339 protein-coding genes, 1 other RNA gene and 3 pseudogenes (2 of these 343 cut by a window edge) are annotated in these 461,373 nt (G+C 72.3%); 189 read left to right on the top strand and 154 right to left on the bottom strand.

Going from position 1 to position 461,373, the window contains the following annotated elements; translation table 11 throughout:
- Together NQZ70_RS45230 and NQZ70_RS45225 are read left to right on the top strand one after the other, a co-directional pair.
- Positions 1-272, top strand: partial view of a hypothetical protein gene (locus NQZ70_RS45230; RefSeq protein ID WP_237244642.1) — the final stretch only. Its footprint begins 649 nt before the window's first position; the window shows 272 of its 921 coding nt (coding positions 650-921); the start codon falls outside the window, past its left edge; the stop codon is at positions 270-272.
- 359 nt (positions 273-631) lie between these two features.
- Positions 632-1,552: a transposase gene (locus tag NQZ70_RS45225; protein ID WP_129581964.1), complete on the top strand. Its 921-nt coding sequence runs from the start codon at positions 632-634 to the stop codon at positions 1,550-1,552.
- A gap of 298 nt (positions 1,553-1,850) precedes the next feature.
- Here NQZ70_RS45225 and NQZ70_RS45220 read toward each other — a convergent pair whose 3' ends face one another.
- On the bottom strand, positions 1,851-4,277 hold the full coding sequence (locus NQZ70_RS45220; RefSeq protein WP_129579763.1) for a DUF5682 family protein: 2,427 nt from the start codon (positions 4,275-4,277) through the stop codon (positions 1,851-1,853).
- Positions 4,278-4,287: 10 nt separating this feature from the next.
- Positions 4,288-5,373, bottom strand: coding sequence for an AAA family ATPase (locus NQZ70_RS45215; RefSeq protein ID WP_129579762.1), 1,086 nt, complete (start codon positions 5,371-5,373; stop codon positions 4,288-4,290).
- Positions 5,374-5,765: 392 nt separating this feature from the next.
- Here NQZ70_RS45215 and NQZ70_RS45210 point away from each other — a divergent pair, with 392 nt between their 5' ends.
- Entirely contained in the window at positions 5,766-6,938 is a 1,173-nt protein-coding gene (locus NQZ70_RS45210; RefSeq protein ID WP_237244641.1) for an SUMF1/EgtB/PvdO family nonheme iron enzyme, read from the top strand.
- 19 nt (positions 6,939-6,957) lie between these two features.
- Here the strand turns inward: NQZ70_RS45210 and NQZ70_RS45205 are convergent, their stop codons facing one another.
- Positions 6,958-7,152 (bottom strand): hypothetical protein, encoded by a 195-nt coding sequence (locus NQZ70_RS45205; protein WP_207217643.1) that lies wholly within the window; start codon positions 7,150-7,152, stop codon positions 6,958-6,960.
- Positions 7,153-7,761: 609 nt separating this feature from the next.
- On the opposite strand from NQZ70_RS45205, the gene NQZ70_RS45200 reads away from it, so the two are divergent.
- On the top strand, positions 7,762-9,972 hold the full coding sequence (locus NQZ70_RS45200; RefSeq protein ID WP_129579761.1) for a M12 family metallopeptidase: 2,211 nt from the start codon (positions 7,762-7,764) through the stop codon (positions 9,970-9,972).
- Between the two features lie 501 nt (positions 9,973-10,473).
- Here the strand turns inward: NQZ70_RS45200 and NQZ70_RS45195 are convergent.
- Together NQZ70_RS45195 and NQZ70_RS45190 are read right to left on the bottom strand one after the other, a co-directional pair.
- A complete protein-coding gene (locus tag NQZ70_RS45195) occupies positions 10,474-12,777 on the bottom strand; it encodes a sulfatase-like hydrolase/transferase (RefSeq protein ID WP_129579760.1) in 2,304 nt (767 codons plus the stop codon).
- Positions 12,774-13,979: a tyrosine recombinase XerC gene (locus tag NQZ70_RS45190; protein WP_129581962.1), complete on the bottom strand. Its 1,206-nt coding sequence runs from the start codon at positions 13,977-13,979 to the stop codon at positions 12,774-12,776. Before NQZ70_RS45190 ends, NQZ70_RS45195 begins: the two co-directional genes overlap by 4 nt.
- A 644-nt stretch (positions 13,980-14,623) precedes the next feature.
- Here NQZ70_RS45190 and NQZ70_RS45185 point away from each other — a divergent pair.
- On the top strand, positions 14,624-16,147 hold the full coding sequence (locus NQZ70_RS45185) for an MFS transporter (protein WP_237244640.1): 1,524 nt from the start codon (positions 14,624-14,626) through the stop codon (positions 16,145-16,147).
- Between the two features lie 74 nt (positions 16,148-16,221).
- Here NQZ70_RS45185 and NQZ70_RS45180 read toward each other — a convergent pair whose 3' ends face one another.
- From NQZ70_RS45180 to NQZ70_RS45165, 4 genes are all read right to left on the bottom strand, one after another.
- Positions 16,222-16,842: a hypothetical protein gene (locus tag NQZ70_RS45180; protein WP_129579759.1), complete on the bottom strand. Its 621-nt coding sequence runs from the start codon at positions 16,840-16,842 to the stop codon at positions 16,222-16,224.
- Positions 16,839-19,979 carry a hypothetical protein gene (locus NQZ70_RS45175; RefSeq protein WP_129579758.1) on the bottom strand — a complete coding sequence of 1,047 codons (3,141 nt, stop codon included), beginning with the start codon at positions 19,977-19,979 and terminating at the stop codon, positions 16,839-16,841. Before NQZ70_RS45175 ends, NQZ70_RS45180 begins: the two co-directional genes overlap by 4 nt.
- Positions 19,976-23,602: a serine/threonine-protein kinase gene (locus tag NQZ70_RS45170; protein WP_129579757.1), complete on the bottom strand. Its 3,627-nt coding sequence runs from the start codon at positions 23,600-23,602 to the stop codon at positions 19,976-19,978. The genes NQZ70_RS45175 and NQZ70_RS45170 overlap by 4 nt, the downstream gene beginning before the upstream one ends.
- Positions 23,603-23,841: 239 nt before the next feature.
- A complete protein-coding gene (locus NQZ70_RS45165; RefSeq protein ID WP_129579756.1) occupies positions 23,842-27,375 on the bottom strand; it encodes an AAA-like domain-containing protein in 3,534 nt (1,177 codons plus the stop codon).
- 568 nt (positions 27,376-27,943) lie between these two features.
- Between NQZ70_RS45165 and NQZ70_RS45160 the strand changes: the two genes are divergently transcribed.
- The 6 genes from NQZ70_RS45160 to NQZ70_RS45135 all read left to right on the top strand — a co-directional run bounded on the left by NQZ70_RS45160 (position 27,944) and on the right by NQZ70_RS45135 (position 38,236).
- Positions 27,944-29,959, top strand: coding sequence for an alpha-amylase family glycosyl hydrolase (locus NQZ70_RS45160; protein WP_129579755.1), 2,016 nt, complete (start codon positions 27,944-27,946; stop codon positions 29,957-29,959).
- Positions 29,960-29,996: 37 nt separating this feature from the next.
- Positions 29,997-31,076: an ABC transporter ATP-binding protein gene (locus tag NQZ70_RS45155; RefSeq protein WP_129579754.1), complete on the top strand. Its 1,080-nt coding sequence runs from the start codon at positions 29,997-29,999 to the stop codon at positions 31,074-31,076.
- 8 nt (positions 31,077-31,084) lie between these two features.
- Positions 31,085-33,361 (top strand): extracellular solute-binding protein, encoded by a 2,277-nt coding sequence (locus tag NQZ70_RS45150; RefSeq protein ID WP_129579753.1) that lies wholly within the window; start codon positions 31,085-31,087, stop codon positions 33,359-33,361.
- Positions 33,358-34,218: a sugar ABC transporter permease gene (locus NQZ70_RS45145; protein ID WP_165374485.1), complete on the top strand. Its 861-nt coding sequence runs from the start codon at positions 33,358-33,360 to the stop codon at positions 34,216-34,218. The genes NQZ70_RS45150 and NQZ70_RS45145 overlap by 4 nt, the downstream gene beginning before the upstream one ends.
- Positions 34,219-34,328: 110 nt before the next feature.
- A complete protein-coding gene (locus NQZ70_RS45140; RefSeq protein ID WP_129579751.1) occupies positions 34,329-37,286 on the top strand; it encodes a response regulator in 2,958 nt (985 codons plus the stop codon).
- A gap of 2 nt (positions 37,287-37,288) precedes the next feature.
- Positions 37,289-38,236 (top strand): response regulator, encoded by a 948-nt coding sequence (locus NQZ70_RS45135; protein WP_237244639.1) that lies wholly within the window; start codon positions 37,289-37,291, stop codon positions 38,234-38,236.
- 305 nt (positions 38,237-38,541) lie between these two features.
- Here the strand turns inward: NQZ70_RS45135 and NQZ70_RS45130 are convergent, their stop codons facing one another.
- On the bottom strand, positions 38,542-38,961 hold the full coding sequence (locus NQZ70_RS45130) for a hypothetical protein (protein ID WP_129579749.1): 420 nt from the start codon (positions 38,959-38,961) through the stop codon (positions 38,542-38,544).
- Positions 38,962-39,193: 232 nt separating this feature from the next.
- Between NQZ70_RS45130 and NQZ70_RS45125 the strand changes: the two genes are divergently transcribed.
- The 3 genes from NQZ70_RS45125 to NQZ70_RS45115 all read left to right on the top strand — a co-directional run bounded on the left by NQZ70_RS45125 (position 39,194) and on the right by NQZ70_RS45115 (position 44,010).
- On the top strand, positions 39,194-41,833 hold the full coding sequence (locus tag NQZ70_RS45125; protein ID WP_207217642.1) for a hypothetical protein: 2,640 nt from the start codon (positions 39,194-39,196) through the stop codon (positions 41,831-41,833).
- A gap of 253 nt (positions 41,834-42,086) precedes the next feature.
- Positions 42,087-42,320 carry a hypothetical protein gene (locus tag NQZ70_RS45120; RefSeq protein WP_129579748.1) on the top strand — a complete coding sequence of 78 codons (234 nt, stop codon included), beginning with the start codon at positions 42,087-42,089 and terminating at the stop codon, positions 42,318-42,320.
- Between the two features lie 100 nt (positions 42,321-42,420).
- Complete coding sequence (locus tag NQZ70_RS45115) at positions 42,421-44,010, top strand: IS1182 family transposase (RefSeq protein ID WP_129572542.1); 1,590 nt, start codon at positions 42,421-42,423, stop codon at positions 44,008-44,010.
- 103 nt (positions 44,011-44,113) lie between these two features.
- Here NQZ70_RS45115 and NQZ70_RS45110 read toward each other — a convergent pair whose 3' ends face one another.
- Entirely contained in the window at positions 44,114-44,542 is a 429-nt protein-coding gene (locus NQZ70_RS45110) for a DUF6184 family natural product biosynthesis lipoprotein (protein ID WP_129579747.1), read from the bottom strand.
- A gap of 632 nt (positions 44,543-45,174) precedes the next feature.
- Between NQZ70_RS45110 and NQZ70_RS45105 the strand changes: the two genes are divergently transcribed.
- Complete coding sequence (locus NQZ70_RS45105) at positions 45,175-45,735, top strand: NADPH-dependent FMN reductase (protein WP_129579746.1); 561 nt, start codon at positions 45,175-45,177, stop codon at positions 45,733-45,735.
- A gap of 85 nt (positions 45,736-45,820) precedes the next feature.
- Here the strand turns inward: NQZ70_RS45105 and NQZ70_RS45100 are convergent, their stop codons facing one another.
- The 3 genes from NQZ70_RS45100 to NQZ70_RS45090 form a co-directional block, all read right to left on the bottom strand.
- Entirely contained in the window at positions 45,821-46,567 is a 747-nt protein-coding gene (locus NQZ70_RS45100; RefSeq protein WP_129579745.1) for a class I SAM-dependent methyltransferase, read from the bottom strand.
- Positions 46,568-46,655: 88 nt separating this feature from the next.
- Positions 46,656-46,979: an SDR family oxidoreductase gene (locus tag NQZ70_RS45095; RefSeq protein ID WP_129579744.1), complete on the bottom strand. Its 324-nt coding sequence runs from the start codon at positions 46,977-46,979 to the stop codon at positions 46,656-46,658.
- Positions 46,980-47,087: 108 nt separating this feature from the next.
- Entirely contained in the window at positions 47,088-48,254 is a 1,167-nt protein-coding gene (locus tag NQZ70_RS45090) for a serine hydrolase (protein ID WP_129579743.1), read from the bottom strand.
- A 194-nt stretch (positions 48,255-48,448) separates the two neighbouring features.
- On the opposite strand from NQZ70_RS45090, the gene NQZ70_RS45085 reads away from it, so the two are divergent.
- Positions 48,449-48,922, top strand: a complete 474-nt coding sequence (locus NQZ70_RS45085; RefSeq protein WP_237244638.1) for a MarR family winged helix-turn-helix transcriptional regulator — start codon at positions 48,449-48,451, stop codon at positions 48,920-48,922.
- Between the two features lie 69 nt (positions 48,923-48,991).
- Here the strand turns inward: NQZ70_RS45085 and NQZ70_RS45080 are convergent, their stop codons facing one another.
- Positions 48,992-49,921 (bottom strand): LysR family transcriptional regulator, encoded by a 930-nt coding sequence (locus NQZ70_RS45080; RefSeq protein ID WP_129579742.1) that lies wholly within the window; start codon positions 49,919-49,921, stop codon positions 48,992-48,994.
- A gap of 68 nt (positions 49,922-49,989) precedes the next feature.
- Here NQZ70_RS45080 and NQZ70_RS45075 point away from each other — a divergent pair, with 68 nt between their 5' ends.
- The gene (locus NQZ70_RS45075) at positions 49,990-50,583 is read left to right on the top strand and encodes an NAD(P)H-dependent oxidoreductase (protein WP_129579741.1); all 594 of its coding nucleotides are present in this window, start codon (positions 49,990-49,992) and stop codon (positions 50,581-50,583) included.
- 27 nt (positions 50,584-50,610) lie between these two features.
- Here NQZ70_RS45075 and NQZ70_RS45070 read toward each other — a convergent pair whose 3' ends face one another.
- The 3 genes from NQZ70_RS45070 to NQZ70_RS45060 form a co-directional block, all read right to left on the bottom strand.
- Positions 50,611-51,231, bottom strand: coding sequence for a DUF1349 domain-containing protein (locus NQZ70_RS45070; RefSeq protein WP_129579740.1), 621 nt, complete (start codon positions 51,229-51,231; stop codon positions 50,611-50,613).
- A 79-nt stretch (positions 51,232-51,310) separates the two neighbouring features.
- Entirely contained in the window at positions 51,311-52,627 is a 1,317-nt protein-coding gene (locus NQZ70_RS45065; protein ID WP_237244637.1) for a cytochrome c, read from the bottom strand.
- Between the two features lie 5 nt (positions 52,628-52,632).
- On the bottom strand, positions 52,633-53,316 hold the full coding sequence (locus NQZ70_RS45060) for a hypothetical protein (RefSeq protein WP_237244636.1): 684 nt from the start codon (positions 53,314-53,316) through the stop codon (positions 52,633-52,635).
- Between the two features lie 231 nt (positions 53,317-53,547).
- On the opposite strand from NQZ70_RS45060, the gene NQZ70_RS45055 reads away from it, so the two are divergent.
- From NQZ70_RS45055 to NQZ70_RS45015, 9 genes are all read left to right on the top strand, one after another.
- Entirely contained in the window at positions 53,548-54,582 is a 1,035-nt protein-coding gene (locus NQZ70_RS45055; protein ID WP_129579738.1) for a BMP family protein, read from the top strand.
- Positions 54,583-54,610: 28 nt separating this feature from the next.
- Positions 54,611-55,708: an ABC transporter permease gene (locus NQZ70_RS45050; protein ID WP_129579737.1), complete on the top strand. Its 1,098-nt coding sequence runs from the start codon at positions 54,611-54,613 to the stop codon at positions 55,706-55,708.
- Between the two features lie 9 nt (positions 55,709-55,717).
- Positions 55,718-56,800: an ABC transporter permease gene (locus tag NQZ70_RS45045; RefSeq protein WP_129579736.1), complete on the top strand. Its 1,083-nt coding sequence runs from the start codon at positions 55,718-55,720 to the stop codon at positions 56,798-56,800.
- Complete coding sequence (locus NQZ70_RS45040; protein ID WP_129579735.1) at positions 56,797-58,386, top strand: ABC transporter ATP-binding protein; 1,590 nt, start codon at positions 56,797-56,799, stop codon at positions 58,384-58,386. The genes NQZ70_RS45045 and NQZ70_RS45040 overlap by 4 nt, the downstream gene beginning before the upstream one ends.
- Positions 58,383-60,311 carry a DUF1585 domain-containing protein gene (locus NQZ70_RS45035; protein ID WP_129579734.1) on the top strand — a complete coding sequence of 643 codons (1,929 nt, stop codon included), beginning with the start codon at positions 58,383-58,385 and terminating at the stop codon, positions 60,309-60,311. Before NQZ70_RS45040 ends, NQZ70_RS45035 begins: the two co-directional genes overlap by 4 nt.
- Before the next feature lie 56 nt (positions 60,312-60,367).
- Positions 60,368-61,039, top strand: a complete 672-nt coding sequence (locus NQZ70_RS45030) for a hypothetical protein (RefSeq protein ID WP_129581958.1) — start codon at positions 60,368-60,370, stop codon at positions 61,037-61,039.
- 267 nt (positions 61,040-61,306) lie between these two features.
- Positions 61,307-66,184 (top strand): hypothetical protein, encoded by a 4,878-nt coding sequence (locus NQZ70_RS45025; protein ID WP_129579733.1) that lies wholly within the window; start codon positions 61,307-61,309, stop codon positions 66,182-66,184.
- A 233-nt stretch (positions 66,185-66,417) separates the two neighbouring features.
- A complete protein-coding gene (locus NQZ70_RS45020; RefSeq protein WP_257792749.1) occupies positions 66,418-66,822 on the top strand; it encodes a nucleotidyl transferase AbiEii/AbiGii toxin family protein in 405 nt (134 codons plus the stop codon).
- A gap of 566 nt (positions 66,823-67,388) precedes the next feature.
- A complete protein-coding gene (locus NQZ70_RS45015; RefSeq protein WP_129579731.1) occupies positions 67,389-68,234 on the top strand; it encodes a hypothetical protein in 846 nt (281 codons plus the stop codon).
- Positions 68,235-68,252: 18 nt separating this feature from the next.
- On the opposite strand, the gene NQZ70_RS45010 is transcribed toward NQZ70_RS45015, so the two are convergent.
- Positions 68,253-69,959 carry an AAA family ATPase gene (locus tag NQZ70_RS45010; protein WP_129579730.1) on the bottom strand — a complete coding sequence of 569 codons (1,707 nt, stop codon included), beginning with the start codon at positions 69,957-69,959 and terminating at the stop codon, positions 68,253-68,255.
- Between the two features lie 182 nt (positions 69,960-70,141).
- Here NQZ70_RS45010 and NQZ70_RS45005 point away from each other — a divergent pair, with 182 nt between their 5' ends.
- From NQZ70_RS45005 to NQZ70_RS44970, 8 genes are all read left to right on the top strand, one after another.
- Positions 70,142-71,509: a DUF1501 domain-containing protein gene (locus NQZ70_RS45005; protein WP_129579729.1), complete on the top strand. Its 1,368-nt coding sequence runs from the start codon at positions 70,142-70,144 to the stop codon at positions 71,507-71,509.
- Positions 71,506-72,768: a cytochrome c gene (locus NQZ70_RS45000; protein ID WP_129579728.1), complete on the top strand. Its 1,263-nt coding sequence runs from the start codon at positions 71,506-71,508 to the stop codon at positions 72,766-72,768. Before NQZ70_RS45005 ends, NQZ70_RS45000 begins: the two co-directional genes overlap by 4 nt.
- Before the next feature lie 119 nt (positions 72,769-72,887).
- On the top strand, positions 72,888-74,579 hold the full coding sequence (locus tag NQZ70_RS44995) for a metallophosphoesterase family protein (protein WP_129579727.1): 1,692 nt from the start codon (positions 72,888-72,890) through the stop codon (positions 74,577-74,579).
- A gap of 173 nt (positions 74,580-74,752) precedes the next feature.
- On the top strand, positions 74,753-75,505 hold the full coding sequence (locus NQZ70_RS44990; protein WP_237244634.1) for a BPTI/Kunitz domain-containing protein: 753 nt from the start codon (positions 74,753-74,755) through the stop codon (positions 75,503-75,505).
- A 214-nt stretch (positions 75,506-75,719) separates the two neighbouring features.
- Positions 75,720-76,559, top strand: a complete 840-nt coding sequence (locus tag NQZ70_RS44985; protein WP_237244633.1) for a BPTI/Kunitz domain-containing protein — start codon at positions 75,720-75,722, stop codon at positions 76,557-76,559.
- Between the two features lie 270 nt (positions 76,560-76,829).
- Positions 76,830-78,539: a DUF1592 domain-containing protein gene (locus NQZ70_RS44980; RefSeq protein ID WP_237244632.1), complete on the top strand. Its 1,710-nt coding sequence runs from the start codon at positions 76,830-76,832 to the stop codon at positions 78,537-78,539.
- On the top strand, positions 78,536-79,945 hold the full coding sequence (locus NQZ70_RS44975) for a DUF1552 domain-containing protein (protein WP_237244631.1): 1,410 nt from the start codon (positions 78,536-78,538) through the stop codon (positions 79,943-79,945). Before NQZ70_RS44980 ends, NQZ70_RS44975 begins: the two co-directional genes overlap by 4 nt.
- Positions 79,946-80,130: 185 nt before the next feature.
- On the top strand, positions 80,131-81,147 hold the full coding sequence (locus NQZ70_RS44970; RefSeq protein ID WP_237244630.1) for an aldo/keto reductase: 1,017 nt from the start codon (positions 80,131-80,133) through the stop codon (positions 81,145-81,147).
- A gap of 149 nt (positions 81,148-81,296) precedes the next feature.
- On the opposite strand, the gene NQZ70_RS44965 is transcribed toward NQZ70_RS44970, so the two are convergent.
- Together NQZ70_RS44965 and NQZ70_RS44960 are read right to left on the bottom strand one after the other, a co-directional pair.
- On the bottom strand, positions 81,297-81,542 hold the full coding sequence (locus tag NQZ70_RS44965; protein WP_129579723.1) for a hypothetical protein: 246 nt from the start codon (positions 81,540-81,542) through the stop codon (positions 81,297-81,299).
- A gap of 349 nt (positions 81,543-81,891) precedes the next feature.
- Entirely contained in the window at positions 81,892-83,661 is a 1,770-nt protein-coding gene (locus NQZ70_RS44960; protein WP_272826912.1) for a serine/threonine-protein kinase, read from the bottom strand.
- 335 nt (positions 83,662-83,996) lie between these two features.
- On the opposite strand from NQZ70_RS44960, the gene NQZ70_RS44955 reads away from it, so the two are divergent.
- Positions 83,997-86,315, top strand: a complete 2,319-nt coding sequence (locus NQZ70_RS44955) for a helicase-related protein (protein ID WP_129579722.1) — start codon at positions 83,997-83,999, stop codon at positions 86,313-86,315.
- An 86-nt stretch (positions 86,316-86,401) separates the two neighbouring features.
- Here NQZ70_RS44955 and NQZ70_RS44950 read toward each other — a convergent pair whose 3' ends face one another.
- Positions 86,402-88,048, bottom strand: a complete 1,647-nt coding sequence (locus NQZ70_RS44950; RefSeq protein ID WP_237244628.1) for a glycoside hydrolase family 43 protein — start codon at positions 88,046-88,048, stop codon at positions 86,402-86,404.
- A 1,061-nt stretch (positions 88,049-89,109) separates the two neighbouring features.
- Between NQZ70_RS44950 and NQZ70_RS44945 the strand changes: the two genes are divergently transcribed.
- From NQZ70_RS44945 to NQZ70_RS44935, 3 genes are all read left to right on the top strand, one after another.
- Positions 89,110-90,201, top strand: a complete 1,092-nt coding sequence (locus tag NQZ70_RS44945) for a PHB depolymerase family esterase (RefSeq protein ID WP_129579721.1) — start codon at positions 89,110-89,112, stop codon at positions 90,199-90,201.
- 286 nt (positions 90,202-90,487) lie between these two features.
- Positions 90,488-91,504, top strand: a complete 1,017-nt coding sequence (locus NQZ70_RS44940) for an SGNH/GDSL hydrolase family protein (RefSeq protein WP_129579720.1) — start codon at positions 90,488-90,490, stop codon at positions 91,502-91,504.
- A 548-nt stretch (positions 91,505-92,052) separates the two neighbouring features.
- Positions 92,053-93,195: a BPSS1187 family protein gene (locus NQZ70_RS44935; RefSeq protein WP_207217641.1), complete on the top strand. Its 1,143-nt coding sequence runs from the start codon at positions 92,053-92,055 to the stop codon at positions 93,193-93,195.
- Positions 93,196-93,302: 107 nt separating this feature from the next.
- On the opposite strand, the pseudogene NQZ70_RS53610 reads toward NQZ70_RS44935, so the two are convergent.
- The 4 genes and pseudogenes from NQZ70_RS53610 to NQZ70_RS44920 form a co-directional block, all read right to left on the bottom strand.
- Positions 93,303-93,491 (bottom strand): annotated as a pseudogene (locus NQZ70_RS53610) (hypothetical protein); the annotation flags it as partial.
- Positions 93,492-93,555: 64 nt separating this feature from the next.
- A complete protein-coding gene (locus tag NQZ70_RS44930; protein ID WP_129579719.1) occupies positions 93,556-94,542 on the bottom strand; it encodes a DNA-binding domain-containing protein in 987 nt (328 codons plus the stop codon).
- The gene (locus NQZ70_RS44925) at positions 94,539-95,399 is read right to left on the bottom strand and encodes a DUF692 domain-containing protein (protein ID WP_129579718.1); all 861 of its coding nucleotides are present in this window, start codon (positions 95,397-95,399) and stop codon (positions 94,539-94,541) included. Before NQZ70_RS44925 ends, NQZ70_RS44930 begins: the two co-directional genes overlap by 4 nt.
- 7 nt (positions 95,400-95,406) lie before the next feature.
- On the bottom strand, positions 95,407-96,399 hold the full coding sequence (locus tag NQZ70_RS44920; RefSeq protein ID WP_165374483.1) for a c-type cytochrome: 993 nt from the start codon (positions 96,397-96,399) through the stop codon (positions 95,407-95,409).
- A gap of 351 nt (positions 96,400-96,750) precedes the next feature.
- Between NQZ70_RS44920 and NQZ70_RS44915 the strand changes: the two genes are divergently transcribed.
- Complete coding sequence (locus NQZ70_RS44915) at positions 96,751-97,521, top strand: hypothetical protein (RefSeq protein ID WP_129579717.1); 771 nt, start codon at positions 96,751-96,753, stop codon at positions 97,519-97,521.
- 152 nt (positions 97,522-97,673) lie between these two features.
- Positions 97,674-98,660 (top strand): thioredoxin domain-containing protein, encoded by a 987-nt coding sequence (locus NQZ70_RS44910; RefSeq protein ID WP_129579716.1) that lies wholly within the window; start codon positions 97,674-97,676, stop codon positions 98,658-98,660.
- Between the two features lie 46 nt (positions 98,661-98,706).
- Here NQZ70_RS44910 and NQZ70_RS44905 read toward each other — a convergent pair whose 3' ends face one another.
- Both NQZ70_RS44905 and NQZ70_RS44900 read right to left on the bottom strand, forming a co-directional pair.
- Positions 98,707-99,942 (bottom strand): SBBP repeat-containing protein, encoded by a 1,236-nt coding sequence (locus tag NQZ70_RS44905; RefSeq protein WP_165374482.1) that lies wholly within the window; start codon positions 99,940-99,942, stop codon positions 98,707-98,709.
- 244 nt (positions 99,943-100,186) lie between these two features.
- Positions 100,187-100,441: a hypothetical protein gene (locus NQZ70_RS44900; RefSeq protein ID WP_129579714.1), complete on the bottom strand. Its 255-nt coding sequence runs from the start codon at positions 100,439-100,441 to the stop codon at positions 100,187-100,189.
- A gap of 553 nt (positions 100,442-100,994) precedes the next feature.
- Here NQZ70_RS44900 and NQZ70_RS44895 point away from each other — a divergent pair.
- A complete protein-coding gene (locus NQZ70_RS44895; RefSeq protein WP_165374481.1) occupies positions 100,995-102,071 on the top strand; it encodes a helix-turn-helix transcriptional regulator in 1,077 nt (358 codons plus the stop codon).
- Here NQZ70_RS44895 and NQZ70_RS44890 read toward each other — a convergent pair.
- Positions 102,043-102,828 carry an iron-containing redox enzyme family protein gene (locus NQZ70_RS44890; RefSeq protein WP_129579712.1) on the bottom strand — a complete coding sequence of 262 codons (786 nt, stop codon included), beginning with the start codon at positions 102,826-102,828 and terminating at the stop codon, positions 102,043-102,045. The genes NQZ70_RS44895 and NQZ70_RS44890 overlap by 29 nt on opposite strands.
- 30 nt (positions 102,829-102,858) lie before the next feature.
- Complete coding sequence (locus NQZ70_RS44885; RefSeq protein ID WP_129579711.1) at positions 102,859-103,656, bottom strand: GNAT family N-acetyltransferase; 798 nt, start codon at positions 103,654-103,656, stop codon at positions 102,859-102,861.
- Between the two features lie 595 nt (positions 103,657-104,251).
- Here NQZ70_RS44885 and NQZ70_RS44880 point away from each other — a divergent pair.
- From NQZ70_RS44880 to NQZ70_RS44865, 4 genes are all read left to right on the top strand, one after another.
- Positions 104,252-105,922: a serine/threonine-protein kinase gene (locus NQZ70_RS44880; RefSeq protein ID WP_129579710.1), complete on the top strand. Its 1,671-nt coding sequence runs from the start codon at positions 104,252-104,254 to the stop codon at positions 105,920-105,922.
- A 35-nt stretch (positions 105,923-105,957) separates the two neighbouring features.
- Positions 105,958-107,037: a PEGA domain-containing protein gene (locus NQZ70_RS44875; protein WP_207217640.1), complete on the top strand. Its 1,080-nt coding sequence runs from the start codon at positions 105,958-105,960 to the stop codon at positions 107,035-107,037.
- A 24-nt stretch (positions 107,038-107,061) separates the two neighbouring features.
- Positions 107,062-108,045 carry a hypothetical protein gene (locus NQZ70_RS44870; RefSeq protein ID WP_129579708.1) on the top strand — a complete coding sequence of 328 codons (984 nt, stop codon included), beginning with the start codon at positions 107,062-107,064 and terminating at the stop codon, positions 108,043-108,045.
- Between the two features lie 348 nt (positions 108,046-108,393).
- Positions 108,394-108,630, top strand: coding sequence for a hypothetical protein (locus NQZ70_RS44865; RefSeq protein ID WP_129579707.1), 237 nt, complete (start codon positions 108,394-108,396; stop codon positions 108,628-108,630).
- Between the two features lie 108 nt (positions 108,631-108,738).
- Here NQZ70_RS44865 and NQZ70_RS44860 read toward each other — a convergent pair whose 3' ends face one another.
- The 6 genes from NQZ70_RS44860 to NQZ70_RS44835 all read right to left on the bottom strand — a co-directional run bounded on the left by NQZ70_RS44860 (position 108,739) and on the right by NQZ70_RS44835 (position 119,217).
- The gene (locus NQZ70_RS44860; RefSeq protein ID WP_129579706.1) at positions 108,739-109,857 is read right to left on the bottom strand and encodes a thrombospondin type 3 repeat-containing protein; all 1,119 of its coding nucleotides are present in this window, start codon (positions 109,855-109,857) and stop codon (positions 108,739-108,741) included.
- Between the two features lie 353 nt (positions 109,858-110,210).
- On the bottom strand, positions 110,211-110,972 hold the full coding sequence (locus tag NQZ70_RS44855) for an Hsp20/alpha crystallin family protein (RefSeq protein WP_129579705.1): 762 nt from the start codon (positions 110,970-110,972) through the stop codon (positions 110,211-110,213).
- A 262-nt stretch (positions 110,973-111,234) separates the two neighbouring features.
- Positions 111,235-111,612, bottom strand: a complete 378-nt coding sequence (locus NQZ70_RS44850) for a response regulator (protein ID WP_237244627.1) — start codon at positions 111,610-111,612, stop codon at positions 111,235-111,237.
- Positions 111,609-117,041 carry an AAA family ATPase gene (locus tag NQZ70_RS44845; RefSeq protein ID WP_237244626.1) on the bottom strand — a complete coding sequence of 1,811 codons (5,433 nt, stop codon included), beginning with the start codon at positions 117,039-117,041 and terminating at the stop codon, positions 111,609-111,611. The genes NQZ70_RS44850 and NQZ70_RS44845 overlap by 4 nt, the downstream gene beginning before the upstream one ends.
- A gap of 443 nt (positions 117,042-117,484) precedes the next feature.
- A complete protein-coding gene (locus tag NQZ70_RS44840; protein ID WP_129579703.1) occupies positions 117,485-118,579 on the bottom strand; it encodes a type VI secretion system protein in 1,095 nt (364 codons plus the stop codon).
- Entirely contained in the window at positions 118,576-119,217 is a 642-nt protein-coding gene (locus NQZ70_RS44835; RefSeq protein ID WP_237244625.1) for a DotU family type IV/VI secretion system protein, read from the bottom strand. Before NQZ70_RS44835 ends, NQZ70_RS44840 begins: the two co-directional genes overlap by 4 nt.
- Before the next feature lie 288 nt (positions 119,218-119,505).
- On the opposite strand from NQZ70_RS44835, the gene eno reads away from it, so the two are divergent.
- A complete protein-coding gene (gene eno, locus NQZ70_RS44830; RefSeq protein ID WP_129579702.1) occupies positions 119,506-120,801 on the top strand; it encodes a phosphopyruvate hydratase in 1,296 nt (431 codons plus the stop codon).
- Positions 120,802-120,982: 181 nt separating this feature from the next.
- Here eno and NQZ70_RS53605 read toward each other — a convergent pair.
- Positions 120,983-121,353: pseudogene (locus tag NQZ70_RS53605) on the bottom strand (RNA recognition motif domain-containing protein).
- A gap of 597 nt (positions 121,354-121,950) precedes the next feature.
- Here NQZ70_RS53605 and NQZ70_RS44820 point away from each other — a divergent pair.
- Positions 121,951-123,927, top strand: a complete 1,977-nt coding sequence (locus tag NQZ70_RS44820) for a PD40 domain-containing protein (RefSeq protein WP_129579701.1) — start codon at positions 121,951-121,953, stop codon at positions 123,925-123,927.
- A 39-nt stretch (positions 123,928-123,966) separates the two neighbouring features.
- Here NQZ70_RS44820 and NQZ70_RS44815 read toward each other — a convergent pair whose 3' ends face one another.
- Positions 123,967-125,082: a S8 family serine peptidase gene (locus NQZ70_RS44815; protein WP_237244624.1), complete on the bottom strand. Its 1,116-nt coding sequence runs from the start codon at positions 125,080-125,082 to the stop codon at positions 123,967-123,969.
- A 570-nt stretch (positions 125,083-125,652) separates the two neighbouring features.
- Between NQZ70_RS44815 and NQZ70_RS44810 the strand changes: the two genes are divergently transcribed.
- The 3 genes from NQZ70_RS44810 to NQZ70_RS44800 all read left to right on the top strand — a co-directional run bounded on the left by NQZ70_RS44810 (position 125,653) and on the right by NQZ70_RS44800 (position 126,546).
- Positions 125,653-125,982, top strand: coding sequence for a hypothetical protein (locus NQZ70_RS44810; RefSeq protein ID WP_129579699.1), 330 nt, complete (start codon positions 125,653-125,655; stop codon positions 125,980-125,982).
- 70 nt (positions 125,983-126,052) lie between these two features.
- Positions 126,053-126,286 carry a hypothetical protein gene (locus tag NQZ70_RS44805; protein WP_129579698.1) on the top strand — a complete coding sequence of 78 codons (234 nt, stop codon included), beginning with the start codon at positions 126,053-126,055 and terminating at the stop codon, positions 126,284-126,286.
- Positions 126,287-126,297: 11 nt separating this feature from the next.
- Entirely contained in the window at positions 126,298-126,546 is a 249-nt protein-coding gene (locus tag NQZ70_RS44800; protein WP_129579697.1) for a hypothetical protein, read from the top strand.
- A gap of 58 nt (positions 126,547-126,604) precedes the next feature.
- Here the strand turns inward: NQZ70_RS44800 and NQZ70_RS44795 are convergent, their stop codons facing one another.
- Positions 126,605-127,450 carry a fibro-slime domain-containing protein gene (locus NQZ70_RS44795; RefSeq protein ID WP_129579696.1) on the bottom strand — a complete coding sequence of 282 codons (846 nt, stop codon included), beginning with the start codon at positions 127,448-127,450 and terminating at the stop codon, positions 126,605-126,607.
- A gap of 522 nt (positions 127,451-127,972) precedes the next feature.
- Here NQZ70_RS44795 and NQZ70_RS44790 point away from each other — a divergent pair.
- The 9 genes from NQZ70_RS44790 (at position 127,973) to NQZ70_RS44750 (ending at position 138,717) form a co-directional block, all read left to right on the top strand.
- Complete coding sequence (locus tag NQZ70_RS44790; RefSeq protein ID WP_129579695.1) at positions 127,973-128,257, top strand: hypothetical protein; 285 nt, start codon at positions 127,973-127,975, stop codon at positions 128,255-128,257.
- Between the two features lie 223 nt (positions 128,258-128,480).
- Positions 128,481-130,037 (top strand): YncE family protein, encoded by a 1,557-nt coding sequence (locus NQZ70_RS44785; RefSeq protein WP_129579694.1) that lies wholly within the window; start codon positions 128,481-128,483, stop codon positions 130,035-130,037.
- Positions 130,034-131,446, top strand: coding sequence for a YncE family protein (locus NQZ70_RS44780; RefSeq protein WP_129579693.1), 1,413 nt, complete (start codon positions 130,034-130,036; stop codon positions 131,444-131,446). The genes NQZ70_RS44785 and NQZ70_RS44780 overlap by 4 nt, the downstream gene beginning before the upstream one ends.
- A 217-nt stretch (positions 131,447-131,663) precedes the next feature.
- Positions 131,664-132,308 carry a DUF2267 domain-containing protein gene (locus NQZ70_RS44775; protein WP_129579692.1) on the top strand — a complete coding sequence of 215 codons (645 nt, stop codon included), beginning with the start codon at positions 131,664-131,666 and terminating at the stop codon, positions 132,306-132,308.
- A 376-nt stretch (positions 132,309-132,684) separates the two neighbouring features.
- Positions 132,685-133,611, top strand: a complete 927-nt coding sequence (locus NQZ70_RS44770; RefSeq protein ID WP_129579691.1) for a hypothetical protein — start codon at positions 132,685-132,687, stop codon at positions 133,609-133,611.
- A gap of 246 nt (positions 133,612-133,857) precedes the next feature.
- Positions 133,858-135,117, top strand: coding sequence for a hypothetical protein (locus NQZ70_RS44765; RefSeq protein ID WP_129579690.1), 1,260 nt, complete (start codon positions 133,858-133,860; stop codon positions 135,115-135,117).
- 122 nt (positions 135,118-135,239) lie between these two features.
- The gene (locus tag NQZ70_RS44760; protein WP_272826903.1) at positions 135,240-136,250 is read left to right on the top strand and encodes an expansin EXLX1 family cellulose-binding protein; all 1,011 of its coding nucleotides are present in this window, start codon (positions 135,240-135,242) and stop codon (positions 136,248-136,250) included.
- A gap of 190 nt (positions 136,251-136,440) precedes the next feature.
- Positions 136,441-137,544, top strand: coding sequence for an alpha-hydroxy acid oxidase (locus NQZ70_RS44755; protein ID WP_129579689.1), 1,104 nt, complete (start codon positions 136,441-136,443; stop codon positions 137,542-137,544).
- 258 nt (positions 137,545-137,802) lie between these two features.
- Positions 137,803-138,717: a metallophosphoesterase gene (locus NQZ70_RS44750; RefSeq protein WP_129579688.1), complete on the top strand. Its 915-nt coding sequence runs from the start codon at positions 137,803-137,805 to the stop codon at positions 138,715-138,717.
- 32 nt (positions 138,718-138,749) lie between these two features.
- On the opposite strand, the gene NQZ70_RS44745 is transcribed toward NQZ70_RS44750, so the two are convergent.
- Positions 138,750-139,163: a hypothetical protein gene (locus NQZ70_RS44745; protein WP_129579687.1), complete on the bottom strand. Its 414-nt coding sequence runs from the start codon at positions 139,161-139,163 to the stop codon at positions 138,750-138,752.
- Positions 139,164-139,460: 297 nt separating this feature from the next.
- Complete coding sequence (locus NQZ70_RS44740) at positions 139,461-140,396, bottom strand: Kazal-type serine protease inhibitor domain-containing protein (protein ID WP_237244622.1); 936 nt, start codon at positions 140,394-140,396, stop codon at positions 139,461-139,463.
- Between the two features lie 986 nt (positions 140,397-141,382).
- On the opposite strand from NQZ70_RS44740, the gene NQZ70_RS44735 reads away from it, so the two are divergent.
- Positions 141,383-142,609 (top strand): ROK family transcriptional regulator, encoded by a 1,227-nt coding sequence (locus NQZ70_RS44735; protein ID WP_129579686.1) that lies wholly within the window; start codon positions 141,383-141,385, stop codon positions 142,607-142,609.
- Positions 142,610-142,791: 182 nt separating this feature from the next.
- Here the strand turns inward: NQZ70_RS44735 and NQZ70_RS44730 are convergent, their stop codons facing one another.
- Together NQZ70_RS44730 and NQZ70_RS44725 are read right to left on the bottom strand one after the other, a co-directional pair.
- Positions 142,792-143,220: a membrane spanning transport protein gene (locus NQZ70_RS44730; RefSeq protein ID WP_129579685.1), complete on the bottom strand. Its 429-nt coding sequence runs from the start codon at positions 143,218-143,220 to the stop codon at positions 142,792-142,794.
- Positions 143,221-143,237: 17 nt separating this feature from the next.
- On the bottom strand, positions 143,238-144,017 hold the full coding sequence (locus tag NQZ70_RS44725) for a helix-turn-helix domain-containing protein (RefSeq protein WP_129579684.1): 780 nt from the start codon (positions 144,015-144,017) through the stop codon (positions 143,238-143,240).
- 355 nt (positions 144,018-144,372) lie between these two features.
- On the opposite strand from NQZ70_RS44725, the gene NQZ70_RS44720 reads away from it, so the two are divergent.
- From NQZ70_RS44720 to NQZ70_RS44710, 3 genes are all read left to right on the top strand, one after another.
- Complete coding sequence (locus tag NQZ70_RS44720; RefSeq protein WP_129581950.1) at positions 144,373-145,383, top strand: hypothetical protein; 1,011 nt, start codon at positions 144,373-144,375, stop codon at positions 145,381-145,383.
- Positions 145,384-145,547: 164 nt separating this feature from the next.
- Positions 145,548-145,727, top strand: coding sequence for a heavy metal-associated domain-containing protein (locus NQZ70_RS44715; RefSeq protein ID WP_129581949.1), 180 nt, complete (start codon positions 145,548-145,550; stop codon positions 145,725-145,727).
- A 45-nt stretch (positions 145,728-145,772) separates the two neighbouring features.
- Positions 145,773-147,167, top strand: coding sequence for a GH1 family beta-glucosidase (locus tag NQZ70_RS44710; RefSeq protein ID WP_129579683.1), 1,395 nt, complete (start codon positions 145,773-145,775; stop codon positions 147,165-147,167).
- Positions 147,168-147,356: 189 nt separating this feature from the next.
- Here NQZ70_RS44710 and NQZ70_RS44705 read toward each other — a convergent pair whose 3' ends face one another.
- Together NQZ70_RS44705 and NQZ70_RS44700 are read right to left on the bottom strand one after the other, a co-directional pair.
- A complete protein-coding gene (locus NQZ70_RS44705; protein ID WP_129579682.1) occupies positions 147,357-147,662 on the bottom strand; it encodes a hypothetical protein in 306 nt (101 codons plus the stop codon).
- Positions 147,663-147,855: 193 nt separating this feature from the next.
- A complete protein-coding gene (locus NQZ70_RS44700) occupies positions 147,856-150,018 on the bottom strand; it encodes a serine/threonine-protein kinase (protein WP_129579681.1) in 2,163 nt (720 codons plus the stop codon).
- Positions 150,019-150,283: 265 nt separating this feature from the next.
- On the opposite strand from NQZ70_RS44700, the gene argS reads away from it, so the two are divergent.
- Positions 150,284-152,017 carry an arginine--tRNA ligase gene (gene argS, locus NQZ70_RS44695; protein ID WP_129579680.1) on the top strand — a complete coding sequence of 578 codons (1,734 nt, stop codon included), beginning with the start codon at positions 150,284-150,286 and terminating at the stop codon, positions 152,015-152,017.
- A gap of 286 nt (positions 152,018-152,303) precedes the next feature.
- On the top strand, positions 152,304-153,536 hold the full coding sequence (locus tag NQZ70_RS44690) for a choice-of-anchor L domain-containing protein (protein ID WP_129579679.1): 1,233 nt from the start codon (positions 152,304-152,306) through the stop codon (positions 153,534-153,536).
- 81 nt (positions 153,537-153,617) lie between these two features.
- Here the strand turns inward: NQZ70_RS44690 and NQZ70_RS44685 are convergent, their stop codons facing one another.
- Positions 153,618-154,055 (bottom strand): hypothetical protein, encoded by a 438-nt coding sequence (locus NQZ70_RS44685; RefSeq protein ID WP_129579678.1) that lies wholly within the window; start codon positions 154,053-154,055, stop codon positions 153,618-153,620.
- 508 nt (positions 154,056-154,563) lie between these two features.
- Complete coding sequence (locus NQZ70_RS44680; protein ID WP_237244621.1) at positions 154,564-154,941, bottom strand: hypothetical protein; 378 nt, start codon at positions 154,939-154,941, stop codon at positions 154,564-154,566.
- An 857-nt stretch (positions 154,942-155,798) separates the two neighbouring features.
- Between NQZ70_RS44680 and NQZ70_RS44675 the strand changes: the two genes are divergently transcribed.
- From NQZ70_RS44675 to NQZ70_RS44665, 3 genes are all read left to right on the top strand, one after another.
- Entirely contained in the window at positions 155,799-157,649 is a 1,851-nt protein-coding gene (locus NQZ70_RS44675) for an ABC transporter ATP-binding protein (protein ID WP_129579677.1), read from the top strand.
- Between the two features lie 54 nt (positions 157,650-157,703).
- Positions 157,704-158,156, top strand: a complete 453-nt coding sequence (locus tag NQZ70_RS44670; protein WP_129579676.1) for a helix-turn-helix domain-containing protein — start codon at positions 157,704-157,706, stop codon at positions 158,154-158,156.
- A gap of 268 nt (positions 158,157-158,424) precedes the next feature.
- Complete coding sequence (locus NQZ70_RS44665; protein WP_129579675.1) at positions 158,425-159,714, top strand: protein kinase domain-containing protein; 1,290 nt, start codon at positions 158,425-158,427, stop codon at positions 159,712-159,714.
- Between the two features lie 398 nt (positions 159,715-160,112).
- On the opposite strand, the gene orn is transcribed toward NQZ70_RS44665, so the two are convergent.
- Complete coding sequence (orn, locus tag NQZ70_RS44660) at positions 160,113-160,676, bottom strand: oligoribonuclease (RefSeq protein WP_129579674.1); 564 nt, start codon at positions 160,674-160,676, stop codon at positions 160,113-160,115.
- Positions 160,677-160,796: 120 nt separating this feature from the next.
- Here orn and NQZ70_RS44655 point away from each other — a divergent pair, with 120 nt between their 5' ends.
- Together NQZ70_RS44655 and NQZ70_RS44650 are read left to right on the top strand one after the other, a co-directional pair.
- Entirely contained in the window at positions 160,797-162,029 is a 1,233-nt protein-coding gene (locus NQZ70_RS44655) for an acetyl-CoA C-acetyltransferase (RefSeq protein ID WP_129579673.1), read from the top strand.
- Positions 162,026-163,171, top strand: a complete 1,146-nt coding sequence (locus NQZ70_RS44650) for a cation diffusion facilitator family transporter (protein WP_237244620.1) — start codon at positions 162,026-162,028, stop codon at positions 163,169-163,171. Before NQZ70_RS44655 ends, NQZ70_RS44650 begins: the two co-directional genes overlap by 4 nt.
- Positions 163,172-163,187: 16 nt before the next feature.
- Here NQZ70_RS44650 and NQZ70_RS44645 read toward each other — a convergent pair whose 3' ends face one another.
- The 5 genes from NQZ70_RS44645 to NQZ70_RS44625 form a co-directional block, all read right to left on the bottom strand.
- The gene (locus NQZ70_RS44645; protein WP_129579672.1) at positions 163,188-164,702 is read right to left on the bottom strand and encodes a glycine betaine ABC transporter substrate-binding protein; all 1,515 of its coding nucleotides are present in this window, start codon (positions 164,700-164,702) and stop codon (positions 163,188-163,190) included.
- On the bottom strand, positions 164,699-165,472 hold the full coding sequence (locus tag NQZ70_RS44640; RefSeq protein WP_129579671.1) for an ABC transporter ATP-binding protein: 774 nt from the start codon (positions 165,470-165,472) through the stop codon (positions 164,699-164,701). The genes NQZ70_RS44645 and NQZ70_RS44640 overlap by 4 nt, the downstream gene beginning before the upstream one ends.
- 70 nt (positions 165,473-165,542) lie before the next feature.
- Complete coding sequence (locus NQZ70_RS44635; RefSeq protein ID WP_129579670.1) at positions 165,543-167,090, bottom strand: hypothetical protein; 1,548 nt, start codon at positions 167,088-167,090, stop codon at positions 165,543-165,545.
- Positions 167,087-167,470 (bottom strand): hypothetical protein, encoded by a 384-nt coding sequence (locus NQZ70_RS44630; RefSeq protein ID WP_129579669.1) that lies wholly within the window; start codon positions 167,468-167,470, stop codon positions 167,087-167,089. The genes NQZ70_RS44635 and NQZ70_RS44630 overlap by 4 nt, the downstream gene beginning before the upstream one ends.
- Positions 167,470-169,938: an Hsp70 family protein gene (locus tag NQZ70_RS44625; RefSeq protein WP_129579668.1), complete on the bottom strand. Its 2,469-nt coding sequence runs from the start codon at positions 169,936-169,938 to the stop codon at positions 167,470-167,472. The genes NQZ70_RS44630 and NQZ70_RS44625 overlap by 1 nt, the downstream gene beginning before the upstream one ends.
- A gap of 176 nt (positions 169,939-170,114) precedes the next feature.
- Here NQZ70_RS44625 and NQZ70_RS44620 point away from each other — a divergent pair, with 176 nt between their 5' ends.
- On the top strand, positions 170,115-170,981 hold the full coding sequence (locus NQZ70_RS44620) for a Uma2 family endonuclease (RefSeq protein WP_129579667.1): 867 nt from the start codon (positions 170,115-170,117) through the stop codon (positions 170,979-170,981).
- Positions 170,982-171,014: 33 nt separating this feature from the next.
- Here the strand turns inward: NQZ70_RS44620 and NQZ70_RS44615 are convergent, their stop codons facing one another.
- On the bottom strand, positions 171,015-172,172 hold the full coding sequence (locus tag NQZ70_RS44615; RefSeq protein ID WP_129579666.1) for a CAP domain-containing protein: 1,158 nt from the start codon (positions 172,170-172,172) through the stop codon (positions 171,015-171,017).
- Positions 172,173-172,335: 163 nt separating this feature from the next.
- On the opposite strand from NQZ70_RS44615, the gene NQZ70_RS44610 reads away from it, so the two are divergent.
- The 8 genes from NQZ70_RS44610 to NQZ70_RS44575 all read left to right on the top strand — a co-directional run bounded on the left by NQZ70_RS44610 (position 172,336) and on the right by NQZ70_RS44575 (position 183,380).
- A complete protein-coding gene (locus NQZ70_RS44610) occupies positions 172,336-173,811 on the top strand; it encodes an MlaD family protein (RefSeq protein ID WP_129579665.1) in 1,476 nt (491 codons plus the stop codon).
- Between the two features lie 140 nt (positions 173,812-173,951).
- Positions 173,952-175,577, top strand: coding sequence for a multiheme c-type cytochrome (locus NQZ70_RS44605; RefSeq protein ID WP_237244619.1), 1,626 nt, complete (start codon positions 173,952-173,954; stop codon positions 175,575-175,577).
- Positions 175,578-175,743: 166 nt separating this feature from the next.
- Positions 175,744-176,661, top strand: a complete 918-nt coding sequence (locus tag NQZ70_RS44600) for an alpha/beta fold hydrolase (RefSeq protein ID WP_129579663.1) — start codon at positions 175,744-175,746, stop codon at positions 176,659-176,661.
- Between the two features lie 355 nt (positions 176,662-177,016).
- On the top strand, positions 177,017-177,544 hold the full coding sequence (locus NQZ70_RS44595) for an RNA polymerase sigma factor (protein ID WP_165374476.1): 528 nt from the start codon (positions 177,017-177,019) through the stop codon (positions 177,542-177,544).
- Positions 177,541-178,077, top strand: a complete 537-nt coding sequence (locus NQZ70_RS44590) for a hypothetical protein (RefSeq protein WP_207217639.1) — start codon at positions 177,541-177,543, stop codon at positions 178,075-178,077. Before NQZ70_RS44595 ends, NQZ70_RS44590 begins: the two co-directional genes overlap by 4 nt.
- Entirely contained in the window at positions 178,077-179,393 is a 1,317-nt protein-coding gene (locus NQZ70_RS44585; RefSeq protein WP_129579660.1) for a polymer-forming cytoskeletal protein, read from the top strand. Before NQZ70_RS44590 ends, NQZ70_RS44585 begins: the two co-directional genes overlap by 1 nt.
- Before the next feature lie 73 nt (positions 179,394-179,466).
- Positions 179,467-180,642, top strand: coding sequence for an ATP-binding protein (locus tag NQZ70_RS44580; RefSeq protein ID WP_129579659.1), 1,176 nt, complete (start codon positions 179,467-179,469; stop codon positions 180,640-180,642).
- Positions 180,639-183,380 carry an NACHT domain-containing NTPase gene (locus tag NQZ70_RS44575; RefSeq protein WP_129579658.1) on the top strand — a complete coding sequence of 914 codons (2,742 nt, stop codon included), beginning with the start codon at positions 180,639-180,641 and terminating at the stop codon, positions 183,378-183,380. The genes NQZ70_RS44580 and NQZ70_RS44575 overlap by 4 nt, the downstream gene beginning before the upstream one ends.
- A gap of 13 nt (positions 183,381-183,393) precedes the next feature.
- Here the strand turns inward: NQZ70_RS44575 and NQZ70_RS44570 are convergent, their stop codons facing one another.
- The 3 genes from NQZ70_RS44570 to NQZ70_RS44560 form a co-directional block, all read right to left on the bottom strand.
- A complete protein-coding gene (locus NQZ70_RS44570) occupies positions 183,394-185,496 on the bottom strand; it encodes a hypothetical protein (RefSeq protein ID WP_165374475.1) in 2,103 nt (700 codons plus the stop codon).
- Positions 185,497-185,632: 136 nt separating this feature from the next.
- On the bottom strand, positions 185,633-186,250 hold the full coding sequence (locus tag NQZ70_RS44565; protein ID WP_129579655.1) for a hypothetical protein: 618 nt from the start codon (positions 186,248-186,250) through the stop codon (positions 185,633-185,635).
- 70 nt (positions 186,251-186,320) lie between these two features.
- Positions 186,321-187,919 carry an AMP-binding protein gene (locus NQZ70_RS44560; protein ID WP_237244618.1) on the bottom strand — a complete coding sequence of 533 codons (1,599 nt, stop codon included), beginning with the start codon at positions 187,917-187,919 and terminating at the stop codon, positions 186,321-186,323.
- 77 nt (positions 187,920-187,996) lie between these two features.
- On the opposite strand from NQZ70_RS44560, the gene NQZ70_RS44555 reads away from it, so the two are divergent.
- Together NQZ70_RS44555 and NQZ70_RS44550 are read left to right on the top strand one after the other, a co-directional pair.
- Complete coding sequence (locus tag NQZ70_RS44555) at positions 187,997-188,776, top strand: biopolymer transporter ExbD (protein ID WP_129579653.1); 780 nt, start codon at positions 187,997-187,999, stop codon at positions 188,774-188,776.
- An 872-nt stretch (positions 188,777-189,648) separates the two neighbouring features.
- A complete protein-coding gene (locus NQZ70_RS44550) occupies positions 189,649-190,578 on the top strand; it encodes a hypothetical protein (protein ID WP_129579652.1) in 930 nt (309 codons plus the stop codon).
- Positions 190,579-190,641: 63 nt separating this feature from the next.
- Here the strand turns inward: NQZ70_RS44550 and NQZ70_RS44545 are convergent, their stop codons facing one another.
- From NQZ70_RS44545 to NQZ70_RS44500, 10 genes are all read right to left on the bottom strand, one after another.
- A complete protein-coding gene (locus NQZ70_RS44545) occupies positions 190,642-191,211 on the bottom strand; it encodes a DUF2085 domain-containing protein (protein WP_129579651.1) in 570 nt (189 codons plus the stop codon).
- A gap of 1 nt (position 191,212) precedes the next feature.
- The gene (locus NQZ70_RS44540; RefSeq protein WP_237244617.1) at positions 191,213-192,265 is read right to left on the bottom strand and encodes a uracil-DNA glycosylase; all 1,053 of its coding nucleotides are present in this window, start codon (positions 192,263-192,265) and stop codon (positions 191,213-191,215) included.
- Positions 192,266-192,275: 10 nt separating this feature from the next.
- A complete protein-coding gene (gene trxB, locus NQZ70_RS44535; protein WP_129579650.1) occupies positions 192,276-193,235 on the bottom strand; it encodes a thioredoxin-disulfide reductase in 960 nt (319 codons plus the stop codon).
- 123 nt (positions 193,236-193,358) lie between these two features.
- Entirely contained in the window at positions 193,359-194,921 is a 1,563-nt protein-coding gene (locus NQZ70_RS44530; RefSeq protein ID WP_237244616.1) for an OmpP1/FadL family transporter, read from the bottom strand.
- A gap of 34 nt (positions 194,922-194,955) precedes the next feature.
- Positions 194,956-196,716, bottom strand: coding sequence for an MXAN_5187 family protein (locus NQZ70_RS44525; RefSeq protein WP_129579649.1), 1,761 nt, complete (start codon positions 196,714-196,716; stop codon positions 194,956-194,958).
- 3 nt (positions 196,717-196,719) lie between these two features.
- Positions 196,720-197,562 carry a hypothetical protein gene (locus NQZ70_RS44520; protein ID WP_129579648.1) on the bottom strand — a complete coding sequence of 281 codons (843 nt, stop codon included), beginning with the start codon at positions 197,560-197,562 and terminating at the stop codon, positions 196,720-196,722.
- Positions 197,563-197,996: 434 nt separating this feature from the next.
- Positions 197,997-198,189, bottom strand: a non-coding RNA gene (ssrS, locus tag NQZ70_RS44515) — 6S RNA.
- A gap of 255 nt (positions 198,190-198,444) precedes the next feature.
- Positions 198,445-199,296 (bottom strand): inositol monophosphatase family protein, encoded by an 852-nt coding sequence (locus NQZ70_RS44510; protein WP_129579647.1) that lies wholly within the window; start codon positions 199,294-199,296, stop codon positions 198,445-198,447.
- Positions 199,293-200,780: a UDP-N-acetylmuramate--L-alanine ligase gene (gene murC, locus NQZ70_RS44505; protein ID WP_129579646.1), complete on the bottom strand. Its 1,488-nt coding sequence runs from the start codon at positions 200,778-200,780 to the stop codon at positions 199,293-199,295. The genes NQZ70_RS44510 and murC overlap by 4 nt, the downstream gene beginning before the upstream one ends.
- Before the next feature lie 406 nt (positions 200,781-201,186).
- The gene (locus NQZ70_RS44500; RefSeq protein WP_129579645.1) at positions 201,187-201,831 is read right to left on the bottom strand and encodes a helix-hairpin-helix domain-containing protein; all 645 of its coding nucleotides are present in this window, start codon (positions 201,829-201,831) and stop codon (positions 201,187-201,189) included.
- Positions 201,832-202,216: 385 nt separating this feature from the next.
- Here NQZ70_RS44500 and NQZ70_RS44495 point away from each other — a divergent pair, with 385 nt between their 5' ends.
- Both NQZ70_RS44495 and NQZ70_RS44490 read left to right on the top strand, forming a co-directional pair.
- Entirely contained in the window at positions 202,217-203,317 is a 1,101-nt protein-coding gene (locus NQZ70_RS44495) for a DUF362 domain-containing protein (RefSeq protein WP_129579644.1), read from the top strand.
- A 190-nt stretch (positions 203,318-203,507) separates the two neighbouring features.
- Complete coding sequence (locus tag NQZ70_RS44490; RefSeq protein ID WP_129579643.1) at positions 203,508-204,137, top strand: hypothetical protein; 630 nt, start codon at positions 203,508-203,510, stop codon at positions 204,135-204,137.
- Between the two features lie 51 nt (positions 204,138-204,188).
- On the opposite strand, the gene NQZ70_RS44485 is transcribed toward NQZ70_RS44490, so the two are convergent.
- From NQZ70_RS44485 to NQZ70_RS44475, 3 genes are all read right to left on the bottom strand, one after another.
- Positions 204,189-205,418: a serine/threonine-protein kinase gene (locus NQZ70_RS44485; RefSeq protein ID WP_129579642.1), complete on the bottom strand. Its 1,230-nt coding sequence runs from the start codon at positions 205,416-205,418 to the stop codon at positions 204,189-204,191.
- Between the two features lie 328 nt (positions 205,419-205,746).
- Positions 205,747-207,474 (bottom strand): acyl-CoA dehydrogenase family protein, encoded by a 1,728-nt coding sequence (locus NQZ70_RS44480; RefSeq protein ID WP_129579641.1) that lies wholly within the window; start codon positions 207,472-207,474, stop codon positions 205,747-205,749.
- A 56-nt stretch (positions 207,475-207,530) separates the two neighbouring features.
- Positions 207,531-209,387: an HDIG domain-containing metalloprotein gene (locus NQZ70_RS44475; RefSeq protein ID WP_129579640.1), complete on the bottom strand. Its 1,857-nt coding sequence runs from the start codon at positions 209,385-209,387 to the stop codon at positions 207,531-207,533.
- A gap of 193 nt (positions 209,388-209,580) precedes the next feature.
- Between NQZ70_RS44475 and folP the strand changes: the two genes are divergently transcribed.
- From folP to NQZ70_RS44460, 3 genes are read left to right on the top strand one after another with little or no spacing between them, the layout of a single operon-like run.
- Positions 209,581-210,708: a dihydropteroate synthase gene (gene folP, locus NQZ70_RS44470; protein ID WP_237244615.1), complete on the top strand. Its 1,128-nt coding sequence runs from the start codon at positions 209,581-209,583 to the stop codon at positions 210,706-210,708.
- The gene (gene cdaA / locus NQZ70_RS44465; protein ID WP_129579639.1) at positions 210,701-212,029 is read left to right on the top strand and encodes a diadenylate cyclase CdaA; all 1,329 of its coding nucleotides are present in this window, start codon (positions 210,701-210,703) and stop codon (positions 212,027-212,029) included. The genes folP and cdaA overlap by 8 nt, the downstream gene beginning before the upstream one ends.
- Positions 212,026-212,964, top strand: a complete 939-nt coding sequence (locus tag NQZ70_RS44460; protein ID WP_129579638.1) for a YbbR-like domain-containing protein — start codon at positions 212,026-212,028, stop codon at positions 212,962-212,964. Before cdaA ends, NQZ70_RS44460 begins: the two co-directional genes overlap by 4 nt.
- On the opposite strand, the gene NQZ70_RS44455 is transcribed toward NQZ70_RS44460, so the two are convergent.
- Both NQZ70_RS44455 and NQZ70_RS44450 read right to left on the bottom strand, forming a co-directional pair.
- Complete coding sequence (locus tag NQZ70_RS44455; protein ID WP_129579637.1) at positions 212,948-214,033, bottom strand: BMP family protein; 1,086 nt, start codon at positions 214,031-214,033, stop codon at positions 212,948-212,950. The genes NQZ70_RS44460 and NQZ70_RS44455 overlap by 17 nt on opposite strands.
- A 35-nt stretch (positions 214,034-214,068) precedes the next feature.
- Positions 214,069-214,557, bottom strand: coding sequence for a nitrate reductase associated protein (locus NQZ70_RS44450; protein ID WP_129579636.1), 489 nt, complete (start codon positions 214,555-214,557; stop codon positions 214,069-214,071).
- A gap of 88 nt (positions 214,558-214,645) precedes the next feature.
- Between NQZ70_RS44450 and NQZ70_RS44445 the strand changes: the two genes are divergently transcribed.
- The 3 genes from NQZ70_RS44445 to NQZ70_RS44435 all read left to right on the top strand — a co-directional run bounded on the left by NQZ70_RS44445 (position 214,646) and on the right by NQZ70_RS44435 (position 219,886).
- On the top strand, positions 214,646-215,356 hold the full coding sequence (locus NQZ70_RS44445; RefSeq protein WP_129579635.1) for a hypothetical protein: 711 nt from the start codon (positions 214,646-214,648) through the stop codon (positions 215,354-215,356).
- Positions 215,357-216,166: 810 nt separating this feature from the next.
- Positions 216,167-217,456 carry a serine hydrolase gene (locus NQZ70_RS44440; protein WP_165374474.1) on the top strand — a complete coding sequence of 430 codons (1,290 nt, stop codon included), beginning with the start codon at positions 216,167-216,169 and terminating at the stop codon, positions 217,454-217,456.
- A 1,095-nt stretch (positions 217,457-218,551) separates the two neighbouring features.
- Positions 218,552-219,886: a carbohydrate porin gene (locus NQZ70_RS44435; protein WP_129579634.1), complete on the top strand. Its 1,335-nt coding sequence runs from the start codon at positions 218,552-218,554 to the stop codon at positions 219,884-219,886.
- 90 nt (positions 219,887-219,976) lie between these two features.
- Here the strand turns inward: NQZ70_RS44435 and NQZ70_RS44430 are convergent, their stop codons facing one another.
- Entirely contained in the window at positions 219,977-220,774 is a 798-nt protein-coding gene (locus NQZ70_RS44430; protein ID WP_129579633.1) for a UPF0158 family protein, read from the bottom strand.
- 277 nt (positions 220,775-221,051) lie between these two features.
- Complete coding sequence (glpK, locus tag NQZ70_RS44425) at positions 221,052-222,563, bottom strand: glycerol kinase GlpK (RefSeq protein ID WP_129579632.1); 1,512 nt, start codon at positions 222,561-222,563, stop codon at positions 221,052-221,054.
- A 240-nt stretch (positions 222,564-222,803) separates the two neighbouring features.
- Between glpK and NQZ70_RS44420 the strand changes: the two genes are divergently transcribed.
- The 12 genes from NQZ70_RS44420 to NQZ70_RS44365 all read left to right on the top strand — a co-directional run bounded on the left by NQZ70_RS44420 (position 222,804) and on the right by NQZ70_RS44365 (position 241,967).
- On the top strand, positions 222,804-224,732 hold the full coding sequence (locus NQZ70_RS44420; protein ID WP_129579631.1) for an adenylate/guanylate cyclase domain-containing protein: 1,929 nt from the start codon (positions 222,804-222,806) through the stop codon (positions 224,730-224,732).
- A gap of 134 nt (positions 224,733-224,866) precedes the next feature.
- The gene (locus NQZ70_RS44415) at positions 224,867-225,820 is read left to right on the top strand and encodes an acetyl-CoA carboxylase carboxyltransferase subunit alpha (protein WP_129579630.1); all 954 of its coding nucleotides are present in this window, start codon (positions 224,867-224,869) and stop codon (positions 225,818-225,820) included.
- Positions 225,821-225,919: 99 nt separating this feature from the next.
- Positions 225,920-226,321: a hypothetical protein gene (locus NQZ70_RS44410; RefSeq protein ID WP_129579629.1), complete on the top strand. Its 402-nt coding sequence runs from the start codon at positions 225,920-225,922 to the stop codon at positions 226,319-226,321.
- Entirely contained in the window at positions 226,318-227,331 is a 1,014-nt protein-coding gene (locus tag NQZ70_RS44405) for a Gfo/Idh/MocA family protein (RefSeq protein ID WP_129579628.1), read from the top strand. Before NQZ70_RS44410 ends, NQZ70_RS44405 begins: the two co-directional genes overlap by 4 nt.
- A gap of 209 nt (positions 227,332-227,540) precedes the next feature.
- Complete coding sequence (locus NQZ70_RS44400; protein ID WP_129579627.1) at positions 227,541-227,879, top strand: gamma-butyrobetaine hydroxylase-like domain-containing protein; 339 nt, start codon at positions 227,541-227,543, stop codon at positions 227,877-227,879.
- Positions 227,876-228,640, top strand: coding sequence for a ribosome biogenesis GTP-binding protein YihA/YsxC (yihA, locus tag NQZ70_RS44395; RefSeq protein WP_129579626.1), 765 nt, complete (start codon positions 227,876-227,878; stop codon positions 228,638-228,640). The genes NQZ70_RS44400 and yihA overlap by 4 nt, the downstream gene beginning before the upstream one ends.
- A gap of 210 nt (positions 228,641-228,850) precedes the next feature.
- Complete coding sequence (locus NQZ70_RS44390; RefSeq protein ID WP_129579625.1) at positions 228,851-231,439, top strand: NADH-quinone oxidoreductase subunit L; 2,589 nt, start codon at positions 228,851-228,853, stop codon at positions 231,437-231,439.
- Positions 231,440-231,446: 7 nt separating this feature from the next.
- Positions 231,447-233,711, top strand: coding sequence for a NuoM family protein (locus NQZ70_RS44385; protein WP_129579624.1), 2,265 nt, complete (start codon positions 231,447-231,449; stop codon positions 233,709-233,711).
- A gap of 3 nt (positions 233,712-233,714) precedes the next feature.
- A complete protein-coding gene (locus tag NQZ70_RS44380; protein WP_129579623.1) occupies positions 233,715-235,235 on the top strand; it encodes an NADH-quinone oxidoreductase subunit N in 1,521 nt (506 codons plus the stop codon).
- Positions 235,236-235,345: 110 nt separating this feature from the next.
- A complete protein-coding gene (locus tag NQZ70_RS44375) occupies positions 235,346-237,496 on the top strand; it encodes a beta-galactosidase (RefSeq protein ID WP_237244614.1) in 2,151 nt (716 codons plus the stop codon).
- Between the two features lie 330 nt (positions 237,497-237,826).
- Complete coding sequence (locus NQZ70_RS44370) at positions 237,827-240,709, top strand: RHS repeat-associated core domain-containing protein (RefSeq protein WP_129579622.1); 2,883 nt, start codon at positions 237,827-237,829, stop codon at positions 240,707-240,709.
- Positions 240,710-240,962: 253 nt separating this feature from the next.
- The gene (locus NQZ70_RS44365) at positions 240,963-241,967 is read left to right on the top strand and encodes a hypothetical protein (protein ID WP_129579621.1); all 1,005 of its coding nucleotides are present in this window, start codon (positions 240,963-240,965) and stop codon (positions 241,965-241,967) included.
- Between the two features lie 88 nt (positions 241,968-242,055).
- Here NQZ70_RS44365 and NQZ70_RS44360 read toward each other — a convergent pair whose 3' ends face one another.
- A complete protein-coding gene (locus tag NQZ70_RS44360; RefSeq protein ID WP_207217638.1) occupies positions 242,056-242,823 on the bottom strand; it encodes a TM2 domain-containing protein in 768 nt (255 codons plus the stop codon).
- A gap of 192 nt (positions 242,824-243,015) precedes the next feature.
- Between NQZ70_RS44360 and NQZ70_RS44355 the strand changes: the two genes are divergently transcribed.
- Positions 243,016-244,140, top strand: coding sequence for an AI-2E family transporter (locus NQZ70_RS44355; RefSeq protein ID WP_129579620.1), 1,125 nt, complete (start codon positions 243,016-243,018; stop codon positions 244,138-244,140).
- Positions 244,141-244,188: 48 nt separating this feature from the next.
- On the opposite strand, the gene NQZ70_RS44350 is transcribed toward NQZ70_RS44355, so the two are convergent.
- Positions 244,189-244,938 (bottom strand): HAD family phosphatase, encoded by a 750-nt coding sequence (locus NQZ70_RS44350; protein ID WP_129579619.1) that lies wholly within the window; start codon positions 244,936-244,938, stop codon positions 244,189-244,191.
- Positions 244,935-245,738 (bottom strand): myxosortase MrtC, encoded by an 804-nt coding sequence (mrtC, locus tag NQZ70_RS44345; RefSeq protein WP_129579618.1) that lies wholly within the window; start codon positions 245,736-245,738, stop codon positions 244,935-244,937. Before mrtC ends, NQZ70_RS44350 begins: the two co-directional genes overlap by 4 nt.
- Before the next feature lie 4 nt (positions 245,739-245,742).
- Between mrtC and NQZ70_RS44340 the strand changes: the two genes are divergently transcribed.
- From NQZ70_RS44340 to NQZ70_RS44315, 6 genes are all read left to right on the top strand, one after another.
- On the top strand, positions 245,743-245,967 hold the full coding sequence (locus NQZ70_RS44340; RefSeq protein ID WP_129579617.1) for a hypothetical protein: 225 nt from the start codon (positions 245,743-245,745) through the stop codon (positions 245,965-245,967).
- On the top strand, positions 245,937-247,238 hold the full coding sequence (locus NQZ70_RS44335) for an extensin family protein (RefSeq protein WP_129579616.1): 1,302 nt from the start codon (positions 245,937-245,939) through the stop codon (positions 247,236-247,238). Before NQZ70_RS44340 ends, NQZ70_RS44335 begins: the two co-directional genes overlap by 31 nt.
- 185 nt (positions 247,239-247,423) lie before the next feature.
- On the top strand, positions 247,424-248,416 hold the full coding sequence (locus NQZ70_RS44330) for a serine/threonine-protein kinase (RefSeq protein WP_129579615.1): 993 nt from the start codon (positions 247,424-247,426) through the stop codon (positions 248,414-248,416).
- A complete protein-coding gene (locus tag NQZ70_RS44325; RefSeq protein WP_129579614.1) occupies positions 248,413-249,897 on the top strand; it encodes a serine/threonine-protein kinase in 1,485 nt (494 codons plus the stop codon). Before NQZ70_RS44330 ends, NQZ70_RS44325 begins: the two co-directional genes overlap by 4 nt.
- Positions 249,898-249,948: 51 nt before the next feature.
- The gene (locus NQZ70_RS44320) at positions 249,949-250,923 is read left to right on the top strand and encodes a hypothetical protein (RefSeq protein ID WP_237244613.1); all 975 of its coding nucleotides are present in this window, start codon (positions 249,949-249,951) and stop codon (positions 250,921-250,923) included.
- A gap of 88 nt (positions 250,924-251,011) precedes the next feature.
- Positions 251,012-253,126: an ATP-dependent helicase gene (locus NQZ70_RS44315; protein WP_257792748.1), complete on the top strand. Its 2,115-nt coding sequence runs from the start codon at positions 251,012-251,014 to the stop codon at positions 253,124-253,126.
- A 114-nt stretch (positions 253,127-253,240) separates the two neighbouring features.
- Here the strand turns inward: NQZ70_RS44315 and NQZ70_RS44310 are convergent, their stop codons facing one another.
- Positions 253,241-254,908, bottom strand: coding sequence for a nitrite/sulfite reductase (locus tag NQZ70_RS44310; RefSeq protein ID WP_129579613.1), 1,668 nt, complete (start codon positions 254,906-254,908; stop codon positions 253,241-253,243).
- Between the two features lie 120 nt (positions 254,909-255,028).
- On the opposite strand from NQZ70_RS44310, the gene NQZ70_RS44305 reads away from it, so the two are divergent.
- Positions 255,029-256,225 (top strand): PLP-dependent aspartate aminotransferase family protein, encoded by a 1,197-nt coding sequence (locus NQZ70_RS44305; RefSeq protein WP_129579612.1) that lies wholly within the window; start codon positions 255,029-255,031, stop codon positions 256,223-256,225.
- On the opposite strand, the gene NQZ70_RS44300 is transcribed toward NQZ70_RS44305, so the two are convergent.
- From NQZ70_RS44300 to NQZ70_RS44220, 17 genes are all read right to left on the bottom strand, one after another.
- Positions 256,222-256,776 (bottom strand): response regulator transcription factor, encoded by a 555-nt coding sequence (locus NQZ70_RS44300; RefSeq protein ID WP_129579611.1) that lies wholly within the window; start codon positions 256,774-256,776, stop codon positions 256,222-256,224. The two genes, NQZ70_RS44305 and NQZ70_RS44300, sit on opposite strands and share 4 nt — an antisense overlap.
- A 7-nt stretch (positions 256,777-256,783) precedes the next feature.
- A complete protein-coding gene (locus tag NQZ70_RS44295; protein ID WP_129579610.1) occupies positions 256,784-258,196 on the bottom strand; it encodes a sensor histidine kinase in 1,413 nt (470 codons plus the stop codon).
- Between the two features lie 246 nt (positions 258,197-258,442).
- Positions 258,443-258,925, bottom strand: a complete 483-nt coding sequence (locus tag NQZ70_RS44290) for a cytochrome C oxidase subunit IV family protein (RefSeq protein ID WP_129579609.1) — start codon at positions 258,923-258,925, stop codon at positions 258,443-258,445.
- Positions 258,926-258,940: 15 nt separating this feature from the next.
- Complete coding sequence (locus tag NQZ70_RS44285; RefSeq protein ID WP_129579608.1) at positions 258,941-259,627, bottom strand: cytochrome c oxidase subunit 3 family protein; 687 nt, start codon at positions 259,625-259,627, stop codon at positions 258,941-258,943.
- Positions 259,624-261,261 carry a cytochrome c oxidase subunit I gene (gene ctaD / locus NQZ70_RS44280; RefSeq protein WP_129579607.1) on the bottom strand — a complete coding sequence of 546 codons (1,638 nt, stop codon included), beginning with the start codon at positions 261,259-261,261 and terminating at the stop codon, positions 259,624-259,626. The genes NQZ70_RS44285 and ctaD overlap by 4 nt, the downstream gene beginning before the upstream one ends.
- A gap of 19 nt (positions 261,262-261,280) precedes the next feature.
- Complete coding sequence (gene coxB, locus NQZ70_RS44275; protein ID WP_129579606.1) at positions 261,281-262,231, bottom strand: cytochrome c oxidase subunit II; 951 nt, start codon at positions 262,229-262,231, stop codon at positions 261,281-261,283.
- Positions 262,232-262,257: 26 nt separating this feature from the next.
- The gene (locus NQZ70_RS44270) at positions 262,258-263,100 is read right to left on the bottom strand and encodes an SCO family protein (protein WP_129579605.1); all 843 of its coding nucleotides are present in this window, start codon (positions 263,098-263,100) and stop codon (positions 262,258-262,260) included.
- Positions 263,100-263,864 carry a hypothetical protein gene (locus NQZ70_RS44265; RefSeq protein ID WP_272826870.1) on the bottom strand — a complete coding sequence of 255 codons (765 nt, stop codon included), beginning with the start codon at positions 263,862-263,864 and terminating at the stop codon, positions 263,100-263,102. The genes NQZ70_RS44270 and NQZ70_RS44265 overlap by 1 nt, the downstream gene beginning before the upstream one ends.
- Positions 263,865-263,874: 10 nt before the next feature.
- The gene (locus tag NQZ70_RS44260) at positions 263,875-265,080 is read right to left on the bottom strand and encodes a hypothetical protein (protein ID WP_129579602.1); all 1,206 of its coding nucleotides are present in this window, start codon (positions 265,078-265,080) and stop codon (positions 263,875-263,877) included.
- Positions 265,077-265,682, bottom strand: coding sequence for a cytochrome c (locus NQZ70_RS44255; protein ID WP_129579601.1), 606 nt, complete (start codon positions 265,680-265,682; stop codon positions 265,077-265,079). Before NQZ70_RS44255 ends, NQZ70_RS44260 begins: the two co-directional genes overlap by 4 nt.
- Positions 265,679-266,446 (bottom strand): DUF3341 domain-containing protein, encoded by a 768-nt coding sequence (locus tag NQZ70_RS44250; protein ID WP_129579600.1) that lies wholly within the window; start codon positions 266,444-266,446, stop codon positions 265,679-265,681. Before NQZ70_RS44250 ends, NQZ70_RS44255 begins: the two co-directional genes overlap by 4 nt.
- A complete protein-coding gene (gene nrfD / locus NQZ70_RS44245) occupies positions 266,436-267,869 on the bottom strand; it encodes an NrfD/PsrC family molybdoenzyme membrane anchor subunit (RefSeq protein ID WP_129579599.1) in 1,434 nt (477 codons plus the stop codon). The genes NQZ70_RS44250 and nrfD overlap by 11 nt, the downstream gene beginning before the upstream one ends.
- Positions 267,866-270,862 carry a TAT-variant-translocated molybdopterin oxidoreductase gene (locus tag NQZ70_RS44240; RefSeq protein WP_129579598.1) on the bottom strand — a complete coding sequence of 999 codons (2,997 nt, stop codon included), beginning with the start codon at positions 270,860-270,862 and terminating at the stop codon, positions 267,866-267,868. The genes nrfD and NQZ70_RS44240 overlap by 4 nt, the downstream gene beginning before the upstream one ends.
- Positions 270,859-271,554: a cytochrome c3 family protein gene (locus NQZ70_RS44235; protein WP_129579597.1), complete on the bottom strand. Its 696-nt coding sequence runs from the start codon at positions 271,552-271,554 to the stop codon at positions 270,859-270,861. The genes NQZ70_RS44240 and NQZ70_RS44235 overlap by 4 nt, the downstream gene beginning before the upstream one ends.
- Positions 271,555-271,866: 312 nt before the next feature.
- Complete coding sequence (locus NQZ70_RS44230; protein ID WP_207217637.1) at positions 271,867-272,694, bottom strand: phytanoyl-CoA dioxygenase family protein; 828 nt, start codon at positions 272,692-272,694, stop codon at positions 271,867-271,869.
- Complete coding sequence (locus NQZ70_RS44225; protein WP_237244612.1) at positions 272,691-273,671, bottom strand: aldo/keto reductase; 981 nt, start codon at positions 273,669-273,671, stop codon at positions 272,691-272,693. The genes NQZ70_RS44230 and NQZ70_RS44225 overlap by 4 nt, the downstream gene beginning before the upstream one ends.
- 11 nt (positions 273,672-273,682) lie before the next feature.
- Positions 273,683-273,925, bottom strand: a complete 243-nt coding sequence (locus NQZ70_RS44220) for a hypothetical protein (RefSeq protein WP_129579596.1) — start codon at positions 273,923-273,925, stop codon at positions 273,683-273,685.
- 141 nt (positions 273,926-274,066) lie between these two features.
- Here NQZ70_RS44220 and NQZ70_RS44215 point away from each other — a divergent pair, with 141 nt between their 5' ends.
- The 4 genes from NQZ70_RS44215 (at position 274,067) to NQZ70_RS44200 (ending at position 280,788) form a co-directional block, all read left to right on the top strand.
- Complete coding sequence (locus NQZ70_RS44215; RefSeq protein ID WP_129579595.1) at positions 274,067-276,097, top strand: SpoIVB peptidase S55 domain-containing protein; 2,031 nt, start codon at positions 274,067-274,069, stop codon at positions 276,095-276,097.
- 86 nt (positions 276,098-276,183) lie between these two features.
- Entirely contained in the window at positions 276,184-278,289 is a 2,106-nt protein-coding gene (locus NQZ70_RS44210) for a hypothetical protein (protein WP_129579594.1), read from the top strand.
- A 352-nt stretch (positions 278,290-278,641) separates the two neighbouring features.
- On the top strand, positions 278,642-279,475 hold the full coding sequence (locus NQZ70_RS44205; protein WP_237244611.1) for a hypothetical protein: 834 nt from the start codon (positions 278,642-278,644) through the stop codon (positions 279,473-279,475).
- 116 nt (positions 279,476-279,591) lie between these two features.
- A complete protein-coding gene (locus NQZ70_RS44200; RefSeq protein ID WP_129579592.1) occupies positions 279,592-280,788 on the top strand; it encodes a metallophosphoesterase in 1,197 nt (398 codons plus the stop codon).
- A gap of 17 nt (positions 280,789-280,805) precedes the next feature.
- Here the strand turns inward: NQZ70_RS44200 and NQZ70_RS44195 are convergent, their stop codons facing one another.
- Complete coding sequence (locus tag NQZ70_RS44195; protein WP_129579591.1) at positions 280,806-281,483, bottom strand: hypothetical protein; 678 nt, start codon at positions 281,481-281,483, stop codon at positions 280,806-280,808.
- Positions 281,484-281,615: 132 nt separating this feature from the next.
- Here NQZ70_RS44195 and NQZ70_RS44190 point away from each other — a divergent pair, with 132 nt between their 5' ends.
- Positions 281,616-282,986, top strand: coding sequence for an OmpP1/FadL family transporter (locus NQZ70_RS44190; RefSeq protein ID WP_129579590.1), 1,371 nt, complete (start codon positions 281,616-281,618; stop codon positions 282,984-282,986).
- Positions 282,987-283,025: 39 nt separating this feature from the next.
- On the opposite strand, the gene NQZ70_RS44185 is transcribed toward NQZ70_RS44190, so the two are convergent.
- Positions 283,026-283,814 carry a response regulator transcription factor gene (locus NQZ70_RS44185; RefSeq protein WP_129579589.1) on the bottom strand — a complete coding sequence of 263 codons (789 nt, stop codon included), beginning with the start codon at positions 283,812-283,814 and terminating at the stop codon, positions 283,026-283,028.
- A gap of 59 nt (positions 283,815-283,873) precedes the next feature.
- On the opposite strand from NQZ70_RS44185, the gene NQZ70_RS44180 reads away from it, so the two are divergent.
- The 3 genes from NQZ70_RS44180 to NQZ70_RS44170 are packed head-to-tail and all read left to right on the top strand — an operon-like array spanning position 283,874 to position 286,327.
- The gene (locus NQZ70_RS44180; RefSeq protein ID WP_272826862.1) at positions 283,874-284,959 is read left to right on the top strand and encodes a thioredoxin domain-containing protein; all 1,086 of its coding nucleotides are present in this window, start codon (positions 283,874-283,876) and stop codon (positions 284,957-284,959) included.
- Positions 284,956-285,732 carry a 3'-5' exonuclease gene (locus tag NQZ70_RS44175; protein WP_129579588.1) on the top strand — a complete coding sequence of 259 codons (777 nt, stop codon included), beginning with the start codon at positions 284,956-284,958 and terminating at the stop codon, positions 285,730-285,732. Before NQZ70_RS44180 ends, NQZ70_RS44175 begins: the two co-directional genes overlap by 4 nt.
- Before the next feature lie 4 nt (positions 285,733-285,736).
- Positions 285,737-286,327, top strand: a complete 591-nt coding sequence (locus NQZ70_RS44170) for a hypothetical protein (protein WP_129579587.1) — start codon at positions 285,737-285,739, stop codon at positions 286,325-286,327.
- A 34-nt stretch (positions 286,328-286,361) separates the two neighbouring features.
- Here NQZ70_RS44170 and folK read toward each other — a convergent pair whose 3' ends face one another.
- The 6 genes from folK to NQZ70_RS44140 all read right to left on the bottom strand — a co-directional run bounded on the left by folK (position 286,362) and on the right by NQZ70_RS44140 (position 290,839).
- Positions 286,362-286,859 carry a 2-amino-4-hydroxy-6-hydroxymethyldihydropteridine diphosphokinase gene (folK, locus tag NQZ70_RS44165; RefSeq protein ID WP_129579586.1) on the bottom strand — a complete coding sequence of 166 codons (498 nt, stop codon included), beginning with the start codon at positions 286,857-286,859 and terminating at the stop codon, positions 286,362-286,364.
- A gap of 91 nt (positions 286,860-286,950) precedes the next feature.
- Positions 286,951-287,316 (bottom strand): hypothetical protein, encoded by a 366-nt coding sequence (locus NQZ70_RS44160; protein ID WP_237244609.1) that lies wholly within the window; start codon positions 287,314-287,316, stop codon positions 286,951-286,953.
- A gap of 145 nt (positions 287,317-287,461) precedes the next feature.
- Positions 287,462-288,424, bottom strand: a complete 963-nt coding sequence (gene gshB, locus NQZ70_RS44155) for a glutathione synthase (RefSeq protein WP_129579584.1) — start codon at positions 288,422-288,424, stop codon at positions 287,462-287,464.
- A gap of 63 nt (positions 288,425-288,487) precedes the next feature.
- The gene (locus NQZ70_RS44150; protein ID WP_129579583.1) at positions 288,488-289,378 is read right to left on the bottom strand and encodes an anti-sigma factor; all 891 of its coding nucleotides are present in this window, start codon (positions 289,376-289,378) and stop codon (positions 288,488-288,490) included.
- Positions 289,375-290,010 carry a sigma-70 family RNA polymerase sigma factor gene (locus NQZ70_RS44145; RefSeq protein WP_165374699.1) on the bottom strand — a complete coding sequence of 212 codons (636 nt, stop codon included), beginning with the start codon at positions 290,008-290,010 and terminating at the stop codon, positions 289,375-289,377. The genes NQZ70_RS44150 and NQZ70_RS44145 overlap by 4 nt, the downstream gene beginning before the upstream one ends.
- An 85-nt stretch (positions 290,011-290,095) precedes the next feature.
- Positions 290,096-290,839 (bottom strand): polyhydroxyalkanoate synthesis regulator DNA-binding domain-containing protein, encoded by a 744-nt coding sequence (locus NQZ70_RS44140; RefSeq protein WP_129579581.1) that lies wholly within the window; start codon positions 290,837-290,839, stop codon positions 290,096-290,098.
- Between the two features lie 86 nt (positions 290,840-290,925).
- Between NQZ70_RS44140 and NQZ70_RS44135 the strand changes: the two genes are divergently transcribed.
- From NQZ70_RS44135 to NQZ70_RS44120, 4 genes are all read left to right on the top strand, one after another.
- Positions 290,926-291,735: an ABC transporter ATP-binding protein gene (locus NQZ70_RS44135; RefSeq protein WP_237244608.1), complete on the top strand. Its 810-nt coding sequence runs from the start codon at positions 290,926-290,928 to the stop codon at positions 291,733-291,735.
- A gap of 91 nt (positions 291,736-291,826) precedes the next feature.
- A complete protein-coding gene (nuoH, locus tag NQZ70_RS44130; RefSeq protein ID WP_129579579.1) occupies positions 291,827-293,803 on the top strand; it encodes an NADH-quinone oxidoreductase subunit NuoH in 1,977 nt (658 codons plus the stop codon).
- Positions 293,804-293,852: 49 nt separating this feature from the next.
- Positions 293,853-295,694, top strand: coding sequence for a zinc ribbon domain-containing protein (locus NQZ70_RS44125; protein WP_129579578.1), 1,842 nt, complete (start codon positions 293,853-293,855; stop codon positions 295,692-295,694).
- The gene (locus NQZ70_RS44120; RefSeq protein ID WP_129579577.1) at positions 295,691-296,857 is read left to right on the top strand and encodes a trypsin-like peptidase domain-containing protein; all 1,167 of its coding nucleotides are present in this window, start codon (positions 295,691-295,693) and stop codon (positions 296,855-296,857) included. Before NQZ70_RS44125 ends, NQZ70_RS44120 begins: the two co-directional genes overlap by 4 nt.
- Positions 296,858-297,218: 361 nt before the next feature.
- Here NQZ70_RS44120 and NQZ70_RS44115 read toward each other — a convergent pair whose 3' ends face one another.
- Positions 297,219-298,004 (bottom strand): hypothetical protein, encoded by a 786-nt coding sequence (locus tag NQZ70_RS44115; protein WP_129579576.1) that lies wholly within the window; start codon positions 298,002-298,004, stop codon positions 297,219-297,221.
- 291 nt (positions 298,005-298,295) lie between these two features.
- On the opposite strand from NQZ70_RS44115, the gene NQZ70_RS44110 reads away from it, so the two are divergent.
- Genes NQZ70_RS44110 through NQZ70_RS44095 form a run of 4 tightly spaced genes read left to right on the top strand, consistent with a single transcriptional unit; the run spans position 298,296 to position 303,097 of the window.
- The gene (locus tag NQZ70_RS44110) at positions 298,296-299,759 is read left to right on the top strand and encodes a hypothetical protein (protein ID WP_237244607.1); all 1,464 of its coding nucleotides are present in this window, start codon (positions 298,296-298,298) and stop codon (positions 299,757-299,759) included.
- A 44-nt stretch (positions 299,760-299,803) separates the two neighbouring features.
- Positions 299,804-300,802 carry a hypothetical protein gene (locus tag NQZ70_RS44105; protein ID WP_237244606.1) on the top strand — a complete coding sequence of 333 codons (999 nt, stop codon included), beginning with the start codon at positions 299,804-299,806 and terminating at the stop codon, positions 300,800-300,802.
- Positions 300,799-301,992, top strand: coding sequence for a hypothetical protein (locus tag NQZ70_RS44100; RefSeq protein ID WP_165374473.1), 1,194 nt, complete (start codon positions 300,799-300,801; stop codon positions 301,990-301,992). Before NQZ70_RS44105 ends, NQZ70_RS44100 begins: the two co-directional genes overlap by 4 nt.
- A 28-nt stretch (positions 301,993-302,020) precedes the next feature.
- On the top strand, positions 302,021-303,097 hold the full coding sequence (locus NQZ70_RS44095) for a hypothetical protein (protein WP_129579575.1): 1,077 nt from the start codon (positions 302,021-302,023) through the stop codon (positions 303,095-303,097).
- A 158-nt stretch (positions 303,098-303,255) separates the two neighbouring features.
- Here NQZ70_RS44095 and NQZ70_RS44090 read toward each other — a convergent pair whose 3' ends face one another.
- The 4 genes from NQZ70_RS44090 to NQZ70_RS44075 all read right to left on the bottom strand — a co-directional run bounded on the left by NQZ70_RS44090 (position 303,256) and on the right by NQZ70_RS44075 (position 307,762).
- Positions 303,256-303,951, bottom strand: coding sequence for a hypothetical protein (locus NQZ70_RS44090; protein WP_237244605.1), 696 nt, complete (start codon positions 303,949-303,951; stop codon positions 303,256-303,258).
- 606 nt (positions 303,952-304,557) lie between these two features.
- The gene (locus NQZ70_RS44085) at positions 304,558-305,493 is read right to left on the bottom strand and encodes a hypothetical protein (protein ID WP_129579573.1); all 936 of its coding nucleotides are present in this window, start codon (positions 305,491-305,493) and stop codon (positions 304,558-304,560) included.
- Positions 305,494-305,939: 446 nt separating this feature from the next.
- Positions 305,940-307,073, bottom strand: coding sequence for a hypothetical protein (locus NQZ70_RS44080; protein ID WP_129579572.1), 1,134 nt, complete (start codon positions 307,071-307,073; stop codon positions 305,940-305,942).
- Positions 307,070-307,762, bottom strand: a complete 693-nt coding sequence (locus tag NQZ70_RS44075; protein WP_129579571.1) for a hypothetical protein — start codon at positions 307,760-307,762, stop codon at positions 307,070-307,072. The genes NQZ70_RS44080 and NQZ70_RS44075 overlap by 4 nt, the downstream gene beginning before the upstream one ends.
- 362 nt (positions 307,763-308,124) lie before the next feature.
- Between NQZ70_RS44075 and NQZ70_RS44070 the strand changes: the two genes are divergently transcribed.
- The 4 genes from NQZ70_RS44070 (at position 308,125) to NQZ70_RS44055 (ending at position 312,723) form a co-directional block, all read left to right on the top strand.
- Positions 308,125-308,406, top strand: a complete 282-nt coding sequence (locus NQZ70_RS44070; RefSeq protein WP_129579570.1) for a hypothetical protein — start codon at positions 308,125-308,127, stop codon at positions 308,404-308,406.
- A 418-nt stretch (positions 308,407-308,824) separates the two neighbouring features.
- Positions 308,825-311,197 carry a 3-hydroxyacyl-CoA dehydrogenase/enoyl-CoA hydratase family protein gene (locus NQZ70_RS44065; protein WP_129579569.1) on the top strand — a complete coding sequence of 791 codons (2,373 nt, stop codon included), beginning with the start codon at positions 308,825-308,827 and terminating at the stop codon, positions 311,195-311,197.
- Positions 311,198-311,206: 9 nt separating this feature from the next.
- A complete protein-coding gene (locus NQZ70_RS44060; RefSeq protein ID WP_129579568.1) occupies positions 311,207-312,388 on the top strand; it encodes a thiolase family protein in 1,182 nt (393 codons plus the stop codon).
- 77 nt (positions 312,389-312,465) lie between these two features.
- On the top strand, positions 312,466-312,723 hold the full coding sequence (locus NQZ70_RS44055; protein WP_020740589.1) for a BolA/IbaG family iron-sulfur metabolism protein: 258 nt from the start codon (positions 312,466-312,468) through the stop codon (positions 312,721-312,723).
- A gap of 135 nt (positions 312,724-312,858) precedes the next feature.
- Here the strand turns inward: NQZ70_RS44055 and NQZ70_RS44050 are convergent, their stop codons facing one another.
- Positions 312,859-313,659, bottom strand: coding sequence for a DUF4215 domain-containing protein (locus NQZ70_RS44050; protein ID WP_129579567.1), 801 nt, complete (start codon positions 313,657-313,659; stop codon positions 312,859-312,861).
- Between the two features lie 404 nt (positions 313,660-314,063).
- Here NQZ70_RS44050 and NQZ70_RS44045 point away from each other — a divergent pair, with 404 nt between their 5' ends.
- The 5 genes from NQZ70_RS44045 to NQZ70_RS44025 all read left to right on the top strand — a co-directional run bounded on the left by NQZ70_RS44045 (position 314,064) and on the right by NQZ70_RS44025 (position 321,434).
- Positions 314,064-316,136, top strand: coding sequence for an OmpA family protein (locus NQZ70_RS44045; protein WP_272826853.1), 2,073 nt, complete (start codon positions 314,064-314,066; stop codon positions 316,134-316,136).
- A gap of 71 nt (positions 316,137-316,207) precedes the next feature.
- The gene (locus NQZ70_RS44040) at positions 316,208-316,714 is read left to right on the top strand and encodes a hypothetical protein (RefSeq protein WP_129579565.1); all 507 of its coding nucleotides are present in this window, start codon (positions 316,208-316,210) and stop codon (positions 316,712-316,714) included.
- An 87-nt stretch (positions 316,715-316,801) separates the two neighbouring features.
- Positions 316,802-318,607, top strand: a complete 1,806-nt coding sequence (locus NQZ70_RS44035; RefSeq protein WP_129579564.1) for a methylmalonyl-CoA mutase — start codon at positions 316,802-316,804, stop codon at positions 318,605-318,607.
- 286 nt (positions 318,608-318,893) lie between these two features.
- Positions 318,894-320,633: an ABC transporter substrate-binding protein gene (locus NQZ70_RS44030; RefSeq protein ID WP_207217636.1), complete on the top strand. Its 1,740-nt coding sequence runs from the start codon at positions 318,894-318,896 to the stop codon at positions 320,631-320,633.
- 153 nt (positions 320,634-320,786) lie between these two features.
- On the top strand, positions 320,787-321,434 hold the full coding sequence (locus NQZ70_RS44025) for a hypothetical protein (protein WP_129579562.1): 648 nt from the start codon (positions 320,787-320,789) through the stop codon (positions 321,432-321,434).
- 15 nt (positions 321,435-321,449) lie between these two features.
- Here NQZ70_RS44025 and NQZ70_RS44020 read toward each other — a convergent pair whose 3' ends face one another.
- The 3 genes from NQZ70_RS44020 to NQZ70_RS44010 form a co-directional block, all read right to left on the bottom strand.
- On the bottom strand, positions 321,450-322,112 hold the full coding sequence (locus NQZ70_RS44020) for a PE-PGRS family protein (RefSeq protein ID WP_129579561.1): 663 nt from the start codon (positions 322,110-322,112) through the stop codon (positions 321,450-321,452).
- Between the two features lie 173 nt (positions 322,113-322,285).
- Entirely contained in the window at positions 322,286-323,515 is a 1,230-nt protein-coding gene (locus tag NQZ70_RS44015) for an AAA family ATPase (RefSeq protein WP_129579560.1), read from the bottom strand.
- A 66-nt stretch (positions 323,516-323,581) separates the two neighbouring features.
- Positions 323,582-324,520 (bottom strand): FKBP-type peptidyl-prolyl cis-trans isomerase, encoded by a 939-nt coding sequence (locus NQZ70_RS44010; protein WP_237244604.1) that lies wholly within the window; start codon positions 324,518-324,520, stop codon positions 323,582-323,584.
- Between the two features lie 159 nt (positions 324,521-324,679).
- Here NQZ70_RS44010 and ppdK point away from each other — a divergent pair, with 159 nt between their 5' ends.
- From ppdK to NQZ70_RS43990, 4 genes are all read left to right on the top strand, one after another.
- Positions 324,680-327,457: a pyruvate, phosphate dikinase gene (ppdK, locus tag NQZ70_RS44005; RefSeq protein WP_129579558.1), complete on the top strand. Its 2,778-nt coding sequence runs from the start codon at positions 324,680-324,682 to the stop codon at positions 327,455-327,457.
- Positions 327,458-327,654: 197 nt separating this feature from the next.
- On the top strand, positions 327,655-329,193 hold the full coding sequence (locus NQZ70_RS44000) for a hypothetical protein (RefSeq protein WP_129579557.1): 1,539 nt from the start codon (positions 327,655-327,657) through the stop codon (positions 329,191-329,193).
- A gap of 148 nt (positions 329,194-329,341) precedes the next feature.
- Positions 329,342-330,073 carry a PspA/IM30 family protein gene (locus tag NQZ70_RS43995; RefSeq protein WP_129579556.1) on the top strand — a complete coding sequence of 244 codons (732 nt, stop codon included), beginning with the start codon at positions 329,342-329,344 and terminating at the stop codon, positions 330,071-330,073.
- Positions 330,074-330,392: 319 nt separating this feature from the next.
- A complete protein-coding gene (locus NQZ70_RS43990) occupies positions 330,393-331,169 on the top strand; it encodes a hypothetical protein (RefSeq protein WP_129579555.1) in 777 nt (258 codons plus the stop codon).
- 262 nt (positions 331,170-331,431) lie between these two features.
- Here the strand turns inward: NQZ70_RS43990 and NQZ70_RS43985 are convergent, their stop codons facing one another.
- From NQZ70_RS43985 to NQZ70_RS43970, 4 genes are all read right to left on the bottom strand, one after another.
- The gene (locus NQZ70_RS43985) at positions 331,432-332,079 is read right to left on the bottom strand and encodes a hypothetical protein (protein ID WP_129579554.1); all 648 of its coding nucleotides are present in this window, start codon (positions 332,077-332,079) and stop codon (positions 331,432-331,434) included.
- Between the two features lie 453 nt (positions 332,080-332,532).
- On the bottom strand, positions 332,533-332,784 hold the full coding sequence (locus tag NQZ70_RS43980; RefSeq protein WP_165374470.1) for a hypothetical protein: 252 nt from the start codon (positions 332,782-332,784) through the stop codon (positions 332,533-332,535).
- Between the two features lie 407 nt (positions 332,785-333,191).
- Positions 333,192-333,908, bottom strand: coding sequence for a hypothetical protein (locus NQZ70_RS43975; RefSeq protein ID WP_207217635.1), 717 nt, complete (start codon positions 333,906-333,908; stop codon positions 333,192-333,194).
- Between the two features lie 994 nt (positions 333,909-334,902).
- Positions 334,903-335,868 carry a hypothetical protein gene (locus NQZ70_RS43970; protein WP_207217634.1) on the bottom strand — a complete coding sequence of 322 codons (966 nt, stop codon included), beginning with the start codon at positions 335,866-335,868 and terminating at the stop codon, positions 334,903-334,905.
- 1,062 nt (positions 335,869-336,930) lie between these two features.
- Here NQZ70_RS43970 and NQZ70_RS43965 point away from each other — a divergent pair.
- Positions 336,931-337,461, top strand: coding sequence for a hypothetical protein (locus NQZ70_RS43965; protein WP_207217633.1), 531 nt, complete (start codon positions 336,931-336,933; stop codon positions 337,459-337,461).
- Positions 337,462-337,482: 21 nt separating this feature from the next.
- On the opposite strand, the gene NQZ70_RS43960 is transcribed toward NQZ70_RS43965, so the two are convergent.
- Complete coding sequence (locus NQZ70_RS43960; protein WP_129579552.1) at positions 337,483-340,128, bottom strand: bifunctional serine/threonine-protein kinase/formylglycine-generating enzyme family protein; 2,646 nt, start codon at positions 340,126-340,128, stop codon at positions 337,483-337,485.
- A gap of 53 nt (positions 340,129-340,181) precedes the next feature.
- Here NQZ70_RS43960 and NQZ70_RS43955 point away from each other — a divergent pair, with 53 nt between their 5' ends.
- Positions 340,182-341,114: an FHA domain-containing protein gene (locus NQZ70_RS43955; protein WP_129579551.1), complete on the top strand. Its 933-nt coding sequence runs from the start codon at positions 340,182-340,184 to the stop codon at positions 341,112-341,114.
- 191 nt (positions 341,115-341,305) lie between these two features.
- Here NQZ70_RS43955 and NQZ70_RS43950 read toward each other — a convergent pair whose 3' ends face one another.
- The 3 genes from NQZ70_RS43950 to NQZ70_RS43940 form a co-directional block, all read right to left on the bottom strand.
- Positions 341,306-343,327, bottom strand: coding sequence for an ATP-binding protein (locus NQZ70_RS43950; protein ID WP_129579550.1), 2,022 nt, complete (start codon positions 343,325-343,327; stop codon positions 341,306-341,308).
- On the bottom strand, positions 343,324-349,596 hold the full coding sequence (locus tag NQZ70_RS43945; RefSeq protein WP_129579549.1) for an AAA family ATPase: 6,273 nt from the start codon (positions 349,594-349,596) through the stop codon (positions 343,324-343,326). The genes NQZ70_RS43950 and NQZ70_RS43945 overlap by 4 nt, the downstream gene beginning before the upstream one ends.
- Before the next feature lie 439 nt (positions 349,597-350,035).
- Complete coding sequence (locus NQZ70_RS43940) at positions 350,036-352,456, bottom strand: hypothetical protein (protein WP_129579548.1); 2,421 nt, start codon at positions 352,454-352,456, stop codon at positions 350,036-350,038.
- A 501-nt stretch (positions 352,457-352,957) separates the two neighbouring features.
- Here NQZ70_RS43940 and NQZ70_RS43935 point away from each other — a divergent pair.
- The 7 genes from NQZ70_RS43935 to NQZ70_RS43905 all read left to right on the top strand — a co-directional run bounded on the left by NQZ70_RS43935 (position 352,958) and on the right by NQZ70_RS43905 (position 364,399).
- Entirely contained in the window at positions 352,958-354,715 is a 1,758-nt protein-coding gene (locus tag NQZ70_RS43935) for a protease pro-enzyme activation domain-containing protein (protein ID WP_129579547.1), read from the top strand.
- Positions 354,716-354,791: 76 nt separating this feature from the next.
- Positions 354,792-358,445 carry a poly-gamma-glutamate biosynthesis protein PgsC/CapC gene (locus NQZ70_RS43930; protein ID WP_129579546.1) on the top strand — a complete coding sequence of 1,218 codons (3,654 nt, stop codon included), beginning with the start codon at positions 354,792-354,794 and terminating at the stop codon, positions 358,443-358,445.
- Complete coding sequence (locus NQZ70_RS43925; protein WP_129579545.1) at positions 358,442-361,168, top strand: hypothetical protein; 2,727 nt, start codon at positions 358,442-358,444, stop codon at positions 361,166-361,168. Before NQZ70_RS43930 ends, NQZ70_RS43925 begins: the two co-directional genes overlap by 4 nt.
- A 106-nt stretch (positions 361,169-361,274) precedes the next feature.
- Positions 361,275-361,568 (top strand): hypothetical protein, encoded by a 294-nt coding sequence (locus tag NQZ70_RS43920; protein ID WP_129579544.1) that lies wholly within the window; start codon positions 361,275-361,277, stop codon positions 361,566-361,568.
- Entirely contained in the window at positions 361,552-361,962 is a 411-nt protein-coding gene (locus NQZ70_RS43915; protein ID WP_129579543.1) for a PIN domain-containing protein, read from the top strand. The genes NQZ70_RS43920 and NQZ70_RS43915 overlap by 17 nt, the downstream gene beginning before the upstream one ends.
- A 380-nt stretch (positions 361,963-362,342) precedes the next feature.
- Positions 362,343-363,446, top strand: a complete 1,104-nt coding sequence (locus NQZ70_RS43910; RefSeq protein WP_129579542.1) for a PEGA domain-containing protein — start codon at positions 362,343-362,345, stop codon at positions 363,444-363,446.
- 23 nt (positions 363,447-363,469) lie between these two features.
- Complete coding sequence (locus tag NQZ70_RS43905; protein ID WP_237244603.1) at positions 363,470-364,399, top strand: SUMF1/EgtB/PvdO family nonheme iron enzyme; 930 nt, start codon at positions 363,470-363,472, stop codon at positions 364,397-364,399.
- 124 nt (positions 364,400-364,523) lie between these two features.
- On the opposite strand, the gene NQZ70_RS43900 is transcribed toward NQZ70_RS43905, so the two are convergent.
- A complete protein-coding gene (locus NQZ70_RS43900; protein WP_129579540.1) occupies positions 364,524-365,180 on the bottom strand; it encodes an HNH endonuclease in 657 nt (218 codons plus the stop codon).
- A complete protein-coding gene (locus NQZ70_RS43895; RefSeq protein WP_129579539.1) occupies positions 365,177-366,418 on the bottom strand; it encodes an AAA family ATPase in 1,242 nt (413 codons plus the stop codon). The genes NQZ70_RS43900 and NQZ70_RS43895 overlap by 4 nt, the downstream gene beginning before the upstream one ends.
- A 521-nt stretch (positions 366,419-366,939) precedes the next feature.
- Between NQZ70_RS43895 and NQZ70_RS43890 the strand changes: the two genes are divergently transcribed.
- Together NQZ70_RS43890 and NQZ70_RS43885 are read left to right on the top strand one after the other, a co-directional pair.
- On the top strand, positions 366,940-367,857 hold the full coding sequence (locus tag NQZ70_RS43890) for a hypothetical protein (RefSeq protein WP_129579538.1): 918 nt from the start codon (positions 366,940-366,942) through the stop codon (positions 367,855-367,857).
- Positions 367,858-368,031: 174 nt separating this feature from the next.
- Positions 368,032-373,749, top strand: coding sequence for a hypothetical protein (locus NQZ70_RS43885; RefSeq protein ID WP_272826843.1), 5,718 nt, complete (start codon positions 368,032-368,034; stop codon positions 373,747-373,749).
- 87 nt (positions 373,750-373,836) lie between these two features.
- Here NQZ70_RS43885 and NQZ70_RS43880 read toward each other — a convergent pair whose 3' ends face one another.
- Positions 373,837-374,928, bottom strand: a complete 1,092-nt coding sequence (locus NQZ70_RS43880) for a PHB depolymerase family esterase (protein WP_207217632.1) — start codon at positions 374,926-374,928, stop codon at positions 373,837-373,839.
- A 512-nt stretch (positions 374,929-375,440) separates the two neighbouring features.
- Between NQZ70_RS43880 and NQZ70_RS43875 the strand changes: the two genes are divergently transcribed.
- The 3 genes from NQZ70_RS43875 (at position 375,441) to NQZ70_RS43865 (ending at position 379,151) form a co-directional block, all read left to right on the top strand.
- Complete coding sequence (locus tag NQZ70_RS43875) at positions 375,441-376,439, top strand: hypothetical protein (RefSeq protein ID WP_129579533.1); 999 nt, start codon at positions 375,441-375,443, stop codon at positions 376,437-376,439.
- The gene (locus NQZ70_RS43870) at positions 376,429-377,613 is read left to right on the top strand and encodes a PHB depolymerase family esterase (RefSeq protein ID WP_129579532.1); all 1,185 of its coding nucleotides are present in this window, start codon (positions 376,429-376,431) and stop codon (positions 377,611-377,613) included. Before NQZ70_RS43875 ends, NQZ70_RS43870 begins: the two co-directional genes overlap by 11 nt.
- A gap of 326 nt (positions 377,614-377,939) precedes the next feature.
- Positions 377,940-379,151: a GDSL-type esterase/lipase family protein gene (locus tag NQZ70_RS43865; protein ID WP_237244600.1), complete on the top strand. Its 1,212-nt coding sequence runs from the start codon at positions 377,940-377,942 to the stop codon at positions 379,149-379,151.
- 146 nt (positions 379,152-379,297) lie between these two features.
- On the opposite strand, the gene NQZ70_RS43860 is transcribed toward NQZ70_RS43865, so the two are convergent.
- Positions 379,298-379,750 carry an SGNH/GDSL hydrolase family protein gene (locus NQZ70_RS43860; protein WP_165374465.1) on the bottom strand — a complete coding sequence of 151 codons (453 nt, stop codon included), beginning with the start codon at positions 379,748-379,750 and terminating at the stop codon, positions 379,298-379,300.
- A 60-nt stretch (positions 379,751-379,810) separates the two neighbouring features.
- On the opposite strand from NQZ70_RS43860, the gene NQZ70_RS43855 reads away from it, so the two are divergent.
- A complete protein-coding gene (locus NQZ70_RS43855) occupies positions 379,811-380,095 on the top strand; it encodes a hypothetical protein (RefSeq protein ID WP_237245732.1) in 285 nt (94 codons plus the stop codon).
- Here the strand turns inward: NQZ70_RS43855 and NQZ70_RS43850 are convergent.
- Positions 380,074-380,292, bottom strand: a pseudogene (locus NQZ70_RS43850) (cellulose binding domain-containing protein); the annotation flags it as partial. The gene NQZ70_RS43855 and the pseudogene NQZ70_RS43850 overlap by 22 nt on opposite strands.
- Positions 380,293-381,032: 740 nt before the next feature.
- On the opposite strand from NQZ70_RS43850, the gene NQZ70_RS43845 reads away from it, so the two are divergent.
- The 3 genes from NQZ70_RS43845 to NQZ70_RS43835 all read left to right on the top strand — a co-directional run bounded on the left by NQZ70_RS43845 (position 381,033) and on the right by NQZ70_RS43835 (position 383,634).
- Positions 381,033-381,941 carry a hypothetical protein gene (locus NQZ70_RS43845; RefSeq protein WP_129579530.1) on the top strand — a complete coding sequence of 303 codons (909 nt, stop codon included), beginning with the start codon at positions 381,033-381,035 and terminating at the stop codon, positions 381,939-381,941.
- A gap of 243 nt (positions 381,942-382,184) precedes the next feature.
- Positions 382,185-382,610 (top strand): hypothetical protein, encoded by a 426-nt coding sequence (locus tag NQZ70_RS43840; protein ID WP_129579529.1) that lies wholly within the window; start codon positions 382,185-382,187, stop codon positions 382,608-382,610.
- A gap of 34 nt (positions 382,611-382,644) precedes the next feature.
- A complete protein-coding gene (locus NQZ70_RS43835; protein WP_129579528.1) occupies positions 382,645-383,634 on the top strand; it encodes an SUMF1/EgtB/PvdO family nonheme iron enzyme in 990 nt (329 codons plus the stop codon).
- A gap of 39 nt (positions 383,635-383,673) precedes the next feature.
- Here the strand turns inward: NQZ70_RS43835 and NQZ70_RS43830 are convergent, their stop codons facing one another.
- The gene (locus NQZ70_RS43830) at positions 383,674-385,002 is read right to left on the bottom strand and encodes a hypothetical protein (protein WP_129579527.1); all 1,329 of its coding nucleotides are present in this window, start codon (positions 385,000-385,002) and stop codon (positions 383,674-383,676) included.
- Positions 385,003-385,553: 551 nt separating this feature from the next.
- Between NQZ70_RS43830 and NQZ70_RS43825 the strand changes: the two genes are divergently transcribed.
- From NQZ70_RS43825 to pobA, 10 genes are read left to right on the top strand one after another with little or no spacing between them, the layout of a single operon-like run.
- Positions 385,554-386,816, top strand: coding sequence for an aromatic acid/H+ symport family MFS transporter (locus NQZ70_RS43825; protein WP_129579526.1), 1,263 nt, complete (start codon positions 385,554-385,556; stop codon positions 386,814-386,816).
- 31 nt (positions 386,817-386,847) lie between these two features.
- Complete coding sequence (locus tag NQZ70_RS43820; protein WP_237244599.1) at positions 386,848-387,531, top strand: 3-oxoacid CoA-transferase subunit A; 684 nt, start codon at positions 386,848-386,850, stop codon at positions 387,529-387,531.
- A 6-nt stretch (positions 387,532-387,537) separates the two neighbouring features.
- Entirely contained in the window at positions 387,538-388,191 is a 654-nt protein-coding gene (locus NQZ70_RS43815) for a 3-oxoacid CoA-transferase subunit B (RefSeq protein ID WP_207217631.1), read from the top strand.
- Entirely contained in the window at positions 388,191-389,393 is a 1,203-nt protein-coding gene (gene pcaF, locus NQZ70_RS43810; RefSeq protein ID WP_129581931.1) for a 3-oxoadipyl-CoA thiolase, read from the top strand. The genes NQZ70_RS43815 and pcaF overlap by 1 nt, the downstream gene beginning before the upstream one ends.
- Before the next feature lie 3 nt (positions 389,394-389,396).
- The gene (gene pcaH, locus NQZ70_RS43805) at positions 389,397-390,116 is read left to right on the top strand and encodes a protocatechuate 3,4-dioxygenase subunit beta (protein ID WP_129579524.1); all 720 of its coding nucleotides are present in this window, start codon (positions 389,397-389,399) and stop codon (positions 390,114-390,116) included.
- A complete protein-coding gene (gene pcaG, locus NQZ70_RS43800) occupies positions 390,106-390,693 on the top strand; it encodes a protocatechuate 3,4-dioxygenase subunit alpha (protein ID WP_237244598.1) in 588 nt (195 codons plus the stop codon). Before pcaH ends, pcaG begins: the two co-directional genes overlap by 11 nt.
- 6 nt (positions 390,694-390,699) lie before the next feature.
- A complete protein-coding gene (locus NQZ70_RS43795; protein ID WP_129579523.1) occupies positions 390,700-392,073 on the top strand; it encodes a 3-carboxy-cis,cis-muconate cycloisomerase in 1,374 nt (457 codons plus the stop codon).
- Positions 392,074-392,080: 7 nt separating this feature from the next.
- A complete protein-coding gene (pcaD, locus tag NQZ70_RS43790; RefSeq protein WP_207217630.1) occupies positions 392,081-392,854 on the top strand; it encodes a 3-oxoadipate enol-lactonase in 774 nt (257 codons plus the stop codon).
- Between the two features lie 12 nt (positions 392,855-392,866).
- Entirely contained in the window at positions 392,867-393,265 is a 399-nt protein-coding gene (gene pcaC / locus NQZ70_RS43785) for a 4-carboxymuconolactone decarboxylase (RefSeq protein ID WP_207217629.1), read from the top strand.
- Between the two features lie 8 nt (positions 393,266-393,273).
- Positions 393,274-394,467, top strand: a complete 1,194-nt coding sequence (gene pobA / locus NQZ70_RS43780; protein WP_129579522.1) for a 4-hydroxybenzoate 3-monooxygenase — start codon at positions 393,274-393,276, stop codon at positions 394,465-394,467.
- Positions 394,468-394,583: 116 nt separating this feature from the next.
- Here pobA and NQZ70_RS43775 read toward each other — a convergent pair whose 3' ends face one another.
- Together NQZ70_RS43775 and NQZ70_RS43770 are read right to left on the bottom strand one after the other, a co-directional pair.
- Complete coding sequence (locus NQZ70_RS43775; RefSeq protein ID WP_237244597.1) at positions 394,584-397,628, bottom strand: exo 1,3/1,4-beta-D-glucan glucohydrolase; 3,045 nt, start codon at positions 397,626-397,628, stop codon at positions 394,584-394,586.
- Positions 397,629-397,755: 127 nt separating this feature from the next.
- On the bottom strand, positions 397,756-398,121 hold the full coding sequence (locus tag NQZ70_RS43770) for a hypothetical protein (protein WP_129579521.1): 366 nt from the start codon (positions 398,119-398,121) through the stop codon (positions 397,756-397,758).
- Positions 398,122-398,581: 460 nt separating this feature from the next.
- Between NQZ70_RS43770 and kduI the strand changes: the two genes are divergently transcribed.
- Entirely contained in the window at positions 398,582-399,427 is an 846-nt protein-coding gene (gene kduI, locus NQZ70_RS43765; protein WP_129579520.1) for a 5-dehydro-4-deoxy-D-glucuronate isomerase, read from the top strand.
- A 213-nt stretch (positions 399,428-399,640) separates the two neighbouring features.
- Entirely contained in the window at positions 399,641-400,342 is a 702-nt protein-coding gene (locus NQZ70_RS43760) for a tRNA-uridine aminocarboxypropyltransferase (protein ID WP_129579519.1), read from the top strand.
- 15 nt (positions 400,343-400,357) lie between these two features.
- On the opposite strand, the gene NQZ70_RS43755 is transcribed toward NQZ70_RS43760, so the two are convergent.
- The 4 genes from NQZ70_RS43755 to NQZ70_RS43740 all read right to left on the bottom strand — a co-directional run bounded on the left by NQZ70_RS43755 (position 400,358) and on the right by NQZ70_RS43740 (position 402,766).
- A complete protein-coding gene (locus tag NQZ70_RS43755; protein ID WP_129579518.1) occupies positions 400,358-401,233 on the bottom strand; it encodes a CAP domain-containing protein in 876 nt (291 codons plus the stop codon).
- Between the two features lie 286 nt (positions 401,234-401,519).
- Complete coding sequence (locus NQZ70_RS43750) at positions 401,520-401,804, bottom strand: hypothetical protein (protein WP_129579517.1); 285 nt, start codon at positions 401,802-401,804, stop codon at positions 401,520-401,522.
- 186 nt (positions 401,805-401,990) lie between these two features.
- Positions 401,991-402,506, bottom strand: coding sequence for a hemerythrin domain-containing protein (locus NQZ70_RS43745; protein ID WP_129579516.1), 516 nt, complete (start codon positions 402,504-402,506; stop codon positions 401,991-401,993).
- A 50-nt stretch (positions 402,507-402,556) separates the two neighbouring features.
- A complete protein-coding gene (locus NQZ70_RS43740) occupies positions 402,557-402,766 on the bottom strand; it encodes a hypothetical protein (protein WP_237244596.1) in 210 nt (69 codons plus the stop codon).
- Between the two features lie 333 nt (positions 402,767-403,099).
- On the opposite strand from NQZ70_RS43740, the gene NQZ70_RS43735 reads away from it, so the two are divergent.
- Positions 403,100-404,395, top strand: a complete 1,296-nt coding sequence (locus NQZ70_RS43735; RefSeq protein ID WP_129579514.1) for a hypothetical protein — start codon at positions 403,100-403,102, stop codon at positions 404,393-404,395.
- Positions 404,396-404,414: 19 nt separating this feature from the next.
- Here NQZ70_RS43735 and NQZ70_RS43730 read toward each other — a convergent pair whose 3' ends face one another.
- Complete coding sequence (locus NQZ70_RS43730; protein ID WP_129579513.1) at positions 404,415-405,278, bottom strand: class I SAM-dependent methyltransferase; 864 nt, start codon at positions 405,276-405,278, stop codon at positions 404,415-404,417.
- A 144-nt stretch (positions 405,279-405,422) separates the two neighbouring features.
- Between NQZ70_RS43730 and NQZ70_RS43725 the strand changes: the two genes are divergently transcribed.
- The 4 genes from NQZ70_RS43725 (at position 405,423) to NQZ70_RS43710 (ending at position 411,155) form a co-directional block, all read left to right on the top strand.
- Positions 405,423-407,261 (top strand): SLC13 family permease, encoded by a 1,839-nt coding sequence (locus NQZ70_RS43725; RefSeq protein ID WP_129579512.1) that lies wholly within the window; start codon positions 405,423-405,425, stop codon positions 407,259-407,261.
- A 311-nt stretch (positions 407,262-407,572) separates the two neighbouring features.
- On the top strand, positions 407,573-409,099 hold the full coding sequence (locus NQZ70_RS43720) for a sodium:proton antiporter (protein WP_129579511.1): 1,527 nt from the start codon (positions 407,573-407,575) through the stop codon (positions 409,097-409,099).
- Between the two features lies 1 nt (position 409,100).
- Positions 409,101-409,805: a TrkA family potassium uptake protein gene (locus NQZ70_RS43715; protein ID WP_129579510.1), complete on the top strand. Its 705-nt coding sequence runs from the start codon at positions 409,101-409,103 to the stop codon at positions 409,803-409,805.
- A gap of 18 nt (positions 409,806-409,823) precedes the next feature.
- Positions 409,824-411,155: a monooxygenase gene (locus tag NQZ70_RS43710; protein ID WP_129579509.1), complete on the top strand. Its 1,332-nt coding sequence runs from the start codon at positions 409,824-409,826 to the stop codon at positions 411,153-411,155.
- Positions 411,156-411,189: 34 nt separating this feature from the next.
- On the opposite strand, the gene NQZ70_RS53600 is transcribed toward NQZ70_RS43710, so the two are convergent.
- The gene (locus tag NQZ70_RS53600; RefSeq protein ID WP_165374463.1) at positions 411,190-411,588 is read right to left on the bottom strand and encodes a pentapeptide repeat-containing protein; all 399 of its coding nucleotides are present in this window, start codon (positions 411,586-411,588) and stop codon (positions 411,190-411,192) included.
- Between NQZ70_RS53600 and NQZ70_RS43705 the strand changes: the two genes are divergently transcribed.
- Together NQZ70_RS43705 and NQZ70_RS43700 are read left to right on the top strand one after the other, a co-directional pair.
- Entirely contained in the window at positions 411,482-415,342 is a 3,861-nt protein-coding gene (locus NQZ70_RS43705) for a protein kinase domain-containing protein (protein ID WP_165374462.1), read from the top strand. The genes NQZ70_RS53600 and NQZ70_RS43705 overlap by 107 nt on opposite strands.
- A gap of 137 nt (positions 415,343-415,479) precedes the next feature.
- Positions 415,480-416,490, top strand: coding sequence for an ADYC domain-containing protein (locus NQZ70_RS43700; RefSeq protein WP_129579507.1), 1,011 nt, complete (start codon positions 415,480-415,482; stop codon positions 416,488-416,490).
- A 16-nt stretch (positions 416,491-416,506) separates the two neighbouring features.
- On the opposite strand, the gene NQZ70_RS43695 is transcribed toward NQZ70_RS43700, so the two are convergent.
- Positions 416,507-417,088, bottom strand: a complete 582-nt coding sequence (locus tag NQZ70_RS43695) for a peroxiredoxin (RefSeq protein ID WP_129579506.1) — start codon at positions 417,086-417,088, stop codon at positions 416,507-416,509.
- A 320-nt stretch (positions 417,089-417,408) separates the two neighbouring features.
- Between NQZ70_RS43695 and NQZ70_RS43690 the strand changes: the two genes are divergently transcribed.
- From NQZ70_RS43690 to NQZ70_RS43680, 3 genes are all read left to right on the top strand, one after another.
- Positions 417,409-418,245, top strand: a complete 837-nt coding sequence (locus NQZ70_RS43690; RefSeq protein ID WP_129579505.1) for a neutral zinc metallopeptidase — start codon at positions 417,409-417,411, stop codon at positions 418,243-418,245.
- Positions 418,246-418,434: 189 nt separating this feature from the next.
- A complete protein-coding gene (locus NQZ70_RS43685; protein ID WP_129579504.1) occupies positions 418,435-423,069 on the top strand; it encodes a capsule biosynthesis protein CapB in 4,635 nt (1,544 codons plus the stop codon).
- Between the two features lie 164 nt (positions 423,070-423,233).
- A complete protein-coding gene (locus tag NQZ70_RS43680) occupies positions 423,234-423,821 on the top strand; it encodes a Uma2 family endonuclease (RefSeq protein ID WP_129579503.1) in 588 nt (195 codons plus the stop codon).
- Positions 423,822-423,872: 51 nt separating this feature from the next.
- On the opposite strand, the gene NQZ70_RS43675 is transcribed toward NQZ70_RS43680, so the two are convergent.
- The 6 genes from NQZ70_RS43675 to NQZ70_RS43650 all read right to left on the bottom strand — a co-directional run bounded on the left by NQZ70_RS43675 (position 423,873) and on the right by NQZ70_RS43650 (position 429,137).
- Positions 423,873-424,679: a hypothetical protein gene (locus NQZ70_RS43675; RefSeq protein ID WP_237244595.1), complete on the bottom strand. Its 807-nt coding sequence runs from the start codon at positions 424,677-424,679 to the stop codon at positions 423,873-423,875.
- A gap of 148 nt (positions 424,680-424,827) precedes the next feature.
- Positions 424,828-425,517 carry a 2OG-Fe(II) oxygenase gene (locus tag NQZ70_RS43670; RefSeq protein ID WP_129581928.1) on the bottom strand — a complete coding sequence of 230 codons (690 nt, stop codon included), beginning with the start codon at positions 425,515-425,517 and terminating at the stop codon, positions 424,828-424,830.
- Positions 425,518-425,588: 71 nt separating this feature from the next.
- Positions 425,589-426,662 (bottom strand): bifunctional DNA-binding transcriptional regulator/O6-methylguanine-DNA methyltransferase Ada, encoded by a 1,074-nt coding sequence (ada, locus tag NQZ70_RS43665; RefSeq protein ID WP_129581927.1) that lies wholly within the window; start codon positions 426,660-426,662, stop codon positions 425,589-425,591.
- 172 nt (positions 426,663-426,834) lie between these two features.
- Positions 426,835-427,593, bottom strand: coding sequence for an NAD-dependent deacylase (locus NQZ70_RS43660; protein ID WP_129579502.1), 759 nt, complete (start codon positions 427,591-427,593; stop codon positions 426,835-426,837).
- A gap of 176 nt (positions 427,594-427,769) precedes the next feature.
- Positions 427,770-428,132 carry a GFA family protein gene (locus tag NQZ70_RS43655; RefSeq protein ID WP_129579501.1) on the bottom strand — a complete coding sequence of 121 codons (363 nt, stop codon included), beginning with the start codon at positions 428,130-428,132 and terminating at the stop codon, positions 427,770-427,772.
- A 237-nt stretch (positions 428,133-428,369) separates the two neighbouring features.
- Positions 428,370-429,137 carry an SDR family NAD(P)-dependent oxidoreductase gene (locus NQZ70_RS43650; RefSeq protein ID WP_129579500.1) on the bottom strand — a complete coding sequence of 256 codons (768 nt, stop codon included), beginning with the start codon at positions 429,135-429,137 and terminating at the stop codon, positions 428,370-428,372.
- 440 nt (positions 429,138-429,577) lie between these two features.
- Here NQZ70_RS43650 and NQZ70_RS43645 point away from each other — a divergent pair, with 440 nt between their 5' ends.
- Together NQZ70_RS43645 and NQZ70_RS43640 are read left to right on the top strand one after the other, a co-directional pair.
- The gene (locus tag NQZ70_RS43645) at positions 429,578-431,176 is read left to right on the top strand and encodes an FAD-dependent oxidoreductase (RefSeq protein WP_129579499.1); all 1,599 of its coding nucleotides are present in this window, start codon (positions 429,578-429,580) and stop codon (positions 431,174-431,176) included.
- Positions 431,177-431,367: 191 nt separating this feature from the next.
- Positions 431,368-433,557 carry an ATP-binding protein gene (locus tag NQZ70_RS43640; protein WP_129579498.1) on the top strand — a complete coding sequence of 730 codons (2,190 nt, stop codon included), beginning with the start codon at positions 431,368-431,370 and terminating at the stop codon, positions 433,555-433,557.
- Between the two features lie 43 nt (positions 433,558-433,600).
- Here NQZ70_RS43640 and NQZ70_RS43635 read toward each other — a convergent pair whose 3' ends face one another.
- Entirely contained in the window at positions 433,601-434,785 is a 1,185-nt protein-coding gene (locus tag NQZ70_RS43635; RefSeq protein WP_129579497.1) for an aldo/keto reductase, read from the bottom strand.
- A 490-nt stretch (positions 434,786-435,275) separates the two neighbouring features.
- Between NQZ70_RS43635 and NQZ70_RS43630 the strand changes: the two genes are divergently transcribed.
- Positions 435,276-435,911, top strand: a complete 636-nt coding sequence (locus NQZ70_RS43630) for a hypothetical protein (RefSeq protein ID WP_129579496.1) — start codon at positions 435,276-435,278, stop codon at positions 435,909-435,911.
- 51 nt (positions 435,912-435,962) lie between these two features.
- On the opposite strand, the gene NQZ70_RS43625 is transcribed toward NQZ70_RS43630, so the two are convergent.
- Both NQZ70_RS43625 and NQZ70_RS43620 read right to left on the bottom strand, forming a co-directional pair.
- Positions 435,963-437,219, bottom strand: coding sequence for a putative metal-binding motif-containing protein (locus NQZ70_RS43625; protein ID WP_237244593.1), 1,257 nt, complete (start codon positions 437,217-437,219; stop codon positions 435,963-435,965).
- Positions 437,220-437,478: 259 nt separating this feature from the next.
- Positions 437,479-437,934: a PIN domain-containing protein gene (locus tag NQZ70_RS43620; RefSeq protein ID WP_129579494.1), complete on the bottom strand. Its 456-nt coding sequence runs from the start codon at positions 437,932-437,934 to the stop codon at positions 437,479-437,481.
- A gap of 115 nt (positions 437,935-438,049) precedes the next feature.
- Between NQZ70_RS43620 and NQZ70_RS43615 the strand changes: the two genes are divergently transcribed.
- Entirely contained in the window at positions 438,050-439,408 is a 1,359-nt protein-coding gene (locus NQZ70_RS43615) for a hypothetical protein (protein WP_237244592.1), read from the top strand.
- A gap of 53 nt (positions 439,409-439,461) precedes the next feature.
- Here NQZ70_RS43615 and NQZ70_RS43610 read toward each other — a convergent pair whose 3' ends face one another.
- The gene (locus NQZ70_RS43610) at positions 439,462-440,802 is read right to left on the bottom strand and encodes a glycosyltransferase family 87 protein (RefSeq protein ID WP_165374461.1); all 1,341 of its coding nucleotides are present in this window, start codon (positions 440,800-440,802) and stop codon (positions 439,462-439,464) included.
- Between the two features lie 76 nt (positions 440,803-440,878).
- Positions 440,879-441,607, bottom strand: a complete 729-nt coding sequence (locus NQZ70_RS43605; protein WP_129579492.1) for a caleosin family protein — start codon at positions 441,605-441,607, stop codon at positions 440,879-440,881.
- Positions 441,608-442,281: 674 nt separating this feature from the next.
- On the opposite strand from NQZ70_RS43605, the gene NQZ70_RS43600 reads away from it, so the two are divergent.
- Together NQZ70_RS43600 and NQZ70_RS43595 are read left to right on the top strand one after the other, a co-directional pair.
- A complete protein-coding gene (locus NQZ70_RS43600; RefSeq protein ID WP_129579491.1) occupies positions 442,282-442,836 on the top strand; it encodes a hypothetical protein in 555 nt (184 codons plus the stop codon).
- 108 nt (positions 442,837-442,944) lie between these two features.
- Positions 442,945-443,256 (top strand): hypothetical protein, encoded by a 312-nt coding sequence (locus NQZ70_RS43595; protein WP_129579490.1) that lies wholly within the window; start codon positions 442,945-442,947, stop codon positions 443,254-443,256.
- A 62-nt stretch (positions 443,257-443,318) separates the two neighbouring features.
- Here the strand turns inward: NQZ70_RS43595 and NQZ70_RS43590 are convergent, their stop codons facing one another.
- Positions 443,319-444,716, bottom strand: a complete 1,398-nt coding sequence (locus NQZ70_RS43590; protein WP_129579489.1) for a cytochrome-c peroxidase — start codon at positions 444,714-444,716, stop codon at positions 443,319-443,321.
- Between the two features lie 376 nt (positions 444,717-445,092).
- Between NQZ70_RS43590 and NQZ70_RS43585 the strand changes: the two genes are divergently transcribed.
- Both NQZ70_RS43585 and NQZ70_RS43580 read left to right on the top strand, forming a co-directional pair.
- Positions 445,093-447,873, top strand: coding sequence for a protein kinase domain-containing protein (locus NQZ70_RS43585; protein ID WP_207217627.1), 2,781 nt, complete (start codon positions 445,093-445,095; stop codon positions 447,871-447,873).
- The gene (locus tag NQZ70_RS43580; protein WP_207217626.1) at positions 447,870-449,738 is read left to right on the top strand and encodes a PEGA domain-containing protein; all 1,869 of its coding nucleotides are present in this window, start codon (positions 447,870-447,872) and stop codon (positions 449,736-449,738) included. The genes NQZ70_RS43585 and NQZ70_RS43580 overlap by 4 nt, the downstream gene beginning before the upstream one ends.
- 19 nt (positions 449,739-449,757) lie before the next feature.
- Here the strand turns inward: NQZ70_RS43580 and NQZ70_RS43575 are convergent, their stop codons facing one another.
- Positions 449,758-450,249: an FHA domain-containing protein gene (locus NQZ70_RS43575; protein WP_129579486.1), complete on the bottom strand. Its 492-nt coding sequence runs from the start codon at positions 450,247-450,249 to the stop codon at positions 449,758-449,760.
- Between the two features lie 343 nt (positions 450,250-450,592).
- On the opposite strand from NQZ70_RS43575, the gene NQZ70_RS43570 reads away from it, so the two are divergent.
- Positions 450,593-452,530: a ribonuclease R family protein gene (locus NQZ70_RS43570; protein ID WP_129579485.1), complete on the top strand. Its 1,938-nt coding sequence runs from the start codon at positions 450,593-450,595 to the stop codon at positions 452,528-452,530.
- 63 nt (positions 452,531-452,593) lie between these two features.
- On the opposite strand, the gene NQZ70_RS43565 is transcribed toward NQZ70_RS43570, so the two are convergent.
- The 4 genes from NQZ70_RS43565 to NQZ70_RS43550 all read right to left on the bottom strand — a co-directional run bounded on the left by NQZ70_RS43565 (position 452,594) and on the right by NQZ70_RS43550 (position 458,455).
- Positions 452,594-454,456 carry a hypothetical protein gene (locus NQZ70_RS43565; protein WP_237244591.1) on the bottom strand — a complete coding sequence of 621 codons (1,863 nt, stop codon included), beginning with the start codon at positions 454,454-454,456 and terminating at the stop codon, positions 452,594-452,596.
- A gap of 35 nt (positions 454,457-454,491) precedes the next feature.
- Complete coding sequence (locus NQZ70_RS43560; protein WP_129579484.1) at positions 454,492-456,564, bottom strand: serine/threonine-protein kinase; 2,073 nt, start codon at positions 456,562-456,564, stop codon at positions 454,492-454,494.
- A 118-nt stretch (positions 456,565-456,682) separates the two neighbouring features.
- Positions 456,683-458,074 carry an AarF/ABC1/UbiB kinase family protein gene (locus NQZ70_RS43555; RefSeq protein WP_129579483.1) on the bottom strand — a complete coding sequence of 464 codons (1,392 nt, stop codon included), beginning with the start codon at positions 458,072-458,074 and terminating at the stop codon, positions 456,683-456,685.
- 42 nt (positions 458,075-458,116) lie between these two features.
- Complete coding sequence (locus NQZ70_RS43550) at positions 458,117-458,455, bottom strand: DUF3634 family protein (protein WP_129579482.1); 339 nt, start codon at positions 458,453-458,455, stop codon at positions 458,117-458,119.
- Between the two features lie 171 nt (positions 458,456-458,626).
- Here NQZ70_RS43550 and nadA point away from each other — a divergent pair, with 171 nt between their 5' ends.
- Positions 458,627-459,586, top strand: a complete 960-nt coding sequence (gene nadA, locus NQZ70_RS43545) for a quinolinate synthase NadA (RefSeq protein WP_129579481.1) — start codon at positions 458,627-458,629, stop codon at positions 459,584-459,586.
- A 19-nt stretch (positions 459,587-459,605) separates the two neighbouring features.
- Here the strand turns inward: nadA and NQZ70_RS43540 are convergent, their stop codons facing one another.
- Positions 459,606-460,193 (bottom strand): hypothetical protein, encoded by a 588-nt coding sequence (locus NQZ70_RS43540; protein WP_129579480.1) that lies wholly within the window; start codon positions 460,191-460,193, stop codon positions 459,606-459,608.
- An 8-nt stretch (positions 460,194-460,201) separates the two neighbouring features.
- Positions 460,202-461,032 carry a hypothetical protein gene (locus NQZ70_RS43535; protein ID WP_237244590.1) on the bottom strand — a complete coding sequence of 277 codons (831 nt, stop codon included), beginning with the start codon at positions 461,030-461,032 and terminating at the stop codon, positions 460,202-460,204.
- Between the two features lie 190 nt (positions 461,033-461,222).
- On the opposite strand from NQZ70_RS43535, the gene NQZ70_RS43530 reads away from it, so the two are divergent.
- Positions 461,223-461,373, top strand: the 5' end (the start) of a protein-coding gene (locus tag NQZ70_RS43530) for a DUF4920 domain-containing protein (RefSeq protein ID WP_129579479.1). It continues 395 nt past the right edge of the window; the window shows 151 of its 546 coding nt (coding positions 1-151); the start codon lies at positions 461,223-461,225; its stop codon lies beyond the right edge, outside the window.

Below are 461,373 nucleotides of genomic sequence, written 5' to 3'. Positions count from 1 at the left end.
AGGAGCGGGATGCACCGGAGCTCGTGCAGATCGCGCCAGCCTACGACGAGCGGGGGGCGCTCGGGCTGACGGCGCAGCTCGCGCGATCCGCCTGCTACGCGTGCAGCGATGGGGCGTGGAGCTCGTACTCGCGCTCGGCGGTGGTGCCGGTCGAGAGGACGCCGGCGCGCCTCGCGGCGTGGGCGTCGCCGCCGCCCGACGTGCGGGCGTTTCTGGAGCAAACGCCGGGGGTCAGGCTCGGTGGATGGTCGCGGGCCGGCCGAGAGGAGTGAGCTGGGACTACCCGACCGGACTGACTACCCACCCAGGTTGGCGCTGGCGAACCACCCGACCCAGGTTGAGGACTACCCACCCAGGTTGGCGCTGACGAACCACCAACCAAACCACCCGACCCAACCACCCGACCCAGGTTGAGGACTACCCACCCAGGTTGGCGACTACGCAGGTTGGCGACTACGACTACTACTGCCCGACCCAGGTTGGCGCAGCCCCCATGGGTTGGGCTATGTCGCGCGCCGACTCAGAGTGGCGGAAACTGGCGGAAAACCGCTGCCGCCACCCATGCAGCGGTGCAAGTCCTCGAAATGATTCATGCCCACTCATGGCGCGGCGTTTGTATCTGCGCTCGGCCATGAGCCAGCCTCGCCAAATCGCTCCAGGGGCGACCTACCTACTCACCCGCCGGGTCATGCGTCGGCACTTCCTGTTGCGCCCCGATGCGGCCATCAACCAGCTGTTAGTCTACGCCCTCGCGGTATCGGCTCGCCGCTACGGCATCGAGGTTCATGCCCTTTGCGCGATGTCAACACATCTGCACTTGGTCGTGACCGATGTGCAGGGCGTGCTGCCGCGCTTCTTGCAATTTTACCATCGGCTGGTCGCACTGGGCACCAAGGTGCTGCGGCAATGGGAAGGGCCGGTATGGGACCATGAGGCCACGAGCGTAGTACAGCTCGTGACGCAGGCCGCCGTGGTAGAGAAGATCGCCTACGTGCTCGCGAACCCTGTGGCTGCTGGCCTGGTTCGGCACGCGAGCGAATGGCCGGGCGTCAAGGTGGATGTGGGTGACCTCGGTCGTGGTGTGCTGCACGCGCTGCGCCCGTCCGCATATCTCGATCCAAAGAATCCGCAGTGGGTCGAGCAAGCGACACTCCCGCTCGCGCTGCCGCCTACCATCGAGCAGGAGAACGCGGAGGCCTTTCGCCAGCAGGTCGCGGCCGAGCTTGAGCGCCAGGAAGCTCAGGCCCATGCAGAGGCGGAGCAACAAGGCCGCCGCTTTGGAGGCGCCGAGCAAGCCAGCGAGATCTCCCCGTACGAGCGAGCCACGAGCTTCGAGGAGCGCGGTGCACGCAATCCAACGTTCGCCGTGGGCCGCAACCAGGGCGACGCTTGGCGAACCGCTACGGCCGCCATACGTGCGTTCCGCGTATCCTACCGCACGGCGCTTAGACAGTGGTGTGCTGGCGTGCGCAATGTCCTATTCCCGGTGGGGACGTGGTGGATGCGCACGTTCCACGGTGCCCGGGTGAACGACGTGGCGCTTGCGGCGTAGAACGGCGACCGGGAGCAACAGCGAGACGGGCAGGGACGGCGTTGCGTTGACGCGTTGTGGTGCGGCCATGCCCCTGTCGGTGAGGCGGGGGTGGCCGGCGGATGCTCTGCGCGCATCACGCGCCTGGCGTGCACATGTTATACCGGGCAGCAACCCGCAGCCTGGGTCGGAGGTCGCCGCAGATCGCCGCAACCCGCGCAGATCGCACACACAGCTCGCAACCCGGGTCAGGTCGCCCAATCCGGGTCAGGTTGCTCAACAGGTCGTAACCCGGGTCAGGTTGCCCTGCCGCCCTCCGTTAGAGCAGGTCGTCCAGTTCGTCCATCGCCTGGGAGAGGTCCTCGCTCATCTCCTTCAGCCTCTCGCGGTCCTTCTCCAGGAGCACGGTCTGTGCGGCGCGCGCCTTGTCTCCGAGCTTGCGCGCCGCGAGCACGTTCTCGAGCAGATACCGCCGCTCAGTCGCGCCGAGCGTCGCGAACGCGCGCCGCAGGATCGGCAACGTGTCTTTGAAGCGCTCCGGCGCGATCCCCCCGAGGAACGCGTCGAGCGCCTCAACCACGGTCCGGCTCTTGACGAGCACCAGCGCGTTCACCTCGAGGAAGCCGGCCAGGAACGACGCCGCCGGCTCGGGCGGAGCCGCGCCCCCGAGCCGCAGACCGACCACCCGCGCCACCTCCGTGTCGTCGATCGCCTGCGCCAGGTAAAGCAGCCCGCAGGCGAAGCCGGACGCCGTCGGGTTCACCGCGTCGCTGTCCACGAGCCCCCGCGCCGCGGCGAGCCACGCCGCGCGGTCGACGATCGGCTGCGACAGCGCCACGTCGTGCAGCGTGCGCAGCGCCTCCTTGGCCGTGGCGACCGCCTCGTCGCTGCCCGTGCAACCCCCGTGCACGCGCATCACCGCGCGCGCGAACGTCTTCTCGAGCATCGGCGCGATCACCCCGTCGCCGAGCGACGACAGCGACCGGGACGACCCGAACGACGCGAGCCCCGCGAAGGCGCGGCACGCCCGGGCGAGCGACGGCAGATCGCTGTCGCCCGCGGCGAACTGGTCGCACGCCCTGAGCGCTGCGGCCACCGCGCGGGCGCTCGACGCCAGCACCCCGTTCAGCAGCACGTCGGCGGCCTCGCCGGTCGTGTGGCACGCCGCGAGGTCCTCCTCGAGCAGCCGCGTCGCCACCTGCTCCAGCGTGTCGCCGAGGACGATCTTCTCGACCAGCGCAACGTCGGTGGCCGGCGTCCACTGCGCCTCCCACGTCTCGCTGAGCTGCCCGAGCAGCTCGTCGGGCGGCGTCTCCTGGGTTGCCTGGCCGCCGCGCCGCCTCGCCCCGCCGCCGGTGCGCCGCGCCCCGGCGTAGGCCGCGTAGGGGATCTTGGCGATGCGGAGCCGGTGCAGGAGCACGCTCGTGCCGACCTCAACCTGGTTGGTGAGCGACAGCCGGAACGACTCGGGTGCGTCCGTGGCGGGGAGCCTGCGCTCGCGCACCTCGCGCCAGAACTCCTCCTGGAGCGAGTTCTTCCCGATGCCGCTGCCGACGCGACCCACGTTGCGCCCGATGACCGCCGGCCAGAGAAATCCGTCCACGTGCGTCGCGTCGCCGCGGCACATCGTCGCGATCGTCGCCTCGCGCACCTCGTCGAGGCCCGGCTCCGCCTTGCCGCGGAGCTCGGCGAGCGTGACCGCGAGGCGGAACGCCTCGATCGTGTCGGCGAGCGAGGCCATGAATCCGCGGAGGCGGAGGTGCTCGGTGAAATCGATCAGCACCTCGAGCGTCGCGCGCCGGAAGTCGCCGCCCGCGTCGTGCGCGCGCTGGTAGTACTGCGGCGCCCTGTTGCCCGCGCCGTAGCCGAGCTGCTCGGAGAGCCGCGGGAAGCTGAAGGGGATGAGCGTCACGGCGCACGGCACCGGCGCCGGCAGCCGCGCCTCCAGCGCGGGATCCACGTCGCGCGCCGCGAACGCCGCCGCGTGCGCCGCGCCGAGCACGGCCGCGACCTCGTGCGGGGCGAGGTCCGGCCCCATGCGCTCGAGCAGGCACCGCGCCATGTACGCGTCGCGCGCCCGGTGGACCAGCCGGTCCCCGTCGCCGCGCGCGAGGTCCGCGTACGCGAGGAGCGCCTCGCGGAACGACCTCGGGTCGTAGCGGGGCGCCTCGAACGAGGCCTCCCAGAACTCCTCGAACGTGCGGAAGCCCCGGGCCCGCGCGCACGCGTCCGCGCACGCGTCGTAGATGCTCTCCTGCTCCCCTTCCGCGGACGCCGGCGCATCGCCGCCGTCCTCGCCGTCCTCGCCGCCGCCGCCGTCGTCCGCGCGCCCGCCGCCCTCCGCGTCGCTCTCCCGCTCGTGGCCGCCGGGATCCTCGACGTCGTCGTGGCCGACCATGGCGCCCTCGAACGGCGCGAGCGTCATGCCGACGGGGACGTCGATCAGCTCGACGCGGACGCCGTGCTCGAAGGCCCATTTCACCGCGACGTACTCGGGCGAGTAGGCGGCGAACGGCCACAGCGACGACGCGGGCGTCCCGTCGGTGCGGTAGCCGAGGATCGCGACGGGCGGGACGGTCTTCGGGTCGACGAGCGCCTCGAGCAGCGGCGTCGCGTCGCTCGGGCCCTCGACGAAGATCGCCTTCGGGCGCACCTCGTCGAGGTAGGCGCGCAGCGTCGCGCTGGAGCGCGGCGAGTGGTGGCGCACCGGGAAGAGGTGGACGGCGGCGAGCCGGGCCAGGTCCATCGGGGCTCCTTCAGGGCGCGAGGCGCTTCTTGGCGGAGGCGTAGAACTCCTTCCAGAGCCCGGCGCGCCCCTTGGCGACGGTCTCGCAGTACTCGCGCACCGCCTTGAGGTCGTCGCCGCCCTCCTTGCTCACGGCGCCGAGCAGCGATCGCGACAGGTCGTCGGCGGTCACCTTCCCGGTGCCGAAGTGCTGCGCGAGGATGCCGCTGTTGAAGAGCACGCTGATGGCCTCGGCGGTCGACAGGACGGACCCTGGCGTCTTCACCTTGGTCTTGCCGTCCTTGGTGACGCCGGCGCGGAGCTCCTGGAACAGCGTCACGAGCAGCTTCGCGAGCTCGGCCGGCGGCTCGACGCCGACCTGGTAATCGCCGCGGAGCTCGGCCTCGCGCTTCTGCACGATGCGGATCTCCTGCTCGAGGTCGTCGACGACCGGGACGGTGATGAAGTTGAAGCGGCGCTTGAGCGCGGCGCTCATCTCGTTGACGCCGCGGTCGCGGGTGTTCGCGGTGGCGATGAGGTTGAAGCCGCGCTGGGCGGGGACCACCTGGTCGAGCTCCGGGACGGCGATCTGCTTCTCGGACAGGATGGAGATCAGCGCGTCCTGGATCTCGGACGAGGTGCGGGTGATCTCCTCGAAGCGCGCGAACCGCCCGTCGCGCATGGCGCGGAGGATGGGCGACGGCACGAGCGCCTTCTGCGACGGCCCTTCGGCGAGGAGCAGCGCGTAGTTCCAGCCGTATTTGACGTGCTCCTCGCTGGTGCCTGCGGTCCCCTGGACGACGAGCGCGCTCGTCCCGCTGATGGCCGCCGAGAAGTGCTCGGAGAGCCAGCTCTTCGCGGTGCCCGGCTCGCCGACCAGCATGAGGGCGCGGTCGGAGGCGAGCGTCGCGAGGGCGACCTGCACGAGGGCGCGATCGCCGATGTACTTGGGGGTGATCGCGACGCCGCCGACGGGCTTGTCGCTCCCGAGGATGTAGGTCTCCACGGCCCTCGGCGAGAGGCGCCACCCGGGCGGCCTCGGCGCCGTGTCCTCGGCGGCGAGGGCGGCGAGCTCGTGGGCGTACTTGGTCTCGGCGGGCTGGCGGAGGTCGCTCATGGGCGGGGGAGAGGCTACCGCAGAACGGGGCGGAGAGAGAGAACGACACGAGCGGATTCGCTCTCCTGGCGGGCCGGCGGGGCCCGGCGGGCTTCCAGGGCGGGCGGTGCTCTCGATGACTCCGGTTCAGCCGACCGCGCCTCGCTGAGGGCTGCCGTGCGCGCCTCTGGCCAGTCAATGCGACGACACGGAGCCGCGGGACGCACGGAGAAGGTGCTGTGGAGCGGATCGCGAGCTGCACGGCGAGGCGCTCCGCGTGCCGGAGACGATAACGTGCTTGCCATGAGCGCGACTTGACGCCGCGTCTGCTCGTACGGGATCTCGCCTTTACCCGGCGAAGGTTGCACCGACGGTGGCGCAACGATGGGAGGGCCGGCGGGAGGCAGCGGAACATGAGGCGCAAGCGCCGTGGACGAGGCACGTGGGTCGAGGTGAGCGTCGCGGTCGTTCTCGCCGGCGGTTGCGCAGCTGCCTGCGGCGCCGATCCGGGACACGACCCTCCCGGCAAGGGCGGAGGCGGCGCCGGCGGGGCAGATACGGGCGGCGAAGGCGGCGCCGGCGGGGCAGATACGGGCGGCGGAGGCGGCGCCGTCGCGGATGCGACGGGAGGCGGTGGGGCCGGCGTGGACGCGACGGGCGGCGGTGGGGCCGGCACGGGTGGTGCGGGCGCCGGGACGCTGGCTGCACCTCGGAGCTGCGGCTCAGGAGAGCTGGCGATGGAGGCGCCGTGTGGAGACGAGCGCATCAGCTGCTGCGACAGCAGGTTTGTTCCGGGCGGCACGGTCCGGCAGAGAACGGTGAGCAGCTTTCTCCTGGACACGTACGAGGTGACGGTGGGGCGGTTTCGCGCGTTCGTCGAGGCGGGACAGGGGACGCGGGCGAGCGCACCCGAGGTCGACGCGGGGCAGCACCCGAAGATCCCGGGGAGCGGCTGGTCTGCCGACTGGAACGGCTGGTTCAAAGAGGACACCGCGGCGCTCAAGGCCGCGCTCCGCTGCGGTTCGGAGTCTGGCGTGGAGTCTGCGCAGGCGACGTGGACCGATGCGGCCGGGCCCAACGAGGACCTGCCGATGAACTGCATCACGTGGCCAGAGGCATTCGCGTTCTGCGTGTGGGACGGGGGGCGTCTCCCCACAACCGCGGAGCTGATCTATGCGGCCGTCGGCGGCGACGAGGAGCGGGAATACCCGTGGGGCCAGGGGCTGGATCCGAGCTACGCGAGCTACGACTGCCTCGGGGATGGGAGCCCCGCGCGCGAGTGCGCGTTGAGCGACATCCTCCCTGTCGGATCGAAGCCGGCGGGAGCTGGGCGATGGGGACACCAGGATCTCAGCGGAGGCCTGGCGGAATTCACGCGGGACTGGTCGGGCGAGCTCCCGGTTCCGTGCGTCGACTGTGCCATTCTGGAGAGGCCGTCGACGGGCGCTTACCTGATAACCCACGGCGGGAACTATCAGCAGAGCGAGGTATTCCAGCGGGCGGCGTGGACCGGTATCTACCGAAGCCCGGGTCGCGAATCCGGGTTCGGGGTCCGGTGCGCGAGGACCCCGCCACCCGCGGAGTGAGAGAGCAGATGTGGAGCGCTCAGGTGCGCCGCTCGAAGGCGAGCTTGACGCCCATGCCGATCATCATCGCGCCGCTCGTCCGGTACACGCCGGTGAGCGCCCGCGGGCGCGCGGACACGGCGCCGGCGAAGTAGCCGACCAGACCGCAGCCGATGATGTAGAGCGTCGCGAGCGCAAGGGCGCCGCAGGTCGCGCATAAGCCACATCGGTACATGAGCCGAGTCAACACCCGGGCGGCAGACGCTGGCCCCTCTGGCCCGCCTCTCGTGCGCGGTGGTGCGGTGTCGCACCGATGGCCAGCTCTGCGCGTGCTCGACGCCGCCCTCCAGAGCGCCCGCCGCCCCTGCGGCCCCGTGACGACCCACCGTGACATGTCACGGATCAGCGTGACATGCGGCCGTGGCATGTCACGGATCAGCGTGACGACTCCCCTCTCGTAACGGAGGAAGCTCGGCGCCCTAAGCGTGACGGAGCACACCAAGATCGCCTGCGCGCTGCTGCGGCGCGCAGCGACGCTGGCGTGTGCGCGCTGCCCACGAATCCGCGCTCAAAGCGCAGTTGCATCGCGGCCAACGGTCCCTCGGGCGGACCATGAACATCTCGCTTGGCGACCGTCGGCGCGAAGCGCCGGATCTCCGCGCACCTCCGACGGAGGCGTTGGCACGGCGTTTGATTGTACGTCCTCGCATCACCCGCGAGACGGTCGACAGGACGCTCACGCGCCTGCGTAGACACCTCGCGCCGTGCATCAAGCGCCCGAGATCACGCGAGCGGCAGGTCGAACCTGCCATTGCCATTTCACTTCATCGAAAAGGACTTATCCATGCTCAAAGCCAATCGCGCGTTCACCGCCTTGCCGCTCATCGCCGCCGCATGCATGGCGTCTGCGTGTGCCGCGGATGTCGCGTACGACGAGAGCGAAGCCGACGAGTCGTCGACCCTCGATCCGATCGGAAGCTCGAGCGAGGCGCTCGTGCGCATCGGCGGCGATCGATTCTGGTATGAAGGCAAGGTCTTCTATCGCTTCGACTCCAGCATGGACAGCCCCGCGAAAACTGCGGTGCTGGCCGCCCTCGACAAGATGAGCAAGCGATTGCCCATCGTCTTCCTTCCGTGGACGGATCCAGGGGGCGTGTACAACTACATCAACTTCCGCCGAGATACCGGCAGCACTGGGGGTAGCTCCGAAGAGGTCGGCATGGATGGCGGCTCGCAGGACGTCACGTTCTTCAGCACGCCGAGCGAGACTACCGTGACCCACGAGGTCCTGCACGCGATCGGCCTGCACCACGAGCAGCAGCGCGTGGATCGCAACACGTACGTCACCGTCCGCGGCGCGTGCATCGACGGAGACCACTGGTACCCAGACTACGCCATCATCGGCAACGACGACTCCATCACGTCGGGCGTCTACGATTTCGAGAGCATCATGCATTACACCACGGGGACGTGGTGCGCCAGCAATGCGCCGAGCTCGTGCACGATACCGAACCCCTTCGGCGGCACCCTTTGCGCCACGGTGACGAGGAAGAACGGTGCTCCGATCTTCGGCGGCGGCATAATGTCTCGCGAGGACGTCAATTCAATTTACTACATGTACTCCAAGCCGTTTGACGCGGCGCTCGTCACGGACACCGTGGGTGCGTCGGTCGCCGTCGGCGATTTCGACGGCGACGGCTACTCCGACGTCGCGGTCGGCGTGCCGAGCAGGACACCGGGAAGCGTCTCATACACAGGCGAAGTCCGTGTCTACAAGGGCACGAGCCGGGGACTTTATGCCTGGCAGACCATCACCCAGGCCGACGTCGGCTGGAGCTCCACGTCATTCGATCACTTCGGGTGGTCGCTGGCTGCGGCGAACATCGACGGCGACAGCATGAACACGGCGGAGCTCGTCATCGGTGCGCCTTACCATGACACCGATGGCGTTGTGGACTCGGGGGCGGTCGCCGTGGTGCGCTCCGATGGGTTCGGCAAGCTGAAAGCCTGGCGCACGTACACCCAGAAGACCCAAGGCGCCGACGTCGTGCGCGCCAACGCCCGGTTCGGCGAGTCCGTCGCTCTGGGCCGCATCGCCAGGCCGCTCGACTCGGCGGGCAACCCCGAGCCGGACTGGGGCCTGACCGTGGCCATCGGCGCGCCGGGCACGGACTCGAACCGCGGGGCCGTGTTCTTGTACGGCCAGCAGGGCGACACGTCTCGGCGCTGGACGCACAAAATCGCAGGATCGGCCGTCGGAGACAAGTTCGGCAGCGCGCTCGCCATGGGAAGCCTCGAGACGAGCACCAGGGTCGATCTCGTCGTCGGCTCGCCCGCCGCCAACACCGATCGCGGCAAGGTCGATATCTTCTTCGCCAACCCCCCGGGCGTGTTCAGCTCCGCATCGGCGCCGATGGTCAGCCTCTCGCAAAGCCTGGCCGCCCCCACCACCGACACGCGCGCCTTCGGCGCGTCGCTCGCCATCGGCAATCTCCGCGGAGACCCGACCACCGGCGACGATGGCATCAACATCGTCATCGGCGCACCGAAGACGCGGAGCAGCGCCGGCGAGGTGTACATCTACCAGCAACAGGCGTTCGCGAGCGATCCGCATGCCTTCTACCGCTCGCAGACGATCCAGCAGAACGAGACGCCCGAGGCGGGGGACGAATTCGGCTTCGCGCTGGCGGTGGCCAACGTGGACCCGTCGACGCCGCACGACGAGCTCATGATCGGCGCCCCCGGGGAGAACAGCGATGAGGGGAGCATCTCGGTCTTCCGCCGCTCGGGCGTCGGCCTCCAGTCGTTCCAGTTCTTGCGGCAGAGCAACATCCCGGACGAGACCAACAAAGTTAACAGCAACTTCGGCTACGCGCTCGCCGCAGGCAGCATCAACGGCCTCGGCGACAGCCTCGTGACCAGCGATGATTTCAAGAACAACCCGGCCGGGCACATCCCCGACGTGGTGGTCGGCAGCCCAGGGTCGCAAGGCCGGGGCATCAGCCTCTTCTTCGGCAAGAACACCGTTGGGCTCGAGGGCAAAGACAAGTACTGATGACATGCGCTGGCTGTAAGGTCTGACACACGCGGCCTCGCGACGCGGTTGATGGATCGTCCCCGTCATCCGCGAGCCGCGAGGCCGCTTCTCGCCAGAGGACCGCGACCGAAGCGGAAGGGTGCTCCTCGACGAGGCTGCACCGCGCACGAAGACGAGCGCGACGGCGCCACCGACCTGCGCCAACGACATCACAGCGCCACCTCCCGCGGCGACCTGGGACCCTCCGGCGAGCGCGCGCACGAGCCTCGGCGACGGCATCGTCCTGCCCGTCTACGCACGCATCGACTGGGCTTCCCTCATCCGCCGCGTCTCTTTGGACGATGTGCTCGCGTGGCCGTGCGGTAGGCGCCGGCGGGTCGCCGCCGACATCTCCGAGCGCGAAGCCATCGTGGCGATCGTGATCCGGCCGGCTCGTCTTGGCCTCTCTGCCGCTCTCACCTCGCCGTCCGCCATCGCGGTCACGAGCGCGAGCTGCACCAGCCGCTTGCGCCGGTGCGGTCACTTCCGCGCGCCGGTGACCTGGATCTCGCGGAGGCGCGCCCGCGCCGCCGCGTAGTGCGGCTCGATCTCCTTCGCCGCCGGCGTCCCCCAGAGGTTCTTCCGCTCCTCCGGGTCGTCCGCCAGGTCGTACAGCTCGAACCGGGCGCCGCCCGAGATCGTCAGCTTCAGGTCGCCGCGGATGAACGACCGCCGCGCGTCGTTGTAAGGCCCGGCCGGCATGTCGATCAGCACGTCGCGCGCCGCGGCCTGACCGCCGGGCGCGAGGAACACGTCGGGCAGGAGCGACACGCCCGACAGGAAGTCGGTCGCGGGCGCGCCCTCGCCCGGCCCGGGGACCCGCATCAGGTCGAGCAGCGTCGGCGCGAGGTCGACCAGGCTCCGCCGCGCCGAGACGCGCGACGGCGCCGCGCCCGGCACATGGACGAGCAACGGCACGCGCACGAGCTCCTCCCAGAGCTCGAAGCCGTGGCGGAACATCTTGTGCTCGCCGAACGCCTCGCCGTGATCGCTCGTCACCACGATCGCCGTGCGCCCGCCGTACGGCGCCGCAGCGATCGCGTCGAGCAGCCGGCCGATGTGCTTGTCCGTGAAGGCCACCTCGCCGTCGTACAGGTCCCGCTGCGACGACGCGCCGAAGCCCGGCACGTCGTCGTGCCGGAGGTAGTCGGCGTGCGGATCGAGGTAATGGACCCACAGGAAGAAGCGCCCGCCCGTGTTCTCGGGCGTCCCGAGCAGCCGCAGCGCGGCGTCGGTCAGCGCGGGGCTCGTCGCCTTGTTGTCGACGTCCCACGGCGCGCCCTCGGGCGGCGCCGCGGACATGTCCACCACGTCGAACCCGCGGTCGAGCCCGCCGAAGCTGCCGAAATAGCGGTGCCCGTGCGCGCTCATCGTGCGCACCCCCGCCGCCTTCAGGCGCTCCGCGACGAACGTGTCCTCCTCGCCGAACTTGTTGAAATGACCCCAGTTTCTGTGGGTTTCGCTCCCGTACTTGCCGATGAGCATCGGGCCGATGCTCTTGCCCGTGTAGGACGCGAGCGCGTACGCGCGCTCGAACACCGTGGAGCGGGCCGCGAGCGCGTCGAGGTTCGGCGACACGGGCCGCGCGTTGCCCGCGTAGCCGAGGTCCCAGCGGAGCGTGTCGATCGTGATGAGGACGACGTTCAGGTCCGGAGGCAGGCGCGCCGCGGGCGCTTCGGCGGGCGCGGCCGCCGTCGGGGCCGGGGCGAGCGCGGCCAGCGCCGCGGCGGTCAGGTCGCCGCCGGAGCAGTCGTCGTCGACGCCGTTGTCGAGGATCTCCTCGGCCAGCGGGTGGACGCGCGGGTCGCGATCGTCGCAGTCGCCGCCGCCGAACAGCCCGGACGCGCGGTCGCCGTCGCGGTCGGTGAGGCGGCGCAGGACCGCGAGGCTCTTGCCGCCCACGGGCGCGCCGCGCTCGAGCGCCTGGCCCACCGCCGGCGCCGCGTTGAGCGCCGTGGCCGCGCGCGCGGTGAGCGCGAGCGGCAGGAGAGCGACGAGGAGCGCGACCGGGGAGCGCACCGTCCGGACGGCGGCCGGCGCGAGGAAGGCGGCGAGCGCGACCACGAGCAGGAGCGCCGGCGCGCGCAGGTCGAGCTCGGGGCGCTTGAAGATGCCGTAGATGCCGAGGAAGCCGCCCTCGCCGGAGACGCCGCCCGTGGCGACGCCGATCGCGAACAGGGTCGCGGCGATCCCGAGCGCGACGCCGCCCGTGACCGCCGGGTCGACGCAGGCCGGGCGCCCGTCGCTCGCGGTGGCGAGCGCGCGCCGGAGCGGCGGCGTCAGGGCGAGGACGGCGAGCCCCGCGATGAGGCCGAGGCCGAGCGAGCCCGCGGCGACGGCGGTGCCGACGAGCAGGGGCGCGGCCTCGAGCCCGAGCAGCGCGCGGGCGAGGTGCGCGCACAGGGTCATCCAGAGGAAGGCCGCGAGCACCGCGAGCGGCACGAACGCCGCGATGTCGGCGGGCCGGCCGATCGCCCGCACGCGGAGCGAGGCGACGAGCGTGGCCGGCGACGGCGGGCGCGACGGGTCGACCACGATCGCGCCGAGGCCGGCGAGCAGGCCGACGGCGAGCGCGACCGGCGCGAACACGCCGATGTCGGCGAGGTAGGTCGCGAGCTGGAAGGCGGGGTCGTCGCCGGCGAAGGCCGCGGCCCAGCCGGCGTCGAGCGACGCGGCCACGACGCCGAGGACGCTGGCGCCGAGGGCGCTCCTGGCGAGCCGCCCTGCCCACGCGCGGGCCAGCGTCGGGACCGCGGGCCCCGGTGAGCTGGGGGTGCGCTTCACGCCGGGCTCCGCTTCCGCGCCATGGGGTGGGCGCTCCGCGCCATGGGGTGGGCGGCGTCGTAGACCTTGAGCAGGTGGTCGATCGACACGTGCGTGTACCGCTGCGTGGTGGCGAGCGACGCGTGCCCGAGCAGCTTCTGGATGGCGCGGAGGTCGGCGCCGCCGTCGAGCAGGTGGGTCGCGCAGGTGTGCCGGAGCGCGTGCGGGTGCAGGTCGGACCGGCCGGCGCCGAGCGCGCCGTAGCGCTGGACGAGGGCCTGGACGCGCCGCACGCCGATGCGCGCGCCGCGGCGGGACAGGAAGAGCGCGCGCGGGTCGCGGGCGCCGGTGGTCGGGTCGGCGAGCTCGTCGCGCCGCTCGAGGTAGCGCTCGATGGCGGCGACGGCGTGGGAGCCCAGCGGGACGATCCGCTCCTTGTCGCCCTTGCCGATGACGCGCACCGAGGCCCTGTCGGCGGGCCGCCGCTCGACGTGGGCGAGGTCGAGTCCGCAGAGCTCGGAGACGCGCAGGCCGGCGCCGTAGAGGGTCTCCAGGATGGCGCGGTCGCGGAGCCCCTCGGCCGTGTCGGCGCCGGGGATCTCCATGACCTCGGCGGCGGCGTCGACGTCGAGGAAGGTCGGCAGGGGGCGCCGGACCTTGGGCAGGGCGAGCTGGGCGGCCGCGTTCTTGTCGACCTCGCCGCGCCGCTCGAGGTAGCGGAGCAGGGCGCGGGCGGCGCCCACCTTGCGCGCGATCGAGGCGGGGGCGTGGGTGCGCGCGAGCGAGCCCAGCCAGCTGCGCAGGAGGAGCACGTCGAGGCCGGTCACGGCCGTGTCCTCCACCGCGCCCGTGTCCTCGCCCGCGGCCGGGGCCTGGCCAGCGGTCGGGACCTTGCCGGCGGCCAGGGCCTTGCCGGCGGCCGGGACCTTGCCGGCGGCCAGGGCCTTGCCGGCGGCCGGGGTCTTGCCGGCGGCCGGGGTCTTGCCGGCGGCCGGGGCCTTGCCGGCGGCCAGGGCCTTGCCGCGCGTCGCCGTGGAACGGTGGTCGGCGTTCGCGGCCGCCTTCTCGCGGGCGAAGCGCGCGAGCTGCTCGAGATCGCGCCGGTACGCGGCCACGGTGTGGCGCGACGCCCGCCGCTCGGCCGTGAGATAGGTGAGGAAGCGCGCGATCGCATGCTCCAGCGTGGTCTCGCCGGATCGATCGCCGCCTCGCCGCACGTGCATCACCGGTTTGCCCTACCACCAGGACGCGCCGGCAGGCAAAGACTCGCCGGCGGCCCGCTGGGTCGCCGGGCTCCCGCCGCCCGGGCGCGCCGGGAGGCGACCCGCCGGCCGGGTGGAGGCGGCGGCTCCCCGACTCGGGCCCCGTCGAGGTCGCGGCGCGCGCTGCTGCGCAGGGCCGGAGCGCCGCTCGCCGCGACCTGCGCGGCGTACGGCCCACGGGGTGCGCGGACGCGTCCGGCGAGCGTCCCTGCTGTTCAGGCTGCCCGGTGATGGTCGCCGTCGATTCGTGACTTGAGTTACCGAACCGCGCGTCGAACACGGCCTGTTTCGCTGCGGCGCGGTGGACATGGGCTATTTCGCTGCGGGAAGATCGACGGCTGCGCGTTTGCGTGTGGGCGCCGCTCAATCGGCGTTGCCCGTGGCGGGCTGCCGGCTGGATTCCGGAGTTGACGGGAAAGATGAAGAGGAAAGGCCGAGGTTCTTCCCGTCTTCCGCCCTCGTGCGCCCCTCTCCTGGGCAGCTCGGCTGCCCCGGCGACGGATGTCCGCGGATCGCGCTCGTGATCCCGATATGTGCGCTGCTTTCGGTGTGGTACGAGGGCGGGCGCGCTGGCGACGACGCGCGGGTGGCGTGAGGAGTATGAAATGACGAATGCAGTCGTGAGCGAGCCGGCCACCGAGGTCCCGCCGAAGCTCTCCTTTGCTCAGACCATGAGGAGCCTGCCGCGCTCCTTCTGGATGGGCTGCATCATGGAAATGTGGGAGCGGCTCGCTTACTACGGCGTGCGCGTCGTCATGCCCATCTACATCGCCCAGGCCGACGAGCCTGGGGGGCTCCACTTCAGCCAGCAGGACAAGGGCACCATTTACATGGTCTGGGCCCTCATCCAGTCGCTGCTCCCGATGATCACCGGCGGTTACGCGGACCGGTACGGCTACAAGCGCACCATCTTCGTCACGGTCTGGCTGAAGATCATCGGCTATCTGCTGATGGCGACGCAGCGGAGCTTCACCGGCTTTCTGCTCGGCGTGGTTGTCCTCGCGACGGGCACGGCCCTCTTCAAGCCCGGGATCCAGGGCACGCTCGCCCAGTCGATGGATAAATCGAACTCGTCGGTCGGCTGGGGGCTCTTCTACTGGCTCGTGAACGTGGGCGCGGCCGTCGGCCCGCCGCTCGCCGGCTATCTCCACGGCAAGGGCTGGCCGTGGGTGTTCTACGGCTGCGCCGGCATCATCTCCCTGAATTTCCTGATGCTCTTCACCTACCGGGAGGTCGACTCCGGCGCCGACAAGACCGCCGATGCGTGGAAGGTCTTCAAGGACACGATCAAGAACATCTGGGACGCGCGGCTCATCACCGTGATCCTGCTGCTCTCGGGGTTCTGGCTGATGATGTACCAGCTCTGGGACCTGATGCCGAACTTCTACACGGACTGGATCAGCAGCACCTCGTTCGTGCAGAACAACCCCTGGCTCCCGGCCTCGTGGCTCGACGTCAAGGACCCGCGCGGGGTCCAGCTGAAGCAGGAGAACGTGCTCAACCTGAACGCGGTGTGCATCGTCCTCTTCCTCGTGCCGTTCTCGTACCTGGTGGCGAGGATGAAGGTGCTCTCGGCGATGACGCTCGGCATCCTCGTCGCCACCTTTGGCATCATCGTCTCCGGGACCACGACGTCGCTCTACGTCCTCTTCGCGGGCATCCTGCTCTTCTCCCTCGGCGAGATGCTGACCGGCCCGAAGAAGAGCGAGTATTTCGCGCTCATCGCGCCGAAGGGGAAGAAGGCGCTCTACCTCGGCTACATCAACATCCCGGCGGCGATCGGCCCGGCGATCGGCGCGCAGATGGCGGGGATCCTGTATGGCACGCGCGGCGAGAAGGCCACGCTGGCCCTGCGCTACCTGGCCGAGAAGACCGACGTCGCCAAGGGGAAGGCCTGGAACGGCGACGTGGCGTCGCTCCCGGAGCTCCTCGGGGTGTCGCGCCAGGCGGCCTTCCGGAGGCTCCAGGACGTGCTGCAGATCGACGCGACCCAGGCCACGCGCCTGCTCTGGGACACCTATCGACCGTACGAGATCTGGTACTCGTTCGCGGCGGTCGGGGTCGCATCGCTCGTGGGGATGCTGCTCTTCTCCCAGCGATCGAAGCGGTGGAAGGATCTCGACGTGTAGGCTCTGTCTGCCGAGCTGCTGCGCGGCCCTCTTTCAGACCGCTCACCCCACCGCTGGATTCGCAGCGCGACGGCCTACTCGCACGCCTCGCCGAGGATGTACCCGTGCTTGCAGATGCAGCGGCACTCGACCTCGAACTCGGGCTCGTTGCACGCCGGCCGGACCTGCCTCGTGTGGCTCGCCGTCCGGCCCTCCCTGTCCTTCACCTGCACCACGATCTCGTAGTCCTGATCGAAGATGTCGAGGCTCGACCAGTTGTTCGGACAGACGCCCACGTTCGCGAACGTCGAGATGTCGACGTCGACGCTCGCGCCCCAGCCGTCGCCGATCGGCTTCAGGTTGACCGTCCTCGACTCGGACATCACCCGCCCGGACCCGGGGTCGCGCAGCGCGCCGGAGAGCTGGACGCCGCACGCGCCCAGGTTCGTCGCGCGGACGCCCAGGAAGACCACCCGCCCGCCCTGCGGCGGCATGATGATGTCGACCGCGTCACCGTCGCTCACCGGGCGCGATACGCCGCTCGAGTCGAGCGCGATGACCTCGATCCGGATGGGCGCGCCCTCCTCGCCCAGGTATCCGAGCTTGCACATGTCCTCGACGACCGGCGGAGGAGGCTGCTCGTCGTCGCTGCACGCCGGCGCGACGAGCAGCAGCGCCGCGAGCGCCCGCCTCGTCGCAGCGGGAGAGGCCGTCATCGATCCCGCCGCTCCGGCGCCGGCGGAAGGCCCTCGTCGTCCTCCGGCTCCTCCCGGGGGATGGGCGCGCGCGGCGGGCGCCTCGTGGCGCCGAAGGAGCTCGAGCTGACCGGCGGCGCCGCGCGCGAGTCGGGCGCCGCAGGCTGGGTCGTCGCGCCGCCGCGCCACGGGCCGCTCGCCTCCGGCTCGGCCGGCCCCGGCGGTCCGCCGGACGCCGCGCTCCCCTCGAGCAGCCCCGCCTGCGGGAACGGCGTGCGCTCGGCCAGGTAGGCCGCGAGCAGCCGATCGCGCTCCAGCTCCTCCGTGCTCGGCGGCGGCGGAGGATCGAGCGTCGGCAGCTCGTCGGTCCAGGTCAGGTCCGCCTCCTCTAAGCTCGGGACGGAGCTGGCGCTGCTGGAGAACCTCCGCGGCGCGTTCCGCTCGGTCGGGACAGGCTCCGGCGCGTAGCTGGGAGCGGCACGATCCAGCGCATGGCTGGACGGACGGTCGGGCGCGTACCCGGGCGCGCGGTCGAGCGTGTGGCTCGACGCGCGATCCGAGGTGTACCCGGGCGCGCGGTCGAGCGTGTGGCTCGACGCGCGGTCCGAGGTGTACCCGGGCGCGCGCTCCAGTGCATGGCTGGACGTGCGCTCCAGCGCATGGCTGGACGTGCGCTCCAGCGCGTGGCTGGACGCGCGGCCCGGCGCGTTGCTGGGCGCGCGGCCCGGCGCGTTGCTCGGCGCCTGACCCGGCGCGTTGCTGGGCGCGCGGCTCGGCGCGTTGCTGGGCGCGCGGCCCGGCGCGTTGCTCGGCACGCGGCCCGGCGCGTTGCTCGGCACGCGGCTCGGCGCGTTGCTGGGCGCGCGGCTCGGCGCGTTGCTGGGCGCGCGGCCCGGCGCGTTGCTCGGCGCGACGCTGGGCGCGCGCTCGGGCGCGACGCTGGGCATGGGCTCGGGCGGGAAGGAGGGGCTCCGCGACGTCGGCGGCGGCGGCGGGGGCGGCGGATCGATGGTCGGCAGCTCGTCGTCCCAGTCCCAATCCTCCGGATCCACTCGGGAATCCGACCGGCGCGACGGCGGGCCGAGCCGCAGATCGGCCGACCTCCGCGATATCGGAAACCCCGCCGGCGGGCCGATCGTCGGCAGCTGGCCCACGCCCGGATCCCGCGAGGGCGCGTCCTCCCGGCGCTCGAGCCGCCGCGACGGGCGCGTCGGCTCGGGCACCGGTACGGAGTACCTCGTCGACGCGACCTGCCCGAACGGCCGCGAGTCCCGCGGCAGCCGCGGCGGCGGCGGGACCGCCATGGCCGCGCGCGCCGCCGCCGTCGAGGGAGGCGGCTGCGTCGAGATGAGGTTCTCGTCGCGACCCCGCTCGGCCGACGCCGGGCGATCCGCCGACGCAGGCTGCCGGGGCTGCACGCTGGTCGGCGACGACGCGGCCTGCGCCGAGCCGGCGAGCGGCCGGCCGAGCCACGCGGCGTCCTTGCGCCCCTGCGACGAGCGCGCGCCCTCCTCCGCCGGCCGCACCGCGCGCGGCGCGAGCGTGTCGCCCGGCTCGGTCGCCGGGACCTCGTCGCCGAAGAGGAGCGGCGCGGCCCCGGCCCCGCGCGACTCCACGCCCGCAGCGCCCCGCCCGGAGCGGAAGCCGAACGCGGCGCGGATCGCCCGCTCGTGGTGCGGCTCCACCTCGACGGGCCGGACGATGAAGCACGGCTCCGCGCCCGGCGCCCGCAGCGACAGATCGACGTCGAACGGCGCGCTGACGAGGTGACCCTGCTCGTCGAACAGGATGCGCACCGGCGGCTGCGCGAAATGCGCGGGCGACGACGGCGTCGCGAGGACGACCCCGAGCTCGCCGGTGCTCAGCTGCACGAACGTCCCCGTCGGGATGATGCCGAGCGCGCCGACGAGGAGCTTGCCGATCGCCCGGTCGGTCGCGCTCTCGGCGCCCGAGATCATGCGCTGGAGCACGGCGTCGAGCGACGCGCCGCCGCCCGACGCCCCCTCGAGCGACGGGAACGGCGCGGCCCGGAGCTCGGTGAACTGGCGGGCGGCCGCGAGGATCCGCGCGAGCACCGTGGGGCTGCGCCGGCCGCCGTAGAGCGGGCCCTGCCGGCCACCGGGCCGCAGCGCGAGCGCCTCGTAGGCGATCACCGTGCGCGTGATCGACGGCGCGTGCAGCTTGCCGAGCGCGGTCAGCATGACCGCCGCGCTCGAGGGCAGCCGCTCCTTCTCGTCGTCGCTCAGGCTGCGCTCGAGCAGCGAGCGGCCGGCCAGCTCCTCGTCGCCGGCCGAGCCCGCGAGCGCCCCCGTGAGCCGCAGCCTGCCGACGTCGTAGAGGAGCGCCGCCGTGACGAGGCTCCCGAGCATCCGCCGGTCCGTCGTGAGCTGGCGCGCGATCCCCAGCGCGACGATCGCCGTGGACACGCAGAGGCCCGCCTCGTCCGGGTCGGCGACCTTGCCCGCGGCGACCGAGAGCAAGAGGCGCGCGTCCTCCTCGGCCGCGGCGACGAGCTTCTGCGCGACCCGCTTCACCCGCTGCGGCAGCGTCGGCTCGGACGAGCGCAGGGCCGCGTAGAACCCGCGCATCACGAGGATCGCCGCGGCGTAGGTGCGGCTGATGCGGCCGATGCGGGTGCCGTCGCCCTCGATGGCCCCGGCGGGGAACGGGTTCGTGAGCTTGCGGACCCGGACGCCGCGCAGGCTCGACTGGAGCAGCCGCGCGGCGATGCCGCGGTCGCGCTGCGCGTCGGCGAGGAGCCGGGCGAAGGCGGCGAGCTCGGCGCGGCGGACCGTCTTGTCGAGCACCAGCTCCGAGACGTCGCAGGCCTCGAAGAAGCTGCCGAGCTCCAGGGCGACCTCGTACGTCTCGCGCGAGGCGCGGAGCATCTGGCCGTTGATGAAGAGCGTGTTGCCCGCGAACACAAGCGTCGCGGCCTCGCTCCCCGACAGCTCGCAGAACTGGACGATGCTGTCGATCGCCGACGGGACGAGCGACAGCACCGCCTGGTTCGAGTCGCTGTGCAGGAGGCACGCCTTCGCGAGCCGGTAGATCATCTGCACCAGGCCGAGCGCCGCGCGGCGCCGCCCGTCGGCCTTCACGCCCGAGATCGCCATGTCGCCGGTGCTCTCGTGGAGGTTGGCCTTCTCCTCGCTCACGGCTTCCTCCCGCCCCGGGGCGACGGCGACGGCGCCGGCTTCGTCGACGGCACCGCGCTCATCGGCGCGGGCTCGATCGCCGGCGCCGGCCGGGCCGACGGGCCGAGCGGGAACGACGCGGGGCCCTGCCGCACGCTGTACGGCGGGGCGCCGGCGCCTGACGGCGGGGCGGGGGACCGCGGCGGCACCGCCGGGCGCGGCATCGACGGCGGCATCGGGGGCGGCGCGGCGGTCGGGGTGGACGCCGCGGCGGCGGAGGACGGCGGCGGGCCGCGCCGGCTGAACGGCACCGAGTTGGGGGGCGCCGAGGCGGCGCTGGTCGAGGAGGGCACCGGCGAGACCATCGGCGGCCGGTAGGCGGGCCGGCCGGCGTCGCCGCTGCTGTGCGGGCCGACGGAGCTCGGGCGCGGGGTGCTCCACGGCTCGAGCTGGTCCGGAAGGCTGAGTGGGACGCCCGGGCTCACGCGCCGGACCGAGACCGGCGAGTACGAGCGCGCGGCGCGGGAGGGCGGCGCGCTCGCCTCAGGGACGGGCGGCGACGGCAGCGACGCCTGCACCGGCGGGCGCTCGCTCGGGCGGGTCGGCGCGACGAGGCGCGCGGCGATCGCGACCGCGGCGCGGGCGGCGGCGTCGCGCACCGGCGGGGTGTTCCACCAGCGCGGCTTGGTGGCCTCCTTGACCGCGCGGAGCGCATCGTAGCTCCGCGCCTGGCAGAGGAAATGCGCGGCCAGCTCGCGGGTCTGCTCGATCGCCTCGGACGGGATGAGCTGGCGCTTCTCGAGCAGCTCGATCGCGAGCTTCTCGGCCCGCGCGGGGTTCAGCTGCGCGACGGTCTCGAGCCACTGCCGCCGCTCCGAGCCCGGCAGGTCGTGGAACGACGGCGCGATGATCCGCCGCACGAGCGTCGGGCCCGCGGCGAGGACGCCGAGCTTGCCGATGAGGCGCAGCGCCTCGCGGCGCACCGGCGGCGCCGGATCGTCGAGCAGCTTCTGGAGCTCCTCCCGGACGCGCTCGGCGGCGGAGCCCGGGCCGTTCGCGCCGTCGCTGCCCGCGGCGTCGGGGAGCTCGGCGAGCGCGCTGATGCGCACCTCGACGTGCGGGCTCGCGAAGCCGGCCTCCAGCGCGGCGAGCGCCTCGGGCGTCTTGAGCTGCGCGAGCAGCTGGACGGTCGTGAGGGCGAGGGGGGCCGGCGCGCGCGAGAGCAGGTCGCCGAGCTCGGCCTCCCGGCCCGGCGCCCACCGCCGCATGTACGCGAACAGGACCTCGCGCAGGCGCTCGGACTGCGCGGCGCCGTGGCACTGGCACGCCGCGCTGAAGAGCGCGCCGTCCTCGAGCGCGTCGAGCGCGTGGGCCAGCCCCTCGACGATCGCCGGGTCGAGCGGCACGAGGCTCCGGCCCGCGCCGGGCTGCGCCGCGCCCCGGCCCGCGCCGGGCTGCGCCGCGCCCCGCCCCACGCCGGGCTGCGCCGCGCCCCGCCCCGCGCCGGGCTGCGCGGCGACGCTGGCGCCGGCGGCCGCGGACGCGCCGTGGGCCGCGCCGGCGGCCGCCGCGACGCCGACGCTGGCGCCGGCGCGGGGGGCCGCCGGCGCCAGCGTGACGGCGCCGGTCGTCGCCGGCTCCTCCGGGTGGGTCGTCGCGAGGTCGTCGAGGATCGCCTTCAGCGCCTCGACCGGGAACATCGACTGCGCGAGCGCCCGGTCGATCGCGCGCGGCGAGAGCTGCGGCGTCGCGGCGAGCTGCCGGCTGCTCGCCGCGCCGGCCGCGCCGCGCTGGACGCCCTCGAGCCGCGTGGAGAACGCGCGCCGGAGCATCGTCTGCACCTCGAAGGCGAGCTCGTAGCTGTGCAGGACGATCTGGTCGGCGGTCCACGCGGTGAGCGCCCCGGTCATGCGATCGGCGTCGCCGTGCCTCACGGCGTCGACGTAGCCGTCGACGAACGCCTCCATGTACCGCTCGGTCCACTGCTCCGACGGCAGCGCGATCTGGGCGCCGAGGGTGCTGCGGGTGAGCGGGTCGACGGCGAGCGCCGAGGCCGCCGCGCCCGTCTCGGCGAGCGCGGCCTCGACGTTCCGCTGGAGCGCCCTGCCCGCGAGCGAGCTCTCGTCCCAGAGGCTCTCGATCTGCGCGAGCGCGCGCGCCCCGATCGCGATCTCGCGGCAATGCTCCTCGAAATCCTCGGGGTCGGCGTCGCCCTCGGCGAACTGATCGATCGCCATGTAGGCGATGTGCTCGAAGCGGCGGTCCCACAGCGCCGTCACCGCGTCGTCGTCCTCGCCGATGCCGAAGCTCTGGTCGCGGAGCAGGATGGCGGCGAAGTCGCGGAGCTCGGCCTCGGTGATGCCGGCCTTGATCTGGATCTTCCGGACGCCGTCGGCGAAGAGCTGGTAAGGGATGCGATCGAACGGCGGCCTGTCGGGCAGCCAGATCGGCTGGCCGCCCGAGGTGAACGCGTTCGGGGTGACCTCCCAGCGGACGCCGAGCGGGTTCTGCGCCAGCGTGCGCGTGATCTCGTCGAACGCGAAGTGGATCCCCTTGTTCACATGCGGGTGGTTCCACCCGTACTGGCGGATGTTGCTGAGCACCAGCGCGAGCTGCTTCCAGACGCCGACGAGCCGCTGGCAGGTCTGCTCGACGAGGGACGAAGGCTGCGGCTCCTGGTCCTCGTCGATGGCGTCGTTGCCGCGGACGAGCACGCGCGGCGCCTTCTTCTCGCGCGAGGGGGTCAGCTGGCCGGCGGCGTTCGCGGCGGTCAGCCGGCGGAGCTCGGCGCGCATCGCGCCGGCGCTCTGGAAGCGGCTCCCGCGCTCGAACGCGAGCGCCTTGTCGACGAACGCGACGATCTCGACCGGCAGGTCGGGGACCTCGGTCGCGATCGACGGCGCGGTCTGCGTCGCCGCGAGGAAATAGGACTCGGACTCGCTCCGGCCGCGGTTGAGCCGCTTGCCCGACAGCAGGGTGAACAGGCACGCGCCGACCGACCAGAGATCCGACCGGCCGTCGATGCCGGACACCCCCATCGCCTGCTCGGGCGACATGAACGCCGGCGTGCCGAACGTGAGCCCCGCGCGCGTCGCCTGCCGCTCGGGGTCGCGCATCCGGGCGATGCCGAAATCGAGGACCTTCACGTGGCCGGCGCTCGTGACGAAGATGTTCGCCGGCTTGATGTCGCGGTGGACGATGCCGATCGAGTGGCACTTGTCGAGCAGGTCGAGCACGACGTCGAACACGGGCAGCACCTGCGCGAGGGGCAGGGTGCCGCCGTGGTTGCTCGCGAGCCGCTGGAGGGTCGTGCCCGCGAGCAGCTCCATGACGAGGAACGGCTCCCCGCGATCGCTGAGGTCGTCCTCGATCACGGCCACGCGCGCGGGGTGATCGACCCGGTTCGCGATCTTGCCCTCGCGCAGGAAGCGGTCGCGCAGCTCGGCGTTGCGGGCGAACTCGATGTGAAGGACCTTCACCGCGGCGCGCGAGCCCCGGCGGTGGGTCGCCGCGAACACCGCGCCCATGCCGCCGACGCCGAGCAGATCGTCGAGCCGCCACTTGGTGTTCAGGGCCGTCCCGATCCGCGCAGCGGCGGTATCTACGAGGTTCGGCTCCTCGGCGTGCGGGTCGAGCGGGGCCATAGACCGGGCGGCGGACAGGGGCCGCGCCGTGCGCGGCAGAGGGCGAGTAAACCAGGCCGAGCATACATCGTTCCCGGTGAAGCGCGAACCAGGACAAGGTCATCCGCCCCCACCGAACAAAGGTGGGAGAGGCGTTCGCAAAGTGGCAGCGAGGCTGCGTGTGACGCACGCGCGCGACCCACGACGGACGCTATGGGCCGACGCCGGACAGCGCCGGACAGCGACCGACGATCGCCGCTTCAGCGCACGCTCGGGCGTGGCGCTGCGCCGGCGTCCGGCTCGGGCGCGCCCGGCCACTCGGGGCAGGTGGCGCGGTAGGCGATGTCGGGCATGAGCAGCGCCCACTCCTCGCGCGTGAAATTGCGCCCGGCGTAGGCGCACGCGCGGGTCATCAGCGGCTCGGCCGCGATCGTGAACACGCGCGCCGCGCCGTCGTTGGCGGCGGTCACGACGCGGGTGGCGTCGGGGCTGAACACCGCGTCCGTCAGCGTGACCCCCTCGGCCCGGAGCGTGATCGGCTCGCCCTGCCCGTCGACGGGGAGCACCCGCGCGATGCCGTCGCTCGACACGGCCACCACGCGCGCGCTGTCGCTGCTGAACGACACGGTCCGGACGGAGGTGCCAAGGCCGCTCAGGACGAGCGGCTGGCCCTCGCCGTCGGCGCGGAGCAGCCGCACCGCGTCGTCGAGGGCCGCGATCGCGATGTGGCTCCCGTCCGGGCTCACCGCCAGCGCCGCGATCGCGCGGTCCTCGTACCCCGACGCGAGGACGCGCGGCGCCCCGCGGCCGTCCGCGGGCCACACCTTCACGTTGGGCCCCGACGTCGCCACGATGCTCTTGCCGTCCGGGCTGAACGCCGCCTTGAGCAGCCCCGCGCGCTCGTCGCGCAGCACGACCGGCTCGCCCGGGACCCCGTCCTCGAACACGCGCAGGATGCCGTTCCACGAGGTCGTGACGATCCTGGTGCCGTCCGGGCTGAACGCGACGCCCACCACCCGATCGTCGTGGGCGCCGAGCACGGCCGGCGCGCCCTTGCCGTCGGTGCGCCACACCCGCGCCGTCCGATCGGCCGAGCCGGTGACCAGGCGGCTGCCGTCGGGGCTGAAGTCGACGCTGAGCAGGTGGTCCTCGTGCCCGCGCAGCACGACGGGCTCGCCCGATCCGTCGGCGCGGAAGATGCGAACCGTTTTGTCCGTCCCTGCGGTAGCGATCTTGCTGCCGTCGTGGCTCACGGCGATGCTGGTCAGCGGCCCTGTGTGGCCGTGGAGGAGCAGCGGCTCGCCGGGCGCCTCGAGGCGCCACACCCGCGCGGTGCCGTCCTCCGAGGCGGTGACGACGCTCGTGCCGTCGCGGCTGAAGGCGGCGCTGTTCACCGCCCCCTCGTGGCCCACGAGGACCGTCGGCGCGCCCTTGCCGTCGCAGCGGAAGATGCGGGCCGTCCCGTCCGCGGACGCCGTGACGACCGCCGTGCCGTCGGCGCTGAAGGCGGCGCTGCGCACGGAGCCCTGGTGCCCGCGGAGGACGATGGGCTCGCGGCGGCCGGGCCCGAGGATGCGCGCCGTCCCGTCGCCCGCGGCGAGGGCGATGCGGTCGTCCACGGGGCTGTAGCTCGCGCCCTCGACGCCCTGCCCGAGCCCCTTCAGCGCTTCGGGGGCGCCGTGCCCGTCGGCGCGGACGACGTAGACCGTCCCGCTGATGGCCGTGACGAGGATCCAGGTGCCGTCGTGGTCGAAGACCGCGCGCCGGATGAGCCGCTCGCCCAGCGGGACGACGAGCGGCGGCTCGTCCCCCATGCCGGGGCGCCACACGTAGATCGCGCCGTTCGTGGTCCCCGCGACGACGTGGCTGCCGTCCGGGCTGAACGCCACGCTGGACGGCGCGGCGTCCCGCGTGTGGAGCGCCCCGTCCTCGCGGCCGTCCGGGCGCCACAGGCGCACCGTGCCGTCGGTCGATGCGGTCGCCACGCGGCTGCCGTCGTGGTTGAAGGCGACGGCGACGACCCCGCCGGGGTCGTGGGCGCGCAGCAGGACCGGCGCGTCGCGCGCGCCGAGGCGGAAGAGCCGCGCGGCCCCGTCGGCCGAGGCGGTGGCCACGAAGCGGCCGTCGGGGCTGAAGGCCGCGTCGTGGACCGCGCCGCCGTGGCCGGCGAGCACCTCCTGGCCGACGGCGGCGCCCCGGACGGCGTCGCCGAGCGCCTGCACCACGGTGGCGGCCGCGGGGCGGCCGCTCGCCGTGGCGGCGAGGCCCGCCTCCACGGCGAGGAGGCGCGCGCGCTGCAGCAGGCCGTCGGACAGATCCTTCGCCGACTGGGCCGCGAGCCGCCGGGCGTCCTTCTCGCGCGCCTCCTGCTGCGCCCGGACGAGCGCCTGCTCCTCCTTGCCCATCTGCCAGAGGAGCACGAGGACCATGCCGCCGAGCAGCGTGACGGCGACGGCGAGCACGGTGAGGAGCCGCCGCATCGACCGCCTCTCGCCCTCGGCCCGCGCGCAGGCGGTCAAGAACGCCCGCTCCTCGGCCGAGAGGTCGCCCCGCCCGTCGCACCACGACGTGAGCTCGGCGAGCGCCGCGCCGCCCACGAGGAAGTCGTCCTTCCGCCCGTTCGAGAGCCAGCGCAGGAGCGGCTCCGTGACGGCGCGCTCCACCTCGCGCGACCCGGCCCACGCCCGGTCGAAGGCGCGGCGGAAGATGCGGTTTCGCACGTCGAGGCACGGCGCGCCCGCGGCCGTCGCCCGCTCGGCGCAGAGCCCCGAGAGCCGCAGCAAGAGCTGGATCGGATCGCCGCTGTCCGCCGGCACCGGGTGGCCGTCGAGCAGCCGCGTGTACAGCCGGAGGAGCTTCGGCGCGTGGGCGAGGTGGGGCCCGTGCGGCTCGAGGCACCGCTCCGCGTAGCGCAGGTTCGGGTCCTCGGCCCGCCCCTGGCCCAGGAAGCGCCGCTCCACGGCCTCGTCGACGCTGAGGCCGCGCCGCTCTCCGACGAGATCCGCGCAGAGCCGCTGGGTCATGTAGGGGTGCCCCGAGGTCCACGCGAAGATCGCCTCGAGCGCTGCGTCGGGGTCGGCCACGAGCCCCTCCAGGCCGGCGCGGAACCCCCGCACCTCGGCGCGGGTGAAGTCGTCGAGCCGGATCGCGCGGCCGATGTTGAACGGCGTCCGCGTCGGATCCGAGACGAGCTCCGACGGCGCCGCCACCCCGAGCAGGCAGAAGGTCAGCCGGGCGTTGGCCGGGCGCTCGGCGCGCCGGTTCACGAAGGCGCGGATGGCCGCGAAGAAGTCGTCCCGCGAGAACGGCAGAGACAGGGTGGCGTCGACCTCGTCGATGAACAGGACGATCCCGGAGGAGATCTCCACGAGCACGACGTCCTCGAGCCAGCGCAGCCAGCAGTGCACCGGTCCGAGGTGCCAGTGCGCGTCCCAGAACTCGTCCGGCGGCTCCAGGCCGAGCTGCTCGGCGATCTCGGACGCGATCCCGAGGTACCAGCCCACCGGCGTGGCGGTGTCGGTGCCGAGCGCCCCGAGGTCGACGCTCGCGCACTCGATCTGCTCGGCGCGGAGCCGCATCGAGACCCGGAGTCGCAGGCTGGACTTGCCGATCTGCCGGGTCGACAGCACATAGCAGAGCTCACCGCCGAGCAGCGCCTCGAAGAGCTCCGTGTCCGCGGAGCGCTCGATATAGATGGCGCCGTCGCCCACGGTCCCGCCCGCCTGGAACCGGCGCCTGTGATCACCGGCGCTGGCCTTCGCCTGATCGAGGTCGGGAGGCGCCGAGAAGGTCACGAATCAGACGGTGCCATGCAGCGCCGTGACCGTCAACGGAACGACATCCCGCGTCGCTAGCGTCCGCGGTGGAACAACGGGTCTCGCAACGGCGCGTGAACTTCACGAGAGCGTCACGCGGGGAGGGCCGGGGGAGGGGCTGGAGCAGGGCTGGAGCAGGGCTGGAGCAGGGCTGGAGCAGGGCTGGAGCAGGGCTGGAGCAGGGCTGGAGCAGGGCTGGAGCGCGCGCGCTCGCGCGCGGCCGCCGGCTTCTGTAGGCGCCGCGTCGCGCGGCGCGGCCGCGGCCGCGCGCCTCCGCTCCTCCCTTCCTTCGCCGTGCGGCGATCGCGTATGCGACCGTTGCGCTGCGCCTCGAAACCCACTTGCCACGTCCAGAAATCGTGGACCGGCCCACTCGGGCTGGTGTAGCGTTCGCGCCGTGCGAGGGGCGTTGAAGGCGAGGGAGCATGGCGTCGTGGCCGCGCTGGCGGCCCTGTCGCCGCTCGGCTTCGCATGGCGCTCTGCGGCTCAGCAGATTCCTGCGGAGACTACGGCTTTGCCCGATACTCCTGAAGCTCCTTCCGGAGACATGCAGAGTCTGCCGTCGACTGCAGAGGCGGCCCTTGCGCCGGCGGCCGCCCGGCCCGAGCTGCCCGGCGAGGCCGCGGCCGCCTCGTCGCGCGGGGCGGCCCTCTGCCGGGCGGCCGGGGCGGTCCTCCTCGCGCTCCCCGCGGCGGGGTGCATGCAGCGCGACGACGGGCTCGCGCAGCAGGCCGCGCTCGCGCAGGAGGCCGCGCTCGCGGCGCACGTGAGCGACTGGCGGGAGGAGATCATCTATCAGGTGCTGATAGACCGCTTCGCCGACGGCGACGCGAGCAACAACTACCGGGTCTCCTCCGGGCTCGGCAGCTGGCACGGCGGCGACTGGAAGGGGCTCGAGGACCGGCTGCCCTACCTCGAGGAGCTCGGCGTCACCGCGCTCTGGATCTCGCCGATCGTCAAGAACGTCGAGACCGACGCCGGCTTCGACGGATACCACGGCTACTGGACGCAGGACTTCACCGCGCTGAACCCCCATTTCGGCGATCTCGCGTCGCTGCGCCGGCTCGTCGCGTCGGCCCACGGCCGCGGGATGAAGGTGATCCTCGACATCGTGACGAACCACGTCGGCCAGCTGTTCTTTTACGACATCAACCAGAACGGGCAGCCCGACGACGCCGTTTACGGCGGCCGCAAGGGCGCCCATCCCCAGAGCGAATACGATCCCGATTTCGACCCCCGCGGCGTCCAGGCGCGGACGTGGCTCGGCGCGTCGGGCCCGGCGCCGATCGTCTTCCGTCACGATCCCGCGACAAACCACCTCCCGCCCAAGCCCGAGCTCTTCCAGAGTCCCGAGGTTTACAATCGCAAGGGCCGCGCCTTCGATTTCGACGATGTCGATCAGCTCGTGCACGGCGATTTCCCGGGCGGGCTCAAGGACATCGACACCGCCCGCTGCGACGTGAAGCGGACGATGGTCGATGTGTTCGTGCGCTGGGTCGAGCTCACCGACGTCGACGGGTTCCGCATCGACACGGTGAAGCACGTCGAGCACGAGTTCTGGCGCTATTTCGCGCAGAACGTCCGGCTGCGGCTGAAGGAGAAGGGCAAGACCAACTTCTTCATGTTCGGCGAGGTCCTCGACGGCAGGGACGATCTCATCGGCAGCTTCACGAGGCACGACGTCCCGGCCCACCCGCACGACGCGGCGCTCGGCGGCGATCTGGAGCGCGAGAACGCGAGCGAGGCGGAGGGGGGCTGTCCGGGCGCCGCGCCGATCACGGGGGACTCGCTCGACGGCGTCTTCTATTTCTCCCAGTACTACCAGGCTTTCCGCGACGTCTTCCGCGATGCGCAGGGCACGCGGCGGATCGAGGAGCTCTGGGCGGCGCGGGAGGCCAACTACGGCACGGAGCCGAACGCGAACGGCACCGGCCTGCCGCCGGTGAAGACGCTGGTCAACTTCATCGACAACCACGATGTCCCGCGCTTCCTCTACGACGGCCCGGGCGTCTCGCCGTTCAAGGCCGATCCCGAGGCGGCGCTCCGGAACGCGCTCCTGTTCCTCTTCACCGAGGACGGCATCCCCTGCCTCTACTACGGCACCGAGCAGGGCTTCAGCGGCGGCGGCGACCCGGCGAACCGCGAGGACCTCTGGGCGAGCGGCTACGACACCCAGCATCCGCTCTTCCAGTGGGTCAAGCGGCTCACGGCGCTGCGCCGGGGCTACCGGGCGCTCACGGTCGGCGAGCAGAGGGTGCGCTGGTCGACGGAGCGGACCAGCGACGAGGACGAGGACGCGGGGATCTTCGCCTTCGAGCGGGGCGAGCCGGACGGCGACTACGCGCTCGTCGTGCTCAACACGCACCCCGCGAAGCGCAGCGCCACGCGCTTCGCGGGGCCGGTCATGACGACGGAGCTCCGGCCGGGGACCGTGCTCGTCGACGTGCTCTCTCCCGGGAAAACGACGTATACCGTGGGCGCGAACGGCGCCGTCACCGTCGAGCTGCCCCCCGTGAGCGGGGCGCTGCTCATCCCGGAAGACCAGATCATCCAGGGTCTTTGATCCCCACGAGCCCTCTTCCCCTCCGAGAACCTTGATTATGGCCTCTGTCAAAGTGCGCGGACTCAACAAGCGATTCGGCCAGACGCACGTGCTGCGCGGCGTCTCCGTCGACGTGCCCGACGGCTCGTTCGCCGTCCTCGTCGGCCCGAGCGGCTGCGGCAAGTCGACCCTGCTCCGGCTGCTCGCCGGCCTCGAGGAGGCCGACGAGGGCACGATCGCGCTCGGCGGGCGCGACGTCACCCGGCTGGAGCCGCGCGATCGCGACATCGCCATGGTGTTCCAGTCGTACGCCCTCTACCCGCACCTCACGGTGCGCGACAACCTCGCGTTCGGCCTGAAGCTCCGGAAGACGCCGCCGGCCGAGATCGAGGCGCGCGTGAAGGAGGCGTCGGAGATGCTCGGGCTCGGCCCGCTCCTCGACCGGCACCCCCGGGCGCTGTCCGGCGGCCAGCGGCAGCGCGTCGCCATGGGCAGGGCCATCGTGCGCCGGGCGCAGCTCTTCCTGTTCGACGAGCCGCTGTCGAACCTCGACGCCGCCCTGCGCGCGCAGGTGCGGGTCGACATCCGCAAGCTGCACGACCGGCTCGGCGCCACCAGCGTCTACGTCACCCACGACCAGGTCGAGGCCATGACGCTCGCCGACGAGATCTTCGTGCTCAACAAGGGCGTCGTCGAGCAGTCGGGGCCGCCGCTCGAGGTGTTCGCCCGGCCGCGCACCCAGTTCGTGGCGAGCTTCCTCGGCAGCCCGGCCATGAACTTCGTCGAGGCGCGCATGGAGAACCGCGGCGACCGGTGGGTCGCGGCCCAGGGCGAGCTCTCGGTCGAGGTCGACGCGGCCGAGTTCCCGGGCGCGCTCGCGTCCGGCCGGCGGGTGATGGTCGGCGTGCGCCCGCACGAGGTGGATCTCGCCTCGGGCGAGGGCGGCGCCCCGTTCCAGGTGGCGATCGTCGAGGCGCTCGGGGCCGAGTCGTACGCCCACGGCACGGTCGCGGGGGCGCCGTTCGTGGCGCGCCTCGACCCCTCGGCGCGCGTGGCGAAGGGGGACACCGTGACGCTCGCGCTCCGCAACGTGCACCTGTTCGACGCCGACTCGGGGCTGACCCTGCGGGAGGCGTGAGGCGCGCCATGCCGAGCCGCCGCCCCGCGCCCGCGCTCGCCGCGCTCGCCCTCGTCCTGCTCCTGCCCGGGCTCGCGGTCGCGGCGCCGATCCGGCTCTGGCACGCGTACCGCGACGACGAGGCCAGGGCGCTCGGCGCCATCGTGGCGGCCTTCCAGGGGGCGGAGGTCGAGCTCCTCGCCGTCCCGTTCGACGCCTACGCCTCGAAGCTCCAGGCGGCGGTCCCGATGGGCGAGGGGCCCGACCTGTTCATCGACGCCCACGAGCGGCTCGGCGACTACCGCGCGCGCAAGCTCGTCGCGCCCGTGGGCGACGCGCTCGAGCCGGGCGGGGAGGCGGTGTTCCAGGGGCCCGCGCTCGCGGCCGTCCGGCTGGGCGGCGAGATCTTCGGGCTGCCGATCAGCCAGAAGTGCATGGCGCTCTACATGAACACCGCGCTCGTCCAGGAGGCGCCGGCCTTCCTCGAGGACATCGCGGCGCTCGCCGGCGCGCTGCCGCAGGGCGTCTATCCGCTCGCGTACGAGGCGTCGAACGCCTACGCGCACATGCCGATCCTCGCCGCGTTCGGCGGCGCGATGCTGGACGAGAACGACCAGTTCGGCTTCATCGGCCCGGGGCCCGAGCGCTCGCTCGAGCTCGTCCGCTCGCTGATCGCGCGGCGGGTCGTCCCGGAGGACGCGAACGGCGCGCTGGTGACCGACCTGTTCAACGCGGGCCGCGCGGCGTTCGCGATCAGCGGGCCGTGGTTCGTGGGCGGCCTCAAGGACGAGGCGAAGCGGCGCGCGCGCGTCGTCCCGCTCCCGAAGGTGCGCGAGACCGGCCAGCCGATGCGGCCGTTCATGACCGTGGAGGCGGTCATGCTCTCGCCCCAGGGCGCGCAGCGGGCCGAGGCGCGGGCGCTCGCGCGCCACCTCGCCGGGGCCGCGGCCGCGGCCACGCGGATCGAGGTCGCGCGCACGCCGCCGGTGCGGAGCGACGTGGCCGTCCCGGCCGGCGACGCCTTCATCGCGGCCTTCGCCGAGCAGGCCAAGGTGGCCATCCCGATGCCGACGTCGCCGGCGATGCGCTCGACCTGGGAGCCGGCCGCGCGCGCGATCCGCAAGGTGCTGCGGGGCGACGCGCCCCCGGACGTCGCGCTCGCCGAGGCGAAGCACCGCTTCGACGACGTGCGCCGGCCGCTGCCCCCGCGCGCCTCGCCGGCGCCGCTCCTCGTCGGGCTCGGCGCGCTCGCGCTCCTCCTCGCCCTCCGGTGGGCCTCCGCCGCGAAGGGCGCGGTCCGCGGCCCCGCGCTCCGGCGCTCGCTCGAACGCTCGATTCAACGCTCGATTCCGGCCTACAAGTACGTCGCGCACGCCGTCGTCGCGATCGGCGTGCTCGTGATCGTGCCGCTCGTCATCGGCGCGGCGACGTCGCTCTTCGCCGGCAGCGGCGAGAGCCTCCGGTACGTCGGCCTCGCCAATTTCATCAGCATCCTCACGGCGCGCGGCGAGCCGCTCTTCTCGAGCGGCTCGTTCTACCTGGTGCTGGCGGTGACCGTGCTCTGGACGGCGGTGAACGTCGTCTGCCACCTCGTCCTCGGCGTCTCGCTGGCGCTGCTCCTGCACCGCCCGACGCTGCGCCTCCGCGCGCTCTACCGGGTGCTCCTCATCGTGCCCTGGGCGGTGCCGAGCTACGTGACCGCGCTGTCCTGGAAGGGCATGTTCCACCGGCAGTACGGGGCCGTGACCGGCCTCATCGAGGCGGTGAACGCCGCCTTCGGGACGAGCATCGAGCCGATCGCCTGGTTCTCGAGCTTCACCACCGCGTTCACGGCCAACGTGGCGACCAACGTCTGGCTCGGCTTCCCGTTCATGATGGTGGTCACCCTCGGCGCGCTCACCGCCGTGCCCGGCGAGGTGCTCGAGGCGGCCGAGGTCGACGGCGCCTCGCGCTGGCAGCGTCTCTGGAAAATCACGCTGCCGCTGATTCGGCCGGTGCTCGCGCCGGCGGTGACCCTGGGCGCGATCTGGACGTTCAACATGTTCAACGTGGTGTTCCTGGTGTCCGGCGGCGATCCGGACGGCACCACGGACATCCTCGTGTCCGAGGCGTACCGGTGGGCGTTCACCCGCGAGGCGCAGTACGGCTACGCCGCGGCGTACTCGGTGCTGATCTTCCTGCTGCTCACCCTTGCCACGCGGGATTGGCGGTGGCGGCGGCGGACGCCCGGGTCGTTCATCCCGCAGGGCGGCGGGGCGGCGGACGGGTCGGCGCCCGCGCCGGTGGCGGCGACGGAGGCCGTATGACGCGGCAGCCTTCTCCGGTCGAGTCGATCGCGGTGCACGTCGCGCTGCTCGCGGCGGTCGCGTTCGCGCTGTACCCGGTGCTCTGGGTCGTCTCGATCGCCTTCTCGGGGGCGCGCCCGCCGGTGCCGGAGGTGCTGCCGATCCCGAACCAGCCGACGCTCGCGCACCTCGAGGCGGTGGTCACCACGTCGCAGAAGGTCGGGGGCGAGACGATCTGGCTGTTTCCCCGCCAGCTCGCCAACTCGGTCGCCGTGGCGCTCGCGACCGCGGCCGTCGGCGTCACCATCGCGGTCCCGGCGGCGTACGCGCTCGCGCGCTTCGAGTTCGTCGGCAAGCGCCGCGGCCTGCGGGCGCTGCTCGCGACGCAGATGTTCCCGACGGTGGCGAGCGCGATCCCGCTATACCTCCTGCTCGACGCGCTGGGCCTGCTCAACTCGCGGACGGGGCTCGTGCTCTGTTATGCGTCCACCGCGGTGCCGTTCTCGATCTTCCAGCTCCGCGCGGCGTTCGAGGCGATCCCGGTCGACCTGGAGGAGGCGGCGATGGTCGACGGGGCGACGCGCTTCGAGGCTTTCGTCCGGGTGGTGCTCCCGGCGGCGCGGCCGGCGATCGCGGTGACGGCGCTGTTCGCGATCATGACGGCGTACAACGAGTTCATCCTCGCGGCGACGCTGCTCTCCAAGGAGGAGATGTTCACGTTGCCGGTGGTGCTGCAGCGGTACATCGGCGAGCACGACGCGCAGTGGGAGCGGTTCGCGGCGGGGGCGCTCCTCGTGTCGCTGCCGGTCATGGCGGCGTTCTATCTGGTGCAGCGTCACCTCGTGGCGGGGTTGACGACGGGCGGAGTGAAGGGGTGAGGGCGCGGCGCCCCTGGCCTGCCCCCCGGCCGCCCCGGCGGCACCCGTCCGCCTGACCCCACCTCGCGGCCATGGACGCCCGATCGCTACCCCGCTATCTCCATAAAGCCATGCCGAAGGCCGAGGGTCCCCTGCCAGCCGCTGCGCCGGGGACCGCCCACGCGGAGCCCCGTCCGCCGCTGAGCGGCGAGGGCCGGCCCTCGTTGAACGGCGACGGCCGCCCGTCGCTGGGCGGCGAGGCCCGCCCGTCGCTGAACGGCGACGGCCGCCCGTCGCTGGGCGGCGAGCCGCGCCTGTCCCTCGGCGGCGAGCCGCGCCTCTCGCTCGGCGGCGACCTCGACGGCCGCGCCACCTTCCTGCCGGCCGGGGCCGTGCCGCCGCGGCGCCACAGCCGGACCTCGTGGGAGAAGCTCTGGCTCCTCCCGCTGCTCGGGCCCCTGCTCGCGCTGCTCGTCATCGGCGCGGTCGCCTCGCTCGAGGCCGCGTTCGACTGGAACATCCCGAACCCGCCGGCGATCCTCTCGATGATCATCGTCTTCGCGGCGTTCAGCGGCGGCCTGTGGAGCGGCATCGTCACCGCGCTCATCTCGTGCGTCTACTTCGCGCTCTACTTCTCCGAGACCGGCGTGCCGTTCTCGTACAAGGAAGACAACCTGCTGCGCGTCATCGTCTTCGCCGTCACCACCCCCGCCATGGCGGTGATGGCGAGCATCGCGAAGCGGCGCGCGGACGCCATGGGCGCGGCCTCGCTCGAGAACGAGCGCGAGCACTCGGCGAGCCTGCGCGCCCTGCTCATGCAGCGCCAGGCCGTCGAGGCCGAGCTCCAGCAGGCCAAGGAGGCCGCCGAGGCGGCGAGCCGCGCCAAGAGCGAGTTCCTCGCCAGCGTGAGCCACGAGATCCGCACCCCGATGAACGGCATCATCGGCATGACGTCGCTCGCGCTCCAGACCGAGCTCACCCAGGAGCAGCGCGAGTACCTCGAGATGGTCAAGATCTCGGCCGACGCGCTCCTCGCCATCATCAACGACGTCCTCGACTTCTCGAAGATCGAGGCCGGCAAGCTCGGGATCGAGCCCGTCGTCTTCGATCCGAGCGAGATCATCGGCGACGCCGTGAAGACGCTGGCGCTCCGCGCGCACGAGAAGCGGCTCGAGCTCGCCTACGACGTGGGCCCCGACGTGCCCGAGGCGCTCGTCGGCGACCCGCTGCGCCTGCGCCAGGTCCTCGTGAACCTCGTCAGCAACGCGGTGAAGTTCACCGACGCCGGCGAGATCGTCGTCCGCGCCGAGGTCGACTCGCGCGCGCCCCTCACGCCCGAGGAGGAGGCCAGCGCCGACCGCCAGAGCGCGCCCAGCCTCTACGCGGGCGAGGCGCTCGGCGACAACGTGGTGCTCCACGTGCGCGTGATCGACACGGGCATCGGGATCGCCCCCGACAAGCAGCGGCTCGTCTTCGACGCGTTCGCGCAGGCGGACGGCTCGACCACCCGCAAGTACGGCGGCACGGGGCTCGGCCTCACCATCTGCGCCCGCCTCGTCGAGATGATGGGCGGCAAGATCTGGATCGAGAGCGAGCTCGGCAAGGGCAGCACGTTCCACTTCACCCTCCAGCTCCGGGCGCTCGAGGGCGCCGCCCGGTCGCGCCGCCTGCAGATGCCGCGGGACCTGCTCGGCACGCGGGTCCTCATCGCCGACGACAACGCGACCGCGCGGCGGATCCTCGCCGAGACCGTCGAGGGCTGGGGGATGAAGGCGGTCCCGGTCGACTCGGGGGCGGCGGCGATCGCGGCGCTCTCGGAGGACTCGGGCACGTGGGCGCTGCCCTGGGGCAAGCCGGGGGGCAACGCGGTCGGGCCGACCTCCTCGTTCGGCCTCGCCATCGTCGACGCCCGCATGCCCAAGGTCGACGGCTTCGCCGTGGTCGAGCACTGCCGGCGGCGCGAGATCCTGAAGGGGCGCACCATCATGATGCTCAGCTCCACCTCGGCGCAGGCGGACGCCGCGCGCTGCCGCGATCTCGGCGTCTTCGGGATGGTCACGAAGCCCGTGAAGACGTCGCACCTCCAGGAGGCCGTGTTCCACGCCTTCGGCATCCCGACGCGCAGCGCGCTCCGGTCGGCCGACCTGCGCCGCGCCGTGCCGGGGCCGCGCGCCCGCGGCCTGCGGGTCCTCGTGGCCGAGGACAACGCGATCAACCAGAAGCTGATGCGCCGCTGGCTGGAGCGGCAGGGCCACCACGTGCACATCGTCGAGAACGGCCGGCTCGCCGTCGAGAAGATCGCGACCGGCCAGTACGACGTGGCCCTGCTCGACGTGGAGATGCCCGAGATGGACGGCCTCCAGGCCGCGCGGGCGATCCGCGCGCGCGAGCGGCGCGAGGGCGGGCACATGCCGCTCATCGTCGTGACCGCGTACGCGATGAAGGGCGACCGCGAGCGCTGCCTCCGGGCGGGCTTCGACGGCTACGTGTCGAAGCCGGTGCAGGTCGAGGAGCTCTACGACATGATCGACCGGCTCGCCGCCGGGCCCTCCTCCCTGGAGATCGAGGACCCGGCGCGCCTGTCGCTCGGCGCGCCGAACTCGTACCCGTCGGTGCCCTCGTCGCCGCTCGACAACGGGCCGCCGAGCACCCGATCGTCGGACGAGCGGCCGCAGGGCTCGCCGTCGTCGATCGCGAGCCGTCCGATGTTCGACCGCACGAGGGCGCTGGAGCGGACGGGCGGCGACGCCGACCTCCTGCGCGAGCTCGTCGAGGTCTTCCTGGAGGAGTGCCCGCGGTGGATGGCCGACATCGACGAGGCGGTGACCGTCGGCGACGCCCGCAAGCTCCAGCGGGCCGCGCACAGCCTGAAGGGCGGGGTCGACAGCCTCGGCGCGCGGGGCGCGTTCGAGGCGGCCTTCGCGCTGGAGAAGATGGCGCGCTCGAACGAGCTCGGGAGCCTGGCCGAGGCGCAGTTCGCGCTGCGGGCGCAGATCGATCGCCTGCTCCCCGAGCTCGCCGCGTTCGTGCGCGAGGGCTCGCCGGCGGACGCCCCGCCGCCGGGCGAGCGGCGCTCTGAGGATCTCTGAGGATGACGAGGAGGAGGGGTGACGCGATGGTGAGGGTGCTCGTGGTGGACGACTCCCCGATGGATCGGCGCCTCTCCGGGAGCCTGCTCAAGAAGCGCGCCGGCATGGAGCCGATGTACGCCGAGAACGGCGTCGAGGCGCTCCAGACGATTGCGAAGACGATGCCCGAGATCGTGCTGACCGATCTCCAGATGCCGGAGATGGACGGCCTGGAGCTGGTCGAGGCGATCCGCCGCGAGCACCCGTACCTGCCGGTGATCCTGATGACGGCGCACGGCAGCGAGGAGATCGCGGTGCAGGCGCTCCGGCGCGGCGCCGCGAGCTACGTCGCGAAGCGGAGCCTCGCGGCGGAGCTCGTGAGCACGGTCGAGAACGTCCTCGCGGTGGCGCGGCTCGATCGGCGGGAGCAGCAGCTGCTCGCGTGCCTGACGGCGACCGAGTCCCATTTCGAGCTCGACAACGACGTGGCGAAGGTGCCCGCGCTGGTGGGGCACATCGAGCAGAGCCTGGGCCGGATGCGGCTGTGCGACGAGACGGGCCGGATCCAGGTCGCGGTGGCGCTGCGCGAGGCGCTGGTGAACGCGATCGTGCACGGCAACCTCGAGGTGAGCTCGTCGCTGCTCGACGAGGATCCGAGCGCCTTCTCGGCGCTCGTCGAGCGGCGCCGGACCGAGAGCCCCTACCGGGACCGGCGTGTGGTCGTCGTGGCGCGGGAGACGCGGACCGAGGCGACCTACGTGGTGCGCGACGAGGGCCCCGGCTTCGACCCGCGCGACCTGCCCGATCCGACCGATCTCGCCAACCTGGACAAGCCGAGCGGCCGCGGCCTGATGCTGATCCGCACCTTCATGGACGAGGTGTGGCACAACGAGAAGGGCAACGAGATCCACATGATCATGCGGTGTCGCTCGCCGGAGTCCGATCACGAGCCGAGCGACCCTGGCGGCTGAGGCGGCCTCGATCGGGTCGGCTTCGAGCGCCGACGCGATGCACCCAGCCATCGGCCCATCGCCTCGGCGCTGCTCGGGGGCGCGTCGCGGGACGTGAATATCCCGGCCACGCCAGGCAACGAAGCCGCCATGACCAGAGACGACGAGTCGATTGCTCGAGCGCGCACTCGGGCAAGCCGGGGTGGAACGGCCGCCTTGGCCATCGCAGTTGTCCTCGTGTCCACGGCGTGCGATCTCGACGTGCGCGGGGGCACGGATGGTGACGGTGGCGGCGCCGGAACGGACAGCGGTGCCACGACCAGCGCTCACGGCGGCGGCAGCGGCGGCGACGGGGGCAGCGGGCTGGCCAGCAGCAGCGGCGGCGAGGGCGGCAGCGGCGCCGGGGGCAGCGGCGGCGCCGGGGGCAGCGGCGGCGCCGGGGGCAGCGGCGCTGGGGGCAGCGGCGCTGGAGGCAGCGGCAGCGGCGGCGACGAGGGCGGCAGCGGCGCGGCCAGCAACGGCGCCGGGGGCAGCGGCGAGGGCGGCAGTAGCGGCGGCGGCGAGGGCGGCAGCGGCGCGGCCAGCAGCAGCGCCGGGGGCAGCAGCGGCGGCGGCGAGGGCGGCAGCGGCGCGGCCAGCAGCGGCGCCGGGGGCAGCAGCAGCGGCGGCGGCGAGGGCGGCAGCGGCGCGGCCAGCAGCGGCGCCGGGGGCAGCGGCGGCACGCCGGGCACGTGCGTGCCGGGCACGCTGCTCACCTGCTACACGGGCGCCACCGGGACCGTCGGCATCGGGCCGTGCACCACCGGGACGCAGACGTGTCGCTCCGATGGGCTCGGCTATGGCCCGTGTGACGGCGCGGTGGCGCCGGCCGCAGAGATCTGCGCCACGCCGGTGGACGAGAATTGCGACGGCGAGCCTCGGTGCCCCCGCCTCGCGCCGTGGGCGCGAGGATACGGCGGCCCCGGCGACGACAGCGGCGTGTCCATCGTGAGCGACGCGTCGGGCAACTACTACGTCTCCGGCGCCTTCGAGGGGACGGTGGACTTCGGCGCTGGCCCTCTCACCAGCGCAGGGGGCTCCGACGTCTTCCTCCTCAAGCTCGACCCCTCCGGCTCGGTGATCTGGAGCAGGCGCTTCGGTGCCGAGTACGACGATGAGAGCGCCACCATGGCCGTCGACGAGGGCGGAAACATCGTCCTTGTCGGAGCCTATAATGATGGTCCAGCCCACGCTTCCGTGCCGGGCCCAGATTTTGGAGGGGGTCCGCTGCTGCCCTCCGAAGGGGCCGCACTCTTCGTGGCCAAGCTCGACCCTGAGGGTAATCACATCCGGAGCAGGGGGTCTTATTTGTTCGGCATGAAGATCAAGGGAGCTGCCGTCGATGGCGACGGAAATGGGTACTTGCTTTCTGGAGGGGTCGATGAGGTGTATCTCTCGAGGTTGCTCGTCGGAACCCCCACCTGGATGACTATGCCTGGAGGGTTGCGTCTCGATATCGCGGGAGCAGATCTCGCGATCGATAGCGCGGGAAACGCGATCCTGGTGAGCGCGATAGACTCGGCCAGTTTCCCTCCTCCGTATCATCTCATTATCTCCAAGATTGATACTGATGGCATTGATTTGTGGCAGCGATCGCTCGTGCAAAACTCGACCGACGAGTCCGCCGAGAACTCGGTGTCCTCGCTGGCGGTCAACGCGGCGGACGAGATCTTCGTGACGGGCTTCACGGACGGAACCCTCGATTTCGGCGGCGGCGTGCTTCCTCATGGGCCCATGCTCGTGAAGCTGGATGCTGAAGGCCAGCATCTCTTCAGCCGCCCGGTTCGCTTCGGCGGCAAGATCGCCCTGCACCCAGACGGCGGCATGGTCATCGCCGGAGATGGCCTGGCCGGGCTTGACGCGAGCGGGACGGAGACGTGGTCGATCGACGTCGATGCGATCTTCGAGAACATCGCCGTTGCTCCGAATGGCTCGATTGCAACCACCGGGCGCGTGCTCGCGCCGGTGGACTTCGGGACGGGTCCGATCGCCTACGCGGCGGGCAGCGACATCTTCGTCGCCACGTTCAACCCCTTCCACGACGGCGGCGAGGGCGGCGGGGGGAGCGGCGGCAGTGGCGGCGAGGGCGGCAGCGGCGCGGCCAGCAGCGGCGGTGGGGGCAGCGGCGGCGAGGGCGGCAGCGGCGGCGAGGGCGGCGGCACGCCAGGCACGTGCGTGCCGGGCACGGTGCTCACCTGCTACACGGGCCCCACCGGGACGGTGGGCATCGGGCCGTGCACCACCGGGACGCAGACGTGTCGCTCCGATGGGCTCGGCTATGGCCCGTGTACAGGTGCGGTGGCGCCGGCCGTAGAGCTCTGCGCCAGCCCGGTGGACGAGGACTGCGACGGCGATCCCCAGTGTCGCCGCCTCCCGCCGTGGGCGCGGGCATACGGCGGCCCCGGCGAGCAGGGCGCCACGTCCATCGTGAGCGACGCGTGGGGCAACTACTACGTCTCCGGCGTCTTCAAAGGGACGGTGGACTTCGGCGCCGGCCCTCTCACCAGCGCTGGAGAATACGACGTCTTCCTCCTCAAACTCGACCCCTCCGGCTCGCTGATCTGGAGCAGGCGCTTCGGGTCCGAGCACGACGAGTGGTCCCCCAGCCTGGCCGTCGACGGAAGCGGAAACATCTACTTTGCCGGAAGCTATGAGGGGCGTGGGCCGTACTTTTATGAAAGCCCAGATTTTGGTGGGGGTCCCATCCCGCCCGCCGATCATTCTGCTAACGCGCTCTTCTTGGTCAAGCTCGACCCCGAGGGCAATCACATCTGGAGCAATGGCTTCCCGCGGACTGCGATCGATTTCGGGCGTGTGGTGGAGATGGCCGTCGATGGCGTCGGCAATGTGTTCATCCTCCGCGTGGCTGGTGGCTGGGATTCTGTGTCCTATCACGTGGTAAAGGTGAGCGCCGGAGGTGAGGACGTCCTCTGGGAGGAGTATCTGCCAGGATCCGAGAGCCCAGGATCCACGAGCGGGTCGGGAGGTCTCGCGGTCGACAGCGACGGTAACGTGCTCGTGGCGAACGCGGACCAGGATTATATCTACTCCCCCGGTGCGGATTTCAACGTCATCAAGCTGTCGATGACGGGTGCTCTGCTCTGGCAACGGCAGTTCCCATCCAAGGCGCACGTGGACCCCATGGCGTCAGCCACCGCGGTGGCCGTCAACGCCGCGGGCGAGATCCTGGTGACGGGCTACACGGATGGCACCGTCGACTTCGGCGGTGGCGCGCCAGGAGCTGGCGACGAGCTGTTCGCCGTGCTGGTCAAGCTGGACGCCGCAGGGGAGGTCATCACCTCCAGCACGATTCCCTACCCCGGGGGTATAATCCTGGATCCTGCTGGTGGAATGTTCCTCACCGGGGGCTTGGCGGTTACCAAGCTCGACGACAGCGGGACCACGCTCTGGTCCGCCTACTTCGACGTCCCCACGGGTTATCGAGGCGGCGGGGCGGACATGACCATCTCTCCGAATGGCACGCTTGCAGTCGCCGGTTCCGTCTACCCGTCGATGGACACCGACCCTCGCCCCCCCACAGCGCGTTACGAGACCTTCGTCGCCACGTTGAATCCTTGAGGAGGCTCGCCACGGCTCCGGGCTCCCCGTGACCGCGCCGCGCGTGGCGCTGCCGGACCTCGCCGACCTCTCCCTGCGTCGAGCGGCCAAGGCGTTTTTTTGCGCCTCGAGGTGTGAGCGGAGGTCGTCGAAAGCGACCCGGAGCGGAGGCCCCCCGGACATGGCGCTGCCGGTGAGGTAACGCGTCGGCGGGGCGCTCCCAGCAGCCAGTTCCGGCTTTGGCCGCCGCGGGAATGCGGCTAGGCTCGCCGCCATGAGGGATGTCGTTCGGCTGGTGATCGGCGCCGCGGTCGGGGCCGCGGCGGGGGCGCCCCTGGGGCTGCTCCTGGGGGCGCTGTTCGGGGGCAACCTCGCGAGCGGGTTCGAACACGGCGGTCTTCGGGGCTACGAGGCGACAGGCCGGCTGGGCTTGCTGCTCGGTGCGGCGATCGGTGCGGCGATCGGCGCAGCTGTGGCCCGGACACGACGCGCGAACGCGCAACCCTAGAGCACCGATCAGGTTGATTTTGTGACAATCCCCGGCGCTTCGATGGAAGGCTCGACCGTCTCGCCGGGCCATGATCTCGTCCGCGGCCGGAGGTTCACGGATGGAACGATGGTCGCCGCCGGTGGAGCTGTCGCGGCAGGAGCAGTCGCTGATGAAGCGGCTGACACGCGTGAGAGCCCTGTTCGGCTTTCTCAGGCTGCACCGGCACGAGCTGTTTGATGAGACGTTCCAGGAGCAGCTGGAGGGCATGTACCGGATGACGGGGGCAGGCGAGCCGCCGCATCCGCCGGCGCTGATGTGCATGGTCACGCTGCTCCAGGGCTACGTCGGCGCATCCGATGCCGAGGCGGTGGAGCTGTCCGTCGTCGACCTGCGCTGGCAGATGGTGCTCGGCTGTCTGGGTGCGGCCACGCCTCCGTTCTCGCAGGGCGCGCTGCAGGCGTTCCGGGAGCGGATGGTAGCGCACGAGATGGACCGAGTGCTGCTGGAGCGGACCGTGGCGCTCGTTCGGTCCGGCGCGATGACGGAGGGCGAGAGGCGTGCGGTGTCCAAAGCGCTGCGCGTGGCCATCGACAGCCGCCCTTTAGCGGGGGCCGGGCGGGTTGAGGACACGATCAACCTGCTCGGCCATGCTGCGCGCAGCATCGTCGGCGTCGTGTCGAAGATCACCGGGCGTCCTGCCGAGGAGATCTGCCGCAAGGCGGGCATCCCGCTGCTTCTGGCGCCCAGCATCAAGGCCGGGCTCGACCTCGACTGGAGCGACCCGAAGCAGAAAGCGGCGGCGGTCCAGATCCTGGAGCGGCAGGTCTCGTCGCTGCAGCAGTGGGTGGACCGGCATCTGGACGACGTCGTCGAGCAGCCACTTCGCACCTATCTTGATGCGCTCACACAGGTTCGAAACCAGGACCTGGAAACAGCCGAGGATGGCACGATTCGCATCCGGCAAGGCGTTGCGCCCGACCGCCGTGTCTCCATTGAGGATGTCGAGATGCGCCACGGCCGCAAAAGCCGCTCGAAGCGGTTCGACGGCTACAAGGAACACATCGCACGCGACCTTGACCTTCCCGTCATCGTCGCCTGCGCCGTCACACCAGCGAATCGGCCTGAAGAAGAGGGCGCCGCGCCGCTCGCCGAGGACGTCCAGCATCAGGGGCTACGTCTGGTCGAGCTTCACATCGATCGCGCCTACGTGAACAGCCCGGTCGTTGACGACGTGCTCCGCGCGGGCGGCCAGGTGTTCTCGAAACCTTGGGGCCAGCGGGCTCGCAGCCCCGGTTTGTTCAGCAAGCGCGACTTCAAGATCGACCTGCGCGCCAAGACGATCACGTGTCCGGCAGGACAGGTCGAGGTATTCGAACCGGGCGACACGGTCGAGTTTGATCCTGAGGAGTGCGGCGCGTGCCCTCTGCGAGCTAAGTGCACCCAGGCCGCTTCCGGACGAGGTCGGACGGTATCGATCGCCAAGGACGAAGCCCTGCAGCGCAAGTTCCGGAAGCTGCAGCAGACCGGGCCGGGGCGCGAGGTGCTCCGGCAGCGGACAGCTGTGGAGCATGCGCTCGCCCACATCGCAGCGCGGAAAGGACACAGCGCGCGCTACATCGGCGCCAGGAGAAACCTGTTCGACCTCCGCCGCGCAGCGGCGATCCAAAACCTCGAAGCGGCCCAGCGGCTGATGCAGGAGGCGGCGTAAACCATTGGAATTAGATGGTTTTCAACATGTTCGGCGCTCTAGGCGCCCGACGGCATGACATGACCTCGGCGGGCTGCCGGTCCAGCAGCCCGCCGAGAGGGCGTCACTTGTCCGCGGGATCCGTGCACACGCTCTCGGCGCTGCACTCGTCCAGCGCGGCGATCGCGTCGAAGACGCCCTGTGAGCAGGCGACCGCCTTCGCGCGCTCTTCGCACACGTCGTAGCGGCTATCGTTGATCTGTCCCGAACCGCACTCGCTCGCGGGCCAGAGCTCGGCCGCGCGGTCCTCGAAATCGCGCTGGCAGTCCTCTTCCGTTTCATACGTCTGGTCGTCCCCGGTGCCGTAACCAGGGCAGCCCGCCTCGGTGTCGGCGTACCGGTCGCACGCCGCCTCGGCGATCTGTGTGATGCGCGCCTCGCGCGACTCCTCGCCGGGCAGCACGTCGTTCACCGTGTCCGCGGCGTCGTCACAGCCCGCGGCTCCGACCAGGACGATCGTCGTAGCCAAAGAAACCCAGAGACACTTTTGCATCGTTGTTTCCTCTCTCGCAGCTCGCCAGAATGTCTGATGGCGGCCTCACGCGTAGCCCGCTTCGCAGCCATGCGCCGCGGACTCGCTATCACGCACAACCACTCAAGCACCGTCCATGCCAGGTCGCCCTCCGCCGCTTCCGCGGACGCTCGGAGGCGCTCTGCGCCGAGGATCGCACGTGTCCCCTCCGGCGCGCGGCGATGCGCCAGGCGCACGCTTGTGGCAGATTGCGACGCCGCGTGCGCGCTCGCGGCAGGCGGCCGGCCGGCGTCCGAGCTTTCTGCACTTGCCGCGCTTGTCCGCCTGGCCGCGCGCTGCGGTCAGCGATCAGCCTGATCATCGAGCACGTGACGCTCGCCCGCAGCGCCGAGGCTGCCGTTTCATCGCCGAGCACGCCGCGACGCGCTCGAGCTCGCCAGCGCCGCTGCAGCAGCGGCCACGCTCCGGCCGGCCTTCCCGATACGTGGGAGGTACCGGACGTGAAAACCCGCGAACGCGCGAAACCTGGCTGGTCGCAACGTCGATCCGGCGGTAACCTCGAAGGTCCCTTCTCTCCTCCGGGGTGTCGTGGGAATGAGCATCACGCCGCCCGCTGGGGCGACCGGAGAGGGGCCATTGCCAGGAGCGGAGACATGCTGAAGGTGGCGATCATCCTGGGGAGCACGCGGCCGGGCCGGAATGGCGAGGCCGTCGCGAAGTGGGTGCACGGCGTGGCGACGAAGAAGGGCGGCGCCGACTACGAGCTCGTCGATATCAAGGATTTCGATCTGCCGCTCCTCGACGAGCCTGCGCCGCCGTCGATGGGACAGTACACAAAGCCTCACACAAAGGCGTGGGCGGCAAAGATCGACGCGTTCGACGCCTTCGTGTTCGTCACGCCGGAGTACAACCACGGCACCTCGGGGGCGCTCAAGAACGCGATCGATTACCTGTACAAGGAGTGGAACAACAAGGCGGCCGGCTTCGTGAGCTACGGCAGCGCGGGGGGCGTCCGCGCCGTCGAGCACCTCCGGCTGGTGATGGCCGAGCTTCAGGTCGCGGACGTGCGCGCGCAGGTCACGCTCTCTCTGTACGACGACTTCGAGAACTTCAGCGTGTTCAAGCCCCGCTCCCGCCACGAGGCGTCCGTCGGCACCCTGCTCGACCAGCTGCTCGCGTGGGCCGGCGCGCTGAAGACCCTTCGCAACAAGTGAGCGACACGCCCGCGCTGCAAGGTCGACGGGGTGGCGGGCGTTGTCTAGAGTCGAGGTGAGCGGTGCGCGCTGCCCGGGTGGTACGTCACGCCAGCTCGGCGACCAGCACGCGATGACCCAGGTCGAGCGACGCCAGCCGCCGCAGCTCTCCGTATCTGCGATCCCACTCCCCCGACGCGAGGTCCGCCTCCAGACGCGCGAGCCCTTCCGCCAGGTTGCCCTCCTCCGCGAGCGCGAAGTTCGAGATGTTCCGCCGGACCTCGCCGTCCAGGTACATCTCGGGCCGCCCCCAGTACGCAACGAACAAGCCGTCGGCGCAATCGCGAGGCAACGCGAAAGGCAGCGCCTTGACGGACGGGAGCTCTTCTCGAATCGCGTCGGCGATGGCGGAGTACTTGCGTGACGGGTCGAGCGAGGGGAGATACTCCTCGGTCAGCCAGAAAGGTCGACCGCTCCTCGGGTCGCGCATGAAGATGACGATCCGCTTGCGCGCGACCCTGCGGAGCTCGCGCAGGCCTGCCCGCAGGTCGGTCCAGTGATGGAGCGTGTTGACGGCCAACGCGGCGTCGAAGCTCTGGTCGGGCAGGGGCAGGCTCTCGGCCCTGGCCTGGAGGGCTGGTGCCGCGCCGCGCCGCCTCTGCGCGATCATGGTCGCCGAGGGCTCGACCGCGAGCACCTCGCGGTCGGTCGGCTCGTACGCGCCGGTGCCCGCGCCGACGTTGACCACCGAGCGGGCATCGCCGAGGGCGTCCTCGATCAACGCCTCGATCCGGGGATCCGCCCTTCGCGTGGCGGAGTAGCACGCGCCGATGCGGTCGTAGAGCGCGCTCATGGCCTCCGGTCCTCCCGCTGGCGTTGTATCACGATTGCCGCGCGGGGGGAGCCCGGCGCCCTGACGAGCAGAAGGGGAGCCGGAGAACCTACCCGAGCGACACGCCCCCTTCGACGTCCAGCGCGGTCCCGGTGACGAACGACGCGTCCGCGCTCGCCAGGAACACGGCCGCGCTGGCGATCTCGTCGGGGGACGCGACGCGCTTCATGGCATGGAGCTGGGCCGCGAAGGCGCGCTTCTCGTCGGTGTCGTTCCAGAGCCGGAACATGGGCGTGTCGGCGCCGCCCGAGATGAGCACGTTGGCGCGGATACCCTGCGTCGCGTACTCGGCGGCGACGGTGCGCGTGAGGCCGATGAGCCCGGTCTTCGCCGCGGCGTACCCCGCCGTGCCATCTTGCCCTCGAATCGACATGGCGTCTCCCGTCTCTCGTTTCTCGTCTCCCCTCCGGCGTGCGCGTGCGCGATTCCCCGGAGTCCGCGCGCACGCGCACGAAAGACGAAAACGGGGGCGCAGGGAGGCTCAGAGGCAGGAGTACACCGCGTCGATCAGCGCCGGCCACCGCGGGTCGCCGCCCTCGCCGCTCGCGATGGTCTGGTTCGGGGTGTACCCGAAGCCGAGCCCCGCGTCCGGATCGGCGAAGCCGAGCGCGCCGCCCGCGCCGGGATGGCCGAACGTCCGCGGGCCGCGGCCGAAGGGGCGCAGCGCGCTCGGGAGCATGAAGCCGAGCGAGAACCGGCTCTCCGCGAGGAGCACGGCGTCCGGGCCGCGCGACCGCTCCGCGAGCGCGGCCTCGACGGCCTCCGGCGAGAGCACGCGCGCGGCGTCCGCGAGGGCGCCGCCGTTCGCGAGCGCGCCGTACATCCGCGCGAGGGCGCGCGCGTTCGCGTGGCCGTTCAGCGCCGGGATCTCCGCGCGCCGGGCGCGGGCGGTGTTGACCAGGCCCGGCGACACGAGATCGCGCGGCCGGGTGAAGGCCATCGAGGTGAGCGACGCCGGGTCGCGGAAGCTCGCGGCGAACGCGCCGCTCAGCCCCGAAGGGCTCGCGAGCGTGGGCGGCACCTCGGCGATCCGCCCGTCGTGCTCGGCGCCGGTGCCGATGTGGAAGTCGAGGTCGAGCGGCCCCGCGACCGCCTCCCGGAGGAACGCGCCCACCCGCCGGCCGCTGGCGCGCCGGATCACCTCGCCCACGAGGAAGCCGAAGGTGACGGCGTGGTAGCCGTGCCGGGCGCCCGGCTCCCAGAACGGCGCCTCCGCGGCGAGGGCCGCGGTCATGGCCTGCCAGTCGTAGAGCGCGCCCTCCGCCGGCTCGGCGCGGAGCGCGGGCAGGCCGGCGCTGTGGTCGAGCAGCTGGCCCACGAGGACGCGCTCCTTGCCGGCCGCGGCGAACTCCGGCCAGGAGGCGGCGACCGGCGCGTCCACGTCGAGCGCGCGCCGCTCCGCGAGCGCGTGGGCGCACAGCGCGACCGCGCCCTTCGTCGCCGAGAAGACGTTCACGATCGTGTCGCCGCCCCACGGCGCGGTCCTCGCCGCGTCCCGGAAGCCGGCCCAGAGGTCGACCACCACGCGGCCGCGCACGGCGACGCTCACGGCGGCCCCGAGCTCGGGGAACCGCTCGAAATTCGAGGCGAACGCCGCGCGCACGGGCGCGAACGCGGGGTCGCAGGAGCCTTGGATCGCGAGGCGCATCGCTCGTCCCTTCGTCCCTTCCTCGGGGCCGCACGGACGGGGCGCGCCGGCGGATCCGCCCGGCGCTCGACCCCGAACACCGACCCCGGAGATGCGCAACATCGATTGCGCAACCGTGGTTGATGAATAGGGCCGCCGCCCGAGACCGTCAACTCCATTTGCGCAACCTTGGTTGCGGGGTACAGGCTCCCGCCGTGAAGCCTGCGCCGCCGGACGAGGACCTCGTGCTGCTCTTCGCCGCCCTCGCGGCCGCGACCAGCGACGAGGTGATGCGCCGCGTGGAGAGGGCCGGCCACGGCGATCTCCGCCCGAGCCACGGGTACGTGTTCCAGCACCTCATCCCGGGCCCGGTGAAGGTGCGTGAGCTCGCGGAGCGGCTCGGCATCACGGCGCAGGGGGCGTCCAAGGCGGTGGCGGAGCTCGAGGAGCTCGGCTACGTGCGCCGGCGCGTCGCCGAGGACGATCAGCGCAACCGGCTCGTCGAGCTCACCGACCGCGGGTGGGCCGCGGTCGAGGCGGGGCGCGCCGCGCGGGCCGCGGTGAACCGGCGGCTCCGGGCGCTGCTCGGCGAGGAGCAGGCCGCCGCGCTGCTCGCGTCGCTCCAGCGCATCGCGGCGCGCACCGGCGGCCTCGCGCTCCTGTCCTCACGGCGGCTCCGCCAGCCGTAGGCTCCGCGAGGGGTCCTTCCCGGATGCCGTGCCACCACATCGACAGGTCGGGGTGCGGCTCACTCCGGCTCACCGCGGACGTGCCCGCGCGCGTCGCGCGCTGTTCAGGAACTGGAGCTGCTCTTCGAGAGCGTCCCACACGGCGGCGATGCGCGGCACGTGGCGCAGGCTGCGCGGCGTGACGAGCCAGAGCTCGAGCACCGGACCTGCGGGGAGACCGAGATCGAGCTCCACCAGGCCGTCGTCCAGGTCGAGCACGCTGCGCGGCAAGACGGCGGCGCCGAGGCCCGCTCGCACGGCCTCGAGCTGAGCGATATAGCTGCTCACGACGAGCCTTGGCGCCTTCCGCACGTGCCGCTTCTGGTAGTCCTCCTCGACCGTGGGGACGCGGCCCAGATCGACGCCGATCCAGTCGAGCTCGTCGCGGCTCTTCTTCGAGTGCTTGCGGTGGGCGACAGGCACCGTGGGCAACGTGACGATGCGCGCGGCCACCAGATCGCCGCTCCTCGGTCGGAAGAAGCGCACGGCGATCTCGGCTTCACGATGGCCCAGATCCGCCGCCTCGTAGCTGGTCAGCAGGTGGAGCGACACGCGCGGGTGCCGCTCGGCGAGCACCGGGAGCACGCGCGGAATGACGCCGTGCACGGCGATCGACTCGGTGAGCGCCAGGCGAACCAGGCCCTCGACCTCTCTCTCGTGGCCATTGGCCTCGCGCACGAGCTGGTCGGCGCCGGCCTCCATCGACTCGACGTGGCGCCGGAGCTGCTCGCCGAGCGGGGTGAGCATGGAGCCTCCCGGGAGCCGATCGAACACGGCCACCCGGAGCGTTCGTTCGAAGCTCGCCATGCGCCGGCTCACCGTCGATTGCTCGATCCCGAGCTTGCGGGCGGCGGCCGAGAAGCTGCCGGCGCGCGCCACCTCCAGGAAGAGGCGCAGATCGGCCCAATCCACGTCGGAGGGCGGCCTGCCAGCGGGCGCGGAAGAGGGGGAGCGTGCCATGCATCCACGCATGGCACGCCTGCCCAGGTCCGTCTACCCAGAGGCTGCTGCATGTCCAAGATCGACGCATGCACCTCGTCATCCACGGTCACCCAGCTCCCGATAGCCTGAGCGACTCGCTCGCTCAGGCCTACGCCAGCGGCCTCCAGAGGGGCGGAGCCAGCGTCGAGCACCTGGCCCTACGCTCGCTCGCCTTCGATCCGCACTTGCGCGCTGGCTTCAGCGGTCGACAAGAGCTCGAGCCCGATCTCCTCGAGGCCCGGACCGCCATCGCGCGCTCCAGCCACGTGGCCTGGTTCTTTCCCACGTGGTGGGCGGGGCCGCCTGCGCTCGTCAAGGGCTTCATCGATCGCACCTTCTTGCCCGGCTGGTCGTTCGCCTATCGAAAGCGCAGCCCGCTGCCCGAGGGGCTGCTCGCCGGCCGCAGCGCGCGCGTCGTGACCACGATGGATAGCCCGAGCTGGTGGTACCGCTTCTGGCACCGGCGCTCCGTCCATGCCTCGTTCGTCAACGCGACGTTGCGCTTCGTGGGCTTCGGGCCCGTCCGCGAGACCACCTTGTTCAATCAGAACACCCGGACCCCCGAGCAACGCGCGACCTGGCTCCAGGACATGGAGCGCATCGGCGAGCGGGACGCGCGGCGGTTCAGCGCCGGGCGATGACGCCGGCGCCGCCCGCGTCGCGGGGGCTCACGTCACGCGCCCCGGCGCGATCCGGAGCAGGTCGAACTCCGCGACGAAGCCCTCGCCCACCGGGCTGCAGGCGTAGAGGCCGCACTCGACCTCGCGCGCGCCGTCGTCCTCGTGCAGGTGCGCCATGCGGATCTGCGTCCAGGCCCCGCCGTCGTCCGAGCTCTCGACGAGGTAATCCGGCCCTTCCCGCCGCACGCGCAGCCAGATCTCGCGGCGATCCGAGGGGAACGGCTGGGTCGACCAGTCGCTGTAGCCCGCGTTCGTCACCACGGCGCCGAGGCGGCTCGGGCCGTGCGGCTCGAACTCCACCGACGTCTTCAGCCAGCACGACTCGGCGATCCGCACCATGAGCCCCGCCTGATCGTACTGGTGCGCGGGCCGGAACCGCACATGGCAGGTCACCACGAAGTCGCCGCCGGCGCGGGTGAAGAGGAAAGGCCCGTTGTCGGTGCGGAAGCCGTAGTGCGTCCGCTGCCAGTAATCCGTCTTCGCGCCGGGCTCGACCACGAGCACGCCCCGCTCCGGCTCCACCGCCCAGCGCGAAGGCGGGTTGCGCCACGTGAGCCGCGGGTCGATCTCGAGCCTGGTAAAGCCCTCTTCCAGAAGCTGCCCTGTCATGATGCCGGCCTCCACACGTTGCGCCTCGCGCGATCCGCCCGCGCGGGCGCGGGCCGGGAGGCTACCACGGAGCGCCCCGCTACTGCGGCCGCCCCTGCGCGATCCAGCTCTCGACGAGCTGGATCTCCTCCGGGCCGAGCGCGGGCAGCCCGAGCGGCATCCCGCGCACCGCCGGATCCGCGCGGCCCGCCTCCTCCGCTTGCCGCGCCACGAGCGCCGCGGCGAGGCGCGGCGCGCCGTCCGGCCCGCGGGCGAAGACGCTCCGCCGCTCGCCCTGATCGTCGACGTAGCCCGCGGCGATCCCCTCGTACGTCGCGAGGTTCAGCCCGCGCGGCTTGAACCCGAACCCGCCCGTGTTCCCGGGCCCGCCGTCGCCGAGCGCGTAATCGGGCTCGGAATGGCAATGCCTGCACGTGACGCGAAACACCCTGCGATCCACCTCGGCGTAGGTCACCCGACGCGAGAGGAGCGGCAGCCGCTCGGGCGCGCTCGCCGGCGCCGGCGGCGAGAGCGCCGTGGTCGCGACGAACGCCGCGATGTCCCGCGCCTCGGCGGGCGACATCGGCACCTGGGGCATCGGCGTGCCCGGCTTGATCGCCCCGGGATCGAGCACCCACGCGGCGAGGTCCGCGGGCTCCATCCGGTCGCGCGCGTGCCGCAGATCCGGCGCCAGGGCGACCGCGGCGCGCGTCTCCTTCTCCATCGCCTTCACCGGCGCGACCGCCGTCAGCCCGGCCACCCCGGTGAAGGCGTGGCAGGTGCCGCACCCCTTGGCCTCGTAGAGCTCGCGCCCCCGGGCCGCGCTCGCGCCCGCGAGCGCCTCGCGCGGCCGCTCGCGGCGATCCCGGGTGAGGTAGGCCGCGATGTCGCTCGCCTGCTCGGGCCCGATCGCGAGCCGCGGCATTGTCGCGTGCAGGCGCGGGCGGAGGTCGTGCGGCGCGAGCAAGAACCCGCGGATCCAGTCGCGCCTGAGCCGGTCGCCGGCGGCGGCGAGCGACGGGACGTCGCGCAGCTGGACCAGGTTCTCGTTCCACCGCTTCATCGCCGCGGCCGGCGCCTGGAACCGCCCGGCCGCGATGTCCTGGTGGCACTGCACGCAGTGCGCGTCGCGCGGCGCGGGCGCCTGCCCGGTCCCGTCGTGGCAGCGGTTGCACTGGAGCTCGGCGACGAGCCGCTGCCCGCGTGCCGGATCGCCGGCCGTCGCCGCGGCGGCGGCCGGTGCGGCGGCGGCCGCTGGGGCGGACGCGGCGGCCTGTGCGGACGCGGCGGCCTCCGCGGCGCTGCCGCCCGCGGAGAGCGGCGCGGCGGCCTCGGGCCCCCGCGCGTCCTCGGAGGTGCACGCGGCGGCGCCCGAGGCGAGCGCGACGAGCGCGGCGAGCAGCGGACGGGCGCGCATCGGCGTCAGCTCTGCGGGCGCGGGTCGACCGCGCGGCTCGTCCGACACAGCGCCGCGTCCTTCGCCATCGCCTCGCAGCGGCTCGCCGCGGCGTCGTGCCCCGCGGCGTCCCCCGACAGCGCGCGCAGCCGCGCCAGCGCCGCGTACGCCTCGGGGCTCGCCAGGAGGTCCTTCTCCGCCAGGCCGCCGAGCAGCTGCAGCGCCTCGCCGCGGTGCTCCGGCGACCGGGCGAGCGCCTCGCCGAGGTCGGTCTGCAGCGCGGGATCGCCCTTTCGGTGCTCGTTCAGCCGGCGCAGCGCGCGGATCGACCAGTCGACGTTCGCCTTGCGCTCCTCGGCCGACGCCCCGCCCCACGTCTCGAGCAGCTCGCGCGGCACCTCCGGCCGGACGTCGAGCGCGCCGCCCGCGCGCGCGGTGGCCACCGCGAGGACGCGGAAGGCCCGGTTGAGCAGCGGATCCTTGTCGTGGGAGATCCGCCGGATCTCGGGGAACATGCGGATCACGCTCCCCGCGGCCGCGGTGATCCGGCCGTCGCGCAGGGCCTGCTCGGCCTGGGCGACCCCCATCACGCGGTGATCGATCGCGGGCAGGATCTCCACACCACCGCAGGCCGATGCGTCCCCAGAAGGAACCAGGGCGGACGCGACGAGAGCACAAACAAGCGTGAGTCGAACGGCGGGACCATTCATGGGAAGGACCTCCTCGGGCAGGCTGCGCCGGCGCGCCCCATCGCTCATCGGGCGCTGCCGATCGACTGTGACAACGCCTCAGAAAAAAAAGTTGCTCCGCGATCGCGACACCTTCGCCGCGCGACCGCCCGGTCCGGCCGCCCGATGTAGGCAAAAGTGCGTGGATGCGAACGCTGGGTTGCCTTGGTGCGCTGCCCGGTGTCCAATGCGGGCCTTCCAAGGAGATCCGGCATGTTGAAGAAGCGGCGCCTCGCGATCGCGGTCCTGCTGGCCCTCGCCAGCGCGCTCCCGGCGTGCACCCGCAACAAGAAGGCGGACTGCGCGAGCCCCGAGGTGTTCTGCGTGGGCCTCGTGACCGACATGGGCAAGATCGACGACAAGTCGTTCAACCAGTCGGCCTGGGAGGCGATCCAGCGGGCGCAGAAGGAGCTCGGCGCCACGACGCAGTACATCGAGACGACGGATCCCAAGGATTACCCCAAGAACATCGCGACCTTCGCCGAGGAGCAGTACGACGTGGTGGTCACGTCGGGCTTCGGGCTCACCGAGGCGACGCACGCCGCGGCCGATCGGTTCAAGGGCGTCAAGTTCATCGGCATCGACCAGTTCCAGGCCGACACGAAGCCGAACGTGGTGGGCCTGGTCTTCCCCGAGGACCACGGCGGCTTCCTGGTCGGCGCGCTGGCCGCGATGATGACAAAGACCGGCAAGATCGGCGCGGTGCTCGCCACCGACGCCGTCCCGCCCGTCTACCGCTTCGGCGAGGGCTTCCGCGCCGGGGCGCGCCACGTCAAGCCGGACATCGAGCTCAGCGTCGTTTACCACAACGACGTTGGCTTCGATAAGACGTTCACCGATCCCGAGTGGGGGAAGACGACCGCCGTCTCGATGATCGACAAGGGCGTCGACATCGTCTTCGGCGGCGGCGGCAAGACGGGCAACGGCGCGCTGCTCGGCGCGGCCACGAAGGGCGTCTACGCCATCGGCGTCGACACCGACCAGTACTACACGGTGCCCGAGGCCCAGAAGGTCCTGCTCTCCAGCGCCGTCAAGCTCATCACCGAGGGCGCCTTCGACCTCATCCAGATGGCCAAGGAAGGCAAGCTGCCGTCCGGGAACTTCCAGGGCAAGTCGGGCTATGCGCCGTATCACGATCTCGAGGGCAAGGTCCCGGCCGAGGTGAAGGCGAAGATGGAGGAGCTCCGGAGAGGGCTCCTCGACGGGACGCTCAAGACGACGGTGCCGCCCGCCAAGGACGCCAAGTAGCCGCCGTGATCTCCCCGGGCTCCCGCGGATGCGACAGAAGCTGATCCGGCTCTTCGAGCCGCTGCTCCTGCCGGCCCTCTCGGTGTTCACCGCGATGGTCCTGGGCGGCGTGCTCATCGCCCTGGCCGGGGGCAACCCGCTCGAGGCGTACGCGGGCATGCTCGAGGGCGCGTTCGGGTCGCCGCGGGCGGTGAGCGAGACGCTCGTGTGGGCGACGCCGTACATCCTGGCCGGCCTGTCGGTCTCGCTGGCCTTCAAGGGGGGGCTGTTCAACATCGGGGCCGAGGGGCAGCTCGCGCTCGGCGCGCTGTCCGCGGCCTGGGCCGGCCACTGGCTGCCGCGGCTCGTGGGCGGCGGCCTGCCCGCGGCGCTGCACGTGCCCCTGACGCTGCTCCTCGGCGCGCTGGCCGGCGGGCTGTGGGCCGCGGTGCCCGGGTGGATCAAGGCGCGCGCCGGCGGACACGAGGTGATCAGCACGATCATGCTCAACTACGTGGCCCTCAACGCGGTGAGCTTCCTCTTGAACGGCCCGATGAAGGATCCCGCGGCGTCCAACGTGCTGTCCCGCACGCCCCTCATCGACGAGAGCGCGCGCGTCCCCGAGCTCGTGGAGGGCTACCGGCTGCACTGGGGCTTCCCGCTCGCCCTGCTCGCGGCGGCGCTCGTGGGCTGGGTGCTGCAGCGGACGGCGTTCGGCTTCGAGATCCGCACCGCGGGGCAGAGCCCCGACGCCGCGCGCTACGCCGGCGTGCGGGTGGGCCGCACCGTGATCGTGACCATGGCGCTCTCGGGCGCCCTCGCCGGCGTGGCCGGCGCCATCGAGGTGAGCGCGCTCCACCACCGGCACGAGCTCGGGTTCTCGCAGGGCTACGGCTTCGACGCGATCGCCATCGCCCTCCTCGGCAAGGCGCACCCCGGCGGCACGGTGCTCGCGGCCCTGCTGTTCAGCGCGATGCGCAGCGGCGCGACCCGGATGCAGTACCTCACGCAGATCCCCATCGACGTGATCTCCGTCATCCAGGCGCTGATCCTGCTGTTCGTCGCGGCGGACACCCTGGTCCGCCGCATCTACCGGGTCCGCGGCGAGCGCGAGCGGCTCGTGCTCACGCGCGGGTGGGGCGGCTAGGGGGCGGCGATGGGCCATCGACGCTACGCCTTCATCGCGGTGGTCGTGACGGTGCTGGTCGGCGTCGTGGCGCTCGTCGGCGCCTCGCAGGTGCCGCCGCTGACGATCGTGGCCAGCATGGCGGCCACGACCCTCGCGGTGGCCACGCCGCTCACCCTCGGGGCGCTCTCCGGCGTCTTCTGCGAGCGCTCCGGGGTCGTGAACCTCGGCATCGAGGGGATGATGCTCGCGGCCGCGTTCTCGGGCTGGTTCGGGTCGATCTACGCGAGCGCGGTCCTCGGCGTCCCGCCGCTGCCGAGCCTGCTGCTCGGCGTGGCGATCGCGGTCGCGACCGGCGCGCTCCTGGGCCTCTTGCTCGCCGTGCTTGCGGTGACCTTCTCCGTGGACCAGATCCTCGCGGGGACGGTGATCAACTTGCTGGCCGTGGGGCTCACCGGCTTCTTCAACCGACAGCTCTTCTTCGGGCCCGGGAGCGCGTTCGGCGGCCAGGTGCCCCACGCGCCCGGCGTCCTGCCGCGCCTGCACGTCCCGCTCCTCGCGGACGCCCCGATCGTGGGCCCCGTGTTCGAGCAGCAGCCGATCGCCGTCGCCGCCGTCGCGCTGGTCGGGCTGACGCACCTCGTGCTGTTCCGCACGCGGTGGGGCCTGCGCGCGCGCGCCGTGGGCGAGCACCCGCGCGCCGCCGCCACGGTCGGGATCGACGTGGCCCGCGTGCGCACCGTGAACGTCGTGATCGGCGGCGCGATCGCGGGGCTCGGCGGGGCGTACTTCACCCTGGAGTCGGTGCCGTCCTTCGAGCCGATGATGACGAACGGGCGCGGCTTCATCGCCCTCGCGGCGATGATCTTCGGCGACTGGACGCCCTTCGGCGCGTGGGCCGCGGCGCTCGTCTTCGGCGCGGCGCAGGCGTTCCAGATCAACCTCCAGCTCTTCCGCGACCAGATCCCGCCGTCGTGGTCGTTCCTGCAGCAGTCGTCGGTCGTCGGCCTCGTGCCGTACCTCCTGACGCTGCTCATCCTCACCGGCGTCATCGGCAAGACCACGCCGCCGGCCGCCGACGGCCAGCCCTACGAGCCGGAGGGCCGGCGGTGACGGCCGTCCTGGAGGCCCGGGGGATCACCAAGCGGTTCTCCGGCGTCCTGGCGAACGACGGGGTCGATCTCGACCTCCGCGAGGGCGAGATCCACGCCCTGCTCGGGGAGAACGGGGCCGGCAAATCGACCCTGATGAACATCCTTTACGGGCTGCTGCGCCCGGACGGGGGCGAGCTCCGCCGCGGCGGGCGCCCCGTCTCCCTGCGGTCGCCGAGCGACGCGATCGCGCTCGGGATCGGCATGGTGCACCAGCACTTCATGCTCATCCCGGTGTTCACGGTCGCCGAGAACGTCGTGCTCGGCGCCGAGCTCGTGCGCGGCGGCCTGCTCGACCGCCGGCGCGCGAGCGCCGAGGTCCGCGCGCTCTCGGCGCGCCACGGGCTCGACGTCGACCCCGACGCCCGCGTGGAGGACCTCCCGGTCGGCGTGCAGCAGCGCGTGGAGATCCTCAAGGCGCTCTACCGCAAGGCGGAGATCCTGATCCTCGACGAGCCCACGGCCGTGCTCACGCCGCAGGAGGCGGACGAGCTGTTCCGCGTGCTGCGGGGGCTGACGGCGCGGGGGGTCTCGGTCCTGTTCATCACGCACAAGCTCCGGGAGGTGCTCGCGGTCGCGGACCGGGTGACGGTGATGCGCGCGGGCAAGGTGGTGGGCGCCGCGATCCCGGCCGAGACCGACGAGCGCGGCCTGGCGGCGACGATGGTCGGCCGCGAGGTGGCGCTCCAGGTGAGCAAGGCCCCGGCGAGCCCCGGGGCGGTCGTGCTCGAGGTCGAGCGCCTCAGCGTCGCGGGCCGGCGCGGGGCGGGCGCCGACGTGGTCCGCGAGGTCAGCTTCTCGGTGCGCGCCGGCGAGATCCTCGGGATCGCCGGCGTGCAGGGCAACGGCCAGACCGAGCTCGTCGAGGCCGTCACCGGCCTCACGCCGCCGCGCGCCGGGCGCGTGCTCCTCCGGGGCCGCGACGTCACCGGCGCGCCGCCCCGCGACCTCATCGAGCGCGGCGTCTCGCACGTGCCCGAGGACCGCCAGCGCCACGGGCTCGTGCTCTCGTACGCGATCGCGGACAACCTCGTGCTCTGCACCTATCACAAGGCCCCGTTCGCCGTGCGCGGCGTGCTCCGCGACGACGCCCGCGAGGAGAACGCGCGGCGGTTGATAAAGACCTTCGACATACGCGCGCCCGGCCCGGCGACGCCGGTCTCGGCGCTCTCGGGCGGCAACCAGCAGAAGGTGATCCTCGCCCGCGAGATGAGCCGCCCCGTGGAGCTGCTCGTGGCGAGCCAGCCGACGCGCGGCGTGGACGTGGGCTCGATCGAGCACATCCACCGCGAGATCGTGGCGGCGCGCGACGCCGGGGCGGCGGTGCTGCTCGTGTCGGCGGAGCTCGACGAGATCCTCGCGCTGTCGGACCGGATCGCGGTGATGTACCGGGGCGGGATCGTGGCGATGCGCGACGCGGGCGCGGTCTCGCGGACGGAGCTCGGGATGCTGATGGCCGGGGTGCTCCCCGGCGAGGCGGCGCCGGCGCGCGACGGCGAGGCGGCGCCGGCGCGCGAGGCTGGCGAGGCGGGCGAGGCGGGCGCATGAGGGGGCTCGGCGCGGTGGCCGCGGCGGCGCTCCTCGCGGCGGCGGCCGCGGCCCTGTTCGCGCCGCCGTCCGCGGCCGCCCCGACGCTGGAGCAGTACCGGTATTTCCGCGCGCTCTCCCTCGACCTGAAGGGCCGGCTCCCGATGCGCGAGGAGCTCGCCGAGATGGAGTCGCCCGGCTTCGACCTCGACGCCTGGATCGAGCGCAACCTCGACGGCCCGGGGTACGTCGAGCGGCTGACGCGCATTTACATGGATGTCCTGCGGCTGGAGCTCGGCCCGGTGGGGCTGTTCGCGCCGCCGGAGACGACGCTCCGGAGGGCCGAGGTGCTCGGCCCGGACGGCCAGCCGCTCTACGTCTATTTCCGCTACAACCAGCGCCGCCTGAACCCGGTGATCGACGGCGAGTTTTGCTTCTCCGAGGCCGAGAGCGGGCTCCGCGGGAGCTTCCACGCCCTGACGGGGACGCCCAAGCCCATCTCCCAGAAGCTGCTCGACGAGCGGACCACGGTGGTGCGCCCGTTCTGGCTTTACCGCGATTACCTCTCGGTCTCGCCGACGCAGCGTTATGGCGCCGGGTGGAAGGACCCCGACAGCGCCTATGTCCCGCTGCCGCAACTCCTGGTCGAGCCCGACCGCAAGACGCCGACGGTCGAGGTCCGGGTCTGCAAGGAGGAGGCGCAGACCGCCGAGGTCGGCCATATCTACGCGAGCGGCATCCCCCCGTTGCCCGCGGGGGCGCCGCTGCCCGCGGGGCGCGTTCGCCCGCCGATGCCCGAGGATCGCTATGCCATGGAGCACCGGGGCGAGCCGATCTCGTGCCGGAGCGCGCTCGCCTTCGCGATGAGCGTCGATTGCGGCTGCGGCATCGGCCTCGAGCATTGCTTGCCGGGCGACAACTCCGGCAGGGATCCTCCCGCGTTCGTGCTGCCCGCCCACGTCCCGCTCGGCATCGAGAGCCCGATCGGCGCCGCGCCGCGCACGATCTCCGGCTGGAACAAGTTCTGGTGGTCGCAGGAGGCGATTCACCTCATGCAGCACGTCTTCCGGGCCGACCGCGATTTCCGGGAGATCCTCACCGGGCGTTACACGTTCATCAACGGTCCGCTCGCGCAGTTCTATCGATCGAGCGCGCCGGCGGCGTGCTGCTCGCTGCACAAGTCGTTCGGGATGCGCGAGGACGAGGCGCCGCTGTTCTTGCCGGGCGCGGTGCCGCCGGTCGTCGCGCCGCACGACGTCTCGGCGTGGACGTTCATCCCCGATCGCGGGCCGCGCGCGGCGGGGATCGTCACGACGCCGGTGTTCCTGACGAAGTATTCCTCGCGCCGCGCGCGCGGGGCCGCGCTCTACAGCGCGTTCTTGTGCAAGAGCTTCGCGGCCGAGCACGCGGAGCTGCCGCCGTCGGACGAGCCCGATCTCATGGTCCGGCCGGGCTGCTCCAGCTGTCATGCGACGCTGGAGCCGCTCGCCGCGTATTTCACGCGGGTCGAGGAGACGACGTGGACCTATCTGCCTGCCTCGCGGTTTCCGATCGAGAACCCGGTGTGCAAGCTGGACGCGGGGGGCAAGACGGGCGGGTCGTGCCGGCGCTTCTACGACCCTGATTTCTCGAGCAAGGAGCGCGGCGTGCTCCGGGGCGCCTATGCCTCGCCGGATCACGCCGACCGCGGCCCGGCCGGCGCCGCGGCCGATCTCACGCGCAGGCCGGAGTTCGCGTCGTGCGCGGTCGCGCGCGTCACCGAGTCGTTCCTCGGGCGGCCGCTGCGCGACGAGGACGAGGCCTTGCTCCGCGCGCTGCGCGAGCGGTTCGTGTCGCGCGGCTACCGGATGCGGCCCCTGGTCGAGGCGATCGTGCGGTCGCCGGCCTACGCGCGCGCGAGCAACGTGCGGCCGGCGCTGGAGCGCGGCGGCGGGGGAGCGCGGTGATGCGCGGCGGGGGAGCGCGGTGATGCGCGGGGGGGAGGGCGTTCGCCCTTGCCGGGATGGCGGCGGTGGCGGGCGCGTGCGCCCCGCCGGAGGCGGTCGCGCCGCGGCCTGCGGCGCCGCTCCGGGAGACGGGGCAGGTCGCGCAGAGCCGGACGCCGAAGCAGGATCTGCGGCTCATCCCGGCCGAGGCGTACCTGAGGACGTATCTCCGGCTCTTCGGCGGCCTCTCGCCGGCGGAGGTCGAGCGCCGCGCGCGGGGGGACGACAAGGCGGCGCTCTTCGACGCCTGGGAGGACTACCTCACAGCGCTCGGGCTGCCCGATCACGGCCTGGATCTCCCGCGCGGCACGCAGACCAACGCGCTCATGATGGCGGCGTTCGAGCGGCTCGGGATCGCGCTGTGCGACCGCGCCCTGGAGCACGACCTCAAGGCGAGCGCGCCGGTCCCGATCGAGCGCCGGCTGATCTTCGCCTTCGACCTCCCCGCGGAGGACCTCGACGCGGCGGCGTTCGCCCCGCGGTTCGACGTGCTGCACCGGACGTTCCTGAGCTACCCGGCGCGCCTCGCGCCGCCCGACCGGGAGGCGAAGTTCTTCGCGCTCTACCAGGGGACGGTCGCGCGGCACCGCGCGAAGGGCGCGCCGAAGTCGCGGTTTTCGCCGGGCGAGGCGGGGTGGGCGGCGGTGTGTTACGGGCTGGTGAGGCACCCGGAGTTTCATCTGTATTGAGGCCCGGCTGGCACGAGGGTGCGCGGGGGCTCGTGCCGTCCTCGACGTCCAGCGGCGCGCCCGCTCGCTCCGGCATGGCCGGGACGGAAACCCGGTCGGATCGGTAGAGCGCGCTGGGCGCCTGCTCGCCCAGGGGCGTGAGCACGGCGCGCCGGGTGCTCTCGCGAGCGACGATCTCGTACACCGAGCCGCTCGCGTCTGGCGTCGAGCCAGCGCGCGGTGTCCAAGCGGCTCGGGCCAGCTTGCGCACCGGGGGCATCGAGGGGCATGTTGCTCGCGAGAGGCATGGACTGGAGCCGGTTCGACGCGCACGGGAAGGACAAGGCCGAGGCCTTCGAGGCCTTCGCCCGCCAGCTCTTCGAGCGCTGGTGCCGGCGGGAGTATGGGGGTGAGCTCCGGGACATCCCGATCCCCGACGGGTCGGGGGGCGATGGCGGCCTGGACGCGTACGCCGTGCTGGCATCCGGGAAGATCGTAGGCCTGCAGGTGAAGTGGTTTCCCGATCGCCTCGGGCAACCCCAAATCGATCAGATCCACGACTCCTTTCAGACGGCGATCCGGGTACGCCGGAACCTCGTGCGCTGCTGTGTCGCTCTGCCCTGCGCCCTGACCGACGACCGCGGACGCAAGGAGAAGACGGAGCGGGCGCGGTGGAGAGACTGGATTGCCAGGGCGAGAGAGATTGCGCCGAACGTTGAGGTCAATCTCTGGGACGAGGCGAAGCTCGAGGCTCTGCTCGGCGAGAGCGAGAACGAGGGGCTGCACGCCTACTGGTTCCCCGGCAGCGTATTCACATTGAACGACCTGAAACAGCGCTTCGCTGCTGCCCGCCGTGGCTGGCTCAACCTGCGCTACGAGCCACACCTGCACGCAACCGGCCGGCTGGAGGAAGATCTCGCGCTCCGCTTGGGTGAGCCCGAAGCGCGCACGAAGATCCTCCGCCACGTGAAGGAGGCAACGGGCAAGCTGGAGGCGCTTCGCGAGGATGTGGCTCGCCTGGAGCGGTTATCGATTTTTTTGCGCGAAGTCCCTGACGCGGAGCAACTCCGCGTGGCAGCCCTGGACGCCCTGGACCGCATGCTGGATGCAGGCAAGGCGCTGGCATATGCGCTCTGTCACGCCACGCCCCTGCCGGAGCACCTGGAGCCGAGCGAGCACGACGAGGAACACCTTCGGCGGCTCGCCGGGGTGCTCCTCGATCTCGAGCGCGACCGCCTTCACGTCCCCACGCGTAGCATCCGCGAGCACCTGGAGCGCTGTGTCGACGAGCTGGGGCGTCCAATCCCATTGCTTCGTCATGCGTGGGCGCGCTGGCGCGGAGCGCGACTCCTCGGCGCCTACGTCGGTGCGCCGGGCGTCGGGAAGACCTATGGGCTCGCGCATGCCGTCGAGCAGCAGCTGAGCCGCGGGATGCCAGCGGTGATCCTCCGTGCCAGGGATTGCCCTCTCGGAGGGTGGGACGAGATCCTCCAGAAGGCTCTGGACCAACCTCGCTCCCGGCTCCCCGAGATCCTGAACGCCATGGAAGCGACGGCGACTCGCGCTGATGTGCGACGGGCGCGAAGCCCGGTGCAGAATCCAGATGGCGCCGCTGATGTCCAGGACCCTGCCGCGCAGTCCGGAGCCAACCCGGGCCACGGTGACGGGGTGGAGCCCGAGCCGGTCTGCTTTCTGCTCGCGATCGATGGCCTGGAGGAGTCGGGGCAGCACCGCCGCTGGGCCGAGCTGCTCGGCGAGCTCTCCGTGCACCTCGAGCGCCACCCCCGCGTACGGGCCGCGGTGACCCTGCGAACGGCCAGCCGCGAGGCGATCCTGGGTCGTGTACGCGTCGACCTCTTCGATGAGATCGCGCTCCCCACGGGCGGCGAGGTCGACACGCTGCTGCGGGCCACCTGTGGAGCGATGCACATTGAGCTCCCGGACAGGCGCGTCCGCTGGGCGATCCGAGAGCCCCTGAGTGTGCGGCTCTACTGCGAGCTCCGCCGCCGGATGCCAGCGCACTCAGCAGGCTGGGGCTCTCGGCCCCAGGACGTGTCCCTCACGGCGCTGCTCGGCGAGAAGCTCCGGCGCATCGAAGAAGAGCTGCAGGACAAGCGCGGGTGGAGCCGGCGCGTCCCCCTGCGAGAGGCGCTCACGGCGCTCGCCGAGGCCAGCATGGGGCGCGGTGCCATACGCCGTGACGACGCTGTCGCAGCGGTTTGTGCAGCGATCCCGCCGGCGCAGGGGCTCTCGATCGTCGACGTCCACTGGCTGCTCGAACAGGCCAAGGAGCACGCCCTCGTCACCGAGTGGGCGGTCGAGTCGGATGACCTCCTTCCGCCGATCCTGCATGTCGAGCTGGCATTCGAGCCCCTCGTGGACTACCTGATCGCCCGCCGAGCATGCGACGCGGCGCGGGACGCGCTGGCCCGAGGCGAGGCGTCTCCGCTCCCCGAGGTGCTGCGGGATCGGCGCGACGCCTTGACGCAGGCGGCGCTCCTGCTCGCGCAGAAGGGGTTCAGCCTGGTTCGTTCGGGCCTCTGGCGCGATCAGCTGCCGCGCGAGGAGATAGAGCGCCTGGAGCTGAGGGCCATCGCCGCGCTGGACGACGGCGCAGCCCGCACCTACCACGGATGGGTGCTCGAGCGGCTGCGGGCCAGCATGCCCTCGTGCCGGCGGGTGCTGGCCGAGCTCTGCGTTCCGGTGGCTCGGGACGTGACGCACCCTTTCGGCCCTCGCTTCGTCCATGAGGCGCTCCTGTCCCTCTTGCCGGCGAAGCGTGACCAGTTCTGGTCAGGTCCTCGGCATCTGCCCGGAGACGGCGGACAGCCATGGGAAGGGAGCGGCGATCGGGCCTTGGAGGAGCTCACGCTCGAAGACGACCCGGCGGACGGTCCGCCGCTGCTCCTGGCCTGGGCGCTCACGTCGGTGGACACGGCCTGGCGCAGGCGCCTCCGCGCCGAGCTGGCGCGTTGGGCCTCCAGAGATATCGGCGAGCTGCTCCGATGGTTGGATCTGGTGATTTGCACCAACGATCCCCAAATGGTCGAGGACGTCTCGATGGTGGCCTACGGGGCCGCCTGCCTGACCGGCGCGGATCCGAGCCTGGTGCAGCTCGTCCGGTGGGTCGACGAGCACGTGCTCGCTCCGGACGCCCCGCATCGCCGGGAGGACGTCGCGGTGCTCCATGCAGCGCGCGGCATCGTCGAGCGCGCGCGCGCCGTGGGCGTCGTCGTGGATCCTGCCATTCTCGAACGGGCGCATCGGTTCTATGCGCCGACCGGGGAAACGCTCCCCATGGACGCCGAGGCCGCCCGAGCGGCGAGCGACCATCACGGAGTCGAGCCCGTCTCGACGAGGTTCGCCTGGTACGTCGTGCCTCCGGCCATCGACCCGTTCTTCCGGTACGCGGCCTCGATGGATCTGCACCTGTGGTCGCCGGAGCGAGCAGCGCGGCTTGACCCGCGCGCCGACCGAATCCTACGCGCGCATGCGGAGCAGGCGGAGCTCCCCGCGCTCTCTCCGCTTCGGTTCGCGTTCGGCGCGCTCGTGGCACACCTGCGCGCGGTGGGCTGGAACGAGGCTGAGTTCTACGGCGACTCGCGTGACGATGGCCCGGCCGCGACCGTAGGGATGGATGTGGCGATCGCGCGGTACCACGGCGATGCCAGGGTACGTGGGGAGGTCAGCCCGGTGTGTACGGTGGCCGAGAAGTACATCAGGGCCGGCTGCCGTCAGCTGCAAGCTTATCTCGCGGCGCGCGCGCCTGCGGACGTGCGCGGCGTAGCCAACGGGCCGATCGAGCCGCCTGTGGATCCTGTGCGCATCGCCCAGATCGAGCCCAACCCCGCGAGCGACGCCGCCCTGGAGTCCTCCAGGGAAGGAGACCCCTGGGTGTTCTGGGCGGATGACGGCCTCGTCTCCTCGATCCACCTGGACTCCCAGGACCAGGTGGATCGAGCCGTCGAGTGGGTGAGGACAGCCCCGCCACCCGAGATCGAGCCCTGGCTTCGTCTTCCGAGAGGCGCAGCCCCGCGCTTCGAACGGGAAGAAGACGAGTGGATCACCCTCTGGGGAGAAGTTCGCGCACGTGAGCGGGAGAGTCAGGCCGACTCCACGCTATGCATCGGAGCCGGCGCGGTGGCAGAGCGCGACGCCGGGTTGCTTGCGTTTCACGCGCGCTCTGTTGACCCACAAACCCTCGGTCTCCTCTGCGAGGACGGCGAGTTGGGGTGTGATGGTGTCGATCCTGGGGAGGCCATGTGGGCTCCCTGGTCGGAAGAGCGCATCGGAGCGTACGAGATTCCGACGGGCGATCGAGCGATCGAGCTGACGGGCACCTCCGTTGAGGCCGGCTATCGTGGGCTTCGTGGCATCGCCAGGTCCTGCAGGCTCCCGGCCAGATGGCTACGGGTCCTCCTCGGTCTCGTCGACGCGAAGCCCGTGGGAGGAGGCGCGAACTGGTGCTTCATGGATCGCGAAGGGCGCGTAGAGGCCGTTTATTCTCATCATTCGACGGGACAAATCACATGGCAGAAGGCGCTCGTGGTCAGGCGCCGTGCGCTTGAGCGAGCGCTGGACGCCCAGAATCAACGCCTCGTCTGGAGCGTTAGGCTGCTTCGCGAACCCGCCCCCGGGATCATCGACCATCACTCGAAAGACGCGCCATCTGCGCTTCGCGGCTGGCTCTGGCTCGCGGTGATGGGCGACGCGAGCGTCGGCGGCCTGAGGATCGACGTCGTACGCTTGCCCGGTTCAGGCGGCGTCCGCGGGGCTGACGAACCCGACGCTGCAAGCCGAGCAGCCCCGGCTCGATGCGGCGCTTCCGAGGCTCCGATCGGCCCTGGCAACCCGGAGCTGGCCACACCGCTCTCCAGCGATCTCGATGACGATCAGGCCATCCCCTATTTTCTCTGGGACGATCCCATTCCTGTCAGCGAGGTTCGGCGCCGGCTGAAGAGCGCCTCGCCGCCCGAGCGCGACCGTCTGCTGGGCAAGATCCTGCGCGAAGCCCAGGACCCCGACGTCTGGCGGTTCACCACACCCGAAGAGGTCGCAGCGCGGTTCAATCAGCTGGCGCGGCATCTCGGGCGACGCAGGCGCTTCTGGGAGTTTCTGCTGAAGCTATGGCACAAGGAGGGTCTACTTGAGCAAGAGCCTGCTTAGCCCGTTGCAGGAGGAGGTGCTCGCGGCATTCTTTCGTCGCGAACGGCGGTTCTTCGTGACGGGGGGGGCGGCGCTCGCTGGCTTTCACCTCCACCACCGGCGAACTGCGGATCTGGATCTCTTCACGACCTCGGTGGATCTCGACCACGCGGATGAGGCCTTGAGCGGTCGCGCAGGAGATCGGCGGTACGATCGAGAACAAAGAGACCGCGCCCACGTTTCGCCGCCGCCTGGTGAAGCGGGGGAAGGATCGGGTGATGGTCGATCTGGTCGTCGATCACACCTTCCAGGTCGACCCGGAGAAGCAGCTCTTCGGCGACATCCGGGTGGACCCGCCGGAGGAGATCTTGGCCAACAAGCTCTGCGCGCTGCTGTCCCGCTCGGAGATCCGCGATCTGGTCGACGTCTTCGCGCTGGAACGGGCAGGCTACAGCGTGGAGGACGCGCTGCCGCGTGCCAAGCGAAAGGATGGTGCTGTGACGCCCGGCTCCCTGGCATGGATCCTCTCGGAGATCGAGATCGGCGATGATGCCTCCGTCCCGGGGGACATCCCGGTGCCGGAGCTGCGTGCCTTTCTCCAGGATCTCATCTCTCGTCTAGGGCGCTTGGCCTACCCCACGCGGAGCGACGACGCCTGAGGAGCCTCTCGAGCGGCGCGAGGCTGGGGAGGCACGGATGTACCGGCCCCCGATCCGTTCGGTCTCTCATTGTCGCGGATCACCAGCGTACCTGCGGGTTCGCCAGCCGCCCCGGGAGCGCCGGTGAACACGCCTAGCAGCCCCGGGAACGCGTCCAGCACCGGCGGGGAGCGTAGCCAGCAGCTCCGGGAACGTGTCCAGCAGCGCCGACGAGCGCGCCCAGCAGTCCCGAGGAGCGTGTCCAGCAACTCCGGGAAGCATACCCAGCAACTCCGGGAAGCATACCCAGCAACTCCGGGAAGCATACCCAGCAACTCCGGGAAGCGTACCCAGCAGCTCCGAGGAGCGCACCCAGCAACTCCGGGAAGGTGCCCAGCAACTCCGGGGAGCGCACCCAGCGACCGCTGGCGCGCGCGCCCGGTCCGCTGGCCGGCGTCCGGGATGGGCTGGCACGCTCCCGAACGCTGCTGTCCTGGTTGCGGCGCCGCGGCGGAACGCGCCACCCTCCGCCCCGAGCCGCCGGTCTCGCGTGACTCCCCAGGCCCCCATGGCGGGATGGCGGCGCGATGGCGCGCTTCTTCAACACCGCCGGCCCGTGCAGACCCGACCTGCACTACATGGTCGACCCCCTCCGGCGCATCGAGCGGCTGCACCGGCTGATCGACCGACAGAGCTACTTCGTCGTGCACGGTCCGCGGCAGACGGGCAAGACCATGTCGCTCCTGTCCCTGGCCGCCGCGCTCGTGCAGGAAGGTCGCTACGCCGCGGCGCTCCTGTCGCTCGAGGTCGGCCGCGCCTTCCCGGAGGACGTCGGCGCCGCGGAGTCCGCGATTCTCCAATCCTTCCGTGACGATGCGGCCTTCCAGCTCCCGCCCGACCAGCGCCCGCCGCCCTGGCCTGACGGGCCGCCGGGCCACCGCCTCGCCGACGCGCTCGCTGCCTTCCAGCTCACCTGCGGGCAGCCCTCGCTGGTCAACGCGCTGGCCCGCGCGATGGTGGACGAGCTCGTGCCCGACCGCAGCGTGACGCTCCTGCCCGCGCACGTGCGCGCCGCCCGCGATGCCATCGTCCTCCGGCAGGACACGCACCTCGACAGCCTCGCAAAGCGCCTGCGGGACGACCGGGTGCGCACGGTGATTGAGTCCATCATCACCGGTTCGTCGCTGGGCGCGGTCCCGGACGATGACCAGCGGTACGCGATGGACCTGGGGCTCGTACGCCAAGCGGAGGGCGGTGTGCTGGGGATCGCCAACCCCATCTATCGAGAGATCTTCCAGGGCCGTCTGTCCGCAGCCGCGGTTGCCCGTCGCGCCATCGACAGATGGCGCGAGGAGAACGCCAGTCGCCTGTTGTCGAGGGACGAGCTCGATGCCGTGCTGAGCGCGGAGCGCGACAGCTGGGGCGAGCCGTGAGCCGAGGCAGGATCACCGTCACGATCGTCGTCCGATCCCCTCCGCCTCGCGCACGGCCACCTGCTTGCCGTTGAACGCCACGGCGAGCGCGTGCACCGGAGACGCGCCGGCGGCCCGGAGCTCGGCCGTGTAATCCCTGCGGGCGATCTGCGCTATCCCCTCGTCGAGCGCCTGCTCCAGCGTCTGGCCGCCCCGCGCCACCTTCATCTCGAGCACGACCCCGGGCTTGCCCGGCTGCCGGGGCCGCACGAGCACATCGGGCCTCCCTTCGCCGGACTCGCGGTTCGACCGCACCTCGTAATCCGGCTCGAGCGTGGCGAGCAGGCCCGCGACGAACCCGTGATAGACCTCCTCCGGACCGAGGCGGCGCGCCTCGTGGTACGAGAGCACGTTCGTCACGAACGCCCGGAGCTGCTCCTCGAACGTGGCCGCATCGCCGCTCAGCAGCGCCCGCACCAGCCGTCGCGAGCTCGCGCCTTGCCCGGACAGCCGCTCGGCCATCCAGTCGCGGAAGGTGCTGGTATACACCTCGCGCACCTCGTCGTTCGGGATCGACAACCGATAGGCCGGCACATGGGTCGTTCCGGTCTCCGTCGCCTCGGCGCGCAGGTACCCCGAGAAGACGAGCAGGGCGAAGAGCGCCCGCGGGCTGCCCGGCAGCTGGTCCAGGGCCACGTTCTCATCGAGCCGCTGCTCGATCGCGCCCCCCTCGAGCAAGACCGCGATGTCGTCCTCGACGTCCAGCGCGTGAAACACCAGGAGATCCCGGATGAGCTCGTTCGCGCTGGTAGACACCCAGTAGCTGCGCGTGCGCCTGTCGTCGCTGGCGAGGAAGCTCAGCACGGACCACGGATTGTAAACCACGGTCTCGCCGAACACGTACCCGTTGTAGGCGCGGCGCACGCTCTCGAGCCGGTCGAGCGCATCCCCGTCCGTGAGGAGCGCGAGCACCTCGGGCTCGGTGAAGCCGAAGCAGGTGGAGAACTCCGGGCGGAGGAGCGAGTAGACCCCGATGTTGTTGAGGCCAGAGAAGATGCTCTCCCTCGCCACGCGCAGGATGCCCGTGAGGACCGCCCTGGCGAGGTGGGGATTGTCCTTGATCCCGCCGGTCAGGAAGGCACGGAAGAAGTCGAGGACCTCGCGGGCGTAGCCCCCGACGAACCCGGCGTGGATGGGCTCGTCGTACTCATCGATGAGGATGACGACCTTCTCGCCGTAGGCCCGGTGCAGGTACGCGGATAGATCGCAGAGCGCTCGCTGGTAGAGCACCTCGTCCGCCGTGCCGTCGAGGATCGCACGGTAGTCGCGCGCCTCCCGCTCGCTGAGCGCGCCCGCGTCGAGCAGCGCCCGGTGCTCGTCGAACAGCGCCTCGATCTTCTTCCGGATGGCCATCTGGCACGCCTCGAAGGCCGGCGCCTTGACGTCCCGGAAGGTCATGAACACGACCGGATAGCGCTGGAAGTGCGCCCGGTACGCCTCGCCCGCGCGCCAGATGGCGAGGCCCTCGAAGAGGTGCGACAGATCCTCGTCACGCCGCTCGAAGAAGTACCGGAGCATCGACAGGTTCAGCGTCTTGCCGAACCGGCGCGGCCGCGGGAGCAGGAGCCCGAGGAGCCCCGGGCGATCGAGCAGCTCCTGGATGAGGTGCGACTTGTCGACATAGACGAGCCCGCGCTCGCGCAGATCGCGAAAATCGGAGACGCCGATGGGGATGTGCTGGATCATGGGAACGCTCGACGCGCCGGCATCCGGAGCATGGAGAAGCGCGCGCAGGGGAGCAAGCGACCAGCTCGGACCGGAGGCCGCCGCGCGGCGCGCGCGGCGATCGCGCGCTGGCCTCCGGCGCTCCCCGAGCGGCCCCGCGCTCTCTTGCGTGCCGCCATCCCCGAGCGCAAACTGCGCTCGAGATGGCCCATGGTCTCCCGCGCCGCGCGCTGCTCCAGGCCGCCGCGGGCGCGGCGCTCTCCGGCGTGCTCGGCCTGCCGGCGCGCGCGCTCGCCGCGCACGGCGAGGCGGCGGAGGACGAGTTCTTCCTCTTCATCCACGCGTCCGGCGGCTGGGACGTGACGCTCTGGGCCGACCCGCGGAACGAGAGCAAGGGGCTCGTGACCCCGGCGACGACCGACAACACCGACACGGCGCCGCTCCGCCTCTGGGTCGACGCGCCCGCGGCCGGCGGCGCGAAGAGCTTCGCACCCGTCACGCCGAAGGGATCGAGCCTCACGTTCGGCCCGGGCATCGGCGCCCTCGCGGACCTGCACGACCGGCTATGCATCGTCAACGGCCTGGCCATGAACACCGTGAGCCACCCCGACGGCACCGCCTTCGCGACCACCGGGCGGCACCTGAGCGGCGGCCGCGTCCTGGCCTCCAGCCTCGACGCCATCTGCGCCAGCGAGCTCGGCGCGAGCCAGACCTTCCCCGCCGTCTCCGTGCAGTTCCCCTCGGCGTTCGTGGGCGACCGCCTCGACCGGCGCGCCGTCCCGCTCACGGTCGGCGACATCGGCACGATCAGCCGCTCCCTCGCCCGCGCGCGGCACTACGACACCGACGAGGACCGCGCCGCCGTGACCGCGCTCCTCTCCGAGGAGGCCAGGTCCCTCGCCGCGCGATCGCGCTACACCGACGCCCTGAACGGCTTCGCGATCCAGTCGGAAGCGCTGGGCAAGATGCTGAACGCCGGGCTCCAGGACGTGTTCTCCAGGGGCAAGCTCATCCAGGCGCACCCGGAGCTCGACCACAAGGCCCGCTTCGCCCGCCAGGCGGCCGTCAACGCGGCGTTCGCGATCGAGGCCATGCGGCGGAACGTGGTCCGCTGCGTGAGCTTCGCGAGCGACGGGTTCGACACGCACACGAGCAACTACCGTCAGCACGCGGCCACGCAGCAGGAGCTCTTCGACCTGATCGCCGCCCTCCTCGGCTCGCTCGACAAGGCCCCGCACCCGACCCGGGCCGGCAAGAAGCTCTCGGATCACACGCACATCCTCGTGACGAGCGACTTCTGCCGCACGCCGCAGCTCAACACGGCGATGGGCCGCGACCACTACCCCAACAACTCGGCGATGGTGATCTCCCCCCGCTTCCGCGGGGGCATCTCGTTCGGCAAGACCGACCCGGAGCAGCTCCTGCCGGCCCCGGCGAAGACGTTCCAGGGCGGGCCGCGGCCGATCGCCCCGCCGGACCTGCTCGCCACCTTCCTGTTCGCCTTCGGCATCCCCCCGCTCGAGCACCTGCGCGACGGCGAGGTGGTGCCGGAGCTGCTCCAGCGGCCGTGACGCCCGTGCGCCGAGCGGCGCCCCTGGCGGCGTTCGCGCCCGCCTGCCTCGCCGCGCTCGCCCGCCTCGCCGCGCTCGCCTGCCTCGCCGCGCTCGCGCTCGCGCTCGCCGGCTGCGCCTCGTCGGCCGCGTCCCCGCGCCCGCCGCTCGCCGTGCGCCCGGTCGCCTGGCCCGCCCCGGGGGAGCTCGGCCCGGTCCGCGCGGTCGCCGACGACGGCGACCGCGTCGTCCTGTTCCACGACGGCGCCGCGGCGGTCTTCGTGAACGGCGCGCTCGCCCGGGTGGAGCGCGCGCCCCACCGCTGGGCGAGCGCCGCGGTGGTGCCCGCGCCCGACGGCTACGGCACGTGGATCGTCGGGGTCGACGCCGAGGGCCGGCTGTTCAGGCTGCCGAGCCGGGGGGCGTTCGAGCCTGTCGCCGATCTCTACGGCCTCGAGCGCGCCGCGGTCCGGGCAGCGGCCGGCCTCGGCCTCGGCGGCGGCGCCGCCTTCGCGCTGGACGGCGAGATCGCGGTGGCGGACGGCGAGCGCGTCACGCGCTACGCGGCCGGGCCGCTCGCGGCGTTCGCGGCGGGCGGAGGGCGCGTGGCGTTCGCGCTCGGCGGCGAGGAGGTCCTCGCCCTCGACGTGGCCCCGAGGGCGCTGCGATCGTACCCGCTCGAGGCCGACGGCCCCGCGCCGCTCCTCGCCGTGACGGGCGCGGGCGCGCTGCTCGCGGCGACGCCGGCGGCGCTCTACGCGGAGGACGGCGCCGGCGTGCTGCGCCTCCGGCTGCGGGCGAGCGCGGCGCTCCACGGGCTCGCCGTCTCCGGCGAGCGCGTGTGGTTCGCCGACGGCGGCGAGCTCGGCGTGCTCGACGCCGCGGGCACGCGCGCGACCCGCGGCGCGCGCCTCCCGGAGGCCGGCCGGCTCATCGGATCGCCGAGCGGCGACGTCTGGCTGCTCGCGGCGGGCGCCCTCCGGCGCTTCGCCGCGGACGACGCCGGCGCCGGGCCCGCCTGGGACGACATCGCGCCGGTGTTCGACCGGGCGTGCGCGCGCTGCCACCGCCCGCGCGGCGAGGGCGGCGTCGACCTCTCGACCCGCGCGGCGTGGGCGTCGCTCCGGGAGGCCATCGCGCGCCGGGTCGTCGAGGAGCGGACCATGCCGCCCCCGGGGCACGCGCTGTCCGAGGCCGATCGGGCGCGGATCCGCGATTTCGTCGAGCGCCTCGCGCCGCCCGCGCGTCCGGGCGGCGCGCGCCCGTCGGCGCGGCCGTGACGCGCTGACCGGCGCGGTCGTGACGCGCCCGCCCGCGTCGCCGTGACGCGCGCGGCTGCAGGCGCGGCGCGCCCGTCTTGCGCTACCCTGGGGCCTCACCGCCAGAGGAGAGCTGCCTGATGATGACGTTCAGCCCTGATCCACGCGTCGCTGAGCAGCAGATGCACGCCATCATCTACTATCTCACCGGGTTCGGGTACATCGACGGCGAGCTCGATCCGACCGAGAAATCGTTCATCCGCGGCCACATCCAGGAGCTCGTCCAGCAGCGCGCGCGCGACGCCCTCGGCGACGACGCCCAGGCGAACCAGGACGTCATCGCGCGGTGGACCAAGCACTTCCACGAGGTGTTCGCCGAGATCGACCACCAGATCCAGGGCCTCTTCACCGAGAGCGTCCCCGACGGCGAGGACCCCAAGGACTTCGTCCTCGCGAAGATCAAGCTCCGCTGCTTCGAGCTCCTCGACGGCTTCGACGACGACAACCGCGAGGCGCTGCTCGCCACCGTCGACGGGCTCATGCTCGCCGACGGCGTCATCCACCCGAGCGAGCAGAATTTCCGCGACGAGCTCTCCGCGCTGCTCGCGATCGCGGCCGAGATCGACGACCTGGAGATCGAGACCATCGAGCAGGGCGCGGTGGTGATCGATCCGGCCACGCGCAAGCAGGCGCGCGAGCTCGATCACCCGTTCTTCAAGGCGTTCGAGTGGGACTACGCGACCGATCCGGCCACGTTCGCGGAGCAGGCCAAGGTCGATCTCGACCTGATGCGCCGGTTCGAGGAGAAGCTCGCCGAGCAGCGCGCGCGCGGCGCGGGCCGGCTCGACGGCGCGGCGGACCTCGCGAGCTTCGCCGGGCAGGCGCCGTTCCTCGACGGCCACGTCTACGTCGCCTCGCCCGATCCCGCCCAGGAGGTCGAGCTCCTCGTCGTCGGGGATCTGCACGGCTGCTACTCGTGCCTCAAGGCGGCGCTGATGCAGGCGGATTTCTTCGCCAAGCTGCAGGCGTACCGCGACGACCCCGCGCACAACCCGCGGATCATGCTGGTGTTCCTGGGCGACTACATCGATCGCGGCCGGTTCAGCTACAACGGCATCCTGCGCACGGTGATGCAGCTCTTCCTCGTCGCGCCCGACAACGTCTTCGTCCTGCGCGGCAACCACGAGTACTACGTCGAGCTGAACGGCCGCGTGCTCGCGCCGGTGCGGCCCTCCGAGGCGATGAGCTCGCTCGCGGCCATCGCCCCGAACGAGGTGTTCGCCGCGTACATGCGCCTCTTCGAGGCGCTGCCCAACATGCTGGTCTTCGACCGCATCCTCTTCGTCCACGCGGGCATCCCCCGCGACGACACCCTCGCCGCCCGGTGGCAGTCGGTGTCCTCGCTCAACGACCCCGAGATCCGGTTCCAGATGCTCTGGAGCGACCCGAGCGAGGTCGACGCCATCCCCGCGGAGCTCCAGAAGTCCACCGCCCGCTTCCCCTTCGGCAAGCGGCAGTTCAAGAGCTTCATGCAGAAGCTCGGCTGCACCACGCTGATCCGCGGCCACGAGCGCATCCCGGAGGGCTTCCGCGTGGTCTACGACGACCCCGACGGCGTGCTCCTCACGCTGTTCTCCGCGGGCGGGAGGACCAACGACGACCTGCCGCTGACCAGCAACTACCGCGAGGTCACCCCGATGGCCCTCACCATCCGTTACAAGGGGGGAGTCAGTCAGCTCACGCCCTTCGTGATCGAATACGAGCGGTACAACGACCCGAAGTACAACGCGTTCTTCCGGGAGCAGCTCCCGTCGCTCGAGCTCAGCGTCTGACGAGCGATGCGGCCGCCGCATGACGGGCGCGTCGCGCCTGGCACACCTTGCCCAGGCGCCCCCCTTCGCCCCGGGGCGCGTCAACCGCGGTCCGAGCGGCCGGTAGCCCACGGCACATCGGTTGCAGCTCCGCTGGCATGCTCCGGTGCTCCTCCATCGCGGTTGCTCTTGGTTTGCTCTCCTCCCTGCTGCTCGCGGCAGGTTGCTTCGTCACGGTGAACCCGGGCGGCGGAGACCCAGGCGGAGGCGACGGCGGATTGCCCGCCCTGTGCTCGCTGCCCCAGGAGGTCGGCCCGTGTGAGGCGGCGATCCCGAGCTACTGGCACGACCCGGACACGGGCGTGTGCAAGCGGTTCTCCTACGGCGGCTGCGATGGCAATGCGAACCGCTTCGATTCCTTCGAGGCGTGCCAGGAGGCCTGTCACGGCGGGAGCCCGGACATGGACGCGTGCGAGGCGCCGGGCGACTGCGTCCTCGCGGCCGCGGGCAATTGCCCTCCCTGCGACAGCGCCGGGGCCGGCTCGCTCGTTGCGGTCAACCGCGCGATGAAGGACGAGTACGACAGGGTGAACCCCGTATCGAGCGTCGTGTGCGAAGCTTGCCCCGACGTCAGCGAGCCCGAGCGCAGGTTGCAGTACTTCGCCGCCACGTGCGAGAGCGGGCGCTGCGTCGTGCGCGACGTGCGCGAGTCGCCGCTGACCGAGTGCACGGAAGACGCGGAGTGCGCGCTGCGCGACGGCGTCGGCTGCTGCGAGGGGTGCGACGGGACTGGCATCGTCGCGCTGAACCAGAGCGCGGACCTCCGGAGCCTGGTTTGCCCCGCCGACGCGGGCGCGTGCCCTCCGTGCGCGCCCGTCTATCCGGAGGGGATGACGGCGGTGTGCTCGGCGGGCCGGTGCCAGCCCAAGCTCCCCGCGGCGCCGTGAACGGCGATCGCGCGCCGGCGAGGGGCGCGCCGCGCCTCGACGATGCCGTCGACGATGTCGTCGCGGCGTGCCGCGTCGCCTGGCACTCCGCGGCCTGGCATGCCATCGCATGCGTATGAATACCCTACGATCGATTGCCTTCTCCTCGGGCGGTCGAGGGCGCGCCGGTGGCAATGTCTCTGGATTGCGACGGCGCTCCTCCCTCGGCCTCGGTTTGCTTGCCTCTCTCCTGCTCGGCGCGGGCTGCACCGGCGCGGACGACGGCGGCGCGGGCGGCGACGGCGGCGCGGGCGGCGGCAGCCCGGTCGCCGGCAGCGGCGGCGGCGGCCCGGTCGCCGGCAGCGGCGGCGGCGGCCCGGTCACGAGCAGCGGCGCCGGCGGCGAATTGCCGAACCGCTGTTCGCTGCCGCAGGACCCCGGGCCCTGCGATGCGGCGATGCCGCGCTACTGGCACGACCCCAGCTCGGGCGTGTGCGTTCCGTTCACCTATGGCGGGTGCGACGGCAACGAGAACCGCTTCGAGTCGCTCGAGGCGTGCCAGGAGGCCTGTCAGGGCAACGTTCCGGACATGGCTGCCTGCGCCGCGCCGGGCGATTGCGTCCTCGCCTCGCCGCGCTGCTGCGCCGCCTGCAACCCGAACGACGCCCACGATTTCGTCGCCGTCCACCGCGACTCGGCGACGGATTTCTGGAACACCCTCGGGTGCGGCGGGGGCGTGGCGTGCGCGCCGTGCCCGGAGGTCAGCGAGGCCGAGAGCACCGCCCAGTACTTCGCCGCCGCGTGCGAGGCCGGGCGCTGCGTCGTCCTCGACGTGCGCGAATCCCCGCTGACGGAGTGCGCGCAAGACGCGGACTGCGCGCTGCGCGACGGCGTCGGGTGCTGCGAGGAGTGCAGCGGGAAAGGCATCGTCGCCCTCAACCAGAGCGCGGACATCGAGTCCATCGTCTGTCCCGAGGGCTTCGGCGCGTGCCCCCCCTGCGCGCCCGTGTACCCGGAGGGCATGACCGCGGTGTGCCTGGAGGGCAGGTGTCAGCCGAAGCTGTCCTCGCCGTGAAGGCCGGCGCCTCCGCCCTGCGCCATCAGGCGCAGTTTCATGCATCGTAGCGTCGGCTCTCCCCGGCACCCACCACGGCGCCTCCCGCGCGCAGCGCGTCATGAGCGCGCCGGGCTTTCGCGCGGAACGAAATCCAGAAAGATGCACGGGAAATGCCGTTCGCGCCGTGGCCGCGCGTTGACGCTGGACGGCCGCGCCCGATAGCCTGGCGCTTGAAGCTCTTGTAGATTCTTACATCTTCGACCTCTTCACGCACGAAGGGAGCTGCCCGTGAATCGAAGCACCCCGAGGATGCTGCTCGTGGCCCTCGCGCTCTCCAGCGCGGCCGCGTGCTCGGGACCGACTGGAGATGACGGAATCGGCGCGGGAGCGGGAGGTGGCGGAACCGGCGCGGGCGATGGCGGAGCCGGCGCCGGCGTCCAGTGCGCGCCGGGCGTCACCGCGCCCGGGCCGACCCCGCGCCTGACGCGGCTGACGCACGCGCAGTACGACAACTCGATCCGGGATCTCTTCGGCAAGGACATGAGGGCCTCGGCGTCGTTCCTCGCGGATCCGGCGTTCGAGGGGTTCGACAACAACGCCAAGGGGCTCGTCGTATCCGACCGGCTCGCGCGCGATTACCGGCGCGCCGCCGAGGCCATCGCGGCGGACGTCGTGGCCGACCAGGCCGTGCTCGGCAAGATCCTGCCGTGCGCCCCGGAGGGCGACGGCGCCGCGTGCGCCCGGCAGCTCATCCGGGCGCTCGGCAAGCGCGTCTACCGGAGGCCGCTCTCGGCGGAGCAGGAGGCGGCGTACGCCGCGGCCTACGCGCGCGGCGATGGCCTGTTCGAGTCGGGCACGCCGTTCGAGCAGGGCGTCCGCCATGTCGTCGAGGCGATGCTCCAGTCGCCGCATTTCCTCTACCGCGTCGAGCTCAGCGAGGAGCTCGACGGCGAGCGGATCATCCCGCTCGACGGCTACGAGGTCGCGACCCGGCTCTCGTACCTGCTCTGGAACAGCCTGCCCGACGACGCGCTCCTCGCGGCGGCGGAGCGCGGCGCGCTGGGCGCGCCCGAGGGGATCGAGGCCCAGGCGCGGCGCATGGTCGACGACCCCAAGGCGGTGAGCGCGCTCGACGACTTCCACCGCCAGTGGTTGCACATGAGCCGTTACGCGGATCTCTCGAAGGATCCGGCGCTCTACGAGGGCTTCGACGCCAGCGTGTCCTCGGCGATGCTGGCCGAGACGCAAGCGTTCATCCGGCACGTCATCCTGGAGATGGAGGGCGACTACCGGACGCTGATGACCGCGCCCGTCGGGTTCGTGAACGACAAGCTCGCCCCGATCTACGGCGTGGAGGGGTCGTTCACGAGCGAGCTCGTGGAGACGCCTCTCGACCCGGCGGCGCGCGCGGGGCTCCTCACGCAGGCCGGCTTCCTGGCCTCGCACGCGTTCGCGAGCAAGACCTCGCCGATCCACCGCGGCGTGTTCATCCAGCGCCAGATCCTCTGCGCGGACCTGCCGGACCCGCCGGCGAACATCAACACGGAGCTGCCGCCCATCCGGGGCGAGATCCGGACGACGCGGGATCAGGTGGAGGCGCACACGTCGCCGGAGGCGTGCAGCTCGTGCCACGGGTTGATCAACCCGCCGGGCTTCGCGTTCGAGCACTACGACGCGGTCGGGCGGTACCGCGAGGACGAGGGCGGCGAGCCGATCGACGCGAGCGGCACGATGAGGGTCGGGGGGCCCGAGATCCGCTTCGACGGCGCCGTCGACCTCGCGGAGCAGCTCGCGGAGAGCCCTGTCGCGCAGCGGTGTTATCTGACGAACTGGTACCGTTACGGCAACGCCCGCCAGCTCTCGCGCGAGGACGCGTGCACGATCGACGACCTCGACGCGAAGCTCAGCGCGTCCGGGTACAACATCAAGGAGCTGCTGGTCGCGCTCACCCAGACGAAGACGTTCAGGTATCGGGCCGTGGAAGAGGTGGACCAATGAATCGCAGAACGTTCTTGCGGGGCGCGTGCGGGGTGATGCTCGGCCTGCCGTTCCTCGAGTCGCTGCGCGCCCGCGACGCCAAGGCCGGTCCGGAAACCGCGCCGCGCCGGTTCATCGCGTTCTTCATGTGCAACGGCGTGAACATGGCCCGGTTCTTCCCGACCACGCGGTACGGCGCGCTGACGGACGCCTCGTTCGGCGCGGATCGCGCGATAGCGCCGCTCGCCTCGTACCGGGACAAGCTCCTGATCCCGCGGGGCATTCACATGGCGCCGCGCGGCTTCGGGTGGGATCCGAGCGCCGGCGACGATCACGCGAAGGGGATCGGCTGCAAGCTCACGGCGCAGCCGCTCGTCCAGGGCAGCCAGTACGCCGCGGGGATCTCGCTCGATCAGTTCATCGCGAACAAGCTCAACCCGCCGGGCACGCCCGCGCTCACGCTGATGGTCGGGGCGCGGGTCCCCAACGTGCGCGGGCACATCTCGTACAGCGGCAGCGAGCAGCCCGTCTCCGGCGAGAACAACCCGTGGCTCGCGTACCAGGACCTGATCGGCGTGACGAACGTCGAGGACGAGGCGCTCGAGCGGCTGACAAAGCGGCGCCAGAGCGTGCTCGACCTGGTCGGGGCCGAGTACGAGGGCCTGCTCAAGAAGAAGCTCAGCAAGGCGGACCGCGACAAGCTCGAGATGCACTTCCAGACGGTGCGCGACCTCGAGGTGGGCATGGGCAACGCCGGGCTCATCCCGCGCGAGCTCCCGGCGGAGCGGGCGGCGGAGATCGAGGGGATCGACCCGGGCACGGTGTCGTTCGACGCCGAGTTCAAGAAGATCGGCCGGATGCAGATGGACATCCTCGCGCTGGCGATCGCGACCCGCGCGACGCGCTCGGCGACGCTGCAGTGGGGCTCGGGCGCGTACGGGCCCATCTTCAAGTGGGATGGGATGAACCACGAGTACAACCACCACAAGCTCTCTCACGGCAACACGAAGGACGACGACAGCGGGAGCGCCGTGGACGGCTACGAGGAGATGCTCTTCGACATCGATCGCTGGTTCATCGGCGAGTATGCCTATCTGCTCGATCGGCTCGCGGGGTACGACGAGGGCGGGGCCTCCGTGCTCGACAACAGCGCCGTCGTGTTCATGAACGAGCTCTCCAACGGCAAGATCCACGATTTCCGCGACCTGCCGTACATCATCACGGGGAGCTGCGGCGGCTACTTCAAGGCGGGGCAGTACATCAAGGTGACGCGGCAGCAGAACACGCTGCAGGACAAGGACGCGCCTCACAACAAGCTGCTCACGACGCTCGCGAACGCGGTCGGCTGCACCGAGGAGGGCGGCGGGCCGATCGAGAACTTCGGCGCCTTCGGCGAGCCGGGCGAGTTCGACGAGCTGAAGGCCTGATCCGCGAGGCCAGGGCGCGGCGCGCTCACGTTCACGCGCGCCGCGCCGCGTGGCACACGCCCTGCACACGGGCTTCGTCTTCAGAAGGAGCGCTGCCTTTTATGACGAAGCGACCGTCTCGACGGGCATTTGTGCAGATTGTGGGCACGGGCCTCGCGCTCAGCGCCTGTGGAGGAAGCGCGCAGGTGGGGCAAAACGCCGCATCCACGGGCGGGAGCTCTCAGGAGCCCCCGCAGGGGCCGGCGCCCGGCGCGCCCGGGGAGGAGGACGTCGAGCTGCCGGCCGGCGGGGTGATGCCGACGAGGCCCCTCGGGCGGACCGGCGTGAGCGTCAGCCTCCTCGGCCTCGGCGGATACCACATGGCGATCCCGGACGATGAGCAGGAGAGCCTCCGGATCGTCCGCTTCGCGATCGATCACGGGGTCACCTTCCTCGACAACTGCTGGGATTACCACGACGGCAAGAGCGAGGAGCGGATGGGCAAGGCGCTCCAGGATGGATATCGACAGAAGGTCTTCTTGATGACCAAGCTCGACGGCCGGGACCGCGCCTCCGCCGAGGCGCAGCTCGAGCAGTCGCTCCGCCGGCTGCGCACCGACGTCATCGATCTCGTGCAGATGCACGAGATCATCCGGATGAGCGATCCCGAGAAGATCTTCGGGCCTGGCGGCGCGATGGAGGCGCTCGTGGCCGCGAAGAAGGCCGGCAAGATCCGGTTCATCGGCTTCACGGGCCACAAGGACCCGGACATCCACCTCGCCATGCTGAAGATGGCGGGGCGGCAGGGCGTCCCGCTCGACACCGTGCAGATGCCGCTCAACGTGATGGATCCGCATTACCGGAGCTTCGAGAGGAATGTCCTCCCGGCGCTGACGCAGCAGGGCATCGGGGTGCTGGGGATGAAGCCGTTCGCCAGCGGGGAGATCGCGAAGACCGGGGTGGTCTCTCCGATGGACTGCCTGCACTATCCCATGAGCCTGCCGACGTCGGTGGTGATCACCGGCTGCGACTCGATGGGCATCCTCAAGCAGGCGATCAAGGCGGCGTACACGTTCCAGCCGCTCAGCGGCCAGCGCGTCTCGGAGATCCTCGCGCGGACCGCGCCGCTCGGGGCGAAGGGGGAGCACGAGCAGTTCAAGACGACGGAGCGATTCGATGGGACGACCAAGAACCCCCACTGGATGACGTCGGCGAAGATCTGAGCGGCGCGGGGGGCTGGCACCCGCGTCGCCGAGGTCGGGGTTTCCTTCCCTGGTTGCGCGAGAGGACTCGCCGCGTCGTCCGGCCGCCGAACGCGCTGCTGACACAATACGTCGGATTGAGCTATCGGTCGGATCCCTGCGAGGTGTCGTCAGCGCTGCCCGTTCACGACGAGGGCACCGGTCTGGACGTAGCGCTCGTAGACGGCACGCAGCTCCACGTCGTTGAGCCGCCTCTCGAAGCCGTCGATGGTGTAAAGCCCGCGGTCCTGGTCGCGGTGGGCGTTCGCCTTGAACTCCTCCCAGCTCATGTCGGTGTTTTCGCTCGGCGTGGATTCGTCATCCTCGGACGAAGAGGATGGCTCCGCGCCGCCGCAACCGGCGAGCGCGAGCGCCATCAGCGGCGCACAGAGGAGGACAGACAGGGAGCGCCCGATGCGGCTCCTGGATAGACGCCCCGAAGACGAGCCTCGATTCATGGGAACACCTTTCTCGCTCAGGTCACACGTTGTTCGCGATCAGGAGAATCTTGCCAGCGGCGATTCGACATCCAGCGCGGCCAGCATTGGGCATGATGACACAGGAATCGAGGAACATGGAAGTCCCATGCGGGAGCGGCGGTGCGCTTTGCACGCACCCCGCTCGCGTTGGTGATCACGGGCTCGGAGCGCGCCACGACCTCCGGAGAGATGGAGCTCGAGCAGAGGGGGCGAGCGCGGTGCCGTGACGCGCTCCGTCTCGCGTCGTTCAGAAGCCGAAGGTCGGATCCTTCTCCGGAGCACGCTTGCTGGAGGGCGCAGCTGGAGAGGGCCGCTTGGCGGGCGGGCGCGCCGGCCTGACGGGGGTCTTCGCGGCGCCGGGCGGGGGGGCGGCCGGGGAGGGGGGAGCGGAGGCGGAGTCTGCGGCGGCCGGGGAGGAGTCCGCAGCGACCGGAGACGATGACGCCGCAGCGGCGGGAAGAGCGCTAGCGGTCGAGGGCGGCGTGACGGGCTCTTCGGGCACGAGGTCGGGAGGCGCGGCGGCTTCCGTGGCGCCGAGCAGGGGCGCGGCCGCCGGCGTGGCGGGCTCGTTTGGAGCAGGCGAGCGGAGCAGGACGACGGCGGCGATCCCCAGGCCGACCGTGAGCACGCTGGCGGCCACGGCGAGCAACGCCCGCGATGACGAGGGGCGGCGCTCTGGTTGCGGGGGCAGAGCGCCTCCCACGGCCTCCAGCGTGCCGCTCGCCGTCAGCGTGCCGCCCGGGCCTGGGATGCCGCCGGGAACCCGCATGCGGTCCGCGACCACCGTCCCGCCTGCCACCAGCGTGCCGCCGGGGACCATGGCGTCATCGAGGGCCACCGTGCCGCCCGAGCCGGGGGCGCCGCCCGAACCCGGCGCGCTGCCGTAAGCCGGCGGACCGCCCTGAGCCGCCGCGCCGCCGTACGCCGGCGCGCCGCCCTGGGCCAGCGGGCCGCCGTGAGCCGGCGCGCCGCCCTGGGCCGGCGCGCCGCCCTGGGCCAGCAGGCCGCTCTGAGCCGGCGCGCCGCCCGGGGCCAGCGGGCCACCCTGAGCCGACGCGCCACCCTGGGCCAGCAGGCCGCCGTGGGCCGGCGCGCCGCCGTGAGCCGGCGCGCCGCCCTGAGCCAGCGCCTCGGTGGAGTCCAGCGAGTCGCGCGAATCCGGGACCACCGCGCGCTGCACGGCCGAGGCGAACGCGCGCGCGAGCTCGCTCGCGCTCTGGAAGCGCTCGGCGGGCTCGCGCTTGAGCGCGCGCTCCAGGAAGCGATCCAGCTCGGGCCAGAGGTCCGGCGCGAGCTGCGAGGCGACCGGGATGTCGCCCGTGCAGATCTCCACGAGCACGTCGCCGAGCTCCTCGCCGGGGAAGGGCAGCTGGCCCGTGAGGCATTGAAAGATGATCACCCCGAGCGACCAGAGATCGCTGCGGTAGTCGACCGTCTTGCTCCGGCGCACCTGCTCCGGGCTCATGTAGTGCGGCGAGCCGATGAGCGTGCCGGTCTTCGTCGCGTCGGCGGCCAGCCCGGTGCCGATCGCCTTGGCGACCCCGAAGTCGAGGATCTTGACGATCTCCTCGCCCTGGCGCGCGAGGAAGATGTTCGCCGGCTTGAGATCGCGATGGATGAGGCCCACCTCGTGCGCGCGGCGGAGGGCCTTGCAGACCTGGCTCACGATGCCGAGCAGCTCGGCCGGCGCGAGGCGCCCGCGGCGTACGAGGTACGCGGCGAGGTCCTCGCCCTCGAGGAGCTCCATCGCGAGGTAGGGCGTGTCGCCCTCGAGCCCATAGTCGTAGACGTGGACCACGTTGGGCGTCCGGAGCTGGGCGGACGCCTTCGCCTCGCGCTCGAACCGCGCGCGCGCGACGGGGGAGTCGGCGTGCTGCGGCATCATGAACTTGATCGCGACCTCGACCTCCAGCTGGAGGTGCCGGGCCACCCAGAGCAGGCCCATGGCGCCGCCCGCCAGCGGCCGCTCCAGCCGATACTTCCCGCCGACGACGCTCCCCGCTTCAAGCGACAGCATGCGTTCGAGCCTTCTGCGTCCCCGTGTCCTTGCGCTCGGGCCTTCGGGCTCTAGCAGAGGCGGGGCCCACTGTCGCGGTTCTTACAGCTGCCGGCATCTCGAGCCATCATGCCACGGGCGCGGCGACGGGACGAAGACCGAGCGCGAGCGGTCCGCTGTCGCATCTTCTCCTCCGTTCCTCCGCGCCGCGGCAGGCTCTCTCCGCCGCAGGTCCCCGCCGCGCGCGCTCCGCGCCGCACCCCGCGGACGAGCCCGTCCAGTCGAGACCACCGGCGCGCCCCCTCGCTCCCCCGCGGGGGCGTCTTTCCGGCATCCGGTACTAAGCTGCGCGCGGCATGGTCGACGCTTCCCCGATCACCGCCGTGCTGGGCCCGACCAACACCGGCAAGACCCACCGCGCCATCGAGCGCATGCTCGCGCACGACTCGGGCATGATCGGCCTGCCGCTGCGGCTGCTCGCGCGCGAGGTCTACGACCGGGTGACCACCCGCGTCGGCGAGGCCCGCGTCGCGCTCGTCACCGGCGAGGAGAAGCGCGTCCCGAGGCGCCCGGACTACTGGGTGTGCACCGTCGAGGCGATGCCGATCGACCTCGAGGTCGACTTCCTCGCCATCGACGAGATCCAGCTCGCCGCGCACGACCAGCGCGGCCACGTGTTCACCGAGCGGCTGCTCCTCTCGCGCGGCCGGCGCGAGACCTGGTTCCTCGGCGCCGACACGATGCGGCCCCTCATGGCCGAGCTCGTGCCCACCGCCAAGCTCGTCCAGCACCCGCGGCTCTCGCGGCTCGCCAGCGCCGGCGCCGGCAAGCTCTCGCGGCTGCCCCCGCGCAGCGCCGTGGTCGCGTTCTCGACCCCCCAGGTCTACGAGATCGCCGAGCGGCTGCGCGCGCAGCGCGGCGGCGCCGCGGTCGTGCTCGGCGCGCTCTCGCCCCGCACCCGCAACGCGCAGGTCGCCCTCTTCCAGTCCGGCGAGGTCGACTATCTCGTCGCCACCGACGCGATCGGCATGGGCCTCAACCTCGACGTGCGCCACGTGGCGTTCGCGGCGCTGCGCAAGTTCGACGGCCGCGCCGTGCGCGACCTCGACCCCGCCGAGCTCGCGCAGATCGCCGGCCGCGCGGGCAGACACCTCGCCGACGGCACCTTCGGCACGGTCGCGCCGCTGTCGCTCCCCGACGGCGTCGCGGCCGCCATCGAGGCGCACCGCTTCCCCCCGGTGCGGCGGCTGCTCTGGCGCAACAGCGAGCTCGACTGGAGCTCGATCGACGCGCTCCTCGCGTCGCTCCGGGAGCGCCCGCGCTCCCGCAGCCTGAAGCTCGTCGACGACGCCGAGGACACCGCCGCCCTGGTGCGGCTCGCCGAGGACCCGGAGGTGCGAGCGCGCGCGCGGGGTCGCGAAGCGGTGGCGCTGCTCTGGGAGGTCTGCCGCATCCCGGACTTCCGCAAGCTCCTGTTCGAGTCGCACGTCGCGCTCCTCGCCGAGATCTACGGCCAGCTCTCGGGCTCGAGCGCGGCGCTCGACACCGACTGGATGGCCGCCCGGGTGGCCGAGATCGACGAGGTGGGCGGCGACATCGACACGCTGATCACGCGGATCGCGTCGATCAGGACGTGGACCTACATCTCGAACCACGGCCGCTGGGTCCGCGACGCGGCGGCGTGGCAGGACCGGACACGGGCGATCGAGGACCGGCTCAGCGACGCGCTCCACGAGCGGCTCGTGCAGCGCTTCGTCGAGCGGGGCGGCGGCGCGGGGCGCGGCGCGCGGGCGTCGCCGGGCGCGCGCGCGGTCGCCCGTGGGGGCCCGCGCCGGGCCGAGGCCGAGGCCGAGCCGGAGGCGGTGGCCGCGGGGCACCCGTTCGCGCGGATCGCGGCGCTCCGGGCCCTGCTCGCGCCCGGGCCCGCGGCGCCGGCGCCCGAGGACGACCGGGCGCGCTGGGTCGAGGCGATCGTGGGGGAGCCGCACGAGCGCTTCTCCGTGGACGCGGCCGGGCGGATCGCCCACGGCGAGCGGCCGCTCGGGCAGCTCGCGCGCGGCCCGACGCTGCTCCTGCCCGACGTGCGGCTCGCGGAGCTCGAGGACCTCGGCGCCGGCGCGCGGTCGCGCGTCCTCCGGCGGCTCGTGGCGTTCGCGCGCGATCTCGTCGAGGAGCTCCTCGCGCCGCTGCGCTCGCCCGAGGTGCGCGCGCTGCAGGGCGCGGCGCGCGGGATCGTCTACCAGCTGGAGCAGGGGCTCGGGACCGCGGCGGCGCGCGACGCGGAGGAGCAGATCGCGGAGCTCGCGCCGGACGATCGCGCGCTGCTGACGGCGCACGGCATCGAGGTGGGCGAGCGCGTGATCTACGTGCAGCAGCTGCTCCGGCGCGGCGCGCTGGAGCGCCGCCTTTCGCTGTGCGCGGCCTGGTTCGGCCGGGCCCGCGTGCCCGCGTGCCCGGCGCCCGGCGCCGTGTCGGTGCCGGTCGCCCGGGGCGTGGATCCCAGGGCCTACGCGGCGATCGGCTACCCGGTGTTCGGGACGCGGGCGCTCCGCGCGGACGTGGCGGAGCGGGTGCACCGCGCCCTCGCGAGCGGCGAGCCGGCGGCGCGGCTCTCGAGCTGGATGGGGTGCCCGGCGCGGGAGGCGCCGCAGGTCGCGGCGTCGCTGCTCGGGTAGCCGTCGCGGCGTCGCTGCTCCGGTATTTCACCCACCAGGAGTCCAGCCAGGGATCCGGAGAGAGAGCTCAACGCAAAGGTGAGCGCCTACCGGCGCCGACGCCGAAGGACGAGCGCAGAAGCGACCAGCGAGAGAGCGGCGGCGAGTCCGCCGTCCCTGGTGCTCGCGCCCGTCCGGCAAGAGCACGAGCCGCCTGAATCGGCCCCGTCCGCGCCGTTCCCACCCGAGCCGCTGGCAGCTTGCGCGCTGTCCGCGCCACCACCAGTGCCGGCGTTGCCACCGCTGCCCGTCCCACCGGAGGGATCGGCGTTGCCGCCGCTGCCCGAGCCAGCGGTGCCGGTCGTTCCTCCGGTGGCCGAGCCGCCGGTGCCCGAGCCCCCGGCGCCGCCGCTGCCGCCAGCACCGCCTCCGCCGTCCCCGCCATCCGGCATGGTGGGTCCGGTGAACCGCCACCAGTTGAACTTGAAGAGGTCGCCGTTGCCGCCGACGAACTTCAGGAACAAATCGTGTTTCCCGCTGCCCCCGCTGACCGCACAGGTCTTGGTGGTCCAGGACGACGCGCCCGAGACGTCGCACGTCCCGAGCAGGGTGCCGTCCTGACTGTCGAGGTGGAGCTCGATCTTCGCGTTGCCGGCCGAGGACGATACCCGAGCCTCGAAGGAGGTCACGCCGTCCAGGAAATCGACGTTCTTTACCTTGATGTAGTCGCCATTGCTGATGGACGTGACGTTCATGCCGGCGCCGGTGTCGGTGCACACCTCGGTCTTGAGCCCGGACGAGAAGGCGATGGTCTCGGCCTCGACCTGACTGAACGGATTCAGCGTGTCGACGGCGGACGGTCCGTTCGTGGACATCGTGATCTTCGGAATGCTGCCGTCGGCCCCGTACGTGAACTCCTCCACGCAGACCGAGCGCTTGTAGTTATTGCCGCCCGGCAATGCGCTGTTGTGATAGAAAAAGTACGAGTGCCCCTTGTAGTCGACGATGCCGGCGTGATTGGTGAAGGTGCGCCCGGCGTCCATGATGTCGCCGCGGATGTTCCAGGGCCCGGTCGGGCTGTTGCTGGTCGCGTAGCTGATCTTCTCGCTCCCGGCGATGGCGGCGTAGACGAGGTAGTACAGCGACCCTCGCTTGTAGAACCACGGACCCTCGGTGAAGCCGTTCAACGGCACCTCGGTGATGCTTCCCGAGGTGCTGATCATGTCCGAGTTCAGCTTCACGTGCCGGAGCTTGGCATTCCCCCAGTACATGTGGGCCTGTCCATCGTCGTCGACGAACACCGTCGGGTCGATGTTGCCGCCTCCGGGCGCCACGGCCAGCTCCCTTCCCAGCGGGTCCATGAACGGGCCTGCCACATTGTCCGATACGCCAACGCCGATCTTCGCGCCGGTGTTGTTGTTCAGCGGTACGTACAGATAGTACTTGCCGTTCCTGGCGATACCCTGCGGCGCCCACGCATTGTCGGTCCCCCAGCGGAAGCTCTTGTAGCCCGCGGGCGAGCCGTGGTCCGTCCAGTTGACCATGTCGACGGTGGAGTACAACCTCCAGTCGTTCATGGTGTAGAAGTCCTTCACCGTCACGTCCTCGTCGTGGGACGTGTAGAGGTACAACCTGCCTTCGTGCACCATGGGAGCGGGGTCGGCCGTGTAGAAGGTCTGCACGATCGGGTTGTCCGCCCGAGCGAGGGACGGAATCGCGGCGACGATGGCCAGCGCCATCCCCGACAGGGTCATGCTTCTTGCTCGGTTCCACGTTGTGTTCAGGCGCACGTTGAATCCTCTCGCGAGCGGAATTGCCGGCGCCCCGCACCCCTTGGTGCTGACTCGACGGAGGCGCCATAAGATGAGAGGACAGCCCGCGCAAAGGCACGCAGGACGGCCCACCCAGGGCAAAGCACAAGTATACCCCTTTCGAAATGTGAACGATCACATTCCTGGTGTCAAACCCAATCGACCGGCCTGAGCGGGATCCTCGATCCCGAAGGGAGGACGACGCTGGCGGGCTCGTCCGGAGCGCCGCGTCACCGGGGGGGCGGGCGCCGGACCGCGGTGATCGCCGGCACGATGCGCTCGATGCCGACCTGCGCACGGACGGCCCTCGCTCGATGCCGCAGGCGGCCGGCGCCCCGGGGATCGCCTCTCGTGCGCGGCGACTCGAGCGCGCGCTCCGGCCAAGAGCTCGCCCCATCATCGGCCGATTTGGGCTGGCGTCGCGCATGTGAACGGTCACATTTCCGAGCTGCAGTGGGGGGTTGAGCTCGCCCTTCACCGGATCAGGAGACGCCGGATGCCGAGAAGCGTGTAGCTGATGGGGGCCATGATCATGAGCGTCAGCGTTGGCTTTGCCGGCGGCTTTGCGGGCGCAGCATGGGCCGCGGGCGAGACGGCGGACGTCCCCGCATCGGTCGCCGCCTCCGTCTCTTCGTCGCAGAAATCCTGGCGGGACTGTGCCGCGGGTGGTGGCCTAATTTGCCCCGGAGTGATTCACATGAAGGCGGGAAGGCGGGAAGATCATTGAGCTTTCTTCCCGCCTTCCCGCCTTCATGTTCAAATTAGGCCACCACCTTCGGTTTACTGCGTTGCGCTTCTTCGCGCTGCGCTCCGGCTTCTTCTACCTACGCGCCCGGCTTCTTTTACCTACGCGCCGAACGATACGGTCGCGGCCGGTATGGTGGCGCGCCAATTTTGAGCTGTTGCTTTACAACTGAACCGGCGCGCCTCAATCCATTGCTGGTCGGGAGGCCATGAGCTAGGGTCGAGTCCCAGTCGCGCCCTTCGCGCGCGCGGAGTTACCGATGACAAGCGCCCGTTGCTCCTCCCTGGTCCTCGCCCTGTTCTCATTCTCGGGTGTTGCTTGTTCGTCGAGCAGCACCCCTCCGTCGGAAGAACCGGGGGTCGCAGGCGCGGGCGGCCAAGCGCAGGCGGGCGCCGGTGGTAACGCCGCGAGCGCGGGCAGCACCCCGGGCGGTGGCCAGCCCGGCTCCGCGGGCGCGGGCGGAGCGGCCGCAGGCGGCGCCGGCACCGCGTCGGGTGGCTCCGATCCCGGCGGTGCCAGCGGCGGCAGCGGCGGCAGCGGCGGCAGCGCAGGCGGCGCGACCGGGACGGACGCGGTCAAGAGCGCTGGCTGCGGCAAAGCGAAGACTCTGCAGAACGGCACGATCGACATCTCGTTCGGCGGCGCCTCTCGCAAGTACATCCTTCGCGTGCCGAGCGATTACGACAAGGACAAGCCGTATCGGCTCGTGTTCGCCTTCGCGGAGTCCGGCTCCTCCGCCATGTCGGTGGCGAACCGGAACTACTTCACGATGGCGACGCTCGACGCTGGAGCTACCACCATCTTCGTCGCACCGGACGCCGCGAACGGCGCCGGTTCCTGGAGCAAGTCGGACGTGGAGCTGACGGACGCGATCCTGGAGGAGCTCGAGGGAGATCTCTGCATCGACAAAACTCGGATCTTCGCCACCGGCTTCAGCTTCGGGGGAGCGATGTCGCTGGCTCTCGCCTGCACCCGCGCGGACGTGTTCCGAGGCGTCGCCTTCTTTTCGGGGGCAGATCTCACGGGCTCCTGCACGGCGACGTTGACCAAGCCGATCGCCTACTACGCGTCGCAAGCCAGCGGTGACAGCAGCGGCCCCCCCATGCCGACCAGCGGTCGCGTCAAACAAGCCGAATTCGCGAAGGTCAACGGCTGCATGGAGGAGCCGTCGGCGACCACCTTCCCGGCAGCTGGCCAGCCCCACACGTGTACCGAGTACAAGGGCTGCTCCGCAGGTCACCCCACCAAGTACTGCGTGTTCGACGGCCCGCACGGCTGGGAGCCGAAGGACCCCGGGCAATCGACGAGCTGGAACGCCCCCGAGGCGTGGAAATTCATCACGCAATTCTGATTTCGAGTCGAGGACTGCGTCGGGCGCAACGACGATGGGGAGGCGGTCGCCGGGCGACGCCGTCAAAGCTCGCAGTTGGCGGCGGAGCCGGCGGCCTCTACGAGGCACACGTCGCCGTTGCCCTAATGCGTCCGTTGGGAGAGCGAAGCTGCAGTTCTCGATGCCGGGCACCGGATGGGCGACCGTCGTCGCGCCGTGAAATTGCCATAGGCTGCCCGATCGTCGATTCCGACTGCCGTCGTTTCAGTTGACAACGCCGTAGCCTTCGGCATTACCATCCTCCGGCATGAAGCCGATCACATCTTGGCCGGTCGTGGCCGGGCTCGTCGTCATCGCTCTCGGCTGCAGCGGCGGCAGCGCGGGCGCCGGCGGAGCGGGCGCAGCGGGCGCCGACGGAGCGGGCGCAGCGGGCGCCGGCGGCGGCGCAGGCGGAACGAGCGACGGCGGCGGCATGGACGGCGCTGTCGCGGGCACCGGCGGAACGACCTCTGCGGCCGGCACCGGTGGATCGCTCGCGGGAACGGGCGGTGGCGGGGATGGCGGCGGCGCGGCGGCCGGCGGTAGCGGCGGAGACTCGGGCGCGCAGGGTGGCGCCGGCGGCAGCGCGGGCTCGACCTATCGGCCCTGCCCGACCGACGGTACGGCATGCAAGATCATGCCATTCGGCGACTCTATCACCGACGGATACAACGGGGACACGCCGGGCGGCTATCGCGTCGAGCTGTTCCGGCTCGCGCACGCGGCGGGCAAGAACATCACGTTCGTCGGTTCGGGATCGAACGGACCGAACACCGTTGGCGGCGTGGCGTTCCCGCACAACCACGAGGGCCACAGCGGCTGGACGATCGCCCCCGCCGGCGGAAGGAGCGGCATCTCGACGCTGGTGTCGACCGTCATGCCGCAATACAAGCCCGACATCGTGCTCTTGATGATTGGAACCAACGACGCAATCGACAATTACGACATGCCCAACGCCCCCAAACGTCTGGGCGCGTTGATTGACAGCATCTACGCGCAGCTCCCCGATGTTCTCATCGTGGTGGCCGCGCCCGTCCCGTCGCGCGGCGACGCGAGCAAGGGCGACGACACCGCGCTCAGCGCGCGCATCAAGACCTACGACGACGCAATTCCGGCGGTGGTGAAGGCCCGCGCGGACGCAGGCCGACACATCATCTCCGTCGACATGTACACGCCCTTCAATCCGAACAAGACCACGTTGCTCGAAGATCAGTGGCACCCCAACCTCCAGGGCTACGTGCTGCTGGGCGAGCAGTGGTACGCGGCGTTGCAGCCTCTGCTCTGACGGCGCGGTCGCTCAAGGGAGGCGCGCGGAGCCTGACGCCTGCAGGCTCGATGTCTTCGAGTGCCCAACTTGCAAGGGGCGGATGAAGCTCGTCGCCCTGGTGACCGAGCCAAGGAACATCGCCCGCTTTCTCTCCGCGCTCGGCGAGCCGACCGATGTTCCAGCACGCTCTCCCAACCGAGGGCGGCCGTAGGTGGTGGCCTAATTTGAACATGAAGGCGGGAAGGCGGGAAGAAAGCTCAATGATCTTCCCGTCTTCCCGCCTTCATGTGAATCACTCCGGAGCAAATTAGGCCACCACCGGCAGCTGCGTGCCGGAAGGGGGCACGGTCGCGCCCGGAGGGACAGGCGGCTGCCGGTTCGACGATGGTCCCGCGGAGTGCTGGCTCGCAATTTCGAGCGTGCCCGCGCCGCCGGACCGGCAGCCTTCTACCCGCGCGGGAAAATGACGGCCACGCGCGCCCGCACCGCGCTGCGCGACCGAGAGAATCGGGAGATCCGGCTCGTCCACCGCGTGGCGCCGGCGGTGATCTGGTAACGTTTCGAGCATGCGGCTCACGGCGTGGATCGGTTGCGCCTGGTGGGCGCTCGGGTGCGTGGCGTGCGGCGGCTCGTCGAGCGACGGCGGCCCCCCGGGCGCTGGCGGCGGAGCAGCCACGGGCACCGCGACTACCGGGACCGGCGGCGCCGCCGCGACCTCCGGAGTCGGTGACTCTGCGGGCGGCGCGGGCGGCGCGAACGGCGCGGGCGGCGCGAACGGCGCGAACGGCGCGAACGGCGCGGGCGGCGCGAACGGCGCGGGCGGCGCGAACGGCGCGGGCGGCGCGAACGGCGCGGGCGGCGCGCCGCGCGAGTTGCACGTGGACACGAGCTCGCCCGAGCTCAGCGAGATCCGGTTCAAGCCCAGCGAGCTCGATCCAGAGGTCTCCGACCGCGACCTGGAGCAGGTGGCCCTCCTCGACACTCGGGTCGCGCGGTTCGCGGGCAAGCTCGTCGTCACGCTGTCGGGGAGCAGCCAGCCTCCCGGCCCGCTCGACCTCACCCGCTTCGTCGCCGCGCGCGGCTTTCACGCGTTCGCGGTCGCCTACAAGAACGACTACAACATCGTTCAAAATGATCCGGACACGTTCGGCGACGCGCGGCTTGAGGCGTTCGACGGTCAGGACCACACCGCGCTCATCGAGGTGGCAAGGGCCGACAGCATCGAAGCGCGGCTGGCGAGGGCGCTCGCGCACCTGAAAGAGGTCCACCCGCGAGGCGACTGGGGCTACTTCCTCGAAGACGACGGGAGCCCGCGCTGGTCGGTCATCATCTTCAGCGGCCACTCGCACGGCGCGAGCTCGGCCGCCCGCATCGGCAAGGTCGTCCGGCTCGACCGGGTGGTGTCGCTGGCCGGGCCGCGCGACACGAACCCGGTGAGCGCCACCTGGCTCTCGGAGCCGTCGGCGACGCCCGTGGATCGCATGTTCGGATTGACCGGCGAGCGCGATGAGCAGCACCCGGATCACCTCAAGGCGTTCGACCTCATCGGCCTGCCCGGCGAGCTCGTCGAGGTGGACGTCCCGGGCGCGGCGCCGCCGTACGGCGGGTCGCACCGGCTCGCGCTCAAGGACGGCGACCACGGAGCCACCGGCAATTGCGGCGCGCACGTCGCCGTCTGCGAGACGATGTTCGGCTTGCCGCTGCCGTGATGTCGCGCTCTTCGTCGAGTGAGGCTGCCGCGAGGACCCGTTAGCGCTCGTCGGCCCATGCACTCCGCTGCTCAGTCAAGAGCCGCGCGGCGCCGACGATCCCGACGCTACGCGCGCGTCAGCGCGACGACAAACTCCAAGAAGGCGCGGACCTTGGCCGACATGAGCTGTGCGGCATGATGGTACGCGTAGAGGGGATACGTCTCCTCGGCCCACTCCGGCAGCACTTCGCCTGGCTCGCGCGCTTCTTTGCGCTCGACAACCCGGCCTCGACTACGTGACGGACGCGTGTGAAGCCGTGCCGCGTCGTCTCAGGAATCCTGACGGGATTTCTGACCCGCGGTACCCGCCGGGGAAGGCTCACGCCCAGCCCGGAGCATCGCTCGAGCCCTCCGGCTGCGCGCCGGGCTCGGCGCCGGCGAGGCCGGTCCACCAGCCGCTCGCGAGGGCGAGCGCGATCCAGCCCTGCAGGTTGGCGCGCAGCTGCGCCGCCTCCGCGGCCGTGCAGCCCTGCTCGACGGCGGCGAGGGCCTGCCCGAACGGCAGCTCCCGGCAGCGCTCGAGCAGCCGGGCGAACAGCGGATCCACGGAGGTCATGGTGGTGCCGGCGGCGCTCCGGGCGAAGACCCAGGTCCGGGTCGACGGGTGGCGACGGATCGGCTCCGGCGCGCCCTCGTCCCGATCGGCCCCCGCGAGCCGCGAGAAGCGGGCGAGGTCCCAGTCCTCCTCGGCCAACGAGCAGGACACCGCGAAGCGCAGCCGCGATTCGGCCAGCCGGGCGAGCTCGTCAGGCGCCGGCCGCCACAGCCCCTCGAAGGGCGACTCGTAGGCGCGACGCTCGGCTTCGTCCATGCGGAGCGCCTGGCGGACCAGGGCGAGCGGAGCCCTGGAGAGCTCGATCCGCCGGCACCACGCGTCGCCGTGCGGCGGGCGCTCCGGCGGGCGGCGGCCCGCCTCGCCGAGGCGCTGGAGGGCGCGGTGGAGCCGCTCCGCGAAGCCGCGGGTCGCCTCGTCGAGGTCGGCGTGGCGGGGCGGGCGCTCGGCGAGGTGCAGCGCGGCGAGGTGGTTGAAGTGCCAATGGCTCACCGCCCGCGCCACGCGGGGAAAGCTCGTCTGGAGCGCGGTGAACAGCCGCATCCAGTACTGGCGGTGATAGACCGCGAGCCGCTCCGCCGGCGCGGGGCCCCCCGGGCCGCCCTTCAGCTGCGCCACGAGCCGCGCGGGATACCGCTCCTGCCGCTCGCGGAAGCGCCCGGCGCCCGGGTCGAGCGGCGCGCGGAGGACCGCGGTGAAGTCGCGCTGGAGCTCTCGCAGCCAGCGCGGAGGATCTCCACCCCTCGGGCTCATGCCGATCGCACCCGCCGCGCCTTGTCGAGCTCCGAGAGCGCCACGGACAGGGGCGGGATCTCCGCGTCCCACTCGAGGATCGTCGGAAAAGGGCCGCCCCGGCGCCACGCCTCCTCGTAGAGCGACCAGACCTCGTCGCATACCGGACGATCGTGCGTGTCGTGCCGCAGGCCCGAGGGCAACACCTGGTGTCCGGCCAGGTGGACCTGCAAGACCCGGCTCCACGGCACGCCGTCGAGGTACTCGCGCGGATCGAATCCGTGGTTGTCGCTGGAGACGAAGATGTTGTTGAGATCCAGCATGGCCCAGCAGCCGGACTCCTCCACCACGCGGCGGTAGAACACCCACTCCGGCATCGTGTCGCGCTCCCAGGCGACGTACGACGACAGGTTCTCGATCCCGAAGGGGACGCCGAGGGCCTCCTGGACCTCGGACGCCCGAGCGGCGGCGTAGGGGATCAGCTCCGGATCGTACGGCGCCGGCAGCAGATCGTGGTGCGTCATGCCCTCGAACGCCGTCCAGCAGAGGTGATCCGTGAAATAGGGAATGCGAAACTCCTGGATCAGATCCCGGAGCCGGGACAGGTGATCCCGGTCGAGGGGGGCTTCGCCCAGCAGGTTCAGGGAGACGCCGTGGGCGACGATCGGGTAGCGCTCGGCGATGCGCCGGAGCCGCTCCCGGGGCAAGGGCGACGCGCCGAGGTAGTTCTCCGCGATGATCTCGAAGAAGCCCAGCCGCGGCCGGAGCCGCTCGATCGCCTCGTAGTGCGGCGGGCGCAGCCCGAGGCCGAGCGCGTCGCGCGGGAGAGCGCGCGCGTCGGGCGCTCGGTCGTCGTCGTCGGCTCGCGGCGCGCTCATCGGCGGGCTAGGGGTCCGGGTCGATCGGATCTGCGGCCGGCAGCTGCTCGAAGGCGTGCCCCTCCGGCGTCAGCGTGCGCAGGTACGCGATCAGCCGGTCGATCTCGGACCGCGAGAGCAGGTGATAGGCGCCGGGCATGTTCGAGTAGGCGATGCCCCCGGCGGCGACGCCGTCGATCCCGAACGCGATGATGGATTGCAGGTACGTGTCCGAGCGGCGCTCCCAGAAGTCGGCGACGAAGGCGTCCACGTCCTCGCCGGGCGGCACCTTCACGCCGAACGTGCCCGCCGGGCCGGAGTGGCAGTGGGTACACCCCCCGGCCCCGAACGCCGCGGGGCCGTCGCGCTCCTGGTCCTCGGCGGTCTCCACGCAGCTCCAGCCCTTGCAGCTGTTCATGGCGCGGCAGGCGTGCTCGTAGAGCTCGTTCCAGGTCTGATAGACCATGCCGCGGCAGCTGTTCGTGCCGGCGCAGGACGCGTGGACCTGCACCAGGCCGGGGCGCGCGGTGCCCGACAGCATGGCGGACTCGGCGCACGCCGCGGAGAACTCCTCGAGGGAGATCTGGCCATCGCCGTCCTCGTCCATGACGTCGATCGCGTCCACCAGATCGGGCTCCGGGCCGGCGTTCCACACGAGCGTGCTGACCGGCGCGTCGGACTCGTCGCAGTTCGAGTCGATGTTATCGAGATTCCGCTCCTCGGCGTCGGGGTGGACGGTGTTGTTGAAGTCGTCGCAGTCGCCCTCGCGCGGGGTGAAGCCGTCCCTGTCGTTGTCGCTGTCCTCGTCATCCACGGGCTCGCCGCCGCCGCCCGTGTCGGATCCGCCGGTCCCGGCGGGGGACTCGCCGCCGGAGCCGCCCGGCCCAGCATCGGATCCGCCGGTCCCCGCGGTGGCATCGGCGCAGGGGGTGGAGTCGTCATCGCCGCCGCAGGCCGGCGCGAATGCGGCAAAGCTGGCGAGCGCCAGCGCAAGCAAGGTGGATCCCGGTGATTGGGTCATGGTGGTCGTCCTGCCTCCGAAGGAGCGCGCTGCGCGCGCTTGCCGGCTGCCCGGCGCAGGGCATGTAGGCACGGCTGGCGCGCGCGGAATATGTGGCAAGTTGTCGCAGGCCTACCGTCCCGGTCGTTGGTACATCGCGTTCGAGGAGCGGCGGCTGCGCGGCCCGGTTCGCGCCGCGTGCGAGACCTACGCTCGGTCCCGACGCGGCGCTGGTGTTGACGGCGCGCGCCGCGCGCCGCCGGAGCAGCCGTCCTCGCCGCTCGCGCGGGCGCGGGGCCGGATTTGCGTGCAGCGGCCGAGCGAAAGGAAGTACAAGGGCTGCGAGCGTCGAAGAGAGAAGAGGAACGCCGGATGACAGGCATGCTTCGCGGGGGGCTGCGGCTCGGTTGTGCAGCGGCCGTGGTGTTCGCGGCGGGACCGGCCGCCGCCATGCAGCCGGCGTCCGGTTCCGCTCCCCGGGTCTCGCCAGCGCCTGCCGCGTCGCAGCCAGCGCCTGCCGCGCCGCAGCCAGCGCCTGCCGTGCCGCCAGGCGGCCCAGCCGGCGCGGCGCCGGTGGGCGCGCCACCGACCGGGGTTGCGCCGCCGGGAGCTCCCCAGGCGCTCCCGGCGTGGGCGACGAGCCCGAGCCCCTGGCCGCCCGAGGGCGAGCAGCCCAGCCCGAAGCGCGTCTGGTACGGCTGGCAGCACCTCCTCGTGCTCGGCGGGACCGCCATCCTCGCGCCCATCGCCGTCGGCACGGAAAACGAGGTGCTCGCCTGGTGGTCCTTCAGCACCTTCGCGCTCGGGGGTCCGGTCACCCACTGGGCCAACGGCAACCTCGGCAAGGGCTTCGCCAGCCTCGGCCTCAACGCCGGCTGCACGCTCGGCGGCGGCATGGTCGGCCTGCTCGTCGGCAGAGCTTCGGACTCCCGCCGGTGGGAGGAGCTGGCTGGCATCATGATCGGCAGCAGCGCCGGCCTGCTCACGGCCAACATCATCGACATCGCGGTCCTCGAGCGCGAGGAGCGCTCGACCGCCGACAGCTACGAGTACATCCGTCTCCGCCCGCCTCGCCTCCGGCTCGCGCCGCACGTCGCCATGGCGCCGGACCGCGCCACGCTCGGCCTCGGCGGCGCCTTCTGAGGAGGCTGCGGGGGCCGGGGGCGCGCCGGCGAGGGGGCGCGCCGGCGAGGGGGCGCGCCGGCGAGGGGGCGCGCCGGCGAGGGGGCGCGCCGTCGCGACGGCGCGCGGCCCTTCGGCCTGGCTCGGCCGCCGCGGGGGTGTAGCATCCGCGCGTGTTCATTCCGAAATCAGGTGCACGACGGCTCGCGCTCGCCGCGCTCGCCGCGCTCGCCGCCTGCGGCGGCGCGGAGCGGCAGGATCCCCAGTTCGCAGACGCGCCCGCGGTCCCGCTCCCCGGGCCGCCCGGCGCCGCGCCGCTCGACGCGCCCGGCGGCGAGCCGGAGGAGCTGCCCGGCGTCGGCACGGCCGAGCTCGTCCGCCGTGAGCGCCACACGTGGTGGCAGCTCGTCTCGCAGCTCTACGCGCCGTGCGCCGATCAGGCGGTGTCGCTCGCGCAGTGCGTCCGCGAGTCGCGCCCCTGCGCGGCCTGCGTGCCCGCCGCGCAGCTCGTCGCCGACAAGATCCGCGGCGGCGCGAGCGCCGCGGAGGCGCAGGCCGCGTACGGCGTGCGGTTCGGTCCGAACGTGAAGAAGATCGACCTCGCCGACTCGCCGTCGCGCGGGCCGGAGCGCGCGACGGTGCAGATCGTCGTGTGGTCGGACTTCGAGTGCCCCTCCTGCGGCCGCGCGGTCCCGCTCCTCGACGAGATCTTCGAGCGCCACGCGCCGAACGTGCGACTGATCCACAAGGTGTACCCGCTGCGATCGCACCCGCACGCCGAGGCCGCGGCGCGCGCCGCCGTCGCGGCGCACGCGCAGGGCCGCTACTGGCAGATGGAGCGGCTCCTGTTTGAGAACCAGCAGCGGCTCGAGGAGAAGGACCTGCTCGGCTACGCGCAGCGGGTCGGCCTCGACATGGCCCGGTTCCGCGCGGACATGGCCGGCGAGGCCGCCGCCCGGGTGATCGCGCGGGACAAGGCTGAGGCCGACCGCGCGGGGCTCTCGGGGACGCCGTTCATCGTCGTCAACGGCCGGGAGTTCGACCTGGCGCTGTTCAGCCTGCAGGGGGAGCTGGACCGGTGGATCGCGACCGAGCTCGCGATCCTCGGCGGGGGCGGGGGCGCGGCGGCCGGGAGCGCCGGAGCGCCGGGCGCGCGGTGAGGTCCGCGGGTCGGCGGCGCCAGCCGCCCTCCCCATCGCGACCGCCTCAAGGGCGGAACCTGGCCAAGAAGATATCCGACGACATATCGCCAGCAGCCGGCAACGGGTGGAACTTCAAGCCGATTGTCCCCAAAAGCTCGCCGGTGACAACGATGTTACCGCCGGGGGCGCCGATGATCCCCGTCGCTGCCTGCGGATCCGCATCTCCCATGGACCAGCTCCACAGGGGGTCGCCGTAAGGGTCGAGCTTGGCCGCAAACGCGTCGGTCTTGCCTGCGCTGACGAGCGGGCTGCACCCGAAGGCCAGGCTCCCCTCGAACGAGCCAGTCAGCAGCACGGCGCCGGCGCGGTCGATAGAGACGGCGATGCTCGACTGGTCCTGAGCGTCGCCGAACTGGCGGTGCCACAGAAGCTCGCCGGCAGCATCGAACTTGGCGACATAGAGATCGTAGGCACCGGCGCTATGGAATGCCCCATCCGGAAAATCGATGGATCCGCGCGCCGCGCCCGCCATCACGACGCTCCCCTCGTCGTCGACGCCCACGCTGTGGCCGAACTGCGTGTCTTCGTCGCCGAACCGGTGACTCCACAGCGTCGAGCCGTTCTTGTCCAGCTTGACGAGGATCGCGTCCGGCATGCCGGCGCCCACGGTCGGGCCATCCCCGAAGTCAACCACGCCCAAGGCGTAGCCGGTCACCACGACGTTGCCTTGTCCGTCGACCGTCAGATCCGACGCTTCCTGCGTCTCCTGATCGCCGTAGGTTCGGGCCCACACGTATTCGCCGCTCCTGTCGAGCTTGGCCACGAAGAGGTCATCCCCTCCGGCGCTCGTCATCACCCCGCCGCCGAAGTCGACAGAGCCCCAAAGGGTGCCGGCGATAAGCACGTTGCCGTCTCGATCCGCTGCGATGCCGCGTCCGAGCTGATCATGGGCGCCGCCTAAGCGCTTGCTCCACACGTGCCTCCCCGAAGGGTCCAACTTTGCGACGAAGATGTCCCGCGCTCCCGCGCTTGCGAGCGGACCGCCCCCTAGATCGATCGTCCCCCGGAAATCGCCGATCAAGAGGACGTTCCCGTCCGCGTCCGTGCTGATCCGCTGAACGTGCTGTAGATCGTCGTCGCCGAAGCTCCTGCTCCATACTGGAGCGCCGCTCGGACCGAGCTTGATGACGAAGACGTCATCCGTCTCGTGACCCACCAGCTGCGCTTCCCCGATGTCGAGAGAGCCACCGAAGTTGCCGGCGATGATCGTGCTCCCGTCGCCGTCCACAGCGATGTCCACGGGGACCTGCATGCCGGCGGCTCCGATGCGGTGGACGTGGACGGAGGGCTCGCCGCACTCCGTGGAGGTGCCGCAGCCCTCGTCGTCCGCCGATGTGCAGCCGTCGATAGCCGGCGCGTCACAGGAGGAGGCGGCGCTCGCGCCGAGCTCAGCGCCGCAGCCCCCGCTCGCCTCGCAACCGTCGTAAAGTTGGCCGCACCCGAGGCCTCCCGACGCCGCTGAAGCATTGGCAGACGAATAATCGTCATACCAGGTCGACGCCGAAGTGCATCCTGCTGCGCAGTGGAGGAGCAACGATGCCATCGGCCTGAGCCATCGTATGTTTCTGCGTGCTGGTTCCGCTGGGCGATGCCCAGCGGCAGGGGGCGGAACGCTGATTTCCGATTTTGTAACTAGCGTCATCATAGATCCTACGATGCGAGGTGTTGGTTGCTTGCTGGGCACTTACGGTGACGCTGGTACTTGCCTTCGTGATCGTGATCGGATCGTGGTAGCTCATCCGCTCTCATGGCGAGCGTGTCGCCGTCGTACGACGCCGTGCGCCGTGAGCATCGATCGACATCCTCAGGATAGATCGCCGGATGCGTCGCGTGAATGCCACTTTGGGAGTAGCGCGCCGAAGCGCTGGGGCAGGTAGCATCGATGGCGTGATCCTGGACGCCCTTCCCTTCACGGCCGGCTCGTTGGCAGCCTATTTGTTGAACCAATGTCGTGGTGCGCAGGCGCCATGCGTGTGCCGTGCGACTGATGTCATGGACACCCCCTCCATCAGCACCCGGAGCGCGGGGTTTGAAACAATCCTCGGGCCGAACGAGCGCGCAGAGCTACAGCGGCATCGGCGCGGCCGGGAGCGCGGCGCGGTCGCGCGTTGCGCGTCGGGCGGCGGAGACGGAATCCTGGATGCAACCCTGGGAACACGTCAGGGCTGTGGGCCGGACGGCTCGGCCAGGTGGACCTCGTGGTTGGGCTTCCGAGCCCCCGGGACGGTCCTGTACCCCTTTGGTGGTACGCGCGCGCACAACGCTTCGCGCATCGGATATTCTCCACCCCCGATGCGATCCTCGATCCACCTGACGGCGCGGGAGCAGCGGATCACGTGGGAGCTCCTCGAAACCCTGCACAGCTCGCTGGATCTTCACGAAGTCCTGCGCGGGGCATACGGCGTGCTCTGCCAGCTCGTGCCGGCGGACCACGGCGCGCTCTGCATCTCGCTCCCCGGGGACCCGACGGCGTACGACTGGGCCGTCGCCGATCTCCCGTCGGAGCTGTTCGCGGGATACGGCGCTCTCGCGCCGCATGACTTCGTCCGGAGCGCCGTGATCGCGCAGCCGAACGTGGTCCTGCGCGACAGCGAGATGCTCTCCCGCACGGCCATCGAGCGGAGCGTGATGTACCGGCGCAGCCGGGAGCTCGGGATGCGGCTGGAGCAGGCCATGGCGATCCTGTTCGCGGTCGAGCCGGGCTGGCACGGCGGGATCACCCTCTACCGCGACCGGCGGCGCCCGTTCTCGGACCGCGACCGGGCCCTCCTGCAGCACCTCGCCCCTTCGATCGCGGCCGCGACGCGGAGCTGCAGACGCTTCGGAGACTCGATACGACGCGGCGACGCGCTGGAGGCGGCGCTCCGCCGCGAGGGAATGGAGGTCCTGGTGGTCGCCCCGCCGGCGTCCGTGCTCTCGCGCAGCGCGGGCGCCGAGGCGCTGCTCGGACGCTGGTTCACGCCCGTGGAGCGGAGCGCCAGCGCCCTCCCCGCGCCGCTCGCCAGCGCGCTCGGCGCCGCCGCAACCGCGCCCGCCTCCGGCCCGCAGGCTGCACCCTGGGTGCGACGAGCATCCAACGGCGAGCTGCGCGCCGACTTTGTGCCGTTCGTCGAGCGAGGGCGGAAGCTGTGGGTGGTGGAGCTGCGCGAGGGGGCGGTCGCGGCGGCCCCGGCGGCGTGGAGAGGGCGACTCACGGAACGGCAGGTCGAGGTGGCGGAGCGCGTGCTGCGCGGCTGGGACAACGCGTTGATCGCAGAGGATCTCGGGTGCACGCCTGCGACCGTCAAGAAGCACCTGCAGCGGGTCTACGACGCCCTGGGGGTACCGAGTCGGACCGGTCTCATGGCTCACGCTGCGCAGCGAGGCTGACGTGACTCGGCGCCTCCCGCTTCGTCGCCGCCGCGCTCTGCCGAGCCGCGCTGGCCAGCGCGCCGGCGATCATGTCCGGATAGAGCGTCCGCGTGACCCGCGCCGACAGGAGGATGGCCTCGCGCGCGTCCGGGCACGGGATCGTCGCGAGCAGCTCGGCGAGCTCGCGCACGTGCCCCTCGTCGGCGTCGGCGTGCCCCCGCAGGAAGCGCACCGCACCCGCGATACCAGGGATGCGGGCGCGTGCCACGAGGCGCGTTGCGGCGTCTCCGGCGCGGCGCGCCGAGAGCGCCTCCAGCACGTAGGCCGTACCCAGGAAGGCCTCGGGCGCGCCCGCCTCCACGGTGTAGCGGTTCCACGCGATATAGGCCTGTGTCGCCGGCGCGGGCTCCGCGCGCCTCACGGCCTCCGGGTCGCGCCCGAGGGCGGCGAGATCGTCGAGGGCCCATTGCTCGTGCCCGGACTCCTCCTCGGCCTTGCGGAGCAGAAGCGGCGCCAGGATGACGCGTCCATCCGCCGCGGAGGGCTCGCTCGCGCGCCCGATGCACCTGGCCGCGATCCGCGCGCCGGCTTGGGCGCACAGAGGTCGCGTCCAGCGCACGTAATGATAAATCTGCTCGAGGAAAGCCGCGTACTCGCTGGCCGTCGTGGCGCCGTCGTACAGCCGGCGGGCCGCGGGATCCGCGTCGAGACGAATGAGCAGGGCTGCGACCTCCTGATCCAGGGTGGTGATCCAGTCCAACATGTCCGTTGCCATGGTGTTCCTCCGTTCGAGATGGGTGATCGTTCAGGCGGCCTTGCGCGTCGTGGGTGTGGTCGTCACGGGTCGCGGCGCCCGCGCCTGCTCCTCCACCGAGGCGAACAGGGGCATGGCGAACCGGCGGAAGCGGCTGTCGTACCGGGCCGAGCCGATGAAGCGCGCGGCCATCCGGCGGGTGAACACCCTGAGCGGCCGGGGCAGCCGCAACCTGCCGACGGCGCCGGAGCGGGCCCGCGCGCGCTCCTCCTCGCTGTAGAAGGGGAATGCGGGCGAGGCCGGCGGTGGCTCGCCGCCGAGAGGGGAGACCTGGACCCGCGGGCTCACGAGCCCGAGCGCGGCGGCCACCTGGAGGATGATCGTGGCGTCCCCCGCGTGGTCGGTCTCCGCGTTCACGGCGGCGATCCAGTGGGTGACGCCGCGGCGGCGGCTCTCCTCGACCATGGCCGCGTGGAGCGCGTCCAGGGCGCTGCTGCTCCGATACCGCGCAAGGACGCAGAAGCGGGTGACCTCCGCCAGCGAGAGCCCTGGGACATGGAGGGTTCCGAGATCGAACCTGGACTCGAGGTCGACGCCGAGGCAGCCGCGGCGGGCGAGCGCAACCTCGGGGTTGGGCAAGAGCAGCCGAGTGGTCGCGATGGGCTGCCCGTCCGTGTAGGCGACGAAATGGATCGTTGTATCGAGGGTGTCGTACGGATCGACCTCACGCGGCGCGACAGGTGTGGCTGCGATGAGATTTAGCTCCTGACCAAAGACCTCCCAGCGGACGCGGAGCGCGTCGTCGAGCTCCTTGCGCGTGTGGGCGATACGGCAGTGAATCGAGATCATGATCAACTCCTCCGACGCGGTGCGCAGGCATTCTGAGAATGGTTCCGGGCTGCCGGCGCGGTCGCCGGCTCGTCGCCGCGGGACTCGCAGCGCGAGCTGCGCGTCCAGCGCGTGCGGCGCATGCTGCGCGTTGCTTGCGGCGCGACTTGCAGCGGGCATGCCACTCGATCTTGCGCTGCATGGGGCGCACCTCCAGGCCGGGAGGCACCTTCTGCTCCCCGATCTCGACGGAGACGCGACACCTGCGAGCCGTTACGCCTGTTACGGTCGTTACGCCGGTGTGACAGCTGCAAACGCGCAGCTTGAAGCGCATTTTCCAGCGGACTTCCTGGGACGACAGTCTGGGCAGCCAGCGGTTACGCTGAGGCGCTCACCAGCGCTCGCTCCCGCTTTGTTCGTACGGTGGTCGGGCGCACATCGCGGCGCCATGAGCACCTCGGTCGGTCAGCGGACGACGGAGCGCCGCGTGTGGGTGCATTGCGGCGCGGTCGTTGCTTGTCGCTGGCGTTGACAGCGGCGCTCGCGCGCATCGTTGACGCGAGATCGTTATGGAGGATCGCATGAACACTTCGGTTCAACGCGCGATGACGCAAGCATGAGCGCTCCTCCGGGGTGCCCGGTGTCTGTCGGGGAGGTCATCGCCGACAAGTACCGGGTGGAGGACGTCCTGGGCAAGGGGGGCATGGGCCTGGTCGTCAAGGCCACGCACCTCCACCTCAGAAAATCTGTCGCGATCAAGTTCCTTTTGCCGCAGGCCTCGTCCGAGGTGGTCGAGCGGTTCCGGAGGGAGGCCCGGCTTGCGGCCGGTCTCTCGAGCGAGCACGTGGTGCGCGTCATCGACGTCGCAGACCTGCCGAGCCGCCAGCCTTACATGGTGATGGAGTTCCTCGAGGGCAAGGACCTGTCGCGCGTGCTCCGGCAAGACGGTCCGCTGTCCATCCTCGAGGCCGCCTCGCATGTGCTGGGCACGTGCGAGGCGATCGCGGAGGCGCACGCCATGAACATCGTGCACCGCGATCTCAAGCCAGCGAACCTGTTTCTCGCGAACGGAGCAGGCGGGCTCCGGACCGTGAAGGTCCTCGATTTCGGGATCTCGAAGGCCATCGGCGACGCCGCAGACGGCGAGCAGGAGCTGATGCTCACCAAGAGCTCGGCCCTGCTCGGTTCACCTCTCTACATGAGCCCGGAGCAGCTGCGATCGGCCCGCGATGTCGATCAGCGTAGCGACATCTGGTCCGTCGGAGCGCTCTTCTACGAGATCCTGACGGGGCGGGCCGCGTTCCCTGCGCAGTCGCTCACCGAGCTGATCGTGTGGGTTCACGAGGAGCCGCCGACGCCGCCGGGCCAGCTGCGCCCCGACCTGCCGCGAGGGCTCGAGCAGGCGATCCTGCGCTGCCTCCAGAGGAACCCGGTGGATCGATTCCAGAACATCGCCGAGCTCGCATGGGCGATCGCGCCCTTCGGTCCACCGGAGGCCGGGCGGTGCGCGGTCCGTGCCTCGCGGTTCCTGGGACTCCCGCTCCCGCAACCTGCGGCGCAGGCGCACGACAGCAGGCGGCCGCCTCCGAGCTCCGCCATCCTTGTGGACTCCTCCGCACGAACGTCCGTGATCCCGCAGGAGCCCGCCCCGGACGCGGACGCGCCGATCGGCATGGAGTCGACCATCCGAGCAGACAATGCGAGCGCCGACGGGTCGGGTACGCCGGCGGAACGTCGTTCTCCGGCGTTTCATGCGGAGGGCGAGGGCACGCCGCCGAGGGCAGGACCCATGCGCACGCCCGAGCCGGGGAGGACGTCGATGGAGCAGAGCAAAGGCCGGCGCCCTGCTACATCCAGAGAGAAGCAGGCCGCGATCCTCGCCACCGTGGCGACGCTCGCCGCCGGCGCCGGCATCGCCGGCAACTTCAGCTTCGTGCCGAGGCGAGCAGGAGACGTGGCCGAGGTGGGGCTGGTCGCGCCGACGATTCGTCATGCCGCTTCCGAGGTGCATCACTCGCAGCCCATGCCGATCGCCGCGGACGCCTCTTCCAACGCAGATTCGGTAGCGCTCCAGGTTGTCCCCGATGCGGGGGCACAATCCATCAAGCTGGAGAACGCCTCTCCGGTTAGACCGAGAGCTCCGGAAGGTAAGCAGCCGAAGCCGCCTGTGCCGCCACCCCACAGTGCCGAGCCTGCACCGAGCAACTCTACGTCGCCACCTGAACCGACCGAGCGCGCACTTCGCAAGCTCGGCGATAGAACTGGCACGCAAGTCGAGGGCCCTTAAGACGAAGGTCACTAGAAATGAGATCATTGACACCGATGTATCTGCGTTCTGGACTTCAGCTGAGCCTCGTCGCGGTCTCGATCGGGCTCTCTATCTCCCTCAGCGCTGCACGGGCCGGCGCGCAGGCCCCCCCACCGGAGCCTCCGCGTGAGCTCGAGGGCAGCCCGCCTGCACCTTCTGCGGCCGCGGTGCCGCCTGCTCCGGCAGCAGCGGGGCCCCCTGCGGCGGCCGCACCGTCAGCCGCGGCGCAGCCTTCGCTCGAAATTCGTCTCGTCGACCCCGCGCGGGCCGATTTCATGGCCGGGAAGACGCTGCTCAAGAGTAAAGACTACGCCAACGCGCTCATCAAGTTCCGCGGGGCCTACGAGCAATCGAAAGATCCCGAGGTGCTCTGGTTCATGGCTCGCTGTGAGCAGCTCCTCGGGCACTACACGCGAGTGGCAGACCTGGCGACGCAGATCGAAAAGCATCCCAGCCCGCTGGTCACCGCGGCAGATCGGCAGGACGCAAGAGAGCTGGCGCAGGCGGTGGCGTCGTACATCAGCCTGATGACCATCGCCGTCAACGAGGCAGGTGCCCAGGTCTTCATCGATGGCGAACCCCGTGGATCGACTCCGCTCAAAGCGCCGCTCCGCGTCGATGTCGGCAAGCGGCGAGTTCGCATCGTGAAGCCCGGATTCAGGAGGTACGAGCGCGTCGTGGAGATCTCCGGTGAGAAGCCGCTCGACCTTCATGTGAGGCTCGTCAGGAAGGTGCAGAGCGCTCGTTTGCTCGTCACAGCCGGTCCCGACGAGCTGATCGCCCTCGACGGCAAGGTCGTCGGCCGGGAGCGCTGGGAAGGCACGGTGCCGGTGGGCGGGCACACCCTCCTCGTGACCGCGCCCGGCATGCTCCCGAAGGAGCGTGAAATTTCGCTGCTAGACGGCGAGGCCCGACGCGTTGGGATGGCCCTCGACACAGCTCGCCCTCCGCGTGGAGGACCGGTCTGGGTGTGGACCGCGGCCGCCGCGGTCCTGACCGCCGTGGCGGTGGGCGGCATCGCCAGCATCGTACATTCGGAGCTGGAGCCGTCGAGAAGCAGCCCTGACGTGAATGTCATCTACCCATTGCGATGAGCAAACGACGTGAGGACGCGAAGCATGATGACACCCAAGCGAATGGCGTCACTGGGTTGCCTGCTCGGCGCGCTCGGAGCCGCGGCGTGCGCCCCGTCAGGGAAGCTGGAGGTCTACATTGATACAGATATGGGCATCCCCAACAACGTGGATACCGTGTCTTTGATGGTGTCGGTCTCCGGCTCGGTGAAGTATTACAATTCCTTTTCGGTCTCGAGCGCGAACGATCTCTATCCCAGGCTCGTCATCCCGGGGTCGATCGTCTTCGACGCACCGGAGCCGGATCCGCTCGCGCCGGTGACGGTGGAGGTTACAGCCTGGAGCGGCGGTGAGGACGGGGATATTATAGGTTACAACAAAAGGGTCGTCACGGTGCCCGAGCATGAGTCGTCGACCACCTTCGTCCCACTCGAGTTCCTCTGTGCAACGAAGGTGTTCGAGCGAAAGGATAAGCATTTCAAGTTCGGGAGGTCAGCTTGCTCGGACGAGGAGACCGATAGGACGTGCGCGTTCTCGACCTGCGTGCCGGTCGATATCGTGTCAGAGATCGCTGACTACGACGCGGCCAAGAGCGCGCTCGATTGCTTCGACGTCCACAAATGCTTTGACAGCTCGCATACGCCCACGGACAGGATCGACATCCCAGCGGAGGGTGAGCCGTGTGTATTTGAGCTGAGGGGCGACAGCTTGCTGCGGGAGAGTTTGTTGGGCAAGAGGTTCAGTGATATCAATGTGGCGATACAAATGAAAGATAATGAGTCTGGGGGTCGCTGGGGAATGTGCGATGAACAGGGTAGAAATTGCCGGGTTGTCCCGATCATCCCCGACTTCATTCATAAGGAGATCAAAGGGCGCGAGATCACCGACAGCGTGACTTTGCCGGACGACTTTTGTGTTGAGCTGCGCAAGTACAAGGACGACGTCCTGGGCGTGCTGTTTGCTCACGCAACGCCTGAATGCCCACATCGGACGCAGCAGCGGCCCTTGTGTCGATCGCAGCTGGACTAGTCTGGTACCACGGTTTTGCTTGCGGACCGTCAGGGAGGCGTGCGCAAAGAGCGCCCTGGGGGCATTCGCGTGCCCGCCGCTCAAGAAGGTCGACGCGCTTGTCTCCTGTACACCGCCAAGGCGACGAGGAGAAGCGTCGAGAGGTAGGCGCCCTCTCGTGGCTGTGCGGCTGACGCGCAACCGGCGCCCCGGAGGATCAGCTCAGGCGTGCACTCACCGGCCTGACACGTGCCTCCCGTGCAGGGAGTGCCGTCGGGCACCGCCCTTGGCAGGCACATTCCGTCAACGCAGAACGTCTGCTCTGCACATTCCGCAGGGCAGTCTTCGGCGGCGTCGCAGCTCGTCAGCGTGGACGGCGCATCCGCGCCCGCCTCGCCGCTCGCCGCCGCCGGAGCGGAGGCCGCCGTGAGTAGCGCCGCCCCGCCAGCCGTGGCCCAACGGAGCGCGCGCCGGACGCGGATCGCCCATCGGGCTGCTCGCGAGCGCAAGCCGGTGATTTTCTCCGCCGAACAGCGCCGGATCGAAGGCTCTCTCGTCGCCGTCGCGTATGAGCATCGTTTCAAGTCGATGACCCTTTGCATGTGACCCCTCATTGGCGATGAAAACACCGATCCGCCGGGCGCCGATGTCGAGCGCCTGCGTGCTCCTGCGTATCGAAGTGGTCGCGCGCGAACGGCGTCGACGTTGACGGACCTAGCCCGGTCCCGGGCTCACACCCGTCGGTGCGCCGTCGCCTGCCGCGTCAGGGCAGCCGTTCGCCCTGCGATCCTTGCTGGGCTTGCCCCTTCGATCAGGACAGGCGTCCGCCGCGTCGGGGATGCCGTCGTCGTCCGGATCGTCCACGGAAGGGCACCCGTTGCTGTGCCAGCTCTTCGTCTGGACGCCCCGTTCATCGGGACACGCGTCGTCCGGCTCCTTGACGCCATCGCCGTCGGGATCCACCTCCGGGCAGCCGCTCTGCGCCGAAGCGGAGCGCTGCTGCCCGGACGCATAGGGGCAAGCATCGGACGCGTCGGCAACGCCGTCACCGTCGGCGTCCGGGACCCGCTCCTCGTCATCCTGAGGCAACTCCCAGCTCAGCGCCGCGACGATGCGGGAGGCGGGGGTCCCGATGCCGCTCGTGAGCCCCGGACCGGCTGCCAGCCCTGCCGAGACCCCCTCGAGCAGACGGACGCGCGCGCCAAAAAGAAGCTCGACGTTGTGCCCGATGTCCTGCCTGATGGAGCGGTTCGCGGCCTTGACGTAGACGAACTCTCCCGATAGCTGGGGCTTGTATTCACGGCCCTTGAACGCCGCCGTCACCATCTCGTGGAATGTGGTCGTCGCGCTCAGCTCCGTCGACAGGAACAATCTCCCGCCCCAGAGGGACAAGCCGGCGCCGCCGCCATACGTCAGCGCGGAAGCGCTCTCGGAATCGTGGAACAATCCGCCCAGATCGATGCTCCACGTGAAGATCTCGCCCCTGCCTCCGAGGAGCAGGTGCGGCGCGAGGCAGAGGCCGCCATCGCTCACGAACATTCCCGCCGCGCCGGTAGGGAGGTACAGATCGGTCGCCAGGGCGAATTGGGAGAAGTCTCCGTCCTCCGTTCCGCTCAGGCGAACGCGGGCCCCTACGCGGATGTCGCTCATCGCGGCTGAAGGCGGCGAATGCAGCTGCACGTCGTAGGCTGTCGGCCGCTCACCGCCCTGGTCGATGACGGCCGGGATCACCGCAGAGACGAGCAGGCGGTCCCAGAGCGAGAACGAACCACTGAAGTGCAGGAACGTCTGGTGGGTGACGACGGCGCCGCGCTCGGCGCCGCGCTCCAGCACGAGCGGCTCATCGGCATGGTCGATGAGCACCGCGGCTCGCGGGACGATGTGCCCGCCGATGGCCGGGGATTGTACCTCGTGAAAGGGGTCTCCGACGGGAGCAGGTGAGAACCGGTTCAGCCCGATATCGCCGAGCTCTTGGGCGCGGGCCTGCGCGGCGTCCAGGAGCAGGATCGAACCCACGAGTGCCATCGCTCGACCGAGGCGTCCAATCATGCCCCAACATGCTAGCGCACCGCATCGTTGGCTTACAAATGGGATTCGACGCTTGGCCTGTCTACAAAAGTGGTACGAGCTCCAGCGCTGGAATGCGGCGAGGGGCGGCTCGCCGCCCCCCCTCGAATCAAGCCGGCTCAGCTCGGCCGATTCGCCTTCTCCTTCTCGGACGCCGCGGGGCCGCCGCCCGCGGTCGCCCCCTGCCCGCCGGCCATGTGCGCCGCGGACGCGCCGCCGCTCTTGATCTGCACGGTGCGGCCGCGCTGCTGCTGCTGCGGCAGCTTCAGGCAGACCTCGAGGACGCCGTTCTCGAACCTCGCGTCCACGTCGTCGGGCTGCACGCCCTGGGGCAGCGGGATGGAGCGCATGAACGAGCCATAGCTGCGCTCGCTGTAGCTCACGCCCTCGCGCTGCTCCTGCTGCTCCTGCCGGCGCTCGCCCTCGATGATCAGGGCGTCGTCGTGGAGCTCCACCCGGATGTCGTCCTTCGTCACGCCCGGGAGATCGGCCTTCACGACGAGCTGACCGTCGCGCTCGCCCACCTCGATGTGCGGAGACCAGAGGCCGCCGCCGGGCGACGAGAGGCCCCGACCGCCGCCCTGCTCGGCAAGCGAACGAGACTGCCTGAACGGCGACAACACCCCGCCGATGCCGAAGTCCTCGAACATGCGATCCATGTCCTCCATCATCCGGCGCATCACCGTGAACGGGCTGAAGACCCCGCCCGCCCCGCCGTACCGCTCGATCTGACCGGCGCCTTGCTGGCGCTGCAGCCCGGCGGACTGGCCGCCGGCCCCCAGAGAGGAAGTCTGACCCGTCGCCTGGCTGCTGGGCTTGCCCTGCTGCGACCTGGCCACAGGGACGTCCTGACCCGCTTGCTGACGCTGCTGTTCCGCCATGGGAACCTCCTTTCAATGAGGAGTCATTACAAATATAATGCCTCATCGCCCTCGCGAAAGGGCGCACCGACGCAAAGGCCCCCTGTCGTGCGAGGTCACATGGCCGAGGACGCGCCGTCGCAAAGAGCCACCAAGAGCCCGCCTGCGGGGAGCGTATCCCGCGCACCGGCGCTGGATCGGCGCGCCGCGGGCGGCCGCACACGGCGCTAGGGACGCGCGGCGCGCCCGCTCGCGCCAGGCGCCGCCGCGCAGGGGGGCCCGGCTATCGCCACCGCCTGGCGATCTCCACGAAACGGTGGAGGCTGTACGGCTTCTGCAGCACCGGACGGCTGAGATCGGACTCGCGCAGCCCTGCCTTCCCGTACCCCGTCACGAAGACGAACGGGATGCCCCGTTCCATCAGGATGTCGGCCACGGCATAGACCTTCTCTCCGGCGATGTTGATGTCCAGGCTCGCCCCATCCAGCTCCGCCTCGCGGGCCAGGCGGATCGCGTCCTTCATGTTCAACGCCGGGCCGATCACCACGCAGCCGAGGTCGGTCAAGACATCTTCCAGGGACGAGGCGATCATCGGCTCGTCCTCGACGATGAGGACGCGCAGCCCCTCCAGCTCGCGCGGGCCCTCGGGATCCGGGATCATGATGCGGCCACGCGCTCCAGCGGAAGATGCATCGCGCAGCGCACGCCCTCGGGCAGGAAGTCGAGGCGCACTTCCCTGGCGAGCTGGCGCGCGAGATCGCGCTCGATCAGGCGCGACCCGAAGCCCCTGCGGCGCGGCCGCCGTACCTGCGGCCCGCCCGTCTCCCGCCATTCGAGCCGGAGCAGCGGCTCGCGCCCGTCCGCGCTCACGTCCCAGGCGACCTCGACGCGGCCGGACGGCTGCGACAGCGCCCCGTACTTGGCCGCGTTGGTCGCCAGCTCGTGGATGGCCATGCCGAGCGTCACCGCCGCCTCGGGGCGGAGGCGCACGTGCTCGCCGATCACATGAACCCGATCGGCGTCGCAGTCGGCGTGCGGCGCCAGCTCGGCGCACACGATGTCGCGGAGGCTCGCGCCCTGCCAGGAGGTCTGGTTGAGCAGGTTATGGGTCTGAGACAGCGCCAGGAGCCGCGCGAGGAACGCCTCCGTGAACGCCCTGGGCGAGTCCGCCATGCGGAGCGTCTGCGCGGCGATCGCCTGCACGATCGCCAGCGTGTTCTTCACCCGATGGTTCAGCTCATTCAAAAGGAGCCTCTGGCGCTCCTCCGCCTGCTTGCGCTCGCTCACGTCAAGGACGAACGCCACCCCCTGGTCGTCCGATCCCTCGAACCGCGCGCCGCCGACCAGCACGGGCACGCGGCTGCCGTCCCTCCGGTAGAACTCCTTCTCGAAAGGCCGGAATTGGCCGGTCAGGGCGATCTCGTCGAGCGCCCGTTCGGTCACTTCATGGGACTCCCGCGGCGTGCTCTTCGTCCAGTAGATCTTCTCCGATGCGAGCTCCTCCCGGCTGTAGCCCATCATGGAGAGAAAGGCGTCGTTCGCGTCGAGGATCCTGCCGTCGAGGTCCCAGATGGCGATCCCGATGATGTTGGCGTCCACGAGGCGCCGGATCCGCGCCTCCCGCTCGCGCAGCGCCAGCTCCACCCGCTTGCGCTCGCTGTTCTCGCGCTGGAGCTCGGTGTAGAGGCGCGCGTTCTCCAGCGAGATGGCGGACTGGGAGGCCAGGAGCTCCAGCATCGCGATGCGATCGGCGGTGAAGGCGCGCGGGGTCAGGTTGTTCTCCAGATAGAGCACGCCCACGAGCGTGCCCTGCTTCACCAGAGAGAGGCAGAGCACCGAGCGGGGTCGCCGCTCGCGCACGTAGGCGTCCTCCGAGAACTGGTTGGGCGCGGCGGCGTCGTCCAGGATCACGCTCTCCCGGGAGCGGCTCGCGTAGTGGAGCAAGGAGATGGGGAGATCGGCCGGGGTGACGGGCGCCTGCCGGAGGATGACCTCCACCCGACCGCGCCGGGTGACGACCTCGGCCTCGACGTCGTGCTCGGCGCCGCGGGGGCGGATCAGGAGGCCTCGCTCGGCGCCCGCGTGCTCGACCACGATCGTCAGCAGGGTCTCGATGAGCCGATCGAGGATCAGCTCGCCCGAGACCGCCTGCGACGCCTTGAGCACGGTGATCAGGTCGAGCCTCGCGTGCGGCGCATCGAACGGCGGAGCAGGCCCGGTCGCGGCCTGCATGCGCATCGCCTCCGGCCGGAGCGCGTGCGGAAAATCCCTCTCGAGGCGCCGCATCGCGCGCGCGGCGCCCCAGCGACCATAGAGGCGGTGCGCCTCGGTCATGTAAGCACACGCGACGAAGGTCCTGCCCAGATCGAGGTAATGGCGGGCGCAGAGCTCGTTGGCGAGCGCCGCGTCATGCAGGAACTGGCCCTCCCCCGCGGCCATGATCCCCTGATCGTACAGGGCGCCCGCGCCCTCGCGCCGCTCGCTCCGGGCGAGCTCGGCCTGCAGGATCAAGGCGCGGTGACGGTGGCTCTCGGGCCCGAGGGCCGCCCAGGACTCCACCTTGCGCGCGCACTCCCGGAGCCTCGCGAGGTAGGCCTCCTTGAGCGCCGGGGCGGCGGTCCCGGCGGCGCGCGAGGAGGCCAGTCCGCCATAGAAGTAATAACAAGGGCTCGCGTGCCACGCGGCGAGCATCCCGAGGCTGCCGGGGTCGGCCCTGCCCCAGAGCGCCGCCACCTCCTCGTACGCGCCCTCGAAGATGCCGGCGATGACCTCGAAGACGTTCAGGAAATAGAGCGACGCCCGGTTGTCGATGCGGCGGGCCTCCTCGGCGACCGCGCCGATGTCGACCCACGCCCCCCGCCTCCAGTCGCCCCCGGCCGGCGCGCCCAGGTGCTCGCTGAGCTGCGCGACGGCCCCGACCATCCACGTGATCGTGTTGAACTCGTCGAGCCTGCAGAGCGGCGCGTGCAGCCTCGCCTCCTCGAGGACGTCGTGGAGGTGCGCCCCGCGGAGCAGGGCGTTCACGCTCGCGTTGCACGCGTTGTAGAAGGCCCAGATGTACTGCCCTGTCTCGATGCCGGCGTGGATGCCCTTGCGCAGCGACGCCTTCGAGCGCTCGTAGGTGTCCATCCAGTGCTGGACCCACGCCCCCCACATGTTGCACAGCATGGATTCGGACTTCGCGTCCGGGCAGCGCTCGTTCAGGCGGACCGCCGCCCGCCCGAACGCGTAGCCTTTCTCGATGTCGAGCCCGGCGCACAGGAGCGTCCCGAAATTCACGTAGGCGTAGATCGAGCTCTTCGAGATGCCGTGCCTGAGCGAGCCCTGGAGCGCCTTCATCACCGTGATGCCGAAGTTGTTCGTGCCGAGCTGGTAGGTCGGCGAGAACATCTCCTGAAGGAGGTCCTGGAGGGCGGCGATCTCGGGGTCGTCCAGCGCGGGCAGGTCGACGAGGGACGCGATGGGGCGATCGCCGATGATCGCGAGGGTCCGCGCGAGCTCGGCGGCGAGCGCGCCGTCGTCCGGGTAGGGCGGCAGGTGGATGTCGTAGGCGCGCAGCGCGGCGAGCCCCTCGTCCATGGCGGCGGGCAGATCGTTCTTCAGGATCTCGACCTTCATCTTCAGGCGCCGCACCTCCGTCTTGTGGCGGCGCCCCTTCGCCTCGTCGAAGGTGCCCGTGAGCGTCGCGAGCGCGTCGTCGTGCCGCCCGCACAGCGACTCCAAGAGGCCCTTCTTCGTGTGATAGAGGAACGCCAGCTCGTAGTCGGAGGTCCACGCGTCTCTCGGCAGCATGGCCATGCCGTGCTCCAGGTACTTCAGCGCCGCGGTGAAGGCCGCCGACTCCTCGGCTCGCGCCGCGGCCTGGAGGTTGAGCCGGGCCGCCTCCATGCGCTCCTCCGGGTCCTTCATCAGATCGCCCGCGCTGTTCAGGTGATCGACGACGTCGAACAGGTCGTGTCCCCTGTCCGAACGCAGCTTGCCGAGCAGGAGCCTCCCGATCCGGTAGTGGAACGCCGGCCTGTCGCGCTCCGGGATCAGCGAATACGCGGCCTCCTGGATCTTGTCGTGCGCGAAGCGAGCCTGCCCGTTCGCGCTCACGATCAGGCCCTCGCCGAGGGCGTGGTCGAGGCTCGCGTACGTCTCCTCGGGGGCGCGCTCGCTGACGGTGTTCAGGACGTCCAGCTCGAACGTGTTGCCGATCGCCGAGGCCAGCCGGAGCACTTGCTGCGTCGCCGGCGGCAGGCGCCGGATCGTCTCCGCCATCAGGCAGAGGACGTTGTCGGTGCACCCGAGCCGCTCGATCTGCCGTAGATCCCAGCACCAGCCCCTCGCCGGATCGAAGACCAGCGCCTTCGCGTCGTAGAGGTGCCGCATGAACTGCTTCACGAAGAACGGATTGCCTCCGGTCTTCTTCAGGACCGCGGCCGCGAGCGCGCCCCCGTCCCCGGTCTGGAGGCTGTCGCGCACGAGCTCGGTCAGGTGGCCCAGCCCGAGGGGCGCGAGGACGATGCGCCGCACCCCGAGGCCGCCCCTCTCGAGCTCCTCCAGCGCGACGAGGACGGGGTGGGCCGGGCTCACCTCGTTGTCGCGGTAAGCGCCGCAGAAGAAGAGCGACTCCACGCTGTCGTTCGCGAGGATGCTCGAGATCAAGCCGAGGCTGGCCGAGTCCACCCACTGCAAATCGTCGAGGAACACGGCCAGCGGGTGGGCGTGCCGGGCGAACACGGAGACGAAGTTCTGGAAGTAGAGGATGAAGCGGTGCTGGGCCTCGACCGGGCCGAGCGCGGGGACGGGCGGCTGCTCGCCGAGGATGTGCTTCAAGGACGGGAGCACGTCGCAGAGGACCTGACCGTTGCTCCCCAGCGCCTCGAGGATGGCGCCGCGCCACGCCGCGATCCGCTCCTCGCTCTCGGAGAGGAGCTGCTTGATGAGCCCGTCGAACGCGTGGATGATGGCGCTGTAGGGCCTGTCGCGGTTGTACTGATCGTACTTCCCGCTGATGTAATAGCCCTTCTCGCGCGCCAGCGGCCTCAGGATCTCCTGGACGAGCGACGACTTGCCGATGCCCGAATAGCCCGAGACGAGGACGATCGTGCGCTTGCCCCGGAGCACGTCGTCGAACGCGTCGATGAGCGCCCGGATGTCCCCCTCGCGGCCGTAGAGCTTCTGGTGGAGCCGGAAGAGGTCTCTCCTGTCGTGCTGGCCGGGGCTGAACGCCCCCGAAAGGCCGCTGCTCCGCGATCGCGACCGGAGCTCTTCCAGATCGGCCTTCAGCCCTTCGGCGCACTGGTAGCGATCTTCGGCGTTCTTGCTGAGGAGCTTCATCGCGATGGCCGAGAGCGCGCCGGGCGCCGCCGGGCTCATCTCCGACGGCGGAGCGGGCGCCACCGCGATGTGGGCGTGCATCAGCTCGAGCGGGTCCGCCGCCTCGAACGGCCGCCGCCCGGTGAGCATCTCGTAGAGCACGACGCCCAGCGAGTACATGTCGGTGCGGTAGTCCACGCTGCGGTTCATTCGGCCGGTCTGCTCGGGCGACGTGTAAGGGAGCACCTCCGTGAGGACGTGGCGGGAATAGATCTCCTCCTTCTCGCGCGTCACGAGGGTGTCCACGCCGAAGCCGGTGAGCTTCACCTGGCCGCCCTCTCCGAGCAGGATGTTCGGGGGCCGCACGTCGCCGTGGATGAGGCCGTGACGGTGGATGTCGGCAAGCCCTTCGGCCACGGGGATCACGGCGTCGAGCACCGCGGAGACGTCGAGCTCGCCTGTCGCCGCGGACAGCCGCGTCGAGGACAGCGGGGCGCCCGGGAAATACTCGGTGAAGAGCAGCAGGCCGTCTCCGTGCTCCTCGACGGCATGCACCTTGAGGACCCTCGCCGAGTCGATGCGCTGGATGACGCGATAAGCGTGCTTGAAGCGGAGGATGTCGCCGATACGCGTGTAATCGGCGTAGAGCATCTTCATCGCCACCTCGAGCCCGTCGGCGTCGCGGCGGGCCCGGTACATCGCCGAGCCCACGCCCTCGCCGATCTTCGCGGTGACGTGATGCCCCCGGATACGGGTCGCGCCTGGCTGGATCGGGAGGTGCGTCATCGCGCTGCCCTCGCGCCCGTTGCCCCGGTCCCGCCCGGGCAGCGCCGCGCACGGAGCCTCGCGGCGCCGAGCCGTGCGCCGCGAGGCGAGCGCCCTGAGCGGCACATCGATTCCGCAGGCGAGACACGCCCCCCCATCGCGTGCGTATGAGCCTTCCCGACGCCCTGTCAACCGGGCGTACGGCGCCGGCGGCGCCGCGCCGGGCGGCGCTGCGCCGCCGCAGGCGCGGCGCGGCGCGGCGCGGCGCGGAGACGGGGGCGGTCGCCTCGGAGGAGGCGAGGCGCGGCGGCCGCCCCGGTGGTGGCCTAATTGGCCCCGGAGTGATTCACATGAAGGCGGGAAGACGGGAAGATCATTGAGCTTTCTTCCCGCCTTCCCGCCTTCATGTTCAAATTAGGCCACCACCGCCGCCCCGCCGGTCACCCTCCTCCGCGCCGCAGGCGTCACCCCACGAGCCGCAGGATCAGCTCCGTCAGGCCCGCCGCGAGCAGCAGGAGCAGCCCGCCCACGAAGCCGATCAGCGTGAACCGGTCGTCCCGCCACCGCGGCCGGAGCGGCACGATGTCCCGCTCCGGCAGCACGACCACCCTCATGGTCGCGTGGATCGGCAGCCCCCCGGGCCGCGGCGCGACCGCCACGTTCGGCGGCTGCGCCAGCCCCATGTTGATGAACCGCGTCACCCCCGCGCGGAGCCGGTCCCCCATGCCGGGCAGCGCGCTGCCGATCGCCACCGCGCGCAGCCACGGCGCGCGCTCGAACGCGTTCTCCATGGCGAGCGCCCCGAACAGCTGCCGCAGCCGCGCCATCAGCGCCCGCACCTCGGCCAGGTGCTGGAACGCCCGCATCCGCGCGTCGGGCGGATCCTCCGAGCTCACCCGCGCCAGGCAGTACGACTCCAGCCGCGCGTTCAGCCCCTCGAGCTCCTGGAGGATCCGCGGGACCGCGGTGCCCGGGCCCGCCTCGAGCGGGAGCGTGAAGCCCCAGGGCTCCTCGCGCCCGCGCTCGGGCGTCCACTGGAACACCTCGGCGAAGCCCCACAGCGTGTCGTAGCGCGACAGCACCACGTAGGCCGGCACGTCGGCGCGCAGCGCGCGCCCGACCTCGAGGAGGTACGCGCGCATCCGGTTCGCGTACGCCTCGACCCCCTGCTCGTCGAGCTCGGCGAAGTCCGCGATGCTCAGGACGAGGAGGATGCCGTCGATCGGCTCGCGCTTCCGCGAGCGGCGCAGCTCGTCGCAGAGCTGCGCGAGCTCGGCCGGCTCCCGCCGCGGGCCGAGCACCGACGCCTCGGGCTCGATGAAGAGCGCCTCCTTCGCCAGCCAGTACGAGCACCGCGCCCCGGGCACGCCGATCTGGAGCGGGGCGCCGCCCGGGGGCCAGGTGAGGTTCATCGAGCGGATCACCGTGGAGCGGCCCGAGCCCGGCTCGCCGAGCACGAGGTAGCAGGGGACCGCGTAGATCCCCTGGTCGCTGTCCGGGTTCGCCTGCTCGACCAGCGCGTGGACGCTCGCCAGCTCGTAGACGAAGGAGCCGCTCATCCGACCCTTTGGGCGATCGTCCACCCGAGCGCGACCGCGCCTCCGATCGCGACGAGCGCCGCCAGGGCGCGCCCGACCAGCGCGGATTGCCACAGCGGCAGGTTGGGGAGGTGCTGCGCGTCCACGCCGTCCACGCGCGCCGCCCGGAGCACCCCGCCGCTCCAGTCGCGGTCCGGATCCACGCCGAGCTTCAGCGAGAGATCGCGGCGGATCCGCAGGAGGTCGTCGGCGCTCTGCCCCGGCAGCCCGTAGCGGCCGCGGAAGCCGAGGCCGAGCACGCAGGCGTAGGTCGCCATCACCGGCAGCGGGCCGCTCCGGACGCGCGCCAGCCGCTCGAAGAGCTCGACGCCCGCGTTGTTGGTCATCCACCGCGACGCCTGGAGCGGGCGCTGGGCCCAGACCGGCCGGAGGTCCGGCAGCGACATCGCGAGCTCGTCCGCGAAGGCGGCGATCGCGAACATGCCGTCGTCGACCGAGGCGATCGGCATCTCCTGCGCGAGCTTGGACCCCTTGAGCTCCTCGAGCAGCAGGTTCGCTTGCCGCAGCACGTGATCGGCCGGCGGCCGCCGCGGGGATTGGCGGAGCATGCAGAGCCAGAGGAGCATCTCCTCACCGAAGACGCCGATGGAGGTTTCCACGCGGCCGCGAGCTTACGCCAGGCGCGCGTGGCGCGTCGACCCGGGCGCGCGTGCGCGTCCGCGCGCCCGGGTCGACGCGCCGAGCGCCCGCTCCGTCCAGGCGCGTGTCGGCTCTGCGTCAGCCGCGCGGCGCGCCCTGCCGGGTCGTCGGCGCGCCGGCCCGCCGGGCGCCGCGGGTGCACCGGAGCGTCGACATCCGGGGAGGGCCGTGCCTATGCTCCCGCCGCTTCTCGAGCCCCCTTCGAGAGCTGCCGGGGTCGCGCGGAAGCGGTCCCTTGAGGAGAGGTCATGTCGGAGATCCAGAGCGTCATCGCGCGCGAAGTCATCGATTCGCGCGGCAACCCCACCGTCGAAGCCGAGGTCACCACGCTGAGCGGCACCGGCCGCGCGGCCGTGCCGAGCGGCGCGTCGACCGGCGAGCACGAGGCCGTCGAACTCAGGGACGGCGACAAGAAGCGCTACCTCGGCAAGGGCGTGCTCACCGCGGTGAAGAACATCGAGACCGTCCTCGGTCCGGCCATCCTCGGGATGGATGCGCTCGATCAGGCCGAGCTCGACCAGGTGCTCATCAAGGCGGACGGCTCCGCGAACAAGTCGAAGCTCGGGGCCAACGCGATCCTCGCCGTCTCGATGGCCGCCGCCCGCGCCGCCGCGGACACGGTCGACCTACCGCTCTGGCGCTACCTCGGCGGCGCCGCGGCGCGCGTCCTGCCGACGCCGCTCATGAACATCCTGAACGGCGGCGTGCACGCCGACAACGGCCTCGAGATCCAGGAGTTCATGATCGTCCCCTACGGCGCCGAGTCGTTCTCCGAGGCGCTGCGCACGGGCGCCGAGATCTTCCACACCCTGAAGGGGCTGCTCAAGAAGGACGGCATGGTCACGGCCGTCGGCGACGAGGGCGGCTTCGCCCCGCGCCTCGCGTCGAACCGGTCGGCGCTCGAGTACGTCGTGCGCGCCATCGAGGCCGCCGGCCACCGCCCGGGCGAGGACGTCGGCGTCGCGCTCGACTCGGCGCTCAGCGAGTTCTACGACGCGAAGACCGAGCGGTACACCTTCGACAAGCAGCAGAAGACCCGCGAGGAGATCGTCTCCATCTACGAGGAGCTCTCCAAGGCGTTCCCGATCGTGTCGATCGAGGACGGCGTCGCGGAGAACGACGAGAAGGGCTGGCGGCTGCTCACGGAGCGGCTCGGCAAGAAGGTCCAGCTCGTCGGCGACGACCTGTTCGTGACGAACCCCGCGCGCCTCGCGAAGGGCATCGAGGACGGCCTCGCCAACGCCATCCTCATCAAGCTGAACCAGATCGGCACGGTCACCGAGACGCTCGAGTGCATCCGCCAGGCGGCCGAGGGCGGCTACCGGTCGATCATCTCGCACCGCTCGGGCGAGACCGAGGACACGTTCATCGCCGATCTCGCGGTCGCGACGAACGCGGGCCAGATCAAGACCGGCTCGGCGTCCCGCTCGGATCGCGTCGCGAAGTACAACCAGCTGCTCCGGATCTCGTACGCGCTCGGCGACGGCCAGATCTTCGCCGGCCGCAAGCCGTTCCGCCGCCCCGCGGCGCAGCGCGCCAGCTAGAGCGCAGGGCGGCGCGGCGCGAGACCGCCGCGCCGCCGGGTCGGGTCGCCTCCGCCCTGGAGAGCGCCACGATGAAAGCGGGAAGGCGGGAAGATCGTTGACCTTTCTTCCTGCCTTCCCGCCTTCGTGTCCCCCGCCGATCACCCTGGCGCAGCGCCAGGGGGGCTCGACCTCGCTGCGGTTACCAGCGGTCGCGCCCGCCGCCGCCGCGGCCGCCGCGGCCGCCGCCGCCGCCACCACGGCCCCGCCGCCGCCGCCGCGGAAGCCGCCGCCGCCGCCGCCGCCCCCGCCGCCGGGGCCGCCGGTGCGCTCGCGCGCCTCGTTGACCGTCAGGGTGCGGCCGTCGAGGTCCTTGCCGTGCAGCGCGTTGATGGCCGCCTGCGCCTGGGCATCGCTCACCTCGACGAAGCCGAACCCGCGGGACTGCCCGGTCATCCGGTCCGTCATCAACTGAATCGACAGAACCTCGACGCCGGCCGTCTCGAAGGCGTTGCGCAGGTTGTCTTCCGTCGAATGGAACGCCAGGTTCCCCACATAAAGCCGCTTGCTCATGTCTGCCGCCAATCCCGTCGCACGATCCCCGCTTCCCTCGCGGACGGCCCGGATCGTGCCGCGGGCCGCACACGAAAACGCTCCCCGACGACCGACCGTCACCCCACGTTCAGAAGAGGCAACCACGTTGCAGCAGGCGGCCGGATCAGAGGTCGAGGACGAACGAGCCTTGAGGCGCCTCGAAGCTACCGGCCGGCGGCGGGGTACGCAAGGTATTCCCCCACGTTGGCCGCGTCTGCCTGGTCAAGCTCGCGCGCGGGCGCGCTCGATGGCGGCCCGCGGCCGGCGATGACGCCCGCGGACGCCCGCGGTCGGCGGTGACGCGCGCGGCCGGCGATGGCGCCTGCGGGCCCGAGGACGGCGCGGGCGCGCTCGATGACGGCGCGCGGGCGCCCTCGATGACGGCGCGCGGGCGCCCTCGATGACGGCGCGCGGGCATCGCGCCCGCGCCTGCGCCCTCGCGCGGCGATCGTCGATGCAATGCGGACGAACGGCGCTCCGGCTCTTCCTCGTACCGTCCGTGCTCGAGGGCTCGGCGAGCGCCTGCAGCCGGGCATGGTAGCCTGCCCGATCGATGCTCAACCTGGAGATCAGACCATGAGGTCGCGCGCGTTTTCCGCGAGGGCAGGCTCGCGCACGGGGCATCGAGCGACGCTCCTCCTCGCCGTCGCGACGGCGATCGCGGCGTCCGGGGCGGCGTGCTCCTCGGGCGACGGCGCGTCGGCGAGCGGCGCGCAGGGCGGCGGCGAGTCGGCGAGCGGCGCGCAGGGCGGCGGCGGCTCCTCGAGCGGCGGCGCGGTGGAGGGGCTCGTCGCGCTGCGCGTCGAGCCGGGCGCCACCTCGGTCGAGCTCGCCTACCGCAAGGCCGCTTCGGCGCAGCTCAAGGCCGTCGGCCGCTTCCAGGACGGCGCCGAGCGCGACGTCACCGCGCTGGTGACCTGGGCCGCCGACGACCTCTTCGCCCACGTGAACGAAGGCCAGCTCACGACCAGCTCCCCCGGCCGCGTCCGGGTGACCGCCGCGGACGGCTCCCTCAGGGCGAGCGCCGACGTCACCGTGAAGCTCGCCGGCGAGGTCGCGCTGCCGGGCGCTCCCCCTGGGGCGAGCGCCGCGCTCGGCGGCATCCCGGAGGCGGCGAACGCCCCCGCGATCGCCTACCCCCTCGACGGCGCGCTCTTCCCCTCCAACATCGGCACGGTCGAGCTCCAGCTCAGCAAGGGCAGCGCCGGGCAGCGCGTCGGACGGATAGAAATATTCGGTGATTTCATCAACTTACGCATCGTCGGCGCCTGCGAGCCGATCGCGGACACGGGCGGGTGCGCGATGGCGCTGCCGGCGGAGATGGTCCCGATGCTCGTGCGCACGAGCGAGGGCGAGGCGATGGAGACGCGCGTCCGCCTCGCCGCGGAGGACGGGAGCGAGCTCGGGGTGAGCGCGGCGATCGACGTCCGGTGGGCGAGCGCGGCGCTCTCGGGCGGCCTGTACTACTGGCGCACCGACGGCACCTCGCTCCAGTCGGCCGCCATCTACCGCTACGATCTCGACGACGCGGCGAGCCCGCCCGAGCTGTTCTGGGAGAACGAGCAGTCGCCGCCGCTGGCGAACGGGCAGGAGATGCCGTGCATGGGGTGCCACGCCCTCGCGCAGGCCGGCGACAAGATGGCGCTCACGTTCGGCGGCAGCGGCCCGTCCTCGTTCGCGCTGGTGGACGTCGCGACCGCGGACATCATCGCGCTTCGCAACACCGACCCGGACGGGTTCGCGACGATGACCACCTTCTCGCCGGACGGCGAGCTCATGGTCAACGCCTTCCGCGGCGCGCTCACGCTCCGCCGCGCCAACGAGACGCTCGAGGCGTTCGGCGACCTGTTCGGCGAGGTGGGCGAGCGGCTGACGCAGCCGTTCTGGTCGCCGGACGGCAAGCACCTCGCGTTCGTCGCGTGGCGGCCGGGGGAGAACGGCGCGGGCCCCGAGCTCTACGGCGACACGGTGAGGGGCGCGCAGATCTTGATCGCCGCCTCGGACGGGGAGGGCGAGTTCGATGCGCCGCGCGTGCTCGTGCCGCGCGAGCAGGGCCGGACCCATTACTACCCCGCCATCTCCGATGACGGCGCCTGGGTGGTGTTCAACACGTCGAGCTGCGACGGGCCTCCGGGCAACGGGGCTGCCGGCAACGACCCGTGCGACGCCTATGACGACAACTCCGCGCGGCTCCAGCTGATCCCGGTCGAGGGGGGCGCGCCGGTCGACCTCGCGCGGGCGAACGGCGACGACACCTGGGCGAGCTCGTGGCCCCGCTTCGGGCCGGGCCACGACATCTACCGCGGCAGGAACATCTACTGGGTCGCGTTCTCGTCGCGGCGCCCTTACGGCCTGCGCCTGCCCGGGTCGACCGACGGCACGACAAAGCCGCAGCTCTGGTTCGCGGCCGTGACGCTCGCGCCGGGCGGGGCGGTCGAGGGCGACCCGAGCTTCGCGCCGGTCTGGATGCCCCAGCAGAACGACGACATGGCGGATCCGACGGGGAACCACATCCCGCAGTGGGCCGAGAAGGCGCTCCCCGTGCCGCGGTGAGGGCGGCCGGGCGGGGCAAGCCGCGGCGCCGGCCCCGGCTCAGGCGGCGCGCGCCGCGGCCACGGCCGCGCGGGGCTGCACGACGCCCCAGCCCTGCCGCTCGAGCGGGATGCCGGGCAGCCCGCGCGCGGTCTTCATCAGGATGCGCCGGCACTGCTGCGGGGAGAGGCGCGGGTTCGCCTCCAGCATCTGCGCCACGACGCTGCTCACGATCGGCGCGGCGAAGCTCGTCCCGTCCACGTGCTTGTAGTGGCCGGAGAGCACCTTCTGGTCGCGCAGCTTGGCGGCCGCGAGCTGCCGCACGAGGTACGGCTCGCGCCCGGCGACGGCGTCGAGGTCCGGATCGACGCTCGCGTGCTCGACGAGCAGCCCCGGCAGCTCCTCGTCCCGCGCGCCGTCGAGCAGCGACAGGAGCTGCGCCTGCGCCGCGGTCGGCGTCCCGGGCAGGATGGGCGCCGCCAGCCAGATCGCCGGGGCGATGATCTCGGGCTTCTGCAGCCCGTCGAGGGTGAGCCCGTACGACGAGTGGTAATGCCACGTCTGCTCCCCGGCGCCGCCGTCGTCGAGGCCCCCGACCGCGATGACGCTCGGCGCGCTGGCCGGCGGGAGGACGTTGTGCGCGGCGTCGTGCCCGGCGTTGCCCGCGGCCGCCACGACCACGATGCCGTGGCGGGTCGCGTCGTCGGCCGCGCGCGACAGGCCGCCGGTCAGGTACGACTCCTCGTAATCGCCGCCGCACGAGATGTTGAGCACGCGAATCCGGTGCTGCTCGCGGTGGGCGATCACCCACTCGATGCCCCTGCGGATGTCGTCGTGGACGATGCGGTGCGCGGAGCCGACCTTGACCAGCACGACGTTCGCCTCCCAGGCGAGCCCGCGGAAGCGCCCCCCCGAGAGCGCGCCGTTCCCGGCGGCGACCACCGAGGTCATCATGCCGTGCCACGACGAGACGTCGGGGCGCTCGAGCGCGGAGAGGTCCGCGTCGGGGGCGAAGAGATCGTGGTAGGCGAGGATGCGGCTGCGCGGCGTGACGAGGTCCGGGTGGGCGTAAAAGCCGGAGTCGAGGAAGGCGATGGTCACATCCCGGCCTGCATAGCCGGGCTCCGCGTGGAGCCGGTCCGCGATGGGCAGGATGCGCCGGTGGTCGAGCGACATCGGCGCCATGCTAGGCCACCGATCACGTTGATCAAGCGAGAAACCGACCGCCAAGCCGCCACGGACGCCAAGATGGGATTCACGTCTCGGCGTCTTGCGCGAACGGCCTCTCCCCGACGAGCCTCGGCGTCCCCGATCTAACTCCACCCCCGCGCCGACGCCCGTATCCCATCCCGCAGGCTCCGCAGCAGCACCACCCCCGACAGGTCCGCCCCCGCCTTCGCGAACGCCTGCGCCAGCGTCCTCCGCGCTGGCGGTGTTCCAGAGCCGCACCGCCGCGGCGTTGGCCCAGCGAAAGCGCAGGTGCTCCGGATCGAGGACCAGCGTGACCAGGCTGGAGGAAGCGAGCGGGGCAAGGCGTTCATCAAGCGTCATTCGGGACCCCGCCAGCTCGACAGAGCCGCTGGCCGTCAAGGCATAAGCTCGCTTACGTTCGAACGCAACCCGGCGATCGAGCGAGCGGGACGGGCGCCGCTGCGCCGCGCGGCGCTCCGGCTGGCGTGCGCGCGCGTGCGCCGCGCAGCGGCCGCCGCCTGGACGAGCCGGCGCCGCTCCGGCAGGCTCGGGCCCATGAGGTCATTCATCGCGACGATGGTCTACGAGCTTCACCCGGATACCCCCGCGGACGCGAGGAAGCTCCTCCGGGCGCACCTCGTCGGCAGGCGCTGGCAGGACAGGCACGAGGGCGCGGCGATGCCGTCGACCGCGGTCTGGATCCGCCGCTCGGCGGAGGATCACGAGACGACCGACGACCTGCACGCCGCGTGCGCGCGCGATCTCGCGGAGGCGGCCGCCGCCGTCGCGCGGGCGGGGCGCCCCATCCAGGTGACGCGCGCGTGGATTCAGGTGAGCGGCGCAGGGACGTACGGGCTCGCTCCGGCGACGCGGCCGGCGGGCTGAGCGCCGCGCGGAAAGCCGGGCCTCGCCGCGGCATTTCGGTTACGCTCGGGTGGCTCGAAAGGAGGCGACGATGGCTCGAAGGCTGGGTATTGGCACGGTGCTGCTCTCGCTGGTCACGCTCGCGTCCGGCTGCGGGGGGCTCTCGACGGAGGCGTCGCAGCAGCGCTGTGATCAGCTGCGCGACGCGGTGCCGTCCTGCGCCACCGACGAGAGCTACGACGCGTGCGTGAGCTGCTACGAGGAGTGCGGCGACGACTGCGAGCCGTCGGGCGCCTGCCCCCAGACATTCACCTGCGCGGAGTGAGAGGGAGCATCATGAGCAAGAGCAGAGCAGATTCGTGGGTCGTCGCCGTCCTCTTCGCGGGCGCGCTCGGGGGCGCCGCGCTCGGCTGCGGCGGCGGCTACGACGAGGACGAGGCGAGGGCGGCGTGCGACGCCCTGGTCGGCCAGGTCGCCACGTCCGACGAGGCCGCGTACGACGATTGCATGGACTGTCACATGGAGTGCGGCTCGGACTGCGCCGTGCAAACGAGCTTCCCCCCCCAGTTCGTCTGCGGGGACTAGGCGGCACCTGGCGAGCTGCCGAGCGGCCGCGTCGGCCGATCGCGCTCGCTCCCCGGCGTCACTTGACCTCGACGCCGCAGTTGATGAACTCGATCGAGGTTTCGATCCGGAAGTGCGAGTCGGTCACGTGGCGCTCGGCGAAGAAGAAGTCGAGCTGATACGTTTGCCCGATCTCGAGGCCGAGATCGTCGAGGTCGACGATCTCGGTCTGCTCGACGTGGACGCCGCCGAGGTCGACCACCTTCTTGCCGTTGATGTACGTGAAGACGTCGTCGTCGCCGGCGAACGTGAACCGCTCGCCGCCCTTGTACTCGAAGCCCATGTGCATCTCGAAGGTGAAGTGGTAGTTGTGCTGCCGCCCCTCGTTGCCGAACAGCGCGTTGTCGATCGGGAAGAACTCCTGGTCGCTGTACGTCCACACGCCGTCGTTGTCGGGGTCCTCGAACTGCAGCGTGACGTTCATTGGCATGTTCACGCCTTCGATGTCGCGGAACCACTGATCGAAGGCCTCCTTGCCGGTCGTGCTCCTCGTGCCGTCCGCCGCGCCGGCGTAGACGGGCTTCAGGTCCGGTCCGAGGGTGTCGGTGACGATGTCATGGTCGTCGCAGCCGACGCACTTGCCGGAGTCCTGCGGCTCCATGTCGGGGTGCTCCTCCTTGAAATCGCGCACCCGGCCGGTGAACCTGCCGTCGCACGACTCGCCGGTCTGCTGGTTCCCGCCGGTCGTCTCGCCGCTGCCGCCGACGCCGCCGCTGGGATTGACCGAGCCGAAGCTCTCATCGTACCCCCCGGTCCCCGCGGGCCCAGGCCCTCCCGGGCCGCCAGGGGGGCCGTTCGAGGACGTGTTGCCGCCGCTGGTCTCGCCCTCATTCGTCGTCGCACTGCACCCACCCAACAAGCCCACAAGCGCAAGCGCCGCCAAGCCAATCGCTGTCTTCCTCATCGCCAACCTCGCGTTAAGATGCCGTCCCGAAGCCCTGACGGTAAAATAGCATGAGGCCGCCACGCATGTGCGGTGACGTTGTGCGTCATCCGATGGAATCGCACACGGTAGAACGCGCTCGGGATTTGCTGAGGCTGGCATTTTTTATCATTGCCGCTTGCCGGACGCTCAGGGCCAGAGGCCGCGCGATCCGAGGGGCGAGATTGTTTGATCCCATAATAAATTTCTTCTCCATCGCGAATACTGCTGTTGGACCGCGCGGCGCCTCCCGGAGAGCCGCCACGGGGGCGAGCGGTCGCTGCGTGCAGGCCGTCGGCGCGAGCCGTGCGGCGCCCGCGCTCCCGAGCTCCTCGCGGGCCGGCCTCGACCGCATCGACGGCTGTGCCCGGCGCTGCGGGCGCGCTTCGCCCGCAGGGAGCGCCGCGAGCCTGGATCCAGGATTGCTTACGGAGCACGAGACGCGGAATGCGGAAGGAGGATGCGATGATGATCGATCAACGACGTGACGCCGCGGAGCGGACGGCCGCGCAGACCGGGGCAGAAGGTCACGCCGCGCACGGCGCGCGGCCGGAGGACGACATCGGGCACGGCCCCGGGCTCGATCCGCCGGCCGAGCCCCCCGACGACGACGCGGAGCCGGGCGATGAGGCGTATGCGGACCGGCCCGCCGGCATTTCGCCGTCCGCGCCGAAGGACGGGCGCGAGCCCGTCGGGCAATCCGACTACACCGATGTTGCGGCGATCCAGCGGCCGCCGGCCGACTCCTGAGCTGGCGGCCACAGCCACGCTCGCCTGATCCACCGGTAACGCTCGCCCGGCCGCGCGCCTTCCCGGCCGCAGCGCGATTTCTCCGTGCGTCATTTTCTTCGCGGCTCGCGGCTCGCGACGTCGCCGCGTCCCGTGTCCGCTGCGCTGCGACGAGGGGCTCGACATCCGGGCACGCTCGGAGTACGCGGGGACCGCTCGTCACGGACAAAGACGCAGGTGCGCAGTGGACCACGAGACGCGGAGCGATATCGAGCCCGCCTCCAGCGCCGCGGACGCGCGGGAGGCCCGCCACGCCGCCGAGGCGACCCCGCTGCCTGCGCAGTGGTCGGAGCCGGAGCCGCCGTCGCGCCGGTCGCCCGCCGCGCCCACCGCCGATGAGGCGAGCTGCCCCGTCTGCCTGGAGCGCATCGCCGCCGGGGTCGCCCTCTGCCCCGAGTGCGGGGAGCCGACCGACGGGTCGAAGCGGCCGGTGCGCGCCCCCTCGGTCCCCGACGCCCCCCCGGACGCGAGCTGGCTCTCCCTCCACTGGCGCCCGCTCGTCACGATCGGCGCCATCCTCGGGCTCATCAGCACCGGCGGCGCCCTGCGCTACCTGGCGCCCCACCGGTTCGCGCCGTCCCGGGCCGCGTCGGCGGTCCCTCCGCCGGCCCCCGTGTGCGGGGCGCCGTGCTGGAGCGGCGAGTCGTGCCAGCTCGGCCGCTGCGTCTGGCAGCGCCCCAACAACGTCGGCCACCTCGTCGACGCGCCCTCGGTCGCCGGGCCCTTCTCGCTGCCCAAGGACGCGTTCGACGCGCTCCCGCTCGACCGGGATCGCTTCGCGGTCGCGCTGTCCTCCGGCCTGGAGGTGCGCAGCTCCCGGACCGGCGAGGCGCTGAGCCTCGTCACCGAGGCGCCCAACGTGCGGCGCCTCCACCGCGTGGGCGAGGTCGTCTACGCGACATCGCCGTCGCGCATCTACGTGATCGACGCCGCCACGACGCGGCTGCTCAAGACGATCGAGCTCGGGGAGGCCGTGGGCGACATCCAGGTCGGCGCCTCGGGCCGGCGCGTGCTCGCCTCGCTGCCCGAGGCGCACGCCGTGGCGATCCTCGCGACCGAGTACCACGCCGAGATCGAGCGCATCCAGTTCGGCGACGACCCGGTGCGCCCGGTGGCCGTCGACGACAGCGGCTCCCGGGCGATCACGACGACGGGCCAGCTCCCGCTGCCCGGCCAGCGCGAGCCGTCGGGGGGTGTCGCCTATCCGTTCGACCCGAGCCGGCTCGGCTCGGAGCAGGATCGCGTGCGCACCTCGATGGTGGGCAACCCGGCCAGCGCGCTGATGAGCCCGGACGGCTCCGTGGGGTTCGTCGCCCTCCGGGCCGAGAACACGCTGGTGCCGCTCACCTGGCTCCCGTCGGGCGCGGTGCGGCAGGAGGCGCGCATCACGACGTGCCGCGAGCCGGAGCAGATCGAGCTCGTCCGGAGCGACCGGCGCGCCGTCGTGCGATGCAACGAGGGGCGCGCGATCCAGGTCTTCGACCTCTCGAAGCGCGAGCTCCTCCGCGCCGTCACGTTCCCCGGCCGCGCCCTCGACATGGCGGTCGCACCGGACGGGGCGCAGGCGGTGGTGGCGTTGAGCGGCGACGGGGCGGGCTCGGTGGCGCTGGTCGATCTGAAGACGTACGCGGCGAAGGTCCACCCGCTCGGCGGCGAGCCGACGCGGATCCGGCTCGCCCCGGACGGCGGCTCGGCGCTCGCGCTCGGCGACCGCGCCAAGGTCGCGTGGGTGCTGCAATGAGCGAGCGCCGCGTCCCGTGCCCGAGCTGCGGCGCCCGGATCGTCGAGGGGGCGCGCAAGTGCCGCGCCTGCAAGGCGTGGCTCGGCGAGCGTCACCGCGGGTCCGCCGCCTCGCTCTCCGGCCGCGAGCCGCGCCTGGCGCGGGCCGCGGTGTCGGTGGCGAGCGGCGTCGCGGCCGTGATCATCGCCACGATCACGAGCCTGAAGTCGCCCGTGGGCGAGGCCCCGCCGCTGACCGCGCTCGAGCCGGACGGCGACGCCTCGGTCAGCGCGCCCGACGACGCGCCGAACCCCGCGGCGTTCGGCCCGGATCCCGAGCCCCCGCCGCCGCCCCCCGAGCCGAAGGGCCGCTGGCGCGCCCGCGATTTCCGGATCGGGGACGTGCACCCGCTCGACGTCGTCTTCAACCCGAGCGGCACGTCGATCTACGTCAGCGCCGACGACGCGTCGCTGCGCGAGTACACGCTGGAGAGCGGCGAGATCATCCACAAGGCGTCGGTGCCGGCGCAGGGCGATCACATCCGGCTCCTGTTCGATCGCTACGTCGCGGTGCTGCGGCACGAGGACGCCGCGCGGATCCCGGTGATGGACACGACGGCGTGGGACCGCGATCCGGTGCTGCTCGACGTCGGCCGGACGCCGGGCGACATCGTGGCGCTCCCGGATGGCCGGACGGTGGTCGCGGCGACGACGGACACGAAGCGGGTGACGAAGTTCGAGCTGCCGACGGGGGTGCGGCTCGCGAACATCACGCTCCCGCACGCGACGGGGCAGCTGTTCCTGGTGCAGGCCGAGGGGCGCCCCTACATCGCGGCGCTCGGCGCGCTGACGCACGCCGGCCGCCCGGCGGGCGCCTGGATCGACCTGTTCGACCCGAGCGAGTCGCCGTTCGGCGCCACGCGGCGGAGCATCGCGGTCGGGCGCGAGCCGCGCGAGGGCGACATCACGCTGGACGGGGGCGCCGTGTTCTTCCCGGATCGGCTGTCCAACACGGCGATCCTGCTGAGCGTCGCCGGGGTGACCGAGACGCGGAAGGCGCCCGTCGGCGTCGGTCCGACGGCGGGCTTCCTGCTCCACGAGGATCGGTACGGCATCACGCTCAACGCCGACGCGCGGACCGCGAGCGTCATCGACCTCTCGACGATGACGTTGAAGAGCACGCTGCCGCTCAGCGGGGTCCCGCGGACGGGGGTGACGTCGCCGGATCGGAAGACGCTCTTCGTGGCGCTCGGCGGGACCCAGTGGCCGCCGTCCGGCAGCGGCGTCGCCGTCATCGCGGGCGACCCGCCGAGGGTCGTCGCGTCGCTGCCCACCGGCAAGGGCGCGTGCGCGGTGGCGGTCTCGAAGGACGGCGCGCGGGCGGTGGTCGCGTCGTACTGGGACCGGTCGATCACGGTGCTCGAGCAGTAGGCCCGGCCGCGTCCGGTGAAGGCGTCCGAGCGCGAGATCCTGCGGATCGACGTGCCGTTCGCGCTCTAGGTTCCCGCTCCCGAGCCGGAGTGCCAGCGAGCTGATGTGGATGTTCGGCGCGTGCTCAGCTCGCCGTCGCCCCTCCCGGGCTCGCGTCGGGGGACCGGTCCCGCCGTGGCACGGGCATCGCTAGATCACGCCAGGAGGGAGGTGCATCATGGACTACGAGCGCTTCGTCGAGGAGGTGCAGCGCCGCGCCGGCTTCGAGGGCCGTGACGAGGCCGAGCGCGCGATCGCGGCGACCGCGCGGACGCTGGGCGAGAGGCTGCTGGAGCGCGAGGCGGCCGCGGTCGCGGGCGGGCTGCCGGGGCCGGTCGCCGTCGCGGTGCGCGGCGCGGCGTATCAGGGCGATTTCGATCGCGATGAGCTCTACGACCGGGTTGCCCGTCGGGAGGGCGCGCCGCGCGGCTTCGGCATGGAGCACGCCCAGGCCGTGTGCCAGGTGGTCGGGGAGGCGCTGCCCGAGGCCGAGCGCCTGAGGCTCCAGCGGCACCTGGCGGACTGGGCGGACCTGTTCACGCCGCGCGCGGCCGGAGCGCCCCCGCCGCGGCCGGTGCACGCACCGGCGCCGCCGGAGGTCGGTCATGGCTCGACGCTCGCCACGGGGAGGCCTGGAAGCCGTCACCCCCTGAGCGAGGCGCACCCCGCGACGGCGCACGCGGGGTCGGTCGCCCGATCGGACGAGCCGCACGCGGAGACAAAGCTGTCGAGCAGCCGGGGGCTGACGCAGGAGCGCCTCGGGGACACGCTGGCGGAGGGGCGGCCCGGCCCCGAGCGTCCGGTCAGCGAGACGCAGCGCTGATGACCCCGCCTGGCCGAGAGAGGCTGGGTGCCGTTGTGCTTCTCAATCCATCCAGATGTTCTTGAGTGCTCGGATGTAAACCGAGCTCGGCTCGTCCGCGTCCGCCCATTCGATCCCATCATCCCTGAGTATCTCAGCGCCGATTCGCTCTTGAAGGACAGGCCCGTGACGTCTGTGTACCTGTTCACCATGGCGCGCGGCGACTGAGGACGAATTGCAAACGATTCTCTTTCCTGCTGGTAAATGCTTGCGGTTCAACGAGTCGTTGCGGGTACGACCCGTTATACGTGGCGCTTTTGCAGGTTGATGAATTCGCATTCTCACGTCGTTTATGGTGGCCCATATGGTCTTTTTTTTTGATTAGAGTCGCCCTCCGATGCACAATCGCTCCGATCAGTTCTCCAAGAACTTGCTGCGAGACGGGTTGAGCCTCGTTTCGTCGGCGGAGACCGAGGTGGAGGTCCTGGCAGCGACACAGAAGATCGATGTCTACAGCGTGCCTGATCCGGCGCGGCAGGCCGAGCGCGCGGGCATGGGCCTGCTCGGCGAGCTCTCGGCGGAGCCGAGCCTGTTCGAGCCGTTCCACCGCACGCCGAGCCTTCGTCAGATCCGCCAGTGCCTGCGCAAGCAGCTCACGTGGCATCACGAGCTCGAGCGCCGCGCCCGCTCCGCGGCCGGCTCCGCCGCGCCGGACGAGGACGTCGATGCGTCGCCGCAGCCGGCGGTGGACTTCCCTGCGCTGGTCGTCATCGGCCCGGGGCGCCCTGAGACGGTGCTCGACGCCTACCGCTGCGAGCCGGTGCAACCAGGCGTCTACCACGCCGTGCCGGGCCTGGCGATGCGCGTGGTGGTGCTCGCGGAGCTGCCGCGGACGCGGGCGACGCTGCTCCTGCGGCTGCTCGGCTCGGGCCGCCTCCTGCGCGAGGCGCTGGCCGATCTCGCGGCGCTGCCGGACGATGCCTGGGAGAAGAGCGTCGCCAGGCCGCTGCTGGTACACTTCCGGCTCGGAGGACAGGAGCCGGCGACCGACAAGGAGGACGAGGTGAGCGCAGAGATCCGGGCGTGGTTCGAGGATTATGAGAGGAAGCTTCGCGCCGAGGAGCGGAAGGAAGGCCGCAACGAGGGCCGTGCCGAGGAGGCGGCGCGCGCCGTGCTGACGGCGCTCCGGGTTCGCGGCACCGCCGTGCCGGACGTGGCGCGGGAGCGCATCCTGGCCGAGAAGAATCCGGAGATCCTGGAACGGTGGCTGGAGCGGGCCATCGTCGCCGCGTCGCTCGCCGAGGTGCTCGACGACTTGAGCTGAGCGAAGTTGGCCAGGCAAGGGTCTCTTCGGAGATAGCTTCTGCATGCGCACAGGGAACGTCCTGGCCCTGCTCGGAGTCTGGCTGCGGCGATGAGCTGCCCGTCCCCGCGTTCGTGCGCAATCGTGTTGGCAGCGCTCGCCGCCTGTCGTGGCGGCTCGGAGGCGCCGGGCGCCGGGCCGGCGCCGGATGCGGGCGCTGCCGCACCGTCGCCCTCCGTCGCGCCCACCGCGAGCGCGGCGTCCGCAGTGATCGCCGCGCCGCTGGACGCAGGGGCGCTGGACGCCGCAGCACCGGATGGGGCAGCCCCCGACGGCGCACCGCCGGGCGCCGCAGCCCCCGACGCCGCAGCGCCGGACGCAGCAGCACCGGACGCAGCAGCGGCAGCCCCAGCCCCCGGCGCGGGCTGCAAGCTCCGGCGCGGCCCCCTCTCGCTCTCGCTCCGCGGGCCGGCGCTGCTCTGGACCCCGGACGAGGCGGCCCGCGCGGACTTCCGCGTGATCTTCAACCGCGACGGCGTGGCGCAGCACGTCGCGCCGGCCCTCGGCCCGCTCGCCGTGCCGGCGTCCAGCGGGCTCGCCGCTCCGGGCTCACCGCCCCGTGACGCCGCGCCCGACGCCGGCGCCGCCGGCGGTGAGCCGGCGCGCGCCTCCTGGCCGGCGTGCGAGGTGGCCTCGCGGTTCGTGTTCTGCATGGATCACGGCGGCACCATCCGGAGGACCCCGCTGTGGGGGGGCGAGGGGCCGCCGATCGGCGCCGGGCGCCGCGGCACCGGGATCTCCGCCGTCCCGCTGCCCGGAGGGCACACGCTCCTCGCCTTTCTCTCCGACCGGAAGACGAGCGAGGGCGCCGTGACCCAGGCCTTCGCGGTGCTCGACGACAAGCCCGCCGTGCCGCTCTCCGAGGAGGGCAGCGGCGCCACCTTCGTCGCGCTGTCGCCGTGGAAGGGCGGCGCGCTCGCGATGTACATCGACGCGCGCTCGGCGCTGACCCCGGTGCACGCCCGCACGGTCGGCGCCACGCCGGAGGGCAAGCTCGAGCTCGGGCCCGACGCGGTGCTCTTCGTCGGCGACGCGGGCGAGTCGCGGTTGAACGGCGCGCTCGCGACCGGCGCCGACGGGCCGGCCTACGTGCTCCTCCCGGCGTCCAAGGACATGTCGGCGTTCGGCATGGCGGCGATCCGCATCGACCAGGCGCCGCGCGACGACATGCCGGCGGTCTGGTCGCTCTACCCCAACGGGCTGAGCCCCGCGCCGATCGCGGCCACGCAGGGCGTCTCGCCGATCCACGTGGCCCGGGTCCGGCCCGTCGCGCGCGAGCCCGGGTCGCCGCACGCGCTCGAGCTCGGTCAGCTCGACGCCGAAGGGCGGTTTCAGCCGCGCTGCCTCGCGGTGGAGGGCAAATCGTTCAAGCACGTCGCCATCGAGGCGGATCGCGACGGCTCGCTGTGGATCGCGTACACGACGGCCTCCGGCACCTTCATCGAGCAGCGCGCCCTCGGGCCCTGAAGCCCTCTGCTGCATTTGCATTTGCCGCGCCGACGCGCTGTTGCGCGGTTGGCCCTCCTGGCGTAATCCAGTCGCGTCGATTCGCGGATATCCACCCCTATCATAAATCTTAAGGAGCCGAGATGAAGCTGGATTACGTGCCCACGGGCATTTTATGGCCACTCCTGTCGCTGATCGCGCTCGGCGTAGCGGGCTGCGGCGACGACGGCAATGGCGACGCCGGCGGTACGGAGAGCACCTCGACCGCCACCGGCGGGGGGGGCGGCGCGGGCGCGGCCGGCGCAGGGGGCGCGAGCGGCGCGACGACGGGCACCGGCGCTGGCCCGGGCAGCTCCACGACGACGGGCACCACCTCGACGAGCAGCGGCGATCCTAGCAACACGACCGCCGCCACCACCACCGCTACCACCACGGGTGCGGGCGGCGCGTCGGTGAGCTGCGATTATCCCGCGGACCACGCGAACGGCTCGATCACCTTCTACACGCTCGACATGGGCTCGGCCGAGGTGAACTGCAGCTACCAGATCACGGGGCGGAACCCGGACGTCGTCGCGCACGTGCCGTTCGGCGGAGGCCAGTACTTCGCCGCCATGAACACCGAGGATTACAACAGCGCGGGGATGTGCGGCGCGTGCGTGGAGGTCTCCCGCGACGACGGCCGCAAGGTGCAGGCCATGGTCGTGGACCAGTGTCCGATCGCCACGAACCCGAAGTGCGTGAGGGGCCACATCGATCTCAGCAAGAACGCCTTTCTCCAGATCGGCGAAGAGCGCGAGGGGTATCTCGGGACCACCAACGGCGGCGCGGCGGGGAAGATCTCCTGGCGGTACATCCCGTGCCCGACGACGAGCCCCGTCACCTTCCGCCTCAAGGACGCGACCAACAAGTACTGGAACGAGATCCTCGTCGAGGGGCACGCGCACCCGATCGAGAAGGTCGAGGTGGAGATCAACGGCACGTGGCAGACGGCCACGCGGCAGTCGTACAACTATTTCGTCGTCGGCGACGGGAACATGGGGAATGCGCCGTACCATGTCCGCGCCACCGACATCAACGGCTCCACCGTGGAAGCGATGCTCGAGCTCAAGGCCGGGGGACAGCCCGCGAGCGCTCAGTTCCCCGCCTGCAACTGACCGAGCGAGCCTCCGGGCCGCCGCCCGAGGGCGGCCGCCCGGAGGCCCAGCGGTGGACGCGCCCCTCGTGCAGCGCGGCGTAGATCGCGTCGCGCAGCGCGTTCGCCTCCTCGTGCGTGAGCGTCCGCTCCTGGTAGGATGGCCGGCGCCCGCGGCCAGGACGCGGCGCCGCGCTTTCCAGGAGAACGCCGTGCAAGAGCCTCGCCCCGCCCCGTCGCTGCTCACCGTCGACGACTTCGAGCGCGCAGCGCGCGCCCGCCTGTCCAAGATGGCCTATGACTACTACCGATCCGGCGCCGACGAGGGCAGGACGCTCCGGGAGAACCGCAACGCGTTCCGCCGCCTCCAGATTCACTATCGCGTCCTCGTCGACGTCGCCGAGCGGGACATGAGCGTGACCCTGCTCGGCACGACGGTGCCGTTCCCCATCCTCGTCGCGCCGACCGCCTATCAGCGCCTCGCGCACCCCGACGGCGAGATCGCCTCTTCGCGGGCGGCCTCCGAGCTCGGCACCATCTTCACGCTCTCCACCCTCTCGACGACGAGCCTCGAGGCGGTCGCGGAGGCCTCTCCCGGGCCGAAGTGGTTCCAGCTCTACGTCCACAAGGACCGAGGCCTCACGCGCGCGCTCGTCGAGCGGGCCGAGTCGGCGGGCTACCGGGCGCTGATGCTCACCGTCGACACGCCGCTCCTCGGCCGTCGGATCGCGGACGTGCGCAACGGCTTCGCGCTCCCCGAGGGGCTCGCGATGGCGAACCTCCTCGACGTCGCCGCGGCGGCCCCCGCCTCGGAGCGGGGATCGCTGCTCGCGGCCTACGTCGCCTCGCGACACGACGCCTCGCTCACGTGGCGCGACGTCGAGTGGCTCGGCTCGATCACGAGGCTCCCCATCCTGCTCAAGGGCATCATCCGGCCCGACGACGCGGTCCGCGCCCTCGGGGCCGGCGCGGCCGGCGTCGTCGTCTCCAACCACGGCGCGCGGCAGCTCGACGGCGCCCCCGCCACGATCGAGGTGCTCCCCGCCATCGCCGATGCGGTCGCCGGGCGGTGCCTGGTGCTGATGGACGGCGGTGTCCGGTGGGGTACGGACGTGCTCAAGGCGATCGCGCTCGGCGCCCGCGCGGTGCTGGTCGGGCGGCCAGTCCTGTGGGGACTCGCGGCGCTCGGCGGCGAGGGGGTCGCGCGCGTGCTCGGGGGCTTGCGCGATGAGCTGTCGATGGCCATGGCGCTCGCCGGCTGTCCCACCCTGGCTTCCGTCGATCGCGACCTGATCCGCCGGGCTCAGGCACGATGAGGGATGCCGAGTCGCACGAGCGCGGAGTTTTCCAAGATCAGCGCTGTCCAGCGCTGGACCACGCGCTCGTCAGATTGCTGCGCTCCCCGGCATCAAGGCGTCTTCGACGAAAGAAAAGGTGGCGGCCACTCGACCTCACCCGTACACTCGGCGGCCGTGAGCGGTGCAGTACCTGCGAGGGAGCGGTGGCGGGGGCTCTTCCGGCGAGGCGCTGGCGCCTCGGGCGGGGGGCCGGATTCCGGGGGAGCGGACGCGACCATGGGGATTCGCCTCCGCCGCTTCGCGGGGCCGGCGGCTTACCTCGAGCAGGTGTCGTCGCTTCGCATTGCCCACCTGACGGACCAGCATGTCGGCCGGGTGACGTCGGTGCGGGTGCAGCGCGCGGCCGTGGCGCTGACGAACCTGCAGCGGCCCGATCTCGTCGTGCTCACGGGCGACTTCGTGTGTCACAGCCAGCTCTACCTCGATCAGCTGGAAGAGGTGGTGCGCGGCTTCGAGGCGCCGGTGATCGCCGTGCTGGGGAATCACGATCACTGGTCGGGCGCGGACGCGGTGAAGCGCGCGCTCGAGCGGGGCGGCGCCGCGGTGCTCTGCAACGCGAGCACGGTGATCACGCTGGGCCACGAGCGGCTCCAGGTGGTGGGGCTCGACGACGCCTATACCGGCCACGCGTCGCGCGAGAAGGCGGTGAAGGGGATGCGGCGCGATCTGCCGACCCTGGGGCTCTCGCACATCGCCGAGGAGGCGGACGGCCTCTGGCGCCACGGCATCCCGCTGGTGCTCTCGGGTCACACGCACGCGGGCCAGGTGACGGTCGCGCGCCTGAACGAGCTCTCGATCGGCAAGATCGCGGGGCACCGGTACATCCACGGGCTCTACGGGACGCGCAAGCGGGGCGAGCCCGGCCAGGGGGCGGTCTACGTGGGGGCGGGGATCGGCGCGGCGGTGATGCCGCTGCGGCTCGGCGAGCGCGGCCAGCGCGAGGTCGCGATCTTCGAGCTGGGCAGCGAGCCGGGGTCGTTCGACGAGCACCACGCCGAGCAGCTGCCGCTCCGCGGGCGCAAGCCGTCGCCGGAGCTCCTGGCGAGCCGGGCGGCGCGGGTGGCGAGGAACCGGGAACGGCGGGCGCGAGCGCACCGGTACGGCGAGGGGAGCGCGGGGGGAGAGCCGTAGGTCGCCACCGGCTTGCGGCGGCTCGCGCGGCGTCAGCCCGGGTAGAGCGCGCGGCCCAGCGCGGCCTCGAAGGCGGCGCGATCGTGGTAGATCTCGATGCCGCCGGCGGCGAGCTTCGCGAGCCAGACGCCCAGCGCCACGATCTTGGCTCCGACGAGCACGTGCTGGAGCACCGAGCCGCGCTCGCGCGCGGCGCGGAGGTACTCGACCATGCGGACACGCACGATCGAGTCGTAGCCGGTCATCCGCGTGCAATCGACGAACTCGTCGATGTGCCCGTGGAGCGCCATGGCGTGCAACGTGGGCTTGACGAGGCCGGGGACGAGCGATGCGTCGATGTGCCCCGCAAGACGGTAGTAGATGAGATGGCGCCCCGGATACGAGATCTCGATGCTGCCCCGATCGGACTCGTGGCGGACATCGACGGGAAGCGGCGATACGAGCATGTCGTTCTCCTGCGCTTCACGCCCCCAGAGAGCCAGGAAATGGACGTCGAGCGCTGTACCCAATCTACGCCACGCACGCCGCGCGCGCGAGCGCCAGGGAACATAGGCCCCCGCCGAACGCGGCGACGACGCGCCGATCGGACAGGCAGATAGGGAACTGCGCTGGAAAAATTCAGATTGCCTGGAGCGCGGCCCCTGGCGGCGCCGGGGCGTTCCGCTCGGCCGCGCCATCGCGGAGCGGCGTCAGGGAGCCCGCGGCGCCGACGGGGCGGGCAGGGGCGGGGCCGCCGGGGGCGATCACTCGACAGGCGGGGGGTCGCACGCGCCGCGCACGTCGACGGAGATGCCGCTCGCGGCGGCGACGCACGCGTTGGAGTACGTCTGGCCGTCGCAGCCGCACACGGGCGCGAGCTCCTTCGTGCAGACCTCGGGCTTCTCCGCGCAGGTGCCGGCCGCGTCGGCGCGCCCGCAGATCGCGTCGGGCGCGTACTTGCAGTAGAGCCCCTCCCCGCAGACGCGCAGGCCGCCGAGGGTGAAGCCGCCGCAGCTCTCGCCGAGCCCCACCACCGTGGGGCCGCACTCCCCGAGGCTCCTCACCGAGACGCCGGCCGTCGCCGCGACACAGTCGTTGCCGTACGTCAGGCCGTCGCAGCCGCAGACCGGATCGTAATCCTGCCTGCACACCTCGGGCACGAACTCGCACGTGCCGCTGCGGTCGTAGGCGCCGCAGTTCGCCTCGGGGGCGAAGTCGCAATACAGGCCCTCCGCGCAGCCGATGCCCGCGATGCCGGCGCACATCTCGCCGGGCTGCGCGAGGGGCGAGCAGGCGTCGGCGCCGCAGGAGAGCCGGAGCGCCACCTCGACGGACGCCCGCGGCGAGAGGACCTGCACGACGTACGACCCGGTGCCCCGGCTCTCCCACGTCGCGACGCCTTGCCCCCGGCCGCCCCGGAGCCGCCGGACGTGCCTCAGCCTACCTTCGCTCGTGACCTCGTGGAGCCTGAAGTCGACCGCGGCGCTCCTGCCCCCGGCGATCGGCTGCAGCTCGAGCGTGAGCGTCCTGCCCGGATGGCTCGTGAAGTGCGCGTAGACCGACCGCTCCCGGTCGACCGTGAAACGGTTCTCGTGATCGAAATACACGGGGACGACCGCCACGTCGCTCAGCCTGAGCGCGCCCTCGACTGTCCCGGTCTCCTCTAGATCCGCGCCCTCGGCACCGTCGGATGATGCCATGCAGCCAGCGAGCGTTACAGCGAGAACAGCTCCCAGAACATCTGCCATCTTCATGATCGTGCAAACTCCTCGTGAAGAGACACGCCCAGCGCTCCGGGCGTCTCCTCGGAAATGCGAAGCGCGCGCGAGCGGCAGCGCCAGCGCAGCCGCCGGGCGAGCCGACTCGGCCTGCCCTCTCAGGCAGGCGGTTGCCAGGACCCCATCGAGGACCCGTCAATCGCCCCTGAGAGCGCGCGCCGAGCGATTCGCGCGACGGCCGCCGTGCGCGACGCGCCTCGCCGCGATGTCGCCCTATCCTCCATGCCGTCGAGTCCTCGCCCGACCTGGGGCGGTAGTGCGTCTGTATGTCCGCACGCCAGCGCCTTGACGATCGCTCTCCTTCACTCATCCCACGTCGTCAGCTCTCATCGACTCAGCGTCTGCTCGCCTCCCGCGTGGGCCGTTTGCAATCAGCGTTCCCCGCGAGAAGAGATGAGTCCGCTCGCCGCCGATTTCTGCGGTGTCACGGCACCGCGGAGCGCGGCGGTCGTCGGGTCCGGGCAGGGCCGGGCGGGGCGGACGGCGAGAAGACCGCGCGCACCCCCTGTTCCCACCTCACACGCGGGGATGAGGCGTTCCGCCACACAGGGGGTGCTCATCGTACGACCGCATCCCGCGCTGCGGGGCAGTTTGCTACGCGGAAGACCTGGAGGGGGCGCCGGCAACGCGGGCCCGGTCTCAGCGCGTGTGATGATGACATAACGGCTCCGGCGCTCCGCGGGCGCCCGGGGTGTGGAGCGCAGTGGTGCGCGGCCAGCGAGGGGAGGAAACCAAGGGAAAGTGAGGGGGAGGAAAGGGGAGGAGAGGGACGCGGGGAAGCGAGGGAGGCCAGGTGCGCTCGGCGCGCGGGTCGCCGGCGGCGGCGCGCCGCGCGCGTTTCGTGGCGGCGCGGTGGTGACGCCCCTTGCTTTCGCCGCGCGAGAACGGCTAAGTCTCGGTCTGCTCGAATGGTCCGTGCCAACGACAAGACAGCCAGCAACCGCACCCCTCGGGAGCTGAACCGCTCCCTCGTCCTCGATCTCGTGCAGGAGCACGGCCCGATTTCCCGCACGAACCTCGCGCGGTTGAGCGGCCTGACCAAGCCGACGGTCTCGGCCATCATCGAGGAGCTGCTCGAGAACGGCAGCGTCCGCGATGTCGGGACCGAGTCGCGCGGCGGGCGCCCGGCGCGGCTCCTCGAGTTCAACGATGACAGCGCGGCGTACCTGGGCATCGAGATCGGCGTCGAGCAGACGGCCGTTGCCGTGGCCGACGCGCGCGGGCGGATGCGGGCGCGCCTGGAGCAGCCGGCCGTCCTGCGCGATCCGCACCGGACGGTCCGCGACGTGGCCGAGCTGTTGCCCAAGGTGCTGCAGCTGAGCGGGGTGCCGCGGAAGCGGCTGCGCGGCGCCTGCGCCATCGTGCCTGGGCTCATCGAGCGGCCGAGCGGGGTGTGCGTGCTCGCGCCCAACCTGGGCTGGGAGCGGTTCCCGCTGCGCGCGGAGCTCAGCCGCGCGCTGCGCATGCAGGTGCCCGTGTACAACCTGCCTCAGGCGGCGGCGGTGGCGGAGGGGGAGCTCGGCGCCGCGCGAGGACAGGTGTCGTACGTGTGGATCTACGTCGGGCTCGGCGTGGGCGCGGGCCTCGTCGTCGATGGGCGCCTGTTCTTCGGGATGCAGGGGTACAGCGGTGAGATAGGCCACTGCCGCGTCGCTGACGACGGCCCGCCTTGCGGCTGCGGTCGCCGGGGCTGTCTGGAGACGTTCACCTCGGTCATGGCGCTCCGGCGCGCCGCCGAGGCCGCGTCGGCGCGCTCTCCGCAGCTGGCCGCGCTCCCCCGGCCGCACGCGGTCGGCGCCGTCGCGGGCGCGGCGCTCGCCGGCGACGAGAGCGCCCGCGCGATCTTCCACGAGGCGGGCGTGCAGCTCGCGCGCGGCATCGGGGTCTTGCTGAACCTGCTCAACCCCCAGCTCGTCGTGCTGGGCGGCGAGCTGCTCGCCGCGCCCGACATCCTGCTCGAAGGCGTGCGCGAGGAGCTGCCGCGCCAAGCCGTCCGCGCGGGGGCGGTGCCGGTGGTCGCCTCTCCGCTCGGCAGCGAGGCCGGCCTGCTCGGCGCCGTCCTGCTCGCGCGCGAGGGCGCGGTGCGCTCGCTCCGCCTCGTGCCCGACGGCGTGCTCCAGGACAGCGCGCCGTAGCGCGGGGCTCCACGCGGGGAAGAGGATCGGAACCGCAGAGGCGCAGAGGGCACAGAGGCAGAGAAGAGGAGAGATGAGATCTTCTTCTCTCATTCACTGACTCTCTCTCTAATCCTCTGTGCTCTCCGTGCCTCTCTGTGGTTCCAATCCTCTTCATTCGCCTCTCCCCATGCGTGGCGTCGCTACGCGGGCGAGGCGCGCTCCCCGCGGGCCGGGCTGCCCGCGGGGGACGCCGAGCCGAAGCGCCGCTCGGCGAAGAGCGGCGCGAAGGCGTGTCGATCGTGCCACGTGAGCGCGCCGAGCAGGCCGAGCAGGATGACGGCGTTGATGCCGGCGCGGGGATCGAGCAGCAGGTGGAACAGCGCGATGTTCACCACGACCGGCCAGAGCAGCGCGAGCGCGAGGGGGCGGCGGCGGTCGAGCAGGAGCAGGACCGCGGCGGTGATCTCCACGGCCTTCACGGCATAGACGTAGCCGCTGTCGACCAGCAGCTGGACGAACGGGTGGAGCGGCTCGGGGACCGGCACGACGCGGACGAATCCGTTGATGCCGCCGAGCAGGACGATGAGACCGAGGGCGACGCGGGCGGCGCCGACAGCGCGAGGGGGCATGGGTCCTCCTTGGGGTTTCAGAGGACCACGATGGGCCCGGCCGAGGCCGGCGCTTGTACGAAGTGGCTGCGCGCCACGGAGCCCGGCGTGCGGCCCAGCGTGGCGGCGACGGCGCGCGCCAGGTGCGCCTGGTCGTGGAAGCCGCCGGCGAGCGCCGCCCGCGCCGGCGCGGCGCCGTCGACGAGCGCCCGGACGGCGGACATGACGCGCAGGAAGGTCATGTAGTCGCGCAGCGGGTGGCCGAAGGCGTCGTGAAAGAGGTGCGAGAGCCGCGAGCGCGAGAGGCCCTCGGCCGCGGCGAGCGGGCCCAGCGCGGGGCGGGCCGGCGCCTGCCCCGCGAGGCGATGCATGGCGCGCAGCACGCGGCGGTCGCACGGCGGGCCGCCCGGCGCGAACGCGCGGGCGCACGCCCCCATGAGCTCGCGCGCCGTCGCGTGGTCGAGCCGGCCGCGGAGCACGTCGCGCGCCGCCGCGCGCACCCGATCGGCCTGCGCCCCCTCGAGGACCAGCGCCCGCCCGCGGCCGACCGCCTGCGCGCCGGCGCCGAGCCCGTCGGGCGGCAGGAACACCGTGACCGTCGCGCCCGGCGCGCCGACGGAATGGGCGACCCCGGCGCCGGTGAGCACGGGCGCGCGCACCCCGAACGGCAGCCCGCCCTCGACGGCGACCTCGAGCGGGCCGTCGAGCGGCACCATCAGCTTGACGAGGTGGAGCGCGTGGCGGCGCGTCGCCCCGGCGCCCTCGACGACGTGCACACCGCCGTGGCCGACAAGCGCCGTGTGCTCGCGAGCCGTCACGCGCAGCAGCGAACCACTCCGGCGCGGGCGGCGCAAGCGCGGAGCCGAGGAGCGCCGCCGCGAGCAGCCGAATCCGAAATGGAACGAGACGCGCGCACGTAATCGCGTCGGCCCTCGATGCCGGGCTGATCCAACGTGTCGAAAACTGTCGTCAGGACTGGCAGACCTGTGCCAGGTCCGAGTAGGATCGTCGCGAGTTGGAAGCGACATCACGGCGGATTGGGGCCGCCGGGGTGTCGGCGCCATGGCCTCGTGCCGGAGGACTGGACGCATGATCAGATGTCTTAAGCATTCCGTTTTTATCTCCATATTTCTCATCTTCCTGGCGGTTTCTTCCTGCGAGCGGATGAGCCAGATGGGAGGGCGGTGCGAGTCGACGGCCGATTGTGAGTCGGACACCCAGTACGCGCCCGGCACGGAGTGCACGGACAACGAGTGCACGTGCGTCCAGGAGGGGCACACGCTGTGCTGCGCGCCCGAGGACACGGCGCCTGACTGCTTTCTCGCCTGCAGGCCGTGCAGCGAGTGCCAGGAGGGCTGGTTCAGCTGCGCGCCGGGGACGGCCGGGACGGCGTGCGACAACGACGCGAAGTGCGCCGGACCGCCGGACCCGCGCTGCGGCGCCGGGCGGTGCGTGGACCGGGTGTGCCAGCTGGAGATCTACCCGGGCCCGCTGCCCTCCCAGGTGCGCGGCGACTGCGCGCAGCTGGAGTGCACGCACGAGGGAAAGGTCGTCTCCAAGCCGGATCCGGCCGACTTCTACAACGACGGCAACCTGTGCACCTCCGATGTCTGCTCGGTGGAGAACAGGCCTGTCAACGTGCCTTTCGACAACGGGATCAGCCTCATGGATCTCTACTCGGTCGACCAGATCTGCTACGAGGCGCAGCCGTTCGACTGCATCGTCGAGGACGACCAGTGCGGGACCCGGCGCATCTGCGTCCCGACCGTGGGCGCGCAGCGCGGCGGGGGCTTCTGCGCGCCGAGCCACTGCATCAACCTGCGGCGCGACCCGGACGAGGCCGACGTGGACTGCGGCGGTATCTGCAGGCGGCCGTGCGAGAACGGGTCGCGCTGCTCCGTCCCGCAGGACTGCATCTCCGGGGTGTGCCTCGGGGACCCGAAGACCTGCCAGAGCCCGTCGATCTCGGACGGCGTGCGGAACGGCTCCGAGACCGGCGTCGACTGCGGCGGTCCGTGGGCGCCCTGTCCGCCGGGCGGCGGTTGCGCGACGGGCGCGGACTGCGAGACCGGCGTCTGCTGGGCGGGCGTGTGCGAGGAGCCGACGTGCATCGACGGCGTGCGGAACGGCGGCGAGCTCGGCGTGGACTGCGGCGGGCAGGCGTGCCCGGAGTGCCCGCGGTGACGCGGCGCGATCGCTCGATGCTGCGCGGCCGCTCGACGCTGCGCGGCCGCTCGACGCTGAGCGGGCGCTTGACGCTGCGCGGGCGCTTGACGCTGCGCGGCTTCGTTGACGCTGCTGCCTGGTGGGGGCATAGGGAGGAGGTGCGCAGACTCGCTATCGAAGGAATGTCTTGCGGCCACTGCGTTCGGGCGGTCGCGAAGGCGCTCGCGAAGGTCCCCGGCGTCACGCGGGTGTGCGAGGTGAGCCTCGAGCGCGGGGAGGCGATCGTCGAGGGGAGCGCGACGACCGAAGCGCTCGTGGCGGCCGTGCGCGAGGAGGGCTACGAGGCGCGCGAGGCTGGCTGACGTCGCGGTGCGGCGCTCGGCAGCGTTTGGTATGGTGCGGCCACCATGACGCGATCACCGAGCGAAGAGGCACCGAGCGAAAAGGGCTTTCCGGAAGGGTTCCTGTGGGGCGCCGCGGCGGCGTCGTACCAGATCGAGGGCGCCGCGTACGAGGACGGCAAGGGGCCGTCCGTGTGGGACATGTTCTGCAAGAAGCCGGAGGCGATCTGGAACGGCCAGACCGGCGATGTCGCGTGCGACCACTACCACCGGTACCGGGAGGACGTCGCCCTCATGCGCGACATCGGCCTCCGCGCTTACCGACTCAGCATCTCGTGGCCGCGCGTCTTGCCGGAGGGCACGGGCGCCGTCAACGAGCGCGGCCTCGCGTTCTACGATCGGCTGGTGGACGCGCTGCTCGAGGCGGGGGTCGCGCCCCACGTCACGCTGTTCCACTGGGACTTCCCGCTCGCGCTCTACCACAAGGGCGGCTGGCTGAACCGCGACAGCGCCGACTGGTTCGCCGAGTACACGAGCGTCGTGGTCGAGAAGCTCGGCGATCGGGTGAAGGACTGGATGACGCTCAACGAACCGCAGGTGTTCGCCGGCGCCGGCCACTACGAGGGTCGCCACGCGCCCGGCGACCGGCTGCGCTTCGCCGAGGTCCTGCGCGTGTGCCACCACGTCCTGCTCGCGCACGGCAAGTCGGTGCAGGCCATCCGCGCGGCGAGCCCGGGGAAGTGCAACGTCTATTATGCGCCGGTCGCGCAGGTCAAATACCCCGCCAGCGCGTCACCCGAGGATCTGGAGGCCGCGCGCGCGGCGACGTGGGCGGTCAGCGCCCGCACCACGTGGACCAACACGTGGTGGATGGATCCCGTGTTCTTCGGCAGGTACCCCGAGGACGGGCTCCGCCTGTTCGCCAACGAGCTGCCCGAGATCCGGAGCGGCGACATGGAGATCATCGCGCAGCCGGTCGAGTTCTGCGGCGTGAACGTCTACTGGGGAGTGCCGGTGCGCGCCGGGGCGAACGGCGGCGCCGAGGTCGTGCCGCACCCGGTGGGACACCCGATCACGGCCTTCGAGTGGTCCGTCACCCCCGAGTGCCTCTACTGGGGGCCGAGGTTCTTTTATGAGCGCTACAAGCGCCCCATCGTGATCACCGAAAATGGCCTGTCCACCCGGGACTGGATCTCGCTCGACGGGAAGGTGCACGACCCCCAGCGCATCGACTTCATGGCGCGCCACCTGATCGAGCTCCGCCGGGCGATCGCCGAGGGCGCCGCGGTGAACGGCTACTTTCACTGGTCGATCCTGGACAACTTCGAGTGGGCCCACGGCTACAAGCACCGCTTCGGCCTCGTCTTCGTCGACTACCCGACGGGCAAGCGCGTGCTGAAGGACTCGGCGCACTGGTATCGCGAGGTCATCGCCTCGAACGGCGCGACCCTCGGGGGGTGAGCGGGCCGCTCCCCGGCGCCTCCCCGGGAGGCACCGGTCCCGGTGACGTCCCTCCGGAGAGGGCTCCGCAGGAAGGCGGTAAAGCAGGAAGATCGTTCATCATTTCTTCCTGTTACCGCCTCCCCGTCCTTGCCTGGCCGCCGCCGGCCGCGCGGCGCGAGGGGAGCCCGCGGCGGCGGAGGCGCGGGCTCAGGAGGCGATCGGCTCGTCGCCGTCCTCTTCTTCGTCGTCGAGCGCCTCGTCGTCTCCGGTCGCCAGGTCGTACCCGTGCGGATCGAAGTCGTCGAACATGGCCTGCAGGCGCTCGGTCAGCGAGTCCCACGTGTCCGGCGGCTCGCCCGCCTGGCGATCGCGCTCCGCGAGGGCGAGCGCGGCGGCGACCGTCGCGGTCAGCGGGCGCGCGTCCTGGAGCACCGCGACCTTCGAGGTGTCGCCGCTGCACGCGTAAGCCAGCAGGTAGGCCCTGTAGATTTCCTCATTCGTCTTGTCGCTCATTCCTCTTCCTTGTTCTCTTCGTCCGCGCGCCGTTCGCCGCCGTGCTCGGGCCTGCTCGTCGCTCGGGACCGCGGACGCGAGCGTAGCCCATCTCGGCGGCCGTCGGGGGTGGCCCGTGTCCCGCCGGGAGCCCGGGCCCTGCGGGAGCAGCGGGACGGGCGCGGGCGCAGCGGCGCGGCGCCGGCGCAGCGGATCAGTAGCGCAGCCGGTCGCGCAGCGAGCGCACCGCGCGCTCGAGCCCCGCGTGGTGGTGGAAGCAGCACTGCCCGATGCGCGGCTGGCACTGCGACGAGCGGAGCATCTCCAGGAACACGAGCGCGCGCGCGTCCCCCTCGAGCGCCGCGCGCTCGAAGAGCGCCGGCTTGCGCCGGCAGGGGGCCTCGCGCAGCTCCACGGCGATGCGCAGCGGGACGCTCGCGCGCTCCAGCACCTCGGGGCGGCGGAGCAGCGCGGCCGCGCGCTTTCCGCCCTGCGTGCCGCCGTAGCCGCTCACAATTTCGTAGGCGATGTCGAGGCCTTCCTGGCCGAGGCGGCTCTCCAGCGCCTCGAAGATCGGGTCCGCGCGGCCGTCGGGCCGGTACGAGCTCTTCACCGCGACGGCGGCCGCGGCCGTCATCACGTCGCGCTGCTCGAAGGCGGCGCGATCCTTCTCGAGCAGCACGAAGAGCGCGCTCTCCGCGTCCTCCCATCGCTTCGCCCGGACCGCCCCCACGAGGCGCTCCCGCTCGGCCGGGAGCTCCGCGCCGTCGAGCGGAGCCGGACCGGGGAGCGCCGCGCCCTCGGCCGACGCCGACCCGGAGCCTGCCGGCACGGGGGCCGAGGCGCTCGCGGCCGGCGCCGCGGACGGGGCTGGCGGGGGCGCGCCGAGGGGCTCAGGCACCCGGGTGGCGGGCGCCGCGGCGGCCGGCGCGTGCATGGCGGCGGTCGCCTCCTGGAGCTCCGGGCCGGCGATCGCCGGCGCGGGCGCGCCCGCGACCGCCGGCGCGCCCGCGGGCAGGCGGCGGAGGAGCACCGCGCCGCCCGCCGCGCCGGCCGCGGCGATCGCGGCCACCGCGACGAGCCAGCCCCGGGCGCGCTTCCGCGGCCCCGGCCGGCGCTCCGCCGCCACGCGCGCCTCGTCCCCGGGCGCCGCGCCGCCCGCGGCCGCGAGCGGCGCGCCGGACGCCGCCACCGCGGCGCTGCCGGCCGCGCCGTCGAGGGCCGCGGCCCCGCCGGCGGCCGCTGCCCCGCCGGCGGCCGCTGCCCCGCCGCGCGCCGCGCCTTCGAGCGCGGCGGCTCGGTCCTGCCGCGCCGGCGGCTCGGGCGGCGCGGCGGCCTGGAGCGCGCGCAGCGGGTCGCCGAGGGACCACGACCCGCTCGAGAGCGGCTCCTTCCACGGGAGGAGGCCGAGGGCCTCGGACCGCGGCACCGCGGCGTCGAGCGCGGCGAGCAGCGCGCGCGCGCTCGCGGGGCGCGCCGCCGGGTCCTTGCGCAAGACGCGCATCACGAGCGCCTCCAGCTCGCGCGGCACCTCCACGCCCGGAGCGCGCAGCCGGAGCGGCGGCGGCGCCGTCTCGCACTGATCGCGGAAGAGCTCGACGGGCACGATCGAGTCGAACGGGTGCTTGCCCGCGAGCATCTCGTAGAGGATGAGCCCGAGGGCGTACAGGTCGGAGCGCTCGTCGACGTGCTCCATGCCCTGCGCCGCCTCCGGCGCCATGTACGCGAGCGTGCCGAAGACCATGCCGCTCAGCGTGATGCGCATGGGCTCGGGCCGCTCCTCGCCGCTGTGCGCGGTCGTCGTGGCGAGGCGCTCCAGCGGGACCTTCGCGAACCCGAAGTCGATGAGCTTCACGGCGTCGGTGCCGTGCTCGACCATGACGTTGCGCGGCTTCAGATCGCGGTGGATGACCCCGCGCTCGTGCGCCGCGGCGAGCGCGGCCGCGATCTGCCGCGCGAGCTCGGCGGCGCGCGGGGCGGGCACCGGGCCCTTCTTGATGATGCGATCGAGCGTCGTGCCGCGGACGTGCTCCAGCACGAGGAACCGGGAGCCGTCGGGGAGCGTCCCGAAGTCGGTCGCCGACGCGATGTTCGGGTGCTGGATGTGCGCGCCCGCGATCGCCTCGCGCTCGAAGCGCGCGGTGAGCTCCGGCGAGCCCTGCGCCGAGGGCAGGAGGAGCTTCACCGCCAGCCACTTGCGCAGGAGCAGGTGCTCGGCCTTGTAGACCGCGCCCATCCCGCCGGTCGCGACGAGCTCCACGATCCGGTACCGGTCCGAGATGACCGTCCCGACCATCTGGGCGGCCGCGCTCTCCGCGGGCGCGTCGCTCGCGGCGGGCTTCGGATCGCCGGGGGCAGGGGGCAAGGAGGCGCTCACGGGAGGCGTGAACTGTCCGGCCTAGCCCGATTTTTGTCAAAGGGGGATCGCCGCCGCGCGCCGCGCCGGCGCGCGCGCAGGAAGGCCCGTTTTCCTCGGTGGATGCGCAGGTCGCCGCGCGCTCGCGCCGCCGCGCAGCCGCCGCGCGAGCGCGCGGCCGAGACGGCCGCGCCGGGGCTCGCGCCGCGGGCGGCGGCGCGCGGTTCGGCCATGGAGCGCCGGCTTGCCTATTGAATTGGCCGCGGGGCCGGGCCAAGGATGCGCCATGGCCGATCCCGTCCACGCCCTTTCCCGCGCTTTCCAGGAGGCGATCACCGCCGCGTTCGGCGCCGAGCACGCTGGAGCCGATCCCTCCCTGCGCCGCTCCAGCCACGCCGATTACCAGGCGAACGCCGCGATGGCGCTCGGCAAGCGCCTCGGCCGGCCGCCGCGCGAGGTCGCGGCGGCGATCGTGGGGGCGCTGCAGCTCGGCGGGATCTGTCGAAAGGTGGAGATCGCCGGCCCCGGGTTCGTGAACCTGACGCTCGAGGACGCTTACCTGACGCGCGAGCTCGCCGACACGGCGAGCAGCGGGCGGCTCGGGATCGCGCCTGCGGCGCAGCCCGAGACGGTGATCGTCGATTACTCGGGCCCGAACGCCGCGAAGGAGATGCACGTCGGCCACCTGCGCAGCACGATCATCGGCGACGCGCTCGCGCGCGTGCTCGAGGCGCTCGGCCACCGGGTGATCCGCCAGAACCACCTGGGCGACTGGGGCACGCCGTTCGGCATGCTGATCGAGCACATGCTCGATCTCGGCGAGGCGGCCGCTTCGCAGGAGCTCTCGGTCGGCGATCTCGACGCGTTCTACAGGCAGGCGCGCGCCAAGTTCGACGGGGACCCGGCGTTCGCCGAGCGCTCTCGCCGGCGGGTCGTGCGGCTCCAGGGTGGGGACGAGCAGACGCTCGGGCTGTGGCGGCAGCTCGTGCGCGAGTCGACGCGCTACTTCGAGTCGGTCTACCGCCGGCTCGGCGTGACCCTGACGGAGGCCGATTTCGCGGGCGAGAGCTTCTACAACCCGCTGCTGCCGGACGTGCTCGCGGAGCTCGGCCAGAAGGGGCTGGCGCGCGAGAGCGAGGGGGCGCTCTGCGTCTTCCCGGCGGGCTTCACGGGCAAGGGCGGCGAGCCGCTGCCGCTCATCGTGCGCAAGCAGGACGGCGGCTACGGCTACGCCACGACGGATCTGGCGGCGATCCGCCACCGGCTCACGACGGTCGGCGCGCAGCGGCTCATCTATGTGGTCGGCGCGCCGCAGAGCCAGCATTTCGCGATGGTCTTCGCGACGGCGCGGGAGGCGGGCTGGCTCAGGCCGCCGGCGCGGGCCGAGCACGTGGCGTTCGGGTCGGTGCTCGGGGCCGACAAGAAGATGTTCAAGACGAGGAGCGGCGACACGGTGAAGCTGTCGGATCTGCTCGACGAGGCCGTGGAGCGCGCGACAAAGGTGGTGCGGGAGAAGAACCCGGAGCTCGACGCCGAGGCCGCGGGCGCGGTGGCGCGGGCGGTCGGCGTGGGGGCGGTGAAGTACGCGGATCTCTCGAGCGATCGGATCAAGGATTACGTGTTCGACTGGGATCGCATGCTGGCGTTCGAGGGGAACACGGCGCCCTACCTGATGTATGCGCACGCGCGCATCCGGTCGATCTTCCGGAAGGCGGGGGTGGAGTCGCCGCGCGGGGTCGGGATCACGGTGGGCGAGCCGGCGGAGCGGGCGCTCGCGCTGGAGCTGCTCCGGTTCGGCGCCGTGCTCGAGGACGTGGCGGCCACGCTCGAGCCGCATCGGCTGTGCGGTTACCTGTTCGAGCTCGCCGGGTCGTTCACGACGTTCTACGAGCGCTGTCCGGTGCTCCGGGCCGAGAGCGAGGAGGTGCGCCGCTCGCGCCTCGCGCTGTGCGATCTCACGGCGGAGGTGCTGGCGAAGGGCCTCGGCCTGCTCGGGATCGAGGCCCCGGAGCGGATGTAGCGCGGCTGGAGGGCGGGCGAGCGGAGGGGGCGGGGTTACCGGCGGGGGAGGCGAGCCGACCGGGGTTGAGGCCGACCCGACCGGGGTTGACCGGGGTTGAGGCTGACCCGACCGGGGTTGAGGCCGACCCGACCGAGGTTGAGCCGACCCGACCGAGGTTGAGCCCGACCGAGGTTGAGCCCGACCGAGGTTGAGCCCGACCGAGGTTGAGGCCGTCCGGTCGTCCGCCCCGACCGGCGTTGTGTGCAGGCTCGGGCTCGATCCTGTCCTCGTGGCAAAGTGCAGTATGACTGATCGTCAGCTCGTTCCCCCCGTTCCCGGCGTCGCCGCCATGACGGCGCTCCTCGTCGCGCTCGGGTGCTCCGCCGTCGGCGGCTCCCCCGCGCAGGGCGGCGCGGACGACGGGCGCGCGCAGCCCCCGGACACCGGCGGCGAGGACGGCTCCGGCGGGCTCGATGCGCCCGGCGCGCCCGGGTCGGGCAGCGGCGGCGCCGTCCCCGTCACCGACCCCAACGCCGACAGCGACGGAGACGGCTTCACGCCCGCCGCCGGCGACTGCAACGACGCCGACGCCAACGTGAACCCCGGCGCCATCGAGGTCGAGGTCACCGAGCCCGACGCGAGCGGCCAGATCCCCGCGCCCGCAGACGAGGACTGCGACGGCGCCATCGACAACGTCGCACCCCCCTGCGACGACGGCCTCTCGCTCGAGGACTTCGACCCGGCGAACGGCGCCCGGGCGATCGACCTCTGCGCGTTCGCCTCCCGCGACGACCGTCGCTGGGGCGTGCTCTCCGCGAGGTACGTCCGCGGGGACGGCTCGCCCGCGGCGCGGTCGCCCGCGGTCGGCCTCTTCGACGGGTTCGGGCCCAACGTGCACGTGCAGGGCGGCGCGCGCCTGCTCGCGCTCTCGACGGGGCGCGCCCGCCTGCCGGACCACCCGGACGCCTGCCGGTCCGAGAGCTGCTCGAGCTACGGCCCCGGCGCCGCGCCGCCCGGGTTCCCCCAGGACAACCCCGACTGCCCTCCCTCCGACTTCATCAACGACGACATCGGCCTCGAGGTCGTCCTCCGCGCCCCGCGGAACGCGACCGGCTACGAGTTCCTCTTCAAGTTCTATACGTACGAATATCCGGAGTGGGTCTGCGAGGACTTCAACGATCAATTCGTCGCGCTGGCCACGCCGGCGCCTCCCGGGTCGTACAACGGCAATCTCTCGTTCGACGGCGAGGGCAGGCCGGTCAGCGTCAATATCGCGTTCTTCGATGTCTGCGACGGATGCCCGCTCGGCTCGAGCGAGCTCGTCGGGACCGGCTTCAGCCCGCGCCGCGACGGCGGCACCCGGTGGCTGAAGACCCGGGCGCCGGTGCGCGGCGGCGAGGAGATCTCGCTCCGGTTCATCCTCTTCGACACCGGCGACGATCGCTTCGACTCCACCGCGCTCATCGACGGATTCCGCTGGATCGCGACCGGCGGCACGGTGAGCGTCGAGACTACGCCCGCCGTCGATCCCCGCTGAAGCCGGAGGCGCTCCCCGGCCGCGCGGGCGCCTGGCCGCGCGGCCGGGAAGCGCCCCCGGCCGCCTCGCCCGCTCCTCGCGCTACCGGCAGCTCCGGCACTCTCCGCCGCAATCCACGCCGAGCTCGCTTCCGTTCATGACCCCGTCGTCGCACGAGGGCTCCTGGCAGACACGCTCCCTGCACACGCCGGACCCGCAGTTCTCTCCGGCGACGCACCCCTCGCCCGCGGCGCAGAGCGGGCACGAGCGCGTGCCGCAGTCGACGCCGGTCTCGAAGCCGTTCGCCACGCCGTCCACGCACGTCGGGGCCTGGCACGCCCCCAGACGACAGACGCCCTCCTTGCAGTCGATTCCCGTCTCGCAGGAGGCCCCGAGGCGGCAAGGCTCGCACGAGCCGCCGCAGTCGGTGTCGGTCTCACCTTGATGACCATCCTTGATCCCATTGCTGCAATGCGGCGGGATACAGGTGTTCTCGGTGCAGGTCCAGCCTTCGGGGCATTCGTTGCAATCCCACATCATGACGGCACCATCCTCCCCGCACGAAAGGAAAAAAGGCGCCGTCAGCCCCAATGCAATGACGCGTCGAAGCATGGTGCTCGCTCTTCTGGTAGTTGATGGTCCGGTAACGACGACAGTACATCAAGCACGGCCGGCACGGGCGCCGATCTGGCCGTTTGCGCGCGGATTTATAGCATTCCGGACTGCTGGTCCAGATTGTCAAAGAATCGACATGAGGAGATTCGCCGGCGGCGCGGGGGCCCGGATTCGACGCGCGGAGAGGGGACATACGTAGATGGGACGTGCAGAGTAAGGCGAGGGGAGGGGGCTCATCGGCGCGCGGGGGGGCCGCCGCACCGGCCGTTCTCTACGGATTCGACAGGAGCCCATCGCTCGATGGCTCCGATGGCGCGCGCGGCCGACAGGACCGCTCGGAGCGCGCTGGCTGGGGAGTGAGGGTCAGAGGGGCGCTGCGACGGCGCGCCTGGCTCGATGGCCGGACGGCGCGCTCGGGGGCGGCGCGCCGCGCTCAGGGGCGGGCGGGGGCGCGGCGCGCTGCGACGAAGGAGCGCACGCAGAGGGCGACGTAGCCCGCGGAGAGCACGGCCATCAGGGACTGCGCGACGACGGCCGCCGGACGCTCCACGTCGCCGCCCGAGAGCAGGGCCGGCAGCTTGGACAGGCCGCGGGCGGAGCCGAGGACGCCGACGACGCCGACCAGCGCCGACGCGTGCATGGCGTGCATGTGGTACTTCTCCTGCCGCGCGAGCACGCCGAGCCCGATCGAGACCACCCCGAAGCCGGCCGGGATGAGCGCCGTCGGCGCGCTCGTGGCCGCGAAGCCGCCGACGCCCAGCGCCGTGAGCAGCGCTCCGTAGCCTATCGTCATATTGGACATGCTCGACATGCACAGCCTCCTTGTTCGGAGCCCCCGGGATACCGCGCCCGGCGCGCGCCCGCCACCGCGGCCGCCGGCGCGCGTGCCCCGCGGCGCGCGTCCGCCACCGCGGCCGCCCGCGCGCCCGCCCGCCATCGCGGCCGCCGGCGCGCGTCCCCGCGGCGCGCGTCCCCGCGGCGCGCGTCCCCGCGGCGCGCGTCCCCGCGGCGCGCGTCCCCGCGGCGCGCGTCCCCGCGGCGCGCGTCCCCGCGGCGCGCGTCCCCGCGGCGCGCGTCCCCGCGGCGCGCGTCCCCGCGGCGCGCGTCCCCGCGGCGCGCGTCCCCGCGGCGCGCGTCCCCGCGGCGCGCGTCCCCGCGGCGCGCGTCCCCGCGGCGCGCGTCCCCGCGGCGCGCGTCCCCGCGGCGCGCGTCCCCGCGGCGCGCGTCCCCGCGGCGCGCGTCCCCGCGGCGCGCGTCCCGCGGCGCGCGTCCCCGCGGCGCGCGTCCCCGCGGCGCGCGTCCCCGCGGCGCGCGTCCCCGCGGCGCGCGTCCCCGCGGCGCGCGTCCCCGCGGCGCGCGTCCCCGCGGCGCGCGTCCCCGCGGCGCGCGTCCCCGCGGCGCGCGTCCCCGCGGCGCGCGTCCCCGCGGCGCGCGTCCCCGCGGCGCGCGTCCCCGCGGCGCGCGTCCCCGCGGCGCGCGTCCCCGCGGCGCGCGTCCCCGCCGCGCGGCTGACCTGAGGCGCGAGCGCCGCCGCCGAGCGCGCGCTGGCCACGCCTCCGCCCCCGCGGGGCCGGCGGAGCTCGCTGCGCCCCCGCGCGTGGGCCTCCCGCGCCTGCGCTCGCGGGCCTGCCCGGGCAGCGCGCGGCGGCGTGGTTAGAATCCGCCCTCATGCTCGGCCTCTCCCGCCTGCGGGACAGCTTTGCCTACACCCCGCGGACGCTCCAGCTCGTCTGGCGCTCGTCGAAGGCGGCCACCCTCGCGCTCGCCGCGCTCACGCTGGCGGCGGCGGTGCTGCCGCTCGGGGTGGCCTACGTGGGAAAGGCGATCACGGACGCGGTGGTCGCCCGCGAGGAGCGCGCGGCGCTCGTGTGGGTCTCGGTCGAGCTCGGCCTCGTCGCCGCGCTCGCGCTCGCGCAGCGCGGGCTCTCGCTGGCGCGGCAGCTGCTCGGCGCCCGGCTCTCCATCGACATCCACGCGATGATCCTCGAGAAGGCGCTCTCGCTGGAGCTCCGCCATTTCGAAGACCCCGAGTTCTACGACCAGCTCACCCGCGCGCGGCGCGAGGCGTCCTCGCGCCCCGCGTCGGTCGTCACCGAGAGCTTCTCCCTCGTGCAGAACCTGATCACGCTCGCCGGGTACGCCGCTTTGCTCGTCGGGTTCAGCGGCTTCGCGGTGCTCGCGCTCGTGCTCGCGGCCGTCCCCGCCACGGTCGCCGAGGCGCGCTTCTCCGGCGCGGCGTTCCGCCTCCGCAACTGGCGCTCTCCCGAGGCCCGCCGGCTCAACTACCTCGAGTACGTGCTCGCCAACGACGGCCACGCCAAGGAGGTGAAGCTCTTCGGCCTCGGGCCGATGTTCCTCGACCGGTACAAGGCGCTCGCCGCGTCGTTCTACCGGGAGGACAGCGCCCTCGCGGTCCGCCGCGCCGGGTGGTCCTATGGCCTGTCGCTCCTCGGGACCGCCGCGTTCTACGGCTGCTATGCCGCCATGGCGGCCTCCGCCGCAGCGGGGCGCCTCTCGCTCGGCGCGATGGTCCTTTACGTCGCCGCCTTCCGGCAGGGCCAGCAGGCGTTCCAGGCCGTCCTCGGCGGCGTCGGCGGCATGTACGAGCACAACCTCTACATGTCGAATCTCTTTCAGTATTTGAGCATCCCGCTCAGCGCGCCGCCCGCGCCGCCGGCCGGCGAGGCGCCCGCGCTGCCGGCCGGCGAGGCGCCCGCGTTGACGAACGGCGGCGCGCCCGCGGCGTCGGCCGACCGCGCGCGCGACAGGGGCGTGCGGTTCGAGGGCGTGGGCTACCGGTATCCTGGCCAGTCGCGGTGGGCGCTCCGGGGCATCGATCTCCACATCCCCAGCGGGCAGAGCCTGGCGCTCGTCGGGCACAACGGCGCCGGCAAGACGACGTTCATCAAGCTGCTCACGCGGCTTTACGAGCCCACCGAGGGGCGCATCCTGCTCGACGGCAAGGATCTCCGCGCCTGGGATCTCGACGACCTCCGCCGGAGGATCGGTGTCGTGTTCCAGGATTTCAACCAATACCAGCTCACGCTGCGCGAGAACGTCGGGCTCGGCAGCCTCGATCACCTCGGCGACGAGCCGCGCATCGCGCGCGCGGTCTCCGAGGGCGGCGCGGACGAGGTCGTGACCGCGGTGCCGGGGGGCCTCGACGCGCAGCTCGGGCGCTGGTTCAAGGACGGCGTCGAGCTGAGCGGCGGGCAGTGGCAGAAGATCGCGCTCGCGCGGGCCTTCATGCGCGAGCAGGCCGATATCCTCGTGCTCGACGAGCCCACCGCGGCGCTCGACGCCGAGGCCGAGCACGCGGTCTTCCAGCGGTTCCGGTCGCTGTCCAAGGGGCGGACGACGATCGTCATCTCGCACCGCTTCCCGACCGTGCGCATGGCCGACCGCATCGTCGTCCTCGACGGCGGGCGCATCGTCGAGCAGGGCACCCACGACGATCTCGTCGCCCGCGGCCAGCGTTATGCCCGCATGTTCGCGCTGCAGGCCGAAGGATACCTGTAGCGCGCCCGACCTTCTCGGCGGCTCAGGCGAGCTCTGCCTGCTAGGCTCGCGCTCATGCGCGACACGCTCCCCAGGGAGGTCGGTCAGGCGATCCGCATCCTCCGGTTGCTCCGCGGGCTCAGCATGCAGGAGTTCGCCGAGCGGGCGCAGCTCTCGGCCACCTACCTGCGGCAGGTGGAGCGCGGCGAGCGGGATCTCGGGCTCGGCGCGCTCGGCCTCATCGCGCAGGGGCTCCAGTGCGATCCGCGCCTGCTCCTGCCCGGCGACGGGCGCAGCCCGGTCGCGTCCGTCGTGGCAGAGCTCTTCGACCAGGCGCAGGAGACGCTCCAGAACGCGATCCTCTTTCTGCTCATGGAGCCTGACGATTCGCCCAGGAAGCAAGCAATGCTCGCCCTGGCCAGCGAGGATCCGGAGCGCGCTCGTTTGGCGGCTCCGCCCAAGTCGCGCCCGCCGGAGCGCGCCGTTTCAGGGCGTACCCCGCCGTCGAGCCGTCGTTCCGGAAAGTGAGCGCGCCGCCTCGCTCGCTCCGTGATCCCCGGTCCGCCCGGGCGACGGCTTCCGCGCGCAGGAGACCTCTGTTACCCTCGCGCCAACCGATGTTCCCCGAGCCGTGTCCGGGGGTGTCATGGACTCGAACCTCGTGCCGGAGGTCCGACGCAGTGAACAGAATTTCGTGGGCTGATCCAACATCGCAGATCGCGCTTCGCTCTGCTGTCCTCCCGCGCGGAGAGGCGGAAACCGCCGCGCTCGTCGGGGGGCTCGCGGCGGAGGGCCCATGGTGATCCTGGGCCAGGAGTTCGCGGGGTACACCATCGTCGCCAGCCTCGACTCTCCGGCTCCGGCCGAGGCCTACCGCGCGCTCGACGCGGACGGCCGCGAGGTCACGCTGTATGTCCAGGAGGATGTCGCCCTCGACGCGGAGGCGTTCCGCGGCGAGCTCGATCGGCTCCTCTCGCTGTCTCCGGCGATGCACGGCACCGTGCCTGTCATCGCCGGCGGCGTGGAGGGCACTACCGGGTGGATCGCCGCCCGGCCGAGCGACGACCCCTCGGTGGAGGATCTGCTGCCCCGGCTCCGGTCCGTCGCGTACGAGCTCGCGGTCGACGTCGCGCGGGCGCTCGGCGCGGCGCACGCGCTGGGCCTCGCGCACGGGGATGTAGGCCCGCATACGGTGGTGATCACCGGCCAGGGGGCCGCCGTCCTGAGGGCGTTCGGGCTGCACCGGCTGTTCGGGGCGCCCGCCGATCCGGTGGCGGACGCGGCGCGGTACCGGGCGCCGGAGCTCTTCGACGCGCGCGCGATCGATCCGCGCACGGACGTCTACGGGCTCGGGATGCTGCTGTACTGCGTCCTCGGGGGCCGGCGCCCGTTCGAGGGGCGCGACGACCTGGAGGCGTGCGCGCTGGACGAGGTGCCGCCGCCGCTCCAGGGCGTGCCGGCCCAGGTGCGCGACGCGCTGTCGCGAGCGCTCGCCAAGGATCCGGACGCGCGCTTCCAGACGGTCCAGGAGCTCATGACCGCCGTGCGGCCGCTGCTCCTCACGGACTCGGCGCCCCTCGCCGGCGGGGCTCCGCCGCCGCCCGGCGGGGCTCCGCCGCGGCCCGAGCCGCCGCCCGACACCGAGCGGAGCGCGCCCGCCCCGGCGTCGCGCAACACCCTGCCCACCGGCACCCTCCCCCCCGAGGCCATGCGGCACCCCTCGGTCCAGATCGCCGCCCCGCGGCGCCGCAGCGCCCTCCGGGCCGCCGGGGTGTTCCTTGTCGTCGCGCTGACGAGCGCTGCCATCGCGGTACCGCTGAGCTGGTACTTCGCCCACCGCGGGGCGCCGTCCCCGCGACCGGCCGATCCTCCGGCTCACGTGAGCGATGTGGAGCACAGCTCGACGTTGGCCCCGCCGGTGAGCTGCGACCCGGGTGTGCCCGCGGCGGTGAGCCCTGCCGTCGAGAGGCCGACCCTGAGGTCCCGGGCGACGCGTCGCGCCGGGCCCGCCTCCATGGCCGCGACCCCGGCCGTGGACCCCCGCCGCAGCCCCCATCAGCGGTGGTACGGCGACCAGCTCTTCTGAGGCGATCCGCTGCCCCGCTGGCAAACGACACCCCGGCGGATTGGGGCCGCCGGGGCGTCCGCGCCGCAGACCTCGTGCCGGAGGCCTGGACGCATGGCTAGCCTACTAAATGCATTCCCTCGATCGATCTAAATTTCTCGCGACGCCGACATTTTTCTTCTCGTTGTCGGCAACGGGGCGCGTTCGCCCGAGGACACAGACCTCGACACCGGGTCGGAGCGCGCGGCGCGCCCCAAGGGGGCCTGGGTGGACGGAGCGCGCTCCGGGATTGAGCGCGCTCCGGGGTTGAGCGCGCTCCGGGGTTGAGCGTGTGGGGCGAGCGTCGCGCGGGGAGGCGGGCTCGGGTGCTGCTGCGAGCTCGGGGGCGCCCGCGAGCGCACCTCGCGTCGGCGTGCCGCTCAGCGCATCCCGGTGCCCGGGAGCGGCTGGAACACGTTCGCCCGGTACCACCGGAGCTCCTCGATCGACTCGCGGATGTCGTCGAGCGCGCGGTGGATCTCGCGCTTCTTCGGCGCGGCGCGCGTCGGATACCACCGGCGCACGAGCTCCTTGAGGGTGGAGACGTCCACGATGCGGTAGTGCAGGAAAGAGAGGAGGTCCGGCATGTAGCGCTGCAGGAAGGCGCGGTCCTTCCAGACGGAGTTGCCGCACAGCACGGCCGTGCCCTTGTCGCAGTGCGCCTCGAGGAACGCGCGCGTCTCGGCCTCCGCGTCGCCGACGGAGAGCGTGGAGGCGCGGATGCGCGCGAGCAGCCCCGAGCGCTCGTGGAGATCGCGGACGAAGTCGCTCATCCCCGCGAGCACGTCCTCGGGCTGGTGGATGACGAGGCACGGCCCCTCGGCGACGACGGTGAGGTCGGGCTCCGTGACGATGGTCGCGATCTCCACGATCGCGCACGAGCTCTCGTCGAGCCCCGTCATCTCGAGATCGACCCACACCATGCGCTGCGACCGGTCCGTCATCGGCGGCGAGCATAGCCGATCCGCGTCGGTTCAGGGCCACCGAGACCCGGCGCGAGCGGGCTGCCCCGGGAACGGGTCGTGTGCTAAGGCAGGGCCGGACACCCAGCGCGGAGGCCTGTCATGCGAGACGTTTTCATCGTGGATGCCGTTCGCACGCCGCGCGGGCGCGGCAAGGCAGGCAAGGGGGCGCTCTCCGGCGTACATCCCCAGGAGCTCCTCGCGCAGACCCTCAACCGCCTCGCCGAGAAGACCGGGATCCGCAAGGACGACGTGGAGGACGTCGTCGTCGGGTGCGTGACCCAGGCGGGCGAGCAAGGGGCGTGCGTCGCGCGCACCGCCATCCTCGCGGCCGGCTGGCCGGACGGCGTGACCGGCGTGACCGTCAACCGCTTCTGCGGCTCGGGCGCGCAGGCGGTGAACTTCGCGGCGATGGGGGTCATGTCCGGCCAGCAGGAGGTCGCCGTCGGCGGGGGCGTCGAGAGCATGTCGCGCGTGCCGATGGGCTCGGACGGCGCGCCCCTCGACGGCAACAACCTCGCCCTCCGCAAGAAGCTGGCGATGGTGCCGCAGGGCATCTCGGCGGACCTCATCGCGACGATCGAGGGCTTCTCGCGCGAGGACGTCGACCGCTTCGCGCTGGAGAGCCAGCACAAGGCCGAGCGGGCCGCGCGCGAGGGGCGGTTCGCGAAGAGCCTGTTCACGGTCGTCGATCTCGACGGAAAGCCGCTGCTCGACCGCGACGAGCACCCGCGCGCCGGGGCCACGATCGAGGCGCTCGCGAAGCTCGAGCCGGCGTTCGCGGGCCTCGGCTCGACCCCGATGGGCCCCGCCGGCGAGACCGTGGACGAGCTGGCGCGCTTGCGGTACCCGCAGGTGACGTCGATCGAGCACGTCCACACGGCGGGCAACTCGAGCGGCATCGTGGACGGCGCGGCGGTGGTGCTGCTCGCGTCGGGCGACTACGTGAAGGCGCACGGGCTCAGGCCGCGGGCGAGGCTCCGCGCCACGGCGACGGCCGGGGCGGAGCCCGTGATCATGCTGACGGCCCCGGCGCCCGCGTCGGAGCGGGCGCTCAAGAAGGCGGGCATGCAGGCGCGCGACATCGATCTCTGGGAGATCAACGAGGCGTTCGCCGCGGTGCCGCTGCAGACGGCGCGCAAGCTCGGCATCGACCTCGACCGCGTCAACGTGAACGGCGGCGCGATCGCGCTCGGGCACCCGCTCGGCGCGACCGGGGCGTGCCTCGTCGGCACGGCGCTCGACGAGCTCGAGCGCGCCGATAAGGCGACCGCGCTGATCACGCTGTGCATCGGCGGAGGGATGGGCGTGGCGACCATCATCGAGCGGGTGTGAGCCGCTCCGGCGCCGCGATGGGGGTGCCCGACGATCATGGGAGCGGCGCCCATGAGCACCCGCGCCGGGGCGACGCTCCGCGCGGCGAGCTGCGCGCGCACGGCCATCACGGCGCGTCCGGCCACGACCATGATCACGACCACGACCACGGTCACGGCGGCCCGCGGCACCACGACCACGATCACGACCACCGGCGCGCGCCGCTCCGGCGGCTCGTCGCGGCGTTCGCGCTCACGACGTCGTTCCTGTTCGTGGAGGCGGCGGTCGGGTGGTGGTCGAAGAGCCTCGCCCTGCTGGCCGACGCGGGGCACATGCTCGCCGACGCCGCGGCGCTCGGGCTCGCCATCATCGCGCAGCGCATCGCGGCGCAGGCGCGGACGCGCGCGCGGACGTACGGCTACCGGCGCGCCGAGGTGCTCGCGGCGTTCGCCAACGGCATCGCGCTGGCGCTGACGGCGATCTGGATCTTCATCGAGGCGGTCCACAGGTGGCGCGCGCCGCAGGCGGTGCACGCCGAGGCGCTGGCGGTCACCGCGGCGCTGGGGCTGATCGTGAACGTGGTCTCGGCGCTGCTGCTCTCGACCGGCGAGCGCGGGCACAACATCAACACGCGGGCCGCGCTGGCGCACGTGCTGTCGGACGCGCTCGGCTCGGTCGGCGCCATCGCGGCCGGCGTGCTCATCCTCGCCTTCGGCTGGACGCGGGCCGACCCGGTGATCAGCGCGGCCATCGGCACGCTCGTGCTCTGGGGCGGCTGGCGGCTCGTGCGCGACACGTCCCGCGTGCTGATGGAGGGCAGCCCCATCGAGATCGACCTCGCCCACGTCGAGGACACGATCCGGAGCGTGCCCGGCGTGCTCGACTTCCACGACCTGCACGTCTGGTCGATCTCCGACGGCTTCAACGTGCTCACGGTGCACGTGGTGCTCGCCAAGGGGCACCACGGGACGGACGTGGCCGCGGCCGTGGGCCGGCGGCTGCGCGAGCGGCACGCGCTCGACCACTGCACGATCCAGCCCGAGCCGCTCCACGAAGAGCGCCTCGTGACGCTCAGGCGCCCGGGCGCCGGGGCGCCGCGCGGCGACGTGCCCGCCGGCGACCCGAGCGGCGACGTGCCCGCCGGCGACTCGAGCGGCACGTAGCGGCGGGCGCGGCCGGTCAGAGCTCCCCGAGCAGCGCCTCGGCGACCTCCGCGGGGGACTTTCCCCGCTCGTCGACGGCGACGTTGAGCTCCCGCATCCGCTCCGCGCCGATCTTGCCCTCGAGCCCCCGCAGCGCCTCGATCACCTCCGGGTGCTCCCGCGCGAGCCGCGCGCTCGCGAGGACGACGGCATCGTAGGGCGGTATCGCCCGCCGGTCGTCCTCGAGGACGCGGAGGTCGAACGACACGATCCGCCCGTCCGTCGAGAAGGCGCTGATGACGTCCACCTCGCCCGCCCTCACGGCCTCGTACATGAGCGACGGGTCCATGCTGCGCTGCCTCGCGAACGCGATCCCGTAGCGCTGCTCGACCGTCTTCCACTCGGCGCGCTGGAAGAACTCGTAGTCTCCCCCGATCGACATCGATCGCGCCGCGGGCACGAGATCGCTGATGGTCCGCGCGCCGAGCCGCTCCGCGAGCTCGCGCCGCAGCGCGAGCGCGTAGGTGTTCTCGAAGCCGAGCGCGGCGGCGACCACGATCCCGTGCTCCTCGAGCAGGTACCGCGCGACGCCGCGGAGCACCTCGCCCCGGTCGGCCGGGGCGTCGCCCCGCTTCATGACCGTCGCCCAGAGCGTCCCGGAGTAGTCCACGTACGCGTCGATCTGGCCCGTCCGGAGCGCGTCGAACGCCACCGTCGACCCGAGCGACTCCACCGCCTCGGTGGGCAGCCCCGTGTCCCGCGCGATCTTCCCCGCGAGGACGCGGCTCAGGATGTACTGCTCCGTGAAGGTCTTCGATCCGATGGCGATCCGCCGCGCGCCGCCCCCGAGCGCCCCCCGGGCGAAGCCGGCCGCCGCGATCGCGTAGAGCAGGGCGAACGCGCCGATCGCCGCCGCCACGAGGCCCCGGCGGCGCCGGCGGAGGCCGACCTCGAGCGCCCTCACCGTGCCGTCCAGGACCAGCGCCAGCGCCGCCGCCGCCGCGCACCCGACGAGCACGGCCGCCGTGTTGCGCGTCTGCAGCCCGCTGAAGATGTAGTTGCCGAGGCTCTCCGCGCCGATGGGCGTCGAGAGCGTCGCGGTCCCCACCGTCCACACCGCGGCCGTCCTGACGCCGGCGACGATCACCGGCATGGCGAGCGGCAGCTCCACGCGCCGGAGCCGCTGGCCCGGCGTCATGCCGACGCCCTCGGCCGCCTCGATCAGGGCCGGATCGACGCTGGACAGCCCCACCACCGTGTTCCGGAGGACCGGGAGCACGCTGTAGAGCACGAGCCCGATCAGCGCCGGCAGGTAGCCGATGCTCGCCGCGCCGATCGCGGCGAGCGCGGGCACCATGAACGCGAGCAGCGCCAGGCTGGGCACGGTCTGGATGACGCTCGCGACGGCGAGCACCGGCTGCTCGAGGCGGCGCGCGCGCGAGACCAGCACGCCGAGCGGCACGCTGACGCCCGTCCCGATGAGGAGCGCGACGAGCGTGAGCTCGAGGTGCGCGAGGAGGCGCCCGGGGAGCAGGGCGAGCTGCTCGTTCACGGCCGGCGCTCCCCCTCGCCGAGCAGCGCGTCGATGGCCGCCGCCTGCCGCTTCGGCGTCCCGACGAGCTGCGCCACGTACTCGTCCGCGGGCGCGGTCATGAGCTCCCGCGGCGTCCCCACCTGCGCGAGCCGCCCGCCCTGCATCACGGCGATGCGGTCGCCGAGCAGGAGGGCCTCGACGAGGTCGTGGGTCACGAAGATCGCGGTCAGGCCGAGCCGGCGCCGGATCGCCAGGAACGACTGCTGCAGCCGGTCGCGCGTCAGCGGATCGAGCGCCCCGAACGGCTCGTCGAGGAGCATCACCCTGGGCTCGGCGGCGAGCGCGCGCGCGACCCCGACCCGCTGCTGCTGGCCGCCCGAGAGCTCGTCGGGGCGGCGGTCGCGCACGGCCGCCGGATCGAGCTCGCAGAGCTCGAGGAGCGCGTCGACGCGCGCCTGGATGCGCGCCGCGTCCCAGCCGAGCAGCGACGGCGTGACGCCGATGTTCTCCGCCACGGTCAGGTGCGGGAACAGCCCGAGCCGCTGGAAGACGTAGCCGATGCGCCGGCGCAGCGCGTGCGGCGGCTCGCCGGTGATGTCCTTGCCGCCGATCCGGATCGCGCCCGACGTGGGCTCGATGAGGCGGTTCACCATCTTGAGCGTGGTCGTCTTGCCCGAGCCCGAGCCGCCGAGGAGGACGAGGAGCTCGCCCTCCTCGACGCGCAGCGAGACCCCGTCGACCGCGACCGCGCCGGCGTAGCGCTTCGTGACCCGGTCGAGCTCGATCATGCGGCCGCCTCGGAGGGCTCCGGACGATCCGCCGGCGCCCCGGGGCGCGGCGCGGGCGCGCTCGCCCGCGTCACACCCCGCACCCGACGTTGCCGCGCTGGAGCCCGGCGAGGCGCGCGTCCTCGAGCGCCTCGGCCTCGGCGAGGAGCCACCGGAACATCGCGTTCGCGATCGCCCGCTCCTTGCGCGCGTTGAACAGCCAGACGGCCGCGTGGCAGACGTCGGCGTGCACCTTGGGGAACGCGAGGCGGCGGAGCTCCGCGCCGACGAGCGCCGCCGCGGCCTCGTACTGCGCGCGCAGCGAGATCCACTCGCGCCACTCCGAGAGCGCCGGGAGCTCGCGCTTCTCGTCGACGCGGCGCCGGAGGGCGTCGCACGCGAGCTCCAGCTCGGACAGGAGCTCGTCCCGGAGGCGCCGGCGCGTGCGGCCGATCGTCCCGCCGAGATCGTCCCACGCCTCGCGCGGCACGCGCGCCGCCCGCAGCGCCGCCGCGAGGTCCTCCTCGACCGCGCGCGAGAGCGGGCCGAGCGCCGCCTGCGCGCCCGAGGCGCCGAGCAGCTGCGCGCGCTCGCGGAGCTCGGCCTGGGCGCGCTCGTCGTCGAGCGCCGCGTCCCACGCGCCGCCCAGCCGCCGGAGATCATCGCCCGAGACCTTGCCGCGGGGCCGGAGCAGCATCGTCGCGTGGAGCAGCACCGCGCGGCTCCACAGGTCGCCCTCGGCGACCTTTGCGGCGCACGGCTCGGGCTCCTCCGGCTGCGGGGGCGGCGCGCCCTCGCCGGCGGCCAGGGCGCGGCGCACGAGCGGGAGCGTGGCGCGGCGGTGGGGCGCGGCGAGCCAGCGGAGCCAGAGCTCGAGCGCGCCCGGCGCGGGCGCCTCCCCGAGCAGCCGCGCGGCGACGGCGCCGAGCAGCGACAGCGCCCTGCCGCCGCCCTCGCGCGCGCGCTCGAGCACGGCCGCCCAGTCGCCGCGCGAGGCCGCCTCGGCGGCGAGCCAGCCCGCGGCGATGCGGCGGGCCTCGCGGGGGCAGGCGCGCTCGTCCAGGCCGGCGACGCTGTCGAAGAGCGCCCGCGCGCCCTCCACGTCCCCGCGGTGCGCCGCGAGCATCGCGCCGGCGGCGATCCCCGCGCCGCGGAGCGGAACGGCGCTCACCGAGGACGGCGCGGGTCCCGCCCCCGCGCGCTCGCCGCCGCGCTCGATCCGCTCGCTGACCCAGGCCTCCGCCGCGGCGCCCGGCCTCCGCGCGCGGCAGAGCGCCCACGCGGCCGCGAGCGCCGCGCCGCCGCGCCGGTCGGCGCGCCATGTCCAGTCCGACAGCCACGCGGCGAAGTACGCGGCGCGCGGCAGCCCGAGCGGAATGAGCACGCGGCGCGCGACGATCCACGGCGCGATGAGGAGCACGAGCGGCGCGAGCAGCAGCGCGCACCAGAGCTGACCCGCGGCGAGGCCGAGCGCGAGGACGAACGCGACCGGCACGAGGACGATGGTCATCGGGATGCGCCAGCTGCCCGAGCCGAGCACGAGCTCGCGCCACGACGCCTCGGGCCGGGCCCTCCGCGCGACAACCACGCCGATCGCCCGCAGCGCGATCGCGATGCCCAGGGCGGCGCCCCAGCTCACCGCGCCCTCCAGCCGAGGGCCGACAGCGCCTCCGGCCACGGGGCGCGCGGGTCCTCCCCGGGCGGCTCCGGCGGCGGCAGGTCGTCGAGGTCGTCGTCGAGGTCGTCCTCCGGCGGGGGCCTCGGGTCGAGCCGCGCCCAGACCTCGTGCGCGAGGCGCCGCTCCGGGTCGCGGAGGGCGGCCATTGCCTGGCGCACCTTGTCGGCCGTGCGGACGCCGGGGCCGACCGGCGTCGCGTAGGTCGCGGCGCTCGCGAGCTTGAGCTCGAGCATCCCGAGCAGCTTCTGCCCCTCGCGCTCGATCTCCGCGCGGCTCGCGGTCGGCCGCAGGCCGAGCACGTAGAACGGGTTGTCGCGGATGCGGCCGAGCGCGCCGTCCATCAGCGCACCCCCGACTCGTGGCCGAGCCTGCGCTTCTGCGCGTCGACCGGCAGGAGGCGCCAGATCTCCTCGGTGATCGCCCGCAGCGCGGCCGTGTCGCCGCGCTCCGCCGCGCCGCGCCCGTCGCGCACGAGCTTCTGCGCGCGGACCAGATCCGAGGCCTGGTGCGCCTCGGAGGCGGCGTCCTCGAACATCCACACCCACGCCTTCGGGTGCCGCTGGAACGCCGCGCTGCTCAGGTTGCGGACGAGGCGGAGCTGCCGCTGGAGCTCGACCTGGTTCTTCTCGGCGCGCGCCCGCGAGACGCCCTGCGCGGCCTCCTCGAGGAGCGCCTTCTCGGTGCTCGACCCGAGCTGCGAGATCCACACCGACGCGTTCGCGACGGCGGCCTGGGCCTCGGCCTCGAGCTCCGGCCAGCGCTTGTCGGCCTCGGCCTGCTCGAGCAGGACGTCGAGCTCGAGCAGCGCGCGCCGCGCCTTCTGCCCGGCGTCGGCGTCGCCGCCGCGCGCCGCGGCCGCGTCGCGCTCCACCTCGGCGAGCGCGCACTCGACGTAGGTGACCTTGCCGAGCGCGTGCGGCGCGTTCCTGCGCAGGGCGCTCTCGCGCACCGACGCGAGCCGCTCGCGCATGGCCGCGAGCGAGGCGTCGAGCACCTCGGGCGCCGCCTCGGGGACGAGCAGGTGCGCGACGCGCTCGAACACGAGCCCCTGCGACGGGATCAGCGCGCGCGCCGACAGGTGCCCGCCCCGATCGAGCTCGAGCGTGAGCTCGATCGCCGCGCCCGCGGGCAGGGCCTGGGTGAGCCCGCTCCCGTCGATCTCGAGGGTCCCGACCACGCGGCAGAGGTGGGCGACGTCGAGCTCACCCTGCACGATGGGGATCTTCAGCACGCACGCGCTGGAGCCCTTCGGCACGCTCTCCACGCTGTGGTGCACGAACGTCCGCCGGGCCGGCAGCGGCGCGCCCCGCTCGAAGTAGACCCGCACGGAGTTGTCCGCGAGCGCGACCCCGACGGTGCGCGACAGCGGCGGATCGCTGATCGTGAGCCCCTGGACGATGGTGATCGACCGCGGGTGCACCGGCACCCTCGCGCCGGCCGCGGTCGCCTCGACGCGGAACACGTTCGGCCGGCGCGGGAGCAGGTCGACGGTGACCACGAACGCCCCCTCGGCGTCGAGCGGCGCCTCGGCGCTCGCCCAGCCGTCGCCCTCGCGCGCGAGCCGGATCCGCTCGGGCGCGGGCCCCGGCCCCTCCACGACGCGGCCCACCACGTGGGGCGTGAGGTCGCTCGACATCGCCGGGTACTGGAGCCAGAGCCGGCGGCCCTCCTCCGTGGCCCCCTCGGCCCGCGCGAGCGAGGACGCCCGCGCGTCGAGCCCGGCGGTCGCCGCGTAGATGGCGGCCCCCTGCGCGACGAGGGTCATCGGGTCGAGCCCCTCGCCGAACGGCGCGCCCAGCGCGTCCCGGACGCGCGCCCGCAGCGCCGGCATCACGGTCGGTCCGCCCACGAGCACGACGCGCGCGAGCTGCGACGCATCGAGGCCGTGCGCCGCGAGGAGCCGCCGGCAGACCTCGATCGAGCGGTCGATGATCGGCGCGCAGAGCGCGTCGAGCGTGGACCGCCCGAGGACCAGATCGACGTCGACGGGCGCGCCGTCCACCTCGAACGCCCCGGGGATCGCGAGCGCCGCCTCGTCGGCGCGGGTGAGCTCGATCTTGACCTCCTCGACCGCGAGCTTGAGCTTGCGGAGCGCGGCCGCGTGCCGCGGGTCGGCGCGGCTCACGGTGACGCCCTGGGTGCGCGCGATCTCGGCGAGCGCCCAGTCGACGATGGCCCAGTCGAAGTCGCGCCCGCCGAGGAAGTTGTCGCCGTCGTGCCCGACGACGCGGAGCAGCCCGTCGCGCGTCTCGAGCAGCGAGGCGTCGAAGGTCCCGCCGCCGAGGTCGTAGACGAGCCAGCTGCCCGTGGGCTCCTCGGCCGTCCAGCCGGCCGCGAGCGCCGAGGCCACCGGCTCCTGGATGAGCTCGACCCGCTCGAACCCCGCGAGCCGCGCCGCCTCCGAGGTCGCCGCGCTCTGGGGCAGCTCGAAGAGGGCGGGCACGGAGATCACCGCCGAGGCGGGCAGGGCCCCGAGGTGCTCGGCGACGTCGGCGCGGAGCGAGCGGAGCACCTCGGCGGCGAGCTCCTCGGGCTTCCTCGTCACCTTCGCCGCGGCGAACTCGATCGGCTGGGCCGTCCCCATCAGCCGCTTGAACTCCGCGCGGGTGTTCTGCGGATCGCTCTCGAGGAACCGGCGCGCGCGCGCGCCGACCGTGGTCGTCCCGCGCGCGTCGATCCGCACCACGCTCGGGGTGAGCGTCGCGCCCTGCGAGTTCCTGACGAGGGTGACCTTCTCGCCGTCGAAGGCGGCCGCGGTCGAATTCGTGGTGCCGAGGTCGATGCCGACGTAAAGCGGGCGTGCAGCCATCGGTGCAAGGATACACGCGCGGAACGGCGGCCGCCCGGACGAGCCGCAGGAGCCGCTGCGGCGGTGGAAAGCGGGCGATCGGCGAGCGCCGGGCGCCCGCTCACCGTAAGCTTCGCGCCGACGTTCCATCGAGCCCAGGAGCTGACGGACCAGCGCGGCGCGGGTAGAATCGGGCGATGAGCTGTGCGACCCCGTGGCGTGTAGATCCCGACGACCCGCGCGCTCCGACCGTCGAGGTGTGGGAGCAGCTCACGCCCGAGCAGCGCCGCGAGGTCGTGGACAGCCTCCCGTCCGATTTCCCCCTGGACGAAGCCTCGCCGCCCGAGGGCGATCCGCACTGGCACCCGGTGACCCGGGCGCGCACGACGCTCGATCGCTGGTTCCGGCGCGCTGGCCGCCGCGTCTACGTCAGCGGCAACCTCGCGGTGTACTACCCGGGCGAGCGCGTCTTTTCGCCGGATGTCATCGCCGTGGTCGACGTGGAGGTGCACGAGCGCGACCGGTGGGTCGTGCTGGACGGGGGCAAGGGCCTCGATTTCGCTCTCGAGGTGATCGTCCGCGGAAAGCGCAGGAAGGACCTCCAGCGCAACGTGGAGTGGTTCGCGCGGCTCGGTATTCCGGAGTACTTCGTGTACGACCGCAAGCGCGGCTCGCTGCGCGGCTTCCGCCTGCCGTCCTCGGCCGCGAAGGTCTACGAGCCGCTCATCCCCCAGCGCGGCCACTATGCGTCGCGGGTGCTCGGGCTCGATCTCGTCGTCGAGGACGGCAGGCTCCGCTTCTATGCGGGCGACGCCGCGATCCCCGACACCGACGAGCTCATCGACAAGCTGGGCGCCCTGGTCGACGCCGCGGAGCAGCGCGCGCAGGAACTCGAGCTGCGTCTCGACGAGGAGGCCCGCGCCCGCGAGGAAGAGGCCCGCGCCCGCGAGGAGGAGGCCCGCGCCCGCGAGGAGGAGGCCCGCGCCCGCGAGGAGGCCGAGCACCGGCTCGCGGACGCGCTGGCGGAGCTCGAGCGGCTCCGGCGAGAGCGTGGCGGCGCCTGACCCCGCCGGCGCCACGCGCCCGGCGCCCCGCGGTCACCCCGCGAACAGCTGCGTCACCCAGACCCGGCCGCTCGGGTCGCGCACGACGGCCACGCCGGTCCTTCCGTAGCGCCGGTCGAGCAGGTTGCCCCGGTGCGACGGGCTCGCCCAGATCGCGCGGTGCGCGCCCTCGGTCGTGCTCGAGCTGGCCACGTTCTCCCCCGCGATCGTCGCCCTGTAGCCGGCCGCCTTGAGGCGCACCGCCGGATCGCCCGAGCCCACGTCGTGGCCCACCATCTTCGCCTTGATCATCTCCTCGGAGTGCGCCCGCGCCAGCGCGGTGAGCGCCGCGTCGCGCGCGAGCGCCGGCAGGTGCTCCGAGGCCCGCGCGGTGTTCATCATCCGCAGCATCGCGTCCTCGTCGCCCTGCGCCCCCTTCGCGGCCTCCTCGCCGGGCGCGGTCGCGCGCACGTACCGGCCCGGCGGGGCGCTCCCCGCGAAGATCATCGCCTCCAGCACGGGCCTCGGCCCGGTCGACACCGTGGCCAGCACCTGCACCAGCCAGCTCCCCGGCTGGTCGACCGCGAAGCTCGAGCGGAGCCGCGCGCCCGACAGCGAGCTCAGCACCGTCTTGGGCGCGCCCCGCGGCCCCAGCAGCACCACCTTCACCGCGCTCGCCGGCACCCGCATCGTCCCCTCGAGGGTCACCCACTGCCCCACCCGCGCCGTCGTCGGCAGCGGCGACAGATCCGCGAGCGCGTCCACCCCGACCGCGGCCACGATCACCGTCCCATCCGGCTTCCTCGCCTGGGCCACCCCACATCGCCGCACCCCGAGCGTGGTCCAGCCCGCGATCCACCCGTCGAGCCGCGCCCCGATCTCGTCCGGCCCCAGCCCTCGGCCCGAGATCGACCAGCCCCTCGGCCAGGCGTGCGGCGCGCCGGCGGCGCGCAGGGTGAAGGCGAGCTCGTCGGGCGGCATGATCTCCCCTCCCTGGAGCTGCCGCTCGACGTTGCGCCGCGCGACGGCGGCGAGCGCCGCGTCCGCGCTCCCGCAGCGCGCCGCGAGCGCGGCGACGTCCGGCGCGAGCGCCGCGGGCGGCTGCGGCGATCGCGTCGCCGCCTCCCACGTGAGCGCCGGCGGCTCCGCTGCCGCCGCCCCGGCGAAGGTGAGCGCCGCGCCGAACACCCCTCTGGCCCACCACGACCGCATACGCCTCGGCTAGCAGGTTTCCGGACCTGGTGCCCGTCTCCTGCCGTACAGGCGCGCGCGCCTCTTCGCGTCGGACCGCGGCGCGCCACGCGCCACCCGTGGCGTCGGGGAGAAACCCGCGCGGTCCCGCGGTCGGCTCGTGCTACCGTGGCCCTCGCGCAGGATGGCTGAGGTCTCCAAGGCCGCGAAGGTCGGCGTCATGACGATCGTGCTCGCAGGCGCGGCCTACGGCGGGTACCGCTTCGTCTCGCGCGACGTGGGCGGCGGGAACGGCTACCGCGTCTGGGCCACGCTGCCGGACGCCATCGGCGTGTCCCCGCAATCGCGGGTGATGATCTCGGGCATCCAGGTCGGCGTCGTCGACAAGATCTCGCTCTACAACGGCCAGGCGCGCATCGACATCAAGATGAGCCCCGACGTCCCGCTCTACGAGGACGCGGCCATCGGCAAGCGCGCCACGAGCCTCATCGGCGAGTCGTTCGTCGTGCTCTCGCCCGGCACCGAGGGCAAGCCGCGCATCCCCGACGAGGGGAGGGTCCTCTATTACATCGATGAGCCGACGATCCAGTCGATGCAGGGGCAGGTCGCCGAGATCCTGAAGGACGTCAAGACCGTCACCGAGACGCTGAAGAACACCGTCGGCTCCGAGAACGGGCAGGAGCGGCTCGCGCAGATCCTCGACAACCTCGCGGAGGTCACCGAGCAGATGAACGCGACCGTGCGCGAGAACCGCGCGGGCGTCACGCAGACGATCAACAACATCAACCAGATCACGGGCGAGTCGGGCCCGCGCCTGCGGGAGATCCTCCGCAACGTCGAGCAGGTGAGCCGCGACATCCGCACGATGACGGCCGCGGCCGAGGTGCCCGGCCAGCAGGGCGGGCAGCCCGGCGAGCTCCGGCGCGCCGCCGAGCGGGTGGGGCGCGCGACCGAGAACCTCGAGTCGGCGCTGAAGCACGTGGACAGCATCGCCGCGCGCGTCGACCGCGGGGAGGGGACGCTCGGCCGCCTCACCAAGGACGAGACGCTGATCAACGAGGTCGAGACGGTCGTCGAGGACGTCGGCGAGCTCGTCGGCGGGATCAGCCGCTTCCAGACGGTGGTCGGGCTCCGCACCGACTACAACTTCCTGGCCAACACCATCAAGAGCTACGTCGAGCTCCGGCTCCAGCCGACGGAGGACAAGTACTATGTCGTCGAGCTGGTGAACGACCCGCGCGGCAAGACGGACTTCCAGCAGATCGACGTCGACACGACCAACATCAACGACCCGGCGCACTACCGCGAGGTCCGCACGATCACGACGAACGCCTTCCGCTTCTCGTTCCAGTTCGCGAAGCGGCTCGGCCCGTTCACGGGCCGGTTCGGCATCAAGGAGTCGACGGGGGGCCTCGGCCTCGATCTCCACCTGCTCGACGACCGGTTCGAGCTCCGGCAGGACCTCTTCGGCTTCGGCGAGGAGCTGTCGCCGCGCTGGCGGGTCGCGCTCGCGTACGAGTTCATCCGCAAGCTGTGGCTGCTCGGCGGCATGGACGACATCCTGAACACCGATCGCCGGGATTACTTCATCGGCCTGCAGCTCCGGTTCAACGACGCCGACCTGAAGACGGTCCTGCCCTTCGCTCCGTCGAGCTTCTGAGCGCCCCCGTCCCGCCGCCGGCGCCTCGACACCGCCGCCTTCGCCTCGGCGCGGCCCCCGCCTGTGCGCCCGAGCCCGTGTGCTATAGCGCGGGCATGAAGCGCTCGCTTCTTCGCGGAGTGCGTCGGGGATACGCGCTCTTGATCCCTTTCCTCGCGATCGCCGCGGCGGCCGGCGCGGCGGCGTGCCAGGGGTGCAAGGTCCCCGAGCGGGGCGCCGCGAGCGCGGAGGCGGACGCCGACGCGGGCGCGACCCGGCCGACGGTGCGGCTCTACGTGCTCAGCACCGTGGCCGGCGCGCTGGAGCCGTGCGGCTGCACGAAGGACCAGCTCGGGGGCATCGACCACCTCGCCGCCCTGATCGAGGGCCAGCGCGGCGAGGCGCCGGATCACCTCGTGGTCGGCGCCGGGCCGCTGCTCTTCATGGAGCCGGAGGTGAGCCCGGAGCGCCGCACCCAGGACGCCTGGAAGGCCGAGGCGATGGCGCTGGCGGCGAAGGAGATCGGGCTCGCGGCGTGGGCGCCCGGCGAGAACGACTGGGCGCTCGGCGCCGAGGCGCTCGCGAAGTACCAGGAGCAGGCCGGGGCGGCCGTGCTCGCCAGGAACCTCGAGGGCGCGCAGGGCGTCCGGGGCGTCGTCGTGCGCGACGTCGCCGGCGTGAAGGTGGGCCTCATCGGCGTGAGCGACCCGAAGGGCCGCGCCGGCGCCTACCCTGAGGGCGTCAAGGCCGGCTCGGCGGTCGAGGCGGTGAAGGCGGGCGTCGAGGAGGCGAAGAAGCAGGGCGCGACGGTGTTCGTGGGGCTCGCCGCCCTGCCGCGGGGCGAGGCGCTGCGGCTCGCCGACAACGCGCCGGAGCTGCACGTGCTCGTGCTGGGCAAGCCCAGCGAGCGCGGGGACGTCAACGACGGCCCGAAGCCGCCGGTGCTCATCGGAACGACGCTCGTCGTCGAGACGCCGAACCACCTCCAGTCGGTGGCGGTCGTGGATCTGTTCGTGCGCGGCAAGGGCGACGGCCCGCTCGTGTTCGCCGACGCGGGCGGCGTCGCCAAGGCCGAGGAGCTCATCAGCCTGTCGTCGCGGATCCGGGAGCTCGAGATCCGCCTCAACGGCTGGGAGGGGAGCAAGACGGTCTCCGAGAAGGACGTCGCCGATCGGAAGGCCGATCTGGAGAAGCTCCGGGCCGAGAAGGCGAAGCTCGAGTCGGCGGAGGCGAAGGTGACCGGCAGCTTCTTCCGCTACAGCTCGGTGGAGGTGCGCGAGAAGCTCGGCGCCGACAAGGACGTCGCCGGGCAGCTCCTCGCCTATTACAAGCGGGTCAACGCCCACAACAAGGAGGCGTTCGCGGATCGCGTCCCCGAGCCGCCGGCGAAGGGCGAGGCCAGCTACATCGGCATCGACGCCTGCACGAACTGCCACGACGAGGAGCGCAAGGTCTTCGACGGCACCGCGCACGCGCGCGCTTACGCGACGCTGCAGCAGGATTTCAAGGAGTACAACCTCGACTGCGTGAGCTGTCACGTGACCGGCTACGGCAAGCCGGGCGGCTCCACGGTGACGCACAACGCCTCCCTCCAGAACGTGCAGTGCGAGGAGTGTCACGGCCCGGGCTCGCTGCACGCGAAGGATCCCGAGAAGAAGGGGCTCATCGTGCTCGCGCCCTCGCCCGAGAGCTGCGTCTCGCAGTGCCACCACCCGCCGCACGTCGAGGGGTTCGAGCCCATGGCCAAGATGCAGCTCATCCTCGGGCCCGGGCACGGCCGGGACTGACGCAGGCCCGGGCACGGCCCCGGTGCCGACGCAGGCCCGGGCACAGCCCCGGTGCCGACGCAGGCCCGGGCACGGCCCCGGTGCCGACGCAGGGGCGGGCGCGCGGCGGCGCTCCTCTGGGCTGCGGCATTTCCGCGCCGTATCGATCGCGCTACGGGGAGCGCCCGTGACGAATGTCCACGCCGTCGTCTCCCGCCTGGGCCCGGCCGAGCGCGCGATCCTCGCGGAGCTCGCCGCCGGCGAGCCGCCGTTCGCGGTGCACCGCCGCGCCGCGCTGAGCTCGACGCTCCGCTACCTGGAGGGCGGCCGCGGCTCGCCGGTGGTCCTCCTGCACGGCCGCGGCAACGCCGCGACGACGTGGTTCCCGCTGCTCCCCGAGCTCGCGCGCCGCCACCGCGTCATCGCCGTGGATCTGCCGGGCTTCGGCCACGCCTCGTCGCCGCCGTTCGAGGGCGGGGGCTTCGAGGAGGGGCTCCGCTTCTTCGCCGATCCGGTCGAGGAGCTCCTCCTCGAGCTGGATCTCGGCGACGCCGCGCTCGTCGGCCACTCGCTCGGCGGGCTGGTCGCGGCGGAGATCGCGCTCCGCAAGCGCGCGCGCCCGCGGAAGCTCGTGCTCATCGGCGCGATGGGGGTCGGGCCGGCCATGACCGCCTGGAGCCGCGCCTACTTCCGCGCCCCGCCGGAGCGCCTCCTGCGGGTGCTCGGCAAGGCGCTCTTCCGCCGCATCCGGCCCCCGCAGCCCACGCCGCGCGGCGAGCGCCTCGCGGCGTTGCACGGCGAGCTCTACGCCGTGCCCGACGGCCGCGTCGCCCCTGTCGCCGCGTTCAACGCGCTCTTCCCCGCCGTCGGCCCGGTGCCCCATCGCCTCGCGCGGCTCGGCGAGATCGACGCGGAGACGCTGGTGCTCTGGGGCGAGCGCGACGACGTGTTCCCGGCGCCGCTCGCCATCGCCGCGGCCGCCGCGATCCCGCGCGCCACGCTGCGCCTCGTGCCGCTCGGCCACGCGCCCCACCTGGAGGACCCGGCGCTCGTCCTTCCCGAGCTCATCGAGTTCCTTGCGCCCGGAGCCGGGCCCTCACCGTAGCCCTCGGGTGGCCGTCCAGGAACCGAGGATGGCCGTCCAGGAACCGAGGGTGGCCGTCCAGGAACCGAGGATGGCCGTCCAGGAACCGAGGGTGGCCGTCCAGGAACCGAGGGTGGCCGTCCAGGAACCGAGGATGGCCGTCCAGGAACCGAGGGTGGCCGTCCAGGAACCGAGAAGGGGCTCGGTCGGGCCGCGGCCGGCCCTCGGCCATCGCGATGCTGCTGGCGCGTTCTCGACCAGCCCGTGAAATTTGGGGGAGGGCTCGCGCGAACTGTCTGGGTCCAGCATGCTTCCAGTCGCCACGCCGCCGTGTCCCCAAGCATCCGACGGGCTCCCCGCGGCGTCGCTTGTGACGGTGGGGGCGTCTCTCGACGAGACCGCCGCCCTGCGGCCGGTGGTGCGCGCGGCGATCGCCTGCGTGCTCGGGGAGCGGGCCGATCACCCCGACGTCGAGGATTGCACCCACGAGGCGCTCGCCCGGGCCCTCGAGGGGCGCAGCCGCCTGCGCGACGGCGAGCCGCTGCGCCCCTGGGTGCTCGGGATCGCGCGCCACGTGGCGCTGGACGTGCTGCGCCGCCGCCGCCGCACGCGCCGCGCCGAGGCGCACCCGGAGGCGAGCGCCGAGGAGCAGCGCGAGCTCCTCGATTCGGTCGAGGACCCGGCGCCCGGGCCGGAAGAGCGCGCCGCCCAGACCGAGCGCGCCCGCCGGATCGAGCTGGCGCTGCAGAAGCTGGCCGAGCCCCAGCGCCGCGCGCTCCTGGCCTTCCATGTCGAAGGCCTCAACTACCAGCAGATCTCGCGCCGGCTCGACATCCCGCTCGGGACGGTGGCGACGTGGATCGCGCGAGGCAGGCGCTGCCTGGCCGAGGCGCTCGGAGAGTGACGATGCAAGACGACGACAGGCTCGCGCCCGACCTCGTGTGGCAGTCCAACGGTCACCTCACCGAGATAGCGCTCACCGCGCTGGGCGACGGCGAGGGGGCCCTCCTGCCCGAGGGCGCGCTCGAGCATGCCGCGCGCTGCCAGAGCTGCTCCTCGGAGCTCGGCCAGGCGGCGCTCCTGTCGCTGCGCGCGGGGGAGCTCCTGCGCGGGCAGGCGGCGCACGGCTGCGCGAGGGAGACCGCCGCGCCGCGCGCGCCGCTGCCGGTCCCGGCGCTCGCGTTCGCCCTTGCGATCTCGGCGCTCGGCGCGGCGCCGTCGCTCGTGGCCGGGGCGGGCGGCCTGCGGGAGAGCTGGGCGGGGCTCTGGCACGCCTGCTCGGTGGTGGTGAGGGTCGGCTGCGCCGTCGCCGCGAGCGGGGCCCTGTCCGGCTGGCTCACGGCGCTGCCGTGGCTCTCGGCGGCCCTGCTCGTGATCGTGGGGGCCTACGTCGCGTGGACCAGGGGAAAGCAGCTCTCGCTGAACGGAGGGATCTGATGCGCACCGTCTCGACTCGTCTCTTCTCCTCGCGCCTCGCCGCCGCCGCGCTGGGCGCCGCGCTGGGGGCCTCGGCCAGCGGCGCGGCCACGGCGGAGATCCTCCGCAAGGGCGCCTGGCCAGACGTCGAGCCGAAGGTGAGCGTCGAGGTGAGCAGCGAGCCGCGCAACGAGGCGCTCAAGCGCGTCGCCCAGGCGGCCGGGTGGAGCCTCGTGCTCAACGTGCCGCCCGGCAACGTCGTCGATCTCCACGTCCAGGACCAGCCGGCGGACCGGGTGCTGGAGCTCCTGCTCGCCGACGGGAGCTACGTCGCGACCCGCGACGGCGACCTGATCGCGATCGCCCCGGCCCCGGCGGCGCCGGCCCCGGAGGAGCCCGCGGCCGCGTCCCCGCCGGCGCCCGCGGTCGCGGCGTCGCCCGACGATGCGGAGGACGAGGACGCCGAGGAGGCGCGGCCCTCGTCGCGCGGCCGGGACCGGTTCGTGACCGGCGGGAGCCTCCGGATCGAGAAGGGCGAGGTGGTCAACGACGTGTCGGTGATCGGCGGCTCGCTCGACGTGTGGGGCACCGTCACCGGCGACATCGACGTGATGGGCGGGTCCACGCACATCCACGACGGCGCGCGCGTGCGCGGCGACGTCTCGACGGTGGGCGGCCCGCTCACCGTGGCCGACGGAGCCACCATCGACGGCGACGTCGACGTCGTGGGCGGCCCGCTCCGGCGGGGCGAGCGCGCGCGCATCCGCGGCGACGTGAACAACGACGCGAACCCGCTGGGCGACGGATCGAGCGCGAAGGGTGCGTCCACGCTCGCGCGCAAGGCCGGCAACGCGGTGACGCGCACGGCGTTCCTGTTCGCCTTCGGCGCGGTGATGCTGGCGCTCTGGCCGCGGCGCATGGAGGCGCTCAAGGTCGAGATCGCCGCCCGGCCGATGCGATCGTTCGCGCTCGGCGCGGTGGGCGTCCTCGGCGCCGTCGCGGTCGCCGCCGCCCTGTGCGTCACGCTGATCGGCATCCCGTTCGCGGTGATCGGCCTGCTGCTCGCCGTCGTCGCCGTGGTCGCGGGCGGCTGCGCCGTGCTCGAGACCGCGGGGGCGGGGCTCTTCGGTCACCGGACCAGGAACCCCTACGCGCACCTCGCCATCGGCTGCCTCGGCCTGCTGATCGCCAGCGGGATCCCCTACGTCGGCGGCGCGCTCTGCGCGGCCGTCACGCTGATCGGCGCCGGCGCGCTCGTCGCCACCCGGCTCGCGGGGCTCCTCCGGCCGAGGCCGCGGGGGGAGGGGGCGGCGGGCCCCTACCGCACGGCGCCTTGAGCTGGCTTCGCCCGCCCCGGACGGCGCGAGCGCCGATGTACCTCCGCTGAAGGCTGCGCGCTAGCATCGCGCCGTGACCTCCGACCCGATCGAGAAGAGGCTGCGGCTCGGCGAGGACTCGGTGACCGAGTTCAAGCGGATCGAGGTCCCTGGCAAGGCACCGAAGGACCTCGCCGAGACGATCGCGGCCTTCGCCAACGCGCTGGGCGGTCAGATCTTCCTCGGGGTCGAGGACGACGGCACGCCGACGGGGGTCGGCACGATGAAGCAGGCCGACACGCTGATGCTGTCGGTGGTTCAGGCGTGCCAGACCGTCATCCATCCGGCGATCTGGTGCCCGATCACGAAGGTCGACGTCGCGGGCAAGCTGCTGCTCGTCGTCGACGTGCCGGCGTCCAGCCCGGACAGGCCTTACCGCGCGAAGCATGTTTACTGGATCCGCGACGGGAGCATGACGCGTGAGGCGACGCGCAACGAGCTCGTTCGCATGCTCCAGTCGCAGAACGCCTACCATGACGAGAGCGTCGTCCATGGGGCGACCATGGCGGATCTCGATCTTGCCGTCGTCGACGACCTCTTGCGTTCGGTCTACGACCCCAGCGCACCTGCCCAGCGGAACCGTTACCTGCGCGCGCTGAAGTGCGTGGATCCTGGCGAGGCACCGACCGTGGCCGGCCTCCTGCTCTTCGGCCGCGAGCCCGAGCGATGGTTCGTCGATGCCAGGATCTCTGCGGTCTGCTTCGCCGGGACCGGGATGTCGGCGGAGCTCGTCGATCGGCAGGAGATCACCGGACACCTCCTCAAGCAGATCGAGAGCGCCGCAGCGTTCCTGGAGCGCTACACACCCGCGCCGGCGCACATCCAGCGCTGGGAGCGGATCGAGCGCGGCGTGCCGCAGACGGCGCTGCGCGAGGCGCTCCTCAACGCCGTCGCCCACCGGGATTACCGCGCCGCGTCCCAGATCCGGATCCTCGCCTTCCAGGATCGGGTCGAGATCATCAATCCTGGCGTGCTCCTGAATCATCTGACGCTCGACAGCATCCAGGTCGGGGGCATCAGCCAGCGCAGGAACCCGGTGCTCGCCTCGGTGCTCGCGCGCGCTCGTCGCGGGGAGAGCCTCGGGATGGGGATCCCGGAGATGGTCGCGCAGATGCGCGCGCGAGGGTTGCCGTCGCCGGAGTTCGATCTGCAGGGAGGACACTTCCGGGTGGTGCTGCGCGTGGCGCCCTCCCCGGAGGCGCGTGCATGAACGATCGGCGCGACGCAGGCTCGCCGTGGTGGGAGGCGCTCCGGAGCGGCGCCGTGGTCGAGCTTGCGCTTGTCCGGATCGATCTCGTCGGGCCGTCCTTCCCTTGGAAGGAGCTGCCGGACAGCGGGTACCTGCAGCTTCGCGTGCGGTACACCGCGGGCGTCGAGTACCTCGCGCGCGCGCTCGGGGCGATCCAGCCGCTCGCGTGGAGCGAGGACGCCGCCACGCTCGTGCTCGGCGGTGCGTCCGGCGAGGCGCTGGCCACGCTCGCTTTTCGCGCCCTGAAAGAGCTCTGGGAGCGCGTGCACATCGATCTGCAGCTCTCGGCGCGCCTCGCGGCGCATGTCGTACGCGCGCCCTGGAGTCACGACCTCGTCGACGACGTCGAGGGGTCGCTGCGCGGCTGGATGGCGGCGATCCCGCCTGGCGCAGCCGCGCTGAGCGAGGACCTGGCGCTCGCCCTCCCGCCGCCGGACGCGCGGGAGCTCGCGCCGTGCGGCCTCGTGCTCGAGGGGGCGCCCTCCTACCTCTTCCCCCAGAGCGCAGCTCGCGGCGCGCCGCCGGCGACGCAGCGCGACCAGGCATGGGCGGCGCTTCGTGGCTACGCGCAGAGCCCGGAGCTGCGGCGCATCCGTTACGTCGGCTTCCGTCTCCGGAGGAGCGAGCCGCCGAGCCTGGACCTCCGCGATGTCTTCGTGTCTCCGCGGCTCGACGTCAGCTCGCCGCGCACGAGCGCCGCGGAGCGGAGCGCGCGAGGGATCGTGGGCGGGAGCTCCGAGCCGGCCGGCGAGCGCGTGCGCCGCGCTCGCCATCCCATGGGCGAGGGCTTCCAGGAGCCGTTCGCGAGGCACAGGCATCTCGTCCTTCTCGGCGATCCCGGCTCGGGGAAAACGACGCTGCTCCGGTGGCTCGCGATCACGGCGGCGGCCGGTCGCTTCGTGCTGGCATCGGAGAGCGGCGCTGCCGAGCGCCTCCTCCCGCTGCCTGTCAGCGTCGGCCAGCTCGCGGAGCTGCGTCGGTGCGCCGAGCGACGGGAGGTGTCTGTCGTCGAAGCGCTCGGTCGTTATTTTCAGGAGCGCGGCGCTGGCGACGAGGCGATGGTGCGCGAGGCGTTGACCCGCGAGCTCGAGGCAGGGCGCTGCCTCGTGCTGCTCGACGGGCTCGACGAGGTCCGCTCGACCGAGCGCGAGGAGCTCCAGCGGTGGCTCGCCTCGTTCGCGGCGGCTCATCCGCGGAACCGGTTCGTCGTCACCTCGCGGATCGTCGGGTACACCGGGTTCGATCTGCCCGAGCGCGTGGAGGCGACGCTCCGGCCGTTCGATCGAGAGCAGGTCGATCGCTACGTGAGCGCCTGGCACCGGGCCTATGTGCGCTGGGAGGATCCGGAGGACGCGGCCGCCTCCACGGACGAAGCCGACGCGATGACGGAGAAGCTCCTCGCGGCCATCGATGCCAGCCCGAGGCTCGGCGCGCTCGCGGGAAACCCGTTCCTCCTCTCGGCGCTCGCGTTGATTCACCGCGCGGAAGGGCGCCTGCCGCGCCACCGGGTGCAGGCGTACGCCATGATCTCCCGCACGCTTTGCGAGACGTGGGCTGCGGCGCGCCGCCTCTCGGCCAGCGGCGCGTCGGACGCCGCCATGGCGTACGAAGAAGAGGCCCTGCCCATCCTCGGGAGGCTCGCGCTGGCGATGCACGAGCGCTATCCGGCCGGGGTCGCGCCGGAGGCCTTCGTGGTGGAGACGCTGAGCGAGGCGCTCGGCGCGCAAGCGGGGATCTCTGGAGAGGAAGGTCTCCTCGCGGCGCGCCGATTCCTGGAGAAGTCGGGGCGTGAGCTGGGCCTCCTGATGGAGCGCGGCGCGCAAGCGTGGGGGTTCATGCACCTCACCTTCCAGGAGTTCTTCGCGGCCGCCGGGCTCCACGCGATGGAGCGGTTCGAGGAGTTGGCGCTGGCGCGTCTCTTCGATGCCCGCTGGGGTGAGGTGATCCGACTCGGCGTGGGCTACATGGCGCTCGAGCAGAAGCGGCCCGCGGCGGCGCGGAGGTTCGTCGAGCGGGTCCTGTCGTGGGAAGAGCCGGAGCCGCGGCGGTGGGTGACGAGCGTCCTGCGCAAGCAGGTGCCCATCGCGACGCTGCTCGCCGCGGAGGCGGGCGAGGCGTTGCCGGTGGCGCTGCAGGAGCGCGTGGCGGCCGCGATGGCGGCGTGGGTCGTCGAGCCGCCGTCGTTCGATGCACCTCGGGAGTTCCTGTCGGAGCTCGCGGTGACCGAGCTCGGCGGGCGCGTCGCCGAGGCGATTCTCAAGTGGCTCGACGACGAGAGCCCCGCGCGTCGCGCGATGGCCGCGCTGGCGCTCGGCGAACTGCGTTCGAATGCCGCCGTGGAGCGGCTGGTCTCGCTGCACGACGAGCGCGTCTCGGCGGCCCTCTCCGCGGCGCTCTGCGACGACGCGGATGCTGACGTGCGATGCGCGGCGGCCTCGGCGCTCGGTGAGCGGCGCTCCGAGGCTGCCGTGAGCCAGCTCGTCACCGCGCTGACGGATCCTGATCCCCGCGTGATCGAGGCAGCCATCGCGGCGCTCGGGGAAATCGGCTCCGCGACGGCGATCGACGCCCTCGTGGCCCTGGCGCCTCAGGTGGCCGAAGCGCGTGCCGCCCTGTGGAAGCTCTCCGCCACCGGCGCCCCCGAGGGCGTCCCGCAGGGCGGCGACGCGCCGTCGGGCTCGCCCGGCGCGCCGCCTTGATGCCCTGCGCCGCTCAGTGCACGCCGCCGACGAGCCACGCCTGCGCCGGGACGAGCACCTCTTCGGGGGAGCCTCCTCCCTGCGACGCCGGGCCGGTCGCGGTGCCGTCGCCCATGGGCGTCATGCGGAACCCGTGATCGCCGAAGACGAGCAGCAGGGTCCGCGGCGGCAGGCTGGCCATGAAGCGCGCGACAACGTCGGCGACCTCCTCCGCGATGGCCTCGATCCGCTCGGCGAAGGGGGGCCCCGCGGCGCGCAGGCGCGCCTCCACGAGGTCGAGCTTCATCAGCTCGCGCGACCCGACCCGCTCGCGCCGCAGGGTCGCGACGGCGCGGCCGCGGGCGATGGCGGGCTCCGCCTCGCTCGGGGGCATCGTCTCGCGGAGCCCGTCCGGCCCGCGGGCGAGCAGCGAGATCTGCGCCGTCGTGGTGGGCGGCAGCGCCGCCCAGAGCAGCGAGCGCTCCACCAGGATGGCCCGATCCATCATGATCTCCTTCAGGTGGGCGGCGACGCGCTCGCCGAGGTCGAAGCGCATCGCGTCGACGAGCAGGAGCTTCACCCCGCGCGCCCCGTTGAGGCGGGCGATGCGGGCGGCGATGTCCGGGGCGTCGAACACCATGGGCGGCCGCTTGCCGGTCACGCGCAGCGCCGAGAACGCCTCGCGGTAGCTGTGCTCGAAGCTGGTCCTCCAGCTGTCGACCACGCCGCGCACGGCCGCGTCCGCCTCGCCCGTGAGCGTCGCGCCGAGGAGCGGCGTGTAGTGGGTCGCGAACAGCTGCTCGATGACCCGGACCGGCTTCGGGCCGCGGGCGTTGTCGAGCTCGACGGCGAGCGCTCGCCACTCGGCCGCGCTGAGGATCCGGTTGCGCGGCGCCTTCCGCTCCCTGCGCGTCGGCGGCAGCGCGTCGTTGTCGGCGTGGGCGGCCTCGGCGACCGGCGCGATCGGCGCGGCGGGTGCAACCGGCGCGGCGGGCGCGATGGGCGTGGCCTCGTGCGCGGCTCGCGGCGGCCTGAGCGTTGTGCCCGCGCCGTCGAGCGCAGCGCCAGGGTTGGCGGGCGGCGCGCCCGGATCGGCCGGCGCCACGCCCGGATCGGCGGGCGCCGCGCCCGGGTCGACGCTGGCCAGGGCCATTGCCAGCGTCTCGTTCGCAGCGGGCGGCGAGCCCGCCCCCTGCGCCGGCGCGGCACCGGGGCCCCTCCCGGAGGAGAGGACGGCCGCCGGTGCGTCCGGGCGGCGGAGCCTCGACGAGCGGGGAGGCAACACGCCGCGCGGCCTCGCCTCGGTCCGCCCCTCGGCGGCGGCGGGCGACGCGGGCGCGGCGGGCGACGCGGGCGCTGCGGGCGCCTCGGAGGCCGCCGGCTCGGCCGGGAGCGCCTCGTTCGGGGCGGGCGCGGCGGCGCTCGGCTGCGTCGGCCTGAGGGGCCGCTCCGGCTCGCGCTGGGCGAGGCTGTGCTCGGGCTCGCGCTGGGCGAGGCTGCGCTCCGGCTCGCGCGCGGCGAGGCTGCGCTCCGGCTCGCGCGCGGCGAGGCTGCGCTCCGGCTCGCGCTGGGCGAGGCTGCGCACCTGCGCGCGAATGTGGGAAGCGGCGCCGTGCCCCTCGGACGCGTTCCTCTCGACGAGGTCCGCGAGGGGCACCGGCGCGAGCACCTGCGCGGACCTGTCGCCCTCGTCGAACACGAGGGCGACCGGCGCCTCGCGCGCCGCGCCGAGCCATGCGAGGAGCGTCGCGCTGTCCTCCGGCGGGAGCGCGCCCCGCGCGCCGCCCGCGAGCCGCGGCAGGCCGACGGCGAGCCCCGCGGCGCCGAGCGCCCTCGCGCGGAAGACCTGGTCGGCGATCACCGCCTCGAGCGGGGCGCCCTCCTGGACCCGCGGCGGCAGCGCGCCGCGCATGGCCAGCGCGAGCTCGACGGCCTCGTCGAGCGCAGCGCGGAGCTGCCCGTCCTGCGCCGCCGGGGCGCTCGCCCAGAGGAAGCGCCGCGCCCTGAGCTCGCGCTCGGCGTCGGCGCCCTGCCCGCTCGCGGCGAAGCGGGCCAGTCCGGACGGGGGCACAGCGGGGGACGGCGGTCGGCCCTCCTCGGAGGCAACGTCGAGGCGGGAGACAGGATCGAGGCGCATCGCGCGGCAACCTCGCAGAGCTCGCGGAAACGGGCCAAGTTTCGGCGATCGGACGGCGATCGGACGGCAATCGGGCGGCCATCGGGCGTCGATCGACGCGCGGAGGCGGCGGGCACCCCCGCGGCGGGGCGCGGGCTCAGCCGGACTCGCGCGCGGTCTCGGCCATCAGCGCGAGCAGGGCGCAGGCGATGGCGAACCGGGCGTCGATCCTCCCCTGGTTCATCGACAGGTCGAGCGTGAACTCCTTGACGAAGAACCGGAACACCTGGGTCACCTTCGCGACCTCCTGCTGGTGCAGCTCGATGTGCCACTTGCCGACGAGGAGCGGGAACATGCGGCGGAGCATCGCGGCGCCGTCCTCCTGCATCAGCCCGACCGGCTGATCCGCGGGATCGAGGATGTCCCAGGTGTCGCGGACGATCGATTTGAGGCCGCGCGAGCGGATGGTCCCGACCCGCTCGCCGGTGCGCGCGTCGAGGACGTCCAGGCACCGGTTCAGGGCGACGACCTGCCGCGACCGGATGGTGAGCAGCGGCTGCGACTCCGACTCATCCGCGAAGAGGGTGAACTCCTGGCGCAGCTTGAGCAGCGGGTGCTTGACGAAGCACACGAGGGTGCCGTCGGGCGCATAGACATGGAATTTGCGGCCGAGCAGCGACCAGAAGGGCCGCTTGATGGTGTAGGTGGGGTGCGCGAACGGCTGAACCGCGAGGCCGCCGTACGCGGCCGGGCCGAAGGGGGAGGCAGTCTGCATCGGGCCGAGTAGGCCGGAGCGGAGCGGCTCGGTCAAGCACGTCCGCCGCGCGCTCGGGCGGCCCTCTCCGTCACCGCGCGCTCGGGTCCTTCCCTCCGGAGCCGCTCGCCGCGATCGCCTTCACGAGCTCCGGCTTGACGACCTTGCCCATCGCGTTGCGCGGCAAGCTCGGCACGACGATCGATTCGCGCGGGACCTTGTAGGGCGCGAGCCGCTCCTTCGCCCAGGCGCGGAGCGGTCCGGTCGCGCACTCCGCCTCCCGCCCCGGCGCGGCGACGACGACCGCGACGACGCGCTCGCCCCACGCCTCGTCCGGGACGCCGATCACCGCGACCTCGGCGATCGCGCCGTGCTCCCGCAGCGCCTCCTCGATCTCGAGGGCCGACAGCTTGTACCCGCCGCTCTTGAGGATATCGACCGACGTCCGCCCGAGGAGCCGGAAGCGCCCGTCGCTGGAGCGCTCCGCGACGTCGCCCGTGCGGAACCAGCCGTCCTGGAAGGCGGCGGCGGTGGCGTCCTCGCGCCCGAGGTAGCCCTTGAAGACGCTCGGCCCGCGGATCCAGAGCTCGCCCCGCGCGACCGCGGCGCCGCCGGGCCGCGCCGGCGCCTCGCCCGGGGCGTCGCCCGGCGCCCATTCCGACGCGTTGCCCGCGTCGTCGGTGATGCGGGCCTCGACGGTCGGCAGCGGGAAGCCGACCCAGCCCGCCCGCCGGCCGGCCGGATCGAGCGGGTTGCTCAGCCCGACGCCGATCTCGGTCATCCCGAAGCGCTCGAGCGGGATCGCGCCGGTGAGGTCGCGCCAGCGCTCGGCCAGCGTCACCGGCAGCGCCGCGGAGCCGCTCGTCGCGAGCCGGAGGGCCCGCGCCCCCGCGGCGAAGCCGGGCGCGCCGCCGCGGTCGATCTGCTCGAACAGCCGCTGGTACATGGTGGGCACCGCCATGAACGCCGTGACGGAGCCGCGCGCGATCTCGGCGGCGACGCGCTGGGCGTCGAAGCGCGGCAGCATCCTCGTCGCGCTGCCCGCGAGCAGCGACGTGGTGAGCGCGATGACGACGCCGTGGAGGTGGTGCAGCGGCAGCGCGTGCAGCAGCGCGTCGTGCTCGGAGAAGCCCCAGGCCGCGCGCAGGAGCTCCGCCTGCACGGCCAGGTTGCGGTGCGTGAGGAGCGCCCCCTTCGGCTTGCCGGTCGTGCCGCTCGTGTAGAGCAAGAGCGCCGGATCGTCGGCGGCGATGTCGGAGAGCGCCCCCTCCGGCCCCGGGGCGGCGCGCTCGAAGTCCTCCACGCGGAGCACCGAGCGGCCCTGCGCGATCGGGGCGGCCACCGCGGCGAGCTCGTCACCGACGAGGATCCGCCGCACGCCGGCGTCGCTCGCGAGCCATGCGAGCTCTGCCGGCGGATACAGGGCCGACAGCGGCAGCGCGATCCCGCCGGCGAGGAGGACGCCGAGGAAGGCCGAGACCCAGGCCGCGCCGGGCGGCACGAGGAGCAGGATCCGCTCCCCTTCGAGGGAGCTCGGGCTCGCGTGCGCGCCGGCGCCGCGCCCGCCGTCGGCGAGCAGCGCGCCGCGGACGCGGAGGGCGCGCTCGGTGAGCGCCGCGAAGGTGGTCTGCCCCCGGTCGTCCTCGACGGCGGTTCGGGCGGACGATCCGAGCTGAGCGAGCCGTTCCACGAGCGGGGAAGCCATCGCGCGAACTCTCGCACAGCGAAGGTGCGCGGAGCCAGGCCGGTTGGTTACACTGCCGCGCCATGCGAGCTTCCTGCCCCCGTTCCGGCGTCTTGCTCCGCCTCACGGCCGTCGCCGGTCTGACCCTGGCCGCGGCGGCGTGCGAGAGCGCGCCCAAGCCGCCCGAGCCCGGCCCCGCCGCCACGGCGGCTCCGGTCGCCGAGGCGCCCGCCGAGCCGCCGAAGCCGAAGGGCATGCCCGAGCTGCTCGTCGACCCGATGGGCCCCTACCTCGGCGGCCAGCGCGTGGACCTCTCGCAGAAGGACGGCGCCGAGAAGCTCTCGAAGGTGATCCGCGCGCTGCCGATCGAGGGCAAGCCGGTCACGCTGCTCGCCGAGAAGAGGGCGAAGCCGAGCGCGGTGGCCGCCGTCGTGACGGAGCTCGGCGCGGCCGGCGCGCCGACGGTGCTCATCAAGACCGACGGCCGCGACGACCTCCCGAAGGAGATCACGGTGGTCCCGGAGGGGCGCGTGTCGAAGCCCCCCGCGTGCGCGGTCAGCGCGATGGTGCTGAAGGACCTCGCGACCGCGATCTGGCCGTTCGGCGGCGGCATGGGCAAGCGCCAGCGCAAGGGGCTCGCCGGCCCGGATCTGTCGCACACCGGCGAGCAGCTCACGAAGGACATCGCCGCGTGCAGCGCGTCGGTGGCGTTCTTCTCGGCGGACGACGAGGTGCCGTGGGAGATGGCGCACAACCTGGCCGGCACGATCCTCGGCTCCGACGCGAAGAAGAAGCTCGACGCGCTCGTCCTGCTCCGCGCTGCCCCGGTCGCTGGGCGGCCGGTGCAGCTCGGTGGAGGCTGACGTGCGCTGCGCCGGGGGCTCCGTCACCCTGGATCGCCGCCCCCTCAGGGGCGCGTCCGCGGGGAGGAGCGTCCGGCGCGCCCGGCGCGCGCCGTTGCGAGCGAGCTGTCGATTTCTGGTCGGGCGAGACTCCGTGTGCTCCTGTCGAGCGCGGGGGTGGCCGGGTGGGGCCACGCGGCACGATCCGGCACACGGGGCGGCGCTGGGAGCGCACGGAAACGGCGGGCGGGCGCTCGCCGTTGGGGCCGGCCTGGATCATGAATAGGGCGAGTCGCAGATCCCCTGCGCCATCGGGGGCGTGACGATCACGGGAGGATGGTTCGGACATGTCGAAGCGACTTCTTGCATCGGCCCGCGCGAACAGGGGCCGCAGCCTCCGTCCTCGGGCTTCTCAGCCCCGCATGTCGGCGGCGCCTGAGGGGCCGGCGCTCGCGACGCAGGATTCGACGCCGCCGCCGGCGAGCGACCAGGACGTCGCCGTCGCCGGGGCGGCCGCGGAAGTCTCCGCTGCTCCCGAGCGTGCCGCCGACGCCGGCGCGGCCGCTGTGCCGCCGGCCGTCGAGGCGCCTGCCGCTCCGTCGGCAGCGCGGGCGGCCGAGGCTCCGCTTGTCGCGGAGGCGCCCGCGGCCCGAGCTGCCGTGGAGGCGCCCGCGGCCCGAGCGGCCGTGGAAGCGCCCGCGGCTTCGCGGGTCTCCGAGGCGCCCGCGGCTTCGCGGGTCTCCGAGGCGCCCGCGGCTTCGCGGGTCTCCGAGGCGCCGGCCGCTCGAGCGGCCGTGGAGGCGCCCGCGGCTTCGCGGGTCTCCGAGGCGCCCGCCGTGCCGCGCAGCGCGGGCGACGCGACCCCTCGCAAGGCGCAGGATTCCGAGCCGCCGATGGCGCCGCAGCGAGCCGGCGCGTCGGAGCAACCGGCAGCCCCCGCGTCCTCGCCCGAGGAGCCGGCGCCGGACTCGGACGCGCTCGATCTGATCGACCCTTCCTCGCCGACGGCGGCGTTCTTCCGGCGCGAGGAGGAGTCGTTCCCGCCGCTCACCGAGGCGGCCAGCGATCCCGACGATCACGCCGACGAGCGCCTCGTGGTGGTGCATCAGCTGTCGCCCGAGACGCTCGCCCGCCGGGCGCGCCTTCGCCGGATCGTCGCGGCGGTCGCGGGGCTCGCCGGGGTGATCTCCGTCGCGGTCGTCGCCAAGTCGGTGGTCTCGAGCAGGCCGCCCGCGCCTGCGCCGATCGCGATGGCGGCGCCTGCATCGAAGCCGGCGCACGCGCAGGCGAAGCTCGTGGCCGCGCCAGGGAATCCTTCTCCTGCACGGGAGACCGCGCCTGCGCCGGCGGAGCCGGCACCCGCCGCCGCGAAGGGGGCGGAGGCCGCTCCGGATCCGCTGAAGGCGACCGCGGTGGCGGAGAAGGCTGCCGCGGAGAAGGCCGAGGCGGAGCGGGCCGCCGCAGAGAAGGCCGAGGCGGAGAAGGCCGCGGCGGTCGAGGCGGAGAGGGCTGCGGAGGCGGAGAAGGCCGCGGCGGCGGAGGCGGAGAAGGCCGCGGCGCCCGCGGTCAACGCCGAGGACGCGAGCAAGCTGAAGAAGGAAGCGCTGAGCTTCCTCAACCGCGGCAGGTACAAGGACGCGATCGATGCGTCGCGCGCGGCCATCGCGGCCGATCCGACCGACGCGCTGCCCTACCTCTACCTGGGCTCGGCGCTCCAGGACACGGGCAAGTGGAAGGACGGCGTCGCGGCGTACAGCGAGTGTGTTCGCCATGCGACGAAGGGCCCCGTGCACGAGTGCAGGGCCATGGGCGGTCGCAAGTAGCGCACGCCCTGGGCGACGAGCGCGCTGCGCAAGACCCGAGCGCCGTTCCGCTGCGCGCTGCGCTCAGCCCGGACGGCGCGCGAGCTGCGCGAGGAACGCCGCGGCCGCGGCGTAGCCGAAGGCCAGGCCCGTGGCGAGGCGGGTGGCGTGCCAGGGGGGGCGCAGCCCGAGGTCCTGGGTCGCCACGTCGAGCGCCATCAACGCGCTGAGGGCGATGAGGATCGGGCGCCACGCCGCCATCGCCAGCCGAGGCCGCGCGATCGCGGCGCCCGCCGCGACGCCGGCGAAGATGCCTGCGCAGCGGCTGCAAAGCGGCATCACGACGCCCTCGAGCGCGAGCGACCGCTCCGGGATGCGGTGGCACATCGGCGCGAAGAGGCGATCGAGCGCGGCGCCGAGCCCTCCGAGCGGCAGGTAGCTCCGCGCGAGGAGGATGCACCAGGGCAGGGCGCCGACGACCGCCAGCGCGCAGCGCGCCGCCGACAGCAGCGACGGCGGCTCGGCCGCGATCGGCCCACCGGAGGGCCGCGCCGCCGCGTCGTCGAGGCCGGCGGAGGGGGCCTGCGCCGCGGCGCGGGCCCTTGCGGGCGCCTGCGCCGCCCGGGTCTCGCGCCCGGAGGCGCACGCGGTCACGTCAGCCTCGGTCGGGCGCGCTCTTGCCGAGGTGGCGCATCACCTCTTTCAGGTCGCTCCAGACCTCTCGCTTCGCGCCCGGCTGGCGCAGCAGGTAGGCCGGATGGAACGTGGGCATGATCGGGATCGAGCCCTTGTAGAGCTTCCACGTCCCGCGGAGCTTCGTGATCCCCTCGGTCGTGCCGATCAGCCCCTGCACCGCGGTGGCGCCGAGCGCCACGATCACCTTCGGCTTGATCAGCGCGAGCTGGGACGCGAGGTAGGGGCTGCAGGCCGCCATCTCGGCGGGCTCCGGCTTCCGGTTCTTCGGCGGCCGGCACTTCACGATGTTGCAGATGTAGACCCCGTCGCGGTGGTACCCCATCGCCGCGATCATCTTGTCGAGCAGCTGCCCCGCCGGGCCGACGAACGGCTCTCCCTGCTGATCCTCTTCTGCCCCTGGCCCCTCGCCGACGAACACGATCTCGGAGAGCGGGTTGCCGCGCGAGAACACCGTGTGGGTGCGGCCCTCGTGGAGCGGGCACTTCTGGCAGGTGCGGACCTCTTCCGCGATGAGCGAGAGCCGCGCCACGCGCTCCTCGGGCGACTCCGGCTGCGCTGCCGCGAGCGCGCGCGCAGCCGGTTCGGCGCGGGGCGCCGCGGCGGCGCTCACGGCGGGGCGGGGGGACGGCTCGGGCGCCCGCGGCGGCTGCACCGGCGCCCGCGCCGGCTGCGCCTCGGCGGCGCGCTGCTCGGGGTGCGGTGGGGAGAAGGCGGCGGCGCGCTGCTCCGGATGCGCCGGGGAGGCGCCGGCGGCGCTGCGCTGCGCTGCCGGCGCGAAGGCCGCGCCGCCCCCGCGCGGCGCCGCCGGCGCGGGCGCGTCCAGCCCGGCGAAGCCCCGCTCCGCCCGCCGAGCGGCCGGCGGACCGCCTTCCGGGGACGACGCGCCCAGCGCCTCGTGGAGCGCCGAAGGATCGCCCGGCAGCCCGTCCGCGCCGGTCATCGCGTGCCATTCCAGGAACGCCCGGACCGAGGCGGTCAGATCGGCGAGCTCTTCGCGCAGCGCTTCCACCATCGCCGTCCCCTCAGTGGCCGCCCTGCTGCGCGAGCCAGCGCTCCGCGTCGAGCGCGGCCATGCAGCCCGTGCCGGCGGCCGTCACGGCCTGGCGGTAGTTCCAGTCCTGCACGTCGCCCGCGGCGAAGACGCCGGGGATGTTCGTGCGCGTCGAGCCCGGCACCGTCTTCAGGTAGCCGTTCGGGTGCGTCTCGAGCTGCCCCACGAAGAGATCCGTCATCGGCGTGTGGCCGATCGCGACGAACATCGCCGCCGCCGGCACGAGGTGGCTGTCGCCGGTCTTGGTGTTCTTGACGCGGACGCCGGTCACCATGTCGGCCTTCACGTCGAGCACCTCCTCCACGACGTGGCTGTAGAGGATCTTGATCTTCGGGTTCTCGAGCACGCGCTGGACCATCGCCTTCGACGCCCGGAACTCGTCGCGGCGGTGCACCAGCGTGACGCTGCTGCAGAGCCCGGACAGGTAGGAGGCCTCCTCCATCGCCGTGTCGCCGCCGCCGACGACCACGACGTCCTGGCCGCGGAAGAGCGCGCCGTCGCAGACCGCGCAGGCGCTGACGCCCTTGTTCTTGAGCTTCTCCTCGCTCTCGAGGCCGAGGTAGTTGGCGCGCGCGCCCGTCGCGATCACCACCGCCTTCGCCAGGTAGAGCGTGTCCTCCACCCACACCTTGAACGGGTGGCCCGTGAGCTCGACCTTGGTCACGTCCGCGGTCACGATCTCCGTGCCCTGATGCGCGGCCTGGTCGCGAAAGCGCTGCATCAGCTCCTGGCCGGTGATCTTCTCGGGGAAGCCGGGGTAGTTCTCGACGTCGGTCGTGAACATGAGCTGGCCCCCCGGGATCAGGCCGCCGGCGCTGAAACCCTCGATGAGGAGCGGCTTCAGGTTGGCGCGCGCCGCGTAGATGGCGGCGGTGAGCCCGGCAGGACCGGAGCCGATGATGACCAGGTTACGGACGTTCGATTCACTCATGGTGGAGCCATCTTATAGGCGCGACCGCCTTCCGCGTCGACCGCCCCGGCGCGCCGCCGCGCCCCCCGCCGCGCCGCATTGGGCCGCGCCCCCCGCCGCTTCCACGCGCGAGCGGCCGCCCGCTCAGAAGCGCATCGTTCCGCTCAGACCGAACTCGTCCAGGCTGCTCTCGAAGCGGCCGCCGTTGACGCTCTGGATGCTGCGGTAGCCGCTCGGCACGGCGCCGGAGACGGCCTTGATGCGCCCCTCCCCGCCGTTGTCCAGAGGGCCGAAGAACGTGTGCTGAAACGCCGCCGAAAGGTCGACCGGGCCGATGCGCGCGGTGACGCCGGCCCCGACGCCGACCCGGTAGCCGAGGTGGAAATCGAGGTTCAGATCGGCGTCGTCCTGCCCCTTCTGCTCGAAGAAGCCGCCGGCCCTCAGCGCGAGGAGATTTTGGAGCACGACGAAATCGCCGCCGAGCCGGACTCCCAAGACGTCGCGCCAGCGGTGCGGGACGTCGGCGTTCGGCGGCACCGTGCCCACGCCCGTGCCGCGCACCGGGATGCCCTCGCGAAACCGCACCTCGATCGCGTCGACCGCGCTGTTGTTGGCCCAGGTGAAGTCGAGCTCCACGTCGAAGAGATCGTCGATCATCGGGTCGCGGGTGCGCGGCGCGGCGGCCGAGGGCTGCGCGGGCCGCAGGGCGAAGGCGCGCGGCCGGTGGTACCGGAGGCCGAGCTTCGCCTCCATGGGGATCGGCATCCTGAGCTCCCCCGCGCCCCGCGCCTCGGTGACGTTGCACCCGGGCGCCTCGCCCCTGCACGGGTCCTCGTTCTTCACCCCCGCCGGCGTCCAGTAGCGCGACTCGATGGTCAGGTCGGCCTTCGCGCGCACCGCGTCCTGCCACTTGAACCACGCGCCCAGATCGAGGTGCGGCGTCGCCGCCCAGCGCGCGCCGAGGACGAAGCCCGGGACGAAGAGGTCCTCCGCCTTCGCGCGCGTGCGCAGATCGCCGTGCGCGTTGAAGTCGTCGCCGCCCTCGGCCGAGGTCGCCTCGGCGAAGTTGACGAAGTCGATGACCGCCGCGCCCCAGATGAAGCCGGCGCCGATCGAGACCCCCTCGGTCGGGGTGAAGCCGACCGAGAGCGTCGGCATCAGCATCAGGGCGTCGAGCGACGTGAGCAGGTACCGCTGGGGCGACGGCTGCGTCATCGCGCCGAAGCTCGGGTGCGTGTACGGGAGCGACTCGGGCCAGGACCGCGCGCCGACGCCGTGCGGGCCGAGCGCCGCGACGCCGACGGCGAGCGCGTCGCTCACGCGGAGGGTCGCGGCGAGCTGGGGGTTCGGGAACAGGCCGCCCTCGGCGCAGACCTTCGGGTCGGGGCCGCCCTCGCTGCCGGGCGCCGGGATCGCCGTCGTGGCGCTCGGCGGGACGGGGCGCCCGTCGGGGCCGAGGCGCGTGAAGCACTGCGCCTGATGGATGAAGTGGACGCCGCCGTGCGCGCTGCTCCGCTGCGCGGCGAGCCCCGCCGGGTTGAAGTAGGCCGCGAGCGGATCGTCGGCCCGCGCGACCCACGCCCCGCCGCGGCCGAGCTGGAGCACCCCGATGTCCGGCGAGTCGAGCCCCGACGACGCGCGCGCCGCGCCGGCGGCCACCATCGCAGCGAACGCGGCGCCCGCGGCGCCCGCAGCTCCTCGTCTCATGAGCTCCGTCTCCGCGCGGGCGATCCCCGGCGGGTCACTTCACCGGCGACGCCTTGAGCGCCGCCTTGCCGTCCTTCACGTAGACCGTGAAGCGCACCCGCGAGCAGTTGTGGCGCGCCACGAGCGCGTCCTTGTTGCGCTGCAGCGTCCCCTTGAACTTGTCGAAGGTGAGGGCGTTCGTGGGCTCCCCGCACTGCTGCTTGACCGACAGGAACTCCTCGTAGACGGCGTTCCACTCGGCGAGCTCGTCCGGGTCCCCTGCGCCGTCCTGCCGCGCGGCCGGGGCCTCCGGCGCGCTCGTCGCCTCGGCGACGGGGGGCGCCGGGGCGGGCGCGCCCGGCGCCTTGGGCGGCGGCGGCGGCGGGCGCCGCGGCGGCGGGCGCCCGGGGGCGCCCGGCGGGCCGAGCGCGGAGGGCGCGATGTTCGCGTCCGAGACCTCCTCGACCGCCTCGACCGGCTCCTCGGAGTCGCGGGCCGGCGGGGGGCCGCTGAGCGGGTGCGAGCCAGGCCGCCGCGTCGGGCTGCGCGGGCTCACCATGGGCTTCGGGTACGACGGGCGCGAATCGGGGCGCGGCTCGCCGGGGCCGAGCGGCACCGAGAACGCGCTCATCGCCGGCTGCGCCGGGATCGGGCCGAGCACCTGCTCGAGGTCGGCGGCCTTCCTGGGCGCGCCGCCCTTCGCGGCCACCTTCTCGACGCCGTCGTTGATGTCGGCCGCGATCTTCCGGTACGCGCCGCGGAACCGGCTCGGCGCCAGCACGTCGACCTCGCCCTTCGCGAAGCGCGCCGCCTCGTTGCGGAAGACGTGCAGCGGCCGCGTGTGCTCCAGGAACGAGAACACCAGCCCGATCGCGGCCAGGACGAGGGTGCCGGCCAGGAGCAGCAACGTGGGCACCTGGCTCTTGTCGTCGTTGTTCGCCTTGTCGAGGAAGTTGAGCGGCGAGTCGACCGACGCCGCGAGGCGGCCGACCGCGTAGCCGGCGCCGAGCTCCCACGCCTCGCCGGGCAGCCGCGCGTAGACCACGCCGAGGTGCTGGCTGATGACGCGGACCTCGGAGCGCCCCTTCTCGAGGTAGTCCTTGTTGTCGTCGAGCAGCTTCAGATCCTGCGTGATCTGGTCGAGGTTCGCCTTGTCGAACCCCTCGGGCGCGCCGGAGGCGACGCGCGCCCCCTCGGCGTAGAAGCCCACGGCGGCGCCGGTGCGCTTCGTGACAGCGCGGGCGAAGGTGTCGTCGATGATCTTGGCGCCGATCACGGCCCCGACCGGCTCGCCGTTGACGTCCTGCTCGACGGGGCGCGCGACGACGCGCAGGATGCGGCCCTTCCAGACCCACGCGTCGTCGCGGATCCAGCCGTGGAGGGCGTCGGCGACGAGCGGGTAGCCGCCGAGCTCCCAGTCCTCGCGGTGCTCGAAGTCCACCGACGCGACGACCCGGCCGGCCGCGTCGACGGCCCACACGTGGTCGAACTTGAGCTCCGGGGGCACCTCGGCGACCGCGCTGCGCAGCGCGGTGCGGGCCTTCTCGCGCAGCTCGGCGCCCGGCTTGGCCTCGGTCGACGACTTGGCGAGCGCCGTCCGCAGGGCCGGGTTCAGCGCGACGCGGATGAGCGCGCTCGATCGTTTCCGGGCGTCGTCGTTGAGGAACCACTCGACGGCGCTGGAGTCGGCGCTGAGCGCCTCGCTCATCGCGCGGTGGCTCGAGCGGTTGTAGAGCTGGGCGGCGACGAAGAGGACGAAGATCGCGGCGCCGAGCGCGAGCGCGAGCACCCCGTACCAGAAGCGCGACAGCAGCATGGCCTACTTTCCTGCCTCCGCGCTCGGCCCGCCGGCCTCGCCCACGACGACGGCTTCCTTGAGGAACTGCTGGTCCGGCCCGGGCTTCACGACGGCCTCGACGGCCTTTCCGACCGGCTCGCCGTTGAAGTAGCCCTGCAGCATGTACGTGCCGGCCTCGACCTCCAGGGCGAAGCTCCCCTGGCGATCCGGGTAGGCGCTCGCCACGGCCTTCGGCTCGACGACGATCCACGACCGGATGCTCGGGGCGAGCTGATCGCGGATCTCGTACTTGCCCGGCCCTGGCGGCGTCCAGGCGCGGGTCTTGGCGGCGGCGAGCTCGACCGGCGGGAGCGCCTTGTTGCCGACGTCGTAGATCTTGTGCGGGAACGGATCGTGGTTCTCGAACTGGATCTGCTGGCCCGGGGCGACGACGACGGTCACGGGCGAGGTGCGGCCGCCCGAGATGACGACGGTCCGCGGCGTCTTCTGCGGCTCGCCCTTCTCGCCGAGCGCGACGACGCACAGCTCCTTCGGCATGTAGCCGACGAGCGCGCGGACGTCGGCGCGGACGGTCGGGGAGGGCTCGCGGAACGTGTACCGGTTGGCCTTCGGGTCCTTGGCCTCGTTCCAGACCGGGTTCAGGAGCTTGGGCATGCCCGTGGTCCGGCCCTTGAGCGTCACCGCGGCCAGGGCCGCCCCGGGCGCCATGAGGATCGCGAGCGTCAGGGCCAGGCGCCGCGCGAGGCGCGCGCGGCCGGGGGCGCGGCGCCCGAGGTGGCTTGACGACCCGAACCGCGCTGCGCCGGCGAGCGGGCGCCGCTCGTCGTGCTGCGCTCCTGAAGATCGAGGGGATCTCGTGTCCATCGCAGGCCCGAAGCTACCGGAAGGGGGATGAGAACGGAAACAAAAGCCGGGCCGCGGTCCGCGTGATGGCGCCGCGCGCCGCGCGCCCCGCGTCGCGCTGCTCCGCCGCGCACCGGCGCCGCTTGCGCGCTGGCCTGGACCGACGCGCGTCCCGTGCGCGCGCCGGCCTGGGCCGACGCCGGCCTGAGCGGCGCGCGCTTGGCCTGGACCGACGCGCGTCCTGAGCGGCGCACGCTGGCCTGGACCGACGCCGGCCCGTGCGGCGCGCGGCTCGGGGCCCCGCACCCCGTGCGCGCTGCGCTACGCCTGGGCGGGGGCGTGCGCCACCCGGCGACGACGCGTGCGGCGGCCGCTGGGCACCTGTCTCGGGCGCAGCGGATGTCGCGCGCACAAAAAAACTGCGGGCCGCATGAACGGCCCGCAGAGGAGAGATGTTCCGTACCGCCGAGGACGTGGGCCGAAGGACTTGAACCCCTAGCATAGCTGCTAGGTGGGAGCCTAAGTACCGCTTCAGGCTTCCCGGTGAATGGTTCCGGGCCTAGCTCACCACGGTATCGTTGTTGGCTCCCTGGTTCTCGCTTACTCGGGATTCAATCGTCCAGCGCCTCACGAAGTCGGCAGAGGGAACGACCATAGGATAGTTCCCTGGGCGGCTCCGTCAACCGCTCCTCCGCACGGTTCTCACGTTTTGCGTCGCGTGGGTTGCGTGGGTTGCGTGGGTTGCGGGCGTCGCGTGGGTTGCGTCGGTCGCGTGGGTTGTGCGTGGGTTGCGTCGCCCCGTTCGTCTCGCGCTCACGCCGCGCCGCTCGTGCGCGAGCGCCCGACGCCCTACGGATGGCCCTGAGCCGGCTGTCGAGCGACCTGGCGAGCTGGCGAGCCGGGCTAGGTGAAGAGGGCGATGATCGGGTCGTGGAGCAGGCCGTTCGACGCCACGATGTTTCCGACGTGGTAGTCCGGCGGACCGCCGTCGAGCGCGGTGATCACGCCGCCCGCACCGCGCACGATCGCGCTCCCGGCGGCCACGTCCCAGGCGTGGAGCCGGCGCTCCCAGTAGGCGTCGTACGTCCCGTCGGCGACCATGCAGAGATCGATCGCCGCGCTGCCGCAGCGCCGTATGGCCTGCGCTTTGCGCTTGACGATCATGAAGGCGTCGAAGTTGTTGTCCGGAGCCCGGTCGCGCACCGGCGGAAAGCCGGTCGCCACCATCGCGTACGCCAGCGACGCCGTGGCGCTGACCGCGCAACGCTCGCCGTTGCGGCGCGCCTCGCCGTCCGGCGGCGCCGGCGCGGCGCCGAGCGGCTCTGGCTCGCGCGGCCTGAAGCCCGTCCAGCGGAGCCCGAGCATGGGCGCGACCACGGCGCCGGCGACGGGCGTGTCGTCGTCCATCAGGCCGACGGAGACGCACCAGAACGGGTGGCCGTGGACGAAGTTCGTCGTGCCGTCGAGCGGATCGACGTACCAGACGAGGCCGCCGCGCGGCTCCGCGGCGCGCGCGGCGCCCTGCTCCTCGCCGACCACGGCGATACCCGGCGTGAGCGCGCCGAGCCGCGCGACGAGCAGGTCCTCGCTCGCCCGGTCGAACTGGGTCACGAGATCGTGCGGCCCCTTCTCCTCCACGCGCAGGCCGCGCGGGCCCGCGCGGAACCCGGCCTGCACGAGCGCCGCGGCCTCCTCGGCGACGCGCAGCGCGATCCCGGAGAGCTCGAGCAGCTCCGCCGACCCGCGCCCGCTCATCGCGACCTCGTCGACAGCGCGCCGCGGAGCTTGTCGTAGATGCCGCCGAACGCCCCGTTGGACAGGAGCGCGACCGTGTCTCCCTCCTGCGCGTCGCGCGCGATCGCGGCGACGATCGCGTCCACCGAGGCCGCCGCCTCGGCGCGCTTGCCCGCCTGCGCGAGGTCGCGCACGAGCCGGTCGAGATCGAGCCGCTCGGCCGCGGCGATGTCCGGCCGCCCGAGCGGCGCGAGCACCACGCGGTCGGCCGCGTCGAAGGCGCGCGCGTAGGGCTCCTGGTGCAGGGCGCGGCACGCCGTCGCGCTGCGCGGCTCGAACACCGCCCACAGCGCGCCGCTCGGGTGCCTTGACCGGAGCGCGCGCAGCGTCTCGTCCACGGCGGTCGGGTGGTGCGCGAAGTCGTCGTAGACGCGGACCCCGCGCGCCTCGAACAGGAGATCCTGCCGGCGCCGCACGCCCTCGAAGCTGGCGAGCGCCGCGGTCACGGTCGAGAGCGGCACGCCGAAGCCCTGCGCCGCGGCCGCGATCGCCGCGAGGGCGTTGCGCACGTTGTGGTGCCCCGGCATCTTCAGGGCGAAGCGCCCCGCCATCACGCCGCCGGCGTACAGATCGAACGACTGGCCGTCAGCGCCGGCCTCCGCGGGCGCGGCGAGCCAGTGCGGCGGCTTTCCGTGCGTGTCGTCGCCCTCGAGCGCGAACCAGGCGACCTCGGCGCGCGCCGACCGCGACACGACGTCGACGACCCGCGGATCGTGCGCGGCCGCCACGAGGAGCCCCGTCTCCGGGATCCGCTCGACGAACCCGCGGAACGCCGCCTCGTACGACGCGGCGTCGGGGTAGATGTCGACGTGGTCGTGCTCGATCGACGTGACGATGCCGACCTCGGGCCGGTAGTGCCAGAACTTCGGCGTCTTCTCGAAGAAGGCGGTGTCGTACTCGTCGCCCTCGACGACGAACGGCGTCCGGCGGCGACCGGCGCCTGCGTCGTTGAGGAGCGGCAGGCCGCGCCGGTCGCTCGCCGCGGCGGCGCTCTGGGGCAGCCGGAAGCTCGCCTCGAAGTTCTTCGGAAGGCCGCCGATGAGGAAGCCGGGGTCCCTGCCGGCCTCGTGGAGCAGCCACGCGCACATCGAGCTGGTCGTCGTCTTGCCGTGCGTGCCGGCGACGACGAGCGGGGAGCGGCCGGCGAGCATGTGGTCCGCGAGCGCGTGCGCCATCGTGGTCACCCGCATGTCGCCGTCGATCGCCGCGCGCGCCTCGGGGTTCGTCGGGCGGCAGACGTTGCCGATCACGACGAGATCCGGCCGCGGCTCGAGGTGCGCGGGGTCGAACCCGGTCATGAGCCGGATGCCCCACCGCTCGAGGGCCGGTCCCATGGGCGGGTAAAAGGAGACGTCGGAGCCCGAGACCTCGTGTCCCGCGGCCTTGAAGAGCCCCGCCAGCGCACCCATGCCGGTGCCCGCGACGGCGACGAAGTGGACGTGCATCGCGGCGCAGTGTGCCCGACCGCCCTCGGAGGGCAAGGGGCCACCCGCGCGAGAGCTCGCCGGTCCGCGGCTCGCGCCGTCGCCCGCGTCGCCCGGGCATCCGGGGCGGCGCTTTATGGCTGCCTCGCCTCCTCCGTCGGCCTCGGCGAGCTCCTGTACAGCGGCGCGATCCGCTGAGGACCGGAGAGCGCCGCCCGGCGAACATGGGATCTGCGCAGCACGGCGCGCTTGCAGGTCACGAGCCCTGAACGGCTCGCGGAGCGCCAATCGGAGCTCCGCGCAGTCCAGATCTGCCGCGCTCACCGGTCGTGGCGACTCCCGCTCTGCGCGACGCGACGGCGGCGCGGCGGCCCCGAGACATTCAAACCGTGCCCGGTGATGGTATTCCCATTCAGGGAGGCTCGATTCAGGGAGGATCGATGAGCACGAGCGGCCTCAGGCGCTTCAGCGACCGCCGGCCGAGCCCCTTCACCCGGAGCAGATCGTCGACCTTCCGGAAGCGCTTCATCTTGGTGCGGAGCGCCAGGATCGCCGCCGCCTTCGCCGGACCGACGCCCGGAAGGCGCATGAGGTCCGCCTCGGTCGCGAGGTTCAGCACGACCTTTCCGTCCGCGGTCACGCCGCCGCCCGCCGGGGTGCCCGCCCCGCCATCGCCGGGCGGCGGCGCCGCCGCATCGGCGGGCGGCGGCGGCGCTGCTGCGACCCCCGCGTCGGCGGCAGGCTCGGCCGTGGCCTGGGGCGGCGGGCTTCCTCCGGCGGCGCCGAACGGCGCCGGGTCGGCGGCGGCCATCGCCAGCCCTGCGGACGGGTCTGCCTTCCGGTCCGGGAGCAGGCTCTGCGCGTGCCCGGAGCCCACGAGCGCCAGCGCGAAGAACCCCGCGACGTACGCCGCGATCTTGCCGCCCAGCGCGGTCCAGGCCGAGTCCCTCAGCGCTGCCAGCGCCCGCTCCCGCCACGGGCGACGCACCTCGTCGTCCTGCCCTGGATGGGCGTCCTGCCCTGCATCGGCCCGCCCGTCGTGCGAGCTCGTCCCTTTCGATGTCGCTTGCATCGTGCTGCGCCTCCTTCTCGTGCAAAGGACGTCGCCCTCCGCGCGCGCGAGCGGCGTTCGTCTCCTCGGCGGCGCCGCCAAGCGAGCGGCATGCCGGCGCGCGATCGCCTGAAAAACCCGGGCCAACGGCGCGCGACCGGCGCTCCCCGGCCTGGCGCCGCCATGGCGGAGGCGCGCTCGCCGGTCGAGCCCGCCCCCCCGCGGAGGCCGCCCGGGGAGCCCGGCCCCGCAGGTGGACGCCGGGCGCCACCGTCCGGGAGGCCGGCGCGCCCGGGGCGGGCCGGGCGTCGTGTCTCGAGCGCGAAGCTCGGCTACCATCAGCGCTCCGGGCGCCCGGCGACCCGGCGGCATCCACCCCGCCGCAAGGCGCTCACCACGAGGTCTTATGCCCTACGATCCCCGTCGCTTCGTTGATCCCGGCCCCGCGGGGCGCTCGCGCCGAGCCTTCCTCGGCGGCCTCGCCGCCGGCACCGCGGGCGCCGTGCTCCTCGGCCCGCACGCGGCGTTCGCGGACGCGCCGCCGAGCCTCGCGGCCAGGCCGCCCGCCGGCTTCACGCCGCTCTCCATTCCAGGGAAGATCGTGAAGGTGACGAAGTCGAACTCGATGCAGCCGAACGGGCTCTGGCCCGAGGCGTCCGCGGCGAAGGCGATGCTCGAGCGGGCCATGGCGGAGCTCACCGGGAAGAGCGACCTCGGCGCCGCGTTCGGCCGCTTCGTCCACAAGGACGACCGCGTGGCGATCAAGGCCAACGGGATCGCCGGCCAGAAGGGCGCGACCATGGCCACCAACAAGGAGCTCGTGCTCGAGATCGTGCGCGGGGTCATCGCCGCCGGCGTCCCCGCGGAGAACGTCATGATCTTCGAGCAGTACCCGTCCTTCCTCGCCGGCACCCGCTGCGCCGACCGCACGGCCAAGCCGGCCGCCGAGTTCCCGGCCGGGATCCGCGCCGCGGTGCACGAGAACAAGGACGCGGTGATGCCGAGCATCTCGGTCTGCGGCATCCCCACCAAGTTCGTCCGCCCCTTCACCGAGGCGACCGCGGTGATCAACGTCTCGCTGATCAAGGACCACTCGATCTGCGGCTACACCGGGTGCCTCAAGAACATCACCCACGGCTCGACCATCAACCCGCACTCCTTCCACGAGCACACCGCGAGCCCGCAGATCGCCGAGCTCTACGCGCAGGACGTGGTGAAGAGCCGCGTCCGCCTGCACATCACGGACGGCTTCAAGCTCATCTACGATCAGGGCCCGCTCGACAAGAACCCGAAGCGGCGCGTCCTGCACGAGTCGGTGTACGCCACGACAGATCCGGTCGCCATGGATGTGATCGGCTGGGGCGTGGTCGAGGCATGGCGCAAGGAGAACGGGCTGCCCACGCTCAAGGAGGCGAGCCGGGAGCCCTCGTACATCCGCATCGCGGGCGAGCTCGGGCTGGGCGTCTTCGACAAGAATAAAATTTCGATGCGCGAGGTCCGATTGTAGCGGCGCCGCGGGATTCGCTCGCGGGGCTGCCGTCGCTGAGAACCGCTTGCCGAGGCTCGTGTTGCCCATGCCCTGCTCCAGGCCGACTGCGCGCTCTTCCACCGGTCGGGGGGCCGCGTCGGCGGTCCCCCTCCTCACGTGCCTCGCGGCCGCCGCCTGCAGCAGCACCCCCCCGTCGAGGCCGCCGGGGTTGCCCCCGACGCCGGCGTCGGTCACCCGCGAGAACCCGGGCGGCGACGCGGCCGACCCCGAGCGGGCCGCGCTCGAGCGGCTGCTGGCCGAGCCCTGGGGGAGCCGGCGGGACCGGTTCAACACGCTCGACGTGCCGCTGGTCGACGGGAAGAGCTGGCGCCGCGTGCGGATCTGGAGCCACCCGACGCGCGCGACGTTCCGGTACGGCGACGAGCACTACGCCGCGCTGTCGGTCCTCTACACGAGCACCTCGGGGCCGAGCGACCCCGACAGCTGCCTCGACGAGTTCTGGGCGAAGAACGCGCCGCTCGCCGACGGCTACGGCGTGCGCCTCGGGGAGGCGCAGATCATCCGGACGACGCAGGAGATCGACGGCGAGGTGCGGCCGCTCGTGTTCAAGGTCCTCGACGGCAGCATCGCGTCGGTGTTCGCCAGCGACGACTACGCCGGAGCGGTCGCCGTCTACGAGTCGTGGCCGGGGACGTGCCTCGTGTCCGTGCTGGCCGTGAAGGCGACCGAGCACCCCGAGCTCGCGCGCCGGGTGCGCGATCGCTGGATCGACGAGGGCGCCCCGAAGCTCCGGTGGATCTCCGGCCTCTCCGACGCGCCGAAGACAGAAGCGCGGTAGGCCCTGCCGGGCGGGCTGCTGCGCGGCCCGCTCGGGGCGGCGCAGCGCCGATCACAGGTCCGTCGACGTCGGGCTCTCTGTGGGCTCCGTCGACCACGACGCGCCCTGGGCCATGCTGTGGCACACCACGGAGGCGGCCGCGAGGAGCAGCGCGATCGCGACCAGCCAGGGGAGCCGAAGCGGCGGCAGGACACGGCTGTCCAGCACGACCTCGCTCTGCCGGTCGTCCGAGGCGGGGCCTCCGGCGCCGCCCGTCGTCGGCGCGCTGCCGAGATCGTTCGCCGGGGTCGCCAGCATGGCGGCCATGGTCGTCTGATCCATGGCGTAGCGCGGCGGGGCCGCGGGCCCGCCCAGCGCGCCCCGCTTCACGATGGCGCTCCGCTCGTACGGCGACGGGCTCGAGGGCAGCGGCTCCGGCTGCCGGGAGGCCGGCGCGTGCGCAGGGAAGAGCGCGCAGAACGCTTCCATCATCTCCCTGCCCGACTGGAACCGCGCGTCGGGATCGAACGCGAAGGCCCGGGAGAAGAACGCATCGACCGCGGTCGGGAGCTCCGGCGCGAGCTCGGACGCCCTGGGGAACGAGGTCTGGCAGATGTGCCGGACGAGCTCGTTGATGTTGGCGCCGGCGAACGGGCACTGGCCGGTGATCGCGCGGTAGAGGATCACCGCCATGGACCAGAGATCGCTCCGGTAATCGACCTGCCTGGGCGCCATGGTCTGCTCGGGGCTCATGTACCGAGGGGTCCCGAGGACCATGCCCGTCTTGGTGATCCGGTCGCGCGAGCAAGACGACTTCGCGACGCCGAAATCGAGCACCTTGATGAGCTCATCGCCGCCCGAGCACGTGATGAAGATGTTCCCCGGCTTCAGATCCCGGTGGATCACCCCCGCGGCGTGGATCGCGTCGAGGGCCTTGCCGAGCTGCGTGAACAGGACCGTCGCCTGCGCGAACGGGAGCTTCTGCTCCCGTTCGAGGCGGCGGTTCAAGTCCTCCCCCTCAAGGTACTCCATGACGATGAACGCGCAGCCGCGATCGACGCCGTAATCGTAAGTCTCGATGACGTAGGGGCTCCGGACGCGCGCGGAGGCGCGCGCCTCGCGCTCGAAGCGGGCGATCAGCTCGGGCTCGGTGGCCGCGAAGCTCCGGATGAACTTGATGACCACCCGCCGCCGGAGCTTGATGTCGAAGCCCAGCCACAGGTCCCCCATGCCCCCGCCCCCGAGCCTGCGCTCGAGGCGATACTTCTCCATGACGGCCCGACCTTCAGCAGTCTCCTTCATGGCTCCGCACCTGCTACCCAATGCCCTAGCCTGGGACAAGTGATCACCCGATTCCTGTCGAAGGGTCTACGCCAATGCTACTCCAGTCGATTGTATCGCAATCCGTCCACGCCGTGCGGCGAAAACTTCCGGAAATGGAGCCCGTCGCTCGTCACTCGGACTACTCCGATTACTCCGATTACTCCGATTCGCCCGACGCGCGCCGGCGGTCATCGAGGCGATGCGCGCGACGCGCCTGAACCGCGTGGGCGTAGGAGATGCGCGGCGCTCACCTACCTCGAGGTGACTCCGTGGTACTCGATGTCAGCCGAGGTGCGCCGGGATGCGATCAGAGGATATCGAACGGGTAGGCGCGATCCGCATAGGCTCGCACAGCGATGGCCTTGCGCAGCTCGTCGTCGTTCTTCTGGAAGTCCGAGACATGCTGACTGAGCCGCTTCTGCGCCATGCCGACGAACACGGTTGTGAGATCGATCTCACGACGCGCCCCCTCCTCGCCGCGCCGCTCGATGGCCCGGGTCGTGCGTGAGATGCACGCGGCCATACAGTAGAGGTCGATGGCCATCTCCGCGATCCGGCGCTGCGCATACTGCATCTCGGCGATCTCGCGCCCGTGCTTCCGGAGCATGTCCTCGCTGTGCGTGGCGAGCTCTGCCGTGTAGTCCTCGAAGATCACCGCCTCCCGGCTGAGCAGCGGGTGCGCCTTCGACATCCGTTCGCGCCCGAGCACCGACTTCGCCTTGCGGATCGCGAAGTCGCTGAGCAGCCCGAAGCCCTTGATGGGCTCTCGCATCGCCTTCGCCACGTCCGCGAGCGCCTTGCCCGGGCCGCTCATCCCGGAGAGCGCCATGAAACAGCGCAGGATCTCGTTCGTCCCCTCGAAGATCATGTTGATCCGCGCGTCGCGCAGGTGCCGCTCGTAGGGGTAGTCCTGCATGTAGCCGATGCCGGCCGCGATCTGGAGCGTCTCGTTGACCACGAACCACAGGGTCTCGCTCCCCATGACCTTGCAGATCGCGCTCTCGATCGAGAAGTCCGGGACCTTGGCGTCGACGAGGCTCGCCGTCAGGTAGGTGATGGACTCGAGCGCGTACGTGTGCGCCAGCATCGTCGCGATCTTGTCCTTGATGAGCCCGAAATCGCCGATGCTCCGGCCGAACGCGCGCCGCTCCTGGACCCGGTCGAGCGCCATGCGGATCAGCGTGTTGCAGGCGCCCACGCACCCCGCCGAGAGCCCGAGCCGCCCGTTGTTGAGCACCTCGACGGCCACCTTGAAGCCCTTGCCGACCTCGCCGAGCACGTTCTCGCGCGGCACCTTCACGTCGTCGAAGAAGAGCTCCGTCGTCGACGAGCCCCGGATCCCGAGCTTGTGCTCGTTCGGCCCGTTCTTCACGCCCATGCCCCGCTCGACGATGAAGGCCGTGAGCTTCGGCTTCTTCCCCTCCTCGAGCGCGGAGGTCCGGGCGAACACCGTGAAGACGTCGGCGATGCCGCCGTTCGTGATCCAGATCTTCGACCCGTTCAGCGTGTAGTACGAGCCGTCGGCCGACACCTCGGCGCGCGTCCGGATCGCCGCGGCGTCCGAGCCGGCGCCCGGCTCCGTCAGCGCGAAGGCGGCCATCCACTCGCCGGTCGCGAGCTTCGGGAGGTAGCGCTGCTTCTGCTCCTCCGTCCCGAAGAGCTGGATCGCCTTGAAGCCGATCGACTGGTGCGCGCCGAGCGTGACGGCGATCGACGCGTCGAGCCCGCCGACCTCCTGCATCACGCGCGCGTACGCCATGTTGCTCAGGTTGACGCCGCCGTGGTCGCCCGCGATCTGCAGGCCCATCAGGCCGAGCTTCTTCATCTCGGCCAGGAGGCCGGGCTCGATGGCGTGCTCTCGATCGATCTTCGCGCTGTCGACGCTCGACGCGAAGAACCTCCGCATGCTGTCGAGCATCATCGACGTCGTCTCCCGGTCCTCGGCCGGCATCTCGGGGTACGGGAAGATGATGTCCTCGGCGATGATGCCGTGGAAGAGGGCCTTCATGAAGCTCTGCTCGATCGTCGGGGGCATCGGACCGTCCTTTCCAGGGGCAGGCCGCCGCGCCTCCGCGCGAACGCGCGGCCTGCTCAGTGCGTCTTCTTCGGCGTCCGCACGGACTCCGCTGGGCTCTCGTCCTTCGCGGCGCCCCCGGCGTCGTCCCTGACCGCCGGCGCCGCCGCGGCCGCGCCCCGCGCGGTCGAGGTGGGCGGCGCGGCGGCGCTCCCGTCCCGACCCATCGCGCCGGACGACGGCACGGGCGTGGGCGTGGCGGGGCGCACGGGGTGCGGCGTGGCCGTCGGGGGCGCCGGCGTGTGCCCGGCGCGATCGCTCTCCCGCTGCCACGGGTACTTGATGCGCCCGTGGTACATGTTGACCAGCGTCGACGCCATCCGGGTCGTCATGATGCGCAGGTCCTCGATCGTCAGCCCGGATTGATCGAGCTGGCCGGACGCGAGCTTCGAGAACATCACGCGCTGGATCATCTCCTCGAACTTCTTGTGCTCGGGCGGCCAGATGGTCCGCGACGCCGCCTCGATGGAGTCGACGAGCATCAGGATCGCCGTCTCCTTCGTCTGCGGCTTCATGCCGGGGTAACGGAAGTGCTCCTGCGTCAGCTCCTTCGGGTTCCCCTGCTCGACGCACTTGTGCCAGAAGTACTCGACGACCTGCGTGCCGTGGTGGGTGTACGCGAACTCCACCACGGGCTCGGGGATGTTGCCCTCCCGCAGGATCTTCGTGCCCATCACGACGTGCGCCATGATGGCGTCGGCGCTGACCTCCGGCTCGAGATCCTCGTGCGGCGAGCGCTCGCCCTGCGCGAGGTTCTCGATGAAATACTTGGGCTGCACCGTCTTGCCGAGGTCGTGGTAGTAGGCGCCCACGCGCGTCAGCAGGGCGTCGGCGCCGATCGCCGCGGCCGACGCCTCGGCGAGGTTCGCCATCGCGCGCGCGTGCTCCCAGCTGCCCGGCGCCTCGGCCGCCATCTTCTTGAGCAGCGGCTGCTCCAGATCGGTGAGGTCGAGCAGCTTGTCGCGGGGGACGTGCCCCATCGCCCGCTCGGCCGGCTCCCTGAGGCTCCGCCCGAGCACGCCGACGAGGAGCCCGCCGCCGATGCAGGCCAGCACGTTCGACCCGAGCCAGAGCTTCAGATCCGCGGCCAGGTCGAAGCTGCCCTCGAACAGCACGGTCAGCGCGATGAACCCGATCGCGCCGGCGAGGCCCGCGAGGCTGCCCGCGACGAGCAGCTGCCGCGAGCCCTTGCGCTTGAAGAAGAACATCGTCGCGGCGATGCCGCGCACGAGCAGCACCGACAGGAGGACCACGTCGAACCGCAGCAGCGACGCGGCGATGAACGCGACGCCCACCTCGACGAGGAACGCGGTCCGCCGATCGAAGGCGATCGCCACCCAGAGCGGGAGCGCGGCGACGGGCATCCAGAACTCGGGCAGCGCCGTGAAGAGCAGGAGGAGCTTGGCGACGACGAGCGAGGCCGTCATCAGGACGAACATGCCCACCTGCGTCCGGAGCAGCCGCACCCGGTTCTGCCCGAAGCGGCGCAGGTAGACCGTCAGCATGAGGCAGACGATGAGGTGGATGACGTACGTGCTCGCGACGCGCGCGCCGAGCCCGGGCCGGCGCATGCGCCGCACCGTCTCGTACGCCATCGCGGCGTTGTGCTCCTCGTTGTGCTCCGACAGCACCGTGCCGCGCGGCACGATCACGCGCGCGTGCTCGTACGAGAGCGAGAAGCTCCCGTCGTGCGTGTCGCGCACGATCCGCGGACCGTACGGGACCCGCAGCGTCACGGGCGCAGGCTCGCCCATCTCGGGCGCGAGCGACGGGACCAAGAGCTCGCCCACGCTGAGCACGGCGAAGAACGCCGCGAACAGGACGCTCAAGACGAAGCCGGCGAGGGGACCTGCCCGGATACGCGTGCGCAGCATGGAACCGCTCGGTCTCGTCCGCTGGATGCAGCCTGAGAAACGGTTGACGGGGCACGCTCGCGCGTGGTCCCGCCGCCACCGGACGGCCGCTGGCGGCCGCCGATGTCAAGGTGTAGGCGCGACCCTAGCAAAGAAGCGTGGCCGAGTCAGCGGCGCGCGGAGCGCCGGCGTTGGACGGCGCGTCGCCGCCGGAATGCCCGCGCCGGCGCGCCGTCCAACGCCGGCGCGCGCCCGCTGGCCACGACGGCGACGCCAGAGCGCGGCGCCGGACAACCCTCACGATGTTCCAACTGCTCCTGGAAAACATCGGTTCGAGCAGACAATTGCCGTTCGGCGCAAAAGTTGCTACCCACAGGAAATGTCCCCGCTGCGCATGCTGCTCGAACGCCGCAGGAGCGTGGTGATCATGGGGGTCCTGAACCGCACGCCGGACTCCTTCTCCGACGGCGGTCGCTTCGCGGATGAAGATACGGCTCTCGCGCAGATCGATGCGATGCTCTCCGAGGGGGCGGACATGATCGACATCGGCGCGGAATCCACGCGGCCGGGTGCGCAGCCCGTGCCGGACGACGAGCAGATCGCGCGCATCGGCGGGAGCGTCCGCGACGCGGTGAGGAGGGGGGCCGTCGTTTCCATCGACACGACCTCTCCCGCCGTCGCGGCGCGCGCGCTCGACGACGGCGCGGCGGTGGTCAACACGATCGCGCTCGACAGCGCGGCTGAGCTCGGCGCGCTGTGCGCGCGCCGCGGGGCGTCGCTCGCGCTCATGCACAGCCGCGGCCCGATGTCGGCGATGGCCGGCTTCTCCGCCTATCCCGACGACGCCTACGGCGACGTCGTCGCCGACGTGGCGCGCGAGTGGTCGAGCGCCGCGGAGCGGGCGCTCGAGGCGGGCCTGCCGAGGAGCGAGCTCGTCCTCGACCCGGGGCTCGGCTTCGCCAAGAACGCGCGGCAGTCGCTCGAGCTGTGCGCGAGGCTCGACGAGCTGTGCGCGCTCGGCTTCCCGGTGCTCGTCGGGCCGAGCCGCAAGTCGTTCCTCGCGCGCGCCGCCGCGGCCGAGGCCGCCGAGCGGGGCGGCGGCGCGGGCGCCGCGCTCGCGCCGCCCTCGGAGCGCCTCGGCGGCACCGTCGCGGCCGCGCTCGCGTGCGTCGCGCGCGGCGCCGCGGCGGTGCGCGTCCACGATGTCCGCCCCGTCCGACAGGCGCTCGACGTGATGCGCGCGATCGATCGCGTGAACGACCGCGCGAACGACCGCGCGGGCCCGCGCGAGCGGCGCGGCGCCGGGGCTCCCCTCACCCAGGGGGTGCGCGGCGATGGTTGAGGGGTTCCTCCGCCTCTTCTCGGCGAGGCCGGTGACGCAGATCATCCGGGATCTCGTCGACATCTTCATCGTCGCGTACGTCGTCTATCGCGCGCTGCTCGTGCTGCGCGGCACCCGCGCGATGCAGATGGGCCTCGGGCTCGGCATCGTCTTCCTCATCTATCTCGGGGCGAAGATCTTCGGCCTGACGACGCTCCTCAGCCTCCTCTCGTGGCTGCTCTCGTCGATCATCCTCATCGTGGTCGTCGTCTTCCAGAACGACATCCGCCGCGCCCTCATCCGCGTGGGCGGCAGCAACTGGTTCACGAGCGGCCGCGAGCAGCAGTCGCGCGTCATCGACGAGGTCGTGGCGGCGGCGACCGAGCTCGCCCGCCACCGCATGGGCGCGATCATCGCCTTCGAGCAGGACGCGAACGTGCTGGAGTTCGTCAAGAGCGACGGCATCCACATCGACTCGGTGGTGACCCGGGAGCTGCTCGTCTCGCTCTTCGTCCCCGAGTCGGTGAACAAGCTGCACGACGGCGCGGTGCTGATCCGCGATCTCAAGATCGCGCGCGCCGGCGTCTTCTTCCCGATGCCGGAGACCAAGATCCTCGACGCGAGCCTCGGCTCCCGGCACCGCGCCGCGCTCGGCATCACCGAGGAGACCGACGCGGTCGTGGTCGTGGTGAGCGAGGAGCGCGGCACGATCAGCTTCTGCTTCAGCGGCAACATCGTCTCGAACCTGGACGGCCAGTCGCTGCGGCACGCGCTGCTCGGGCTCTTCGGCCGCTCGTCGCGCAGGCGGCGCTTCGCGAAGAAGGTGGCCCAGAGCGGCCGCACGAGCCTCCCGGCGCCGCCGGCGCGCAGCCCCGCGGTGAGCCCCGCGCCGGGCGCCGCCGCGCCGGGCATCGAGCCCGGCAAGCCCGCCGCCGCCGCGGCGAAGCCCGCGCCGATCGAGGCCAAGCCCGCGGCGCCGGTCACGAAGACGTCGTCGATGATCAAGGCGCCCGCCGAGGCCGACGCGCGGCCGATGGCGCGGATGTCGACGTCCACGCCGATGCGATCGGGCGCCGAGGCGCGCGCCGCGGCGGGATCCAGCGCCGACCTCCGCGCCGCGGTGGGGACGGGCGCCGACGCGCGGAGCCCGGGCGCCACCTCCACCACGCAGGACGGGGATCGCCCGTCCGAGCGCGGCCGGCCCGCGCTGGTCGACGCCACCGCCGCCGCGACGGACTCTCCGGTCCCGTCGCAGCGCACCTTCGTTCCGACGGGGCAGGTCGCGACGACCGCCGCGTCCAAGGGGAGCGCGGAGGGGGTACCTCCGCGAGATGAGCCATGACGCTGGCCGGCATCCGCGAGGCGCTCCGCTCGGCGCTGCTCGACAACCTCGGCCTCAAGCTGCTCTCGCTCACGTTCGCGCTGTGCCTCTACGCCTTCATCCACGGCGCGGAGAACGCCCAGCGCACGCTGATGCTCAGCGTCGTCCTGATCCTCCCGCCCGAGTCGAGCCACCGGCAGCTCATGACCCAGGTCCCGAACGAGGTGGCGGTGACGGTGCGGGGCCCCCGGACCCAGCTCGACGACCTCCGCTCGGAGAGCCTCGGGACGCTGCGGCTCGACCTCCGGGACGGCGCGAAGACGCGCATCGATCTCGACTCCTCGATGTTCCACATGCCGGCGGGGCTGGTCGTCGATCAGATCTACCCGCCGACGATCGAGCTCCGCTGGGACGACGTGGTCACGCGGTCCATCCCGGTGCACGTGCCGCGCACGGGGGACACCGCGCAGGGGTTCCTCGTGAAGGGGATGATCTCGGTCGAGCCGCCGTCGGTGAGCGCCCGCGGCCCGCGCTCGGTGGTCGACGTGATGCAGCTCGCGCGCACCGCGCCGTTCGACATCAGCGGGCTCACGGAGGGCACGTACCAGCGGCAGCTCGCCCTCGAGCGGCCGCCGAAGCTCGTGACGTACGACGTCGACAGCGTGATGGCGACGCTCGAGATCGGGCGCGAGCTCGCCACGCGCACCTTCGACCGCAGGGTCGAGGTGGTCGGGATCCCGCGCGCCACGGTCTCGCCCGCCGTGGTGCAGGTGAGGATCACGGGGACGCCGGAGGACGTGGGCGCCGTCAACCCCGACTCGATCGTGGCGCGCGTGGAGCCCAAGGCGGCGAACCTCGATCTGAGCCAGCCGGGCAGCGACTTCCTCGACGTGCTCGTCGACGTCCCCCGCGTCACCGCGGAGGTCAACCCCGCGAAGGTCATGGTGAAGTGGTGAGCGCGCCGCGCCCTCGCTCCGCCGCGGCGGGCGTCGGCGCGCGCGGCACCTCGAGCTCGCCCCGCGCGATCCGCGCCGCGAGCCCGGCGGCCCGCGCCCTCGCCGCGGCCGGGATCCCCGCCGCGTGCGGGCCTTCGCTCACGTAGCCGACACCGCCCTCGGCCAGGCCGAACGACGCGATCCCGCCCTCGAAGCGGCCCTCGACCAGCGCGCGGACCGCCTCGAAGACCGCCACGTCGGCGCGCTTGATCATGCTGGTGAGCACCGTCCCCGGCATCTCGTCGTGCTGGTCTCGATCGACGCCGATCGCCTTGACCCCCATGTCGCGCGCCGCCTCGAACACGCCGTGGCCCGTCGCTCCGGAGACGTGGAAGAGGACGTCGGCGCCCGCCGCGACCTGGCTCACCGCGAGCGCCTTGCCCTTGACCGGATCGCGGAACGCGTCGGGCGTCGTCCCCGCGTAAGCGACGCTGACGCCGCACGCGGGGCAGACCTCTCGCACGCCCGCGCGGTATCCCGCCTCGAACCTGTGGACGAGCGGCATGTCCATGCCGCCGATGAAGCCGACGCGCCCCGTCGCCGTCGTGAGCCCGGCGACGGCGCCGACCAGGAAGGCACCTTCCTCCTCGCGGAAGGTGAGGCCGGCGAGGTTCTCGGGCAGGGCGCGGCCGGGCACGGCCGCGTAATCGAGGCACGCGAAGCGGGTGGCTGGGAAAGCGCGCGCGACGACCTCCACGTCGGTCGAGAAGATGAAGCCCACGCCGATCACCAGATCGAAGCCGCGCGCCGCGAACAGCCGCATCGCCGCCTCGCGGTCCTCGGCGCCGCTCGGCTCGAGCACCTCGGTGGTCACGCCGAGCTCGCGCGCGGCGCGGGCGAGCCCGAGGTCGGCCGCGTCGTTGAAGCTCCTGTCCCCGCGCCCGCCGACGTCGAACACGAGGCCCACGCGGATCGCGGCGCGCGCGCCGCCCCCTCGAGGCGCCGCGCCGCGGGCGGGGAGGAGCAGCGACAGGGCGGCGAGCGCCGCGACGGCGGCGGTGACACGTCGGAGGGACAGCGCGGCGGGCATGGGCTCGAGCGGCGACGGCGGCGCCGCTCGGCCGCTCAGCCGGGCGTCGCCTCGCTGCCGTCGCCCCGGGAGAGCCCGAGCTCGCCGAGCAGCGCCCGCAGCTTCTCGGGCCCGCGCTTCGGATCGGCAAGCTTGACGATCGCGTAGCGCTCTTCTTCGGTCAGCGCCGCCAGCCGGCCGAGCGCGGCGCCGTCGAGCGCGCCGTCCGGGCCGAGCCGCTCGCGCAGCCGCGCGGCGACGCTCTCCTGATCCCAGGCGGCGCGGCGCACCGGCGCGCCCGCGAGCGGGGCGAGGTCGACCCCGGCGCGCGCCGCGAAGCCGCGGAGCACCTCGGCGTAGACGGCGACGTCCTCGTCCGTATCGACCGGCAGGTGACACAAGGCGAGCCGCTCCGCGCGCGACAGCGCCTGCCACCCCGCGAGCGAGATCTTGAGCTCCGCGAGGTCGAGCTTCCGCCGCACCGAGAGCGGCACACAGTCGAGCGAGGCGTGGACCTCGCCCTCGAGCGCGAACTGCCTGTACATACCTCCCTCCTATAGCCGCGCACCGATCGTTCCGCGAGCCGCGGCTCGCGCCTGGGACGCGCGGCGCGGTTTGCGCTAGCCTGGCGCCGTGCGCCGACCCGGGCTCCTCACGACGCTGACCGCGCTGCTCGCGCTCGCGTCGCCGCTCCGGAGCGCCCACGGTCAGGACGCCGCCGTTGCGCCGCCGGCGTCGGCGCCCATGCTGCTCGACCGCGTCGTCGTGCGCTGGCACGCGCCAGAGACCGGCGGCGTGCGCCGCCCGCAGTTCATCTTCGAGCGGGAGCTCGCCTTCCAGGCGCGCGTCGAGGCGCTCGCCGATCCCGACGCGGAGCCCGGGCTCTACCGGGACCGGCACGTCCGCGCCGCGCTCGATCGCCACATCGCCGAGACGCTGCTCGCCAGCTTGCCGATCTCGCCGGCCCCGACGTCGGCCGAGGTCGCGCAGCGGGCCGAGGCGGCCCGGTTCTCGCTGGAGCAGCGCGCCCGCGGCCGCGCGCGTCTCCTCGCTGCGGCGGCCGCCGAGGGGGTGAGCTCCGACGAGCTCGACGCGCTGCTGCGCCGCCAGGCGCGCGCGAGCCTGTACCTGGACCGCATGGTCGCGCCGATGCTCGAGCCCAGCGATTTCGAGCTCAAGCTCGTCCTGCGCTCCGGCGCCACGCCGTTCAAGGATCAGCGCTACGAGGACGTCGCCCCGGCGCTGAAGCGCTGGTACGTCGCGCAGCGGCTCGCCCACGCGCTCGACACCTACTACCAGAACGCGCGCGCCCGGGTCTCCCTGAGCATCGTGCCCGCGCGCTGAGCGCGCGGCAGGCGGCAGGCGGCAGGCGGCAGGCGGCGGGCGAAATGCGCGTCGCGTGGCGCCTGCCAGGGCGCCCTACAGCGCCTGCGGTGCGATGAGGCACGACGCGGCACGACGACCGCTGCTCGAAGCGCAGAAGAAGCGGGAACGGAAGTGGAAGTGGAAGTGGAAGTGGAAGTGGAAGAGGAAGAGGCGGAAGAGGCGGAAGAGATAACGCCGATCGATTCTATCTCTTGATATTGAAGGACACTGAAGCGATACTGCAGCGTTGTCTGGTGTTCACTCCAGGCAACTTGGAGCGCGGGCGCTTCCGTGCTGATCGCGCGGGAGGGGGGTCCAGTGCGCCGTATCCGTATGGGTGTTCGCCGGGGCTACATGCCGGCGATCGGCGTTGGAGGGCGCGTTCCAGGAGCGATGAGATAGAGCACGAGACCCTGGGCGTGCGCCGCTCGTGAGCCGCCGGAGAGCGCGATCGCGCCGGGCCGGTGCAGCGCCGGGGCGACGGCGAGGTCGCGAGCGGCCTTTGCGGCGGGGGCCATCCCGGGCGTGGGTGCGCTCGAGGGAGCCACCCCGACGAGCGGGCTGAGCAGCGCTCGCTGGGCGTCCCCGGGATCGCGCCGCGAACCCGGCGCACGCGCCTCGATGTCGAGGCGCGGCGCCGTCGCGTCGCGCTCGCGCGCGGCGCTCTGTGATCCGGTGTGCCGCGGCCGTGCCCTCGTGTGCGGGAGAGGGCGGCGGGAGAGCGCGCGCCCGCCGCTCGGCGGCGTCGGCGACAAGCATCGTGAGGAGACCTCGCAAGGAGTTGTTCACATGGAACCCGGAGAACATTCGTTTCATCGCAGGCATCTGTTGCGGGGACTCGGCGGCATCGCGACGCTCACCGCGGTCGCTCCCGCGATGCTCGGCAGCTCGTCCGCCGGCGCGACGACGTCGACGGTGCTCGCCACCGGCTCTCCGGAGATGGTGGGCATGCGCTCGGAGCGGATCGACGATGTCTTCGCGCGCGTGCAGCGCCGCGTGAACGGCGGCCTCTTCCCGGGCGCGACCGCGCTCATCGCGCGGCGCGGCGTCATCGTGGGTCACCGGGCGTTCGGCAACAAGGTCGCCGGCTGCAGCGAGCCGGTCACGCTCGACACGATGTTCGATGTCCTCTCCATCACGAAGGTGCTGGCGACGGCCACGGCGGTCCTGGTGCTCGTCCAGCAGGGGAAGCTCCAGCTCTCCGACCGGGTGGCGTCGTACCTCCCGCGCTTCGCCGCGAACGGGAAGTCGGGCGTCACCGTCGGCGATATGCTCCGGTACTCGGCCGGGCTGCCCATGGACCACCAGCTCCTCGACGCGCCGGACGACGAGGCCGCGTGGCAGGCCATGGCCGAGACGCCGCTCGAGGCCGCGCCGGGCTCGTCGGTGCTCTACAGCGATCTCACCTACCGCCTGCTGGGCCGGCTGGTCGAGGTCGCCTCCGGCGCCGATCTGAGCACCTTCGCGCACGCGCACATCTGGGGCCCGCTCGGCATGCGCGACACGATGTTCAACCCGCCGGCGGAGCTCGCGCCGCGCATCGCGGCGACCGGGACCTCGGCGCGCCGCGGCCGCCTCGTGCGCGGCGAGGTGCAGGACGAGCAGGACTTCGCGCTCGGCGGGGTCACGGGCTGCGACGGCGTGTTCACCACGGCGATGGACATCGCCATCTTCTGCCAGATGATCATGGGCTTCGGCAGCTACGGCGGCTCACGGGTGCTCACCCCGGAGTCGGTCCGCGCGATGACGCGGAACCAGACGCCTCAGGTCACCGCCGCGGCGACGGACACCTCGCCCCTCAACAACCTCCTGCTCGCGCCGAAGGGCCTCGGCTGGGAGATCTGGACGCCGCGCTTCTCGAACGGCGGAACGCGGCTGTCGCCAGGCTCCTTCGGCAAGGCGGGCGGGACCGGCACGTTCGTGTGGATCGACCCGGCGCGCGAGCTCTTCGGGATCCTCTTGACGAATCACGGCCTGCCGGAGCCCTTCGACGAGATCGGTTGGAACCGGATGCTCGACAGCACCGGCGTGGCGGAGTTCTTCGACGGGGTGATCGGCGCCGTCGCCGACGAGCGCTGAGCCGCGGCCGGCTCCCGCCGGCCAGCGATCCGCGTCCATGCGCCTCGCGCGGCGGGATCGTGCCTGTCGCCCGAGCGCCGCAGCCCGCCACGGCGAGCAACATGACGTATCTCGAGGCGACCGCGTAACGCCTTTCCTGGACAAAAACATGTCCACCCCGCGGTGCACGGCAGTCGAGACTGACCCGCTCGCGATCTGCGCCGAGCGTTACGCCGTGGCGACGCTTTGCGTTATATCGCCCACCCGTAGCGGGCCTCTCCCGCGGCCGCGCGCTGCCGTGTCGCCCTGCGCACGCGCGCAGGGGCTCCGCGGGCGCAGCGCGAGCGGCGCGCGATCGTCAATGACGCTCCTCGGACACGAGGGCGCGCCCGGGGCTCAACGCAGGAGAGCGAGACGCGCCCCGCAGACGATGCCCCGCTCGCCTCGAGACGAAAACCCGAGTTCGAGGTCCCGAAACAATCGCGCCGCGCCGCTCGCTCTGGGGACGCCGCCACAGCACGAAAACCGCGCCCCCCGCGGCCCGCGAATGCAGCCTCGCAGTCGCGTCGCGCGCGCGCCGAGCACTCCCGGTAACGCGCCAGGCGTCGCGTGGATTCTTTTGGCTGCACTTCATCCAGATCGAGCTGGTTTTTGGTGCGTCGCGTCATCCTGCGCCTCCGCACCTGACCCGAGGAACGGCAACAGTTGGCTAAGATAAGTGATTTCGGCTACTTAATAATGACGCGCCGCAGAAGGCAACAAACTGCTGTGGATGCTTCGGAGACCTTTGACATGAACAGAACGTTCCTGTTAACTGTGCCCCCCGCGAGCCCCACGTGTGTGGCGGCGGGCGGCTCTGTCGCACAGAGCCATCCTTAGATTCTCTTGACAGGCCGCTTCCTCTGCCGCTCTGGCCATCTGGCCGAATCACCTCCCCATCACCCCAAGCACACTCCAAGAAATGGATAGGAGCGTCGTTCGATGACATCACTTAAGAGAGACAGGTCGTCGGTTCCCAGCATGCGAATCGCGGGTCGGCGCGCCGCAGTCCGAGCCCTCGGGCTGGTTTCCGTCTCCGCCATTTGCCTCACGGCGGCGCCGAAGTCGGCCCACGCCGTGGGAAGCGAGAACTTCGAGTGGCACTGGTACTCACGCCTCGGCATGGCGTGGTCGCTCTACGGGCAGAAGGCCCAGGGCCAGTCGATGAACCTGCTCGGGTTCGGCATCGGCGGCCGCTACGAGGAGGATGACTACTCCGAGCCGTCGTTCGTCGCCCACGTGGTGAAGGGCGCGACGCCGCAGGACTTCTTCGTGAAGTCCGAGATGACGTTCGCCATCTGGCGGCAGTGGGGCGGGCAGTTCATGAACCCGTCCTCGAACGACGGGCAGGCGATCACGCTCCAGTTCAACCAGGCCTACATCGAGGCCGGCAACTTCCTCGTCCCCGGCCTCAGCGTCTGGGGCGGCGCGCGCTTCTTCCGCGAGCAGTACGCGCCCATCGGCGACTACTTCTACCTCGACGACCTCAGCGGCCAGGGCGGCGGCATCACGTACGAGAACCTGAAGCTCGCCATCCTCGGCTACCGGAAGGCGCCGGTGGAAGGGGCGGCCGACGCCGTACCCCCCTTGTACAACTTCGCCAACGGGGTCGAGCGCTTCCGCACCATCTTCGCCGGCAACTACAAGTTCGAGTTCGGCGGCGAGGCCAAGCACCACGTCAAGGTCCACGGCGAGTTCCACGTCCTGCCGGCCGCGACGCGGGGGCCGGACCAGGACGCGCCCGACAACGGCAAGGGCGACGTCGGCGGCGTCATCGGCGCGAAGCTCCACCTCGGGCTCGGCCAGGGCAACTGGAGCGACACCTCCGTGCGCTTCGGCACCGGCATCGCGAACGGCGCGGCCGGCGGCGCGAAGACCTACCAGACCTGGGGCAATCCCAACGAGGACGGGACCTTCGCGGGCTCCTTCGGCGTCGAGGCCGTCGAGCACGTCGGCTTCCGGTTCGGCGACGCCGTCGCCCTCGAAGGCCTCGGCACCTTCCACTTCACGAAGGCTGCGATCGACGCCGACGGCGCCGCGGCGGCCGGGGTGCCCGACAAGCAGTTCGACTTCTCGATCCAGGCGAACGCCGCGATCTTCGCGCACAAGAACTTCCACCCCGTCATCGAGGCCTCGTTCCAGGGGCGCAAGGACGGCGACAACGATCTCGGGACCGCGATCAAGCTCTCGGTCGTCCCGACCCTCGTGCCGACGGGCGAGCTGAGCACCGGCGCGCGGCCGCACTTCAAGCTCATCTACACGGCCGCCATCTACAACGAGGCGGCGGTCCTGCAGAACATGTCGCCCTACATCCGTGCCTTCGGCCTCCGCGACGAGTCGGATCCGGCGAACTTCCGGGCCCGCTCGACGGTCGGCCACTACATCGGCGCGCGCACCGACTGGTACTTCTAGACCGGTCGGCGATCGACGCCGCCGCTCCCCTCCGTTCCCACCTTCAGGCCAGCGCCCCGGCGCCGCGATCGCGGCGCCGGCGGCGCGCCCTCACGCCGTGTCGCTGCGCGACTCGCTCGCGATCTCCTGCGAGGCGGGCCCGGACTCCTCGTCCGCGGGGCCCTGGGCCTCGTGGTAGTGGTGCGCGAACGACCGCGCCGCGCGGCGCGCCTTCAGGAACTCCGCGAACGCCGTCAGCGTGTCGAGATCCCGCGGGCCGAGCGCCTCGGCGATGTCGCGGAGGTTCTTGCGCAGGCTCTCCACGCTCTTGCCGCGGCGGGGCTCCCGCACCTCCTCGCGCTCGCGCTCGCGCTCGCGCGGCGGCGGCTCGACGGCGGGTGCCACGGGCGCGGCGGCCTCCGGGCGGGCCGGCACCTCCGGCACCCAGAGCGGGCGGGGGACCGGGTTCAGCGCGTGGGCGCTCAGCCACGCCTCCATGAAGATCCGCAGCCGCTCGCTCCGGAAGGCGAACCAGCGCTCCCGCTCCGGGCCGTAGGACATCAGCACATCCTTGAAACGCCGGAACGCGCCCTTGCCGTCGATCGCCTGGCTGAGCTTCGCCTGGAGATCCATGTCTTCCACCATCGGGATGTAGCGCTCCATCCACCGGTACTGCTCGCGGGAGCTCACGGGATCGATCCGGAGGTAGTTGGCATCGGCCGCGATGCGCGCGTGCATCTGAGGATCGGCCACGCCGTCGACCACGCGCAGCACGTCGCCCGTGCCGAGGTGCAGGTACGAGTGCACCTCTGGGGCGTTGTTCTCGAAGGCGTCCTCCAGCGCCTCCCAGTCGATCGGGATGTCGCGAACGGCCGTCCCGCCGGCTGAAGCATTCTCGGTAGTCGGCATGTCCTCCTCGTCTCCATCGAAAGCAGCGAGGCGGCGGTGGGCTGGCCGCGCGCCTCGGTTCAAGTGCACCAAGTTTGAACGGAAATGCGCCGTCGTCATAGCACTCTACGCTGGTTGGGGGCTTCTGGGCCTAACTCTCGCAACCTAGGGTTGATTCCTTGATCCGGAAGCCCGTTCGGCCGCCGAGCCGGCGGCGCGATGACGGCTCGGGAGCGAGCTTCGGAAGACCTGGTTCAAGCGGAAAACAGCGTGGAAATTCAGGGGAAACGGGGCGCGATCAGCTGCGCTGCGAGCGCGCGCGCGCGACGGCGTCGGCCCAGCGGCGGAGGTGGGAGGCGCGAGCCTCCTCGCTCATCGCGACCTGGAAGCTCTGCCCGACACGGGACATGCGGGCCGAGTCCTCCTTCGTCCGGAAGAGGCCGGCGCCGACGCCGGCGAGCATCGCGGCCCCGCGCGCCGTCGTCTCCAGGTCGGTGGGGCGCTCGATAGCGACGTTCGCCACGTCCGCCTGGAACTGCATGAGCAGGTCGTTCGCGGCGGCGCCGCCGTCCACGCGCATCCGGCGCACCGGGTGGCCCAGGTCGTCGGCCATCGCCCGCACGAGATCCGTCACGGAGAGCGCGATTCCCTCGAGCGTCGCGCGGGCGAGGTGCGCCGCGGTCGTGCCGCGCGTGACCCCGACGATGATCCCGCGGGCGTCCGGATCCCAGTACGGCGCGCCGAGGCCGGAGAGCGCCGGGACGAACGTGACGCCCTCGCTGGAGGGCACGCCGCGGGCGAGCGCCTCGACCTCCGCCGCGCTCTTGATGAGGCCCAGGCCGTCGCGGAGCCACTGTACCGCGGCCCCGGCGATAAAGGCGCTCCCCTCGAGCGCAAAGACCACCTCGGCGCCGATCTTCCAGCCCACGGAGGTGAGCAGGCCGAAGCGGCTCCGGAGCGGGCGATCGCCGATGTTGGCCAGCACGAAGGCGCCGGTGCCATAGGTGCACTTGGCGTCGCCCGTCGCGAAGCAGGCCTGGCCGAAGAGGGCCGCCTGCTGATCGCCGGCGATGCCGGCGATCGGGATGCCGTCCGGCAGGTGAGGGAAGCCGCGAGTCGCGGCGATGCGGCCCGCCGACCCGACGATCTCGGGCAGCAGCGGGCGCGGGATCCGCAGCATCGCGAGCATCGCGTCGTCCCAGCTCAGCGACGCGAGGCTCATGAGCAGCGTGCGCGACGCGTTGGTGACGTCGGTCGCGTGCACCGGAGCGCCGCCGGCCACGTCGCCCGAGAGGCGCCAGACGAGGAAGCTGTCGATCGTGCCGAAGCAGAGCTCGGCGCGCTCGGCGCGCGCGCGCGCGCCGGGCACGTTGTCCAGGATCCACTCGAGCTTCGTGCCGCTGAAGTACGGATCGAGCACGAGGCCGGTCGTCTCTTCGACCGCCTGCTCGTGGCCCGCGGCGCGCAGCTCGGCGCAGCGCGGCGCCGTGCGGCGGTCCTGCCACACGATCGCGCGGTGGATCGGCCTCCCGGTCGCGCGCTCCCAGACGAGCGTCGTCTCGCGCTGGTTCGTGATGCCGATGGCCTTGATCGCGCTGCCCGCCACGCCGGCCGCCTTGAGCGTCTCGCCCACGGCGTCCTGAACGCTCTGCCAGATCTCCTCCGGGTCGTGCTCGACGAGCCCCGGCTCCGGGAAATGCTGGCGGAACTCGCGCGTGGCGCGGCCCAGCGTCGCGCCCGCCGTGTCCATGAGGAGGGATGTCGTTCCGGTGGTGCCCTGATCGATCGCGAGGAGGTACGCGGAATCCATGCGGCCGACTAACGCGGCGGCCCGTGGGCGCATAGCCGTTCCAGGCGACACTTCCACACGGATCCCGATTCGGTACACTGACCGGATGGTCAGTCCGCGCCGCGGGGGGGGCGCCCGGGGCGATCGCGCCGGGCGCGGGCGCGTCCCCGCGGATCAGCGCGGTCGCTTTCCTCGGCCTGTCCTGGACTCCGGCCGGAAAGATTGTCGGTCCGTGCCTGGCTGGGTAATCTCCCAGAACCGATGGCCCGCCTCATCCTGCAGACCGCCGAGGGCCAGCAGGCGATCGAGCTGCGGCCCGTGAACTCGCTGGGGCGCCACCCGAACAACTCCATCCAGCTGCTCGACAAGATCGTCTCGAAGGAGCACTGCATCATCGAGCAGCGGGGCGATCACTTCGTCCTGCGCGATCTCGGGAGCCTGAACGGCACGTTCATCAACAGCGAGCGTGTCCGGGGCGAAGCGCCGCTCAAGCACGGGGACGAGATCGCCCTGGGGTCCACGCGCGGCCGCTTCGACGATCCGGGCGCCCCAGTCGCCCCGCCGCTCGTCCCCGGCTGGCCTCCCGCGGTGAACCATCAGGGCGCGGCGCCGGCGCCCGGGTACGGACACCCGCCGCGCGAGGGCGCCTACCCGCCGCAGCCGCCGCCGCAGTACCCGCGCCAGCCGCCGCAGCAGCAGGCGGCGGGGCTGTCGGGCACGCCGGCGGCGCCCCCGGTGGCGCGGCAGCCGCCGTACGTGCCGCCGCCGCCGCCGCTGGTCGCGGGGCCGGGCGGGACCGCGCCGCTGCCGGGGCGCTCGGGGGCGCACGGCGGCTCGTACGTCGCGCAGGGCACCCGCATCGACGTGAACGATCAGGCGCGGCAGATCGGCACGCAGATCGCCGCGGTCGACAAGGGGTTCCTGGCGTTCGACCGGATCGCGAACGACATGAACCAGCTGCGCGCCGACTACGAGCGGCTGCGCCTGTCGCACGAGCTGTCCCGCGAGATCGCCGCCGAGCGAGACACGACGAAGCTGCTCGAGAAGATCCTCACGAGCGTCTTCAAGTTCATCCGCGCCGACCGCGGGGTGATCTTCCTGCGCAACGAGGGCGGCGAGCTCACGCCGCAGGCCATGCAGCGGCGCGACGGGACGACGGCGCCGATCAGCGTGTCCTCGACGATCCTGAACCACGTCGTGCAGGAGCGCGCCGCGGTGCTGACCCACGACGCGGCGATGGACTTCGCGGCGTCGAAGGGCAAGAGCATGATCCTGAACCGGATAAGCTCGGCCATCGTCGCCCCCCTCGTGGCCCCGCTGCAGCACAACAACGAGGTGCTCGGCGTGCTCTGGCTCGACTCGGAGACGCTCGCGCAGTTCCAGCCCAAGGACCTCGAGCTCGTGACCGCCATCGCCTACCAGGCGGCGATGTTCATCGAGATCAACATCCTCGGGAAGAAGATCGAGAACGAGATCGTCACGCGCGAGCAGCTGCGCCGGCTGCTCTCGCCGAACATCGCCGAGCGCGTCCTGAGCGGCCAGCTGGCCGTGAAGCAGGGCGGCCAGCACGTCGAGGAGTGCACCGTCTTCAACAGCGACATCCGCGGCTTCACGCGCATGGCCGAGAGCAAGAAGCCGGAGGAGCTCGTCGTGATGCTGAACCAGTACTTCGAGCGGATGGTCGACACGATCTTCCAGTTCGAAGGCACGCTCGACAAGTTCATGGGCGACGGGATCATGGCGCTCTGGGGCGCGCCGGTCGCCCACCGGGACGATGCGGTCCGCAGCGTGGAGTGCGCGCTGAAGATGGGCGAGGTGCTCGGCGAGTTCAACCGCGAGCGGCTCGAGCGCGACGAGCAGCCGCTCGCGGTCGGCATCGGGATCCACACCGGGCCGCTCGTCGCCGGGTACATCGGCAGCTCGAAGGCGCTCAGCTACACGGTGATCGGCGACGTGGCGAACACGTCGGCGCGGCTCTGCTCGATCGCGCTGGCCGGCCAGATCGTCATCAGCGAGACCACGTACGCGCAGCTCGGCGGCCGGTTCGAGACCGAGGAGCTCCAGCCCGCCAAGGTCAAGGGCAAGGACAAGCCGATCCCGATCTACAACGTGATCCGGAGCCGGCCGATGGCGCAGGTCCCGGCGAACGCCTTCGCCAACGTCGAGCCGACCAACTCCGCGCAGGAGTGAGCGCGATGACGCGGCGCCTCCGCCCCGGGCGGAGGTCGAGCGCGTCGTCGCGGGCGCGCGACGCGCTCGACGCGATGCGCTGCGGCAGCACAGCGCCGTAGCCGCCCGCCCGCTGCAGCGTTAGGGTCCGCGCCGTGGCTGCTTCGATTCTACCTTTTGAGAAACCTGTCGCAGAGCTGATCGAGAAGGTGCGGGAGCTGCGGTCGCTCGCCGCGGCCGACCCGCGCTTCGAGCCGGAGCTCGCGCAGCTCGAGGACAACACGGGCCGGCTGGCGCGCGAGATCTTCGCGGGCCTCACGCCGATGCAGAAGGTGCTGCTCTCGCGGCACGCGAACCGGCCGTACACGCTCGACTACGTGAAGCGGCTCTTCACGGACTGGGTCGAGCTGAAGGGCGATCGGCGCTTCGCCGACGACTGCTCGATCGTCGGCGGGCTCGCGACGTACCACGGGCGGAGCGTCGTGGTGGTGGGCCACCAGAAGGGGCGCGGCGCGAAGGAGAACGTGAAGCGCAACTTCGGGATGCCGCACCCGGAGGGCTACCGGAAGGCCATCCGGCTCTACGAGATGGCGGACCGGTTCGGGCTCCCGATCCTGACGTTCATCGACACGATGGGGGCGTACCCGGGCATCGGCGCCGAGGAGCGCGGCCAGAGCGAGGCGATCGGCGCCGCGCTCGCCGCGATGGCGCGGGTCGGGGTGCCGCTCGTGGCGACCGTCATCGGCGAGGGGGGCTCGGGCGGCGCGCTGGCGCTCGGCGTCGCGAACCGCGTGCTGGTGCTCGAGTTCAGCTGCTATTCGGTCATCTCGCCCGAGGGCTGCGCGGCCATCCTCTGGAAGGACGGCGCCCGCGCCGACGAGGCCGCGGCGCGGCTCAAGATCACCGCGCCGGATCTCCTGCAGCTCGGCGTCGTCGACACCATCGTCGAGGAGCCGACCGGCGGCGCGCACCAGGACCACGACGAGGCCGCGGCGCGGCTCGACAAGGCGCTCTGGGCGACGCTCACGTCGATGGACGGGCTCAGCCCGGAGGAGCTCGTGGACGACCGGTACCGCAGGTTCCGCGGGCTCGGGTCGTTCGTGGGCTAGGCGGCGCGGCGCGAGGCGGCGCGAGGCGAGGCGAGGCGGCGCGCCGCACGGGCGCTCCGGCTGGCCCTCCCCGGGCGCCAGGGCTATACGCCATCGCGGATGGACTACGGCAAGGCGATGCGGACGCTGCTGCTCGTGGGCACCAGCGCCGTCGCCGCCGGCGCGGTCCTCTGGGTGCAGTCGCGGTTCAACGCCTCGGATCGCAGGGCGGCGCTCGGCATCGTGCAGCAGTACCGGGCGGAGGGCGGCCGGAGCGTGCCGGAGGCGATCGGCGCGCGGCACCCGGGCCAGCCGCCCGTCTGGAGCACCGCCACCGAGTCGGCCTGCTTCCAGCACGTGCGCGTGCGCGCGACGATCGAGGGAGAGCCGCGCGCGGCGTACGACTTCCTCGTCGACATCAACGGGCCGTCGATCCACCCGGGCAACCGCGACGGCGAGGCGATCCTCGGCGAGCTCGGGCGTCCGCCGGCCGAGTCCGCCGCCGCGCCGGGGGCGCCGTGAGCGTCCGCGTCGCGCTGCTCGGCTGCGGGCGGTGGGGGGAGAAGCTCCTCCGCGCGCTGTCGGAGAACGCGCGGGCGCGCGTGGTCGCGGTGGCGGACGTCGACCGCGGCCGCCTCGCGCGTGCGCGCGCGCTCGCCCCGCGGGCGCGGCTCGTGCGGACGCTCGACGAGGCGCTGGCCGCGCGCGTGGACGCGGTGGTCGTCGCGACGCCCGCGGCGAGCCACGCCGAGCTCGCGCTGCGCGCGCTCGAGGCCGGCGCCGACGTGTTCGTGGAGAAGCCGCTGGCCCTCTCCGCGGCGCAGGCGGATCGCTGCGCCGCGCGCGCTGCGGCGCTCGGCCGGGTCGGCATGGTCGGCCACCTGCTCCGCTACCACCCCTCGGTGGTGCACCTCGTCGCGCTCGCGCGCGAGCGGCGCCTCGGCGATCTCGTGAGCTTCAGCGCGGCGCGCCTCTCGACGGGCGGCGCCGGCGGCGGGGCCCGCTCGGCGCTCTGGACGCTCGGGCCGCACGACCTCTCGGTGCTGTCGGCGCTCGACCCGAGCCCGCTCGTCGAGGCGCGGGCCCACCTCTCGCCGGGCGGCGAGCACGTCACGCTGTCGGCGCGCCTCGAGAGCGGCCTCACCGCGCAGATCGAGCTCTGCTCGTCGAGCCCGACCAAGGAGCGGCGGCTGCGGCTCGCCGGCAGCGCGCGCGTCGCGCTCTTCGACGACGTGCGCGCGCCCGACCGGCTGGCGCTCCTCGACGCGCGCGGCGCCGCGGCGGGCGCGCTGATCGGCGACGCGCGCGAGCGCGCCGAGCGCGACGCGCTCGCGCGCGTCGTCGAAGAGCGCGAGGTCGAGGTGCCGTGGCGCGAGCCGCTCTCGGTGGAGATCGAGCACTTCCTCCGCTGCGTCGAGGACCGCGCGCCGCCGCTGACGCCGCTCGACGAGGGCGCCGCGGTGGTGCGGGTCCTCGAGCGCGTCGAGGCGACGCTCGCGCCGGTCGAGGCGCGGGCGGTCGCGGCGGGGTAGCCGCGGCCGGCGCGCGGCCGGCGCTCGCCGGCGCCGCGCTCGGGAGGGCGCGGCGAGGCCGGCGGCCGGGGCCGGCGGCCCTCGCCGGAACGGGCGGAGACAGCGGGGACGTCGCCAAGACGGGCGCGGCGCATTTTGCGACGAGATGAGCCCCGCTGCGCTTTGCAGCGCCGGATCGGCGTGGTACTGCGGTGCGCCGGAAGGGGACGATGCCGCAGGATCCGAAGCTCACACCCACGCAGGTCAAGGCGCCGCACGGCGCGCGGGTGATGGAGATCCACTGGGCCGACGGCCACCGCAGCGTCCTCCCGCACGAGATCCTGCGCGGGTACTGCCCGTGCGCGAACTGCCAGGGGCACGGCGGCACGATCAACTTCGTGCCCGGGGGCGATCTGGACGTCCGCGAGATCGAGCAGGTCGGCAACTACGCGCTCCAGTTCACCTGGGGAGACCTGCACGACTCGGGGATCTACACGTTTCGGTACCTGCGCTCGCTCTGCCAGTGCGACGAGTGCAAGCCGCAGTTCCAGCCGCCCCGCTCCAAGTGACCGCCCGCCGCCCGCCCAAGCCTCAAGCAGCTCCCCCGCCGGCGCGCGCCGAGCGGCAGCTCGATCCGTTCCAGATCGTCGACTCCTCCTTCGTCGCCGGCGCGGCCTCGCTCGCGTCGCTCCCGCCGCCCGCCAGCGCGGAGGTGGCGTTCGCGGGGCGCTCGAACGTCGGCAAGTCGAGCCTCATCAACACGCTGGTCGAGCGCAAGGGGCTCGTCCGGACGAGCTCGAACCCGGGCTCGACGCGGCAGATCAACCTGTACGAGGCCCGGGCGCGCGACGGCGTGGTGTTCCAGCTCGTGGATTTGCCGGGGTACGGCTTCACCCGGCGCTCGAAGGCCGAGCAGGCGGCGTGGGCGTCGCTGATCGAGGGCTACCTGCGCGGGCGCATCACGCTCACCGCGGTGCTGCTCCTGGTCGACGCGCGGCGGGGGCTCGAGGAGGACGACCTCGAGCTCGTCCGCTTCGTCGAGGCGTCGCGCGACGTGGCGCGCCGGCCCGTGGAGCTGCTCCTCGTGGCGACGAAGATCGACAAGGTGCCCCGCTCGTCGGTGCGGCGCGCGCTGGATCAGGTGTCCGCCGCGGCGCCGCGGGCGGCGAGCGGCGCGCTCCGCCGCGCGGTGGGCTTCTCGTCGATCACCGGAGAGGGCAGGCGCGAGCTGTGGCTCGCGATCCGGCGCGCGACGCTGCTCGGCAGCGCCGCGCCGCCGAGCAGCGGCGCGGCGGGCGAGGACGAGGAGCGGCGGGCGACCGACGGCTGACCTCGCGGCGGTGCGAGGCGCGCGGAGGAGCGGCGTATCTCGCCCCAACGCGGGGCCGATGGAGGTATAGACCCGCCGTCTGAGCCTCCATGAACGTGCGGCTCCTCCGGCTTCGCGGGGGAGTCACCAGAGCCGAACGTTCCGCTGTCGCGCCGCGTCTCGCCGTGCAGGGCGCGCGAAAGCCCACGTTCTCACCGGCTGCCCCCAACGATGCCCGACTACTCCGGCCAGGTCACGCACGTCCACGCGTCGCTGACGCCGCTCTGGTGGATCCCGCTCCTGCCGCTGCTCGGCGCGGCGACGAACGCGCTCTTCGGCCGCGCGCTGCAGCGGAGCGCGTTCGGCCGCGATCTGTCGAAGCGGCTCCACATCGGGAGCTTCGGCGTCACGCTCGTCGCCGTGGGCGCGATGCTGGGCGCCTTCGCCCTCGGGCTCGCGAATTTCGTGGCGCTCGCCGGGCTCGCGCCGGAGGAGCGCGCCCTCTACAGCTTCGCCTGGCAGATGGTGCGCATCGGGTCGCTCGACGCGAACTTCGCATTCGTGATGGACCCGCTGAGCGGCCTCATGACGCTGATCATCACCGGCGTCGGCGCGCTCATCCACGTCTATGCCGCGTCGTACATGGAGGCGGAGCCCTCGTACTGGCGGTTCTTCACGTACCTGAACCTCTTCGTCTTCGCGATGCTGCTCCTCGTCCTCGGGGACAACCTCATCGTGATGTTCTTCGGCTGGGAGGGCGTCGGCCTCTGCAGCTACCTGCTCATCGGGTTCTGGTACCGCGACTACGAGAAGGCCTCCGCCGGCATGAAGGCCTTCGTCGTGAACCGGATCGGCGATTTCGGCTTCGTGTGCGGCCTCGCGCTCCTCTTCTGGGGCCTCGGCGCCAGGTGGCTCGACGACGGCCGGTACCTGTCCGACTACCGCGCGCGCTTCATCGCGGTCGCCGCGGAGGCGCGCGGCGACGGCGGCGGCGCCCCCGCCGGGACGACCGACGCGCCCGCGAGCAAGCCCGGCGAGCGCAGGGCGCTGCGCGCCGGCGCCAAGGGCTACCTCACCTTCACCGGCCACCCCGGCGCGCGCGTGTACCTCGGGATCGCCGACGCCGCGCAGCTCGCGTCGAACCCGCGGCCGTTCGGCGTGTCGCCCTTCATCCGCAAGGAGATCGACGCCGGGGCGCACTCCGTGGTGATCGTGCCGGGCGACGGCGCCGTGATCGGGGGCGACGGCGTCGAGATCGCCGCGATCGAGCGGATGCGCGTCGAGCCGGGCAAGGAGGTCGTGGTGGCGACCGTGGGCTCGACGGTCACCTTCCGCGAGATCCACGACCAGCTGGTGATCAAGGACGCGGGCGGCAAGGCGTTCCTCAAGGAGGCGCTCGAGTCGAAGACGGTGTGGGGCGTCTCGCTGATCACGCTGGCCTGCCTCTTCCTGTTCGTCGGCGCGGCGGGCAAGAGTGCGCAGATCCCGCTCTACGTCTGGCTGCCCGACGCGATGGCCGGCCCGACCCCCGTCTCCGCGCTGATCCACGCCGCCACCATGGTCACGGCCGGCGTCTACATGATCGCGCGCCTCAGCTCCCTGTTCTCGCTGAGCCCGGTCGCGGGCGGGATCGTCGCGCTGATCGGGGCCTCGACGGCGCTCTTCGCGGCCACGATCGGCTTCTTCCAGTACGACATCAAGAAGGTGCTCGCCTACAGCACGGTGAGCCAGCTCGGCTTCATGTTCATCGGGGTCGGCGTGGGGGCGTACTGGGCCGCCGTGTTCCACCTGATGACGCACGCCTTCTTCAAGGCGTGCCTCTTCCTCGGCTCCGGCTCGGTGATCCACGGGATGCACGCGGTGGAGCACGACGAGGCCGCGGCGCAGGACATGCGCAACATGGGCGGCCTCCGCCGCGTCATGCCGCGCACGGCGCGGGCGTACCAAGTGGCGTGCATCGCCATCACCGCCGCGCCGATCCCGTTCTTCGCCGGCTTCTGGTCCAAGGACGAGATCCTCTGGAAGGCGTTCGGCGCCGAGAACACCGGCCCGATCCCGGGGCTGCTCATCTACGGGATGGGGCTCGCGGCGGCGCTCTGCACCTCGTTCTACATGTGGCGGAGCTACTACCTGACGTTCGAGGGGCCGCACGCCCGCGAGGAGATCAAGGCCAAGGTCCACGAGTCGCCGCCGGCGATCACCTGGGTGCTCGCGGCGCTGGCGGTGCTGTCGGCGCTCGCGGGCGCGGTGTTCGGCTTCTCCAGCCACTTCGTCGGCGGCCACGGCGAGCCCCTGCTCGAGGCGTGGCTCCATCCGGTGTTCGCCCACGCGGACGTCTCGTTCCAGCGCCACGGGCTCGGGCTCGAGCTCGCGCTCATGGCGCTCTCCGTCGGCGGCGCGATCTTCGCCTTCTCGCGCGCCCGCGCCCGCTACGGCGAGCGGCGCTCGGCGCGCTGGGCGGAGGAGGAGCGGCGGCTCCCGGGCTATCGGCTCCTCTCGAACCGGTACTACGTCGACGAGGTCTACGACGCGACGGTGGTGCGCGCCGCCCTCTCGCTGCGCCTCTTCTTCGCCGACATGGACCGGTGGATCGTCGACGGCATCGTCAACGCGGTCGCGGTCCTGACCCGGGCCGCTGCCTGGGTCACGGGCGCCATCGACAGGTACCTCGTCGACGGGGTCGTGAACCTCGTCGCCGAGGGCACGCTGAGCGCTGGCGCGAAGCTCCGCACCCTGCAGACGGGGCGCATCCAGAGCTACGTCTACTTCCTCCTGGGCGGCGTCGCCTTGTTCAGCATCGTTCATTACTTCCTGCGGTGAACGGCGGATGTCGAACCTCTCCTTCGTCAACACGCGCCGCGGCGTCGCCCTCGCGACCCCGGTGAGGTCCACCTCGATGAAGCTCCTGATCCCCCTCCTGGCCGCGCTCTCCGTCGTGCTCGGCGCGGCGTGGCCCGCGGCGGCGCAGGCCCTCGATCCGCCGCCGCCGCCGCCGGCGCTCGAGCCGCGCGGCCAGATCGCGCTGCGCGCCGAGGCGCCCGGCGCGCCGGTCGAGCTCGCCGCGAGCGGGCCGGACCACGCCGGCTCGTTCACGATCGAGAACCGCGGCGACGGCCCCCTGAAGGTGACGCGGGTGATCGTGCGCACGTCGCCCGAGGACCCGCGCGTGCCGCCGGGCGTGAGCGCGGAGCTCGAGGGCGGCGGCACCGCGGCGAGCATCCCGCCGGGCGGGAGCCGGAAGGTCGTGGTCCGGTGGAGGACCGAGGGCGTGCGCGCGCGCGAGCTCTACGGGCACGTCGTCGTCGAGTCGGACGCGGTCGAGGCGGGCGCGGCCGGCGTGCTGGAGACACCGCGGACCCTGGCCATGGGCATCCACGCGGAGCGCGGGCGCGGCCTCGGCTTCGTCGGCGATCACATCCTGTCGATCCTGACGTTCCTGCCGCTGCTCGGCGTGGTCGCGGTCTTCGTCGCGCACCTCCTGCGCTACCAGGACGACCGCAAGCTCCGGCTGCTGACCGTCGTGCTGATGGGCGTGAACCTCGTCCTCGCGGGGTGGCTCTACGCCCAGTTCGACCGGAGCTTCACGCGGGCCGACGGCAACGACGGCTACCAGTTCATCGAGCACGGCGTGTGGATCCGCTCGCTGAGCGTCGAGTACTTCGTCGGCGTCGACGGCGTGTCGATCTCGATGGTCCTCCTGACGGCGCTGATCTCGTTCGTGGGCGCCCTCGCGAGCTACAGCGTCCACGATCAGCTCAAGGGCTACTTCGCCATGTACAACCTCCTCGTCACGGGGATGTACGGCGTCTTCATCGCCCTCGACCTGTTCCTCTTCTTCGTCTTCTGGGAGGTGATGCTCCTGCCGATGTACTTCCTCATCGGCATCTGGGGCGGCCCCCGCCGCGAGTACGCGGCGATCAAGTTCTTCCTCTACACGCTGGCCGGCAGCGTCTTCATGCTGCTCGCGTTCATCTGGTTCTACCTGAACGCCGGCCACACCTACCTGATCGACGGCCAGGCGACCGAGCGCATCTTCTCGATCCCGGAGCTCTCGCGCGTCGCCTGGGCGGCGCAGGGGCTCGAGATCCTCGGCGTCGCCGCGGTGAAGGTGGTCTGGATCTGGCTCTTCCTCGGGTTCGCCATCAAGATCCCGATGTTCCCGTTCCACACCTGGCTGCCGGACGCCCACGTGGAGGCGCCCACGGCGATCAGCGTGATCCTCGCGGGGGTGCTCCTCAAGATGGGCGCCTACGGCCTCCTCCGCATCAACTTCTCGCTGCTGCCCGAGGCGACGCAGTGGGCGGCGCCGGCCATGGCGGCGTTCGGGGTGATCAACATCCTCTACGGCGCCTTCTGCGCCATGGCGCAGAGCGACCTGAAGAAGCTCGTGGCCTACTCCTCCGTGAGCCACATGGGCTTCACGCTGCTCGCGCTCGGCGCGATGACGCCGCAGGGCATCCAGGCGTGCCTCGTGCAGATGTTCAACCACGGCCTGATCACCGGGATGCTCTTCACCCTGGTCGGCGTGGTCTACGACCGCGTGCACACGCGCGACATCGACAAGTTCGGCGGCCTCGCCTCGGAGATGCCGCTCTACACGGCGTTCGTTGGCTTCGCGTTCATGGCGTCGCTCGGCCTGCCCGGCCTGTCCGGCTTCTGGGGCGAGGCGATGACGTTCATCGGCGCCTTCGCGCGCTACCGCGCCCTCACGATCCTCGCCGCCATCGGCGTCATCATCACCGCCGCCTACCACCTCTGGGCGCTCCAGCGGATGTTCCTCGGCACGTTCCGCGCGTCGTGGCGGCAGAGCAAGTACCTCGAGCCGTTCGGCGGGAAGTTCCCGGAGATCAGCGGGCGAGAGCTCGCATCGATCGCGCCGCTCGCGGCGCTGATCCTCCTCCTCGGCTTCTGGCCGCGCCCGCTCCTCAGCCTCATCGACCGCGGGGCCCTCGAGGTGCACCGCCTCGTCGACAGGCCGGGGCCGTCCCAGATCGCCGGCGAGCCCGGCGTGGACAGCGGCGCGCCGGCCCGCGCGGCCGCCCCGGGGGAGGGCGACGCGGCGGGTCGGGGCGCCCTCGCCAGCGCCAGATAAGCCGTGGAAACCCGCACCTTCGACAACGTCGCGAGCCTCCCGTATTTCGCGCCGGAGCTCGTCCTCATCGCCGCCGCGCTGCTGCTCGTCGTGTGGGACCTCGCGTCGCCGGCGCGCCTCAAGATCGCCGGCCTCGTCGTCATCAGCCTGGCCGCGCTCGGCGCGTCGGGCGGGATGGGCGCCTACTTCCTGGCGACGGGCGCCGGGCCCCACGAGCTCTTCTACGGGATGCTCGCGTTCGATCGCTTCTCCAACCTGTTCCGCGTGATCTTCGCCTTCGTCACCGCGGCGATCGTCCTCTTCTCGGTGCCCCCGAGGGGGCCGGGGGCACCGCCCGAGCTCCGGCGCGACTCGGGCGAGCTCTTCACGCTGATCCTCGTGCTCTCGCTGGGCATGAACCTCATGGCGGCGAGCCGCCACCTGCTGCTCATCTACCTGTCGCTCGAGCTCGTCAGCGTGATCAGCTTCGTGCTGGCGGGCTTCAAGATCGGCGACGCGCGATCGAGCGAGGGGGCGCTCAAGTACGTCATCTTCGGCGGGGTCGCGTCGGGGATCATGCTCTACGGGATGAGCTGGATCTTCGGCATCACCGGGTCGATGCACCTCGGCGAGTGCGCGGCCCGGATCGCCGCGCTCACGGCGCAGCAGGGCAAGGTGCCCGAGGTCGTGTTCGTCGGCACGGCCTGCATGCTCGCGGGCTTCGGCTACAAGATCAGCGCGGCGCCGTTCCACATGTGGACGCCGGACGTGTACGAGGGCGCGCCGACCCCGGTGACCGCGTTCCTCTCGGTCGGGCCCAAGGCCGCCGGCTTCGCGGTGCTGGTCCGCTTCTTCTCGGACGCGCTCGGCGCCGGGAGCGCGCCGCCCGGCGTCGCGACGCCGTGGCCGGTGCTCGCCGGGTGCCTCGCGATGGCGACCATGACGGTCGGCAACCTGTCGGCGCTCGGGCAGGAGAACGTGAAGCGCATGCTCGCGTACTCGAGCATCGCGCACGCCGGCTACATGCTGCTCGGCTTCGCCGTGTTCAGCGACGCCGGCGTCGCCGCGATCGCGTTCTATATCGTCACGTACTGCTTCATGAACCTCGGCGCGTTCATGGTGGTGATGGCCGTGGCCGAGCAGAGCGGCGGGGACGAGACGCTCTCCGCCTTCCGCGGGCTCGGGCGCCGCGCGCCGCTCGTCGCCGCGGCGATGGCCGTGTTCCTGGTCTCGCTCACCGGCCTGCCCCCGACGGCGGGCTTCGTCGGCAAGTTCTACCTCTTCTCGGCGCTGCTCACCGCCGGCGGCCCGTGGCGCTGGGTGATGGCGATCGTCGGCGTGGTGAACAGCGTGATCTCGCTCTTCTATTACGCGCGCGTCCTCCGCGCGATGTACCTCGAGAAGGGCGAGCACACCGAGCCCGCATCCGTGCGGCCGCTGCTCGGCGCGACGGCGTGCGCGCTCGCGGTTCCGACCCTGCTGCTCGGCGTCTACTGGGCGCCCGTTTACGATTTCGTGGCGCGCTCGCTGACGATGCTGCGCTGAGCCCCGCGCGGTCGAGCGAGCGCGCGGCCGCGCTCCTCGACCGGCGCGCGCTCGCCCGATCGCACGCGGCGGTATCGATCTCCCTGCGATCCTTGCTAGTGTGCGCGCGCGTGGCCACGACGCAGGACGCGAGCTCTCCAGGGGAACGTTTCACGCGGGGGGTGCGCCTCGTCCCGGGCGGCCTGGACATCGGCGGCAAGCTGGTCCCGCTGTACGCCGGCGCCCTGCATTACTGGCGGCTCGACCCGTCGGACTGGCGCGCCTGCCTCGAGGCCACGCGCGCGCTCGGCGTTCACCTGATCGACATCTACGTGCCTTGGGCCGTTCACGAGACCGGTCCGGGCCAGTTCGATTTCGGCCAGCTCGACGTGCGCCGCGACGTCGGCGCCTTTCTCCGCCTCGCGCACGACCTCGGCTTCTACGTCATCGCCCGCCCGGGCCCGCACATCAACGCGGAGCTCACCTGCTTCGGCATCCCCGAGCGCGTCATCTGGGACCCGAGCTGCCAGGCCCGCTCCCCGCGGAACAACCCGGTCGTGCTCCCGATGCTCCCCTACGGGTTCCCGGTCCCGAGCTACGCGAGCAACGCGTTCCACGACGAGGTCGCCCGTTACTTCCACGCGCTCGCCCCGGTGCTCAAGCCGCACCTCTATCCGGACGGGCCGATCGTGCTCTTCCAGATCGACAACGAGGGCGCGCTCTACTTCCGCGACGGCGCGTACGACCAGGACTACCACCCCGACGCGATCTCCCTGTACCGCGACTTCCTGCGCGAGAAGTACCGCACGATCGAGGCGCTCCAGCGCGCGTACGCGCGGCGGGCGGAGCCCGCGCCCGAGGGCGCCGTGGCCGAGGACGCCGGCGCCGCGCTCCTGCGCGCCGTCGCCCGCGATCGCGCGCCGGCCGAGGAGGGCGACCTGCGGTTCGCCACGATCCTGCCGCCGGTCGCGTTCGACGCCGAGACGCCGGCCGAGCTCGCGCGCCACCTCGACTGGAGCGAGTTCCACGAGCACCTCCTCGAGGTCGCCATGGGCCGCTTCGCGAAGGCGCTCGCCGCGGTCGGCCTCGACGGCTTGCCGACGATGCACAACTTCCCGATGGGCCAGGACGCGACGCCGCTCAACGCGGCGCGCATCTCGCGTGTCGTCGACCTTGTCGGCCTCGACTACTACAGCGTCGCGAGCCCGAGCAGCCGCCAGATCATCGCCCGCCGGACGAGCGAGCTGGCCGTGCGCTGCGAGGCGCTCTCCCTGCCGCCGTTCGCGTGCGAGATGGGCGCCGGCTTCCCGCCGTTCTTCCCGCCGCTCGAGGAGCGCGACAGCATCTTCGTGATGATGGCCGCGCTCGCCTACGGGCTGCGCGGGTACAACATCTACATGGCGGTCGAGCGCGATCGCTGGATCGGCGCGCCGATCGATCCGCACGGCCGCCCGCGCCCGTTCGCCGCCTTCTGGCGGAAGCTCGCCGCGGCCCTCGAGGCCACGAGGTTCCACGCGCTGCGCCGCCGCGCGCCGGTGCGCATCGTCACGCCGCGCACCGAGCGCCGGCTCACCCGGGTGATGCACGCCTTCGGCCCGCTCACCGGTGCGTTCTTCTCGATCATGAACTTCGGCGCGCGCGACCGTTGCCTCGAGGACGACGTGGGCCTCGGCTACCCGCTCGCGGTGGAGCCCGACACCTTCGTGCGCGCGTTCGAGGAGGCGCTCGACGCGCGCGGCGTCCCCTACGCGCACGTGGGGGGCGAGGATCGCGACATCTCGCTCGCCGGGGCGCGCTGGGTCATCTGCGCGACCTCGGGCGGCCTGAGCCCGGATCTGTTCGCGCGGCTCGAGGCGACGGCGGGGCAGGGGACGCTGATCACGCTGGGCCCGCGCGAGCCGGCCTTCGACGGCGCGTTCCGCCCGCTCCCGCAGCCTTACGATCTGCGGCGGCTCCTTGCCCCCGGGCAGAACTTGCCGGCGCTCCTCCAGGACAACCCCGCCGCGGCGGACTCGGCGGTGTCGCGCGCCATCGACGCGCTCGGCCTGCCGACGTTCGCGTGCGATCCGGACAGCGTCTTCGCCACGCTGCACGAGGACGCGTCCGGCGCGCCGCGGGTGCTCTTCCTGTTGAACCCCGGGGACGCGGACGTGGTCGCGCGGGTCACCGTGAGCGCGGCGCGCGCGCGCGACGTGCTGGACGACGCGCACTTCGAGGCGAGGCGAGGGGCGCTGGAGGTGCGGCTCGTGCCGCGCTCGGTGCGGATGCTGGCGCTGGAGTGATGGTGCGTGGGGGAGGGGGCCTGGCCGCTTCGGCTCGATCCCTGTTTCCAGTCCTCCCGGAGCATGGGGCCTTAGCTCTCAGGAAGCGTCACCGCGGCTCCCGGTCAGAAGTGTTGCCAGGGTTCGGCTCGTAGCGACCCTGGGGAGTGCGGTCCGGACCGCTCGGGAGTGCAGTGCGGACCCCTGGGGAGTGCAGCCCAGACCCCTGGGGAGCGCAGTCCAGACCCCTGGGGAGCGCAGTCCAGACCCCTGGGGAGTGCAGTGCGGACCCCTGGGACGCGCTCTTGCCCGGCGCTGCTTCTCCTCTGCAGACGCTGTTACCCTCGATCCGTGGCACGTACCGCCCCGGTCCCGAACATCCCTGCCATCCCTGGCATGAACCCCGGCGTCTTCATCCTCGGGGGTGGCGGCGCCGGCGGCGGCAGCGGCGGGCGGGGCGGCAACGGCGCCGGTGGTGAGCAGGGCGCGGGCGGCGGAAATGGCGGCAACGGCGCCCAGGGCGGCGGCCCCAACGCCGGGAGCTGCGGCCAGGGCAGCGGCGGCGGTTGCCCCAACCCAGTGCACGGGGGCGGTGGCGGAACGCAGGCGGGGCACCCCATCGATCCGGTCACGGGCCGCGTCTATACCCTCGCCGTCACCGACATGGCGTTGCCGGGAGCGTTTCCGCTCGTGATCGAGCGCGCCTACAGCTCCGCGCAGCGCGACGTCGACGATGGCCTCGGTCACGGCTGGAACCACTCGCTCGGCTGGCGCGTCGTCGAGCTCCGCCGCCGCAGGGTGCGCGTTGTTACGGAGACGGCGCTCGCGTGCGAGGGCCCGCGCCCCGAGGAAGGCGAGACGGTGAAGCTCCCGGTCGGGCTGCTGACGCGAACCCGCGAAGGCTACTTCCTCATGGCCGACGACGGGATCATGCGGGTCTTCGAGACCGCCTTCGCCATCGACAACGAGTTCCGCCTCAGCGCGCTCCTGGATCGCAACGGCAACCAGGCCCGGCTCTTCTACGAGAACGGGACCGGTCCGCTCCAGTTCGTGAACGACGGGGCCGGACGGCTGTCGACGATCACCTTCGACGACGGCGAGTTCGTCGAGCTTTCCTACGACGATCTCGATCGGGTGATCGGGCGCGACTTCTCGGACGGCACGTCCCACAAGCTGGAATACGACGAGCGCGGGCGCGTCCTCCTCTTCGAGACAGAGGCCGTGCGCACGCGGTACACGTACGATGGGCGCGGCCGTTGCATCCGCGAGGACACGGAGCTGGTGAACGATCCGTCGTCCGCGACATCGATCCGGCAGGTCTTCGACGGCGGCCTGCTTCGCACGAAGATGGACGTGCTCGGCGCCTTCTCGATCGCCACCTCGCGCGACGCCGCCGGGCGGTGCTCCGCGCTGATGTTCGCGGACGCCCGGGGCGTCGACCAGCCGATCGCGTCGTTCACGTACGATCCGACCGACGCCGAGACGGCGCGCCTCTTCCCCGGCGGCGGCGGCATCGAGCTCACCAGGGACGCGCACGGCAACTTTCTCCGCGCGTCGGTCTTCGGCCGAGACACCGCCGTCGTCCGGCCGGGAGAGCCCGCGTGGGTCGGCAGGCTGGGCGGCCGGGAGACCTTGCGGTTCGACTACCGGTGGTCGCCCGCCGACGAGCTCCAGGTGCTCGCCGATCGCGATCGCGGGGCGCAGTCCTTTGGCTACGATGGGCGCGGGCGCATCTCGCAGAAGCGGCACGAGAAGCGGGCTAGGACCGAGGATTACGTGCTGTCGCCGCGAGGCGACGTGCGCTGTATCGATGGCCGCGTGCAATCCCACGCGGGCGGCGGGCGCCTTGTAACCACGAACGGCGCGACCCTCCTCTACGACGCGTGTGGCCGGCTCGTGAAGAAGGTGGAGGGCAGTTCGGTGACCACGTACGCATGGAGCGCGCTCGGCCTGCTCTCGGGCATGGCGCTGCCTGACGGGACGCGGCTTGAGTTCGTTTATGACGGGTTCGCGAGGCGCCTGGAGAAGCGCGCGGTGCGGCGGGACGCGGTGGTGCGGCACCGCTACCGATGGGATGGCGAGGATCTCATCGAGGAGACTGTGGAAAAGGCGAGCACCAGCGGCGCGGCCGCGCCGTTCACGCTGTTCACGCTGGTGGAGCGCCGGCGTTACGCGTACTCACCGGACGCGCCGGTACCGATCGCGCAGGTCATCGACACCGAGGCGGGGCCGGGCGCGTGGCAGTACTTCGTGCACCGGGATGGGGCGCCCGTGCCGCTGGCGCTCGTGGGCGGCGACGGGACGGTCGAGCAGGTCTTCGAGATCGACGCGTACGGCCGGGTGATCGCGGGCGACGCCGCTGCCACGCTGAGCCGGTTCCCGGGGCACTGGTACGAGCCGGAGACGGGGCTCCACTACAACCGGTGGCGGTACTTCGATGCGGCGAGCGCGACGTACCTGAGCCCGGAGCCGCTGGGGATCGAAGGGGGGCTCGAAGCGTACGGGTATGTGAGCGGGAGGCCGCTTGCGTTGATCGATGCCGACGGGTTGATGCGCTCGACGGTGACCTCTCGCCGGGGCGCCGGCCCCACGCAGACCGGCTACTCGGCGCGAGACCCGAGAACACCGCTGACCGAGCCCGGGAGCAATGCGCCATATGAGCGGCAGCTCCACCCTGCCGTCGCGGCCGCGCTCCCAACGCGCAATGCCATGCCAAGGGCGGCAGGTGGCTGCTCCGAACCGGACGCCGTGAGCCGCTACCTTCAGGACTACGAGAGGCGGAATGGGGTCTCATGCGACCCTGGCACTCCGCAGGGGCAGCGTCATCTGCGACGTGCCCTCCGTCGGATGGGCAGCATCGGGAGCAACGACAGCGATCCCAACGAAACCCCGTGCGCGCCGTGCCCGAACTGCTCGCGAATGCTCTCGCGCCTGCACGCGTTGGCGGGCGTGGGGCAGCCTCCGCCCGTAATCCCGGCGTCGCCACCACCACCGCGAAACGCCCCGCCAGGCACCCCGCTGCCACCGCCTACAGCGGCTCGCGCCGCGCTCGCCAACACGCAGCTCCGCAACGACATCAACTCCGGAAACCTGACCGAAGCGAATCGCGCGAACTCCGCGAGGTATGCGGAGGTACTGGACCAGCAGGTTGCCGCTGGACAGATGTCGCGGGCGGAGCGGGACCGACGCGTGAGACGGGTCAGCGGAAGAACCCGGGTACGTATGATTATGTGAACGGCCAATGGCAGCAGCTGTGATCTCATCGCAGGAGCGACAACCACTCGACTTCCCGGCGTTGCCCGGCGTCCCGCCCAGCGACCGCGAGCGACTCCGTGCGCGCCTCGCGGCCTGGGAGGATAGTCATCTCGCTTGCACGGGCACCCCCACCGTCGCCCGCGACGAGATTATCGACGCGGTTCGCGCGCGAGGCGGCGACTTGCCATCGGCCCCGGAGACGTGTGGTTCATTCGGATGGTACGAGGGCTCCGTGCTGGTCACCGAGAGCCGCGGCACGTGGTGTCTTTATGCGCAGAGCGCCGAGCAGTTCATCCCCTGGCTACAGGCTTTCGGTGAGCGGCAGCCCCGGAAGCCGCTCTGGTTCCCGGCCTACTCGGCCGTGCTCGCCGAGGACGAGCCGCTGGAAGGCGAGGGACTATCGTTTGCAGACAGGGAGCCCGGCGTCGAGGGATCCTTCCTGGTGCGAAGCGGCAGCGCGACAGCCCGCTATCGCCTCCCTGGCGGAGGGATGTCGCAGGCGCTCGGGAAAAGAGGGACCGTAGGCTTGCATGCTCCATGGCAGTCGTCGTTCGACCACGTGCCTGCGCCCCCGTCGTTCGTGATTGTCGATGATGACGGCTGCGCCCCTTTCGTCGAATGGCTCCATGCGCAGGGCCCCTCGTCGCGCCTCGTCGATGCCGTCTCGGAAGCGCTCGGCATTGCCCATGGCGTCCGGCGATTCGATCGAACCGCCATGTGTGGCCCCGTGCTTTGCCACGCAGAGTTTTTCGCGGGCGTCACTTCCGCACAGGCGTTCGAGTCGCCGCTCCTCCTCTCCGGCGACCCTTGGCTGCCACCCGGTGAGCCCTCGCGATTGCTGGTCGGGTACTGGGACGTCGGAGCATCGGACGCGTTCGTCTACCTTGGTGAGGACCTTCGCGTCTACCGCTATACGTTCGAAGAAGACCTATGGTCCGTCGCGGCGTCGAGCTACGCCGCCTACGTCGAGCGCATCCTCCGCTTCGACGCGAGGGTCGCGGCCACGCTCGCGCTGGATCTCCCGATCAACGAGATCTGCGACCGCCTGGGGCTCGTGATCGATCCGATCGGAACAGATGAGTGGGCAACCCTGGCGGTCTCCACCGATCTCATAGCTTTCCAGCGGCCCGGGGAGCGCTCGCTGCTGAAGTGCTTCTCTCCCGAAGCCGAGGCACGGACGCGCGAGATCGTCGCGGCGCACCAGGGACGAGGCCCAGGCTCGTCCCTGGTTTCATGACAGAAGGAAACACAGAGGCAGCTCGGACACAGAGGAGAGAGTAAAAAATCACTGTGTCCTCGACGAGGCGGTCATGCCGCCTCGTCGGTCAACGGTCGAACTTCAGCGAGTTGCCTTCGGCGTCGCGGAATCGCCCCATTCCGATCAGGAGCATGTCGATCAGCGACCAGATGCCGAGTCCACCGCACGTCAAGAGCTTGGCGATGCCGAGCCCGGTCTGTCCCAGATAGAAGCGATCGGCGCCCAGGCTCCCCAGGAAATAGGAGAGCAAGAAGACCGTGGACTGGCTCTTGGTCGGGTAACCGACGGGCGCGTCGCGCTTGAGCACGAGGCCCTGGGCATCTCGCATGGATCCGGTGCCGATCAAGATCAGATCGATGAGGGTCCAGAAGCCGAAACCGCCGCACGTGAACAGCTTCAGGAGGCCGAGCCCGGTCTGGCCGAGGTAGAGGCGGTCGGCGCCGAAGATCCCGAGAAAGGCCGCGAGCAGGAAGGCCGTGGCCTGATCCTTGTCGGAGTAGATCTGCATCGCCCCCGGCTGGGGCGGCCCGCCGCCGTACGCAGGCGGCGGCCCCCAGCCGCCTCCGGGCGGCCCGCCCTGTCCTCCTCCGGGCGGCACACCCCATCCAGCGCCCGGCGGCGAGTATCCTCCGCCCGGCGGCGGGTATCCTCCGCCCGGCGGCGGAGATCCCCCACCCGGCGGCGGGTATCCCCCTGCCGCCGGCGCACCGCCGCCCGGCGCCCCACCCTGGCCGCCCGGCGGGCTCGACCCCCAGCCGCCTCCGTTTCCCCAGCTCCCGCCTCCGTTCCCCCAGCTTCCGCCCCCGGGCGGAACCCCGCCACCGCTCGTGCTCATCTTGCTTCCTCCAGCTGACGCGGCGGTGAAGGCGCCGTCGCCTCCGCGGTCGTCGGCCGAGCTTGACTGTATCCCGGAACCGCCGCGCTGCGCTCGCGGAACGCGGAAATCGCTGGTGGTCGCCGGAGGCCCACCCTACCTTGGCCCCGGAGAGGCCGCTCAGCGCGGCACAACGAGCAAGCGCACCCGACGATGAACCAAGATACCCAGTCGGATCGATGGCTGTCGTTCGCCCTCCGCGCGGCGCTCGTCGCGCTGTTCTTCTGGATGGTGAAGGGGCTGCTCGTCCCCGTCCTGCTCGGCGGCCTCGTCGCGCTCCTCGTCTCCCCGCTCCAGCGCCGCCTCTCGCCGCGACTCGGCCGCTTCCGCCAGTTCGCCCCCGCGATCTCCACCGTCGGCGTGGTGATCCTCGTGTGCATCCCGCTCGCCGTGATCATCATCGAGGCCTCCGCCTCGATCAGCCGCTTCTTCGCGCGGGACTGGTCCAGCACCATCGAGCGCGTCCAGGGCCTCCTGAACGACGGCCGGCTGACGGGGCTCATCAACAGGGCGGGCCTGTCCGGAGACGACATCCGCACGTACGTGAGCAACCTGTTCCAGCGGGTGGGCAGCTCGATGGCGAGCTTCGCGGGCGGCATGGTCGCCGCGGTGCCGCAGACGATCGTCGACGCCTTCCTGTTCATCGTGGCGCTCTACTACCTGCTCCGCGACGGCGGCCTCTTGCTGCGCTGGCTGCTCACGCAGTCGCCGTTCAGGAACGAGGAGACCGACGTCCTCTTCGCGTCGATCCAGGACACGGTGCACGGCGCCGTCCTCGGCCTGCTCGCGACGGCGGCCGTCCAGGGGACGCTGACGACCGTCGCGCTCTTCGTCTGCAAGGTGCCGGGCGCCTTCCTCCTCGGCCTCCTCGCCACGCTGCTCTCGCTCGTCCCCATGATCGGCACCACGCCGGTGACGGTAGGGGCGGCGATCTACCTGTTCGTCATCGGGCGCATCGGCGCCGGCATCGGCATGTGCGCCGCGGCCGTCCTCGTCGGGCTCTCGGACAACGTGATCAGGCCGTGGGTCCAGAGCTCGCACGGCGGGATGCACCCGCTCATCGCCCTGCTCGCGATCTTCGGCGGGCTCGAGCTGTTCGGCGCGGCGGGCATCTTCATCGGCCCGGTCGTCGCCGCGATCGTCCTGTGGGCGGTCAACACCCGCGCGAGCCTCTCCCGCGGGAGCCTCCCGATGGGGCCGCTCTCGTCGCGGCCGCCGCCCTCGTTCGGCTCGCCCACCTCGCGGCCGCCGCCGGGCTCTCGACCGCCGCCCCCGTGAGGCGACCGCGCGGCTGCGTGAGGCGACCGCGCGCCGCGGCCGGCGCGCTCACCAGCGCTCGATCCGGTAGCCCCGCCGCTCGGCGACCCGGCGCAGCCGAGGATCGGGGTTCACGGCGACCGGCTCCGCCACGAGCTCGAGGAGCGGCAGATCGCTGACGCTGTCCGTGTAGAACGTCGCGTCCTCCAGCCGGAAGCCCTGCGCCTCGGCCAGCGCCCGCGCGCGCGCGACCTTGCCCTCCCCGAGGCAGAGCGGGGGCGCGGCGCGGCCCGTGAAGCGCCCGCGCTCGTCGATCTCGAGCTCGCTCGCGACGAGGTGCTCGATCCCGAGCCGCCTGGCCAGCGGGCGCGAGGTGTAGGGCCACGCGCCGGTCACGATGGCGCACAGGTCTCCGGCCGCCTTGTGCCGCTGCACGGCCTCGCGCCCCGCGTCGGCGATGTGCGGCTCGACGTGGAGCCGGAACCAGTCGTCGCAGCGGGCCGCGAGGACCGTCTCGGGCACGCCCCGGAGCGCGAGCAGCGCGCGCTCGGCGACCTTCTCGGCGTCGAGCACGCCGAGCGTGTATTGCCCGACCCAGTACAGGGTCCGCAGGAGATCTCGCGCGGTCGCCTCGCCGATCTGGCGCTGGTACTTCACGTAGAGGCTCGCGGTCTCCTTGCGCAGCAGCGTGCGATCCATGTCGAACAGCGCCGCGCGTCGGCGCGCGACGCGGCCGTCCCGCGGCGCGGCGCCGTCCTGCCCCGCCGGGCCGGCGCCGCGCGGGGGGCCCGGCGCCGTGTCGTCGAACGAGGTGCTCACGGCGCGTGAACGTAGCCGCTCGCGAGGGTGAGCGAGAAGAGGTTGCACGCCGCGTGGAACAGGAGCGGCGCCCCGATGCCGCCGGTGCGGGCCCGCAGCCACCCGAAGACGAGCGCGGGGAAGAAGACGGCGAGCCGCGCGGGGTGCAGGATCGTGAGCACGTGGCCGAGCGCGAAGATCGCCGAGGAGATGAGCCACGCCGGGCCGAGGGGCGCGCCGAGGACGCGGACGCGCGGCGGGAAGACGCGGTCGAGGGCGCTCTGGAGGTAGCCGCGGAAGAACGCCTCCTCGGGCAGCGCGACCACGAGGAGCTGCGCGGCGATCTCGTCGGCGGACGGCGGGCGCAGCACGAACGGCGAGGTCACGCCCCAGTACAGCCGGTAGCCGAGCCAGAACGGCGGGAAGACGATCGCGGCGACCAGGGCGGCCCAGGCGACGGCGCGCAGCGCGGCGCGGGCGAGCCGGTCTGCCGAGAGCGGCGCGGGCTCGAGGACGCCCCCGAGGGACAGGCCGTGGGCGCGGATCGTCGCCTCGTCGTACCGCAGCACGAGCCAGTACGTCGCCGCGAGGAACGCGAGGCCCACGAGCGTGCCGGCGTAGCTCTTCGGCGCCGCGTAGGACGCCGCCGTCACGGCGGCGGTCGTGATGGCCGCGGCGAGGAGCGCGCGCGCGGCGGTCGGCTCGGGCGGCCGTGGGCGCTCGCCGTGGAGCGCGCCCGCGTCGGCCGGCGCGCCGGGCGTCTCGGCGCCGGCTCGGGGGTGCGCGTCGCGGCTCGGTTCGAAGGGCGTCGGTGGTTGCAAAGGCGTGTTCGTCGCGGAGGGGATGCGCACGGGGATCGCGCCGTTCTGGGCGTCGCGGCGCCGCGCGTCCAGCGTAACCGCGAGCACGGCGCTGCGCGACGGTCAGCGCGGCGGCGTCGCGATCGCGCTGCTGCTCACCGGTCCAGCCGTCGCCCGTTTTTTCGCCTTCCTGCCTGGTCACGTTAGAGTGCGGCCGCTGTGGCGTTTTCCCGACTTCGCTGTCTGCTGAAGCCGCTGGCCGGCGCGCTGCTCGCATCCGTCGCGACGCTCGATCCGGCGCCCGCGCTGGCCGCGTCGCCGTTCCTCGTGACGCCGGAGGCGAGCGTCGCCGAGGCCTCCCCGGCGTACCGCTACGCCAACATGACGGACGACGAGGCGCTGGCCGAGCTGGATCGCCGGAAGATCCTGTACCTCAAGGTGGATCACGCGCCCGGGGTGCGCGCGCCGATCCGGCTCACGGGCCGGCTGAACGGCGTGTACTACCATTCCGTGCTCCCGCCCGAGCAGCGCGTGACGAGCATGTTCGAGATCCTGGACGCGCGCCTCGCGCTCGCCCTCGACGATTTCGCGGCCGTGCTCATGCGGCACGATATCGACGAGGTCGTCCATTACACGATGTACCGACCCAACATGCCGATGCCGGGCCGCGAGCGGGGAGACGGCGAGGGGGAGCACGCGCACGGGGCCGTCGAGGCGAAGGCCGCGGACAGCGACGTTCGCAAGGAATCGACGAGGCCGGCGCCGCCGGTCGAGCTGGGCAAGAAGGGCGCGCTCGACGGGACGTCGAAGGCGCCCGAGGAGCGCCCGCGACGCATGAAGGAGAAGGGCGGGGCGGTGGCCGGCGCAAAGGACAAGGGCGGGGCGGAGGCCGGCGCGAAGGACAAGGGGGCGGCGGAGGCCGGCGCGAAGGGCAAGGGCGGGGCGGAGGCCGCTCGAAACACCGCGTCGAGCGCGCCGAACACCCAGGGGCGGGCGACCGCGGCGCGCAGCGCGCCGGCCAAGGCGGCCGGCAAGGCAGGAACGCGACGCTCCGCGCGCCGCAAGCCCGTGGCCTCCCGCGCCACGACATCCGCGACAAAGCGCCGCGACGCCGGCCAGGAGCCCCGCGGCGACGCGGCGTTGCGCAGCGACGCCGGCCAGAAGCCCCGCGGCGACGTGGCGCTGCGCAGCGACGCCGGCCAGAAGCCCCGTGGCGCGTGGGCTCCGCCCGGCACGCGTCACCCGGCCGGCCTGGCCATCGACGTCGGCGCCCTCAAGAAGCGCGACGGCACCTGGATCAGCGTCGCGCGCCATTTCCACGGCCGCATCGGGGACAAGACCTGCGGCGAGGGGGCGCCCCAGCCCGAGCTCCCCGAGGCCCGCGAGCTCCGGTCGATCGTGTGCGAGGCGGCGGATCTCGGGATTTTTACATACGCGCTGACGCCCAATTACAACGCGCCGCACGCCGACCATTTCCATATGGAGATCAAGCCGGGCGTCCGGTGGTTCCTCTATCACTGAGCGCGCGCCGCGCCCCTGTACAGCCCTGAACGGCGCGCCGCGCCCACTGCACATCCGTTGATTGCGCGTTTTTTGATGCGTCGAGCGGTTTGTCCGCGCAACTCGCGCCGCGAGAGCGACGATTCCCTTCCCGAACGAAGGCGCCGGCGCTCCGCCGCGCGCCCCCGCAAGGGAGGTCGACGGACATGGTGCAAAAGCGAGAAGGACAGCCGCTCCCGGGGACGTCGTACCGCCTGCTCCAGAGGATCGGGTCAGGCTCGTGCTCCGAGGTCTTCGAGGCGACGGGGCGCCGCGGTCAGCTGCGCGCGCTCAAGCTGCTCCGCGCCATGCACGAGGGGGCGAGCGAGGTCGGCGCGCGCCTCGTCCAGGAGGGGCGCGCGCTCTCGGCGCTGAGCCACCCGCACGTCGTGAAGGTCGAGGAGGTCGGCGTGACGAGCGACGGCCGTCCCTTCCTCGTCATGCCGCGCCTCTTCGGTGAGACGCTGCGCGAGCGGCTCGACGCGCGCGGGCCGCTCGCGACCCCCGCCGCCGTGCGCATCGCCATCCAGGTGCTCGGCGGGCTCGCCGCGGCGCACCGCGCCGGCATCATCCACCGCGACATCAAGCCGGCGAACGTCTTCCTCGCGCAGGCGAGCGGCGCCGAGCAGGGTCCGGCCGATCTGGAGAGCGGGCCCTCCGCGCCCGAGGCCGAGCACGCGGTGCTGATCGACTTCGGCATCGCGAAGGTGGCCCGCGACACGCTCGGGCCGCCGACGGGCTCGAACGTCCTCGGCACCCCGCGCTACCTGTCGCCCGAGCAGATCCGGGGCGAGGAGGTCGACGCGCGCACCGACGTGTACGCGGTGGGGCTCCTGCTGTTCGAGGCGCTCACCGGGCGAGGGCCGTTTCCGGTGGTCGACTCGATGGCGGTGATGCGGGCGCACCTGAGCACGCCGGCGCCGCGGCTCCGCTCGCTCCTCTGGGTTCCTCCGGCGCTCGACCACGCGGTCGCGCGCGCCCTCGAGAAGGACCCGGGGCTCCGCTGGCAGACGGCGGACGCGATGGCCGCCGCGCTCGCCGAGGCGCAGGGAGAAGACGGCGGCCGGGAGACGGACGCGCCCGACGGCGCGGGGCAGTCCCCGCCGCCGGGCGGCGCGCGCGGCGCGCGGGCGCAGCTCGCGGACGGAGGGGCGCGATGACCGGCGCGACCGCCGAGGGGCGCACGCTCCTGTACGCGCCCGGCGCTCCGCTCGCGCCGCAGGCTCCTCGCGCGCGGCTGCCGCGCGCGCTGGGCGAGGTCGAGCTGTCCGCAGACGCGCGGCCGCTGCGCGCGCTGGGCGAGGTCGAGCTGTCCGCAGACGCGCGGCTGCTTCGCGCGCTGGGCGAGGTCGAACCGTCCGAAGGCGCGCGGCTGCTGCGCGCGCTGGGTGAGGTCGAGCCGTCCGAGGGCGCGTGGCCGCTGCGCGCGCTCGCCGAGGGCGAGCCGATCCCCGGCACGCCGTACGTCGTGGTGCGCCTGCTCGGCCAGGGCGGCATGGGCGAGGTCTACGAGGTCGAGCACCGCGAGCTCGGCCGCCGGTTCGCGGTGAAGCTGCTGCACCGCTGCCACGCCGGCCGCAGCGATCTCTCGGCGCGCATGCGCGCCGAGGCGCGCGTCATCGCTCGCTTGCGCCACCGGAGCCTGCCCGAGGTCTTCGATCTCGGCACCACCCGAGGCGGCCGCCCCTACTTCGCCATGGAGCTCCTCGAAGGGCGCGACCTCAGGACCGAGCTCGCGCGCCTCGGCGTGGTCGCGGTCCCGACCGCGCTCGGCCTGGTCCAGCAGGCCCTCTCGGCGCTGTCGCTCGCGCACGCCGCCGGCATCGTCCACCGCGACCTCAAGCTCGAGAACCTGTTTCTGTGCGACGACGGCACGCTCAAGGTCCTCGACTTCGGCGTCGCCAAGCTCCTCCACGCCGGCGCCTCGCTGACCGCCCCGGACGCGGTCATCGGCACGCCGAGGACGATGGCGCCCGAGCAGTGCGCCTCCCTGCCGATCGATCCGCGCGCCGACATCTATGCGATGGGCCTCGTCCTCTACGAGCTCGTCGCCGGGCGAGGCCCGTTCGACGAGCTGCACGGCCGCCGCGACGCGCTCCGCTTCGCCCACTGCGAGCGGGAGCCGCCCCCGCCGTCGCGCTACGCGCCGCAGCCGCTCCCGCCCGCCCTCGATCGGGTGATCCTGCGCGCCATCGCGAAGGCGCCAGAGCACCGCTTCCAGACGGCCGGCGACATGGACGCCGCCGTGCGCCGGCTGCGCGACGGAGCGCCGCACGGCGCGGCGCCGGCGGCCAGCACGGCGGAGCTCACCCCGACCGCCTTCGACGTCCCCACGGCCCGCGCCGGCGCGCCCGCCGCCGCGCAGCGCCTCCCGCCGCTCGCCGCGCAGGGCGGCGGCCGCGCCGGCGCCGCGCCCGTCGCGCGCCGCCCGCCGGCGCGCTCGAGGCGGCGCGCATTCCCGGCGCCGCGCGTCGCCCGCGCCGCGTCGCGCGCCGCCGCCCTCGGCGTGTGCGCGCTCGCCGTCGCGTCCGCCGCGCTCGGGCTCACGCTCGCAGAGCGCTGGCTCGCGGCGAGCGATCTCCCCGCGCCGGCGCCGCCGTCCGCGCCCGCCGCGGCAGAGGCGCGCTCGGCTGTAAGGTAGCCTCGTCGAGCCCGTTCTCCGGTCGACACCGCAATGCGGAGTGGAGGGACCATGAACCGGACGCGACGAATCGGGCTGGCTTGTTTGGCGATATCGCTCCTCGCGGGCGCTGCCTCGTGCGGCGGCGGCGCCGCGCCCCGGCCGGCGGACGCCGCGACGTCGAGGGCAGCCGATGCCGCTCCTGGGTTCGTCGCCTCGAGCAGCTCCGGCGCCTGGGACGGCGCCGCCTCCGAGCCGGGCGCGCCGGCCCCGCCGCCGTTCGAGGCCGCGCCCGCGGCGCCCTCTGCCGGCTTCGAGGCGCCCTCCGCCGGCCGTGCCGAGGGGGCGGCGCGCAGGGCGCCGAGCAGCCAGGTCGCGCCGGAGCCGATCGAGCGCCCCGGCCTCGGCACCGAGTGGGGCGAGACGCGCATGTCCCGCATCTCGACCGCGCCGTTCGTCCGCGCCGACGTCGAGCGGCCGTTCGCGGTCGCGAGCCTGTTCTACAACGACGCCGAGGGCGCCCGCGCCATGGCGAGCGCGTCCGGCTTCCGCCGCACGTCGCCGCAGTCCTTCACGCTCGCCGGCGGCGCCGTCGCGATCGGGCTGCGCGGCGACGGCGGCGGCTTCCTGAGCGGCTTCGTCGCCGGCGAGACGAGCCACGTCGTCGGCGAGGCCGGCCAGCGCTACAGCGTCGTGCTGCGCAACCTCACGCCGAACCGGATCGAGTGCGTCGTCTCCGTCGACGGACTCGACGTCATGGACGGCCAGCCCGCGGCGTTCGACAAGCGCGGTTACCTGGTCGAGCCCCACGGCGAGCTCGAGATCGACGGTTTCCGCCAGAGCATGGACACGGTCGCGGCGTTCCGGTTCGGCTCGGTCCGCGGCTCCTACGCGAACCAGAAGCACGGCGACACGAGGAACGTGGGCGTGATCGGCGTGGCCCTCTTCCACGAGCGCGGCACGGCGCCCTGGACGCTCGACGACGTCCGGCGCCGCCGGGAGGCGAACCCGTTCCCGGGGCAGTTCGCCACGCCGCCCGGACTTTGAGCCGTTCCAGCGGCGATCCCGCGCCCGCGCCGACGTCCGATAAAATCAAGCTCCCGCTCCGGCGCACGCCGGGCTAGGGCACCGCACGGTGTCGGACTTATTGAACCCGTCTCAACGTGCGGCCGTCGAGCACGAGCTCGGGCCAATGCTGGTGCTCGCCGGCGCCGGATCCGGCAAGACGCGCGTGGTGACCACGCGTATCGCGCGCCTGCTCGATCGCGGCATCTCGGCGCGCTCCATCCTGGCGATGACCTTCACCAACAAGGCCGCCGCCGAGATGCACGAGCGCGTCGGCAAGCTCGTCGGCGCCAAGGTCGCGCGCGAGCTCAAGGTCTGCACCTTCCACCGCTTCGGCCTCGACGTGCTCGGCGCCGAGACCCGCGCCCTCGGGCTGCGCGGCGGCTCGTTCGCCATCTTCGATCAGTCCGACGCGCTGGGGGTCATCCGCGAGATCCTCCGCGAGCTCCGCGCCGGCAAGAGCTACGACGTCGGCGCGATCCTGTCGCGCATCTCGAACGCCAAGAACGCGTTCCTCGAGCCCGAGGCGTGGGCCGAGGCGCAGCGGCAGGGCAAGGGCATCGACGACTACGACGAGATCTCGATGCTCGTGTACCCGCGCTACAACGCGGCGCTGCGCTCGTTCCAGGCCTTCGACTTCGACGACCTCATCTGCGAGGTGGTCCGCCTCTGGCAGACGCGGGCCGACGTCCTCGATCGCTGGCGGATGCGCTACCGCTTCGTGATCGTCGACGAGTACCAGGACACGAACCGCGCTCAGCTCGAGCTCCTGCGCCTGCTCTGCGGCGAGCACCGCAACGTGGTCGTCGTCGGCGACGACGACCAGTCGATCTACGCCTGGCGCGGCGCCGACGTGCGCAACATCCTCGATTTCGAGGAGCATTTCTCGGGCGCGAAGGTCGTCAAGCTCGAGCACAACTACCGCTCGCGCAAGCCGATCCTCGACGTCGCCAACGCGGTGCTCGCGAAGTCCGGCGCCCGGCGGCACAAGAAGTCGCTCATCGCCACCCGCCTGGACGGCGACAAGGTGCGGTCCATCATCTGCGTCGACCCCGACGTCGAGGCGAGCTTCGTGGCCACGGAGGCGCAGCGCCTCCTGGAGCGGGAGGCCGCGCGGCCGAAGGACATCGCCGTGCTCTACCGGTCGAACCTCCAGGCGGCCGCGATCGAGTCGGCCCTCAAGGAGCGGCAGATCCCGATCCGGATGATCGGCGGCCAGCAGTTCTTCGAGCGCAAGGAGGTCAAGGACCTCATCGCCTACCTGCGCGTCGCGCTGAACCCGCAGGACGAGATGTCGCTGCGGCGCATCCTGAACTACCCGGCGCGCGGCGTCGGTGACGCCGCGGTCGCCAAGCTCGGCGCCTACGCGACGGCGCACGACACCTCGCTCTGGACGGCGGTGTCGCGGCCGCACGCCATCCACGAGCTGAGCGCCGCCGCGATCGAGGGGTGCCGCCAGCTGCTCCGGATCATCGAGGCCGCGCGCGGGCGGCTCGAGCGCGGCGAGCCCTCCGCGGAGGTCGCGCGCGCGCTCCTCGCCGACGCCGGCTTCAAGGAGGACATCATGACCGGCTCCTCCACGAACAACGCCGCCGCGCGCCGCTGGGGCAACCTCGAGGGGCTGCTCAACGTCTTCGCGCGCCGCGACGAGAAGGGGAAGGGGGACCGCGCGAGCTTCGCCGAGTTCCTGCGGCTGCTCGCGCTCCGGCAGGACTCCGAGGAGGAGGAGGCCACCGACCGCGTGACGCTCACCACGATGCACGGCGCGAAGGGCCTCGAGTTCCCGTACGTCTTCGTGATCGGCCTGGAGGAGGGGCTGATGCCCCACCAGCGCAGCCTCGACGAGCGCGCCACGGACGCCGCGCCGAGCGGCGCCGAGGGGGGCGACACGGGCGGCCACAGCATCGAGGAGGAGCGGCGGCTCTTCTACGTCGCGGTCACGCGGGCCCGCGATCGGCTCTACCTCACGCGGGCGAAGCACCGCGGTTCGCGCGGCAAGATGGTGCCGAGGACGCCGAGCAGGTTCCTGCTCGACATTCCCCCCGAGCTCCTGGACGAGCGCGAAGAGCTCGCGCCGGTCGCTCCGGGGATGGAGAAGGTCAAGGCGGGCGCGGCGGGCGTGCTGGCCGCGCTGGCGATGAACCCGTTCGCTGGCGATCCGCCGCTTATCCCCCGTCGCCGTTGAGCGCGGCTGAGCCAGGGCGCCGGAGAGCCGGCGTCCTGGCGAACCATCTTGGAAGGGGTCAGGGATGGGCGGGGCGGGGGCTCCGATGACGGAGCCCCCGGGCGGGGCGGACGCTCAGATAGCGGCACCCTCGGCGGCGGCAAAGCCGACGCGGGTGATCTCCTGCACGCCCTTGCGCGTGACGAAGTCGCGGAAGCTCTCGCCCTCGGCGCGGCCGGCCATGTAGTAGCGCGCGATGGCGGCGATCACCTTGGGCGTCTCCTCCTCGGGGATGCGGCCGTCGAGGCGCTCGCCGATGCGCGCGTTCGGGCCGCAGCCGCCGCCCACCCGGAGCGAGTAGTGCGGGCGCTCGACCCCATCCTTGCCCTTCACCATCAGCCCCGTCATCCCGATGTCGGCGACGTGGTGCTGCCCGCACGAGTTCGGGCACCCCGAGATCTTGATGTCGAACTCGCCGAGGGCGCTCACGAAGTCGTCGGCCTCCTGGCGGCTGCCGTTCGGCACCAGGTGCTCCCGGATGCGGGACCCGACCTGCATGCTCTTCGTGATCGCGAGCGTGCAGTAGTCGCCGCCCGGGCAGGTCACCACGTCGGTGATGTGCCCCGAGTCCGCCTCGGCGAGGTCCATCTGCGAGAGCTCGCGGTGAAGGTTGAGCAGCTGCCCCTCCGGCACCCAGCGCAGCACGAAGTTCTGGGTGTTCGTCGCCCGCACCTCGCCGTTGCCGTAGCGCCGCGAGAGGTCGGCCAGGCGCCGCAGCTGCTCGCTCGTGATGTCGCCGAGCGGCAGCTTGACCGTCGCCACCCGGTAGCCGGGCTGCTTCTGCGCGATCGTGTTGGTCCGCTTCCAGCGCGCGAACGCGCCGTCGCCGAGCGTCTCCCGCAGCGGCGTGAGCGGGGGCGGATCGTTCTCCCGGTACCCGGCCACATTCTCCTTCAGCTCGGCCGCGAGCGCGTCGCCGCGCTCCGCCTTGATGCGATCGAACTCCTCGTCGAGCCTGCGCAGGAACTCGGCCTCGCCGATTTTGCGCAGCAGGAACTTGAGGCGCGCCTTCTTCCGGTTCTTCCGCTCTCCGTCCCGGTGGAACACGCTCACCACGGCCTCGCACACGGGCAGCAGATCGGACTCCGGGATGAACTCCTTCCAGAGGTGCGCGATCTCGGGCGTCGAGCCGAGCGAGCCGGCCACGTAGACCGCGAAGCCGCGCCCGCGATCGCCGATCTTCGCGAACAGACCGATGTCGTTGATCATGACCTGCGCGTGGTCGCGCGCGCTCCCCGAGAAGGCGACCTTGAACTTCCGCGGTAGCCGCCGGTTGTGCTCGTGGAAGAGGAAGTGCTGGGTGACGGCGAGCGCGTAAGGCGTCACGTCGAACACCTCGTCCTCGACCACGCCGGCGAGGTGGGACGCGGTGATGTTGCGGAGCGTGTCCGCGCACGCGCCGACCGTCGTCACCCCCGCGCGCACGAGCACGCGCTGCAGGTCGATCGTCTCCTCGATCTCCAGGTAGTGGAGCTGGATGTCCTGGCGGGTCGTGACGTGCGCTAGCCCGCGACCCCACCGCTCCGTGACTTCCGCGAGGGCTTCCAGCTGCGCAGCCGTGAGCTGCCCTCCGGGAATCTTGATGCGCTGCATGTGCTTCACGTGCGCGAGCTGCGCGTAGACACCCATGGCCAGCCGCAGGGGGCGGAACTGGTCGGGGGTCAGCTCACCACGTTTGAATTTGGCGACGTTCTCGGCGTGTTCGTCGATGGCCGCCGCAAGGCGCTCGACTGGATGCAACATAACCGATGGTATTCCCTATATTTCCGACGCGTCAAGTGCGACAATTCTGAAGGCCGGTGCCACCGAAGTTCCCGGCCCCTCGGCGCCCCCCACCTCGGCGCCCCCCACCTCAGCGCCCCCATGAAGACCGAACTGCCGAACTCGACCGATGCTGTGCACGCGGGTGTGCTCCGCGAGCGGCCGTCCCACACCCTCGCCCCCGCGATCGCGCAGACGGCGACGTACACGTTTGCAAACACGGCGGATCTCGAGCGCTACTTCGCCGGGGGCGACACGGACCCGGAGCGCCAGGAGTACGGCCGCTACGGCAACCCGACCGTGCGCGAGGTCGAGCAGCGCATCGCGGCGCTCGATCGCGCGGAGGACGCCCTGCTCTTCGCGAGCGGGATGGCGGCGGTGACGACCACGGCGTTCGCCCTGCTCAAGGCGGGCGACCACGTCATCCTCTTCCGCGACGTGTACCGCCGCACGCGGCAGTTCGTGATCAACGTGCTCTCGCGGCTCGGCGTCGAGCACACGCTCATCGATCCGGGCGCGTTCGACCAGCTCGAGGCGGCCTTCAAGCCGCGCACCCGCTTCGCGCTGAGCGAGTCGCCGACGAACCCGTACCTGCACTGCATCGACCTGTCCCGCTTCGCCGAGATCTGCAAGAAGGCGCGCGTCAAGACGATCGTCGACGCGACGTTCGCGACCCCGTACAACTCCGACCCGATCGGCCGCGGCATCGACCTCGTCGTCCACAGCGCCAGCAAGTACCTGTCCGGCCACAACGACGTCCTCGGCGGCGCGGTGTCCGGCTCCAGCGCGCTGATCTCGCTCGTCCGCGACATGCGCAGCGTCCTCGGCGGCATCATCGACCCCCACGCCGCGGCGCTGATCGGCCGCGGGATGAAGACGCTCGCGCTCCGCGTCGAGCGGCAGAACGCGACGGGGCTCGCGGTGGCGCGCGCGCTCGAGGCGCACCCCGCCGTCGAGCGGGTGTTCTACCCCGGGCTCCCGTCGCACCCGGATCACGAGATCGCGGCCGCCCAGATGCGCGGCTTCGGCGGCGTCGTGAGCTTCATCGTGCGCGGCGGGCGCGAGGCGGCCGCGCGCGTCGTCGACGGCACGCGCATCGCCGCGATCGCCCCGAGCTTCGGCGGCGTGGAGACGCTCATCGAGCAGCCCTGCATCATGAGCTTCCACGAGCTCAACGACGAGCAGCTCGCGGCGATCGGCATCTCCCCCGCGCTCATCCGCCTCTCGGTCGGCGTCGAGGAGACCGAGGACGTCGTGAAGGACGTCCTCGGCGCGCTCGACGCGCTCCAGAAGGCCTAGCCCCCGAGCTTCTTCAGCTTCCGCTGCAGCGTCCGCCGGTCGATCCCGAGCAGCTTCGCCGCGGTCGCCACCACGCCGCCCGACTCCCGGAGCGCGGCGCGGATCGCCTCGCGCTCCAGGTCGTCGAGCTTCAGGCTCCCGGGCGGCGGCGTCGGGGCCGCCGCCGAGGGGGGCGGCCGCTGGCGCTCGCGGAGGCTCGCGGCTTCGCGCAGGAGCTTGTCGGCGTCGACGGGCTTGCTGAGCAGCGTGTCCGCGCCCTCGCGCATCGCCGCCACCGCGAGCGGGATGTCCCCGAACCCGGTCAGCATCACGATCGCCGCGTCGGGCTGCAGCTTGCGGTACTTGGCGAGCGCGCTGAGCCCGTCGCCGCGCGGCATGCGGTAGTCGATGACCACGAGGTCCACCGGCTCGTACTCGAGCGCCACGAGCCCCTCGTCGATCGTCGCCGCGGTCCGCGCCACGACGCCGCGGCGGCGCAGCGCGCCCTGCAGCGTGGTGCGGAACGCGTCGTCGTCGTCCACGAGCAGCGCCGTCTCGATCCGTCGCGTCATCTTCACCTCAGGCGGCCCCGGCGCGCTTCAGCGCGGGGGGGAGATCCGCGTCCATCGGGCCCGTGGTCCCGTCGAGGCGGAGGCGCAAGGTCGCCTTCGCCCCGCCGGTCTCGACGCTCTCCATGCGCAGCACCGCGTTCATGCGCGAGGCCATCATCGAGCTGATGTAGAGCCCGAGCCCCATCCCGCCCTGCGACATCTTCGTCGTCTGGAACGGCTCCCCGAGCCGCCCGGCGATCTCGGGGCTCAGCCCCGGGCCGCTGTCCGAGACCGCGATCTCGCAGACGTCGCCGCGCTCGACGACGCTCACCTCGATCCGCTGCTCGGCCCCGTCGTCGATCGCCTCGGCCGCGTTCGCGAGCAGGTTGACGAGCACCTGGCGCAGCGCCGGCTTGAGCACGTTCGCCTGCACCGGCCGCGGCGTGTCGAACGCGAGCTCGCCCCGGTAGCCGAGCCGCGCGAGCTCGGCCTTTGAGAGGTCGCGCACGAAGCGGGTGAGCTCCAGGGGCTCGAGCCGCTGATCGAGCCGGATCTGCCCGCGCATCAGGCTGATGATGTCGCTCGCGCGCCGGGCCTCGCCGGCCACCGTCTCGGCCATGCGCGCCGCGTCCTCCGAGCCCGTCTCGCGCGCCACGTCGACGAGGTCCTTGCTCGCGAGGAGGATCGTCGCGAGCGGCGTGCTGAGCTCGTGAGACATGCCGCCGACCATGCGCCCGAGCATCGCCAGCCGCTCGTTCCGCTGGCTCTGCTGCCGGAGCTCCTCGAGCCTGTGCGCGTAGACGACGACGAAGAAGCCGAGGAACAGCGTCAGCGACGTCAGCGAGACCAGGTCGCCGAGCTGCCGGATGCGGTCGCCGTCGAGCGACGCGGAGTCGAGCGGCAGCGGCTCCGCGTCGGTGAGCACGCCGATCGCGAGCAGCGTCAGCAGCCCCACGAGCACGGTCGTGCGCCGCGGGCAGAGCAGGCCGGAGAGGGCGATGTGGAAGGCGAGGAAGACGGCGAACGGGTTCTCGAGGCCGCCCGAGAACCAGAGCATCCAGGCGTTCGCGACCACGTCGCCCACGAGCTGGGCGCGCGCGAGCTCCTGCGCGGGCTCGCGCGTCGAGGTCTCGCCACCGTCGAGCGGGCGCGCGCGCCGGACCCGGTAGGTCCAGGCGAGGTTCGCCACCGTGATCGCCGCGATGCCGAGGACGAGCGGCCCGAGCCGGAGGTCGGGCACGAGCTTCCGGCTCGCCACCGTCGTCGCGATCATGCCCGCGATCGCGACCCACCTGAGCTGGATCAGCCACCGGTCGGCGGTGTCCCAGGACGGGGGCTTCGGCCCGGACAGCAGGACCGCGAGCCGCCGCCGCGCCGCCGGGGGCGCGCCGCTCTTGGTGGGGTCGGCGTCAAGCGACCAGGATTGGAAGGAGGATTGCATCCGCGCGCGGACAGGGAGGGCTTCCAGGGCGCGGTCGCGGCGTCCGGCGTTCAGCCCGGAGCAACCTTTCGACGTTGCCTTTCAACCGCTCCCTTGTACCGCGCACGAAAGCCGCGAGCACGCGCGAGGTGCACCCGCGCCCACATCCGGGGGGTGGCAAGAAAAATCCCTGTGATTCCAGGGGCTTGCGATTGTGTGCCGGCTTACGTCCGGCGCTTGCTGCGGGGCGCGCGGCCCCGCAGCGGGTCACTCGGTGCCCTGGTGGACCTGCTTCGGCGGCGGGGCCACCTTGTGCGGCTTCTTCACGATCCAGTTGTCGGCGGCGCGCTTGCCGTCGAAGGGCGCCTTGATGTCCGCCGGCCGCTCGGCCTCGACCTGGTCGGCCCGGCCCCGGTTGTTCGTGTCGAACATCGTGAAGCCGATGAAGATCGCCAGGAAGATGAGCGACGACGCGAAGATCAGGGTGTGGAATTTGTGGTCCCACTTGAGGTGCATGAAGATGAGCGCCACGACGCTCGCCTTCACCGTCGCGATCAGGACCGCGATGGCCAGGTTGGCCGCGCCGAGGTCGACGTAGCTCGCCCCCACGGTCACGACCGTGAGCACGAGCAGCGTGAGCCAGGTGGCGATGTAGACCTTGAGCGGCAGGACGTGGGGCACGTGGTCCGCGCCGTGGCCATGGCCGTGCCCGTGTCCGTGCGCGTCGGCTGCTTCTGCGTGTGTCGACATGCTGTCCTCTAGGCCTCAGCCCACCAGGTAGAGGAGGGGGAAGAGATAGATCCAGATGAGGTCGACGAGGTGCCAGTACAGCCCGACCCCCTCGACCGGCGAGTAGTAACGGCTCGAGAACTCACCGCGCGTGTTGCGGATGAGGATCCACGTGATGAGCCCCATCCCGATGATGACGTGCAGGCCGTGGATGCCCGTCATCATGAAGTAGATGGCGAAGAAGATCCCCGCGTGGGCCGTGGTGAAGCCCTCGGCGGTGAAGTACTTCCCGGGCAGCAGGCCGTCGTGGAACTTGTGCTGGTACTCGAAGTACTTGATCACGAGGAACGCGGCCGCGCAGAGCAGCGTGATCACGAGCAGCCGCGTCGTCGTCTTCTGGTCGCTCTTCTGCGCCGACCGGACGGCGAGCGCCATCGTCAGGCTGGAACAGATGAGCACCACCGTGTTGATGCCGCCCATCACCTTGTCGAGGTGATGGTGGGCCTCCACGAACGAGTCGAAGAACCACGTCCGGAAGACCGCGAACGCGCAGAACAGCCCGCCGAAGAGGAGGACCTCGGTGACCAGGAAGAGCCAGATGCCCATCCTGCCGGCGTCGAACTGCGTGTCCGCGGAGTCGAAATGATGGGCGACGTGGAAATTGGGGGACAGGACCGGCCCGGCCTTGTTCGGCCGATCGGCGGCCTCGGCGTGCGCGCTCATGCGTTCTCCGTGTTGAAGTCGTATGCGCCCTTGGTCACGATCGGCGTGCGGACGAAGTTCTCGGTGATGGGCGGGGAGGCGGTGGTCCACTCGAGGCTGAGCCCGCCCCAGGGGTTCTTCGGCGCCGGCGCGCCGGAGCGGAGCGAGCGGATCAAGCAGACCAGCATCACGAGGATGCCGGCGCCCAGGATCCACGAGCCCACCGTCGAGAAGGCGTGCAGCGGCTGGAACTGGTCGAGGTAGTTGTAGTAGCGCCGCGGCATCCCGCGGCTGCCCAGGACGAACTGCGTGAAGAACGTGACGTTGAAGCCGATGAACACGAGGACGCAGGCGATGGCGGCGAGCCGCTCGGAGTACATCTTCCCGGTGATCTTGGGCCACCAGTGGTGGAGACCGCCGAAGTAGGCGATGACGGTGCCGCCCACCATCACGTAGTGGAAGTGCGCGACGACGAAGTACGTGTCGTGCAGGTGGAGGTCGACGCTGAGCATCCCGAGGAAGACGCCGGTCAGGCCGCCGATCGAGAAGAGGATGAGGAACGACAGCGCGTACAGCATCGGCGCGTTGAAGCTGATCGAGCCGCGCCACAGCGTGGCGGTCCAGTTGAAGACCTTGACCCCGCTGGGGATGGCGACGAGGAAGGTCAGGAACGAGAAGATGATCGCCGCGAGCTCGCTCTGGCCCGAGGTGAACATGTGGTGGCCCCACACGAGGAAGCCGACCAGGGCGATGGCGACGCTGGAGAAGGCGATCGCCTTGTAGCCGAAGATCCGGCGCCGCGCGTGCACGGAGATGAGCTCGCTGATGATGCCCATGCCCGGCAGGATCATGATGTAGACGGCCGGATGGCTGTAGAACCAGAAGAAGTGCTGGTAGAGCACCGGGTCGCCGCCGAGCGCCGGGTCGAAGATGCCGATGTGGAACGCGCGCTCGGCGATGAGCAGGAGGAGCGTGATGCCGAGGACGGGGGTCGCGAGGATCTGGACGATGCTCGTCGCGTAGAGCGCCCAGAGCATGAGCGGCATCTTGTACCAGCCCATCCCGGGCGCCCGGAGCTTGTGCAGGGTGACGACGAAGTTCAGCCCCGTGAGCACGCTGGAGAAGCCGAGGATGAAGACGCCGAACGTGACGCTCAGGACCGACGTCGTGGTGACCGTGCTCGAGTACGGGACGTAGAACGTCCAGCCGGTGTCGATGCCGCCCGTGACGAGCGACGAGAGCGTGAAGAGGGCGCCGATCCAGTAGAGGTACAGGCTGAGGAGGTTCAGCTTCGGGAAGGCGACGTCCTTCGCGCCGATCATGATCGGCAGGAGGAAGTTGCCGAGCGCGCCGGGGATGCTCGGGATGATGAAGAGGAACGTCATCACCGCGCCGTGGAGCGTGAACATCTGGTTATAGGCGTTCGCGCTGATGATCGTCGCCTTCGGCGTCAGGAGCTCGAGCCGGAGGACCAGCGCGAAGACCCCGCCCATGAGGAAGGCGATGAAGGTGCTGACGAGGTACATCAGGCCGATCCGCTTGTGATCGACCGTGGTGAGCCACGACATGATCCCGCTCGTGGCCCGGATGTAATCCGATCCGTGGCCGCCGTCGGGCGCCGTATTGACGTCGAGGGTCGTTACTGTCTGCGACATGACTGCTTCTCCCCGGCGCTCACTTCACCGTCTTGAGGTAAGCGATGAGCGCGTCCACTTCTCTGTCCTTGAGGAGCCCCTTGAACGACGGCATCACCGGCGGGTAGCCGCGCACGATCTGGCCTTGCGGGTTGAACAGGCTCTCGCGGAAGTAGTTCTCGTCCACGGTGACCTTCGATCCGTTCGTGAGCTCCTCCTCGCGGCCGAAGAGCCCCTTGAGCGACGGCCCCTGGAGGCGCGTCCCGTCGAGCGAGTGGCAGGTCGCGCAGCTCCGCTTGGCGAAGAGCGTCTTGCCGAGCTCCTCGGGCGGGAGGTCGCTGTTGTTGTTGCCCTCCAGCCACTTCTCGAAGTCCGACGGCTCCATCACCTTGACCGTGGCCATCATGTCCGAGTGGCCGGAGCCGCAGTACTCGGTGCACAGGAGCACCGTCTCGCGCGTGTCCGTCGCCTCGAACCAGACCGACGTGTACGAGCCCGGGACCACGTCCTGCTTCACGCGGAACTCCGGGATGAAGAAGCTGTGGAGGATGTCCTTCGAGCTCAGGATGATCCGCACCGGGCGCCCCCGCGGCACGGCGAGCTCGTTCACGGTCGTCGTCCCGTCGGGGTAGGTGAACGTCCAGATGTACATCTCGCCGGTGGCGTTGATCTCGTAGGACTCGGCCGGCGCCACCGAGGCGTGCACGTAGCCGCGCATGCCCACGAAGAAGAGCGCGATGAGGATGGCGAGCGGGATCAGCGTCCACACGACCTCGACCGTCGCGCTGTGGTCGATGGGGCTCGTCTTGTCCTTCTCGCTGCGCCGCCGGTACTTCACGGCGAACAGCACGACCGCCCCGGTGACCAGGACGAAGAAGAGGACGGCGACCCAGTAGGCCGCGGCCCAGCCGGCGTCGATGTGCTCGGCGAGCGTCGACCCCGCGCGGGGCAGCCAGAAGGAGCCAAGTTCGATCGGGTTCTTCATCTCCATAGTTGTGGCTCCGCCACCTTGTGTCCCTAGGAAGCCTCGTTTACGCGCGCCCTCGTGCGGGCGCGTTCAGTCCGCCAGAAGCGCAACAGCCAGAGCCCGAGCAGCACGACCGTGACGACGCCGGCGGCCTTCATCAGCCGCTGCGTCGCCAGGACGTACCCTCGGGCGTTGGGATCGTAATGGAAACAGAACAACAGCACCCGATCCCAGGCGCTCCCGACCTGCCCGCTGCCCGCTTCGCGCAGCGCGAGGCCGAAGTTCTTTTGTGGAAAGGAGATGCCGTACAGCGTGCGCGACAGGCGCCCGTCCGGGGTGAAGACGAACGCGCCCGCCGCGTGCGCGTACTGCTTGGTCGTCTCGTCCCATCGGTAGTTGAAGCCGACGGCGCTCGCGAGCGTCCGCACCGAGGCCTCGTCCCCGACGAGGAAGTCGAAGCCGTCGCCGGTGATGGGCCGGCCGTAGGCCTCGATGTAGTTCGCCCGCTTCTTGCGCGCCGCCTCGGGCGTGTCGCGGGGATCGAAGCTCACGACCAGGGCGCGGTACTCCTTGCCGGCGCTCCAGGCGCTCTCCTTCATCGCCTGGAGGACGCCGTTCAGGACCAGCGAGCACAGCATCGGGCACTCGTAGTAGCCGAGCACCAGGACGAGGGGCTTGTCGCCCGCCACGTACCGGCCGAGCTCGACCTCTTGCCCGGACTGGTCGCGGAGCCTGAGCTCGCGCGGCAGCTGAGCGCCCGGCCGCTCCTCGATGTCGATGCCGGCGAGCTCGGTCGGAATGGTTGTGTCCGCCGCCCGCGCGCGCCGCGCCGGGGTGACGGTGGCCACCACGAGCGCGAGCACGGCGAGCAGGGCGGACAGCGGGCGAGACATCACTGCTCCGGAGCGGACGGCGCCGGGCTGGCGGGCTTGGGGGCCGCGCCGCCAGGCTGCGCGGGCTGGGCGGGCTTGGGGGCCGCGCCGCCAGGCTGCGCGGGCTTGGCGTCGGCGGGCTTGGGCGCGTCGGCGGGCTTGGCGTCGGCGGGCTTGGGCGCGTCGGCGGGCTTGGCGTCGGCGGGCTTGGGCGCGTCGGCGGGCTTGGCGTCGGCGGGCTTGGCGTCGGCGGGCTTGGCGTCGGCGGGCTTGGCCGCGTCCTTGTCGCCGGGCTTCGCCGCGTCCTGCCCCTGGGCCGGCGCGCCGTTCTCGGCCTTCGGCGCCGCGGCCTCGTCGGGCTTCGTACCGCTGTCCTCGGGCTGCCCCGGCTGCGCCGCCTGCGCGGGCGCGGCGCTCGCGCCGGGGAGCGGCTGCCCGATGCGCTTCTCCTGGTAGGCCTTCAGCGTGAGCCCCACGGCCTCGTCGACCGGGATGCGGACGACGCCGTCTTTCTCGCTCGCCCACTGGTAGTGGCTGAGGCGCTCCTTCTCCATGGCCCGAAGGCCGCGGAGCGCGCTGTTCGGCGGCTCGAGCACCTTGCTCGAGATCTCCCGCTCCATCGTCGCCTTGAAGACCTCGTTCACGAAGAGGACGGTCACCACGAGGGAGAGCAGCGTGGCGATCACGATCACGAAGATGAGCGAGTTCGGCGGTCGATCCGCCTCGGCATGCTCGTGCTCGGTCTCGGCGTGCTCGGTCGCAGTGTTGTCGGTCGCTTCGCTCATGGCCGGCTCCTTACGGGTTGTCGATCCGAGCCGCTTCGGCAAGGTGTGGGTCGTTCAGAGGATACAGCGGGCTCTTGGCCGCTTGAAGGGAGAGCATCCAGGCTCCCACGCCCAGCGGGCCGAGCAGTCCGGCGAGGTCGATCCAGCTGAGGTGCGCGCCGTGGTGATCCACGTTCGGCATGACCAGCCAGTAGAGGTCGACGTAGTGCATCACGAGGAGGAGCACCGACGCCGCCCCGAGGACCAGCGGGCTCCGCTTGGCGTGCCGCGACAGGAGGACGAGGAACGGCACGACGAAGTGGCCGAACAAGAGGGCCAGGCTCACGACCTTCCACGAGCCCTCCCAGCGGTGACGATAGAAGATCGTCTCCTCCGGGATGTTGGCGTACCAGATGAGCAAGAACTGCGAGAACGCGATGTAGGCCCAGAAAATGACGAAGCCGAAGAGGAGCTTGCCGATGTCGTGCTGGCGCTCGACGTTGCTCACCTTGCGCAGGAGCCCCGCCTTGTGGAGCGCGATCGTGATCAGCGCGAGCGCCGAGAGGGAGCTCGTCGCCGCGCCGGCGAACACGTAGACGCCGAAGATCGTCGAGTACCAGTGCGGGTCGATGCTCATCAGCCAGTCGAACGCCGCGAACGAGAGGGTCAGGGCGAAGACGATGACGGCCGGGGCGCTGCTGGCCCGCATCTTCGCGGTCGGGCGGAAATCGGCGCTGTCGTCCTGCGCGCGGGAGGTCTTGATGAACCAGAGCGCGAGGCCCGTCCACGCCGCGAGGAACACCGCGGCGCGGATGTAGAAGAAGGTCGGGTTCAGGTACGCCGCCTTCTCGTGGAGCACGTGATCGTTCGCGGCCTCGGGCCCCATCCAGTGGTGGTAGACGTCGTGGGCGAGCACCGCGATCGGGAGGAACAGCACGACGCACGCCGGCAGGACGCCGCTCATCCACTCCATGTGGCGGCGCGCGGCCGCGGACCAGCGCGCGCGCGTCAGGTGCTGGATGATCACGAAGAACAGCGCGCCGAGCCCGATCGTCACGAGCCAGGTGAAGCCGGTGAGGTACGAGAACGCGAAACGCTTCGTGTCGACGATCGCCGCCAGCGCCGAGAGCGCCACGCCGACGACGGCGAGCACCATGCTCCTCGAGACGAGCCGCTTCGCGACCGCCTTATCGAGGACCTTCGCGTCCTCGGCCAGAGCACTTCCGTGGGACTTCATGGAGTTCCGCTCTCCTTCGCGATGTTGCTCCGCTGGGCCTCAGGGACATCGTCGATGCTGCCGTGCTGGCTGTGCTGCAGGACGCGCACCCACGTGACGATCGCCCACCGATCCTTGACCGGGATCTGCTTCCGATACGCCGGCATGTTCCGCACGCCGTTCGTGATGACGTTGAAGATCTCGCCGTCGGGCAGGCCGCGCGCCCGGTCGGACGCGAGGTCGATGGGCGGCGGGTACCCGCGCTTCACCACCATGCCCTGCCCGCTGCCGCTCTGGTCGTGGCAGGGCGCGCAGTAGATGTTGAAGCGGTCCTGGCCGCGCCGGATCACCGCCTCGTCGACGGTGATGGGCGCCATCGCCAGGAACGCCTCGCCGTCCTTGCCGGTGCGGTAGGCCTCGCTCTCGTCGAGCGCCCCCTGGTGCACCGTGCCCTGCACGAGCGGCCGCATCGCCCGCCCGTCGGCGAAGAGGCGCGTGCCCTCCTCGGGCTGGAACTTGGGCTGCCAGTCCATGTCCCCGAAGACGTGGATCGGCGGATCGCTGCTCGCCTGTCCGCGACAGCCGGCGAGGACGACGAGGAGGGGAATACACCAGCGTTTCACGAGGAGACCTCCCTGATGCCCTGCGCGCCGACGCGCTGGAGGAGGTTGCGCGTCTCCGTGGCATCGAACTTCGGGTCGCTCACCTCGACGCTGATGAAGAAGGCGTCGTCGGTCGCGCGCGGAAATGAGGGGTGCGTCATGGTGGGGTGGAAGAACGACGGCAGGCGCCCGAGCGCGAAGAGCGAGAAGAAGCACGTGAGCGCCGCGAAGAGGACCGTGAGCTCGAAGAAGATCGGGATGAACGCCTGGTACGAGAACGACGGCTTGCCGCTGATGATGAGCGGATAGTCGTGGAGCTGCGTGTACCAGGCGAGCAGGACGGCGCTGACGAGCCCCGTCGCCCCGCCGCCGAGCACGAGCCACGGCAGCGGCGTCGGCTTGAGCCCCATCGCCTTCTCCAGCCCGTGCACGGGGAACGGCGTGTGCGCGTCGAAGCGGCTGTAGCCCGCGTCCCGGAGCGCCTCGCACGCGTGGTAGATGTCCGCCGGGGTCGAGAAGTAGCCCATCAGCGCGTACGGCGACGACGCCGCGGCCGCTGCCTCCTCGGCCCGGTGCTCCAGCTTGCGCTCGATCCCGAGCACCGCCTTGCCGTGCGGCCCCTCCTCGTGGGGCTCGTCGTACTCGGCCTCGTCCTTGGGCACGAAGCCCTGCGGCTCGTCGCCGGGCTGGCCTCCGCGATCGGAGTCCTTGAGCTCTCCTGCCTCCTCGGCCGAGGCAGGCTCCCCGGAGCGCTTCCGGCTCGGAGGGTCGCTGTCACGCTGCATGATGAGCCTCGTCGTTGCTGTGCGAGCCGTGAGGATCGGCCGCCGGCGTGATCCCCTTCACCTCGCTGATCGCGACCATCGGGAGGTAGCGGACGAACAGCAGGAAGAGGGTGAAGAAGAGGCCGAACGAGCCGAAGAACGTCGACATGTCCCAGATGGTCGGGCGGAAGTAGGTCCAGCTGGACGGGAGGAAGTCGCGGTGGAGGCTCGTCACGATGATGACGAAACGCTCGAACCACATCCCGATGTTGACCAGGATCGAGATGATGAACATCGCGGGGATGCTGGTGCGCACCTTCTTGAACCAGAAGAGCTGCGGGAAGATGACGTTGCAGCTCACCATGGTCCAATAGGCCCAGGCGTACGGCCCGAGGATGCGGTTCGCGAAGGCGAACCGCTCGTAGGCGTTGCCGCTGTACCACGCGATGAAGAGCTCCATGCCGTACGCGTAGCCGACCATGGTGCCCGTCGCGACGATCACCTTGTTCATGTTCTCGAGGTGCCGGATCGTGATCAGGCCCTGGAGACCGAACGCCTTGCGCGCGAACACCATCAGCGTGACGACCATCGCGAACCCGCTGAAGATGGCGCCGGCGACGAAGTACGGCGGGAAGATGGTGGTGTGCCAGCCGGGGACGATCGATACGGCGAAGTCGAACGACACGATCGTGTGCACGCTGAGCACGAGCGGCGTCGAGAGGCCGGCGAAGATGAGGTAGGCCTTCTCGTAGTGCAGCCAGTGCCGGTGCGAGCCGCGCCACCCGAGGCAGAGGATGCCGAAGACGATCTGCCTCGTCCGCGTCGTGGCCCGGTCGCGGAGCGTGGCGAGGTCGGGGATGAGCCCGACGAACCAGAAGAGGGCCGAGACCGTCGCGTAGGTCGAGACGGCGAAGACGTCCCAGAGCAGCGGGCTCTTGAAGTTCGGCCAGATGCTCATCTGGTTCGGGATCGGGAACAGCCAGTGGGCGAACCAGATCCGGCCCAGGTGGGCCACCGGGTAGATGGCGGCGCACGCGACGGCGAAGATCGTCATCGCCTCCGCCGCGCGGTTGATGCTCGTCCTCCACTTCTGGCGGAAGAGGAAGAGGATGGCGCTGATGAGCGTGCCGGCGTGGCCGATACCGACCCAGAACACGAAGCCGGTGATGTCCCACGCCCAGTTGACCGTGGTGTTCAGCCCCCAGATACCGATGCCGGTCCCGACGAGGTGGACGAGCGAGCCGCCGAGGACGAGCAGGAGGCTGACGGCGAGGCAGAACAGGATGAGCCACCCCGAGGGCGGCTTGTTGAGCACGATCCCCGCGACCTTGTCGGTGAGGGAACGGAAGTCGTCCTTCCCCTGCACGAGCGGCGCCTCGTCCAAGAGGGCGGCGCGGTCGGAGATCCGGGGGTGATCGACCTGGAGGGGTGCAGTGGCGCTCATGCGTCGGCGAGCTCCGGGTTCTTGTTGCGGATCTTGGCGAGGTAGGTGACCCGCGGCTTTGTGTTGATCTCGTCAAGCATCCGGTACCCGCGCGGGCTCGCGGACGTCACGGACACCTGGCTGTTCTGGTCGTTGAGGTCGCCGAAGATGATGGCCTGCGTCGGGCAGGCGCCCTGGCACGCGGTCACGATCTCGCCGTCCTTGATGTGCTCCCGCCCCTCTCTCTTCGCCTCGATCTTGGCGTGGTTGATCCGCTGCACGCAGAAGGTGCACTTCTCCATGACGCCCCGCGATCGGACGGTGACGTTGGGGTTGAACTGCATCTTCCGCGACTCCGAGTCCGGCTGGCCGTATTCGAAGAAGTTGAAGCGGCGGACCTTGTACGGGCAGTTGTTGGCGCAGTACTTCGTGCCGACGCAGCGGTTGTACGCCATGTCGTTCAGCCCCTCGGGGCTGTGCGTCGTGGCGGCGACCGGGCACACCTGCTCGCACGGCGCGTTCTCGCAGTGCTGGCAGGGGAGCGGCTGCTGGATGCTCTCCGGCTCGTCCGGGTTCGTCCCCTGGAAGTAGCGATCGACCCGCAGCCAGTGCATCTCGCGCGTCTGGCGCACGCCGTCGGCGCCCACGACCGGGATGTTGTTCTCGGCCTGGCAGGCGACCACGCACGCGTTGCACCCGATGCAGGCGTTGAGGTCGATGCTCATGCCCCAGGCGTGCCCCTGCCGGCGGTTCGGCTCCTGGAACAGGCTGAGCAGCGGCGGCACGTGGACCTGCTTCTTCGCGAACTCCGGGTCCTGCTCGAGCTCGGCGAGCGTCCCCTCGCGCGCGAGCGGGCGGCCCTCCATCACGAAGTGCTCCTGCGTCCGCGCGAGCTCCACCTTCTCGCCGGTCCTCTCCAGCGAGAAGCCGCCGGCGAGCTCGAAGGCGTCGCTCTTGCGGAGCGGGGTCGTGTCGACGCCGACGCCGCGCCCGACCCGGAGCGCCGCGCGCCGGCCCTGGCCGACGCCGATCGCCACCGAGTCGTCCGCCTGCCCCGGCGCGACGACCACGGGGATCCGGACCTGCGCGCCGCCGCCCGACAGCGTCACGACGTCGCCGTCCTTCACGCCGAGCCGCGCCGCCGTGGACGGCGAGAGGCTCGCGCCGCTGCCCCAGGTGAGCTTGGTCATCGGGTGCGGCAGCTCCTGGAGCCACCCGTTGTTCGCGAACCGCCCGTCCCACGCGTGCATGTCGGGCCGGAAGGTCACCTCCAGGCCCTCGGCCGCTGCGGGCGCGAACGCCCGCAGCGCGTCGACCGCGGCCTGCGTCGTCGCGGTCACCAGCTCGTCCGCGAGCTCGGTCCCCGCGAAGAGGCCGTCGTGCAGCGCGCGGCGGACGTCCTGCTCGGTGCGCTTCGCGCCCTCGGCGTTCATCCAGGTCGCCCGCACGAGGTCGTACGCGGTCCGCGAGCCGCCGAGCAGGAGCTCGATCACCTCGGCGTCGGTCCTGCCGCCGAAGATCGGCGCGATGAGCGGCTGCACGATGCTGGCCGTCCCGTCCTCCGCCCGGACGTCGCTCCACGACTCCAGCGGGTGGGCGCGGTTCAGGTGCCAGCGGGAGCGCTCGCTCGTCTCGTCGACGTGCGTCGAGACGTGCACGCTCACGGGCACCTTGGCGAGCGCGTCGGCGAAGCGCGCGTCCGCGGGCGCGTCGAACGCCGGGTTGCCGCCCAGGATGATCAGCGCCTCGACCTCGTCCTTCTCGATGGCGCGCGCGAGCTCGACGAGCGCCTCGGGGCCCTCGCGCGACTCGTCGAACGGCGCGACGAGCCGGACGGCCTTGCCGGTGTTGTCGAGGGCGAGGTTGATGAGGTGCGCGAGGGCGTGGACCTCCTTCGGCAGCGAGCGCCCGGCCACGACCGCGCCTTGCCCGCGGTTCGCCGCGAGATCGGCGGCGATGGCGGCGACGTGGCGGGTCGCCTTGGCGTCGAGCTCGCCGGCCTTGCCCTCGATCGCCTTCAGCAGCTCCGCGTCGAGCGCGACGCCGCGCTTGCCGAGCTCGGCGGCGAGCGCGAAGGCGAAGGCGGGGATCTTGCGGCTCTGGATCCGGAGCCGGTGATCCGCCGACGCGCCGGTGATCGTGAAGGTGCTCTCGACCGCGTAGAGGCGGTTCATCGCCTTCGCGTCCTTGTCGACCGTGCGGCCCGCGGCGAACCCGCGCGCCTGCTTGACCGGGCTGCCGTCGGTGCCGAACAGGTCGGCGTCGAGCGCGACGATGACGCGCGCCTTCGCCAGATCGAGCGTTGTCTCGAGCGGCTTGCCGAACGCGAGCCGCGCGCCCTCGCGCGCGGCGTCGCGCGAGAACGGCTCGTACCGGACGACGCGCGCCTCGGGGAGCGTCTTGCGGAGATCGGCGAGGCGCGCGGCCAGGGTGGGCGACCTGTGCGCCTCGGTGAGGATCGCGAGCCCCTTGCCGCCGCGGCTGCGGAGCTTGTCGCCCTGCTCGCGCAGGAACGCCGCCGCGTCGTCCCAGGACTTCTCGGCGGCGCCCTCGCGCGGCGACTTGCTGCGGTCGGGATCGTAGAGGTCGAGGACCGCGGCCTGGGTGTAGATGGTGGTCGCGCCCAGGCTCTCGGGGTGCTTCGGGTTGCCCTCGATCTTGGTGGGCCGCCCCTCGTGGCTCTCGACGAGGACGCCGAAGGCCGTGCCCATCATCGGCAGCGCGGTCGCGAAGAAGAGCGGCTGGCCGGGGATGACGTCCTCCGGGGCGCGCGAGTACGGCAGGATCTGCTCGACGGGCCTGCGGCAGCCCACGAGGCCGCCGAGGGCGAGCGACGCGCCCATGAGGCTGAGGAAGGTGCGCCGCCCGACGCCCTCCGGCGGCTCGAACGCGGCCGGAGGGAACTCGCGCCCGAGCGCATCGACGAAGTCGGGCGAGCCGGCGAGCTCGTTCAAGCTGCGCCAGTAGGTCTTTCCAGAGATGTCCTGGGCGAGGGGGAGAGGAGTTCGTTTCATCGGTGGCACCCCGAGCAGTGGAGCGGCGCCTGCACCTGCCGCCCGGAGGTAGTGACCGCAGGCACGCGATCTTGATAAGGTTCCGGGTTCGGGGGGACCCCGGCGCCCGCCATGACGGCCGTCGAGGGCGCCATATCCATCTTGGTGACGTCGGCGGGGTTGCGGAGGTGGGGGCCCGGATTGCGGTGGCAGTCCAGGCACCATCCCATCGAGAGCGGCGCGACCTGCCGGACCTTGTGCATCTGGTCGACGCGGCCGTGACAGCTCACGCAGCCGACCCCTGCAGCGAGGTGGGCTGAGTGGTCGAAATAGGCATAGTCGGGCAGGTTGTGGACGCGCACCCAGGGAATGGGTTGATCGTTCGCCCAGCTCTCCTGCACGAGCAGAAGCTTTTCGCTGTCCCTCCGCACCTTGGCGTGACAATTCATGCACGTCTCGGTCGGTGGAACGGCGGCGAAGCCGGATACCTCCACTGTGTTGTGGCAGTAGCGGCAGTCGATACCGAGGTCGCCGGCATGCAGCTTGTGCGAGTAGTCAACCGGTTGATCCGGCTGATACCCGACCTCGAGGTGTTTGTTGGTACCGTAGTACCAGAATCCGCCGATCACAGCGGCGCCGAGGGGCAGAACTCCGAAGAGCAGCCCCAGGGGCACCACTTTGTTGGCCCATCGTGGGAACAGGAACCGAGCCATAGGGTTGTGTGGTGCGTCGGGAGCGACGCGCGGCCCAGTTATGGCTTGCTGGCGGGGTGCGACAAGACGGCAAAGTGCCGCGTGACCGCGGCAGATTGCCGCTGTGGATAACTGAAGCCCCATGGCGCGGCAGGTCGCCGCTGGGTGCGGCAATTTGCCGCGGTTCCTGGGGTTTGCCCTTACGAATGGGCGGGCGACGCCGGCCCGGCGCTCGATCGAAAAAGGAGCGGAAACGTCAGGCGAAGCGCGTGCCGGGGGAGGGCGGCGGCCGGTCGGGGAGGGGCCGCCGCGCCCGCCCTCCCGGGGGAGAGCTCAGAACACCGGGGTGAACGCGCGTGGCGCCCTTTTCTTCCTGAGGCAGCGGGTCGCCCTGCTCATGTAGCAGACGGTGACCGCCCGCCGCGGCCGGCCGCTCCGGTTCACCCCGGAGCAATGCCAGAGGTAGTTGTGGATCAGCAGGGCCTCGCCCGCGGCCGCGGGCAGCGCGATCTTGCGGGCGTCGGCGTCGGCCGCGCGCACGACCGCGCCCGGGACGACGCCGCCGAGCGGCGTCGCGAGCCCGCCCAGGTGGCTGCCTTCCAGCACCTCCACGCAGCCGCCGTCCGCGGGGGCGTCGTCGAGCGCCGTCCAGATCTGCAGCTCCGGGTCGCGATCCAGCCCCCAGTAGCTGCCGCCGTCCTGGTGCCAGGGCAGCGGCGTCCCGCCGGACGCGGCCTTGTTGAAGAGCACGGCCCGGTAGATGGAGATCTCCCCCTGGATGAGCGAGCGCGCGATCCGCTCGAAGAGCGGGTTCTCGATCCAGGCGAGGAACAGCGGGTCCTTCTCGAGCTTCTCGAGCTTCCGGTACGACGTGCTCGGCCCCTCGTAACCCTTGCCGTAGGGCAGGTCCTCGTAGCGTCCGGACGCGGCGTCGTGCTGGAAGAAGAGCCCAGGGTACGTCACGCGCCCGAGCATCAGATCGTCCGAGCGCGCGCGGAGCGCCGCGAGCCCCGCGTCGGTCATCACGCGCCCGAGCCGGGCGTACCCGCGCGCGGCGTAGTCGGCGAGGGGGCCCGCGAGGTCGAGCGCCCTGGCCTCGGGCAGCAGGAAGCCGTCGGCGCGGCCGCTCGTGGCGCGATCGCTCGTGGTGCCGTCGCTCATCGCGCGTAGCTCGCGTCGGTGCCCAGGTGATCGCGGTAGAGCGCGTCGATGCGCCGCGCCGCCTCCGGCGAGAGCGGGCGCGCGATCGCGTCGGCGGCCGCGTCGAGGTGCTCGGCCCGAACCGGGCCGACCAGGACGGAGTCGACCACCTCGCGCCCCGCGAGCCAGGCGTACGAAAGCGCGAGCAGGCTCATCCCCTCGTCGGCGGCCACGGCCGCGTAGCCGGCGGCGAGCTCGAACATGCGCGCGCTCCAGTACCGGCGCTGGTAGAGGCGGTTGCCCTCGAAGCGCGAGCCCGCCTGCGCCGCGTCCGGCCCCGCGTGCCGCCCGGTCAGGAGCCCGCCCGCGAGCGGGTTGTACACCGCGGTGGGCACCGAATACCGCCGCGCGAACGCGGCGTACTCGAGGTCGAGCTGGCGGATCAGCGCGTTGTAGAGCACCTGCGAGACCGCGGGCCGCGCCTTCCCCTCGGCGTCGCGGCGCGCGATGATCTCCAGGATCTGCCACGAGGCGTGGTTGCTGACCCCGAAGCGCAGGATCTTCCCCTGCTCCAGCAGCGCATCGATCGCCGCGAGCGTCTCCTCGACGGGCGTCTCCGGGTCGGGCGCGTGGAGGTAGCAGACGTCGACGCGGTCGGTGCCGAGGCGCCCGAGGCTCTCCTCGACGGCGCGGATCACCTGCGCGCGCCCGAGCCCTTCGGCCTTGCCCCGGACGCGGCGGAGGCCGACCTTGGTGGCGATCTGCGCCTCGGCCCGGCGGCCGCGCAGCGCCCGGCCGAGGATCCGCTCGGACGCGCCGTCCTGGTAGAGGTTGGCCGTGTCGAACGCGGCGATCCCGCGCTCGAGCGCGCGGCCCACGATGCGCTCGGCCTCCTCGGGCGGCGTGCGGCCGCCGAAGTTCATCGTGCCGACGACGAGCGCGGGCGGCGCGCCCGGGCGCCGCTTCGCCGTCATTCCAGCCATTTCGTCCGAGATCACGCCCGCCCTCATCACGCCCGCGCGACGAGGAGCGCGAGCACGTATACGATGAGCCACACCAGCCACAGGGTGCTCATCCGGCGCCACCCCTGCCGAAACCCGTACATCGGCGCGAGCGGCGGCACCACGAGCGCGACGAGCCCGCGCCATCGGGGCTCGCTGCGGAGCACGAGCCGCGCTGTCAGCGCGACGTGGGTGGTGACCCAGGTGGCGAACGCCAGGATGAGCGTCGCGGTCGCCGCGATATCCTTCACGGGGCGAAGCCTAGCGTCACCGGCGCGCCACGCCCCTGGAAATCAGCGACGCAGGAACGTGGAGAGCGCGGCCCGGCGACGCTCCCGCGCCCCGCGAGCCCCGGCTCTGTCGCGCTCGCAAATCCGGGCTAAGCTTGGCCCGTGCCCTTGCGCGACATACCGTGTTTTCGTCCGGGTTCCTTCCTCGCCGCGCGCGCCGTCCCGCTCGCGATCCGCTTCGGGTCGGCGATCGCGGGGGCGGCCCGCGCCCTCGTCGAGCGCGAGGCGCGCCTCATTCCCATGAGCCTGCTCGCCGGCGCCGCGTGCAGCGTCGCTGTCGGCCTCGGCGCCGCGCACGCGATCTCCACGCCGCCCGACACGCTGCCGATCGCCGAGGTGAAGCCGGGCATGAAGGGATACGGCCTCACCGTCTTCTCCGGCACCACGCCCGAGAAGTTCGACGTCGAGGTCATCTCCACCCTCCGCAATTTCCGCCCGAACCAGGACCTCGTCCTCATCAAGACCCAGCACCCGCGCCTCGAGGTCGCCCGCACCGTGGCCGGGATGAGCGGCAGCCCGATCTACCTGAACGGCAAGATGATCGGCGCCTACGCGTACGGTTGGCTCTTCGGCGCCGAGGCGATCGCCGGCGTCACCCCGATCAAATCGATGCTCGACGAGCTCGCGCGGCCGCTCCCGCGGGCGATCGCCCCGAAGGTCGGCGGCCCGCTGCCCGCCCCGGTGAGCGGCATCGGCGGCGCGCCGCGCGGCAATGGCGGCGCGCCGCCCGCCGCGCCGGCCCGCCTGCACGGGGGCCTCGGCTTCGCGGGGCCCGTCGACGCCTACGATCTCGCCGGGCACGCCAGCCAGATCGCCGCGCGCGTCGCGCCGGCGCTCGCCCCGCCCGAGGCGACGAGCCTCGCGCGCGCCTCGACGCCGGTGATGCTCGGCGGGCTCGGCGGCACGTCGCTGCGCATCGCGAGCGACCTGCTCGGCCCCATGGGGCTCGAGCCGATGCAGGCCGGCGGCGGCTCGTCCGCCAACCCGGATCCGGGCGCGCCGACCAAGTACGTCGACGGGGGCGCGATCGGCGTCGAGCTCGTGCGCGGCGACATCTCCGCCATGGGCATCGGCACGGTCACGCGCGTGTCCGGCGACAAGCTGGTCGCGTTCGGCCACCCGATGATGAACGGCGGCGTCACGAACCTCCCCACCGCGATCGCCCAGGTCCACTGGATCCTCGCGAGCCAGAACCGCAGCTTCAAGATCGGCGAGGCGGTGCGCACGGTCGGCTCGCTGGTCAACGATCGGCAGGCCGCGATCGTGGTCGACAGCGCGGCCAAGGCGCCGGTCTTCCCGATGCGCGTCCAGATCGACGGCGTGGACGGCGCCCCGCACCCGACGTGGAACGTGGAGGTCGCGCACGACCAGTTCCTCGCGCCCTCCTTCGTGTCGATGGCGCTCGGCAACGCCGTCGAGGCGACCACGGCCGAGCGGCGGGACATGACCTGGCGCGCGGTGAGCCAGGTGAAGATCGGGCGCTACGGCACGATCTCGCTCGTCGACTTCGGCGCCGGCAACGGCGCCCCGCTCACCTCCGACGACTTCGTCCGCAGCCGGCTCGTCCGGTCGATGGGGGCGCTCCTCAACAACCCGTGGGAGGAGGTCGCGATCGAGCGCGTCGACACCCGCGTGAAGGTCACGTTCGACCGCGAGGTCGTCCTCCTGCGCGGCGCCAAGGTGCTCGAGCCCGAGATCGACGCGGGCGCGCCCGCGCGCATCCGCCTGGATCTCCAGCCCCACCAGGGTCCCCTGGAGTCGCGCGTCATCGAGGTGCCGATCCCGCGCGAGCTCGCCGGCGGCAAGGTGGACATCGAGCTCTCGCCCGGGTACGAGGTCGAGCGCCCGATGGCGACCCCCAACAACGTCGCCGAGCTCGTGGCGATGCTGCCGCTCCAGAACCACGATGCGGAGAGCGTCGTCGCCACGTTCAAGCTCCGGGAGAACGGCGCCGCGTACCGCGGCAAGGTCGCCTCGAGGCTCCCTCCGGGCGCGATGGACACGCTGCGCCCGAGCTCCGACTCCGACGCGCCCGAGACCTTCGGCGCGCAGGTGCAGGTGCCGATCTCCCTCAAGCGGTTTATGGTCGGGAAAGACACCGTGAGCGTCGCGGTCCGGCCTATCCTTCGCTGACCCGCGCGGCCGCCCGCCTCCCTCTCCGCCCTGACCCCCCTCCTCCTGCGATCCATCTCCGCCCTGACCCCCTCCTCCTGCGATCCATGAGCACAGAGCGCTCTCCCGCCCGTCCCCCCTCGTCACGCCCTCACGCCCTCCCCTCGCCGCGCCGGCTCCTCGCGGCCGTCCTCGCCGCCGCGGGGCTCGTGGCGCTCCCGGCCCACGCGGTCGGCACGCGCAGCTTCGAGCTCAAGTCGCTCGAGGACCTCAAGGGCGGAGATCTCACCGGGGTCAGCGTGGACTCGAACGGCACCGTGCGCGCCGGGCTGACGCTCGGCGCGACGCCGCTGCCGGACGCGACCTCCGTCTGGAGCTCCGTGGTGCTGCCCGACGGCACGGTGCTGCTCGGCACGGGCAACGAGGGGAAGATCTACAGCGTCTCGGGAGGCCGGGTGACGCTCGCGGCGACGACCGGGCAGATGGCGGTCAGCGCCCTCGCGCTCGCGGAAGGCGGCGACGTCATCGCCGGCACGTTCCCCGAGGGCAAGCTCTTCCGCTTGCCGCGCGGCGCCGGCGGCGGCGGCCCGGCCAAGCTCTTCGCCGAGCTCCCGCAGACGGAAGACGTGTGGGGGCTCGCCTACGACCCGAAGGCGAAGGCGCTCTACGCCGCGACCGGCCCCGAGGGCAGGCTGTTCCGCGTCGACGCCGCGGGCAAGGCCCAGGTGTACTTCGACAGCGACGAGCCGCACCTCATGTGCGTCGCGGTCGCGGACGACGGCGCCGTCTACGCCGGCTCGAACGGCAAGGCGCTCCTCTACAAGCTCACGGCGCCCGGCCGCGCGACCGTGCTCCACGACTTCGACGCGGACGACGTGAAGGCGATCGCGATCGCGCCGGGCGCGAAGGGCGGCGCGGTCTACGCCATCGCCAACAAGTACGCCGAGGCGTTCGCCCCCCCGAAGCGCAACCGGAGCGGGCCGCCGACCCCGCAGCCGACGCGGGCGCCGAAGCCCGGCAAGGGCGTGCTCGTGCGCTTCGATCGGAGCGGCGTCGCGGAGAAGATGATGAGCGACGACGACACGCACTACGTCTCGCTCGGCCTCGGCGACGACCTGATGCCCTACGTCGGGACCGGCGCCGAGGGCCAGCTCTACACCGTGAGCGACAACCACGTGGCGCGGCTCGTCGCCGACACCGACGAGCGCCAGGTCGGCGCCTTCATGATGGCCGGGAAGCGCAGGTTCGTCGCGACCACCGACCCGGCCGTCTTCCACGAGGTGAAGGGCGTCGGCGGCGCCTCGGCGGTGTGGACGAGCAAGGTGCTCGACGCCGGGCTGCGGGCCACGTTCGGGCGCCTGACGTGGCGCTCCGACGGCGCGCTGGAGCTCGAGACGCGCAGCGGGAACACCGACACGCCGGACAGCACCTGGAGCCCGTGGTCCCCGGCGCTCGCCGCCCCGGGGGACACGAAGAGCCCGCCGGCGCGCTTCGTCCAGATCCGCGCGCGCTGGAGCCGGGATCCGGGCGCCGCGCTCCGCGAGGTGAAGCTCTCGTTCGTGACCGACAACGCGCGCGCCGTGGTCACCTCCATCGAGGCGGCGCCGAAGGGGCAGACCAAGCCCCCTCGCACGAACCTCCCGCCGTCCGGCGGGGAGGCGCCGAAGCCCGTGAGCGCGCTCCAGCTGACGTGGAAGGTCGACAATCCCGATCAGGACGACCTGCGCTATCGCCTCTCGTACCGCATGGAGGGCCAGTCGACCTGGCGCAGCATGCTCAAGCCGGGCGAGAAGGTGACGCGCGCCGAGCACGTATGGGACACGACCGCGCTCCCCGAGGGCGAGTACCGCATCCTCGTCGAGGCGAGCGATGAGCTGGCGAACCCGCCCGAGCGCACCCAGCGCCATAGCCTCGAGTCCGGCACCGTCCTCGTCGACAACACGCCGCCGGTGTTCCGGGCGCTCTCGCTGCAGGGGCGCCGGCTCACGGGCGAGGTGGCGGACGGCCTCGGCCCGGTCGCGCGCGTCGAGGTCTCGATCGCCGGCCTGGAGGAGTGGCGGCCCATCTTCCCGAGCGACGGCATCTTCGACGAGCCGGTGGAGCCGTTCGAGGCGGACCTCAGCGCCGTCGTGCCGCCTGGATCGCACCTGCTCGCGGTGCGCGCCTACGACAGCGCGGGCAACGTGGTCACCCGCGACATCGAGGCGCGGTAGCCGCCGTCCCATGCCGCCTTCGCCGATCGCCCTGCGCAGCGCTCGGCGCGACATGGGCGTCATGCTTGCGCCAGGAGCGTCAGCAGGCGAGGCGCACCCGCGCTCGGTGCGCGCGCGGGAACATGCGGTCTGACGTCCCGTCCACGGGGGCTCCTGCGTCCTGGAGAGCACACCCCCTGGACGGCACATTCTGTGGATACCCGAGGACGACATGATACGCTCACTCCGCTTGTCCTTTTCTCGTGCCCCTGGAATGAGCTTCCCCCGCGCCCTTCTGGTTTACGGTCTCGCTGCGATCTCGGCGTTTGCGGTCTCCGCGTGCGGGATGTCGGGGGACGATTCCGCCGGCGGGGTGCCCACCGATGATGGGGGGTTTGGGGGGTTCTTATCGGGATACGGGGACGGGGGCGGGTCGGCCGCGACGGCCGGATCGGGCGGCACCCCTCCGCAGGCGGGCGGCGGCGGCGGCGGCGTGGACGAGAGCGTCGATATCCCGGGGCCAACGACGTCGCCGGACCCCTACACGCGCTTCGCGCACCTGTGCGGCGACGGCTGCACGCCGGGGGGCGATCCGACCGAGTGCTCGTCCAGCGGCGGTGACGGGTCCGGAACGGGGGGCACCACGGCGCAGCCGCTGCATTGCCAGCTCGTGCTCGGCGAAGGCGACGCGATCCCGAGCTGCCGGCCGGTGGGTCGCTACGCGGCGGGCGGCCCGTGCCACCGCGGCATGGACTGCGCTGCCGGGCTCGGGTGCGCGGCGGCCGACGGGCAGGGCGGGGTGTGCCGGCAGTACTGCTGCGGCAACGTCGAGAGCTGCGCGCCGGGCACGTACTGCGACGAGCGGTCGATGGCCGAATCGCTCGCCGAGGGGAACACCCCGGTCTCCATCCCGGTCTGCGTCCCCGCGACGAGCTGCGAGCTCCTGGACGACAGCGTGTGCCCTGCGGGCCTGACCTGCACGATCGTCCGCGAGGACGGCACGACGAGCTGCGTCGTGCCCGGCGACGGGCGAGCCGACGACCCTTGCCCGTGCGCGCCCGGCTTCGTGTGCTCGATGCTGACGAACCAGTGCAAGCAGCTCTGCCGGATCGACGGCCGATCGCAGGACTGCGGCACGAACGCCAAGTGCCAGGGCGGCAGCACGGTTTACCCCCCCGGCTTCGGCGTGTGCGTCAGCACGATGTAGCTGCGGCCGACCGGGGTCGCGATCGGCCGGGGTCGCTTCGTGAAAAAGTGTTGGCGCGCTGCGCTCCGGCGTGAATCGGAGCGGCGGGCGCGCCCGGCCGTGGTCATGCTGGACGCGTGCAGCGCCCCCTCCTCTCCTTCGTCCTCTTCATCGGCATCTTCAGCGCCATCGTGGCAGGCGTTCACTACTACCTCTGGCAGCGCCTGGTCCGCGCGCCCGAGCTCGGCCCGCTCTGGCAGCGCATCGGCAGCGTCGCCCTGGTGGTGCTCGCGGCGCTGGTGCCGCTCGGCCTCTTCCTCAGCCGCGCGCTGCCCCGGCAGATCGGCGGCGTCGTCGCCGGCGTCGTCTACACGTGGGTCGGGCTCGCCGTCCTGCTCTTCTTCCTCCTGCTCACCTCGGAGGTCGTTCGCCTCGGCGCCCACGGCGTCACCGCGCTGCTGAACCAGCCGCTCGACGGCGATCGCCGCACGTTCCTCTCCCGCGCCATCGCCGGCACGGCCGGCGCGCTCGCCGTGGGCTTCGGCCTCGCCGGCGCCGCGAGCGCCCTCGGCGAGGTCGCCGTCCGCCCGGTGCGCGTCCGCCTCCGCCGCCTCCCCACGGCCATGTCCGGCTTCCGGATCGTCCAGCTCACCGACCTTCACATCGGCCCCACGATCGGGCGCGCGTGGCTCGAGCGCGTCGTCGCGCGGGTGAACGCCCTCAAGCCGGATCTCATCGCGATCACGGGCGATCTCGTCGACGGCTCGGTGGAGGAGCTCCGCGAGCACACCGCGCCGCTCGCCGAGCTGCGCGCCAGGCACGGGGTCTTCTTCGTGACGGGCAACCACGAGTACTACTCCGGCGTCGAAGCGTGGATCGCGGAGCTCGGCCGGCTCGGGGTGAGGGTGCTTCGCAACGAGCGCGTCTCGATCGGCGACGGCGAGCACGGCTTCGATCTGGCCGGCGTCGACGACTGGAGCGCGCGCGGCGTGGGCCGCGGCCACGGCTCGGATCTCGGCCGCGCGCTCGCGGGGCGCGACCCTTCGCGCGAGCTCGTGCTGCTCGCGCACCAGCCCAAGCAGATCCTCGAGGCCGCGGAGCGGGGGGTGGGCCTCCAGCTCAGCGGCCATACCCACGGCGGTCAGATCTTCCCCTGGGGCCTCTTCGTGCGGCTCGATCAGCCTTACGTGGCCGGCCTGTCCTCGCACGGCGAGAGCCAGATCTACGTGAGCCGCGGGACGGGCTACTGGGGTCCGCCGATGCGCGTCGGCGCGCCGTCCGAGATCTCGTTGATCGAGCTCGAGGGCGCCGCCGTGACGGAGGCCGTGGCGTAGCGGCGCCCGACAAGTGACTAGAGCGGGCGCGCCGGGTCCTTCTTGCAGTTGATGACGGACGCCGGGTAGCTGCTCGGATCGGTGATGCGCTCCATGGCGAAGGTCGAGCCCTTGAGGTTCAGGCTGATCGGCCTCGCCACGGTGCCGGTCACGTCGCCGCACACGAAGTCGGCGGGCGCGCAGAGCGTGCCCGACAGCGTGATGGTGGCCTCGAGCTCGCTGCCCGAGATCGGGTTGGCGTTGCCCGGCACGACGATCGTGGGCAGCTCCGCGGTGAACGTCCCGTCCTCGGACAGGGCGTAGGGGCCCACATCGACCTTCGGGCCGGTGGGCGTCCGGCGATCGGCGGACTCGAGCGGCTGGAAGGTCATCGAGAAGCTCAGGCCGCCGTCGCTCGCCTCGGTGGTCAGGTCGGCCACGAAGACGATGGGCGTCCGCGGGCTGATGTACGCCGAGAGGTTGAAGAAGAACTCGCCGTCGACGGCGCCTGGCTCCGGCACACAGCCGTCCCCGCCGCCGCCCGTACCGTCGCTGCCGCCGCCGCCGGCCTGGTGTTCACGGACGGTCGTATCGCGAGCTTCGAAGTCGCCGAATCTGCCCTCCGGGTCGGCGCACCCGAGGAGGAGCGCGGCGGATGCGAGGCAGGAAAGCGCGGCGGATGCGAGCGTTGTCGGGATGGAGCGGGAGAAAAGCATTTGACACCGTGCGAGGAGTGACATTTCACTCGATCGGGTCGAACATCCCGCGACCCTCAGGGGACGCAACCCTACCACGCAGGGTCTGTCGCAGGCGCCGCATTCCTCCCCTCAGAATCGAGAACACCGGCAATGCCCATCCTCCGCCACCGTCTCGCGCTCTCCGTCGGCCTCCTCGGCGGCCTTGTCTGGACCGCGCCTGCGTTCGCCGGCGGCTTCGCGACCGCGCGCTTCGGCGGCGAGCACGGCAACCCGATCACCAGCAATCCGACCGCCATCTACTACAACCCCGCTGGCATCGCCGAGAGCGAGGGGATTCACCTGTTCCTGGACGGAAATCTGGCGCTGCGCGCGGCCTCCTACACACACCCGCAGGCGCCGTCCGATGACGTGACCGCGCCGGGGGCGAACACGGGGGCGGCGAGCCTGCTCAACCTGGCCGCCTCGCCGATGCTCGGCGCGTCGGCCAAGCTCGGCGACCTGGCGCTCGGCGCCGGCGTTTACGTGCCCTTCGGCGGCGCGGCGTCCTGGGGCACGAACAGCGCCTTCGAGGGCCATGGCGAGCTCGCCGGGCCGGTCGACGGGGTGCAGCGCTGGCACTCCATCGAGTCCTCGCTCCAGGCGATGTACTTCACGCTCGCCGCGGCCTACAGGATCCCGGCGCTCGGCCTCAGCCTCGGCGTCTCCGGGAACCTGATTCGGACCCAGGTGAACACCGTCCGCGCCCGCAATGCCTCGGGCGACAACCTCCTTGCGACGGAGGGGCGCTCGCTGCTCGAGGTGAGCGGGCTGCACGGGAGCTTCGGCGTCGGCGCGCTGGTCGAGGCGGTGCCGAAGCAGCTCTGGATCGGCGCGTCGTACCAGTCGCGGCCGAACGTCACGGGGGGAGAGACGCTCGAGGGTACGCTCACCAACCGCTTCAACGGCGTCTCGAGCGCCCCGACCGACGTCGATCTGCACCAGGACCTGCCCGACATCGTGCGGCTCGGCGCCCGCTTCGCCCCGGCGGAGCGCCTCGAGCTCCGGCTCTTCGGCGACTGGACGCGCTGGAGCACCATGGAGAACCAGTGCCTCACCGTGGTGGGCGCGGCGTGCGAGATCCGGAGCGACGGCTCCGCCGCCGACCCGGCCGGCGTGGTGCAGAACATCGTCCGCCGCTGGGGGGACACCTTCGGCGTGCGCGCGGGCATCAGCTACTGGCCGCGGCCCTCGAGCGAGGTCTTCGGCGGCGTCGGCTACGACTCCAACGCTGTCCCGGACGACACCCTGGATCCCTCGGCCACCGATTTCCACGATGTCTCGTTCGCGGTGGGGGGCCGCTTCCAGGTCGCGGAGCGGCTGCACCTCGCGGCGTCGTACACACACCTCTTCTACGTCGGCCGCGACACCACGGGGAAGAGCATCACCGCGGGGCTCGCGGGCAGCTCGCGGGCGCCCGACTCGGGCGGGCTCTACACGCAGAACATCGGCGTGCTCAACCTCAACGTGGATGTCGCCTTCTGAGCGGCGCCGCGGCGAGGCGCGTCGCCGCGGCGAGGCCGCTCACGGGGCGCTGCGCCGGGTCCGGCGGAGCAGGCTGAAGATCCGCGCCCCCAGCTCGGGGGCGCGGAACGGCTTGACCATGTAGTCGTCGGCGCCGCTCGCGAACGCGTAGACCATGTCCTGCGACGAGGCGTTCGCCGTCAGGAAGAGGACCGGCAGATCGCGGAGCCCGGGGTCCTGCCGCAGCGTGCGGCAGAGCTCGATGCCGTTCATCCTCGGGAGGTTCCAGTCGAGCACCACGAGGTGGAAGGGCGCGCTGCGGACGCGCTCCAGCGCCTCCTCCGCGCTGGCGACCGCGACGACGGCGAGCTCGACCGCCTCGAGCATCGTCGAGAGCATCTCCCGGATCTGCGGATCGTCGTCGACGACGAGGATCCGCGAGCCCTTGCCCTTCAGCCGGAGCGGCGCGGGGGCCCGGCCCGCCGCGCCGGCGCCCTGGACGCCGGGCGGCGCGGCGGGTCGGACCTCGCCCTCGGCGCGGGCGAGCGCCGCCGCGTCGGTGTCGGGCATCGAGCCGGGGCGGGTCGCCTCCGTCCGCGCGAAGTCGGCGAGGCGGCGCCAGTCGCGCGGCTCGAACGTGAGCCGCGCCCCCTCGGGCGAGACGGAAGCGCACGCCGCGGCCGACGTCGCGCGGCGGTTTTCGCCCAGCTCGAAGACGGCGAGCACCCACTCGCCATCCGCGACGACCTCCCCCGCGGGCAGCCCGAGCTCGAGGTCACCCTCCTCCGGATCGCCCACGATTCGCGCGAACTGTTGCAGATCCGGGAAGCGGTAGAGGACGCTCCGCACGTCCTGACGCTACACCCGCGCTAGCATCTCGCAAAGGGTCCGACTAAGCTCGCGCCGCGATGTCATTCCTGCGCTGGATGCCGCCGCTCCTCGCGTTGCTCTCGATCGGCGTCACGGGCTGTCCTGGCAACTCGGGCTCGAGCGAGCCCAAACCCGCCCCGGCTCCGGAGGTGTCCGTCTCGCTTCCAGGCGTGGACACCTCCTCGCTCACGCCCCGCGAGCGTCGAGAGTGGGGCGCCCAGGTCTCGGAGCTCCTCTCCCCCTGCCCGGACACGCCCGTGAGCATCGCGCAGTGCGTGAAGGAGCAGCGCCCCTGCAAGGCGTGCCTCCCCGCCGCGCAGCTCCTGCTCAAGCAGGTCAAGGACGGCCGGTCGAAGAAGGAGCGCGAGGACGCGTTCCGCATGCGCTTCGACGCGAACAAGGTGAAGACGCTCGCCACCGAGGGCTCGCCCGAGATGGGGCCGCCCGACGCGCCGGTCACGATCGTCGAGTGGGCCGACTTCGAGTGCCCGTTCTGCCGGCTCATGTCGCCGCTGCTCGAGGGCCTCGTGAACCGCTTCGACGGGCAGGTGCGGCTGGTCTTCAAGTTCTATCCGCTCCAGGCGCACGTCCACGGCGAGCCCGCCGCGCGCGCGGCGATCGCCGCGATGAACCAGGGCAAGTTCTGGGAGATGCACCACCTGCTCTTCGAGAACCAGGACAAGCTGGAGCAGGCCGACATCGAGCGCTACGCGCAGCGGCTCAAGCTCGACCTGGTGAAGTTCCGCGCCGACTTCGTCTCGACCGAGACGAAGTCGCGCATCGACAAGGACAAGAAGCAGGCCGAGGAGGTCGGGCTCGAGGGGACGCCCCTCATCTACATCAACGGCCGCGAGGTCAACCTGCAGCTCCTCACGAACCCGGGCGAGGATCTCGAGGGCTGGGTGACGCTCGATCTGGAGCTCCTCGGCAAGACGCCGCGGCCAGCGCCGCCGAAGCCGGCCGGCGCCGAGGCGAGCGCGCCCGGCGCGGCCCCCGCCGGCAGCACGACGCCCGCCGCCAGCGCGACCCCTGCGGCCAGCGCGACGCCCGCTGCGGGCGGCAGCGCGGCGCGCCCCGCGGCCTCTGCCGGTCCTGCCCAGCCCGCTCAGCCGAGGAAGCCTTGAAGGTCGCCGACCCGTGCGGCTGCTTCCCGACGGGCCGGCACTACCCTGGGATCGCGCACCTCCTCAAGGTGCGCGCCGTCGGCGTCGCGGCCGAGATCGACGCGGGCAGCGCCTGGATCGACCAGCCCATCGCCTTCATCGACGTCGAGACGACGGGGCGCGATCCCGCGGGGGATCGCATCATCGAGCTCGGCATCGTCATCGGCCGCGCCGGGGAGATCCTGACGCGCTACAACTGGCTCATCCATCCGGGGCGGCCGATCCCGGCGGAGAGCACCGCGATCCACGGGATCAAGGACGCGGACGTCGAGGGCAAGCCGTCGTTCGCCGAGGTCGCGGAGGAGATCCTCGCCTGCTTCAAGGGGGCGATCCCCGCGGCGTACAACGCCTCCTTCGACCGCTCGTTCCTGCTCGCCGAGCTCGAGCGCGTGGGCATGCGCCCGCGCGAGCCGCCGCCCGCCATGCGGCGGGAGGTCGACTGGATCGACCCGCTCACGTTCGCCCGCGAGCTCTACAAGAACGAGGAGAGCCGCGCCCTCGGCGACATGGCCGCTCGGCTCGGGATCACGCTGGACAAGGCGCACCGCGCGACGGACGACGCCGAGGCGGCGCTGCAGGTCCTGTACGCGTTCGCGAAGGATCCGCGGGTGCCCCGCGCCTACGGCGGCCTGATCCAGGAGCAGCGGCGGCTGGTCCGCCTGCAGGACGAAGCGCGGCGGCTCTGGCGGAAGGCTCCGGCCCCCGCGGCGCCTCCGACCTCGAAGCCCAGCTGACGCCATGGTCGACGGGCCGAAGCGGCGCCTCCCGGTCGTCGGCAGCGGCGCGCCGGCGGGGCCCGCGACGCCGAGCGCGCCCGGCGCGGCGCCTCCCCGCGGCGCGGCGGGCTCGCCGGAGAAGCGCAGGCTCCCGGTGCTGCAGGGCAGCGGCGACGGCGAGGGCGAAGAGCGCCCGCCGTGGCACTGGATCGCGCTCGGCACGGTGGCGATCTTCATCGTGTGGCTGCCGCTCGCGGGGCTCGCGAACACGCTGCTGCGCCGGATGATCGAGCGGACGGGAGACGGCGAGGCGCAGGGGTCGGTGCGGCTCGCGATGGTGGGCCTCAACGCGATCGCGTTCGCGCTCGCCGGCGCTGCCGGCGGCTACCTCGTGGGGCGGTTCGGCGGTCGCGCCGGGCGGCGCGAGGCGGCCGCGAGCGGGGCCGTGGTCGCGGCGCTCGCGTGGGCGCTCGCGCTCGCCGAGGGCGCGCCGGCGGGCGCGCTGGGGTGGGCGCTGCTGCTCGTCGTGATGGTCGCGATCGGCGCCGCGGCGTCGTACGCCGGGGGCCTCGCCGGCCTCCGCGCCCGCGCCGGAGCGCCGCCCTCGAGCTGAGCGCGCGCTGCTGCGACGCGCGCCGCCGCGCCGTTCAGCTCGGATCGAGCCGGCGAATGGGCGCGCTCGCCTCGGGGAGCGACGCGTACGCGACGGCGGTGCGCGGGTCGCGCGCGTCGGGGGCGACGTCGAGCAGCGGCCTCAGCGCGAAGGCGCGCCCGCAGAGCCGCGGGTGCGGCACCACGAGATCCGGCTCGGCGACCACCTCGCCCTCGATCCAGAGCAGATCCAGATCGATCGTGCGCGGCCCCCACCGCACCGGATCGGGGCGCGTCCGCCCGAGCGAGCGCTCCACGGCGAGCGTGCGCTCGAGGATCTGGCGCGCGGGCAGCGACGTGGCGAGGAGCGCCGCGGCGTTCACGTAGTCGCTCTGCGGCGGGCCGCCCGCGGGCGGCGACTCGTAGCGCGACGACTCGCCGACCACCTCGATCTCGGGATCCGCGGCGAGCGCGTCGATCGCGGCGCGGAGGGTGGCGAGGCGGTCGCCGAGGTTCGACCCCAGCCCGATCACGACGCGCCTGCGGGCTGTCATGGCGAGACCCTACCACGCCGCGCGCGGCGGTTCGCTGCGCGGCGCGCGGCCGGCGGTCGCAGCGCCCCGGATCGGCGCGCGCCGCGCGCGGTCACTCCGCCGGGTCGGTCGCGCGGCGCCCGCCGCCGAGCCGTCGGCCCTCCGGGCGCGGCGGGAACACGCGCCGATCCTCGGGGTTCCGGCGCGGGATGGGAGAGCGCCGCTCGACGGCCACGTCGCGCGACGGCGGCTGCGCGCCGCGCTGGAGCCCCACGAAGAGCTCGCGCATCTCCTCGAACGTCTCCGGCATGGCGGCGGCGACGGTCGCCGCGTGCGTCCGGCACAGGCTCAGCGAGCGCCCCTGGATGACCACGCGCGCCATCCTCGTCCTCGCGCGAGGATCCCCGGGCGCACCGCCCTCCCGCTCGACCAGCTCGCCGTCCTCGCATACGGCACATCGCTCGAATGACTCGCCCATGGGGGAGCCTTCGCAGAACCGGGGCCTCCGGGCCAACTTCCCGGCGTACCGCGGATCCCGGGCGCAGGTCGGGATCCGCCCGTGCGGCGGAGCCCGCGCGAGGACCACGATCCGCCCGTGTGGCGGATCCCGCGCGCGGCGCGGATCACGCGCGTGCCGCTCGGCCGCGCACCCGGTCCTCGGCCCAGGCGATCACCCGGTCCGCGGGATCGGTGCCGGTGAAGCGCCCGAGCTCCTGGATGCCGGTCGGGCTCGTGACGTTGACCTCGGTCAGGCGCTCGCCGATGACGTCGAGGCCGACGAAGTGGAGGCCGTCGGCGCGCAAGCGCGGCGCGACCGCGCGCACGAGCTCGAGCTCGCGCGGCGAGAGCTCCGTCGACACGACGCGCCCGCCGACGTGGATGTTCGAGCGGTGATCGTCGTCGCGCGGCACCCGGAGGATCGCGCCGAGCGGCTCGCCGTCGAGCAGGAGGACGCGCTTGTCGCCCTGGACGACGGCGGGCAGGTACTCCTGCACCATCGCGAGGCGCTGCCCCTCGTTCGTCATCATGTCCGCGATGGCGCGCGCGTTCTTGTCGCGCTCGCTGATCTGCAGCACGCCGAGGCCGCCCGCGCCGTCGAGCGGCTTGATCACCGCCTGGCCGCCGAGCGCGCGCACGAACGCGTGGATCTGCTCGCGGTCGGCCGTGACCAGCGTCTTCGGCGTCCACTCGGGGAAGTTCAGCGCGTAGAGCTTCTCGTTGGCGTCGCGCAGCCCGCGCGGGTCGTTCACGATGAGCGGGCAGCGCCGCGCGCGCTCCAGGAGCAGCGTCGCGTAGAGGTAGCTGCGGTCGAACGGCGGGTCCTTGCGGATGAAGATCGCGTCGACGTCCGCGAGCCGGAGCCGCCGCGGGCCCCCGGCGAGATCCAGCGAGATGTACGGCGGCGCGTCGCCGATGAGCACCGGGGTCGCCGAGGCGTGCGCCTCGCCGCCCTCGACCGAGAGGTCGCGCGGCAGGCAGTGGTAGCTCTCGTGGCCGCGCGCCTGCGCCGCGCGGATGAAGGCGAACGACGTGTCCTTGTCGTGCGTCACGCGGGTCAGCGGATCCATGACGAAGACGAAGCGCATGCGGTCTCTCGCGGGGTAGGGGATGGAGGGGAGGGGGCGCCCGCTCGCGCGGGCGCGGGCGGATCACTGCATCGCGGCGAGGACGAGCTGCGTGCTGAGGTCGTCGCCGAGGTCCGAGGCGAGCGCGTAGCCGACGCCGCTGTGCTCGGCGGCGGCGACCGAGTAGCCGTTGATCTTGCCCACGTACACGGGGCGCTCGCGCACGACGCGCGGCTTCAGGATCGGCTGCGCCTTCTGCACCGGGACCGCGCGCGAGTTGAAGAGGTAGACCGTCACCCGGTGGTTGCCCTTCACGATGTACTGGAGCAGCGCGGCGCGCCGATCGCGCATCGTGTGCACGCGGGCGCCCATGAAGTTCACGGGCATCGACTGGACGGGCATCGACTGGAACTCCGGCCTGCGGACCGGCACGCCGACGAACGGATCGAAGCGCGGCAGGTCCTCCGGGTTGGTCGTCTCCGGCGGGAGCGGCTGCGCGTGCTGCGTGACCAGATCGTCGAGCAGGATCTCGACGCTCTCGGCGCGCGCGAGCTCGGCGTCCGCCTTCGCGTCCGCCCTGGCGGTGTCCGCCGGGGCGGCGGCCCGCTCCCGCGTCACGCCCACCATGAACGCGACGCCCGCGGCCGCGGCGAGCGCGACGGCGTACCCCCTGCGCATGAGCCGCGGCCTCGCGTCGGCCGACTGCGCCGCCGCGCGCGCCGCGCCGAGCGCCTGCTCGTGCGCCATCGCCGCGGCGACGCGCGCCCGCAGCGCGTCCGGGCACGCCGCCGGCTTCGCCCGCTTCAGGCTCGCCCGCAGCGAGCGCAGCATCTTCACCTGCTCGAAGCACGGCGGGCACTGGACGAGGTGGGACTCGAGGTCGACCGCGTGGTCCGGATCCAGCTCGCCGTCGACGTAGGCCGACAGCGCGTAGTCGAACCGCGCGCAGCTCTCGATCGACTTCGCGGCGCTCATGCGACACCCCGCTTTCGCTTGCGGTACGCGTCCAGGTCGGCGGGCGCGTCCTTCGCCGCGTCGTCGCTGACGATGCCCATCAGCACCGCGTGCTCGCGCAGCGTCTTCTGGAGGAGCTTGCGGCCGCGGTGCAGCCGCGACATCACCGTGCCGATCGGGCACCCCATCGCCTCGGCGATCTCCTTGTAGGAGAGCTCCTCGATGTCCGACAGCACCACCGCCAGGCGGAACTCCTCGGGCAGCTCGTCCAGGGCGCGCTGCACCTCCGCCTCGACGAGCGGCGTGAGCGCCTGGGTCTCCGGATCGCGCATCGCACGCATCGTCGTCGCCCCGACCCACGCGTCGGTGAGCGGCTCGGCGTCCGGCCCGTCGAAGATGCCCCGCTCGAGGCCCCCCCGGCGGTACCGGTTGATGAACGTGTTCGTGAGGATCCGCAGCAGCCAGGCCTTGAGGTTGGTGCCGGGCTCGAACTGATCCCGGGCGCGCATCGCCTTGACGATGGTGTCCTGGACCAGGTCCTCCGCCTCGGTCGAGCTCTTGGTCATCCGGCAGCTCACGCCGTACAGCGTGTCCAGATGACCGAGCAGCTCGATCTCGAAGGCGTCGGCGCGGCCCCCCTCGCAGCTGGCCAACGAAAGGTCCTGCGCTACGGACGCAGGTTTCTTGCTGAAGAAGAACGGCATGGGCTCGACGGGGGGAACAGGGGAGCGGCCAGGGCTATTCCAGCCGGCTCTCTCCCCCCGGACCCTCGCCCGCGGGTTCGTCCGCGGCAGAGCCGGCTTGAGGAGGAGCGGCGTCCTCGGCCCGTTCACCCTCGCGTTCCTGGAGCTTCGCCTCCAGCTCGTCAATGCGCTGCGAGAGGCGCTTGACATCGGCCTGAAGATCGCGGACCAGCCCGAGCCCCGGGAGGATGGCCCGGATGCGCTCGTCGACGGCCTGCTGCCACTGATCGAGCGTCTGCTTCGAGCTCTCGACGATCCCGCTCAGGCGCCCCTTCGCGTGGCTCGACTTGTCGGCGTCGAGCGGCGGGGGCGGCTGCGACCCCGGCGACGCGGACGCCGCCGGCTCCTGCGCGGGGGCCGGCGCCGCGCCGGGCGCCGCCACCCCGCCCTCGCCGGGGACCGCGCCGGGGATGAGCCGGCCGATCGGCCCCTCGCGCAGCTGCGAGAGCAGCCGCTCGCCGCGCTCCTGGATCAGATCCCGCAGCGTGCCGAGCGGTACCGAGCGCGGCTGCGATTTGAGATCTTCCGAGATGATCAGCGCCAGCGTGACCTCGGTCTTGTCCTCCTTGGTCGCGTTGTCGATGATCTGGACCTCTTCGCCAGCCCGGACCATCTCCCCGATCTGCTGCAGGGTGACGTAACGACTGTCCTTCGTGTCGTAGAGCTTCCGATTGGAGTAGCGCTTAATAACGCGACGCGGTACCTCGCCGCCTCCCAGGGTCTCCTTCGCCGTTTCCATCTCCTCTACGCCTCGAGTCGATTGGACCACCGACAGATCGCTCGCGCAAGGGAAGATGACTCGATATCACTCATAAATTGGGCGACGTGCAGGAGCCGGCGATCGAGCTGCGAGACGTGGCGGCCAGCTATCCCACAGGGAGGCTGGCGCTGGAGGGGATCAGCCTGGAGGTGCGCGCGGGCGAGCTCTGCGCCGTCCTCGGGCCGAACGGCGCCGGCAAATCGACGCTGGTCCGGGTCCTCTCCGGGGGCCTGCGGCCGGCGCGGGGCGGGGCGACCCTGCTGGGGAGGCCGCTCGGCGGCATGGACCGACGGGCGATCGCGCGGTGCGTGGCGGTCGTGCCGCAGGGGATCGCCTCGGCGCCCGGGTTCTCGGTTCGGGAGGTCGTCATGATGGGCCGCGCGCCCCACCAGGGCGCCTGGATGCGTGCCTCCCGCCGGGACGAGGAGGCGGTCGCCCGCGCCATCGAGGCCTGCGATCTCCTCGATCTCTCGGGGCGGCCGGTGGCCGAGCTCTCCGGCGGCGAGCAGAAGCGGGTCGCCATCGCCCGGGCGCTCGCGCAGGAGGCGCAGGTGCTGATCCTCGACGAGCCCGGGGCCCACCTCGACATCCGCCACTCGATCGAGGTCCACGAGGTCGTGCGTCGCGAGGTGGCCGAGCGGCGCCTCGCCTGCGTCGCGGTGCTGCACGACCTCAACGCGGCCGCCCAGTACGCCGACCGCGTCGCGCTCCTCAAGGCCGGGCGGCTTGTCGCGCAGGGCACCATCGAGGAGGTGATGACCTACCGCCGGCTCAAGGACGTGTTCGAGGCGGAGCTCTACGTCGGGGTGAACGAGCTCGACGGCAGCCGGTACTTCCTCCCCGTCCGGGGCGCGCGGTCAGGGGAACCAGGGTAGGGGAGCGCCGGGGCGAGGCAGCGCGGCGCGGGCGGGCGCGCCGATCTCCGCAATCTCGACCGCCCGCGCGGCGCGGTTTATAAGCGGCGCCATGCGCGGATCTCCACCCTGGAGAGCTCTCTCTCTCGGCTTCCTGCCGTGCCTCCTGGCCCTCCTGGCCCTCCTCGGCGGGGCCGGCTGCGCCGAGAGCAGGACGGCGCCCGAGCTCCTCAGCGTCGTCGACGTCGTGCCGCGCGAGGTCGACCTCGGCGACCGCATCGAGATCCTCGGGACCAACCTGCCCACCGCGCAGGCGAGGGAGGCGGTCGTCACGTTCCGCGGGACGCTGCGGCGCCCCGGCCAGGCGCCGCTCACCGGCCAGAGCATCGAGATCGACGGCGCGCAGATCAGCAGCAACAAGGTGTCGCTCGTCTTCTCCGAGGGGATGCAGGCGCGCTTCGCCGGCCGCGGCGACGACGCGGTGCACACGACCTTCCACGGGGACGTGACCGTCGAGGTCCCCGCGACTGCGCACGGCGCGCTCCCCGTGTCCGGCACGGTGCGGGGCGTCACGATCGACTTCATCCCGCCGACCCCGCGACGCGCCGTCATCGAGGCGCGCGAGAAGGAGGGGGCGCGGGCGCTCGCGTTCTTCGGCGTCGAGGTCGCGGCCGACTCGCCGCCCGCCGGCGGGCTCGTCGTGACCTCCGTGCGCGACGGGAGCCCCGCGAGCCGCGCGCAGATCCTCGCCGGCGACGTCATCACGAGCTTCGAGGGCGTGAAGGTCCTCTCGAAGGGCGACGTGATCCCGAGCGGCCACGAGCGGCTGTCGCCGGTCGGGATCCGGCGGGGCGGGGCGCCGTCCGAGGTCAACCTCTCGACCGAGGGGTTCCACGCGAGCGCCCCGACCGATCTCCTCGGCGCCGGGATCATCCTCGGCATCGCCGCCGCGATCATCCTGCTCTTCATGGCGCCGACCGCGGGGATCATCACCTGGGTCGAGCGCCGCGTCTCGGCGCGCATGCAGTCGCGCATCGGGCCGAACCGCGCCGGGCCGCAGGGCTTCCTCGTGTGGATCGCCGACGGGATCAAGTCGATCCTCAAGGAGGACGTCATCCCGGCCGAGAGCGACCGCGCGCTCTTCCGGCTCGCGCCCTACCTCGTCTTCGTCGGCGTGTCGGCCACGTTCGTGGTCATGCCGTTCGGCCAGTACCTCATCGCGGCCGACCTCGACATCGGCATCCTCTTCGTCATCGCCGTGACGTCGCTCGTCACGATCGGCCTGATGACCGGCGGCTGGGCGTCGAACAACAAGTGGTCGCTCCTCGGCGGCATCCGCTCGGCGGCGCAGATCATCAGCTACGAGATCCCCGGCGCGGTCGCGATCGTGTGCATCGTGATGATGACCGGCTCGCTGCGGCTCCAGGACATCATCGCCGCGCAGGGCGGCGCCGGGCCCTCGCTGCTCGACGTGGGCGGCTGGCCCTGGCACTGGTTCGTCTTCCGCAACCCGATCACGTTCGCGCTGTTCTTCCTCTACTTCACGACCGCGCTCGCGGAGGGCAACCGCGCGCCGTTCGACCTGCCCGAGGCGGAGAGCGAGCTCGTCGCCGGCTACTCGACCGAGTACTCGGGGATGCGGTACCTCTTCTTCTTCTTCGCCGAGTGGGCGAACGTCTTCGTGATGTGCGGCATCGCGAGCGCGCTCTTCCTCGGCGGATGGCAGATCCCCGGCGTCTCGCCGGCCCAGCAGGAGTCGAGCTTCGGCCTCCAGCTCCTCGGCGTATTCCTGTTCCTGCTGAAGAGCTGGGCGCTCGTCTTCGTGGTCATCTGGATCCGCTGGACGCTGCCGCGCGTCCGGATCGACCAGATGATGAACCTCTGCTGGAAGTGGTTCGTCCCGCTCTCGTTCGCGGCGTTCCTCCTGACGGCGCTCTGGATGGTGATCGGCGTCAGCAAGACGGTCCAGCTCGTCATCAGCGTCGTCACGTTCTCCGTCTGGGCCTACCTGCTCGTCCACTTCATCCGCAGGGTCCAGCACAACCTGCGGGAGGCCAAGGTTGCGCTCCACCTGAATCCGTTCCTGTGAGAGCAAACCCCGGTGCCACCTCGGCCTTGCGCTGAGGTATGCTGTCGGCGTGGCGGTCCCGTCGAGCCCGGCCTCCGACTTCTGCGCGGCGTGCGGTTTCCCGCTGCGCGGGCCGCGGTGCGAGGCGTGCGGGGTCGACCGCGCGCCGGCGCTCTCGCTCTCGCGCAAGCCGCCGCCCGCGGACGGCGACTGGGACGGCAGTTCGATCGACGCGTGGCGCACGCGGGACCCGGTGCGCTTCGTGGCCCACTGCGCCTCGGCCGAGGCCGGGACGACCGTCCAGTCGACCCCGCTGCAGGACGGCGTGGGGTGGCTCGTTCCGCTCGGGGCGGTGACGCTCTTCGTCGCGCTCGACGCGGCGAACGAGCGGATGTCGATCGACGTGCCGGTCGTGCGCGTCGCCGAGCGGCAGCGGGTGCCGCTCTTGCGGGCGGCGCTGGAGCTCTCGGGCGGCCCCGAGCCGTTCCGGCTCTGCCTGCGGGACGATCTGTTGCTGCTCCGCCGCGTCGGCCGGGTCGCCGCCTTCGCGCCGGAGGCGCTGCGCCGGGCGCTGCGCGACAGCGGCGAGGCGGCGCAGCGGCTCGCGGCGACGCTCGGCGCCTGGTTCGACGCGCGGCCGCCGTTCTCGGAGGAGCAGCGGGCGAGCCTGACCTGGGCGTCGGCCGGCCGCGCCCGGCCGCTCAAGAGCTTCTCCATCCCGCCGGCGCCCGGCCGCGCGCAGGGCGCGCCGTCGGTGCGGGTCGCCGGGCCGCCGACGCCGGTCTCGGCGGTGCGGATGCCGGCCGAGGAGCTCTCGGCGTGGGCGGCGCCCCCGCTGCCGCGCCTGCCCGAGTCGGTCGCGCGCCCGATCCGCGACGCGGACGCGATCCCCGACATCCTGTCCCCCTCGCTCGCGTCCGCGACGCTGCCGGTGTCGATGGGCGCCGCGTCGGGCGTCACGTCAGGCGGCACGTCAGCGAGAAACGGCGGTGCGCCCACGCCCAAGGCCGGCATCCTGCCGCCGGCCCACGACGGCGGCGCCGCGTCCAAGGCGATCAGCGGCATGGCGATGCCGGGGCCCGAGGCCTCCGCGGCGAAGCCGGCCGCGGCGACCGCGACGCCGCTGTCGGGCGAGCCCGCGCCGGCCGCGGACACGCCGGCGCAGGCCAGCGATCGCCGCAGCGCGCGCACCGTGCCCTTCCGCCGCTCGACCTCCTCCGGCATGGCCGCGGTGGCGGCGACGCCGGTGTCGGTGCGCCCGCCCGCGCTGCCGGAGGTCGAGATCGATCCGCCGTCGCGCCAGAACGGCGCGGCGCGCTCCGAGTCGGCGAACACGCCGGCCGATCGGTTCTGCCAGCTGCTCCGGGACGCGCAGGTGCTCGGCGCGGCGCTCAGCTTCCAGGAGCGGCCTGGCGTCATGGTGCTCCTCATCCGGTGCACCGTGTTCCGTGCGATCTACGAGCACGGCGAGGCGATGCCCGACGCGGTGGCGCACCTCTACCGCTGCACGGCGGCGGCGACCCGCGAGCTCGCCCAGGCCGAGGGCGGCGCGCGCCGCGGCAACGCCGCGGGGGTCGCCGAGCCGGCGTTCCTCGCGATGGAGCGCCTCGTGACGCTGCGCGGGCAGGTGCCCGAGGAGAAGCCGCTCCACATCGATCCGCTCACCACGGCGGCGCTCGCGCGCGAGCACCTCGGCCGTTACCTGCGCGAGATCGAGCGCGCGCCGGCCGATCCGGTGCTCCGCCACTTCCTCGCGCTCGGCGCGCTGTCGGAGCTGCTCGTGCGCACGAAGCTGCCGGCCAAGACGGAGCAGCGGCTGCGCGACATCGTCGCGTACGCGCAGCGCGACGGCGCCAAGCCGGGCACGATCGATCTGCTGATGACGGCGCTCTCGAGGATCGTCGCCCAATGACGTCGCAGCTCGCGGCGCACGGCGACGGCGATCTGGCCCTGCTCCACGAGCGCGTCGCCCGCGCGCGCCGCTCGGTGGTGGCGATCCGCGCCGGCGCGCTGGTCACGACCGGCTGGGTGGCGCTCGGCAACGGCGTGGTGGTGACGAGCCGGCGCGGGCTCGGCTACCCGACGGAGGTCGCGCTGACGTTCGAGGACGGGCGGAGCATGGCGGGGCGCGTGGTCGCGGCCGACGTGGGCCGGGACGTGGCGCTCGTCGCGCCTGCCGAGGCGCCGGGCGTCGCGGCGCTCGCGGTGCGCGCGCCGGCGGAGCCTCGGCTCGGCGAGCGCGCCGCGGTGCTGAGCTGCCTGCCGGGGCAGAGCCTGCGGCTCGCGGTCGCGCGGGTCAGCCACGTGGCGCGCAAGGTCGACGGGCAGCTGCCTGCGTTCGAGCTCGACGTGACGGCGCCGCTCGGCGCGCCGGTGCTCGATCCGGAGGGGCGCGCGATCGGGGTGGTCGCGGCGCTGCCCGGCACCCTGGGGGAGCTGCCGGGCCACAGCGCGGTGCTCCCGGCGGGCGCGTTCCAGCCGCTGCTCGCGCTCGTGGATCGGCCGCTCGGCGAGCTCCGGGATCGGGCGCCGGTGTACCGCTGTCCGGCGTGCGAGGAGCCGTTCGACATCGAGAGCGATCGATGCCTGGGCTGCGGGCGGCTCTTGCCGCACGCGTTCGCGCCGTCGCCGGCGCGCGCGGGCGTCGAGCGGATGATCCGGCAGGGCCTGTCGTCGCTCGGGATCGTCGCGAACCGGGCGCGGGTCGGCCCGCGGGCGTGGCGCATCGCGCAGCGGCCGTTTCCGGCGGCGGAGACGGCGACGCAGGTGGACATCGAGATCGACGAGGCGGGGCGCCTGCTTTCGCTGCGCGCGCCGGTGGTGGGCGTGCCGGCGGCGAACCACGAGCCGTTCTACCGGTTCTTGCTCACGATGAACGACCAGACGACGGGGGAGTTCCGCGTGTCGATCACGGGGGACGAGGTGGCGGTGTCGTGCGTGGCGACGCTGGAGGGGCTCGCGGACCACGAGGCGGCGCTGCTCATCGACGGGCTGGTGCAGATCGCGGACGAGTACCGGCGGACGCTCGCGGAGACGTTCGAGGCGGCGCCAAGGTTCGAGTCGGCGGGGCGCTGACCTGAGGGATTTCGGGAAGCTCGCGAAGGGGCTCGGCGCCGGCATGGAGGCTTCCCGCGCGGGGCGGAGGGTTTCCCGCGCGGTCCGGAAAGCTTCGCGTGCGGTCCGGAAAGCTTCGCGCGCGCTCCGGAAGCTTCCCGCGCGGGGCGGAGGGTCGAATTTCCCGAGAAATTCACCGCCCGGCGAGCGCCGGACGGCACCGGGGACGCGGCGGACGCCGCTAAGTGCGCGAAACTTCGTGCTCCGGAGCGCGCGGGAAGGCTTCCGGAGCGCGCGCGAAGCTTCCGGAGCGCGCGCGAAGGTCTCGGGCGTGCGCGGGAAGCATCCGGCGCGCTCCGAAAGCTCTGATTTGTGAGATGTGTTACTCGATGTCGGCGTCGCCGGTCTCTTCGTCCGACGCTGCTGGCGTGGGCGGGATGGCGGCGGGCTTGGCCGGCGTGGTCGCGGGCTTGCGACGGGGCGCCTTGCGGCTCGCGAGGCCGAGGCGGATGAGATAGCTGCGCTTCTTGATCACGGCGCGGGCCGTGGTCGACCACTCGTCGAACCAGCCGCGCAGCTTGACGAGCGCCTCGCGCCGGCGCGCGGCCTCCGGGAGCTCGGTTTGCTCGGGCAGAGGCGATGTCGGGCCGAGCGCCACGTCGACGAGGCCCTTGAGGCGCTTGCGCTCGGCCTTGTCGAGGCCGCGGGTGGCGAGGAATGCGACGGCCTTCTTGTCGCTCTGCTTCGACCCGGCGCGGCCCGGATCGGTGCCATTCTCGAGGACGTCGAGCCGCGCGAGGAAGGTGGCCACTCCCCGGACGGAGGCGGCGCCGGTGGAGGGCGCGAGATCCTTGAACACGTAATCGTGCACGTCGGGGAAACGCCGGCGGAGCGCGGCGCCATAACGGGCGTAATTGGGCTCGTCCCACTGATCGAGCTCCCCCGTCGCGGCGCGCTGCGCCCTGGCATCGTCGGTATCGGCCGACGCGCCGGCCTTGCGGGGCGCGGCGAGGACATCGAGGAGGAGCGTTCGGCCCTCCAGGATATCGTCATCGGTCATCCCCGCCCCGGCCATCAACGTGCGAATCGCGGCGACAGCGCCTATCCCCATCAGGAGCTTTGTCGCGCGCTCCGGCGTGATCTCGAGGACCGCATCCGAATACTCCATAGAAATTTCCTCCCTGCCGGCCGGGAGATCCGGACGGCGGCAATGAGAACGGAAGCTACAATGGTAGTTTCGGAGATGAGAAGAGGATTCTTGAGCTCCGGCCGCTGGATTCTTGCTCTTCCGGCCGCCGGATTCTTGCTCTCACGGCGGGGCCCTCGAACCCTCCGGGAGCGATGGTTTGTGCGCTGAAGACGGACGGAGCTTGGAGCGCGCCTCGGCGCGCTCCTCGGCGGAGCAATGTCCTAACCGCTCCGGCCACGACGCTTGCCGCCGGAGAATGGGCGGGCGAGCTTGCGCGGGCGAGAAAAATTGCGGGGTGGAGGCAATGAGCATGAGAAGGAACGCGAGGCGAAGGCGATCCTCCTGGCGGCCGTGGCCGCCGTGGCGCTCGGCGCGGCGGGGTCAGGGTGCTTGTGGGGGCGCGAGGAGCACGCGCCCGGCCGGTTCTGCGCGCAATCGAACACCAGCATCGTCGAGCATTGCGTCGACGCGAGCGAGGGCCCGGGCAGCGCGTGGAGCAAGGCCGAGGAGGACGGCGAGCTGCCGATCCAGATGTGGGCGTTCGGGCCGAACGGCGTGATGTCCGACGAGCTCGCAGCGAACGAGGCGGAGCTCCGGGCCTGGTTCGATAACATCGATCGGGCGGTGGCCTACGTGCGCGACGAGGAGAAGAACGCCGAGTCGCTCCGGGCGACCCTGCACGGCAGGCTCCTCGGGCTGCTCTTAAATTCCAGGCTGCGCCAGGAGGCGATCTTGGAGGAGGAGCCGGTCCGCGCGGCCGACAACTTCCGGCAGGCCATGACCGACAAGGCGAGCGCCGAGGAGGAGCCGCTCGTGGCCGCGCTCGCGGCCGACAAGCAGGCGATGGCGGTCGTGCAGGCGATCTTCGAGCAGGCCCGGAGCGACGCCGCGCCGCTGCGATCCCGGTACGCGGGTGTCGCGGCGCGGTTCGCCGTGTACCGCGCGACCGAGGCGGCGGAGACGGCGGCGTACGCGGCGCTCTCGGAGCAGGCGTCGCGGTCGAGCATCGACGGCCTCGACGGCGCGGAGCAGGCAGTGCTCGCGGCGGCGCGCGAGGCGAGCCGGGCGCCGAACGAGCTGGCCGAGGAGATCATGACGCTGTCGGCGGAGCTCCAGGCGCTCGCGGTGTCGTTCGAGGAGGCGATCACGCCGCACAAGGAGGTGCTCGCGACGCACGGCGCGGTCGTGCCGGACATGACCTCGGGGGCGCTGCGCTCGCTGAGCGCCATGCTGGGCTACGCGCAGCGGCGGGTGGCCCGGAGCGACGCGACGGCGACGGCGCTGATCGGCGGCATCGCGCTGCGCTGGCAGGCGCTCGGTGTGCTGGAGAGGGACGAAGGGGCGCGCGAGGGGATCGCGCGGTCGCGGATAGAGAGGGCGTCGGAGGTGTTCGGCGAGGGGGCACGCGGGTGGGTGGAGGCGCTGTCGGCGGCGCCGCCGGTGAGCGAGAAGCTCGGGCTGCCGCTCTTGGCCGAGCGGTGCGGGGAACTCGTGGCGCTCGTGCAGATGCGGCCGCTCTGCGAGGCGGCAGGGGCGTCGTGGCGCGAGACCGGGTGCGCCGCGCTTCGAGGGCGGTTCGACGCCGCGGAGGCGGAGCTCAGGACGGGCCTGCCGCGGAAGATCGCGGCGGGCCTGGCGGCGCTGCGGGAGAAAGGGATGGCACGCGGCCGTGCTCGACGCCGCGCAGGCGAGGCTGGACGCGGGCGACGTGAAGGCCGCCGCGATCGCGTATGACGCCGCCGTGCGCGGCGCGGAGGGGACGGGTCGTGCGGCGGTACATGGATGCGTCGGACTGGTTCGTGGACACGCCCGTGCCGGCGGACCTGCGCGCGCTGGTGGACACGGTGCTCAAGCCGCGGTTCGACGCGCTGGCCGACCAGCTCAAGGACAGCCTGAACCTGTGGACCGGCGACGCGCTCGACCTGGAGCAGACGCAGCTCTACCAGACGATCAGCGCCTTCGCGGGGGCGATGTCGACGGTCAGCGAGGGCGTCGAGGCATACGCGGGGATGATGCAGACGCTCGTCCACGCGACGACGCGCATCGGGGTGGGGTTCGTGCCGGTGGTCGGGCCGACGCTCGACCTGTGCGAGGCCGTGACGGGCAAGGAGTGGTGCCTGCCGGCCGGGCGAGAGTTGAGCGATGAGGAGCGGATCTTCTCGGGGCTGGGGGTGCTGGCGGCCGCCGCCGGACCGTTCTGGCGCGGGGCGAAGGGCACCGCCGTCACGCCGGATGCGATCCGGGTCGCCGGGGAGATCGCGGAGGTCGACGAGGTCATCATCCAGGGGCTCAAGCTCCGCAGCATCGGATGGTACAAGGGACTTCTGAAGGGCGCGGTGACGGAGAAGACGCTCGAACCGTTCGAGAAGACGGCGGCGAAGTTCCTCTCCCGTGACGTACGGGCGCTCCTCGGGGTGGGCGACGACGGCGTGCGCGTAGTGCTCTGGCGTGAGTTATCAGACAAGGTGCGCGCCAACCTCAAGGCGCCCGACTTCCTGACGGTGTCCGCGCAGAACAAGCTCATCCTGAGCGAGGTGAAAATGGGCCGCAACGTCCCAGGGGACAAGGTGATCGAGCAGTTGTCGAGCGGGATGGAGGGGCTACGGACGAAGGGCCTTGTGGGAGATGTCGAAGAAGCCCAGCTCATCATGGAGCGGGGCGGAAAATTCGACGGCAAACAATACATCGCGAAGGACACCTACCTCTTCGACACGCAGAAGGGCAAGAGGGCGACCCTGAACGGCTTCAACATACCCATCCGGGTGATTCGGCTATGACCACTCCGGGCCCCCGCTTCTACGCCTGGTGCAACGAGGCATCGCGGATCGACGCGCTCGAGGCGACGCTATCGGCGCTCGCGCGGCCAGATTGGCCTATGGAGGTGCATATGGCGGAGTGCGACGTGAAACGCAAGACGGACTCCAGGGACGAAGCCCTGGCCACGGTCCGCGCCCACTTCACGTGCGGTGGCGAGGCGTCTGTCGATTTCGGCGCGACGCTCCCGGCCTCCCAACGTTTCGCTTTTCCGAACGAGCGCGGCCCGGATTATTTGGAGTACGTCCCCGGTATCCATGTGGGTCTTCGGTGTTTCACCGAAGCCTACCACCGTCGCCGCCATTACTCTCTGATGGGGTTCCACGAGCCGCGAGGCCCCCTCGAGATGTACCCGCAACGCGGCAAGGACTTTTTCCGCTTGGGCCTCGATCTCGCCTGGGACAGGGGCCCGCGCTCGTTGGAGGCCGAGGTCGCGGTGTTGTGGCGCGTGATGCAGGTCGACCTCGAGGCGTTCCTGCTCTGTCTCTGCGCGCCGGACGCGAGCGGGCGCGTCCGGACCGGCGGGTGCACGAACGCATGGGACTGGAACGCGCCGGTCGCCACGTGCGCGACGTACAACGCGGACGCGCGAGAGATCGCGCGCGATCTCGCCGTGTCGTGGGTGCACCTCCACGACAAGGACAGCGTGACGCGCATCGCGGGCATTCCGCTGCCGCTGCTCCATACGCGCGTCGACGCCGCGCCGCGCGGGGCGCGTGTCAGCATCGCGGAGCGCGGGCCGCGTATCACCATCGCCCAACGCGAGACGCACGTCGCGCTGAAAAGGGGCAAACCGTGGACGCGCTCGCTCTCCCGCGAGACCGTCCTCAAGGCGCTGGCCGCATCGCCCTCCGCGCTGCTCGATGCGCTCGAAGCCTCGGCAGCGCCCGACGAGGCATGGCGCGCAGCCGCGCCGCGCGCGGATGAGATCTTGGACCGGACACGAAAGCTCACCGAAGCCGGTGGTGAGGGTCCGCCGGTCTGGTCGGTCGACCTGTCCACATACCGTCACCGCCTTTTCCTGAAAAGGCACCCCCCGTTTCTCGTGCGCCGCCTGCCGAACGGCGGCGTGATGCTAGCGACCCACCCGTACTGCTCGCTCTGGCCGCTCTGGGCCGACGCGCTCACTGCGCTCGGCCTCATGGACAACTAAGGGACATCCTCGCCATGGAGATCCAGCGATGACAGCAGGACCGTACTTCTTCGCCTGGTGCGACGAGGCAGCGAGGGTCGACGCGCTGGGCGCGGCGCTGCCAACGCTCGTCGAGAACCCACCCCAATACATCCGCTTCGACGGGCGCATGCGCCCTGGCCCGCAGTTCAGCACGACCTCCCTCGACGAGGCGGTCGCGACGATCCGCGCCCATTTCGGGCCTGCCGATGCCGACGTCTTCGTCTTTCCTACGCTGAGCTCCGGACGGTCCGTTCCTTGCAGGCTTCGCTGCTTCACCGACAGGAGCGAGCGCTCCAACGGGTGGGGACCGCTCCACCTGCACCCCGACCGAATCGAGGAGTTCGCCCGCATGTACATGATCCTCGACTTGGGCAGCGGCCCGTCCTCGGTCGGGGCCGAGGCCGTGCTCGCATGGCACAACGTCGTGGGCGACATCGAGGACTTCCTGCTCCGCCTCTGCGCGCCGGACGCGAGTGGGCGCGTCTCAACCGGCGGATGCACGACCGCGTGGACCTGGCTCGCGCCCGTCTCGATGTGCGCGACGTACCACGCGAACGCCCGTGACATCGCGCGTGATCTCGCCCTGTCGTGGGTCAGCCTCCACGACGGCGAAAGCGTCTCGCGGATCGCGGGCCTATCGATGGAGGCGCTCCACGCGCGCGTCGATGCCGCGCCGGTCGGGGCGCGCGTGGTTCCGACGGACAAGAGCGGGCGCACGATCCCGCTCTCCCGCGAGACCGTCCTCAAGTCGCTGGCCCTGCCGGGCTCCGCCCTGATCGAGGCGCTCGTGGCCGCTGCGGATGTGCCCGACGAGGCGTGGCGCGCCGCGGAGCCGCGCGCCGAGGAGATCCACAACCTGACGGTGCAGGCGAAGGCGCGCGGCGAGCAGCTCCCCGAGAGCCTCAAAGGGCCACCTCTGTGGTACGTCGAGATGACGGGCGAGCACGTCTACTTCCTGGTCGACCACGCCCCGTTCACCCTTCGCCGCCTCCCGAGCGGCGGCGTGCTGTTGGCGACCCACCCGTACCGCACGGTCTGGCCGCTCTGGGCCGACGCGCTCTCCTCCCTCGGCCTGATGTCCTGATCGAGAGGCGCAGCGCGCATTTCGTGCCGAAATTTTTCACGGTCAGCCGTTGCTTCGTGCCTGCGGGCTCGGCGGTACACGGGCGGGACCTTCGGCGTGACATGCTCCAGGCGCTGCGCTTGTGCCATTCTTGGCGGCAGGAGACGCGTGGCGTTTTCTCACGGTGCGCACGTCGCGTCGCACTCCCCACCGCAATCGGCGCCGCGCTCGCCGCCGTTCTTCACGCCGTCGGTGCACGTCGGCGCCGCGCACGCGCCGGCCCAGCACACGCCGCTCGTGCAGTCCGCGCCCGTCTTGCACCCGCCCTCGGGCGCGCAGCGCGGGCACGGCGCGCCGCAGTCGACGCCCGTCTCGGTGCCGTTCTTCACGCCGTCGGTGCACGTCGGCGCCCGGCAAATGCCGGAGTCGCACACCCCTTCGAGGCAGTCGTCTCCCGTCTCGCAGTCGAACCCCATCGGGCACGGCTTGCACGGGCCTCCGCAGTTGTAATCGGTCTCCCCGAGGCCCGGATCGTGTCGATCGTTCATGCAGTGATCACGAACGCACAGCGAGCCATCGCACGCCAGCCCATTCGGGCACGGCATCGTCGGATCGGTCGCAACGCATTCCACGCACCGCGCCTCATGGCATCGCCCCGCCCCCGAGACCGGGCAGAGCACGCCGGCGAGCTGCGCGTTGACCGGCGTGTCGAAATCGCAGAGGTCGTTCGTGCACTCGTTCCCGTCGTTGTACACGTCGTACGCCGCCACGCTGACCACGCGGCCGTCCTTCGTGCACTCGTCCTGCTTGCAGTCGCCGCGCACCTGCGAGGCCAGCGGGCCCACCTCGATCTCGACCACGCACGCGCCGTCCACGCAACGCCCCGCGCCGCACCGCGCGTCCGGCGGTCCCGGGCACTCGGCGTCGCTCTCGCAACCCCCCGGGCGGCTCGGGCACCCCCTCGCACTCGGCCGGCTTGTCCTCACCGCACTCGTCGCACGAACGACACTCGAGGATGCACGCGGGCTCCCGCTCGCCGCGCGCGCAGCAGACCACCTTGCCAGGCTCCCAGCACTCGCATTGCCCATCGACGCAGATCGTGCCCGGCACGTTCTGATGCTCCGAGTGGCAGTCGTCGGTGACCTCGCAGGTGGCACCCTGGTAAGGCCCACCGCAGGCGAAGAACAGGCTCGAACCGCTGAGAAAAAATGATGCAATAAGGTAATGGGTAGCGCGCGTCATGCGTCCAGTCCTCCGGCACGAGGCTGAGTCGCGGACACCCCGGCGGCCCCAATCCGCCGAGGTGTCGTTGGCCAGGTCGTTCGACCCCCGGACTATGCCGCGCTGGGTGCGCGTTCGTCACGCAAGTTTTCGCCAGCACCGCCGCTGCGCCGCGGGGGCCGTCACGGCGGCGCCCGCGGCGGAGGGGCGGCGCCGACAGCGGGTCGCTGACCGCGCGCCGCGCCGGCGGCAGGCCGCGATCAGAAGACGCCCGTCACGGCGAGGCCCCCGGCCGACACCTCGAGCTCGGCTCGCCCGCGCGGAACCAGGGCGTAGGTGAGCGTGGCGCCCAGGACCGCGCCTCCCGCGGCGAACGCGGCGATGCCCACGGTCCGGAAGGCGCGCATGTCGTCGTAGGCCGAGGCGGAGTCGCGGCACATCGGCCAGCTCAGCCGGAAACAGCCGCTCGGACCCGCGGTGCGGGTCGCCGCGCGGCCTGCCGCTTCCTTCTTCTCCACCGCCATCATCATCACGCCCCCGAGCGCCGCGAGCGTCGCGGACAGCCCCACGCCGCCGACGATCACGTCCGGCCGCGGTCCGGGCCGGGGGGGCGAGGGGAGCGGCCGCGGGCCGCCAGGCTCGCGCGCCGCATCGGGTCCGCCCGCGGCGCCAACTCCGCCCGCGGCGCCAACTCCGCCCGCAGCGCCAGCCCCGCCCGCGGCGCTTGCCTCCGCGGACGGCGCCGCGAACGCGAGCGTCACCTCCCGCGTCCTGCCGCGCGCAACCTCGACCTCCGCCACCGCCGTCCTGCCGTTCGACGACGCCCGGACCTCGTGGCGCCCAGGCAGGACCGGGACGGGCGCGCCGCCCTCCAGCTCGACAGGCTCACCGTCGATCGTGACCGCCGCCCCTGCAGGCGCGACGACCCGGAGCTCGCCGACGAGCTGGCGCGCGCGCGCGAGATCGGCGAGCCGCGATTCGTAGAGCTCGCGCTCGCGGGCGGTCCTGGGCGCGCGCATGAGCTCCTTGCACAGCGACAGCCAGCGCACCGCGGCCGGCGCCTCGCCGAGCCGGTACGACAGCGCCCCGAGGTTGCAGGCGGCCACCTGGGAGCGCTCGACCTTCCACACCGCCATCCACAGGTCGCGCGCGTCGGCGAGCCGACCCTCGTCGACCGCGGCATTCGCCTGCGCCATGAGACGCGCGCTCGTCTCGGAAGGGCGCTCGGCCGCCGCCCCCGACGCAAGCGTGAAGAGCGCGAGCCCCAGCGGGATGCCAAGACGAACGTTCCTGCGCAAGGTATCAACCTCCTCGTCCAAAGCTCGCGCTCAGGCGCGCCGAGAGGACGGATCGAGCGGCGCCGAGAGGCGCGATGACCAGACCCAGCGCCTCCGCAGAAAGCAACGGACCCACGGCTGCGCCCCGCCCGGGCCTGGTGCGAACAACGCTGGAAGGAAGTCAAGCCACACGCGCCCACACGGCGGTGCCGTCGGTCGTCGACGCGCTGTCCGTCCCCTCACCGTGGCGCCGCCGCGCGCCCGCGCAGCCGGTCGGAGCCGCCGCGAGCGACGCGTGATGGCTCGACCGCGGCCCGCACGTGCCGTTCAGCCTCCGCGCCGTCGAGGAGATCGTGAAGCGCGCGTCATGACCCCTTGTCCGGCGGAACATCGTCGGCCAGCGCCTTGCGTCGCGCGGCGTGGACGGCCGCGAGCCAGTGCGTCTTCGCCGGGTCGCTGCCCCACGGCGGGGCCTCCCGGTAGAGCGAGTCCCAGAATTCGCGCGCTGCCGCCTCGGCCGTCGCAAGCTCGCTCTCGCCTTCGGGCGCGCCCTCGACGGCATCCACGAGAGCACGCCATGGGTCCGAGTCATAGCGTCTCAGGTTCGGCCACGGCCCGGCGGGCTCTCCGTTGAAGAGCCCATCGCTGCTCTGGAGATAGCCTTCGTACGCGCTCTGAGCCACGGCGTCTCGCCGGCGACCGTTGACCTCGTTCATGCAGGCGTGGCGGTAGGACTCGGCCCATTCGCGGTCCTCCTCCGGCACGTCGTCGCGCCAGGCGCTCGCATAGAGATCGCGCAGCTCCTGCAGGAGCACCGCAGACTCCTGAAGCGCCGTGGTGTGATGCAAGGCGTCCCAGAGGGCTCGGTCGCGCGCCGCGCTCGGTCCGGGGAGAGGAGGCAGCGAAAACGTCCAGAACCGCGGAGCATCCAGCATCGGGGGGATGGGCCTCGTCATGGAGCGCGGGAGCCCGCGGCGACCGCGCCGAAACCCCCTCTGAAAGGCGCGGAGCGCCGAGGGCCGGTCTACCTCGGGGGCGTCGTCGGCCGTCAGCGCCCGCCAGAGCGACGTCCGGTGGAGGCGCGCTGCCGGATCGCCGGTCGCGCCCTCCCCCTCGCCCGCGACCGTCTGCCCGAAGTCCACGACGAAGGTAAAAAACGCGCTCTTGACGGCTTCGAGCAGCATCGGCCACGGGGGAGCGGGCTCCTTGTCGAACCTGCCGGGAAGGCTCTGGAGAGAGCCCGCGTCCACCCTCGGGCGGATGGCGTCGGGCCGCGAATCGTCGACCCACCTCCCGAACTTCTCGCGGTGCGCCTCGGCCCACGCGCGGTCCGCCTCGGGCAGGTCATCGTGCCATGCTTCGGCGCACAGCCTGCCCAGCGTTTCGAGGTCCATGTTCCGGCTCAAGGTATCCTGGGGCGCAAAGAGGCAACTCGCCGTGCCCGCCTCGATGTCGATGCGCCGCATGAGGTACTTCAAACGCGACGTTCTGAGCTTCACGGATGATCCCCTGGTCCACCGCCCGTCGGGTCGGTGGGTTGCTCGCCCGGAAGGTCCGTCGGCCGAGGTGGGCACCCCCAGTCTGGCCCCGCGCCGAGCGGGCAGAGGAGCGGGACGAGCTCAGGGAAAGCCCATCCCGGAGGCGGCGCGGGGAGCGAGATCAGCCAATCGATCAGGTCGTCGAGTGTGATCGATCTGGGGTTCGTCAAGTCGGACGGTACCTTCTCCGGCTCGTAGCGGGAGTCCCACACGAACCTGCACTCGACGTGTGTCACGCCCGGCACCTGCTCCTCGTGCAAGATCTTGAGCTTCATGGCCGCATCGCCCCTGCCTTGAAACTCGCCGGCACACATCGTGTATGTCACAGGGATATCTCCTCCCGAGAGGAGACAGTCCACCAAGTCAGCGACGGTGTACGTCGGTTCCTGGTCGTTCCAGCCGCTCCAGGTGCCGCCGGCCTTCAACCGGCACTGGAGCTTGCCCACCTGTTCGTTTTCGTCCTTGTAGGTTGGTAGCCACCTCAGCGCGTTGCTGTTCATCTTCAACTTCTCCCAGCGCGATAGCGTGTCGGGCGGCAGCATCGCGATCCTCCGTCTCAGCTCCTCGCGGTCGCCGGGGTCCACGATCGAGCAGCTGAGGGCGAACACGACGACTGCAGCGACCGCTAACGTCTCGAGGAAGCGACCCATGCGCGAGCGATCTCATGGGGAGCGGTGGGCATCAAGCAGCCCGCAGGCCGAGTCCGCGGGCGCCCCGACCCGACGCCCGCGCCGACGAGTGCGACCGACGCGGACGTGCTCGACGTGCCCGCGTCGGCGGCGTCCACGCCCAGGGTTTCGCGATCGCGACGCGCACAGAATGCGACTGATGTCAAGTTGCACCTGCCGGCGCGGACCGTGCCGCCCGCCAGTGGACGCCGCGCACGCCCGTCCGGCACCGCCGCGCCGCCGCCCTCCGCGCGAGCCCGCCGGGCCCCTCGCCCAGCGGCGCGTGTTAGCTTGCTCCGCGCCAGCACGATGCCGTGCGGCCACCCCCCGTCATCGAGGAGATCATGAAGCGAGAGAAGCGACTGACCAAGCGCGAGCGGAAGGCGCTCGCGCCGCCGCGCCCGGCCCAGCAGCAGCAGCACGAGCACCAGCACATCCACTGCGTCGCCTGCGGCAAACACCTCGATGCGGTGGAGTTCGGGGCGCAAGGGACGGCGACATGGCTCCAGTGCCAGCACCGCTCGCGCTTCGCTTCCTGCACCGTGTGCGTCGACATATCGAAGCGCCTCCTCGCCGAGCACGACCGCACCGGACGGCCTGTGCAGTCCGCCCAGGCCTGGCACTGACCTGGCACTGAGACGCCGAGAACGGAACGCGGCACGCCCGCCGCGCACCCGCGACGCGCCCGCCAGCGCGCCCACAACCCCCTGAGCACGCTCGCTCGCGCGCAGCAGACGCCCCGGTCCGGTGTCCGCCACACCAGGGACGGTCAATCGATGGAAGCCATGGCGTATCGGTAGTCCAAAGTACGCTGTCGTGTCCGCTCCTGTGCGCCGCCCCCCATGGCTGCCGTCGTCCGGCGTCGCACACCCGCGCTGAAGCGTGCGGCCTCCCACCTGACCGGCCGTTCTTCGCCGAACGCCGCGCCGACGACGCGCGTCCTCGCTCGCTCACCCCCGCGGCCGTCCACCCCGGATACGCTTGCGCCCGGCGCCCTTTGCGCCAATGGTTTGCGCCCCATATTCATCATCTCGGAGGATCTGCATGACGAAACCAATCCGCCGCGCGGGCGTCATCGGCGCGGGCGTCATGGGCAGCGGCATCGCCGCCCACTTCGCGAACGCCGGCATCGAGGTCCTGCTCCTCGATATCGTGCCCCCGAACCTCACCGACGCCGAGCGGAAGGACCCGGCCGCGAGGAGCCGGTTCGCCGCAGGCGGGCTCGAGAAGGCCCTCAAGGCCAGGCCCGCCGCGTTCTTCCACCCCTCCCACGCCCGCCTCGTGCGCACCGGCAACACCGAAGATCACTTCGCCGAGCTCGCCCAATGCGACCTCGTTATCGAGGCGATCATCGAGAAGATGGAGCCGAAGCGCGCCCTCTTCGCCCGCCTCGAGCAGGTCATGCGGAAGGACGCGATCGCGGCGTCGAACACCTCCGGCCTGCGCATCGAGGAGATGATGCAGGGGCGCTCCGAGGACTTCCGCAAGCGATTCCTCGTCATGCACTTCTTCAACCCGGTCCGGTACATGAAGCTCCTCGAGCTCGTCGCCGGCCCCGACACCGACCCGGCCGTCGTCGCCCGCGTGCGGAAGTTCGGCGAGGACGTGCTCGGCAAGGGCATCGTCTTCGGCAAGGACACCCCGAACTTCGTCGGCAACCGCATCGGCACCCACGCGATGCTCACCGCCATCCACCTCATGCTCGAGGAGGGCCTCGCGCCCGAGGACGTCGACGCCATCACCGGCATCGCCATGGCGCACCCGAAGAGCGCGAGCTTCAGGACCGGCGATATCGTCGGCCTCGACACCTTCGCCCACGTCGCCGACAACTGCTACGTGGCGCTCGAGCGCGACGAGGACCGCGAGGTCTTCAAGGTGCCCGCCTACATCCGCAGCATGATCGAGGCGAAGCTCCTCGGCGACAAGACGAAGGGCGGCTTCTACCGCAAGGCCAAGGAGGGGCTCGAGACGCTCGACCCCGCCAAGCTCCAGTACCGCCCGCACGGCGGCGACGAGGCGATCAAGAAGGCCACGAAGTCCTGCGAGAAGATCGAGGACCCCGCCGCGCGCGTGAAGAAGCTCGCGAACGACCCCGGCAAGGCAGGGCAGTTCGCCTGGAAGGTGCTCTCCCGCTCGCTCGCGTACACGGCGCGCCGCGTGGGCGAGATCGCCGACAGCATCGTGGCGATCGATGACGCCATGCGCTGGGGGTACAACTGGGAGCTCGGGCCGTTCCAGACCTGGGACGCGCTCGGCTTCGCCGAGACCGTCGAGCGCATGCAGAAGGACGGCATCAAGCTGCCCGAGTCGATCCTCCGCATGAAGCAGCGCGGCGCGACCTCGTTCTACCGGCAGGACGGCGCGGTGTTCGACCTGCTCAAGGGAGAGTACGTCGCACGCGAGGTCGATCCGCGGAACGTCACGCTCGCCGGCGCGCGCCGCGGCGTGAAGCCCGTGCTCGCCAACGACGGCGCCGAGGCGTGGGACCTCGGCGACGGCGTGCTCGGCGTCACCTTCAAGACAAAGGCGAACAGCCTCGATCCGGACTCGATCGGGATGCTCTCGCTCGCCGCCGAGAAGGCCGAGCAGGACTTCCGCGCGCTCGTGGTCTTCAACCAGGGCGAGCACTTCTGCGTCGGCGCCAACCTGTTCCTCGTGGTGATGGCCGCGGGCAACAAGGACTGGGAGGCGATCCGCAAGATGGTGAAGGGCTACCAGGACGCGACGCAGCGGCTGAAGTACGCGAGCGTCCCGGTCGTGGCCGCGCCCTACGGGATGACCCTGGGCGGCGGGCTCGAGCTCTGCTTCGCGTGCGACGCGGTGCAGGCCGCGGCCGAGACCTACGCGGGGCTCGTCGAGGTCGGCGTCGGCCTGATCCCGGGCGGCGCGGGGACGCTCAACATGCTCTGGCGCGCGTTCGAGGGCATCCCGGAGGGCGTGCCGGTGAACTCGTACGACCTCGTGACGCAGGTCTTCAAGAACATCGCCCTCGCCAAGGTCGCGACCAGCGCGGACGAGGCGAAGGCGCTCGGCTTCTTCCGCAAGACCGACGGCGTCTCGTTCGACCGGGCGCGCCAGCTCCACGAGGCGAAGGCGCGCGCCGTCGGCCTGGCCGAGGCCGGGTACCACGCGCCCGTGCCGCGCGCCTACAAGCTCCCGGGCGAGAGCGGGATCGCGACGCTGCAGATGATGATCGACACGCTCGTCGCCGGCGGCCACGCCAGCGAGCACGACGCGAAGATCGCGCGCAAGCTCGCCGAGGTGCTCTGCGGCGGCGCCGGCGGCGCGGCGCGCGAGGTCACCGAGGAGGAGATCCTCGAGCTCGAGCGCGAGGCGTTCGTCAGCCTGTGCGGCGAGCCCAAGAGCGCTGAGCGGATGCAGTACATGCTGATGAACAACAAGCCCCTCCGGAACTAGGTGAACGCCATGGTCGACGTCGTAATTGCAGAGGCCGTCCGCTCGGCCGTTGGCCGGGCCCACAAAGGGTCGCTCGCGCAGAAGCGCCCCGACGAGCTCGCCGGCGAGGTCGTCGCCGCGCTGCTCAAGCGCGTCCCCCAGGTGAAGCCGGCGGACGTCGAGGACCTGGTCCTCGGCTGCGCCATGCCGGAGGGCGAGCAGGGGCTCAACGTCGCGCGCCCCGTCTCGCTCCTCGGCGGGCTGCCGCAGGAGGCGTCCGCGATCACCATCAACCGCTTCTGCTCGAGCGGTCTCCAGGCGATCGCGATCGCGGCGGGCAGCATCGCGATGGGGTCGCTCGACATCGCCGTCGCCGGCGGCGTCGAGTCGATGACCATGGTGCCGATGACCGGCAACAAGCTGAGCGCGTCGCCGGAGGTGATGGAGCGCTGTCCGACGGTGTACACGCCGATGGGCATCACCGCGGAGAACGTGGCGAACCGGTTCCAGGTGAGCCGCGCCGACCAGGACGCGTTCGCGCTGAGGAGCCACCAGAAGGCGGCGGCGGCGCGCGAGGCCGGGCGCTTCGAGGACGAGATCGTGACCGTGAAGGGCGTGCGCTACGAGAACGGCAAGCGCGTGACCTTCGACTTCCGCGCCGACGAGCTGATCCGCAAGGAGACCACGGCGGAGGCGCTCGCGGGGCTGAAGCCGTCGTTCGCGGTGAAGGGGAGCGTCACCGCGGGCAACAGCTCGCCGCTGTCGGACGGCGCCGCCGCCGCGCTCGTGATGAGCAAGGCGAAGGCGGACGCGCTCGGCGTGAAGCCGCTCGGGTACTTCCGGTCGTTCGTGACCGTCGGCGTCGACCCCGCCATCATGGGGATCGGCCCGGTGCCCGCGGTGCGGAAGCTGCTCGCGAGGACCGGGCTGAAGGTGGCCGACATCGACCTCTTCGAGGTCAACGAGGCGTTCGCGTCGCAGGCCGTCTACGTGCAGCGGACGCTCGAGATCCCCGAGGAGAAGCTCAACGTGAACGGCGGCGCGATCGCGCTCGGCCACCCGCTCGGGTGCACCGGCGCGAAGCTCACCGCGACCGCCCTCCACGAGCTCCGTCGGCGCGGCGGCCGGTACGCCATCGTCACGATGTGCATCGGCGGCGGCATGGGCGCGGCCGGCCTCGTCGAGCTGGCCCGCGCGACTGCGAGCGCCTGATCCTGGCCGGGGCGCGGCCCGCCGCGGCGCCGCGCTCCGGCTTCCCCGCGGCGGGTCGATGGCCTATAGAGGGGCCCATGCCCACCCACCTGACGACGTTTCAGGGGTCGATCCCCGACGCCTTGAAGCGGGCCATCGAAGAGAAGATCGAGGGCTCCACCGCCGAGGTGACCGGCGGCGGAGGGCACTTCAACCTCGTCGTGACCTCACCGGTGTTCGCCGGCAAGAGCATGCTGGAGAGCCAGCGGCTGGTCTACAGCGCGATCGCCCACCTCATGGCCGGCGACCTGGCGCCCGTCCACGCCATCGACAGCCTGAAGACTCGGACGCCCTGAGCGAGGCTCACCCGCTTCGGATACGGGCCCACCTCGACGTTTTCGGTGCTCGGCGTACGTGAGTACGCCTGCGCGCCGAAAACGCCGATCTGGGCCCGTCTCCTGTGCGGGTGAGCCCCGCTCGGCAGGCGGAGATCAGCGCAGGCGCAAAGACGCCGCCGTCCACCAGGGCTCGACCTCGCAGGTGCTGCTGCAGCCGTCGCCGTCGACGGTGTTGCCGTCGTCGCACGCCTCCCGCGCGGTATGGATGCCGTCGCCGCACACGGAGACGCACTTGCTGGGCTCGCCGCTGCACGTGTAGCCGAGCGTGACCTCGCAATCCGGGCTGCAGCCGTCCGCCCCGACCGTGTTGCCGTCGTCGCACGCCTCGGTGCCGATGAGCAGGCCGTCGCCGCAGAGCGGGCCGCAGACGCTCGGCTCGCCGACGCACCTGTAGCCCGCCTCGATCACGCAGACCCCGTTGCAGCCGTCCTCGCCCGCGAGGTCGCCGTCGTCGCAGGTCTCGGCGCCGCGCAGCAGGCCGTCGCCGCACATCGTGGAACAGATGCTCGGCGCGCCGGCGCAGGTGTACCCGGCCTCGATGGCGCAGCCCTCGCCGCAGCCGTCCCCCGCCGCGGTGTTGCCGTCGTCGCACCCCTCGGCGCCGGCCACCGCCCCGTCGCCGCACACGGCGTCACCATCGCCGCCGCCGCCGCCCGCGCCGCCGCCGCCCGCGTCGCCGCCGCCGCCGCCGCCGCCGCCGCCCGCGCCCGCGTCGCCGCCGCCTGCGCTCGCGGTGCCGCCGGTGCCCGCCGTCGTCGCGCTCGACACGGCGCCCGACCCGCCCCCGCCCGACCCAGCCCCGCCGCTGCCGTCGTTCGGGCCTCCCTGCCCGCACGCAACGAGCGCCACGGCCGCGAGCGCCGCGGCCGACCCAGTCCACCTCGTGAGCAGCATCTATCCCTCCAGGAGCGAGATCTGCGAGCGACGGTGGCCCCCATCGACTCCGTACCGAGCACCTGCCGCCGCAATCTCCCTCGGAATACCCGTCTCCGATAACCAGGGACAATTCTAGCGCTGCTGGCGCGCTCGTCGCCCGGCGCGCACCTCGGCGCGCCGGGATCGCGCGGGGGAGGGCGGTTTTCCCCGGCAAATCGCGGGCGCTCGGGCGATGAGGCGACCCGCGCGCGGGCCCCTCCCGCGCCGGGCCGCGCCCGCGCCCGAGGGGCCCGCCCCGGCGGCGGCCGAAGCCCGCGGCGCCGTCTGTTTGACACCGGAATTCGCGCGATGGTACGTGGCGCCGAGCGCCAGCTCCAGGTGCGCTTGCCCCACCGCGACCTCACGAACCCGAGGACCCTGCCATGACGCCTCGCTCTCCGTTGCTCCCCGCCGAACCGCGCCCGGGCGCGCCCGACGCGCCCGACGACCGGCGCGCGCCGCCCCCCCGCAGCCAGCAAGGCCGGCCCCGCCGCCCGGGCGCCGCGCTGCTCTCCCTCGCCCTCGGCGCCGCCATGACCGCCGCAGCCGCGGGCGAGGCCGCGGCCCAGACGCGCACGGGCGACGGCAGGAACGGCGACGGCATGGACCTGCACCTGTTCCGGCCGGCGGTCGACTCCAAAGGCCTCTTCTCGGTCAACGGGGCGGACGTCCTCGGCGCCAACGACATCAGCCTGGGGCTCGTGCTCGATTACGGGCACAACATCTTGCCGCTCTCCGAGAACGACCAGGGAACGAAGGTGATGCTGAATCACGCGTTTCAGGGCACGTTCCAGTTCGATTACGGCATCGCCAACTTCCTGGTCGTCGGCCTCTCCGCCCCGGTGGTGCTCAACGGGGCCAACGCGATCAACGACATCGGCCCGGGCCCCGGCAGCAATTACGACGACGACTCGCTCGACGCCCAGGCGCTCGGCAACCTGGCGATCCACGCCAAGGTGCGCCTGCTCCGCCCCGATCAGGACGTGATCGGGCTCGCGGTGATCGCCCAGGCCGGCGTCGGCGTCGCCGGGGCAGAGGACTTCGCCGCGGACCCGGGGTTCTTCTTCTGGCCGCAGCTCGTGCTGGAGAAGCGGTTCGGCATCACCAACCCGTTCCGGATCGCGCTGAACGTCGGCTACCGCGGCCACACCGGGAAGAACCCGGCGTTCGGCCTGCGCTCGGACAACGCCACCTACCAGCTGAAGCACGGGGACTTCGCGTACTCGGACCTGCTCACCGGCGGGTTCGGCATGAGCTACCGCGTGCTCACGCCGCTCGACCTCGTGGCCGAGACCTACATGACGCAGCAGCTCGGCGGCGGCGAGAGCAGCAAGCAGAAGCTGTCGGCCGAGGCGGTCGGCGGCATCAAGCTCTTCATCGAGCGCAACAGCTTCCTCATGCTCGGCGCCGGCGTGGGGTACACGCCCGGCTTCCAGGCGGCGGAGCAGCGCGCGACCATCGGGTTCGTCTTCGAGCCGTCGATCGGCGATCGCGACGGCGACGGCATCAAGGACGATCAGGACGACTGCCCCGACGAGCCGGAGGACTACGACGGCTTCCAGGACACCAAGGCGGACTCGCCCCCCGGCAAGTACGGCTGCCCGGATCCGGACAACGACGAGGACGGCATCCTCGACGTCGACGACCGCTGCCCGAACAACCCGGAGGACCGCGACGGCGACGAGGACGACGACGGCTGCCCGGAGGGGAGCGACGGCGACCGCGACGGCGACGGCATCCTCGACTCGCGCGACAAGTGCCCGGACGAGCCGGAGGACCGCGACGGCTTCCAGGACAAAGACGGCTGCCCCGATCCCGACAACGACAAGGACGGCATCCCCGACAAGTCCGATCAGTGCCCGAACGATCCGGAGGACCGGGACGACTTCGAGGACGAGGACGGCTGCCCCGATCCCGACAACGATCGGGACGGCATCCCCGACGTGGTCGACAAGTGCCCGAACGATCCCGAGACGTTCAACGGCCTCGAGGACGAGGACGGCTGCCCGGACAAGGGCAGCGTCGTGATCGAGGAGAACAACATCGTCATCCTCGAGAAGATCCAGTTCGCGACCGGCAGCGCGGAGATCCTCCCGGAGTCGTTCGGCATCGTGCAGGCCGTCGCCGAGACGCTCAAGCACCACCCCGAGTTCACCATGATCGAGGTGCAGGGGCACGCCGACGAGCGCTCGGCCGACGCGTACAACCTCAAGCTGACGCAGGCCCGCGCGGACGCGGTCGCGGCGGCGCTCGCGGAGCGCGGCGTCAACAAGAACACGGTGCGCTCGATGGGCTACGGCGAGTACTGCCCGATCGATCCGGCCCACAACGCGGCGGCCTGGGAGAAGAACCGGCGCGTCGAGTTCAAGGTCGTGCGCACCGACAAGGGGCCGACCAACGTGGAGCTCGGCTGCGCGCTGGCCCGGTCCAAGGGCGTCGTCCCGCCGCCGCCCTGAGCGGCGCGCCGCGGGCCGACCGCGCGCGGCCGATCTGGACAGGACAGGTCGGCCCGGGGGAGAGTGGCCCCATGAACGCCCGCGCCCCGCTCCCCGCCGCCGCGGCCCTCGCGGCGGCGGCGCTCGCCGCCCTGGCGGGCGGCTGCATCGACACCGACGCCGCCGTGTTCGTCGAGCCCTCCATCGCCGCGCCCGAGGCGACCGTCTCGTCGAGCGCGCTCGGGACCGGCCTTCAGGCGAGCTTCGCGCTGAAGCTCCACCTGGGCCCGCGGGCGAGCGGGCCGAGCCGCGTCGCCGTGCGCGGGTTCGAGATCTCGAGCGCCGATCGGAAGACCGCGATCGTGGCGCCGCTCCCCGCCGAGACCACGACGCCGCTGCCGGTCGAGGTCGCTCCGGACAGCGACGTCACCGTGGAGTTCACCTTCGATACGGGCGCCGCGGGCACGACGCTGCCGGCCGACGCCGCGGCGGCGCTCTGCGCCGCGGAGGGGATCCGCGTCACGGGGACGATCGAGGACTCGCTGGAGGACGGGGCGACGCCGGTCGCCTCCGCGGTGTTCCACGCGCGCTGCCCGTGACGCGCCGCGCGGCGGCGCAGGAGAGCGCGGCGGCGATCTCCGCGCTCTCCCGCGCCGCCGCGCGCGCGCCGCGCTAAAATGCGGACCATGGCGCAACGACAGCCCACCCCCCCGCCGCAGACCGACGCGGATCGCGCGCTCCGGCCTCCGGCCCACGAAGGTGAGAGCGACGCAGGCGCGCCCCGCACCACGAACGGCGGCGGCGGCGACGGGCTCGGGCTCGACCAGGACGGGCTCGCGGCGCTCCGGCGCGCGGTGGCGGCGTGGCGCGAGGGCCCGGTCGCCGAGGCGTCGGCGCGCTTCCCGCCGCGCAGCGAGCGCTTCACCACCTGGAGCGGCGTCGACGTGCCCGACCTCGCGACGCCGGCCGACGCGCCGGTCGACTACGCGGCGGAGCTCGGGCTGCCCGGGGAGTACCCGTTCACCCGCGGCGTCCAGCCGACGATGTACCGCGGCAAGCTCTGGACGATGCGGATGTTCGCGGGCTTCGGGACGCCGGAGCAGACGAACGCGCGGTTCAAATACCTGCTCGCCGAGGGGCAGACGGGCCTGTCGACCGCCTTCGATTTCCCGACGCTCATGGGCTACGACTCCGACTCTCCGCGGTCGCTCGGCGAGGTCGGGATGTGCGGTGTCGCGGTCGACACGCTCCGCGACATGGAGGTGCTCTTCGACGGCATCCCGCTCGATCAGGTGACCACGTCGATGACCATCAACGGCCCCGCCGTGGTGCTGCTCGCGTTCTACATCGCGCTCGCCGACAAGCGCGGGATCCCGCGCAAGCGGATCGGCGGCACCGTGCAGAACGACTGCCTGAAGGAGTTCATCGCCCAGCACGCCTGGCTCGTCCCGCCGCGCCCGGCGATGCGCGTCGTGACCGACATGATCGAGTTCTGCGCGCGCGAGGTGCCGCGGTGGAACTCGGTGTCGATCAGCGGATACCACATCCGGGAGGCGGGCTCGACCGCCGCGCAGGAGCTCGCGTTCACGCTCGCGGACGGGCTCGCCTACGTCGAGAGCTGCATCGAGCGCGGCCTCGACGTCGACGCGTTCGCGCCGCGCCTGTCGTTCTTCTTCGACGTCCACAACGACTTCTTCGAGGAGATCGCGAAGCTGCGCGCCGCGCGCCGCATGTGGGCGCGGTTCCTCAAGGAGCGCTACGGGGCGAAGAGGGCCGAGAGCATGAAGCTGCGCACGCACGCGCAGACGGCCGGCGTCTCGCTGACGGCCCAGCAGCCCTACAACAACGTGGTCCGCGTCTCGCTCCAGGCGCTCGCCGCCGTGCTCGGCGGCACCCAGTCGCTCCACACGAACTCGCTCGACGAGACATACGCGCTCCCGACCGAGGAGAGCGTGACCATCGCCCTCAGGACGCAGCAGATCATCGCCCACGAGAGCGGCGTCGCGAACACCATCGATCCGCTCGGGGGGAGCTACTACGTCGAGTGGCTCACCGATCGCCTGGAGCAGGAGGCGCTCGAGTACATCCGGCGGATCGACGAGATGGGCGGGATGGTGACCGCCATCGAGAAGGGGTATCCGCAGCGCGAGATCGCCGCCTCGGCCTACCGGTTCCAGCGAGAGCTGGAGTCGGACGAGCGGATCATGGTGGGCGTCAACCGCTATGCCGCCGCCGGCGAGAAGACGATCCCCCTGCTCCGGATCGACGAGGAGGTGCAGCGGGTGCAGTGCCAGAACCTGGCCCGGGTCAAGGCCCAGCGCGACCAGGACCGGGTGCGAAGCGCGCTCGCCGAGGTGCGAAACAGCGCTCGCGGTCGCGACAACCTGATGCCCCCCATCATCGCGGCGGCCAGCGCGTACGCGACCGAGCAGGAGATCTGCGACGTGCTGCGCGAGGTCATGGGCACGTACAGCGACCCGGCCGAATTCTGATCTCCCTAGATCTACGGCGCGCGCTCCGGCGAAGGGGCGCGCGCCGGAGTGAGCATCCGAGCAGGTCACGGGTCTCACGGCGGCCCTGGGAACCCCCTCAATTCGTCAGGTTGACACTTCTCTACGTCGGCCGGTAGAGTGCGCCGGCGTCAGGGTGCCGCAGTCGCGGCCCATCCGTGGCGCCGCCGTACGGTCTGCTGTTGTCGCTGCGCTGCGGCGCTGCGTGCTGTCGGTCGAGTGAGAGGATCGTCGCGGGCGACCGAGGTCGCCGCGAGGGAGCAAGCTTATGAAGAGTCGATCCATGTCGCGCCGCATTTTTGCCCTTTCGGCGCTCTTCCTGTCCGTCGGCGCCACGGCGGCTTGTGACAACAAGGGGGCCGAGTCCGGCAAGGACCCGGCGGGGGCGAACTCCGCCGCCTCGGGCCCCGGGGCCAAGGACCAGGGCGGGGCGAAGGGCGGCGCGAAGTTCGTCACCATCTCCAGGGAGCAGCAGGCGTCCTGGGTGCGCAACTTCAACCCCCTGCTCGGCGAGGGGAGCGTGCGCTTCCCCACCGTCGCCGGCATCTACGAGCCCATGATCGTGTACAACACGATGAAGGGCGAGTTCGTGCCGTGGCTCGCCACGAAGTATGAGTGGAGCGACCAGAACAAGAAGCTCACCTTCTCGACCCGCCCCGAGGTCAAGTGGTCTGACGGACAACCCTTCTCGGCGAAGGACGTCGCGTTCACGTTCGGCCTCCTCAAGAAGTTCCCGGCGCTCGATCTCTCGGGCGTGTGGAAGTTCGTCGACTCGGTCGAGGCCAAGGACGACACCACCGTCGAGTTCAAGCTCAAGGAGGCGTTCGTCCCCGGGCTCCACTACATCGGCCACCAGCCGATCGTGCCGGAGCACAAGTGGAAGGACGTCGCCGACCCGGTCACGTTCACGAACGAGAACCCGGTCGCGACGGGCCCCTTCACCGAGGTGAAGACGTTCCAGAACCAGATCTACGAGCTCGGCAAGAACCCGAACTACTGGCAGAAGGGCAAGCCGTACGTCGAGGGTCTGCGCTTCCCGGCGTACCCGGGCAACGACCAGGCGAACCTGGCGCTCATCAACGGCGAGGTCGACTGGGCCGGCAACTTCGTCCCCGACATCGACAAGACCTACGTCGCCAAGGACCCGGAGAACAACCATTACTGGTTCCCGCTCGTCGGCGGCACCGTGACGCTCTACCCGAACGCCACGAAGAAGCCGTTCGACGACATCAAGCTGCGCAAGGCCATCAGCATGGCCATCGACCGGGCGCAGATCGCCAAGATCGCGGTCAACGGCTACACGGTCGGCGCGGACGGGACCGGGCTCGACGACGCCTACGCGCGCTGGCGCAACGAGAAGGCCGCGGCGGCGGGCGACTGGACCAACTACGACGTGGCCAAGGCGAACGCCCTCCTCGACGAGGCCGGCTACGCCAAGGGCGCGGACGGGATCCGGGCGAAGGACGGCAAGCCGCTGAAGTTCGACATCAACGTCGTGACCGGCTGGTCCGACTGGGTGCGCGCGGTCCAGATCACCACGCAGAACCTGAAGGCGGTCGGCATCGAGGCGTCGCTGAAGACGTACGACTTCAGCGCGTTCTTCGAGGCGCTCCAGAAGGGCACGTTCGACATGTCGATGGGCTGGACGAACACCGAGCCCACGCCGTTCAACTTCTACCGCGATCTCATGGCGCCGGAGTTCGTGAAGCCCGTCAACGAGGCCACGACGCGCAACTGGCACCGCTTCGCCGCCAAGGAGGCCGAGCCGCTGTTCAAGAAGTTCGCGGCCGCGACCGATCCGGCGGAGCAGAAGAGCATCATCGACGACCTGCAGATGATCTACGCCCAGCAGGTGCCGGTCATCCCGCTGTTCAAGAACCCGTCCTGGGGCGAGTACAGCACGAAGCGCTTCGTCGGGTGGCCCAGCAAGGAGAACCCGTACGCCAAGCTGTCGCCGAACAACTCGCCGGACTACCTCCTCGTCCTCACCGAGATCAAGCCGAAGTGACGCTCTCTGCGCGGCGCGCCGGGCACCCGGCGCGCTGCGCGCGTCTTCGCGCGTCCTCGCACGTGCCCTAGCACGTCTCCCCGCGTAGCTCCTCCCCTCCGTCTCCGCACAAACCTTGGCCGCCGGCGGCGCCGGTGCGAAGATCGCACCGCAATGCGCACCTCGGCCGCCCAGATCGCACGGTTCGCTGCGTTCCTCTCCGGAGCCGTCCTCGCCGCCTGCGGCGGCAACCAGCACGCGGGCGCCGCGGCGTTCTGGGAGGGCGGCACCGTCGACCCCTCCGCGCCGGCCGAGCCGGACGCCGCGCAGCAGAAGGCGCCGCGCCGGGCGGTCGGGACGCCCGACGATTTCGACGGCGCCCCGTCCACGCCCGAGGAGCGGGCTCCCTCGTCGTGGGTCGGCGTGCGGCACGACCTCGCGCTCGCGCGCGCCGCGTCGCGGGCCGAGCGGTGCAGCTGCCTGGCCGTGGAGGTGGGGGCGGCGCGCGATCCGAGGTTCCAGTGGGCGGCCGGCGCCCCGGAGACCGGGGGCGACACGCTCGCCGTCGCCCTGAGCGCGCGCGGGGTGCCCTGCCCGGGCGGCCCCGCCGACGAGGAGAGCCGGCGGCCGTCGATCTCGGCGGTCGATCAGGAGGGGAACGACATCGTCATCGAGGTCGAGGAGCTGCCGCCCGGGCGGCCGCTCGCGACCGGCGCCGTGATCCCGAGGCCCGTCCCGGGCGGGGCGATCTACGTGAAGGGGCGGAGCGCGAAGGTCCCCTACGCGCGCGCCGCCGGCGGCGCGCGCTGCAAGGTGTACTGAGACCGGCGGCGGCGCTCAGTTGCTGGGAGCGCCCGCGCAGATCCAGTCGTTGATCTTCTTGATGTTGGCCTCGGACAGGGCCGGGTTCGGGGTCGGGGGCATGCGCTTGCCGCCGTTGCAGAGGTCGACGTTGCGCAGCTTGTTGATGATGTAGCTCTGGCTCGGCATGCCCGGCACGACGAGCACCCGATCGGCGCAGGTCGTGCTGTCCCCGTTGACGAGCTCGCCGTGCGCCGCGTTCGCGCGGAGATCGAGCTCGCCGGGCAGGTGGTCGCTGTTGCCGTGGCACCCCACGCAGCTCGCGGTCAGGATCGCCTTCACGTCGGCGAAGGTCGCGGTGTCCGCGCCGCACGCCGGATCGCTGGGGGCGGAGCCGCCCTCGCCCGTGGAGCCGCCCTCACCCGTGGAGCCGCCCTCGCCCGTGGAGCCGCCCTCGTTGGCGCCGCCCTCGCCCGTGGAGCCGCCCTCGTTGGCGCCGCCCTCGCCCGTGGAGCCGCCCTCGCCCGTGGTGGCGCTGCTGGTCGAGCTGGTCCCGCCGCCCTGGCCCGTGGTGGCGCCGCTGGTCGAGCTGGTCGTGCCGCCGCCCTCGCCGCCGGGGTCGTCGTCCGAGCAGGCGGCCGCCGATAGGCCGACGGCGAGACAGAGGGCCAGTCGAAGTGTAGTTTTCTGGAGAAGCATAAAAGACCTCATTGCACTGGATTCGCGCGGCGGTCGCCGCGCCATGACGCGCCGTAGCCTAGAGGTCTCTGTGGTCGTTCACAATGCATTTCGCGAGAAGGGGAGATATTCGCTCCTCGCGAAATGGCGGCACTGCAACTCAATGGCAGCGCTGTACCGCGCTGTCCGGCGCGCTACCCCGCGAGCGCCTTCGAGGACAGCAGCTCTCCCGGATCGCGCTCTGCCATCTCCTCGAAACGCGGGAGATCGGCGAGCCGGCGCGCCGTCGTGGCGCAGGTCTCGGGGTCGCGCTCGAACGCGATCGCGCGGCTGAGGCCCTGCTTCGAGGCGCCCCGGAGCAGCGCGGGCGAGTGGGTCGTCGCCACGATCTGGCAGACGGAGGGCCGCGCCGCGCCCTCCAGGAGCTGCGCGAGCACGCCCGCGCGCTCCGGGTGCATGCCGGCGTCGGGGTCCTCCACGAGGAGCAGCGAGCCCTCCGGCGCGGTGAGCACGCCGGCGATCTTGCCGAGCACGCGCAGCGCGCCGTCCGGGAGGCTCGGCGCCGGGACGCGGGCGCCGCCCTTCTCGACGAGCACCATCATCACGTCGCCGAGGCCCGTCTCCGCAAACTCGATATCGAGGATCTCGGGCGCGAAGATCGAGCGCACCCAGCCGAGCACGTCGGCCTTGTGGTCGGCCTCCTGACAGAGCCAGCGGAGCACCGCGGAGAGGTTCTGCCCGCCGGCGCCGAGGTTCTCGATCTCGTGCGGCACGTAGCCCCGCATGCGCGAAGGGTCGATGTCGATCGACAGCGTGCCCCGCATCGCGACCTGGAGCGCATTGCAGAGCGCGATGACGTCCGAGAGGCTCACGTCGTCGCCGCGCCCGCGGTGGTGCTCGATCTGGCCGAGCAGGCTGCGCCGCGCGGGGTTGCGATCCATCGACGCGATCCTCATCGAGCGGCCCTTCTTCGACGCCGACATCAGCGCGCCCGCCCCGGCGAACCCCTCCAGGCCCTTCAGCGCCGACGCGGGCGTATCGAAGAGCGGCCCGCCGGCCGACTTCGCCTCGAGCGACTCGTGCTCGACCATCACGTCCGGCTCGACCTGACACGTGATCTTGTGTGTGAGCTCCTCCTTTCCTATCGCCCACCGGCTCTCGATGGTGAACGATTTGGCTCCCTTGTGCGTGGCCCCCTGCGTGCCGCCGCGCAGGCCCGGCCAGATCTCGCGCCTGCCGTCGACGCGGCCGCGGAAGATGTCGCACAGGGGGAGATCCAGCCCGACGCCCTGCAAGAAGCGCAGGGCGTCGAGGAAATTGCTCTTGCCGGAGCCGTTGGCCCCGAGCAGCAGCGTGAAGGGGGACAGCTCCACCGTTTGATCGGCGAAGCTCTTGAAGTTCTTGAGACGAATGGATGTCAGCATGCCTGGCCGCTCGCAGCTCTCCATGTAGCCAGGCGGTCGGCCGGATGTAAAGCGCCGGCCGACGGATCAGCGAAAGTCGATGAGCTCGATGTCGAACACGAGCATGCCGGCGGGCGCGCCGGGGCGCGTCGGCTTTTCGCCGTACGCGAGCTCGGCCGGGATCCAGAAGCGCGCCTTCTCGCCTTTCACCATCAGCTGTACGCCCTCGGTCCACCCCTTGATCACGCCGCCCAGCGGGAAGGTGATCGGCTCGTCGCGGACGATCGAGCTGTCGAACATCTTTCCGTCGGTGGTCCACCCCGTGTAGTGCACGGTGACGCGGCTCGTCGGCTTGGGGTGCTCGGTGCCCGTGCCCTTCTGGAGGACCTCGTAGGCGAGCCCGGAGGCGGTCTTCTTCGCGGCCTTGGGCGGCGCCTTCACGTCCTTCGGCACGGGCGGGGGCTTCGGCGCGGGGGCGAAGTCGAGCAGCTCGACGTCGAACACGAGCATTCCGGCCGGGGCGCCCGGCTGCATCGGCCGGTCGCCGTAGGCGAGGTTGCCCGGGATCCAGAGGCGGCGCTTCTCGCCCTTGCTCATGAGCTGGAGCGCCTCCGTCCACCCTTTGATCACGCCGCCCACGCCGAAGCTCGCCGGCTCGCCGCGGAGGACGGAGCTGTCGAACATCTTTCCGTCGGTGGTCCACCCCGTGTAGTGGACCTTCACCTTGTCGTCGGGGCCGGGATGCTCCTTGTCCTTGCCGGGCGTCAGCACCTTGAACGCGAGGCCCGAGGCCGTCTTCTGCGCGTCCGCGGGAGGCGCGGCCACGTCCGGGGGCGCGGGCAGGCCGGCGGGCTCTGGCGCAGACGGCTGCTCCGCGGTGGGCTCGGCCGCGTGCGTGGGCGGCGCGGCCGGCTTGGCAGACGCGGCCGCAGGGGCGTCGGCGGTCGCCTGAGGGGCCGGCTTCTGGTCGCAGGCGGAGAGGGGGACGGCAAGCATCGCGACAAGGACGAGGTATCCGCGCTTCATGCGCCGCTTCATAGCTCGTCCGCCGTCGAGAGCCGGTATTTTTGTGAGGTGCGCGGCGCGATTCCGTCGGTTGCGGACCCGGCGCCGCCTCCGGCCGTCCGCGCGCGGCGTTCGACGGATCTCGACCCGACTGCGCGGACGGTCTAGCGTGCGCCCGCCATGGGAAGATCGATATACTTCTTCGGCGGGGGGCAGGCGGACGGGGACGCACAGCAGAAGGAGCTGCTCGGCGGCAAGGGCGCGGGGCTCGCCGAGATGACGCGTCTCGGCATCCCGGTGCCGCCGGGCTTCACGGTCACCACCGAGGTCTGCAACGCATACTATGCCGCGGGCAAGGCGCTCCCCGCCGGCGTCGAGGACGAGATCAGGGCGGCGATCGGCCGGCTGGAGTCGCTGCTCGACGCGAGGCTCGGGAGCCCCGAGGCGCCGCTGCTCGTGTCCGTCCGCTCGGGCGCGCGCGCGTCGATGCCGGGAATGATGGATACCATCCTGAACCTCGGCCTGAACGACGAGATCGCGCGGGGGCTCGCGAAGCGCACGGGCAGCGAGCGATTCGCGCTGGACGCCTATCGGCGTTTCATCCTGACGTATGCCGATATCGTGCTCGGCGTGCCCCGCGACCGCTTCGAGGAGGCGCTCGGCCGCGCGCGCAAGCAGGCCGCGGCGCGGCTCGGCGTCGACGCGACGCGCCTGAACGCCGCCGAGCTCGAGCGCAAGGTGCCTGATTCGCTGCTCGATCCGGAGTCGCTCGCGGCGCTGATCCAGCGGCAGAAGGACATCGTCCTCGGGGCCACGGGGCGGCCGTTCCCCGACGACCCGTACGCGCAGCTCTGGGGCGCGATCCGCGCCGTCTTCGACAGCTGGAGGAACCACCGGGCCCAGGTGTACCGGAAGATGCACGATATCCCGGAGGCCTGGGGGACGGCGTGCAACGTCCAGGCGATGGTGTTCGGCAACCTGGGTGACGACTCGGGCACGGGCGTCGCGTTCACGCGCGATCCGTCGACGGGCGAGCGGCGCTTTTACGGCGAGTGGCTCCCCAACGCGCAGGGCGAGGACGTGGTGGCGGGGGTGCGCACGCCGCATCCGCTGTCGAGGTCGGGCGCTGGCGGCGTTTCCGGTACGGGCGGCGTCGACGACGCGTGCTCGCTCGAGGCGCAGATGCCCGACGTGTACGCGGAGCTCGTCGAGGTGCAGGCCACGCTCGAGCAGCACTTCCGCGACATGCAGGACCTGGAGTTCACGATCCAGCAGAAGAAGCTCTATCTGCTCCAGTGCCGCACCGGCAAGCGCACGGGCCGGGCGGCCGTGCGCATCGCGGTCGAGATGGCCAAGGAGGGCCTGATCAGCCAGCGCGAGGCGATCTTGCGGGTGGACCCGGGCTCGATCGATCAGCTGCTGCACCCGAGCATCGACCCGAGCGCGCCGAAGAAGCTGCTCGCGCGCGGCCTGCCGGCGAGCCCGGGGGCGGCGACGGGGCAGGTGGTGTTCAGCGCGGACGAGGCGGAGCGGCGCGCCGGCCAGGGCAAGGCGGTGATCCTGGTGCGGTCCGAGACGTCGCCGGAGGACATCCACGGCATGAAGGCGGCGCGCGGCATCCTGACGGCCCGCGGCGGCATGACGAGCCACGCGGCCGTGGTGGCGCGGGGGATGGGCAAGAGCTGCGTGGCCGGCTGCTCGGCGATCAGCGTGAGCCAGGGCCAGATGGCGGTGACGCTCTACGACGATCACGGGCACCCGACCGACACGATCACGGTGAAGGCCGGCGACCTGATCACGCTCGACGGCGGCACCGGCACGGTCTACCTCGGGGCGGTGCCGACCGTCCCGGCGGCGCTGAGCGGCGAGTTCGAGGAGCTCATGGTCTGGGCCGACGCGGTCCGGCGCCTGCGGGTGCGGTCGAACGCCGACACGCCCCACGACGCGAGGACGGCGCGCAACTTCGGCGCGGAGGGCATCGGGCTCTGCCGCACCGAGCACATGTTCTTCGACGAGGAGCGGATCCAGGCGATGCGCGAGATGATCCTCGCGGACGGCGAGGCGGGGCGGCGGCGCGCCCTCGCGAAGCTCTTGCCGTTCCAGCGCAGCGATTTCGTGGGCGTCTTCCGCGAGATGGCCGGCCTGCCGGTGACGATTCGCCTGCTCGATCCGCCGCTGCACGAGTTCTTGCCGCAGGACGAGGCGCAGCTCCAGCAGCTCTCGAAGGCGATGGGCGTCCCCGCGCAGGACCTCTCGCGCAAGAACGAGGAGCTCGCCGAGTACAACCCGATGCTCGGCCACCGCGGCTGCCGGCTGGCGATCACGTCGCCGGAGATCTACGAGATGCAGGCGCGCGCCATCCTCGAGGCGGCGTGCGAGGTCGCGGCGGCGGGCATCGAGGTCGAGCCCGAGATCATGATCCCGCTCAGCATGACCCGGCGCGAGCTCGCCATCACGCGCGCGCTCGTCGAGGGGGTCGCGGAGAAGGTGTTCGCCGAGAAGGGGCGGAGGGTCGACGTCCGGTTCGGGACGATGATCGAGCTCCCGCGCGCCGCGCTCGTGGCCGGCGAGCTCGCGGAGGAGGCCGAGTTCTTCAGCTTCGGCACGAACGATCTCACGCAGACGACGCTCGGCATCTCGCGCGACGACGCGGGCCGGTTCCTCGGCGCGTACGTCGAGGCCGGCATCTTCGCGAGGGATCCGTTCCAGTCGCTGGACGCGGCCGGCGTCGGGGAGCTCGTCGAGATCGGGCGGGATCGGGGGCGCGCGGCGCGGCCCGGGCTGAAGCTCGGCGTCTGCGGCGAGCACGGCGGCGATCCGAGCTCGATCGCGTTCTTCGAGCGGGCCGGGCTCGATTACGTGTCCTGCTCTCCCTTCCGCGTCCCCGTGGCCCGCCTCGCGGCCGCGCAGGCGGCGCTCGCGGCCGAGTCCTCGAGGGGTCCGCGCGCGACGGACTGACCATCACCGCTCCGGGACATACGCTGGCTCGGCGGCGCGACATCCGTTCTCACGAGCGTGCTTTGCGCGCGCGAGAGCGAGCTTTTGTGTCGCGCCGAGTCTGCTAAGACAGGAGCCTCGCCGTTCATCGCCGGTGTCTGGCTTGGCGCGCCTGCCCGCCCAAGCGGCTCCACCGCGCGCTGGCGACTGGAGGTCTCATGCGTCATCTCGGCGTCTCCTCTGCGCTCCTCGCTGTTCTGGGGGCCGCGACCGCGGGTGCGTTCGTCGCGGTCGGCTGTCATGCCTCCTCTAGCCCGCGCCGCGATACCGGCGCGGCCTCCGCCGCCGCCGGCGCGGGCGGCGGCGGAGGCGACGGCGGCGCGGCCGGGAGCGGCGGCGGCGGCGCTCCTTCGGAGCCCGGCTTCGGCGGGGCGGTCTCCCCCGGCGAGGACGCCGGGGTCGTCGACGGGGCCGTGAACCCGTGCGGCACGGAGTGCGGGCCGGAGGAGCTCTGCGACGTCGGCCACCTCGGCCTCGACGACGACTGCGACGGTCAGGTCGACGAGACGTGCTCCTGCGTCGCGGGGCAGGCGCACGCGTGCTTCATGGGCGATCCGTCGTACCGCGCGGTGGAGGGGTGCTTCGCGGGCACCGAGCTGTGCAACGAGGTCGGCGTGTGGGGGCCGTGCCTCGGCGGCCGTCACGCGACCGAGGGCTGCTTCAGCGAGAGCCCGGCGGGCTGTCACGCGCTGCAGGTGCCGCCGTTCGCCGACGTGAACCTGAAGGAGGGGACCGGCACGTTCAGCGCGGACGCCGAGCCCGGGTCGGAGACGTGGACCGTGGTTTGCCCGGCGGGCATCGAGCCGTGTCCGGCCGTGTCCGGGGTCGACCCGGCGGACGATTACAAACCGCTCCAGTCGGGGGAGTACAAGGTCGTTTACACGAAGCGGCTCGCGGACGGCACGACCGGCTCCTGCGAGTATGCCCTTTACGTCGGCGCGCCCGGCCTGCGGGTCGAGCTCGAGTGGGAGCACGACCTCGGCGGCGACGGGGTGGATCTCGATCTGCACCTGCACCAGCCGGACGACACGCAGCCGTGGCGGGTCGGCGGATCGGCGAGCGACTGCGGCTACAACAACTGCACGGTGGAGGCGCTGGACTCGAACCCGGATATCCGCTGGTTCAGCGACACCGCGTCGCCGCCGGAGCCGGTGAGCTGGTTCCTCGACCCGGTGGAGGCGAACAACACGTGTTATTACGCGCCGCGCGGGGCCGGGGAGGCGTGGCGCGCCCTCGGCCGGGGGTGCCACAACCCGCGGCTCGACATCGACAACATCACGTGCAATCCCGACGTGACGGACCCGAACAGCGACGATTTTTGCGCGCCCGAGAACATCAACGTCGATTTCCCGCCGTTCGGGCAGTGGATGCGGATCGGCGTCCATTATTATTCGAGCCACGGCCGGCGTTATGGGGTCCACCCGCGGGTGAAGATCTTCTGCAACGGCGCCCTCGGGGCGGATCTCGGCCCGACGGGGTTTTACGATCCGGAGGCGCCGGTCACGTTCGCGGTGGGCGACGGGAGCACCCGGTACTGGCTGGTCGCGGACGTCGCGTTCGTCGACGGCGGCGAGTGCGGGGAGGACACGTGCGTGGTGAGGCCGCTGTACGAGGACGAGACGGTGAAGACCCCGCTGCTGACGACGCGCTCGTTCGTGGAGACGAGCGTCGGTCCGGGCTATCCGCCGCCGCCCTGAGGGCCGGTCCCCCGGCGCGGCCCAGCGGGCGCCCGCCAAGGGGGCGGCGGGCGCCCGCCAAGGGGGCGGCGGGCGCGCCGCGAGGGGGCGCCGGCGGCGCGGCGCGCGGGCGCTTTACAGGGGCGGCGGGGCGGTGCACGCTACCGGCATGGGCATCTTCGACCGGATGGGAAAGGTCATCTCGAGCAACGTCAACGCGCTCCTCGACAAGGCGGAAGATCCGAAAAAGTCGCTGGATCTCATCGTCGAGGAGATGAAGGACCAGGTCCGCGCGGCGCGGAAGGAGCTGGTCGACGCGGTAGCGGCGGAGAAGGTGCTGCGCAAGAAGGTCGACGAGCTCGACGCCGAGGCCGAGAAGTGGGAGAAGCGCGCCGAGCTCGCGCTGAAGGCGAACGACGAGAAGCTCGCGCGCGAGGCGCTCGTGCAGAAGAAGCGGGTCGTGGGCGAGCGCGACCGGGCCGAGGCGATGCGCGCGGAGCAGCGCTCGGCGGTCCTCTCGATGAAGACCGAGCTCGAGCGCATGGAGGCGAAGCAGGAGGAGTTCCAGGCGCGGAAGGGCACGCTCGCGGCGCAGATCCAGCAGCACCGCGCCGGCGGCGGGGCCGAGGGGCTCGGGTCGCGGGGCGGCCAGAGCGCGTTCTCGGAGTTCCGGCGCATGGAGGAGCAGGTCGAGGGGCAGGTGGCGCAGGTCGCGGCGTCGCGCGAGGTCGAGGAGGCGATCTCCGGCGGCGGGCTGTCGGCGGCCGAGCTGGAGGCGAAGTTCGCCCGGCTCGAGCACGGCCGCGGCAGCGCGGGCGGCGCCGGCGAGGACAGGCCCGGCGGGTCGGCGGTCGATGATGAGCTCGCCGCGCTGAAGAAGAGGATCCGGATCGGCTCCTGAGGGACCGACCGGGAGAGCGGCGCGGGGGAGGGGCGCAGGCGGCGTTCGTCCTCTCGGGTTGCACGCTGCGGGGCGGGCGCTCCTCGAGCGCCATTCCGTGAACCGCGATTGCCAATCGTTCGACAGGGAGGACGGCCGCGTCTCGGACCGGCGCCGGCCGCGTGAGCACGTCAGGGGAGGGCGGCGGTCGCGTGCGCGCGCCGGGCCCGTCTGGGTCGATTCCTTTGGCGTGCATGTGGCGCATGGTACGGTTTGTCGCACCACAGAGAGAGCTGAGGTGCGAATGAAATGGACATCGATTGTCTTTCTTGGATGCCTGTTGGTCGCTTGCGGGGGCGATGATCCCAACCCGGGCACCGGCGGCGCGGGCGGCAATGCGGAGGGCGGCGGCGGCGCGGGGGCGGGCGGCAATGCAGAGGGCGGCGGCGGCGCCGGGGCCGGGGCTGGGGGCAATGCGGAGGGCGGCGGCGGCGCGGGGTCGGGCGGCAATGCGGAGGGCGGCGGCGGCGCGGGGTCGGGCGGCAATGCGGAGGACGGCGGCGGCGCGGGGTCGGGCGGCAATGCGGAGGGCGGCGGCGGCGCGGGGGCGGGCGGCAATGCGGAGGGTGGCGGCGGCGCGGGGTCGGGCGGCAATGCGGAGGGCGGCGGCGGCGCGGGGTCGGGCGGCAATGCGGAGGGCGGCGGCGGCGCGGGGTCGGGCGGCAATGCGGAGGGTGGCGGCGGCGCGGACGGCGGCCTTGATAGGACAGAGCTCGCCATCGCAGCCGACGAGGACGGTACGGCCGGTTGCGCGACGTTCGTGGATGGGGTCTGGGGCGTCGACGAAACCGAGTTCTTCGGGGGCGAGCCCACGAACTACAGTTGCGCCTTGGTGCCCGTGCTCGTCGATGGGGATGCCTACTGGATCTCGTCGCGCGACTTCGCGGGGACCATCGACGCCTACGATCTGAACTACAGCTTTCTGAGCGCCGCCGCGCGGATCGAAGAGACGAGCTCCTCGTTCATCCTCCTCGACACGGCGTTCGAGGAGATCTTCTCAGGGATCCTGAACGTGACGTCGCTCACGGACGATAGCGTCACCCTGTCGATCGAGTAGCGCACGTCGCCGCTCCCGGTTCGGCAGCGCGCATCGCTCGACAGAGAACGTACACGAGGAGAGAGATAAAGCGCAAAGGTGCCAAGCGCAAAGGCGCAAGGGAGAGAGAGGCCGGCTTCCTCGCTGTTCCGTTCCTTGCGCCGTTGCGGCTCCTCTCGCGTCGCTTCAGCGAACCCGCCACCGAGCCCCCCGGCCGAGCCGGCGGACGGAGACCGACCGCCGTCCGTGGCTCGTCCGGGAGCTCGGCGCAGCCGCGTGGAGGTCAGCGAGGCGCCTTGACGGGCTCGCGGGACTCGACGTGGAGCTTGCGGGTTGCGGCGGAGCTGCTCTTGTGGGTGCGCGCGGTGGCGGAGATGCGGTAGGTCTTTCCGGCCTGCATCTCGGAGGAGAAGGAGACGCCCGGGCCGGCGCAGAAGCCGCCGTCGAAGAAGGGCGTCCAGACGCCGAGCGACTCCTTGCTGGTCTTGTAGACCCAGCTCGAGCCGACCTTCTCGAAGAGGTCCGCGGCGACATAGGTGCTCTCGCACTTGGCGACGTGATCGGGGTCGGCGAGGGCGGGCAGGCTGTCGGCCCAGTCGACGGTGGTGCGGCCCGGGAAGACGGAGCCGCTCGGGTTCTGGGCGTAGAGCGAGGAGTAGCCCTGCACGTCGAGCACGACGCCCTTGTAGCAATTGGTGGTGTTGTAGCTCTGGGGCGAGGTGTAGTTGATGCCGCCGACGAAGGAGGCGGTGGCGGCGGCGCCGGCGCACTCGACGCCCATGGCCTGCTCGGCGTCTGCGACGTCCTCATCCACCACGTCGTCGACGAGCGCGTCCTCGTCGGCGGCGTCGACCGCGCAACCCGCGAGCGCGATGGCGACCACGCCGAAGCAGACGAAACCGAGCCCGTTGACGATGCGATAGGTATTCATGACGATCTCCTGACTCCTGCGGCAGGCCGCACGGGGCCGGTCGGACCGAAGGTGCTCGGTCCGTGGCCTCCGCGCAGCGCGCCGCGAATGCGTTGCTGTTCGTCCGGCGGCGTCTCTCGCGCGCCGGACGCCGACCGATAGAGCAACGGATATGCCAGTGCGTGGGGATGACGGATCGGCCGGAATGGGGCCCGTCCGGCGCGCCGGGCGAGGCGCGTTTTCGTGCGGTGAGGCTCTGATAAGTCTTCGAAATTCCACGTGCTTTTGAGCCTCGTTGCCGGCCTGCGCCGGTCGGGGCGCCGCGGCGCGTCCCCCGGAGGCTCCGCCCTCTACGTGGAGGCTGCAGCCATCATGGGTCCGGCGGCCACCCGCCTCGTCCCGGGCTCGACCTCCCCATCGTGAGGAGCGCCGCACGCCCGGCCGCCGCCTGCGCGGCGAGCTCGCCGGAGCTCGTCAGAGCGCCGGCGCGCCGGTGGGCCCCGCGCGGCGCTCCGGTTCGAACGCCGCAAGCGCCAAGTTGCCGGGGAGCAGGCGCTCGCGCCGCGGGTCGTCCACGCGGCGTTGCCGGCGGCGGAGCGGCTCGCGGCGGCGATCTGGCACAAGCGCCGCCGGAGCGCGCTCGATGCGCGAGGGGGCCGCGCGCAGGCCGCGATGGATGAGCTCGGGCTGCCGCTCTTCCCGTACCAGCGCGAGGGGGTGCTCCACCTCTTCCGCAACGGGCGGGCGCTGCTCGCCGACCGGGAACGGGGTCCTCGTCGCGCGAGACCAGCTTACGTCTCCCGGCGACGCTCGAGTCTCCCGCCGAGACCGGGCTCGGTCGCGAGGGAGGGTCTCCCCCTTCGTTCGCGACCATCCCCGGTCGCGAGGGAGGGTCTCCCCCTTCGTTCGCGACCATCCCCGGTCGCGAGGGAGGGTCTCCCCCTTCGTTCGCGACCATCCCCGGTCGCGCGGCGGCGCCGGCCCCTCCCGCCGAGATCTGCGTCCGTCTCGGAGAGGCTCCGAGGATGATCCTGGACCGGCGCAAGCTCAGCGATCACCGGAGATCGCTGCCCTCGAGGACGAGGCGCCGGCCGCTCGCTGGTCCCCTCGGATCGTCGCGACGGCAGGCCGGCTCACTCGACGTCGCGCAGCGGCCCGTGCTGGTCCGGGAAGTTGCGGGTGCTGAGCGCCTGGATGCCGGCCGTGTGGTCTCCGTTGAACGGCGTCACCGTGGCAGGGCAGCCCGCCGCCCGGGCGTCCTCCGGCGAGTTGAACCACAGCCCGAGGTGGAAGGTGTGAACCGGGGCGGTCGCCGGGTTCGTTGCGGCGTCCGGGAACGGCGGCTCGTCGTGTACGACCGGCGCAACCGTGGAGCCCGGCGCCACGATGAAGGTCTCGATGTTGAAGCGACCGACGAACACCCCGCTGCCACGACCGCGGCCGTCCGTCTCGATGTCGCCCTGGTACCAGGAGAGGCCGAAGGGCGCGTTGGGCACCTGGGTGACGAAGAAGTCGAATTCGGTGTTGGCCGGCAGCCCGCGGACATTCACCGTCATCACCTCGACCGGGCCCAGGGAGACTATCGTCACGTCCGCGCCTGCGCGCTCGAGACAGCCGGCGGCCTGCGCCGCCGCCGAGCGCACCATGGTGAAGGAGGTCGCGCCGGTGATCCCGCCCCGAAATGTCATATCCTGGATGTCGATGGGCGGCTCGCCCATGCTGCGGGCGGGCGTGCCTCCGCCGTCGCAGGACGCGAGGCCCAGGCCCGCGACAAGGAGCGGAATCAGCGCGGGGAGCCTCGCCGCCGTCCTGAAGACCCACCGGCTGCGCGTGAGATCGTGAGCATTCATCGAACACCTCAACATGGTTGCTGTGGATGGTTCCCGGCCATCGGGCGTGCAGCGTTCGGCGACGACTCCCTGCGACCGGCGATCTGTCGGCCAGGTGCTCCCCCGGAGGTGCACCGCGCGTACCGTTCGGGCGCGAGATCGAGCGCGTCCCCGAGGAACGATTGTAGTACTCACTCCACACCACGCAATCTGTTCTCTCACCGGAAAGCGCGTTGGTGGCGTTCAGGACCATCGTCTCCAAGTCCCGAACACAAGAGGCGCGCGATGCGCTCGGGGCGCTGGAGGACGGGGGCGGTCAACCGGGCCCGCTCACCCGTCCAATCGAAGCTCGAAGCATGATGAGCTCGCCCGCAACAGCAGCGATGGGCAGGCGCGCAGGCGCCATCCCGGGCGCGGAGCTCCGGCCCACCGCGGACGAACCCGGGGACTGGATGTCGTGGCCGGCGGCCGGCACGTCAGTTCTTGACGGACACGCCGAGGAGGCCGATGCATCTCTCGTCGAGGGTTGCGCCTCGCCGAAGCGCACGTCCTGCGGGGCGACCCGACCCAGGTTGGGCGACCCTCAACCCGCGAGCGCGATGGCGACCACGCCGAGGCAGACGAAACCGAGCCCGTCGACGATGCCATAGGCATTCATGACGATCTCCTGACTCCTGCGGCGGACCGCACGGGGCCGGTCGGACCGAAGAGGCTCGGTCCGCGGCCTCCGCGCAGCGCGCCGCGAATGCGTTGCTGTTCGTCCGGCGGCGCCTCTCGCGCGCCGGACGCCGACCTGTAGAGCGGCCGCCCGCCTCGTCCCGGGCTCGGCTTCCCCATCGTGAGGAGCGCCGCACACCCGGCCGCCGCCTGCGCGGCTCGCTCGCCGGCGCTCTGACGGGTAGTGGTCAACTCTGCCCAGAGAGAGTCCACATGAAGGCGGGAAGATCATGAAGGTTTTCTTCCCGCCTTCCCGCCTTCATGTTCAAATTTGACCACTACCCGCCGGCGCAGGCTGTCACTCCTCGCACCCGATCCGCTCGTCGTCCAGCGCGACGTCGTCGATCCACGCCGTGAACCCCGGCGGCGCGCTCTGATAGTTGTTCCACCCGATCCGGACCTCGCTGAAAGCGTCCGGGATCTGCGAGCCCTCGTAGTTGCCCGGCCCGTTCGCGATGCTGATCTGGTCGAGGCGCTCGCCGTCCAGGTAGAAGTCGTAGCTCTGCGTCGGCCCGTCGATATGCCACTCGACGCAATGCCAACGATCCTCATAGTACCAGTCGTACGTGCTCGCCTTGCCGAACTCCGCCCCGGAGGGCTGCACGTTGTAGATGTACTGGATGTGCGACCCGTTGCCGTCGTTGTCCCAGCCGTCCTTGTCCTCCTTCACGGTATCCACGACGCGGACCTCTTGGGGGCCCGTGGTGGGGCCGACGCCCTGAAGCGCGACGAGCGTCGAATGGACGAACGCGTCAGGCACCGGGAGCTGGACCCTGTAGCGGATCCGGCCCCAGTGCCCGCTCCCGAGCTGCGAGGCGTCGTGGTAGATGCGCCGCTCCCCGTTCGGAACGGGGCCCATCTTCAACGAGCGGTTGCCGCTGGCCGCTTGATCGTCGGCGACCGCGATCGCATCGCCGTGCTTGGTCCAGCCCTGAGGGATCCCGCCCGCGTCGGTGCCCTCGAAGTCCTCGCAGAGGATGTATTTGCCGGACGCGCAGCCCTGCTGGGCGGGGGCCTCGCCGCCCGCGCCGCCCTGCTCACCGCCGCTCGACGAGCTGCTCGCGGAGCCGCCGCCGGTGTTGCCGCCGCCGGTGTTGCCGCCGCCGGTGCTGCCTCCGCCGGTGCTGCTGCTGCTGCTGCTGGAGCTGGCTCCGCCCCCGCTTCCGCCGTCTCCATCGGAGCTCGAGCCCGAAGGTGATGAACTGCAGCCTCCATGGATGGTCACGAAGACAAGCGCAAGGCCCCAAGCGTGAACGCGATGCATGCCTGAACTCCAAGTATCTAAGATGGAACCAATCTGCTTCCGTTCTTGGTAACTTTTGTGATGAGGTGATGTCAAGTGTTTTTGACCCGTGAGGAATCCTCGTCGGGAGGAGGGGCACGAACGAGAGGCACTGGAGCTGTGCGCTTGTTGCGGGCCCTCCCTTGCGCGTCTCGCGATCCTGACGAGTGCGCCCTCATCGACTGCGATGGTCCAGGGGAGCAGAGACTCCGGCCGAAGGGCGAAGCGCCGCTCGTCGTCGGTGACAGGTCATTCTCTTCTACGATCCGCCCCCCTCACGCAGGCCGCGCTCGCCGCCGTGGCAGAAGTTCCCTGTGCGGGCCGCCCCCTCCTCCATTCGTCGGTGGACGGCGCAGGGCGAGCCCGTTGACGATGCGATAGGTATTCATGACGATCTCCTGACTCCTGCGGCAGGGCGCACCGGGCCGGTCGGACCGAAGGAGCTCGGTCCGTGGCCTGCGCGCGCCGCGAATGCGTTGCTTTCCGTTCGGCGATCTCTCTTGCGCGCCGAACGCGAACCTATAGAGCAACGGATATGCCGGTGATCCGGCGCGGGGAGCCCGCCGGAAAGAGCCCTGTCCGGCGAGGCGTGCGAGGCGCGCTCCCGTGGGAGAGGGATGCACTAACTTGTCATGACTCCAGGTGTTTTGAGCCTTGCCGGCGGCGCGTCGCGCCCCCGGGGGGCCGGCGCCGGCGCACGCCGGCCCGTGGGACGCTGCGACGCGTCCCCTGGAGGCCCCGCCCCCTACGTGGAGGCGGCAGCCCTCGTGGCCCCGGAGGCCGCCTGCCTCGCGCCGGGCTCGACTTGCTTCAAGCTCGCCCTTCCGATCGCGAGGACCGCCGCACACGCCGCACGGGATGGATGGGCTCGTACGCGATCGCCACGTCGCGCGCGACGTGGGAGAGGCGGTGGGAAGAACGTCGGCCCCGTCACTCCCGCCGTGAAATAGCCGTGAAATAGCGCCCAATCACCGGTACGGTTATCCCTTGGCCGAAGAACACCCGCCGGGCCCGAACCCGAGGCCAGGCATGATGGAGGCGACGATGAATCAGCAGAACCAGCACTCCGAGCCCGGAACGGCTGAAGCTCTCCAGAAATCCGTCGAGCGGCCGCCGGGGATCGTGATGGAGCTCGATCCGGGGATGAAATATATCGTGCGGGCCTCCGTGGCGGGCACCTGGACGCTGCTCGGCGAGATCACCTCGCTCAGCGTCGGCGGCATCACCAAGGAGTATTTCGTGCTGAGCGCCGCGCTCCCCGCCGGCGCCACGTCGATCAAGATCTCCGCGAAGGCCGCGACGACCGCGCCCACGAGCCCCACCTTCCAGATCAACGCGGTGCAGTTCGGCTCGGCCGCGTCGCCGGCCGCCAGCAGCACGCTGTTCGTGAACACCACGAGCCACATCGGGCTCGTCTGGGGCTTCACGAACAGCGGAGGTGTCTGGAGCGGGAGCGCCACGTGGTACCACGGCAGCGCGGGGTTCATCCAGATCCCCGCGGGCGGCGTGGTCACGCTGAACAACAACACGGCGGACCAACAGCTCACGTTTCGGGCCATCAATACGGCGCCGTAGCGCCGGGCCGAGCGCGCCCCCTTACCGGGCGTACGACCGGGCCACGCGCACCCCCACCGTGAGCCGGCGGGTGCCCGGCGGCGCGCCGAACCGCACCGCGGATCGCGCGAGATCGATCGGGCTGCTCCAGGCCCCGCCCCGGACAGCCCGGTAGTCCGCGGCGCTCCCGGCGGGAGGCTCCTCGATGCGCAGCCGCCCCCCGTCGACGGGCGGCCCCGTCCGCCACCATCCGTTCAGGCACCAGTCCCGCGTGTTGCCGGCGAGCCCGCGCGCCCCGTACGGGCTCTCGTCGTCAGGGTAGCTGTCGACGGAGGCGCGGCGCGGCTTCTGCTCGTAACTCTCGATCACGCAGGCGAAGGACGCGTCGAGGAAATCGCCCCACGGGCAGGCCCGGCCGTCGACGCCGCGCGCCGCCTTCTCGCGCTCCAGCTCGTTCGGCAACCTCCAGGGGCTGCCTGTGCGCGCCGAAAGCCAGCTCGCGTACGCCGAGGCCGCGTGCCAATCGATGAGCGCGACCGGCATGTCGGCCGCCGACGGGTAGCCGAGCTCGTCCTCGCCCAGCAGGAAGCGCCCGCCCTCGGTGCGCCGGAAATGCAGGCGGGCGTCGGCGTTCTCATGGATCCCCGCCTGCCCCCGCGGGCACGCCGCGAACGCCTCGTCCTCGCGCCCCGACGCGACCAGGTCGTTCAGGAAGGCGAGGTACTCGGCGTTGGTCACCGGAAAGCGGCGGAGGATGAAGGCATCCACCCAGATCCGCGCCGCCGGCAGGCTGTCCGACGCGTCCGAGTCCCCGCCGAGCCAGCACCAGCCCGCGGGCACATACACGTCGTCGGGGCCGAGCTCGCCCTCCGCGGGCAGGTGGATCGGCGTCGGCTCGCGCTCGCCCGGCGCGCACCCGTCCCAGTGCGCGCCGCGCTCGATCAGCACGGGATAGCGCACCTCGGCCCGCCCCGGCGCCCGGATCCGCAGCCGGTAGCTCCCGCGCTGGAGCGGCACGCCACGGAGCGGCGTCCGGCCGAGCTCCTTCACCGCCTCGGGCACGAGCCGGCGCTGCCGCAGCGCGTTGCGCTCCAGGAGCACCGCGGCGCCGGGCGGCTCGGTCACGATCGTGAGCGCCCCCTCGCCCCTCAGCAGCGACGCGTGCCGGCCCCGGTCGTGCGCGCGCAGCTGCGCCTCGAAGCGCACCGCGTCCTCGTCGCGGCGCGCCCGCTCGGCCTCGATCAGCCGATCGCGGTAGTGATCGGAGAGCATCGCGTGCGCCTCCGGCAGATCCGGGTCCACCGTCAGCGCGCCCCGCAGCGTCTCCCGCCACTCCGTCTCGCGCAGCACCGCGGCGACCTCGAGCCGTGCCGCGTCGTCCTCCAGCGCCCAGCCGGGCTGCTTCCGCGCCGCCGGATCGAACGACCGCGCCTCCGCGAGGAGCGACTGCGCCTCGCCCCGCAGCCGCGCCGCTTCGGCCCGGAGCCCGGCGATCTCCGGCTCCATCGCCCGCGCCTCCGCCACCACCGCGAGGGCCTGCTCGCGCCGCCGCTCGCCGTCGAGCCAAGCGAGCACCTCGCGCGCGAGGGACTCGGCGTCCGGGTAGCGCTCCTCGATCGGGCGCCGCATCGCGCGCTCGCAGATCGCCGCGAGCTCCAGGGGCACCGGCTTGCCCCGCGCCGCCTCCACGACCGGCGTCGGCGGCTCGCTCAGGACCTGCCCCAGCACGCTGAGCACGGTGCCCTCGTAGGGCGGGCGTCCGGCGAGCGCGTGATAGAGGATCGCGCCGAGCGCGTAGACGTCGCTCGCGGGCCCGTGCCGCTTGTGGTCTCCGCGCGCCTGCTCCGGGGGCATATACGCCGGCGTACCGAGCACGTCGCCGTCGAGCGTGAGCTCGGGCGCCGGGCGCGATGCGGGCGCCGGGCTCAAGGGGGCGGACGACGGCGGTTGCGCCTCGAGAGGATCGGGCGACGGCGGGGACGCGGCGCGGGCGATGCGCCGGCCGATGCCCCAGTCCATCACGAGCACCTCGCCGAGCTCGCCGACCATCACGTTGGCGGGCTTGAGATCGCGGTGCACCACGCCCTGGCGGTGCGCGTAAGCGACCGCTTGACAGGCGCGCGCGAAGGCATCGATCATGCGCCGGAACGTCCAGCCTGCGCCCGCCTCGCGGTGCCCGCTCGGCGCCGGCGCCGCGTGCGCCTCGTCGATGATCTCGCGGAGTGTCCGCCCGCGGACCTCGGGCATGGTGTACCAGAGCCGGCCGTCGTCGAGCCGGCCGCCGTCGTGCACCGCGACGATGCCCGGGTGCTGCAGCCCGGCGGTCAGCTTCGCTTCCTCGAGGAAGCGCGCCCGCACGCGCTCGGCGTCGCCCACGTCCCTGCGCAGGATCTTCATCGCGACCACGCGGTCGAGGACGAGATCGTGGACGCGGCGGACGTCACCGAAGCCGCCGCTGCCGATGACGCCGAGGTCGCGGTAGCGCGGCGGCATCACGACGCCGCTGCCGGCCGCCTCCGCCGCGTCCTGCGCCAGGGTCTCATCCGCGACGGCCGTCGGGGTGCGCGCGACGCGCGAGGCGGCTCGGACGTTCTGCATGGTCTTCGTCCGATGGGGGTCCTCGGGCTCCTCTCCAGCCCCCTCGCCGCCGATCATGGGCGCCTGATGCTCGCTGTCCTGCTGGTCCACAGGGTCTCCGACGGCATGCGTGGGTTCGTGCCGCTGGTACTATAGGGCACGCCATGGGACGGCTGAAGCACCACGCGCTCGGGGAGGTCCTGCTGCTGCGCTCGCGGTGCCTGATCGGGCGCTCCTCGACGTGCGATGTGCGGCTCAACGACGCCCGCATCTCGGGCGAGCATGCCTCGGTGCGCTGGACCGCGGCGGGCTGGGAGCTGCGCGACCTGGCGAGCAAGAACGGCGTCTTCATCCGCAATCAGCGGGTCCCGGCGGGCGAGCGCGTCCTCATCGCGGAGGGCGACGCGTTCGCGCTGGGGGATCCGAGCGCGCGCGCGTTCGTCTTCACGCTGGTGGAGGCGGCGCCGCCCGTGGCGAGCGCCCTGCATGTCGCGAGCGGCTCCGTGCGCACGTCGAGCGCCGGGTTGCTCGTGCTGCCCGAGGACGACCACCCTCGGGTGAGCTTGATCGAGGGCCGCAACGGCCGCTGGATGCTGGAAGCCGAGGGGGACGTGCGCGCCGTCGAGGACAGAGAAATCGTGGTCGTGGACGGCGAGGCCTGGAGCCTCGATCTTCCGGCGGCCACCGGCCCCACGCTCGACGGCGAGGCCGGGCGGCAGGCTGGTGGCCCCCTGCTCGATTGCATTGCGCTCCGGTTTCATGTGAGCCGGGACGAGGAGCGCGTCGAGATCACGATCCTCCACCGCGCGGGCGAGGTCCGCCTGCCCGCGCGCAGCCACCACTATCTCCTGCTGACGCTGGCGCGCGCCCGGCTCGAGGACGCCGGCGCGCCGCCGGCGCGGCAGGGGTGGCGCGATCGCGACGAGCTCTGCCGCATGCTCGCCATGGACGAGTACCGTCTCAACGTCGATGTGTGCCGCGCGCGCAAGCAGTTCCTGGCGGCGGGCGTCCAGGGCGCGGCAAACCTCCTCGAGCGGCGACCCGGCACCGGGCGGATCCGGCTCGGCGTCGGACGATTCGAGATCGAGCGGGCGTAGGGTGAGTCGGATCGCGCCGGAAGCTCCCGCGATCATGGCGCCTCGTGCCCCGTGCCCCGCGCCCCGCGGGTCGCCGGGCGGCAAGAAGCCCACGAGCGGGACGGCAGGCGGCCGAGTCGTGCGTAAGCGCGCGATGAGGGCTGGGGTCGGGAGTAGCCCCGAAGCCGGTATGCTGGGGTGATCGGCTCCGGCTATGTATGATGGCTCCCTGCGCTCTCGGTCGAGAGCGGCAGCTCGACGCAGAAGGTCGAGCCCCGGCCGACCTCGCTCGATAGGCGGATTCGCCCGCCGTGCGCCTCGACGATGGTGCGCGCGATATAGAGGCCGAGCCCGAGCCCTCCGTAATGCCGCGACGAGACGCCGCGGCGAAATCGCTCGAAGAGCTGCTCCTGCACCTCAGCCGGGATCCCGATCCCATGGTCCGTCACCGAGAGCCGTGCGACCCGATCTTCCCCGGTGATGGCGATCTCGATCGGCGAGTGTTCCCCGAACTTGATGGCATTGGTGAGGAGGTTGGTCACGACCTGCTCCAGGCGGTACGGGTCCCACCAGCCGATGATCGGCTGCTCCGCGCGCATCGCGAGCGTGCTGCCCGACTGCACGAGCTGGTCGCCGAGATGGACGACGATCTCGGTGACCAGCTCGCGCAGATTGACGGGCGCCCTGTTCAGCTCGAGCCTCCCCGCCTGGATCCGGGAGACGTCGAGGAGCATATCGATGAGGGTGGCGAGGCGCTTGATCTGGCGGCTGGAGAGGGCGACCGCGGATCGCACGCGCTCGACGTCCATGCCCCGCGAGAGCCTTTGTTCCAGCGATTGAATGGAGAGCTGCAGGCTGGTGAGCGGGGTACGGAGCTCGTGCGAGGCGACGAGGAGGAACTCGTCCCGCAGACGGGTAGCCTCCTCCGCCGCCGCGCGCGTGCGCCGCTCCTCTAGCAGGAGCCGATCGCGCTGCTGTTCGGCGTGCACGCGCGCCGTCATGTCGCGGAAGCTCCAGACCCGCCCGACCACGCGCCCGCCGAGGCGTTGGGGCTGCGAATAACGCTCGAAGACCCGTCCGTCCAGAAGCGCGAACGTGTCGACGGCGCTCACCTCGGGCTCGGCACAGAGGTCATGGACGCTCTGCACGAAGAGCTCGGGCTCACGGAGCTGGCCGCAGGCGAACGCGAGGCACACGTCGGCCGATCCGTTGGCAAGGACGTCGTCGGGGATGCGCCACATCTGCGCGAGCCTGTGGTTATGGCGCACGACGCGCCTCGCGCTGTCGACGACCAGGATGCCGTCCGCCGTCGATTCGAGCGTAGCCTCGAGGAGTGAGTAGGAACGGCGCAGCACGTCCTCGGCGTGCTTGCGGCTCGTGATGTCGGTCGAGATACCGCAGACGCCTTCAGGTTCTCCGGCGGGGCCGCGGAGCGGGAACTTGATAGATATGTACGTGCGTACGCCGTCGCGCTGGGGGGCCGCCTCGTCGAGCTCCATGGTCCGATTCTGCTGCAGGACAAGCAAGTCGTTGGCCCGATACCCATCGGCCTGCTCGCGCGGGAAGAGGTCGTGGTCGGTCTTGCCGATGACCTGCTCGCGGCGCATGTGGAAGAGCTCTTCGAAGCCGCGGTTGACGAGCATGTAGCGGCCCTCGATGTCCTTCGCGAAGATGACGGCGGTCGTGTTGTCGACGATGGCCTGAAGCAGATGCTGGCTCTCGCGGAGAGCGGCGTTCGATCTGGCCAGCTCGGCCGTGCGTTCTCGTACCCGCTGTTCCAGCTCTTGATGGACGCGCCGCAGCTCCGCGTTCTTTTCTTCGAGCTCTTTTTGCGCCTCGCGCAGGCTCAGGTGCGTCGTGACCCGCGCTATCACCTCTCCAATCTCGAATGGTTTGGTGATGTAATCGACGCCCCCCGCCGTGAACCCCACGAGCTTGTCGGCCGCGTCGGTGAGGCAGGTCATGAAGATCACCGGGATGTATCGGGTGCCTTCAGCCGCTTTCAGGCGCCGGCACGTCTCGAAACCGTCGATGTCCGGCATCAGCACGTCCAGCAGGATCAGGTCGGGTCTCATGAGGCTGGCCCGCTCCAAGGCCTCTTCACCGTCCTGAGCGATGAGTATCTGATGACCCATGCGTTCCAGATGATCCACCAGCACGCCGAGGTTGGCTGGCGTGTCATCCACGATCAGGATCGTGCGGGGGCGAGCGCCGGGCGCTGTGGCTCTGCTCATGGTCGCTGGCCGCCCCCCATGCGCCGCCGCTTCGGCCCCAGCGTCGCGTTCGGCTCGACTCCATGCAGGTGCTCCTCCGCCAGGCGGCGGATCGCCTTGGACTGATAGCCCTGCGCCAGGCGATGCAGGCGGTCGGCGAAGGGGCGGTAGCGTTCGTCAAGGGTGGTCAGGTAGGCCGCTAGCTGTTGGATGTCGCGCATGTTGCCCTTCAGGGCCAGGGCGTGCAGGGCTTCCATCTGCTCGCGGGGCGGCATCACGAGCGCCGCGGCGTCCCCGTCCCCGGCTTGCTGCTCGGCTGGTCTGCTATAGATCCAGGTCAACCCGAGCTGGGCTCCGATGATCCGCAGCAGACCCTCCTGGTCGATCGGCTTGGTGAGGAAGGCGTCGGCGCCGGCGGCGACGCTCTCTGCCTGGTCCTCCTCGTTGGCGCTCGCGGAGACGACGATGAACGGCAGCCGCGCGAGCCCCCGAGCCTGGCGATTGCGACGAATGCAATGGATGGTCTCCAGGCCGCCCATCACCGGCATGACCAGATCCATCACCGCCAGATCCGGCGACGCCGCCATCTCCTGCTCGACGGCCTCCTGGCCGTTGGCCGCCTCGCAGACCATGAAGCCCAGGCCGCTCATCAGGTCCGAGAGCACCGCCCGATTGCCCACCACGTCGTCGGCGACCAGCACCTTCCGGCGCGGCCCCTCGTAACCGATGGGGGCCCGCTCGGAGGGCCGGAGGGGCGCCGCGAGCTCGGTCACCGGCAGCGTCACCTCGAACCAGAACCGGCTGCCCTCATCGGGCCGGCTCTCCACGTGGATCTCGCTGCCCATGAGGTGCACCAGCTGGCGGCTTATCATGAGCCCCAGGCCGGCACCCGCGCGGCGTCGCACATCGCCTACCCGCCCGAAGGGCTGGAAGAGCTTGGCCAGCTGCTCCGGCGTCATTCCGACGCCGGTATCCTCCACCTCGAAGCGCAGCCGCGCCGAGGCCCCGTCCAGGGAAAGAGGTCGCACCCCGAAGCGCACCCGCCCCCGGTCGGTGAATTTCACCGCATTGCCCAGCAGGTTGAGCAGCACCTGGCGCAGGCGCTTCTCGTCGGCCAGCACCGCCTGAGGCAGGTGGGGCGTGACCTCGTAGACGAAGTAAAGGCTCTTCTGCTCCGCCCTGACGCGGATGATGTCGGCGACGACCGTCAGGAAGGCCGAGAGGTGGATGGGCTCGGGGTAGAGCTCGATCTTGCCCGCCTCGATCTTGGCCAGGTCCAGAAGGTCGTTGATGAGGGTCAAGAGGTGCTGGCCGCTCTGCTGGATGGTATCCAGCCCCGTCGCCTCGCGGGCTTCGAGCCACGGGGAGCGCTTGAGGATCTGGGCGTAGCCGAGGATGGCGTTGAGCGGCGTGCGCAGCTCGTGGCTCATGTTCCTCAGGAACTCGGTCTTCGCCCGGCTCTCGGCTTCGGCCGTTTTGCGGGCCTGGCGCTCCGCCTCGGCCTGCTTGCGCTCGGTGATGTCGGTGGAAATTCCGCAGACGGCATAGGGCTGCCCCGCCGCGTTGCACAGGGGGTACTTGAGCGAGAGGTAGGTGTGCAGCCCATCGTCCTGGGGGACCTCGTCCTCGGCTTGCAGCGCCGTTCCGGTGGCCACCACCTCTTGGTCGACGGCGCGGAAGGCATCGGCCCGCTCCCTGGGGAAGACATCGTAGTCGGTCCGGCCGAGGATCGCCTGCTCACTGACGTGGAACTGCTCGGCGTAGCGCCGGTTGATCATCAGGTAGCGACCCTCGAGATCTTTGAGGTAGATGACCGCTGTCGAGTTGTCGATGATCGACTGCAGCAGCTCCTTGCTGTCCCGCACGGCCTGCTCCGCTCGCCGGCGCTCGCTGTTCTCCTGGAGCAGGTCGGCGTAGAGCGTGGCATTGGCGATCGATATGGCGGCCTGGGCCGAGAGCAGCTCCATCACCGAAAGCCGGTCCGGGGTGAACGCGCCGGCGACGAGGTCGTTTTCCAGGTAAAGCAGCCCCACGAGCTCCGCCTGCCGCCGGATGGGCAGGCAGAGGGCGGATTTGGGGTAACGATAGAAGTCGCCGCCGGCGATGATGGGACTCTGTGCCGTCCCGTCGTCCAGGATCACCTTCTCCCCGCTGCGCCTGACGTAGTTGAGCAGGGACGCCGGCAGATCCGAAGGGGAGGCTTCGGGCTCGTGAGGAATACGCACCTCGATCTGGGTCCCCTCCGCCCTCGCCTCGGCCGCCAAGAACAGGGCCTCGGCGCGGGCGAGGAGCAGGCAGCCCCGCCGCGCGCCGGCGTTCTTGACCAGGATGCGCATGAGCGCGTCGAGCAGGCGGTCGAGGACGATCTCGCCCGAGATGGCCTGGGAGGCCTTGAGCACCGAGCCTAGGTCGAGCGCGGTGGTGGCGGGCGCGTCGGCCTCCGGGCACGTCGCGCCGCGGAGGATCTCGCACGGGACGAGGTCGGGGTACGCGCGCTCGAGGCGCCGCATCGCCTCGGTCGCGCCCCATCGGCCGTAGGCCCCGTGCGCCTCGGTCAGGTAGGTGCGGGCGATGGTGGTCTTGCCGAGCGCGCGGAAGGAAAGGCCCGCAAGCTCGTTGGCGAGCGCCTCGTCGTGGACGTAGCCGCCGCGGTGCGCGAGGGCGATCGCCTCGTCGTAGCGCTCCCACGCCGCGCGCGCGTCGCCGCGGATGCGCTCGAGCTCGGCGCCGAGCAGGGCGCTGCGGTGCGCCATGTTCTCCGGGCAGAGGTCCGCCCAGCGCGAGAGTCGTTCAGCAAAGAGCTCCGCGCGGGCGAGGAAGAGCGCGCGCTCGTCCGGGGAGACCACGTCCGCCGCCCGCGTGAGCGCGACGCCGGCGTAGAAATGGCACGCGGGGATGCCGAGCCAGCCCGCCACGGTCGGGATCTCGACGTCTATCGAGAGCGCGGTGCGCGCCGCTTCCTCGAAGGCGCCCTGGAAGACGCCGAGGATCACGATGTATGTCTGGGCGGAGGGAGGCGAGACCACGTTGCCCATCCGGCGAGCCTTCTCGAGCACCTCGTCGATGTCGATCCACGCGCCCTTGAGCTTGGCCGGGTGCGCGGTCTCGACCGAGAGCTGGTGCGCGATCTGTACGACCGCATCGACCATCCAGGAGATGGCGTTGCCCCTGTCGAGTTTGCATATCGGCTGATAGCTCTGCGCCTCGGCGAGGAGGTCGGAGAGCGGGAGGCCGCGCAGGAGGCTGTTCATCACGGCGTTGACCGCGGTGTAGAACGCCCAGATGTACTGGCCCGTCTCGAGCCCGGTGTGCATCCCCGCGAGCAGCGACTTCTGGCAAGCGGGGTAACCCTCCCTCCAGTGCTGCACGTAGGAGCCCCACATGTTTCGGAGTATCGCTTCGGACTTCTTGTCCGGGTAGCGCTCCGAAAGGTTTATGGCGGCGCGGCCGAAGCGGTAGCCGAGCTCGATGTCGCCGCGGCCGCAGAGGAACGTTCCGAAGTTGATGCAGCCGAAGATCGCGTGCTTCGATAGCCCGTGGCGGAGCGTGTTCTCGACGAGCTTCGCGACCGTGATGCCGCGGTTGTTGGGGCTCAAGAACCCGCAGGGGAGGAAGAGCGCCTCGAGCACATCCTGCATGGCGCGGATCTCCGGGTCCGCGAGCGACGGCAGGTCTGGCAGCGCTTCGAGCGTCTTTTCCCGGACGAGAGCCATCGTCGCCCGGATTTGGGCGTCGACCATGGCTTCGTCGGGGGACAGGGGCAGGTCGAGCCCGAACGGGCGCAGGGCCGCGAGTCCCTCCGCGAGCGCAGCGGGCAGATCATTCTTGAGCACCTGCACGTTCATCTTGAGCCGCAACACCTCGGTGCGATCGAGCCGGCTCGCGGCCCGCTCCAGGCAGTCGGAGAGGACCGCGAGGGCATCGTCGTGCTGGCCCGAGAGCGAGAGCATGAGGCCCGTCTTCATCCCGTACTCGAGGCGGAGCGGGTACTGCGACGTCCAGGCGTCCTCCGGGAGGCGCAGGAGGCCGAGCTCCAGGTAGCGCAGGGCGGCGCCGAAGGCGGACGCGTCCTCGGCGCGGCAGGCGGCCTCGAGGCTCATGCGGGCGAGGGAAAAGCGCTCCGCGGGGGCCGACACGAGGTCGCCTGCGCTGTTCAGGTGGCCGACGACGTCGAAGAGGCTCTGGCTCTCGGAGAGATCCAGCTTGCCCGCGAGCAGCCGGCCGATCCGGAGGTGGAAGGCGGGCCGGTTCGCCTCCGGAATCATGGCGTAGGCGCCCTCCTGGACCTTGTCATGGGCGAAGCGGTAGCCCTCGCGCCCGGCGAGCACGAGCCCCTCGACGACGGCGGGATCGAGGCGGCCGTACACCTCTTCCGGCGAGCACTCGCTCACCGTGGCGAGCACGTCGAGATCGAACCGGTTGCCGATCGCCGCGGCGAGCTTGAGCGCCTCCACCGCCTCCGACGGCAGGCGCGCGATGGTGCGCACCATGAGATCGACGACGTTGTCCGTGTACGTGAGCGCGTCGATCCTGGCGAGGTCCCAGCGCCAGCCTGACCCGGCTGCGAACGTGAGCGCGCCGTCGTCGTGCAGCGACCGGACGAACTCCTTGACGAAGAACGGGTTGCCACCCGTCTTTTTCAGCACCGCGTCGGCGAGCGGCCCGCAGTCGTCGCGCTTGAGGCTGTCCGAGAGCATCTGGAGCAGGTGCCGGCGCGCGAGCGGGGCGAGGACGATGTCGCGCACGACGAGCCCCGCGTGCTTGAGTTCCTCGATGGCCCGGACGAGCGGGTGCCCGGGCGGCACCTCGTTGTCGCGGTAGGCGCCGCAGAAGAAGAGCGCCTCGAGCGAGTCGTCGGCGAGCAGCGCGCGGAGCAGCCCGAGGCTCGCGGGGTCGATCCACTGAAGGTCGTCGAGGAACAGGACGAGCGGGTGCGCGCCGCGCGCGAACACCGAGACGAACAGCAAGAAGCACCGGTTCAGGCGGTTCTGCGCCTCGAGCGGGTCGAGCGCCGGCACGGGCGGCTGCGCGCCGAGCACATGGCAGAGCGAGGGGATGACGTCGCAGACGACCTGCGCGTTCGGCCCGAGCGCCTCGAGGATCGCGCTCCGCCAGCGCTGGATGCGCGCCTCGCTCTCGGTGAGGATGTGCCGCACGAGGCCGTCGAACGCCTGGATCACCGCGCTGTAGGGCGCGTCGCGGTTGTACTGGTCGTACTTGCCGCTCGTGAAATAGCCTCTCTGCCGCGCGAGCGGCCGCAGGATCTCGTGCACGAGCGAGGACTTGCCGATGCCCGAGTAGCCGGAGACGAGGACGATCTCGCGGCTGCCCTCGAGCGCGCGCTCGAACGCGGCAGTCAGCGCCTCGACGTCCTGCTCGCGGCCGTAGAGCTTCTGGTGGATCCGGAACAGGTCCTGGCGATCGCGCTGGCCCGCGACGAATGGCTCGATCGTCCCCGTGCCGCACAGGGCCTCGCGGCAGCGCTCGAGGTCGGCGAGCAGGCCCTCGGCGCTCTGGTAACGGTCCTCGGCGTTCTTCGCGAGCAGCTTGAGCACGACGCCGGAGACGGCCTCGGGGATCGTCGGGTCGACGCGGCACGGCGGCGCGGGCGCGAGGGCGAGGTGCGCGTGGATGAGCTCCATCGGGTCCAGGGCCTCGAAGGGGCGCTGCCCCGTGAGCATCTGGTGAAGGATGACGCCGAGCGCATAAAGGTCCGTCCGGTAGTCGACGCCGCGGTTCATGCGGCCTGTCTGCTCGGGGGAGACGTAGGGCAGCACGTCGGCGATCACCGCCGGCGCGTAGAGCCGTTCGTGCGCGCGGGTGATCTCGGCGTCGACGCCGAAGCTCGTGATCTTGACCGCGCCGCACGCGCCGACGAGCACGTTGTGTGGGCGCAGATCGCCGTGGATGAGCCCCGCCGCGTGCACCGCGGCGAGGCCTTCGGCGAGCGCGGCCGCGAGCTCGATCGCTTCGCTGACCGGCATTGCGCGCGACGGGCGCGCGGCGAGGATCCGCGCGAGAGCGCGGCCCGGGAAGTCCTCGAGAACGACGAAGAGGGCGCCGGCGAGCTCCTCGACGCCGTGCAGCGCGACGAGGCGAGGCGAGGCGAGCTGCGCGATGCGCTCGCACTGGTGCTTGAAGCGCGCGACCTCGGCGCGAGCCGCCCTCTCCGCGCGCAGGATTTTCAGCAAGACAGGGACACCGTCGCCCTCGCGGCGCGCGCGGATCAAGCTGAAATCAGCGTGTTCCTCGATCCTCTCGAGGAGCGCGCAACCTCTTCTGACGATCATCGATCGCCTAACCTCGCTCGCCTGCCCGTGAAAGGTCGTGCATGCGACCAATCATATCTTCGAGGGGGGAGGTCTGGCACCGAGCAGCGCCGCCAGGGCGTTGGCAACGCCCACGCTCGCTGGCCCGCTAACACCATGGCGAACCAGGTTCAGGTGCAGTCGCCGAACGGGGCGGCCCCTGCGGGAGATCGAGTCCGTCGAATCGACTCAGGACGAAGGAGGGCAGCGCAATGTATGCCCGAGCTGCCGTGTGGCGTACCGATGCGCAGTCTGCAGGACCAGGCCGACCAGGGGCGTTCCGAGGGCGAGCCGCCGGTCGACCTCGTGAATCGGGTCGTTCCGGGGCTCGATGGGCCCAGCCGGCGAGATCAGGACGCCGTGGCGGCCGGGGACCCGCATCCGGGGCCGCCCCTGCGCGCTCGTCCCCCGCTCCTCGGCGCTACTTCGGGCTCGCCCTCCCGATCGCGATCACGTTCTGCTGCGCCGCCGGCTTGCCGCTCTCCTGCACGGCCGCGCCGACGCGCGGGTGCGCCCTGAGGAGCGTCACCGTCAGCGTGATGCCCCAGCCGTCGTTCGTCTTCAGCTCCGCCTGCCCGTGGCTGTCCTCCACGGCCAGGATGAGCCGGCCGAGCGGCTCGAGCCCGGCCGGCGCCGCGCCGGGCGCGGTCAGCACGCGCTGGAGCGCCGACTCCGGCAGCCCCAGGCCGAAGCCGACGTCCAGGATCGACAGCTGCACGCCCTGCGGCGCCTCGCGCACCGACACCACCGGGCCGTGCCCAGGGAGCCCGCGGCTCGCGACGTCGACCAGGAACGCCTCGAGCGCCTGCGCGAGCTCGCCCCGGTGCCCGAGCGCGTGCGTCGCGCCGCGGATCGGCTCGAGCCGCACCGCGCGGCCGGTCGCGCGGCCGGCGCTCGCGACCGCGTCGACCACGACGTCGGCGAGCTGGAAGGCGCAGAGCGGATCCGTCGCGTCGCGCGCCGCGAGCGGCCGCACGTTCCCGGACACGGGGGCCGGCTGCTTCACCGGGATCAGCGCGGCGACGTAGCCCGCGATCCACGAGGAGCCGTCGGACTCGCGGCGCAGCGGGCGCACCGAGAGCACCGCGGGCTCGGGCGCGCTGACGCTGAGCTCGATGCCCTCGTCGCTCGCCATCACGCTGGAGAGCGACACCTCCGCGCTGCCCGCCGACGTGGCGCCGAGGACGTCGCCCAGCGTGAGCGAGCCGGGCGGGAGCGCCGCGCTCGCGCTCTCCGGGGGCAGCGCGACGTCGCGCGCGCGCAGCCACCTCGCGAACTCCGGCGCGAGGAAGCGGACGTCGCCGAAGGCGTCGGCGTACAGGAGCCCGACCGGCGCGCTCCGCAGCATCGACCCGAAGAGCTGGAGATCGTCGAGCGCGACGCGCGCGCCCTCGACCAGATCGTCCGCCGGCGCGTGGCCGGCCCGCCCCTCGCCCGCGCCGCCCTCCGCGATCGCGGTGCGCGCGAGGCGCTTCCGGCGCAGGAGGAGCGCGAGCTCGCGGCCGACGTGCTCGGCCCGCTCCGGCTCGCGCGAGTACGTCGACTCCGCGACCGGGCCGCAGAAGAAGGCGTAGCCCTCGATCTCGCCGAACGCGATGAGCGGGACCACGACCGCCGGCATGTCCTGCTTCGTCAGGAAGCGGCGCGCCAGGCGGATCGCCGGCACGCCCTGCTCGCTGCTGTACGGCGGGCGGCGCACGTCGTGGCGGCGCTCCGCGACGAGGCTCTCGCCGCCCGGCCGATCGTTCCAGAACTTGAGGTGCCAGCTGCCCGGCGGCAGCTCCGCGACGAGCACGAGATCCGCCGGGTGCGCCTGCTCCGCGAGGCGCGCGACGCGCGGCCAGAACTCCTCGTCCGGCAGCGTGTGGACCCCCTGCATGCGGAACAGCGCGGCCCGCTGGATGAGCTCCGCGGCGCGATCGACCGAGCGCTGGACGGCGAGCCCGCGCAGGATCATCACGCCCGCGAACGCGACCGCGAGGCCGAACAGGGTGCTCGGCAGCGGCAGCAGGCTCGCCTCGGCCCGCGCGGCGAGCGCGCCCTGGCCCGCGGCGAGCGCGAACACGGCGAGGAACAGCGCGGCCGTCGCGACCAGGCTGCCGTGGCGGCGGCGCGCGAGCCCCACGAGCCCGCCCGCCGCCAGCACGAACAGCGCCGGCACCCAGGCCGGGGCCGAGGCGCGCCGGCCGCCGTCGAGCAGGCCGCCGAGCACCGCGGCGACGCCCTTCGCCGGCGGCAGCGCCGACGTCGCGACCGCCTGCGGCGGGACGCCCCCCGCGCCGACCGCGACCACCGCGACGCGGCCCTCGAGCGCGGCCACCGGGACCTGGCCGTCCGCGAGATCGCGGAGGCTGACCGCGGGGACGCTCTGCGGCGCCTTCTTGATCACCCACGGCGCCGCGGTGACGCCGAGCGCGCCGAGCTCGGCCGCGCGCTCCTCGGCGCCCAGCGAGAAGAAGCCGACGACCTCGCCCGCGCTCACGCGGAGGAGCCCCGGCGGCAGCCGGACCACGGGCGCGGCCCCCGCGCCGCGGCCCGCGGCGTCGCCGCCGCAGAACGCGTCCGCCGGGGGGACCAGCAGCGCGCCGCGCGCGCGCCCGCGCTCGAGCAGCCCGGGGAGCGAGCGCTCGCAGAGCCCGCCGCGCAGCGCCTCGGGCGAGGCCGTGACCAGCAGCACCTGCGCGGAGGGCGCGGCGTCGGCGAGCGCCGAGGCGGCGAGGCCGCGCGCCACGTAGTCGAACCGCTCGAGCGGCGCCACGGCGGCGATCAGCGCGCCGGCGGCGATCGAGAGCACATCGGGCCTGAGCCACGCGAAGCGCGCCGCCTCCGACTGCGAGGTCATCGGACGCGGGATGCGAAAGGGCTTGGGGATCCGCGGACGGTAGGTCTTCGCCATACTCGCTGAAGAACGCAGCGCGAAAGGGGGCGACGGACGCCCGGGCAGCCCGAGCGTCGCATCGTGGTCGCATCGATACAATTGTCTACCGAGGTCCGCTGCGCCAAATGCATCTGCGGTTCGAGAAGCAGGCCGCCCCCTAGGGCGCGCCGGGGCGCCCCGCGCGCGGCGCGCTCCGGCCGATGCGCGGCGCGGCGCTCCGACCGCGCCGCCGCGCCGCGGCGCAGCGGCGGATCTGTTCGAGACGAGGTGCGATGTGGTGCTCCGCACCCCCCGCCGAGGCGCGTTGTGTTGCGGGCGGCGCCCGTGTGATGCGACGTCGGCGCGCGCTGTCGATTGGGCTGGATCGGCCTGTCGGAAGGGGCTTGAATCGCTCTGGGTATGCGCCGCACTTCACCCTCTCTCCGGGCCGCTCCTGTCCTCGGGTTGTTCGTTCTTGCAAGCAGCGTGGCCTTCTCGGCCTCGAGCTGTGGCTGCGAGTCGGACGTGCAGGTCTTCAATTCATCGGGCGGCGGCGGCGCGGGCGGCGCGGGCGGCGCGGCCGGGAGCGGCGGGGTCGAGGCCGGGAGCGGCGGCGGGGGCGCGGCGGAGGGCGGAGGCGGGGCCGGCGGCGAGGGCGGGGTCGCGCTGCCGGACGAGCTGCCCGACTTCACCGAGGAAGAGCTCGAGCCGACCGAGGCCACGGACGGCATCCCGGCCCCGCTGCCGGGCGTGTACACGGACAAGGGCACGGCCGGCGGCGACGAGATCGTCCGCGCGCTGATGGGCTTCCCGATCCGCAACGCGGGGCTCCTCGACAAGGCGATCGAGGAGATCTACGACCCAGCGAGCCCGCGGTTCCGCCAGTACTTCACCCCGGAGGCGCTCATCGCGGCGCACGCGCCGCGGGAGCTCGACGTGCACCTCGTGAAGCTCTGGCTCGAGGAGCAGGGGCTCACGGTGAACTTCACGGCCACGAACCGGCTGCTGATCCAGTTCACCGGCACGGTGGCGCAGTTCAACGAGGCCTTCAAGACCGAGCTCCGGGTCTTCGAGCGCGAGAACCCGCAGGCGGGCAATCCCCCGTTCGACGTCTACGGCTCCCTCGGCGAGCTCACCGTGCCGACGTGGGTGTCCGATCGCACGACCGGCATCATCACGGCGGATCTCGCGGCGAGCACCAGGACGCTGCCGGCCGAGGGCGGCAGCATCCAGCCGGACCCGCCGGACGGCCTCGACGCGGGGATGACCCTCGCGCAGATCGCGGCCGCGTACGATCTCGACGACCTCTACGAGCTCGGCTTCCGGGGCCAGGGCGTGAAGCTCGGGGTCACGGTCGGCGCCACCTTCAAGTTCAGGGATCTCCAGTCGTTCTGGCGGGCGCTCGGCGTGCAGCGGTCGAACCCGCAGGTCGTCGTGACGATGGAGCCGATCGCGACGCGCTACCTGGAGTCGACGCTCGACGTCCAGTGGTCGGGGGGCCTCGCGCCCGAGGCGGAGCTCGTGGTGTACCAGGGGCCCGACGCGCGCAACACGTCGATGGTCTACACGTTCAACGAGGCGATCGCGCGCGGCGAGGTGTCGGTCATCACCGACTCGTTCGCCCACCGCGAGGACTCCGAGCCGCCGGCCGTGCGGCTCCAGTACCACAACGCGGCGCGCATGGCGGCGGCGCTCGGGATCACGGTCGTCGCGGCGACCGGCGACTCGGCGCAGACCGACACGCCCTCGGCGAGCCCGTACGTGACCGGGGTCGGCGGGACGTCGCTCTGGCTGACCAGGAACGGCGAGGTCGAGAGCGAGGTCGCCTGGCCCCGCTCCGGCTCCGGCCCGACGCTCTCGTTCCCGATCCCCTCGTGGCAGGTCGGGGTCGTGGAGGGCTCCGGCGGCAAGCGCGCGGTCGCCGACGTCGCCATGCACGCCGCGCTCTCGCCGGCCCCGTACTGGGTCTACTACCTCGGCGAGTGGCAGCGCTACGGCGGGACGTCGTTCTCCGCGCCGACGTTCGCGGGGCTCATCGCCGTGGTGAACAGCTACCGCGAGGCGCAGGGGCTGCCGCGCGTCGGGTTCCTCAACTCGATCCTCTACACGACCCCCGAAGTGCAGGCGACGTTCCGCGATATCGTGAGCGGCGAGACGGAGTTCTTTGCCGCGGGGCCCGGCTGGGACTACCCGACGGGCTGGGGCGCGCCGAGCGCGATCGGCCTCGCCACCACGCTCCCGTAGCGGCGCTCCCCGCCCGACCGGGCGGCGCCGCGCGAAGGCCCGACCCGCCCGCCGCCGCCGCCCCGCCGCCCGCCGCATGCTCTCCAACCTGCCGCTCTTCCCCCCGAACGGGCTCGATCGGAGCCTCCACACCGCGGTCCTGATCGGGCTCGTCTTCGGGACGTTCTTCACCGAGACGCTCGGCTGGACGTACGCGGGGCTCGTCGTGCCCGGCTACCTGGCGACGGTGTTCTTCGCGGCGCCGGTCACCGCGGTGTTCATCATCGCGGAGTCGGTCGTGACGTACCTGTTCGTCGCGCTGATCGGCCGCTGGATCACCCGGACGGGCGCGTGGTCGACGGCGTTCGGGCGCGAGCGGTTCTACCTGTTCATCGTCGGCGCGGTGATCGTGCGGCTCTTCGTCGAGGGCTTCGTCGTGCCCGAGGTCTCGGCGCGCTACGACTTCGTGCACTCGCGGGAGCTCTACAGCATCGGGCTCGTGCTCGTGCCGCTCATCGCGAACGCCTTCTGGAACAGCGGCCTCGTGCGCGCGGCGCCGCGGCTCGCGGTCGTCACGGCGCTGACGACGCTCGTGCTCGGCGTGCTGCTCCGGACGACGAACCTCTCGGTCTCGCGCTTCCAGGTCCTCAACGAGAGCCTGTCGCTCGAGTTCCTCGAGCTGCCGAAGGCCCACATCATCCTGGTCATCGGCGCGCTGCTCGGCGCCCGCAACAACGTCCGCTACGGGTGGGACTACAACGGCATCCTCGTGCCCGGCCTGCTCGCCGTCGCCTGGTACGAGCCGACGAAGCTGCTCACGACGACGATCGAGGCGCTCGCCGTCTACTACCTCTCGCGCTGGATCACCTCGGTCCGCCCCTTCTCCCGGATGCTGCTCGTGGGGCCGAGGCGCATGATCTTCGTGTACGTGCTCGGCTTCATCGTGAAGATGGCGATCGGCTTCGCCATGGTGCGGTTCGCGCCGGGGCTGCAGATGATCGACTACTTCGGGTTCGGCTACCTGCTGCCGAGCCTGCTCGCCGTGAAGATGTGGAACAAGGAGCACGTCGGCATCGTGATCATGCCGACGATCCAGGTGTCGCTCACGGCGTTCCTGGTCGGCAACGGGGTCGGCTACGCGCTCGTCGCGCTCGGCTGGGGCAGCGCGCCGCCGCCGCCCGCGGCCGAGGCGCGGCCGCCGCCGCGCGTCGAGAGCGCCGCGCTGTCGCTCGTCCTGGCCGACACGACGCCGCGCCCCGGCCCGCGCCCGAGGGCGGCCGCGATCGCCGCCGACATCGAGTCGCGGCGGGTCGCGCACCGGCTCGCGCGCAGCGTGCTGCACGACGGCCGGCCGGCGGACGAGATCCTCGGCGTGGCGGAGCGCGCGCGGCTCTTCGTCGGGCGCGCGGGCGACGGCGAGCGGCCGTGGTACGTCCTCGGCGCCCGGTTCGACGATCCGGAGGACGCGTCGAGCGCGCCGCGGGCGGCGATCCGGAGGCGCGCCGGCCGGGGCCCGGGGGCGCCGGAGTGGCTGGTGCTGGCGGCGCCCGCGGAGGTCGGCTCGGCGCTGCCGGCGGTGGCGCTCCGGGTCGCGGAGCTGCTCGACGCCTCGGGGGTCGTGCTGCTGTCGCGCCACGGCGCGATCCGGCGGCACGACGAGGCGTTCGCGGCCTCGATGATCGAGGCGCTGGAGAGCCCGCAGGTGCTGCTCGTCGAGCCGGGCGGCGGCGACGGGCCGGAGCTCAGCGTGGTGGGCACGCCGGCGGGGCTGCCGGTGGTGTCGATCGGCGACGGGCTCGGCGCCGAGACGGCGATGACGTTCCGCCCGGCGGCCGAGCAGCCCACGCTCCTCGCCGACGCGCCGCGCCTGCGGGTGCCGCGCCACGTCGCCGAGGCGGTCGGCGCGCGCATGCTCGGCGCGCCGGAGGTCGTGCGCTGGAGCGGGACGCTCGAGGAGGAGCTCTCGAAGCGGATGGTGTCCCTGACGGAGGTCCAGCCGGGCCGGTTCCGCCCGCCGTCGATCGAGGAGCTGCGGCTGTTCGACAGCGTCGTGGCGCCGCGGCTGATCGCGGCGGCGACGCGTCCCGGCGGCGCCGCCGGCGCGCCGCCGTCGACCGCGTGGGAGCGGGCGATCCTCGGGCACCTCGGCTTCCGCGAGGTGCGCATCGGCGGGACCGACGCCGCGCCCGCGGCGTGGGGCATCGCCGAGCCCGGGCCGGAGGAGGGCGGCCCGGAGCGCCGCGGGAACCCGGCGTGGCTCGTGCTCGCGAAGGCGCCCGCGCCGGCGCCGCCGGCCGCGCGCGGGGGGGACCCCGCCGGCCCTGCGCCGTCGATCGGCGGCATCCTGCCGGTGTCGCCCTCGCCGCAGGCGGTGAGGACGCCGCTCACGGGCGCGATGCTGGTCGAGGTGCCCGCGCCGCGCTGGCAGATCGGGGCGTTCGGCGCGGGGCTCGCGCTCGCCGAGGCGCTCTCGGCGCAGTCGCTGCTGCTCGCGGGGGCGGTGCCCACGGCGGAGCCGAGCGGGGCCGCCGACGTGCGGCGCGCCGAGGGGCTGCGCAGCTTCTTCCAGCGGGCGCACGAGGTCTGGGTCGGGGACGGCGGCAACGCGCTGTCGGTCCAGGCGATCGAGGCGGACCGGAGCTACGAGCGCGACGCGGTGATCTCGTTCGGGTACGAGGTCGTGCGGCCGGAGCACGTGCCCACGTTCGCGGGGCCGCTCCTGGAGACGCTGCGCGATCTGGAGCTGCGCGTGGGGCTCTTCGACGGCACGCGCGAGCAGGTGCCGTTCAGCGGCGCGACGGACATGGCGATGGCCTACGCGAAGCGGTTCGCCGAGGGGCGGTTCGCGATCGTGTACCTGGGCAGCGCGATCCGTCGCTTCTTCGAGCTCCGGCGCTTCGCGGCGCCGGGGCAGGGGGAGACGCGCCTCGAGGCGCGGCTCACGCGCCTCGGCGTGGCGCCCGTGCCGCTCGACGTGGCCGCGCGCGCGCAGGCGCTCGCGACGTGCGCGGGGAGCTCGGGCGCGGGCGCGAGCGGGGACGAAGCGTGCCCGACCCGGGGCGTGACCGAGGGGTGCGATCTCTCCGCGGCGATGGAGAACTTCCGTCGCTACGCGACCGAGCGAAATCCGTATTACCTGAGGGCGCATTTCTCGGCGCTGGCGGCTGGGCCGGGGGGCGGGGCCGGGCCAGCCGGGCACGCCGCGCAAGGGAATGCGCCGGCGCTGGCGCCGCAGGGCGCGGCGGCGCGTGGCGTTGCGGCGGCGGCGGCGCGGGGCGTGGCGGCGGTGGCGGGGCGGGGCGGGGCGGCGGCGCGGCCCGGGGCAGCGGCGGCGCGGGCCGGAGCGGCGGCGCCGCCGCGGGTCGAGGCGCGGTGCCATGTGGAGCTCGGGCGCGACGTGATCACGGGGCGCCCGTGGGTCATCGCGGCCCGGCCGGGCGAGGCGCAGCTCCTGCCGATCGACGGCGCGCTCGTCGCGGTCCCGGGCGCCGCCGTGCCTGGCGGCGTGCGGCTGCGGCGCGCGGTCACCATCGGCACGAGCGCGCTCCGGATCGAGGCGGGCTCGCCGGGCGGTGCGGCTCCGGGGGCGCCCGGGACCGGGGCGCCGACGCCAGCGTCCGGGTCGTCGACGCCGGCGTCCGGGTCGTCGGCGCCGGCGTCCGGGTCGTCGGCGCCGGCGTCCGGGTCGTCGGCGCCGGCGTCCGGATCGTCGACGCCCGGCGCGGCCCCGCAGCAGGAGGCGACCCCGTGAGCGCCCCGGCGAAGCTCCGCGAACCGGCGAGCCACACCGCGCCCGCGCCGCCGCGCCCCGCGCGGCCGCCGCTCCGGGCGCGCTCGGCGACCGGGGGCTTCCGCGCGCACGTGGGCGCGCCGCGCAAGGCGCTGAACCCGCGCTGGCTCATCGCGATGGCGCTGCTCGGGGTGACGGCGTTCGCGCTCTCGATGCTGCCGGGCGCGCCGCCGCTGGGCACCTCGCTGCCGGCCGAGGACGAGATCCTCGCCTACCACATCGAGCCGGAGCGCGACCTCGCGATCAAGATCCCGGCCGAGATCGACGCGGTCGAGGTGACGACCTGGGCGGCCGTGAAGGCCGATATCTGCGACTCGGCGAGGCGCTATCCCTACGGGTTCGTCGCGGCGTTCGTGAACGAGCGGGGCAAGGAGGTCGCGCGGCACGTGTACGACCTGGAGAGCCGGGTCAGCTGCGATCCCGACCGCCCGCTCGGCGAGGGCGAGTACGCGGCGCGGCTCGCGAGCGGCGCGGGCGCGGTGACGGATCCGCGCTCGACGCTGCTCATCACGCACGACGTGCTCCCGCAGGGCGGGCAGGTGAGGCTCCGGGCGAAGCCCGCCGTGGACACCGACGGCAGGCCGCTCGACCTCACGATCCTGTCGCGGCTGGAGGGGCGCTACCAGCGCAGCGAGGCGTCGCGCGCGGTCTACGAGCAGAGCCTCGACGCCGAGGAGCGGCGGCAGATGGGGCGCCGGGTGTCGGCGCTCGGCTTCGCCGACTTGCCCGAGCCGTCGCGGAAGGAGCTGCTCCGGGGCTGGGCGCGGCGGCTCGAGGCCGGGGGCCGCGAGGGCATCGATTACGAGATGTCGCGGCTGCTCTTGCGGCGGTTCCGGATGCCGTTCCCGCGCGCCGAGGGCCGCGGCGCGTCCGAGTTCGTGGTCGGCGAGCGCCACGCGGCGGCGCTGAATTTCCGCGGCCCGCTGTCGCTCGACATCGAGGGCCCGCCGGGCCGCACCGTGCGCGTCGCGGACGGCGCGAGCGCGCCCGCGAGCGTCGAGCTCGGCCCGCTCGGGCGGGCGACGGTGCGGCTGTCGCGGGAGGACATCCGGACGGTGGTGATCGACGGGGTCGGCCCGGATTTCGGCGTGCGGTTCGGCGCGCCGGAGGCGCAGGCGATGCAGCAGATCGGCGAGATCGTGCACCCGGCGATGCCCCCGCCCGCGGTCGCGGCGGCTCCTCTCGCGGCGGCGGAGGCTCCTTCTGCGGCCGCGCCGGAGCCGGCGACGGAGGCCCCCGGCGCGGCGCAGGCCGCGCCGCTGCGGCTCCAGACGCCCCCGGACGTGCGCCTGGTGCGCTACCTGGAGCTGGATCCGGGCGATCCCGTCATCGCGCGGATGGCGCCCGGGCAGGAGCTCCTCGGGCTCTTGATCCGGACCGAGATCGAGGCGAGCGGCGGCGCGAACCAGGGGGACGCGACGGTGGTGGCGCGGTGGGGGCCGGGGCCGACCGAGCGCGCGGAGCTCAAGGTGACGCTCCCGCGCTCGCGCTTCGAGTGGTGGAACGACGGGTTCGACGCGTCCGAGCCGCGGCTCGCGATCCTCCGGCCGCCGGAGGGGGTCGAGCGCATCGAGATCACGGGGGACGCGAGGACGCACGTGCGGCTGCGCGCGATCGAGCCTGGCGTGAACGAGACGCTTTACCGGCTGCCTTACCGGGTCACGCTGGCCGAGGACGAGACGTGGCGCTACGCGCCGTTCGACGTGAGCACGTGGACCGACGTCCGCGCGGTGAACCTCGACGAGCTGGAGCGGAAGGAGCGCTTCTCGGATCTGCGCGAGCAGGTGCGGATCGAGCGGTCGGGGGAGGGCGCGAAGTCGGACGCGGATCGCCCGGAGCGGATCCTGCTCCCGGAGCATGCGCCGGTGCGTCGGCGGCTGTTGATGCCGGCGTGGCAGTCGGCGGGGGAGCCGTCGCCGGGCGACGCGTGGACGCCGCTGCTCGTGGCGAAGGATGTGCGCGTGGACGGCGCGGGGGCGCGGGCGGGCCGGCTGTCGGTCATCTACCGGGCGGCGCGCGCGTCGCTGGGCAAGGAGGTCGCGGTGCGCGTGGACGGCGAGGTGGCGCTGAGGGAGCCGATCGTGGCGCTGTCGGGCGCGCTGCGCGTGGCGGCGCCTGCGGGCACGCGGCGGGTCGAGATCGAGGGGCTCGGCGACGCTGGGGTGGCGTACACGGACGCGCCGCCGGCGACCGGCGGGGCGATCGTGCGCCGGCGCGACGTGTTCGAGCTGACGCGGGCGCGGCCGATGACGTACCGGTTCAAGCAGGGGGCGGGCGAGACGCTGCACCTCGTGCTGTTCGTGGTGACGCCCGGGGAGAACGCGGACTACCGCATCCGCTACCGGATCGAGGGGGCGAAGCCTGGGTCGCGGGAGGCGGCGTTCTTCCGGCGGGTGACGATCCCGGACGGCGTGCTGGCGGGTCGGGGCGGGGATCTGACGCGGGCGACGCTGTGGGAGGCGGCGACGGAGGAGCGCGGCAAGGACGGGGTGGGGCGCGGGGTGATCCGGCTGGGGGACGATCTCGCGCCGGGGGAGCGGGTGGTGCGGCTGTCGCTGCTCGGGCCGCAGGTGGGCGACGCGGGTGAGCCGGCGAAGGCGGTGTGGGTCGGGGCGGTGCTGGTCGGGCAGCGGGCGCCGGGGCGGGACAACGGGCCGCGGCTCTGGGTGGAGGACGATCCGTGAAGAGGGCGCGGGTGGAGCGGGGGCCTGCGGGCGCGGGGGAGCGCGCCAGGGTAGGCTTCCGGTGGCCTGGAGCAGGAGCAGAAGGCAACGCGAACGAGGGGCCGACATGAACGTTGACGACGTGTACGAGCAGCACGTGCGCGGACTTCCGTTGGCCGACCGCCTGCGGCTGGCCGAGCGCATCGTGGCGCAAGCGGCGCTGGAGGCGCAGGGGAGCAGCCACGCTGCCGGAGCGAGCGCAGGGGGCGAGACGCTCGGCAGCAGATTGCGCGCCATCCGGGCGCGGATCGAGCGCTCGGGGGAGCCGTTGCTCGACGAGGCCGGCATCCGCCAGGAGCTCGCCGAGCGCCGGGGTGGCGTCGCGGCGCTGGAGCTGGGAGACGATGCGCACCTTCGTTGATGCGGGGGTCTTGATCGTCGCGGCGCGAGGCACGGGCAAGCATGCAGAGCGCGCGCTCTCGGTCCTCGACGATCCAAGGCGAGAGTTCGTCGCCAGTGCGTTGTTGAAGCTGGAGGTGCTGCCGAAGCCGCTCTACTTCCGCCGCGCGGAAGAGGTCGAATTCTATGAGACCTTCTTCTCCGCGGTCCGCGCCTGGGCACCGCTTTCGGCCGAGCTCTCGGCGCAGGCGTTCGCTGTAGCCTCGCGGCATGGCCTGGCTGGGATGGATGTATTGCATGTCGCGGCGGCGCTCACGCTCGGCGCGGAGGAGATGGTCACAACGGAGCGCGAAACCAGCCCGTTGTTTCGCGCGCAGGGCCTGGTCGTCACCAGCATTTTCGCCGATCGGTCCTGACCGTCGAGCCGGCGACCAGCGGCGGAGACGTCGTGGCGGTAGAGGCCGTTTTGCGCCTCGTGGATGTGGCCGTGGAGCCCGAGGCGGAAGTCGGCGCCGGCGAGTCGCTCCAGGAAGCCGTGGTCCTTGATGCGGTCCTCGAACGCGTTGTTCACCGGGTGATGCCAGACGGCGATCTTGAGCCAGTCGCGCGTTTCAACGCCGCTCCGGATCCGGTCGAGCGCGTGGCTCAACGCCTGCGGGTGGACGGCGGGGCACCGCAGGGGGCTCTTCGCGTCGAGCGACGCCTCGCTGGATCACTGCCAGGTTGGTCGTCCCTCAGGTTTTGTTGTAGGGTCTCCCCGCGCGGCCGCGGGGTCGCCGCAGCGGAACGAGCACACATGGCGGAAACGACAACGCGCCCGCTCGGGAAAGGCCACCTCGAGGCGCCGAGGTTCCAGATCGCCGACACCCGCCGTGGCGCGGGGCTCGCGCCGGGCAGGAGGGCTGTCGTCGGGCTCGCGTCGGCCGCGGCGGTCGCGCTCTGCGGCGCGGCGGCGCGCGCGCAGGAGCCGGCGCGCGACCCGGTGGCCGCCGAGGCGCTCTTCAAGGCCGCGCGCGCGCTGGTCGACAAGGGCGATTACGCGGCGGGATGCCCGAAGTTCGAGGCGAGCCTCGCGCTCAACCCCTCGGCGAGCACCATGATCAACATCGCGCGATGCCACGAGCACGACGGCAAGCTCGCGACCGCGTGGCACGATTACAATCGAGCCCTGGTCCTGAACCGCGAGACGGCGGGGGAGCAGCGGCGGCGGAGCCTCGAGCAGATCGCGCAGAAGGAGATCGCGGCCCTCGAGCCGCGCGTGCCGAAGCTCCGCATCGTGGTCGAGGGCGCGCCCGCGGGCGTCGAGGTGCAGCGCGATGGCACGGCGCTCCCGGCGGCCGCGCTTGGCGAGCCGCTGCCGATCGATCCAGGCCCGCACGAGATCCGCGCGAGCGCCCCCGGACACGAGACGGAGACCCGCGCGATCACGATCGCGGAGGGCCAGACGGAGACGGTCGAGCTCACGCTGCGGCCGGCGGCCGCCGCCGGGGCCGGGGCCGCGGCGGCGCCGGCGAAGGCGGAAGAGGCGCCGGGCGGCGGCGGCGTCCCGGCGTGGGCGTGGGTGTCGGGGGCGGCCGGCATTGCGCTCGTGGGCGCGTCGGTCGGGTTCCTGATCGACGATCTGTCGGCGATCGGCGCATTGCGCGACAACTGCCGCGAGGTCCCGGGCGGGACGTACTGCAACCCCGGCTATGACTTCGCGGCCGACAATGCGCGCAAGAACCGCGATGTCGGCCTGTTCGTCGGCCTCGGCGGCGCGGGGCTCGTCGCCCTGGGGGTGGCGGTGTACGGGATCGTCGCGGCGGGCGGCGAGAGGGAGCCGGCGCGGGCGCAGGGCGCCGTCGCGCTGCCGTGGATCGCGCCGTCCGGCGCGGGCGCCAGCATCTCCGGGAGCTTCTGATGCGCACAGGGGAGAGCGTGCGAATGCATGGGTCGAGGGCTCTCGTCGGAATCGCGATCTCGATGGTCGCCGGGGGCGCGTGCATCCCTGACGTGGAGCCCGACGTCTTTGTTTTGCCGCGCTGCGACCAGGTCGCGCCGAGCTGCGGACCGGAGGCCAAGGAGAGCTGCTGTGCGGAGGGCGAGGTGATGGGCGGCCAGTTCAACCGCCTGAACGACGCGAGCTATCCGGCCACGGTGGCCGATTTCCACCTCGATCGCTTCGAGGTGACGGTGGGGCGGTTCCGGCAGTTCGTCGAGGGATATCCGGCGACGAAGCCGAAGGCGGGCGCGGGCGCGCACCCGCTCATCGAGGGCAGCGGCTGGGATCCGGCGTGGGACGCGGGCTTGCCCGCGGGCAAGGACGAGCTGCGGGCCTCGCTGCAATGTGATTCAAACTTCCGGACGTGGACCGACGAGCCCACGGGCAACGAGGCGGCGCCCATCAACTGCGTGAGCTGGTATCTCGCGTTCGCGTTCTGCGCCTGGGACGAGGGCCGGCTGCCCACGGAGGCGGAGTGGAACTACGCCGCCGTCGGGGGAAACCAGCACCGCGCGTATCCGTGGGGCGACGAGGCCCCGAGCGGGGAGCTGGCCGTGTACGGCTGCGAGACCACGACGACGGTGTGCCCGATCCCGCCCGTCGGCTCGAAGTCCCCGGCGGGCGACGGGGCGTGGGGTCAGGCCGACCTTTCGGGGAGCCTGTTCGAGTGGGTCCTCGACTACCACGCCGATCTCGCGCTGACCGGGAGCTGCGTCAACTGCGCGGCCCTGAGCGACGGAGGCTTCGGGAGGGGCTCCCGCGGAGGGGCGTTCTCCCACGGCGAGGAGACGCTCAGCCCGACGTACCGCATCGGCGAGCTGCCGGAGAGGACGCTGTCCTTTTACGGTATGCGCTGCGCGCGGGACGAGTAGCCAGCTGACGGCGTCACGGCGCAGCCGCGCGCCTCGATACGTCTCCCTGGCGCGCCTCCCCGCGTTGCGCGGTGCGCACCTGAGCGGTGGAGGGCCGTCGCATCGGAGATCTCGATGGGATGGCTCAGAGACCGTGACGCTCGAGGTACACCTGGAACATGAGCGAGAAGGGAAAATCTGGCTGGCAAAAGCTCCGTAGCAGCGCCTTCTCGCTTTCGTTCATGTTCTTCCGGTTATCGGCGATCTGGGCATCCTTGATGCGTACCAGCGCTTCGTTGAACAGCTGAAGCTGCTTCAATCGCTTGTGGTCCAGATCCTTCCGGTCGAGCCGGTATTTCTTGATCGTCGCAAGTCCCTGTGCCGAGCCTTCTCGAGCTCGAATGAGCTCCTTCTCGAACATCAGGTGGGCGGAAGGCTGAGCGTCAGGGGCGCAAGGGTCCAGGCAGTCGGCCACGGGGATGGCCCTGTGGGGCTGCTTTTGGTGATTGCACTCCCAGCAGGCGAGGTAGAGGTTTGCCCACGTGAACGCGCGCGTCGGATCTTCGGCGACGTCGATGTAGTGATCGACCTCGCGCCGCGTCTGCTTCGTGCTCTGCTCGCAGTAGAAGCACTTGTGATGGCTCATCGCCTCCAGGGTGGAGACGATGTCGGGGTGTGCATACTGCTTGGAGCTGGGCCGCTTCTGTGGATCTTTTCCGCGCTGCTCCAGGAACGCGGTGCGCCAGCGATCTTCATTTCGAGCGAGCACATGAGGCGCCGGCAGCCGCTTGATCGGGATCATTCCCCCTCTCCGCGCAGCGACTGCAATCGCTCTTCAATGTCGATGTACGAGAAGTACTCGGGGTTCCTGTCCTTGAGCTGCTTCTCGATCTCCTTTCGGCGGACGGAGTCCCCCGCCTCGAAGGCGGCCTTCCGTTCTTCGAGCAGGCGCGAGATCTCCTCGCCGAACGGCTGTGTGCCATCGAATGCGGGGGAAAGCAGGATCTCCTCCACCGGCTTGTTCGCGTACAGATCTGTGGCGTCGTCGACCACGCAGGTCTTCCGCTCCCGATCGTAGCGGCAGACGAACACCCGCGCGCCCGGGACCGAGCCGACGATGAAAGGCGAGTGCGTCGTGGCGATGATCTGAAGATTCGGGAAGATGCCGAGCACGTCGCGCAGAAAGCGCTTCTGCCAGCGAGGATGCAGGTGGTTCTCGGCCTCGTCGATGAGCAGCAGCCCAGGGGTGTTGCAAAGCTCGGAGGCGTCCGTCTCGCGCAAGACGTGCACGGCGTACATCTTGCCCAGCAATCCGATCATGTGCTGGATGAGGTACGCGTTGCCGCTGCTGAGGTTGGAGAGCGGCACGAGCTGGCCGCTCTGACGCACCATCGGCATGAACGCGCGCCGGTCCACGTGGCTCAGCTCCCCGTCGAGCACGCTGAGCTCGATGATGCGGCGTATGGTCTCGTAGAGGACCTCACCGTCCCGGCGGTCGCGGGGATCGTCGCTGCCCCGGAGGTAATCGAAGGCGCAGACGAGCTCGGTCACCGCGGCGTTGCGCTGAATGCCTTTCAGAGCATTGTTCAAAAAGCTCTTTGGCGCAGGTCGCGCGAGTTGGCTGATCGTGTAAGCATCTGCAGGAAGCGAAGAGCGCCAGAAATCCACCACCCAGCTGGGACACTGCTGGCCTCCTTCGACTTCGACAGGAAGACGATATATCTTCGAATTGTGTGGGAGAAAGTCGAACGCCCCTTGTGAATACTGTTTTTGTCGCGAGAGCAGCCTTTCTCGTTGTCCGTCGATGAACAGGGTTGCTTCTATCTGGAATGGCGTTCCGTTCCGCCAGATTGCGCGCTCGAGGCCTCCGTAGTATTCGCCGAACAGTCCCCGAATTGCATCGAGCAGGATCGTTTTCCCGGTCCCGTTTTCGCCAGTGATGATCGCTACCGGTACCGGATCGTCGTGCGCTGACAGGAACTCCAGGCGCGCCTCGTCGAACGGACCGATGTTCTGGATGGACAGATCGAGCAGTCGCATGGGAGACCCATGCGCACCCTAGCACCCCTGCCGGTACATCGGACAGGGCCAGCAGGCAGCCCGGCCGCCCCATCCTCCGTGGCTGAGATCGCCGGACGGACGCGCCTGTGGCAGTTGAGGATCAGGGGCATCGGCGAACCGACCGCTGCCAGCATGGGGGGCGGTCGAACCGGTCGCCGGTGCGTGGTATCGATGCCGGAAGGGCGGTCGGACCGGCCGCCGGTGCGTGGTATCGATGCCGGAAGGGCGGTCGGACCGCTCGCGGGCGCATGGTATCGATGCCGGAAGGGCGGTCGGACCGCTCGCGGGCGCGTGGTATCGATGCCGGCAAGGCGGTCGAACCGCTCCCCGACGTCTGGATCGATGTCGGAAGGGCGGTCGGACCGGTCCGCCGAGGCCGTTCGCGGTCCAGGAGGGCGGTCGGACCGGCCGAGAGTGCCCCTGCGCCTCGCGGCAGACCGCTGCCGCAGCCGGCCGCCGAAACGGTGATGCATCCTCGTGCATGCCCGGAATCCACGGGCATGCGACCCAAGTATCCCATTCAGCCTCCCGAGATCCTGTCCTGCCCCACGGCGCCGGCACAGCCCCCGCCGCTCGCCCCGGCCCAGGGCAATCCCATCCCCGCGCCGGCCACGGCGCCTCCGCCTCCCCCGGACACCGCCGCCCCGGACCTCCCCACGGCGCGCTCCGACCCGCGCGGGCCGTTCCGCGCCGCGCAGGTCCGCCCAGGCGACCCGTACGAGCTGTCGCACGGCCACCCCGTCTTCTGCCTGCCCAGCGGCGGGCGCGCCTCGAGCGCCCACCTGCTCGGCGGCGCGGTCGTCGCCTGGGATCCCGCCGTCCGGGAGGCCGGCATCGGCACCGGCTACAGCCCTGCACCCGAGCTGCTCCGCGCGCCGCACGTGGCCGTGGGCAACGTGCCCGATACCCCGGGGTGGGCGCCGGGCGCGCCGGCGCTGGCCATCGCGTACGCCGACCTCGGCGAGGACGAGGCGCGCCTCACGCAGAAGATCCACGACCTCCTGGCCGCCGGGACCCGCTGGGTCTGGGTCGTCCGCCTCGAAGCACCGCGCCACGTCGAGGTGCACGCGCCCGGCGCGCCGCCGCGGCGCGCGCTCCCGGGAGAGCTGCTGCTCGCGCCCGGCGTGCTGCAGAACCCGATCGAGGTCGAGGCGCTCTACGATCGGGCCGCGGCGCAGCAGGCCGCCCTCGCCAACCTGCTGCAGCGCGAGGGCCACGCGAGCCTCTCGTCGCTCCGCGAAAGATGCCTCCGCGAGGGCCGCAAGGACGGGCTCCAGCAGTCCGTACGGGACGTCTGCGAGGTGCTCGGCATCGCGCTGTCGCCCGACGACGAGGCGTCGCTCCTCGAGCTCGACGCGGCGGCGCTCGCGGCGCTGCTGGAGCGCCTGAAGCGCGAGCGGCGCTGGCCCCTGCCGTAGGCCGCCGAGCGCCGCCCCGGCGGTCGCTGCGGCCGCTGCGGACCGCCCCCGCCACCGCGAGGGCCGCCGCGCGCGCTCGCCGATCGCGCGCTTGCGCTCGACGCCGGAAATCGGTTAGCCCGATACCTCACGGCGCACGGGGCGCACGGTGGGCATGGTGCAAGGGTAATCGCCGTGGATCTCGACGCCTCGACCGCGTCCGCTGCCCGCCGCGCGCTGCTCGGCGCGGCGCTCGCCCTCGCCCTCGCCCTCGGCGTGGCCCCCGGCGCCCCGGGCGCGCGCGAGGCCGCGGCCGCAGAGGCGCTCGCCTGGGTGCCGCCGGACAGCGCGCGGGTCGTCTCGTGGAGCAACGGTCCGCAGCAGGGCGCGCCGGCTCCGGAGGGGACGCCCGCCGCGCCCATCGCCGCCGATCCGACCGGGCCGATCGCGCTCACCGCGGGGCAGCTGCTCCTCGTGCCCGTGGAGCCCGGCGACCGGCTGGAGGTGCGCGGCGAGGTCGCGGGCGTCGGCCTCGGCTCGGGCGTCGGGGACATGCCCGACGCGATCACGTGGATGCCGCTGCCCCCTCGCAAGGAGGGCGCGCGCGACGTCGCGGTGCCGGCCTGGTCGAGCGCGCGCTTCGTCGCCGTGCGCGCGGCCGTCCCGCGCGGCGCGGAGAGCGCGCGGGTCGCGGTGCGGGTCGCCGCGCGGGAGAGCGCGCCGCTCGCCTGGTACCGCCTCGACGAGGACGTCGCCGCGTGGCTGGGCGGCCGCGCGCCCGCGCCGGCCACCGCGCCGGGCGAGGCCGCCGCGCTGCTCCGGTGGGTCGACGCCGCGCGCGCCGCGCTGTCCGCGGCGGGCGCCGCAGGCGCGAAGGCCGCGCCACGGGCCGCAGGCGCGAAGGCCGCGCCGCGGGCCGCGGGGGCACCTGCCGCGCCGGGCGCCTCAGGCGCGCCGGGCACACCGGCCCCCGCGCCCCTCGCGCCCGACGCCGCCGCATGGCTCACCGCGCGCTACCTCGAGGAATCGCTGCTCCTCCGGCCGCTCGTCGAGCCGTACTTCGTCGCGCGGGAGGTCGAGCTGCGCGGAGGCCGCGAAGGCCCCGATCTCCCGGCCCTCGAGCGCGCCACGCCCTGGCGCTCGCTCGGGGCCGGCGGGCGGCTCGGGCTCCACGCGCCCGGCGCGGACGTGCTGCGCATCGCCCTCCGGCCGCGCGCGTACGGCGCGACGCGCGTCGTGGTTCGCGCCGGCGGCGCCGTCGTGCGCGAGCTCGCGTGGCGCACCGGGGCCCGGCTCGCGGACGCCGCGCGCTGGCGAGAGCCGCGGTGGATCCGGGTGCCGCTCCCGGTCGACGCGCGCGCGGCGACCGTCGAGGTGGTCGAGGGCGAGATCGCCGTCGCCGCCAGCGGCTACCGGCAGCGCGCCGGCGTCGCCGAGCTCCTCGCGCCGCAGCGCGACCGCCCCGCGCTGCTCGATCGCGCCGCGCAGCGCGACCCCGCCGGCGATCGCGCGCCGGCCCACGCCGAGGCGCCACGGCTCCTCGCCGCCGCCGATCGGGCCGCCGCGCCGGGCGCCGCGAAGGCCGCGGTCGACCTCGCGGCCCGGCCGGCCGTGCCGCCGCCGCTGCGGGCGCTCCTCCTCGCCGAGGCGGTCCGGTGGGCGCCCTCTCCCGGCGCGGCGTTCGCGCGCGCGGCGCAGGCCTATGCGGCGGCGCAGGCCGTGCCGGCGGCGATCGCCGTTCCCCTGCAGCGCGCCGTCCTCGCGCGGCTCGCCGCGGCGCGCGCGGACGCCGGCGCCGGGGCTGCGCCCTGGTCGCCGGCCGCCGACGCGCGGGCACCCGCCGGCGGCGCGCGGGCACCCACCGGCGCCGCGCCGCCGCGCGATCGCGCTGGCGGCGCGCACCCGGATGACGTCGCGGCCGTGTCCGCGCTCAGCGCAGCCCTCCCGCCGCCGCTCGACGGCCGCCGGCCGGTGGGAGCGCCGCTCGCGGAGCGCTACGCGCTCGGCCACGGCGACATCGGGAGCGCGGCGCCGCTCGCGCGCACCACCTGGGCGCGCGAGGCCCCGTGGGACGCGCTCGACATCCCCGAGGGCGTGATCGCGTGGAGCTCGATCGCGCCGCCGCGCGATGCGCCGCCGCCCGGAGGCGCCGGCGCGCCCCAGCCCGCCGCCGCGGACGCGCTCTGCGACGTGAACGCGGAGTCCGGGCTCCGCTGGACGCTGCTCGACACCCCGCGCGCCCGGCTCGAGGTCGAGGCGCCTCCGGACGCCCACGCGCGGGTGCTCCTCCGGAGCGCCGCGAGCGAGGTGGTCCCGGAGTCGTCGGTGCTCATCGACGGCACGCCGGCCGCGGTGCACGGCGGCGCCGGGCTCACCTCGGTCGTCGCGGTGGCGCCCGGGGTGCGCGTCTTCGAGCGGCCGGCGGGCGCGCCGCCGGTGCTCGCGCGCATCCCGCGCAGCGGGCGCGCTCCCTGCGCGTCGCTGCGCGAGATCATGCAGTGGGCCTGGGTCGACGGCGCCGTGACCTTCGCGCTCCCCGACCCGGAGCGCGCCACGGTGGCGCGCGTCGTCCTCGCGCCGGCCGCCGTGATGGGCGAGGCGGCGCGATCGCCCGGTGCGCAAGGCGCCACCGCGCGAGCTCCTCAGGCCGCGAGCGCGCCGCCCGCAGCCGCGAGCGCGCCGCCCGCAGCCGCGAGCGCGCCGCCCGCAGCCGCGAGCGCGCCGCCCGCCGCCGCCGGCGCGCCGCCCGCCGCCGCCGGCGCGCCGCCCGCCGCCGCCGGCGCGCCGCCCGCCGCCGCCGGCGCGCCGCCCGCCGCCGCCGGCGCGCCGCCCGCCGCCGCCGGCGCGCCGCCCGCCGCCGCCGGCGACGCACGCGTGCTGCGCGTCAGCGTCGGCGCCGCCGTCCACGAGGCCTGGGTGCGCGCGGGCGCCACGGGCGCGATCGAGATCCCGGTCCCCGCCGGCGCCGGCGAGCTGCGCGTCGAGACCGCCGCGCCCGCGCTCCTGCGCGCCGCCGTGCGCCTGCACCCCGCCGCGCCCGCCGAGCCGCGCGTCGTCACGCCGGCGCGCCCGCCGTCCGGCGCGCCCGTCGACGGCACGCTCGAGCAGATCCGGCTCGCCACGCGCGCCCTCCGCAATGCGCCCGCGGCCTCGCGGGCGCGCGCGGCGCTCCACGCGGAGCGGGCGGAGTCGCTCGAGGCCCTCGGCTTCCCGGCGCTCGCCGCGCTCGATCGCGCCGCCCCGGGCGACCCCGGGGACGATGAGCAGCTCCCGGGCGCGCCGGCCGCGGGCGCGCCGCCGTCGACCGTGTTCTCCCTGCCGCCGGGCAGCCCGCCGGCGGTCCCGCTCGGCCTGCCCGCGCGCGTGCCGCCGCTGCCGCTGCCCGGCGACCGCGCGCCCCTCGCCACCGCGCGCGCGGCGCGCATCGCCGGCGATCCGCGGCGCGGCGTCGCGCTGCTCGCCGGGCCCGCGGGCGGCAGCTCGGGCGCGGACGCGCTCCTGCTCGGCCTCCTCGCCGAGCGCGCCGGCGAGGCGAGGATCGCCGCCGACGCCTTCACCCGGATCGGGCTCGCCCACCGCTCCTCCGCCGCGCTCGCCCGCGCCGCGAACCTCGCCACCGACGTGGCCGCCGCCGCCCCGGCGCCCGATCGGCGGCTCACCCTGCGCGCCCTCGCGCTCGCCGAGCTCGCCGTGCAGGCGGCCGCGCGCGAGGCCTCCGCGGGCCAGGGCGCCGCGGCCCCCGGAGACGCCGCGGCCTCCGGGAACGCCGCGCCCGCGGCCTCCGGGAACGCCGCGCCCTCCGGGAACGCCGCGCCCGCGCCCCCCGCGAGCGCCGCGCCGCGCCCTGCCGCCGCTCCTTCCGCCGGCCCCGCGCCGTCGCCGCCGCTCCAGCTCCCGCCGGCCGCCCTCGCGCGTCTTTCGCCGGTGACCGGCTGGAACGTGCCGCCGCGCGCCGACGCCACGGCCGGCACGGCCACGCTCGAGATCCGGGCCAGGGCCGAGCGCGATCTGCCGCTCCGCGTGCGGGTGCGGCGCGCGCTCGTCGACGCCCCGGAGGCGTCGCTCCTCATCACCGACGGCGCGCGCGCCGAGTTCCGGCTCGACCGGGCCGCGCCGGGCGCGATCGTGCTCGACGGCGCCTGCCGGTCGCTCGACCGCGAGGAGGCGCCCTGCGCGTTCTCGATCGCGCTCGACGGCGCGCCGGTCGCGTGCTCCGCGGCGTCCGCGCCGATGGCCGACCGGTGCGTCGTGGAGGTGCCCAAGGGCAGCCACCGTATCGAGGCGCGGCCGCCGGCGGACCGGAGCGTCCTCGGCTGGATCCGCGCGACCGCGGCCGGAGCGGCGCAGCCGTTCTCGGGCCGCGTCCTGTCGACCTGGAACGACATCGATCCGGACCGCCCCCTGGAGCTCGCGTTCGTCGGCCCGACCGTGGTGCGCATCCGCGCCCGCGCCGCCTACGAGTGCGTCGCCTCGCCCCGCGCGCGCGCCGCGCCCGCGGACGGCGGCGATCCGGCCTGCCACCCCGAGGTCGCCGCGGCCACGCCCGCCGGCCAGCTGCGCTTCTCGGTGGCGCCGCTCGACGGCGCGGCCGCGCCCGGCGCCCCCGGCGCGGCCGCGCCCGGCGCCCCCGGCGCGGCCGGCAGCGCCCGGCCCGGCGCGCTGGAGGAGGGAGCCCTCGCGCTCGACCCCTCCGAGGACCGCGAGGCGCGCCGCCTGGGCGTCACGCGCGCGCCGTTCTTCTGGCTCGGCGGCGAGGTCGAGTCCCGGGTCGCCGTCCTCGACGACGGCCCGCACGTGCTGCGCGTCGCCTCGCCCGGCGGCCGGGCGCTGCTCCGCGTCGAGCTCGCCGTCGCGCACGGCGCGCCCCGGCCGCGCGTGCCGCCGCCCGCGCCGCCGCCGCCTGCGCCCCTCGCGCCTGCGGAAGAGCCGCTCCGGCCCGCGCCCCCGGTGGGAGAGGACCCGGACGCGGGGCCGCTCTCCGTCGGCGGCTACGCGCGCCTCGTCGACGCCGAGCTCACGGAGGAAGATCTCCGCCTGCCGCTCCGCTTCCTCGAGCTCGGCGTCGACGTGCACCGCGAGCTCATCGAGCGGCGCGCCTGGGTCGCGGCCGCGGGGTTCGGGCGCCTGCGCGACGGTCCGGAGAGCTTCGGCGCGGAGGCGCGCTTCGACCTCGGCTCGCGCGGCTGGATCCCCGGCGCGTCGCTGAGCGGCCGCGTCGTGTTCCAGCCCGGCGGAAGCGACGCCGTGGGCGGCAGGGCGAGCGCGAGCGCGTTCTGGTCGATCCCGCTGGGCGAGCTCACCCTCTCGCCGTGGGCGGGCTTCACGTACCTCGCGGTCGACGAGTCGCTCCGGGGTTTCCCGGGCGCCGACAAGGACATCTTCACCCCGTACGCCGCCGGGCACCGGACGCAGGCCTCGCTCGGCGCGCGCCTCAGGCACCGGCCGTTCGTCGACGCGCTCGTCACGGCGGGCACGTCGCTGCGGCTGAGCCCGGTTCCATCGACCCTCGACCGCATCGACGCGACGCTCGACCTCGACCTGCTCCCCGGCCGCGGGCTGTTCCCGTGGATCCAGCTCGGCTGGCTCGCGAGCTACCGGCCCGAGAACGAGATGCGCGACGAGGCCTTCCTGCGCGACGCGTTCACCGCGGGGCTCACGTTCTGGAGCTGGCTCTCGCGCGGACACCGCGTCTCGCTGGGCGCGGAGGGGACGTTCCTGTTCGACATCCCGAGCCCCGCCGAGACGTCACCGCGCCTGTCGGCCTTGCTCTTCGCCCGTTACGACTACACCGCCGGCCGCGGCCTGCGCGACTTCCCGCCGCAGTCGACGCCGTTCCGCGACCGGCAGGAGGAGGGGAGCGGGCTCATCGAGCGGGAGCGGCCCGCGGTCGAGCCGTCGTGGGAAGACCCGTAGAGCTGGGGGAGCGGCCGGCGCTGGCGCTCCGCGGCGCCGCCGAGCGTGGCGCACGCTCCGCGCGCGAAGCCCACCCTTCGGGGAAGCCTACGGAAGCGCGTGCCGCTTGAGGACGCTCCAGGCGAGCTCGGGGATCATGAACGAGGTGTAGCTGCCGCAATGCGTGCCGTTCCGAACGGTGCAGAGGACGGTCTCTGCGCCGGTGCCGCACGTCGGATACGTCTCGCAGTCCGCGCGCTCGGACAGCGCTCCCGGCGCGCCGGTGCACATGTTGAGCTCGCCCCACGTCGCGAAGTTCTCCTGGGCACCGGAGAACGCGCTGCCACCCTCGTACGGCACCAGCGAGTCGTTGGTCCCGCGGAACTGAACCACCGTGACGGGCCTCGTCGGAGAGCAGCCCCCGCACCCGGCGCCATCGACGCAGTCGAAGTCCACCGGCGCCACGCCGGCGATGACGTCGGCGGCCTCGCAGGCCAGCTTGTACGACATGCCGCCTCCGTTCGAGCAGCCCGAGGCGTAGACGCGCTTCGCGTCGATGCACGCCTCGCTTTCCAGCGTCGTGATGATGGCCCTGACGAAGGCGACGTCGTCGGCGTCGTCGCCACAGCAGAGCCCAGCGTTCCACGCGTTCGCGACCCCCTGAGGGTAGACCGCGAGGAAGCCCTCGGCGTCGGCGACGTCATCCCAGCGGGAGAGGTTCTTCTGCTGGTTGCTGTTGCCGCTGAGCCCGTGAAAATCGAACACGACCGGGACGCGGGTCGCGCCGTCGTAGCTCGCGGGGGCGTGAACGAGGAACGAGCGCTCGATTCCATCCACCGTGATCTTCATCGTCGTGTCGCCGGGGCCCAGCGTGGCGGAGGCGGGGCACGGCTCGTTGCTGCCCCCGCCCGACCCGCCGGTTCCGCTGCCGCTCCCGGTCGTGCCTCCGCTGCTCGCGGTCTCCCCGGCGCCGCCGCCGCCGCTCCCGCTTCCGACTCCCGTGCTTCCAGTGACGCTGCCGCCGGCGCCCTGACCGCTCGTGCCGCTCGTGCCGCTCGTGCCGCTCGTGGCGGAGGTCGCTCCGTCACTCCCATCGTCGCCGCTGCCCGGCGACGCCCCGCACGCAGCCAGCCAGGACGGGACGATACCGACCATGAGCGCTCCGAGCGCCCAGTGACAACCCCTGCGATTGGACATCATGGCCATCTCCTCGTGGGACCCTGCTCACCGAACAACTCGACAGCTTGGATGTCGTGCTCTCGCACGACGTCCTCGTTCTTTCTGTCGGACCCGGAGCCCAGCTCGGCAGAAAGATGAAGCGAACGTGAACGCTCCTCTCTGGTGCCGGCGTCGACCGGCTCAGGCTCTCAGGCCCTGCATGTGTCGCCTTGACGAGGACGAGGTGCCACACTCGACCGCTCCCGAGAAAGCGGCAAGATCGCCGCGCAGAGGGGGCGACAGCGCTGTCGCCCGTCGCCACACGCGCCGGTCGCCGCCTTCAGCGATCCGCTCCCCATGGAAAGCGGCGCCATCTCAGGTTCTTCATCCACGTGTGGACGCGGCTTTCCTCGCACCACAGCCGCCCTGCGGGTCCCCCATGGCCTGCCGATCGTCGCCCCTCCGCGTGCCCGAGGGGTGTCGGGTTTGTCACTCCCCCCCTGGTCCGGGCCGCGCTACGCTGCGGCGACATACGAGGTTTCTCGTCGAGCCTTATGACGGTCGAGCTGATTCACGCCATCGTTCGCCAGACCACGGTTCTCATCGCCCAGCTGGCGACCTCGGGGGGCTGGCGTGCCCCGTTGGCCCAGCTCGCGGACCAGGTGTTCCAGGACCTTGCGATGGAGCTCGAGCGGCAGGGGGTCAGCCGCAAGGTGAGCGCCGACATGTTCGGCATGGGGCTCCGGAGCTACCAGCGCCGGGTCCGTCGCATCACCGAGAGCTCGGTGGAGCGCGGCCGCTCGCTCTGGGAGGCCGTGCTCGACTACATCCGCCGCCGGGGGATCACGCCGCGGGCCGAGATCCTGAGGGCGTTCGCCGCCGAGGACGACGTCCTGCTCCGGGGGGTGCTCTTCGACCTCTGCGAGAGCCGCCTGATCTTCCAGGCGGGGCAGGGGGCTCAGGTGGTGTATCGCGCGGTCTCCGACGACGAGCTCGGCGCGCTCCGCGCGCTCCGCTCCGGCGAGGGCGTGGACGAGCTCGTCTGGGCGATCATCTATCGAGAAGGCCCGCTCACGCGCGACGAGCTGCTGCAGCGGACGCACATCGAGCGCGCGGAGCTCGAGTCCGCCCTGGTGCGCCTCGTGGAATCGGGGCGAGTCGAGCGGACCGGGGAAGGCGCCGGAGCGACGTACAGCGCCGCGAGCCTCTACGTGCTGCTGGGCTCGCCCGTGGGGTGGGAGGCGGCGATCTTCGATCACTACCAGGCGATGGTGAAGACCATCCTGTGCCGGCTGCGCGAGGATCGCACCGCGCCCGGCCTCGCCGACCGCGTCGGGGGGAGCACCTATACCCTCGACGTGTGGCCCGGCCATCCGTACGAACAGCGGGCCTACGAGACGCTGGGGCGCCTGCGCGCCCAGCTGGTCGAGCTGCGCGAGCAGGTCGAGGCATTCAACGCGGCGCACGAGACGCCGGACAGGTACACGCAGGTCGTGCTCTACATCGGACAGTGCTTGATCCCGCAGGACACCGGGGGCGACGATGAGATCTAGGGTAGTCGCGGCGGCGGGCCTCGTCGCGAGCGCGGTGGTCGCGGCGCTCCTGGGCTCGGCCTGCAGGGACCTGGGCCCGCAAACCGGGAGCGAGACCAACTTTCTCACGAGCTGCGACGCCGGCTGCGGGGACGGCCTCTCCTGCATCTGCGGCGTCTGCACGCGCGCCTGTTCGGCCGAGGGCGAGTGCGCGGCGCTCGCCTCCGGCGCCCGGTGCGTGGCCGTGGCGGAGCGGCCCGCCGGGGCGGCGTGCGCCGCGGCCGAGAGCGCCGCGTTCTGCGATCTCACCTGCAGCGGCGACGCCGACTGCGAGCCGCTCGGCGCGCCGTTCCGCTGCCAGGGCGGCTTCTGCCGGGCGCGCGGCGGAGGCGACGCGGCGGCCGCCTGCCCGGCGACCACGCTTTCGATCGGCGACAACGAGCGCACGGTGACGGTCGGAGACACGACCCGCAGCTACGTCGTTCGCCTCCCTGCGAGCTACACGGGGGCGAGCCCGCTGCCGCTGGTCCTCGACTTCCACACGCTCGGCGGGACCTCGGCGGCGGAGGCCGAGGCCTCGGGGTACCGCGAGCTCGCCGAGCGCGAGGGATTCATCGTCGCGTGGCCCCAGGGCATCGAGGGCGCGTGGAACATCGGTCCGTGTTGCACCGCGTCACGCGACGTCGACGACGTGGGGTTCGCGCGTGCCCTGGTCCAAGAGGTCCAGGCGGAGGCGTGCGTCGACGTCAAGCGCGCCTACGCCGTGGGCGTCGCGAACGGCGGCGGGATGGCCTACCACCTGGCCTGCAACGCGGCGGACGTCTTTGCCGGCGTCGCCCCCAGCGCCTTCGACCTTCTGGCGGAGTCGGAGCAGCCCTGCCAGCCGGCGCGGCCGGTGACCGAGATCTCGTTCCGGGGCACCGCCGACGTGCTGGTCCCCTACGAGGGGGGGCCGCAGCAGGCGCCGAACGGCGCGAACATCACCTTTCTCGGCGCGGTCGGCACCTTCGAGAGGTGGGCCGCGCTGAACCAGTGCACGGGCTCACCGAGCGCGGCAGACGAAAGCGGCTGCTCGACCTACTCGACCTGCGCGGGCGGCGTGGAGGTGACGCTGTGCACCGCGCAGGGCGGCGGCACGGCCTGGGGGAGCGCCGAGATCGGGTGGGCCACGCTGAAGCGGCATTCGCTGCCGTGAGCGCGGAACGAACGAGCGCCGGTCGAGGACCGGGAGCGGCGCGCGGCGCTCGTCCTCGGGAGGGGATGGCGCTCGCGACGGCTTGCCGTGTCGGGCGGTTCGGTCCGTGGTCTGCCGATCGTCAGGGTGGGTGAGCAGGGGCGTGGTCGCCATGCCGTCGAACCTGACTGGTGCACACCGTCACGATCGATAGAATGTCGACTGGGAATTCTGGACCTCCAACCTGACGGAGCGGCCGAGCTCGCAGGCGTACTCCTGAATCGCTTATCCATCTTGAGCGGAAACCTGCGAATCGGTCGGTCCAGACATGGAGAATTTCGATGCGCATGAATCGCTTTCTTGGAGTCGTCTCCCTCTCGTTCGCGTGCAGCCTGCTCGCATGCGCGGTGGAGCCGGGCGCGCTGGAGGACAGCGGCTCCCTCGAGTCCGGGGTGACCAGCCCGGACGGCATGATCGACGCGACGCTCACGATCCAGTCGCAGTGGGGCAGCGGGTACTGCGCGAACGTGACGGTCAAAAACCTGAGCAGCACCGCGGCCACCACGTCCTGGGGAATGGTCGTCGAGCTCGGCGGCACCACGGTGACCAACCTGTGGAACGCGCGCTCCACGCCCTCGGGCGGGCGGCTGAACGTCACCAACGAGGGCTACAACGGCGCGATCGCGAAGGGGCAGACAGCGTCGTGGGGGTTCTGCGCGAACGGCACCGGGCGGCCCACCATCGTGTCGGCCAGCAGCACCGGAGGCACGGGAGGCGCGACCACGTCCTCCTCGAGCAGCAGCTCGAGCTCGTCCTCTAGCGCCTCGGCGAGCAGCGGCGCTGGCGGCGCTGGTGGCTCGGGCGGCGCTGGTGGCTCGGGCGGCGCCGGCGGCGCCACGACAGGAACAGGGGGATCGAGCGCGTATTCGCCGTGCCCAACGAACGGGGATCCTTGCAAGATCCTGCCGCTGGGCGACTCCATCACGGATGGGGTCGGGGTGTCGGGCGGCGGCGGCTATCGGATCGAGCTGTTCAGGAAGGCGCTGGCCGCCGGCCACAGCATCACGTTCACGGGCTCTCAGACGAACGGGCCGGCGATGGTCGACGGTGTTCCGTTTCCGCGGAAGCACGAGGGGCACAGCGGCTGGAAGATCAACCAGATCGCGGGTCTCGTGCCGACGCCTTCGATGCAGGAGACCCCACACATCGTGCTGCTGATGGCGGGGACCAACGACGTGGCGCAGAGCGACAACCTCGCCATGGCGCCGCAGCGGCTGGGCTCGCTCCTGGACAAGATCTTCGCCGCGGCCCCCGACGCGTTCGTGGTCGTCGCGAAGCTCATCCCGCTCGGCTTCAACGACGCCGCGGTCGTCGCGTACAACAATGCGCTGCCGCCGATCGTGGAAGCCCGGGCGTCGGCGGGGAAGCACGTGGTGCTGGTGGACATGCATACCGGGTTTCCGACGTCGGAGCTCGCGGACGGGGTGCACCCGAACGCGGCCGGCTATGCCCGCATGGCGAACCGATGGTACGACGCGATCGGCGACGTGCTGCCGTGAAGCGCCGGCGAGCCGGGTCGCCGACGGCCATCGAGCGCTGGCTCGGAGGCACGGCCGCCGCGACCCTGCCGTGAGCCCCGAGCGCGCCCCGCCACGCGGCGCTGCGCTCGCCGCGCGCGCGGCCCGGCGAGCGCGCTCCGGTTCGCCTACTCGCCGAAGAAGCCGACGGCCTGGTTGCCGAGCAGCTGCTGTCCCGCGGCGTTCGGGTGGCAGCTGTCGGCGGTCGTCCCCCGCCCGAGCCGGCCGAACGAGCCCGGATAGATCACGTTCAGCGTCGCATCGGCGGCCGCCTGCCTGGCGAGACGGTCGGTGAGCTCCGGGCCGCCGCTGCCCGCGAGATCGCAGGTCCATCCGGATTCGTAGAGCGGCTGACCGGTGACGTAGATGGTCGCGCCGGGCGCCGCGTGCTCGCGCGCGTTGGCGATGAGCTTCTTGACCTCGTCGAAGGTTGCTCCATTGAACGAGAAGATGCAAATCTGAACCCAGACGGCCGTCGGCTTACCATACTTGGCCACCTGCTGATCGAACTTCTTCCAGGAGGCCGAGTTGGTGTTCGTCCAGTTCTGGACGACGTCGCCGTTGGTCCCATAGGGGGCCACATCCGCTCTCCCCCGACGGCCTGGTACCCCTGGGCGGTGTTCTCCGCCATCGAGCACCCGATGAAGCCCATCGAGCGCGGGAGCCCGCCGCCCGAGCCGCCGGCGCCGCCGGCGCCGCCGGCGCCGCCCGAGCCGCCGGCGCCGCCCGAGCCGCCGGCGCCGCTGCTCGTCGAGGAGCTGCTCGTCGAGGCGCTGGAGGACGAGCTCGAGCTGCTGCTCGAGGAGGACGTGGTCGCGCCTCCCGTGCCTCCGGTGCTGCTGGCCGACACGATGGTGGGCCGCCCGGTGCCGTTCGCGCAGAACCCCCACGACGCTGTCTGCCCCTTCGCGATCGCGCCGTTGTAGCCCTCGTTGGTGACGTTCAGCCGCCCGCCCGAGGGCGTGGAGCGCGCGTTCCACAGGTTGGTCACCGTGGTGCCGCCGAGCTCGACGACCATTCCCCAGGACGTGGTGGCCGCGGTGCTGCTCAGGTTTTTGACCGTCACGTTCGCGCAGTACCCGCTGCCCCACTGCGACTGGATCGTGAGCGTCGCGTCGATCATGCCGTCCGGGCTGGTCACCCCGGACTCGAGGGAGCCGCTGTCCTCCAGCGCGCCCGGCTCCACCGCGCATGCGAGCAGGCTGCACGCGAACGAGAGGGAGACGACTCCAAGAAAGCGATTCGTACGCATGATACCGTCCTCCGTCTGCTGAAAAGGAATTTATCTTGCTATGCTGCGCCGCCGAGCGTCGTGTGGAACGCGATGTCCGTCCCTCGCGCAGCCCAAGGGGCGCGGATTCGGGCACCCTATGGGAAGCTCGCGCGAGCCGGGAAGTGACAGCTCCGAGACGGGGCGGGGATGACAGGAATGGTCGAAGGGGGGGCGTCGATGGAGTCACCCCCTCGGCGAGCCCGCGGGCGCCCCGAGGCGAAGCGGCCTTGCGGATCGACGGCCCGCTCCGCCCCGCGGCCGACAGGAGCCTGCGAGCCGTCGCGAGCGCCCGCCTCCCGGGGACGGCACGCCGCGCGCCGCTCTCGGCCCTCGATCAGGGGAAGGCGCTCGGGGCAGACATGCCGAGTCAGGCCGAGCGGACATTTCTGCTGACGCTGCCCCCCCCAAAAGTGGGTATCGTGATGGCTCTCGAAGTCGCCGAGGGGGATGACAAATTTGTCCAGGGGGGGCGACGACGATCTCGCCGTCTATTCGCGCGGGTCGCAGCGGCGATAGAACAAGGACGGTCGGACGCGAGTTGAGAGTCCCCTCAGGTCCTGACCAACGCCCCCTAACAGAAGGTGACGACGATGAATTATCCTGTTCTTTCCTACCGATGGATGGCCCGCTGCGCTCTTGGGATCGCCGCGTTCTGCGTCGGCGCTTGCGGTTCAGAGAGTGACCCGGTCGACGGTTCGGGGTCGGGAGGCGGCGCGACCGGAGGGACGACGAGCACCGGCGTTCCCGCGACCGTAGGTTCCACCAGTGGTGGGACGGATGTCGGGAGCGCCAGCGCGGGCGGCACTACCAGCGTTACTACCGGCACCGGCGGAGATGGCGCCGGCGGCGCAGGCGCGGGCGGATCGGCGTCGGGGAGCACCGCGAGCACGAGCGCCAGCGCCGGAACGGGAGGTGGGGACGACGGCCTGCCTCCAACAGGAGACAACTCGGTCGCGTACACGGGCTGCTCGATGGCCAACAACATTGGCACTGGCTACAAGCGCGTCGGCGGCAGGATCATGTGGAACTCGGACAATTATCAAACGGGGGCCATGGTGGTCCAGAACTGGACGAACCCCAACAGCTCTTCCTGGCAGCTCTTCGACCGGAAGATGGCGTCGATCGGAGGGAAAGACGTCGTCAAAGCCATCATGGTCCAGATCTGCATCTTGTCCCAGAGGGCGACCGATCAAGAGCTCCGTGATATGGTCAACGCGGCGCGCCAGCACGTCAACCCGGGCACGCATATCTACATCGTGGGTCAGCCGGTGTACAATGAGGGCCACGATTGCTTCATCGCGGGAGCCGGCGGCGCCGATTGGACAGACATGAAGGCGCAAGAGCTGGCCAACGACCCGAGCGTCAACGAGAACATGAGCTACCTCGGGAAGTTCATCCTCAACAATGACGCGGGCGAGGTCAGCGACGGCTGCCACGCCAGCAGTCCGAAGGGCGAGAACGTGCTGGGAGAGCAGGCAAAGGCGTTCTTCGGGGGCTGATCGGAGCACAGGCCCAACGAAACCGAGCTGCGATGTCGACGGGCGCGCGCCATGCGTAGGGGCGCGCGCCCCGGTGGAGAAGCCCCGTGGCGGAGAGGGTTGATGATGAGGCACTTGCGCACTATGCACCGCGTTGGGGTGATGGCTGTGGCCGTATTGTCGTTGTTCGGGTGCGGCCCCGCGGATAAGGAACCAGACGGCCAGGGCGATACCGGGGGCGGCCCCGATGGATCGATCGGTACGTTGGACAGCGAACAGGACTATGCGCGGTTCATGCAGGCGATCGCGCTGCCGCTGGTCGGCGTCCTGATCGAGCTCGAGGATCGTATCTCCGCCGATGACCCCGCCGCGTGCCAGAGCGGAGGAACCGCCGCGATTGACCGGGCCCTCGGGCAGGTGACGTTCAGCGCCTGTCAGCTCGGCGGTATCGCGATTTCGGGAACAGCCGTCCTGGCGCAAGGGGCCAGCGCTGGCCCCGACAGAAGTGCCTTTCTGGCGGGCGCGCAGCTCACGCTCGGCGGAGGCGCCACTGGTATGGTCCTCATGCAGCTCGCCGAGCTGGCCTGGCAGGACCCGCCCACGGAAGCGGGGACGACTTGGAAAGCTTCGTTCGAAAACGATATGTCCGCGCAGATCTGTGTGCAAAGCAGTGGTGAGCCCTGCTCTTAGGAGGAGAGCAGGAGCTGACCATCGTGGAAGACCTATGATTTCGCTTGCACGTCCTCGCCACACCGTCGGCATCGCATTTCTCGGGCTGCTCTTCTCGGCCGGCTGCACCGCGGGCGAGACGATCGCGAAGGACCGAAGCAGCGGCCAGGCGGACGCTTGGGCTGGAGCGGCGCCGAGCTGCACCGCGCTGCCGGCGACCTGCGGGCCATCGGGGAACGAGGGCTGCTGCAAGAGCTTGCTGGTCCCCGGCGGAACTTTCGCGCGAAGCTACGACGGCGTGGATTATTTGGACCGAAGCTACCCGGCGACGGTGAGCGACTTCTACCTCGACAAGTACGAGATCACGGTGGGTCGGTTCCGGGCGTTCGTGGACGCAGGCATGGGCACGCAGGCCAGCCCGCCTGGCGATGGCGCTGGCGCACATCCAAAGATCCCAGGCTCTGGCTGGAGCTCCGCGTGGAACACCAAGCTGCCCCCGAACACGGCTGCCCTCAAGAACGCCCTGAAGTGCTTTGCCCATCAGAGCTGGGCGGACACGGCGGGCAGCAACGAAAACAAGCCGATCAACTGCCTGGACTGGTACACGGCGTTCGCGTTCTGCGCGTGGGACGGGGGACGGCTGGCGACAGAGGCGGAGTGGAACTACGCGGCCTCCGGGGGCGGCGAGCACAGGTACTATCCGTGGTCGAAGCCAGCGACCTCTACGACGATCGATGACAGCTACGCGGTCTACTGCGGCGGCACCTGCAGCCTACAGGACGTCGGATCGAAGTCGCCCAAAGGCGACGGGAAGTGGGGGCAGTCCGACCTGGGCGGGAACGCGTGGGAGTGGACGCTCGACTGGGATCCGGTCCAGTACCCGATGCCGTGCCATGACTGTGCCGCCGTGACAGCAGGCTCCTACCGGGCTTTCCGGAGCGGCAGCAACGACGACCTCGCCCCGACCCTGCGGTCGGCCACCCGCCACGTCTACTACCCCGAGCACCGAGGTAACATCGGGGCGCGTTGCGCCAGGACCTCTTAGCTCTACACCCGAAGCGCGAACCTCGTGGATCGGGGACCGTCACTTCTGCAGCTGGACGCCGAGGAACACGGCATTCCCCTTCACCCCCGATAGATCGCTCCTTTGATAGCCGAGCGCCGCGCGCGCGGCGTGACCTTCGATGATGTAGCCCACCTGGGCGTCGACGAGCAGGTAGGGATCGGCGTTCTTCGGCCTCGCTTGCTGCAGCCGGACCAGAGGCTGCAGCTTCCCGACGCCGACGTTCGTCGGCGAGAGGTAGCTCGCGAGCGCGAAGTAGGAATGGTCGAACCTCTCGAAGTCGCCAAAGTACTTGTAAAATGCGCCTTCGAGCGTGATCGTGCCCGCCGTGCCGAGGTTCTTTTCGAACAGGAGGTCGGCGTTGGCCTCCATGTAGGTGTCCTTGCGCGGGACGCCTGGAGGCGTGTCCATCGCGGGGGACGGCAACGATTCGACGGAACCTTCCCGCTGCACTTCGCCCGCCACGCCGAGCGCGAGGATGCTCTTCTCTCCGAGGTACGTGGACTTCTGGTAATAGGCTGGCTCCGGGTCGAGCAAGCTCAAGTTGAGCCTCGCCGTGTAGAGCGGGCTCACCGAAGAATCATGCAGGTTGTAAGCGCCGACGTAATACTTGAACAGGCCGCCCGCGACCTTGCCCCAGGCGGTCACCCCATCGTTGCGCCCGAACGGCCCCTGTCTCGGCCCGAGCGGCGGCGCGTAGGGCTCGAAGGATCCGGGGTAGTTCCACGGCCCCATCGACCACGGCCCGGAAAAGGCGGATCGATCGGACGGCACGATCATCCGGCCGATCCAGACGTTCAGCAGATCATGGAATTGGACCTTGGCGATGGCGTCACGGAGGGTCGCGCTGCCCGCGATGTTGCCCCCGGCCGGGGTCGGCCCGAACTGGGCGACGATCGCGCCCTGCACCCCGATGAACCGGTTGATTTCGCCTGAGAACAACAGATGCAGCTCTCCGTCCGCGAGCAGCCGGTCCATCTTCTCGCGCGCGCCGGGATTCTGTAGGCGACCTCCGACGCGCGCCCAGGCCGCGACGCTGAGCGGCTTCTTCCAGAGCTCGTCGTCCGCCGGAGGCGGCAGCGCCGCCGAGGCTGGGCCGGGCCCGGCGGCGCTCTGCAGCGTCGGCGCGCCGGCGCCGGCTTCGGCAGCTGGCGCTCGCGCCGCGCTCGCGTCTGCGGGAGGGCTCGCGGGAGCCTCGACCGGCGGGTGTTCGCCGGTAGGCGGCGGCGGTGCCTCCGGCTGCGCTTGTGCCCGCGCCGAGCGATCGAAGGAAGCGATGCCGAGGATGGCGGCCAAGATACCTGCGCTGACATCGACCAGGCGCCTCGACGCCCTCGTCTGTGTGCTCATGCGTTCTCCGTGGTGTGCTCGTCAATAGAACAGCCGCGCATTTCGCTGCGCCCTCGACATCACCCTCGGCGCCTGGGTGAGGTTCGTCGCCGTCACGACGCCGAGTTGCCACGCCCAGCCGCCCCGGAGAAAGCGGCAAGATCGTCATGCAGGGGGGGTGACAAAACTATCGCCCGCCACGACGGCGGCGGGCCACTATGATGATGCTTCAATTATCTCGGGCAGCTTCTATCGAAGAGGCCTGCCGACGCGCCGAGATCGAAGGCGTCATCATCGGGGGCCTCCGGCGCGGAGGCAGGTGACAGATTCGTCATCCCCGTTGCGTGGCGATCTTGCCGCTTCCTTCGGGGCGGCTGCGTGTGGCAACTCGTCATCGTGACGGCGACGCCTGCGCGGGTCTCAGGGCCTGCGCCGGGGTTCATCATCGATTTATATTTATGTCCAGCGAAGCTCTCGACCGGACCGGACCGAGGCGACTCCGTCGATACAGCGGAGAAACCCACGGTCCATCACGTCGAACCCGCAACTGCGAGGACGCAGCGGAGGAAACCATGTCTACCGGTGAAGTGACTCGCGAGCCAGGCGGCGGGCGCTGGGTCGTCCCGCTCTGCTGGGCGGCCGTTCTGCTGGACGGTTTCGACCTCGTGGTGCTCGGAACGGTGCTGCCGGTGCTGCTCCAGAACAAGGTGTGGGGCCTCGACCCGGACAGCGCGGCGATGCTGTCCACCGTCGGTCTCATCGGGATGGCGATCGGCGCGCTGACCATCGGCACGGTCACCGACGTCATCGGCAGGCGCAAGGCGCTGCTCCTGGCCGTCATCGATTTCTCCCTCTGCACGCTCCTGTGCGCGTTCGCGCCGTCCGCGTTCGTGTTCGGGCTCCTCCGGCTCCTCGCCGGCCTCGGGCTAGGCGGCTGCCTGCCGACCGCGATCGCGCTGGTGACCGAGTACGCGCGCACCGGCAGGCGCGGCAGCGCCACGACCACGATCATGACCGGGTACCACGTCGGCGCGGTGCTCACCGCGCTGCTCGGGATCGTCGTCATGCAGCCGCTCGGGTGGCGCGCGATGTTCGTCATCGGCGCGGCGCCGGCGCTGGCGCTGGTCCCGCTGATGCTCCGGCACCTGCCGGAGTCCGGATCGTTCCTCGAGGTAGCGCGGTCGCGCCGGTCGATGCGCGACGCTCTCCGCGCGGTCGCCTCCCTGTTCCAGCAGGGCCTGATGCGCCGGACGCTGGCGTTCTGGGTGACCTCGTTCATGGGCTTGTTGCTCGTCTATGGCCTCAACACGTGGCTGCCCGCGATCATGCGGCAGGCCGGCTACGAGCTCGGCGCGGCGCTCAGCATGCTGCTGACGCTCAACGTGGGTGCGGTGATCGGCTTGCTGCTCGCCGGAGTCGTCGCGGACCGATTCGGCGTGCGCCCGTCGGTCATCGGCTGGTTCGCCGCGTCCGCGGTGTTCCTGGCGCTGCTCAGCGTCCGACTCCCCGGCGCCTTCGTCTATGCCGCCGTGCTGATCGCCGGCTGCTTCGTCTTCAGCGCGCAGGTCCTGGTGTACGCCTACGTGGGGCGGGTCTATCCGGACGGCAGCAGGGCGACCGGGCTCGGCTGGGCCGCCGGCGTCGGGCGACTCGGCGCCATCTGCGGTCCGATCCTCGGCGGCGCGCTGCTGAGCGCCGGGGTGGCGTACCCGTGGGGCTTCTATGCCTTCGCCGCCGTGGGTGCGCTCGGCGCGATCGCGGTCACCGCCGTCGGGCGGGCGAGACCGCGATCGGAGCCCGCGGCGACGGGGCTGGCCGCGCCCGTGGAGGGCTGATGCGAACGAGAAGAGAGCGCGGGAGGGACGCGTGATCGACAAGGTTGTGAGCTCGCTCGAGGCCGCCGTGGAAGGCATTCGCGACGGGGCGACGATCATGATCGGCGGCTTCGGCACGGCCGGGATGCCGTTCCAGTTGATCGATGCCCTCATCGCGCAGGGGGCGCGCGATCTCACCGTGGTCAGCAACAACGCGGGCAACGGCGACACGGGCCTCGCGGCCCTCTTGAAGGCGCGCCGCGTCCGCAAGATCATCTGTTCCTTTCCGCGCCAGCACGATTCACACGTGTTCGACGCGCTCTACCGCGCGAAGGAGGTCGAGCTCGAGCTCGTGCCCCAGGGCAACCTCGCGGCGCGCATCCAGGCGGCGGGGGCGGGTTTCGGCGCGTTCTACACGCCGACCGGCTACGGCACGCCGCTCGCGCAGGGCAAGGAGACGCGGGAGATCAACGGACGTCCCTATGTGCTGGAATACCCGATCCACGCCGGCGCCGCGCTCATCAAGGCGCACAGGGCGGACCGCTGGGGCAACCTCGTTTACCGCAAGGCGGCGCGCAATTTCGGGCCGATCATGGCGACGGCGGCCCGCTGCACCATCGCGGAGGTCGGTGAGATCGTCCCGCTCGGCGCGCTCGATCCGGAAGCGGTGGTCACGCCCGGGATCTTCGTTCACCGCGTGATATGCGCGGCGCGGGAGGCGGCGCGCGCCGGCTGAGGGACGATGACGATCCGACGCTACAGCCGCGAGCAAATGGCCGCACGCGTGGCCGACGACATCAAAGAGGGCATGTACGTGAACCTCGGCATCGGGCTGCCGACGCTCGTGTCGAACTTCCTGCCGCGCCACCGCGAGGTGTTCCTGCACAGCGAGAACGGCATCCTCGGCATGGGCCCGGCGCCGGCGCCAGGCGACGAAGACCCCGAGCTCATCAACGCCGGCAAGCAACCGGTGACGCTGCTGCCCGGCGGATGCTTTTTCCATCATGGCGACTCGTTCGCCATGATGCGCGGAGGCCACCTCGATGTCTGCGTTCTCGGCGCGTTCCAGGTGTCCGTGAACGGCGATCTCGCCAACTGGCACACCGGCGCGCCGGACGCCATCCCCGCGGTCGGCGGCGCCATGGACCTCGCCATCGGCGCGCGCGACGTCTGGGTGATGATGGAGCACACCACGAGGTCGGGGGAGAGCAAGATCGTCGAGCGCTGCACGTACCCGCTGACCGGCGTCGCGTGCGTGAAGCGCATCTACACGGATCTCGCGGTGATCGACGTCACGCCGCAAGGGCTCACCGCCGTCGAGCTGATCGACGGCCTCTCATTCGAGGAGCTCGCTCGGCTCACGGCCGCGCCGCTCCGGCAGGGAATGGCTCGATGATGGCGCCGGCTTACATCTGCGACGCGGTACGGACTCCCTTCGGCCGCTACGGCGGCGCGCTCGCCACGGTGCGCGCGGACGACCTCGCGGTCGTGCCGATACGCGCGCTCATGGATCGCAATCCGAGCGTGGACTGGTCGGCCGTGGACGACGTGATCTACGGTTGCGCGAACCAGGCCGGCGAGGACAACCGCAACGTCGCGCGGATGGCAGCCCTGCTCGCGGGCCTGCCCGCATCGGTGCCGGGCGCGACCGTCAACCGGCTGTGCGGGTCCGGCCTGGAAGCGGTCGCCGTGGCCGCGCGCGCGATCAAGGCGGGCGAGGTGTCGCTCACGATCGCCGGCGGGGTCGAGAGCATGTCGCGTGCGCCCTTCGTGCTTTCGAAGGCCGATGCCGCCTTCGCCCGGGGGCTCGAGCTCGAGGACACGACCCTCGGCTGGCGCTTCGTGAATCCCCTGATGCACGCGCGCTTCGGCACGGACGCGATGGCGGAGACGGCCGAGAACGTCGCAGAAGAGTTCAAGGTCTCGCGCGCCGACCAGGACGCCTTCGCCTACCGCAGCCAACGCCGCGCGGCGGCCGCCATCGAGGCGGGCCGCCTGGCTGACGAGATCGTACCGGTCGCGGCGCCGAGGAGGTCGGCGACCGCTCTCGTCGACAGGGACGAGCACCCGAGGCCCGACACGAGCCTGGAAGGCCTGGCGAAGCTCAAGCCGTTCGTCAAGGACGGCGGCACCGTCACGGCCGGGAACGCTTCCGGCATCAACGACGGCGCCTGCGCGGTGCTGCTCGCGTCGGAGGCGGCGGCGGAGCGCTTCGCGCTCACGCCGCGCGCGCGCGTGGTCGCGGTCGCCGTGGCGGGCGTCGCGCCCCGCATCATGGGCATCGGTCCCGTCCCCGCCACGCGCAAGGTGCTCGCGCTCGCGGGCCTCACGATCGCCCGGATGGATGTCGTCGAGCTGAACGAGGCCTTCGCTGCGCAGGCGCTCGCCGTGCTGCGCGAGCTCGGGCTGCCGGACGACGCCCCTTTCGTCAACCCGAACGGCGGCGCCATTGCCCTTGGCCACCCGCTCGGCGCGAGCGGAGCGCGGCTCGTGACGACCGCGGTCCATCAGCTCCGACGCAGCGGCGCCCGCTACGCTCTGTGCGCCATGTGCATCGGCGTCGGGCAAGGCATCGCCATGATTCTCGAACGGGTGTGAACAATGGCCGATAAAGACATTTACCGTCGTCCCGCGCCAGGCACGCAGCCGCCCTATTTGCATCGGCCGTACAGCTCGACGCTCAAGCGGGCTCCGACGCGGCCGCTCGTCGTCTTGCCGCAGACCTTGTCGGAGGTGACGGGCCCCGTGTTCGGTGCGGAGCTCGTGGCGCCGAGCGCCGCCGATCTCACGCGCCAGGGCAGGGGCGAGCCCCTGGGCGAGCGCATCGTCGTCGCAGGCCGCGTGCTGGACGAGGACGGACGCCCGCTCCGCCGAACGCTGGTCGAGATCTGGCAGTGCAACTCCGCCGGACGCTACCTGCACCAGAAGGACAACCACGACGCGCCGATCGATCCGAACTTCCAGGGGTCTGGTCAAGCGGTGACGGACGACGAAGGGCGCTATCGCTTCATCACCATCAGACCGGGCGCTTACCCCTGGCGCAACCACCACAACGCGTGGCGTCCCTCACACATCCATTTCTCCGTGTTCGGGCCCGCGTTTCTGACTCGCCTCGTGACCCAGATGTACTTCCCCGGGGATCCGCTGCTGCCGTTCGACCCGATCTTCAACGCTGTGCCAGACGAACGCGCGCGCAACCGCTTGATTGCGGATTTCGACTGGGAGGCGACTGCGCCGGAATGGGCGCTCGGCTACCGCTTCGACATCATCTTGCGCGGGCGCAACGCGACGCCCCTGGAGGACCCGGCCCATGGCGGATGAGCGCGAGGTGACGCTGCAGCCGACGCTCTCCCAGACCGTCGGGCCGTTCTTTCACATGGGCCTCCGGTGGCTGTTCAGCGACCAGGTCGCGGAGGCCGGCACGCCGGGGCGGCACATCACGGTGCAGGGCCGCGTCCTCGACGGTGACGGCGTGCCCGTGCCCGACGCGCTGATCGAAGTCTGGCAGGCGGACGCGAACGGCGAGTACCCACACCCCGCCCACCGCCAGGACAAGCGCCCGACGCCCGGATTCAGGGGCTACGCGCGGGTGCCGACGGACGATGCCGGCGCATTTCGTTTCAGGACGGTGAAGCCAGGGCGCGTGCCCGCACCGGGCGCCGGCATGCAGGCCCCTCACATCTCTGTCCATGTATTCATGCGCGGGCTCCTGCGCCCGCTCGTCACGCGCATCTATTTCGCCGACGAGATCGCCAACGAGGATGACCTCGTGCTCGGGCGCGTACCGGCGTCGAGGCGCGGCAGCCTGATCGCGAGCCCCCGACCGGGCGAGGTCGACGTGTTCGAGTGGAACGTGGCGCTCCAGGGCGCCGATGAGACCGTTTTCTTCGAGGGTTGAGGCATCATGACGGTTCGATCGCGCAGCCTGTTCGACGAGCTCTTCGCCTCGGAGGCGATGCGGGACATCTTTTCCGATCGAGCGCGGGTGCAGGGGATGCTCGACTTCGAAGCCGCGCTGGCGCGGGCCGAGGCCGGGCTGGGCGTGATCCCGCCGGAGGCCGCGACGCCGATCGTCTCGCAATGTCGCGCAGAGCGGTTCGATGTCGACCGGCTCGCCCAGGGCGCCGCGCTCGCCGGGAACGCCGCGATACCGCTCGTCGCCGCGCTGACCGACCTGGTGGCTCGGCAGGATCCGGACGCCGCGCGCTTCGTGCACTGGGGCGCGACGAGCCAGGACGCGATGGATACCGGCCTGGTGCTCCAGCTGCGCGCCGCGCTCGGCCTCCTCGACGCCGATCTGGGACGCCTGGCCGACGCGCTGGCCGAGCTCGTGCGCGCTCACCAGCGAACGGTGGTCCTCGGACGCACGTGGCTGCAGCCGGCGCTCCCCGTGACGTTCGGATTGAAGGCAGCCGGTTGGCTCTCCGCGACGTCGCGCGGGCGCGAGCGCCTGCGCGCGTTGCGCGGCCGGGTGCTCGTGATCCAGTTCGGCGGCGCCGCCGGCACGCTCGCCTCCCTCGGTGCACGAGGCCTCGATGTCGCCACGCATCTCGCGCAAGATCTGGCGCTCGCCGTGCCGGATCTCCCGTGGCACGCCCAGCGCGACCGCATCGCCGAGGTGGCCGCGGCGCTCGGCCTGCTCGCGGGGAGCCTGGGCAAGATGGCGCGCGACCTCTCGCTGATGATGCAGTCGGAGGTCGCCGAGGCCTTCGAGCCGCACGCGCCCGGGCGCGGCGGCTCTTCCACGATGCCGCACAAGCGCAACCCGACCGGCGCCGCCGCGATCCTGGCGGCGGCAACGCGCATCCCAGGGCTCGTCGCGACCCTCCTCTCCGCGATGCCGCAGGAGCATGAACGAGGGCTCGGCGGCTGGCAGGCAGAGTGGGAGTCGCTGCCCGAGATCTGCTTGCTGACGTCCGGCGCGCTCATGCACGCCGTGCAGGTGATCGAGGGGCTCCACGTCGACGCGGAGCGGATGCGGGCGAACGTCGACGCCACGCGCGGCGTCCTCCTGGCCGAAGCGGTGGCGCTCGCGCTCGCTCGAACCGTGGGTCGCTCGGCGGCGCACGCGCTGGTCGAACGCGCCTGCCGCCGCGCCATGGCCGAGGGCAGATCGCTGCGCGACGTGCTGGCGGCGGAGCCCGAGGTGACGACCCGTCTCTCGGTCGCCGAGCTCGACGACCTGTGCGACCCGGCCGCGTACCTGGGGCTCGCCGAAGACTGGAGCGCGCGTGTGCTGGCGCAGCACTCCCGGGGCGCGCGACGGAGCGAGGCGTGACGTGCCGATGATCGACGTCGTCGGAGCCGAGCTGCACTGCCGCCTGGACGGGCCGGCGGACGCGCCCGTCGTCATGCTCGCGAACTCGCTCGGCACGGCGCTCGGGATGTGGGACAGCCAGGTGCCTGCGCTCACGCGCCGCTTCCGCGCGCTGCGCTACGACATGCGCGGACACGGCGCGTCCTCGGTGCCGGACGCGCCCTTCGACATCGAGCGCCTGGGCCGGGACGCCGTCGCGCTGCTCGACGCGCTCGAGCTGCCGCGGGTGCACTTCTGCGGGCTGTCGCTGGGCGGCGCGGTCGGCATCTGGCTCGGCGCTCATGCGCCGGACCGGCTGCACAAGCTCGTGCTGTGCAACACGGCCGCGGCGTTCGGCCCGCCGTCCCTCTGGGACGCGCGCGTCGAAGCGGTCGCGAGCGGCGGCATGGCCGCGATTGCAGAGGCCGTGCTCGACCGGTGGTTCACCGCGGAGTTCCGGCAGCGAGATCCCGCCGCGGTGGAGCGCGTGCGACAGATGCTGCTCACCACCAGACCCGAGGGGTACATCCCCGCGTGCGCGGCCGTGCGCGACGCGGATCAGCGAACGAGCGTCGCCGAGGTGCGCGCGCCCACGTTGGTGATCGCGGGCGCGCGCGACAGCGCGACGCCGCCGTCCGAGGGCCGTTGGCTCGCGGAGCACATCGCGGGGGCGCGTTACGTCGAGCTGCCCGCGGCGCACCTGTCCAACATCGAAGCCACACCGCTGTTCAACGAGAGCGTCCTCGGCTTCATCGCGGCCTAGGGAGAGTGCGAGATGGACGAGCGCGAGCGACTGGACCAGGGCATGAAGATGCGCCGTGCCGTGCACGGCGACGCCCACGTCGAACGCAGCATCGAGAGCCGGAGCGCGTTCAACGGCGAGTTCCTGGACTTGCTCACCCGATACGCATGGGGCGAGATCTGGACTCGCCCCGGGCTGGATCGCCGGACACGCAGCCTGCTGTGCCTCGCCATGATGGTGGCCCTCAATCGTGGTGAGGAGTTTCGCTTGCATGTGCGTTCGGCGTTGAACAACGGCGTGACGCGCGACGAGATCAAGGAAGTGCTGCTCCAGGCGGCGATCTACTGCGGCGTACCGGCCGCGAACACGGCGTTCCGTCTGGCCGCGGAGACCTTCGCGGAGATCGACGGCGAGCCGGAGAACGGAGGCTAGCGCTCCCCATGCGGACTCGAGTCGGAATCATCGGGGCCGGGCCGGCAGGGCTCATGCTCTCGCACCTCTTGCACCTGCAGGGCATCGAGTCGGTCGTGCTCGAGAAGCACACGCGCGAGTACGTCGAGCGCCGTGTCCGCGCCGGCGTGCTCGAGCAAGGCACGGTGGACCTCCTGAACGAAGCCGGCGTGGGCGAGCGCATGCGCCGCGAGGGCATGGTGCATCACGGCATCCACCTCAGGTTCGGCGGCGCCACCCACCGCGTCGCGCTCGACGAGCTCACCGGCGGGCGCGGGATCACCGTGTACGGCCAGCAGGAGGTGGTCAAGGATCTCATCCGCGCACGCCTCGAGGCCGGCGGTACGATTCAGTTCTCGGCCGAACAGGTGCGTCTGCTCGACATCGATACCGAGCGCCCGCGCATCCGGTACCTCCATGACGGCGCGCCGTGCGAGCTCGAGTGTGATTTCGTCGCCGGCTGCGACGGCTCGCACGGCGTATCCCGGCGATCGATCCCGGACGGCGTGCTCGCCGTACTGGAGCGCACGTATCCGTACGCCTGGCTCGGCATCCTGGCGCAGGCGCCGCCGGCGCACGACGAGCTCATCTATGCGTACCACGAGCGCGGCTTCGCGCTGTTCAGTATGCGCTCGCCGAAGCTGACGCGCCTTTACCTGCAGGTCGAGCCGGACGAGCGGATCGAGGGCTGGTCCGACGACCGTATCTGGCGGGAGCTCCGCGCTCGCCTCGAGACCGACGACGGGTGGCGGATCAACGAGGGGCCGATCCTCGAGAAGGGCATCACGGGGATGCGCAGCTCCGTGGTCGAGCCGATGCAGTACGGCCGCCTCTATCTCGCCGGCGACTCGGCGCACATCGTGCCGCCCACGGGCGCCAAGGGCATGAACCTGGCGATCGCCGACGTGCGCGTGCTGGCGCAGGCGCTCGCGGCCTACTTCGAGACCGGCGGCACGGCGGCGCTCGAGAGGTACTCCGCGACCTGTCTGCGGCGTGTCTGGCGCGCCGAGCACTTCTCGTGGTGGATGACCTCCATGCTGCACCGCTCCCCGGGGGACGACGCGTTCCAGCAGCGCCTGCAGCGGTCGCAGCTCGACTACATCGTGCGTTCGCGCGCGGCATCCAGCTCGCTGGCGGAGAACTACGTCGGGCTATCGCTGGATTGGGGCCGCGCGGACGGTTGAACGGCGCGACCCGGGCGGGTCGCCACGCCGAGCCTTTTTAAAGGCGTTCCGTTTACGACATCGGATTTCTCACGCCTCGGACCGGCATCGTAGGCGCGAAATCCACGTTGAGAGGCTCAGAACGCGCAGGTCGGCGTGGGGCCGGCCGTGAAGGGCTCCCAGCGGACGTCCTCGATCGCCACGTCCATCGGCGACTCCGAGTAGATGAGGAAGGGCGTGTTGACGTTGGTGATGTCGAGCCCTTTGTCCGTCAGGCACTTCAGCGGGACGGAGACCTCGTGCCACTCCCCGTCCGCGATGGAGGTCAGCGTGCTCGCGATGTTGATGTCGCCGAAGCAGGGATACACGCAGTGGGCCGACAGCGTGACCAGCGTGCCCTCGGGCGGAGCATCGACGCGCGCCCGGAAGACGATCGAGGTCTCCGAGTTGTAGTAGGGCGACAGATCGACCCCGGGCATGCCCGCCGAGACCTGCGCGTAGATCTGGCCCGTCGCGCTCCAGGTCACCTGCTTGGCGCTGCCCTGGATCTCGCCGTCGACCGTGCTCACGCTGACCTCGCCGCCGGGCAGGGTGGCCCCCATGCCCACGTCGATGCCGCCCCAGTTCGAGGGGCCGCCGATGCGCAGCACATAATCGCCCTTCTCGTCGCCATCCACGAAGATCTCGAGCGGCTCGTTGGTGGTGCCGGCCTCCCCCGGGTCCGGGGCCGCGCAGCCGTGGCCCGTGGAGACCTCGGGCAGATCGTCGTCGAGCACGTCGGCGTCGGTGGTCACGAGGCCATAGCCATACGGGAAGAGCGGCGTCTCGCCATCTCCCTTGTTGATGGGCGCCTGGCAGTCGGCCGAGGGCCACGAGAACGACAGCTTGCCCTGGAACTCGTAATCGCCGAAGAGCACGTCGGCGACGCCGCCGCCCTCGCTGCCCGGCAGCCAGGCCGCGACGAACGCGTCCGACCGGTTGAGCTCCTTGTTGGTGTGGAGCGGGCGGCCCGACACGAACACCGTGACGATGGGCACGCTCGGCGCCTGGGCGCGGATGGTGTCGATGACGGCGAGGTCCTCGGGGTTCAGGTTGGCGTGCTCGAGCGTCTCGAACTTGCCGATGTCGCCCTGGCCCTCGGCGTAGGGCGTCTCGCCGATGACCACGATCGCGGCGTCGAAGGTGTCGGCCGCGGCGGTGCCGTCGGGGCTCAGGGTCGCGCTGCCGCTCATCCCGGCGCCCGCGATCGCCTCGTCGATGCCGGCGTAGATGGACTGCGCGTTCGGGAAATCGGCGTTGGTGTTGCCGGTGCCCTGCCAGGTCAGCGTCCAGCCGCCGGACTGGTTCTGGATGTTGTCCGCGGTCTTGCCGGCCACGAGGACGTTCATCGATTTGCTGAGCGGCAGGACGTCGCCCTTGTTCTTGAGCAGGACGAGCGACTTGCGCACGGCCTCGCGCGCCACGGCCCGGTGCTCCGGCGCGGCGAGGAGCGTGGCGTCGCCGGCGACCGACCGGGCCGAGGGGGCGCCCTTGTTCGCCTTGGGGCCGAAGAGGCCGGCCCGCATCTTCACGCGCAGGATCCGGGTCACCGCGTCGTCGACGCGGGCCATCGGGATCTCGCCGCTCTGCACCTCAGCGATGGTGTTCTCGATGAACGCCCTCCAGTCGTTGGGCACCATGATCATGTCCACCCCGGCGTTGATCGCCGCGGCGCACTGCGAGTTGTTGCAACCCGGGAGCTGGCCGTGCCCGTTCCAGTCGCCGATGACGAAGCCGGTGAAGCCGAGCTGGCCCTTGAGGATGTCGGTGAGCAGGTACCGATGGCCGTGCATCTTGTCGCCGTTCCAGCTGCTGAACGACGCCATCACGGTCTGCGCGCCCGCCTCGAGCGCGGAGAGGTAGCCCTGGGCGTGGATGTCGCGCAGATCCTCCTCGGAGCAGACGGTGTTGCCCTGGTCCTTGCCCTGCTCGGTCCCGCCGTCGCCCATGAAGTGCTTGGCGGTCGCGATCACGTGTCTGCCGCTGAACAGATCCGCGCTGTCCGCCGGCCGGCCCTGCAGGCCCCGGATCATCCGGCCCGCGTAGCTCTTCACGATCTCCGGATCCTCGGAGTAGCCCTCGTAGGAGCGGCCCCACCGGTCGTCCCGCACCACGGCGAGCGTGGGGGCGAAGGCCCAGTCGAGCCCGGTGACGGCGACCTCGGTGGCGGTGATGGAGCCGATCTCCTCGATGAGATCGGGATCGTTCATGGCGCCGAGCCCGATGTTCTGCGGGAACAGCGTCGCGCCGATCACGTTGTTGTGGCCGTGCACCGCGTCCACGCCCCAGATGACGGGGATGCCGAGGTGCTCGCCGGGCGCGCCGCTCGTGTCGGTGGAGGCCGCGTAATAGGCGTCCGCGAGGGCGACCCAGTCGGCCACGGTCGCGTGCTTGGAGCGGCCCGGCCAGGAGCCGCCGCCGTTCAGCACCGAGCCGATGTGGTACTCCCGGACCTGGTCCGGCGTGATCGCCAGGATCTCGGGCTGGACCATCTGGCCGACCTTCTGCGCCGGGCTCATCTGCGCGAGCAGCTCGGCGATGGCGTCCTCGATCTCGGGGTCGAGCGGGATCTCGCTCGTCACCGTCGGCCATTCGACCGACGCGCTCTCGCCGCCCGCGCCGCCGCCGCCGCCGGTGCCGGTGGTCGTGCCCGCGCTCTCGCCGCCCGCGCCGCCGGTGCCGGTGGTGGTGCCCGCGCCGGAGCCGCCCTCGCCGCCGCCGGTGCCGGTGGCCGTGCCCGCGCCGGAGCCGCCCTCGCCGCCGCCGCCGCCGGTGGTGGTGCCCGCGCCGGAGCCGCCCTCGCCGCCGCCACCGCCGGAGCCGGTGGTGGTGCCCGCGCCGGAGCCGCCCTCGCCGCCGCCGCCGCCGGTGGCCGTGCCCGCGCCGGAGCCGCCCTCGCCGCCGCCACCGCCGGAGCCGGTGGTGGTGCCCGCGCCGGAGCCGCCTGCGCCGCCGCCGCCGGAGCCGGAGCCGGTGGTGGTGCCCGCGCCGGAGCCGCCGGTCCCGGTCGTGGCGCCGCCGCCCGACCCGCCCGACCCTGTCGGGTCAGCCGGGGGATCCGTGGAGTCGTCCCCGCAGGCGGGGACAGGGATGGTCAGGGCTGCGAACAGCAGCCATTTGGCGTATCGGTTTCGATGCTTCATGCGGCTCGCATCATGCCCGATCCGGAGCCAACTGTGGGACGCCACGACAGGGATGAGCTGGGCGCTGCTGGCGGGATTTCTGACGCACGGAGCTAGGGCGCGCGGCGCGCCGGCGCGTTCGCGCGCCTCACCACCAGCCGATGTCCTGGATGATGGTGCCGATGTCGCCGTGCCGCACGATCGCGCGGTTCTGGCGGATCTCGTAGGATTTCGGCGAGTTGTCGACGATGTCCTGATCGAAGGTGTGGCACTCGAGCTTGTACGTGCCCTCGCCCTGCATCAGCGCGCCCTTCAGCTTGATGTACGTGTCGTTGTGACGGCTCCTGAGCCGCTGGATCGCCTCGTAGCTGGCGTCGATGAGCAGCTCGAGGTGGACCGTCTTCTCCTGCTTGCCGTGCGACGCGTCGAACGCGAGGTTGACGATGATGCCGGCATTGAGCAGCGCATCGATATCGGACTTGGAGAACGTCTCGTACACCATGAGCTTCGCCATTGCGCGCTCCTTTCAAGATGTGCTCGTAGATGTACCACGGCGCGGGGCGCCGGGCCGTGGATCGTCGGCCCGGCGCGGCGCCGGCGCGGCGCCGGCGCCCCGGCGTCGCCCTCGGCACCGGGCTCTTCGGCGCCGCCGCCGTGATCTCTCGCGCCTCGAAGCGCGCGGGCCGTCAACCGCGCCTGTCAACCGGCGCAAGCCGCGGTTGACAGCACACCTCGGTTTTTGCTGCCATAGGCGGAAAATTCTCGCCGCGCGACAGCCGTCGCGTGTTTCCTCCCCTCGATCCGGCGCATCGCACAGCGCTGGAACGTCCTGTGCATCTTGGGTCGCTCGGCGGTGGACGTCGTGAGCGGACGGCAGGACGGCTCCTGCCACGCCATCCAGCCTCCGGCTCCTCGCGCGCTCCCGGCGCTCGCGCCCTCGGCTCCCGTGGCGCGGCGCGCCTCAAGGATGGATCATGTTCAACAAGACCTATCAAGCCACGCACCCGGACATGATGACGGGCGCGGACAACCAGACGCTCCGCGACCGATATCTCGTGCAAGGCCTGTTCGCTCCCGGCCATACCCGGCTGAGCTACTCGCACAACGAGCGCTTCGTGATCGGCGGCGCCACGCCCACGAAGGAGACCCTGACGCTGCCGGCCCAGACCGAGCCCAAGAGCGCCAAGGGCCGTCCTTTCCTGGAGCGCCGCGAGCTCGGGATCGTCAACGTGGGCGGCGCCGGCCGCGTCACCGTCGACGGCAAGGCCTACGACCTGAAGCCCCGCGACGGGCTCTACGTGCCCATGGGCGTCACCGACGTGACCTTCGACAGCGCGGACGCCGCCGCGCCGGCCAAGTTCTACCTGGCCAGCCTGCCGGCCCACACCGCCTTTCCGGTGACCAAGATCTCGATCGAGCAGGCCAAGCCCCTGGAGCGCGGGTCGCCCGAGCAGTCCAACGAGCGCACCATCTATCAATACATCATCCCGGGCGTGTGCCAGTCGGCGCAGCTGCTCCTCGGCGTGACCTTCCTCAAGCCGGGCAGCGTCTGGAACACCATGCCGCCGCACCTGCACGACCGCCGCTCGGAGATCTATCTCTATTTCGGCCTGACCGGCGACAATCGGGTATTCCACTTCATGGGCCAGCCGGACGCCATGCGCCACCTCGTGGTCGGCGACGGCGAGGCGGTGATCTCGCCGCCGTGGTCCATCCATATGGGCGTGGGCACCTCGAACTACGGCTTCATCTGGACCATGGGCGGCGAGAACCTCGATTACACCGACATGGACGTGCTCGACGTCTGCCAGCTGAAGTAAAGCGCCCCTCCGCCGGCCGGGGGCCGCGCGCCCCCGCCGTCGATCGCCCCCCCGGCAGCCGACCGGCCGGGCGCCGCGTCGCGCGCGCACGAGGCGCCGGGCGCTCCGCGGGAACAGGAGTGCGTCGCGGGGCGTGCTCGAGGTGCCCGGGCGGGGAGGGGCCATTTGACCGGGGAGGCCCGCGCGTGCGAGAACGCCCGGTCCCGAGCCGAGATGACGTTCGTCCCGCTGCAGCCGCCCGATCTGCCCCCCATCCGCGCGCGGGGGACGCCGCGCTGCCGCGGCTGCGGTCTGCCGCGATCGATGTGCCTCTGCGGCGCGCTGCCCCGGCTCGCGGTGCGCACGCGCGTCGTGCTGCTCACCCACCGGATCGAGCGCACGAGGAGCACCAACACGGGCCGGCTCGTCGCGCGGCTGCTCGAGGGTGCGGAGGTGCGCGTGCGCGGCGAGATCGCGCCGCGCGCGCGCCCGCCGCTGCCGGAGGGGCGCCGGCTCGTGCTGTATCCGTCGCCCGGGGCGCGCGCCCTCTCGCCCGACGACGCGCGCGGCGGGCCGGTGGTGCTGCTCGTTCCGGACGGCAACTGGAACCAGGCGCGCCGGGTCGTTCACCGCGACGCGGACGCGCAGGGCGCCGAGCCGGTCGCGCTGCCGCAGGGCGCGCCGAGCCGCTACGGGCTGCGGCGCGCCCCGCACGAGGGCGCCCTGTCGACGCTGGAGGCGGTCGCGCGCGCGCTCGGCCTGCTCGAGGGCGCGGAGGTCGAGCGGCGGATGATGGAGGCGTTCGACGTCTGGGTGCACCGCGCGAGGTGCGTGCGGCTCACCGGAAAGCTCACGGAGGGGGCGGCGGCCCCGGGAGCCGAGGACGGCGCCGAGGCGCTCGTGGCGCGGGAGGTCGACGGCGCGGAGAGCGGGTGAGCGGCCGCGCGCCGATCACCGGAAGTTCTGCACGGCCCAGACGCTGCCGTCCGGGAACGTGTGGAATCCGCAAGCCACCTTGGTGTACGCGGTGTTGCTCATGTTGATGTAGTGGCCGTGTTTGTTGAAATCCTCGCCGGGCCCCTCGTCCCACATGACCTGCAAGCACGGGACGATCATCGATTCGGGCGGGCCGTTCCAGCCGGGGCACTCATTTTGAGCCCGCTCGTCGCAAGCGCCGAACGCGCCGTGCGCCTGGCCGGTGTTTCCGTCGGACTCGGACTCTTCATCGGAGCACGACTCCGCCTCGGTCCAGCGCGCGAGGGGCGGCAGGCCGAGCGTGGCGCGGTGCTGGTTGATCGTATCGACGCACAGCTGCGCCGCGCCGGTCGGGTCGTCGTTGCCGCCCGAGCCGCCGGCGCCGCTGCCGGAGCCGCCGGCGCCGCTGGTGCTTCCCGCGGGTGAGCCGCCGCTGCCGCTGGCGCCCGCGGTGGTGGAGCCGTCGCTGCCGCCGGCGCCTGCCGCGGGCGCGCCGCCGCTGCCGCCGGCGCCCGCGGTGGCGGCGCCGCTGCCGCCGGCGCCCGCGGTGGCGGCGCCGCTGCCGCCGGCGCCCGCGGTGGCGGCGCCGCTGCCGCCGGCGCCCGCGGTGGTGGAGCCGACGTTGCCGCCGGGGGGCGAGCCGCCCGTGCCGCCGCCGTCTCCGGCGCCCGCGGCGGTCGAGCCGCCGCCCGGCGGTCCGTCGCCGTCCCCGACGCCGGCGCCGCTCGTCGGCCCGCTGTCTTCGCTCTCGGTCAGCACGCTCCCCAGCTCGCCGATGCAGCCCGACAGCGCAGAGGCCATGAGCGTCGCGGCGAGCGCGATGGCGTAGGAGTGAGTCGAAGGGTTAAGCATGTGCTGAGTCTATGGTGCTTTGGACTCATGCTCAACTCCGACCGATCGTGCTGGACTTTTGCACGATGAGCGCGGTTTTGGCGCAGCTGGTGAGCGCGCGTCGCTTTTGTGCGCAGAGAAGTGCGGGTGTCGCACAGGAGGTGCGTCTGTTGGTTTTGGTTTCAGTCGCGCGGGATAAGTGCATGTGTCCGGGCAGAGAAAAAACACGACGCCAAGGCGGTCAGGAGAGGAGCGAGCGAGGAAGGCTCTCTCTCTCCTCCGTTGGCGCCCCTGGCGTCTCGGCGGCTCAGCGCCCTTCGCTCGCCGGCCGCGGCGCGCCCCGCCGCCGCTGTAGATAGACGATCATCGCGCCGGCGAGGGCGTTCGCGACCATGAGCAGGTTCGTCGCCACGAAGACCCAGTTCTCGACCAGCCAGCTGTAGACGACGAACCCGACCGAGGCGGCCAGCTGGCCGAGGAAGAGCCATTTGGAGACACCCTCGCTCGTCTTGCTCTTCCACTGCTTGTAGACCTGCTTGCCGACCGTCAGGACGAGGATGATGGAGCTGACCCAGCCGATTGCTTCTTCCATGGTCGACCGCCGAACGGCCGCTCGCGTGCCCCGGGCCGGCGCGCCGCGCGCCCTCGTGAACGCCAACAAAACGGCCACGGGGGCAGGGAGGTCGCAGGGCCCTCGCCGTCCCTGCGCCCTCCCTGCCCCCGTGGCTCGAACCCGGTCCATCGCGCGCGCCGCGCGTAGAGGCGCGCGCAGGCCTCGTCAGGCCGGGTTCGCGCCGTTCGCGTGCCTCGCGTGGCTCGCCTTGTCCGCCGACGTCTTCTTGTAGCCCGCCGGCAGGAGCGCCTCGTACCCCTCGGCCAGCCGCTGCTCGAACTCCGCCTTCAGCTCCTTGCCGAGATCCATGAGGCGCTTCTCGTCGATGGCCTCCTCGACCTTGGGGAAGAGCTCTTCCTCTTCCTCCTCGACGTGGTGCTGGATGAGCTCCTTCAGCGTCGTCACGCGCGCCTTGAACGAGATGTCCTCCGGGTCCGTCGAGAGCAGCCGCTTCAGGGCGAGCTCGGCGATCGCGTGCTCCTCGTAGCTCTCGAGGATCAGGTCCTCCTTGAGCTGCCGCACGGCGGGATAGAAGCTCTCCTGCTCGATCGCCATGTGCGCGGCGAGCTCGTTGGCGAGCTCGGCGAGCAGGGGCGCCGGGTCCGACTTGCCGCTCTCGAGCTGCTTGAAGATCGACTCCACCTTGCGGTGCTGCTTCTCGAGCAATGACGTCGCTTTCATCTTCCTGCCTCCACTCCTGCGAGCCGCGCCTCGGCGCGGCCAGGGTCGCTCTAGTCCGTCTTCTCCTCGATCTTGTCGCCCGCCTTCTCGGCGGCGTCGCCGGTCGACTCCGCCGCGTCCTTCGCCTCGTCCTTGACGTCGCGCGCGGCGTCGTCCACGGCCTCGCCCGCCTTCTCGGCCGGGCCCTCCGGCTGAGGCTTGCTGCCACCGCAACCCAAGACCACGCCGCTCATGAGCAGCGACAGATACAGAGTTCTCACGGTACCTTCTCCTCCGATCCCGAACGCGACCAGCGGCACCTCGCCCCGGGCGCGCTCGGCGGTTCCTCAACGACTCCCACGCTTGCTTCAGCGTCTTCCGCTCAGCAATGCTCGGGCCAGGCGGGGGCGAGCGCCCGCGCGTCCCCCTCCGCGCCGCGCGCGCCCGCCCCGGCGCGAGGTCCCTGAGACATATCGCCTCGACCGTGGCGTCCTGCGACGCGCTACGGCCGCCCGCCCGCCGGGGCGCGCTCTGGCGCGCGGGCGTCGGCGAGGCTGCGCGCATTCGCTTGGCCTCGGTGCCGATCGGCGCAAGAATCCGTCCCGGGACGCCACATGATCCACGACATCGCCCGCGCGCTCAGCGCCATCTTCACAGGCGAACGAGCCCGCCTGCTGCACGTGATCGTCCCGGCGCACGTCCACGGGCACTCGCTGGCGCTGCTGCGGGCGCTCGGCGAAGCAGGCCCGGCGCCCCGCCCCGTGTGGGTGCTGGCCGACCCGGTCTACGGACCCAGCCGTGGCTGGGCCGCCCGCGAGCGCTCGCTGGCGCGCGAGCTCGGCGCCCCGGCGGCGGCCGAGCCGCCCGCCTCGACCCCGGAGCCAGGCCCCCTCCGCGAGCCGCTCGATGCCTTCGCGGGCGCGCTCGCGGCCCACCTCGCCGCCCGCGCGCCGGATCCGGCCGCCGTCGTCGTGCTCTCGCCCCAGCACATCGACGACCCGCGCGCCTACGCCCGCGACGTGCTCTGGCTCGCGCAGCGGCCCGAGCTCGAGCTCGTGCGCTGGGTCCTCGTCGATCCGGTCCACTCGAGCGTCGGCGACCTGCTCGCGCGCTTCGGCGAGGGCGCGTCCCGCGTGGTGTGGCCGGAGGCCGACAGCGCGGCCATGATGGATCTCGAGCGCCTGCTCACCGACCTCTCGGCGCGCGGGCAGCGCCTCCCCGCCGACCTCGAGGTTCGCATCGCGCCGGACTCCCCCCTTCGCGCGCCGGATCTCCTCCCCGCGCGGCGACTCCTGCACGAGGCCGACAAGTGCTTTCACGCGGGGCGGCACGCCGAGGCCGCGCAGATCCAGCGGCAAGCCGAGGAGATGCTCGCGGGCCGCGGGCTGGGCGAGGAGGCCATCCACGTCGCCATGCAGCGCGCGCGCTCGCTGATCGCCGCGGGCGTGGTCGACGAGGGACATCGGGTGTTCGTCGCCGCGCTGAAGGAGGCAGAGCGGCGCGGGCTGTCCGCGGTCGTCCCCGAGGCCTACGCCTCGCTCGGCAGCCTGCACAGCAAGCAACGCCGCTTCCTCGACGCGTCGGAGGCGTACGCCCGCGCCGGAGAGCTCGCGGACCGCCGCGGCAGCCACGAGTTCGCGGCGGACATGCACCGCTGCTCCGGGCACGCGGCGCTCAACGCCGACATGCCGGACGCCGCCGCGAAGGCGTGGCGGCGGGCGTTCGAGCTGCTCGGCTCCGTGGCGCCGACCGTGGGCGCGCTGGAGAAGCCGCAGCAGATCGTGATCCTCGGCCTCGCCCTCGCCGACGTCTTCGAGACGCACGGCAACCTGCCCGCCGCGCGCGGGCTGCGGGGGCACGCCGAGGCGATCGAGACCCGCAACCCGCGGCGATCGGAGACGTGGAGCTGACGAAGGCTCGCGCCGACGGTCAGCCCGCGCCGGGGCGCTCGGCGACGAGGAGCCGCAGGTTGGCGGCGGGGTTGTCCGAGGCGAAGGGGGCGCCGAGCTGGCGCGCCCAGTCCGCCGCGCCGGTGTCGCTCGAGGCGCGAAACCCGGCCCGCTCGACCTCCGCGCGCATGACCTCGCGCCGGCGCAAGCCGACGAGCGGCTCGCTCCAGAGGCGCGTGACCAGGTTTCGCATGAAGGCGAGGCGGCGCCGGCCGCCGGGCTCCATGTAATTCACGAGGAGGACGCTGCCCGGCGCCGACGCGTCGGCGAGCGCCCGCAGCGTCGTCCGGAGCGCCTCGTCCGACAGGTACATCACGACCCCTTCCCATACCCACGCGGTGGGCTCGTCCGGGCGATGGCCGGACGAGCGGAGGCGCGTGGAGAGCGCGTCGCGCTCGAAGTCGACCGCGACGTACGTCAGCTGCTCCACGACCGGCGACAGCTCCGCCGCCTTGCGCCGCTTGAACGTTTGCGTCGCCGGGTGATCGATCTCGAAGAAATGAGTCGCCGAGAGCGCCTTCATCCGGAATGCGCGCGTGTCGAGGCCCGCTCCCAGGCTCGCGACCTGACGACACCCGCGCTCCACGGCGCGCTCGAGCTCGACGTCGATGGCCCTCACGCGCAGCGGGACCGCGGAGAGCCCGGCCACGACGCGCGCGCGCGCCGCGGCGTCCATGCGCCGGATCCGCCGCGCGAGCAGCGAAAGCGCGGCGCTCCACCCGGGCGACAGGAGCCGGTGCACGACCGGGTCCTCGAAGCCCGGCACATCGGTCAGGCCCTGATCCGCGAGCGCCCGGATGAGCGCGACCATGGAGGCGGTCTGGCTGGGACGACGCTCACGCATGACAGCTGCATAGCGTCAGCCGCCGACGTTTCAAAGCGCGAGCGACTCCGGACCCCACCACGGGAGCGCCCCGCCGGGGGCGCGCGGTGAGCTGATCCGCCCGTGGTGCAGTCTCCTGGGAGTCCCGCTAGGCTGCGCCGCCCCATGACCTCGGAGGCCATTGTCGCCCTCGTCATCCTCGGGCTCGCGATCGCCTTGTTCGTGAGCGATCGCATGCGGCTCGACGTGGTGGCGATGACGTCCTTGCTCGCCCTCACGATCTCCGGCGTCGCCACCGTCCCGGAGGCGCTCGCCGGGTTCTCGAACCCGGCCGTGCTCATGATCGCCGGCCTCTTCATCGTCGGGGCCGCGCTCACCGACACGGGGGTCGCCGACTGGCTGGGCCAGCGCCTCGAGCGCTTCGCCGGCGGCGGGGAGGCCCAGGTGACCGTCGTGGTGATGGGCGCGACGGCGCTCGTGTCCGCCTTCATGAGCTCCACGGGGACCGTGGCGATCCTCCTGCCGGTCGTGGGGACGCTCGCGCTCCGCCGCGGGGTCGCGCCGGCGCGGCTCTTCATGCCGGTCGCGTTCGCGGCGCACCTCGGGAGCAACCTCACGCTCATCAGCACCCCGCCGAACCTGCTCGTGAGCGAGGCGCTCCGCGAGGCGGGGCGAGCGCCGTTCCGCTTCTTCAGCTTCACCGCCCCGGGCCTCGTCGTGCTCGCGGTCGGCGTGGCGTACATGGTCGTGATCGGCCTCCGCGCGCTGCCCAGCAAGGGAGACAGGGCCGAGGCGGGCGCGCCGCGGTCGCTCTCGCTCGACGATCTCTCGATGGAGTACGGCCTCGGCAGCGCCCTGCGCGCCGCGCGCGTCGCGCCCGGATCGCGCCTCGCCGGCCTCACGCTCGGGGAGGCGAACCTGCGGGCGGAGTTCGGCGTGACCGTGGTCGGCATCGCGCGCCCCGGGCCCCACGGCCTCGAGGCGCAGCGCGTGGTGCCGCAGACGGTGTTCGCCGCCGGGGACGAGCTGCGCGTGCTCGGCGGCGACGCGGCGATCGCGGCGCTCGCCGACCGCTTCGGGCTCGAGGCGCTCTCGGCGCGCCCCGTGTTCTCGCTGCCGCCCGAGGAGTCCCTCGCCGAGGTGGTGCTGCCGCGGCGCTCCGGCCTGACGGGGAAGACCCTGAGGGAGGCCAGGTTCCGCGACCGCTACCGCGCGAGCGTGCTGTCGATCCGGCGGGGGGACGGCTGGCTCCCGGTGTTCCACGCCACGCCCGAGCTCAGGGATCTCAAGCTCCGCGCCGGCGACACGCTGCTCGTGAAGGGGCGGCTCAAGCACCTGAAGAACCTGCGCGACGAGCGGCGCGATCTCGTGCTCGTCGCCGAGCCCGACGCGCGCGGCGACGTGCTCGTCGATCGCGCGCGCGCCGCCATCGCCCTGTGCATCACCCTGGGCATGCTCGTCTGCATGGCGTTCGGCTGGCTGCCCAACGTGATCGCCGTGCTGCTCGCCGCGCTCCTCCTCGTGCTCGCGCAGTGCGTGCGCCCCGTGGACGCCTACCGCGCCGTGAACTGGGAGAGCGTCGTGCTCATCGCCGGCATGGTCCCGCTCGCCGCTGCGCTCGAGCGCACCGGCGCGATGGGGGCCGTCGTCTCCGCCGCCGAGGGGCTCCTCGCGGGGGCGCGCCCCACCGTGGTCCTCGGCGCGCTCGTGCTCTTCACCTCGACCATCGGGATGGTGCTCTCGAACACCGCGACCGCCGTGCTCATGGCCCCCCTCGCGGTCCGGCTGGCAGGGGCGCTGGGCCTCGCGCCGGAGCCGCTGCTCATCGGGGTGGCGTTCGCGTCCTCGGCCGCGTTCGCGACGCCGATCGCCTCCCCGGTGAACATCCTCGTCATGGGGCCGGGCGGCTATCAGTTCAAAGACTTCACCCGCGTCGGCCTGCCGCTGCAGCTCCTCGTGCTGGCCACCACCTTGATCGTCGTCCCGCTCGTCTGGCCCTTTTGAGCGCCGGTCAACGCTCCTCCGCCGCCCGCCGGCGACTGCCGCTCGCGAAGGACGCGAGAGCGCCGCGGACGTCGGATCATGACATCTCGGAGAGTTCCCCGCGCCCGGCCACTGGCACGCTCGCGCCTCGTCTGCACGCGGCTGCGCGCAGCCGGAGCGCGCGGCGACGGCTCTCCAATCTTGCGAATTCCGGGGCGATCATGTAGCGCAGGATCCACGGTGATCGCTCGCAGAGAACTCACGCACATCGCGGCGTATCCGCCGCGTTGGCCGATGGCCGTCGCCCTCGTGCCGCCGCCGCAGGGTGACGCATGAGGGAGCGGCTCGAGAGCCTGCTCCTCGTCCTGGCCGTCGGCTCCGTCGTCGCCATCGGCGCCAAGCGCGTCGGGGTCCCTTACAACGTCGCGCTCGTCTTGATCGGGCTCCTCCTCGTCGTCCTCGACGTGCTGCCGAACACGCCGATGGACCCGGAGGTCATCCTCATCGCCTTCCTCCCGGTGCTCGTCTTCGAGGGCGCCCTGGCCGCCGACGCGGACATCCTGCGCGCCGCGAGCCGGCCCATCCTCGCGCTCGCCGTGCCGGGGGTGCTCATCTCGCTGCTCGGCACCGCCGCGGTGGCGACGCTGGTGCTCGATCTCCCGTTCGCGGCGGCGCTCCTCCTCGGCGCGCTGCTCGCCATCACCGACACCGTGAGCGTGCTGCTCGCCTTCCGGAGCGTCCGCGTCCCGCACCGGCTGGCCGCGATCATGGAGGGGGAGAGCCTCTTCAACGACGGCACGGCGCTCGTGCTCGTGCTGCTCGCCTCGCGCGTCCTCGCGAGCGGCACGTTCGACGTGGTCGAGACCTTCCGCGCGCTCTCGATGGCGATGCTCGGCGGCGCCGTCCTCGGCGGCGCGTTCGGCGCCCTCGGCGCGGTCCTGCTCCGCCGCACGCCGGACCACCTGACCGCGATCCTCGCCTCGCTCGTGCTCGTGTTCGCCACGGCCCTGCTCACCGAGCGGCTCCACGCCTCGCCGGTCATCGCCGTCGTGGTCGCCGGCGTGGTCGTCGGCAAGGCCGCGCGCCGCCACCTCGAGCCCTCGCGCGTGCTCGCGCTGGAGGGGTTCTGGGAGACGACCGGCTTCTTCCTCAACGTGCTGCTCTTCCTGCTCGTCGGCATGCAGATCCAGGCGCAGATGCTCGTGCGCGAGGCGGCCTCCATCGGCCTCGCGCTCATCGCCCTGCACGCGGGCCGGGCGGTGGCCGTCTACGGCTGCTTCGGCGCGCTCCGGGCCATGACGCGGGAGGTCGTGCCGCTGCGCTGGCAGCACGTGATGCTGGTCGGCAACATCAAGGGCGCGCTCTCGATGGCGGCCGTCCTCAGCCTCCCGAAGGACATGCCGTTCCGCGAGCGGCTGATCACGATCGTCTTCGGCGTGACCTTCGTGACCCTGGTCGTGCAGGCGCTGCCGTTCGCGCGGCTGCTCAAGCTCCTGCGGGTCGCGGCCCCGAGCGCCGACGCCGCGCTCGACGGCGCGAAGGCGACGCTCATCGCCGCGCGGCGCGGCCAGGCGGAGCTCGACGACCTGCTCGCCGCGGGCCTCCTCTCCCGCAAGGAGCACGCGGAGCGCCGGGCCGCGTTCCAGCGCCGGGTGATCGCGGCCGAGGCGGCGCTCCAGTCGCCCCAGGGCGAGGCGGAGCGCGACCACCTCACGGACATCGCGCTGCTCACGGCGGAGAAGGCGGCGCTGCTCGACGCGGCGAGGCGCGGGCTCATCGCCGACGAGACGGCGAACGCCCAGGTGAGCGAGATCGATCGCGAGATGATGAAGCTGCACGAGCACGAAGGAGGCCACTGAGATGCGCGTTCTCATCGCGGGCGCCGGGCGCGCGGGCCTGAGCGTCGCGGTCCACCTCGCGAAGACGGGCCACGAGGTGACCATCGTCGATCGCGACGAGTCGATCGCCAACAGCGCCTTCGAGCGCCACGGCCTCGTCTCCCTCGTCGGCGACGCGACCGACGCCGGGCTCCTCAAGGAGGCCGAGGTGGGGCGCGCCGACGTGGTCGTGGCCATGCTCCGCCGCGACGCCGACAACCTCGCCGTCGCGCTCCTCGCCCAGGCGGCGGGCGCCAAGCGCGTGATGGTGCGCATGCGCGACCCCGACTACCGGGGCGTCTACGTCCGCGCGGGCGTCCAGCGGATCCTCTCCGAGATCGACGTCTTCATCGGCGCGATGGCCACCGCCATCGAGCACCCCGGCGTCCGCCACGCGATGGTGCTCGGCGCCGGCGAGTCGGTGGCGTTCGAGCTCGACATCCCGGCCGACGCGGCGGTCGCGGGCCGCTCGGTGAGCGTCATCGCGGGCAGCCCCGGCTTCCCCGCGTCGTGCGTCTTCGCCGGCGTCTACCGCCCCGACGGCCGCGTCGAGGCGCCGCGCGGCTCCTCCATCGTCGCGGGGGGCGCCACCGTGCTCCTCGTGGCCGCGCGCGACGAGCTCGCCGACGTCATCGCGTTTTTCCTCCGGCGCGAGCCGGGGAACGGCGGCATCCACGAGCGTCGCTGACGTAAGGCAGGTGTTTCCATGGTGAGGTGCGCGGGCTACACGGGTTTGTCGGCATGGCTGGGCGCGGCGCTGGCCGCCGTCATCGCGGGGTGCGGCGGCGACGACGGGGCCGGGGCGGCGGCGGGCGGCGGCGTCGCGGCGGCGGTCTCGTACTACCGCGACGTCAAGCCCATCTTCGACGCGCGCTGCGCGGGGTGCCACAGCGCCGGCGGCGTCGCGCCGTTCTCGCTCGAGGGGCCCGACGCGGCGGTGCCCTGGGCCCCGCTCATCAAGCGGGCCGTCGTCGAGCGCACCATGCCCCCCTGGCCGGCCGACAGCGCCTGCGCCGACTACGTGGGCGATCGGTCCCTGTCCGAGCAGCAGATCCAGACCATCGCCGCGTGGGTCGACGGCGGCGCGGCCCCGGGCGATCCCGCGGAGGAGGGCCCACCGCTCGATCGGGCGTCGAGCCCCGAGCTCGAGCGGGTGGACCGGACGCTCGAGATGCCGGTCGAGTACACCCCGCAGGCGGGGCCCGACGACTACCGCTGCTTCGTGATCGACTGGCCGGAGGAGAGCGCGCGTTATGTCACCGGGTTCGGCGTCAGGCCCGGCGAGGAGCGCATCGTCCACCACGTGATCGCCTTCATCGCCGCGCCGGAGATGGTCGCCGACGTCGAGGCCCTCGACGCGGCCGACCCGGGCCCGGGCTACCCCTGCTTCGGGGGGCCGGGGATCAGACCGCGCTGGCTCGGCGGCTGGGTGCCCGGCGGCGGGAGCCTCACCTTCCCGGCGGGGACGGGCACCCGGATCGAGCCGGGCTCCAAGCTGGTCGTGCAGGTCCACTACAACACGCTGACCGCGGGCAAGCTGCCGGATCGCTCCGCGATCGACGTGATGCTGGAGAGCTCGGTCGAGCGGGAGGGCTCCACGCAGCCGTGGACGAACCCGGCCTGGCTCACCGGCGACGCCATGACCATCCCCGCCTTCGAGGCCGACGTCGTCCACCGCTGGGGGGCGCAGCCCACCCGGGCGCTCGCGGGAGGCGCGCCGATCGAGCTGCACATCGCGGGGCTCCACATGCACACGCTCGGCAAGCGCGCGCGCCTCGAGATCGAGCGCGCGGACGGCAGCTCGGAGTGCGTGCTCGACATCCCGCGCTGGGATTTCCACTGGCAAGGGAGCTACACGCTCGTCCAGCCCAAGGTGCTCCACCCGGGCGACACGCTGTCGCTCGAGTGTCACTGGGACAACACGCCCGAGAACCAGCCGATCATCGACGGCAAGCCGCGGGTCCCCGGCGATGTCGTGTGGGGTGAGGGCACGAACGATGAGATGTGTCTCGGCACGTTCTACATGACCGAGCTCTGATCTCCGCCGCGGAGCGTCGAGCCATCGAGTCCGATCACGCGCTGCGGCGACCGCGCGTCACACCCCGGACGCCGGATGTGGCGCCCTGCGCGGTCGCTTCGGACGTCCCCGGCGGCGTCGACGCGGGGTCCCTCCCGCCGCAACGGGTATATTCGTCAGGCCACCGCTGAGCCAGGCGCGCCCTCGTGAAAGAGAAAACCGCTTCGACCCTCTCGCAGGCCGCCCTGCGCCCCGGCGGGGCGGAGACGCTGCCGCGGGCGGCCGACGCGCCGCCGTCGAGCTTGGCGCCGTCGAGCTTGGCGCCGTCGAGCTTGGCGCCGTCGAGCTTGGCGCCGTCGAGCTTCAGCCCGCCGAGCTTGGCGCCGTCGAGCTTCAGCCCGCCGAGCCGCTTCGAGGAGTACCGGCTCGTCCAGAAGCTCGGCAGCGGCGGCATGGGCGACGTCTACCTCGCGCACGACACGCTGCTCGACCGCATGGTCGCGGTGAAGCTCATCCGCGCGGAGGAGGCGGACGCCGAGGTGCGCGCGCGGCTGCTCGCCGAGGCGCGCGCCGCCGCGCGCATCCAGCACCCGAACGTGGTCGCTATCTACCGCGTGGGCGAGCTCCGGGGACAGCTGTACATCGTGTCGGAGTTCGTCCGCGGCCAGAGCCTCGACCGCGTGACCGTGCCGATGCCCTGGCAGCGCGTGCTCGAGCTCGGGGCCGGGCTCGCGCGGGGCCTCGCGGCCGCCCACCGCCGGGGGGTGCTGCACCTCGACATCAAGCCGGCCAACGCGGTGCTCACCTTCGACGGCGAGGCGAAGCTCCTCGACTTCGGCCTCGCCAAGCTGCTCGACCCGGCGGCGGTGCAGGCGCCCGCGATCCGCGGCGTCGCGGCGCCGCCCGGGGCGCACGGCGACGACGCGGCGCTCGCGCACGGCGACGAGCCGCTCGACGGCGGGATCCGCGAGGCGGCCGAGATGGCGGCGCTGCTGCTCGACGCGACGAAGGGCGTCGATGGCGGCACGCCCCACTACCTGCCGCCCGAGCTGTGGCGCGGCGAGCTGGCGACGCGCCGCTCCGACGTGTACTCGCTCGGCGCGCTGCTCTTCGAGCTCTGCGCCGGCGTCCCGCCGCACGACGACGTGCCGATGCTCGATCTCCCGCGCGTCGTCCAGTGCGAGCGGCCCCGGCCCCTCGCCGCGCTCGCGCCGGGCGTCGACGCGCGGCTCGCGGCGGTCATCGAGCGGTGCCTCGAGATCGACCCCGCCGCCCGCTTCGCCTCGGGCGACGAGCTGCGCGACGCGCTCGAGCAGCTGCTCGCGCGGAGCCGGCACGCCTCGATCGCGCCGGAGGGCAACCCCTACCGCGGGCTGCTCGTCTTCGACGTCGAGCACCGCGCGGTGTTTTACGGGCGCAGCTCCGAGACGGGGACGATCCTCGACCGGCTGCGCTCCGAGCCCATGCTCGTCGTGGCCGGCGACTCGGGCTCGGGCAAGTCCTCGCTGTGCCGGGCCGGCGTGCTCTCGCTCGTGCTCGAGGGCGCCCTCGGCGGCGGGCGCGCCTTCCAGGCGGCGATGATGGTGCCCGGCCGACGCCCGCTCGCCGCGCTGGCCGCCGCGCTCGAGCCGGTCCTCGGCGCGCCCGCCGAGCGCATCGCCGAGGCCGTGCGCGCGGCGCCTGGCTCGCTCGTCCGCGACCTCCGCGCGCGCCTCGGCGAGCGCGGCGGGCTCGTGCTGTTCATCGACCAGCTGGAGGAGCTCGCGACCCTCAGCAGCCCCGCCGAGGCGGCGCTCGTCGGCGACGTCCTCAGCGCCTTCGCGGCGCGCTCGCCGTCCCTGCGCCTGCTCGCCACGGTGCGCGGCGACTTCCTCGCGCGCGTCGCCGGCATCTCCGGCCTGGGCGACGAGATCGAGCGCGCGCTCTACCTGCTCCGCCCGATGTCGGCGGACAAGCTCCGGGAAGCGATCACCGGGCCGGCGCGGGCCAAGGGGGTCGCGTTCGAGTCGGACGCGGTCGTCGAGGCGCTCGTCGAGTCCACGGCCCGCGCCGAGGGCGGGCTGCCGCTCCTCCAGTTCGCGCTCGCCGAGCTCTGGGACGCCCGCGCCGCGCCCGACGCGCCCCTCAGCAGCGCGGATCTCGCGCAGATCGGCGGGGTCGAGGGCGCGCTCGCCCGCCATGCCGATCGCGTGCTCGGCCGCATGCCGCCCGCGGTCCACGCGGCGGCGCGGCGGCTGCTCGGCGAGCTCATCACGCCGCAGGGCACGCGGGCGCGGCGCGCGGAGGTCGAGCTCGCGGGGCCGGGCGGCGACGAGCCGGCGCGCGCGGCGCTCGAGGCGCTCGTGCAGGGCCGGCTCCTGTTCGCCCGCGAGGGCGAGCAGGGGACGGTCTACGAGATCGCCCACGAGGCGTTGATCCACGGGTGGGGGACGCTGCGCCACTGGCTCGAGGAGCAGCGCGAGCAGCGGGCGATGCGCCAGCGCCTCGACGCGTCCGCCGCCGAGTGGGAGCGGCTCGGCCGGCGCCGCGACGCGCTCTTCAGCGCGCGCCAGCTGAAGGAGGCGAAGGGGCTCGAGCCGGGCGATCTGCCGCCGCGCGAGGCGGCATTCCTCCGGGCGTCGCGGCGCGCCGTCCTGACGCAGCGCGTGGCCCGGTGGGCGCTCGCCGTGGGGGTCCCGCTCGTCGCGGCGCTGCTCTACGGCGCGCTCGAGCTCAGGGCGGCGCGCCAGCTCGCCGCCCGGGCGAACAGGAAGATCCAGGAGGCCGCGGACATCTCGGCGGCCGCGGCGCGCGAGGGCGCCGCGGCCGAGGCGCTCCGCGCCGACGCGCTCGCGGCGTTCGACGGCCGGCGCCGCGACGAGGGGGAGGCGCTCTGGGACCGCGCGCGCAGGCGCGCCGCCGAGGCCGAGCGGCTCCACCTGCAGGCGAGCCAGAAGCTGGAGGCGGTGCTCACGCTCGACGGCACCCGCCGCGACGCGCGCGATCTGCTCGGCGACGTGCTCTACGAGCGCGCGCTCGCCGCGGACGGCCGGGGCCACCCCTCGCTGCGCGACGAGCTGCTCCAGCGCATGACCACGTACGATCCCGACGGCGTGCGCCGGCAGCGGTGGAGCGCGCCCGTCGAGGTGGCCATCGAGACCGACCCCCCCGGCGCCGACATCACGCTGGAGCGGTACGAGACCGACGCGGAGGGGCGCCGGCAGCTTGTCGACCTGCGGCTCCTCGGGTCGACGCCGGTCTCGAGCATCGCGCTCGCGCAGGGCTCTTACCTGCTCACGTGCGAGGCGCGGAACCGCACCATCGTGCGTTATCCGTTCCTGGTCCGCCGCGGAGAGCCGCGGCGCCTCTCCATCCCGCTGCCGCACGCGGGGGACGTCCCGCCCGGGTTCATCTACATCCCGCCCGGACGATTCCTCTTCGGCGCCGCCCTGGACGACATGTACCGGTGGGCGTTCCTCTCGACCGTTCCCCTTCACGAGATCAGCACGGGCGCCTACCTCATCGCGCGGCACGAGACGACGTTTCAGGAGTGGCTCGACTACGTCCAGACGCTCCCGAGAGAGTCCCGCGAGCAGTCATCCATCATCCAGGCGGGCAACGGCGCCATGACGGGCGCCCTCGGGCTGCGCCGCCTGCCCAGCGGCGTATGGCAGCTAACGATCCAACCCACGGTGCAGGCCTACACGGCGCGCGCCGGCGAGCCGCTCGTCTACCCCACGCGGGGGGTCCGGGCGCAGCAGGACTGGCTTCGTTTCCCGGTCACGGGCATCTCGTTCGCGCAGGCGACCGAGTATGCCGCGTGGCTCCACAGGACGGGCCGTGTCCGCGGGGCCCGGCTGTGCACCGATCACGAGTGGGAGCGCGCGGCGAGGGGCGCCGACAGCCGGATCTTCCCGCACGGCGACACGCTCTCTCCCGGCGACGCCAACTTCGATGAGACCTATGGCAAGGAGAGCTCCACGATGGGTCCAGATGAGGTGGGCTCGCACCCTGCCTCACGTAGTCCCTTCGGGGTCGACGACATGGCGGGGAACGTCCTCGAGTGGGCCATTTCGTCGATAGAGGCCGACAAAGTACTTTTGCGCGGCGGGGCTTACCTCTACGATCAAACATCGGTCCGAAGTGACAACCGGACCGTCGTTGACGGCACCTTCCTCGATCCGGTGATTGGGCTCCGCATCTGCGCTTCCTTTCCTCCACCTCCGTGAAGGGTGACGAGGATCCGCGGCGCCCGGGCAGCGCCGAGCGACGCCGCGCCCCTCGCGGGAGCGGAGCGCGACAGCCGGGAGGAAGATCGTCGGCGCGCAGGGCGTCATGGCTTCAGCGTCAGCGTTCGGAGGCGATCATGTTTCAGCGAGGGTTCCTGGCAGGGGCGATGGTCGGGCTCATCTCCGTGGGTGTCGGTTGCGTCGCGGAGGTCGAGGGCGGCGAGGGCGACGAGGAGCCGGCGGAGAGCGCGCTCGCGCTGCAGGCGTCCAACGATCTCACCTTCAACGGCACGTACCTGAACGGCACCCAGCTCAACGGGGTGCGCTTCAACGGGGTGCGCTTCAACGGGGTGCGCTTCAACGGGGTCTCGCTGGACGGGGCGACGCTGATCGGGACGCGCGAGAGCGACGGCAAGCCCGTCCGCGGGGTCGACTTCATCGGCGCGGAGGCCGAGGCGATCCTGGACGATGGATCGACCGTGGTCGTCCGCATCACGAACGTCGTCGAGCGTGACGGGATCACGTATTACACGGTGAAGTACCACGCCGGCGGCCCGGTCTGGGCGAACGTCTGCGGCGAGGGCCTCGACGCGATCGCGGTGAAGGGGATCTGGGACCCGGTGACCGGCGCCTTCTCGAACGACGGGAGCCAGTTCACGTTCGCCTGCCAGGGCGCGGCGATCGCGAAGTGCGCCGAGTGGGGCTACAAGGACTGGCAGGCCAAGGCGGAGTGCGACGGGAAGCGCTGCGAGAGCCGGGATCTCTCGTACTTCCACAAGGCGTGCGTCCGCATGGTGCGCGCGGACTACTGCGGCGACGGCGCGCCGCACACGCGGGTCGGGACGGCGATCGACGTCTGGGATGCGCTCGGCATCCAGCGCGAGACGGAGGCCTCCGGCATGAGCCTCGAAGCCGAGTGGACCGTGGACGGCGCCGCGTGCATCCGCCACACGCGGTGGCGAGGCGTCGTCGGCAACCCGGACCGCGACTACGTCATGGCGCATTGCCCGGAGCGGTGGGCCGGGCCCGATCCGAGCTGCGGCGGGCCCGGCTCGACGTTCCACAAGGAGAGCGGCTTCGCGACGCCGCTCGCCGAGCGGCGCGTCCTGCGGAACGCGTCGTTCACGACGAACGTGAGCCCGCTGTAGCGCGGCGCCGCGGCGCTCAGCTCTTCGCTGCGGCGAGGATCGCCGCGGCGTGCTCCTTGGGATCCACATCGAGCCAGACCTGCTTGATCTTGCCGTCCTTGCCGATGAGGAAGGACTGGCGAGCGGCGAGCTCGTTGCGCAGCGGCACGCGGAACGCGCTGGAGACCGCGCCGCCCTCGTCGACGACGAGCGGGAACGGGAGCTCGTATTTCTCGACGAAGGCCTGGTGGCTCTGGGCGTCCTGGGTCGAGACGCCGTAGACCTCCAGCCCGGCGGCCTGGAGATCGGCCCAGCCGTCGCGCAGGCCCTTGGCCTGGATGGTGCAGCCCGGCGTGTCGTCCTTGGGATAGAAGTAGACGAGCACCTGCTTGCCTTGCAGGCTCGAGAGCTTCACCTCCCTGCCGTCGTGAAGCTTGAAGGTCACGTCGGGCGCGGCGTCGCCGGGCTTGAGCGCGGCGGGCTGGGCGGAGGCGCCCGCCTGGGCGGGCTTGTCGGCGGCCCCGCCGGGCGCGCCGGAGGGCTCGTTGCAGCCGGCGGCGAGGGCCAGCGCCGCGAGCGCGATGCCGAGGGGGGAGGCGAGGGGCGTTGTGCGCGTCATGATGGCGCGCATGGTCCCACCGGCCCCCGCGGACGGCAAGCGAGCGCCGGCGGCGGCGCGCGCCGCGGCTCCGGGCGGAGAGCGCGCTGCCGACGTTCGTGGGCGGCGCGGGTCGCTGGAGAGGACACTCGAGGAGACTCGCTCTCAGGGTGCCAGAAGGCACCGAGGCCCAATTCTCGTTTGGTGCGTCTGGCGGCTCGATTCGAGCGCCGGTCCAGGGCGGTAATCCGACGGCTCCGATGAAGCGAGCAATGCAAAACGTCCTGACGAAAAGCTAAGGTGGCGCCCGAGGCGCGCTCCACGCTATATCTGCGTTTGCCATGCGCTGGACACCTGGGAAACGCAGTGCGAACCTCCGAGATCTCCGCGGCGTCTCCGGCGGAGCGAAGCTCGGCGTCGGCGGGACGGTGATCCTGCTCGTGCTCTCCCTCGTCTTCGGGAAAGATCTCCTCTCCTCGGGGCTCGGCCAGGGCGTCTCGCTCCCCGGCGCGCAGAGCGAGCGCGCGAGCTCGCCCGAGGAGGAGCGGCTCGTCGACTTCGTCTCCTTCGTCCTCGATGACACCGAGGCCGTGTGGAAGCAGGTGTTCAGCCGGATGGGGCAGACTTATCCGGCGCCGCAGCTGACGTTGTTCACCGACTCCGTGAGGTCGGGCTGCGGCGTCGGCGAGTCGGCCATGGGGCCGTTCTACTGCCCGGCCGATCGGACGGCGTACATCGACCTCGGCTTCTACCGCGAGCTCAAGGCGCGGTTCGGCGCGCCGGGCGACTTCGCCCAGGCCTACGTGCTCGCCCACGAGATCGGCCACCACGTGCAGAACGTGCTCGGCACCGAGCGCCGCGTGCGCCAGCTGCAAGCCTCGCGTCCGGGCGACCGGAACGCCCTCTCCGTGCGCATGGAGCTCCAGGCGGACTGCTTCGCCGGCGTGTGGGCCCACTCCACCGCGAAGCGCGATCTGCTCGAGGAGGGCGACGCCGAGGAGGCGCTCCAGGCCGCGTCCGCGATCGGCGACGACCGGCTGCAGAAGAGCGCGACCGGCAGGGTCAACCCGGAGACGTGGACGCACGGCTCGTCCGCGCAGCGGGTCGCCTGGTTCAAGCGCGGTATGCGGGGCGGCCGCGTCGAGGACTGCGATACGTTCGCGGAGGCCTCGCCCTGAAGGCGCGGCGCGCGTCCGAGGCGGCCCGGAGCGTCCAGGTCGGCAGGGCCAAGGCCGTGTGAAGAGCGGCTCGCGACAGCTCCGCGCCACGGTGTACCCTGCTCGCCCGCCGATGGTCTCGCCGTACGGTGCTCCTCGCTTCCGGCCGCAAGGCCGCTCCCCGCGCGCTCGATCCGGCCGGGGGGCGCCGTGAGCCTGCGCGAGGCGACCGACCCCTGGACCGCGGCGCCGCGATCGATCGCGGAGGTCGTCGAGGACAGCCTCCCCCAGATCGAGGTGCGCTGCCGCCCGCGGGCCATCGCCACGGTCGTCGCCCGCGTCACGGCGGACCTGGGCGACGGGGAGCCCCCGCGGCCCGCGCTGCTCGCCGCGCTCGCCCGGTGCGCCGACGGCGCGGCCGCCGAGGTCGACCGGCTGCGCAGCGCCGAGTCCGCGCTCGTGGTCGCCTACCAGTCGGCCGCCACCCCGGCCGAGCGGCGCGAGCTCCTCGCGCGGCAGCTCCGCGTCTGGGCGCGCGAGCGCAAGAAGAGCGGCGCCGCCTCCCCGCTCGGCTGGGCCGCCGCGCGCGTCGAGCAGGCCGGCGACCTCTCGGCGCTCGCCCGCAACCTCGACCTCGAGGCGGCCCAGGAGCGCTTCGCCACGGCCGTCGCCGACCGCCTCGACGAGATCGAGGTCGCCTACCACGCGCTCACCCACCTCGCGCAGCACCTCGACCCGCCCGACGCGCTGCACGTCGTCCGCGACGGCGGCGTCCTCCGGCTCGCCATCGCGCACGCCGAGCCGAGCCGCGCCGCGCCCGTCCGACGGGCCGCCATGCTCGCGGCCGTCGCCCTCCTGCACCGCATCCCGGCGCGCGAGCGGCTCGGCCACCTCGGGCTCGACGCGGCCCGCTCGGTGCTGGCGTGGTCGCGCGGCGTGGGCGCGTCCCGCTGGGTGCAGATCGCCGCCCTCGAGATCGGCGTCCTCCTCTTCCCCGACGAGGCGTTCTCGCTGCTCGCCGAGCGCATCCGCGCGCGCGACCCGGCGGACAAGGACGGCCCCATCCTCCGCCGCAACGCCCTGCGCCTCCTCGGCGCGGCCGCGCGCCCGTCCGCCCCGGTGATCCCGCTCGGCGACGCGCGCGCGGCGAGCGCTGCGCGGCCCGCCGCAGCCCAGGACCCGCGCCGCTGGAACGGCGCGCAGGCCGGCAGCGGCAGCAGGCCGAGCGTCGCGCCGGAGGCAGCCTCCTCGGGGGGCGCCCTCGAGGGCCCGGGCGGCGCCGAGCTGCCCGACGCGCCCGCGCCCGACTCGGCGCCCCGGCTCAGCGCGGAGCCCGCCGTGAGCGCGCCGCCCGCGCGCGCGGCCTCCGCGAGCGCGGACCCGCTCGCCATCGCGCTCCTCGCCCGCGACGACCCGAGCGAGCACGTCCGCCAGGAGCTCGTGCGCCAGCTCCTCGCGCTCGGCAGCCCCGAGGCCCTCACGGCGCTCGCCGAGATCGCGGAGGCCGACGGGTCGCCGCGCGTCCGCGGCTACGCCATGCGGGAGCTCTCGCGCTTCGCGACCGACCACGCGGACGCCGTCCCGCACGCCGAGCGCGCCGTGCGCTTCGCCCTCACCAAGCCCGGCCCGCCGCTCGCGTCCCGCGCGGCCCTCGAGGCGGTGCGCACGCTCTGCGCCGGGCCCTACGCCCCGCTGCCGCCGGCGACGTTCGTCGACCTGCTCGCCGAGTTCGCGAGCCGCCCGGCGCTCTCGCCGGATCTGTCCGACGAGGCGGCCGCGGCGCTGCGGCTGCTCGAGGTCGAGAGCCGCCCGGTCGCCGAGCACATCCGGCAGGCGCTCGTGGCCGCGGCCTCGGAGCTCCTCGAGGGCGAGAGCGCGCCGGTCGAGATCCCGGCCGACGCCGAGCCCCGGGACATCGAGCGCGCGCTCCTGGTCGCCTCGCGCGGCGACATGACCTACACGCTCCGGCGCCGCGGCCGGGGCCGGTACGTGCTCACGCGCGGCGAGCCGCGCGGCTTCCGGCTCTGGCGGCTCATCCACGAGATGCGCACCCCGATGCCGGACAAGCGCAAGGGGTGGATCCACACGAGCGGCCGCCTGTTCGCGGGCGAGCTCGTCGCGCCGCCGGTCGGCATGGCGGAGGTCACGCCCACGCGCGTGCCGGGCGAGCGCCACGTCTACCCGCCCGTCGGCGGCTGGGGGCCGTTCGTCCCCCGCATCGACGATCTGCTCGCCGCGGCCAGCCTGACCCAGCGCGAGATCCGCCTCATCACGGCGCGCGGGACGGTCACGGTGCGCGCGCCGGCCAAGCTCGCGCACCGGCTGCGCGCCCGCGCCCTGCTGACGTGGCGCTACGACCGCTACGCGCAGGCCCGCATGCGCGCGCTCGTGGCGCAGGAGCCGGCCGAGCAGAAGAAGTTCACGCTGATGACCGGCGAGCTCGGCTTCACGGTCGCGCTCGGCGACACCGGGGGCGAGGTCGACGGCCGCCCGTACGCGATCGAGCCGCACCTGCCGAGCAAGTACCTCGCCGTCGCGCTGCCGTCGGCGCTCCAGCTCGGCCGCGACTGGCTCGTCGGCCCGTCGGTGCCCGTCTGGATCGACAGCTTCCTCTCGTACCTCGTCTCGCCCGCGGGCAACGTCCCCACGCAGCTCGCGTGGATCGTGTTCCTCGTCCTCGCGTACATGGTGCTGCGCGCCGCGTGGATCATGACGCAGATCGAGCGCGCGCGCCGGGGCATCCCGCTCACCATCGGCGGCTGGGGCACGCGCGGCAAGAGCGGCTCGGAGCGGCTCAAGGCCGCGCTGTTCCACGCGCTCCGGTACGACGTCGTCGTGAAGACGACCGGCTGCGAGGCGATGTTCATCCACGCGATGCGCGACCTGCCGGCGCAGGAGATCTTCATCTACCGCCCCTACGACAAGGCGACCATCTGGGAGCAGCGGAACATCCTCGCGGCCGGGAGGAACCTCCGCGCGCAGGTGTTCCTGTGGGAGTGCATGGCGCTCCAGCCGCTCTTCGTGGACACGCTCTGCTCGGAGTGGATGCGCGACGAGATCACGACGCTGACGAACGCGTACCCGGATCACGAGGACATCCAGGGCCCGGGAGGCGAGGACGTCGCGCGGGTGATCGCGCGCTTCATGCCCACGGACGGGCTGTCGTTCACGACCGAGGAGCAGATGCTCCCGCTGATCAAGGACCAGGCGCAGCGCAAGGGGACGAACCTCGTCGCGATCCCGCCGATCGACGCGGATCTCCTGCCGGTCGATCTCCTCGATCGGCTCCCGTACCAGGAGCACCCGCGCAACGTGGCGCTGGTGCTGGCGCTGGCGGATCACTTCGGGGTCGATCGCGAGTTCGCGCTGGTCGAGATCGCGGATCACGTGATCCTCGACCTCGGCGTGCTGAAGACGTACCCGACGGTGCAGTACCGCGGGCGGAAGCTGACGTTCTCGAACGGGATGAGCGCGAACGAGCGCGCCGGGTTCATGTCGAACTGGACGCGGCTCGCGTTCGACAAGCACGACATGGACGCGACGCCCGGCAAGGCGACGGTGATGGTGGTGAACAACCGCGCGGATCGCGTCGCGCGGTCGCGCGTGTTCGCGCAGATCGTCGTCGAGGACATCGGGGTCGATCACGTGGTGCTGATCAACTCGAACCTCGGCGGGATGATGCAGTTCATCACGGAGGGGCTCGACGCGCGCCTGCGCGACATGGTGATCACGGGCGACGGGGGCAAGGAGCGCGCGCTCGAGCGCTTCGACGAGCAGATGAAGAAGGTGGGCGTCCCGGCGCGCGCGGGCGCGTTCGAGGAGGATCTCACCCGGATGCTGCGCGCGCTGCCGACGATCGACGAGGCGGCGGCGGCGGCGATCGTGGGCGGCCCCGAGGTCCTGGGGAAGAAGGGGGAGCCCGAGGCGATCGAGGCGGCGGTGAAGAAGGCGCTGGAGGCGCACGCGCCGCCCGCGGGCGAGGACGACATCCGCCCGGACATCGTCCACCACGCGGCGCGGCTGTCGCGGCGGCTGGCCCGGCGCGACAAGGCGCGCGCGGAGGTCGAGGCGGCGCTGTCGCGGGGCGCCGACGCCGAGGCCAACCAGGCGTTCCGGGCGGCGTTCCGCGAGCTGTTCCTCGAGCGCATCGCGGTGCTGTGGAACGCCGACGCCAAGGGGGACAAGGTGATCGACTTCATCACGCGCGAGGTCCCGCCGGGGTTCGACGCGCGGCTGATGGGGTCGCAGAACATCAAGGGCACCGGGCTCGACTTCGTTTACCGGTGGCTGTCGATGGACCGGGTGCGGACCGCGATCGAGCGGATGCAGAGCAACCCCTCGGCGCGGCGCGAGGTGCTGACGTTCTTCCTGTCGTACTCGGATTTCGGCCTCATCGATCTGCGCGAGGCGCTCGCGGCGGTGCGCGCGGCCAAGGAGCAGGGCGGCGCCGGGTGGGCGGAGCACGCGAACCTGATCGACGGGGCGATCCGCAGGCTCGAGGCGCTCGACAAGGAGAAGACGGCGGCGCTCGTGGTGACGGGCAAGACGGGGGTCGGGACGAAGGTGCTGCTCCGGATCGAGCAGTTCGTGGATCACATGGACTCGGTGCGCCGGACGCGGTGGGCGAAGATCGTGATGACCGACCTGTTCGCGATGCGCATCGGCCACGGCCAGGCCGCGCTGCTGCTGCGGGAGATCGTCGGGCGGCAGAAGGGCGGCTGGCTGGCGAAGGACCTCGCCAAGTGGGTCGAGAAGCGCAGGGCGTGGCTGGAGAGCCGGCGGAAGAAGCCGAAGAAGGCCGAGGCGGCCGCGCCGCCGGGGGCGCCGGCGACGGAGCAGGGGTGACGGGGAGGCGGTGACCGCGCGCGCTCGACCGCCTGGGGGAAGGGGGAGCCGACGGGAGGAGGTGCCGGCGCGGGGAGGAGGGCGGCGGTGGGCCGCTTCGGACCTTCCGGGGGAAGGGGGCGGGCGTCTCGCCTCCGGCGGGCGGATGCCGTACGCTGTCCGCGATGGGACATCCTGCCAGGCGCACCGGGCTCTCGCCCGCCGAGTACCTCGCGTTCGAGCGGGCCTCCGATCAGAAGCACGAGTACGCGAACGGCGAGATCTTCGCGATGTCGGGCTGCACCCGGGCGCACAGCCTGCTGGCCGGGAACATCCAGCGCGAGCTCGGCAACGCGCTGCTCGATCGCGCCTGCGAGGTCCACACCTCCGACCTGCGCGTCAAGATCACGGCCACGGGGCGTTACGTGTATCCCGACGCCTCCGTGGTCTGCGGCGATCCCGTGTTCGAGGATACGGAGCTCGACACGCTGATCAATCCGAGCGTGATCGTCGAGGTGCTCTCCGATTCATCGGAGGCCTACGATCGCGGCGACAAGTTCGCTCAGTACCGGAGCGTCCCCTCCATCGCGGAGTATGTGCTCGTCTGCCAGAAGGAGGTGCGCGTCGAGCACTTCCAGCGGCAGCCGGACGGCCGGTGGCTGCTCGCCATCCTGGGCCCCGGCATGCAGCTCGAGCTCGAGTCGGTCGGCGTCTCCCTCGACGTCGACCGCGTCTATCGCAAGGTGCCGCTCGCGCCCTCCGAGCTCGATTGAGCGGCCCTCCTCGGGAGACCCCGGGCGCGCTCGCGCCCGGGGCGGCGCGCGTCACTGCGCTGGACGGCAGTACTCGTCCTGCGGGGTGACCGACTCCACGACGACGGTCGTGCCCTTTCGGATCACGAACTCGCTCAGCCCGACCTCCTGGCCCTCTGGGCTCCAGTCGTACGTATAGCCGAGGCGCGTCCACGGATATCCATCCTCGCCATAGGACGTCGCCTTCAGGGCGTTGAACCAGTCCTCGTGTTCTTGCGGCGTGCCTTCCGGGAAGTCGAGATCGGCGGTCGTGTCGTCGATCTCGAGGTCCGGGGTCGGGCGGAACATCGACTCGGCCGGCACCCAGAGCGCCACGACGCGGTCCTTGCCGCTGTCCGGCGGCAGGCCGAGCAGCTGCTCGAGCCGCAACGAGAGCGCCGCTCCTTCGAGGCCGCTCGCGCGGCAGAACGCCTGGAGCTCGGGCGCCGCCGTGCTCCAGACCTCGACGCCGAGCTCCGTCTCCTCGCCCACGAGCTCGTCATAGCCCGCGTAGGACGTCCAGGTGAGCATCAGCACACGATCCTCGGCGTCGCGGACGAGATTGGCATTCTCGTCGTCGATCGCCGTCAACGTGTCCACGCGCTCGCTCTCCTCGGCGACCTCGGCGTCGGCGACGGCCGCGTGGTACAGCTCGAGCAGGCTCGCCTCGCCGCCCGCGCCGCCGCCCCCGCCCTCACCCGCGCCGCCCTGACCCGCGCCGCCGCCCTCGCCCGCACTGCCGCTCCCGCCTGCGCCGCCGCTACCGTCCGTGTCGTCGCCGCCGCACGCGACGAGCAAGGCGCACGCGCAAGCCCCCACCGCCAACCAGGTTTTGCCCATATCTCCTCGATGCCTCTCGCCTGTCCCGCCGGCTCACCGAGAGCCGACCGGACATCAGCCGCCGCAGGCTACAGCAACGAGGTGACCGGCGGGCCACGGCGATGAGGTGACGGCGCGAGATCCTCGCCCGCGCTCTCCCAGCGCGCCATCACGCCGCGTCGTGAAAGATGATACCCACCGTGTGGCGATGCCCCGATCGCACACGGCTGACGCCGTGCCGCATGTTGACCCGGTACACGCCGCGCGTGCCCTGCACGGGGCGATGACGGACGGCGAAGACCGCCGCGTCGCCCTGGCGCAGCGGCACCACCATCGGTCGAGATTGCATCCGCGGGCGCTGCTCCGCCATCACGAGCTCGCCGCCCGTGAAATCGCGCTCGGGCTCGGAGAGGAGGATCGCGACCTGGAGCGGAAAGACGTGCTCGCCGTAGAGATCCTGATGCAGGCAGTTGTAGTCACCCTCGCCATACTGCAAGAGGAGCGGCGTCGGCTGGACCTGGCCCGCGGCGTGGCAGCGCTCGACGAAGCCCGCGAGCTCCTCCGGATACCGCACGTCGAGGCCCATCGCCGCGCTCCAGCGGTTGGCGATGGGCGCGAGGCGCGGATAGAGGCTGGCCCGCAGGGAGGCGATCAGCGCGGGCAGCGGGCGCGCGAAGTACTTGTACTCCCCGCGCCCGAACCCGTGCCGCGCCATCACCACCCGGCTGCGAAAGAGCTCGTCGCGCGCGTATAGCGCGGCCAGGTCGCCGCACTCGGCCCGGGTGAGCAGGCCCTCGATCACCGCGCAGCCGTGCGCGTCCAGGTCCTGCGCCACGCGCGCCCAGTCCACCGACGCCACCCGCTCGTCGTCGCCGTCGTCGTCGTCATCGTCTACGCCGCACGCGAGGGGGACGGCCCTGCGAGGCGCGTTCACGCGCCCGCCTCCCGGTCGAGCAGCGCGCGCTTGCGCTCGACGCCCCAGCGGTAGCCCGACAGCCCGCCGTCGTTCCGCACCACCCGATGGCACGGGATCGCCACGGCCAGCGCGTTGGCCGCGCACGCCCGCGCCACGGCACGGACCGCCCTCGGAGCGCCGATGGCGCCGGCGATCTCCGCATAGCTCGCCGTCGTGCCCGCCGGGATGTCCCGCAGCGCCTGCCAGACGCGCTGCTGGAACGCCGTCCCGCGGACGTCGAGCGGCAGCTCGACCGGGGCGCGGGGGCTCTCCACGAGGCCCACCACCTGCGCGACGAGCTGCTCGAACCCGGCATCGCCGCCGACCAGGTGGGCTCGAGGGAACCGGCGCTCCAGATCGTGCAAGAGCTCCTCCGGATCGTCGCCGAGCAGGATGGCGCACACGCCGCGCGCGGTGGCGGCGACCAGGATCGCGCCAAGGGAGCACTCCCCGATCGCAAACCGGATCTCCATCTGCGCTCCTCCGGCGCGGTACCTCGTGGGCGTCATGCCCAGCACCTGGTTCGACTGCTCGTAGAAGCGCCCGCCCGAGCCGTACCCGGCCGCGTAGATCGCCTCGGTCACGGTGCCGTTCCTGCCGAGCTCGGCCCTCACCCGCCGGGCGCGGTGCGCCGCCGCGTACGCCTTCGGCGTCACCCCGGTCACGGCCTTGAAGATGCGGTGCGTGTGGAAGACGCTCAGCCCCGCGTGGCGCGCCAGCTCCTCGAGGCTCGGCGCCTCGTCGCTGCGCTCGATGAGCCGGCACAGCGCGGCCACCTGGGCCGCCTGGCGCTCGGCCAGCGGGGGCTGATCCGGCTTGCAGCGCAGGCACGGCCGGAAGCCCGCCCGCTCCGCGGCGGCCGCGGTCGGATGAAAGCCGACGTTCTCGGGCCTCGCGGGGCGCGCGCCGCAGGACGGACGGCAGTACACGCCCGTCGTCTTGACCGAATAGAAGAACTTGCCGTCGGCGCTCGCGTCGCGGGCGATCACGGCTGTCCAGCGAGGGTCGCTCTCCACCTCGGCGGCGAGGGTATGGGCCTTTCCCGGCATGTCGTCTGCCTCCTTCCGGCGCATCTTGCGGGTCACGAGGCGAGCTTAACCCCCGCCCGGATCGCCGCACTCCGGGTCTTGCTCTCGAATCCACGGGCGCCGGCGGGACGCCCGAGCGGGCGCGACGCGCCGCCGGGGCTCGCCTCGGATCCGCGCGCCGGGCGCGGGGCGGTCAGCTGCCGGGCTCGATCCGGGACAGGATCCCCTCCAGCGCCTCGACCGCGCGCATCGGCAGCCGCACCGACACGGCGGTGGAGATCGTGGTCGTCTCCGGGTTGATCTCGACGGTCGGCACCCCCGATCGCGCGGCCTCGAGGACGGGCCCGGTGATGTAGGGGAAGAGGCTCGACGTGCCGATCGAGACGACCACATCGAAGCCCTGCGCGAGCTCGCGCCGGAGGATCTCGACCTTCTCCAGCGGGAGCATCTCCCCGAAGAGGACGACATCGGGCCGGAGCACCGCGGCGCACTCCGGGCAACTGGGGCAGGGGGCGAGGTGCGCGTAGTCGTCGACGTGCGCCTCGTACGCGCAGCGCGTGCAGAGGATGCGGCGGATATCCCCGTGGATGTCGATCACGTTCGTGGAGCCGGCGATCCGGTGGAACCCGTCGACGTTCTGGGTGAGCACCCAGCAGCGCGGGATGCGGCGCTCGAGCCGGGCGATCGCCGCGTGCGCGGCGTTGAACCGCGCGCCCCGGCACGCGCGCTCGATCTGGTGGATGTACTTCCACGTGACCTCGGGGCGCCGCTGGAACATCCAGCCCGAGAGCGCGTCCTCGATGGCGAGCCCCTCGTCGGTCGCCTTCTCGCTGTAGAGCCCGCCGATCCCGCGGTAGGTCGGGATGCCGGAGGCCGCGGACACGCCCGCGCCGGTGATGAAGAGGGCTGACCGGGCCGAGGCCAGAAGCGCGCTTGCTTGCTCGATCGACATCGGGGGCGCAGTCTACCCCGCGTTGCCCGGGCTCGCGCCTGCGGATCGGCCGGGGCGCGCGAGAGGTGCTCGGGCGCGGGTCCGGCGAGGGCCGGCCGCGGCTCCACCGCCCGGGGCCCGCGGAGCCCGGACGCGCCGGCCGCATCCGCCGCGGGCCCCGGCCGGCGCGACCGCGGTCACGCGCTCTTGCCGTCGAATTTCATGGTCTTGAGCGAATCGACGTCCACGTCGTCCAGACACCGGACGTTGATGGCGCACATCTCTTTGCCGTCAGGCCCGACTCCCCGCGCGAACGACTCGATGCCGCAGACCGAGCAGAACGTGTGGTGAATGACCTTCTTGTTGAACTGGTAATCGGTGAGGACGTCTCCACCTTGCTTGAGCGTGAACTGGTCCGCCGGCGCGAAGGCCAGCATCACGCCCAGCTTCGAACAGCGCGAGCAGTTGCACACGCCCACGGGAGCGCTCAGGTCCACCTTGACCTCGTAGCGAACCTTCCCGCAGTGACAGCCACCAGAATAGGTCTTGAGCTCCGTCATGGGCGCATGGTGCCACAGCGAGCCGGCCGCGTGCCGCAAAAACGCGAGGCGCCGCGGCGGATCGCGCACGGGAAGAGGACGTGTCCCGCGCCGCAGCGGCTGCCCGCCGACACCGGGTTCTGCGGCGAGGCATTGCCTTCTGTCGGAAACTTTTCTCAGCGTTCAGGCTGCCAGCGTTCAGGCTGATGGAGCGCGCCGGGCTCCCGGAAAGAGGCCGACACAGGCCGTGTGCGTCGCCTACTGCTCCTCGTAATTCCAGGTCAGCCCGCCGTCGACGAAGTATGTCGATCCGGTCACGTAATCGGCGTCCGCCGAGGCGAGGAATACGGCGAGCGCGGCCACGTCCTCCGGCTTCCCCAGGCGGCCGAGCGGGATCTGCCCGAGCAGCGCGCCAAGCTTGTCGCGATCCTTGAGCAGGTCGGCGTTGATCTCCGTCTCGATCGCGCCGGGCGCGATCGCATTCACGGTGATCCCGGTGCCGCGCAGCTCCACCGCGAGCGTGCGCGTGAGCATGCGGACGCCGCCCTTGCTGGCGCAGTAGGCCGCGAAATTGGGGAACGGCAGATCCTCGTGCACCGAGCTGATGTTGATGATCTTGCCGGGGCGCCCCGCCTCGCGCAGGTGCCGGACCATCGCCTGGCTCCCGAAGAACACCGCCTTGAGGTTGGTGTTCACGACCCGATCGTAGTCCTCCTCGGTCACCTCCCAGAACGGCGCCCGCTTCTCCAGGCCCGCGTTGTTGACCAGCACGTCCAGCCGGCCGAAGCGCGCGACGACATCCCGGATCAGCCCCTGCACGCTCTGGACGGAGGCGACGTCGACCGAGAACAGATGACCTCGCCGTCCGGCGGCCTCGACCTCGGCCAGGGCTTCGTCGGCGCCCTCCTTGCTCTTGTGGTACGTGAGCGCCACGTCGGCGCCCTCGCGGGCGAAGCGAACGGCGATGCTGCGGCCGATGCCCCGGCTGCTGCCGGTGACGAGCGCGATCTTGCCTTGCAATCTCATGGCGGCCTCCTGTCTCCACGGGGGACCGTGCCCCCGCGCCACGCCGCTGTTGCCAGCGGAGCGTCACTCTGCACTTCCCGCGATCCGCTCGCGCCCTTCAGCTCGCTGCTCCTCTCGGGCGTGGCCTCTCGCCGACACGGGCTTTCTCTAGCATGTTCGCGCGGCAGGCCAGCGAAGCCCGGCCGTCCGGCGCACGCCGCCTCGGCCGCGAGCATGCAACGGACGAGGCCGGCGAGCGCCCGCGCTGGGCGCGCCCGCGAGCGATAGACTCCGCGCGATCCGCGCCGTTCGCCACGCGCGCTGTCGCAAATTGCCACGCAGCTGGGCCCGAACGCGCGCAGGGCGCACCGCTCTCGGCTCAAATCGATGGCAAACTGCTTGCAGGGCGCGGGGGAGGGAGCCGCCCGGCACGGTCGGCTCGCCCCGACCGGAGGCGCTCCATGACCGATCGCGCATACGACAAAGACACGGCCTGGACCAACGCAGTGCTCCCGCCCATCCCTCCTCTCGCCGCCGAGCACAGAACGACGGTGTGCGTGGTGGGCGCGGGGATCGCCGGGCTCACGACCGCGTACATGCTGGCCAAGGAGGGCCGCGGCGTCATCGTCCTCGATGACGGCGTGATCGGCGGGGGCGAGAGCGGCTTCACGACAGCCCACATCGTCAACGCGCTCGACCGCCGCTGGACCGAGCTCGCGAAGCTCCACTCGCCGGAGCGCCTCCGGCTGGCCGCCGAGAGCCACACCACCGCGATCGACACAATCGAGCGGATCGTGCAGGACGAGGGCATCGACTGCGATTTCCGCCGGGTGCCAGGGTACCTGTTCGCGGCGCCGGGGCAGCCGTCGAGCACCATCGAGGACGAGATCGAGGCGGCTCACCAGGCCGGCCTCGAGCGCGTGCACGGGGTCGACCGGGCGCCCCTTGAGGACTTCAACACCGGCGTCGCGGCGAAGTTCCCCGATCAAGCCCAGTTCCACATCCTCCGCTACCTCGCGGGCCTCGCCCGCGCCGTCGAGCGCCACGGGGGCAGGATCTACACGAGGGCGCACGTGGTCGACGTGGACGAGCAAGCCGAGCCCGACCACGTGGTCGTCAAGACGGACCGCGGCGTGGACATCGTCGCCAACGAGGTCGTGCTCGCCACGAACTCCCCGTTCTTGCCGTGGATCTCGGTGCACATGAAGCAGGCGGGCTACAGGACGTACGTCATCGCCCTGCGCGTGCCGCGGGGCTCCATCCCTCCTGGCCTTTACTGGGACACCGAGGATCCGTTCCACTACGTCAGGCTCAGCAACCTCGACGGCGCGGACGGCCCGGACGAGCTCCTCATCGTCGGCGGCGAGGACCACAAGACCGGTCAGGCCGACGACGCGGATCAGCGCCACGCCCGGCTCGAGGCGTGGGCGAGGGAGCGCTTTCCCCAGGCGGGCCAGGTCGTCCACCGCTGGTCCGGGGAGGTCATGGAGACCGCCGACGGGCTCGCGTTCATCGGTCGCCTCAAGAAGGAGTCCCGCATCCTGCTCGTGACCGGCGACTGCGGCAACGGCATGACCCACGGGACCATCGCGGGCCTCCTGTTGAACGATCTCGTCCACGGCCGCGAGAACGCGTGGGCCGAGCTCTACGACCCGAGCCGCGTCAACCTCACCCTGCAGTCCGCGTCGGAGTACCTCAAGGAGAACCTGAACACGGCGGCGCAGTACGCCGACTGGCTGACGGGGGGAGACCTCGACGACGTGGAGAAGCTGCCCCCGGGGATGGGCGCCATCCTGAGAAGGGGGCTCACGAAGCTCGCCGTCTACCGCGATCCCCAGGGCCAGGTCCACGAGCGGTCGGCCGTGTGCCCCCACCTCGGGTGCATCGTCGCCTGGAACCCGGCCGAGCGGACGTGGGATTGTCCCTGCCACGGGTCGCGCTTCGCGTGCACCGGCCGCGTCATCCACGGCCCGGCGACGAGCGACCTCAGGCCCGTCGAGTCCGCCACGCCGGGCGAGGCCGAGGCGCCCGCCGACAAGCGGCTCGCCCGGACCGGATGAGCGCGCCGCCACCCCCGGGACGGCGCGCGCGCCCCGGCGCTCCCTGCCGCGGGGGCGCCCGCCCAGCGGCGGCTCGGCGGGGCCGGCGCGGGCGGGCGGGCTGCCCAGGCGCCCCCGCGCCCGTCGCAGGAGCGCTCGTCGCGGTCGGTGAGAAGTGTGACAGGGCGGCGTGTCCAGGTATACGGAGAGCCATGCAGGAGAGCCAAGAGCCTGGGGCCGCCGCCACGCCGGGCGATGCGCCGTTCCTCGCCGGCGACGGCGAGATGGCGCAGCTCATGCGCGATCTCGACTGGTCGCTCACCCCGGTCGGAGCCGTCGAGAGGTGGCCGCAGAGCCTGCGCACCGCGGTCAGCATCTGCCTCGCGTCACGGCACCCCATCGAGATCTGGTGGGGGCCCGAGTACGCTCGCCTCTACAACGATGCCTATCGCCCCATCCTCGGCGCGACGAAGCACCCGCAGTTCTTGGGTCGCCCGGGGCGCGAGTGCTGGAGCGAGATATGGGACGTCATCGGCCCGATGCTCGACGGGGTGCGCGCCACCGGGCAGGCGACGTGGTCCGAAGACTTCCAGCTGATCCTCTCGCGCAACGGCTACCTGGAAGAGACGTACTTCACGTTCTCGTACGCTCCTGTCCTCGTCGAGGACGGCACGGTCGGAGGCATCTTCTGCGCGTGCGCCGAGACGACGGGGCGCGTCCTCAGCGAGCGCCGCCTCCGGGCGCTGCGCGCCCTCGGCGCCCAGTCCGCCGCGGCGGCGATGGTCTCCCCGGAGGAGAGCATCGCCCGCTCGGTGAGCACGCTCGCCGAGAGCTCCGCCGACGTGCCGTTCGCGCTCGCGTACATGGTCGAGCCGGGCGGGGCGGCGGCCCGCCTCGCGGCCGCCGAGGGGCTCGCCCCCGGCAGCCCGGCGAGCCCCGAGCGCATCCCGCTCGCCGAGGGGGGCGGGATCTGGCCGCTCGCGGACGTCGCGCGGCGCCGCGAGTGCCTGCGCGTCGACACCCCCGCCGAGCGGTTCGGCGAGCTGCCCGGCGGCGCCTGGCCCGAGCCGTGCCGCGAGGCGGTCGTGCTGCCGCTCTCGCGCTCCGGGCACCCGGCGCTCCAGGGCTTCCTCGTGGTCGGCGTCAGCCCGCGCCGCGCGCTCGACGCCGCTTACAGCGACTTCTTCGAGCTCGCGGCCGGCAACATCGCCACGACGATCTCCGGCGCGCGGGCCTACCAGGAAGAGCGGCTCCGCGCGGAGGAGCGGGCCGAGCTCCTCGCGCGCGAGCAGGCGGCGCTCGCCGAGGCCGAGCGGCACAGGTCGCGCCTCGAGACGCTGTTCATGCAGGCTCCGGCCGGCATTTGCGTCCTGCGCGGGCCGGAGCACGTCTACGAGCTCGCGAACCCGCGGTACCTGGAGCTCGTCGGCGATCGCGACGTCCTCGGCAAGCGCCTCCGCGACGCGCTGCCCGAGACCGCGCCGGCGGTCGTCCCGGTGCTCGACCGCGTGTACGAGACGGGCGAGCCGTTCTTCGGCAACGAGTTCCCCGTGATGCTCGCGCGCGGCGGCGAGCCCGAGGAGCGCTTCTTCAATTTCATCTACCAGCCCATCTACGACGCCATGGCCAGGGTCGAGGGCATCGCCGTGCTCGCCTTCGAGGTGACCGACCAGGTGCGCGCGCGGCGGCGCGCCGAGCAGCTCGCCCACGCGCTCGCGATCACGAACCAGGATCTCGACCAGTTCGCCTACGTCGCGTCCCACGACCTCAAGGCGCCCCTCCGTGGCATCGCGAGCCTGTCGGAGTGGATCGAGGAGGGGCTCGCCGACAAGATGAACGACGAGGCGCACCAGCAGATGCGCATGCTCCGCGGCCGCGTGCACCGCCTCGAGGCGCTCATCGAGGGCATCCTCAGCTACTCGCGCGCGGGGCGCATCCGCGACAGGCCCTCGCCCGTGGACGTGGGCGCGGTCGTCGCCGAGTGCGTCGAGTTCCTCGCGCCGCCGCCCGAGGCGCGCATCGCCGTCGGCCACGGCATGCCGACGATCCTCGCCGAGCGCGTGCCGGTGCAGCAGGTGTTCATGCACCTCATCCGCAACGCCCTGAAGCACGCGCGCCGCGCGGACGCCGTCATCGAGATCGCGTGCGCCGACGCGGGAGACTTCTACGACTTCACGGTGAAGGACAACGGCCCCGGGATCCCGCCGCAGTTCCAGGAGCGCATCTGGGGCATCTTCCAGACGCTCGAGGCGCGCGACAAGGTCGAGGGCACCGGGATCGGCCTGTCGGTGGTGAAGAAGATCGTGGAGACGCGCGGCGGCCGCGTGGCGCTCGAGTCGGCGCCGTATGCCGGCGCGACGTTCCACGTCTTCTGGCCCAAGCGCCCGAAGGCGGCCTCGTGACCGGCGCGGCGGCCGCCGCGCTCGGCCGTTCGCTGGCCCAGACTCAGTGTTTGCCGAGGCGCTTGACCTCTTGTCCTGCGAGCAGCGCGTGCGCCTCCGCCAGCACCTCGGGGATGCGGTGCCGCTGCGCTGCGCCGGCGAGGGCCTGCGCGAGGTCGAGCTCCCGCGCGCGCTCGGCGCGGTTGCCGGGGAACCAGTGGTCGCCGTTCCCGAGGAGGTTGTACCGCACCTTGCCGTAGGCGGTCATGTCGAACGCCCTTGCGTAGTTGTACAGCCGCAGGATCTCGCGGACGTTCACGTGCCCCGGGACGGCCTCCCACTCGGGCAGGCCGACGTGCCATGTGTCGACCCACGCGCGGCCGAGCACCCGCTCGAGCTCCTCGTCGAGCCGGCGCACGATCGGCGCGAGCGCCTCCTCTGCGGCGCCCTCCCGTTCCAGGAGCGGCAGGGCCTTCATGTGCTCGTCGAAGTCGGACGGGCGCGCCGCGCCGATGCTGATCGTGTGGACCTCGGGGCGGGCGAGGCAGAAGAGATCGTTGAACACGATCGGCGAGAGGGGGGCGCAGAGCCGCACGAGCTTGTCGCTCGGCTCGTACAGCCTGCCCCCCTTGTCGGTGGGGCTGATGATGAAGACCCCCATGTCGCGCTCGGCCGCGGCCTGGATGGCCGGCCAGGCGGCCTGGTTCACGTAGTACCAGTGCAGGTTCACGTAATCGAAGCGGCCGTCCTGCACCATGGCCATGATCACGCGCAGCGGCGCGTGCGTCGAGAAGCCCACCGCGCGCACGCGCCCCTGCCGCTTCAGCTCGAGCGCGGCGTCGAGGCAGCCCCCTTTGCGCAGCGACCACGAGAGGCGCGTCTCGTCGTTCACGCCGTGGAGCGCGAACAGGTCGACGTGATCGAGGCGGAGGAGCTTCATCGAGCGCTCGAACGTCTCGAGGAACCTCTTCGGCTCCGCCTCGGGGCCGACCTTCGTCTGGACGATGATCCGGTCGCGCGGCAGCTTCGGCAGGATGTGCCCGAGCTGCTCCTCGCTCGTGCCGTACCCTCGCGCGGTCTCGATGTGGTTGATGCCGAGCTCGAGCGCCCTCGCGATGCACGCCTCGACGTTGCGCTGGCTCCCCGGCGCGATGCGGTCCTTGTCGTTCCAGGAGTGCTGGTACCGCATCCCTCCACACGAGAGGACGGGCATCTGGATCTCGGTGCGACCGAATCGGCGGTAGAGCATGCGTGTCACCTCAGGCTCGGGAGGGGGGGATCTACCGCACGGTGACAGCCCTCCGCAGGCGCCGCAACGCGAGGAGGGCGAGCGGCGGCGGCGAGAGGAGCGGGAGGCGCCGCCACGGCGATCCGCCCCGGGGGTCGACGGCGCCGCCGCCGTTCGCGCCTCCCTCGGGCTCGGCGCACCCCGCGGGCCGGTCGATTTGTGTTGACACAACCAATGTGAGCGCTCACATCGATGTGAGGGTTCTCCCTTTGCTTCGGCCTGGTCCCCCATGCGAGCGAAACCAAAGCCTCGGAGCTGGGCACCGCGCACTTCGTGCGACGAGGGGTTCAGCCGGCGCCCCCGACATCACCAACGAGCATCCGAAGCGCTGAGGCCTCGAGCGAGCCAAGCCCTTTGGGCCAGCGCCCGTGCCTCGCTCGCGATCGCCCTCGGCGCCGGGCTGGTCGCCTGTAGCTCGGACGGCTCCCCTGTCGCCACCGGTGGAGCGACGATGTTCGACGGCAGCAGCGCAGCCGGTTGCGCGCCCGCTGCTGGAGCGCAGAACCCGCGCAGCATCGCGGAAGTCGTACGAATGGTGAATACGCTGGAGAAGCCGCTCGAGCTCCCGTGCTTCCTGGCGCACCTCGCTGGTCCGCTGCAGATGACCGCCGCCCTCAGCACTGCCAGCGCCCAAGCGGCGTTCGATCGCCGCAGCCCGCGGATCTTCGTGTTCCTGGATCCTCTCGTCTTCACCGTGGTGCCGGAGGGGCTGGGGCGGGACCTGCTCGAGTTCGGCGAGCGCCGAGGCGATGCGCGATCGTTGAAGGGGGAAATCGCGTTCCCGGTGACGAGCGAGCTCACACCGGGAGCGCCGTTCGAACATATCATCTTCAATGAGCAGTACTCGACCTGCGCTTTTTGCCACGCCGACGAGACGCGCGCGCCCGACATCCCCTTCGCACGAGCATTCGAGTCGCTCGCGCTCCGCCCGCGCGACAACGCGGTGATCAGCCTCGACGAGCTGCGCTCGGAGGTGCGGTCGTGTGACGCCGAGAGCGACCCCTACCGCTGCGCCATGCTCCATGCGCTGTTCGACCGGGATGGCGTCATTCAGCGCGACTTCCCCGAGAGCTACGGTACGCTCTGACGTCGGCGCCGCGCCCGGCGGCGCGGCGCGCAGGGAGGCGCGAGCGAGAGCCTACCGCGCGGTGACAGCCCTGCGCAGGCGCCGCAATGCGAGCAGCGCGAGCGGCGAGAGGATCGGGAGGAGCCGCCACGGAGACCCGCCCCGGGGGTCGACGGCGCAGCCGCCGCCGCCGTCGCCCCCCTCATCGGGCGCGCCGCCGCCGGACGAGGCCCCGGAGGCCCCCGCGCCGGCGCTGCCGGTGCTCGTGCTCCCAGGGGTGCCGCCGCCGGTCCCGCCGCTGCACGTGCCGTTCGGGCAGCCCTCGCCGGGCGCGCAGAGGCCGGGATCCTCGTCGATCTCGCCGTCGCAGTCGTCGTCGAGCCCGTTGCACACCTCGGGGCTCGGCTCGCCGGGCGTGCACGACCCGGGGGTGCACGCGATCGCCTCGCGCGCGCACATCCCGACGCCGCACACCTCGCGCACGCCCTCGTCCACCCGGCCGTCGCAGTCGTCGTCGATCAGATTGCACGTCTCGACCGCGTCCGGGTGGACGTCAGGGGACCTGTCGTTGCAATCGTTCGAGCTCGGCGCGTAGCCGGCGGGGGGGCACTTCGCCTCGACCGTCGCGCCGAAGAGCGACCCGTACCCGTCGCCGTCGGCGTCCTCGTACTGCGTGATCACCGCGAGATCCTCGTCGACCTGACCATCGCAGTCGTCGTCGCGCCCATTGCAGACCTCGGCCTGATCGGGGTGGATGTTGACGCTGTAGTCGTCGCAATCCCCGCCGCGCGGCGCGTGGTCGGCGGGCTGGGCGCAATCGACCCTGGGCACGCCGGAGTCGCCGTATCCGTCTCCGTCGCGGTCGAGGTAATACGTCGTTCCCTCGCACCCGTAGGCAAACGCGGCGTTGGCGGCCGACGCGCCGTCTCCGCGAGAGCTGTTGTCGCCGTTGGCCGCGACGGCCCACACCTCGACCACGACCCCGCCCGGCGCTCCCGGCGCGATCCACTGCGCGTCGAAGCGGACGACCCCGCCGCTCGCCCGCTTCGGCGCGGAGTGGACGAGCTGGCGGTCGTCGATGAGGTGAGTGCCCTGTCCGTCGATGGGCGCGAGACGGCCTGTCCCGGTGCGGAGATAGACGCCGCCGGCGTTGATGTTGGCGGCCTGGATCGTGACCTGCAGAGTCACCGCCTCGCCGGCCGCGGGGCTCTCGGGGCGATGATCGATGGTGATCGTGGGCGCGGCGCCGCCGGTGTGGCAGCCGTTGCACCCCTCCACCGCCGTCCCGCCGCGGCGCGCATGGGCCTCCGATGCGACCAGCGTGGTCAAGAGGGCCAAGCTCACCGAGAGGGCCGGTGAAGAAAGCGATGTACTTCGCATGCGCCTCGCGCGCAGCTCGGGCGCGCGAGCTCCGCGCGCTCCGCTGCGAGGCTCAGGGATAGCCGCACGCGATGGATGCGACAAGCGCGTATGCGCAGAGCGAAACATTGTGCTGCGACCACCCGGTACGGCGGCTCTCCGCGGTTCGCGCTGCCGGGACGGCGGGTGTTGCAGGGCGGTTTGCCGCGCGGCGCGGTGCGTCGGCGCGTCAGGCGAGCCGCGCGTGTTGCGGCCGTGTGACGTCGCAAACCACGCCGTGGTATTTGAGCAGGCCCTCGTCGAGGGTCACGACGGTGGCGTCGGTGCGGTGGGCGGCCCACAGGTACACGAGGTCGGTCGCGTTGGCGAAGGGCCTGCGGCCGCGCATGCGCTTCGTCAGCAGGGCGAGGAACTCGACGACGGCGCCCTCGTCCGCGGGAGCGACCAGCTCGACGGCGAGGCCTCCCAGCGCGCTCGCGGCCGCGGGCGCGCCCCGGCGCGACGCCGCGAGCCGTTGCTCGGCCACGTACACCTCGAGCCACAGCTCGGGCGGCGCGAGCACGCGCGCCGCGCCCGCGGCCACGGCCGCGCGGGCGCGCTCGAGAAACGCGAGCGCGTCCGCGTGCCCGGGCTCGGCGGGCTTCATCGAGGCGATGGCGACGGAGCTATCGAGCACGAACCGCATGAGACCTCACCGGGCGGCGGCGAGAGCCATGATGGCACACGCTGGCACGGCGGGGCGCCCCGGCGGCTGGAAACCCGCTGTATTCGCACGGTACATGCCTTGCCTATCACCGGACATGCGAACGTTCCTGCGCCGTATTCTCGTCGCGTCCCAGTGGGGCGCGAGCCTCGCTCTGGTATCCGCGTGCGGCCCGCAGGTCGAGTCTGGCGGGGGCTCGGACTCGTCGGGAGGCGCATCGTCGCAGTCTGGCGGGAGCTCGGCCTCGTCGGGGGGCGCATCGTCGTCGTCCGGGGGCGGCGGCGAGGCCGGCCCTCCCGACGCCTCGGCGCCGCTCGATCCCTATCCGGATCCGACCTGCGTCGGACCGTTCCACGACGGCGGCTATGAGGGCCAGTGCTGCTACGAGGTGCACTGCACGGCGCCGGTCGACGGCGCTTGCCCTGCGGCCTCCGCCGCTGCGCCGCACCTCGACGGCCTCCCGCCCGGCTCGGGAACGTGCATGTGCGACGGCGACGGCGAGGGGGGCGCCGAGTCGATCCAGGGCCCCTACGCGAACCGCGCGGCGTCGGATCCCGCGAGCTGCTGCTATCTCGTGGGGGCCATCGGCTGCGAGGGGCGCCCCCTCCTGGTCCGGGGCGAGCCCCGCGTCGCGCCGCTCGCGCGCGCGCCGAGCGCCTGGTCGCAGACCGACGTGCGGCGCTTCGAGCGCGCGCTCGCCGACGCCGACCTGTGCGAGCTCGCGCCCGCCGAGCGCCGCGAGCTCGCCCGGCGCTGGGCCGAGCGCGGCCAGAACGAGCACGCCTCGGTGGCCTCCTTCGGCCGCTTCGCGCTCGGGCTGATGGCGCTCGGCGCGCCTCCCCAGCTGCTCGAGGCGGCGCACCGCGCCGCGGTCGACGAGGTGCGGCACGCGCGCCTCGCGCTGGCGATCGCCTCGGCCTACGCGGGCGAGCCGGTGGGCGTCGGCCCGCTGCCGCTGTGCGGCGCGCTCGACGATCTCGGCTCGCTCGAGGCCCTCACCCTCGCCACCATTGTGGAGGGCTGCATCGGCGAGACCCTCTCGGCCATCGAGGCGGAGGTCGCCGCGCAGGCCGCGCAGCCGCCGGCGGTGCGCACGGCGCTCCTCTCGATCGCGCGCGACGAGGCGCGCCACGCCGAGCTCGCCTGGGCGTTCGTCTGCTGGGCCACCGCCGCGGGCGGCGCGGGCCTGCGGGCGCGCGTCGCCGCGGCCTTCGCGCGCGCGCTCGACCAGGTGGCCTCCGCGGCGCCCGGCAGCGCCGGCGGCGAGCTCCCGCCCTCCCACGGGTTCCTGCCCGCCGACGAGCTCCACCGGCTGCGGCAGCAGGCCATCACCGACGTGCTCCGCCCCGCCGCCGCGGCGCTCGTCAGCGCGCGCTCTCCGTCGGCAGATCGCGAGCTCAGCGACGCCAGCGGGAACGTCATCCTGAGCGCCGCCACGGCGTACCTGTCGACGTGAGCTCTCGCCGGGAACACCCCTTCTCGTGAGCGCAGGCGGCCCTTCGGCGCGCCCTATCGGCGGGCGGTGGCGAGGCCGGTCGCCACCTCGCGGTCGCTCGCCGGCGCGGGCGACTCGCGCGCGGTGGGGGTGTCGCGCCGCTCCCGCCAGAGCAGGAACATGCCGAGCGCGTAGATCGCGAGCAGCACATACAGGTTCACCGACAGCGCGAGCTCCGGCAGCCGCCCCTTGAAGCGGTCGTAAACGTACGGAAAGTCGATGGTGGCGAGCGATAGTAGGACCACGAGCGCGCCCATCTCGATCCGGCGCTCCTGCGCCGCCGCGCGGTCGAGCGCGTAGAGCGCGGCCGGGAAGAGATAGAGCACGTGGTGCACGTAGGTGAACGGGCTCGCCACGACCATCGTGACGAGCAGCGGCAGGAGCAGCCGCAGCGAGCGCGGCGGCGACGGGGAGCGGCCTGCCAGCGCGAGCGCGGCGCCGAGGAGGAGCAGGAGGGTGATCGCCGACGCGAGCTTGACGGTGGTCGCGTCCCCGTCGAAGAGCCGCGTGTAGAAGCCGGCGATCGAGAAATTCGGCACCGTCCCCGGGGCGAAGAGGCCCGGGATCTTGGCCCCGTGGGACATGCGCGGCAGCCGCCGCAGGAACTCGAGCCACGCCGGCGCGGCGCCGAACGGCAGGCTGATCAGGACGAGGGCCGCGAACCCGGCGGCGAGGCCGGCGAGCGCGCGGAAGCGCCGCTCGATGACCCAGGGGACCGCGAGCAGGATCGGCGTGACCTTGATCCCCGCGGCGACGGAGAGGGCGAGCCCCGCGGGGATGTCCTTGCGCGCCATCGAGAGCGCGAGCGCGGCGCAGATGAAGGCGAGCACCAGCGGGTTCACCTGCCCCATGGCCAGGCTGTTGCGCAGGTTGAGCGCCCACGTGAGAAAGGCGATGAGCGCGATGAGGACGGTGGGGACCGCGGTCCGGCGGGCCGGGCCGGAGAGGTCCGGCGACGCGCGGCGGGCGGCGAACACGGTGAACGTCGCGGCGAGGCCGTAGCTGACCACGGCGATGCTCGACCAGACCTGCTGGGCGATGCTCGGGCGCAGGCGGGCGAGCCACGAGAAGGTGTGCGCGAAGAACGGCGGATACAGATAAGGGAACGTCGGCTCGTGCGGGAGCCGCAGCTCCGTCGCGATCGCCTCGAGGACCTCGACGTCGTACACGTCGAGTCCCCGGCGGGCCGCGACGGCGGCCGCGTAGAACGATTTGAAGTCTATCGCGACTGGCTGCTTGACGACGATATCGAGGACGCAGAGCCAGGCGGCGCCCGTGGCAAACGCGAAGATGGCGAGATAGCTCGGGAGCTCGCCCGCGAGGCGCTTTTTGAAGGCGGCTGCGAACGACGTCACGGCGCGCACGTTCTGGCGTGTTCGTCCATGTTGTCAAGTGTCCTTGCCGGAGCTCCGGCGCCGGAGATTCCGCGGATCACGCCGGCGCGCTCGCGCTTCTTCGGGCGGCATGCGTCTCTCGCTCGAGCTCGTAGAAGAGCGTCCCGTCGTACATGCGGCGCAGCTGCTCGCGCGTCAGCTTCCCCCCTTTGCCGGCGAGCGCATAGAGCACCGCCCACTCGCCCGCCGACGCGAGGAACCCGAACACGTCGAGCAGATCGCGATCTCCCAGCGTGCGCGCCACGAGCTCGCGCGCGTTCAGGGCGCCATCGCGGTCCTTGTCCCAGCGCGCGAACAGCTCTTCGAACTTCTGCGGGTCGAACCTGCCGTCCTTGTCGTAGACGCCCGTGTCGCTCGCGTGCTTCGCTCGGTGGATGTTCTCGAGCGTGATCGAGAGGGTGGGAACGAACGATCGGGACGTCGGGAGCCCGAGCGCCCCGTTGATGACGAGCGCGAACCACGCGGAGAGCACCCGTCCGATCCCGATCGCGCGGAGCCCTTCATAGGTCTCGCGGAGCGTGATGATCCCGTCGTGGTTCCTGTCGAAGAAGGCCGAGTGCATCTCGAGCGCCGTCCTGTCGCCGAGCGCCGCCGGCTGCGCGCCGCGCACATCCCCGGTCGCCGACGCCGACACGAACGTCGCCGGCCCGCGCCCCTCGCCCCGGTCCACGCCGTGCGGCGGCGGTCCGCCGTCCGCCGAGCGCCCGGGCGCCCCTCTTGGCTCGGTCGGCTCGAAGGTCCTCGGTCCGCCGTTCAGCTTGTCCATGGTGCTCCCCTTCCCGCGCCCGCGGCCTTGGCGCGCGTGCCTGGCCGGGCGCGGAAGCACGATGCGCGCCGACGCCCCGCGGAGCGGCGCGGGGCTCGCAACCTGCTGTGCTCGCGTCGCCGCTGGCACCGCAATGTGAGGCAAATTGCCTCGTGGGGTGGCCAGCGGTCACAAAAATGGCCCAGACTGGCGCACTCTGCCGCAGGGCGCCGCGTGGGGGAGGTTGTCGCGTTCGTCCGGAGCGAGGGCTCCGCGCGCGTTCGTCCGGAGAGGGTTCCGTGAAGGAGGCCTCCCACGTCCCGCCCCGCCCGGCCGTGAGCGAATGTCTCAGCGCGCGCGGCGCGCGCCGGGTCGTCCGCTCGCCGCGACTCGTCCGCTCGCCGCGACTCGTCCGCTCGCCGCGACTCGTCCGCTCGCCGCGACTCGTCCGCTCGCCGCGACTCGTCCGCTCGCCGCGACTCGTCCGCTCGCCGCGACTCGTCCGCTCGCCGCGACTCGTCCGCTCGCCGCGAGGAGCACGGCCGACCCGGCGCGCTCGCCGGGTGCGCGCGCCTTGTCCTCTCGCGCGGGCGGGCGCGCCGCTGGGTCGGCGCGCCTGCGTCGGCCTGGATCACGGAGCGCGGTCCGGCGCTGGGCACAATCTTGCTTGGTGCGTCGCGACGAGGTGGAACGATATGGCAACACTCTCGACGTCTGCATGGGTACTGCATGAGCTCGGTCTGGCCGCGGGGTTCGGCGGCCCTCTCTTCGGCCGGCTGGCGCTGCACCAGGCGGTCAAGGATATCCATTCCGAGGCCGAGCGCGGCAAGGTGCTCGCCGACGCGTGGCAACGATACAACCTCGTCAACGCGATCTCGCTGGGCACCGCCGCGGCCACGTGGTTTATCGGGCGGACGATGATCTCGGGGCGATCGATCGACGAGGAGACCCGGAGTCTGGTGCGCCTGAAGGACATCTTGCTCGGCGCGACCCTCGCGACGAGCCTCGTCAACATGGTGAGCGGACGTGAGATGAGCGAGCAGGCGCCCGGCCGCGCCGTGCCGGTCCGGGACGGCGACACGCCGTCGCCGCGCACGCCCCCGAAGGCCGCGGGTCTGTTGCGGCTCCTCGACGTCATGGGGCCGCTCAACATCGCCCTCACGGCGGGGGTCATCGGCGTGACCACGGTCCTCGCGATGAAGTCCGGCCGCTCGACGAAGTGGAGCTTCATCTCCCGGCTCCTGCCCTGAGCCGCGCCCTCTCCGGCGAGGGCGCCCCGCGCGGCTCCGGCGGCGGGGCTCCTCTCTCCGGGGCCCGCGCCGGCGCGCGCGGCGCCGCGCTCATGGTACGATGGCCCGATGAAGGTGATGACACGCATGGCGCTCGCCGCGCTCGCCCTCGCCGCCTGCAGCGGCGGCCACGGCGAGGAGGGTTGTCCTGAGCTCTGCGAGCGAGCGGTGGAGTGCCCGGGCGATCCCATGACGGAGGACAGCTGCCTGGACGCCTGCGGCGCCGAGACGGAGGAGGCCGAGGAGGCTGGCTGCGAGGACGCGTGGGAGTCCTACCTCGAGTGCCGAAACCACGCCGAGGACAACTGCGATCCGGCGAAGTACGAGGAGGAGTGCAGCATCCAGCTGGAGTCGCTGAACAGCTGCCTCGAGCGCAGCTAGCCACCGGCGAGGGAGACCCCGCGAGCTGCGCGTCCGGCGGAGCGCCGGCGACCCGGCCGCGGCTACTGGAAGCGGTGGACCGGGCGCCCGCTCGGGACCTCGTCCGGGATGAGCTTCCTGAGCCGCTTCGGCGTCGCGCGCGGGTCGAGCAGCGCCTCGCCGACGAAGGCGGTGAGCCAGCGGATCTCCTGCTCCGAGAGCTCGATCGGCTCCTCCAGCAGGGGGTCGACGGCGGCGAGCACCGGCGCGAGCGGGCCCATCTCGCCCCGCAGATCCCGATCGAGGTGAGCGTTCGTGTACTCCGTGGCGGACGTGTAGACGTCGAGGTGGTGGCGGATGGCGCCCTCCAGCGACGTGAACGAGCCGTTGTGGAAGAACGTGGGCTGGAGGGCGACGTTGCGCAGCGGCGGGGTCCTGAACTTGTACCGGTCGGCCGGGTCGCCCGTGACCTGCTCCAGCCCGAAGTCCTCATCGGCGTTCGGGCCGTCGAAGACCACGTTCGAGAGCGCCGGATCGTCGGTCGGCGCGATCTGCGGGACGCCGATGGCGTGCTGCTGGAAGTCGCTGAACATCTCGTTCGACGGCCCCGACACCGCGTGGCAGCGGACGCACCCCGCCTCGCCGAAGAAGAGCAGCGCGCCGCGCTTCTGCTCCAGCGTCATCGCGTTCCGCCGGCCGCGGGCGAACCTGTCGATGGGCGCGTCGGCGAACGTGAGCGACATCTCGAACTCGGCGATGGCGGCGGCGATCATCTCGTAGGTGACGGGCTCTCCGCGCTTCACCGCGTCGAACCGCTTGCCGAACCGGCGGCGGTACGCCTCGACGTCGTTCACGCGCGCCGCGACCTCCTCGCGCACGACATCGTGCGACGCCGGCGCCTCGTACCCGGTCATCTCGGCGATCTCGGTCGGCGGGATGAACGCCTGCGCGGTGAGCAGGTGGGGCAGGGACGAGAGCGACATCCCCTCCGGCGAGGTGAACGAGAAGCCCTCGCTGTTGTCGAAGGGGTCGCCGGACACGGCGAAGAACCGCGAGTTCCACATCAGGGTGGGGTAGAAGGCGGTGTTGATGACGGTGGGCGCGCGGCGCTGGTTGCGCGGCCCCGCGCGGCGCGGCCCGACGACGCCGTTGTTCTCGATGCCGATGGCGATCGACTGTGTGTCGGCGAAGCCCGAAGTGGGCGAGTGGCACCCTGAGCACGAGTTGTCGTCGTTCAGGCCGAGGATGCTGTCGAAGAACAGCTCACGCCCGAGCTTCGCCAGCTTCCGGTCGAGCTTTCGCCCGAGGCGCGACTCCAGCGTCGACTCGATCTCTCCGGTGAAGCCGTGTCGGGCGAGCGTCGCCTCGAGCTGCTCGTCGACGCGAGAGCCCTTGGCGAGCGCCGGGCGCGCGAGGAGGAGCGTGACGACGAGACATGCCGAGAGGACGGCGAGCGCCGGCCCGAGGGATCGCAGGGTCATGGTGCCTCCAGCTCCCCCGGCGGGGGAGGCGCGCGTCAGCGCGCGTCCGTGAGATCAACCAGTCCTGCCCAGATCCTGGCCGAGCGGCGGTGAATCCGATGCTGGCAAATCTAATGTTGCGAGTCGTCTACCGGCAAGGACAATCTTCCATGATTCAATAGACTTACTGCGTCTCCGGGGGTCCGGTTACCGCGTTATCTGCGGTTGCCGCGCCTACATTCGGCGGCGACGCTGCGGCGCGGCGCGGCGCGGCCGCTCGCGGCATGGCGTCGTTGTAGGTGCGTGGCCGGCGCTCCGCGTCGGTGCGGCGCCCCCGCGCAGCGCGCCTCCGAGGTCGCCCGATACTCACGCTTTGTGGGGCGCGATGGGCCGTCGTATGCTTGAGGTGATGGGCCGGACAGCAACTCTGGCGGATCCGACGGGGCTCGTGGGGGGCGCGCTCACCGGGGGATATCGGATCGTCCGCGTCCTCTCCGCGCAGGGGTTCGGCGTCGTGTTCGAGGCGCGGAGCCCCTCGGGCCGCCGCGTCGCGCTGAAGGTCCTGCGGCCCGAGGTCGTCACCGAGGACACGCTGTCGCGGCTCAGCCGCGAGGCGAGCGTCACGTCGAAGCTCGACAACGCCCACGTCGTCCCGATCGTCGACGCCGGCCACGACCTCGAGCGAGATCTCGCCTACCTCGTGATGCCGCTGCTCGACGGCACCGACGTCGCCGCCCTCCTCGCCGAGACGGGTCCGCTCGCGCCCGAGGTCGCCGTGCGGATCGCGCTCCAGGCCGCCGCGGGGCTCTCGGCGGTCCACGCCGCGGGCCTCGTTTACCGCGACGTCCGCCCGCCGCGCCTCTTCCTGGAGCACCTCCCGAGCGGCGAGATCCTGGTCCGCGTCTTCGGCTTCGGGCTCTCGAAGGGCTACGACACGGCCACCTCCGACCCGGGCAAGGCGAGGAGCACCGGTCCCCAGCGCGACGAGTCGGGGCCGCGGGATCGCGCCGCGGACGTCCGCGGCGACGTGTTCGGCCTGGCGGCGACGCTCTACGAGATGCTCTGCGGCGTCTCGCCGTGGGCCGAGCTCGACGTCACGGCGGACACCGTCGACTTCGGCCCGGCGGACACGGCGGCGGACGCGCCGCCGTCGCCCCTCGCGCAGCTGCCGTCGATCCAGGACCGCGCCCCGTGGATCGAGGCGCGCCTCGCGACCGCGCTCTCGCTCGCGTTGCACAGCGACGTGGACCGGCGCTACCCGTCGATCGAGGCGTTCGCCGAGGCGCTGCGCGCCGCCTCCGGCGGCGAGGAGCGGATCACGATCGACATGCTGAGGCCGCTCGACCCCGAGCTGCGCGAGGCGATCGCCGAGCGCGCCGGCGCCGAGACCGATCCGCTCGTCGGCCGCGAGCTCGGCGGCCGGTACGCGGTGCGCCGCCTGATCGGGCGCGGCGGCATGGGCGCCGTCTACGAGGCGGAGTCGCCGGAGGGGCGGCGGGTCGCGGCCAAGGTCATCTTCAAGAGCGCCGTCGGTCAGGACGACCACGCCGTGCGCCGCTTCATCCGCGAGGCACGCGCGGTGACCGCGATCCAGAGCCCGCACGTGGTCAAGACGTTCGAGCTCGGGACGGATCTCACGCTCGCCACCCCGTTCATCATCATGGAGCTCTTGCACGGCGTCGATCTCGCCAAGCTCCTCAGGATGCGCGGGCCGCTCGAGCCGGCGCCGGTCGTGCGCGTCTTCCTCCAGGCGGCGCGCGGGCTCGCGGCGGCGCACGCCGAGGGGATCGTGCACCGGGATATCAAGCCGGCGAACCTCTTCCTGCACGCGCCGTTCGAGAGCGCGGCGAGCCGGGCGTCGAGCTCGATCGCGCCGCCGCCGTCCACCCAGCGCGGCGCCCTCGCGACGGCGCCGCCGTCGACCCGCCGCGGCTCGAGCTCGGTGAGGCCGCCGCCCTCCGGCCAGCGCCTCTCCGGCTCGATCCGGCCGCCGCCCTCGACCCGCCGCCCGTCCGGCTCGATCCGGCCGCCGTCCTCGAGCGACCGCCGGCTCGTGGTCAAGGTCTGCGATTTCGGCATCGCGAAGCGCACCGGCGACGGCGTCTCGCACGAGCTCACGCGCGCCGGCGGCGTGCTCGGGTCGCCGATCTACATGTCGCCCGAGCAGGCGAAGATGGCGAAGGACGTCGATCGCCGCTCCGACGTCTGGAGCCTCTCCGTCTCGCTCTACCAGGCGCTCTGCGGGAGCTGCCCCTGGGATCCGAACGCCTCGCTCGCCGAGCTGCTGCTGTCGATCTGCACCGAGCGCGTGCCGCCGCTCGCCGCGGCCGCGCCGTGGCTCGATCCGGCCCTCGCCGCCGTCGTGCACCGCGGCCTGAAGCGCGATCCCGGGGAGCGCTGGCAGAGCATGGAGCAGCTGATCGCCGCGCTCGCGCCGCACGCGGAGGGCACCGAGGTCGTCACGCTGGATCAGCTGCGCGGCATCGACGCGGAGCGGCGCGCCGGCGCCGCCCCGATGTCCGCGCTGCGCAGCGAGTCGAGGCTCGCCCGCTCCGCCGAGGGGGAAGAGCGCTCGATCGGCGGCAGCTCGTTCACGGCGTCGCAGGCGCCCGCGGGCGCCGTGCGGCGGCGCTTCGTCGGGGCGGCGCTCACGGCGGTCGCCCTCGCCGCGGTCGGCGGCGGCCTCGCGCTGCGCGCCTCGACCGGCGGCGAGGTGCGCGCGCCGCCCGCCGCGCAGCGCGAGCCCGCGCCGCCCGCCGCGCCTGCGCCGACGCCCGCGCCCGCGCCCGCGCCCGCGTCCTTCACGGCGGTCGTGACGCTCCCGAAGGAGGCGACGGTGCGGGTCAACGGCGCCGAGCGTCCGGTGCGCGATGGCCGGCTCGACCTGACCGGCCAGGCCGGCGATACGTTCGAGGTCGAGGTGAGCCGCGGCGGCGCGACAACGCGGGAGACGGTGTTCATGCTGAGCGACGGCCGGCTCCGGCCCGATCGCATCGAGCTCCAGCCGCCCGCGCCGGCCTCCGCCTCGGCCGCGGCGTCCGCGGCCGCCCCGCGCCGCGACCGGCCGCGCCGCGCGCCGCGCGGCTCCTCCGCGCCGGCCGATGCGTCCACGTCCTCCACGGGGGCGCCCGGGGCCCCGCCGGCCCCGACCGCGGTGATGCCGGTCGATCGGTGGTGATCCGGACGGCGCGCGCCCCTCGCGCCGCGCGGCGCTCCGTCGCGGCGTCCGCGCTCGCCGCGGCGCTCGCGGCGCCTGCGCCGCCGGCCCTCGCGCAGCCCGAGCCGGCGCCGCCCACCGCAGCGCCGGCGCCCACCGCGGCGCCGCCGACGCCCACCGCAGCGCCCGCGCCCTCCGTGTCGGCCGACGAGGCGCTCGCCCGGGCCAAGGCGCTCTTTCAGGAGGGGAACGAGCTGCGCAAGAGCGGCGACTGCCAGCGCGCGCTCGAGCTCTACCTGCGCTCGCGCCGCCTCGTCGCGTCGGTGCCCAACACCCTCAACGCCGCGTTCTGCCTCGATCAGCTCGGGCGTTACGACGAGGCGCTCGAGCTCTACGAGGCGCTGCTCACCGATTTTCGCGCCGAGCTCGGCGAGCCGGAGCGCAAGAGCGTCGCGTCCACGATCGCCGCGCTGAGGGCGCGGATCGGCAGCGTCCTCGTCTCGTCGAACGTCGACGGCCTGGTGCTCATCGACGGCAGGCCGCGCGGCCGCCTCCCGGTCTCCGGCCCGATCCGGCTGCTCCCCGGGGACCACACGCTCCGCGTCGTCAAGGACGGCTGGCGCACGTTCGAGGCGATCCTGACCGTCCGGGTCGCCGAGACCACCTCGGTGGACGCGAAGCTCGAGCCGCTCGCCAACACGGGGCGGCTGAAGATCGAGGACGAGCGGCTCGTCGGCGCGGATCTCTTCATCGACGGCACGCTCATCGGGCAGCTGCCGTGGGAGGGCTCGCTCGCGCCCGGCCCGCATTTCTATTCGGTGCGCAAGGGCAACCTCGGCTCCGCGCCGCGCGAGGCGAACGTCGTCGCGGGGCAGCTCGCGGTCGCCACGGTCGAGGCGGGCCCGCTCGGCGAGGAGGTCCGCGTCGTCACCCAGCCGCTCAGCGCGGATCTGGCCATCAACGGCGTCCCGGTCGGCAAGGGGCAGTGGCGGGGGGCGCTGCCGCTCGGGCGCCACACCTTCGAGGCGCACGAGCCGGGCTATTTCGCGCGCACGCTCCGCACGACCGTCGATCGGACGACGACGGGCGATATCGTCCTGCCGCTCGCCATCGACGAGGCCCACCCGCGCTGGGGGCGGAGGGTCGGTGTCTTCCGGCTGGAGGCGGCCTCCGGCTACGCCGTCGCCTCGTCGCTCGAGAGCGACGCCGAGCGGAGCTGCGGCAGCTACCGCTGCTCCAACGTCTCGCGCCCCTCCGGCTTCCTCGCCGGCCTGCGCGGCAGCTACGAATTCCCGATCGGCGCCGCCATCGAGCTCACGGCCGGGTACCTGAGCCTCCACACGGCGCTCGATCGCTCCCTCGACGCGACGTTCCTCGCGCCGAGCGGGGGCACGGAGCGGCTCCCCATCCGGTACACGTTCCACGACGACATCGACCTCGCCGGCGTGACCGTGATGGTCGGCGGCAGCTATCATTACGGGCTGTCGTCCTGGTTCGACGTCGGCGGCGCGCTCGGGCTCGGCGTGGTGCTGGCCGAGATGCGCGACGCGGTGACCGGCGCGGCGTCCGACGCGCGGAGGACCGTCGCCGTGGCCGTGCAGAACGCGGGCAACGGCGTCCGCGCCGCCGCACCGTTCGCGATGCCGGAGCTCAGGGTGCGGCTGAAGCTCGGGCGCGTCACCGCCAGCGCCGGCCTCGGCGTCGCCTTCTTCCTCGTCGACGGCCCGCCGCTCGAGACGGGCAATACCTACGTCGTCGGCGCCGAGTGCGACGAGGCGGACCCGACGGTCGACTGCGCGCCGGGCAAGAAGGTCGTGTTCGAGGAGCGGGCCCACGGCACGTTCACGATGTTCCTCCCGAACGTCGCCGTGGGATACCGGTTCTGAGCGCCGCCGGCCGCGGTGCTCAGCGGCTCGCCTGGTCCCTCTCGAGGCGCGCCTGCTCCCGCACCACGTCGAAGAGGCGCGCCGCGTCGAGCAGCGAGGCCGTGAGCCGGCCGAACTGGATCACATCGCCGACCGCGACCTCCCTCGGCTCGTTCTCGGAGAGCACCTTGCCGTTCACGCGGGTCCCGTTCTGTGAGCCGTTGTCGATGAGCACGAGCTGCCCCTGCGCATTCTGCCGGAAGTGCGCGTGCAGCTTCGACACCGACGGGTGGCGCAGCACCACATCGCAATTGCGCGTGCGGCCCACCGAGATCTGATCGGGATACGGATTGCCCTTCGCCTTGGCGACCTCGAACACCTCGCTGGTCGGACCGGGCGGAGGCGGCGGCTTGCGGTGCGCCGCGGGCGAGGCGGCGACCGTCCGGAAGGCAAATTGCTGGTTGTCCGCACCAGCCTCGGACACCACGAGGAGCAGGTTCGTCACCCTGCGGACGAAGCGGTCCCGAGGCATCACACGCGCTAGCTCGATGATGTCCCCTGATTCTTCCACGATGTGCCGAGTATAAGCCGATCCCGAGGAGCGGAACGTGGGTGAGCGTACTTTGCCGTGGCGACACGCCCGCGTCTCTGCAGCAGGGTCTCGCGGCCGCCGTTGCGCTGGCGCACATCGCGTCTCCACCGCGCTGCGCGGCGCGCCTTGAGCCAGAATCGGTGTTCCGATGTGCGCGCACGTGGTGCCCTGGGGGCGCGCCGCCCCTGTTTCCCGCCGCGCGATCGCTCCTCGGCATCGATGCGGCGGCTCGTCGGGCAGACCGCGCTCGAAAACGCCGCGACCTGGCGTACCTTCCGCGCCCATGCACGCACTGGTTCGTGGACGCATCTCGGTCAACCCGCGCGGCTTCGGGTTCCTGAACATCGAGGCCTCTCCGGAGAAGGGAGGGGCGCCGGGCAGGCCGCCCCTGGTCCCGGCGACCGCCTTCATCACGCCGCCCGATCTGAACCCGTTCCTCGACGGCGACGTCGTGGACGCGGTCGTCGTCGAGGCGGAGCCTGGCCGCTACGGCGCGTCGCAGCTCGCCCTCGTCCATCGCGAGCGCGCCGAGCTCTTCGGGACGGTCGTGTCGCACGCGAAGCGGCCGCACCTCCGGGTCGATCGCCTCGTCTCCAACACGGACTGGCCGTTCAAGCCGGGCGCCGCCGACGACCTCGCCGAGGGCACCGCGGTGGTCGCCGTCATCGAGGGCGCGGCGGTCGTCCCGGCGCGCGTCGTCGCGCCGGGCGCCGATTTCGGCATCGAGCGCTGCCTCGCCCGCAACGGCGTGCGCGCCGTGTTCCCGGGCGACGTCGTCGAGGCGTCGCGCGCGGCGGCGGCGGCGGTGTCGATCGAGCGCGAGCTCGCGCGCGGCCGCCGCGACCTGCGCGAGCTCACCACGGTCACGATCGACGCGCCCGTCACCACCGACATCGACGACGCCCTCGCCGTGATGCCGGCCGGCCCCGACGGCGCGCTCCGCGTCTTCGTGTCGATCGCCGACGTGGACGCGTTCGTCCAGGAGGGCTCGCCGCTCGATCTAGAGGCCCGCGCCCGCGGCACGAGCGTCTACCTCGCCGGCCGCGTCATCCCGATGCTCCCCGAGTCGATCTCCAGCGAGGCGGCGAGCCTGCTCCCGGGGGTCGATCGGCTTGCGGTCACGGCCGAGCTGCGCGTCGATCCCGAGGGCGGCGTCACCGCGATCGATCTCCACGAGAGCGTGATCCGCTCGCACGCCCGCCTCTCGTACGACGCCGTCGAGGAGTTCCTCACGACGGGCCGGTCCGCCGGCATCCCCGAGGCGGCGTGGCCGGTCGTGCGCTGGCTCCGCACCGCGGCCGCGCGGCTGTCGACGATCCGCGCCGCGCGCGGCGGCGTCGAGCTCGACCGCGATGAGGCCTACGTGACGCTGGACGCCGAGACGCGCGAGCCGACCGGCGTCTCGCCGCGCTCCGACACGGGCGCGCACCGCCTCGTCGAGCGGCTGATGGTGGCGGCGAACGAGGCCGTGGCCAGCTGGCTCGTGGCGCGCGGGCTCCCCTGCATCTATCGCGTCCACGACGAGCCCACCGAGGAGCGCGTCCGGGCGCTCGAGCACTTCGCGCACAACTTCGGCGTCGAGGCCGGGTTCGGCCCGCGCCTGAGCCCCCTCGGCCTCGCGGCGTTCGAGGCGCAGTACCGCGGCTCGGAGCTCGCGCCCGCCATCCGCACCGTGCTCGGCAAGGCGCTCGGTCCGGCCCGCTACACGGCCACCCCGGACCTGCATTTCGGCCTCGGCGCCCCGCTGTATCTGCACTTCACGTCCCCGATCCGCCGCTATGCCGACCTCGCCGTGCACCGCATCGTCAAGGGCTACCTCCAGGGCCGCCGCGATCAGCGCGTGGACGCCGAGGCGCTGGCGTCGCTCGCCCACCACCTGAACGCGCGGGCGCGCAGCGCCGGCAAGGCCGAGACGGAGCGGCACCGCATGCTCGTGGCGCGCCTGTTCGCCTCCCGGATCGGCGAGGAGATCGAGGGCAACATCGTGTCCATCAAGCCGTTCGGCCTCGTCGTCCAGATGGTCGAGTCCGGCGCGACGGGCACGATCGCGCTCGAAGCGCTGCCGGGCGGCCCGTACCGGATCGACGCCGTCGCCCAGGCGCTCGTCGGCGCGAGCCGCCGCTACGGCGTCGGCGAGCCGATCCGCGCCGCCATCGCGTCGACGAACGAGGAGCTCGGCCGCGTCGACCTCGTCCCCGCGGGCGCCCGCGGCGCCGCGTGACCCGGGCCGCGGCGCGCGCCCGCGGCGGCGGCTCACGACGCGCGCGCCCGCGGCGCCCGGCGGCTACGGCGACAGGCTCACGACGAACGCGTCGGTGCCGTTCGCCGCGTGCTCGCCGAGGCCGAAGTCGATCCGCCCCTCGGCCGTACCGCAGAGCACGATGGTGCCGTTCGCGGGCGAGATGGCCGCCGCGTTCGACTTCTGGTTGCCGGCGGCGCCGAGCACCTTCCCCCAGAGGGTCTTGCCCTGCGGGTCGAGCTTCGCGACGAAGACGTCGAAGCCGCCGCCGCTCGGGAGCGGCTCGTCGCCGAGCGCGATCACGCCCTGCGCCGCGCCGGTCACCACCACGTTGCCGGCTGCGTCCGCGGCGACCGCCATGCTCTCCTGCGAGCCGTCGCCGGCGAACGACCGCGCCCACACGGGCGTGCCGTCGGGCGCGAGCGACACCACGAACGCCGTCTGCGCGTCGTTGGCGCGGAGGCTCAGCCCAGGGCCGAAGTCGAGCTTGCCCAGGTACGTCCCCGTCACGACCACCGCGCCGGACGGGGTGACGGCGATCCCGGTGCCCGCCTGCGAGGCCGTGTCCCCGTAGTCCGAGAGCCAGACGCCGTTTCCGCTGCTGTCGAGCTTGAGGACGAACAGGTTCGGCCCGAGCCCGGTGTTCCGCACCTGCCTGCTCCCGACGCTCAGCGTGCCGCTGTACCGGCCGGTGAGGAACACGCTGCCCTCGGCGTCGACGGCCACGCTGGTGGCGAACTGGTTCGAGATGTCCCCGTAGATCCTGGTCCACAGGACGGCGCCGAGCGGATCGTACTTCCGGAGGAAGATGTCGGTGCCGCCCTCGCTGCTGGCGCAGACCGGGAGGGGCGGCGCCGAGCAGAGCAGCGATCCGCTGAAGTAGCCGGCGATCACGACGTTGCCGACCGCGTCCACCGCGATGGAGCGCAGCGTCTGATCCGCGCTGTCCCCGATCTGGCGCGCCCAGCCGGGGGTGCCGTCTCTGTCCAGCGTGGCCACGAAGCTGTCGAGCGCGTTGACGCTCCTCAGCGTCGCGCTGCCGAACGTGAACGACCCGTAGAACGTCCCGCCGATGACGAGCTTGCCTTCGGGCGTCACCGCGAGCCCGTTGAGCGTCTCGGCGCCGCTGCCGCCGATCCTCGCGCTCCAGCGGTGGGCTCCGGTCGCGTCGAAGCTCGCGACGTACACGTCGGCGGTGCCGATGCTCACCAGCGTCTCGTCGCCGAACTTGAGGGTCCCCGAGAAGGTGCCGCCGACATAGATGTTCCCGTCCGCGTCGACGCCGACGCCGGTCGCGCTCTGGATGTTCGGGTCGCCGTAGAGGGCCGACCAGAGCGGCGCGCTGCAGGCGAAGCCGTCGCAGTCCTCGTCGGTGTCGTCCGCGCACGTCTCGGTCGTCGGGGTGACCTCGCCGGCGCACGGCCGCCACGACGTCCCCGTGATGTCGCACATCCGGAGCCCCGGCGCGCAGAGCCCGACGCCCTTCGTGTCCTCCGAGCCGCTGTAGCAGGTCTCGATCTGGCCCGGGGTGCACACGCACCCCGCGTCGGCCTCGTTCGTCTCGCCGTCGCAGTCGTCGTCCAGGGTGGTGCTGCAGTCCTCGAGCCTGGGGACCACGGCGCCCTCGCAGTCGCCGAAGCCCTGGCCGTCCGGCAGGCACCTCCGCACGCCCGCCGCGCACACCCCGACGCCCTCGGTGCCTGCAGGGCCGGGATAGCAAGCTTGCTCATCGCCGGCGCTGCAGAGCGGCGCGCCTCCGGTGCCACCGCCGCTGCCGCCGCCCCCGCCGCCGCCGGCGTCGGGCCTCGGGTTGAAGGGCGCCGGGTCCGAGCACGCGCCAGGGAGCATGAGCACGAGCGCAGACCCGACGAGCATCGATCGAGCGCGCACGGTTGTCCTCGTGACCATCAGGGGACGGAGCTCCATGTTCGGCGATGTTGACTTCAGTCCTGATGTGGCTTTCTCGTCGGGCGCTTTTTCTTCAAGTCGATGATGATCGTGCTGACGGGCGGCGGCGCGCTCGATGAGGCGCCGGGCGGGTCCGGGCGCATCGTCTCCGGCGCCTCGAGGGCGCGCGGCGGCTCGTCGGCGATCTCGGACGGGGAGAGCTGGGTGGGCCTTTCGCTCGCGCTCTGCGCGGGGAGCAGGTCGTGCTGGATCGCATCGCTCTTGGGCTCGCCGCGGAGCGCCATCCACACCGCGACCACGCTCGCGATCACGAGCGCCACGCCGCCGATCGCGAGCAGGATCACGAGCTTCGGCGGCTGCTTCGGCGGAGCGCGGCGCGGCGCCCAGCCGGCGGCCGGCGGCTCGCCGTAGGCGGCGCTCGGGGCGTGCTGCGACGCGGGCGCGCCGTAGGACGCGCCGGTGCTGTGGAGCGAGGCCGGCGCGCTGTGGGGCATGCTGGCGGCGTGCGACGCGGCGGGGGCGCCGTAGGACGCGCCGGTGTTGTGGAGCGAGGCGGGCGCGCCGTGCGGGGCGCTCGGGGCGTGCGGCGCGCCGGCGGCGCCGTAGGAGGCGCCGGTGTTGTGGAGCGCGGCGGGCGCGCCGTAGGAGGCGCCGGTGTTGTGGAGCGCGGCGGGCGCGCCGTAGGAGGCGCCGGTGCTGTGGAGCGCGGCGGGCGCGCCGTAGGAGGCGCTGGTGTTGTGGAGCGAGGCGGGCGCGCCGTAGGAGGCGCCGGTGCTGTGGAGCGCGGCCGGCGCGCCGTAGGAAGCGCCGGTGCTGTGGAGCGCGGCCGGCGCGCCGTGGGGCACGCTGGCGCCGTGGAGCGAGGCGGGCGCGCCGTGCATTCCGGCGTGGCCTGCGCCGGTGTTGTGCAGGGCCGACGGCGGCCCGTTCGGTGCGCCGGGGCCGATCTGCGCGAGGCTCGGATGGCCTCCGCGCGCCTGGGCGGCATCCATGGCGCTCGCGCCCTGGGCCCCGGGCGCCGCCACCGTGGCGGCCTCCCACGAGGTCGCTCCGCCGGGGCCGGGATCCGGCCCGAGCGCGGGCGCCGACCCCATCTCGTTCCACCTCGCGCCCGAGGGGGCCGCCGGCCGCGGCGGCGGCTCGGCCGGCGCCTCCGCCGAGGCGGGCGCCGCGAGCATCGGCGAGGGCTGCGGCGCGCCCGCCGACGGCGCGTCCCCCGCCGCGAGCCGCGCCGACGCGAACGGCGGCGGCTCTCCGCGCAGGAGCGCCCGCATGTCCGCCTGCATCGTGCGGGCGTCCGGGTAGCGCCGGTCGCGATCGAACGCGAGCGCCCTGTCCACGAGGGCGCACAGCCCAGGCGGCGCCTCCGGCGCGACGCTCGCGAGCGGCGGCGCCGCCATGGTCGCCATCTTCACGAGCAGCTCGGACTCCGTGCGCGCCTCGTGGATGCGCCGCTTCGCGATCAGCCGGAACATCGTCGCGCCCGCGGCGAAGAGGTCCGCCCGGTGGTCGACCGAGATGCCGCGCACCTGCTCCGGGGCCATGTACGACACGGTCCCGAGCGTCGCGCCCGTCCGGGTCCGCATCGCCGTCTTCACGCCGTCGCGCATGCGGGCGATGCCGAAATCGAGCACCTTGAGGCGCCCGGTCCGCTCGACGAAGAGGTTGTCGAGCTTGATGTCGCGGTGGATGATCCCCTGCTCGTGCGCCGCCCCGAGCACGTCGAGCAGCTCGTCCATGAGGCGCAGCATCTCGCCCGTCTCGACGTGGCCGAGCCGCTGGAGCCTGTCGGCGAGCGACTCGCCGTCGAGGAGCTCCATCACGAGGAACGGCGCGCCGTCCTCGGTCATGTCGATGTCGCGGATCTCGACCACGCCGGGGTGCCGGAAGCGATTGACCGCCTGCGCCTCCCGCTCGAACCGGGCGCGCAGGTCCTTCGAGCGCGCCACCTCGGGGTGGAGGATCTTGATCGCCTCGCGCCGCCCGATCTTGTGGGTCGCGGCGTAGACGGCGGCCATCCCGCCGATCCCGAGGAGGCGATCGATCGTCCACTTGCCCCGCAGGGTCGTCCCTACGCGCCTCTCGCAGGCCGCCCGCTCGTCGTCCATGCCCCGATCGAATGTCACAGCGCGCGGGATCGAGGTCAAGGTGAGAGCCGCGGCGGGGGCGACATCGTCTCACTTCCCATGGCTTCCCGGCGCCGACGAGCCTGCCGCCGGCCCTGGCTCAATCGGGGATCGGGTGCACGCCGTCGCGCACCCAGGGATCGATGGTCGGCCGGAACGCCGCCTCGGTCCGGAGCCCCGCCAGCACGGACGCGAGCCCCCACTGCAGCCGATTCACGAACGTGAAGTCCTGCGGCATCTTCGGCACGTGGGGGATGGTGGGCATCTTCTCTCCCTCCTTGAAGGCGAGCCCCCGGATGCCGCGGGTCAGGTAGGCCACGGTCTCGCGCGCCTTCTCCGGGGAGCACTTCCAGGTCCCGTGCGTGCACAGCGGGACCATGAGCTCCATCGTGTAGCTCCGGTAGAGATCCCAGCTCTCGTCGTTCGGATCGTAGCCGAGCACCTCCACGCAGGCGCGGTCGAACTCCTTCCAGTCCGCGTCCATGGCGGCGCGCATGTAGCGCTTCATGCCCGCCACGAGGTCGGGCGGGAGCTGCTTCACGCAGCCGAAATCGAGGATCGCGACGCGGCCGTCCTCGTGGAAGCGGTAGTTGCCGGGGTGCGGATCGGCGTAGAGCCAGCCGTACCGCAGCATCGAGCGGAAGGTGAAGCGCCAGATGGAGAGGCCCGCGCGGTTCTTCGCCTCCTGGCTGCCGCGCTCGCAGAACTCGGCGTAGCTCATGCCGTCGACGAACTCGAGCGTGATGACCCGCCGCGTGGTGAGGCTGTGGTGAATGCGGGGAATGTAGACGTCCTCGTCCCCGGCGTTCATGCGGCGGAACAGGTCCGCCATCTCGGCCTCGCGCGCGTAGTCGAGCTCGGACAGGAAGACCTTGCGGAGCTCGTCGACGGTCTGCCGGGCGTGCAGCTTCTTGGCGATGGGCGCCATCATCGCCTCGAGCATCGAGACGCTCTTCAGGTCGTTCTCGATGGCCCTGTCCATGCCGGGGTACTGCACCTTGACGGCGACCCGCTCCCCCGCCTTCGTCGTCGCCCGGTGCACCTGCCCGATGCTCGCCGCGGCGAACGGCTCGCGCTCCCACGCCGCGAAGACCTCGTGGGGCGGCGTGCCGAGCTCCTGGATGACCATCTGCTCCGCGGCCTCGGGCGACAGGGGCGGCGCCTTGTCGAGCAGCTTCTTCAGCGTGGCCTGGAACTTCTCCTCGTACCCCGGCGGCGCGAGCCCGTCGATGTAGCTCGCCATCTGGCCGAACTTGAGCGGCAGGCCCTTCATCTCGCCGAGCGTCTTCAGCATCGCCTCGGCGGTCTTCTTCACCTCCTGGGTCATCCTCCGCCGCGCCTCGGCCTCCTCCTCGTCGGTCCGCGGCGCGCCGAGGGCGCGCTTCGCGCCCTCGATGGCGAAGGGGAGGGTGCGGGGCGCGAGGCCGGCGAGGCGCGCGAGGCGCCCGAGCTTGGAGGTCGGCGGTTTGTCTCTGGGCTTGTCGTCGGCCATGCGGACTGACTCGTTAGGGTAGCGTTGGTCGGCGCGGCGCGGTCATTCGCCGACGCGGCGCTTCGGGGCCGCGCGGATCTTGGGAACCGGCCATAGGGACACGGTGTTCCTCAGCTGCTGAGCCTGCTCCGGGGAGATGTCCCCCTCCACGTGGACCCGGGCCTTCCGGTCCTCGACCACGACCCGCACCGCGCCCCGTCCGACCGGCGCCGCGCGGAGGACGTCCGTGATGTCGTCGAGCAGGCGTTGGGGCAGCCGGCCCCGGAGCAGCCGGACGTTGCGCCCCTCGACGCGCACGTAAAATAGCTCATTCGCGCGGAGGAGGACCACGGCGAGCGGCACGACGAAGGCGAGCAGGGCGAGGGGGATCAGGAAGGACATGGCGGGCCGCCCGCGACGAGAGCGCCTCCCCCAGGCTCACCGCGGCGCCCGGATCGTGAGCCCGCGCCGGCCGTTGTCAACGCTGGCCGTGGCCGGCTCTCGGCGCCTGCGAGCGCGGCCCGGGCCGGGGGCCCTGGTCAGGGAGGCGCGCGGTGCCTACCTTAGGATCCCATGACGAGCGCCGCGCCCCAGCCTGCCGCCATCGACCCGCGCCTGGATCTCCACGACGAGATCAGCCGCCTGAAGCGGGAGAGGAACGCCGTCCTCCTGGCCCACTACTACCAGGACGGCGAGATCCAGGACCTCGCGGACTTCCTCGGCGACTCGCTCCAGCTGGCGCAGCAGGCCAAGAAGACCACCGCGGACGTCATCCTGTTCGCCGGCGTGCACTTCATGGCCGAGACGGCGAAGATCTTGAACCCCGAGCGCATCGTCGTGGTGCCCGACCTGCAGGCCGGCTGCTCGCTCGCCGACGGCTGCCCCGTCGATCGCTTCCGCGCCTGGCGCGCCCGGTACCCCGGCGCGGTCGCGATCTCCTACATCAACTGCTCCGCCGAGGTGAAGGCGGAGAGCGACTACATCTGCACGTCGTCGAACGCCGAGAAGATCGTCCGCGCGATCCCCGAGGGGCAGGAGATCCTCTTCGCGCCCGACAAGAACCTCGGGCGCTGGCTCATCGAGAGGACGGGCCGCCCGATGCGCCTGTGGCAGGGCAGCTGCCTCGTGCACGAGACGTTCAGCCTGCGCAAGATCGTCGCGCTGCGCGAGCGCCACCCGGACGCGAAGCTCATCGCGCACCCGGAGTGCGAGGAGCCGATCCTGCGGATGGCCGACTACATCGGCTCGACGACCGCGCTCCTCAAGTACACGATCGCGGACGACGCCGCGAAGTACATCGTCGCGACCGAGAGCGGCATCGTGCACCAGATGCGCAAGGCGTCGCCGCGGAAGGAGTTCATCGAGGGGCCGCCCGAGGGCAACTGCGCCTGCAACGAGTGCCCCTTCATGCGGCTCAACACGCTCGAGAAGGTCTACCTCGCGCTGCGCGACCTCGCCCCGCGCCTCGAGATGGCGCCCGAGCTGCGCGAGCGCGCGCGCGTCCCGATCGATCGCATGCTGGCCCTCAGCTGAGCCCGCCGCGCGGCGCGGCTCACCGCCTCGGGCACGCGTGGCGGCGCAGGGTGCAGATGTTGGTCCGCTCGCACGTCGTCGACATCGTGAGATCGCGGCAGGGGCGCCCCCTCTCGTGGGGCCGCTCCCGCGTCGCGCGGACCGGGTGCGGGCGCGGCTCGTGGGCGACGGCGCAGTCGTGGTCCCCCTCGCACGGCACGGGCAGCACGCGGAGCAGCGCGCACGCGGCGGCGTCGCAGTAGCAGACGATCCCCTGATCCGTGACGGGCGGCTGCCTGTTCAGCCGGGGATCGGCGCCGCAGCGCTCGCTCGCGGGGTCGTAGCCGCAGTCCGCGTCGACCTCGCACGCGGTCGGGAACGCCTGCTCGCGGGGCTGCGCGGCGTCGTCGTCCGCCCTGGCCCCCGCCGGGTCGTCGCCCTGGCCTTCCGCGCTCGCGGCGCGCGCCGTCCCGCCGCCGTGCTCCGAGCGCGGCGCCGGCGCATGCGAGCGCGCCGGCGCCGCCGCGAGCGCCCGCGGCGGCGCCGGCGGGCGCCCCGGCGCCGGAGCGCCGCACGCCGCCAGGGCGAGCGCGGCGGTGAGCAGGAGGCGCCTCGCGCGCTCGCTCACCGCGGCGATCACAGCACCAGGGAGAGGCCGAGGGTATGGATGAACGACCCTCTCGCCTGCGGCAGCCCGCCGATGGTGCGCCGCCGCCCGAGGCCGTCGATGGCCTGGGCCTCGCGCGTGGCGTCGCCGCCCCGGCCGAGGAGGAAGGCCCCCGAGCTCTCCAGCTCGATCGTGAGCCAGTTGCGGATGAGGTCGAACGACACCCCGAGCCCCAGCGGGATGGCGACGTACGAGCCGCCGCGCTCGCGGATCGTGAACTCGCCCCCGGGATCGGAGACCCGCATGCGGTCGAAGTCGAACCGGTCGTAGCCGATGCCGACCGAGATCCACGAGCGGGCGCGCTCGCCGAGCGGCAGCGTCGGCGCGAGGCGCGCGCCGAGCGCGAGGGCGCTCGCAGCGGGCGCGCCGTCCTCGCGCGGCTCTGCCGTGATCGCGCCGGGCTGCCCGAGCGCGCCTTGCTGCATGGCGAGCTCGTGCCGGGCGAGCACGACGAAGGCGGAGAAGCGCAGGTACTCGACGATCTCCCAGCGCGCGTGGATCCCGAGCCCGAGCGCGGGCTCCAGGCGAACGCGCGACAGGCGGCCCGCGTCGTCGCGCGTCCCGAGCCAGCTGACGAGGGCCGCGTCCGCCCCGATCTCGATGTGCCGGCCCCACGGCAGGCGCGGCGGCGGGGGAGCGGGCGGCAGCGGCGGCCGCGGCGGCTTCGCGGGCTCCTCGGCGCTGGTGTCCTGGGCGGGCCCGGCGGTCTCCGGCTCCTCGGCGCGCGCGGTCGCGGCGCAGGCGAGCGCGACCGCGCCCGCCGCCATGCCTCGTTGCACGAGCGCGCGAGCGGTTCGCATGCCCGCCCTTGTAGCAGGCTTTGGCGGCGGCCGGTCCCCGAGCTGCGGAGCCGCGCGTCGCCGCCCCCTGCAGCAGGGCCGCGCGCGCTCGCCGCCCGCTGCCGCGGGGCCGTCGCGCGCCGGCGCCCCCGGCGGCGCGCGCCCCTCGGGCGGGTGGCAGGGGCCCGCCGGGTCGGGCAAACTCGCGTTCATGCGTGCAAAGCTCCTCGTCTCCCTGTCTGTCCTGATCCTCGCGCAGCTCGGCTGTTCCGCCGAGCGCAAGCCCGACAGCGAGCCGGCTCCCGCGGCAGCGCCTGCCCCTGCCGCCGAGGGCGCCTCGCCGATGCAGGCGTCGGCGTCGG

The organism is Sorangium sp. So ce836 (genome assembly GCF_028553905.1).
In the GTDB taxonomy this organism is placed as follows: domain Bacteria; phylum Myxococcota_A; class Polyangia; order Polyangiales; family Polyangiaceae; genus Sorangium; species Sorangium cellulosum_D.
This window is presented reverse-complemented; position numbering and strand designations above follow the sequence as displayed.

Bases quoted from the DNA above. Each gene is read 5' to 3' on its own strand.
- NQZ70_RS44880 (WP_129579710.1), top strand. From the start codon at position 104,252: ATGAGCGCTCCTCCGGGGTGCCCGGTGTCTGTCGGGGAGGTCATCGCC.
- NQZ70_RS44610 (WP_129579665.1), top strand. From the start codon at position 172,336: ATGGCTGAGGTCTCCAAGGCCGCGAAGGTCGGCGTCATGACGATCGTG.
- NQZ70_RS43735 (WP_129579514.1), top strand. From the start codon at position 403,100: ATGATCCACGACATCGCCCGCGCGCTCAGCGCCATCTTCACAGGCGAA.
- NQZ70_RS43640 (WP_129579498.1), top strand. From the start codon at position 431,368: ATGCAGGAGAGCCAAGAGCCTGGGGCCGCCGCCACGCCGGGCGATGCG.
- NQZ70_RS44930 (WP_129579719.1), bottom strand. From the start codon at position 94,542: ATGAGCCCGAGGGGTGGAGATCCTCCGCGCTGGCTGCGAGAGCTCCAG.
- NQZ70_RS44890 (WP_129579712.1), bottom strand. From the start codon at position 102,828: ATGGCAACGGACATGTTGGACTGGATCACCACCCTGGATCAGGAGGTC.
- NQZ70_RS44665 (WP_129579675.1), top strand. From the start codon at position 158,425: ATGGTGATCCTGGGCCAGGAGTTCGCGGGGTACACCATCGTCGCCAGC.
- NQZ70_RS44230 (WP_207217637.1), bottom strand. From the start codon at position 272,694: ATGAGCGACGGCACCACGAGCGATCGCGCCACGAGCGGCCGCGCCGAC.
- NQZ70_RS45070 (WP_129579740.1), bottom strand. From the start codon at position 51,231: ATGACAGGGCAGCTTCTGGAAGAGGGCTTTACCAGGCTCGAGATCGAC.
- eno (WP_129579702.1), top strand. From the start codon at position 119,506: ATGTCGGAGATCCAGAGCGTCATCGCGCGCGAAGTCATCGATTCGCGC.
- NQZ70_RS44460 (WP_129579638.1), top strand. From the start codon at position 212,026: ATGACGCTGGCCGGCATCCGCGAGGCGCTCCGCTCGGCGCTGCTCGAC.
- NQZ70_RS44025 (WP_129579562.1), top strand. From the start codon at position 320,787: ATGCGCACCTCGGCCGCCCAGATCGCACGGTTCGCTGCGTTCCTCTCC.
- NQZ70_RS44485 (WP_129579642.1), bottom strand. From the start codon at position 205,418: ATGAAGGAGACTGCTGAAGGTCGGGCCGTCATGGAGAAGTATCGCCTC.
- NQZ70_RS44565 (WP_129579655.1), bottom strand. From the start codon at position 186,250: ATGCAGACTGCCTCCCCCTTCGGCCCGGCCGCGTACGGCGGCCTCGCG.
- NQZ70_RS44190 (WP_129579590.1), top strand. From the start codon at position 281,616: ATGCCCATCCTCCGCCACCGTCTCGCGCTCTCCGTCGGCCTCCTCGGC.
- NQZ70_RS43845 (WP_129579530.1), top strand. From the start codon at position 381,033: ATGAATTATCCTGTTCTTTCCTACCGATGGATGGCCCGCTGCGCTCTT.
- NQZ70_RS44805 (WP_129579698.1), top strand. From the start codon at position 126,053: ATGGCTCGAAGGCTGGGTATTGGCACGGTGCTGCTCTCGCTGGTCACG.
- NQZ70_RS43775 (WP_237244597.1), bottom strand. From the start codon at position 397,628: ATGAAGCATCGAAACCGATACGCCAAATGGCTGCTGTTCGCAGCCCTG.
- NQZ70_RS45115 (WP_129572542.1), top strand. From the start codon at position 42,421: ATGGAACGATGGTCGCCGCCGGTGGAGCTGTCGCGGCAGGAGCAGTCG.
- NQZ70_RS44035 (WP_129579564.1), top strand. From the start codon at position 316,802: ATGGCGCAACGACAGCCCACCCCCCCGCCGCAGACCGACGCGGATCGC.
- NQZ70_RS45060 (WP_237244636.1), bottom strand. From the start codon at position 53,316: ATGAATGGTCCCGCCGTTCGACTCACGCTTGTTTGTGCTCTCGTCGCG.
- NQZ70_RS44895 (WP_165374481.1), top strand. From the start codon at position 100,995: ATGCGATCCTCGATCCACCTGACGGCGCGGGAGCAGCGGATCACGTGG.
- NQZ70_RS45045 (WP_129579736.1), top strand. From the start codon at position 55,718: ATGGGCCATCGACGCTACGCCTTCATCGCGGTGGTCGTGACGGTGCTG.
- NQZ70_RS44295 (WP_129579610.1), bottom strand. From the start codon at position 258,196: ATGCAATCCTCCTTCCAATCCTGGTCGCTTGACGCCGACCCCACCAAG.
- NQZ70_RS44520 (WP_129579648.1), bottom strand. From the start codon at position 197,562: ATGGACACGAGATCCCCTCGATCTTCAGGAGCGCAGCACGACGAGCGG.
- NQZ70_RS43690 (WP_129579505.1), top strand. From the start codon at position 417,409: ATGCGCTGGACACCTGGGAAACGCAGTGCGAACCTCCGAGATCTCCGC.
- NQZ70_RS45015 (WP_129579731.1), top strand. From the start codon at position 67,389: ATGGCGCGCTTCTTCAACACCGCCGGCCCGTGCAGACCCGACCTGCAC.
- NQZ70_RS44870 (WP_129579708.1), top strand. From the start codon at position 107,062: ATGATGACACCCAAGCGAATGGCGTCACTGGGTTGCCTGCTCGGCGCG.
- NQZ70_RS44305 (WP_129579612.1), top strand. From the start codon at position 255,029: ATGAAGACCGAACTGCCGAACTCGACCGATGCTGTGCACGCGGGTGTG.
- NQZ70_RS44940 (WP_129579720.1), top strand. From the start codon at position 90,488: ATGAAGCCGATCACATCTTGGCCGGTCGTGGCCGGGCTCGTCGTCATC.
- NQZ70_RS43605 (WP_129579492.1), bottom strand. From the start codon at position 441,607: ATGGACAAGCTGAACGGCGGACCGAGGACCTTCGAGCCGACCGAGCCA.
- NQZ70_RS43755 (WP_129579518.1), bottom strand. From the start codon at position 401,233: ATGCTTAACCCTTCGACTCACTCCTACGCCATCGCGCTCGCCGCGACG.
- NQZ70_RS43730 (WP_129579513.1), bottom strand. From the start codon at position 405,278: ATGCGTGAGCGTCGTCCCAGCCAGACCGCCTCCATGGTCGCGCTCATC.
- NQZ70_RS43830 (WP_129579527.1), bottom strand. From the start codon at position 385,002: ATGAGCACACAGACGAGGGCGTCGAGGCGCCTGGTCGATGTCAGCGCA.
- NQZ70_RS43965 (WP_207217633.1), top strand. From the start codon at position 336,931: ATGAATCAGCAGAACCAGCACTCCGAGCCCGGAACGGCTGAAGCTCTC.
- NQZ70_RS43900 (WP_129579540.1), bottom strand. From the start codon at position 365,180: ATGATCCCGATCAAGCGGCTGCCGGCGCCTCATGTGCTCGCTCGAAAT.
- NQZ70_RS44960 (WP_272826912.1), bottom strand. From the start codon at position 83,661: ATGCTGTCGCTTGAAGCGGGGAGCGTCGTCGGCGGGAAGTATCGGCTG.
- NQZ70_RS44950 (WP_237244628.1), bottom strand. From the start codon at position 88,048: ATGACCCTGTCGGGGATGGCGCTGGCCATCGTCGCCGCGATTCCGTCC.
- NQZ70_RS43585 (WP_207217627.1), top strand. From the start codon at position 445,093: ATGCTTGAGGTGATGGGCCGGACAGCAACTCTGGCGGATCCGACGGGG.
- NQZ70_RS44095 (WP_129579575.1), top strand. From the start codon at position 302,021: ATGACAGCAGGACCGTACTTCTTCGCCTGGTGCGACGAGGCAGCGAGG.
- NQZ70_RS45120 (WP_129579748.1), top strand. From the start codon at position 42,087: ATGAGGGATGTCGTTCGGCTGGTGATCGGCGCCGCGGTCGGGGCCGCG.
- NQZ70_RS44120 (WP_129579577.1), top strand. From the start codon at position 295,691: ATGACGTCGCAGCTCGCGGCGCACGGCGACGGCGATCTGGCCCTGCTC.
- NQZ70_RS45140 (WP_129579751.1), top strand. From the start codon at position 34,329: ATGCCGAAGGCCGAGGGTCCCCTGCCAGCCGCTGCGCCGGGGACCGCC.
- NQZ70_RS44810 (WP_129579699.1), top strand. From the start codon at position 125,653: ATGAGGTCATTCATCGCGACGATGGTCTACGAGCTTCACCCGGATACC.
- NQZ70_RS45055 (WP_129579738.1), top strand. From the start codon at position 53,548: ATGTTGAAGAAGCGGCGCCTCGCGATCGCGGTCCTGCTGGCCCTCGCC.
- NQZ70_RS44160 (WP_237244609.1), bottom strand. From the start codon at position 287,316: ATGGGCGAGTCATTCGAGCGATGTGCCGTATGCGAGGACGGCGAGCTG.
- NQZ70_RS44015 (WP_129579560.1), bottom strand. From the start codon at position 323,515: ATGCTGACATCCATTCGTCTCAAGAACTTCAAGAGCTTCGCCGATCAA.
- NQZ70_RS43955 (WP_129579551.1), top strand. From the start codon at position 340,182: ATGGGACGGCTGAAGCACCACGCGCTCGGGGAGGTCCTGCTGCTGCGC.
- NQZ70_RS44720 (WP_129581950.1), top strand. From the start codon at position 144,373: ATGGGAGGGCGGTGCGAGTCGACGGCCGATTGTGAGTCGGACACCCAG.
- NQZ70_RS43550 (WP_129579482.1), bottom strand. From the start codon at position 458,455: ATGTCCTTCCTGATCCCCCTCGCCCTGCTCGCCTTCGTCGTGCCGCTC.
- NQZ70_RS44740 (WP_237244622.1), bottom strand. From the start codon at position 140,396: ATGGCATCATCCGACGGTGCCGAGGGCGCGGATCTAGAGGAGACCGGG.
- NQZ70_RS44705 (WP_129579682.1), bottom strand. From the start codon at position 147,662: ATGAGCGACAAGACGAATGAGGAAATCTACAGGGCCTACCTGCTGGCT.
- NQZ70_RS45135 (WP_237244639.1), top strand. From the start codon at position 37,289: ATGACGAGGAGGAGGGGTGACGCGATGGTGAGGGTGCTCGTGGTGGAC.
- NQZ70_RS44900 (WP_129579714.1), bottom strand. From the start codon at position 100,441: ATGAGCTACCACGATCCGATCACGATCACGAAGGCAAGTACCAGCGTC.
- NQZ70_RS43825 (WP_129579526.1), top strand. From the start codon at position 385,554: ATGTCTACCGGTGAAGTGACTCGCGAGCCAGGCGGCGGGCGCTGGGTC.
- NQZ70_RS44995 (WP_129579727.1), top strand. From the start codon at position 72,888: ATGATGACGTTCAGCCCTGATCCACGCGTCGCTGAGCAGCAGATGCAC.
- NQZ70_RS43895 (WP_129579539.1), bottom strand. From the start codon at position 366,418: ATGCGACTGCTCGATCTGTCCATCCAGAACATCGGTCCGTTCGACGAG.
- NQZ70_RS44480 (WP_129579641.1), bottom strand. From the start codon at position 207,474: ATGCCCCCGACGATCGAGCAGAGCTTCATGAAGGCCCTCTTCCACGGC.
- trxB (WP_129579650.1), bottom strand. From the start codon at position 193,235: ATGAGTGAATCGAACGTCCGTAACCTGGTCATCATCGGCTCCGGTCCT.
- NQZ70_RS44475 (WP_129579640.1), bottom strand. From the start codon at position 209,387: ATGCTGCGCACGCGTATCCGGGCAGGTCCCCTCGCCGGCTTCGTCTTG.
- NQZ70_RS44730 (WP_129579685.1), bottom strand. From the start codon at position 143,220: ATGCCCCCTCGCGCTGTCGGCGCCGCCCGCGTCGCCCTCGGTCTCATC.
- NQZ70_RS44745 (WP_129579687.1), bottom strand. From the start codon at position 139,163: ATGCTCGTATCGCCGCTTCCCGTCGATGTCCGCCACGAGTCCGATCGG.
- NQZ70_RS43760 (WP_129579519.1), top strand. From the start codon at position 399,641: ATGACGTTCGTCCCGCTGCAGCCGCCCGATCTGCCCCCCATCCGCGCG.
- NQZ70_RS45035 (WP_129579734.1), top strand. From the start codon at position 58,383: ATGAGGGGGCTCGGCGCGGTGGCCGCGGCGGCGCTCCTCGCGGCGGCG.
- NQZ70_RS43710 (WP_129579509.1), top strand. From the start codon at position 409,824: ATGGTGAGGTGCGCGGGCTACACGGGTTTGTCGGCATGGCTGGGCGCG.
- NQZ70_RS44355 (WP_129579620.1), top strand. From the start codon at position 243,016: ATGAACCAAGATACCCAGTCGGATCGATGGCTGTCGTTCGCCCTCCGC.
- NQZ70_RS44625 (WP_129579668.1), bottom strand. From the start codon at position 169,938: ATGGCTGCACGCCCGCTTTACGTCGGCATCGACCTCGGCACCACGAAT.
- NQZ70_RS44800 (WP_129579697.1), top strand. From the start codon at position 126,298: ATGAGCAAGAGCAGAGCAGATTCGTGGGTCGTCGCCGTCCTCTTCGCG.
- NQZ70_RS45170 (WP_129579757.1), bottom strand. From the start codon at position 23,602: ATGGCCCCGCTCGACCCGCACGCCGAGGAGCCGAACCTCGTAGATACC.
- NQZ70_RS45220 (WP_129579763.1), bottom strand. From the start codon at position 4,277: ATGGACCTGGCCCGGCTCGCCGCCGTCCACCTCTTCCCGGTGCGCCAC.
- NQZ70_RS44060 (WP_129579568.1), top strand. From the start codon at position 311,207: ATGGTCGACGTCGTAATTGCAGAGGCCGTCCGCTCGGCCGTTGGCCGG.
- NQZ70_RS44750 (WP_129579688.1), top strand. From the start codon at position 137,803: ATGGGGATTCGCCTCCGCCGCTTCGCGGGGCCGGCGGCTTACCTCGAG.
- gshB (WP_129579584.1), bottom strand. From the start codon at position 288,424: ATGCGCTTCGTCTTCGTCATGGATCCGCTGACCCGCGTGACGCACGAC.
- NQZ70_RS43680 (WP_129579503.1), top strand. From the start codon at position 423,234: ATGGGACATCCTGCCAGGCGCACCGGGCTCTCGCCCGCCGAGTACCTC.
- NQZ70_RS44670 (WP_129579676.1), top strand. From the start codon at position 157,704: ATGCGCGACACGCTCCCCAGGGAGGTCGGTCAGGCGATCCGCATCCTC.
- NQZ70_RS43995 (WP_129579556.1), top strand. From the start codon at position 329,342: ATGGGCATCTTCGACCGGATGGGAAAGGTCATCTCGAGCAACGTCAAC.
- NQZ70_RS44330 (WP_129579615.1), top strand. From the start codon at position 247,424: ATGGTGCAAAAGCGAGAAGGACAGCCGCTCCCGGGGACGTCGTACCGC.
- NQZ70_RS43870 (WP_129579532.1), top strand. From the start codon at position 376,429: ATGAGATCTAGGGTAGTCGCGGCGGCGGGCCTCGTCGCGAGCGCGGTG.
- NQZ70_RS43630 (WP_129579496.1), top strand. From the start codon at position 435,276: ATGTTCGACGGCAGCAGCGCAGCCGGTTGCGCGCCCGCTGCTGGAGCG.
- NQZ70_RS44100 (WP_165374473.1), top strand. From the start codon at position 300,799: ATGACCACTCCGGGCCCCCGCTTCTACGCCTGGTGCAACGAGGCATCG.
- NQZ70_RS44500 (WP_129579645.1), bottom strand. From the start codon at position 201,831: ATGCAAGCGACATCGAAAGGGACGAGCTCGCACGACGGGCGGGCCGAT.
- NQZ70_RS45225 (WP_129581964.1), top strand. From the start codon at position 632: ATGAGCCAGCCTCGCCAAATCGCTCCAGGGGCGACCTACCTACTCACC.
- NQZ70_RS43890 (WP_129579538.1), top strand. From the start codon at position 366,940: ATGCGACCCAAGTATCCCATTCAGCCTCCCGAGATCCTGTCCTGCCCC.
- NQZ70_RS44290 (WP_129579609.1), bottom strand. From the start codon at position 258,925: ATGTCGACACACGCAGAAGCAGCCGACGCGCACGGACACGGGCACGGC.
- nrfD (WP_129579599.1), bottom strand. From the start codon at position 267,869: ATGAGCGCCACTGCACCCCTCCAGGTCGATCACCCCCGGATCTCCGAC.
- NQZ70_RS44510 (WP_129579647.1), bottom strand. From the start codon at position 199,296: ATGAGCGGGCGCGGGTCGGCGGAGCTGCTCGAGCTCTCCGGGATCGCG.
- NQZ70_RS43865 (WP_237244600.1), top strand. From the start codon at position 377,940: ATGAATCGCTTTCTTGGAGTCGTCTCCCTCTCGTTCGCGTGCAGCCTG.
- NQZ70_RS44300 (WP_129579611.1), bottom strand. From the start codon at position 256,776: ATGACGCGACGGATCGAGACGGCGCTGCTCGTGGACGACGACGACGCG.
- NQZ70_RS44150 (WP_129579583.1), bottom strand. From the start codon at position 289,378: ATGAGCGCCGCGAAGTCGATCGAGAGCTGCGCGCGGTTCGACTACGCG.
- NQZ70_RS45150 (WP_129579753.1), top strand. From the start codon at position 31,085: ATGCCGAGCCGCCGCCCCGCGCCCGCGCTCGCCGCGCTCGCCCTCGTC.
- NQZ70_RS43970 (WP_207217634.1), bottom strand. From the start codon at position 335,868: ATGCATCGCGTTCACGCTTGGGGCCTTGCGCTTGTCTTCGTGACCATC.
- NQZ70_RS45100 (WP_129579745.1), bottom strand. From the start codon at position 46,567: ATGAGCGCGCTCTACGACCGCATCGGCGCGTGCTACTCCGCCACGCGA.
- NQZ70_RS44680 (WP_237244621.1), bottom strand. From the start codon at position 154,941: ATGTCGAGCATGTCCAATATGACGATAGGCTACGGAGCGCTGCTCACG.
- NQZ70_RS53600 (WP_165374463.1), bottom strand. From the start codon at position 411,588: ATGCCGCCGCTGCCGAGCTTCTGGACGAGCCGGTACTCCTCGAAGCGG.
- nadA (WP_129579481.1), top strand. From the start codon at position 458,627: ATGACGAGCGCCGCGCCCCAGCCTGCCGCCATCGACCCGCGCCTGGAT.
- NQZ70_RS44240 (WP_129579598.1), bottom strand. From the start codon at position 270,862: ATGAAACGAACTCCTCTCCCCCTCGCCCAGGACATCTCTGGAAAGACC.
- NQZ70_RS44555 (WP_129579653.1), top strand. From the start codon at position 187,997: ATGCGAGCTTCCTGCCCCCGTTCCGGCGTCTTGCTCCGCCTCACGGCC.
- NQZ70_RS45145 (WP_165374485.1), top strand. From the start codon at position 33,358: ATGACGCGGCAGCCTTCTCCGGTCGAGTCGATCGCGGTGCACGTCGCG.
- glpK (WP_129579632.1), bottom strand. From the start codon at position 222,563: ATGGATTCCGCGTACCTCCTCGCGATCGATCAGGGCACCACCGGAACG.
- NQZ70_RS44640 (WP_129579671.1), bottom strand. From the start codon at position 165,472: ATGATCGAGCTCGACCGGGTCACGAAGCGCTACGCCGGCGCGGTCGCG.
- NQZ70_RS44115 (WP_129579576.1), bottom strand. From the start codon at position 298,004: ATGGAGTATTCGGATGCGGTCCTCGAGATCACGCCGGAGCGCGCGACA.
- NQZ70_RS44615 (WP_129579666.1), bottom strand. From the start codon at position 172,172: ATGCGGTCGTGGTGGGCCAGAGGGGTGTTCGGCGCGGCGCTCACCTTC.
- NQZ70_RS44685 (WP_129579678.1), bottom strand. From the start codon at position 154,055: ATGATGTGGGATTGCAACGAATGCCCCGAAGGCTGGACCTGCACCGAG.
- NQZ70_RS44410 (WP_129579629.1), top strand. From the start codon at position 225,920: ATGGACTACGGCAAGGCGATGCGGACGCTGCTGCTCGTGGGCACCAGC.
- NQZ70_RS43600 (WP_129579491.1), top strand. From the start codon at position 442,282: ATGGCAACACTCTCGACGTCTGCATGGGTACTGCATGAGCTCGGTCTG.
- NQZ70_RS44320 (WP_237244613.1), top strand. From the start codon at position 249,949: ATGAACCGGACGCGACGAATCGGGCTGGCTTGTTTGGCGATATCGCTC.
- NQZ70_RS43975 (WP_207217635.1), bottom strand. From the start codon at position 333,908: ATGAATGCTCACGATCTCACGCGCAGCCGGTGGGTCTTCAGGACGGCG.
- NQZ70_RS44270 (WP_129579605.1), bottom strand. From the start codon at position 263,100: ATGTCTCGCCCGCTGTCCGCCCTGCTCGCCGTGCTCGCGCTCGTGGTG.
- NQZ70_RS44945 (WP_129579721.1), top strand. From the start codon at position 89,110: ATGACAAGCGCCCGTTGCTCCTCCCTGGTCCTCGCCCTGTTCTCATTC.
- NQZ70_RS43565 (WP_237244591.1), bottom strand. From the start codon at position 454,456: ATGGTCACGAGGACAACCGTGCGCGCTCGATCGATGCTCGTCGGGTCT.
- NQZ70_RS44430 (WP_129579633.1), bottom strand. From the start codon at position 220,774: ATGCCGACTACCGAGAATGCTTCAGCCGGCGGGACGGCCGTTCGCGAC.
- NQZ70_RS43570 (WP_129579485.1), top strand. From the start codon at position 450,593: ATGCACGCACTGGTTCGTGGACGCATCTCGGTCAACCCGCGCGGCTTC.
- NQZ70_RS45065 (WP_237244637.1), bottom strand. From the start codon at position 52,627: ATGCGCGCCCGTCCGCTGCTCGCCGCGCTCGTCGCGCTCGCCTCGGGC.
- NQZ70_RS44040 (WP_129579565.1), top strand. From the start codon at position 316,208: ATGAACGCCCGCGCCCCGCTCCCCGCCGCCGCGGCCCTCGCGGCGGCG.
- NQZ70_RS45160 (WP_129579755.1), top strand. From the start codon at position 27,944: ATGCAGAGTCTGCCGTCGACTGCAGAGGCGGCCCTTGCGCCGGCGGCC.
- NQZ70_RS44400 (WP_129579627.1), top strand. From the start codon at position 227,541: ATGCCGCAGGATCCGAAGCTCACACCCACGCAGGTCAAGGCGCCGCAC.
- pcaD (WP_207217630.1), top strand. From the start codon at position 392,081: ATGATCGACGTCGTCGGAGCCGAGCTGCACTGCCGCCTGGACGGGCCG.
- pobA (WP_129579522.1), top strand. From the start codon at position 393,274: ATGCGGACTCGAGTCGGAATCATCGGGGCCGGGCCGGCAGGGCTCATG.
- NQZ70_RS44620 (WP_129579667.1), top strand. From the start codon at position 170,115: ATGAGCTGTGCGACCCCGTGGCGTGTAGATCCCGACGACCCGCGCGCT.
- NQZ70_RS44450 (WP_129579636.1), bottom strand. From the start codon at position 214,557: ATGTACAGGCAGTTCGCGCTCGAGGGCGAGGTCCACGCCTCGCTCGAC.
- NQZ70_RS45155 (WP_129579754.1), top strand. From the start codon at position 29,997: ATGGCCTCTGTCAAAGTGCGCGGACTCAACAAGCGATTCGGCCAGACG.
- NQZ70_RS45215 (WP_129579762.1), bottom strand. From the start codon at position 5,373: ATGAGCGACCTCCGCCAGCCCGCCGAGACCAAGTACGCCCACGAGCTC.
- NQZ70_RS43655 (WP_129579501.1), bottom strand. From the start codon at position 428,132: ATGACGGAGCTCAAGACCTATTCTGGTGGCTGTCACTGCGGGAAGGTT.
- NQZ70_RS43905 (WP_237244603.1), top strand. From the start codon at position 363,470: ATGCATGGGTCGAGGGCTCTCGTCGGAATCGCGATCTCGATGGTCGCC.
- NQZ70_RS43855 (WP_237245732.1), top strand. From the start codon at position 379,811: ATGAAGCCCATCGAGCGCGGGAGCCCGCCGCCCGAGCCGCCGGCGCCG.
- NQZ70_RS45050 (WP_129579737.1), top strand. From the start codon at position 54,611: ATGCGACAGAAGCTGATCCGGCTCTTCGAGCCGCTGCTCCTGCCGGCC.
- NQZ70_RS43620 (WP_129579494.1), bottom strand. From the start codon at position 437,934: ATGCGGTTCGTGCTCGATAGCTCCGTCGCCATCGCCTCGATGAAGCCC.
- NQZ70_RS43645 (WP_129579499.1), top strand. From the start codon at position 429,578: ATGACCGATCGCGCATACGACAAAGACACGGCCTGGACCAACGCAGTG.
- kduI (WP_129579520.1), top strand. From the start codon at position 398,582: ATGTTCAACAAGACCTATCAAGCCACGCACCCGGACATGATGACGGGC.
- NQZ70_RS43575 (WP_129579486.1), bottom strand. From the start codon at position 450,249: ATGCCTCGGGACCGCTTCGTCCGCAGGGTGACGAACCTGCTCCTCGTG.
- NQZ70_RS44420 (WP_129579631.1), top strand. From the start codon at position 222,804: ATGGCCCGCCTCATCCTGCAGACCGCCGAGGGCCAGCAGGCGATCGAG.
- NQZ70_RS44955 (WP_129579722.1), top strand. From the start codon at position 83,997: ATGGTCGACGCTTCCCCGATCACCGCCGTGCTGGGCCCGACCAACACC.
- NQZ70_RS44655 (WP_129579673.1), top strand. From the start codon at position 160,797: ATGCGAGACGTTTTCATCGTGGATGCCGTTCGCACGCCGCGCGGGCGC.
- NQZ70_RS43920 (WP_129579544.1), top strand. From the start codon at position 361,275: ATGAACGTTGACGACGTGTACGAGCAGCACGTGCGCGGACTTCCGTTG.
- NQZ70_RS44915 (WP_129579717.1), top strand. From the start codon at position 96,751: ATGACAGGCATGCTTCGCGGGGGGCTGCGGCTCGGTTGTGCAGCGGCC.
- NQZ70_RS43535 (WP_237244590.1), bottom strand. From the start codon at position 461,032: ATGCGAACCGCTCGCGCGCTCGTGCAACGAGGCATGGCGGCGGGCGCG.
- NQZ70_RS44715 (WP_129581949.1), top strand. From the start codon at position 145,548: ATGTCTTGCGGCCACTGCGTTCGGGCGGTCGCGAAGGCGCTCGCGAAG.
- cdaA (WP_129579639.1), top strand. From the start codon at position 210,701: ATGGTTGAGGGGTTCCTCCGCCTCTTCTCGGCGAGGCCGGTGACGCAG.
- pcaC (WP_207217629.1), top strand. From the start codon at position 392,867: ATGGACGAGCGCGAGCGACTGGACCAGGGCATGAAGATGCGCCGTGCC.
- NQZ70_RS44065 (WP_129579569.1), top strand. From the start codon at position 308,825: ATGACGAAACCAATCCGCCGCGCGGGCGTCATCGGCGCGGGCGTCATG.
- NQZ70_RS44085 (WP_129579573.1), bottom strand. From the start codon at position 305,493: ATGGCGCAGGCGAATGCCGCGGTCGACGAGGGTCGGCTCGCCGACGCG.
- nuoH (WP_129579579.1), top strand. From the start codon at position 291,827: ATGCGCGGATCTCCACCCTGGAGAGCTCTCTCTCTCGGCTTCCTGCCG.
- NQZ70_RS43910 (WP_129579542.1), top strand. From the start codon at position 362,343: ATGGCGGAAACGACAACGCGCCCGCTCGGGAAAGGCCACCTCGAGGCG.
- NQZ70_RS44760 (WP_272826903.1), top strand. From the start codon at position 135,240: ATGAAGCTGGATTACGTGCCCACGGGCATTTTATGGCCACTCCTGTCG.
- NQZ70_RS44530 (WP_237244616.1), bottom strand. From the start codon at position 194,921: ATGAGACGAGGAGCTGCGGGCGCCGCGGGCGCCGCGTTCGCTGCGATG.
- pcaG (WP_237244598.1), top strand. From the start codon at position 390,106: ATGGCGGATGAGCGCGAGGTGACGCTGCAGCCGACGCTCTCCCAGACC.
- NQZ70_RS44965 (WP_129579723.1), bottom strand. From the start codon at position 81,542: ATGGCGCTCGCGCTCGCCGGTTGCGGCGGCGCGGAGCCATCCTCTTCG.
- NQZ70_RS43635 (WP_129579497.1), bottom strand. From the start codon at position 434,785: ATGCTCTACCGCCGATTCGGTCGCACCGAGATCCAGATGCCCGTCCTC.
- NQZ70_RS43815 (WP_207217631.1), top strand. From the start codon at position 387,538: ATGACGATCCGACGCTACAGCCGCGAGCAAATGGCCGCACGCGTGGCC.
- NQZ70_RS43940 (WP_129579548.1), bottom strand. From the start codon at position 352,456: ATGACCTCGCAGTCGGAGGCGGCGCGCTTCGCGTGGCTCAGGCCCGAT.
- NQZ70_RS44030 (WP_207217636.1), top strand. From the start codon at position 318,894: ATGAAGAGTCGATCCATGTCGCGCCGCATTTTTGCCCTTTCGGCGCTC.
- NQZ70_RS44260 (WP_129579602.1), bottom strand. From the start codon at position 265,080: ATGAAGTCCCACGGAAGTGCTCTGGCCGAGGACGCGAAGGTCCTCGAT.
- NQZ70_RS43590 (WP_129579489.1), bottom strand. From the start codon at position 444,716: ATGACCCTGCGATCCCTCGGGCCGGCGCTCGCCGTCCTCTCGGCATGT.
- NQZ70_RS43660 (WP_129579502.1), bottom strand. From the start codon at position 427,593: ATGTCGATCGAGCAAGCAAGCGCGCTTCTGGCCTCGGCCCGGTCAGCC.
- NQZ70_RS44440 (WP_165374474.1), top strand. From the start codon at position 216,167: ATGGAACCCGGAGAACATTCGTTTCATCGCAGGCATCTGTTGCGGGGA.
- NQZ70_RS43650 (WP_129579500.1), bottom strand. From the start codon at position 429,137: ATGAGATTGCAAGGCAAGATCGCGCTCGTCACCGGCAGCAGCCGGGGC.
- NQZ70_RS44210 (WP_129579594.1), top strand. From the start codon at position 276,184: ATGAGCACAGAGCGCTCTCCCGCCCGTCCCCCCTCGTCACGCCCTCAC.
- NQZ70_RS44925 (WP_129579718.1), bottom strand. From the start codon at position 95,399: ATGAGCGCGCCGCGAGCCGACGACGACGACCGAGCGCCCGACGCGCGC.
- NQZ70_RS45190 (WP_129581962.1), bottom strand. From the start codon at position 13,979: ATGCACGTGCGGCGAGGCGGCGATCGATCCGGCGAGACCACGCTGGAG.
- NQZ70_RS43700 (WP_129579507.1), top strand. From the start codon at position 415,480: ATGTTTCAGCGAGGGTTCCTGGCAGGGGCGATGGTCGGGCTCATCTCC.
- ada (WP_129581927.1), bottom strand. From the start codon at position 426,662: ATGCCGGGAAAGGCCCATACCCTCGCCGCCGAGGTGGAGAGCGACCCT.
- NQZ70_RS43695 (WP_129579506.1), bottom strand. From the start codon at position 417,088: ATGACGCGCACAACGCCCCTCGCCTCCCCCCTCGGCATCGCGCTCGCG.
- NQZ70_RS43750 (WP_129579517.1), bottom strand. From the start codon at position 401,804: ATGGAAGAAGCAATCGGCTGGGTCAGCTCCATCATCCTCGTCCTGACG.
- NQZ70_RS44845 (WP_237244626.1), bottom strand. From the start codon at position 117,041: ATGACGCACCTCCCGATCCAGCCAGGCGCGACCCGTATCCGGGGGCAT.
- NQZ70_RS44285 (WP_129579608.1), bottom strand. From the start codon at position 259,627: ATGAGCGCGCACGCCGAGGCCGCCGATCGGCCGAACAAGGCCGGGCCG.
- NQZ70_RS45090 (WP_129579743.1), bottom strand. From the start codon at position 48,254: ATGCGCCTCGCGATCCAAGGCTCCTGCGACCCCGCGTTCGCGCCCGTG.
- murC (WP_129579646.1), bottom strand. From the start codon at position 200,780: ATGCACGTCCACTTCGTCGCCGTCGCGGGCACCGGCATGGGTGCGCTG.
- NQZ70_RS45005 (WP_129579729.1), top strand. From the start codon at position 70,142: ATGGCCCATGGTCTCCCGCGCCGCGCGCTGCTCCAGGCCGCCGCGGGC.
- NQZ70_RS43930 (WP_129579546.1), top strand. From the start codon at position 354,792: ATGCTCTCCAACCTGCCGCTCTTCCCCCCGAACGGGCTCGATCGGAGC.
- NQZ70_RS45075 (WP_129579741.1), top strand. From the start codon at position 49,990: ATGCACCTCGTCATCCACGGTCACCCAGCTCCCGATAGCCTGAGCGAC.
- NQZ70_RS43555 (WP_129579483.1), bottom strand. From the start codon at position 458,074: ATGGCCGACGACAAGCCCAGAGACAAACCGCCGACCTCCAAGCTCGGG.
- NQZ70_RS45105 (WP_129579746.1), top strand. From the start codon at position 45,175: ATGCTGAAGGTGGCGATCATCCTGGGGAGCACGCGGCCGGGCCGGAAT.
- NQZ70_RS44055 (WP_020740589.1), top strand. From the start codon at position 312,466: ATGCCCACCCACCTGACGACGTTTCAGGGGTCGATCCCCGACGCCTTG.
- NQZ70_RS44325 (WP_129579614.1), top strand. From the start codon at position 248,413: ATGACCGGCGCGACCGCCGAGGGGCGCACGCTCCTGTACGCGCCCGGC.
- NQZ70_RS45200 (WP_129579761.1), top strand. From the start codon at position 7,762: ATGCTCAAAGCCAATCGCGCGTTCACCGCCTTGCCGCTCATCGCCGCC.
- NQZ70_RS44525 (WP_129579649.1), bottom strand. From the start codon at position 196,716: ATGCTGCTGTCGCGCTTCTGGTACGGGGTGCTCGCGCTCGCGCTCGGC.
- NQZ70_RS45095 (WP_129579744.1), bottom strand. From the start codon at position 46,979: ATGTCGATTCGAGGGCAAGATGGCACGGCGGGGTACGCCGCGGCGAAG.
- NQZ70_RS44820 (WP_129579701.1), top strand. From the start codon at position 121,951: ATGAGGTCGCGCGCGTTTTCCGCGAGGGCAGGCTCGCGCACGGGGCAT.
- NQZ70_RS44105 (WP_237244606.1), top strand. From the start codon at position 299,804: ATGGATGCGTCGGACTGGTTCGTGGACACGCCCGTGCCGGCGGACCTG.
- pcaF (WP_129581931.1), top strand. From the start codon at position 388,191: ATGGCGCCGGCTTACATCTGCGACGCGGTACGGACTCCCTTCGGCCGC.
- NQZ70_RS43720 (WP_129579511.1), top strand. From the start codon at position 407,573: ATGAGGGAGCGGCTCGAGAGCCTGCTCCTCGTCCTGGCCGTCGGCTCC.
- NQZ70_RS44000 (WP_129579557.1), top strand. From the start codon at position 327,655: ATGCGTCATCTCGGCGTCTCCTCTGCGCTCCTCGCTGTTCTGGGGGCC.
- NQZ70_RS44390 (WP_129579625.1), top strand. From the start codon at position 228,851: ATGCCCGACTACTCCGGCCAGGTCACGCACGTCCACGCGTCGCTGACG.
- NQZ70_RS45180 (WP_129579759.1), bottom strand. From the start codon at position 16,842: ATGACGGCCTCTCCCGCTGCGACGAGGCGGGCGCTCGCGGCGCTGCTG.
- NQZ70_RS44885 (WP_129579711.1), bottom strand. From the start codon at position 103,656: ATGATCTCGATTCACTGCCGTATCGCCCACACGCGCAAGGAGCTCGAC.
- NQZ70_RS43615 (WP_237244592.1), top strand. From the start codon at position 438,050: ATGCGAACGTTCCTGCGCCGTATTCTCGTCGCGTCCCAGTGGGGCGCG.
- NQZ70_RS44920 (WP_165374483.1), bottom strand. From the start codon at position 96,399: ATGACCCAATCACCGGGATCCACCTTGCTTGCGCTGGCGCTCGCCAGC.
- NQZ70_RS44735 (WP_129579686.1), top strand. From the start codon at position 141,383: ATGGTCCGTGCCAACGACAAGACAGCCAGCAACCGCACCCCTCGGGAG.
- NQZ70_RS44050 (WP_129579567.1), bottom strand. From the start codon at position 313,659: ATGCTGCTCACGAGGTGGACTGGGTCGGCCGCGGCGCTCGCGGCCGTG.
- NQZ70_RS43725 (WP_129579512.1), top strand. From the start codon at position 405,423: ATGACCTCGGAGGCCATTGTCGCCCTCGTCATCCTCGGGCTCGCGATC.
- NQZ70_RS44775 (WP_129579692.1), top strand. From the start codon at position 131,664: ATGGACTACGAGCGCTTCGTCGAGGAGGTGCAGCGCCGCGCCGGCTTC.
- NQZ70_RS45205 (WP_207217643.1), bottom strand. From the start codon at position 7,152: ATGTACCGATGTGGCTTATGCGCGACCTGCGGCGCCCTTGCGCTCGCG.
- ppdK (WP_129579558.1), top strand. From the start codon at position 324,680: ATGGGAAGATCGATATACTTCTTCGGCGGGGGGCAGGCGGACGGGGAC.
- folK (WP_129579586.1), bottom strand. From the start codon at position 286,859: ATGACAGCCCGCAGGCGCGTCGTGATCGGGCTGGGGTCGAACCTCGGC.
- NQZ70_RS44310 (WP_129579613.1), bottom strand. From the start codon at position 254,908: ATGTTGCATCCAGTCGAGCGCCTTGCGGCGGCCATCGACGAACACGCC.
- NQZ70_RS44780 (WP_129579693.1), top strand. From the start codon at position 130,034: ATGAGCGAGCGCCGCGTCCCGTGCCCGAGCTGCGGCGCCCGGATCGTC.
- NQZ70_RS44495 (WP_129579644.1), top strand. From the start codon at position 202,217: ATGCCCTACGATCCCCGTCGCTTCGTTGATCCCGGCCCCGCGGGGCGC.
- NQZ70_RS43985 (WP_129579554.1), bottom strand. From the start codon at position 332,079: ATGAATACCTATCGCATCGTCAACGGGCTCGGTTTCGTCTGCTTCGGC.
- NQZ70_RS44840 (WP_129579703.1), bottom strand. From the start codon at position 118,579: ATGAGCGGCTCCTTCGTCTACGAGCTGGCGAGCGTCCACGCGCTGGTC.
- NQZ70_RS44235 (WP_129579597.1), bottom strand. From the start codon at position 271,554: ATGGCTCGGTTCCTGTTCCCACGATGGGCCAACAAAGTGGTGCCCCTG.
- NQZ70_RS44855 (WP_129579705.1), bottom strand. From the start codon at position 110,972: ATGGCGGAACAGCAGCGTCAGCAAGCGGGTCAGGACGTCCCTGTGGCC.
- NQZ70_RS43770 (WP_129579521.1), bottom strand. From the start codon at position 398,121: ATGGCGAAGCTCATGGTGTACGAGACGTTCTCCAAGTCCGATATCGAT.
- NQZ70_RS44170 (WP_129579587.1), top strand. From the start codon at position 285,737: ATGGTCGACGGGCCGAAGCGGCGCCTCCCGGTCGTCGGCAGCGGCGCG.
- NQZ70_RS43595 (WP_129579490.1), top strand. From the start codon at position 442,945: ATGAAGGTGATGACACGCATGGCGCTCGCCGCGCTCGCCCTCGCCGCC.
- NQZ70_RS44550 (WP_129579652.1), top strand. From the start codon at position 189,649: ATGGCGCCGCAGCGAGCCGGCGCGTCGGAGCAACCGGCAGCCCCCGCG.
- NQZ70_RS44195 (WP_129579591.1), bottom strand. From the start codon at position 281,483: ATGCTTTTCTCCCGCTCCATCCCGACAACGCTCGCATCCGCCGCGCTT.
- NQZ70_RS44770 (WP_129579691.1), top strand. From the start codon at position 132,685: ATGCACAATCGCTCCGATCAGTTCTCCAAGAACTTGCTGCGAGACGGG.
- NQZ70_RS45010 (WP_129579730.1), bottom strand. From the start codon at position 69,959: ATGATCCAGCACATCCCCATCGGCGTCTCCGATTTTCGCGATCTGCGC.
- NQZ70_RS43675 (WP_237244595.1), bottom strand. From the start codon at position 424,679: ATGGGCAAAACCTGGTTGGCGGTGGGGGCTTGCGCGTGCGCCTTGCTC.
- NQZ70_RS44075 (WP_129579571.1), bottom strand. From the start codon at position 307,762: ATGGGTCGCTTCCTCGAGACGTTAGCGGTCGCTGCAGTCGTCGTGTTC.
- NQZ70_RS44630 (WP_129579669.1), bottom strand. From the start codon at position 167,470: ATGGACGGCGCGCTCGGCCGCATCCGCGACAACCCGTTCTACGTGCTC.
- NQZ70_RS44360 (WP_207217638.1), bottom strand. From the start codon at position 242,823: ATGAGCACGAGCGGTGGCGGGGTTCCGCCCGGGGGCGGAAGCTGGGGG.
- NQZ70_RS44575 (WP_129579658.1), top strand. From the start codon at position 180,639: ATGAACGATCGGCGCGACGCAGGCTCGCCGTGGTGGGAGGCGCTCCGG.
- NQZ70_RS43745 (WP_129579516.1), bottom strand. From the start codon at position 402,506: ATGAAAGCGACGTCATTGCTCGAGAAGCAGCACCGCAAGGTGGAGTCG.
- NQZ70_RS44690 (WP_129579679.1), top strand. From the start codon at position 152,304: ATGACTGATCGTCAGCTCGTTCCCCCCGTTCCCGGCGTCGCCGCCATG.
- NQZ70_RS44815 (WP_237244624.1), bottom strand. From the start codon at position 125,082: ATGTCGCTCGACCACCGGCGCATCCTGCCCATCGCGGACCGGCTCCAC.
- NQZ70_RS45025 (WP_129579733.1), top strand. From the start codon at position 61,307: ATGTTGCTCGCGAGAGGCATGGACTGGAGCCGGTTCGACGCGCACGGG.
- NQZ70_RS44455 (WP_129579637.1), bottom strand. From the start codon at position 214,033: ATGCCCGCCGCGCTGTCCCTCCGACGTGTCACCGCCGCCGTCGCGGCG.
- NQZ70_RS44180 (WP_272826862.1), top strand. From the start codon at position 283,874: ATGTCATTCCTGCGCTGGATGCCGCCGCTCCTCGCGTTGCTCTCGATC.
- NQZ70_RS44250 (WP_129579600.1), bottom strand. From the start codon at position 266,446: ATGCAGCGTGACAGCGACCCTCCGAGCCGGAAGCGCTCCGGGGAGCCT.
- NQZ70_RS44875 (WP_207217640.1), top strand. From the start codon at position 105,958: ATGTATCTGCGTTCTGGACTTCAGCTGAGCCTCGTCGCGGTCTCGATC.
- NQZ70_RS45080 (WP_129579742.1), bottom strand. From the start codon at position 49,921: ATGGCACGCTCCCCCTCTTCCGCGCCCGCTGGCAGGCCGCCCTCCGAC.
- NQZ70_RS44070 (WP_129579570.1), top strand. From the start codon at position 308,125: ATGAAGCGAGAGAAGCGACTGACCAAGCGCGAGCGGAAGGCGCTCGCG.
- NQZ70_RS44540 (WP_237244617.1), bottom strand. From the start codon at position 192,265: ATGGTGGAAGCGCTGCGCGAAGAGCTCGCCGATCTGACCGCCTCGGTC.
- NQZ70_RS45110 (WP_129579747.1), bottom strand. From the start codon at position 44,542: ATGCAAAAGTGTCTCTGGGTTTCTTTGGCTACGACGATCGTCCTGGTC.
- NQZ70_RS43715 (WP_129579510.1), top strand. From the start codon at position 409,101: ATGCGCGTTCTCATCGCGGGCGCCGGGCGCGCGGGCCTGAGCGTCGCG.
- NQZ70_RS44790 (WP_129579695.1), top strand. From the start codon at position 127,973: ATGATGATCGATCAACGACGTGACGCCGCGGAGCGGACGGCCGCGCAG.
- ctaD (WP_129579607.1), bottom strand. From the start codon at position 261,261: ATGTCGCAGACAGTAACGACCCTCGACGTCAATACGGCGCCCGACGGC.
- NQZ70_RS43875 (WP_129579533.1), top strand. From the start codon at position 375,441: ATGACGGTCGAGCTGATTCACGCCATCGTTCGCCAGACCACGGTTCTC.
- NQZ70_RS45030 (WP_129581958.1), top strand. From the start codon at position 60,368: ATGGCGGCGGTGGCGGGCGCGTGCGCCCCGCCGGAGGCGGTCGCGCCG.
- NQZ70_RS44140 (WP_129579581.1), bottom strand. From the start codon at position 290,839: ATGGAAACGGCGAAGGAGACCCTGGGAGGCGGCGAGGTACCGCGTCGC.
- NQZ70_RS43880 (WP_207217632.1), bottom strand. From the start codon at position 374,928: ATGATGTCCAATCGCAGGGGTTGTCACTGGGCGCTCGGAGCGCTCATG.
- NQZ70_RS43945 (WP_129579549.1), bottom strand. From the start codon at position 349,596: ATGATCGTCAGAAGAGGTTGCGCGCTCCTCGAGAGGATCGAGGAACAC.
- NQZ70_RS45210 (WP_237244641.1), top strand. From the start codon at position 5,766: ATGAGGCGCAAGCGCCGTGGACGAGGCACGTGGGTCGAGGTGAGCGTC.
- NQZ70_RS43795 (WP_129579523.1), top strand. From the start codon at position 390,700: ATGACGGTTCGATCGCGCAGCCTGTTCGACGAGCTCTTCGCCTCGGAG.
- NQZ70_RS44570 (WP_165374475.1), bottom strand. From the start codon at position 185,496: ATGCGCCTCGATCCTGTCTCCCGCCTCGACGTTGCCTCCGAGGAGGGC.
- NQZ70_RS44045 (WP_272826853.1), top strand. From the start codon at position 314,064: ATGACGCCTCGCTCTCCGTTGCTCCCCGCCGAACCGCGCCCGGGCGCG.
- NQZ70_RS44675 (WP_129579677.1), top strand. From the start codon at position 155,799: ATGCTCGGCCTCTCCCGCCTGCGGGACAGCTTTGCCTACACCCCGCGG.
- NQZ70_RS44385 (WP_129579624.1), top strand. From the start codon at position 231,447: ATGTCGAACCTCTCCTTCGTCAACACGCGCCGCGGCGTCGCCCTCGCG.
- NQZ70_RS43560 (WP_129579484.1), bottom strand. From the start codon at position 456,564: ATGGACGACGAGCGGGCGGCCTGCGAGAGGCGCGTAGGGACGACCCTG.
- NQZ70_RS44020 (WP_129579561.1), bottom strand. From the start codon at position 322,112: ATGCTTCTCCAGAAAACTACACTTCGACTGGCCCTCTGTCTCGCCGTC.
- NQZ70_RS44585 (WP_129579660.1), top strand. From the start codon at position 178,077: ATGCGCACCGTCTCGACTCGTCTCTTCTCCTCGCGCCTCGCCGCCGCC.
- orn (WP_129579674.1), bottom strand. From the start codon at position 160,676: ATGACGGACCGGTCGCAGCGCATGGTGTGGGTCGATCTCGAGATGACG.
- NQZ70_RS43835 (WP_129579528.1), top strand. From the start codon at position 382,645: ATGATTTCGCTTGCACGTCCTCGCCACACCGTCGGCATCGCATTTCTC.
- folP (WP_237244615.1), top strand. From the start codon at position 209,581: ATGCCCGCGCCGGCGCGCCGTCCAACGCCGGCGCGCGCCCGCTGGCCA.
- NQZ70_RS45185 (WP_237244640.1), top strand. From the start codon at position 14,624: ATGACGAATGCAGTCGTGAGCGAGCCGGCCACCGAGGTCCCGCCGAAG.
- NQZ70_RS43915 (WP_129579543.1), top strand. From the start codon at position 361,552: ATGCGCACCTTCGTTGATGCGGGGGTCTTGATCGTCGCGGCGCGAGGC.
- NQZ70_RS44710 (WP_129579683.1), top strand. From the start codon at position 145,773: ATGACGCGATCACCGAGCGAAGAGGCACCGAGCGAAAAGGGCTTTCCG.
- NQZ70_RS44265 (WP_272826870.1), bottom strand. From the start codon at position 263,864: ATGAGCGAAGCGACCGACAACACTGCGACCGAGCACGCCGAGACCGAG.
- NQZ70_RS44975 (WP_237244631.1), top strand. From the start codon at position 78,536: ATGAATCGCAGAACGTTCTTGCGGGGCGCGTGCGGGGTGATGCTCGGC.
- pcaH (WP_129579524.1), top strand. From the start codon at position 389,397: ATGGCCGATAAAGACATTTACCGTCGTCCCGCGCCAGGCACGCAGCCG.
- argS (WP_129579680.1), top strand. From the start codon at position 150,284: ATGGCCGATCCCGTCCACGCCCTTTCCCGCGCTTTCCAGGAGGCGATC.
- NQZ70_RS44850 (WP_237244627.1), bottom strand. From the start codon at position 111,612: ATGATCCCGGATCCCGAGGGCCCGCGCGAGCTGGAGGGGCTGCGCGTC.
- coxB (WP_129579606.1), bottom strand. From the start codon at position 262,231: ATGGAGATGAAGAACCCGATCGAACTTGGCTCCTTCTGGCTGCCCCGC.
- NQZ70_RS44935 (WP_207217641.1), top strand. From the start codon at position 92,053: ATGCGGCTCACGGCGTGGATCGGTTGCGCCTGGTGGGCGCTCGGGTGC.
- NQZ70_RS43950 (WP_129579550.1), bottom strand. From the start codon at position 343,327: ATGAGCAGAGCCACAGCGCCCGGCGCTCGCCCCCGCACGATCCTGATC.
- NQZ70_RS44010 (WP_237244604.1), bottom strand. From the start codon at position 324,520: ATGAAGCGCGGATACCTCGTCCTTGTCGCGATGCTTGCCGTCCCCCTC.